The 461,373-nt window shown below is 59.5% G+C and carries 404 protein-coding genes, 1 tRNA gene, 1 other RNA gene, 7 pseudogenes and 1 riboswitch (2 of these 414 running past the window's edge); of the genes and pseudogenes, 201 read left to right on the top strand and 212 right to left on the bottom strand.

The window, feature by feature from the left end; genetic code table 11:
- The 11 genes from KHO07_RS02570 to KHO07_RS02520 form a co-directional block, all read left to right on the top strand.
- Positions 1-2,756 carry the 3' portion of an LPS-assembly protein LptD gene (locus tag KHO07_RS02570; protein ID WP_212626405.1) on the top strand. The gene continues 43 nt to the left of window position 1, outside the view, so the window shows 2,756 of its 2,799 coding nt (coding positions 44-2,799); the start codon falls outside the window, past its left edge; it ends in the stop codon at positions 2,754-2,756.
- Complete coding sequence (surA, locus tag KHO07_RS02565) at positions 2,731-4,053, top strand: peptidylprolyl isomerase SurA (RefSeq protein ID WP_191635296.1); 1,323 nt, start codon at positions 2,731-2,733, stop codon at positions 4,051-4,053. Before KHO07_RS02570 ends, surA begins: the two co-directional genes overlap by 26 nt.
- Positions 4,050-5,039, top strand: coding sequence for a 4-hydroxythreonine-4-phosphate dehydrogenase PdxA (gene pdxA, locus KHO07_RS02560; protein WP_212626404.1), 990 nt, complete (start codon positions 4,050-4,052; stop codon positions 5,037-5,039). The genes surA and pdxA overlap by 4 nt, the downstream gene beginning before the upstream one ends.
- Positions 5,036-5,854 carry a 16S rRNA (adenine(1518)-N(6)/adenine(1519)-N(6))-dimethyltransferase RsmA gene (gene rsmA / locus KHO07_RS02555; RefSeq protein ID WP_150736132.1) on the top strand — a complete coding sequence of 273 codons (819 nt, stop codon included), beginning with the start codon at positions 5,036-5,038 and terminating at the stop codon, positions 5,852-5,854. Before pdxA ends, rsmA begins: the two co-directional genes overlap by 4 nt.
- 123 nt (positions 5,855-5,977) lie before the next feature.
- A complete protein-coding gene (gene apaG / locus KHO07_RS02550) occupies positions 5,978-6,358 on the top strand; it encodes a Co2+/Mg2+ efflux protein ApaG (RefSeq protein WP_150736131.1) in 381 nt (126 codons plus the stop codon).
- A complete protein-coding gene (locus KHO07_RS02545) occupies positions 6,358-7,242 on the top strand; it encodes a symmetrical bis(5'-nucleosyl)-tetraphosphatase (protein WP_212626403.1) in 885 nt (294 codons plus the stop codon). Before apaG ends, KHO07_RS02545 begins: the two co-directional genes overlap by 1 nt.
- A 33-nt stretch (positions 7,243-7,275) precedes the next feature.
- Entirely contained in the window at positions 7,276-7,605 is a 330-nt protein-coding gene (gene glpE / locus KHO07_RS02540; RefSeq protein WP_008061556.1) for a thiosulfate sulfurtransferase GlpE, read from the top strand.
- A 297-nt stretch (positions 7,606-7,902) separates the two neighbouring features.
- Positions 7,903-9,825 (top strand): PrkA family serine protein kinase, encoded by a 1,923-nt coding sequence (locus tag KHO07_RS02535; RefSeq protein WP_053162938.1) that lies wholly within the window; start codon positions 7,903-7,905, stop codon positions 9,823-9,825.
- A 204-nt stretch (positions 9,826-10,029) separates the two neighbouring features.
- Complete coding sequence (locus KHO07_RS02530) at positions 10,030-11,301, top strand: YeaH/YhbH family protein (protein ID WP_150736129.1); 1,272 nt, start codon at positions 10,030-10,032, stop codon at positions 11,299-11,301.
- Positions 11,298-12,860: a SpoVR family protein gene (locus tag KHO07_RS02525; protein ID WP_212626402.1), complete on the top strand. Its 1,563-nt coding sequence runs from the start codon at positions 11,298-11,300 to the stop codon at positions 12,858-12,860. The genes KHO07_RS02530 and KHO07_RS02525 overlap by 4 nt, the downstream gene beginning before the upstream one ends.
- 63 nt (positions 12,861-12,923) lie before the next feature.
- The gene (locus KHO07_RS02520) at positions 12,924-14,153 is read left to right on the top strand and encodes a multifunctional CCA addition/repair protein (RefSeq protein ID WP_212626401.1); all 1,230 of its coding nucleotides are present in this window, start codon (positions 12,924-12,926) and stop codon (positions 14,151-14,153) included.
- Between the two features lie 73 nt (positions 14,154-14,226).
- On the opposite strand, the gene folK is transcribed toward KHO07_RS02520, so the two are convergent.
- Together folK and folB are read right to left on the bottom strand one after the other, a co-directional pair.
- Positions 14,227-14,745 carry a 2-amino-4-hydroxy-6-hydroxymethyldihydropteridine diphosphokinase gene (gene folK, locus KHO07_RS02515; RefSeq protein WP_150736126.1) on the bottom strand — a complete coding sequence of 173 codons (519 nt, stop codon included), beginning with the start codon at positions 14,743-14,745 and terminating at the stop codon, positions 14,227-14,229.
- Positions 14,736-15,092 (bottom strand): dihydroneopterin aldolase, encoded by a 357-nt coding sequence (gene folB, locus KHO07_RS02510; protein ID WP_008051601.1) that lies wholly within the window; start codon positions 15,090-15,092, stop codon positions 14,736-14,738. Before folB ends, folK begins: the two co-directional genes overlap by 10 nt.
- 74 nt (positions 15,093-15,166) lie before the next feature.
- On the opposite strand from folB, the gene plsY reads away from it, so the two are divergent.
- Positions 15,167-15,736, top strand: a complete 570-nt coding sequence (gene plsY, locus KHO07_RS02505) for a glycerol-3-phosphate 1-O-acyltransferase PlsY (RefSeq protein ID WP_075946162.1) — start codon at positions 15,167-15,169, stop codon at positions 15,734-15,736.
- Between the two features lie 23 nt (positions 15,737-15,759).
- Here the strand turns inward: plsY and tsaD are convergent, their stop codons facing one another.
- Positions 15,760-16,785, bottom strand: coding sequence for a tRNA (adenosine(37)-N6)-threonylcarbamoyltransferase complex transferase subunit TsaD (gene tsaD, locus KHO07_RS02500; protein WP_212626400.1), 1,026 nt, complete (start codon positions 16,783-16,785; stop codon positions 15,760-15,762).
- A gap of 199 nt (positions 16,786-16,984) precedes the next feature.
- Here tsaD and rpsU point away from each other — a divergent pair, with 199 nt between their 5' ends.
- The 8 genes from rpsU to KHO07_RS02460 all read left to right on the top strand — a co-directional run bounded on the left by rpsU (position 16,985) and on the right by KHO07_RS02460 (position 27,348).
- Complete coding sequence (gene rpsU / locus KHO07_RS02495; protein WP_002551877.1) at positions 16,985-17,200, top strand: 30S ribosomal protein S21; 216 nt, start codon at positions 16,985-16,987, stop codon at positions 17,198-17,200.
- Positions 17,201-17,681: 481 nt separating this feature from the next.
- Complete coding sequence (dnaG, locus tag KHO07_RS02490; RefSeq protein WP_150703844.1) at positions 17,682-19,655, top strand: DNA primase; 1,974 nt, start codon at positions 17,682-17,684, stop codon at positions 19,653-19,655.
- A 67-nt stretch (positions 19,656-19,722) separates the two neighbouring features.
- Positions 19,723-21,570, top strand: a complete 1,848-nt coding sequence (gene rpoD, locus KHO07_RS02485) for an RNA polymerase sigma factor RpoD (protein WP_150736124.1) — start codon at positions 19,723-19,725, stop codon at positions 21,568-21,570.
- Positions 21,571-21,694: 124 nt separating this feature from the next.
- Positions 21,695-25,441, top strand: coding sequence for an EAL domain-containing protein (locus KHO07_RS02480; RefSeq protein ID WP_212626399.1), 3,747 nt, complete (start codon positions 21,695-21,697; stop codon positions 25,439-25,441).
- A gap of 15 nt (positions 25,442-25,456) precedes the next feature.
- Positions 25,457-25,533, top strand: a tRNA-Ile gene (locus KHO07_RS02475).
- A gap of 405 nt (positions 25,534-25,938) precedes the next feature.
- Positions 25,939-26,247: a DUF3077 domain-containing protein gene (locus tag KHO07_RS02470; RefSeq protein WP_212626398.1), complete on the top strand. Its 309-nt coding sequence runs from the start codon at positions 25,939-25,941 to the stop codon at positions 26,245-26,247.
- An 80-nt stretch (positions 26,248-26,327) separates the two neighbouring features.
- Positions 26,328-26,930, top strand: a complete 603-nt coding sequence (locus KHO07_RS02465) for a nucleotidyltransferase domain-containing protein (RefSeq protein WP_212626397.1) — start codon at positions 26,328-26,330, stop codon at positions 26,928-26,930.
- Complete coding sequence (locus KHO07_RS02460; RefSeq protein ID WP_212626396.1) at positions 26,920-27,348, top strand: hypothetical protein; 429 nt, start codon at positions 26,920-26,922, stop codon at positions 27,346-27,348. Before KHO07_RS02465 ends, KHO07_RS02460 begins: the two co-directional genes overlap by 11 nt.
- Before the next feature lie 15 nt (positions 27,349-27,363).
- On the opposite strand, the gene KHO07_RS02455 is transcribed toward KHO07_RS02460, so the two are convergent.
- Positions 27,364-28,044 carry a peptidase M41 gene (locus tag KHO07_RS02455; RefSeq protein ID WP_212626395.1) on the bottom strand — a complete coding sequence of 227 codons (681 nt, stop codon included), beginning with the start codon at positions 28,042-28,044 and terminating at the stop codon, positions 27,364-27,366.
- A gap of 155 nt (positions 28,045-28,199) precedes the next feature.
- On the opposite strand from KHO07_RS02455, the gene KHO07_RS02450 reads away from it, so the two are divergent.
- The 10 genes from KHO07_RS02450 (at position 28,200) to KHO07_RS02405 (ending at position 39,171) form a co-directional block, all read left to right on the top strand.
- Positions 28,200-28,661 carry an Lrp/AsnC family transcriptional regulator gene (locus tag KHO07_RS02450; RefSeq protein WP_046029956.1) on the top strand — a complete coding sequence of 154 codons (462 nt, stop codon included), beginning with the start codon at positions 28,200-28,202 and terminating at the stop codon, positions 28,659-28,661.
- A gap of 230 nt (positions 28,662-28,891) precedes the next feature.
- On the top strand, positions 28,892-30,574 hold the full coding sequence (locus KHO07_RS02445) for an NAD(P)/FAD-dependent oxidoreductase (RefSeq protein WP_212626394.1): 1,683 nt from the start codon (positions 28,892-28,894) through the stop codon (positions 30,572-30,574).
- Positions 30,575-30,586: 12 nt separating this feature from the next.
- Positions 30,587-31,381 carry a carbon-nitrogen hydrolase family protein gene (locus tag KHO07_RS02440; RefSeq protein WP_150736119.1) on the top strand — a complete coding sequence of 265 codons (795 nt, stop codon included), beginning with the start codon at positions 30,587-30,589 and terminating at the stop codon, positions 31,379-31,381.
- Between the two features lie 48 nt (positions 31,382-31,429).
- The gene (gene pqqF, locus KHO07_RS02435; protein ID WP_212626393.1) at positions 31,430-33,859 is read left to right on the top strand and encodes a pyrroloquinoline quinone biosynthesis protein PqqF; all 2,430 of its coding nucleotides are present in this window, start codon (positions 31,430-31,432) and stop codon (positions 33,857-33,859) included.
- 158 nt (positions 33,860-34,017) lie between these two features.
- Positions 34,018-34,092 (top strand): pyrroloquinoline quinone precursor peptide PqqA, encoded by a 75-nt coding sequence (gene pqqA / locus KHO07_RS02430; RefSeq protein ID WP_003444522.1) that lies wholly within the window; start codon positions 34,018-34,020, stop codon positions 34,090-34,092.
- Positions 34,093-34,173: 81 nt separating this feature from the next.
- Positions 34,174-35,085, top strand: coding sequence for a pyrroloquinoline quinone biosynthesis protein PqqB (gene pqqB / locus KHO07_RS02425; RefSeq protein WP_150736117.1), 912 nt, complete (start codon positions 34,174-34,176; stop codon positions 35,083-35,085).
- A 125-nt stretch (positions 35,086-35,210) separates the two neighbouring features.
- The gene (gene pqqC, locus KHO07_RS02420) at positions 35,211-35,963 is read left to right on the top strand and encodes a pyrroloquinoline-quinone synthase PqqC (protein ID WP_212626392.1); all 753 of its coding nucleotides are present in this window, start codon (positions 35,211-35,213) and stop codon (positions 35,961-35,963) included.
- On the top strand, positions 35,960-36,235 hold the full coding sequence (gene pqqD / locus KHO07_RS02415) for a pyrroloquinoline quinone biosynthesis peptide chaperone PqqD (RefSeq protein WP_212626391.1): 276 nt from the start codon (positions 35,960-35,962) through the stop codon (positions 36,233-36,235). The genes pqqC and pqqD overlap by 4 nt, the downstream gene beginning before the upstream one ends.
- Positions 36,207-37,379 carry a pyrroloquinoline quinone biosynthesis protein PqqE gene (pqqE, locus tag KHO07_RS02410; RefSeq protein ID WP_150736115.1) on the top strand — a complete coding sequence of 391 codons (1,173 nt, stop codon included), beginning with the start codon at positions 36,207-36,209 and terminating at the stop codon, positions 37,377-37,379. Before pqqD ends, pqqE begins: the two co-directional genes overlap by 29 nt.
- On the top strand, positions 37,345-39,171 hold the full coding sequence (locus tag KHO07_RS02405) for a S9 family peptidase (RefSeq protein WP_212626390.1): 1,827 nt from the start codon (positions 37,345-37,347) through the stop codon (positions 39,169-39,171). Before pqqE ends, KHO07_RS02405 begins: the two co-directional genes overlap by 35 nt.
- Before the next feature lie 93 nt (positions 39,172-39,264).
- Here the strand turns inward: KHO07_RS02405 and KHO07_RS02400 are convergent, their stop codons facing one another.
- Both KHO07_RS02400 and KHO07_RS02395 read right to left on the bottom strand, forming a co-directional pair.
- Positions 39,265-39,423, bottom strand: coding sequence for a YqaE/Pmp3 family membrane protein (locus KHO07_RS02400; protein ID WP_003228885.1), 159 nt, complete (start codon positions 39,421-39,423; stop codon positions 39,265-39,267).
- Between the two features lie 164 nt (positions 39,424-39,587).
- A complete protein-coding gene (locus tag KHO07_RS02395; RefSeq protein ID WP_212626389.1) occupies positions 39,588-40,871 on the bottom strand; it encodes an aminotransferase class III-fold pyridoxal phosphate-dependent enzyme in 1,284 nt (427 codons plus the stop codon).
- A 169-nt stretch (positions 40,872-41,040) separates the two neighbouring features.
- Between KHO07_RS02395 and KHO07_RS02390 the strand changes: the two genes are divergently transcribed.
- A complete protein-coding gene (locus tag KHO07_RS02390) occupies positions 41,041-41,970 on the top strand; it encodes a LysR family transcriptional regulator (protein ID WP_212626388.1) in 930 nt (309 codons plus the stop codon).
- A 228-nt stretch (positions 41,971-42,198) separates the two neighbouring features.
- Here the strand turns inward: KHO07_RS02390 and KHO07_RS02385 are convergent, their stop codons facing one another.
- From KHO07_RS02385 to bioB, 10 genes are all read right to left on the bottom strand, one after another.
- A complete protein-coding gene (locus KHO07_RS02385; protein WP_212626387.1) occupies positions 42,199-43,977 on the bottom strand; it encodes an acyl-CoA dehydrogenase C-terminal domain-containing protein in 1,779 nt (592 codons plus the stop codon).
- 221 nt (positions 43,978-44,198) lie between these two features.
- Positions 44,199-45,995, bottom strand: coding sequence for an acyl-CoA dehydrogenase C-terminal domain-containing protein (locus tag KHO07_RS02380; RefSeq protein WP_212626386.1), 1,797 nt, complete (start codon positions 45,993-45,995; stop codon positions 44,199-44,201).
- An 86-nt stretch (positions 45,996-46,081) separates the two neighbouring features.
- Positions 46,082-47,374, bottom strand: coding sequence for a GGDEF domain-containing protein (locus KHO07_RS02375; RefSeq protein WP_150736338.1), 1,293 nt, complete (start codon positions 47,372-47,374; stop codon positions 46,082-46,084).
- 288 nt (positions 47,375-47,662) lie between these two features.
- A complete protein-coding gene (locus KHO07_RS02370; protein ID WP_150736339.1) occupies positions 47,663-49,468 on the bottom strand; it encodes a phenylacyl-CoA dehydrogenase in 1,806 nt (601 codons plus the stop codon).
- A gap of 276 nt (positions 49,469-49,744) precedes the next feature.
- Positions 49,745-50,041 carry a pyrroloquinoline quinone biosynthesis protein PqqE gene (locus tag KHO07_RS02365; protein ID WP_150736340.1) on the bottom strand — a complete coding sequence of 99 codons (297 nt, stop codon included), beginning with the start codon at positions 50,039-50,041 and terminating at the stop codon, positions 49,745-49,747.
- A 107-nt stretch (positions 50,042-50,148) separates the two neighbouring features.
- Positions 50,149-50,829 (bottom strand): dethiobiotin synthase, encoded by a 681-nt coding sequence (gene bioD / locus KHO07_RS02360; RefSeq protein ID WP_212626385.1) that lies wholly within the window; start codon positions 50,827-50,829, stop codon positions 50,149-50,151.
- Entirely contained in the window at positions 50,826-51,638 is an 813-nt protein-coding gene (bioC, locus tag KHO07_RS02355) for a malonyl-ACP O-methyltransferase BioC (RefSeq protein ID WP_212626384.1), read from the bottom strand. Before bioC ends, bioD begins: the two co-directional genes overlap by 4 nt.
- On the bottom strand, positions 51,631-52,362 hold the full coding sequence (locus KHO07_RS02350; RefSeq protein WP_212626383.1) for an alpha/beta fold hydrolase: 732 nt from the start codon (positions 52,360-52,362) through the stop codon (positions 51,631-51,633). Before KHO07_RS02350 ends, bioC begins: the two co-directional genes overlap by 8 nt.
- Positions 52,355-53,533 carry an 8-amino-7-oxononanoate synthase gene (bioF, locus tag KHO07_RS02345; protein WP_212626382.1) on the bottom strand — a complete coding sequence of 393 codons (1,179 nt, stop codon included), beginning with the start codon at positions 53,531-53,533 and terminating at the stop codon, positions 52,355-52,357. The genes KHO07_RS02350 and bioF overlap by 8 nt, the downstream gene beginning before the upstream one ends.
- Before the next feature lie 120 nt (positions 53,534-53,653).
- A complete protein-coding gene (gene bioB / locus KHO07_RS02340) occupies positions 53,654-54,709 on the bottom strand; it encodes a biotin synthase BioB (protein ID WP_150736345.1) in 1,056 nt (351 codons plus the stop codon).
- 90 nt (positions 54,710-54,799) lie between these two features.
- Here bioB and KHO07_RS02335 point away from each other — a divergent pair, with 90 nt between their 5' ends.
- The 5 genes from KHO07_RS02335 (at position 54,800) to rarD (ending at position 60,465) form a co-directional block, all read left to right on the top strand.
- On the top strand, positions 54,800-55,540 hold the full coding sequence (locus tag KHO07_RS02335) for a ComF family protein (RefSeq protein ID WP_212626381.1): 741 nt from the start codon (positions 54,800-54,802) through the stop codon (positions 55,538-55,540).
- Between the two features lie 63 nt (positions 55,541-55,603).
- Positions 55,604-56,368 (top strand): TOBE domain-containing protein, encoded by a 765-nt coding sequence (locus KHO07_RS02330; RefSeq protein WP_212626380.1) that lies wholly within the window; start codon positions 55,604-55,606, stop codon positions 56,366-56,368.
- Positions 56,369-56,434: 66 nt separating this feature from the next.
- Complete coding sequence (locus KHO07_RS02325; protein ID WP_212626379.1) at positions 56,435-58,336, top strand: PhoX family phosphatase; 1,902 nt, start codon at positions 56,435-56,437, stop codon at positions 58,334-58,336.
- 115 nt (positions 58,337-58,451) lie between these two features.
- Entirely contained in the window at positions 58,452-59,426 is a 975-nt protein-coding gene (locus KHO07_RS02320) for a serine/threonine protein kinase (protein ID WP_212626378.1), read from the top strand.
- Positions 59,427-59,577: 151 nt separating this feature from the next.
- On the top strand, positions 59,578-60,465 hold the full coding sequence (rarD, locus tag KHO07_RS02315; protein ID WP_150736350.1) for an EamA family transporter RarD: 888 nt from the start codon (positions 59,578-59,580) through the stop codon (positions 60,463-60,465).
- Positions 60,466-60,680: 215 nt separating this feature from the next.
- On the opposite strand, the gene KHO07_RS02310 is transcribed toward rarD, so the two are convergent.
- Complete coding sequence (locus KHO07_RS02310; RefSeq protein ID WP_150736351.1) at positions 60,681-61,199, bottom strand: glycine cleavage system protein R; 519 nt, start codon at positions 61,197-61,199, stop codon at positions 60,681-60,683.
- Between the two features lie 545 nt (positions 61,200-61,744).
- On the opposite strand from KHO07_RS02310, the gene KHO07_RS02305 reads away from it, so the two are divergent.
- The gene (locus tag KHO07_RS02305; RefSeq protein ID WP_150736352.1) at positions 61,745-63,922 is read left to right on the top strand and encodes a malate synthase G; all 2,178 of its coding nucleotides are present in this window, start codon (positions 61,745-61,747) and stop codon (positions 63,920-63,922) included.
- A 159-nt stretch (positions 63,923-64,081) separates the two neighbouring features.
- On the opposite strand, the gene KHO07_RS02300 is transcribed toward KHO07_RS02305, so the two are convergent.
- Positions 64,082-64,522: a response regulator gene (locus KHO07_RS02300; RefSeq protein ID WP_150736353.1), complete on the bottom strand. Its 441-nt coding sequence runs from the start codon at positions 64,520-64,522 to the stop codon at positions 64,082-64,084.
- Between the two features lie 260 nt (positions 64,523-64,782).
- Between KHO07_RS02300 and KHO07_RS02295 the strand changes: the two genes are divergently transcribed.
- From KHO07_RS02295 to KHO07_RS02260, 8 genes are all read left to right on the top strand, one after another.
- Entirely contained in the window at positions 64,783-66,717 is a 1,935-nt protein-coding gene (locus tag KHO07_RS02295; protein ID WP_150736354.1) for a putative nucleotidyltransferase substrate binding domain-containing protein, read from the top strand.
- Positions 66,714-67,421: a 3'-5' exonuclease gene (locus tag KHO07_RS02290; protein WP_150736355.1), complete on the top strand. Its 708-nt coding sequence runs from the start codon at positions 66,714-66,716 to the stop codon at positions 67,419-67,421. Before KHO07_RS02295 ends, KHO07_RS02290 begins: the two co-directional genes overlap by 4 nt.
- A gap of 194 nt (positions 67,422-67,615) precedes the next feature.
- Entirely contained in the window at positions 67,616-68,134 is a 519-nt protein-coding gene (locus KHO07_RS02285; protein WP_150736356.1) for an RNA polymerase sigma factor, read from the top strand.
- Complete coding sequence (locus tag KHO07_RS02280; RefSeq protein WP_212626377.1) at positions 68,131-69,105, top strand: FecR family protein; 975 nt, start codon at positions 68,131-68,133, stop codon at positions 69,103-69,105. The genes KHO07_RS02285 and KHO07_RS02280 overlap by 4 nt, the downstream gene beginning before the upstream one ends.
- A 247-nt stretch (positions 69,106-69,352) precedes the next feature.
- Positions 69,353-71,788, top strand: coding sequence for a TonB-dependent siderophore receptor (locus KHO07_RS02275; protein ID WP_150736358.1), 2,436 nt, complete (start codon positions 69,353-69,355; stop codon positions 71,786-71,788).
- Between the two features lie 71 nt (positions 71,789-71,859).
- The gene (locus KHO07_RS02270; protein WP_212626376.1) at positions 71,860-72,990 is read left to right on the top strand and encodes a PepSY-associated TM helix domain-containing protein; all 1,131 of its coding nucleotides are present in this window, start codon (positions 71,860-71,862) and stop codon (positions 72,988-72,990) included.
- Positions 72,987-73,169 carry a hypothetical protein gene (locus tag KHO07_RS02265; RefSeq protein ID WP_212626375.1) on the top strand — a complete coding sequence of 61 codons (183 nt, stop codon included), beginning with the start codon at positions 72,987-72,989 and terminating at the stop codon, positions 73,167-73,169. Before KHO07_RS02270 ends, KHO07_RS02265 begins: the two co-directional genes overlap by 4 nt.
- A 149-nt stretch (positions 73,170-73,318) precedes the next feature.
- On the top strand, positions 73,319-73,948 hold the full coding sequence (locus tag KHO07_RS02260) for a glutathione S-transferase family protein (protein WP_150736364.1): 630 nt from the start codon (positions 73,319-73,321) through the stop codon (positions 73,946-73,948).
- A gap of 126 nt (positions 73,949-74,074) precedes the next feature.
- Here the strand turns inward: KHO07_RS02260 and KHO07_RS02255 are convergent, their stop codons facing one another.
- On the bottom strand, positions 74,075-74,581 hold the full coding sequence (locus KHO07_RS02255) for an ATP-dependent zinc protease (protein ID WP_150736361.1): 507 nt from the start codon (positions 74,579-74,581) through the stop codon (positions 74,075-74,077).
- Positions 74,582-74,746: 165 nt separating this feature from the next.
- On the opposite strand from KHO07_RS02255, the gene KHO07_RS02250 reads away from it, so the two are divergent.
- Entirely contained in the window at positions 74,747-75,634 is an 888-nt protein-coding gene (locus tag KHO07_RS02250) for an acyltransferase (protein ID WP_150736362.1), read from the top strand.
- Here KHO07_RS02250 and KHO07_RS02245 read toward each other — a convergent pair whose 3' ends face one another.
- Entirely contained in the window at positions 75,635-76,192 is a 558-nt protein-coding gene (locus KHO07_RS02245; protein ID WP_212626374.1) for a DUF2780 domain-containing protein, read from the bottom strand.
- A gap of 223 nt (positions 76,193-76,415) precedes the next feature.
- On the opposite strand from KHO07_RS02245, the gene KHO07_RS29080 reads away from it, so the two are divergent.
- On the top strand, positions 76,416-77,486 hold the full coding sequence (locus KHO07_RS29080; RefSeq protein WP_244858263.1) for an RHS repeat-associated core domain-containing protein: 1,071 nt from the start codon (positions 76,416-76,418) through the stop codon (positions 77,484-77,486).
- A gap of 20 nt (positions 77,487-77,506) precedes the next feature.
- On the opposite strand, the gene fdhA is transcribed toward KHO07_RS29080, so the two are convergent.
- From fdhA to KHO07_RS02200, 8 genes are all read right to left on the bottom strand, one after another.
- Positions 77,507-78,706 carry a formaldehyde dehydrogenase, glutathione-independent gene (fdhA, locus tag KHO07_RS02235; protein ID WP_075946215.1) on the bottom strand — a complete coding sequence of 400 codons (1,200 nt, stop codon included), beginning with the start codon at positions 78,704-78,706 and terminating at the stop codon, positions 77,507-77,509.
- Between the two features lie 202 nt (positions 78,707-78,908).
- Complete coding sequence (gene purU, locus KHO07_RS02230; protein ID WP_075946216.1) at positions 78,909-79,766, bottom strand: formyltetrahydrofolate deformylase; 858 nt, start codon at positions 79,764-79,766, stop codon at positions 78,909-78,911.
- 180 nt (positions 79,767-79,946) lie between these two features.
- Positions 79,947-80,579: a sarcosine oxidase subunit gamma family protein gene (gene soxG, locus KHO07_RS02225; protein WP_150734242.1), complete on the bottom strand. Its 633-nt coding sequence runs from the start codon at positions 80,577-80,579 to the stop codon at positions 79,947-79,949.
- 148 nt (positions 80,580-80,727) lie between these two features.
- A complete protein-coding gene (locus KHO07_RS02220; RefSeq protein WP_212626373.1) occupies positions 80,728-83,745 on the bottom strand; it encodes a sarcosine oxidase subunit alpha in 3,018 nt (1,005 codons plus the stop codon).
- Positions 83,742-84,071, bottom strand: coding sequence for a sarcosine oxidase subunit delta (locus tag KHO07_RS02215; protein ID WP_047534309.1), 330 nt, complete (start codon positions 84,069-84,071; stop codon positions 83,742-83,744). The genes KHO07_RS02220 and KHO07_RS02215 overlap by 4 nt, the downstream gene beginning before the upstream one ends.
- Before the next feature lie 14 nt (positions 84,072-84,085).
- Entirely contained in the window at positions 84,086-85,336 is a 1,251-nt protein-coding gene (locus KHO07_RS02210) for a sarcosine oxidase subunit beta (RefSeq protein WP_007980419.1), read from the bottom strand.
- Between the two features lie 23 nt (positions 85,337-85,359).
- On the bottom strand, positions 85,360-86,613 hold the full coding sequence (glyA, locus tag KHO07_RS02205; protein WP_017341183.1) for a serine hydroxymethyltransferase: 1,254 nt from the start codon (positions 86,611-86,613) through the stop codon (positions 85,360-85,362).
- 283 nt (positions 86,614-86,896) lie between these two features.
- Positions 86,897-87,625, bottom strand: coding sequence for a TraX family protein (locus KHO07_RS02200; RefSeq protein ID WP_244858262.1), 729 nt, complete (start codon positions 87,623-87,625; stop codon positions 86,897-86,899).
- Between the two features lie 131 nt (positions 87,626-87,756).
- Between KHO07_RS02200 and KHO07_RS02195 the strand changes: the two genes are divergently transcribed.
- Together KHO07_RS02195 and KHO07_RS02190 are read left to right on the top strand one after the other, a co-directional pair.
- Positions 87,757-88,797 (top strand): low specificity L-threonine aldolase, encoded by a 1,041-nt coding sequence (locus KHO07_RS02195; RefSeq protein ID WP_212626371.1) that lies wholly within the window; start codon positions 87,757-87,759, stop codon positions 88,795-88,797.
- A 228-nt stretch (positions 88,798-89,025) separates the two neighbouring features.
- Positions 89,026-89,850 carry an NAD(P)-dependent oxidoreductase gene (locus KHO07_RS02190; RefSeq protein ID WP_212626370.1) on the top strand — a complete coding sequence of 275 codons (825 nt, stop codon included), beginning with the start codon at positions 89,026-89,028 and terminating at the stop codon, positions 89,848-89,850.
- A 114-nt stretch (positions 89,851-89,964) separates the two neighbouring features.
- Here KHO07_RS02190 and gbcB read toward each other — a convergent pair whose 3' ends face one another.
- On the bottom strand, positions 89,965-91,065 hold the full coding sequence (gene gbcB / locus KHO07_RS02185; RefSeq protein ID WP_212626369.1) for a glycine-betaine demethylase subunit GbcB: 1,101 nt from the start codon (positions 91,063-91,065) through the stop codon (positions 89,965-89,967).
- A 297-nt stretch (positions 91,066-91,362) separates the two neighbouring features.
- Between gbcB and gbcA the strand changes: the two genes are divergently transcribed.
- Positions 91,363-92,658 (top strand): glycine-betaine demethylase subunit GbcA, encoded by a 1,296-nt coding sequence (gene gbcA, locus KHO07_RS02180; RefSeq protein ID WP_212626368.1) that lies wholly within the window; start codon positions 91,363-91,365, stop codon positions 92,656-92,658.
- Between the two features lie 60 nt (positions 92,659-92,718).
- On the opposite strand, the gene KHO07_RS02175 is transcribed toward gbcA, so the two are convergent.
- From KHO07_RS02175 to KHO07_RS02145, 7 genes are all read right to left on the bottom strand, one after another.
- Positions 92,719-94,554: a hypothetical protein gene (locus KHO07_RS02175; RefSeq protein WP_212626367.1), complete on the bottom strand. Its 1,836-nt coding sequence runs from the start codon at positions 94,552-94,554 to the stop codon at positions 92,719-92,721.
- A 996-nt stretch (positions 94,555-95,550) separates the two neighbouring features.
- Complete coding sequence (locus tag KHO07_RS02170) at positions 95,551-96,321, bottom strand: electron transfer flavoprotein subunit beta (RefSeq protein WP_212626366.1); 771 nt, start codon at positions 96,319-96,321, stop codon at positions 95,551-95,553.
- A 15-nt stretch (positions 96,322-96,336) separates the two neighbouring features.
- A complete protein-coding gene (locus KHO07_RS02165; RefSeq protein WP_212626365.1) occupies positions 96,337-97,557 on the bottom strand; it encodes an electron transfer flavoprotein subunit alpha/FixB family protein in 1,221 nt (406 codons plus the stop codon).
- Entirely contained in the window at positions 97,557-99,503 is a 1,947-nt protein-coding gene (dgcB, locus tag KHO07_RS02160) for a dimethylglycine demethylation protein DgcB (protein WP_150734232.1), read from the bottom strand. Before dgcB ends, KHO07_RS02165 begins: the two co-directional genes overlap by 1 nt.
- Before the next feature lie 209 nt (positions 99,504-99,712).
- Positions 99,713-101,773 (bottom strand): dimethylglycine demethylation protein DgcA, encoded by a 2,061-nt coding sequence (dgcA, locus tag KHO07_RS02155; protein ID WP_056853891.1) that lies wholly within the window; start codon positions 101,771-101,773, stop codon positions 99,713-99,715.
- Between the two features lie 15 nt (positions 101,774-101,788).
- On the bottom strand, positions 101,789-102,319 hold the full coding sequence (locus KHO07_RS02150) for a DUF5943 domain-containing protein (protein WP_150734231.1): 531 nt from the start codon (positions 102,317-102,319) through the stop codon (positions 101,789-101,791).
- Positions 102,320-102,397: 78 nt separating this feature from the next.
- The gene (locus KHO07_RS02145) at positions 102,398-103,375 is read right to left on the bottom strand and encodes a dipeptidase (RefSeq protein WP_008033250.1); all 978 of its coding nucleotides are present in this window, start codon (positions 103,373-103,375) and stop codon (positions 102,398-102,400) included.
- A 221-nt stretch (positions 103,376-103,596) separates the two neighbouring features.
- On the opposite strand from KHO07_RS02145, the gene KHO07_RS02140 reads away from it, so the two are divergent.
- The gene (locus KHO07_RS02140; RefSeq protein ID WP_212626364.1) at positions 103,597-103,998 is read left to right on the top strand and encodes a lysozyme inhibitor LprI family protein; all 402 of its coding nucleotides are present in this window, start codon (positions 103,597-103,599) and stop codon (positions 103,996-103,998) included.
- Positions 103,999-104,059: 61 nt separating this feature from the next.
- Positions 104,060-104,476 carry a DUF3010 family protein gene (locus KHO07_RS02135; RefSeq protein WP_212626363.1) on the top strand — a complete coding sequence of 139 codons (417 nt, stop codon included), beginning with the start codon at positions 104,060-104,062 and terminating at the stop codon, positions 104,474-104,476.
- 115 nt (positions 104,477-104,591) lie between these two features.
- Here KHO07_RS02135 and KHO07_RS02130 read toward each other — a convergent pair whose 3' ends face one another.
- Positions 104,592-105,536 carry a GlxA family transcriptional regulator gene (locus KHO07_RS02130; RefSeq protein ID WP_212626362.1) on the bottom strand — a complete coding sequence of 315 codons (945 nt, stop codon included), beginning with the start codon at positions 105,534-105,536 and terminating at the stop codon, positions 104,592-104,594.
- Positions 105,537-105,744: 208 nt separating this feature from the next.
- Between KHO07_RS02130 and KHO07_RS02125 the strand changes: the two genes are divergently transcribed.
- The 6 genes from KHO07_RS02125 (at position 105,745) to KHO07_RS02100 (ending at position 111,159) form a co-directional block, all read left to right on the top strand.
- On the top strand, positions 105,745-106,689 hold the full coding sequence (locus tag KHO07_RS02125; RefSeq protein WP_212626361.1) for a choline ABC transporter substrate-binding protein: 945 nt from the start codon (positions 105,745-105,747) through the stop codon (positions 106,687-106,689).
- 86 nt (positions 106,690-106,775) lie between these two features.
- Positions 106,776-107,663 (top strand): 3-keto-5-aminohexanoate cleavage protein, encoded by an 888-nt coding sequence (locus tag KHO07_RS02120; protein ID WP_150734227.1) that lies wholly within the window; start codon positions 106,776-106,778, stop codon positions 107,661-107,663.
- Positions 107,664-107,802: 139 nt separating this feature from the next.
- Positions 107,803-108,768 (top strand): L-carnitine dehydrogenase, encoded by a 966-nt coding sequence (locus KHO07_RS02115; protein WP_150734226.1) that lies wholly within the window; start codon positions 107,803-107,805, stop codon positions 108,766-108,768.
- A gap of 130 nt (positions 108,769-108,898) precedes the next feature.
- Positions 108,899-109,375 (top strand): thioesterase family protein, encoded by a 477-nt coding sequence (locus tag KHO07_RS02110; protein ID WP_212626360.1) that lies wholly within the window; start codon positions 108,899-108,901, stop codon positions 109,373-109,375.
- A 14-nt stretch (positions 109,376-109,389) separates the two neighbouring features.
- Positions 109,390-110,553 carry a gamma-butyrobetaine dioxygenase gene (locus KHO07_RS02105; RefSeq protein WP_212626359.1) on the top strand — a complete coding sequence of 388 codons (1,164 nt, stop codon included), beginning with the start codon at positions 109,390-109,392 and terminating at the stop codon, positions 110,551-110,553.
- A 342-nt stretch (positions 110,554-110,895) separates the two neighbouring features.
- Complete coding sequence (locus KHO07_RS02100; protein ID WP_150734223.1) at positions 110,896-111,159, top strand: hypothetical protein; 264 nt, start codon at positions 110,896-110,898, stop codon at positions 111,157-111,159.
- A 166-nt stretch (positions 111,160-111,325) separates the two neighbouring features.
- Here KHO07_RS02100 and KHO07_RS02095 read toward each other — a convergent pair whose 3' ends face one another.
- The 3 genes from KHO07_RS02095 to KHO07_RS02085 all read right to left on the bottom strand — a co-directional run bounded on the left by KHO07_RS02095 (position 111,326) and on the right by KHO07_RS02085 (position 115,500).
- Positions 111,326-112,429: a GlxA family transcriptional regulator gene (locus tag KHO07_RS02095; RefSeq protein WP_095052585.1), complete on the bottom strand. Its 1,104-nt coding sequence runs from the start codon at positions 112,427-112,429 to the stop codon at positions 111,326-111,328.
- A gap of 493 nt (positions 112,430-112,922) precedes the next feature.
- Positions 112,923-114,029, bottom strand: coding sequence for a hypothetical protein (locus KHO07_RS02090; protein WP_212626358.1), 1,107 nt, complete (start codon positions 114,027-114,029; stop codon positions 112,923-112,925).
- A gap of 94 nt (positions 114,030-114,123) precedes the next feature.
- Positions 114,124-115,500: an L-serine ammonia-lyase gene (locus KHO07_RS02085; protein ID WP_212626357.1), complete on the bottom strand. Its 1,377-nt coding sequence runs from the start codon at positions 115,498-115,500 to the stop codon at positions 114,124-114,126.
- A 435-nt stretch (positions 115,501-115,935) separates the two neighbouring features.
- Between KHO07_RS02085 and KHO07_RS02080 the strand changes: the two genes are divergently transcribed.
- The 3 genes from KHO07_RS02080 to choV all read left to right on the top strand — a co-directional run bounded on the left by KHO07_RS02080 (position 115,936) and on the right by choV (position 118,984).
- Complete coding sequence (locus KHO07_RS02080) at positions 115,936-116,886, top strand: choline ABC transporter substrate-binding protein (RefSeq protein WP_075946240.1); 951 nt, start codon at positions 115,936-115,938, stop codon at positions 116,884-116,886.
- Positions 116,887-116,963: 77 nt separating this feature from the next.
- Positions 116,964-117,809, top strand: a complete 846-nt coding sequence (gene choW, locus KHO07_RS02075) for a choline ABC transporter permease subunit (RefSeq protein ID WP_075946241.1) — start codon at positions 116,964-116,966, stop codon at positions 117,807-117,809.
- On the top strand, positions 117,806-118,984 hold the full coding sequence (gene choV, locus KHO07_RS02070; protein WP_150734220.1) for a choline ABC transporter ATP-binding protein: 1,179 nt from the start codon (positions 117,806-117,808) through the stop codon (positions 118,982-118,984). The genes choW and choV overlap by 4 nt, the downstream gene beginning before the upstream one ends.
- Positions 118,985-119,236: 252 nt before the next feature.
- Here choV and KHO07_RS02065 read toward each other — a convergent pair whose 3' ends face one another.
- Positions 119,237-121,177, bottom strand: a complete 1,941-nt coding sequence (locus tag KHO07_RS02065) for a BCCT family transporter (protein ID WP_244858297.1) — start codon at positions 121,175-121,177, stop codon at positions 119,237-119,239.
- Positions 121,178-121,556: 379 nt separating this feature from the next.
- Here KHO07_RS02065 and betI point away from each other — a divergent pair, with 379 nt between their 5' ends.
- The 12 genes from betI to yccS all read left to right on the top strand — a co-directional run bounded on the left by betI (position 121,557) and on the right by yccS (position 137,681).
- Positions 121,557-122,150, top strand: a complete 594-nt coding sequence (gene betI / locus KHO07_RS02060; protein ID WP_075946244.1) for a transcriptional regulator BetI — start codon at positions 121,557-121,559, stop codon at positions 122,148-122,150.
- A gap of 62 nt (positions 122,151-122,212) precedes the next feature.
- A complete protein-coding gene (gene betB, locus KHO07_RS02055) occupies positions 122,213-123,685 on the top strand; it encodes a betaine-aldehyde dehydrogenase (RefSeq protein ID WP_075946245.1) in 1,473 nt (490 codons plus the stop codon).
- A 178-nt stretch (positions 123,686-123,863) separates the two neighbouring features.
- A complete protein-coding gene (gene betA, locus KHO07_RS02050) occupies positions 123,864-125,567 on the top strand; it encodes a choline dehydrogenase (protein ID WP_150734218.1) in 1,704 nt (567 codons plus the stop codon).
- A gap of 230 nt (positions 125,568-125,797) precedes the next feature.
- Positions 125,798-126,790: a hypothetical protein gene (locus KHO07_RS02045; protein ID WP_212626355.1), complete on the top strand. Its 993-nt coding sequence runs from the start codon at positions 125,798-125,800 to the stop codon at positions 126,788-126,790.
- Entirely contained in the window at positions 126,790-127,515 is a 726-nt protein-coding gene (locus KHO07_RS02040; RefSeq protein WP_212626354.1) for an AzlC family ABC transporter permease, read from the top strand. Before KHO07_RS02045 ends, KHO07_RS02040 begins: the two co-directional genes overlap by 1 nt.
- On the top strand, positions 127,512-127,862 hold the full coding sequence (locus KHO07_RS02035) for an AzlD domain-containing protein (protein ID WP_212626353.1): 351 nt from the start codon (positions 127,512-127,514) through the stop codon (positions 127,860-127,862). The genes KHO07_RS02040 and KHO07_RS02035 overlap by 4 nt, the downstream gene beginning before the upstream one ends.
- A 226-nt stretch (positions 127,863-128,088) precedes the next feature.
- Positions 128,089-129,531 carry a TldD/PmbA family protein gene (locus KHO07_RS02030; protein ID WP_212626352.1) on the top strand — a complete coding sequence of 481 codons (1,443 nt, stop codon included), beginning with the start codon at positions 128,089-128,091 and terminating at the stop codon, positions 129,529-129,531.
- Entirely contained in the window at positions 129,531-130,880 is a 1,350-nt protein-coding gene (locus tag KHO07_RS02025) for a TldD/PmbA family protein (RefSeq protein WP_212626351.1), read from the top strand. Before KHO07_RS02030 ends, KHO07_RS02025 begins: the two co-directional genes overlap by 1 nt.
- A 190-nt stretch (positions 130,881-131,070) precedes the next feature.
- Positions 131,071-132,498: a multidrug transporter subunit MdtD gene (gene mdtD / locus KHO07_RS02020; protein WP_075946251.1), complete on the top strand. Its 1,428-nt coding sequence runs from the start codon at positions 131,071-131,073 to the stop codon at positions 132,496-132,498.
- A 105-nt stretch (positions 132,499-132,603) separates the two neighbouring features.
- On the top strand, positions 132,604-133,941 hold the full coding sequence (dbpA, locus tag KHO07_RS02015) for an ATP-dependent RNA helicase DbpA (protein ID WP_244858296.1): 1,338 nt from the start codon (positions 132,604-132,606) through the stop codon (positions 133,939-133,941).
- A 131-nt stretch (positions 133,942-134,072) separates the two neighbouring features.
- Positions 134,073-135,251, top strand: a complete 1,179-nt coding sequence (locus KHO07_RS02010) for an NAD(P)/FAD-dependent oxidoreductase (RefSeq protein ID WP_212626350.1) — start codon at positions 134,073-134,075, stop codon at positions 135,249-135,251.
- Between the two features lie 246 nt (positions 135,252-135,497).
- Complete coding sequence (gene yccS, locus KHO07_RS02005) at positions 135,498-137,681, top strand: YccS family putative transporter (protein ID WP_212626349.1); 2,184 nt, start codon at positions 135,498-135,500, stop codon at positions 137,679-137,681.
- Positions 137,682-137,815: 134 nt separating this feature from the next.
- Here the strand turns inward: yccS and KHO07_RS02000 are convergent, their stop codons facing one another.
- Positions 137,816-138,553: a transporter substrate-binding domain-containing protein gene (locus KHO07_RS02000; protein WP_150734209.1), complete on the bottom strand. Its 738-nt coding sequence runs from the start codon at positions 138,551-138,553 to the stop codon at positions 137,816-137,818.
- A 255-nt stretch (positions 138,554-138,808) separates the two neighbouring features.
- On the opposite strand from KHO07_RS02000, the gene KHO07_RS01995 reads away from it, so the two are divergent.
- Positions 138,809-139,261 carry a GNAT family N-acetyltransferase gene (locus KHO07_RS01995; protein ID WP_150734208.1) on the top strand — a complete coding sequence of 151 codons (453 nt, stop codon included), beginning with the start codon at positions 138,809-138,811 and terminating at the stop codon, positions 139,259-139,261.
- Between the two features lie 123 nt (positions 139,262-139,384).
- Here the strand turns inward: KHO07_RS01995 and KHO07_RS01990 are convergent, their stop codons facing one another.
- Genes KHO07_RS01990 through KHO07_RS01980 form a run of 3 tightly spaced genes read right to left on the bottom strand, consistent with a single transcriptional unit; the run spans position 139,385 to position 142,372 of the window.
- Positions 139,385-139,681, bottom strand: coding sequence for a winged helix-turn-helix domain-containing protein (locus KHO07_RS01990; RefSeq protein WP_150734207.1), 297 nt, complete (start codon positions 139,679-139,681; stop codon positions 139,385-139,387).
- A 30-nt stretch (positions 139,682-139,711) separates the two neighbouring features.
- Entirely contained in the window at positions 139,712-140,203 is a 492-nt protein-coding gene (locus KHO07_RS01985) for a M48 family metallopeptidase (RefSeq protein WP_212627582.1), read from the bottom strand.
- Positions 140,204-140,248: 45 nt separating this feature from the next.
- On the bottom strand, positions 140,249-142,372 hold the full coding sequence (locus KHO07_RS01980) for an EAL domain-containing protein (RefSeq protein ID WP_212626348.1): 2,124 nt from the start codon (positions 142,370-142,372) through the stop codon (positions 140,249-140,251).
- A gap of 319 nt (positions 142,373-142,691) precedes the next feature.
- Here KHO07_RS01980 and KHO07_RS01975 point away from each other — a divergent pair, with 319 nt between their 5' ends.
- Positions 142,692-143,360 carry a polysaccharide lyase family 7 protein gene (locus tag KHO07_RS01975; protein ID WP_150734205.1) on the top strand — a complete coding sequence of 223 codons (669 nt, stop codon included), beginning with the start codon at positions 142,692-142,694 and terminating at the stop codon, positions 143,358-143,360.
- 67 nt (positions 143,361-143,427) lie between these two features.
- Here KHO07_RS01975 and fba read toward each other — a convergent pair whose 3' ends face one another.
- The 6 genes from fba to tkt all read right to left on the bottom strand — a co-directional run bounded on the left by fba (position 143,428) and on the right by tkt (position 149,825).
- Complete coding sequence (fba, locus tag KHO07_RS01970) at positions 143,428-144,492, bottom strand: class II fructose-bisphosphate aldolase (RefSeq protein WP_007981624.1); 1,065 nt, start codon at positions 144,490-144,492, stop codon at positions 143,428-143,430.
- Positions 144,493-144,757: 265 nt separating this feature from the next.
- Positions 144,758-145,090 (bottom strand): MliC family protein, encoded by a 333-nt coding sequence (locus tag KHO07_RS01965; protein ID WP_150734204.1) that lies wholly within the window; start codon positions 145,088-145,090, stop codon positions 144,758-144,760.
- Positions 145,091-145,146: 56 nt separating this feature from the next.
- Complete coding sequence (locus KHO07_RS01960) at positions 145,147-145,368, bottom strand: hypothetical protein (RefSeq protein WP_150734203.1); 222 nt, start codon at positions 145,366-145,368, stop codon at positions 145,147-145,149.
- 34 nt (positions 145,369-145,402) lie between these two features.
- A complete protein-coding gene (locus KHO07_RS01955) occupies positions 145,403-146,566 on the bottom strand; it encodes a phosphoglycerate kinase (RefSeq protein WP_150734202.1) in 1,164 nt (387 codons plus the stop codon).
- Positions 146,567-146,592: 26 nt separating this feature from the next.
- A complete protein-coding gene (gene epd, locus KHO07_RS01950) occupies positions 146,593-147,651 on the bottom strand; it encodes an erythrose-4-phosphate dehydrogenase (RefSeq protein ID WP_150734201.1) in 1,059 nt (352 codons plus the stop codon).
- A gap of 176 nt (positions 147,652-147,827) precedes the next feature.
- The gene (tkt, locus tag KHO07_RS01945) at positions 147,828-149,825 is read right to left on the bottom strand and encodes a transketolase (protein WP_212626347.1); all 1,998 of its coding nucleotides are present in this window, start codon (positions 149,823-149,825) and stop codon (positions 147,828-147,830) included.
- A gap of 273 nt (positions 149,826-150,098) precedes the next feature.
- On the opposite strand from tkt, the gene KHO07_RS01940 reads away from it, so the two are divergent.
- The 4 genes from KHO07_RS01940 (at position 150,099) to KHO07_RS01925 (ending at position 154,676) form a co-directional block, all read left to right on the top strand.
- Positions 150,099-151,094 carry a metalloregulator ArsR/SmtB family transcription factor gene (locus KHO07_RS01940; RefSeq protein ID WP_212626346.1) on the top strand — a complete coding sequence of 332 codons (996 nt, stop codon included), beginning with the start codon at positions 150,099-150,101 and terminating at the stop codon, positions 151,092-151,094.
- A gap of 18 nt (positions 151,095-151,112) precedes the next feature.
- Positions 151,113-152,303, top strand: coding sequence for a methionine adenosyltransferase (gene metK, locus KHO07_RS01935; RefSeq protein ID WP_150734198.1), 1,191 nt, complete (start codon positions 151,113-151,115; stop codon positions 152,301-152,303).
- Between the two features lie 198 nt (positions 152,304-152,501).
- Positions 152,502-154,217, top strand: coding sequence for an NAD-dependent DNA ligase LigB (ligB, locus tag KHO07_RS01930; protein ID WP_212626345.1), 1,716 nt, complete (start codon positions 152,502-152,504; stop codon positions 154,215-154,217).
- Positions 154,218-154,280: 63 nt separating this feature from the next.
- On the top strand, positions 154,281-154,676 hold the full coding sequence (locus KHO07_RS01925) for a DUF1090 domain-containing protein (protein WP_075946267.1): 396 nt from the start codon (positions 154,281-154,283) through the stop codon (positions 154,674-154,676).
- 174 nt (positions 154,677-154,850) lie between these two features.
- Here KHO07_RS01925 and KHO07_RS01920 read toward each other — a convergent pair whose 3' ends face one another.
- Complete coding sequence (locus KHO07_RS01920) at positions 154,851-155,300, bottom strand: cytochrome c (RefSeq protein WP_212626344.1); 450 nt, start codon at positions 155,298-155,300, stop codon at positions 154,851-154,853.
- Positions 155,301-155,428: 128 nt separating this feature from the next.
- Between KHO07_RS01920 and KHO07_RS01915 the strand changes: the two genes are divergently transcribed.
- Entirely contained in the window at positions 155,429-156,604 is a 1,176-nt protein-coding gene (locus KHO07_RS01915) for an MltA domain-containing protein (RefSeq protein WP_212626343.1), read from the top strand.
- A gap of 72 nt (positions 156,605-156,676) precedes the next feature.
- Here KHO07_RS01915 and KHO07_RS01910 read toward each other — a convergent pair whose 3' ends face one another.
- Both KHO07_RS01910 and KHO07_RS01905 read right to left on the bottom strand, forming a co-directional pair.
- Positions 156,677-157,060, bottom strand: a complete 384-nt coding sequence (locus KHO07_RS01910) for an MAPEG family protein (RefSeq protein WP_150734195.1) — start codon at positions 157,058-157,060, stop codon at positions 156,677-156,679.
- A gap of 31 nt (positions 157,061-157,091) precedes the next feature.
- The gene (locus tag KHO07_RS01905; RefSeq protein ID WP_212626342.1) at positions 157,092-157,925 is read right to left on the bottom strand and encodes an EamA family transporter; all 834 of its coding nucleotides are present in this window, start codon (positions 157,923-157,925) and stop codon (positions 157,092-157,094) included.
- 193 nt (positions 157,926-158,118) lie between these two features.
- On the opposite strand from KHO07_RS01905, the gene KHO07_RS01900 reads away from it, so the two are divergent.
- Positions 158,119-159,288 (top strand): MFS transporter, encoded by a 1,170-nt coding sequence (locus KHO07_RS01900; RefSeq protein ID WP_212626341.1) that lies wholly within the window; start codon positions 158,119-158,121, stop codon positions 159,286-159,288.
- Between the two features lie 249 nt (positions 159,289-159,537).
- Positions 159,538-161,538, top strand: a complete 2,001-nt coding sequence (locus tag KHO07_RS01895; protein ID WP_212626340.1) for a patatin-like phospholipase family protein — start codon at positions 159,538-159,540, stop codon at positions 161,536-161,538.
- A gap of 52 nt (positions 161,539-161,590) precedes the next feature.
- Here KHO07_RS01895 and KHO07_RS01890 read toward each other — a convergent pair whose 3' ends face one another.
- The gene (locus tag KHO07_RS01890) at positions 161,591-162,481 is read right to left on the bottom strand and encodes a formate/nitrite transporter family protein (protein WP_150734191.1); all 891 of its coding nucleotides are present in this window, start codon (positions 162,479-162,481) and stop codon (positions 161,591-161,593) included.
- Between the two features lie 72 nt (positions 162,482-162,553).
- Positions 162,554-162,958, bottom strand: coding sequence for a hotdog domain-containing protein (locus KHO07_RS01885; RefSeq protein ID WP_008057039.1), 405 nt, complete (start codon positions 162,956-162,958; stop codon positions 162,554-162,556).
- Positions 162,959-163,156: 198 nt separating this feature from the next.
- A riboswitch (S-adenosyl-L-homocysteine riboswitch) is annotated at positions 163,157-163,259 on the top strand.
- A 23-nt stretch (positions 163,260-163,282) separates the two neighbouring features.
- Here KHO07_RS01885 and ahcY point away from each other — a divergent pair.
- The 4 genes from ahcY (at position 163,283) to KHO07_RS01865 (ending at position 168,816) form a co-directional block, all read left to right on the top strand.
- A complete protein-coding gene (ahcY, locus tag KHO07_RS01880) occupies positions 163,283-164,692 on the top strand; it encodes an adenosylhomocysteinase (RefSeq protein ID WP_212626339.1) in 1,410 nt (469 codons plus the stop codon).
- Positions 164,693-164,874: 182 nt separating this feature from the next.
- Positions 164,875-165,720 (top strand): methylenetetrahydrofolate reductase [NAD(P)H], encoded by an 846-nt coding sequence (gene metF / locus KHO07_RS01875; RefSeq protein WP_150734189.1) that lies wholly within the window; start codon positions 164,875-164,877, stop codon positions 165,718-165,720.
- A gap of 181 nt (positions 165,721-165,901) precedes the next feature.
- Positions 165,902-166,717: a transporter substrate-binding domain-containing protein gene (locus KHO07_RS01870; RefSeq protein WP_212626338.1), complete on the top strand. Its 816-nt coding sequence runs from the start codon at positions 165,902-165,904 to the stop codon at positions 166,715-166,717.
- Between the two features lie 224 nt (positions 166,718-166,941).
- Positions 166,942-168,816 carry a DEAD/DEAH box helicase gene (locus tag KHO07_RS01865; protein ID WP_150734187.1) on the top strand — a complete coding sequence of 625 codons (1,875 nt, stop codon included), beginning with the start codon at positions 166,942-166,944 and terminating at the stop codon, positions 168,814-168,816.
- A 154-nt stretch (positions 168,817-168,970) separates the two neighbouring features.
- Here the strand turns inward: KHO07_RS01865 and KHO07_RS01860 are convergent, their stop codons facing one another.
- The 3 genes from KHO07_RS01860 to KHO07_RS01850 all read right to left on the bottom strand — a co-directional run bounded on the left by KHO07_RS01860 (position 168,971) and on the right by KHO07_RS01850 (position 172,175).
- Entirely contained in the window at positions 168,971-169,567 is a 597-nt protein-coding gene (locus tag KHO07_RS01860) for a YceI family protein (RefSeq protein WP_212626337.1), read from the bottom strand.
- Positions 169,568-169,599: 32 nt separating this feature from the next.
- Entirely contained in the window at positions 169,600-170,151 is a 552-nt protein-coding gene (locus KHO07_RS01855; protein ID WP_212626336.1) for a cytochrome b, read from the bottom strand.
- A 260-nt stretch (positions 170,152-170,411) separates the two neighbouring features.
- Positions 170,412-172,175, bottom strand: a complete 1,764-nt coding sequence (locus KHO07_RS01850) for a flavin monoamine oxidase family protein (RefSeq protein ID WP_212626335.1) — start codon at positions 172,173-172,175, stop codon at positions 170,412-170,414.
- A 221-nt stretch (positions 172,176-172,396) separates the two neighbouring features.
- Between KHO07_RS01850 and KHO07_RS01845 the strand changes: the two genes are divergently transcribed.
- Both KHO07_RS01845 and KHO07_RS01840 read left to right on the top strand, forming a co-directional pair.
- A complete protein-coding gene (locus KHO07_RS01845) occupies positions 172,397-173,803 on the top strand; it encodes an adenosylmethionine--8-amino-7-oxononanoate transaminase (protein ID WP_212626334.1) in 1,407 nt (468 codons plus the stop codon).
- Positions 173,804-173,979: 176 nt separating this feature from the next.
- Complete coding sequence (locus tag KHO07_RS01840) at positions 173,980-174,699, top strand: 16S rRNA (uracil(1498)-N(3))-methyltransferase (RefSeq protein ID WP_150734182.1); 720 nt, start codon at positions 173,980-173,982, stop codon at positions 174,697-174,699.
- 90 nt (positions 174,700-174,789) lie between these two features.
- Here the strand turns inward: KHO07_RS01840 and KHO07_RS01835 are convergent, their stop codons facing one another.
- Positions 174,790-175,407: a hemolysin III family protein gene (locus tag KHO07_RS01835; protein ID WP_150734181.1), complete on the bottom strand. Its 618-nt coding sequence runs from the start codon at positions 175,405-175,407 to the stop codon at positions 174,790-174,792.
- 131 nt (positions 175,408-175,538) lie between these two features.
- Here KHO07_RS01835 and KHO07_RS01830 point away from each other — a divergent pair, with 131 nt between their 5' ends.
- Positions 175,539-176,453, top strand: a complete 915-nt coding sequence (locus KHO07_RS01830) for a LysR substrate-binding domain-containing protein (protein ID WP_212626333.1) — start codon at positions 175,539-175,541, stop codon at positions 176,451-176,453.
- 111 nt (positions 176,454-176,564) lie between these two features.
- On the opposite strand, the gene madM is transcribed toward KHO07_RS01830, so the two are convergent.
- The 15 genes from madM to pilG form a co-directional block, all read right to left on the bottom strand.
- Complete coding sequence (gene madM, locus KHO07_RS01825; RefSeq protein WP_150734179.1) at positions 176,565-177,329, bottom strand: malonate transporter subunit MadM; 765 nt, start codon at positions 177,327-177,329, stop codon at positions 176,565-176,567.
- Positions 177,330-177,334: 5 nt separating this feature from the next.
- The gene (gene madL / locus KHO07_RS01820; protein ID WP_075946288.1) at positions 177,335-177,727 is read right to left on the bottom strand and encodes a malonate transporter subunit MadL; all 393 of its coding nucleotides are present in this window, start codon (positions 177,725-177,727) and stop codon (positions 177,335-177,337) included.
- 66 nt (positions 177,728-177,793) lie between these two features.
- Positions 177,794-178,705, bottom strand: a complete 912-nt coding sequence (gene mdcH, locus KHO07_RS01815; protein ID WP_212626332.1) for a malonate decarboxylase subunit epsilon — start codon at positions 178,703-178,705, stop codon at positions 177,794-177,796.
- Complete coding sequence (locus KHO07_RS01810) at positions 178,702-179,322, bottom strand: malonate decarboxylase holo-ACP synthase (RefSeq protein ID WP_212626331.1); 621 nt, start codon at positions 179,320-179,322, stop codon at positions 178,702-178,704. The genes mdcH and KHO07_RS01810 overlap by 4 nt, the downstream gene beginning before the upstream one ends.
- On the bottom strand, positions 179,316-180,119 hold the full coding sequence (gene mdcE / locus KHO07_RS01805) for a biotin-independent malonate decarboxylase subunit gamma (protein WP_212626330.1): 804 nt from the start codon (positions 180,117-180,119) through the stop codon (positions 179,316-179,318). Before mdcE ends, KHO07_RS01810 begins: the two co-directional genes overlap by 7 nt.
- Entirely contained in the window at positions 180,116-180,967 is an 852-nt protein-coding gene (locus tag KHO07_RS01800; RefSeq protein ID WP_212626329.1) for a biotin-independent malonate decarboxylase subunit beta, read from the bottom strand. Before KHO07_RS01800 ends, mdcE begins: the two co-directional genes overlap by 4 nt.
- Entirely contained in the window at positions 180,960-181,259 is a 300-nt protein-coding gene (locus KHO07_RS01795; protein ID WP_150734174.1) for a malonate decarboxylase subunit delta, read from the bottom strand. Before KHO07_RS01795 ends, KHO07_RS01800 begins: the two co-directional genes overlap by 8 nt.
- Positions 181,259-182,137: a triphosphoribosyl-dephospho-CoA synthase gene (locus KHO07_RS01790; RefSeq protein ID WP_150734173.1), complete on the bottom strand. Its 879-nt coding sequence runs from the start codon at positions 182,135-182,137 to the stop codon at positions 181,259-181,261. The genes KHO07_RS01795 and KHO07_RS01790 overlap by 1 nt, the downstream gene beginning before the upstream one ends.
- Positions 182,137-183,807, bottom strand: coding sequence for a malonate decarboxylase subunit alpha (gene mdcA, locus KHO07_RS01785; RefSeq protein ID WP_150734172.1), 1,671 nt, complete (start codon positions 183,805-183,807; stop codon positions 182,137-182,139). The genes KHO07_RS01790 and mdcA overlap by 1 nt, the downstream gene beginning before the upstream one ends.
- Positions 183,808-184,057: 250 nt before the next feature.
- Positions 184,058-184,525, bottom strand: coding sequence for a chemotaxis protein CheW (locus KHO07_RS01780; protein ID WP_150734171.1), 468 nt, complete (start codon positions 184,523-184,525; stop codon positions 184,058-184,060).
- Positions 184,518-190,550 carry an Hpt domain-containing protein gene (locus KHO07_RS01775; protein WP_212626328.1) on the bottom strand — a complete coding sequence of 2,011 codons (6,033 nt, stop codon included), beginning with the start codon at positions 190,548-190,550 and terminating at the stop codon, positions 184,518-184,520. Before KHO07_RS01775 ends, KHO07_RS01780 begins: the two co-directional genes overlap by 8 nt.
- Before the next feature lie 49 nt (positions 190,551-190,599).
- On the bottom strand, positions 190,600-192,633 hold the full coding sequence (locus KHO07_RS01770; RefSeq protein ID WP_224791264.1) for a methyl-accepting chemotaxis protein: 2,034 nt from the start codon (positions 192,631-192,633) through the stop codon (positions 190,600-190,602).
- Positions 192,634-192,747: 114 nt separating this feature from the next.
- Positions 192,748-193,287, bottom strand: coding sequence for a chemotaxis protein CheW (locus KHO07_RS01765; RefSeq protein ID WP_150734168.1), 540 nt, complete (start codon positions 193,285-193,287; stop codon positions 192,748-192,750).
- A 10-nt stretch (positions 193,288-193,297) separates the two neighbouring features.
- Positions 193,298-193,663 carry a twitching motility response regulator PilH gene (gene pilH / locus KHO07_RS01760; protein WP_075946300.1) on the bottom strand — a complete coding sequence of 122 codons (366 nt, stop codon included), beginning with the start codon at positions 193,661-193,663 and terminating at the stop codon, positions 193,298-193,300.
- Between the two features lie 57 nt (positions 193,664-193,720).
- Positions 193,721-194,125: a twitching motility response regulator PilG gene (pilG, locus tag KHO07_RS01755; RefSeq protein ID WP_056854372.1), complete on the bottom strand. Its 405-nt coding sequence runs from the start codon at positions 194,123-194,125 to the stop codon at positions 193,721-193,723.
- Between the two features lie 235 nt (positions 194,126-194,360).
- Here pilG and gshB point away from each other — a divergent pair, with 235 nt between their 5' ends.
- The 7 genes from gshB to KHO07_RS01720 all read left to right on the top strand — a co-directional run bounded on the left by gshB (position 194,361) and on the right by KHO07_RS01720 (position 200,281).
- Positions 194,361-195,314, top strand: a complete 954-nt coding sequence (gene gshB / locus KHO07_RS01750; RefSeq protein WP_150734167.1) for a glutathione synthase — start codon at positions 194,361-194,363, stop codon at positions 195,312-195,314.
- Between the two features lie 64 nt (positions 195,315-195,378).
- Positions 195,379-196,278: an energy transducer TonB gene (locus tag KHO07_RS01745; protein WP_212626327.1), complete on the top strand. Its 900-nt coding sequence runs from the start codon at positions 195,379-195,381 to the stop codon at positions 196,276-196,278.
- A 95-nt stretch (positions 196,279-196,373) separates the two neighbouring features.
- Complete coding sequence (locus tag KHO07_RS01740) at positions 196,374-196,946, top strand: YqgE/AlgH family protein (protein WP_150734165.1); 573 nt, start codon at positions 196,374-196,376, stop codon at positions 196,944-196,946.
- Positions 196,946-197,383, top strand: a complete 438-nt coding sequence (gene ruvX / locus KHO07_RS01735; RefSeq protein WP_150734164.1) for a Holliday junction resolvase RuvX — start codon at positions 196,946-196,948, stop codon at positions 197,381-197,383. The genes KHO07_RS01740 and ruvX overlap by 1 nt, the downstream gene beginning before the upstream one ends.
- A 94-nt stretch (positions 197,384-197,477) precedes the next feature.
- Positions 197,478-197,981, top strand: coding sequence for a bifunctional pyr operon transcriptional regulator/uracil phosphoribosyltransferase PyrR (gene pyrR / locus KHO07_RS01730; protein WP_150734163.1), 504 nt, complete (start codon positions 197,478-197,480; stop codon positions 197,979-197,981).
- A gap of 27 nt (positions 197,982-198,008) precedes the next feature.
- Positions 198,009-199,013, top strand: coding sequence for an aspartate carbamoyltransferase catalytic subunit (locus tag KHO07_RS01725; RefSeq protein WP_020797380.1), 1,005 nt, complete (start codon positions 198,009-198,011; stop codon positions 199,011-199,013).
- The gene (locus tag KHO07_RS01720) at positions 199,010-200,281 is read left to right on the top strand and encodes a dihydroorotase (RefSeq protein ID WP_150734162.1); all 1,272 of its coding nucleotides are present in this window, start codon (positions 199,010-199,012) and stop codon (positions 200,279-200,281) included. The genes KHO07_RS01725 and KHO07_RS01720 overlap by 4 nt, the downstream gene beginning before the upstream one ends.
- A 98-nt stretch (positions 200,282-200,379) precedes the next feature.
- Here the strand turns inward: KHO07_RS01720 and KHO07_RS01715 are convergent, their stop codons facing one another.
- Positions 200,380-200,811 carry a TM2 domain-containing protein gene (locus KHO07_RS01715; RefSeq protein WP_150734161.1) on the bottom strand — a complete coding sequence of 144 codons (432 nt, stop codon included), beginning with the start codon at positions 200,809-200,811 and terminating at the stop codon, positions 200,380-200,382.
- A 250-nt stretch (positions 200,812-201,061) separates the two neighbouring features.
- Here KHO07_RS01715 and KHO07_RS01710 point away from each other — a divergent pair, with 250 nt between their 5' ends.
- The gene (locus KHO07_RS01710) at positions 201,062-201,679 is read left to right on the top strand and encodes a C40 family peptidase (protein ID WP_212626326.1); all 618 of its coding nucleotides are present in this window, start codon (positions 201,062-201,064) and stop codon (positions 201,677-201,679) included.
- 141 nt (positions 201,680-201,820) lie between these two features.
- Here KHO07_RS01710 and KHO07_RS01705 read toward each other — a convergent pair whose 3' ends face one another.
- Positions 201,821-202,855: a type IV pilus twitching motility protein PilT gene (locus KHO07_RS01705; RefSeq protein ID WP_150734159.1), complete on the bottom strand. Its 1,035-nt coding sequence runs from the start codon at positions 202,853-202,855 to the stop codon at positions 201,821-201,823.
- A 56-nt stretch (positions 202,856-202,911) separates the two neighbouring features.
- On the opposite strand from KHO07_RS01705, the gene KHO07_RS01700 reads away from it, so the two are divergent.
- The 9 genes from KHO07_RS01700 to KHO07_RS01660 all read left to right on the top strand — a co-directional run bounded on the left by KHO07_RS01700 (position 202,912) and on the right by KHO07_RS01660 (position 209,604).
- Positions 202,912-203,598, top strand: a complete 687-nt coding sequence (locus KHO07_RS01700) for a YggS family pyridoxal phosphate-dependent enzyme (protein WP_212626325.1) — start codon at positions 202,912-202,914, stop codon at positions 203,596-203,598.
- A gap of 35 nt (positions 203,599-203,633) precedes the next feature.
- Positions 203,634-204,452, top strand: coding sequence for a pyrroline-5-carboxylate reductase (gene proC / locus KHO07_RS01695; protein ID WP_150734157.1), 819 nt, complete (start codon positions 203,634-203,636; stop codon positions 204,450-204,452).
- A 24-nt stretch (positions 204,453-204,476) separates the two neighbouring features.
- Complete coding sequence (locus KHO07_RS01690) at positions 204,477-205,064, top strand: YggT family protein (RefSeq protein WP_212626324.1); 588 nt, start codon at positions 204,477-204,479, stop codon at positions 205,062-205,064.
- 183 nt (positions 205,065-205,247) lie between these two features.
- A complete protein-coding gene (locus tag KHO07_RS01685; RefSeq protein WP_212626323.1) occupies positions 205,248-206,387 on the top strand; it encodes a homoserine O-acetyltransferase in 1,140 nt (379 codons plus the stop codon).
- Between the two features lie 7 nt (positions 206,388-206,394).
- The gene (gene metW, locus KHO07_RS01680; protein ID WP_150734155.1) at positions 206,395-207,015 is read left to right on the top strand and encodes a methionine biosynthesis protein MetW; all 621 of its coding nucleotides are present in this window, start codon (positions 206,395-206,397) and stop codon (positions 207,013-207,015) included.
- A gap of 26 nt (positions 207,016-207,041) precedes the next feature.
- Entirely contained in the window at positions 207,042-207,476 is a 435-nt protein-coding gene (locus KHO07_RS01675) for a DUF4426 domain-containing protein (protein ID WP_212626322.1), read from the top strand.
- On the top strand, positions 207,473-208,069 hold the full coding sequence (gene rdgB, locus KHO07_RS01670) for an RdgB/HAM1 family non-canonical purine NTP pyrophosphatase (protein WP_150734153.1): 597 nt from the start codon (positions 207,473-207,475) through the stop codon (positions 208,067-208,069). Before KHO07_RS01675 ends, rdgB begins: the two co-directional genes overlap by 4 nt.
- Positions 208,066-209,271 carry a radical SAM family heme chaperone HemW gene (gene hemW, locus KHO07_RS01665; protein ID WP_150734152.1) on the top strand — a complete coding sequence of 402 codons (1,206 nt, stop codon included), beginning with the start codon at positions 208,066-208,068 and terminating at the stop codon, positions 209,269-209,271. The genes rdgB and hemW overlap by 4 nt, the downstream gene beginning before the upstream one ends.
- Before the next feature lie 9 nt (positions 209,272-209,280).
- Positions 209,281-209,604, top strand: a complete 324-nt coding sequence (locus KHO07_RS01660; protein ID WP_212626321.1) for a DUF3392 domain-containing protein — start codon at positions 209,281-209,283, stop codon at positions 209,602-209,604.
- 121 nt (positions 209,605-209,725) lie between these two features.
- Here the strand turns inward: KHO07_RS01660 and trmB are convergent, their stop codons facing one another.
- The 4 genes from trmB to KHO07_RS01640 all read right to left on the bottom strand — a co-directional run bounded on the left by trmB (position 209,726) and on the right by KHO07_RS01640 (position 211,959).
- Entirely contained in the window at positions 209,726-210,451 is a 726-nt protein-coding gene (gene trmB / locus KHO07_RS01655; protein ID WP_077046063.1) for a tRNA (guanosine(46)-N7)-methyltransferase TrmB, read from the bottom strand.
- 9 nt (positions 210,452-210,460) lie between these two features.
- Complete coding sequence (locus KHO07_RS01650; protein ID WP_032884143.1) at positions 210,461-211,255, bottom strand: thiazole synthase; 795 nt, start codon at positions 211,253-211,255, stop codon at positions 210,461-210,463.
- A gap of 51 nt (positions 211,256-211,306) precedes the next feature.
- Positions 211,307-211,507 (bottom strand): sulfur carrier protein ThiS, encoded by a 201-nt coding sequence (gene thiS, locus KHO07_RS01645; RefSeq protein ID WP_050562648.1) that lies wholly within the window; start codon positions 211,505-211,507, stop codon positions 211,307-211,309.
- Between the two features lie 71 nt (positions 211,508-211,578).
- On the bottom strand, positions 211,579-211,959 hold the full coding sequence (locus KHO07_RS01640; RefSeq protein ID WP_150734151.1) for a DUF423 domain-containing protein: 381 nt from the start codon (positions 211,957-211,959) through the stop codon (positions 211,579-211,581).
- A 74-nt stretch (positions 211,960-212,033) separates the two neighbouring features.
- Here KHO07_RS01640 and mtgA point away from each other — a divergent pair, with 74 nt between their 5' ends.
- Positions 212,034-212,756, top strand: a complete 723-nt coding sequence (gene mtgA, locus KHO07_RS01635) for a monofunctional biosynthetic peptidoglycan transglycosylase (RefSeq protein ID WP_150734150.1) — start codon at positions 212,034-212,036, stop codon at positions 212,754-212,756.
- Positions 212,757-212,915: 159 nt separating this feature from the next.
- On the opposite strand, the gene rpoH is transcribed toward mtgA, so the two are convergent.
- From rpoH to ftsY, 4 genes are all read right to left on the bottom strand, one after another.
- Complete coding sequence (gene rpoH / locus KHO07_RS01630; protein WP_056853991.1) at positions 212,916-213,770, bottom strand: RNA polymerase sigma factor RpoH; 855 nt, start codon at positions 213,768-213,770, stop codon at positions 212,916-212,918.
- A gap of 113 nt (positions 213,771-213,883) precedes the next feature.
- A complete protein-coding gene (gene ftsX, locus KHO07_RS01625; protein WP_150734149.1) occupies positions 213,884-214,906 on the bottom strand; it encodes a permease-like cell division protein FtsX in 1,023 nt (340 codons plus the stop codon).
- Positions 214,903-215,574, bottom strand: coding sequence for a cell division ATP-binding protein FtsE (gene ftsE, locus KHO07_RS01620; RefSeq protein WP_003229148.1), 672 nt, complete (start codon positions 215,572-215,574; stop codon positions 214,903-214,905). The genes ftsX and ftsE overlap by 4 nt, the downstream gene beginning before the upstream one ends.
- Positions 215,571-217,076, bottom strand: a complete 1,506-nt coding sequence (ftsY, locus tag KHO07_RS01615) for a signal recognition particle-docking protein FtsY (RefSeq protein ID WP_212626320.1) — start codon at positions 217,074-217,076, stop codon at positions 215,571-215,573. Before ftsY ends, ftsE begins: the two co-directional genes overlap by 4 nt.
- A 342-nt stretch (positions 217,077-217,418) precedes the next feature.
- Between ftsY and KHO07_RS01610 the strand changes: the two genes are divergently transcribed.
- The 6 genes from KHO07_RS01610 (at position 217,419) to KHO07_RS01585 (ending at position 224,270) form a co-directional block, all read left to right on the top strand.
- On the top strand, positions 217,419-218,774 hold the full coding sequence (locus KHO07_RS01610; protein WP_212626319.1) for a pitrilysin family protein: 1,356 nt from the start codon (positions 217,419-217,421) through the stop codon (positions 218,772-218,774).
- On the top strand, positions 218,767-220,257 hold the full coding sequence (locus KHO07_RS01605; protein ID WP_212626318.1) for a pitrilysin family protein: 1,491 nt from the start codon (positions 218,767-218,769) through the stop codon (positions 220,255-220,257). The genes KHO07_RS01610 and KHO07_RS01605 overlap by 8 nt, the downstream gene beginning before the upstream one ends.
- Positions 220,257-220,871, top strand: a complete 615-nt coding sequence (gene rsmD, locus KHO07_RS01600) for a 16S rRNA (guanine(966)-N(2))-methyltransferase RsmD (protein WP_150734145.1) — start codon at positions 220,257-220,259, stop codon at positions 220,869-220,871. The genes KHO07_RS01605 and rsmD overlap by 1 nt, the downstream gene beginning before the upstream one ends.
- A gap of 143 nt (positions 220,872-221,014) precedes the next feature.
- Positions 221,015-222,229 (top strand): insulinase family protein, encoded by a 1,215-nt coding sequence (locus KHO07_RS01595; protein ID WP_212626317.1) that lies wholly within the window; start codon positions 221,015-221,017, stop codon positions 222,227-222,229.
- A 190-nt stretch (positions 222,230-222,419) separates the two neighbouring features.
- Complete coding sequence (locus KHO07_RS01590) at positions 222,420-223,415, top strand: hydrolase (RefSeq protein WP_212627581.1); 996 nt, start codon at positions 222,420-222,422, stop codon at positions 223,413-223,415.
- A 3-nt stretch (positions 223,416-223,418) separates the two neighbouring features.
- A complete protein-coding gene (locus KHO07_RS01585) occupies positions 223,419-224,270 on the top strand; it encodes an AraC family transcriptional regulator (RefSeq protein ID WP_150734143.1) in 852 nt (283 codons plus the stop codon).
- 94 nt (positions 224,271-224,364) lie between these two features.
- On the opposite strand, the gene KHO07_RS01580 is transcribed toward KHO07_RS01585, so the two are convergent.
- On the bottom strand, positions 224,365-225,219 hold the full coding sequence (locus KHO07_RS01580) for a sulfurtransferase (protein ID WP_150734142.1): 855 nt from the start codon (positions 225,217-225,219) through the stop codon (positions 224,365-224,367).
- Between the two features lie 49 nt (positions 225,220-225,268).
- Positions 225,269-225,937, bottom strand: coding sequence for a TetR/AcrR family transcriptional regulator (locus tag KHO07_RS01575; protein WP_075946332.1), 669 nt, complete (start codon positions 225,935-225,937; stop codon positions 225,269-225,271).
- Positions 225,938-226,083: 146 nt separating this feature from the next.
- On the opposite strand from KHO07_RS01575, the gene KHO07_RS01570 reads away from it, so the two are divergent.
- The 5 genes from KHO07_RS01570 to KHO07_RS01550 all read left to right on the top strand — a co-directional run bounded on the left by KHO07_RS01570 (position 226,084) and on the right by KHO07_RS01550 (position 230,817).
- Positions 226,084-227,514: a coniferyl aldehyde dehydrogenase gene (locus KHO07_RS01570; protein WP_212626316.1), complete on the top strand. Its 1,431-nt coding sequence runs from the start codon at positions 226,084-226,086 to the stop codon at positions 227,512-227,514.
- Between the two features lie 28 nt (positions 227,515-227,542).
- Complete coding sequence (locus KHO07_RS01565; RefSeq protein ID WP_212626315.1) at positions 227,543-228,088, top strand: twin-arginine translocation pathway signal protein; 546 nt, start codon at positions 227,543-227,545, stop codon at positions 228,086-228,088.
- Between the two features lie 80 nt (positions 228,089-228,168).
- Complete coding sequence (locus tag KHO07_RS01560; RefSeq protein ID WP_212626314.1) at positions 228,169-229,764, top strand: GMC family oxidoreductase; 1,596 nt, start codon at positions 228,169-228,171, stop codon at positions 229,762-229,764.
- A gap of 115 nt (positions 229,765-229,879) precedes the next feature.
- Positions 229,880-230,359, top strand: a complete 480-nt coding sequence (coaD, locus tag KHO07_RS01555; RefSeq protein ID WP_007975368.1) for a pantetheine-phosphate adenylyltransferase — start codon at positions 229,880-229,882, stop codon at positions 230,357-230,359.
- A gap of 206 nt (positions 230,360-230,565) precedes the next feature.
- Entirely contained in the window at positions 230,566-230,817 is a 252-nt protein-coding gene (locus tag KHO07_RS01550; protein WP_003195146.1) for a YfhL family 4Fe-4S dicluster ferredoxin, read from the top strand.
- A gap of 120 nt (positions 230,818-230,937) precedes the next feature.
- Here KHO07_RS01550 and KHO07_RS01545 read toward each other — a convergent pair whose 3' ends face one another.
- From KHO07_RS01545 to KHO07_RS01535, 3 genes are read right to left on the bottom strand one after another with little or no spacing between them, the layout of a single operon-like run.
- Positions 230,938-231,258 (bottom strand): multidrug transporter, encoded by a 321-nt coding sequence (locus KHO07_RS01545; RefSeq protein WP_150734138.1) that lies wholly within the window; start codon positions 231,256-231,258, stop codon positions 230,938-230,940.
- A gap of 52 nt (positions 231,259-231,310) precedes the next feature.
- Positions 231,311-232,123 (bottom strand): bifunctional DNA-formamidopyrimidine glycosylase/DNA-(apurinic or apyrimidinic site) lyase, encoded by an 813-nt coding sequence (gene mutM / locus KHO07_RS01540; RefSeq protein WP_150734137.1) that lies wholly within the window; start codon positions 232,121-232,123, stop codon positions 231,311-231,313.
- Between the two features lie 31 nt (positions 232,124-232,154).
- A complete protein-coding gene (locus tag KHO07_RS01535) occupies positions 232,155-232,970 on the bottom strand; it encodes an HDOD domain-containing protein (protein WP_212627580.1) in 816 nt (271 codons plus the stop codon).
- A gap of 333 nt (positions 232,971-233,303) precedes the next feature.
- Between KHO07_RS01535 and KHO07_RS01530 the strand changes: the two genes are divergently transcribed.
- From KHO07_RS01530 to ilvD, 3 genes are all read left to right on the top strand, one after another.
- On the top strand, positions 233,304-234,500 hold the full coding sequence (locus KHO07_RS01530; RefSeq protein WP_212626313.1) for a class I SAM-dependent rRNA methyltransferase: 1,197 nt from the start codon (positions 233,304-233,306) through the stop codon (positions 234,498-234,500).
- 209 nt (positions 234,501-234,709) lie between these two features.
- Entirely contained in the window at positions 234,710-235,912 is a 1,203-nt protein-coding gene (locus tag KHO07_RS01525) for an MFS transporter (protein WP_212626312.1), read from the top strand.
- A gap of 257 nt (positions 235,913-236,169) precedes the next feature.
- Positions 236,170-238,011: a dihydroxy-acid dehydratase gene (gene ilvD, locus KHO07_RS01520; RefSeq protein ID WP_020797344.1), complete on the top strand. Its 1,842-nt coding sequence runs from the start codon at positions 236,170-236,172 to the stop codon at positions 238,009-238,011.
- Positions 238,012-238,572: 561 nt separating this feature from the next.
- On the opposite strand, the gene KHO07_RS01515 is transcribed toward ilvD, so the two are convergent.
- Positions 238,573-239,628 carry a haloacid dehalogenase-like hydrolase gene (locus tag KHO07_RS01515; RefSeq protein WP_150734133.1) on the bottom strand — a complete coding sequence of 352 codons (1,056 nt, stop codon included), beginning with the start codon at positions 239,626-239,628 and terminating at the stop codon, positions 238,573-238,575.
- Between the two features lie 241 nt (positions 239,629-239,869).
- Between KHO07_RS01515 and KHO07_RS01510 the strand changes: the two genes are divergently transcribed.
- Positions 239,870-241,261 (top strand): L-cystine transporter, encoded by a 1,392-nt coding sequence (locus tag KHO07_RS01510; RefSeq protein ID WP_212626311.1) that lies wholly within the window; start codon positions 239,870-239,872, stop codon positions 241,259-241,261.
- Between the two features lie 115 nt (positions 241,262-241,376).
- On the opposite strand, the gene KHO07_RS01505 is transcribed toward KHO07_RS01510, so the two are convergent.
- On the bottom strand, positions 241,377-241,889 hold the full coding sequence (locus tag KHO07_RS01505) for a dihydrofolate reductase (protein ID WP_212626310.1): 513 nt from the start codon (positions 241,887-241,889) through the stop codon (positions 241,377-241,379).
- An 85-nt stretch (positions 241,890-241,974) separates the two neighbouring features.
- On the opposite strand from KHO07_RS01505, the gene KHO07_RS01500 reads away from it, so the two are divergent.
- Together KHO07_RS01500 and KHO07_RS01495 are read left to right on the top strand one after the other, a co-directional pair.
- Positions 241,975-243,345, top strand: coding sequence for a DUF2868 domain-containing protein (locus KHO07_RS01500; RefSeq protein WP_150734130.1), 1,371 nt, complete (start codon positions 241,975-241,977; stop codon positions 243,343-243,345).
- Positions 243,338-244,714 (top strand): GTPase/DUF3482 domain-containing protein, encoded by a 1,377-nt coding sequence (locus tag KHO07_RS01495; RefSeq protein WP_212626309.1) that lies wholly within the window; start codon positions 243,338-243,340, stop codon positions 244,712-244,714. The genes KHO07_RS01500 and KHO07_RS01495 overlap by 8 nt, the downstream gene beginning before the upstream one ends.
- A 128-nt stretch (positions 244,715-244,842) precedes the next feature.
- Here the strand turns inward: KHO07_RS01495 and KHO07_RS01490 are convergent, their stop codons facing one another.
- The 6 genes from KHO07_RS01490 to KHO07_RS01465 all read right to left on the bottom strand — a co-directional run bounded on the left by KHO07_RS01490 (position 244,843) and on the right by KHO07_RS01465 (position 252,788).
- Positions 244,843-245,400: a phosphonate degradation HD-domain oxygenase gene (locus KHO07_RS01490; RefSeq protein ID WP_150734128.1), complete on the bottom strand. Its 558-nt coding sequence runs from the start codon at positions 245,398-245,400 to the stop codon at positions 244,843-244,845.
- 162 nt (positions 245,401-245,562) lie between these two features.
- Positions 245,563-246,588 carry a putative 2-aminoethylphosphonate ABC transporter substrate-binding protein gene (locus KHO07_RS01485; RefSeq protein ID WP_212626308.1) on the bottom strand — a complete coding sequence of 342 codons (1,026 nt, stop codon included), beginning with the start codon at positions 246,586-246,588 and terminating at the stop codon, positions 245,563-245,565.
- 39 nt (positions 246,589-246,627) lie between these two features.
- Entirely contained in the window at positions 246,628-248,352 is a 1,725-nt protein-coding gene (locus tag KHO07_RS01480; RefSeq protein WP_212626307.1) for a putative 2-aminoethylphosphonate ABC transporter permease subunit, read from the bottom strand.
- Positions 248,352-249,428, bottom strand: a complete 1,077-nt coding sequence (locus tag KHO07_RS01475; protein WP_212626306.1) for a putative 2-aminoethylphosphonate ABC transporter ATP-binding protein — start codon at positions 249,426-249,428, stop codon at positions 248,352-248,354. The genes KHO07_RS01480 and KHO07_RS01475 overlap by 1 nt, the downstream gene beginning before the upstream one ends.
- A gap of 221 nt (positions 249,429-249,649) precedes the next feature.
- Complete coding sequence (locus tag KHO07_RS01470; RefSeq protein WP_212626305.1) at positions 249,650-250,513, bottom strand: LysR family transcriptional regulator; 864 nt, start codon at positions 250,511-250,513, stop codon at positions 249,650-249,652.
- Positions 250,514-250,529: 16 nt separating this feature from the next.
- Positions 250,530-252,788 (bottom strand): heavy metal translocating P-type ATPase, encoded by a 2,259-nt coding sequence (locus KHO07_RS01465; RefSeq protein WP_212626304.1) that lies wholly within the window; start codon positions 252,786-252,788, stop codon positions 250,530-250,532.
- An 85-nt stretch (positions 252,789-252,873) separates the two neighbouring features.
- On the opposite strand from KHO07_RS01465, the gene cadR reads away from it, so the two are divergent.
- Positions 252,874-253,323, top strand: coding sequence for a Cd(II)/Pb(II)-responsive transcriptional regulator (cadR, locus tag KHO07_RS01460; RefSeq protein WP_075946353.1), 450 nt, complete (start codon positions 252,874-252,876; stop codon positions 253,321-253,323).
- 123 nt (positions 253,324-253,446) lie between these two features.
- Here the strand turns inward: cadR and KHO07_RS01455 are convergent, their stop codons facing one another.
- From KHO07_RS01455 to KHO07_RS01445, 3 genes are all read right to left on the bottom strand, one after another.
- Positions 253,447-254,418, bottom strand: coding sequence for a thymidylate synthase (locus KHO07_RS01455; RefSeq protein WP_150734122.1), 972 nt, complete (start codon positions 254,416-254,418; stop codon positions 253,447-253,449).
- 49 nt (positions 254,419-254,467) lie between these two features.
- The gene (lgt, locus tag KHO07_RS01450; protein ID WP_150701796.1) at positions 254,468-255,274 is read right to left on the bottom strand and encodes a prolipoprotein diacylglyceryl transferase; all 807 of its coding nucleotides are present in this window, start codon (positions 255,272-255,274) and stop codon (positions 254,468-254,470) included.
- A gap of 76 nt (positions 255,275-255,350) precedes the next feature.
- The gene (locus tag KHO07_RS01445) at positions 255,351-256,133 is read right to left on the bottom strand and encodes a sulfite exporter TauE/SafE family protein (RefSeq protein ID WP_075946356.1); all 783 of its coding nucleotides are present in this window, start codon (positions 256,131-256,133) and stop codon (positions 255,351-255,353) included.
- A 133-nt stretch (positions 256,134-256,266) separates the two neighbouring features.
- On the opposite strand from KHO07_RS01445, the gene KHO07_RS01440 reads away from it, so the two are divergent.
- A complete protein-coding gene (locus KHO07_RS01440; RefSeq protein WP_212626303.1) occupies positions 256,267-257,013 on the top strand; it encodes an NRDE family protein in 747 nt (248 codons plus the stop codon).
- Positions 257,014-257,141: 128 nt separating this feature from the next.
- On the opposite strand, the gene ptsP is transcribed toward KHO07_RS01440, so the two are convergent.
- Complete coding sequence (ptsP, locus tag KHO07_RS01435) at positions 257,142-259,421, bottom strand: phosphoenolpyruvate--protein phosphotransferase (protein ID WP_150734120.1); 2,280 nt, start codon at positions 259,419-259,421, stop codon at positions 257,142-257,144.
- Between the two features lie 22 nt (positions 259,422-259,443).
- Positions 259,444-259,923 carry an RNA pyrophosphohydrolase gene (locus KHO07_RS01430; protein WP_028623697.1) on the bottom strand — a complete coding sequence of 160 codons (480 nt, stop codon included), beginning with the start codon at positions 259,921-259,923 and terminating at the stop codon, positions 259,444-259,446.
- A 143-nt stretch (positions 259,924-260,066) separates the two neighbouring features.
- Here KHO07_RS01430 and KHO07_RS01425 point away from each other — a divergent pair, with 143 nt between their 5' ends.
- Complete coding sequence (locus tag KHO07_RS01425; protein ID WP_150734119.1) at positions 260,067-260,723, top strand: HAD family hydrolase; 657 nt, start codon at positions 260,067-260,069, stop codon at positions 260,721-260,723.
- Positions 260,724-260,841: 118 nt separating this feature from the next.
- On the opposite strand, the gene KHO07_RS01420 is transcribed toward KHO07_RS01425, so the two are convergent.
- Together KHO07_RS01420 and ilvA are read right to left on the bottom strand one after the other, a co-directional pair.
- Positions 260,842-261,267, bottom strand: coding sequence for a DUF2269 domain-containing protein (locus KHO07_RS01420; protein WP_212626302.1), 426 nt, complete (start codon positions 261,265-261,267; stop codon positions 260,842-260,844).
- A gap of 39 nt (positions 261,268-261,306) precedes the next feature.
- Positions 261,307-262,821 carry a threonine ammonia-lyase, biosynthetic gene (gene ilvA, locus KHO07_RS01415; protein ID WP_212626301.1) on the bottom strand — a complete coding sequence of 505 codons (1,515 nt, stop codon included), beginning with the start codon at positions 262,819-262,821 and terminating at the stop codon, positions 261,307-261,309.
- A 291-nt stretch (positions 262,822-263,112) separates the two neighbouring features.
- Here ilvA and rpiA point away from each other — a divergent pair, with 291 nt between their 5' ends.
- Positions 263,113-263,787 (top strand): ribose-5-phosphate isomerase RpiA, encoded by a 675-nt coding sequence (gene rpiA / locus KHO07_RS01410; RefSeq protein WP_075946362.1) that lies wholly within the window; start codon positions 263,113-263,115, stop codon positions 263,785-263,787.
- Positions 263,788-263,909: 122 nt separating this feature from the next.
- Here the strand turns inward: rpiA and KHO07_RS01405 are convergent, their stop codons facing one another.
- From KHO07_RS01405 to KHO07_RS01390, 4 genes are all read right to left on the bottom strand, one after another.
- Positions 263,910-264,827, bottom strand: coding sequence for an SdiA-regulated domain-containing protein (locus KHO07_RS01405; RefSeq protein WP_212626300.1), 918 nt, complete (start codon positions 264,825-264,827; stop codon positions 263,910-263,912).
- A 116-nt stretch (positions 264,828-264,943) separates the two neighbouring features.
- The gene (locus tag KHO07_RS01400) at positions 264,944-265,870 is read right to left on the bottom strand and encodes an SdiA-regulated domain-containing protein (protein WP_212626299.1); all 927 of its coding nucleotides are present in this window, start codon (positions 265,868-265,870) and stop codon (positions 264,944-264,946) included.
- Positions 265,871-266,119: 249 nt separating this feature from the next.
- Positions 266,120-266,785, bottom strand: a complete 666-nt coding sequence (locus KHO07_RS01395; RefSeq protein ID WP_110747904.1) for a fumarylacetoacetate hydrolase family protein — start codon at positions 266,783-266,785, stop codon at positions 266,120-266,122.
- Between the two features lie 38 nt (positions 266,786-266,823).
- Positions 266,824-268,218: an FAD-binding oxidoreductase gene (locus tag KHO07_RS01390; RefSeq protein WP_150734114.1), complete on the bottom strand. Its 1,395-nt coding sequence runs from the start codon at positions 268,216-268,218 to the stop codon at positions 266,824-266,826.
- Between the two features lie 204 nt (positions 268,219-268,422).
- Between KHO07_RS01390 and serA the strand changes: the two genes are divergently transcribed.
- Positions 268,423-269,652, top strand: coding sequence for a phosphoglycerate dehydrogenase (gene serA / locus KHO07_RS01385; RefSeq protein ID WP_075946368.1), 1,230 nt, complete (start codon positions 268,423-268,425; stop codon positions 269,650-269,652).
- Positions 269,653-269,699: 47 nt separating this feature from the next.
- Here serA and KHO07_RS01380 read toward each other — a convergent pair whose 3' ends face one another.
- Positions 269,700-270,125: a DUF4399 domain-containing protein gene (locus KHO07_RS01380; protein ID WP_150734113.1), complete on the bottom strand. Its 426-nt coding sequence runs from the start codon at positions 270,123-270,125 to the stop codon at positions 269,700-269,702.
- A 135-nt stretch (positions 270,126-270,260) separates the two neighbouring features.
- Here KHO07_RS01380 and KHO07_RS01375 point away from each other — a divergent pair, with 135 nt between their 5' ends.
- Entirely contained in the window at positions 270,261-270,845 is a 585-nt protein-coding gene (locus KHO07_RS01375; protein ID WP_212626298.1) for a transporter substrate-binding domain-containing protein, read from the top strand.
- 124 nt (positions 270,846-270,969) lie between these two features.
- Here the strand turns inward: KHO07_RS01375 and KHO07_RS01370 are convergent, their stop codons facing one another.
- Positions 270,970-271,449 (bottom strand): DUF523 domain-containing protein, encoded by a 480-nt coding sequence (locus KHO07_RS01370; RefSeq protein ID WP_150734111.1) that lies wholly within the window; start codon positions 271,447-271,449, stop codon positions 270,970-270,972.
- 2 nt (positions 271,450-271,451) lie between these two features.
- On the bottom strand, positions 271,452-272,084 hold the full coding sequence (locus KHO07_RS01365; protein WP_150734110.1) for a 2OG-Fe(II) oxygenase: 633 nt from the start codon (positions 272,082-272,084) through the stop codon (positions 271,452-271,454).
- Between the two features lie 108 nt (positions 272,085-272,192).
- On the opposite strand from KHO07_RS01365, the gene KHO07_RS01360 reads away from it, so the two are divergent.
- Entirely contained in the window at positions 272,193-272,945 is a 753-nt protein-coding gene (locus KHO07_RS01360) for a DUF2059 domain-containing protein (RefSeq protein ID WP_150734109.1), read from the top strand.
- A gap of 126 nt (positions 272,946-273,071) precedes the next feature.
- Here the strand turns inward: KHO07_RS01360 and KHO07_RS01355 are convergent, their stop codons facing one another.
- The gene (locus KHO07_RS01355; protein ID WP_212626297.1) at positions 273,072-274,022 is read right to left on the bottom strand and encodes an alpha/beta hydrolase; all 951 of its coding nucleotides are present in this window, start codon (positions 274,020-274,022) and stop codon (positions 273,072-273,074) included.
- A 96-nt stretch (positions 274,023-274,118) separates the two neighbouring features.
- On the opposite strand from KHO07_RS01355, the gene KHO07_RS01350 reads away from it, so the two are divergent.
- Together KHO07_RS01350 and KHO07_RS01345 are read left to right on the top strand one after the other, a co-directional pair.
- Positions 274,119-274,700 carry a DUF6436 domain-containing protein gene (locus KHO07_RS01350; RefSeq protein WP_212626296.1) on the top strand — a complete coding sequence of 194 codons (582 nt, stop codon included), beginning with the start codon at positions 274,119-274,121 and terminating at the stop codon, positions 274,698-274,700.
- Positions 274,701-274,810: 110 nt separating this feature from the next.
- Positions 274,811-277,222 (top strand): penicillin acylase family protein, encoded by a 2,412-nt coding sequence (locus KHO07_RS01345; protein ID WP_212626295.1) that lies wholly within the window; start codon positions 274,811-274,813, stop codon positions 277,220-277,222.
- 125 nt (positions 277,223-277,347) lie between these two features.
- On the opposite strand, the gene KHO07_RS01340 is transcribed toward KHO07_RS01345, so the two are convergent.
- A complete protein-coding gene (locus tag KHO07_RS01340; protein ID WP_212626294.1) occupies positions 277,348-278,313 on the bottom strand; it encodes a DJ-1/PfpI family protein in 966 nt (321 codons plus the stop codon).
- Positions 278,314-278,652: 339 nt separating this feature from the next.
- On the opposite strand from KHO07_RS01340, the gene KHO07_RS01335 reads away from it, so the two are divergent.
- Entirely contained in the window at positions 278,653-279,294 is a 642-nt protein-coding gene (locus KHO07_RS01335; RefSeq protein ID WP_150734104.1) for an HD domain-containing protein, read from the top strand.
- A 135-nt stretch (positions 279,295-279,429) separates the two neighbouring features.
- On the opposite strand, the gene KHO07_RS01330 is transcribed toward KHO07_RS01335, so the two are convergent.
- From KHO07_RS01330 to KHO07_RS01295, 8 genes are all read right to left on the bottom strand, one after another.
- Entirely contained in the window at positions 279,430-280,317 is an 888-nt protein-coding gene (locus tag KHO07_RS01330; protein WP_075946379.1) for an ABC transporter permease subunit, read from the bottom strand.
- Positions 280,314-281,195: an ABC transporter permease subunit gene (locus KHO07_RS01325; protein WP_191635244.1), complete on the bottom strand. Its 882-nt coding sequence runs from the start codon at positions 281,193-281,195 to the stop codon at positions 280,314-280,316. Before KHO07_RS01325 ends, KHO07_RS01330 begins: the two co-directional genes overlap by 4 nt.
- A 35-nt stretch (positions 281,196-281,230) precedes the next feature.
- Positions 281,231-282,373, bottom strand: a complete 1,143-nt coding sequence (potA, locus tag KHO07_RS01320) for a polyamine ABC transporter ATP-binding protein (RefSeq protein ID WP_075946381.1) — start codon at positions 282,371-282,373, stop codon at positions 281,231-281,233.
- A 72-nt stretch (positions 282,374-282,445) separates the two neighbouring features.
- Positions 282,446-283,543, bottom strand: coding sequence for a polyamine ABC transporter substrate-binding protein (locus tag KHO07_RS01315; RefSeq protein WP_150734102.1), 1,098 nt, complete (start codon positions 283,541-283,543; stop codon positions 282,446-282,448).
- 187 nt (positions 283,544-283,730) lie between these two features.
- Positions 283,731-284,843 (bottom strand): polyamine ABC transporter substrate-binding protein, encoded by a 1,113-nt coding sequence (locus tag KHO07_RS01310; RefSeq protein ID WP_212626293.1) that lies wholly within the window; start codon positions 284,841-284,843, stop codon positions 283,731-283,733.
- A gap of 170 nt (positions 284,844-285,013) precedes the next feature.
- On the bottom strand, positions 285,014-286,378 hold the full coding sequence (locus KHO07_RS01305; RefSeq protein ID WP_212626292.1) for an aspartate aminotransferase family protein: 1,365 nt from the start codon (positions 286,376-286,378) through the stop codon (positions 285,014-285,016).
- A gap of 61 nt (positions 286,379-286,439) precedes the next feature.
- Entirely contained in the window at positions 286,440-287,798 is a 1,359-nt protein-coding gene (locus KHO07_RS01300; protein WP_150734099.1) for a glutamine synthetase family protein, read from the bottom strand.
- Positions 287,799-287,836: 38 nt separating this feature from the next.
- A complete protein-coding gene (locus KHO07_RS01295; protein WP_150734098.1) occupies positions 287,837-288,199 on the bottom strand; it encodes a gamma-glutamyl-gamma-aminobutyrate hydrolase family protein in 363 nt (120 codons plus the stop codon).
- A 278-nt stretch (positions 288,200-288,477) separates the two neighbouring features.
- Here KHO07_RS01295 and KHO07_RS01290 point away from each other — a divergent pair, with 278 nt between their 5' ends.
- Positions 288,478-289,854: a glutamine synthetase family protein gene (locus KHO07_RS01290; RefSeq protein WP_075946387.1), complete on the top strand. Its 1,377-nt coding sequence runs from the start codon at positions 288,478-288,480 to the stop codon at positions 289,852-289,854.
- Between the two features lie 225 nt (positions 289,855-290,079).
- Positions 290,080-290,712, top strand: coding sequence for a TetR/AcrR family transcriptional regulator (locus KHO07_RS01285; protein ID WP_212626291.1), 633 nt, complete (start codon positions 290,080-290,082; stop codon positions 290,710-290,712).
- 192 nt (positions 290,713-290,904) lie between these two features.
- Here the strand turns inward: KHO07_RS01285 and KHO07_RS01280 are convergent, their stop codons facing one another.
- The 12 genes from KHO07_RS01280 to argE form a co-directional block, all read right to left on the bottom strand.
- The gene (locus KHO07_RS01280) at positions 290,905-291,120 is read right to left on the bottom strand and encodes a TOBE domain-containing protein (protein ID WP_007967989.1); all 216 of its coding nucleotides are present in this window, start codon (positions 291,118-291,120) and stop codon (positions 290,905-290,907) included.
- A 33-nt stretch (positions 291,121-291,153) separates the two neighbouring features.
- Complete coding sequence (ssuB, locus tag KHO07_RS01275) at positions 291,154-291,960, bottom strand: aliphatic sulfonates ABC transporter ATP-binding protein (RefSeq protein ID WP_212626290.1); 807 nt, start codon at positions 291,958-291,960, stop codon at positions 291,154-291,156.
- Entirely contained in the window at positions 291,957-292,739 is a 783-nt protein-coding gene (gene ssuC / locus KHO07_RS01270; RefSeq protein WP_150734095.1) for an aliphatic sulfonate ABC transporter permease SsuC, read from the bottom strand. The genes ssuB and ssuC overlap by 4 nt, the downstream gene beginning before the upstream one ends.
- A gap of 8 nt (positions 292,740-292,747) precedes the next feature.
- Positions 292,748-293,896 carry an FMNH2-dependent alkanesulfonate monooxygenase gene (gene ssuD / locus KHO07_RS01265; RefSeq protein WP_212626289.1) on the bottom strand — a complete coding sequence of 383 codons (1,149 nt, stop codon included), beginning with the start codon at positions 293,894-293,896 and terminating at the stop codon, positions 292,748-292,750.
- 44 nt (positions 293,897-293,940) lie between these two features.
- A complete protein-coding gene (locus tag KHO07_RS01260; RefSeq protein ID WP_212626288.1) occupies positions 293,941-294,906 on the bottom strand; it encodes a sulfonate ABC transporter substrate-binding protein in 966 nt (321 codons plus the stop codon).
- 100 nt (positions 294,907-295,006) lie between these two features.
- Entirely contained in the window at positions 295,007-295,600 is a 594-nt protein-coding gene (gene ssuE, locus KHO07_RS01255; protein WP_150734093.1) for an NADPH-dependent FMN reductase, read from the bottom strand.
- A gap of 117 nt (positions 295,601-295,717) precedes the next feature.
- Positions 295,718-295,873: a hypothetical protein gene (locus KHO07_RS01250; RefSeq protein WP_212626287.1), complete on the bottom strand. Its 156-nt coding sequence runs from the start codon at positions 295,871-295,873 to the stop codon at positions 295,718-295,720.
- A gap of 20 nt (positions 295,874-295,893) precedes the next feature.
- On the bottom strand, positions 295,894-296,532 hold the full coding sequence (locus KHO07_RS01245) for a peroxiredoxin (RefSeq protein WP_212626286.1): 639 nt from the start codon (positions 296,530-296,532) through the stop codon (positions 295,894-295,896).
- Positions 296,533-296,821: 289 nt separating this feature from the next.
- Positions 296,822-298,144: an OprD family porin gene (locus KHO07_RS01240; RefSeq protein ID WP_212626285.1), complete on the bottom strand. Its 1,323-nt coding sequence runs from the start codon at positions 298,142-298,144 to the stop codon at positions 296,822-296,824.
- A gap of 399 nt (positions 298,145-298,543) precedes the next feature.
- Positions 298,544-299,872, bottom strand: a complete 1,329-nt coding sequence (locus KHO07_RS01235) for an OprD family porin (RefSeq protein WP_150734091.1) — start codon at positions 299,870-299,872, stop codon at positions 298,544-298,546.
- A gap of 629 nt (positions 299,873-300,501) precedes the next feature.
- Positions 300,502-301,800, bottom strand: a complete 1,299-nt coding sequence (argA, locus tag KHO07_RS01230) for an amino-acid N-acetyltransferase (protein WP_075946396.1) — start codon at positions 301,798-301,800, stop codon at positions 300,502-300,504.
- A gap of 232 nt (positions 301,801-302,032) precedes the next feature.
- Positions 302,033-303,199: an acetylornithine deacetylase gene (argE, locus tag KHO07_RS01225; protein ID WP_212626284.1), complete on the bottom strand. Its 1,167-nt coding sequence runs from the start codon at positions 303,197-303,199 to the stop codon at positions 302,033-302,035.
- Between the two features lie 156 nt (positions 303,200-303,355).
- Between argE and KHO07_RS01220 the strand changes: the two genes are divergently transcribed.
- Positions 303,356-304,726, top strand: a complete 1,371-nt coding sequence (locus tag KHO07_RS01220; protein ID WP_150734089.1) for a CYTH domain-containing protein — start codon at positions 303,356-303,358, stop codon at positions 304,724-304,726.
- A gap of 118 nt (positions 304,727-304,844) precedes the next feature.
- Here the strand turns inward: KHO07_RS01220 and KHO07_RS01215 are convergent, their stop codons facing one another.
- The gene (locus tag KHO07_RS01215) at positions 304,845-305,315 is read right to left on the bottom strand and encodes an Lrp/AsnC family transcriptional regulator (RefSeq protein ID WP_212626283.1); all 471 of its coding nucleotides are present in this window, start codon (positions 305,313-305,315) and stop codon (positions 304,845-304,847) included.
- 126 nt (positions 305,316-305,441) lie between these two features.
- Between KHO07_RS01215 and KHO07_RS01210 the strand changes: the two genes are divergently transcribed.
- From KHO07_RS01210 to KHO07_RS01200, 3 genes are all read left to right on the top strand, one after another.
- A complete protein-coding gene (locus tag KHO07_RS01210) occupies positions 305,442-305,780 on the top strand; it encodes a hypothetical protein (RefSeq protein ID WP_212626282.1) in 339 nt (112 codons plus the stop codon).
- A gap of 89 nt (positions 305,781-305,869) precedes the next feature.
- Positions 305,870-307,654: a GspE/PulE family protein gene (locus KHO07_RS01205; protein WP_150734085.1), complete on the top strand. Its 1,785-nt coding sequence runs from the start codon at positions 305,870-305,872 to the stop codon at positions 307,652-307,654.
- Positions 307,655-307,729: 75 nt separating this feature from the next.
- Positions 307,730-308,047 carry a DUF2388 domain-containing protein gene (locus KHO07_RS01200; RefSeq protein ID WP_150734084.1) on the top strand — a complete coding sequence of 106 codons (318 nt, stop codon included), beginning with the start codon at positions 307,730-307,732 and terminating at the stop codon, positions 308,045-308,047.
- 171 nt (positions 308,048-308,218) lie between these two features.
- Here the strand turns inward: KHO07_RS01200 and gcvP are convergent, their stop codons facing one another.
- The 10 genes from gcvP to KHO07_RS01150 all read right to left on the bottom strand — a co-directional run bounded on the left by gcvP (position 308,219) and on the right by KHO07_RS01150 (position 320,789).
- Positions 308,219-311,092 (bottom strand): aminomethyl-transferring glycine dehydrogenase, encoded by a 2,874-nt coding sequence (gene gcvP / locus KHO07_RS01195; protein WP_150734083.1) that lies wholly within the window; start codon positions 311,090-311,092, stop codon positions 308,219-308,221.
- A gap of 232 nt (positions 311,093-311,324) precedes the next feature.
- Positions 311,325-311,708, bottom strand: coding sequence for a glycine cleavage system protein GcvH (gene gcvH, locus KHO07_RS01190; RefSeq protein ID WP_150734082.1), 384 nt, complete (start codon positions 311,706-311,708; stop codon positions 311,325-311,327).
- 48 nt (positions 311,709-311,756) lie between these two features.
- Positions 311,757-312,839 (bottom strand): glycine cleavage system aminomethyltransferase GcvT, encoded by a 1,083-nt coding sequence (gene gcvT, locus KHO07_RS01185; RefSeq protein ID WP_150734081.1) that lies wholly within the window; start codon positions 312,837-312,839, stop codon positions 311,757-311,759.
- A gap of 155 nt (positions 312,840-312,994) precedes the next feature.
- Positions 312,995-314,611 (bottom strand): iron ABC transporter permease, encoded by a 1,617-nt coding sequence (locus tag KHO07_RS01180; RefSeq protein ID WP_150734080.1) that lies wholly within the window; start codon positions 314,609-314,611, stop codon positions 312,995-312,997.
- A 145-nt stretch (positions 314,612-314,756) separates the two neighbouring features.
- Positions 314,757-315,761, bottom strand: coding sequence for an extracellular solute-binding protein (locus tag KHO07_RS01175; protein ID WP_212626281.1), 1,005 nt, complete (start codon positions 315,759-315,761; stop codon positions 314,757-314,759).
- 220 nt (positions 315,762-315,981) lie between these two features.
- Complete coding sequence (locus KHO07_RS01170; RefSeq protein WP_212627579.1) at positions 315,982-317,199, bottom strand: 2-octaprenyl-3-methyl-6-methoxy-1,4-benzoquinol hydroxylase; 1,218 nt, start codon at positions 317,197-317,199, stop codon at positions 315,982-315,984.
- A gap of 9 nt (positions 317,200-317,208) precedes the next feature.
- On the bottom strand, positions 317,209-317,694 hold the full coding sequence (locus KHO07_RS01165) for a DUF4442 domain-containing protein (protein WP_212626280.1): 486 nt from the start codon (positions 317,692-317,694) through the stop codon (positions 317,209-317,211).
- Positions 317,687-318,874 (bottom strand): 2-octaprenyl-6-methoxyphenyl hydroxylase, encoded by a 1,188-nt coding sequence (gene ubiH, locus KHO07_RS01160; RefSeq protein WP_212626279.1) that lies wholly within the window; start codon positions 318,872-318,874, stop codon positions 317,687-317,689. The genes KHO07_RS01165 and ubiH overlap by 8 nt, the downstream gene beginning before the upstream one ends.
- On the bottom strand, positions 318,871-320,205 hold the full coding sequence (gene pepP, locus KHO07_RS01155) for a Xaa-Pro aminopeptidase (protein ID WP_150734075.1): 1,335 nt from the start codon (positions 320,203-320,205) through the stop codon (positions 318,871-318,873). The genes ubiH and pepP overlap by 4 nt, the downstream gene beginning before the upstream one ends.
- A 26-nt stretch (positions 320,206-320,231) precedes the next feature.
- Positions 320,232-320,789, bottom strand: a complete 558-nt coding sequence (locus tag KHO07_RS01150; protein WP_212626278.1) for a YecA family protein — start codon at positions 320,787-320,789, stop codon at positions 320,232-320,234.
- A 196-nt stretch (positions 320,790-320,985) separates the two neighbouring features.
- Here KHO07_RS01150 and KHO07_RS01145 point away from each other — a divergent pair, with 196 nt between their 5' ends.
- From KHO07_RS01145 to KHO07_RS01130, 4 genes are all read left to right on the top strand, one after another.
- Positions 320,986-321,195 (top strand): TIGR02449 family protein, encoded by a 210-nt coding sequence (locus tag KHO07_RS01145; RefSeq protein ID WP_007982902.1) that lies wholly within the window; start codon positions 320,986-320,988, stop codon positions 321,193-321,195.
- Positions 321,192-321,509, top strand: a complete 318-nt coding sequence (locus KHO07_RS01140) for a cell division protein ZapA (RefSeq protein WP_212626277.1) — start codon at positions 321,192-321,194, stop codon at positions 321,507-321,509. Before KHO07_RS01145 ends, KHO07_RS01140 begins: the two co-directional genes overlap by 4 nt.
- Positions 321,510-321,539: 30 nt before the next feature.
- A non-coding RNA gene (gene ssrS / locus KHO07_RS01135) (6S RNA) lies at positions 321,540-321,718 on the top strand.
- Positions 321,719-321,819: 101 nt separating this feature from the next.
- Positions 321,820-322,425, top strand: a complete 606-nt coding sequence (locus KHO07_RS01130) for a 5-formyltetrahydrofolate cyclo-ligase (protein WP_150734073.1) — start codon at positions 321,820-321,822, stop codon at positions 322,423-322,425.
- A gap of 34 nt (positions 322,426-322,459) precedes the next feature.
- Here KHO07_RS01130 and KHO07_RS01125 read toward each other — a convergent pair whose 3' ends face one another.
- Positions 322,460-322,615, bottom strand: coding sequence for a hypothetical protein (locus KHO07_RS01125; RefSeq protein ID WP_008048702.1), 156 nt, complete (start codon positions 322,613-322,615; stop codon positions 322,460-322,462).
- 197 nt (positions 322,616-322,812) lie between these two features.
- Here KHO07_RS01125 and KHO07_RS01120 point away from each other — a divergent pair, with 197 nt between their 5' ends.
- Positions 322,813-323,262 (top strand): EVE domain-containing protein, encoded by a 450-nt coding sequence (locus tag KHO07_RS01120; RefSeq protein ID WP_075946414.1) that lies wholly within the window; start codon positions 322,813-322,815, stop codon positions 323,260-323,262.
- Positions 323,263-323,346: 84 nt separating this feature from the next.
- Here KHO07_RS01120 and KHO07_RS01115 read toward each other — a convergent pair whose 3' ends face one another.
- The gene (locus tag KHO07_RS01115) at positions 323,347-323,754 is read right to left on the bottom strand and encodes a flagellar basal body-associated protein FliL (protein WP_150734072.1); all 408 of its coding nucleotides are present in this window, start codon (positions 323,752-323,754) and stop codon (positions 323,347-323,349) included.
- A gap of 150 nt (positions 323,755-323,904) precedes the next feature.
- Between KHO07_RS01115 and KHO07_RS01110 the strand changes: the two genes are divergently transcribed.
- The 4 genes from KHO07_RS01110 to KHO07_RS01095 all read left to right on the top strand — a co-directional run bounded on the left by KHO07_RS01110 (position 323,905) and on the right by KHO07_RS01095 (position 328,226).
- Positions 323,905-324,882, top strand: a complete 978-nt coding sequence (locus tag KHO07_RS01110; protein ID WP_046053779.1) for an NADPH:quinone oxidoreductase family protein — start codon at positions 323,905-323,907, stop codon at positions 324,880-324,882.
- Positions 324,883-325,170: 288 nt separating this feature from the next.
- A complete protein-coding gene (locus KHO07_RS01105) occupies positions 325,171-327,525 on the top strand; it encodes an S-type pyocin domain-containing protein (protein WP_212626276.1) in 2,355 nt (784 codons plus the stop codon).
- Complete coding sequence (locus KHO07_RS01100; protein WP_075946418.1) at positions 327,522-327,782, top strand: bacteriocin immunity protein; 261 nt, start codon at positions 327,522-327,524, stop codon at positions 327,780-327,782. The genes KHO07_RS01105 and KHO07_RS01100 overlap by 4 nt, the downstream gene beginning before the upstream one ends.
- A gap of 171 nt (positions 327,783-327,953) precedes the next feature.
- Positions 327,954-328,226 (top strand): bacteriocin immunity protein, encoded by a 273-nt coding sequence (locus KHO07_RS01095; RefSeq protein ID WP_212626275.1) that lies wholly within the window; start codon positions 327,954-327,956, stop codon positions 328,224-328,226.
- A gap of 55 nt (positions 328,227-328,281) precedes the next feature.
- Here the strand turns inward: KHO07_RS01095 and KHO07_RS01090 are convergent, their stop codons facing one another.
- Positions 328,282-328,896, bottom strand: a complete 615-nt coding sequence (locus KHO07_RS01090; protein ID WP_212626274.1) for an energy transducer TonB — start codon at positions 328,894-328,896, stop codon at positions 328,282-328,284.
- A 328-nt stretch (positions 328,897-329,224) separates the two neighbouring features.
- Between KHO07_RS01090 and glpT the strand changes: the two genes are divergently transcribed.
- Positions 329,225-330,574: a glycerol-3-phosphate transporter gene (glpT, locus tag KHO07_RS01085; RefSeq protein ID WP_075946421.1), complete on the top strand. Its 1,350-nt coding sequence runs from the start codon at positions 329,225-329,227 to the stop codon at positions 330,572-330,574.
- On the opposite strand, the gene KHO07_RS01080 is transcribed toward glpT, so the two are convergent.
- The 6 genes from KHO07_RS01080 to KHO07_RS01055 form a co-directional block, all read right to left on the bottom strand.
- Positions 330,550-331,218: a gamma-glutamylcyclotransferase gene (locus KHO07_RS01080; RefSeq protein ID WP_150734068.1), complete on the bottom strand. Its 669-nt coding sequence runs from the start codon at positions 331,216-331,218 to the stop codon at positions 330,550-330,552. The two genes, glpT and KHO07_RS01080, sit on opposite strands and share 25 nt — an antisense overlap.
- 233 nt (positions 331,219-331,451) lie before the next feature.
- Positions 331,452-332,420 (bottom strand): CDP-6-deoxy-delta-3,4-glucoseen reductase, encoded by a 969-nt coding sequence (locus tag KHO07_RS01075; protein ID WP_150734067.1) that lies wholly within the window; start codon positions 332,418-332,420, stop codon positions 331,452-331,454.
- Positions 332,420-333,886, bottom strand: coding sequence for a 4-hydroxy-3-polyprenylbenzoate decarboxylase (gene ubiD / locus KHO07_RS01070; RefSeq protein WP_150734066.1), 1,467 nt, complete (start codon positions 333,884-333,886; stop codon positions 332,420-332,422). Before ubiD ends, KHO07_RS01075 begins: the two co-directional genes overlap by 1 nt.
- A 298-nt stretch (positions 333,887-334,184) precedes the next feature.
- Positions 334,185-335,444 (bottom strand): transcription termination factor Rho, encoded by a 1,260-nt coding sequence (gene rho / locus KHO07_RS01065; protein WP_003206716.1) that lies wholly within the window; start codon positions 335,442-335,444, stop codon positions 334,185-334,187.
- A gap of 247 nt (positions 335,445-335,691) precedes the next feature.
- Positions 335,692-336,021, bottom strand: coding sequence for a thioredoxin TrxA (gene trxA / locus KHO07_RS01060; protein WP_003206727.1), 330 nt, complete (start codon positions 336,019-336,021; stop codon positions 335,692-335,694).
- 121 nt (positions 336,022-336,142) lie between these two features.
- Positions 336,143-336,850, bottom strand: coding sequence for a FadR/GntR family transcriptional regulator (locus KHO07_RS01055; RefSeq protein ID WP_150734065.1), 708 nt, complete (start codon positions 336,848-336,850; stop codon positions 336,143-336,145).
- 256 nt (positions 336,851-337,106) lie between these two features.
- On the opposite strand from KHO07_RS01055, the gene KHO07_RS01050 reads away from it, so the two are divergent.
- The 5 genes from KHO07_RS01050 to ppx all read left to right on the top strand — a co-directional run bounded on the left by KHO07_RS01050 (position 337,107) and on the right by ppx (position 341,553).
- The gene (locus KHO07_RS01050) at positions 337,107-337,892 is read left to right on the top strand and encodes a transporter substrate-binding domain-containing protein (RefSeq protein ID WP_150734064.1); all 786 of its coding nucleotides are present in this window, start codon (positions 337,107-337,109) and stop codon (positions 337,890-337,892) included.
- A gap of 22 nt (positions 337,893-337,914) precedes the next feature.
- The gene (locus KHO07_RS01045; protein ID WP_075946427.1) at positions 337,915-338,583 is read left to right on the top strand and encodes an amino acid ABC transporter permease; all 669 of its coding nucleotides are present in this window, start codon (positions 337,915-337,917) and stop codon (positions 338,581-338,583) included.
- Positions 338,580-339,230 (top strand): amino acid ABC transporter permease, encoded by a 651-nt coding sequence (locus tag KHO07_RS01040; RefSeq protein ID WP_075946428.1) that lies wholly within the window; start codon positions 338,580-338,582, stop codon positions 339,228-339,230. Before KHO07_RS01045 ends, KHO07_RS01040 begins: the two co-directional genes overlap by 4 nt.
- Positions 339,217-339,954, top strand: a complete 738-nt coding sequence (locus KHO07_RS01035) for an amino acid ABC transporter ATP-binding protein (RefSeq protein ID WP_150734063.1) — start codon at positions 339,217-339,219, stop codon at positions 339,952-339,954. Before KHO07_RS01040 ends, KHO07_RS01035 begins: the two co-directional genes overlap by 14 nt.
- A gap of 96 nt (positions 339,955-340,050) precedes the next feature.
- The gene (ppx, locus tag KHO07_RS01030; RefSeq protein ID WP_150734062.1) at positions 340,051-341,553 is read left to right on the top strand and encodes an exopolyphosphatase; all 1,503 of its coding nucleotides are present in this window, start codon (positions 340,051-340,053) and stop codon (positions 341,551-341,553) included.
- Between the two features lie 154 nt (positions 341,554-341,707).
- Here ppx and ppk1 read toward each other — a convergent pair whose 3' ends face one another.
- Together ppk1 and hemB are read right to left on the bottom strand one after the other, a co-directional pair.
- On the bottom strand, positions 341,708-343,930 hold the full coding sequence (ppk1, locus tag KHO07_RS01025) for a polyphosphate kinase 1 (RefSeq protein ID WP_212626273.1): 2,223 nt from the start codon (positions 343,928-343,930) through the stop codon (positions 341,708-341,710).
- An 18-nt stretch (positions 343,931-343,948) separates the two neighbouring features.
- Complete coding sequence (gene hemB, locus KHO07_RS01020; protein ID WP_212626272.1) at positions 343,949-344,962, bottom strand: porphobilinogen synthase; 1,014 nt, start codon at positions 344,960-344,962, stop codon at positions 343,949-343,951.
- A gap of 205 nt (positions 344,963-345,167) precedes the next feature.
- Between hemB and KHO07_RS01015 the strand changes: the two genes are divergently transcribed.
- Positions 345,168-345,797 carry a DedA family protein gene (locus KHO07_RS01015; protein ID WP_150734060.1) on the top strand — a complete coding sequence of 210 codons (630 nt, stop codon included), beginning with the start codon at positions 345,168-345,170 and terminating at the stop codon, positions 345,795-345,797.
- Here the strand turns inward: KHO07_RS01015 and KHO07_RS01010 are convergent.
- Entirely contained in the window at positions 345,781-347,013 is a 1,233-nt protein-coding gene (locus KHO07_RS01010) for a sterol desaturase family protein (RefSeq protein WP_150734059.1), read from the bottom strand. The two genes, KHO07_RS01015 and KHO07_RS01010, sit on opposite strands and share 17 nt — an antisense overlap.
- 115 nt (positions 347,014-347,128) lie before the next feature.
- On the opposite strand from KHO07_RS01010, the gene elbB reads away from it, so the two are divergent.
- Positions 347,129-347,797, top strand: a complete 669-nt coding sequence (gene elbB, locus KHO07_RS01005; RefSeq protein WP_150734058.1) for an isoprenoid biosynthesis glyoxalase ElbB — start codon at positions 347,129-347,131, stop codon at positions 347,795-347,797.
- Between the two features lie 65 nt (positions 347,798-347,862).
- Here elbB and KHO07_RS01000 read toward each other — a convergent pair whose 3' ends face one another.
- Positions 347,863-348,318, bottom strand: coding sequence for a YaiI/YqxD family protein (locus tag KHO07_RS01000; protein WP_075946435.1), 456 nt, complete (start codon positions 348,316-348,318; stop codon positions 347,863-347,865).
- Positions 348,319-348,426: 108 nt separating this feature from the next.
- Positions 348,427-350,325: an FTR1 family protein gene (locus tag KHO07_RS00995; protein WP_212626271.1), complete on the bottom strand. Its 1,899-nt coding sequence runs from the start codon at positions 350,323-350,325 to the stop codon at positions 348,427-348,429.
- A gap of 366 nt (positions 350,326-350,691) precedes the next feature.
- Here KHO07_RS00995 and KHO07_RS00990 point away from each other — a divergent pair.
- Positions 350,692-350,904 (top strand): annotated as a pseudogene (locus tag KHO07_RS00990) (penicillin-binding protein activator LpoB); the annotation flags it as partial.
- Between the two features lie 117 nt (positions 350,905-351,021).
- On the opposite strand, the gene rhtB reads toward KHO07_RS00990, so the two are convergent.
- The 3 genes from rhtB to KHO07_RS00975 form a co-directional block, all read right to left on the bottom strand.
- Positions 351,022-351,654: a homoserine/homoserine lactone efflux protein gene (gene rhtB / locus KHO07_RS00985; protein ID WP_150734056.1), complete on the bottom strand. Its 633-nt coding sequence runs from the start codon at positions 351,652-351,654 to the stop codon at positions 351,022-351,024.
- 178 nt (positions 351,655-351,832) lie between these two features.
- Positions 351,833-352,414: a mechanosensitive ion channel family protein gene (locus tag KHO07_RS00980; RefSeq protein WP_212626270.1), complete on the bottom strand. Its 582-nt coding sequence runs from the start codon at positions 352,412-352,414 to the stop codon at positions 351,833-351,835.
- Positions 352,414-354,324: an ATP-binding cassette domain-containing protein gene (locus tag KHO07_RS00975; RefSeq protein WP_150734054.1), complete on the bottom strand. Its 1,911-nt coding sequence runs from the start codon at positions 354,322-354,324 to the stop codon at positions 352,414-352,416. Before KHO07_RS00975 ends, KHO07_RS00980 begins: the two co-directional genes overlap by 1 nt.
- 50 nt (positions 354,325-354,374) lie before the next feature.
- Here KHO07_RS00975 and KHO07_RS00970 point away from each other — a divergent pair, with 50 nt between their 5' ends.
- Positions 354,375-354,839, top strand: a complete 465-nt coding sequence (locus tag KHO07_RS00970; RefSeq protein ID WP_212626269.1) for a TIGR02444 family protein — start codon at positions 354,375-354,377, stop codon at positions 354,837-354,839.
- On the opposite strand, the gene KHO07_RS00965 is transcribed toward KHO07_RS00970, so the two are convergent.
- The gene (locus KHO07_RS00965) at positions 354,836-356,014 is read right to left on the bottom strand and encodes an AlgP family protein (protein ID WP_212626268.1); all 1,179 of its coding nucleotides are present in this window, start codon (positions 356,012-356,014) and stop codon (positions 354,836-354,838) included. The genes KHO07_RS00970 and KHO07_RS00965 overlap by 4 nt on opposite strands.
- 194 nt (positions 356,015-356,208) lie before the next feature.
- On the opposite strand from KHO07_RS00965, the gene KHO07_RS00960 reads away from it, so the two are divergent.
- Positions 356,209-356,874 carry an FKBP-type peptidyl-prolyl cis-trans isomerase gene (locus tag KHO07_RS00960; protein ID WP_150734051.1) on the top strand — a complete coding sequence of 222 codons (666 nt, stop codon included), beginning with the start codon at positions 356,209-356,211 and terminating at the stop codon, positions 356,872-356,874.
- A gap of 61 nt (positions 356,875-356,935) precedes the next feature.
- Here the strand turns inward: KHO07_RS00960 and KHO07_RS00955 are convergent, their stop codons facing one another.
- The 7 genes from KHO07_RS00955 to KHO07_RS00925 form a co-directional block, all read right to left on the bottom strand.
- Positions 356,936-357,394 (bottom strand): Rsd/AlgQ family anti-sigma factor, encoded by a 459-nt coding sequence (locus KHO07_RS00955; protein ID WP_075946447.1) that lies wholly within the window; start codon positions 357,392-357,394, stop codon positions 356,936-356,938.
- Positions 357,395-357,565: 171 nt separating this feature from the next.
- Positions 357,566-358,117, bottom strand: a complete 552-nt coding sequence (locus KHO07_RS00950) for a disulfide bond formation protein B (protein ID WP_212626267.1) — start codon at positions 358,115-358,117, stop codon at positions 357,566-357,568.
- A gap of 249 nt (positions 358,118-358,366) precedes the next feature.
- A complete protein-coding gene (locus KHO07_RS00945; protein WP_212626266.1) occupies positions 358,367-359,605 on the bottom strand; it encodes a heme biosynthesis protein HemY in 1,239 nt (412 codons plus the stop codon).
- Positions 359,602-360,762, bottom strand: coding sequence for a uroporphyrinogen-III C-methyltransferase (locus KHO07_RS00940; RefSeq protein ID WP_212626265.1), 1,161 nt, complete (start codon positions 360,760-360,762; stop codon positions 359,602-359,604). The genes KHO07_RS00945 and KHO07_RS00940 overlap by 4 nt, the downstream gene beginning before the upstream one ends.
- A 16-nt stretch (positions 360,763-360,778) precedes the next feature.
- Positions 360,779-361,546, bottom strand: a complete 768-nt coding sequence (locus tag KHO07_RS00935) for a uroporphyrinogen-III synthase (RefSeq protein WP_212626264.1) — start codon at positions 361,544-361,546, stop codon at positions 360,779-360,781.
- Positions 361,543-362,484: a hydroxymethylbilane synthase gene (gene hemC, locus KHO07_RS00930; protein WP_150734046.1), complete on the bottom strand. Its 942-nt coding sequence runs from the start codon at positions 362,482-362,484 to the stop codon at positions 361,543-361,545. Before hemC ends, KHO07_RS00935 begins: the two co-directional genes overlap by 4 nt.
- A 138-nt stretch (positions 362,485-362,622) precedes the next feature.
- Entirely contained in the window at positions 362,623-363,369 is a 747-nt protein-coding gene (locus tag KHO07_RS00925; RefSeq protein ID WP_075946453.1) for a LytTR family DNA-binding domain-containing protein, read from the bottom strand.
- Between the two features lie 454 nt (positions 363,370-363,823).
- Between KHO07_RS00925 and argH the strand changes: the two genes are divergently transcribed.
- Positions 363,824-365,218, top strand: coding sequence for an argininosuccinate lyase (gene argH / locus KHO07_RS00920; RefSeq protein ID WP_212626263.1), 1,395 nt, complete (start codon positions 363,824-363,826; stop codon positions 365,216-365,218).
- Between the two features lie 92 nt (positions 365,219-365,310).
- Here the strand turns inward: argH and KHO07_RS00915 are convergent, their stop codons facing one another.
- Positions 365,311-365,970, bottom strand: a complete 660-nt coding sequence (locus KHO07_RS00915; RefSeq protein ID WP_150734044.1) for a glutathione S-transferase — start codon at positions 365,968-365,970, stop codon at positions 365,311-365,313.
- Between the two features lie 124 nt (positions 365,971-366,094).
- Between KHO07_RS00915 and KHO07_RS00910 the strand changes: the two genes are divergently transcribed.
- The 3 genes from KHO07_RS00910 (at position 366,095) to KHO07_RS00900 (ending at position 369,990) form a co-directional block, all read left to right on the top strand.
- Positions 366,095-366,379, top strand: coding sequence for a hypothetical protein (locus KHO07_RS00910; protein ID WP_075946455.1), 285 nt, complete (start codon positions 366,095-366,097; stop codon positions 366,377-366,379).
- A 314-nt stretch (positions 366,380-366,693) separates the two neighbouring features.
- Positions 366,694-366,939, top strand: a complete 246-nt coding sequence (locus tag KHO07_RS00905) for a TIGR02647 family protein (RefSeq protein ID WP_057712785.1) — start codon at positions 366,694-366,696, stop codon at positions 366,937-366,939.
- 204 nt (positions 366,940-367,143) lie between these two features.
- Positions 367,144-369,990, top strand: coding sequence for a class I adenylate cyclase (locus KHO07_RS00900; RefSeq protein ID WP_212626262.1), 2,847 nt, complete (start codon positions 367,144-367,146; stop codon positions 369,988-369,990).
- 6 nt (positions 369,991-369,996) lie between these two features.
- On the opposite strand, the gene rnk is transcribed toward KHO07_RS00900, so the two are convergent.
- The 3 genes from rnk to cyaY all read right to left on the bottom strand — a co-directional run bounded on the left by rnk (position 369,997) and on the right by cyaY (position 371,119).
- A complete protein-coding gene (rnk, locus tag KHO07_RS00895; protein WP_150734042.1) occupies positions 369,997-370,407 on the bottom strand; it encodes a nucleoside diphosphate kinase regulator in 411 nt (136 codons plus the stop codon).
- A 156-nt stretch (positions 370,408-370,563) separates the two neighbouring features.
- On the bottom strand, positions 370,564-370,782 hold the full coding sequence (locus KHO07_RS00890; protein WP_212626261.1) for a DUF1289 domain-containing protein: 219 nt from the start codon (positions 370,780-370,782) through the stop codon (positions 370,564-370,566).
- A gap of 4 nt (positions 370,783-370,786) precedes the next feature.
- Positions 370,787-371,119, bottom strand: a complete 333-nt coding sequence (gene cyaY / locus KHO07_RS00885) for an iron donor protein CyaY (protein ID WP_150734040.1) — start codon at positions 371,117-371,119, stop codon at positions 370,787-370,789.
- Positions 371,120-371,486: 367 nt separating this feature from the next.
- Here cyaY and KHO07_RS00880 point away from each other — a divergent pair, with 367 nt between their 5' ends.
- The 6 genes from KHO07_RS00880 to KHO07_RS00855 are packed head-to-tail and all read left to right on the top strand — an operon-like array spanning position 371,487 to position 376,105.
- Positions 371,487-371,660: a lipoprotein gene (locus KHO07_RS00880; protein WP_075946461.1), complete on the top strand. Its 174-nt coding sequence runs from the start codon at positions 371,487-371,489 to the stop codon at positions 371,658-371,660.
- 9 nt (positions 371,661-371,669) lie between these two features.
- Positions 371,670-372,917, top strand: a complete 1,248-nt coding sequence (gene lysA / locus KHO07_RS00875; protein WP_150734039.1) for a diaminopimelate decarboxylase — start codon at positions 371,670-371,672, stop codon at positions 372,915-372,917.
- 3 nt (positions 372,918-372,920) lie between these two features.
- A complete protein-coding gene (gene dapF / locus KHO07_RS00870; protein WP_212626260.1) occupies positions 372,921-373,751 on the top strand; it encodes a diaminopimelate epimerase in 831 nt (276 codons plus the stop codon).
- A gap of 13 nt (positions 373,752-373,764) precedes the next feature.
- On the top strand, positions 373,765-374,490 hold the full coding sequence (locus KHO07_RS00865; RefSeq protein WP_150734037.1) for a DUF484 family protein: 726 nt from the start codon (positions 373,765-373,767) through the stop codon (positions 374,488-374,490).
- 2 nt (positions 374,491-374,492) lie between these two features.
- Positions 374,493-375,392, top strand: a complete 900-nt coding sequence (xerC, locus tag KHO07_RS00860) for a tyrosine recombinase XerC (RefSeq protein ID WP_015097341.1) — start codon at positions 374,493-374,495, stop codon at positions 375,390-375,392.
- Positions 375,389-376,105, top strand: coding sequence for an HAD-IA family hydrolase (locus tag KHO07_RS00855; protein WP_150734036.1), 717 nt, complete (start codon positions 375,389-375,391; stop codon positions 376,103-376,105). Before xerC ends, KHO07_RS00855 begins: the two co-directional genes overlap by 4 nt.
- A gap of 162 nt (positions 376,106-376,267) precedes the next feature.
- On the opposite strand, the gene sutA is transcribed toward KHO07_RS00855, so the two are convergent.
- The 4 genes from sutA to glnK all read right to left on the bottom strand — a co-directional run bounded on the left by sutA (position 376,268) and on the right by glnK (position 379,044).
- Entirely contained in the window at positions 376,268-376,591 is a 324-nt protein-coding gene (sutA, locus tag KHO07_RS00850) for a transcriptional regulator SutA (RefSeq protein ID WP_150705529.1), read from the bottom strand.
- Between the two features lie 101 nt (positions 376,592-376,692).
- The gene (locus KHO07_RS00845) at positions 376,693-377,118 is read right to left on the bottom strand and encodes a secondary thiamine-phosphate synthase enzyme YjbQ (protein WP_075946468.1); all 426 of its coding nucleotides are present in this window, start codon (positions 377,116-377,118) and stop codon (positions 376,693-376,695) included.
- Positions 377,119-377,332: 214 nt separating this feature from the next.
- Positions 377,333-378,670, bottom strand: a complete 1,338-nt coding sequence (locus KHO07_RS00840; protein WP_046818496.1) for an ammonium transporter — start codon at positions 378,668-378,670, stop codon at positions 377,333-377,335.
- A gap of 35 nt (positions 378,671-378,705) precedes the next feature.
- Positions 378,706-379,044, bottom strand: a complete 339-nt coding sequence (gene glnK / locus KHO07_RS00835) for a P-II family nitrogen regulator (protein ID WP_002555808.1) — start codon at positions 379,042-379,044, stop codon at positions 378,706-378,708.
- Positions 379,045-379,464: 420 nt separating this feature from the next.
- On the opposite strand from glnK, the gene KHO07_RS00830 reads away from it, so the two are divergent.
- Together KHO07_RS00830 and KHO07_RS00825 are read left to right on the top strand one after the other, a co-directional pair.
- On the top strand, positions 379,465-379,731 hold the full coding sequence (locus tag KHO07_RS00830; RefSeq protein ID WP_075946470.1) for an accessory factor UbiK family protein: 267 nt from the start codon (positions 379,465-379,467) through the stop codon (positions 379,729-379,731).
- A gap of 214 nt (positions 379,732-379,945) precedes the next feature.
- Positions 379,946-380,791: pseudogene (locus KHO07_RS00825) on the top strand (magnesium chelatase domain-containing protein); the annotation flags it as partial.
- Positions 380,792-381,086: 295 nt separating this feature from the next.
- On the opposite strand, the pseudogene KHO07_RS29075 reads toward KHO07_RS00825, so the two are convergent.
- Positions 381,087-381,359, bottom strand: a pseudogene (locus KHO07_RS29075) (patatin-like phospholipase family protein); the annotation flags it as partial.
- A 727-nt stretch (positions 381,360-382,086) separates the two neighbouring features.
- Here KHO07_RS29075 and KHO07_RS29410 point away from each other — a divergent pair.
- Positions 382,087-382,314: a BPSL0761 family protein gene (locus KHO07_RS29410; RefSeq protein WP_348532534.1), complete on the top strand. Its 228-nt coding sequence runs from the start codon at positions 382,087-382,089 to the stop codon at positions 382,312-382,314.
- Between the two features lie 224 nt (positions 382,315-382,538).
- On the opposite strand, the gene KHO07_RS00820 is transcribed toward KHO07_RS29410, so the two are convergent.
- Together KHO07_RS00820 and KHO07_RS00815 are read right to left on the bottom strand one after the other, a co-directional pair.
- Complete coding sequence (locus KHO07_RS00820; RefSeq protein ID WP_212626259.1) at positions 382,539-383,189, bottom strand: response regulator transcription factor; 651 nt, start codon at positions 383,187-383,189, stop codon at positions 382,539-382,541.
- Positions 383,190-383,283: 94 nt separating this feature from the next.
- Positions 383,284-388,755 (bottom strand): AAA family ATPase, encoded by a 5,472-nt coding sequence (locus KHO07_RS00815; RefSeq protein ID WP_212626258.1) that lies wholly within the window; start codon positions 388,753-388,755, stop codon positions 383,284-383,286.
- 415 nt (positions 388,756-389,170) lie between these two features.
- Here KHO07_RS00815 and KHO07_RS00810 point away from each other — a divergent pair, with 415 nt between their 5' ends.
- The 3 genes and pseudogenes from KHO07_RS00810 to KHO07_RS00800 form a co-directional block, all read left to right on the top strand.
- On the top strand, positions 389,171-389,569 hold the full coding sequence (locus KHO07_RS00810; protein WP_212626257.1) for a response regulator: 399 nt from the start codon (positions 389,171-389,173) through the stop codon (positions 389,567-389,569).
- Between the two features lie 234 nt (positions 389,570-389,803).
- Entirely contained in the window at positions 389,804-390,742 is a 939-nt protein-coding gene (locus KHO07_RS00805) for an MBL fold metallo-hydrolase (protein ID WP_212626256.1), read from the top strand.
- 66 nt (positions 390,743-390,808) lie between these two features.
- Positions 390,809-391,023: pseudogene (locus tag KHO07_RS00800) on the top strand (hypothetical protein); the annotation flags it as partial.
- Positions 391,024-391,163: 140 nt separating this feature from the next.
- Here the strand turns inward: KHO07_RS00800 and KHO07_RS00795 are convergent.
- Entirely contained in the window at positions 391,164-391,727 is a 564-nt protein-coding gene (locus tag KHO07_RS00795; protein WP_212626255.1) for a hypothetical protein, read from the bottom strand.
- A 536-nt stretch (positions 391,728-392,263) separates the two neighbouring features.
- On the bottom strand, positions 392,264-393,031 hold the full coding sequence (locus KHO07_RS00790) for a transporter substrate-binding domain-containing protein (RefSeq protein WP_212626254.1): 768 nt from the start codon (positions 393,029-393,031) through the stop codon (positions 392,264-392,266).
- 303 nt (positions 393,032-393,334) lie between these two features.
- On the opposite strand from KHO07_RS00790, the gene KHO07_RS00785 reads away from it, so the two are divergent.
- Positions 393,335-393,847: a hypothetical protein gene (locus KHO07_RS00785; protein ID WP_212626253.1), complete on the top strand. Its 513-nt coding sequence runs from the start codon at positions 393,335-393,337 to the stop codon at positions 393,845-393,847.
- Between the two features lie 194 nt (positions 393,848-394,041).
- On the opposite strand, the gene KHO07_RS00780 is transcribed toward KHO07_RS00785, so the two are convergent.
- Complete coding sequence (locus KHO07_RS00780) at positions 394,042-395,574, bottom strand: DHA2 family efflux MFS transporter permease subunit (protein WP_212626252.1); 1,533 nt, start codon at positions 395,572-395,574, stop codon at positions 394,042-394,044.
- A 324-nt stretch (positions 395,575-395,898) separates the two neighbouring features.
- Here KHO07_RS00780 and KHO07_RS00775 point away from each other — a divergent pair, with 324 nt between their 5' ends.
- From KHO07_RS00775 to KHO07_RS29070, 3 genes and pseudogenes are all read left to right on the top strand, one after another.
- Positions 395,899-396,495 (top strand): TetR/AcrR family transcriptional regulator, encoded by a 597-nt coding sequence (locus KHO07_RS00775; protein WP_212626251.1) that lies wholly within the window; start codon positions 395,899-395,901, stop codon positions 396,493-396,495.
- 172 nt (positions 396,496-396,667) lie between these two features.
- Complete coding sequence (locus KHO07_RS00770; RefSeq protein ID WP_212626250.1) at positions 396,668-402,130, top strand: AAA family ATPase; 5,463 nt, start codon at positions 396,668-396,670, stop codon at positions 402,128-402,130.
- Positions 402,093-402,480, top strand: a pseudogene (locus KHO07_RS29070) (transposase); the annotation flags it as partial. The gene KHO07_RS00770 and the pseudogene KHO07_RS29070, both read left to right, overlap by 38 nt.
- An 881-nt stretch (positions 402,481-403,361) precedes the next feature.
- On the opposite strand, the gene KHO07_RS00760 reads toward KHO07_RS29070, so the two are convergent.
- The 3 genes from KHO07_RS00760 to KHO07_RS00750 form a co-directional block, all read right to left on the bottom strand.
- Positions 403,362-404,384 (bottom strand): DUF4238 domain-containing protein, encoded by a 1,023-nt coding sequence (locus KHO07_RS00760; RefSeq protein WP_212626248.1) that lies wholly within the window; start codon positions 404,382-404,384, stop codon positions 403,362-403,364.
- A gap of 157 nt (positions 404,385-404,541) precedes the next feature.
- Entirely contained in the window at positions 404,542-408,624 is a 4,083-nt protein-coding gene (locus tag KHO07_RS00755) for a P-loop NTPase fold protein (RefSeq protein WP_212626247.1), read from the bottom strand.
- 91 nt (positions 408,625-408,715) lie between these two features.
- Positions 408,716-410,164, bottom strand: coding sequence for an alpha/beta hydrolase (locus KHO07_RS00750; RefSeq protein WP_212626246.1), 1,449 nt, complete (start codon positions 410,162-410,164; stop codon positions 408,716-408,718).
- Between the two features lie 454 nt (positions 410,165-410,618).
- Between KHO07_RS00750 and KHO07_RS00745 the strand changes: the two genes are divergently transcribed.
- The gene (locus tag KHO07_RS00745) at positions 410,619-411,212 is read left to right on the top strand and encodes a hypothetical protein (RefSeq protein ID WP_212626245.1); all 594 of its coding nucleotides are present in this window, start codon (positions 410,619-410,621) and stop codon (positions 411,210-411,212) included.
- Positions 411,213-411,432: 220 nt separating this feature from the next.
- Positions 411,433-413,244 carry a hypothetical protein gene (locus tag KHO07_RS00740; RefSeq protein ID WP_212626244.1) on the top strand — a complete coding sequence of 604 codons (1,812 nt, stop codon included), beginning with the start codon at positions 411,433-411,435 and terminating at the stop codon, positions 413,242-413,244.
- On the opposite strand, the gene KHO07_RS00735 is transcribed toward KHO07_RS00740, so the two are convergent.
- From KHO07_RS00735 to KHO07_RS00715, 5 genes are all read right to left on the bottom strand, one after another.
- Positions 413,201-414,046 carry a hypothetical protein gene (locus KHO07_RS00735; protein ID WP_212626243.1) on the bottom strand — a complete coding sequence of 282 codons (846 nt, stop codon included), beginning with the start codon at positions 414,044-414,046 and terminating at the stop codon, positions 413,201-413,203. The genes KHO07_RS00740 and KHO07_RS00735 overlap by 44 nt on opposite strands.
- 571 nt (positions 414,047-414,617) lie before the next feature.
- Positions 414,618-415,688, bottom strand: coding sequence for a TniQ family protein (locus KHO07_RS00730; protein WP_212626242.1), 1,071 nt, complete (start codon positions 415,686-415,688; stop codon positions 414,618-414,620).
- Positions 415,685-416,572, bottom strand: a complete 888-nt coding sequence (locus tag KHO07_RS00725; protein WP_212626241.1) for a TniB family NTP-binding protein — start codon at positions 416,570-416,572, stop codon at positions 415,685-415,687. Before KHO07_RS00725 ends, KHO07_RS00730 begins: the two co-directional genes overlap by 4 nt.
- On the bottom strand, positions 416,569-418,494 hold the full coding sequence (locus KHO07_RS00720; RefSeq protein WP_212626240.1) for a Mu transposase C-terminal domain-containing protein: 1,926 nt from the start codon (positions 418,492-418,494) through the stop codon (positions 416,569-416,571). Before KHO07_RS00720 ends, KHO07_RS00725 begins: the two co-directional genes overlap by 4 nt.
- Complete coding sequence (locus KHO07_RS00715; protein ID WP_244858261.1) at positions 418,491-419,180, bottom strand: heteromeric transposase endonuclease subunit TnsA; 690 nt, start codon at positions 419,178-419,180, stop codon at positions 418,491-418,493. The genes KHO07_RS00720 and KHO07_RS00715 overlap by 4 nt, the downstream gene beginning before the upstream one ends.
- A gap of 385 nt (positions 419,181-419,565) precedes the next feature.
- On the opposite strand from KHO07_RS00715, the pseudogene KHO07_RS00710 reads away from it, so the two are divergent.
- Positions 419,566-420,216: pseudogene (locus tag KHO07_RS00710) on the top strand (ATP-binding protein); the annotation flags it as partial.
- Positions 420,217-420,316: 100 nt separating this feature from the next.
- On the opposite strand, the gene KHO07_RS00705 reads toward KHO07_RS00710, so the two are convergent.
- Both KHO07_RS00705 and KHO07_RS00700 read right to left on the bottom strand, forming a co-directional pair.
- Entirely contained in the window at positions 420,317-422,293 is a 1,977-nt protein-coding gene (locus KHO07_RS00705; protein WP_150734034.1) for a methyl-accepting chemotaxis protein, read from the bottom strand.
- 185 nt (positions 422,294-422,478) lie between these two features.
- Positions 422,479-423,399 carry a LysR substrate-binding domain-containing protein gene (locus tag KHO07_RS00700; protein WP_150734033.1) on the bottom strand — a complete coding sequence of 307 codons (921 nt, stop codon included), beginning with the start codon at positions 423,397-423,399 and terminating at the stop codon, positions 422,479-422,481.
- Positions 423,400-423,557: 158 nt separating this feature from the next.
- Between KHO07_RS00700 and KHO07_RS00695 the strand changes: the two genes are divergently transcribed.
- Positions 423,558-424,952, top strand: a complete 1,395-nt coding sequence (locus tag KHO07_RS00695) for a NorM family multidrug efflux MATE transporter (protein ID WP_212626239.1) — start codon at positions 423,558-423,560, stop codon at positions 424,950-424,952.
- A 111-nt stretch (positions 424,953-425,063) separates the two neighbouring features.
- Here KHO07_RS00695 and KHO07_RS00690 read toward each other — a convergent pair whose 3' ends face one another.
- Positions 425,064-426,737, bottom strand: a complete 1,674-nt coding sequence (locus KHO07_RS00690) for a bifunctional diguanylate cyclase/phosphodiesterase (protein ID WP_212626238.1) — start codon at positions 426,735-426,737, stop codon at positions 425,064-425,066.
- A 263-nt stretch (positions 426,738-427,000) separates the two neighbouring features.
- On the opposite strand from KHO07_RS00690, the gene rep reads away from it, so the two are divergent.
- On the top strand, positions 427,001-429,010 hold the full coding sequence (rep, locus tag KHO07_RS00685) for a DNA helicase Rep (RefSeq protein ID WP_007989511.1): 2,010 nt from the start codon (positions 427,001-427,003) through the stop codon (positions 429,008-429,010).
- A gap of 57 nt (positions 429,011-429,067) precedes the next feature.
- A complete protein-coding gene (locus tag KHO07_RS00680) occupies positions 429,068-429,640 on the top strand; it encodes a xanthine phosphoribosyltransferase (protein WP_003229440.1) in 573 nt (190 codons plus the stop codon).
- 116 nt (positions 429,641-429,756) lie between these two features.
- Here the strand turns inward: KHO07_RS00680 and KHO07_RS00675 are convergent, their stop codons facing one another.
- From KHO07_RS00675 to dadA, 6 genes are all read right to left on the bottom strand, one after another.
- Positions 429,757-431,679, bottom strand: a complete 1,923-nt coding sequence (locus KHO07_RS00675) for an acetyl-CoA hydrolase/transferase family protein (protein ID WP_212626237.1) — start codon at positions 431,677-431,679, stop codon at positions 429,757-429,759.
- 139 nt (positions 431,680-431,818) lie between these two features.
- Positions 431,819-432,232 carry a c-type cytochrome gene (locus KHO07_RS00670; RefSeq protein WP_348532553.1) on the bottom strand — a complete coding sequence of 138 codons (414 nt, stop codon included), beginning with the start codon at positions 432,230-432,232 and terminating at the stop codon, positions 431,819-431,821.
- 182 nt (positions 432,233-432,414) lie between these two features.
- Positions 432,415-432,963 (bottom strand): cupin domain-containing protein, encoded by a 549-nt coding sequence (locus KHO07_RS00665; protein ID WP_007947433.1) that lies wholly within the window; start codon positions 432,961-432,963, stop codon positions 432,415-432,417.
- A gap of 126 nt (positions 432,964-433,089) precedes the next feature.
- The gene (gene alr, locus KHO07_RS00660) at positions 433,090-434,163 is read right to left on the bottom strand and encodes an alanine racemase (RefSeq protein ID WP_212626236.1); all 1,074 of its coding nucleotides are present in this window, start codon (positions 434,161-434,163) and stop codon (positions 433,090-433,092) included.
- Positions 434,164-434,255: 92 nt separating this feature from the next.
- Entirely contained in the window at positions 434,256-434,609 is a 354-nt protein-coding gene (locus tag KHO07_RS00655; protein WP_075946498.1) for a RidA family protein, read from the bottom strand.
- The gene (gene dadA, locus KHO07_RS00650; protein ID WP_150702392.1) at positions 434,581-435,885 is read right to left on the bottom strand and encodes a D-amino acid dehydrogenase; all 1,305 of its coding nucleotides are present in this window, start codon (positions 435,883-435,885) and stop codon (positions 434,581-434,583) included. The genes KHO07_RS00655 and dadA overlap by 29 nt, the downstream gene beginning before the upstream one ends.
- Positions 435,886-436,042: 157 nt before the next feature.
- Between dadA and KHO07_RS00645 the strand changes: the two genes are divergently transcribed.
- Positions 436,043-436,531 carry an Lrp/AsnC ligand binding domain-containing protein gene (locus KHO07_RS00645; RefSeq protein ID WP_007975155.1) on the top strand — a complete coding sequence of 163 codons (489 nt, stop codon included), beginning with the start codon at positions 436,043-436,045 and terminating at the stop codon, positions 436,529-436,531.
- Between the two features lie 128 nt (positions 436,532-436,659).
- On the opposite strand, the gene KHO07_RS00640 is transcribed toward KHO07_RS00645, so the two are convergent.
- Complete coding sequence (locus tag KHO07_RS00640) at positions 436,660-437,013, bottom strand: YkgJ family cysteine cluster protein (protein ID WP_212626235.1); 354 nt, start codon at positions 437,011-437,013, stop codon at positions 436,660-436,662.
- Positions 437,014-437,160: 147 nt separating this feature from the next.
- Between KHO07_RS00640 and KHO07_RS00635 the strand changes: the two genes are divergently transcribed.
- Entirely contained in the window at positions 437,161-438,453 is a 1,293-nt protein-coding gene (locus tag KHO07_RS00635; protein WP_212626234.1) for an FAD-binding oxidoreductase, read from the top strand.
- Positions 438,454-438,591: 138 nt separating this feature from the next.
- Here the strand turns inward: KHO07_RS00635 and KHO07_RS00630 are convergent, their stop codons facing one another.
- Complete coding sequence (locus tag KHO07_RS00630; RefSeq protein WP_212626233.1) at positions 438,592-438,837, bottom strand: DUF1127 domain-containing protein; 246 nt, start codon at positions 438,835-438,837, stop codon at positions 438,592-438,594.
- A gap of 179 nt (positions 438,838-439,016) precedes the next feature.
- Here KHO07_RS00630 and KHO07_RS00625 point away from each other — a divergent pair, with 179 nt between their 5' ends.
- Together KHO07_RS00625 and KHO07_RS00620 are read left to right on the top strand one after the other, a co-directional pair.
- Entirely contained in the window at positions 439,017-440,450 is a 1,434-nt protein-coding gene (locus KHO07_RS00625; protein WP_150734024.1) for a PLP-dependent aminotransferase family protein, read from the top strand.
- Between the two features lie 57 nt (positions 440,451-440,507).
- On the top strand, positions 440,508-442,076 hold the full coding sequence (locus tag KHO07_RS00620) for a phospholipase D family protein (protein WP_150734023.1): 1,569 nt from the start codon (positions 440,508-440,510) through the stop codon (positions 442,074-442,076).
- On the opposite strand, the gene KHO07_RS00615 is transcribed toward KHO07_RS00620, so the two are convergent.
- Together KHO07_RS00615 and KHO07_RS00610 are read right to left on the bottom strand one after the other, a co-directional pair.
- On the bottom strand, positions 442,073-443,218 hold the full coding sequence (locus KHO07_RS00615) for an MFS transporter (RefSeq protein WP_150734022.1): 1,146 nt from the start codon (positions 443,216-443,218) through the stop codon (positions 442,073-442,075). The genes KHO07_RS00620 and KHO07_RS00615 overlap by 4 nt on opposite strands.
- Positions 443,219-443,410: 192 nt before the next feature.
- Entirely contained in the window at positions 443,411-444,904 is a 1,494-nt protein-coding gene (locus KHO07_RS00610) for an aldehyde dehydrogenase (protein WP_150734020.1), read from the bottom strand.
- 236 nt (positions 444,905-445,140) lie between these two features.
- On the opposite strand from KHO07_RS00610, the gene KHO07_RS00605 reads away from it, so the two are divergent.
- On the top strand, positions 445,141-445,503 hold the full coding sequence (locus KHO07_RS00605) for a cupin domain-containing protein (protein WP_150734019.1): 363 nt from the start codon (positions 445,141-445,143) through the stop codon (positions 445,501-445,503).
- Positions 445,504-445,680: 177 nt separating this feature from the next.
- Here the strand turns inward: KHO07_RS00605 and rpmG are convergent, their stop codons facing one another.
- Positions 445,681-445,836: a 50S ribosomal protein L33 gene (gene rpmG / locus KHO07_RS00600; RefSeq protein ID WP_007894709.1), complete on the bottom strand. Its 156-nt coding sequence runs from the start codon at positions 445,834-445,836 to the stop codon at positions 445,681-445,683.
- An 11-nt stretch (positions 445,837-445,847) separates the two neighbouring features.
- Positions 445,848-446,081: a 50S ribosomal protein L28 gene (rpmB, locus tag KHO07_RS00595; RefSeq protein WP_034147715.1), complete on the bottom strand. Its 234-nt coding sequence runs from the start codon at positions 446,079-446,081 to the stop codon at positions 445,848-445,850.
- 445 nt (positions 446,082-446,526) lie between these two features.
- Between rpmB and KHO07_RS00590 the strand changes: the two genes are divergently transcribed.
- Positions 446,527-448,113 (top strand): ABC transporter substrate-binding protein, encoded by a 1,587-nt coding sequence (locus KHO07_RS00590; RefSeq protein ID WP_212626232.1) that lies wholly within the window; start codon positions 446,527-446,529, stop codon positions 448,111-448,113.
- Positions 448,114-448,255: 142 nt separating this feature from the next.
- Here KHO07_RS00590 and radC read toward each other — a convergent pair whose 3' ends face one another.
- A complete protein-coding gene (gene radC, locus KHO07_RS00585; RefSeq protein ID WP_150734017.1) occupies positions 448,256-448,930 on the bottom strand; it encodes a DNA repair protein RadC in 675 nt (224 codons plus the stop codon).
- A 135-nt stretch (positions 448,931-449,065) separates the two neighbouring features.
- On the opposite strand from radC, the gene coaBC reads away from it, so the two are divergent.
- The 4 genes and pseudogenes from coaBC (at position 449,066) to argB (ending at position 453,365) form a co-directional block, all read left to right on the top strand.
- Complete coding sequence (gene coaBC, locus KHO07_RS00580; RefSeq protein ID WP_150734016.1) at positions 449,066-450,274, top strand: bifunctional phosphopantothenoylcysteine decarboxylase/phosphopantothenate--cysteine ligase CoaBC; 1,209 nt, start codon at positions 449,066-449,068, stop codon at positions 450,272-450,274.
- 5 nt (positions 450,275-450,279) lie between these two features.
- Entirely contained in the window at positions 450,280-450,735 is a 456-nt protein-coding gene (dut, locus tag KHO07_RS00575) for a dUTP diphosphatase (protein ID WP_150734015.1), read from the top strand.
- A gap of 330 nt (positions 450,736-451,065) precedes the next feature.
- A pseudogene (locus KHO07_RS00570) lies at positions 451,066-452,442 on the top strand (phosphomannomutase/phosphoglucomutase); the annotation flags it as partial.
- A gap of 17 nt (positions 452,443-452,459) precedes the next feature.
- On the top strand, positions 452,460-453,365 hold the full coding sequence (gene argB, locus KHO07_RS00565) for an acetylglutamate kinase (RefSeq protein ID WP_008047078.1): 906 nt from the start codon (positions 452,460-452,462) through the stop codon (positions 453,363-453,365).
- 219 nt (positions 453,366-453,584) lie between these two features.
- On the opposite strand, the gene pyrE is transcribed toward argB, so the two are convergent.
- Positions 453,585-454,229 carry an orotate phosphoribosyltransferase gene (gene pyrE, locus KHO07_RS00560; RefSeq protein WP_212626230.1) on the bottom strand — a complete coding sequence of 215 codons (645 nt, stop codon included), beginning with the start codon at positions 454,227-454,229 and terminating at the stop codon, positions 453,585-453,587.
- 82 nt (positions 454,230-454,311) lie between these two features.
- On the opposite strand from pyrE, the gene KHO07_RS00555 reads away from it, so the two are divergent.
- On the top strand, positions 454,312-455,091 hold the full coding sequence (locus KHO07_RS00555) for an exodeoxyribonuclease III (protein ID WP_053163881.1): 780 nt from the start codon (positions 454,312-454,314) through the stop codon (positions 455,089-455,091).
- A gap of 102 nt (positions 455,092-455,193) precedes the next feature.
- On the opposite strand, the gene gltS is transcribed toward KHO07_RS00555, so the two are convergent.
- The 3 genes from gltS to rph form a co-directional block, all read right to left on the bottom strand.
- The gene (gene gltS / locus KHO07_RS00550) at positions 455,194-456,402 is read right to left on the bottom strand and encodes a sodium/glutamate symporter (protein WP_212626229.1); all 1,209 of its coding nucleotides are present in this window, start codon (positions 456,400-456,402) and stop codon (positions 455,194-455,196) included.
- 325 nt (positions 456,403-456,727) lie between these two features.
- The gene (locus KHO07_RS00545) at positions 456,728-457,096 is read right to left on the bottom strand and encodes a DUF4870 domain-containing protein (RefSeq protein ID WP_212626228.1); all 369 of its coding nucleotides are present in this window, start codon (positions 457,094-457,096) and stop codon (positions 456,728-456,730) included.
- 28 nt (positions 457,097-457,124) lie between these two features.
- Positions 457,125-457,847, bottom strand: coding sequence for a ribonuclease PH (gene rph, locus KHO07_RS00540; RefSeq protein WP_150734011.1), 723 nt, complete (start codon positions 457,845-457,847; stop codon positions 457,125-457,127).
- 267 nt (positions 457,848-458,114) lie between these two features.
- Between rph and KHO07_RS00535 the strand changes: the two genes are divergently transcribed.
- The 4 genes from KHO07_RS00535 to spoT form a co-directional block, all read left to right on the top strand.
- A complete protein-coding gene (locus KHO07_RS00535) occupies positions 458,115-458,978 on the top strand; it encodes a YicC/YloC family endoribonuclease (RefSeq protein WP_150734010.1) in 864 nt (287 codons plus the stop codon).
- Positions 458,979-458,989: 11 nt separating this feature from the next.
- A complete protein-coding gene (gene gmk, locus KHO07_RS00530) occupies positions 458,990-459,610 on the top strand; it encodes a guanylate kinase (RefSeq protein WP_007975181.1) in 621 nt (206 codons plus the stop codon).
- 167 nt (positions 459,611-459,777) lie between these two features.
- Complete coding sequence (gene rpoZ / locus KHO07_RS00525) at positions 459,778-460,041, top strand: DNA-directed RNA polymerase subunit omega (RefSeq protein ID WP_003177259.1); 264 nt, start codon at positions 459,778-459,780, stop codon at positions 460,039-460,041.
- A 57-nt stretch (positions 460,042-460,098) separates the two neighbouring features.
- On the top strand, positions 460,099-461,373 hold the 5' portion of the coding sequence (gene spoT / locus KHO07_RS00520; RefSeq protein ID WP_075946868.1) for a bifunctional GTP diphosphokinase/guanosine-3',5'-bis pyrophosphate 3'-pyrophosphohydrolase. Its footprint extends 831 nt past the window's final position; the window shows 1,275 of its 2,106 coding nt (coding positions 1-1,275); its start codon is at positions 460,099-460,101; its stop codon lies beyond the right edge, outside the window.

Here is a 461,373-nt window from a genome sequence, read left to right as displayed (position 1 = left end):
TGGTAACCGGCAGTCTGCTGGCCTTGCAACCCCTCGCCACTTCCTTCGTGGTCGCCGCGGAACAGTATGACTGCTCAGTCTCTGCTTCGGGTGCCTGGGACTGCGCGCCAAAGACGCCGGCGGCTGCATTGCCTCCGCGTCCCGTGCATGACGGCAGCGCCGTTTCCGCGACCGGTGAAACCCCGGCCGAGGAAGGCACCAGCGAAGACACTGGTGCCAAGACTGTGCTGGTTACCGAGTCCAAGGGCCGTGGCCTGAAGTCGCGTAGCGAAGACTACAGTCACCTCGACTGGGTTCCCCGCGAGCAGCTCACCGCAGCGCAACTGGCCGAAACCGGTCCTTATTGCTCTGGTTCCTATATCGAACCGATTCGTCCTGGCATGAATGACAAGACGAATAAAAGCGACGCGCCCACCTTTATCGGCGCGAAAGCTTCGCGCTATAAGCAGGATGAGCAAGTCGCCACCCTGGCCGGTGACGTGGTCATGCGCCAGGGCAGCATGCAGGTCGAAGCCGACGAAGCCAATCTTTACCAGGCCGAGAGCCGTGGTGAGCTCAGCGGCAACGTGCGCATTCGCGACAACGGCGCCCTGATCGTCGGTGACCACGCCGACGTGCAGCTGGACACCGGTGAAGCCAAGGTCGACAACGCCGAATACGTGATGCACAAATCGCGCATCCGCGGTAACGCGCTGTACGCCAAACGTGCCGAGAACGCCATCATCCGCCTCAAGGATGGTACGTACACCACGTGCGAACCGAACAGCAACGCCTGGCAGCTCAAGGGCAACAACATCACCCTGAACCCTGCCACCGGCTTCGGTACAGCGACCAACGTGACATTGCGGGTCAAGGACATTCCCGTCCTGTACACGCCTTACATCTATTTCCCGATCGACGACCGTCGCCAGTCCGGCTTCCTGCCGCCGACTATCGGCACCGGCACCGACACCGGTTTCCTGCTGGTCACTCCGTACTACTTCAACCTGGCGCCGAACTACGATGCCACGTTGTACCCGCGCTACATGAGCAAGCGCGGCCTGTTGATGGAAGGCGAATTCCGCTACCTGACCAAGTCCAGCGAAGGTCAGTTCGGCGCCGCGTACCTCAACGACGAAGAGGACGAGCGCAAGCTGCAGACCGACTACGAAAAAACCCGCTACATGTACAACTGGCAGCACAAGGGTGGTCTGGACTCGCGCGTGTTCACGCAGGTCGACTACACCAAGATCAGCGATCCTTATTACTTCCAGGATCTGCAGACTGACCAGATTGGCGTGAAAAGCTCCGACTACGTGAACCAGCAGGGCTCCGTCAGCTACCGCGGCGACAGTTACACCGCTCGCATCAACGCTCAGGCGTATCAGCTGGCAACCGTTTCCAACATCACGCCGTATGACCGTTTGCCGCAAATCACCTTTGATGGTGCGCTGCCGATGCATCCAGGCGGTCTGGATTTCAGCTACAACACTGAAATCGTTCGGTTTGACCGGGATCTGCAAAACGGTAGCTTCACCGACGAAGATGGCAATGTATCCCCACGCCTGGACACCAACGTACAAGGTCTGGCCCGCGCCACCGGTGATCGCCTCAACCTTGCACCGGCTGTAAGCCTGCCGATGCAGGCGTCTTATGGCTACATAACGCCAAAGCTCAAGTACCAGTACACGCAATACCAGCTGGACCTGGACAGCATCGGCAAAAACCAGATTGCTGCGCAGACTGCAGAACAGAACCAGCTGAACGGCACGTTTGACAGCAACCAGAACCGCGGCGTACCGATCGCCAGTATCGACAGCGGCCTGTACTTCGATCGCAACACCCAATGGTTCGGCAAGAATTATCGCCAGACCCTCGAACCGCGCCTGTTCTACCTGTACGTCCCGGAAAAGGATCAGGAAGACATCCCGGTATTCGATACCAGCGAATACACGTTCAACTATGCGTCGCTGTTCCGTGACAACCGCTTCTCCGGCGCCGACCGCGTCGGCGACGAGAACAAGCTGTCCCTGGGCGTAACCAGTCGCTGGATCGAAGACAACGGTTTCGAGCGCCAACGCGTCAGCGTCGGCCAGGCCCTGTACTTCAAGGATCGTAAGGTTCAGTTGCCAGGTGTGAACTTCGAAGATCGCGATGACGCCAAGTCCGACGTTTCCCCCTATGCGCTGGAATACGAATATCGCTTCAACCGCGATTGGCGTACCACTGCTGACTACAATTGGGACCCGGACAGCCGCAGCCCTCGCTCCGGCAGTGCAATGTTCCACTACCAGCCTGAAGACAACCCGAACAAGGTCATCAACGCCGGCTATCGCTATCGCAATGACCAGGTCCGTTACGACCAGAACACCGGTAAGTGGACTGTGGGCGGTGGTGACTATGGCACCCCGGGCCAGCCTGGCTACGTGAAGGATTACTACAAGATCCAACAGCACGACTTCTCGGTGATCTGGCCGATCGTGCCGCAATGGAACGCCATCAGCCGCTGGCAGTACGACTACAACCGCAACCGTACGCTGGAAGCCTTCGGTGGTTTCGAGTACGACAACTGCTGCTGGAAACTGCGCCTGATCAACCGTTACTGGGTTTCCTACGACGAATTCAGTCAGGAAGCACCACAAAACGAAAAAGGCGACCACGGCGTCTTCCTCCAAATTGTTCTGAAGGGACTCGGCGGCCTCACTGGCGCCAAAGTAGAGAGCTTCCTCGACAAAGGCATCCAAGGTTATCGTGAACGTGAAGACCAAGCTTTCTGATTGTCTGCGCCCGCTGTTGCTGGGCGCGCTGTTCCTGGGTACCGCGGCCAACGCCGCGGTACAGTCCATCGATAAAGTGGTGGCCATTGTCGATAACGACGTGGTCATGCAGAGCCAACTGGACCAGCGCGTCCATGAAGTTCAGCAAACCATCGCCAAGCGCGGCACTGCCGTGCCACCGGCCAGCGTACTGGAGCAACAGGTGCTTGAGCGCCTGATCGTCGAGAACCTGCAATTGCAGATCGGCGAACGCTCCGGCATCCGCATTACCGATGAAGAACTGAACCAGGCTGTCGGCACTATCGCCCAGCGCAACAACATGACGGTCGATCAGTTCCGCGCCGCCCTGAGCCGCGACGGCCTGTCTTACGACGACGCTCGTGACCAGATCCGCCGGGAAATGGTCATCAGCCGTGTACGTCAGCGTCGTGTGGCCGAACGCATCCAGGTCTCCGAGCAGGAAGTGAAGAACTTCCTGGCTTCCGACCTTGGCAAAATGCAGCTGTCCGAAGAGTTTCGCCTGGCCAACATCCTGATTCCAACGCCGGAAAGCGCCAACTCCGACGCGATTCAGAACGCTGCCAAACAGGCTGACGCGGTTTACCAGCAGCTCAAGCAAGGCGCTGACTTCGGTCAACTGGCCATCGCCAAATCCGCCAGTGAAACGGCTCTGGAAGGCGGCGACATGGGCTGGCGTAAAGCTGCCCAACTGCCACCTCCTTTCGATCGCCTGCTGAGCAGCATGACCGTTGGCGACGTGACCCAGCCAATGCGCACGCCGGGCGGCTTCATCATCTTGAAGATCCTCGACAAGCGTGGCGGCGAGACTCAGATGCGCGATGAAGTGCACGTGCGTCACATTCTGGTCAAACCAAGCCCGATCCGCGACGAAGAAAAAACCAAGGCGCTGGCTCAGTCGCTCTACACCCGTATCGAAGCGGGCGAAGACTTCGGCGAACTGGCGAAAAGCTATTCGGAAGACCCGGGTTCTGCGCTCAACGGCGGCGACCTGAACTGGATCGACCCGAACGCTCTGGTTCCGGAGTTCCGCGAAGTGATGGCCCAGACCCCACAAGGTCAACTGTCCAAGCCGTTCCAGACTCAATATGGCTGGCACGTACTGGAAGTCCTTGGCCGTCGCGCCACCGACAGCACCACCCAGGCACGCGAACAACAAGCCATGACCGTACTGCGTAACCGCAAATACGACGAAGAGCTGCAAAGCTGGCTGCGTCAGATCCGTGACGAAGCGTACGTAGAAATCAAACTCCCTGGCGCCGACCAGGCAGCGCAGTGAAACCCAAACGTTTCGCGCTGACACCCGGCGAACCGGCCGGCATAGGTCCCGACCTGTGCCTGCTGCTCGCCTCGCAAGCCCAGCCGCACCCCCTGATTGCCATCACCAGCCGCGACCTGCTCCTCGAGCGGGCCGCGCTGCTCGGTGTGGCTGTCGATTTGCTGCCGGTTACGCCTGACAGCTGGCCGGACCTGCCCGCGCCAGCCAACAGCTTGTATGTCTGGGATACACCGCTCAATGCCAAGGTCGTCGCCGGGCAACTGGACAAGGCCAACGCAGCTTTCGTTCTGGAAACCCTGACCCGCGCCGGTCAAGGCTGCCTGGACGGACACTTTGCCGCCATGATCACCGCCCCGGTGCATAAGGGTGTGATCAACGAGTCCGGAATTGCCTTCTCCGGGCACACCGAATTCCTCGCCGACCTGACCCATACCGCGCAAGTGGTCATGATGCTTGCCACCCGCGGATTGCGCGTGGCACTGGTCACCACCCACCTGCCCCTTCGCGAGATCGCCGATGCGATCACCCCGGAGCGCCTGGAACGGGTGACGCGAATCATGCATACCGATCTTCAAGAAAAATTCGGCATCGCCCAACCGCGAATCCTGGTATGCGGGCTTAACCCCCATGCCGGCGAAGGCGGACACCTGGGCCATGAAGAAATCGACATCATCGAACCTACATTAGAGCGCTTGCGCGGCGAAGGCATGGACCTGCGTGGTCCGCTGCCCGCCGACACTCTGTTTACCCCCAAATATCTGGAGCACTGCGACGCAGTGCTGGCGATGTACCACGACCAGGGCCTGCCTGTGCTGAAATACAAAGGCTTCGGCGCAGCAGTCAATGTGACGCTCGGACTGCCGATCATCCGCACTTCGGTCGACCACGGCACCGCCCTGGACCTGGCCGGCAGCGGCAAGATCGACACCGGCAGCCTGCAAGTCGCCCTGGAAACCGCCTACCAGATGGCCGAGACCCGTTTATGACCGAGCAATACCAACACAAGGCGCGCAAGCGTTTTGGCCAGAACTTCCTGCACGATGCCGGCGTTATCGACCGTATCCTGCGCTCCATCCACGCCAAAGCCGAAGACCGTCTGCTGGAAATCGGCCCGGGCCAGGGTGCGCTCACCCAAGGCCTGCTCAGCAGCGGCGCGCAACTCGACGTGGTGGAACTGGACAAGGACCTGATCCCGATCCTCAACCAGCAGTTCGCCGGCAAGAGCAATTTCAACCTGCATCAGGGTGACGCACTGAAGTTCGACTTCAACAGCCTGAATGCGGCGCCTGGCAGCCTGCGCGTGGTCGGCAACCTGCCGTACAACATCTCCACGCCGCTGATTTTCCATTTGCTGCACAACGCCCACCTGATCCGCGACATGCACTTCATGCTGCAGAAAGAAGTGGTCGAGCGTCTGGCGGCAGGCCCTGGCGGCGGCGACTGGGGCCGTTTGTCGATCATGGTTCAGTATCACTGCCGGGTTGAGCATCTGTTCAACGTAGGTCCAGGTGCGTTCAACCCGCCACCGAAGGTCGACTCGGCCATCGTTCGTCTGGTACCTCACGCCGTGCTGCCACACCCGGCCAAGGATCACCGGTTGCTGGAACGCGTTGTGCGCGAAGCCTTCAACCAGCGCCGCAAGACCCTGCGCAACACCCTCAAGTTGCTGCTGAGCAACGACGAAATCGAAGCCGCCGGCGTCGATGGCAGCCTGCGTCCCGAGCAACTTGATCTGGCCGCTTTCGTGCGCCTGGCTGACAAGCTCAGCGAACAATCCCTACAGAAGCCAGCGGACGCCTGACAGAGCCGAAGCGTTATCGGGTAGGACACCAGCGCCCATGTCTGGTTTACTACCCGGTACTTGGCCTAGACTGAACTCAATCAGTTAAGCCCCGCGTCCCGCTTCGTTTTTAAGGCCTCTTGCATGTCCGATCCTCGTTATCAGGTCGACGTCAGCGTCGTCACCCGTTATCTGGCAGAACAATCGCAACCCGAACACGACCGTTTTGCCTTCGCGTACACCATCACCGTACAAAACAACGGCGAGTTACCCGCCAAACTGTTGTCACGGCACTGGGTGATCACCGATGGTGACGGGCACGTGGAAGAGGTTCGTGGCGCCGGCGTGGTCGGCCAACAGCCATTGATCGATGCAGGCCAAAGCCACACCTACAGCAGTGGCACGGTCATGACCACCAAAGTCGGCACCATGCAGGGTACGTACCAGATGATTGCCGACGACGGTAAACACTTCGATGCGATCATTGCGCCGTTCCGCCTTGCCGTGCCGGGGTCGTTGCACTGATGGCAACGTACGCCGTCGGCGACCTGCAAGGCTGCCTCGAAGCGCTGCAGTGCCTGCTCAAGCAAGTGGCGTTCGATCCGGCCAAGGATCGCCTGTGGCTGGTTGGCGACCTGGTCAACCGTGGCCCGCAATCGCTCGAAACGTTGCGCTTCCTCTATAGCATCCGTGAATCGCTGGTGTGCGTACTCGGCAATCACGACCTGCATCTGCTGGCCGCCGGGCAAAACATCGAGCGCCTGAAAAAAGGCGATACCCTTCGCGAGATCATCGAAGCGCCGGATTGCGCCGAGCTGCTGGACTGGTTGCGCCAGCAAAAGCTCATGCATTACGACGAACAACGAAACGTGGCACTGGTGCACGCGGGCATCCCGCCGCAGTGGTCGCTGCGCAAGGCCCTGAAGTACGCAGCCGAAGTCGAAACCGCGTTGCGGGACGACAACCTGTTGCTGCCGTACCTTGATGGCATGTATGGCAACGATCCGGCGAAATGGGACAGCGACCTCAAGGGCGTGACGCGCCTGCGGGTGATCACCAACTATTTCACGCGGATGCGCTTCTGTACGGCCGAAGGCAAACTCGACCTCAAGAGCAAGGAAGGCCTTGATTCAGCACCGGCAGGTTACAAGCCCTGGTTCCAGCACAAGGAACGCAAGAGCCGGGACCTGAAGATCATTTTCGGCCACTGGGCGGCGCTTGAGGGCAACGTCGACGCCCCGGGCATCTTCGCCCTCGACACAGGCTGTGTCTGGGGCGGCGCCCTGACACTGATGAATGTCGACAGCCTCGAACACCTGTCCTGCAAATGCGACGAACATGGCCATCTCGCTGCGCCACCAGTCGCCCCATCCCTTTCCGAACCATCGTCAGTCAGCGTCCCGCGTTAGACTGCGCTTACAGCCGAGCTACAGGAACCCGCCATGAGCGAATTCAAACGTATTCCCCCGGAACAGGCCCAAGCCCTGCGTGAACAAGGCGCGGTGGTGGTCGATGTCCGTGATCCTGCAACCTTTGCGGCGCTGCACATCAGCGGCTCGAAGCATCTGGACAACCACTCACTGCACGCCTTCATTCAGGGCGCCGACCTTGACGCGCCGACGGTGGTGGTCTGCTACCACGGAAATTCCAGTCAGGGCGCTGCCGCCTACCTCATCAGTCAGGGCTTCTCCGACGTCTACAGCATGGATGGCGGTTTTGAGCTGTGGCGTACGACTTATCCTGCGGAAACGGCGCAAGGCACTTCCGAATAATTTTTTTGTAACACGCAAGCCCGCGGCTGCCGTGGGCTCGCGCGGTGGCAGACGAACGGTCTGCCACAACTAATTACGTATCTCGCCTTTACCTCCTGAATTCCCAACTATCCTTAAGCGCAGGCCATCCAAAACAGGGGAGAGCCGGTACACCGGCGCGCGGATCATCGGGAGTAGCTTTCGGAGGCGTCAGCTTCGAAAGGTTTCTGGGGGGTAAACAGCGACTGCCTGTTCGGTTGCTGCCAGCATCGACTGAATGATCCGGCGTCGGCTCCACGTATCGAGCGAGGTGACGTCATGAGTATCTTTAGCCACTTCCAACAACGTTTCGAGTCCACACGCCAGGAAGAACTCTCGCTGCAAGAGTATCTTGAGCTGTGCAAAAAGGACCGTAGCGCCTACGTTTCCGCCGCCGAGCGTCTGCTCCTGGCTATCGGTGAACCGGAGCTGCTCGACACCTCGACCAACTCGAGGCTGTCGCGAATCTTCTCCAACAAGGTGATCCGCCGCTATCCGGCCTTTGAAGACTTCCACGGGATGGAAGAATGCATCGACCAGATCGTGTCGTATTTCCGCCATGCCGCCCAAGGCCTGGAAGAGAAAAAACAAATCCTCTACCTCCTCGGCCCTGTTGGCGGCGGTAAATCGTCCCTGGCCGAGAAGCTCAAGCAACTGATTGAAAAAGTGCCCTTCTACGCCATCAAGGGCTCGCCGGTTTTCGAATCGCCGCTGGGGCTGTTCAACTCCACTGAAGATGGGGCCATCCTCGAAGAGGACTTCGGGATTCCTCGGCGCTACCTCAACACCATCATGTCGCCATGGGCGACTAAACGCCTGGCGGAATTCGGCGGCGACATCAGCCAGTTCCGCGTGGTGAAACTGTACCCGTCGATCCTCAACCAGATCGCCGTGGCCAAAACCGAGCCGGGCGATGAAAACAACCAGGACATCTCGGCACTGGTGGGCAAGGTCGATATCCGCAAACTGGAAGAATTCCCGCAGAACGACGCCGACGCCTACAGCTACTCGGGCGCACTGTGCCGGGCCAACCAGGGCCTGATGGAATTCGTCGAAATGTTCAAGGCGCCGATCAAGGTGCTTCACCCACTGCTGACCGCCACGCAGGAAGGTAACTACAACAGTACCGAAGGTCTTGGCGCGATTCCGTTCACCGGGATCCTGCTCGCTCACTCCAACGAATCGGAATGGCACACCTTCCGCAACAACAAGAACAACGAAGCCTTCATCGACCGGATCTACATCGTCAAAGTGCCATACTGCCTGCGGGTCAGCGACGAAGTGAAGATCTACGACAAGCTGCTGTTCAACAGCTCGCTGGCCAAGGCCCATTGCGCGCCCGACACCTTGAAGATGCTGGCCCAGTTCACTGTTCTTTCACGCCTGAAGGAGCCGGAAAACTCCAACATCTACTCGAAGATGCGGGTGTATGACGGCGAAAACCTCAAGGACACCGATCCGAAAGCCAAGTCGATCCAGGAATACCGCGACAACGCGGGCGTCGACGAGGGCATGAATGGTCTGTCGACCCGTTTCGCGTTCAAGATCCTGTCCAAGGTCTTCAACTTCGATCCGCACGAAATCGCCGCCAACCCGGTGCATCTGCTCTACGTGCTGGAACAACAGATCGAGCAGGAACAGTTCCAGGCCGAGACCCGCGAACGCTATCTGCGCTTCCTCAAGGAATACCTGGCACCGCGTTATATCGAATTCATCGGCAAGGAGATCCAGACCGCGTACCTCGAGTCTTACAGCGAGTACGGCCAGAACATCTTCGACCGCTACGTGCTGTACGCCGACTTCTGGATTCAGGACCAGGAATACCGCGATCCGGAAACCGGCGAAATTCTCAACCGCGTGGCATTGAACGAAGAGCTGGAAAAAATCGAAAAACCGGCCGGCATCAGCAATCCGAAGGATTTCCGCAACGAAATCGTCAACTTCGTACTGCGTGCCCGGGCCAACAACAACGGCAAGAACCCAACCTGGCTCAGCTACGAAAAACTGCGAGTGGTCATCGAGAAGAAAATGTTCTCCAACACCGAGGACCTGCTGCCGGTCATCAGCTTCAATGCCAAGGCCAGCAAAGAAGACCAGCAGAAGCACAACGACTTCGTCACACGGATGGTCGAGCGGGGTTACACCGACAAACAGGTACGACTGCTGTCCGAGTGGTATCTGCGGGTCAGAAAATCACAATAACCCGCTGCCGGTCAGACCGGTTGTCGTCAGCCAGAGACCTGTGTGCGCTTTTTCTGCTACACAGGCCTCTGGAAGGTGTTCGAAAGTCGGTAGCGAGATTCAGGCAGTATCTTCGGCGCTTGGGGGAGCGTTTACTTCCCTTGGCACCCGGTTGGCTGCTGCTTGAGCGCTCGCCCCTTTCAGGACAGCTTCTAAGGAGCAGTCATGAGCTATGTGATCGACCGACGTCTCAATGGCAAGAACAAGAGCACGGTGAACCGTCAGCGGTTTCTGCGGCGTTACCGTGATCACATCAAAAAGGCTGTCGAAGAGGCGGTCAGTCGGCGCTCCATTACCGATATGGAGCACGGCGAGCAAATCAGCATTCCCGGTCGCGATATCGACGAGCCGGTGCTTCACCATGGTCGCGGTGGCAAACAAACAGTCGTGCACCCCGGCAACAAGGAATTCACCAGCGGCGAGCACATTGCGCGTCCACCGGGAGGCGGCGGCGGTCGAGGCCCCGGTAAGGCCGGCAACTCGGGTGAAGGGATGGACGAATTCGTCTTCCAGATCACCCAGGAGGAGTTCCTCGAATTCATGTTCGAGGATCTGGAGCTGCCCAACCTGGTCAAACGCAACCTGACCGGCACCGACACCTTCAAGACCGTACGTGCCGGGATCAGCAACGAGGGCAACCCGTCGCGGATCAACATCATCCGCACCCTGCGCTCGGCCCATGCGCGACGTATCGCCCTGTCCGGCAGCAGCCGCGCAAAACTGCGCGAAGCCAAGGAAGAACTCCTGCGATTGAAGCAGGAAGAACCGGATAACTTCGGCGATATCCAGGAACTCGAAGCGGAAATCGAAAAACTCAGCGCACGTATCCATCGCGTGCCGTTCCTCGACACCTTTGACCTCAAGTACAACCTGCTCATCAAGCAACCCAATCCCAGCTCCAAGGCTGTGATGTTCTGCCTGATGGACGTGTCCGGCTCGATGACCCAGGCGACCAAGGACATCGCCAAGCGCTTCTTTATCCTGCTGTACCTGTTTCTCAAGCGTAACTACGACAAGATCGACGTCGTGTTCATTCGCCACCACACCAGTGCCCGCGAAGTGGATGAGGAAGAGTTTTTCTACTCCCGCGAAACCGGCGGCACCATCGTCTCCAGCGCCCTGAAACTGATGCAGGAGATCATGGCCGAGCGCTATCCGAGCAACGAATGGAACATTTACGCCGCCCAGGCTTCCGACGGCGACAACTGGAACGACGACTCGCCGATCTGCCGCGACATTCTGATCAACCAGATCATGCCGTTCGTGCAGTACTACACTTACGTTGAGATTACCCCACGCGAACATCAGGCCCTGTGGTACGAGTACGAGCGCATCGCCGAAGCCTTTTCTGACACTTTTGCCCAGCAACAACTGGTCTCGGCCGGGGATATCTATCCGGTCTTCCGTGAACTCTTCCAGCGCAGGTTAGTGACATGACCGCCAAAGAGCAGAAGCGCCAACCCATTTCCACCGGCTCCGAATGGACGTTCGAGCTGATCCAGGCGTATGACAAGGAAATCAGCCGTATCGCGGCGGGGTACGCCCTTGACACCTACCCTAACCAGATCGAAGTGATCACCGCCGAACAGATGATGGATGCCTACGCCTCCGTCGGTATGCCGCTGGGTTATCACCACTGGTCCTACGGCAAACACTTCCTCAGCACCGAAAAGTCCTACTCACGAGGCCAGATGGGTCTGGCCTACGAAATCGTGATCAACTCCGACCCATGCATCGCTTACCTGATGGAAGAAAACACCATCTGCATGCAGGCCTTGGTCGTGGCACACGCCTGCTACGGGCATAACAGTTTTTTCAAAGGCAACTACCTGTTCCGTACCTGGACTGACGCCAGTTCGATCATCGATTACCTGGTGTTCGCCAAGCAGTACATCATGCAGTGCGAAGAACGCCATGGCATCGACGCGGTGGAGGACCTGCTCGACTCCTGCCACGCCCTGATGAACTACGGCGTCGACCGCTACAAACGCCCTTATCCGATTTCCGCTGAAGAAGAGCGTCGCCGGCAAAAGGACCGAGAGGAACACCTGCAGAAACAGATCAACGATCTGTGGCGGACCATTCCCAAAGGCGCGGACAAGTACAGCGACAAGGACAACGCACGCTTCCCCGCCGAGCCGCAGGAAAACATCCTGTACTTCATCGAGAAACACGCGCCGCTGCTGGAACCCTGGCAGCGGGAAATCGTGCGCATCGTGCGCAAGATTGCCCAGTATTTTTATCCACAGCGCCAGACCCAGGTGATGAACGAGGGATGGGCCACATTCTGGCACTACACCCTGATGAACGACCTGTACGACGAAGGCCTGGTCACCGACGGCTTCATGATGGAGTTCCTGACGTCCCACACCAGCGTGGTGTTCCAGCCTGGCTACGACAGCCCTTACTACAGCGGCATCAACCCCTACGCCTTGGGCTTCGCCATGTACCGCGACATCCGTCGCATGTGCGAAGAACCTACCGAAGAGGATTACCGCTGGTTCCCGGACATTGCCGGCACCGACTGGCTGGCAGCCATCAAGTTCGCCATGAGCAGCTTCAAGGATGAGAGCTTCATCCTGCAGTACCTTTCACCCAAGGTGATTCGTGATCTGAAGCTGTTCAGCATTCTCGATGACGACCAAAAGGACGACTTGCTGGTCCCGGCGATACATGACGAGGGCGGCTATCGCACCATCCGTGAAACCCTCGCCGCCCAGTACAACCTGGGCAATCGCGAACCCAACGTGCAGATCTACAGCATCGACCGCCGCGGCGACCGCTCGCTGACCCTGCGCCACCAGCAACACGACCGCAAGCCGCTGGGAGAGTCCACCGAGGAAGTGCTCAAACACCTGCACCGGCTCTGGGGCTTCGACATTCATCTGGAAACCCTGCAAGGGGACCAGGTGATGAAAACCCATCATGTTCCACCCAGAAGCGAGCACAGCGAAGCTGATTACGGCCGACTGGACCTGGCCGTCATTCATCTTTGATTCTGTTTCGGCCTCCGAAAGCCCGACGCAACGGTTATCCTGTCGAGCTAACGGAGGTTTTTTATGCGGATCTATAAAGTCGGCGGTGCAGTACGCGATCGCCTGCTGGGCATTCCTGTCACAGACATCGACCGCGTGGTGGTCGGCGCCACGACCGAACAGATGCTCGCCAAGGGCTTTCGTCCCGTCGGTGCGGATTTCCCGGTGTTTCTCCATCCCAAAACCGGTGAGGAATACGCCCTCGCCCGGACCGAACGCAAAAGTGGCCGCGGTTACGGCGGGTTCACGTTCCACGCCAGCCCTGAAGTCACCCTCGAAGAAGACCTGATCCGTCGCGACCTGACGATCAATGCCATCGCCGAGGACGACCAGCAGAACCTGACCGACCCCTACCATGGCCAGCGCGATCTCGAAGCGCGCATTCTTCGCCACGTATCCCCCGCATTTGCCGAAGATCCGCTCAGGGTTCTGCGCGTTGCCCGGTTCGCCGCGCGTTATGCCGGGCTCGGCTTTACCGTTGCCCCCGAAACGCTTGAGCTTATGCGCCAGCTCAGCGAATCAGGTGAACTGCAAGCACTGACGGCGGAACGCAGCTGGAAAGAGATTTCCCGCGCACTGATGGAAGATCAGCCTCAGGTATTTATTGAAGTACTGCGAGCATGCGGCGCGCTCAAGGAGCTGATGCCGGAAGTCGACGCTCTGTTCGGCGTACCGCAACCGGAGGCCCATCACCCGGAAATCGATACGGGCGAGCATACCCTGAGCGTGCTTGAACAAGCCGCGAAGCACAAACAACCGCTGACCGTCCGCTGGGCCTGCCTGCTGCATGACCTGGGCAAAGGGCTGACGCCGGAAGATGAATGGCCACGACACATTGCCCACGAGTTCAAGGGGCTGAAGCTGATCAAAGCGGTCAATGAACGGTTCAAGGCACCGAGGGATTGTCAGGAACTGGCGGTGCTGGTGGGCGAGTATCACACCCATGGACATCGTGCCCTGGAGCTGAAACCGTCGACCTTGCTGGAGCTGTTGCAGAGCTTCGACGTTTACCGTCGGCCGCAGCGATTTGAGGAGTTCATCTCGGCCTGCGAGATGGATGCCCGTGGACGCAAAGGACTGGAAGAGAGAAGTTATCCACAGGCGGATTACCTGCGCGGCGCGGCAAAAGCGGCTCGCGGCGTGGCGGTTCAGCCGTTGTTGGAGAAGGGATTCAAGGGGCCGGAGTTGGGTGAGGCGATCAAGCGTGAGCGGCTCAAGGCGTTGAAAACCTACAAAGAGACGGCGTCGGCCTGACCGACGCGCCCGCTCCCACAGGCATTGCATCGTACCTGTGGGAGCGGGCTTGCCCGCGATGGCTTCATCAATGTCACAACAAATCTGAAGGTGTCAGTTGAATGCCGCGCCACTCAAAAGCCACTGGCGCCAACACCTGATCAATCTGCGCCTCATCCCACAGCGTCGCAAAGCTTTTGCCTACACCCGGATGCACCCGATCCGGCGCAATCAACGATAACGGCCACAATACAAAAGCATTTTTCAGTATTTCTGCCCGCGGCAAGATCAAGCCATCGAAATTGCCCACCAAATCACCGAACAACAAAACATCGATATCCAGCGGCAATCCTCGGCGATCAGGTGCGTAACGACCATTATCCGCCTCAATAAACTTCAAGCGGCGATCCAGCTCCATCAGCGGCAGATCGGTATACGCCGAGACCACAAAATTGAAGAACGGTCCGCTCTTGATCCCCACCGGCTGACTTTCGAAAACCGCCGAGCAACGAATATCCACCAGAAAACCGGCCAAGGCGTCCAGGCCGGCCTGCAAATGGGCTTCGCGCTCGATATTGCTACCGAGCCCGAGATACACCTGGGTTAGCGACATCCGCGCTCGATCTCCACACCCACGCCACCGGTAGCGGCAGGAACGGCACCAGGCTTGGTTAGCTTGAGGCGCATCCAGGTGATCTTGAATTCGCTCATCAGCACTTCAACCAAACGCTCGGCGAACGTTTCAACCAACTGGAACTGTGCCTGCTCGGCAAACGCCTGAATGCGCGACGAAACGCTCGCGTAATCGAGCGCCAGGGTCAGGTCATCACCGGCGGCGGCAGGGCGATTGTCCCAGGCGAAGCTCAAATCCAGACGCAAGCACTGCCGGATGCCCCGCTCCCAGTCGTAGGCACCAATGACGGTATCGACTTCCAGGCCCTCGATAAACACTCTGTCCAAGCACTTTTCTCCGCTACACGACAAGGGCGCAATGCGCCGTTAGAATCAGGGCGTCCTCGCCCGGAATAGTTAGCATGTTTTGGTTATTGGCGATCCTCGCCTACCTGCTCGGCTCTCTGTCCTTCGCCATTTTGCTCAGCCGCCTGACCGGTAACCCCGATCCGCGAATGAGTGGCTCCGGCAATGCCGGCGCTACCAACATGTTGCGTCTGGCTGGCAAAAAACTCGCCATCCTGACCTTGCTCGGCGACTTGTTCAAAGGCCTGTTGCCTGTGCTGATCGCCGGTGTTGCGGGTCTTTCGCTGCAGGATCAGGCCTGGATCGGCGTCTGCGCCGTCATCGGTCATCTGTTCCCGCTGTACTTCCGTTTTCGCGGTGGCAAGGGCGTCGCCACCGCTGCCGGAATGTTGCTGGGCCTGTATCCTCCCGCCGCGCTGCTGGCAGTCTGCGCCTGGCTGCTGACGTTCTACCTGACCCGTACCAGTTCACTGGCTGCCCTGATCGCTACTCCACTGACCCTGCCGCTACTGGCCTGGCAGGAACCGGCTGCATTGCTGCCCATGAGCGCGCTCACGGGGCTGATCGTCTGGCGCCATCGCGGCAATCTACGCGACCTGTTTGCGGGGCGCGAACGGCATTTTTAGTGGCCGTAGATGAACGCCACTCATCACAACGCCGTCAACTGCTCCAGGGGCCAACGAGCCTGCACGCTGATGGCCAGGCTTTCCTGCTGACCCGCCTGCAAGCGCTGGCACCCGGCAAACGCGATCATTGCGCCATTATCGGTGCAGAACTCAGGACGGGCGTAAAACACATCACCCTTCATGTCCCCGAGCATTTTTTCCAAAGAAGCGCGTAGAGCCTTGTTGGCACTGACGCCCCCTGCGATCACCAGACGCTTCATGCCCGCTGCTTTCAAAGCCCGCTTGCACTTGATGGTCAAAGTCTCCACCACGGCCTGCTGGAACGCCAGCGCGATGTCGCAACGGGCTTGCTCGCCGTCGTCCCCGGCGCTGACGCATTGCTGCCAGGTGTTCAACGCGAAGGTTTTCAAGCCACTGAAGCTGAAATCCAGGCCCGGGCGGTCGCACATCGGACGCGGGAAGAGGAAACGTCCTGCAACGCCCTGCTCTGCCAGGCGAGCAATTTCCGGTCCGCCCGGATAATTCAGGCCCATCATCTTCGCGGTTTTGTCGAAGGCTTCACCTGCGGCGTCGTCCAGTGTCTCGCCCAACAGCGTGTACTGACCGATTCCGTCGACCTGAACCAGCTGCGTATGCCCACCGGACACCAACAAAGCGACGAACGGAAATTCCGGCGGCTGCGACTCCAGCATCGGCGCCAGCAAATGGCCTTCCATGTGGTGCACGCCCAGCGCCGGAATGCCCCAGGCAAAGGCCAGCGCCTGTGCACAGGAAGCACCCACCAGCAATGCCCCGACCAGGCCAGGACCCGCGGTATAAGCGATGGCGTCGATCTCGGTCGGCACGCAGTCGGCTTCGGCCAACACCTGACGAATCAAGGGCAGCATGCGTTTGACGTGGTCACGCGAAGCCAGCTCCGGCACCACGCCGCCATAGGCGCGGTGCAGGTCGATCTGACTGAACAGCGCGTCGGCCAGCAGGCCGCGTTCACTGTCATATAATGCGACACCGGTTTCGTCGCAGGAGGTTTCTAATCCCAGTACTAGCATGGGTTTGCGCCTTGTTTAGGCTGAATTCGAAGGCGCGCATAATAGTCGCCGCGTGATGCCCCGACCAGCGGTTTTCGATCAGAGGCTTTGCATTCCGAGCGATGAGGGGTTAACATCCGCAACCCTTAAAAACCGACGTCTTCAAGTGCTCTTTTGCCGCGAGGATGTTGACCCCGGTAATGAATGAAGGTAGCTCTGGATGCCAGCCGTCAAAGTAAAAGAGAACGAACCCTTCGACGTAGCTCTGCGTCGTTTCAAGCGCTCCTGCGAAAAAGCCGGTGTACTGGCTGAAGTTCGTAGCCGCGAATTTTACGAGAAGCCAACTTCTGAGCGTAAGCGCAAAGCAGCAGCCGCTGTTAAGCGTCACGCCAAGAAAGTTCAGCGCGAACAGCGCCGCGCCGTTCGTCTGTACTAATACACAGACGATCGTAGCAAGCTTCTGCCAAGCCCGGCCCTCAGCCGGGCTAATGGCATTTGCGTAAAACGCTTGATGCTTCACCGTCGAAGCCGCAGATGCGACCGAGACAAATCTGCTTCATCACGTCAGACCTGGCTCTTTTGCCAGCGGTGCACGTCTTTTCTGACGAGCCTTTCAAGGCTACTGACGAGCACACTCACTGATTCCTCTCACGACGATCAGCCCAAGGCATCACACGCATGCCAAATGATGAGCTATCCGAGACCTGTTACGGGTCGCAGCCGGATTCAGCGCAACACTTTCAACTAGTCGATGACTGATGAGCATTAACGTCAGTGGATTTTCGGCAGATACACTTCCCGATAGCGATTACGCAGACGACACTGGTCGAGCCGCATACCCTGCGCGCCTCAAACAATGACCCGCGTTTGGCCGCCCTTCGTTTCGGGCACCTTTAAGCGCAGATGACGAGAACGCCATGGCCGGGCTAATTCCCCAGAGCTTCATTGACGACCTTCTGAACCGCACCGACATCGTCGATGTGGTCAGCTCGCGCCTGCAACTGAAAAAAGCCGGCAAGAACCACACCGCCTGCTGCCCGTTTCACAAAGAAAAAACACCGTCCTTCAGCGTCAGCCCCGACAAGCAGTTCTATTACTGCTTCGGCTGCGGCGCTGGCGGTAATGCCCTCGGCTTCATCATGGACCACGACAACCTGGATTTCGTCCAGGCCGTCGAAGAACTGGCCAAAGCCGCCGGCATGGAAATCCCCCGCGAAGAAAGCGGCCGCCCGCACAAGCCGCGGCAACCGACCGATTCGCCGCTGTATGCGCTGCTCACCGCTGCCGCCGATTTCTATCGCCAGGCCCTGAAAAGCCATCCATCGCGCAAAGCTGCCGTGGATTATTTGAAAGGCCGCGGCCTGACCGGCGAAATCGCCCGTGATTTTGGTCTGGGCTTTGCTCCGCCAGGCTGGGACAACCTGTTCAAGCATCTGAGCAGCGATACCCTGCAACAAAAAGTCATGATCGACGCCGGCCTGCTGATCGAGAACGCCGAAACCGGCAAGCGCTACGATCGCTTCCGCGATCGCGTGATGTTCCCGATCCGCGACAGCCGCGGGCGCATCATTGCTTTTGGTGGCCGGGTCCTGGGCGATGACAAGCCGAAATACCTGAACTCCCCGGAAACCCCGGTGTTCCATAAAGGCCAGGAACTCTACGGCCTGTATGAGGCGCGCAAGAACAACCGCAACCTCGACGAAATCATCGTCGTCGAAGGCTACATGGACGTCATTGCCCTGGCCCAGCAAGGCTTGCGCAATGCCGTCGCAACGCTGGGTACCGCCACCAGCGAAGAGCATATGAAGCGACTGTTTCGCGTCGTGCCCAACGTGCTGTTTTGCTTCGACGGTGACCAGGCCGGCCGTAATGCCGCCTGGCGTGCACTGGAAGCTACCTTGTCGAGCCTGCAGGACGGCCGCCGCGCGCGCTTTCTGTTCCTGCCCGAAGGCGAAGACCCGGACACCCTGATCCGCTCCGAAGGCACCGATGCCTTCCGCGCACGCATCAACCAGCACGCACAACCACTGGCCGACTATTTCTTCCAGCAACTGACTGAAGAATCGGACCCGCGCTCGCTCGAAGGCAAGGCCCACATGGCCACCCTCGCGGCGCCGCTGATCGACAAAGTGCCTGGCGCCAACCTGCGCATCCTGATGCGTCAGCGCCTGAGCGAAATCACCGGCCTAAGCGGCGAAGCGGTAAGTCAGCTGGCTCAAAGCGCCCCACAGGAAGCGCCACCGGCATACGACCCCGGCTTCGATTACGACGCAATGCCCGATTTCAGCGACTATCATCAGCCGCAATCGCAAGAAATGTATGTGCCGCAACAGGAATGGACGCCTAAGAAACCCGGCGCGGGCGGCAAGAAATGGGACAAAAAACCGTGGGACAAGAACGGCAAACGAGGCGGCGATCGCGATCAACCGCCGCGCAAACCGATTGCGGTCGAAGCACCTACGCTGATTGCGCTACGCACGCTGATTCATCATCCGCAGCTGGCTGGCAAGGTAGAAACCGCCAACCATTTCGCCAATGAGAGCAACACCTACGCACAGTTGCTGGTAGCCCTCATCGAGGCGGTGCAAAAAAATCCTAAGCTAAACTCAATTCAGCTCATGGCCCGCTGGCACGGCACCGAACAGGGACGCTTGCTCAAGGCCCTGGCAGAAAAGGAATGGCTGATTCAGGGCGACAACCTTGAACAACAGTTTTTAGACACCATTACTAGGTTATCAGCGGGTCAGCACACCGATAGCCTGGAAGAACTCATCAGGAAAGCGAAGCAGCCAGGATTGACTGCCGAGGAAGCAAATCAGATCGCAAATCAGATGCGCGACCTATTAAAACGCAATATGGCTGTACCAAACCCGACCTCAACTGGCGCGTGAGGTCATAGCTCAGGTATAATCCTCGGCTTGTTTTTTGCCCGCCAAGACCTTCAGTGGATAGGGTGTTATGTCCGGAAAAGCGCAACAGCAGTCTCGTATCAAAGAGTTGATCACACTGGGTCGTGAGCAGGGCTACCTGACTTACGCGGAGGTCAACGACCACCTGCCGGAGGATATTTCAGATCCGGAACAGGTGGAAGACATCATCCGCATGATCAACGACATGGGGATCAACGTATTCGAGGTTGCGCCAGATAAGGATTCCCTTATGCTGGCCGACGCCGATACCGACGAAGCCGCGGCCGAAGAGGCAGCTGCTGCGTTGGCAGCGGTCGAGACCGACATTGGTCGCACTACCGACCCGGTGCGCATGTACATGCGCGAAATGGGTACGGTAGAGCTCCTCACTCGTGAAGGCGAAATTGAAATCGCCAAGCGTATTGAAGAGGGCATCCGTGAAGTGATGAGCGCAATCGCGCACTTCCCTGGCACGGTTGACCATATCCTCTCCGAGTACACCCGCGTCACCTCCGAAGGTGGTCGCCTGTCTGACGTCCTGAGCGGTTACATCGACCCGGACGACGGCATTGCGCCGCCTGCCGCCGAAGTGCCGCCGCCGATCGATCCGAAAGCCGTGAAAGCGGACGACGATACCGACGACGATGAAGCTGAATCTTCGGACGACGAAGAAGAAGCCGAAAGCGGTCCGGATCCGGTCATCGCCGCACAGCGTTTTGGCGCGGTTGCCGATCAGATGGAAATCACCCGCAAGGCCCTGAAAAAGCACGGTCGCAACAACAAGGCGGCGATCGCCGAACTGTTGGCGCTGGCCGAGCTGTTCATGCCGATCAAACTGGTGCCGAAGCAATTCGAAGGCCTGGTCGAGCGTGTTCGCAGTGCCCTGGATCGTCTGCGTCAGCAAGAGCGTGCAATCATGCAGCTCTGCGTACGTGATGCTCGCATGCCACGTGCCGATTTCCTGCGCCAGTTCCCGGGCAACGAAGTCGACGAAAGCTGGACCGACGCACTGGCCAAAGGCAAAAGCAAATACGCTGAAGCCATTGGTCGCCTGCAGCCGGACATCATTCGTTGCCAGCAGAAGCTGACCGCGCTGGAGACCGAAACCGGTCTGACCATCGCCGAGATCAAGGACATCAACCGTCGCATGTCGATCGGCGAGGCCAAGGCCCGTCGCGCGAAGAAAGAGATGGTTGAAGCGAACTTGCGTCTGGTGATCTCCATCGCCAAGAAGTACACCAACCGTGGCTTGCAATTCCTCGACCTGATCCAGGAAGGCAACATTGGTTTGATGAAAGCGGTAGACAAGTTCGAATACCGCCGCGGCTACAAATTCTCGACTTATGCCACCTGGTGGATCCGTCAGGCGATCACTCGCTCGATCGCCGACCAGGCCCGCACCATCCGTATTCCGGTGCACATGATCGAGACGATCAACAAGCTCAACCGTATTTCCCGGCAGATGTTGCAGGAAATGGGTCGCGAACCGACCCCGGAAGAGCTGGGCGAACGCATGGAAATGCCTGAGGACAAGATCCGCAAGGTATTGAAGATCGCGAAAGAGCCGATCTCCATGGAAACCCCGATCGGTGATGACGAAGACTCCCATCTGGGTGACTTCATCGAAGACTCGACCATGCAGTCGCCAATCGATGTTGCTACCGTTGAGAGCCTTAAAGAAGCGACTCGCGAAGTGCTGTCCGGCCTCACTGCCCGTGAAGCCAAGGTACTGCGCATGCGCTTCGGTATCGACATGAATACCGACCACACCCTCGAGGAGGTTGGTAAGCAGTTCGACGTGACCCGTGAACGGATTCGTCAGATCGAAGCCAAGGCGCTGCGCAAGTTGCGCCACCCGACGAGAAGCGAGCATCTGCGCTCCTTCCTCGACGAGTGATCACAAAACCCCCGGCCCAGGCCGGGGGTTTTGTTTTATGGCAGATTAATATCGCCGCACCTCCCCCCTCCCCTCCGTAGCCCGTCTACACTCGAAACATTCCCCGAGCCATAACGAGACCGTTATGCCCAGACTGTCGACCGTGCTTTTTTTACTGTCGCTGATGACCTGGACCGCAACGGCTGGCGCGCTGACTCTTACCGACGAAGAACGCAGCTGGCTTGCGGACCACCCGGACTTGCGCCTGGGTGTCGATGCGTCCTGGCCGCCCTTTGAGTTTCGCGACGATGAGGGGCGCTATCAGGGCCTTGCGGCGGACTATATCAACGTGATCCGCCAGCGCTTGGCCGTCAAACTGACGCCTATCGAACCGGTCAGCTGGACCGCTGTGCTGGAGCAGGCCAAGCAAGGTCACCTCGATCTGTTGCCAGGCATCATGTCGACCCCGGAACGCCAGGCTTTTCTGTCATTTACCCGCCCCTACCTGGACTTTCCGATTGTAATCCTGGCCCACGTCGGCGGTGCCCAGCCACGCAAACTCGACGACCTGTACGGCCTGAAAATCGCCGTGGTGGAAAACTATGCGCCCCACGAACTGTTGCGCACTCACCATCCCGACCTGAACCTGGTGGCCATGCCCAATGTCAGCTCGGCCCTGCAGGCACTGGCCACCGATGAAGTGGACGCCGTCGTGGGCGACCTTGCCTCCAGCGTCTGGAGCCTGCGGCAACTGAAGCTCGACGGGCTCTACGTCAGTGGCGAGACACCCTATCGTTACCAACTGGCCATGGGCGTACCGCGGAATAACAAAGTGCTGGTCGGCATTCTCGACAAAGTCCTGGCCGACATGACCCCCGCCGAAATCAACAGCATCCAGGAGCAATGGGTTGGCAACGTTCTCGACCACCGCACGTTCTGGTCCGACCTGCTGCTCTATGGCCTGCCGGGCTTATTGCTACTGATCACCGTACTGGCCGTGGTGATCCGGATCAACCGCAGACTGAGTTCGGAAATTGCCCGACGGGTCGACCTGGAACAGGAACTGCGCAGCAGCGAATATCACTATCGCGGCTTGGTGGAGAGTTTGTCGGCCATCGCCTGGGAAGCGCGGATGAGCGACTTCACCTACAGCTATGTGTCGCCCCACGCCGAAGACCTGCTGGGCTATCCCTTGTCCCATTGGCTGATCCCGGGCTTCTGGCGCAACATCATTCACCCCGCCGACCTCATCCGCGCACAAAGCTTTTGTGACCACGAAGTCTTGGCCGGGCGCGATCACAGCCTCGATTACCGAGTGATCACGGCGGATGGGCGCTGCCTGTGGGTGCGTGACATTGTCAGTTTGATTGAACACGGGCATGAGCCGGTGATGCGCGGGCTGATGATCGACATCAGCGAGGCCAAGCGCACCGAAGAAGCGCTGCGGCTGTCGGAGCAAAAGTTTGCCTCGGTGTTCCAGCAATGCCCGGACATCCTGGTCATCGCGCGACTGTCCGATGGCTGCCTGCTGGAAGTCAACGAAGCCTTCGAGGAGCAGATCGGCTTGCGTGCCGAAGACGTCATCGGCCAGACCGCCACCAATCTCAAGATCTGGGGCATTCCCGGCGTGGGCCCGGGTTTGCTGCAACGCTTGCAGGCCGGCAGCATCCGCAACCTGGAAATGCCGTTTCGCCGCAGCAATGGCCAGGTGTTTACCGGCCTGATCTCCGCCGAACCGTTCGACCTCGATACAACCCCGGCGCTGGTGGTGGTCGTGCGCGACATCACCCAACTCAAGGAAACCCAACAGCAACTGCAAACGTCCGAAGAGAAATTCGCCAAGGCGTTCCACGCCTCTCCGGACGGTTTGTTGCTGTCGCGCCAGAGCGACGGCCTGCTGATTGAGGTCAACGAAGGTTTCAGCCGCATTACCGGGTTCAACAGCGCGATGTCGGTCGATCGCTCGGCCCTCGATCTCGGGATCTGGGTCAACCTCAACGAACGCAAGCAGATGCTCGACCTGTTGCACCGCGACGGTTTCGTCCGCGACTTCAGTTGCCATATCCGCCGCAGCGACGGGCAGATCCGCCTCTGTGAGGTGTCCAGCCGTCCGTTGCCGATCGGTGACGAGGACTGCATGTTGACCATCGCTCGCGACATCACCGAGCGCCACCTGATGCAGGAAAAATTGCAACAGGCCGCTACCGTATTCGAGAGCACCGCCGAAGGCGTGTTGATCACTGACACCCAACAGCACATCAGCGCGGTCAACCGGGCGTTCACCGAGATCACCGGTTACAGCGAAAGCGAAGCGCTGGGTCACACCCCGCGCCTGCTTGCCTCGGGCCTGCATGACAGCGCGTTCTACGCCGCAATGTGGCACCAATTGACCGCCGAAGGTCACTGGCAAGGGGAGATTTCCAACCGGCGCAAAAACGGTGAGCTCTACCCGAGCTGGCTGACCATCAGCGCCGTGCGCAACCGCGACAAATTCATCACGCACTTCGTGGCGGTGTTCGCCGATATTTCCAGCCTCAAGCACGCCCAGGCCAAGCTCGACTACCAGGCCCACCACGACCCGCTGACCGGCCTGCCCAACCGTACGCTATTCGAAAGCCGCCTGCTGACCGCGCTCAATACCCAGAAAGAAAATGGCGGCCAAGGCGCCGTGCTGTTCCTCGACCTCGACCGTTTCAAACACATCAACGACAGCCTCGGCCACCCGGTCGGCGACCTGCTGCTCAAGGGCATTGCGGTTCGCCTCAAGGAACAGTTGCGCGATATCGACACCGTGGCGCGCCTGGGCGGCGACGAATTCATCATCCTGCTGCCCGGCCTGCAGCAACCCAGCGATGCCGACAACATTGCCACCAAGCTGCTCAATTGCTTTACCGCGCCGTTCCAGGCCGGTGAGCACGAGTTCTTCATCAGCTCCAGCATCGGCACCAGCCTTTATCCACAGGACGGCTGCGACGTGGCCACACTGATCAAGAACGCTGACGCGGCGATGTATCGCTCCAAGGCCAAGGGTCGTAACCGGGTCGAAAGCTACACCCGCGACCTCACCGCCCAGGCCAGCGAACGCGTCGCCCTTGAACACGAACTGCGCCGCGCCATCGAACGCAACGAACTGCACCTCTACTACCAGCCAAAGATCAGCCTCGACGACTACCGCCTGGTAGGCGCCGAAGCCTTGATCCGCTGGCGCCACCCGACCTTTGGCGACGTGCCACCGGAGCACTTCATCTCCCTGGCCGAAGAAAACGGCATGATCCTGCAGATCGGCGACTGGGTGCTGGAAACCGCCTGCCGGCAAATGCACGAGTGGAACAAATCCTACGAAGGCCTTGGCCCCCTGTCGGTCAACCTCGCCGGCGCACAACTGCGCCAGCCGAACCTGCTCGGGCGCATCGAACAACTGCTCAAGGACTACCGCCTCGAACCCGATTTACTGCAATTGGAGATCACCGAAAACTTCATCATGAGCCAGGCAGAAGAAGCGCTGGCCGTGTTGCACCAACTCAAGCAGCTGGGCGTGCAACTGGCCATCGACGACTTCGGCACGGGCTACTCGTCATTGAGCTACCTCAAACGCCTGCCGCTGGACATCCTCAAGATCGACCAATCCTTCGTCCGCGGCCTGCCGGACGATCCCCACGATGCAGCGATCGTTCGCGCCATCATCGCCCTCGGGCGCAGCATGCAATTCACCGTGATTGCCGAAGGCGTCGAGACCCAGGCGCAACAGCAATTCCTCGCCACCGAAGGCTGTGAACAAATCCAGGGCTACATCGTCAGCCTGCCCCTACCCCCCGACGAATTTGCCGCGACGTTTCTTCGTACGACCGTATTGGATTTTTCGGATAGCACAGCCGCGAAACCGTCGCTATAATCCGCGACCTACTGAGGGCCTATAGCTCAGTTGGTTAGAGCAGAGGACTCATAATCCTTTGGTCCACGGTTCAAGTCCGTGTGGGCCCACCAAACATGAAAGCCGCGCAATGCGCGGCTTTTTCGTGTCTGGGGTTTGGTTTTGTTTACTTAAGGTCTCGCTTTATCGGATGACGCCGTAGGACCTTGTAGGCAAACTCTGAATCTTCTATTTGGGCACTTTGGCACCTTGTTGCGCTTTTGTTTGACGGGATAGTCTCTGGACGTCGCTGACCATTCAGCGATCGGGCTTGGAAACCCGTCGAACCGTAGCGCAACAGTGCCCAATCAAGACTGCAGCCGTTTTTATCGCTGCAACTCTGTGTCATGGCAGCTGTGCGTGGGACGCTTTCGAGCGTGCCGGTTTCTCTGGTTCCCGGTTTTCCAACCTGCGCTCAGCTGCCACCCATTCGCTTGGAAACGAAAGTGGCGGTTCCCTGAATAACCAGGAGTTATCCCATGAGTAAAATCAATCCGCCCTTACCTTCAGAACAAAAAACCATCGGCTTCACCCCCTTCATCTACTGCAAGAACCAGGCGCTGTTCCACGTCAGTCGCGGCGTTCCGCTGGCTGATGCATTAGCTCAGGCTTCCGATCTGTTGTACCTCGCCAAGGGGTTGACCATGGATGCCGCCTACGCCAAAGACACTGACCGCCACGCCTGGGCGGCGCATTACCTGACGGCCATGAGCAAGGCCGTGATTGATGATGTGGCGAAAGTGCTGGAACGTGTCCCAGTTCAAACCGGAAAGGAAGCAAACCCATAGAAAAACACATAATCACGGCAGAGTTGAAAATTCCCAAAAAGGGACCTATCGTTCCCTTTTTGGGACTCATAGAATTGACCATGCCCGCCATCCCGCTCAGCGATGCTCTGTTCACTGCTACTCAGCAAAAAGTGCTGGGCATTTTGTATGGCAAACCGGATCAGAGCTTCTATGCCAATGAAATATCCCGCTTGGCGCAGGTCGGCAAGGGCAGTCTGATGCGTGAGCTGGAGCGTTTGCACGGCGCGGGCATTCTCACAATGAGTCGACGGGGTAATCAGACCCACTACCAGGCCAACCCTGAGTGCCCCATCTATTTGGAACTACTTGGGATCGTGCGTAAGACTTTTGGCATAGCAGAGCAGCTGCGTACGGCACTGTCTCCGGTGTCTGATCAGTTTGTATGGGCGTTCATCTATGGCTCCATTGCCAAGGGTAATGAGCATGCAGGCAGTGACATTGATCTGATGTTGATCGGCGAAAATCTCAGTTACAGCGACTTGATGGAACGGCTGTTACCCGTAGAGGAACAACTCGGCCGCACCATTAACCCAACGCTCTACACACTGGCCGACTGGCAAGCCAAGAAAGCGGCCGGCAACAGCTTTGTCGTGCGGGTTGAACAACAGGAAAAAATTGATTTGATTGGCCGTAATCCAGCGGAGATAGCCAATGGGCAGTAACGAAAATCTGGAGAATCTTGTTCGCAGCGGCGGTCTCAAAGCCGAAGCGCCAGATCGCAATGAATGTGAGGGGCTGCTGAGATCGGCCGCGGACCGTTTGAAGGATGCTCACAGTTCCGCACTGTCGTTCGCCAGTCGTTTCGACCTCGCCTATAACTCCGCACATGCCCTTGCACTGACGGCCATGCGTTTGCAGGGTTTTCGCTCTGACCGCCGTTACCTGGTGTTTCAGTGCCTCGTACATACTCTCGGACTTAACAAAATTCAGGTACGCCTTTTCGCGCTTTGTCACGAGCGCCGCAATCTGGCTGAGTACGAAGGTTATATGGATGTGGACGAAACCCTTCTGGCTGAGCTGCTAGCGGCGACTGATGCACTGTTGTTACTGGTGCAAGACGCAATGCTTGCTAGCAAATAACACTTCAGCCCTTCATTATTTCCAGACCTGAACGGTCTCCTGGAAACCGTCAGCCCCAACACCCACCAAAGGAATATCCCGCACCGCCCGCATCCGTTCCAGCATCGGCCCGGTGAACACAACTTCATACGTATCCGCCGCCCGCCCCCACTGCTCCACGATAGCCATGCCGTCGACCAACGCCACGGCCAACCCGGCAATCGTTTCGGCTTGATCCTCTATGATTTTTTGCGTCCGAACCCACACCCGATCCGTCATGGCTTTTAGCTGCGCCGCTATTCGCTCAGACGACGCCGGGGCGGTTTCGGGATAGACGATGTTGCGCAGCAGATGCTGCAGCTCCCTGATTTTTGCGTAGTCCTGTTCCGCCCCCTGCTCGCCTTTGAGGATGGCTGTGGCTTTGGGCTTGTCGACGCGTTTCGGGGCTGAAGGTTTTGATGGGAGTGTCTGCGCCATCGCGCCCGCCAGGAGCACCATCATCCGGGCTTCGAGATGTTCTTTCATGGCGCCCAGCGATGAAATTGGCCGCACCAGCGTAATGCAGGCCCCGCCCTGGTGGCGCAAGTCCATAGTCACCGTCAGGGTTACGCCGCCCGTGGCAAAACCCAGGGCGCGGGCCACGACGTAGTGGCCCATTTCGTGATGGGCGATCTGCAATGCGCGTTCGCGTACTGGGGTCGGTAGCTTAGTTGTCATGTCCTTCGCCTCGCGCCCTCGACTGCCTCAATCCTAGCCGATTTCCACGCACACTTTTTCGCCCGACAAAACGCCTCAGCCCTTACTCGCGAGCGTCGTGCATTAACTGCCTGTAACATGCTTGCGCATCGATTCATGCCGCTGGAGACATTTCTTTGCCTGACATTCGCCCACCCGTTCTCGATGAAATCGATCGCCAATTGATCGCGGCCCTGCAAATCAACGCCCGCGAAAGCGTGGCCATGCTCGCCCGGCAACTGGGCATCGCCCGCACTACCGTCACCTCACGCCTGGCGCGGCTGGAAAAAGCCAAGGTGATTACCGGTTATGGCGTGCGTCTCGGGCAACGCGTGGTGGATGGCGGGTTGCAGGCGTATGTCGGGATTACCGTGCAGCCGCGCTCGGGCAAGGAAGTGTTGCGAAGGCTGAGCGCGATGGCGCAGGTGCAGCAATTGTGTGCGGTGAGTGGTGAGTTCGATTATGTGGCGTGGTTACGCACCGATTCGCCGGAACAGCTGGATCAGTTGCTGGATCAGATTGGCAGCGTGGATGGGGTGGAGAAGACCACGACGTCGATCATCTTGAGTAGCAAGATTGATCGGGGGCAGCCGGTTTGATTATTTGTGCATGGCTTCAGGGTTGTCTGGGCTGAGGCCGTCGCGAGCAAGCTTGCTCCTACAGGGCCCCCATTGTCAGTTTATGTGGTTTGTTCGTCAGATTGATCTTAATACTGGCAAAACGACGACACTTTGCGTCTTATTAACGTGTTCTGTGCTCTCTAGAATGGCTGGCATCTTTTCCTATACTCAGATGCGCATTCCGCGTCGGGTCGCCAGCAAGGTCAGCCATGAACAAGAACAATCGCCATCCTGCAGACGGTAAAAAACCAGTCACCATTTTCGGCCCGGACTTTCCTTTCGCTTTCGACGACTGGATCGAACACCCGGCCGGCCTGGGCAGCATTCCCGAGCACCATCACGGTGCCGAAGTGGCGATTGTCGGCGCCGGTATCGCAGGACTGGTGGCCGCTTACGAATTGATGAAGCTTGGCCTCAAGCCCGTGGTCTATGAGGCGTCGAAGTTGGGCGGTCGCCTGCGCTCCCAGGCCTTCAACGGCACCGACGGCATCGTCGCCGAACTCGGCGGCATGCGCTTTCCGGTGTCCTCCACCGCGTTCTATCACTATGTCGACAAGCTGAACCTCGAAACAAAACCCTTCCCCAACCCCTTGACCCCGGCCTCCGGCAGCACTGTCATCGATCTGGAAGGCAAGACTCACTACGCACAAAAACTGGCGGATCTTCCTGCACTGTTCCAGGAGGTCGCCGACGCCTGGGCCGACGCCCTGGAAGCCGGCTCGCAATTCGCTGATATCCAGCAGGCCATCCGCGACCGCGACGTTCCGCGCCTCAAAGAGCTGTGGAACACCCTTGTACCGCTGTGGGACGACCGAACCTTCTACGATTTCGTTGCCAACTCCGAAGCCTTCGCCAAGCTGTCGTTCCATCATCGCGAAGTGTTCGGCCAGGTCGGTTTCGGGACCGGTGGCTGGGACTCGGACTTCCCCAACTCGATGCTGGAAATCTTCCGCGTGGTGATGACCAACTGCGACGATCACCAGCACTTGGTGGTCAGTGGCGTGGAACAAGTGCCTCAGGGCATCTGGCGCCACGTCCCGGAACGCTGCGTGCACTGGCCGCAAGGTACTAGCCTGAAGTCGTTGCACAGCGGTGCGCCTCGTTCCGGCGTGAAGAAAATCGCCCACGCGCCGGACGGGCGTTTTGCGGTCACCGACAACAACGGTGACACCCGCGAATACGCCGCAGTGCTGACCACCTGCCAGAGCTGGCTGCTGACCACCCAGATCGAATGCGACGAAACCCTGTTCTCGCAAAAGATGTGGATGGCTTTGGACCGCACCCGCTACATGCAGTCGTCGAAAACCTTCGTGATGGTTGACCGCCCGTTCTGGAAGGACAAAGACCCGGAAACCGGCCGCGACCTGATGAGCATGACACTCACCGATCGCCTGACCCGCGGCACTTACTTGTTCGACAACGGCGACGACAAGCCGGGGGTGATTTGCCTGTCGTACTCGTGGATGAGCGACGCGCTGAAAATGCTTCCGCACCCAGTGGAAAAACGCGTGAAGCTGGCATTGGATGCGTTGAAGAAGATCTACCCGAAAGTCGACATCGCCGCACGAATCATCGGCGACCCGATCACTGTTTCGTGGGAAGCCGACCCGCACTTCCTCGGTGCCTTCAAAGGCGCCCTGCCCGGCCATTATCGCTACAACCAGCGCATGTACGCGCACTTCATGCAGGACGACATGCCAGCCGAGCAGCGCGGAATCTTCATCGCTGGCGACGACGTTTCGTGGACGCCAGCCTGGGTTGAAGGCGCGGTGCAGACCTCGCTCAACGCGGTGTGGGGGATCATGAAACACTTCGGCGGTGCAACTCACGCCGAGAATCCGGGTCCAGGAGATGTGTTCAACGAGATCGGACCGATCGCCCTGCCCGAGTAAGAGGAATCCGAAATGCGCGTAGCCCTTTACCAATGTCCACCGTTGCCTTTGGATGTCGCCGGCAACCTGCAACGCCTGCATCAGCTTGCACTGGAAGCCAAAGGTGCAGATTTGCTGGTGCTGCCGGAGATGTTCCTGACTGGCTACAACATCGGCGTCGATGCCGTCAGCGTGCTGGCGGAGGTGTACAACGGTGAGTCGGCGCAACAGATCGCGCGCATTGCCAAGTCTGCCGGGATCGCCATTTTGTATGGCTATCCCGAGCGCACCGAGGACGGGCAAATCTACAACGCCGTGCAACTGATCGACGCCACCGGCGAGCGCGTCTGCAACTACCGCAAGACGCATTTGTTCGGCGATCTCGATCGTTCGATGTTCAGCGCCGGCGCCAACGATTTCCCGGTGGTTGAACTCAACGGCTGGAAGCTCGGTTTCCTGATCTGCTACGACCTGGAGTTTCCGGAAAACGCCCGACGCCTGGCGCTCGAGGGTGCCGAGCTGATTCTGGTACCGACGGCGAATATGATTCCTTTTGATTTCATCGCCGACGTCACGGTCCGCGCCCGCGCCTTCGAAAACCAGTGCTATGTGGCGTACGCCAATTACTGCGGGCATGAGGGCGACATCCATTACTGCGGCCAAAGCAGCATCGCCGCGCCGGATGGCAGCCGCATCGCCCAGGCGGGTCTTGATGAAGCGTTGATCGTCGGTGAATTGGACCGTCAGTTGATGAGCGACTCGCGCTCCGCCAACCGCTACCTCCTCGACCGTCGCCCGGAGCTTTACGGCGACCTGAGCAAGCGCTGATCCCCTGTTATCCGCTAGCATTGGCACTTCACTGTTCTGGAAGTGCCCATGCCCGCGCTGAATCACCCTCGCCCCCACACTGAAACCCTGGCCAACGGCTTGCGGGTGACGCTTCGTCATGGCCCGAATTTGAAGCGTTGCGCGGCGGCGTTAAGGGTCGCTGCGGGCAGTCACGACGTGCCGCTGGCGTGGCCCGGCCTGGCGCATTTTCTTGAGCACTTGTTGTTTCTCGGGACTGAGCGTTTTCCTGCGGGCCAGGGGCTGATGGCCTACGTACAGAGCCACGGCGGGCAACTGAATGCGCGGACCAGCGAGCGCACCACGGATTATTTTTTTGAATTGTCCCCCTTGGCGTTCGCCGGTGGTCTGGAGCGTCTGTCAGACATGCTCGCCCACCCGCGTATGAATCTGGACGATCAGCAGCGGGAACGGGAGGTGCTGCACGCGGAATTTGTCGCGTGGTCGCAGGATCCGGCGGCGCAACAGCATTTGGCGTTGTTCGAGGGGCTGTCCGAGCGTCATCCGCTGCGGGGTTTCCATGCCGGCAATCGCGATAGCCTGCCGCTTGAGCAACCGGAGTTTCAGCAGGCATTGCAGGACTTTCATCAGCGGTATTACCAGACCGGACAAATGACCTTGAGCCTGGCCGGGCCGCAGAGTCTTGATGAGCTGCGGGTGATGGCCGAAGCATTTGGCAATGCCATCGCCCAAGGTGAAAAAGTCCCGCAACAACTCCCCGTGCCGCTGACGACGACTTTAAATCCAAGTTATCAACAGGCTGGTGAACGTCGGCTGGATTTGCTGTTTGCCCTCGAAGCGCTGCCCGACTCCTCCCGTGAAGCCTTGGAATTCCTGTGCCATTGGCTCAATGCCGAGAAACCGGGCGGTTTGCTGGCGGATTTGCGCGAGCGCGAACGGGCGGAAAAGCTCAAGGCAGAAATGTTGTATCAATTCGCCGGGCAAGCCTTGCTGCACATCGAATTCACAGTGCCGGGGCAATCACCAGTAACCGGCATTCGCGAACGCCTAACGGATTGGCTGGGGTTCTTCGCCCGGCAAGACTGGAGCAGGTTGCGAGAAGAATACGCCGCCCTGCTCCAGCGCCAGCAACACGTCAGCCCTGCTTTGCAATTAGCCCGACTGGACAGCGAACAACGCGATGTCGGGTTATCCGAAGCCGGTGTAAAAGCCCTTGAACACATCCTCAAACAGATCGGTGCTGTGGATAACTTCAGCGGTCCATGGCGGCTGCCCGCACCGAATCCGTTCCTGAGCACCGAAACGCCAGCGCCCAACGCCGGATTGATTCGCGGCCAGACCAGCGCCCACCGCGGCTTGCGCACATTTGCCCAGGATCGCTCGCGCAGCCGTCGCGAACGTTCACCGATGCAATTCAGCCAGGCCTTGCCGGACAACGGCGTTGATGGCGCGATTTATCTACGCTGGCGCCTGGAATCAACACCCGGCAACCGGCTTCAAACACGGCTGGACAACAATCTGCATGCGCTACGCGAAGACGCGCGTCAGGCGGGCGTGGACTTTTCCTTCAGCGCCTCGGGCAATGAATGGCTGCTGAAGATGACCGGTTTACAGGAGCCGATGCCCAAGGTCCTGGAGCACGCGCTGAAAGAGCTGACAAAGCCTGACGCCGTGGTCTCACAATCAGAACCGCCGAGCGTTGCACTGATACCTATTCGACAGTTGCTCAAGGCTTTGCCCGATCACTGCCTTGAGCACACCGCGAATACCGACGACCTGCAGCAACTTTGGTCGAATGCACGCTGGGACGGTCTGGCGATGGGCCTGTCCGCCCAGACTCAAGCAGCCATGGGCCTGGCTTTGAGCCGCATACCCGGCACGCCGGACGCTCAACTGACCCTGCCACCTTCGATCCAGTCACAATGCTTGTGGAACACTGTCGATACCGACTCGAGCGAGCATGCGATCCTGCTGTTCTGTCCGACTGCAACCAACGAATTGGCCGACGAAGCCGCGTGGCGTTTGCTGGCACACCTCTGTCAGACACCGTTCTACCAGCGCCTGCGGGTGGAGTTGCAGTTGGGTTATGCAGTGTTCAGTGCCCTACGCCAGATTCACGGGCAAACCGGGCTGCTGTTCGGCGTGCAATCGCCCAGCGTAGCGCCGGTGGACCTGTTGCAGCACATTGAGCAATTCTTCAGCAGGTTGCCGGAGCTGATCAACGTCATCGACGACAACGCCTTCATTGCCCAGCGCCAGACATTGGCCGGGCAGTTTTCCAACGCGGCGTTGCCCACTGCCCTGGCTGCGGAATTGCTTTGGCAGGGCAAGTTGGCGGGCCGCTCGTCGGATTATCTGGCGCAATTGCCCGAAGCCATTCTCCTGATCGACCGGGCCAGTTTGCTGGCCGCCGCACAACGTTTGAAGCAGGCGGCGGGGGGCTGGCGCTGCCTGGCCAACAGCCCCGCACCGAGCGCGCCCTGGCAAGCGACAAAATGATCATTACCGGGGCTGCAATGAGCTTTCTCAAAGTTTCACAGGCAAACTCTTTGAAATTTTGAGTAACATAGCAGCCTAACTATTTGGAACATCTCTGACTTGAGGTGGACTATACCTATAGATAGCGCTGTCCCACCCTACCTGAAGGAGTTCAATTTATGGCCTGGACCAAACCGGCTTACACCGACCTGCGTATCGGCTTTGAAGTCACCATGTACTTTGCAAGCCGCTAATCTCTGCCTTGGCAGATGAGCAGCACAACGCCTCGGATATCCGAGGCGTTTTATTTTCAGCGTTGAAATGATGGAGCGCCCATGTTTGTCCAGATTCTAGGTTCCGCTGCCGGCGGCGGTTTCCCCCAGTGGAACTGCAACTGCGTGAACTGCGCAGGCTTTCGCGACGGCAGCCTGCGGGCCAAGGCGCGGACGCAATCGTCCATCGCGATTTCCGATGACGGCGTGAACTGGGTGCTGTGCAACACCTCCCCGGACATTCGCGCCCAGCTTCAGAGCTTCGCCCCGATGCAACCGGGCCGCGCCCTGCGCGATACCGGGATCAGCGCGATCATCCTGATGGACAGCCAGATCGACCACACCACCGGCCTGCTCATGCTGCGTGAAGGTTGCCCGCATCAGGTCTGGTGCACCGACATGGTCCACGAGGACCTGAGCACCGGTTTTCCGCTGTTCACCATGCTCAACCACTGGAATGGCGGACTGACCTGGAACCGCATCGAACTCGACCAGAGCTTCAGCGTGCCGGCCTGCCCGAACCTGCGTTTCACCCCGCTGCCCCTGCGCAGCGCCGCGCCGCCCTATTCCCCGCATCGATTCGACCCGCATCCGGGCGACAACATCGGCCTGATCGTCGAAGACCTGAACACCGGGGGCAAGCTGTTCTATGCACCGGGCCTGGGCAAGGTCGATGCCTCGTTGCTGGAGATCATGGCCGGGAGCGACTGCCTGCTGGTGGACGGGACGTTGTGGGACGACGATGAAATGCAGCGCCGCGGCGTCGGCACCCGCACCGGTCGCGAGATGGGGCACCTGGCGCAGAACGGCCCTGGCGGCATGCTCGAAGTCTTTGAGCAACTGCCACAGCCGCGCAAAGTGCTTATCCACATCAACAACACCAATCCGATTCTTGATGAAGATTCGCCGCAGCGCGCGGAGCTGGATCGGCGCCAGGTTGAAGTGGCGTATGACGGCATGAGTATTGTGTTGTAGCTGACGCCCTATCACTGGCAAGCCAGCTCCCACAGGGGCACGCGATACCTGTGGGAGCTGGCTTGCCAGCGATGACGTCCGACCAGACACCAAAGATTTCAACGGTTGCACACCGGAGAACCGAAATGACTGACACCCCGATGTCCCCCGCCGAATTCGAGGCCGCCCTGCGTGCCAAGGGCGCCTACTATCACATCTATCACCCGTATCACGTGGCGATGTACGAAGGCCGGGCGACCCGCGAGCAGATCCAGGGCTGGGTCGCCAACCGTTTCTACTATCAGGTGAACATCCCCCTGAAGGATGCGGCGATTCTGGCCAACTGCCCGGACCGCGAGATCCGTCGCGAGTGGATTCAGCGCCTGCTCGACCACGACGGCGCGCCCGGTGAAGACGGCGGTATCGAAGCCTGGTTGCGCCTGGGCCAAGCCGTTGGCCTGGACCCGGACCAACTGCGTTCCCAGGAACTGGTGCTGCCCGGCGTACGTTTCGCCGTCGATGCCTACGTCAATTTCGCCCGCCGCGCCAGTTGGCAGGAAGCCGCCAGCAGCTCGCTGACCGAACTGTTCGCACCGCAGATCCACCAGTCGCGCCTGGACAGCTGGCCCCAGCACTACCCGTGGATCGACCCGGCCGGCTACGAGTATTTCCGCACTCGCCTGGGCCAGGCACGGCGCGATGTCGAGCACGGTCTGGCGATCACCCTTGAGCATTACAAAACCCGGGAAGGCCAAGAGCGCATGCTGGAAATTCTCCAGTTCAAACTGGACATTCTTTGGAGCATGCTCGATGCCATGAGCATGGCCTACGAACTCAAACGCCCGCCGTATCACAGCGTGACCGCAGAACGGGTCTGGCACAAAGGAATCACCTTATGAGTTTCGATCGCAGCAAGACCCCGACCTGGCGTCCCGGCTATCGCTTCCAGTACGAACCGGCACAGAAAGGCCATGTGCTGCTGTACCCGGAAGGCATGATTAAGCTCAATGAAAGTGCCGCGTTGATTGGTGGTTTGATTGACGGCGAGCGCGACGTCGCGGCGATCATCAAGGCGCTCGACGAACAATTCCCCGGCGTGCCCGAGCTCGGTGACGACATCGAGCAGTTCATGGAGGTTGCCCGTGCGCAGCACTGGATCGAACTTACCTGAATCATCGGTGCAAGTACCGCCCAAACCAGAAATTGGCCTGCCGCTGTGGCTGCTGGCCGAGCTGACGTACCGCTGCCCGCTGCAATGCCCGTACTGCTCAAACCCGCTGGACTTCGCCGAGCAAGGCAAGGAGCTGAGCACCGAACAGTGGATCAAGGTGTTTCGTGAAGCGCGGGAAATGGGCGCGGCGCAACTGGGCTTTTCCGGTGGCGAACCGCTGGTGCGTCAAGACCTCGCCGAGCTGATTGGCGAAGCCCGCAAACTGGGCTTTTACACCAACCTGATCACCTCCGGCATCGGTCTGACCGAACAGAAAATCAGCGATTTCAAGAAGGCCGGGCTCGATCATATCCAGATCAGTTTCCAGGCCAGTGACGAGCAGGTGAACAACTTGCTGGCCGGTTCCAAAAAGGCGTTCGCGCAGAAGCTGGAAATGGCCCGCGCAGTGAAAGCCCACGGCTATCCGATGGTGCTTAACTTCGTTACCCATCGGCACAACATCGACAAGATCGACCGCATCATCGAGCTGTGCATCGCCCTTGAAGCGGACTTCGTCGAGCTCGCCACTTGCCAGTTCTATGGCTGGGCGCAGCTCAACCGCGTCGGGCTGTTGCCGACCAAAGAACAATTGGTACGCGCCGAACGCATTACCAACGAATATCGGGCCAAACTCGAAGCCGAAGGGCATCCGTGCAAGCTGATTTTCGTCACGCCGGATTACTACGAAGAACGTCCGAAAGCCTGTATGAACGGCTGGGGCAGCATTTTTCTGACCGTCACACCGGACGGAACCGCGTTGCCGTGTCACGGTGCCCGACAGATGCCTGTGCAGTTTCCCAACGTGCGCGACCACAGCATGCAGCACATCTGGTACGACTCGTTCGGCTTCAACCGCTTTCGCGGCTATGACTGGATGCCCGAGCCCTGCCGCTCCTGCGACGAGAAAGAAAAAGACTTTGGCGGCTGCCGCTGCCAGGCATTCATGCTCACTGGTGACGCGAGCAATGCCGACCCGGTGTGCAGCAAATCGGAACATCACGGCGTGATCCTCAAGGCCCGCGAAGAAGCCGAGCACGCTACCCAGACCATCGAACAACTGGCCTTTCGCAATGAACGAAACTCACGCCTCATCGCCAAAAGCTGAACCGCTCAGCGCCGGCAAGGCCGTGGCTGCCGGCATCGACTTTGCCGAATTGCAAGTCGGCCAACACGGTTTGTTCTGGAACGAATATCGTCCCGAGGACGCCGCGTGCCGGATCTGGCATTGGCGCGCAGGCGCAGCGACATGCCTGACGCCGCCAGGGTTCAGTGTGCGCAGTCGGGTGTATGAATATGGCGGTGGCGCGTTTTGTCTGACGGACGACGGGATCGTCTTCGTCAATGAGGCTGATCAGCAGCTGTATCGTCAATCACTCCACGGCGAGACGCCCGAAGCGCTGACATCCGGGGAGTGCCGCTTCGGTGACTTGCAGTTCGCCCAGGGTCAGGTGCTGGCGGTTGAGGAAAACCGCGACCGACACCGATTGGTGGCGATTGATCTGGCGGATGGCGCGCGGCATTTGCTGGCCGAGGGCGCCGACTTTTACGCAGCCCCGACGCTCAGTCCCGACGCCAGTCGACTGGCCTGGATTGAGTGGAACCGCCCCGACCAACCGTGGACGGCAACCCGCTTGATGGTTGCCGAACGCCAGAGTGACGGTGGCTTTGGCCCAGCCTCCTGCGTGGCCGGAGACCATGCTGAAGAATCCCTGCAGCAACCGCGATTTGATAGCGCCGGCCGCTTGTTCTGCCTGACCGATCGGGGTGGTTACTGGCAGCCGTGGATGGCATCGCAAAACGCTCTGACCCCACTGCCGAGTGTTGCCGCCGATCATGGCCCGGCACCCTGGCAGCTCGGTGGCTGCACCTGGCTACCGCTGCACGACGGCCATTATCTGGCGAGTTGGACTGAAGACGGTTTTGGCCGGCTGGGCCTGCGTGGCGATTGCTGTGAAGACTTCACCGGTGACTACAGCCGCTTCCGTCACCTCGCCATGGATGAGCAGTTCATTTACTGCATCGCCGCCTCGCCGGTCAGCTCCGCCGCCGTGATCGCGATCGATCGGCAGTCGCGGCAAGTCAACGTGCTGGCCGGTGGTGTTGCGCCGCTACCTCCTGAAAAGATCAGTCGCCCGCAAACCCTGCGCTATCCAAGCGGCTCGGGCGAGGCTCACGGTTTCTTCTATCCCGCAATGACCGGCGAGGCGAAACCACCGCTGGTAGTGTTCATCCACGGCGGCCCGACTTCGGCGTGCTATCCGATGCTCGACCCGCGCATTCAGTACTGGGCGCAGCGCGGTTTCGCCGTGGCAGATCTCAACTACCGTGGCAGCAGTGGTTATGGTCGCGCCTACCGTCAGGCCCTGCATTTGAGTTGGGGTGAGGTCGACGTCGAAGATGCGTGCGCGGTGGTCAGCCATCTCGCCGATCGTGGCTTGATCGATGGCGACAACGCGTTCATCCGCGGCGGCAGCGCAGGTGGTTACACCACACTGTGCGCGCTGGTGTTCCATGACGTGTTCCGCGCCGGCGCCAGTCTTTATGGGGTCAGCGATCCGGTCGCGCTGGGCCGGGCTACCCACAAGTTCGAGGGCGACTACCTCGATTGGCTGATCGGTGATCCCGTACAAGACGCCGAGCGCTATGCCGCGCGCACGCCGTTACTGCACGCGGGCAACATTCGCGTGCCGGTGATCTTTTTCCAAGGAGAACTCGACGCCGTGGTCGTGCCTGGGCAGACCCGCGATATGGTCGAAGCGCTGAAAAACAACGGCATCCTGGTTGAAGCGCATTACTACGCGGATGAACGTCACGGCTTCCGCAAGGCCGGCAATCAGGCCCATGCGCTGGAGCAGGAGTGGTTGTTTTATCGGCGAGTGATGGAGAGTACAGGCTGAAATAGGTGGTGCTTCAATCGCTGGCAAGCCAGCTCCCACAGAACGTTGATTTCCTGCAGGAGCCTCGCTTGCCAGCGATCACGCGTCCCTAATTCAACGCTTGGCGATGATGTACACCGCATGCACGATCCCGGGAATATAACCGCACAACGTCAGCAGAATATTCAGCCAGAACGCCCCGCCGAATCCCACTTGCAGAAACACGCCCAGCGGCGGCAACAAGATGGCGATGATGATGCGAATGAAGTCCATGGGCAGCTCCTGATTGAAGTGGACTCATGCGAGCCCTACACCTAATCGACCTTTGCCGTTGGTCAGGGTTCAGTGAGTCTAGAAGACAAAAAAACGCCCCACACCAAAAAAATCAGGTGTGAGGCGTGCGTTTTACCGCGAGACGGTTCGGAGGGCGCGTCTGATCAGACGGCAATCCCCTTGCGGCACTGCAGTTGCGCAGTGCGCACGCGGGAGAAAGCGCGGGCCAGGCGCAGGAGCATTTCATCGATGTTGGCCTTGCTGACGGTGAGCGCCGGGGTGAAGCGCAAGCAGTCCGGTTGCGGGGCGTTGAGCAGCAAGCCTTCGAACAACGCTGCCTTGACGACGGCATCAGCAGAATCTTCGGAGAGCGTCAGCCCCCAGAGCAGGCCTTGTCCGCGCAGTTCGCCGTGGCCATAGCGATGGGACAAGCGCTGCAAACCTTCACGCAAGTGCTGGGCGGTTTCCCCGACATGCTCGAGAAATCCTTTGTCCTGCACGCTCTCAAGTACCGCCAGACCTGCCGCAGTCATCAGTGCGTTGCCATGATGCGTGCCGCTCAGTTCGCCAGTGTCGAAACAGCACGCCTTGCCCCGCGCCAACAACGCCGCCAGGGGCACGCCACCGCCCAACCCTTTGCCAAGGACGACGATATCGGCGCGCACGCCGCAGGACTGTTCGGCAAGTAAAGCGCCACAGCGACCCATTCCGGTTTGCACTTCGTCAAGGATCAACAGGATGCCCAGCTCTCGACACAGACGTTCAACGCCTTTGAGGTAATGTGCCGAGGCCGGGATCACCCCGGCTTCGCTTTGGATCGGTTCGAGCATGATCGCCACGGTCCGCTCATCTACAGCCGCGTGCAGCGCCGGAAGATCGTTGAAGGGCACACGACTGAACCCCGGCAACTGCGGCTCAAATCGGTTGGTCTGCGTCGAACTGTCCGACGCAGAAATCGTCGCCAGGCTACGACCATGACAGCCGTTATTGGCGACGATGATCCGCGAAGCGCCGCCGCGATGCTGTTGACCCCATTTGCGCGCCAGTTTGATCGCCGCCTCACAGGCCTCGCTGCCCGTGTTGAGCATATACGCCTGATCGCTGCCGGTGCTGAGACACAGGCGTTCGGCGAGATTGAGCATGCCGCGGTTATGCAGGTTGGAACCGGGATTGATCAGATTCTGCGCCTGCGCCGTGATGGCATTGACCAGCGCCTTTGGACTGTGGCCGAGGCTATTGGCACCGCCGCCCTGGGAAAAGTCCAGATACGCGCGATCATCGCTGTCCCACAACCACGAACCTTGGCCGCGGACAAATATCTGTTGCGGCCGCTCGGCACTGGGCATCAGGCACTCACTGGAGAGGTTGTCGTTTCTGGAGGCGAATGAGGCATCCGCGACCAGATCATCAAGGCATGGCGAAGCGCGGCGCAGGCTGAACAGATTCATCGGTTCAACCCTCGTTTCAGGTTTTTTGCGTTACCTATGTAAACACCAGCAAAGCAAACGGTATTCATCGCGTTCTGTGGCCCTGTACGCCCCGTAAATGCGGTTAGACTAGGCTCAGACCCGGCGTTGAGCCATTTCGATTTACCAGCATTTTCGATAAGCATTACTTATGGATTTCAAGCAACTGCGTTATTTCGTCGCGGTGTATGAAGAGGGCCATGTCGGGCGCGCTGCCGAACGGCTTTCTATCTCTCAACCGGCGCTGTCGCAGCAGATCCGCCACCTCGAACAATCCCTGGATGTGAGCCTGTTCGAACGCAGCAGTAAACGCCTGTTGCCAACGCTGGCGGCCCACACGCTGTACAACCACGCCCTGCCCTTGCTCGATGGCCTGCAAAGGGCGCGCGAGGCGTTGGGTAACTTCAAGGGGCAAGCGCTGCGTACGCTGGCCATTGGCGTCTTGCAAACCGTGCATACCAGCCTGGTGCCGCAGATGCTGGAACGCGTGCGCAAGGCGCAGCCGCATCTGGTGGTGCAGATCTATGAATTGACGGGCCTGGAAATCGAACGGCGACTGCTCAATGGCTCGCTGGATATCGGCATCAGCTATTTGCCGCCTCGGCAGCCTGGCCTGCATGGCGTGATGTTGTACGAAGATGAGCTGACACTTGTCATCCCGGCGGACCACCCTTTGCGGGAATTCAAGAAAGTCTCGATGAGCCAGGCTGCGCAATTGCCAATGCTGCTCTTGGGTGAGGAGTTTCAGATCCGCCAGATCTGGCAGGCGCAACTGGCTAATCTGGGTCGTCGGCCACAGGTGCAGGCCGAACTGAACAACATGGCAGGCATTCTCGACAGCCTGCCGCACACGCGACTGGCGACGGTATTGCCCGGGCGCTCGCAAAAGACCCACGGCAACGACGAACTGCTGTGGAAGCCGCTCAGTGAGCCGCGGGTGCCTCTAAAAGTGGGCTTGGTGTGTCGCGATGTGCAACGGCAACAAGCCTCGCTGGCGTTGTTACAAACGTTGCTGGAAGACGTGATAAATCGGCCGGATGAACGTTTGAACAGCACGCCGGCACTGGATGGACTGAGCTGAATACTTTTTCGCAGGCATAAGAAAACCCCGCCGAAGCGGGGCTTTGCAGACTGTTTCCCTGACATCCATTTCACTCCGCCGTCCTGGCAGAATCCTACGTGTCCGTGTTGTTGCTTTTGCGCTTCCTGCGCTACGTCCATGTGAAGTAGATTAGCCGTGGATCCAATCTGCATCTATGGGAGATATGCAGCACGTCATGTAAGAGAAAGCTTACATGACGTTACATCATCAGAATTGAGCCGCATCCAGCAGGAACAGCGACTCGCTCCCGGCCTTCACCGAAGCGCTCAACGAGTGAATACGCGGCAGCAGGCGCGCGAAATAAAACCGCGCGGTCCCCATCTTGCTGGCGTAGAAATCGTCCTGGGCTTCTTTGCCGAAAGCGGCCTTGGCCATCAATGCCCACATGTAAGCGTAAGCGACATAACCGAACGCTTGCAGATACTCGACCGACGCCGCGCCGATTTCATTCGGGTTGGATTTAGCCCGGTCGAGCAACCATGCGGTCAGTTCGTCGAGGGTGGTCACCGCGTCGTTCAACGGCTTGGTGAACTCGGCCAGATCGGCGCTGGCAGTGGCGGTGAAGTGACGAATCTCGTCGGCGAACAGGTTGTAGAACGCACCACCGCTACCGACGATCTTGCGACCCACCAGGTCCAGCGCCTGAATGCCGTTGGTGCCTTCGTAGATCTGGGTAATGCGCACATCGCGCACCAGTTGTTCCTGACCCCACTCACGGATGTAACCGTGGCCGCCGAAAACCTGCTGGCCGTGTACGGTGGTTTCCAGGCCGAGATCCGTCAGGAACGCCTTGGCGACAGGCGTCAGCAACGCCACCAGGTCTTCCGCGCGTTTGCGGGTGGATGCGTCTTCGCTGAACTTGGCGGTGTCCAGTTGCATGGCCACGTAAGTCGAGAACGCACGACCGCCTTCGTTCGAGGCTTTCATGGTCAGCAGCATGCGACGCACGTCCGGGTGGACGATGATCGGGTCGGCCACTTTGTCCTTGTTCTGCGCGCCGGTTGGCGAACGGCTTTGCAGACGATCGCGAGCGTATTCAACGGCGTTCTGATAGGAACGTTCGCCGGTGGCCAGTCCCTGAATACCGACACCCAGACGCTCGTAGTTCATCATAGTGAACATCGCGGCCAGGCCTTTGTTTGGCTCGCCGACCAGGTAACCCACGGCTTCATCGAAGTTCATCACGCAGGTCGCGGACGCCTGGATGCCCATCTTGTGTTCGATCGAGCCGCAGTTGGCCGGGTTACGCGCACCCAGGCTGCCATCGGCATTGACCATGAACTTCGGCACCAGGAACAGCGAGATGCCTTTCGGACCGGCCGGTGCATCCGGCAGTTTGGCCAAGACCAGGTGAATGATGTTTTCGGTCAGGTCATGCTCGCCACCGGTGATGAAGATCTTGGTGCCGCTGACTTTGTAGGAACCGTCAGCCTGAGGTTCCGCTTTGGTGCGGATGATGCCCAGATCGGTGCCGGCGTGCGGTTCGGTCAGGCACATGGAACCGGCCCAGACACCGGCGTACATGTTCGGCAGGTACGCGGCTTTCAGTTCTTCGCTGGCGTGGGCGTTGATCGACAGGCAGGCGCCGGCGGTCAGCATCGGGTACAGACCGAACGACAGGCTGGCAGAGTTGACCATTTCCTCGACCTGGGCCGATACGGCTTTGGGCATGCCCATGCCGCCGTAGGCCGGATCGCCACCGACGCCGACCCAGCCGCCTTCAGCATAAGTCTGATAAGCCTGTGGGAAACCGGCCGGTGTGGTGACGGCACCGTCCGCCCAGTGGCAGCCTTCTTCGTCAGCCGCACGGCTCAGGGGCGCGATGCTTTTGCTAGTGACCTTGCCAGCTTCCTCGAGAATGGCTTCGACGGTTTCCGCATCAACGGTCTCTGCCAGAGCAGGCAGTTCGGCCCAGAGTTTGGCGACCTCGAAAACTTCGTTGAGAACGAAGCGCATATCGCGCAGGGGCGCTTTGTAATCGGCCATGGCAAACCTCGCAAGATCTAAACAGGTGAATCGTAGGAGTTGTGTTTTCGTTGGGTCCGAGTGTAACCCAACAACTTTTGTGACACATAGGGTCAACTGGTGACTGGTTTGTTATTTTTAGTCATCAACAAAAAGATCGCAGCCTGCGCCAGCTCCCACAGGGATACGCTTACCTCTGTAAGCGCTGGCGCAGGCTGCGATCTTTCGCACACAACTTCGATTTATAGGGCAAACAATTCCGCGGGCAGTTGCATCAGGCAATCACTGCCCGCCTCGATGGCTGCTCGATGAGCGGCCGTGCGCGGCAGCAAACGCTTGAAGTAAAACGCGTTGGTTGCCAGTTTGCCCCGGCAGAAATCGGCATCACCGCTACCGGACTCCAACTGTGCCTGCGCCACCAAAGCCATCCGCAGCCACAAGTAGCCGAGGATGATGTAGCCGCTGTACATCAGGTAATCCACGGATGCCGCACCGACTTCGTCCGGATTTTTCATCGCCGCCATGCCGACCTGGGTCGTCAAGTCACCCCACTGCCGATTCAATTCGTTGAGTTGTGCGACGTAGACCGCCAGTTGCGGATGCGCGGCGTTCGTTGCACAGAATTTGTGGACGATTTTGGTGAAGCCGCGCAGCAGTTTGCCTTGGCTGCCGAGGACTTTACGCCCGAGCAGGTCCAGCGCCTGAATACCGTTGGTGCCCTCGTAGATCGGCGCGATGCGGCAATCACGCACCAGTTGCTCCATGCCCCACTCACGAATGAAGCCGTGGCCGCCGAACACCTGCATGCCATGGTTGGTCACCTCCAGGCCGGTGTCGGTCATGAAGGCTTTGCAGATTGGCGTCAGGAACGCCAGCAGGTCTTCAGCGTCCTGCCGCGCCGTTTCGTCTGCACTCAAATGCGCGACATCCAGCAACTGCGCCGTGAAGTAGGTTAGCGCGCGGTTGCCTTCGTTGAAGGCCTTCATGGTCAGCAACATCCGCCGTACGTCGGGGTGCACGATGATCGGGTCGGCGGCTTTCTCCGGCGCTTTCGGGCCGGTCAGGGAGCGCATCTGCAAGCGGTCGTTGGCGTACTTGATCGCGCCCTGGAAACTCGCCTCGCCCAGACACAACCCTTGCATGCCGGTGCCCAGCCGTGCGTGGTTCATCATGGTGAACATGCAATTGAGGCCCTTGTTCGGCTCGCCGATCAAAAAGCCCTTGGCGTCGTCGAAATTCAGCACGCAGGTGGCCGAGGCCTTGATGCCCATTTTGTGTTCGATCGAGCCGCAGGAAACGCCGTTGCGCTGACCCGCTTCACCTGTCGCGTCGGGCAGGAACTTGGGCACGATAAACAGTGAAATGCCTTTGGTCCCGGCCGGTGCATCCGGCAGTTTCGCCAGCACCAGGTGAATGATGTTGTCGCTCATGTCGTGTTCACCGGCGGAAATGAAAATCTTGCTGCCGGAGATCGCGTAGCTGCCGTCGGCCTGGGGCACGGCGCGAGTCTTGATGATGCCCAGGTCGGTGCCGCAATGGGCTTCGGTCAGGCACATGGTGCCGGTCCATTGGCCGGCGGTGAGTTTGCTCAGGTAGGTCTGTTTCTGCTCTTCGGTGCCGTGGGCGTGAATGGCCGACATGGCGCCGTGAGTCAGGCCCGGGTACATACCCCAGGAGGTGTTGCTGGAACCGACCATTTCGCTGATGACCAATCCCAGAGAACTGGGCAAGCCCTGGCCGCCGTAAGCCGGATCGGCCGCCAGGCCATGCCAGCCACCTTCCACGTATTGTGCGAAAGCCTGCTTGAAGCCTGTAGGCGTCGTGACCACGCCATTGTCGAAATGGCAGCCTTCCTCGTCGCCGCTACGGTTGAGGGGCGAGAGCACGTTCTCACAGAATTTCGCACCTTCTTCGAGGATCGCACTGACCATGTCCGGGCTGGCATCGGTCGCCCCCAGCGCCGCGTAGTTACTGTGAAAGTCGAAGACGTGGTCGATCAGAAAGCGCATGTCGCGCAGGGGAGCTTTGTACTCAGGCATGGTCATTTCTCCGTCAGCAGATTTCTTCAACCTACTGCCGCCGACCACGCCTCACAATCACAGTCCAGACGCTGAATGCGCCATCATCACTCAACCGTAGCGGCGTCCATGCGCACCGCACCACGGCGGTTCTGACCGAACGCCATCACGCAGTTACGCCCCGCGCCTTTGGCGCTGTACAGCGCCTGGTCAGCGGACTTGAGCACTTCTTCCGGGGTGCGTTGTTCAATCCGCTCGGCGACACCGATGCTGACGGTCACCGACACACTCGATGCACCGGAACCCGCGCGACGCTGGCGCCCTTGACTGTCATCCTGAGGACGGCTGTCCTGATTGCGCAGGTGAATGTTGTAGGTGGCGATGGATTCGCGGATGACCTCCAGGTGCGGCATGCATTCTTCGAGGGTTTTGCCTGCAAACACCAGGGCGAATTCCTCACCACCGTAGCGATACGCCTTACCGCCGCCACCGATTTTCGCCAGTTTGCTGGCAACCAGACGCAGCACCTGATCGCCGACATCATGGCCGTGGGTGTCGTTGAATTTCTTGAAATGGTCGACGTCGCTCATGGCCAACACATAGTTGCGTCCCAGCCGCTGCATGCGTTCATTCAGCGCACGACGGCCCGGCAACCCGGTCAGTTCATCGCGGAAAGCCATTTGATAGGCTTCGTGGGCAACAGCGGCGGCGATCATCAACATCACCTGGCTGCACATGATGTTGAGGGTAAACGGCAGGATGAAGGTTTTCGGCAACATCCAGAACAACCCGAGCAAACCCACAAGCTGCGCGGCGTGGAGTGGCCTCGGGTTGCGCCAGTACTGGTACGCCAGCAGCACGAACGATGCGATGAACACCGGATAGGACAGCTGGATCAGGCTCATCCAGGCACCGTGCAAGGCCGGCCAGCGAATCTCCGACAACCAGATCAGCAGCGCCTGTGGGTAACTCTGCTCAAGCCCCAATGCCACGCTGCCCACCGCCAGCAACACAGCGAAGCGCGCCACCATGTCCTGAAACAGATGCGTGCGTTCTTGCCACGCCGCAAACACGCCAAACAACAACGGCAGCAACAGGCAACACAGGTGAAAGACCACGGCCGCGTCTTCACGCACCTTGCCGTTGTCGCGATAGAAGTCAGTCTGCGTGTCGAGCAGGAAGTAGGCGATGTACACCGTGACCATCAGAAACAGTTCACGCTGGCGTCGGTAAACCGCGCAGTAAGCACCGCCGAGCAACAACACCAGGGTTGGCAGCACGTTGAACAGCGAAGTGAAGAATACGTTCAGGTCTTTGACATAGGCAGCCGCGAGGCCCGCCAGCAAAAGAAGTAATGACGGTAGGAAATGACTGAAACGTACAGCGGAAGAACGCGGCAAGGGTAAAGCTCCGACCCGTCATATCAAAAGATGGCATTGTGCCCACTACTGTAACGGCAGAAATCCCGACTTGCTGAGTGTTTTACTGAGGTATTTTTTAAAGAGCGTCAGTGGCGGCATCGGAGCCACCAGTGACGCAAGGGGAAATCACGTCAAATGTCGTTGTTGAACGGCTGTAGCGCTCCCGATGCAGACATGGCCGTGTGATCGCCTTGCAGGTAGGCATGGTCAAAAAAAAACCGCCACTCCCAAGGGAGCAGCGGCTTTTTTGAAGTCCTTCGTTAAGGCTTAGTAGCCCAGGTCGAAGTTTTCTTCTTTCATGTCCATCAGGTTGTTGGCGCCCGACAGCATGGTTGCAACGTGAGTGCGGGTACGCGGCAGGATGCGCTGGAAGTAGAAGCGCGCAGTCTGCAGCTTGGCGGTGTAGAACGCCTCCTCGGAAGTGCCGGCAGCCAGTTTTTCGGCTGCCAGGCGCGCCATGTCAGCCCAGAAGTAGGCCAGGCAGGCATAACCGGAGTACATCAGGTAGTCCACGGAGGCCGCGCCGACTTCTTCGCGATCTTTCATGGCGGCCATACCGACCTTCATGGTCAGCTCGCCCCATTCCTTGTTCAATGCAGCCAGCGGAGCGACGAATTCTTGAACCGCTTCGTTGCCTTCGTTGGTCTGGCAGAACTTGTGGACGATCTTGGTGAAGCCTTTGAGGGCTTCGCCTTGGGTCATCAGCACTTTACGACCCAGCAGGTCGAGGGCCTGGATACCGGTGGTGCCTTCGTACAGCATCGAAATACGGCTGTCGCGAACGTTCTGCTCCATGCCCCACTCGGCGATGAAGCCGTGGCCGCCGTAGATTTGCACGCCGTGGTTGGCCGATTCGAAACCGACTTCGGTCATGAAGGCCTTGGCGATTGGAGTCATGAACGCCAACAGCGCGTCGGCTTTCTTCTTCTCTTCTTCGTCCACGCCGTACTTGACGATGTCGACCTGTTTGGCGGTGAAGTAAACCATCGCGCGGTTGCCTTCGGCGAATGCCTTCATGGTCAACAGCATGCGGCGTACGTCCGGGTGCACGATGATCGGGTCAGCGGCTTTGTCCGGCGCTTTCGGGCCAGTCAGCGAGCGCATTTGCAGACGATCGCGAGCGTATTTCAGGCCGCCCTGGAAGCCGATCTCGGCGTGGGCCAGACCTTGCAGCGCGGTGCCCAGGCGTGCGGTGTTCATGAAGGTGAACATGCAGTTCAGGCCTTTGTTCGCCGGGCCGATCAGGAAGCCGGTGGCCGCGTCGAAGTTCATCACGCAAGTGGCGTTGCCGTGGATGCCCATCTTGTGTTCCAGGGAACCACATGACACCGCGTTACGCTCACCGATCGAACCATCAGCGTTTGGCAGGAACTTCGGCACGATGAACAGCGAAATGCCTTTGGTGCCAGCCGGTGCATCCGGCAGGCGGGCCAGCACGATGTGGACGATGTTGTCGGCCATGTCGTGTTCGCCGGCCGAGATGAAGATCTTGGTGCCGGAAACTTTGTAGGAACCGTCGGCCTGAGGTTCGGCCTTGGTGCGCAGCATGCCCAGGTCGGTGCCGCAGTGCGGTTCGGTCAGGCACATGGTGCCGGTCCATTCGCCGGAAACCAGCTTGGTCAGGTAAGCGTTTTGCTGTTCCGGGGTACCGTGCTCGGAGATGGTGTTCATCGCGCCGTGCGACAGGCCTGGGTACATGCCCCACGACCAGTTGGACTCGCCAACCATTTCGCTGACTGCCAGACCCAGGGACTCCGGCAAGCCTTGGCCGCCGTGTTCTACGTCGTGCGCCAGGCTTGGCCAGCCGCCTTCAACGAATTGCTTGTAGGCCTCTTTGAAACCAGTCGGGGTCTTAACGCCGGACTCGCTCCAGGTGCAGCCTTCGGTGTCACCCACGCGGTTCAGCGGAGCCAGCACCTGCTCACAAAACTTGGCGCCTTCTTCGAGAATGGCGTCAACCATGTCCGGAGTTGCGTCTGCGCAAGCCGGAAGGCTCTGATAGTGCGCTTCGTAACCGAGCAGTTCGTCACGAACGAAGCGAATATCACGCAAGGGGGCCTTGTAGTCAGGCATAGCGATAAACCTCTGCTGATGTAACCGGGAATGAGCGACCGTGTTGATTTGTTGTGACGGTCAAACAGTTGTTTGAAACATACGTTTACGCCCAAATCTTGTCAAGCGTCGATCTTTTGCCGTTCGTCATCCCTCATGGAAATACCAGGCGCACAGCCGCTCAACGCCGCTGACAGAGCAACACGCAGTGTAGGAAAGATTAGTTTAGGGAGAAGGACTTACGTAGAAAAACGCCGCGAAATATCGCGGCGTTGGCAGTGCGGTTTCAGTCGCAGATCAGGCAAACGTATCGATCAGCGTCCCGAGCACTTCGTCGGATGCCTTGGCGACTTTGGCGCCCAGCTCAACCTGGAATTTGCCCTGAGACATCTCGACCATGTTGCTGGCCAGGTCCGACTGCCGACTCCGATCAACCGAACGCAGGCGATCGACCTGAGCATCGGAGGACTGGCTGGTGACCGAACGTTCGATGGTGTTATTGGCAATCTGCCCTGCGGCTTGATCGACACGGTTCTGCCCTGTCTGAATAGTGCTCAGACCGGCATAAAAAGCGGTGTTACCTGAGATTTCCATGGGAGAACTCGTCCTTGCAAAGGATAACCAACACTCATTGAAGCAGACCGGCTGAGAAAATGCCCGACAAAAACACTAATGGCACTGTGCCTTGTCATAGGCAAATTCTAGTCCAGCAGATCCAACTGAAGATGTTCGGCCACGGCGTCGGCCGTCACCAGCTTGAGTTTAGGCACCCGCCCCAGGCAGGGCGCTGGAATGCGTTCGGCCAAGGTCGCGAGGTTTTCTTCCAGACGCGAAGTCTTCGGATCGATAATGTTGGCCACCCACCCCGCCAGTTGCAAACCGTCCTTGGCAATCGCTTCGGCGGTGAGCAGTGCGTGGTTGATGCAGCCCAGGCGTACGCCAACCACCAGGATCACCGGCAGTCCCAGTGCCATTGCCAGATCCGACAGGTTGTCCTGATCCGCCAATGGCACTCGCCAGCCACCGGCGCCTTCGATCAAGGTGAAATCGGCCTGCATATCCAGAATCTGCCGCATCGGCGTAACCAGAGATTGCACGGTCAACGCGATGCCGGCTTCGCGCGCGGCCAGGTGCGGCGCAATTGCCGGTTCCAGCGCCACCGGATTGACCTGCGAATATGTCAACGGCAGCGAGCACTCTGCCAACAATGCCAGCGCATCGGCGTTACGCAGCCCCTTGGGGGTCACGGTGCATCCGGAGGCCACCGGTTTGCCTGCTGCGGTGCTCAGGCCCGCCGCACGCGCGGCATGCAGCAAACCAGCGGCCACCGTGGTTTTGCCGACATCGGTGTCGGTACCGGTGATGAAATAGGCTGCGCTCATAAGGGTTTCTCCAGAACGGCGTACACCACTTGATAAGTCGCCGGCAGACCTTGGGCCTGACGAAACTGCTCATAAGCCTCAACCAAACCCAAAATCCGCGCCCGCCCCGTCAAACCGCCAGGCCGGCCGGGATTGAGGTTGTGCGCGCCCAGAGCCTTGAGTTCATGGGTCAGGCTGCGCACGTCCGGGTAATGCAGTACATGCGCACGGGTTTCCAGCGTGAGCGCCTGCAAACCGCTGGCCGCACACAACTGTTGATAAACCGCGAACTCGCGGAAGCGGTTGACGTGCACCATGCCATCGACCTGGCGCCAGCTATCGCGTAACTCGTACAACGTTCCTACGCATAGACTAGCAAATGCAAAAACACCGCCCGGTTTCAGCACCCGATAGGCCTCGCTGAGCACCGAAGTGAAGTCCGCACACCACTGCACCGCCAGGCTGGAGTAGATCAGGTCGCAGGTCGCATCGCGCAATGGCAGGCGTTCGGCATCGCCGGCGATGAAATGCGCAGCGCCACCCAATGGACGCGCGTGATTGAGCATGCCCTCGGCGATGTCCAGGGCAACGCCGTGCCCGAGCGCAAAGCGCTCGCCCAACGCACGACTGAAGTGCCCGGTGCCACATCCAAGGTCCAGCCAACGCTGTGGGGTGAACGACGCCGGCAAGCGGCGCAACAATTGGCTGCCCACATCTCGTTGCAATTCTGCCACGCTGTCGTAGCTCGCCGCCGCCCGGGAAAACGAGGCCGCGACCTGGCGCTTGTCGGGCAAACCGCCGGGCAGGTTGGGTAGGGATAAATCAGTCATCACCGGACTCATGCAAAAAGGCCTGGATCGCCCCCGCTACACCGTGGGGGTCTTCCAGAAGAAACGCGTGGCCGGCCTGTTCAATCAGACCGATTTCGATATCCGGGGTTAGCGCGAACAACTCGCCTGCCGCCTCGGCGGGAACCAGCCCGTCATGACCGCCAAACAGATGCAGTTGCGGGCCACGGAAAGCTTGCAAGGCATGCCGGGTATCCAGTTGTGCGAGCACTTCCAGGCCGCTCATCAACACCGACGCTGACGTGTGTGGCACACCACCGAGCAAGAGCCGCGACAACCCGCGAGGGTCTTCGGCACCTTGGGCGCACAGCAGCGAAAAGCGCTTCAATGTTCCGCGCGGGTCCGCAGCACAGCCGGCCAGAAACGCATCGAAGGTTTCAGCCGCCATCGCGCTCGGCCACTGATCATGAGCGACAAAAGAAGGGTTGCTCGCCAGCGTCAGCAAGCCGCAGCAACGGTCTCCACGACGCGCTGCCAATTCGCAAGCGAGCATGCCGCCCAGAGACCAGCCACCAAGCCAGGCATCCTGTGGCAACGTCGAGTCGAGCTCATCGAGCCATTCTTCGAGATCGCTGGAGTCCAGCTCCGGCAGCGGCTCGATCTCCACGCGCAAGTGTTCATCCAAACCTTGCAAGGCTGCCGCCAGCGGCTCCAGCGGCGAAACACCAAGACCCCAGCCGGGCAGCAGAATCAGTCGATCACGCATGGCTTGGCTCCGGTCCCAGCTGGTCGAAACAATCGGCCAGTCCTTCTAACAATAGCTGTACCTGCGCCTCACTATGGGCGGCGCTCAGGGTCACCCGCAAACGGGCGCTGCCGGCGGGCACGGTCGGTGGGCGGATCGCAGTCACCATCAGTCCGCGCTCGCGCAACATCTGCGACAACCGCACCGCGCGACCGGCGTCGCCAATCATGATCGGTTGAATCGGCGTGAAGCTGTCCATCAGTTCCAGGCCAATCTGTTCGGCACCGCGGCGGAACTGACGGATCAACGTTTGCAGATGCTCGCGACGCCAGTGTTCCGTGCGCAGCAGTTCGAGGCTTTTCAGGGTGGCACAGGCCAGTGCCGGCGGCTGGCTGGTGGTGTAGATGTACGGACGAGCGAACTGGATCAGGCTCTCGATCAGCTCTTCACTACCGGCGACAAAAGCACCCGCCGTGCCGAACGCCTTGCCAAGCGTGCCGACCAGTACCGGTACATCATCCTGGCTCAAACCGAAATGCTCGACGATGCCGCCACCCTTGGCACCCAGCGCACCGAAACCGTGAGCGTCGTCGACCATCAGCCAAGCGCCTTTGGCTTTGGTTTCCCGGGCCAGCGCCGGCAGGTCGGCGATGTCGCCGTCCATGCTGAACACACCATCAGTGACCACCAGGGTATTGCCGGTGGCTTTCTCAAGACGTTTGGCCAGACTCGCGGCATCGTTGTGCAGGTAGCGACTGAACCGCGCACCGGACAACAGCCCTGCATCCAGCAACGAGGCGTGATTGAGCCGGTCTTCAAGCACCGTGTCGCCCTGCCCCACCAACGCGGTGACGGCACCGAGGTTGGCCATGTAACCGGTGGTGAACAGCAGTGCGCGCGGGCGTCCGGTGAGATCGGCCAGGGCTTCTTCCAGTGCGTGATGCGGGCCGGCATGGCCGATAACCAGATGCGAAGCCCCGCCACCAACGCCCCACTTCAACGCGCCGGCGCGCCAGGCTTCAATCACTTGCGGGTGATTGGCCAGGCCCAGGTAATCGTTGTTGCAGAACGCCAGTAACGGCTGGCCATCGACCACCACTTCCGGGCCCTGGGGGCTCTCAAGCAGCGGACGCTGGCGGTAGAGGTTTTCGGCACGACGGGCAGCAAGGCGTGCGGCGAGATCGAAAGACATGCAGGCCTCGAAAGTCAGATCGTAGGAGCCGGCTTGCTGGCGATGGTATCGCTTCGGTTTGTCTGAATGACCGAGGTGATGCCATCGCCAGCAAGCCGGCTCCTACAGGTTCAGCGTCGTTTAGACGGCGGCGTTGTAGAACTGCTCGCTGCTCTTCTGCTCCACCAGCGCCTGTTCGATCGCGGCTTGATGCACTTCGTCAGCGTGCTCTTCGCGGGCTTCCGGCAGGATGCCCAGGCGCGAGAACAGTTGCATGTCCTTGTCGGCCTGCGGGTTGGCAGTGGTCAGCAGTTTTTCGCCGTAGAAAATCGAGTTGGCGCCGGCGAAGAACGCCAGGGCCTGCATCTGCTCGTTCATCGCTTCGCGACCGGCGGACAGGCGCACATGGGATTGCGGCATCAGGATCCGGGCGACGGCGAGCATGCGGATGAAGTCGAACGGGTCGACATCTTCAGCGTTTTCCAGCGGCGTACCGGCAACTTTTACCAGCATGTTGATCGGCACCGACTCCGGATGCTCCGGCAGGTTGGCCAGTTGGATCAGCAGGTTGGCGCGGTCGTCCAGCGATTCGCCCATGCCGAGGATGCCGCCCGAGCAGATTTTCATCCCCGACTCACGCACATAGGCCAGGGTTTGCAGGCGCTCACTGTAAGTACGGGTAGTGATGATGCTGCCGTAGAACTCCGGCGAGGTGTCGAGGTTGTGGTTGTAGTAGTCGAGGCCGGCCTTGGCCAGCGCTTCGGTCTGATCCTGGTCCAGGCGACCCAGCGTCATGCAGGTTTCCAGGCCCAGCGCTTTCACGCCTTCAACCATTTTCAGCACGTAAGGCATGTCTTTGGCCGACGGGTGCTTCCACGCCGCGCCCATGCAAAAACGGGTCGAACCGATGGCCTTGGCGCGAGCGGCCTCTTCGAGAACCTTCTGCACTTCCATCAGCTTTTCTTTTTCGAGGCCGGTGTTGTAGTGACCGGACTGCGGACAATATTTGCAATCTTCCGGGCAGGCGCCGGTTTTGATCGACAGCAGGGTCGACACCTGGACGCGGTTGGCGTCGAAATGTGCGCGGTGCACCGTCTGCGCCTGGAACAGCAGGTCATTGAAGGGTTGAACGAAGAGTGCTTTGACTTCGGCCAAAGTCCAGTCATGACGCAGGGTTGCAGTGGTGCTGGCGCTCATGGGCGTTTCCTTTGTTTTATGCTTGGCAAGCGCTGGGGACGCAATACCCACAGGCGCGACACGGATGTTCGGCATATTTAAGGAAGAGCGATGCGCTGTCAACCACGATACGAAGGACCGGTTTACATCTGGTTAAAAAACAAACAACCTTGTTTGCTGTGTGATGAAGTGGCCGATGGCGCCACGCCCATCTGCATGGCTTGCGAAACCGAACTGCCCTGGCTCGGCGACCACTGCCAGAGCTGTGCCTTGCCGCTGCCCTCGGCAGGCCTGACGTGCGGCCAGTGTCTGGCGCATCCGCCCGCCTTCGAACAAGTCGTCGCCCCCTGGACTTATGGCTTTCCGGTAGACAGCCTGATTACCCGTTTCAAGCACAGCGCGAAGTGGCCATTTGGCCACCTGCTCGGCGAACTTCTCGTCCAGGCCCTGCAACATCGCTTCAATGATGATCTTCCGCGACCGGACCTGTTGCTGCCTGTGCCGCTGGCTTCCCGACGACTGCGTCAACGCGGGTTCAATCAAGCCGCCATGCTGGCGCGCTGGGTCAGCGCGGGGCTCGAAATACCCTGCGATGAACGCCTGGTGTTGAGGATTCAGGACACCGATGCGCAACAAGACCTCAATGCCGAGGCGCGCAAAAAGAATTTGCGCAACGCCTTCGCCCTCGTACCCGGCGCAGCGTTCAAGGGCCGTCACCTGGCGCTAGTGGACGATGTACTGACCACCGGCGCCACCGCACAGGCACTGGCCCGCCTGCTGAGGGACGCAGGTGCCGCCAGGGTGGATGTCTATTGCCTGGCCCGCACACCCAAACCCGGCGAGTCACCCTGACTTGACGAGTACGCCCCAAACATCCAACGTCCTTGCCACCGTCACAACCCAAAGCGTCTCGCCATGTCCTTGCCTAGCCTGTTATCCCAGCACATTGTCCGCCGCCCGCAACGCATCGCCCTGCTGCAGCACATTGCTGAACAGGGTTCGATCACCCGTGCCGCGAAAAGCGCGGGACTGAGTTACAAGGCAGCGTGGGATGCCATCGATGAGTTGAACAACCTCGCGCAGAAACCGTTGGTGGAGCGCAGTGTCGGCGGCAAGGGTGGCGGTGGCGCCAAGTTATCCAGCGAAGGTGAGCGGGTTTTGCGCTTGTATCAAAAGTTGCAGGCGCTGCAGGCTCAGGTGCTGGAAGCGGCTGAAGATGCCAGCGACCTGGATCTGCTCGGGCGCTTGATGTTGCGCACCAGCGCACGCAACCAGTTGCATGGCACGGTCGCTGCGATAGAGCCTCAGGGGCGCAACGATCTGATTCGCCTGGAGATGGCTGAAAACCTGATTGTCGTAGCACAAATCACCCACGACAGTACCGAGCGACTGGAGCTGCAAATCGGCACCGAAGTGGTGGCTTTGATCAAGGCAGGCTGGCTCGACCTGAGGGCGATCGACTCCGCTGCAACCCCCGAAAACAATTGCTTGATCGGCACGATTGAACAGATCCTCGACGCCGAAGACGGTCCCAGTGAAGTGCGCATCGCCCTGCCCAACGGCTTGACCCTGTGTGCCCTGGCCGAACCACAGTGCCTGCAATCTATGGGGCTAAGCAGTGGTAAACCGGTGCGTGTCGAATTTTCGCCGTCGCGGGTGTTGTTGGGCACACCGTTGTAAAACCACTGCAACAAAACCTTCATCTCCCGTCATTAAGGTGACTGCAAAAATCGCAGGAAGCCTGATATGAGCCTTTTGGAAGACAACCAGTCCACCGACCTCGAACAGATGGTCGGCCTCAGCCGCCGCGGATTCATCAGCGCAGGTGCCCTGTGCGGCGCCGCCCTGTTCATGGGTGGCAACTTGTTGAGCCGCAGCGTGCTGGCCGCCAGTGTCAGCGCCGGCAACAGCAAATTGCTGGGTTTTGCGAGCATTCCCGCCGCGACCGCCGACAGCATCAGCCTGCCGCCAGGCTACAAATCTTCGGTGTTGATCAGTTGGGGCCAGCCCCTGCACAAAAACGGCCCGGCGTTCGATCCGAGCGGCAATGGCAGCGCCGAGCAGCAGGAAGTCCAGTTCGGCGACAACAACGACGGCATGAGCCTGTTTGCCTTTCCCGGCGACGACAACCGCGCGCTGATGGCGATCAACAACGAATACACCAACTACCGCTACCTCTTTCCCCACGCCGGGATGCCGCAATCGGCCGAGGAGGTGCACAAAGCCCTGGCTAGCGAGGGGGTGTCGGTGATTGAAGTGCGACGCAATAACGGCCACTGGCAGTTCGTCCAGGACTCGCGGTACAACCGACGCATCCACGGTAATTCGCCGATCAAGTTGAGCGGCCCGGCCGCCGGGCACGACCTGCTCAAAACCAGCGCCGATCCGCAAGGCACAACCGTCCTCGGCACATTCCAGAACTGCGCCAACGGCCAGACGCCGTGGGGCACTTACCTGACCTGCGAAGAGAACTTCACCGATTGCTTCGGCAGCAGCAATGCCGAGCAGAAGTTCGACGCCGCACAGAAACGCTATGGCGCGGTGGCAACCAGCAAAGAGATCAACTGGCATCAACACGATCCGCGTTTCGACCTGGTCAAGAACCCCAACGAACTCAATCGTCACGGCTGGGTGGTGGAGATCGACCCGTTCGACCCGCAATCGACCCCGGTCAAGCGCACCGCACTGGGCCGCTTCAAACACGAAAACGCCGCCCTGACGGAAACCCGCGACGGCCACGCCGTGGTGTACATGGGTGACGATGAGCGCGGCGAATTCATCTACAAGTTTGTCAGCCGCGACAAAATCAATCACAAGAACCCCAAGGCCAACCGCGATCTGCTCGATCACGGCACCTTGTACGTGGCGCAGTTCGACGCCGGTGACGGCAATGCCGACCACCCCAAAGGCAAAGGTGTATGGGTTGAGTTGACCCACGGCAAAAACGGCATCGATGCCGGCAGCGGTTTTGCCGATCAAGCCGAGGTGCTGATCAACGTGCGCCTGGCAGCGAGCGTGGTGAAGGCCACGCGCATGGATCGCCCGGAATGGATCGTGGTCAGCCCCAAGGACGGCCAGGTCTACTGCACGCTGACCAACAACGCCAAACGCGGCGACGACGGGCAACCGGTGGGCGGGCCGAACCCGCGAGAGAAAAACGTCTACGGGCAAATCCTGCGCTGGCGCACCGACCGTGACGATCACGGTTCGAATACCTTTGCCTGGGATCTGTTTGTGGTGGCCGGCAACCCGCAAGTGCATGCCGGTACGCCGAAGGGCGGCTCATCGAACATCACCCCGCAGAATATGTTCAACAGCCCGGATGGCCTGGCGTTCGATAAGGCCGGGCGGTTGTGGATTCAAACCGATGGCGATGCCAGCAATGCCGGTGACTTCGCCGGCATGGGCAACAACCAGATGCTCTGCGCCGACCCGGTGACCGGGGAAATTCGCCGCTTCATGGTCGGGCCGATCGGTTGCGAGGTGACGGGGATCAGTTTCTCGCCGGATCAGAAGACGTTGTTTATCGGCATCCAGCACCCGGGTGAATTCGGTGGCTCGACCTTCCCCGAGCATTTGCCCAATGGCAAGCCGCGGTCTTCGGTGATGGCCATTACCCGGGAAGATGGCGGGGACGTCGGCGCCTGATCGGGCCCATCGCGGGCTTGCCCGCGATGGCGTCTGCACGGTCACCACCTATCTGCGCCCGTCTGCGCTACCATGCCTGGCCGGACGCAGCAGCCTGCTGCGCGCAGGAGTCAGCATGGCCCACCCGTTTGAAACCCTCACCCCAGACCTCGTGCTCGATGCCGTCGAAAGCATCGGCTTCCTCAGCGACGCGCGCATCCTGGCCCTCAACAGCTACGAGAACCGTGTCTATCAGGTCGGCATCGAAGACTCCGAGCCACTGATCGCCAAGTTCTATCGGCCGCAACGCTGGACCAACGAAGCGATTCTGGAAGAGCACCAGTTCACCTTTGAACTGGCCGGGGTCGATGTGCCCGTGGTTGCACCGATGATCCACAACGGTGAAACCCTGCACGAACACCACGGTTTTCGCTTCACCCTGTTCCCTCGCCGCGGCGGCCGTGCGCCAGAGCCGGGCAATCTCGATCAGCTGTATCGCCTGGGGCAACTGCTCGGGCGTCTGCATGCAGTGGGCTCGACCAAGCCGTTCGAACATCGCGAAGCGCTGGCGGTGAAGAACTTTGGCCATGACTCTCTGGCTACCCTGCTCGAAGGCAATTTCATACCCCGCAGCCTGCTCCCGGCCTACGAATCGGTAGCCCGCGACCTGCTCAAGCGTGTGGAAGATGCCTACAGCAACACCCCGCACCAGAACATCCGCATGCACGGCGACTGCCACCCCGGCAACATGATGTGCCGCGACGAGATGTTCCATATCGTCGACCTCGACGACTGTCGCATGGGCCCGGCGGTACAGGACATCTGGATGATGCTGGCGGGAGATCGCCAGGATTGCCTGGGGCAGTTGTCGGAGTTGATGGACGGCTACAACGAGTTCCACGACTTCAACCCGCGTGAGCTGGCGCTGATCGAACCTTTGCGTGCCCTGCGCCTGATGCACTACAGCGCCTGGCTCGCCCGTCGCTGGGACGACCCGGCCTTCCCGCACAGTTTTCCGTGGTTCGGTACGGAGCGATATTGGGGCGACCAGGTGTTGGCGTTGCGTGAGCAACTCGCCGCCCTCAATGAAGAACCCTTGAAATTGTTCTAACCCTTGCAGGAACCAGCTTGCTGGCGATTCAGACGACGCGGTATATCAGGAACACCGCATTATCGTTGATCGCCAGCAAGCCGCGTCCTACAAAAGTCCTGACAGATCTATACAATCACCTCTTTGTTAGCTGCCTAAGCAAGGACTCTGCATGCAAGCCGCCAACCCGCGTCGCGGGTACATATTGGGCCTGAGTGCCTACATCATCTGGGGACTCTTCCCGATCTACTTCAAAGCCATCGCCAGCGTGCCTGCCGTGGAGATCATCATTCACCGCGTGTTGTGGTCGGCGCTGTTCGGTGCCTTGCTGCTGATGGTGTGGAAGCACCCGGGCTGGTGGCGCGAGTTGCGCGATAACCCGAAACGGCTAGCGATTCTCGCACTGAGCGGCACCTTGATCGCGGCCAACTGGCTGACCTATGTCTGGTCGGTGAACAACGGGCGCATGCTCGAGGCCAGCCTCGGCTACTACATCAACCCGCTGGTGAACGTGTTGCTGGGCATGCTGATCCTCGGCGAACGGCTGCGGCGCATGCAATGGATTGCGGTGGGGCTGGCGGCCGTGGGCGTGGCGCAACAGGTGTGGCAAGTCGGCAGTCTGCCGTGGGTGTCGCTGGTGCTGGCACTGACCTTCGGGTTCTACGGGCTGATTCGCAAGCAGGCACCGGTCAAGGCGCTGCCCGGGCTGGTGGTGGAAACCTGGATGCTGGTGCCGATTGCCATTGCCTGGCTGCTGTTCAATTCGACGGCGGCAAGCGCTCAACCTGAGTTCTGGACCACCTCCGAGGCCTGGTGGCTGGTGGCCGCAGGCCCGGTGACGCTGATACCGCTGGTATGTTTTAACGCCGCCGCGCGGCATTTGCCCTACACGACGCTGGGATTTCTCCAGTACCTGGCGCCGACATTGGTGCTGTTGCAGGCGGTACTGCTGTTTGGTGAACACTTGTCGTCCAGCACATTGGTGGCCTTCATGTTCATCTGGGCCGGTCTGGCGGTTTACAGCGTTGATGCGTGGCTGAGCCTGCGTCGCCGCAGCTGATCAAAAAACGCTCAAACCTCTGCAGGCCGCGGCTTCCGTGGCCTGCATCGTTCCTTCCCAAGGTTATCCACAGCGTGATCCCCGGCGTTTGTGCGCAAGTTCTTGAAACTGCTGGTTTTTTGATCAAATCCTGAAAACCCCCGGCCGGCATGGCCTGGCGGGCTGTCTCTACAGGTTATCCACAGGCAGGTGCACGTTAAACTTGGATAACCCGTTCAAGGTTCACTGCGCAACACCAACTCCACCATCAAATCGTCCGCCAGGGTTTCCAGGCGCGATTGCAGCACGTCCAGAGAAAGGGTCAGCGGCACCGCCAGAATCGCCTCGGCGTGAAACAAGGGCTCGCTGCTCATCGGCGCCGGGCGCACTTCCGTCACCAGCCGCTCCAGGTTGACTCCCTGCTCGCTCAACAACCGGGTGATGTCACGCACGATGCCCGGGCGATCATTGCCCACCAGTTCCATGGCAATCGGCTTCCAGGTACAGGACTGTTCAATGCCGCTTTCGGCGATCAACACGCGAATGCCATGAGCGGACAATGCCTGTAGGGCATCCACCAATGCGTCGTAGGCCTCTGCCGGCACCCCCACCCGAAGAATCCCGGCGAATTGCCCGGCCATGCGCGACATGCGGCTTTCCAGCCAGTTACCGCCCTGCTCGGCAATGCATTGGGCAATGCGCTCGACCTGCCCAGGCTTGTCCGGTGCAAAAACGGTGAGTACGAGGTGGTCCATGGCGCAGTCCTCTGGTCATGTGTTTTGTTATAGAAAAACAAGTATAGGCAAGGGTTGCTGCAGCGCTGAATCGACTGCCGCCATCGCTGGCAAGCCAGCTCCGACGGGGATTGCGCAAGGCCCTGCAGAAGCTGCTTGCTAGCGATCGAACACACCGCCAATCTGCAGCGAACCACAAATCGTGTACAACTTTTTATATTTAACTGGAACAATCTCATGGTTTTTTGAGAACATCCCGATCCCCGACGTGACTGCAATGCGTCACGGGGTCGCAGAACGACGTAATTAGTCTAATTTTCACAAGCGCAATTCATCATGTAGTATGCCGCAGCGCGCACTACATAACGTTGGTTCGATGTCTGCCACAGGCGCAGTCGCATCCCTGAAAGCCCCGTCAGCAAGGCCCTCAAGCCGTTGATTGGTCCCCACCCAGCCGTCAGAAATGGCATGTACTGGTCGCAGGGTTTGTGGTTTAAATGGCCAGAGGCTTCATTGTTAAATTGAAGAGCTGAAAAGCGAAATAGCTGAGCAGAGTGAGGCAAGCAATGACTGAACACGTTCAAGTCGGTGGCCTGCAGGTCGCCAAAGTCCTGTTCGACTTCGTGAACAACGAAGCCATTCCCGGTACCGGCCTCACCGCCGATAAGTTCTGGGCCGGTGCAGACAAGGTCATCCATGACCTGGCACCGAAGAACAAAGCCCTACTCGCCAAACGCGATGATTTCCAGGCTCGTATCGATGCCTGGCACCAGGAACGCGCCGGTCAGGCGCACGACGCCGTGGCCTATAAAGCCTTCCTGCAAGACATCGGTTATCTGCTGCCAGAAGCGGCCGATTTCCAGGCAACGACGCAAAACGTCGATGAAGAAATCGCCCGCATGGCCGGTCCACAACTCGTGGTGCCGGTGATGAACGCACGCTTCGCTCTCAATGCTTCGAATGCCCGCTGGGGTTCGCTGTACGATGCGCTCTACGGCACCGACGCCATCAGCGAAGCTGACGGCGCGGAAAAGGGCAAAGGCTACAACAAGGTTCGCGGCGACAAGGTTATTGCCTTCGCCCGCGCCTTCCTCGACGAAGCGGCGCCCCTGGCAGCCGGCTCCCACGTCGATTCCACCAGCTACAAAATCGTCGACGGCAAACTGGTGGTCGCCCTCAAAGGCGGCAGCAACAGCGGCCTGCGCAACGACGCTCAACTGATCGGCTTCCAGGGCGATGCCTCGGCACCGACCGCGATCCTGCTGAAAAACAACGGCCTGCATTTCGAAATCCAGGTCGATGCCAGCACCCCGGTCGGCCAGACTGACGCGGCCGGCGTCAAAGACATCCTGATGGAAGCCGCGCTGACCACCATCATGGACTGCGAAGACTCCGTCGCCGCCGTCGATGCCGACGACAAAGTGGTGATCTACCGCAACTGGCTCGGCTTGATGAAAGGCGATCTGTCGGAAGAAGTCGCCAAGGGTGGCAAGACGTTTACCCGCACCATGAACGCCGACCGCGCCTACACCGGCGTCGACGGTAACGCGGTAAACCTGCACGGCCGTTCGCTGTTGTTCGTGCGCAACGTCGGTCACCTGATGACCATCGATGCGATCCTCGACAAAGACGGCAACGAAGTGCCGGAAGGTATTCTCGATGGCCTGGTGACTTGCCTGGCATCGATGCACAACCTCAACGGCAACACCACGCGCAAAAACACCCGCACCGGTTCGATCTACATCGTCAAGCCGAAGATGCACGGCCCTGAAGAAGCGGCGTTCACCAACGAGCTGTTCGGTCGAATCGAAGACGTGCTGGGCCTGCCGCGCAATACCCTCAAAGTCGGGATCATGGACGAGGAGCGCCGCACCACGGTCAACCTCAAGGCCTGCATCAAGGCTGCCAGCGAGCGTGTGGTGTTCATCAACACCGGTTTCCTCGATCGCACGGGCGACGAAATCCACACGTCGATGGAAGCCGGCCCGATGGTGCGCAAGGCCGACATGAAGGCGGAAAAATGGATCGGCGCGTACGAGAACTCCAACGTCGATATCGGCTTGAGCACCGGCCTGCAAGGTCGCGCACAGATCGGTAAAGGCATGTGGGCCATGCCCGACCTGATGGCGGCGATGCTCGAACAGAAGATCGCTCACCCACTGGCCGGCGCCAACACTGCCTGGGTCCCTTCGCCAACCGCCGCAGCCCTGCACGCGCTGCACTACCACAAGGTTGACGTGTTCGCCCGTCAGGCCGAACTGGCCAAGCGTGCGCATGCTTCGGTTGACGACATCCTGACCATCCCGCTGGCGGTGAACCCTCAGTGGACCGCCGAGCAAATCAAGAACGAACTGGACAACAACAGTCAGGGCATCCTTGGTTATGTGGTGCGCTGGATCGACCAGGGCGTTGGCTGTTCGAAAGTGCCGGACATCAACGATGTCGGCCTGATGGAAGACCGTGCGACGCTGCGTATTTCCAGCCAGCACATCGCCAACTGGCTGCGTCATGGCATCGTCACCGAAGAGCAAGTGATGGAAAGCCTCAAGCGCATGGCACCGGTGGTTGACCGTCAGAACGCCGGTGACGCGCTGTACCGCCCACTGGCCCCGAACTTCGACAGCAACATCGCCTTCCAGGCGGCGGTCGAACTGGTGGTCGAAGGCACCAAGCAGCCGAACGGCTACACCGAGCCGGTCCTGCACCGCCGTCGTCGCGAGTTCAAGGCGGCCAACGGCCTGTAATCGAGCGTTTACGCCGGACATGAAAAAGCCCTGATCGAAAGATCAGGGCTTTTTCATTTGTGGCCGTCACTGCTCCTGTAGAAGCCGGCTTGCTGGCGATCCAGACAGCGCGTTGTATCAGGCAAAACGTGTCATCGTTCATCGCCAGCAAGCCGGCTCCTACAGTCCCAACTCATGCTTGACCAACTCCAGCAATTTTTTGCTATCGATCGGCTTGAGCAGAAAATCCACCACGCTCAAATGCATCGCGGCAATGGCGTCTTTTACGTCGGCATCGCCGGAGACGATGATGATCGGCATCGCCGCCCGCACCGATTCACGCACCTGGCGGACCAGATCCAGGCCATCGACATTTCCCATCCGCAGATCGGTAATGACCAAACCAATCGAAGGTTTCTCGTCCAGCATCTTCAGTGCGGTTTCGCCACTGGCCGCTGTCATGCAACGAATTCCGTCCAACCCCAGGATCTCTGACAGCAGCTCCCGGGCATCTTTGTCGTCATCGACGATCAACACCCGTTGCGGCGGCAAGTCAGGTTCCAGCATGACTGCACTCAGCGCTTCGCGCTCGGCGTCACTCAAAATATCGTGGTCGGACATGGCGTTCTCTACATGTTCAATTCAATTCCCTAGCACAGTGGTGAGACATCGCTAAGCAGACCTCCAATGTGCACTTCGTCGGATATTTTTCCAATAGGCAAAAAGAGAGGTTTTTCTCACGTTTACGTAGGTGTTTTCTGACAATGCATCACGTTTCTGGCCTACCTAGACTTACGTCCAATGGGCACCCCGGTCGCGGGGGCCGACCATGGTCGAGTCACCCGACAACAACAACTCCAAAAAAGACTGCGGTAATGGTTATGAGTAAAGCGGACGCCTTCACACAGGCAGGGAAAACCGCGGTGTTGCAGAACATCCAGGGCACTTTGCAATTTCTTCAGCGATTCCCGCCTTTCAATCAGATGGAACACGCTCACCTGGCGTACCTGGTTGAACAATGTCAGCTGCGTTTTTATGCCCCCGGCGAAAGCATCATCAAGCCCGCCGACGGCCCGGTTGAACACTTCTACATCGTCAAACAAGGGCGGGTCGTGGGCGAGCGTCCCCACTCGGCCAAGGGCGGTAACGAAACCACTTTCGAGATCACCACCGGCGAGTGTTTTCCCCTCGCCGCGCTGCTGGGTGAACGTGCGACGCGTACTGAACACCTGGCGGCCGAAGACACCTTTTGCCTACAGCTGAACAAGCTCGCCTTCATCAAACTCTTCGCCATTTCCGGCACCTTCCGCGACTTTGCCCTACGTGGCGTGAGCAGCCTGCTGGATCAGGTCAATCAGCAAGTCCAGCAGAAAGCCGTGGAAACCCTCGGTACGCAGTATTCGCTCAATACCCGTTTGGGCGAATTGGCCATGCGTCATCCGGTCATGTGCGGTCCTTCAACGCCCCTGCGCGAGGCGGTGACCCTGATGCACGAGCAACAAGTGGGCAGCATCGTGGTGGTCGATGAACAGCAAGCACCGCTGGGGATTTTCACCCTGCGCGACTTACGGCACGTGGTGGCCAATGCCGCCGGCGATTTTGCTGAAGCCATCGAACGCCACATGACGCCCTCGCCGTTTTACCTGACACCGGACCACAGCGCGTTCGACGCCGCGATCGCCATGACCGAGCGGCATATCGCCCACGTTTGCCTGGTCAAGGACCAGCGCCTGTGTGGCGTAGTGTCCGAGCGCGATCTGTTTTCACTTCAACGGGTTGACCTGGTCCACCTGGCGCGGACCATCCGCAATGCTCCGCGCGTGGAAAACCTGGTGGCGATCCGCGGCGAGATCGGTCAGTTGGTCGAACGCATGCTGGCCCACGGCGCGTCCTCGACCCAAATCACCCACATCATCACCCTGCTCAACGATCACACCGTGTGCCGGGTGATTGAACTGACCCTCGCCGAGAAAGGCGACCCGGGTGTTGCGTTCAGCTGGCTGTGTTTCGGCAGCGAAGGTCGTCGTGAGCAAACGCTGCACACCGATCAGGACAACGGCATTCTGTTTGAAGCCCGCGACGCGGCCCACGCTGCCGAGATCCGCGGCAAGTTGCTACCCATCGCCCATCAGATCAACCAAAGTCTGGCGTTGTGCGGTTTCACCCTGTGCAAGGGCAACATCATGGCCGGCAACCCGGAACTGTGTTTGTCCCGGGTCGAATGGGCACGTCGTTTTGCCGCGTTTATCCGCGAGGCCACGCCGGAGAACCTGCTGGGGTCGAGCATCTATTTCGACCTGCGCGTGGTCTGGGGCAACGAACAAGGTTGTGAGCAGTTGCGTCGCGGGATCCTCGACCAGGTCGCCGACAATCGTTTGTTCCAGCGCATGCTGGCCGAAAACGCATTACGCAATCGCCCGCCTGTGGGGCGTTTCCGCGAGTTTGTGCTGGCGCGCAAAAATGGCGAGAAAGCCACGCTGGACTTGAAGATTCAGGGCCTGACGCCCTTCGTCGACGGGGCACGATTGCTCGCCCTGGCCCACGGCATCGAAACCAACAACACCCTGGAGCGGTTTCGCCAACTGGTGGACAAAGAAATCATCGAACCGCTGGACGGCGCGGCGTACGAAGAGGCCTATCACTTCATTCAGCAAACCCGCATGCAGCAACATCAGCTGCAGACCCGGGAAAATCTGCCTTACTCCAACCGCGTCGATCCGGACAGCCTGAATCATCTGGATCGGCGAATCCTGCGTGAATCCTTGCGCCAGGCGCAACGTCTGCAAAGCAGCCTGTCCCTGCGGTATCAACTATGAGTCTGTTTTCATGGCTGCGCCCGGCCGGCCCGAGTCTGAGCGCAGAACTGCAACAACGCCTGCAACGCTTGCCCGCGACAGCCGGATTGAGTGAGTGCAGCCTGCGCGAACAGCGCTGGGTGGTGCTCGACCTGGAAACCACCGGGCTGAACCTTAACAAGGATCGGGTGCTGTCCATCGGCGCGGTCGTGATCGAAGACGGCGCGATTGACTTCAGCCAGCAGTTCGAACGCACCCTGCAATGCGCCGAAGTCAAACTCGGGCCCAGCGTGCTGATTCATGGCATCGGCCCCAGCGCGATTGCTGCCGGCAGCGATCCGGCCCAGGCGCTGCTCGATTTCATGGAGTTCGTCGGCGACAGTCCGTTGCTGGCTTTCCACGCGCCCTTCGATCAGCACATGCTCGGACGCGCACTGAAAGAGCATCTGGGCTACAAGTTGCAGCACAGCTTTATGGACGTCGCGGACATTGCCCCGCTGGTCTGTCCACAAGCGCAGATTCGCGAGGCCGGGCTGGACGAGTGGATCGACTGGTTCAAGCTGGAAGTGTTCGAGCGCCATAACGCCAGTGCCGATGCCTTGGCCACGGCGGAACTGGCGTTGATCCTGTTCAGCCGTGCACGCCAGCAACAGATTCATAGCCCGTTGAATTTGCAGCAGCGGCTGAATCAGTGGAAACGTCGCCAGCAAACCCCTTCGTTTTAATCTTCGGCGTCTGTCCCGACCCCATCGCGGGCAAGCTCGCTCCCACAGGGATTTCAGTGCTCCTGTGGGAGCGAGCTTGACCGCGATGAACGATGACGCGGTCACCCGACCAGCGCCAATTGCGCACCACCTTCGCCTCTGACACAATCGCGAACTATTCTCGTTAGTTAACACTTCCCAAACGGTGATGCTGCGTGTCGTCAGTCCCAAGCCCTCAAAGTGAGCTCGTCGGTGCGCTATATCGCGACCATCGCGGTTGGCTGTTGGCCTGGCTTCGTCGCAGCGTCGCCTGCCCGCAACGGGCCGAAGACCTCAGCCAGGACACCTTCGTACGCTTGCTCGGCCGTGAGGAGCTGAAAGCGCCGCGCGAACCACGGGCGTTTCTGGTGGCGATTGCCAAGGGCCTGTTGTTCGACTATTTCCGCCGCGCCGCGCTGGAACAGGCTTACCTCACCGAACTGATGCTGATTCCCGAAGCCGAGCAACCGTCGGTGGAAGAACAGCAAATGATCCTCGAAGACCTGAAGACTATCGATCGCCTGCTCGGCAAGCTGTCGAGCAAGGCCCGGGCGGCGTTTCTCTACAACCGACTCGATGGCCTGGGCCATGCGGAAATCGCCGAACGCCTCGGTGTGTCGGTGCCACGCGTGCGCCAATATCTGGCCCAGGGCGTTCGTCAGTGCTACATCGCGCTGTACGGTGAGCCGACATGAGCCCGCTCAGTTCCAGACCGGTCTCGGCGCAGGTGCTCGATGCCGCCATTGCCTGGCAACTGTCGCTCGATTCCGGCAACCCGGTGGAGCGCGAAGAGTTCGCCAAGTGGCACGCCGCCCACGAAGAACACGCCCGGGCCTGGCGCCAGCTGGGCATGCTCGACCAACGTTTCAGCGTCGCCAGCGGCCCGGCCCGCACGGCCCTGCTGCAATCGCGCGAAAGTATTCGCCGCCGGGTACGCAAGCTCGGCAGTGGCCTGGCCAGTGTCGTGGCGGTGATCGGTTTGGCGCTGTTTGCCGGGGAGCGTTACCTGCCGCTCGACTACTGGCTGGCCGACCAACGCACCGCGACCGGCGAACAGCGCAGCATTCGACTGGCCGACGGCACGCTGATCAACCTCAGCACCCACAGTGCCGTGGACGTGCGCTTCGATGCGAAGCAGCGACGGGTGATCCTCCAGGAAGGGGAAATCCTCGTTGAAACCGGCCATGGCGATGCCCGGCCCTTTATCGTCGAAACCCGCGAAGGCAGCATGCGCGCGCTGGGCACGCGGTTCCTGGTCAAGCGTGAAGAAGAAGGCACGCGCCTGAGCGTCTTGCAATCGGCGGTGGCGGTTCATCCGCAATCGAGCACCGACGAACAAATCCTGCGCGAAGGCCAGCAAATGCTGATCCGCAGCGACAGCCTGGGGCCGATGACTGCGCTCAACCTCGGCGCGGATGCCTGGACCCGCGGCATGCTGGTGGTGGACAACGTGCGACTGGAAGATCTGGTGCACGAACTCGGGCGCTATCGCCGTGGGTACGTGGGCGTGGCGCCGCAAGTGGCGGACCTGCGGATCACCGGCAGCTTCCCCCTGCACGACACTGATCAAGCGCTGAACACGCTGCTACCGACACTGCCGGTGCAGATTGAACAGCACACGCAATGGTGGGTGACGGTGGCGGCCAAGCGTGATGCCAAGCCTTGAGTAAAGGTGGATCCCTGTGGCGAGGGCGCTTGCTCCCGCTCGACTGCGCAGCCGTCGCAGAATCATCGAACACGGTCTGTCTGGAAAATACGCGGGCCGCTTCGCGCCCCAGCGGGAGCAAGCTCCCTCGCCACACGTATGCAGACCGATTTACTGAATAGAAATTATTTTCATCCAGCCCTATCACTTTTTGATTTTCGTTCGGCACCTAGGCAATTGAGAAGTATTCCCTTTCAGGAGCCGCTGTATGTCCCGTTCGCTAGACACCTTGTTGCGCCCCAGTTTGCTGGCGGTTGCCATCGCCCTTTGCACCCCTTTGGCCAGCAGCCAACTGGTCGCCGCTGAACAGGCATCCAGCGTTCGCGCTTACAACCTCCCGGCTGCGCCATTGGCCAGCACCTTGAACCAGATCGCCAGCCAGGCAGGCCTCGCGCTGTCGCTGAACCCATCGTTGGCTGCGGGCAAGACTTCGGCCCCGGTCAACGGCCAGTTCGATGCCGCCAGCGCTTTGCGTGAAGCGTTGCGGGGGACTGGGTTGCAACTGGAACAAAGCGCTACCGGCAGCTACACCTTGGTGGCGGTGCCTGAAGGCGCCATGGCTTTGCCAGCAACCAGCGTGATCGGCGTGGAAGACACGGAAAACGCCTGGGGACCAGTGCAGGGTTATCTGGCAAAACGTACGGCAGCCGGTACTAAAACCGACACCGCACTGGCCGAGATACCACGCTCGATTTCTGTTGCCACCCGTGAGCAAATGCAGGACCGCGCCGTACAGAATCTGGATGACGCCGTTCGTTACATGCCCGGTGTCGTAGCGAGCAGCTACGGCAGCGATAGCCGCGCCGAGTGGTTGAAGGTCCGTGGATTTGAACCTACCCAGTTCCTCGATGGCTTGCCGCTGCCAAAGGGCACTTACGCCATGCCGAAGATGGAAACCTGGGACCTTGAACGAGTAGCCCTGCTGCGTGGACCTGCGTCCTCGGTGTACGGCCAGACGCCTCCAGGTGGTCTGATCGATATGGTCAGCCGTCGTCCTGATGCACTTGCCAGCAACGAAGTGCAATTGCAGGTCGGGAGTTATGAGCGCAAGCAAATCAGCTTCGACAGCACCGGTCCGGTCGATGACGAAGGGCGTTTTCTATATCGTGTCAGCGGTGTGGTACGCGATAGCAACACCACTATCGATCACATCGACGACAAGCGTTACAACATCGCTCCCAGCCTGACCTGGAACATCGATCCGGATACCACGCTGACTTTCCTCAGCCAGTACAACCGCGACGATACTGGCATCACCAGCCAATTCCTTCCGTTGCAAGGCACCAAACTGGCCACGCCTGCGGGTAAGGTTAAGTTCCATGAGAATCTCGGGGATCCGGACTGGGAATTCTACGACAAGACCTATTACGCTCTGGGCTATGCGTTTGAACACCGGATGAACGATGTTTGGCAGTTCCGCCAAAACCTGCGTTACACCAAGAGCGATTTGTCCTTCCAGGGCATTACTGCAGGCGGCTTCTTTGGTTCGGTTAGCGACGACGGCACACTATCCCGTGGCGCGAACGTGGTGAATGAAGACATCAGCCAGTTTGCCGTGGATAACAATTTCCAAGCCGATTTTGACACCGGCGCAATCAAGCACACTCTGCTGTTGGGGCTGGACCATCAGCGCGTCAACACCAATTACAAATGGCTGTTTGGCAGTGCGCCGACGAGCAACATCATTACCCCGATCTACGGTCAGGATTTCAGCAACGTCAGCTACACGGCGTTCAATGACTACAACCAGAAGACCCATGACACAGGCCTATATGTCCAGGACCAAATGGCCCTCGATAACTGGCGCGTGACTTTGGGCGGTCGTCAGGACTGGCTGCACACTGACTCGACTTTCTACAACATGAACAACGCCAAAGATACTCGCGACGACACCGCCTTCACCGGCAACGCGGCCCTTAGTTATGTGTTCGATTCCGGCTTCACGCCTTACGTTTCCTATGCCGAATCGTTCCAGGCAGAAGCGGGTGGCGCAAATGGCGAGGCATACAAGCCAGGTACTGGCAAACAATATGAAGTGGGTATCAAGTACCAACCGCCGGGCACCAGCATGCTGTTCTCCGCCGCAGCGTATGACCTGACCCGCAAGGACATCGTACTCAGCGACACCCTGGGTGTGTCTCGTCCGCTGGGTGAAGCCAAGGTACGGGGCTTCGAACTGGAAGCGACCGGTGACGTCAACGAGAACTTGAAGCTGACCGCCGCGTACACCTATGCCAACAGCAAGATGACAAAAGTCACCGATCCGCTGGACAAGAACCGCCCTCTGCCACTGACTCCGGAGAATCAGGCCTCTGCCTGGGCTGATTACACATGGCACACCGGTGTTCTGGATGGTTTCGGTATCGGGTTCGGCGTGCGCTATATCGGCGAAACCGACAACATCGCCATTGGCAGCATGGGCTTTGTCCGCGACCCATCGGATGGGCATAGCAGTTCGTATACCGTTTATGACGCAGCCGTCCATTACGATTTGGGACGTCTGAACAATGTGCTCAAAGGCGTCAGTGTCAGCGTGAATGCCAATAACGTATTCGATAAGGAATACATTTCAACTTGTGACGGCTTCTACTGCTATTACGGCGACCGTCGCAACGTAATGGCCAGCCTCGATTACAAGTGGTAACCGCTTGACCTGACATGCCAACGACCTGGCCGTCCTTTGTGGGCGGCTTTGGTTTTTCTGAAGGCTATGAAATGAAAAGTAAAACTATCCGCCGCTGGTCCTTTGTCCACACCTGGTCCAGCCTGATCTGCACCGTATTCCTGCTGTTGCTGGCATTGACCGGCCTGCCCTTGATCTTCCACCACGAGATCGACCATCTGCTGGGCGATGCCGCGGAACTCAAGGTCATGCCGGCGGACACTCCGCAGCTGAATTTGCAGCAGTTGGTGCAGGCCGCTGAAAAGCATCGTCCGGGCGAGGTCATGCAGTACTTCGGCTTTGAAGAAGACGAGCCCAATGCCGCCATCGCAATCATGGCTGCCACGGCCGGCACCGAGCCGAACTCGTCCCACACCTTCATGCTCGATGCCCGTACCGGCGAAGCGCTGGAGATGCCGTCGGCCAATGGCGGCTTCATGATGGTCATGTTGCGCCTGCACGTGGACATGTTTGCCGGACTGCCGGGCAAGTTGTTGCTGGCGTTCATGGGGTTGCTGTTCGTCGTCGCGATCGTGTCGGGCACCGTGCTGTACCTGCCGTTCATGCGTCGCTTGAAGTTCGCCACCGTACGCCAGGACAAATCCACGCGACTGCGCTGGCTCGACCTGCACAACCTGATCGGCGTGGTGACATTGACCTGGGCATTGGTGGTCGGCGTGACAGGTGTGATCAGCGCCTGTGCCGACCTGCTGATCGCCGCGTGGCGCAACGACAGCCTGAGCGCGATGGTCGCGCCATACCGCGATGCACCGCCGCTGACGCACCTCGCGCCGGCCACTCGATTGCTCGACATTGCCAAAGAGGCTGCGCCGGGCATGCAGCCCGACTTCATCGCTTTCCCCGGCACGCGGTTTTCCAGCGAGCACCATTACGCGGTGTTCATGAAAGGCAGCACGCATTTGACCTCGCATCTGCTGACGCCGGTATTGATCGATGCCAGCACCCTGAAAGTCACTGCTGTGGCCGAACGTCCGTGGTACATGGACGCCATGGGCATGTCGCAGCCGCTGCACTTCGGTGACTACGGCGGCATGCCGATGCAAATTCTCTGGGCGACCCTGGATGTGCTGACCATCATCGTCCTCGGCAGCGGTGTCTACCTGTGGGTGGTGCGGCGCAAGGCTGCCAAACCCGTGCTGGAAAAAGCGGAGAGCGTGGCATGAAGCCTCGACAGTCGAGTTTCTGGAAGGTATTTGCCACGCCCACGGTCATTGCTCTCTTCAGCGCGGGGGGATTGTTTGCCGCGTTGCTGGGGGATGGAGTCTGGGACTCGCTGAGCTGGCTTGGCCTCGGCATCCCGGCCTTCCTCGGCCTGCGCGGCCTCCTGCAACGCCGCTTCTGAAGCGGGGCAGACACTACAACCTGCCAGATAAAATGCAGTCCCTGTGGGAGCGAGCCTGCTCGCTCCCACAGGGGGTCCAGGCCATGACATTTGAGCTCACGGCTCAACACGCTATGCTGCCCGTCACCGCCACCGATCGAGACGTTGCCATGTCCACCCCGAGCATGACCCTGTACCACAACTCGCTTTCGCCCTTTGTTCGTAAAGTCATGGTGCTGCTGCACGAAACCGGTCAACAGGACCGTGTGGCCCTGCAGAACTGCGTGCTCACTCCGGTGGACCCGGACCTGACGCTGATCGACGACAACCCCCTGAGCAAAATCCCCGCCCTGCGCCTGGCCGATGGCAACATCATCCACGACAGCCGGGTGATCCTCGATTACCTCGACCACCAGCACGTCGGCAACCCACTGATCCCTCGCGAAGGCTCGGCCCGCTGGCGGCGCCTGACGCTCGCTTCGCTAGCCGACGGGATCATGGATGCCGCCGTACTCGTACGCTACGAAGTCGTCCTGCGCGCACCGGAAAAACACTGGGATGAATACCTCGACGCCCAACGCGACAAAATCCGCCGCGCCCTGGCGTTGCTGGAAAAAGACGCGATCGCCGAGCTGACCTGCCATTTTGATGTGGCGGCGATCAGCGTGGCGTGTGCCTTGGGCTACGTGGACTTACGTCATCCGGATCTGGACTGGCGCAGCGCAAATCCACAATTGGCCGCCTGGTATTTCGAGGTGAGTCAGCGGCCATCAATGATTGCAACGATGCCGAAGGTCTAGAGCTTCACCGGATTTCGGATCAGGAAAACGGGGGCCGATATTTGATTCAACTCTAAAATCGAACAAGCGTTACCGCTGTGCCAAGGAAAGGGATGATTGGGTCAAACATCCAAGATACGGGATTCGCTAGCAATCCGGCTTGTCCGCCGTATACCGTCGAGCCGGGTTCACCGCCGCGCCAAACTCACGCAACGCCTTGGCACCAATCAACAACGGATAATTAAAGCTACTACGGTCAGTCAGGTTGACCTCGACCGTGCGCTTGACGTTGCCCAGGCACAGTTCCAGATCGACCACCGGGCGCTTGCTGGGTGCGATTTTTTCGTCATCATCTTCGTCCTCTTCGGAACGGGTCTTGATCTTGCTGATCCGCGCCACTTTGTGCTCGTAGACCTTGTTGCTCGCATCCTTGGTGGCGAGGCGGAAACGCACCCAGTCTTCGCCATCGCGGGTGAAGGTTTCGATGTCTTTGGCCGACAGCGACGCAGTCAGGGCACCGGTGTCCATTTTGGCCTTGAGCACTTCACCGCCGATTTCCGGCAGCGCAATGTATTCATAACGCCCGTACAGGGTCGGCTCGGCGGCCATGACCGGCAGGGCGATGAGAGCAATCAGTGCAAGTAGGGATTTCACGTAGTGGGCTTCCATGAGAAGTGAACAGCGGGATTTTAGACCTTTGTTCGCATGATCGTTCCCACAAGGTTAGCGGTCCAAAGGTAAACCATTCGTTGTCACCGATTTGGCCTGCCGCCCGAAGCTGCTTATCATGGCGCGCCCAAACGCTTTCAAGAGTTGCCTATGCGCCGCCTGCTCACCGGCTGTTTCGTTACCCTGTTGCTGTTGCTCAACACCCTGGTCCTGATCGGGCCTTTGATGGTGTTTGCCTTGCTCAAACTGGTCCTGTCCGGTCGCTTTCGCGATTACGCGTCAAATGCGGTGATGTGGATCGCCGAAACCTGGTCCGAAATCGACAAGCTGATCTTCCGCCTGTGCATCCCCACCCAATGGGACATTCGCGGTGGCGACGATCTGCGTCGCGACACGTCGTATCTGGTGATCAGCAACCATCAATCCTGGGTCGATATCCCGGCGCTGATCCAGACGCTGAACCGACGCACGCCGTTCTTCAAATTCTTCCTCAAGAAAGAACTGATCTGGGTGCCCTTCCTCGGCCTGGCCTGGTGGGCGCTGGATTACCCGTTCATGAAGCGCTACACCAAGGCCTTCCTGGCGAAGCATCCGGAACTGGCCGGCAAGGATCTGGAAATCACCCGACAAGCCTGCGAGCTGTTCAAGCGCCAGCCGGTGACCGTGGTCAATTATCTGGAAGGCACGCGTTTTACTGCGGCCAAAAGCACTCAGCAGCAATCACCGTTCACCCATTTGCTCAAGCCAAAGGCAGGGGGCGTGGCGTTCGTGCTGGCGGCGATGGGTGAACAGCTGGATGCGATTCTCGATGTGACGGTGGTGTATCCGCAGCAAAAGATTCCAGGCTTCTGGGACTTGATCAGCGGCAACGTGCCGAGGGTCATCATCGACATCAAGACCCGCGAACTCGACCCGGCGCTGTGGCGAGGCGATTACGAAAACGATCCGCAGTTTCGTGAAACAGTCCAGAACTGGGTCAACCAGCTCTGGACCGAGAAAGACCAACGCATCGACGCGCTGCGCGCGGAAAACCGTTGATCAGCTACCGGTGACGCCTGTCCCCCAAATGCCGCCCAGGCTTTGCAGCAGCGAACCCGCGACGCCTTGTTGACCGAGGTATTGCAGGATCACCGGGGCAAACTGGCCGATCATGCCGGTGTCCATGCCCAAGGCGCTGAAGGCGGTGTTCAAGTCATTGGTGTCCTTGACGTTGCCCAAGGCGTTATCCAGTCCGGCAGCCTTGCCGCTGGAGCCGAGCAACGCGGCAAGGGCACCCAGCTCACCGCCGCCCGACAGCTTGTCGATGCCCGGCACGCTTTTGGCCAGTTCCGAATAGTCGGTCGAACTCAACTGATTCTTCGCCAACCCCAACATTGCTCCGGTGCCGCCGACGGCTTGTTGCGGGGTAATGTTCAATTGGCTGAGCGCACCTAACAGATCCGCCGTTTCCGGAGTAGGCGCCGCGTCAGTCGCCGCGTTTTCACCTTTCATCCCCGCAATGGCATTGGCTGCATCGCCCAGGCTGAATTGTGCGAAGACCGGGCTGGCTGCCAGGGTCATGAGTGATGCCAATGCAAAACCGCGTGAAATCTTCATCCCGACATCCTCTTGCGTCATGAAAACGCCCGGCTGACGGGCGCAAAGCTGCCGATTTGACCGGGAAAGCGTGAGCGTGTTCCTCAGGTCAGCGTGCATTTCCCAGCCGCTCGTCACTAAGCGGTTCTGATGCCGACGACCTATCAGATCTGCTAGTAGGCAGCCTTGGTCGATTGAGCCACAGTAAAACCCTGGATCGTTGAATCACTCAGGAAGACAGTCCATGCAGCCCAATCGCGAAACGTTGCTCTGCCGTTACCACTACGACCCGTTGGATCGACTGGCGGATTGCACGCCTGCGGTGCAAGCCACCACCCGGCGCTTTTACCTGAAAGATCGGCTGGCCACCGAGATTCAAGGCGCAGTGCAGCGTTCGATCATGCAGCACGAGGACCAATTGTTGGCACAGCAGCAGCATCAGAGCGGTGTCGTGGACACGCGGTTGCTGGCCACCGATCAACAGCGTTCGGTGTTGAACGTACTCAACGCGACTCGTCTTAATCCCCTCGCCTACGCGCCCTACGGTCATCGCCCGGCGGAGAACGGTCCGCTCAGCCTGCTCGGCTTCAACGGCGAACGACCGGATCCGGTGACGGGATGTTATTTGTTGGGGAATGGTTATCGGGCGTTTAACCCGGTGTTGATGCGATTTAACAGCCCGGACAGTTGGAGTCCGTTTGGGGAGGGTGGGTTGAATGGGTATGCGTATTGTGTGGGGGATCCGGTGAATCGGAGTGATCCGACAGGACATATCCCCAGCGCGTTGAAACCTATACTTAGAAGCTTGGGAATAATTAAAAAGCCGCCCCCCAAAAAACCGGCTATCAGAACGCTGAAACCACCTTTTTCAATACAAAAAAATGGCACCAACTATGAACTAGTTGGATACCATGGAACTTCCGAAGATTATGCAAAAACAATGCAACGCACTGGCCCCCAAGCCAGTTTTGACACAAAGTCACAGCTATCCTACGGAACTGGTTTTTATTCGACCTCCGACATTTCAAAAGCTCAGAGTTACGCCGACTTCAAATCAGCAAAAATGTTCGCTAGAAACCCTGAAGGATTACTTGCAGTCTACGTCAAGAACCCCGCAGAAAAAGTACTGAGTCTAGATTACAGATTCATTCCGGAGGCTCGAGAACTAGTCATGAAAGAACGCATGTACTCCGACGTAATGCTTGTAAGAGTCAATGAAGATAGATACGTACAAGAACCGGATATAAATAAAATCTTCAACATACAAAAACGAAAAAGCTCAACCCTTAATCCGCAAAGCAAAGGGCGATTTTAAATCGCCCTTTCTTTTAAAGCTTACGCCGCACTAAACAACTTATGCGGATCAATCACAAACTTCTTCGGCACGCCTGCATCAAACTCACCGTACCCTTCCGGCGCCTGGTCCAGGCTGATCACCTGCACGCCCACCACTTCGGCGATGTTGATGCGGTCCCACATGATCGCCTGCATCAGCTGGCGGTTGTACTTCATGACCGGGGTCTGGCCGGTGTGGAAGCTGTGGGATTTGGCCCAGCCCAGGCCGAAACGGATGCTCAGGCTGCCCATTTTCGCGGCAGCGTCGACAGCGCCCGGATCTTCGGTGACGTAGAGGCCCGGAATGCCGATTTTGCCCGCCACGCGCACCACACCCATCAGCGAGTTGAGCACGGTGGCCGGGGCTTCGTGTTTCACACCGTCATGGCCGTGGCCGCGGGCTTCGAAGCCCACGCAATCGACTGCGCAATCCACTTCAGGCTCGCCCAGCAATGCGGCGATCTGTTCGTGCAGCGGCGCGTCTTTCGACAGGTCGACGATTTCAAAACCCTGGGCCTTGGCGTGGGCCAGGCGGATGGTGTTGACGTCGCCGATGATCACCACGGCTGCGCCCAACAGACGGGCCGATGCGGCGGCGGCCAGGCCGACCGGGCCTGCGCCAGCGATGTAAACGGTGCTGCCCGGGCCGACGCCGGCAGTGACGGCGCCGTGGTAGCCGGTTGGCAAGATGTCGGAGAGGCAGGTCAGGTCGCGGATTTTCTCCATGGCCTTGTCGCGGTCCGGCAGTTTCAGCAAGTTGAAGTCGGCGTACGGCACCAGCACGTATTCGGCCTGGCCACCGGTCCAGTCGCCCATGTCGACGTAACCATAGGCGCCGCCGGCGCGGGCCGGGTTGACGGTCAGGCAGACACCGGTGTGTTGCTCCTTGCAGGAACGGCAGCGCCCGCAAGCCACGTTGAACGGAACGGACACCAGATCGCCGATTTTCAGGTTCTCGACGTCGCTGCCCTTTTCGATCACTTCACCGGTGATCTCATGGCCCAGCACCAGGCCGGTTTGCGCGGTGGTACGACCGCGCACCATGTGCTGGTCGGAGCCGCAAATGTTGGTGGAAACCACTTTGAGAATGACCCCGTGCTCGATCTTGCGACCGCGCGGGTCCTGCATTTTCGGATAGTCGATTTTCTGTACTTCGACCTTGCCAGCGCCGAGATACACCACACCACGATTGCCAGACATGCTTTCACCTCGCTGTTGTTTTTATGGAACCGCGTTGCCCAGGCAGGCAGCGCGTTAAGTGCTCGGGTACAGATGCTGTTTCTTGTGTTGCTTGTAAGGGCCTCATCGCTGGCAAGCCAGCTCCTGCAGTGATTCGGGGCGAACGCAAAATTTGTGAACGACACAAACCCCCTGTAGGAGCTGGCTTGCCAGCGATGGCGATCTAGAGAACGACTGTTCTGTTCGCGTTAAGGAACACACGGCGCTCAATGTGATACCCGACGGCCCGCGCCAAGGTCAGCCCTTCAATATCCCGCCCCTTGGCGATCAGGTCTTCCGGATAGTGACTGTGATCCACCACCTCGACACCCTGGGCAATGATCGGCCCTTCATCCAGGTCGTTGTTGATGTAGTGCGCGGTCGCGCCGACCAGTTTCACGCCCTTGTTGTAAGCCTGGTGGTACGGCTTGGCGCCCTTGAAACCCGGCAGCAGCGAGTGATGGATGTTGATCGCCTTGCCATCGAGTTTGCGGCACAGTTCCGGCGACAGCACCTGCATGTAGCGCGCAAGAATCACCAGCTCGGCGCCGGACTCTTCGATCACTTGCAACACCTGACGCTCCTGCGACGGCTTGTCGTTGGGGTCGAGGGGGAAGTGGTAGTACGGAATCTGGTGCCAGTCGGCCAGCGGCTTGAGGTCCGGGTGGTTGGAGATCACGGCGGCCACGTCCATCGACAACTGGCCTATGCGCTGGCGATAAAGCAAGTCGTTGAGGCAGTGATCGGCCTTGGAGACCATGATCACCACTTTCGGCCGGTAGTGCGGCGGGGTCAGTTCGAAGACCATGCCGAAGGATTCGCCTCGTTCGGCCAGGCCTGCGCGGAACGACTGCTCGTCGAAGCCATCCGGCTGACGAAATTCCACGCGAATGAAGAAGCGACCCGAGAGCCGGTCATCGAAGGAATGGTGTTCGGTGACGTAGCAGCCCTGCTCGAACAGAAAGCGGGTCACCGCGTCCACGGTGCCGAGCACGCTGGGGCAGTCGGCGGTCAGAATCCATGTGTCTGGGGCGCGGCTCATAGTGCGGTGACTCCTGTTCGAAAATACCTAGGCGACTGCGAATACCTGTGGCGAGGGAGCTTGCTCCCGCTGGGTTGCGAAGCAACCCCTATTTCAGCAACCGCATTCCTGCAGAAGGAACGCGGACTCAGGTTTTACGACTGCTGCGCAGCCGAGCGGGAGCAAGCTCCCTCGCCACAATTACGCCTGGACGCTAAGCCCGTACTCAGCGGCCGCATCCTGCAACCACAACCACCAGTAATCCGAGAAGCTACGGCGGATCAACAGTTCCCAGGTGTCTTCGGCGGTGTGACGGATCACCAGTTGCGACTTGGCGAATACCGTACCGACGGCTTTGCCCACCGGGAAGTTGTTGGGATGCACGTCGTAGCTGGTGGACTTCATCAGGACCTGGCGCACGTTCGGGCCGCTCAGTTCGAGGATCTGCTGGCCGCCGCTGACGTTGACGATCTGGATATGCAGGTCGCCCAGCGCTTCGCGGAGTTTTTGCTCGGCGGCGAATTCTTCACCGGTCGGCACGATCAGCAGCCACTCATCAGGGCCCATCCATTGCAGGCTGGTTTCGCCTTTGACGATGACGGTCAGCGCGCCCGGCAATTCGATGCCCAGGGCCTTGTGCACACCGGCGGCGAACGCGGCATCGTGGCCATCGCCACGAATGGTCAAATGGCCGAGGAGTTTTTTCTCACGCACGGTCACACCGGCGTTCTTGCGACCTTTACCCACCAGGCTGGCGAGGTCGGCGTGATGCAGCGACGACTCGGCCTTGGCCCCGGTGGTTGGGCGTTGTTGGTAAACATTGGCTGCGGTCATAAAGCACCTTTCCTGAATTCTGTTGAGGGTGCGGTTGCCTCCTGTAGGAGCCGGCTTGCTGGCGATCCAGACGACGCGGTATCAAGTGCACCGCGTTATCGTTCATCGCCAGCAAGCCGGCTCCTACAGTCATCACCACATCCGGCAATCACACGTTCTGGCGTTCACCCTTCGGATCGAAGAACACCGAAGAAACGATTTCCGCCTCGATCACGCTGCCGTCCGCCAGTGGCGCGAACACACGCTCACCCATGCGGTTCAGGCCGCCCTTGACCACGCCCATGGCGAACGAATAGCCCAGGGAGTTGTGCGCGTAACTGGAGGTCACGTGGCCGACCATGGTCATCGGAATCGCCTGCTTGGTGTTGAACACCAGTTGCGCGCCTTCCGGCAGCCACTTGTTCGGATCGATCGGCTTGAGGCCAACCAGTTGCTTGCGCTGATCACGCACGCAGTCTTCGCGATTCATGCCGCGCTGGCCGATCCACGAGAACGGTTTGGTGTGACCGACGCACCAGCCCATGTTCAAGTCGTCAGGCGTCATCGAGCCGTCGGTGTCCTGGCCGACGATGATGAAGCCCTTCTCGGCCCGCAGCACGTGCATGGTTTCGGTGCCGTACGGGGTCAGGTTGTACTTCTTGCCGGCGTCGACGATTTTCTCGAGCACGCCCATCGCATAGTCGGCCTGCACGTTGACTTCGTACGACAGTTCACCGGTAAACGAAATCCGGAACACCCGCGCCGGCACGCCACCGACCAGACCTTCTTTCCAGGTCATGAACGGGAACGCTTCGTTGCTCAAATCGATATCGGTGACTTCGCTGAGCAGCTTGCGGCTGTTCGGCCCGGACAGGGTCATGGTTGCCCAGTGATCCGTCACGGAAGTGAAGTACACCTTCAGGTCTGGCCATTCGGTCTGCTGGTAGATTTCCAGCCATTGCAGCACGCGCGCAGCGCCGCCGGTGGTGGTGGTCATCACGAAATGGTTGTCGGCCAGGCAAGCGGTTACGCCGTCGTCGAACACCATGCCGTCTTCTTTGCACATCAGGCCGTAACGGGCCTTGCCCACGTCGAGCTTGGTCCAGGCGTTGGTGTAGATGCGGTTGAGGAACTCACGGGCATCCGGACCTTGAATGTCGATCTTGCCCAGGGTCGACGCGTCCAGCAGGCCGACGCTGTCGCGCACGGCTTTGCATTCGCGCTTGACCGCCGCGTGCATGTCTTCACCGGATTTCGGGAAGTACCACGGGCGTTTCCACTGACCGACGTCTTCGAACTCGGCGCCATTTTTCAGGTGCCAGTGATGCAGTGCGGTGAAACGTACCGGTTCGAAGATGTGCCCACAGTGACGACCGGCCACGGCGCCAAAAGTCACCGGCGTGTAGTTCGGGCGGAACATGGTGGTGCCCATCTGCGGGATGGTCACGTTCAGCGAACGGGCGGCAATCGCCAGACCGTTGACGTTGCCGAGCTTGCCCTGATCGGTGCCGAAGCCCAGCGCGGTGTAGCGCTTGACGTGCTCGACCGACTCGAAGCCCTCCCGGGTCGCCAGTTCGATGGCGGCGGCGGTGACGTCGTTTTGCAGGTCGACGAATTGCTTCGGCGCCCGTGCGGTGTTCTTTTCATGGGGCACCTGGAACAGCGCCAGCGTCGGCTCTTCCAGACGCGCCAGGGCTTTCGGCAAGGTCGCTTCGACCGGACCGAAACCCGCTTCGCTGGCTGCGCGCACACCACCTTCAAAACCATCCGCCAGGGAATCGCCGAGGCCGTAGACGCCGTTGATGCCACCGACACACACGCGTTTCTGTGGCGCTTCGCCCGGTACGAAACCGAGGATGTCTTCACGCCAGGTCGGTTTGCCGCCCAAGTGCGAAGCCAGGTGAACCACCGGGCTGTAGCCGCCGGAACTGGCGACCAGGTCGCACTCAAGCCACTCGCCAGGGCTGGTGACTTTGTGTCCTTTGACATCGATCGCGGCCACGCGGGCAGCGGTGACATGCTTGCTGCCACGGGCCTCGATCACGGCGCTGCCAGTGAGGATGCGGATGCCTTTGGCACGTGCTTCTTCCACCAGCGCACCACGCGGGTTGCTGCGGGCGTCAGCGATGGCGACGACTTGCAGGCTGGCATCGAGCCAATCCAGCGCCACGCGGTAAGCGTGATCGTTGTTGGTCGACAGCACCAGTTTTTTGCCCGGTGCCACGCCGTAGCGGCGCACGTAGGTCGAGACAGCGCCGGCCAGCATGTTGCCCGGCACGTCGTTGTTGCCGTAGACCAGTGGACGCTCGTGAGTACCGGTGGCGAGTACGACACGCTTGGCACGAACCCGGTGGATGCGCTGACGCACCTGGCCAATCGGAGCGCGATCGCCGAGGTGATCGGTGAGGCGCTCGTGAATGGTCAGGAAGTTGTGGTCGTGGTAGCCATTGACCGTGGCGCGCGGCAACAGCAGCACGTCCGGGGTGTTCTTCAGTTCGGCGATGACGCTGGCGACCCATTCGATCGCTGGCTTGCCGTCGAGGCTTTCGCGGGAGTCGAGCAGGCTGCCGCCGAACTCTTCCTGCTCATCAGCCAGGATCACACGAGCGCCGCTGCGTGCAGCCGCCAGAGCAGCGGCCAGGCCAGCAGGGCCGGCGCCGACGATCAGCACGTCGCAGTGCTGGTTCATGTAGTCGTAGGTGTCCGGATCGTTCTCGGTCGGCGAGCGGCCAAGACCGGCGGCCTTACGAATGTACTTCTCGTAAGTCATCCAGAACGATTGCGGGTACATGAAGGTTTTGTAGTAGAAACCCGGTGGCATCAGCTTGCCGCCGACCTTGCCGAGAATCCCCATCATGTCGTTGTTCACGCTCGGCCAGCCGTTGGTGCTGGTGGCGACCAGGCCTTGATACAGCGCTTGTTGCGTGGCGCGTACGTTCGGGATTTGCGTGGCTTCGGTGGCGCCGATCTGCAATACCGCGTTCGGCTCTTCGGCGCCGGCGGCGAAGATACCGCGCGGACGGGAATACTTGAAGCTGCGACCGATGATGTCGACACCGTTGGCCAGCAATGCAGCGGCCAGGGAGTCGCCTTCAAAGCCTTTGTAGCTCTGGCCGTTGAAAGTGAAGCTGAGGACTTTGTTGCGGTCGATCCGTCCGCCGTTGGACAGGCGATTGATCTGGCTCATACCTTCTCTCCCAGAGCCGTGCTGGCCGCTTTCGGGCTATCGGTCTTGTCGGTGAATTGTGGCTTGGTGCCGATCTTGTAGGTTTCGAGAATCTCGTAGGTCACGGTGTCGCGGGTGGCGTTGAAGTACTGACGGCAACCGGCGGCGTGAATCCACAGTTCATGGTGCAGACCGCGAGGGTTGTCGCGGAAGAACATGTAGTCGCCCCACTCCTCGTCGGTGCAGCTGTTCGGATCCAGTGGACGCGGGATGTGCGCCTGGCCGGATGCGTGGAATTCCTCTTCGGAGCGCAGTTCGCCGCAGTGAGGACAGAAGATATGCAACATGGGGATTTCTCCTGTTAGTGGGCGACCGCAGCAGCGCCGTGTTCATCGATCAACGCACCGTTGTGGAAACGGTCGATGGAGAAAGGTGCGGCCAATGGGTGCATTTCACCCTTGGCCAGGCTCGCGGCAAACACGTTGCCCGAGCCGGGTGTTGCCTTGAAGCCGCCGGTGCCCCAACCGCAGTTGAAGAACATGTTCGGCACCGGGGTTTTCGAGATGATCGGGCAGGCGTCCGGGGTGGTGTCGACGATGCCGCCCCACTGACGGTTCATGCGAACGCGCGACAGCACCGGGAACATCTCGACGATGGCCTGGATGGTGTGCTCGATCACCGGGTACGAACCACGCTGGCCGTAGCCGTTGTAGCCGTCGATACCGGCGCCGATCACCAGGTCGCCCTTGTCGGACTGGCTGATGTAGCCGTGTACGGCGTTGGACATGATCACGCTGTCGATAATCGGCTTGATCGGCTCGGACACCAACGCTTGCAGCGGGTGGGATTCGATCGGCAGACGGAAGCCGGCGAGCTTGGCCATGTGCCCGGAGTTACCGGCAGTGACCACGCCGACGCGCTTGGCGCCGATGAAGCCCTTGTTGGTTTCGACGCCGATGCACACGCCGTTTTCCTTGCGGAAACCGATCACTTCGGTCTGCTGGATCAGGTCCACGCCCAAGGCGTCGGCGGCACGGGCAAAGCCCCAGGCCACGGCATCGTGACGGGCCACGCCGCCGCGACGCTGGACGGTAGCGCCCATCACCGGGTAGCGGGTGTTCTTCGAGCAGTCGAGGTACGGAATCTCGTCGGCCACTTGCTTGGCATCGAGCAGTTCACCGTCAACGCCGTTGAGGCGGTTGGCGCTGACCCGACGCTCCGAATCACGGATGTCCTGCAGGGTGTGGCACAGGTTGTAGACGCCGCGCTGGGAGAACATCACGTTGTAGTTCAGGTCCTGGGAGAGGCCTTCCCACAATTTCATCGCGTGTTCGTACAGGTGCGCCGACTCGTCCCACAGGTAGTTGGAGCGAACGATGGTGGTGTTGCGCGCAGTATTACCGCCGCCCAGCCAGCCCTTCTCGACCACGGCCACGTTGGTGATGCCGTGCTCCTTGGCCAGGTAGTAGGCGGTCGCCAGACCGTGCCCGCCACCGCCGACGATGACCACGTCGTAGACCTTTTTCGGGGTCGGCGTGCGCCACATGCGCTGCCAGTTTTCGTGGTGGCTGAGGGAGTGTTTGAAGAGGCCGAAGCCCGAATAGCGTTGCATAGTCATTTACTCCAAAACCGCGCTCAGCGATAAACCGGGAAGTCCGCGCACAGTGCCGACACTTGCTGGGCGACATTGGCCTCGACATCGGCATCGCCGAGGTTGTCGAGGATGTCGCAGATCCAGCCGGCCAGGGTCACGCACTGGGTCACCTTGAAACCGCGCGTGGTCACCGCCGGGGTGCCGATGCGCAGGCCGGAGGTCACGAACGGCGACTGTGGATCGTTCGGGACAGCGTTTTTGTTGACGGTGATGTGGGCGCGACCGAGTGCTGCGTCCGCCTCTTTGCCGGTGAGGCCCTGACGGATCAGGCTGACCAGGAACAGGTGGTTATCAGTACCGCCGGACACTACATCGTAGCCGCGTTTGATGAACACGCCGGCCATGGCCTGGGCGTTGTCGATCACTTGTTGCTGATAAGCCTTGAAGCCTGGCTCCAGCGCTTCCTTGAAGCACACCGCTTTACCGGCGATCACGTGCATCAGCGGACCGCCCTGGGCGCCTGGGAAGACTGCGGCGTTGAGCTTTTTCTCGATCTCTTCGTTGGCCTTGCACAGGATCAGGCCGCCACGGGGACCGCGCAGGGTCTTGTGGGTCGTGGTGGTGACCACATCAGCGTACGGCAGCGGGTTCGGGTACAGGCCGGCAGCGACCAGACCGGCAACGTGGGCCATGTCGACGAACAACAGCGCACCGACCTTGTCGGCGATCTGGCGGAAACGCGGGAAGTCCAGGGTCTTGGAGTAGGCCGAGAAACCGGCAACGATCATCTTCGGTTTGCACTCGACCGCCAGACGCTCGACTTCGTCGTAATCGATCAGGCCGGTCTTGGTGTCGATGCCGTACTGCACGGCGTTGTACAGCTTGCCCGAGGACGACACTTTGGCGCCGTGGGTCAAGTGACCGCCATGGGCCAGGCTCATGCCGAGAATGGTGTCGCCGGCTTGCAGCAGGGCCAGGTACACGGCGCTGTTGGCCGAGGAACCGGAGTGCGGCTGGACGTTGGCGTAATCGGCACCGAACAGCTGCTTGGCGCGCTCGATAGCCAGGGCTTCAACCTTGTCGACGTGCTCGCAGCCACCGTAGTAGCGCTTGCCCGGATAGCCTTCGGCGTATTTGTTGGTCAGGCCGCTGCCTTGCGCTTCCATCACGCGTTTGCTGGTGTAGTTCTCCGACGCGATCAGCTCGATGTGATCTTCCTGACGTTGCTCCTCGGCATTCATCGCCGCCAGCAGTGCATCGTCGTAACCCTGGATCTGGTCTTGCTTGCTGAACATCGCGTCTCTCCCAGCGGCATCTGTGCGCCATTCGTCACGGTAAGGCACTGGCGTTTCGGCAGTGCCCTTTGATAGCGATGGTATGACTGGCTTGGAGAGATCAAATGCCTACGGGCGCCACGCAAAGGTGCGTTTACGACATGGCGGGAAATGGCATGCCGAACACAACTCCAAAATCATCGAGAAACCCTGTGGGAGCTGGCTTGCCAGCAATGGCGGCGTCACATCCGGCATTGAGGGCGGCCGACTCACCGCTATCGCTGGCAAGCCAGCTCCCACAGGGTCACGTGGCGATGTGGCGGACGAGCAGCAGTAGAAGGAAATGCACGGGATAAAGGGCATACGCCCAACGTCGCATTGGCGGTGGTTTTACGCCCTGGGCGTGTCGCAACAGGAACAGCCCCAGCCATGGCGCAATCAGACAAGTGGCGACGGCCGCCATGGCCACGTGATTACCCAGTCGAACGGAGTAATACAGCACCTGCCATTGATTGGCGGCCAGACAAACCAGCCCGGCAAGCAGCGCGAAATACCAGGGACGATGGATGACCCAGAGCAGCACCAGCGGTAACAACACGCCGAAAAAACCGAACATCACACGTTGCGAAAAAAACGCCGCCAGCAACAAGGCGCCCACAGCCAGCAAGCGCGATTGAAGCGTCGGTTGCTGCCAGCCGCGCGCCACCAGCAAACCAAGGACAAGCGTAGGCAACACGTTGAGCGTGTCGGGATTGGGAATGAACATCCGGTAGGGGATTTCGCTGAGCGCGCTAAACAGCAACAACCAGCTCAGATAGCGCCACTGTCCATCGCTCTCTTGCGCGGATTTTCGCGCCAGGTTCAGCGCCATTGCCAGACAAAACCACGGAAATGCCAAACGACCCGGCACATACAACAGATCGACGGAGTAACCGACATATCGCAGGTGATCGAGCACCATGCTCAATAGCGCCAACCACTTGAGCAAATCCAGTGCACCATCGCGCTGCTTTAGGTACGTAGTCATGTGCATAATTGCCCGGCATCCTTGTAACGTTCTGACAGTGACATCCCGTGTGCTCCCCGGACGATCTTCGGTAAAGTGCGCACCATCATCGACCACGGGTCGCCTCACCATAGGCGTCCCGACCACGGAAGCAGGCCATGACCGATAAGAGCCAACAATTCGCCAGCGACAACTATTCCGGCATTTGCCCTGAAGCCTGGGCTGCCATGGAACAGGCCAACCACGGCCACCAGCGCGCATACGGCGACGACGAGTGGACCGCCCGCGCGTCCGACGGTTTCCGCAAACTGTTCGATACCGACTGCGAAGTGTTCTTCGCCTTCAACGGCACTGCCGCCAACTCGCTGGCCCTGTCGTCGCTGTGCCAGAGTTACCACAGCGTGATCTGCTCGGAAACCGCCCACGTCGAAACCGACGAATGCGGCGCCCCGGAATTTTTCTCCAACGGCTCCAAACTGCTGATCGCCCGCACCGAGAACGGCAAGCTGACCCCGGATTCGATCCGTGAAGTCGCGCTCAAGCGCCAGGACATCCACTACCCAAAACCGCGTGTGGTGACCCTGACCCAGGCCACCGAAGTCGGCAGCGTCTACACCCCGGACGAAATCCGCGCCATCAGCGCCACCTGTAAAGAGCTGGGCCTGAACCTGCACATGGACGGCGCGCGGTTCTCCAACGCCTGTGCATTCCTCGGTTGCTCGCCGGCTGACCTGACCTGGAAGGCCGGTGTCGACGTGCTGTGCTTCGGTGGCACGAAAAACGGCATGGCCGTGGGCGAAGCGATTCTGTTCTTCAACCACAAACTGGCTGAAGACTTCGATTACCGCTGCAAGCAGGCCGGGCAACTGGCCTCGAAGATGCGCTTCCTGTCGGCGCCGTGGGTCGGCATCCTGGAAAACGCCGCCTGGCTCAAATACGCCAACCACGCCAACCACTGCGCGCAGCTGCTGGCCGAACTGGTCAGCGACATCCCAGGCGTTGAACTGATGTTCCCGGTCCAGGCCAACGGCGTGTTCCTGCAACTCTCGGAACCGGCCATCGCCGCACTGACCGCCAAGGGCTGGCGCTTCTACACCTTCATCGGCAACGGCGGCGCCCGCTTCATGTGCTCGTGGGACACCGAAGAAGAACGCGTCCGTGAGCTGGCCCGCGACATCCGCGAAGTGATGACCGCCTGACTGACAAACAGCTAAATTGTGGCGAGGGAGCTTGCTCCCGCTCGGGGGCGCAGCCGCCGTAAAACCTGCCAACGCGGTCTGCCTCACAGACCGCATTTTCAGACTTAGGGTCTGCTTCGCAGCCCAGCGGGAGCAAGCTCCCTCGCCACATGACCTCTTGCGCCGGAAGACATCGTCTACCCTGATTGTCGAGCCACCGCTCACATAACAACAATCAGGAGCGCACGCATGTCATTGCAAGGCAAAACCCTGTTCATCACTGGCGCCAGCCGTGGGATTGGTCGTGAGATCGCGCTGCGGGCTGCGCGTGACGGCGCCAACATTGTGATTGCCGCCAAGAGTGCCGCGCCCCACGCCAAGTTGCCGGGGACGATTTTCAGTGTGGCGCAGGAAGTGGAGGCGGCCGGCGGCAAGGCGCTGGCGTTGCAGGTGGATGTGCGTGACGAAGAGGCTGTGCAGGAAGCACTGGCCCAGGCCAACGAACACTTCGGCGCCATTGATGCGCTGGTCAACAACGCCGGGGCGATCAAGTTGACCGGGGTGCAACACGTCGAACTCAAGCGCTTCGACCTCATGCACCAGATCAACACCCGCGCCGTGCTGTTGTGCAGTCAGGCCGCGCTGCCCTACCTGAAGAAGTCCAACGGACACATCCTCAACCTCTCGCCGCCGCTGAATCTCGCCACCAAATGGTTCGCCCAATACAGCCCGTACACCGTGACCAAATACGGCATGAGCATGCTCACGCTGGGCATGAGCGAGGAATTCAAGAATTACGGGATCAGCGTTAATTCACTGTGGCCGCAGACGATGATTGCCACAGCGGCGATCGAGTTTCAGCTGGGGTCACGGGAGTCGTTCAAACATGCGCGAACGCCGGCGATCATGGCGGATTCGGCGCATATCATCCTGAGCAGCGCGAATCGCAGCCTGACCGGGCGGTTGTTGATTGATGAGGAGGTTTTGCGGGAAAACGGCGTAACGGAGTTCGGACACTATCGGTTCGAGCCGGACAGCAACGAACAGTTAATGACGGACCTATTCGTCGACTGAAAACACCGTACCTGGGGGAGCGAGCTTGCTCGCGATGACGTCATCAGATTCAACACCCATGTTGGCTGATCCACCGCTATCGCGAGCAAGCTCCCACAGTTTTTATGGCGGTTATCAGAACTCGATCCGCACATCGCCTTTCGGCACGCTGCAGCACGACAGGATAAATCCGTCGGCTTCGTCTTCCTCGGTGATCCCGCCGTTGTGCTCCATCTCCACTTCACCACCCAGTTTCAATACCTTGCAGGTGCCGCAAATGCCCATGCCGCAGGCTTTCGGGATCAGCAAGCCAGCCTTGGCCGCCGCTGCGTGAACGGTTTCGCCGGGGGCGACGCGTATGCTTTTCCCCGACGCGGTGAATTCCACCTGATGCAGGTCCGCCAGGTCGAGCTCCGGTGCGTCTGCCGCCTGCTCGGCGTGTTCCACTGCGTCGGCGCGCGCCTCGGGCGGGGTCGCCCCGAAAGACTCTTCGTGGTAACGCGACATGTCGAAACCAGCGGCCTCGAGCAAGCGCTTCACCGCGTTCATGTACGGCGTCGGGCCGCAGCAAAACACTTCGCGCTCGAGGAAGTCCGGCACCATCAGTTCCAGCATCTTGTGATTCAGGTAACCGCGATAACCGGCCCACGGCTCACCCAGCCCGTGTTTCTCGCAGATCAGGTGCAGGCTGAAGTTGTCGATCCGCGACGCCATGTGCTCCAGCTCGCGGTGGTAGATGATGTCCTTGGGCGAACGGGCACTGTGGATAAACGTCATGTCGACGTTGGCATTGGTGTCATAGAACCAGCGCGCCATGGACATGCACGGCGTGATCCCGACGCCACCGCTGAGGTACAGCACTTTCGGGCTCGGGAAATCGATGGCGTTGAACAGACCGACCGGGCCATGCACCGCCAGCTCCTGGCCTTCGTGAAGGGTGTCGTGCAACCAGTTCGACACCTTGCCGCCCGGCACACGCTTGATGGTCACCGAGAAGCTGTACGGCACCGATGGCGAGCTGGAAATGGTGTACGAACGCATGATCGGCTGGCCTTCGATTTCCAGCTCCAGGGTGACGAACTGCCCCGGCTTGAAGAAGAACATGATCGGCTGGTCGGCCATGAAGCAGAAGGTGCGCACATCCCAGGTTTCCTGGATGACTTTGACGCAACGGACGATGTGTCGACCATTGGCCCAGGTCTGGGTGGTTACCGGGTTCAGGAAGCTGTTGGACATGCTGATCTCCACGGCCGACTGTCGGCCTTCATGTTGGCGATTCTGCGTATAGCGCAGATCACCCATTTACCTATCTGCGACATTGACATGCTTATCGCGACCAGCCCCCAACTACCGGGGGTTGCGCGTCGGGAACAGATTGCATCATGTCGCCCATGGATAAGGTTCTGGCCAGCGCCGGCCCCACACTCGCCCCATACCAAGACACATTCTTTACACCTTGCGTAGCAACCCGAAGCAGCACACCTGATTAGCCACTTTCGCCGGCCACACAGAATGGCCATGAGGATTGAATCGATGGACGTCACTACTACCCTGAGCCTGGGCGATCCGCTGGAACCCGCACGCAAGGCCACCGCGCAGATGCTGCAAGAGCGCGAGCGCACGTTCTCGCTGCCGCAGCCGTTTTACTCGGACGAGCGTCTGTTTGATATCGACATGCAGGAAATCTTTCAGAAAGAGTGGTTGATCGCTGGCATGACCTGCGAAATCCCTGCCAAGGGCAACTACCTGACCCTGCAGGTCGGCAAGAACCCGATCATCGTGATTCGCGGTGCCGAAGGTGTAGTACACGCCTTCCATAACGTCTGCCGCCACCGTGGCTCGCGCCTGTGCACCAGCGAAAAAGGCAAGGTCGCGAAACTGGTCTGCCACTATCACCAGTGGACTTACGAACTCGACGGTCGCCTGCTGTTCGCCGGCACCGAAATGGGCGCCGACTTCGACATGAAGCAATATGGCCTCAAGCCGGTGAACGTGAAAACCGCTGGCGGCTACATCTTCATCAGCCTGTCGGAAAACCCGCCGGCCATCGATGACTTCCTGTCGACGCTCAGCCATTACATGGAACCGTACGACATGGAAAACACCAAGGTGGCGATCACCACCACCTTGATGGAAAAGGCCAACTGGAAACTGGTGCTGGAAAACAACCGCGAGTGCTATCACTGCAACGCGTCGCACCCGGAACTGCTGAAAACCCTTCTGGAATGGGACGACGTCACCGACCCGCGCGCCGACCAGGCGTTCAAGGACCACGTGGCCGCCTCCGCCGCTGCCTGGGAAGCCGAGAAGATCCCTTACGCCCACGCCAGTTTCGGCCTGCGCAATCGCATCGTGCGCATGCCGCTGCTCAAGGGCACCGTGTCGATGACCCTTGACGGCAAACAGGGCTGCGCCAAGCTCATGGGCCGCATCAAGAACCCGGACCTGGGCTCGATGCGCATCCTGCACCTGCCGCACTCGTGGAACCACTGCATGGGCGACCACATCATCGTGTTCACCGTGTGGCCAATCAGCGCCCAGGAAACCATGGTCACCACCAAGTGGATCGTGCACAAGGACGCTGTCGAAGGCGTGGACTACGACGTCGACCGCATGCGCCAGGTCTGGGACGCCACCAACGACCAGGATCGTCGCCTGGCCGAAGAAAACCAGCGCGGCATCAACTCCACCGCGTACCAGCCTGGGCCTTACTCCAAGACCTATGAGTTTGGCGTGGTGAATTTCGTGGATTGGTACAGCGAGCGGATGTTGAACAATCTGGGGGCTGAGCCTGCGCCTTACCTCAAAGGGGTTCCGGTTAGCGGCTGAGTGCAGAAACGTTATTGATACACCATGACATGAGGCCTGTGCGTTCGTGACGCACCGGCCTCATCGTTTTTCCTGACTGTTTGCCTGACCGCTTTCGCCAGTGAACTCCCGACTCACGTGGAGATAACACTGACGAGCAACACGCAGAGTGAACGTCAGCGGCCGTGAGCACTTCGAGCGAAAATCCTCGCGTACTTGATCACACTCAAACGAAAACGGACTCTGGGGTACGTCCATGGTAAAGGTGCCACACCATCGCCCCTCGATGTCGACCAATGCCGTACCAAAAAGGCCGATCCCTACATCTTTCTGAAAAAAACGAACGATCGCGCCCGGCTCACCCAGGCCGCGGATGGTCGGCCTGAGTGTATACACCGCGGCCCCATCGATGGGTGAGCGGATAGCAGGCGTTGACAAAACAACGGTGAATGTAACCGGTAGCGAGTAGTCCGATTCGAGCCCATTCAACGTTTGATTGCACACTATCGAAAAAGAGCTGACAGGAACATCCACAGTAAAACTGCCAATCCATTTGCCATCGTCGCCGACCTCGGCTTGACCATAGAGTACCGTGCCGAACCCTGATTCAAAAAAATGAACGGTCGCACCCGGCGTTCCTTCTCCGCTAATTGTCGGCCTGAATGATTCAAATTCATCGCCGTTGATTGGCGTGCGGATAACAGGTGCTGACAAACCAACGGTAAAGGTTACCGGGAGCGAGTACTTCGACCGAGCGCTATTGAGTAGTTGATTACACGATAATTCAAACGTAGCGTCAGGCAAATCGCGTGAAAAACGGTCCGTCCATACTCCATCCGTGCCGACTTCAGCCTGGCCATAGGTATTATCCCACCGACCACTCCAATAAAAATAAACGGTCGCGCCAGGCACGCCTTTCCCACTGACGATCGGCCTGAATGTAGGCAGGACATCCCCTTCCACTGGAGATAAGACGATTGGTAAAGGAAGAGAACGTGCCGGCTTAAGGCTATTGCTCTCGATGCACTGCCTGATCAAGATCGAGTTTGAACGGGTACACCAATCGAAATTAATGATGTTGCTCTTTCGCTGCCACTCCCCGTCCGTCGGGTACCAACTCGCCAGTGTTTCAACTAGATTCACCGGGCCTTCAATAAAATTATAGGCGGTTGCGGACATTGACCATGGATAATCGCCTGAGGGTGGATTACGCATCACCTCATTCATAAAGCTCTTGAGTCTGTCAACGCTGACCTCGCCGCCTCCGACCCACTCATGATCAATCCGGTCCCAAAAATAGCTTCGATCGCGCACGGGTATTGCGCCTCCCGTTCCATCGTTCCAGAACACGCTAGGTGCGGCCACAATGATTCTTGGCCCCGAGTATTGGGCTCTTATTTCGTCAAGGTTCAAATCACGCGCACTAAAGGGCAACATCTTGCTTGTGTAGTGCCGCATGAAATGCGCATGAATCAAGGCATATGGAACAGGCTCGTCCTCTCTTTGCGCCTCGAACAGATGAAAATCAAGAAAGACAATTTCACCTGGATTGGCCTCCTGAAAGCGATCCACATCATTCAACATGTTCGCAAAGGTGCGGACTGAAGTACTCGAATGATAAAACATCAGTCCCCGATTTATATTCTCCGGCCCATAACCGGAAAACCATCTCAGTCTGATATCCAGTACCCGCACACCATTATCGAGTTGGTGGCGAAAGCTTTTATCTTGACACGTATCAAAGAAAGCATTTGGATTCCCCTCCACATCGAATCCGGAATTATGTGCACTCGGCAGACTAAGATCGCTAATTCTTAAATGTTTGATAGATGAGTGAAGATCCGACATCCAGCTATTCAAATTATAGGCATGGGTTTCACCAGCGTCAGCGTCTGTATGCTCTTCATCCTCGTTCACGATCAATCCTCATCGGCGAAAAAATTCAACGTCACCATAGCGCCACGAACGGCGAGAGAAACCTGTCACAAATGTCAGTCTGTTATCACATTTGGCAATTAGAAACAGAAGCCCGCGAAGGATCATGAATCAGCGTTTATTGATCGACGACTGTGTCCAACGCCTTATGGCGCTCGCGAATAGGGATTTGCACGAATCTGTACAAATATTGATCTAACTTCCTCTAGCCCACGCCAGATTTGCTTCACAGCGTTCCGCAAACAAGTTATCCACACCTCCACCCACAGCAATTGGGGACAACTGTGGAAATCTTGAAAACTTTCTCCACAGAAACCGAAGAAAATCCGTGACTTATCCAGAATGAACATTTTCAAGAGCGACTGTTCATTAATTGATCAAAGCGCTACAGATCACGAATTTAGCGGCTTTCAGAGGATCGTAAACACCTTATCCACAGAAGCGCCAACAGACTTTGGGGGCAACTTTGGAGTCGCTGTGGAAAACCGCTGAAAACCTCGAATTTTCTGGGCTTATGCGAGGTTTACCGCTGAAAAACATCATATCGATCAAAAAACAACCACGCTCCTGAAAGCCACGTTCCATGGGCCCTACAGCGGTCAGCGAACATCTTATCCACAGAAGCGCCAACAGAGATCGGGGACAAGTTTTGCTTCGCGCTCACACTTATCCTCAAGAAAACTGCTGTAAAAACCATGGGTTAGGCTGTTCGTTTTTTGATCTACGGGCTGCAGGGCTTGATTTTCGGGGGATGCAGCGAGGGGCGAACATGTTATCCACAGAAGCGCTAACAGAGTTTGTGGAGAACCAGGCAGGCCGCGCGTCCGCGCGTAGGGCCGAACGAAATTCAATGGTCATTAATGTTTCCTTGTGGGAGCTTGCTCGCGAAGGCGGCGGCTCAGGCGACATCACCGTTGACTGTCGGTCCGCTTTCGCGAGCAGGCTCGCTCCCACCTTGGATCAGTACGGGTTATCAGGTTAACGGACGACGCCTTCTTCGATCAGCAGCTTGAGAATCGCCTCAGCCCCCGCCTGCGCCGTCACGCCCTTGAGCACTTGCCCACCGCCACCGCTGGCCTTCGCCGTCGCGGCTTTCATACGATCGGCACCGCTCTTGGCCTTGATCACCTTCAAGCGTTTTGGCCGAGGCTTGGCTGGTTGCAGGGTGGCGACTGCCAGCAATTCGTCGTCAACGACTTCAACCTCATCAGCCTGCAACACCCCACGCCGGGCCGGGCCGTAAGCGCTCTGGCGAGGCTTGGGCGCTGCGTTATCGACCGTCGCCAGGAACGGCAAGCGAACCTTCAAGCGACGGCGCTGACCACGGGGCAAGGCCTGCAGCACCAACGCCGAACCGCCGTCGATGGACTCGACCTGCGCCAACCCCACCACCAGCGGCCAGCCCAGGCTTTCGGCCAACAGGAACGGCAACATGCCCGAGCCTTCGCCGGTTTCAGCCTGACTGCCGGTCAACACCACCTGAGCGCCGGCATCGCGCAAATACGCGGTCAGCGCCGGCAGCGCATCCGCGCCCTCGGGTTGTTCCAGGACATGCAATTGCTCCAGCCCCATGCCCAGATAAGCGCGCAACGCGCGCTCGGCGACATCGCCGGCATGCAGCACCTGCAAGTTATCCCCAGCCAGTTGCAGACCCAGTTCCACGGCACGCGCATCCTGTTCGGCGCGACGTGGACGGCCGGACGTCGGGTGGGCGCCGATGGACACCAGGCTGATGATTTTCGTGCTCATAACCCTTTCCTTCCCTTAAGCCGCATCGCGCTTGGCGTCGTTGCGGTAGGCCTCTACCGCCGCGATCAAGGCTTGAAGAATCTCGGCGCTCTCGCCGATCACCGACAGGTCGGCCCGTTTGATCATGTCGCAGCCAGGATCAAGGTTGATAGCCACCACCTTGTCGCAGGCTCCGATGCCTTGCAGATGCTGGATCGCCCCGGAAATCCCCACCGCCACGTAGACCCGCGCAGTGACCCAGGTGCCCGAGGCGCCGACCTGGCGGTCGCGGGCCATGAAACCATCGTCCACGGCAACCCGGGACGCGCCTTCGGTGGCACCCAATGCCTCGGCGGTCCTGTGGAAAAGTCCCCAGTCCTTGACCCCGTTGCCGCCGGAGAAAATGAACTCGGCTTCGGCCATTGGAATTGCCGCCGGGTCCACCGCCACCGCGCCCAGATCCTCGATGCGCGACAAGCTGCGCGCGACGGTTGTGGATAACTCGACCGGCAACGCTTCGTGACGGGTTTCACTGACCGGTTCGGCGCATTCGACAGCGGCCAGAATCAAACGCGCAAGCGGGCGGGCCAGGTCTTGCAAACCCGCACCAGCACGGCCGATGCATTCCTGATCCTTGACCTGCCAGACCCGGGTGGCCGGGCGTTCGCCCAAGGCCGCAGCGAAGCGCCGCCCCAGTTCCCCGCCGCCGCTGCGGCTGTCCGGCAGCAACCAGTGACGCGGGTTGAACTGGTTATCCACAGCCCGCAGGCCCTGGACCCGTTGCTCCGGTGCATAACCGCTGAATGCTTCGCCATCGAGCACCAGCAGGCGATCGACGCCTGCGGTCGTAAACGCGTTTTCCTTGTGTTCACCGAAGACCACGGCCAGCACGGCGCCGTCCTGGCCGGCCAACTGATGGGCCAGGCCCAACAGATCGCGGTCGTGGCTGCCCAAGCGGCCACCGACCATGTCCGGCACCACGCAGATGTAGAACGCGGGCTGGGTCACCTGATGCAACGGCAATTGCACTTCAACGGCGGCCGAGCGTTTGCTCGTCCCGCCCTGTTGAGCGCCACTACGGTCAATGCGCTTGATGCCGTTGGGACCGATAAAACCCATCCCATGGGGATTCTTGCGGATGACGCCATTGGGTCCCATCCAGCTGTGTTGCGCCGGCTGCATGGCCGCGTGCAGCGGATGCAGTCGGTTACGGGCGATCCATTCGGCGCGGGGGTCGCGGCGGATAATGTCGCTCATCAGTGCACCTCCGCAGGTTCACGTTTGGCCGGCGCGGCGGGCTTTGCCGCGTCGTCTTCCAGCAGCGCATCGGCCACCAGTTCGGCGATGTCCTTGATCAGCGGCCGGGGTTCGACCACGCCTTCGAGCATCGCCGTGCACTGTGGACAACCCACGGCCACCAGTTCGGCGCCGGTCTCGCGGATGTCTTCCATGCGCATGTCGGGAATTCGTTGCTTGCCCGGAATGTCGGTGATCGGCGCACCGCCGCCACCGCCGCAGCAGCGCGAGCGGAAGCCGGAACGTTGCATCTCCTTGACTTCAATCCCGAGGGCACGCAGGACCTGACGCGGCGCCTCGTATTCGCCGTTGTAGCGGCCGAGGTAGCACGGGTCGTGATAGGTCACGCTGTCGCCTTTGTGCTGACCGAGGTTGAGCGCGCCAGCCTGAATGATTTCCGCCATGTAGGTGCTGTGGTGCTGCACCAGGTAGTTGCCATCGAAGGCGCCATATTCGTTTTTGAGCACGTGGAAGCTGTGCGGATCGCAGGTTACGATGCGGTTGAAACTGTATTTGGCCAGGGTCTGGATGTTGCGCTTGGCCAGCAACTGGAAGGTCGCTTCGTCGCCCAGGCGTCGGGCCACGTCACCGCTGTCGCGCTCTTCGAGGCCGAGCACCGCGAAGTCGATTTTTGCCGCTTTCAGCACTTTGACGAAGGCGCGCAGCGTGCGCTGGTTGCGCATGTCGAAGGCGCCGTCGCCGACCCAGAACAGCACGTCGGTGGATTTCTTTTCGCTGAGCAGATTGAGGTTCAGGTCCGCCGCCCAGTTCATCCGTCCGCCCGGTGCAAAACCGCCAGGATTGTCGGTGGCGATCAGGTTTTCCAGGACTTCGGCACCCTTGTTCGGAGTCGCGCCTTTTTCCAGAGTCAGATGACGACGCATGTCGACGATGGCATCGACGTGCTCGATCATCATCGGGCATTCCTCGACGCAGGCGCGGCAGGTGGTGCACGACCACAGGGTTTCGGCGTCCACCAGCCCGTTGACGATTGGCTGATGCGGATTGCCGCTGTGCTCGCCAATCGGCTTGCCTGGATAGGGGCTCCCGGCAAACTTCGCGTCGGTGCCACCGGCAAGGCCGACGACCATGTCCTGAATCAGTTTTTTCGGGTTCAGCGGTTGGCCAGCGGCGAACGCAGGGCATGCCGCTTCGCATTTACCGCACTGTACGCAGGCGTCGAAACCGAGCAACTGGTTCCAGGTGAAATCCTTGGGTTTTTCCACGCCCAGCGGTGCGCCAGGGTCATTCAGGTCCAGCGGTTTCAAACCGGTGGAACGGCCGCCACCAAAACGCTCGGCGCGACGGTGCCAGGCCAGGTGCAGCGCACCGGCGAAGGCGTGCTTCATCGGCCCGCCCCAGGTCATGCCGAAGAACAATTCCGACACGCCCCACAGCACACCGATGCCGAGGATCGCCGCGACCAGCCAGCCACCAAAGTTTTCCGGCAGGATGCCCGCCACCGGCAGGGTCAGCAGGAAGAACGATGCCGAAAACGCCAGCAAGCTTTTCGGCAGACGCATCCACGGGCCTTTGGACAAACGGCTCGGTGGGTTGCGCCGGCGCAGATACATGAAGATCGCACCAACGAACATCACCGCCGACATCAACAGCAATGCATACCCGAGGATGCGGTTATGCAGGCCGAAACCATGCACCACGATCGCCAGCACGATGGACGCCACCGCACCGCCCGCCGTGGCGACGTGGGTGTTGGCGATGTATTTGTCCCGCGCAACGACGTGGTGCAAGTCGACCATGTAGCGCTTGGGCATGGCGAACAGGCCGCCGATCAGGTCGACCTTCGAGGCTCGGCCCCGGCGCCACATGGCTACCCGCCGCAACGCGCCCAGAACCGCAAGGCCCAGGGCGGCGAACAACAGGATTGGAAGAAGGGTGTTCAACATAGGTGTTGCTCCCAAAGACCGCAGGGTCGTGTGCGTGCCGGTAAGAGCAACGCACTACTTGTGGCGAGGGAGCTTGCTCCCGCTGGAGTGCGAAGCGCTCCCTAACCAGCCGCAGTTGCATACCTGATGCACCTCGACTGCACGTTTTGGGGCCGCTTCGCGGCCCAGCGGGAGCAAGCTCCCTCGCCACAGGTGATGGTGGTTATCCGTTAGAAATCCTTGCACAACCGCAGCGCGTCATAGATCGCCGCATGCACGTTCCGCTGCGCCACGCAGTCGCCGATGCGGAACAGCAGGTAGCCGTCGCCACTCTGTTCCAGGCAAGGCTGCGGCTTGATCGCAAACAAGGCTTCGACGTCGATCTGGCCCTTGTTGCGCGAGCCCTCCTTCATCGCGTAGTAGATTTCCTCGTCCGGACGCACGCCGTTTTCGATGACCACCTGGTCCACCACTCGCTCCTCTTTGGCGCCGGTGTATTCGTTCTCAAGCACCGCCACCAGCTTGTCGCCTTCGCGGTAGACCTTCTCCAGCATCATGTCGCCGGTCATGATCACTTCTTTCGGGTACATGCTGCGGTAGTAAGTCGGGAACGACGTACCGCCAATCGCCACGCCCGGTTTGATGTCGTCGGTGACGATCTCGACCTGGCTGCCCTTGTCGGCAATGAAGTCGGCGGTGGACATGCCGGTGAATTCGCAAATGGTGTCGTAGACCAGCACGTTTTTGCCCGGTGCCACCTTGCCATCGAGGATGTCCCAGCTACTGACCACCAGGCCTTCAGCCGCGCCCCAGTGTTCGTTCTGCTCGATGAACGGATGACCGCCGACGGCCAGCACCACCACGTCCGGACGCAGGTCCATGATGGTGGGCGCATCCGCCGCAGTGCCCAGGCGCAGGTCGACTTTCAGACGTGCCAGTTCCAGCTGATACCAGCGGGTGATACCGGCGATCTGGTCCCGCTGCGGGGCTTTCGAAGCGGTGGTGATTTGCCCGCCGATGAATTCTTTCTTCTCGAACAGCGTCACGTCGTGGCCACGTTCGGCAGCCACGCGAGCGGCTTCCATCCCGGCAGGACCGGCACCCACGACCACCACTTTGCGTTTCACGCCGGTGGTTTTCTCGATGATGTGCGGCAGGCCCATGTATTCACGGGAGGTCGCGGCGTTCTGGATGCACAGCACATCCAGGCCTTGATACTGACGGTCGATGCAGTAGTTGGCGCCGACGCACTGCTTGATCTGGTCGATCTGGCCCATCTTGATCTTGGCGATCAGGTGCGGGTCGGCAATGTGCGCGCGGGTCATGCCGACCATGTCGACGTAACCGCCTTCCAGAATACGGGTCGCCTGGTTCGGGTCCTTGATGTTCTGCGCATGCAGCACCGGAACCTTGACCACTTCCTTGATCCCGGCAGCCAGGTGCAGGAACGGCTCTGGCGGATAACTCATGTTCGGAATCACGTTGGCCAGGGTGTTGTGGGTGTCACAACCCGAACCCACGACGCCGATGAAATCGAGCATGCCGGTGTCGTCGTAATACTTGGCGATCTGCTTCATGTCTTCATGGGACAGACCATCCGGGTGGAACTCGTCACCGCAGATACGCATGCCCACGCAGAAATCGTCACCGACCTCGGCGCGCACGGCTTTCAAGACTTCCAGACCGAACTTCATCCGGCCTTCGAAGGTGCCGCCCCATTCATCGGTGCGTTTGTTGACCCGCGGGCTCCAGAACTGGTCGATCATGTGCTGGTGCACCGCCGACAGTTCGACGCCGTCCAGGCCACCGGCCTTGGCGCGGCGCGCTGCCTGCGCGTAGTTGCCGATCACCCGCCAGATTTCTTCCGGCTCGATGGTCTTGCAGGTGGCACGGTGCACCGGTTCACGCACGCCAGACGGCGACATCAGGGTCGGCCAGTTGAAGCCGTCCCAGCGCGAGCGACGGCCCATGTGGGTAATCTGAATCATGATCTTGGCGCCGTGCTTGTGCATGGCGTCGGCCAGATTCTGGAAATGCGGGATGATCCGGTCGGTGGACAGGTTCACCGAGCTCCACCACTCCTGTGGGCTATCGATGGCTACCACGGACGAACCACCGCAGATCGCCAGGCCGATCCCGCCCTTGGCCTTCTCTTCGTAATACTTGACGTACCGGTCGGTGGTCATGCCGCCGTCGGTCGCGTAGACCTCGGCGTGCGCGGTGCTGAGCACGCGGTTGCGGATGGTCAGTTTGCCGATCTGGATCGGCTGGAACATTGCTTCGAAAGCCATGGCGGGTTCCTCGACTTACAACGGCTTGACGATGAACAAGCCGTCTTCGTGGCCCTCTTCGGAGCCACCGTAGACTTGCTCGGCCACGGTGCGGATCTGGCTGCCGCGAGCGGCGAGGATCTGATCCATGGCCCCTGCAAACCAGCCGGTGAACATGTAGTCGACCTTGCGCCCGACCTTGCCGTACACATAGACGAATGCCGAGTGTTCGAGCTTGACGCTGGCGGTGCCTTTGTCGAGGTCGATCTCCTGGATCTTGAACAGGCCCCAGCCGCGTTGCGACAGGCGTTTCATGTAATGCTCAAACACCGCGACGCCTTCCAGGCCGTGGCATTCGGCTTCTTTTTCACACCAGTGCCAGGCGGACTTGTAGCCGGCCTTGTAGAGGATTTCGGCATAGGCTTCAGCGCCCAGCACTTCCTCGATGCCCATGTGGTTGTTGACGAAGAAATGGCGCGGCACGTACAGCATCGGCAGGGCGTCGGACGTCCAGACACCGGTCTCGCTGTCGACTTCGATAGGCAATTGCGGGGCGATCTTGGCCATGGAAACTTAACTCCAGAAAATTCGTTGTGTTGCCTGCGGCACGGACGGCCGCAGGAAAGGATTCAGAAGTGCGGCGGCTTATTCGCCCCAAACATCTTTCAAGACGTTGACCCAGTTCTCGCCCATGATCTTGCGCACCACACGCTCGCTATGGCCGCGCTTGAGCAGGGTTTCAGTCAGGTTCGGGAACTCGCCGACGGTGCGGATGCCCAGCGGATTGATGATCTTGCCGAAGCTGGTCAGGCGGCGGGCATAGCCCTTGTCGTGGGTCAGGTACTCGAAGAAGTCCTGGCCGTGGCCCTGGGTAAAGTCGGTACCAATGCCGATCGCGTCTTCGCCGACGATGTTCATGGTGTATTCGATGGCTTCGGCGTAGTCGTCGATAGTCGAATCGATGCCCTTGGCCAGGAACGGCGCGAACATGGTCACGCCGACGAAACCGCCGTGGTCGGCAATGAACTTCAGCTCTTCATCGGACTTGTTGCGCGGATGAATTTTCAGACCCGACGGCAGGCAGTGGGAATAGCAAACCGGTTTTTTCGATTCGAGGATGACTTCTTCGGAAGTTTTTGAACCCACGTGGGACAAGTCGCACATCACGCCAACGCGGTTCATCTCGGCAACGATTTCACGACCGAAGCCAGACAGGCCGCCGTCACGCTCGTAGCAACCGGTGCCGACCAGGTTCTGGGTGTTGTAGCACATCTGCACGATACCGACGCCGAGCTGCTTGAACACCTCGACATAGCCGATCTGGTCTTCAAAGGCGTGGGCATTCTGGAAGCCGAAGAGGATGCCGGTCTTGCCCTGCTCCTTGGCCTTGCGGATGTCGGCGGTGGTGCGCACCGGAATCACCAGGTCGCTGTTCTCACGGATCAGTTTCTGGCTGGCGGCAATGTTGTTGACGGTGGCCTGGAAGCCTTCCCACACCGACACGGTGCAGTTGGCCGCGGTCAGACCACCCTTGCGCATGTCTTCGAACAGCTCACGGTTCCACTTGGCAATAATCAGCCCGTCGATAACGATGCTGTCGGCGTGCAATTCGGCTGGGCTCATCAGGCTGTCCCCTTATTAGCGATTCATGCGCCGAATCGTCTGCCGGCGCTTTGGGGCCAGCATATGCCTGAGGACCGGGGCGACCCGGTGCAAAAACGACAGGGGGTTTGCCGAAAGCGTCAATCTGCGACAAAGGGTCGTCGCCGGGCGTAATCAGCGCCCTGTTCAAGGCCCCGCGGTTGAGCCAGAATTCGCCGCATTACTAAATTTGGGGCGATGTAATGAAATCGATCTTCCTGGCTTTGGCACTGATAGCGACTGGCGTACACGCGGCTGAAGAAGCCGACGACAACCCCTGCGACAAAGTCGAAAACGACATCCAGACCCTGGAATGCTCGGCCTTTAGCAAAACCACCGCCGAAGAGCTGCTGAGCGAAAACTACAAAAGCCTGAACGAGCGCATGCAGTCGCTCTACGGCAAGAACCCGTCGCAACTGGCCGACATCAGCGCAAAAATCAAGGCCGCGCAACAACAATGGCTGAAAACCCGCGACGCCGACTGCGCCGTGGAAGCTTTCCCGGCCACCACCGGCAGCAAGGCATTCACCATTGCGCAGAATGATTGCGTGGCGCGGATGAGTGATGAACGGTCGGAGTTTTTGGAGTCGATTGGGCAGGAGTGATGCAATGGTCGGCCGACTTGCGCTGTAAGCTACAAGCCATCAGCCAGCTAAGGGATTCAACATGAAAGTCTGCGGCATCGAAATCAAAGGCAGCGAAGCGATCATCGCCGTGGCGTTCCTCGAAGGCTCGGCCCTGAGCCACTTGGCGCTTGCCACCAAGAAAATCGCCCTCGACGATGACGACGAAGCCGCCAACGTCAAAGTGTTCGCGGCGCAGGTTGCATCATTTGTGCGCGAGAATTCGATCGATCGCATTGCGATCAAGAAGCGCAGCAAGAAAGGCGAGTTTGCCGGTGGGCCGACCACGTTCAAGATCGAAGGGATTTTCCAGTTACTGGAGAATTGCGAAGTGACGTTGTTGTCGCCGCAGACGATCAATGCCCAGGCCAAGAAGCACAATTTCGAACTGCCGGGGACGCTGAACAAGTATCAGCATGAGGCCTACAAGACGGCGTGTTCGGCGCTGGTGAAGAAGTAAGCGCCCCCAACTTGTAGGAGCCGGCTGCTGGCGATTTGCGGTGCACCAGTCAATCAAGATGCTGACTGATCCACCGGTATCGCCAGCAAGCCGGCTCCTACAGGTTTCCGAGTGTTTATGCTTTCGCGGAACGCCGGTCTTCCCTCGGGCAACGCTCAAACTTCGCCCGATAGCTACGGGTGAAATACGACGGCGATTCAAACCCACAGGCGATGCTCACCTCCAGCACGCTCATGTTCGTCTGGCGCAGCAACTGCCGGGCCTTTTCCAGCCTCAATCGCAGATAGAAATTGCTCGGCGTGTCGTTGAGATGCAGGCGAAACAGCCGTTCGAGCTGACGCCGGGTGACCTTGATCGATTCCGCCAATTCGAGCGTCGTCAATGGCGGCTCGCTGTGCTGTTCCATCTCGCCGATCACCTGCACCAACTTCTTGTTACTGATGCCATAACGCGTGGCGACTTCCATGCGCTGGTGGTCTTTGCGCGGGCGGATGCGGCCGAGCACGAATTGTTCGCTGACCTGGATGGCCAGTTCCGGGCCGTGGGCCTGGGCGATCAGATCCAGCATTAAATCAATGGACGCGGTGCCGCCTGCAGAGGTGATGCGCCGACGGTCGATCTCGAACAACTCCTGGGTGACGCTGAGCTGCGGATAGGACTCTTTGAAGGCGTCGATGGCTTCCCAGTGCAGGGTCAGGCGATGACCCTCGAGCAGGCCCGCTTCGGCGAGGATGAAGCTGCCGGTGTCGATGGCACCAAGGGTCACGCCTTCGTTGTCCAGCCGCCGTAGCCAGTGCTCCAGCGCAGGCGTGGCGAACTTCAACGGTTCGAAACCGGCGACCACCAGTAACGTCGCACCTTTCTTCAGAGGCTCCAGCGCCGCATCGGCGTTGACCGACATGCCGTTACTGGCCAGCACCGCCCCGCCGTCCGCACTCAGCACATGCCAGCGATACAGCTCGCCGCGAAAGCGATTGGCCACCCGCAACGGCTCGATGGCCGAGATAAACCCAATGGCCGAGAAACCCGGCATCAACAAGAAATAGAAATCCTGGGACATGGAGCGCACTCGATTGGCGTGTAACGAGAGGGCGGGTAGCGTGAGGACGTTGATACGCCACTTGCAGCAGGCATTCAAGAGGGCAGGTCGCTGCAGTGCAAGAGCTGGTCGCCGCAGTGCGCTTTCATCGGTGCTTTGCTGCGTAACTTGGCATCACCGGCGCATCAGACGCCGGGACCCACAATAACGAACTGCCGAGGAACCTGAGATGAAACGACTGATCAGCAGCTGTGTTCTTGCACTCAGTGGTACCGCGTTACTGAGCGCCAGCGTCATGGCCGCCGAACCCGCCTCTTGCCAGAATGTACGCATGGGCGTGGTGAACTGGACCGACGTGATCGCCACCAGCGCCATGACCCAGGTATTGCTCGATGGCCTCGGCTACAACACCAAACAAACCAGCGCCTCCCAGCAAATCATCTTCGCCGGGATCCGCGATCAGCGCCTGGACCTGTTCCTGGGTTACTGGAACCCGCTGATGACCCAGACCATCACCCCGTTCGTCGACGCCAACCAGGTCAAGGTGCTTGAAGCACCCAACCTGAAAGATGCCCGCGCCACCCTCGCCGTTCCGACCTACCTCGCCGACAAGGGCCTGAAAACCTTCGCCGACATCGCCAGGTTCGAAAAAGAACTGGGCGGCAAGATTTACGGCATCGAGCCTGGCTCGGGCGCCAACACCCAGATCAAGGCGATGATCAGCAAAAACCAGTTCGGCCTCGGCAAGTTCCAGCTGGTCGAGTCCAGCGAGGCCGGCATGCTCGCCGCCGTGGACCGCGCCGTGCGTCGCAAGGAAGCCGTGGTGTTCTTCGGCTGGGCGCCGCACCCGATGAACGTCAACGTGCAAATGACCTACCTCACCGGCAGCGAAGACGCTCTCGGCCCGGATGAAGGCATGGCCACGGTGTGGACGGTCACCGCGCCGAAGTACACCGAACAATGCCCGAACATCGGCCGCCTGCTGAGCAACCTGACGTTCACCGCCGAAGACGAGAGCCGGATGATGCAGCCGCTGCTGGATCACAAGGACGCTTTCGAATCGGCCAGGCAATGGCTGAAAGATCATCCGCAGGACAAGCAGCGCTGGCTCGAAGGTGTGACCACCTTTGATGGCAAACCGGCGGCTGAACATCTGAAACTGACCAGTAAATAACCCGCTCTTTTTTTCTGAACCGAACCACCGATTCGCAGCCCGACAGGGCTGCGAACGGAACCACTACGCCTGAAGGAAACCGCCTCATGAACCACGACGTCATCATCACCTGCGCACTCACCGGTGCTGGCGACACGACCGCCAAGAGCCCACACGTGCCGGTCACCCCGAAACAGATCGCCGCTGCCGCCGTGGAAGCCGCCAAGGCCGGCGCCACCGTGGTGCACTGCCACGTTCGCGACCCGCAAACCGGCAAGTTCAGCCGTGACGTGGCGCTGTACCGCGAAGTGATGGAGCGCATCCGCGAAGCGGACGTCGACATCATCGTCAACCTCACCGCTGGCATGGGCGGCGACCTGGAAATCGGCGCCGGTGAGAACCCGATGGAGTTCGGTCCGAACACTGACCTCGTCGGCCCGCTGACCCGCCTGGCCCACGTTGAAGAACTGCTGCCGGAAATCTGCACCCTCGATTGCGGCACCCTGAACTTCGGCGACGGCGACACCATTTACGTGTCCACCCCGGCCCAGCTGCGCGCTGGCGCCAAACGCATTCAAGAGCTGGGCGTGAAAGCCGAGCTGGAAATCTTCGACACCGGTCACCTGTGGTTCGCCAAGCAGATGATCAAGGAAGGCCTGCTCGACAACCCGCTGTTCCAGCTGTGCCTGGGCATCCCGTGGGGCGCCCCGGCGGACACCACCACCATGAAAGCCATGGTCGACAACCTGCCTGCAGACGCCGTCTGGGCCGGTTTCGGCATCGGCCGCATGCAAATGCCGATGGCAGCGCAAGCGGTGCTGCTGGGCGGCAACGTGCGCGTCGGCCTGGAAGACAACCTGTGGCTGGATAAAGGCGTGCTGGCGACCAACGGCCAATTGGTCGAACGCGCTGGCGAAATCCTCAGCCGCCTCGGTGCCCGCGTGCTCACCCCGGCTGAAGGCCGCAAGAAAATGGGCCTGACTCAACGCGGCTAAGCCTCCCAAACACAACCCCGTAGGAACCGGCTTGCTGGCGATGAGGCCGGTACAACCACCGCCTCTGCGGCGCTGCAAACATCGCTATCGCCAGCAAGCCGGCTCCTACGGGCTCCACCGAATTCTTTAGGAAGTTGCCATGACCTTCATCACCGAAATCAAAACCTTCGCCGCGCTGGGCAGCGGTGTCATCGGCAGTGGCTGGGTGTCCCGCGCCCTCGCCCACGGCCTTGACGTGGTGGCCTGGGACCCGGCGCCCGGTGCCGAAGCCGCGTTGCGCAAACGTGTCGCCAATGCCTGGGGCGCGCTGGAGAAACAGGGCCTGGCTCCCGGTGCCTCGCAGGATCGCCTGCGCTTTGTCGCGACCATCGAAGAATGCGTGCGCGACGCCGACTTCATCCAGGAAAGCGCCCCGGAACGCCTGGAGCTGAAACTGGATCTGCACAGTAAAATCAGCGCCGCGGCCAAGCCCAATGCCCTGATCGGCTCCAGTACTTCCGGCCTGTTGCCCAGCGAGTTCTACGAGAGCTCGACCCACCCGGAACGCTGCGTGGTCGGTCACCCGTTCAACCCGGTTTACCTGTTGCCACTGGTGGAAGTGGTCGGCGGCAAAAACACCGCGCCCGAAGCGGTGCAAGCGGCGATGAACGTCTACGAATCACTTGGCATGCGCCCGCTGCATGTGCGCAAGGAAGTGCCGGGGTTCATCGCCGACCGCTTGCTCGAAGCGCTGTGGCGTGAGGCGCTACACCTGGTCAACGACGGTGTGGCGACCACGGGTGAAATCGATGACGCGATCCGTTTTGGCGCCGGTCTGCGCTGGTCGTTCATGGGCACGTTCCTGACCTACACACTCGCCGGCGGCGATGCCGGCATGCGCCACTTCATGGCGCAGTTTGGCCCGGCGTTGCAGTTGCCTTGGACTTATCTGCCGGCGCCGGAACTGACCGACAAGTTGATCGACGACGTGGTCGATGGCACCAGCGACCAACTGGGCAAACACAGCATTTCGGCGCTGGAGCGCTATCGTGATGACTGCCTGCTCGCGGTGCTTGAGGCGGTGAAGACCACCAAAGAGAAGCATGGGATGGCATTTGCCGAATAAGCACCACCGCTCTCTGTAGGAGCCGGCTTGCTGGTGATCGAGGCGACGCGGTGCATCAGGTGTACCGCGTTATCGTTTACCGCCAGCAAGCCGGCTCCTACAGGTTTTGCTGACTTGAGGATTTGATGACATGCCCACCCTCACCACCTACCAAACCAGAATCATCCCCGACTGGGTCGACTACAACGGCCACCTGCGCGACGCCTTTTACCTGCTGATCTTCAGCTACGCCACCGATGCCCTGATGGATCGCCTCGGCATGGACAGCAACAACCGCGAAGCCAGCGGCAATTCGCTGTTTACCCTGGAACTGCACCTCAATTACCTGCACGAAGTGAAGCTCGATGCCGACGTCGAAGTGCGTACCCAGATCATCGCCTACGACAGCAAACGCCTGCACCTCTACCACAGCCTGCATCTGGTCGGTGACAACAAGGAACTGGCGGGCAACGAGCAGATGCTGCTGCATGTGGATCTGGCCGGGCCTCGCTCCACGCCGTTCAGCGAGCAAACCCTGGGCAAGCTGCAAGCCATCGTCGCCGAGCAGACCGACCTCCCCACCCCCGCCTACATCGGCCGGGTGATCGCGCTACCCACCAAAAAATAACAAGGAGATCGCCATTGAACACCGCCGCCGCTTTTGCCGACTTCCGTACTTATCCGTTGATCAGCGCCCTGACAGGCGTGCAGGTCATGGCGGATCGGGTTCTGGTGAAGTGGGCCGACCATCGCACCAGCCCCTTCCACCACTCATGGCTGCGGGACAACTGTCCGTGCCCGCAATGCGTCTATACGGTGACGCGCGAGCAGGTGCTGGAAATTGTCGACGTGCCGGAAAATCTGCTGCCGACCGAAACCACGGTCGACGCCGAAGGTTGCCTGTGCGTGCAATGGCAGGACGGCCACCTCAGCCGCTTCGATCCAGGCTGGCTGAGGGCGCATGCCTACGACGACGAGTCCCGCGCCGAGCGCCTGGCAGGCAAGCCCAAAGCCAGGCTTTGGCACAGTGATTTGCAGCTGCCGGTGTTCGAATACCAGGCACTGATGAACGATAACGACGCCTTGCTGCAATGGCTGCTGGCGGTGCGTGATATCGGCCTGACCCAAGTCCGCGGCGTGCCGACTGAACCCGGCTCCCTGAAGCTGATCGCCCAGCGGATTTCCTTCATCCGCGAGAGCAATTTCGGCGTGCTGTTTAACGTGCAATCCAAGGCCGACGCCGACAGCAATGCCTACACCGCCTTCAACCTGCCACTGCACAGCGATTTGCCGACCCGGGAGTTGCAACCGGGGCTGCAATTCCTGCATTGCCTGGTCAACGATGCCGAGGGCGGCGAAAGTATTTTTGTCGACGGTTTCGCGATTGCCGATGCGCTGCGCCGCGAGGACCCGGAGTCCTTCAACAGCCTTTGCCAGATCCCTGTGGAGTTTCGCAACAAGGACCGTCACAGCGACTACCGTTGCCTGGCGCCGATCATCGCCTTGAATGCGCTGGGGCAGGTGTCTGAAATCCGTATGGCGAACTTTTTGCGCGGTCCATTCGATGCCTCGGTGGAACAGATGCCCAAGCTCTATCGCGCTTACCGTCGCTTCATCGCCATGACTCGCGAGCCCAGGTTCAGGTTGATGCAGCGGCTCCATCCCGGCGAGCTGTGGTGCTTCGACAACCGCCGCACTCTGCATGCGCGCAATGCGTTTGATCCCGCCACCGGAGCGCGACATTTCCAGGGGTGTTATGTGGATCGGGATGAGTTGTTGTCGCGCATTCTGGTGTTGCAACGCTAGACCGCGCCATCGTTCATCGCTGGCAAGCCAGCTCCTACAGGATTACGCGAACCATGTAGGAGCTGGCTTGCCAGCGATTGCGTTTTGCAGGCAAAAAAAACCCCGATCAAGCCGTGACAAGATCGGAGCTGAGGAGGGTACTGTTGAGGAGCCGTTACGCGAGGGTGACCAAACCATCGTGAAGCGAGCTGAGTCCAGTGTGCCGACTCTCTTCGCCGGTAAATTACCCGAAAACGACCTGTTCTTAGTCATTGCGGCCATTGCGACAAATCGTCCTTGCCGCCACCCCATCCCCCCACCAGAATCGAACCAAGACACCGTTCCCTGAAGAAGGATTGCGTCATGATGCACGCCGATTTGATAGACCAGGAAGACCTGTTGGGCCAACTGAAAGCGTTGGGGTTTCAAGTGCCGAGCGGCGCCACGGCCGAGCAGGCTTGCGAATGTGCGGTGCGGGGTCTGAACAACGAACGGGCCATCGTGCTGCGGACCATGGTCAAGCAGATGTACACCAGCAGCGCGACGATTCTGCCGGCCGTGCGTCAGGCTATCGACAAGCAGTTGCTGCCGGCGTTGGCGGAGTTTCAGCAGAACCGTAGCGCCTGAGGGCCGAGGTGTAACAACTCTGTGGCGAGGGAGCTTGCGCCCGCTCGAGCGCGAAGCAGTCGCAAAACCGGTAAATGCAATCTAGCTGGAAGATCGCATATACCGGACTTGGGGCTGCTGCGCAGCCCAGCGGGAGCAAGCTCCCTCGCCACAAAGGCGCCCCGGTTTAGAGCCTTACGCTGGCAAATGTCGATTCATTGCGCGCCTGACTCAACGCCGACAACGGCCCGGACAACGGCGACAGCACCAGCGCCTGCGGCAACGGCATCATTGCCACTTGCTGGGTCGTGTTGGAACCCACACGCTCGTCACGTGGCGGAATGCCGAAGTACTCGCGGTAGCACTTGGAGAAGTGCGGCGTAGACACGAAGCCACACACCGACGCCACTTCGATGATCGACATCGGCGTTTGCTTGAGCAACTGCCGCGCGCGAATCAGGCGCAGTTTCAGGTAGTAGCGCGACGGCGAGCAGTGCAGGTATTTCTGGAACAGCCTTTCCAGCTGACGACGTGAGACGGCGACATACACCGCCAGTTCGTCGAGGTCGATCGGCTCTTCGAGGTTGGCCTCCATCAGCGCGACGATTTCCTGCAGCTTCGGCTGATTGGTGCCGAGCATGTGCTTGAGTGGCACGCGCTGGTGATCCTGCTCGTTGCGAATGCGTTCATAGACGAACATTTCCGAGATCGCCGCCGACAACTCACGGCCGTGATCGCGGCTGATCAGGTGCAGCATCATGTCCAGCGGCGCGGTGCCACCGGAACTGGTGAAACGGTTACGGTCGAGGGTGAACAGGCGAGTACTCATGGCCACCCGCGGGAAAGCTTCCTGCATCGCCGCCAGACATTCCCAGTGCACGCTGCAATCGAAACCGTCCAGCAGACCGGCGCAGGCCAGGGCCCAGCTGCCAGTGCAGACCGCGCCGAGGCGACGGGACTGGCGCGCCTGGCTTTGCAGCCATGACACGTGTTCGCGGGTAACTGTGCGTTGGATACCGATACCGCCGCAGACAATCACAGTGTCGAGGGGCGGCGCTTTGTGCATGGAGGCGTCAGGGGTGATTTGCAAGCCGTCACTGGCCCAGACTTGACCGCCATCAACGGTGAGGGTGGTCCAGCGATACAGCTCGCGGCCGGACAACTGGTTGGCCATCCGCAGCGGTTCTACAGCGGACGCCAGGGAAATCAGCGTGAAATTGTCCAACAGCAGAAAGCCGATGGATTGAGGCGCACGGTTCTGGGGTTGGGCCCCGGAGTTGAACGTCGTCATCGCGGTATCTCCTCACACAAAGCGGGTGATGGCCTCAGGCGGAGGCTCTTGTTATTGCCATCGTTCTCGCGTGAGAGACGGGCTTTGTAATGACAGAGCAATTGCCATGCCTAAATTTGAATGCGCGTTCAATAACTCCTAAAAACGACGTCGGAATGTGTCTATATAAGACGCGCAAGGAGTAGGGGTTATAAGTGCCATCAGCGGCGGCAAGTGCGTTGCTCCGTTGCGTGTGAGCAAATCGGTAGCACTTGTGGGAACAGGGCTGCGAGCAGCCCGGGAGAGTGTCACCAGAGGCACGGGGTGACGGGTGGTCGAGCCTTTAAATCAGATGCGACCACCGGTGAAACGAGTTATCTGTTAGCGACGCGCCAAAAGGTGGCGCGGTTCAAATCGGGTGTTCACTTAACGCGCAGTTTTGACTGACCCGCATCGCAAACAAGCTTCCCTCTACCAAGCGCTGTACGGCGCATGGTTTGCTTTATTTTGACGATCAAGAATGCCTCAACATCCTTGATACCTGCTCAGAAGCTGCGGCCAAACGCTTTTGAAACACCTCGAGTTCCTTCACTTCAATTCCGTCCGCATCCGCAGCGGGTAGATTAGCCATCGCTTTGCGAAAAGAACGATGAATGTCCAACAAGTGCTGGGTAGTCAAAGAAGGAGTCGAACCACCCTCTGTAAAAGACTCAACCAAAGCCAGATCATCGCTCAGACGAGTATTGCCGTTACCGAGACAGTCAGGTTCCGCGATGCGAAACCCGTTCATATGAGCGTTTCGAAACACCTGGCCTGTACTTGCCTCGACATTAGCGCTTCCCATCGCCGTAAATGTTCCAAAAAGCTCATCGCGCACCCGCGTTTTTGAAGCCTTTGCGTCAAGCTCAGCGGGGATCGACTGGCGGACAGCCTTGATCTGAGTACGCAGCGATGGCTTCGCTGTTTCACGAGCCGGCAGCTTGCCAAGGATCAGTTCAATATCTTCTTTTGAAATAATTTCCTTCCCTGCAATGACCGTCCCTATATCGTTAAGACTATTGAGTACATCAGCGACAATTGAGGCAGTTAACCCACCCCTGAACTCAAGATGATAATGCGGCTGCATGCGACCATTTTCTGCAAATGGAACCCCTAGAGTGTGGTAACGATCATAATCGTCGGGGTTACCCTGCCGGGGAATATTGCGGTCCTCGTAAACCAAACCATCACCAATCAAGTGGTTTTCGTGAATCGTAATCAACGGTGCTCCGGCGTCACTCCTGGCCGTAATTTGATTCAGAGCGGCTGCAGTAGAGGTCACCGCGCGCTCAACCTCACGCTTACTCTCTTCGCTGAGCGCCCCAGTGGCAAAATCCTTCGAAGCATTCAAGTTCAACAGCCCACGTCCAGCATGAACCTCAACACTATGCAATAACGTCGCGGGAGAGCAATCGTGCCTGACCCAGGTCGACTTGCTACTACTGGCAAGATGAAGCGAACCCGGATTATTGGCGGTCGAAACCAATTGTTTGTGGACCAGCGTTTTTTTCGCGCGAAAGCCCGGATCCAGAGGCACCCCACTAAGATTTGGAGCAGAAACGGATAGCGTTGTCGTGAGCATAAGTCCTCGATGTCAGGAAATGAGCCCGGCATTCTAAAGAACGCTACTGCTGCAAATGGTCTTCACATGTATCCAAGTAAATCCTGAAGTTACATCAACACTCCACCGCACTCACCGCCAACCCACCCCGCGATGTCTCCTTATATTTGTCATGCATGTCGGCACCGGTATCACGCATGGTGCGGATCACCCGGTCCAGCGAGATAAAGTGCTGACCATCTCCGCGCAAAGCCATTTGCGCTGCATTGATCGCTTTCACCGCGGCAATCGCATTGCGCTCGATGCACGGCACTTGCACCAGGCCGCCCACCGGATCGCAGGTCAGGCCGAGGTTGTGCTCCAAACCAATTTCCGCTGCGTTGCATAACTGCTCCGGCGTGGCGCCGAGGATTTCCGCCAGCCCTGCCGCCGCCATGGCGCAGGCGGAGCCGACTTCCCCCTGACACCCGACTTCGGCACCGGAGATCGAAGCGTTTTTCTTGCACAGAATTCCCACCGCGGCCGCGCCGAGGAAGTAGTCGACGACATTGGCCTCGGTCACGTCTTCGCTGAACTTCATAAAGTAGTGCAAGACCGCTGGAATGATCCCCGCCGCGCCATTGGTCGGTGCCGTGACCATGCGCCCGCCGGCGGCGTTTTCTTCGTTGACCGCCAGGGCGAACAGGTTGACCCACTCCATGGCGCTGAGGGTCGAGCCGATTACGTTGGGCTTGTTCAGCTCCTGCAAACTGCGATGCAGCTTGGCCGCGCGACGGCGCACGTTCAAGCCACCGGGCAGGATGCCTTCGTGCTTGAGGCCCTGCTCGACGCAATCCTGCATGGCGCGCCAGAGTGTCATCAGGCCGCTGCGGATTTCCTCTTCGCTGCGCCAGACCTTCTCGTTGGCCAGCATCAATTCGGCCACCCGCAGGTTGTGCTTCTTACACAGTTCCAGCAGCTCGGCGGCGCTGGAAAAATCGTACGGCAACACGGTGCGATCAAGATCAACCACGCCGCTTGAGGCCTGGGCCTCGTCGACCACAAAACCACCGCCGACCGAATAGTAAGTGTCGCGATGCAACTCGCCGTCATCGCCTTCGACCATCAGGGTCATGGCGTTGGGATGGAATGGCAGGTTTTCATCGATCAGGCGCATGTCCCGAGCCCAGATGAACGGCACCGACACACGACCATCGAGCAACAGCGTGTCGGTCTCGCGCAAGGTGGCGATGCGGATGCCGATTTGCGAGGGATCGATCGCGTCCGGCCACTCGCCCATCAAGCCCATGATCACCGCGTTGTCGCTGCCGTGCCCGATGCCGGTGGCCGACAACGAACCATAGAGATGAACTTCGACGCGCCGCACTTGCTCAAGCAGCCCCCGCTCGCGCAAAACCTGCACGAACAGCGCTGCCGCCCGCATAGGTCCCACGGTGTGCGAGCTGGAAGGGCCGATGCCGATTTTGAACAGGTCGAAAACACTGATAGCCATTACTGCCGGACTCCTGGATGTGCCAACTCCAGGCGCAAGAGCGCCCGGTGACGGAGCTGCTACGCTCAAGCTGCAATCCGTCAGGATGGCCGCATCATCAGCCTTTTAACGTGTCGTTCGACGTCTCACACCGACGCACTCATGTCCACTAACGCCGCGTGCGTTTTGCGCCATGTTTTCGCCGTTTTTTTGCGGTGCAGCGGGAGAAAGGACACTGAAAAAATCTGTAAACGACGTCACTGACACTGGATGCGACCATCCCTGTACTGGTTACGACGCACCCTGTAGGCGTCAGATTTTCACTGGTACATGATCGTATCGACTCGATTGCAAGGCGCCGTGGTAGAGCTGTCTCCAAAACGCCATCCAACCGCAACCTATAAGTGCGGTGGTCCAGTCGGAACACTGCCAAAAAAAACACCAAGGAGTCCATCCATGAAAGGTTCCCCGTCGTTGTTGTTGGCCGCCATGCTTAGTCTGCCGGTTCTGGCGCAAGCCGCCGAACCGGCCCAATGCAGTACCGTAAACTTCTCCGATGTCGGCTGGACCGACATCACCGTCACCACCGCCACCACCAGCGTCGTCCTCGATGCCTTGGGCTACAAAACAAAAACCACCATGATTTCCGTGCCCGTGACGTACAAGTCCCTGGCCGATGGCAAGAACATGGACATTTTCCTCGGCAACTGGATGCCGACCATGGAAAACGACATCAAGCCTTACCGTGATGCCGGGACCGTGGACACCCTGCGTGCCAACCTCGAAAACGCAAAATACACACTCGCCGTACCCGAAGAGTTGTATAACAAAGGTCTGAAGGATTTCGCCGACATTGCCAAGTTCAAGAAAGAACTGGACGGCAAGATCTACGGCATCGAACCGGGTAACGACGGTAACCGCCTGATCCAGAGCATGATCGACAAGAACGCCTTCGGCCTGAAAGAGGCCGGCTTCAAGGTGGTCGAGTCCAGCGAGGCAGGCATGCTCTCGCAAGTCGATCGCGCCCAGCGCCGCAACACCGCCGTGGTGTTCCTGGGCTGGGAACCGCACCCGATGAACACGCGTTTCAAGATGAAGTACCTGACCGGCGGCGACGAGTTCTTCGGCCCCAACTTCGGTCAGGCGACCATCTTCACCAACACCCGCAAGGGTTACGCCCAGGAATGCAGCAACGTGGGTCAGCTGCTTAAAAACCTGGTGTTCACCCTCGACATGGAAAGCACGCTGATGGGCAACGTCCTGGACGACAAGATGAAGCCTGACGCGGCCGCCAAGGCCTGGCTGAAAAAGAACCCACAGGTGCTCGATACCTGGCTCGCTGGCGTGACCACCATTGACGGTAAACCTGGCCTGGAGGCCGTGAAAGCCAAGCTCGCACAGCCTTGATTTAGGAAGCATCGCTTATGCCGGGCGGCATACGCCGCCCGGGCTGTTTATTTCCTTGCATGCGGACGTTCACTACCATGCTGATTGATCAGAAAATACCTTTAGGCCAGTACATCGCAGGCTTCGTTGAATGGTTGACGCAACACGGCGCCAACACCTTCGACGCAATTGCCGTGTCACTGGAAACGATGATCCACGGCGTGACGTTTGCGCTGACCTGGTTCAACCCGCTGGTCTTGATCGGCCTGATCGCACTACTGGCACACCTCATCCAGCGCAAATGGGGCCTGACCGCCTTCGTCATCGCGTCCTTTCTGCTGATCCTCAACCTGGGGTACTGGCAGGAAACCATGGAAACCCTCGCCCAGGTGTTGTTCGCCACCCTGGTGTGCGTGCTGATCGGCGTGCCGTTGGGCATCGTCGCCGCGCATAAACCGATGTTCTACACCATGATGCGTCCTGTACTCGATCTGATGCAGACCGTACCGACCTTCGTGTACCTCATTCCTACCCTGACCCTCTTCGGTCTGGGTGTGGTCCCGGGCCTGATTTCGACGGTGGTGTTCGCGATTGCCGCGCCCATCCGCCTCACATACCTGGGCATCCGCGATGTGCCGCAAGAACTGATGGACGCCGGCAAGGCCTTCGGCTGCTCGCGTCGCCAACTGCTTTCACGGATCGAACTGCCCCACGCCATGCCGAGCATCGCGGCCGGCATCACCCAGTGCATCATGCTGTCGTTGTCGATGGTGGTGATCGCGGCACTGGTGGGCGCCGATGGCCTGGGCAAACCCGTGGTCAACGCATTGAACACTGCTGATATCGCCCTGGGCTTCGAAGCGGGCCTGGCGATCGTACTGCTGGCGATCATGCTCGACCGTATCTGCAAACAACCCGACGCCAAAGTAGGGGGTGACGCATGAGCATTATTCGCTTCGAAGACGTCGACGTGATCTTCACCAAAGATCCGCGAGAAGCCTTGAAACTGCTTGACCAGGGCATGACCCGCAGCGAGATCCTGAAAAAGACCGGGCAGATCGTTGGCGTCGAAAAGGCCACCCTGGATATCGAAAAAGGTGAAATCTGCGTACTGATGGGCCTGTCCGGTTCCGGCAAGTCCAGCCTGCTGCGTTGCATCAACGGCCTCAACACCGTCAGCCGCGGCAAGCTGTTCGTCGAACACGAAGGCAAGCAGATCAACATTGCTTCCTGCACCCCGGCCGAACTGAAAATGATGCGCACCAAGCGCATCGCCATGGTGTTCCAGAAGTTCGCCCTGATGCCTTGGCTGACAGTGCGCGAGAACATCAGCTTCGGTTTGGAAATGCAGGGTCGTCCGGAGAAGGAACGCAAGAAACTGGTCGATGAAAAACTCGAACTGGTGGGCCTGACCCAGTGGCGCAACAAGAAACCGGATGAGCTGTCCGGCGGCATGCAACAACGTGTGGGCCTGGCCCGTGCGCTGGCGATGGACGCCGACATCCTGCTGATGGACGAACCGTTCTCGGCACTCGACCCGCTGATCCGCCAGGGCCTGCAGGACGAACTGCTGGAGCTGCAACGCAAGCTGAGCAAAACCATCGTGTTCGTGAGCCACGACCTCGATGAAGCCCTCAAGCTCGGCAGCCGTATCGCGATCATGAAAGATGGCCGGATCATCCAGTACAGCAAGCCTGAAGAAATCGTCCTCAACCCGGCGGACGACTACGTGCGCACCTTCGTGGCCCACACCAATCCGCTGAACGTTTTGTGCGGTCGCAGCCTGATGCGCACCCTGGACAACTGCAAGCGCATCAACGGTTCGGTGTGCCTCGATCCGGGTGGCGATTCGTGGCTGGACCTGGCGGAAGGCAACACGATCAAGGGCGCTCGCCAGAACGGCTCTAGCCTGGATCTGCAAAACTGGGCACCGGGTCAGGCGGTCGAAGGCCTCGGTCGCAGGCCAACGCTGGTGGACTCGAACATCGGCATGCGCGACGCGCTGCAGATTCGTTATCAGACCGGCAACAAACTGGTGCTGCACGACAACAATCACGTGGTGGGGATTCTCGGCGACAGCGAGCTGTATCACGCGTTGCTCGGCAAGAACCTGGGATAAGGCAACAGACACAAAAACGCCGCGAGAGGATCGCGGCGTTTTTGTTAGTGCAGATATCGAGCTGTAAACAAAGAACCTGTGGCGAGGGAGCTTGCTCCCGCTGGGCTGCGAAGCAGCCCCAAACCAGACACCGCGGTGATTCAGACAGAACGCGTTATCCGGATTTACGACTGCTTCGCAGCCGAGCGGGAGCAAGCTCCCTCACCACAATGGTTCAGCGGTGCAGCTGACTGCACCGCTGAATCTCAAGGTTTAGCTGTACACCCGGCCAAGGAGCTGCCGATGGCTTTCAAACTGATCGAGCACGTCACGGGTGATCTGATCCTGGGTGAAACCCATCAAGTCGTAGTCCTGGCTGCCGTTGTGCAGATACACCTCGGCGCGGTAGTAACGCTGACGCGCCTCATCGGATTGAGCCGATTCAGTCGGCGTCGCCAGATAACCATCCAGGCTCACTTCATAGACAAACGGGTTGCCCTCTTCCATCTCGACCCGCACGCCCATGCAACGCTTGGACTTGCCCAACAACGTCTGCACTTCCAGGCCTTGCGCACGCATCTGCGTCGTCGCGTCCTGCAAGGCCGGGCTCACATGCTTGTCCATGAAACGCTGGACCACCGACTGGCTCGGTTGCAGGTCCAGTTGCGTCAAACGCTCGCTGAAACCGCGGCGACCGCGTGCCGCCAGCTGCGCTTGCTCCTGTTCGATCTGCACGTCCTGGCGCATGGCCTTGTGCAGACCGAACATGAAGCACACCAGCACCACCGAGAACGGCAGACCGGCCAGCACCACCATGGTTTGCATGGCTTCGAAGTTACCGGCGAACAGCAGGCCGATGGTCACCAGGGTGATCACCACCGACCAGAAAATCCGCAACCAGTGCGGGGCGTCTTCGTCGACGTTACCGCCCTTGCAGGAAAGGTTGGCCATCATCACCGCGCCGGAATCCGCGGGGGTCAGGAACAGCACGAAACCGACGAAGATCGACACACCGATCACCACCTTCGACGCCGGGTAGTGCTCCAGCAATTGGTAGATCGCCATGGACGGCTGTTCCAGCGCCGTTTTCCCAAGCTCCACCGCACCGTGGTTCATCACCAGGTCCAGGGCCGAGTTACCGAAGATCGACAGCCACGCGAGGGTAAAGCCCAGCGGAATCAGCAACACGCCCGCCACCAGTTCACGCACCGTGCGACCACGGGAAATACGCGCGATGAACATGCCTACGAATGGCGCCCAGGAAATCCACCAGGCCCAGTAGAACAGAGTCCACAGGCCCAACCAGCGGTCGGACTTGTCACCGTCGCCTTCGTACACATAGAGGTCGAAAGTCTTCAGCACCACGCCGTTCAGGTAGTCACCGACGTTCTGTACAAAACCGTTGAGCAGGTGCAGGGTCGGACCGAACAGCAGGACGAAAATCAACAGGCCGCTGAACAGGATGATGTTGAGGTTGGACAGACGGCGGATGCCGTTTTCCACGCCCGACACGGCAGCGATGGTCGCCACGGTGCTCATCACGATGATCACGATCAGCAGGTTGGTGTTGCTGTGCTCCATGCCGAACAGGTTTTCCAGCCCGGACGACACTTGCAGCGAACCAATCCCCAGGTTGGTCACCAGGCCCAGCAGGGTCACGAACATGCCAAAGCCGTCTACCGCATGACCGGCCGCGCCCTTGACCCAACGCTCGCCCACCAGCGGGTACAGCGCCGAACGCAACGCCAGCGGCTGGTTATGACGGTAAGCAAAATAGGCCACGGCCAGGCCGACCAGCGCGTAGATCGCCCAGCCATGCAGGCCCCAGTGCAGGAACGTCAGCTGAACCGCCTGACGCGCCGCGAGGTTGCTGCCGGCCACGCCTTCCGGCGGATTGAAATAGTGATCCAGCGGCTCGGAAGCGCCGAAGTACAGCAACGAAATGCCGATACCCGACGAGAACAGCATCCCCGCCCAGGCGCCGTAGCTGAAGTCCGGGGTATCGTCCTTGCTGCCCAGTTTCAATTTGCCGTAGGACGAGAACGCCAGGCCAACCACGAAAATCAGATAGGCGGCGATCACCACCATGTAATACCAGCCAAAGCTGCGCGACAGCCAGGCTTGCGCCGTGCCGAGCATTCGACCGGCCTCTTGCGGGGCGATAATCAGAATGGCGGTCAACAACAGAATCAACGCGGTGGAGGTGTAGAACACCCAACCGTTGACCGTCACCTTCTCGGGCGGGGTCTTTATTAGTGAGGCAGAACTCATGGCACAGATGCTCCGGGCAGTGCGGGAGAAGATCACAAGGCAACGCGTTACCCGACCAATCGGTTAGTTGGCAGCCGACCAGCGGGTGTTATAAAGACACCCCGAAAAAGCCCGAAACCCTAAAAGCGCCGTGGCGTATAGGTTTCGAGCCATTTTAGATGTCGGTTTTTCGTCATTCATGCGTAGGAAAAACCTGTAGGCAGCGACGAATTGTCGCAGATCTTATTCTTTGTTGATTGAACGTTCAATCAAAACAAAATAGACTGGCCCTCAGTCCGACAGACGTTTTGCGTCTGCCGGAAGGCCTAAGGAGATGTGCAAGATGCCCAAGGTCGGTATGCAACCCATCCGCCGCCAGCAATTGATCGAAGCCACTTTGCAGGCGGTCGATCAGGTCGGAATGGGGGACGCCAGCATTGCGCTGATCGCCCGTTTGGCCGGTGTCTCGAATGGCATCATCAGTCATTACTTTCAGGACAAGAACGGCCTGATCGCTGCCACGGCGCAGTACCTGATGACCGTCCTGAGCGAGAACGTCACCGCGCGCCGTCAGGCGCTGAAGGACGAGAGCCCACGGGCTCACCTTCAGGTGATCATCGAAGGCAACTTCGACGCCAGCCAGGTCAATGGCCCGGCAATGAAAACCTGGCTGGCCTTCTGGGCCACCAGCATGCACCACCCGTCTTTGCACAGGTTGCAGCGGATCAACGATCACCGTCTGTATTCCAACCTGTGCTGCCAGTTCCGCCGCGTATTGCCGCTCGATGATGCGCGCAGTGCAGCCCGTGGCCTGGCAGCCCTCATTGACGGTTTGTGGTTGCGCGGTGCGCTGTCGGGAGACGCTTTCGACACCGAGCAGGCGCACCGGATCGCTTACGAATACATGGATTTCCAACTGGCCAAGCGGGTGAGTTAGAGCACACACAGAACGCTCAACCACCGCACAGCGCCAATCACTGATGCACTTGCGAGGACTTTATGGCCCGTTTCGAATTGCAAAAACTCTACATCGATGGCGGTTACTCTGACGCTGGCAGCGATGCCACCTTCGAAGCCATCAACCCGGCTAACGGTGAAGTCCTCGCTAAAGTACAACGCGCGACCAAGGAAGACGTCGAGCGCGCGGTGGTCAGCGCCGAAAAGGGCCAGAAAATCTGGGCTGCGATGACCGCCATGGAGCGTTCGCGCATCCTGCGTCGCGCCGTGGAAATCCTCCGTGAGCGCAACGACGAACTGGCGGCCCTGGAAACCCTGGACACCGGCAAGGCCTACTCCGAAACCCGTTACGTCGACATCGTGACCGGTGCGGACGTGCTGGAGTACTACGCAGGCCTGGTGCCGGCCATCGAAGGCGAGCAGATTCCGCTGCGCACCACGTCGTTCGTCTACACCCGTCGCGAGCCACTGGGCGTCGTCGCCGGTATCGGCGCGTGGAACTACCCGATCCAGATCGCCCTGTGGAAATCCGCACCGGCCCTGGCCGCCGGTAACGCGATGATCTTCAAGCCAAGCGAAGTCACCTCGCTGACCACCCTGAAACTGGCCGAAATCTACACCGAGGCCGGCGTGCCGGACGGCGTGTTCAACGTCCTGACCGGCAGCGGCCGTGAAGTCGGCACCTGGCTGACCGAGCACCCGCGTATCGAGAAAGTCTCGTTCACCGGCGGCACCGACACCGGCAAGAAAGTCATGGCCAGCGCCTCGAGCTCTTCGCTCAAGGACGTGACCATGGAACTGGGCGGCAAGTCCCCGCTGATCATCTGCGACGACGCCGACCTCGATCGCGCCGCCGACACCGCAATGATGGCCAACTTCTACAGCTCCGGCCAGGTCTGCACCAACGGCACTCGCGTGTTCGTTCCGGCGCACTTGAAAGCCGCTTTCGAAGCCAAGATTGCCGAGCGTGTTGCACGTATCCGCATCGGCAACCCGGAAGACGAAAACACCAACTTCGGTCCGCTGGTGAGCTTCGCCCACATGGAAAGCGTGCTGGGCTACATCGCCAAGGGCAAGGAAGAAGGCGCCCGCCTGCTGTGCGGCGGTCAACGCCTGACTGACGGCGAATTCGCCAAAGGTGCGTTCGTCGCGCCGACCGTGTTCACCGACTGCACCGACGACATGACCATCGTCCGTGAAGAAATCTTTGGCCCGGTAATGGCGATCCTGTCGTACGAAACCGAAGAAGAAGTAATCCGCCGCGCCAACGACACCGACTTCGGCCTGGCCGCCGGTATCGTCACCAAGGACCTGAACCGCGCCCACCGCGTGATTCATCAACTGGAAGCCGGTATCTGCTGGATCAACGCCTGGGGTGAATCCGACGCGAAGATGCCGGTCGGTGGCTACAAGCAGTCGGGTGTTGGCCGTGAGAACGGCATTAGCTCGCTGAACAACTTCACCCGCATCAAATCGGTACAGGTCGAGCTGGGCGATTACGTCTCGGTGTTCTAAGACCCGAGACTTGTATTGCTTGCCAGGCCGTGATCGCTGGCAAGCCAGCTCCTACAGTTTTGGCGTCGTTCGCCAAATCATCGGTCACCCCCGATCCTGTAGGAGCCGGCTAGCCGGCGATCGAGTGCGCAGCACTCGCCCAGGCCCGACCTGACCACTATCAAAGAGGGTGCATTCAATGTCCCAAGAATTCGACTACATCATTATCGGTGCCGGCTCTGCCGGTAACACCCTGGCGACCCGTCTGACTGAAGACGAAGGCGTCACCGTCCTGCTGCTCGAAGCAGGCGGCCCGGATTATCGGCTCGATTTCCGCACGCAAATGCCCGCTGCCCTGGCGTTCCCGCTGCAAGGCCGTCGCTATAACTGGGCCTACGAAACCGATCCAGAGCCGCACATGGACGGCCGCCGGATGGAATGCGGGCGCGGCAAGGGCCTTGGTGGTTCCTCGCTGATCAACGGCATGTGCTACATCCGCGGCAACGCCATGGATTACGACGGCTGGGCGAAACTTCCAGGCCTGGAAGACTGGTCGTACCTCGACTGCCTGCCGTATTTCCGCAAAGCGGAAACCCGTGACATCGGCCCGAACGATTACCACGGCGGCGACGGTCCGGTCAGCGTGACCACGCCGAAAGCCGGCAACAACCCGCTGTTCCACGCCATGGTAGAAGCCGGCGTGCAGGCCGGTTACCCGCGCACCGAAGACTTGAATGGTTACCAGCAGGAAGGCTTCGGTCCAATGGACCGCACCGTGACGCCGAACGGCCGTCGTGCTTCCACGGCTCGCGGTTACCTCGACGTGGCCAAAAAGCGCTCGACCCTGACCATTGTGACGCACGCCCTGACCGACAAGATCCTGTTCGAAGGCAAGCGTGCGGTCGGCGTGCGTTACCTGGTCGGCGACGCTGAAGAGCGTGTCGAAGCCAAAGCGCGCAAGGAAGTCCTGCTGTGCTCCGGCGCCATTGCTTCGCCGCAGATCCTGCAACGCTCCGGCGTCGGCCCGGCCGAACTGCTGAACAAGCTCGACATTCCGGTGGTCCACGACCTGCCGGGCGTCGGTGAAAACCTGCAGGACCACCTTGAGCTGTACCTGCAATACGCGTGCACCCAACCGGTCTCGCTGTACCCGTCGCTGCTCTGGTACAACCAGCCGGCCATCGGTGCCGAGTGGCTGTTTAACGGCACCGGCATCGGCGCCAGCAACCAGTTCGAAGCTGGCGGTTTCATCCGCACGCGCGAAGAATTCGAATGGCCGAACATCCAGTACCACTTCCTGCCGGTCGCGATTAACTACAACGGCAGCAACGGTGTGAAAGAGCACGGCTTCCAGGCGCACATGGGCTCCATGCGTTCGCCGAGCCGCGGTCGCATCCAGGCCAAGTCCAAGGACCCGCGCCAGCACCCGAGCATCCTGTTCAACTACATGGCCACCGAGCAGGACTGGCAGGAATTCCGCGACGGCATCCGCCTGACCCGTGAAATCATGCAGCAACCGGCACTGGACGCTTTCCGTGGTCGCGAAATCAGCCCGGGCATCGACGTGCAAACCGATGAGCAGCTGGACAAGTTCATCCGCGAACACGCCGAAACCGCGTTCCACCCGTCCTGCTCGTGCAAGATGGGCACCGACGAGATGGCCGTGGTCGATGGCGAAGGTCGCGTGCATGGCATGCAAGGCCTGCGCGTGGTCGACGCCTCGATCATGCCGATCATCACCACCGGCAACCTGAATGCACCCACGATCATGATCGCCGAGAAAATCGCCGACAAGATCCGCGGCCGCAATCCATTGCCACGCAGCACTGCCACTTACTATGTGGCGGGTGAAGCACCGGTGAAGGGCAAGCCGATGCGTGAAGTGACCCAGATCGTTTCCTGACAGCTCTCGCAATTGATTCAAATAAAACCGCCAATCTTTCCGGATTGGCGGTTTTTTCAATTAACACAAGCCACTTATAACAAACAATATTTTTCACACCAAGTAACCAAATTAACTTTTCACCCTCAACAAAACTCGTTACACATGTATTAACACGAAATTAAATACCTCCATTACTATCCGCGCCCTGTTCAAGCCAGACGCTCGCAGCTTCAATGGAGAATAAAAATATGCCCAACACTGAATCACCCAAAGATATAAGTTACTTCCGAGACACAATAGCCAACGAAAAAACGATCATCTTGGACTTCAGCTATATAGCTGGCGTCGTGGAGTCTTGGTGGAAAAAGAACAATCACTGCGATACGCATATTTTAAAAACTCAACTGGTAAACCTTTTTCTAACTTACCTGCACGCTGAAGACACCTTCTACTTCGACAAAGTAGGACTGACTAACGGATGCGCGGCCGTCTGTATCAAAAATACATTCAACCTGGACTCGCCAAAATTAGCTTTAACGGTGCACGAGGCCTTGTCTGACCTGTTTCATCTCACCGATATAAAATATGAGTACGAAGAACACAAAGCACTGTATCTCAAACCTTCTGCAGAAATACACCGGGAATGGGGCAATGGTCATGGCGGCATCACACCGCACTCTGATGACTTATATGAAGACCTGAATGTTGATTTCCTTGCCTTGACTGTTTGCCGCGACATCACGAAAACACCCACTGCTTATTATTTTCCAGCCGACCTACTTAGTGAATTAAGCGACGAGGATATACGCGAGTTGTTGACGATGCAGGCAACGTTCATATCCGGAAAAAACGTCAGTGGTTTTAAAGAAAGAGTTCGTCGTGTAGTTGAATACTCCGAACTCTACGGATTTCATTTTTCGCTGGATTTCCGGATTGATGCAGAACATGGTGAGCGGATGCGCGCAAAAAATGGTGGCCAGCACGTCCTGGACAAAATCCGCGCCGGTCTGCCAAACGCCAGACACCAGGTTTCGTTAGCTGAAACCGGCACCTTCCTGATCGTAGCCAACCACAAGATACTGCATGCACGCCCGCTGCTGAATATCGATACCAACGAGGCTCGAGAACAAGCACAAAATTCGACATTCAATACAACGCCTCGGTTGTTGTTTCGAAGCAAAGGCCCTAGAAAGCAATATTTCCTGCTGGATGAAACCCTCACAACGCGGGAGGCCCATTGATGACGGCTACAGATTCGTCCACTCGCTCTGCGGCCCTTAACGTCTTTATAGACGGTGCACGCGATGCAATCACCTTTGGTGTCGCGTTCATTTTTTTGTACCTGTCCATAGGCATTTTAAGCGCGACACAATCACTGACACTCAGCCAGGCACTGGCAACGACACTTTTAATTTTCTCTACACCACTGCAGTTTTTAATAATTCAAAGCTATAACGATGGTTGGATATTGCTTCCCATCATCATGGCGCTCAATGCTCGCTTTGTATTACTCTCCGCTACGCTTGCCCCCTACATAAGAAGCACTTCCACCACGAAAACCATGGCCTCCTTGATTCTGATCACGCCTTCGATATTCACGGGATGTGTGACTCGATTCAAGCAAAAATCCGATCACGCCTTCGCTTACATGATCGGCCTTGGTCTTCCCATTTTTGGTGTATCAATCATCTGCACCTACATCGGCTTTATCACCGGTGCAAAACTCACCTCACCCGTGATTTATGCGGCGATGACGCTTCTATTACCGCTGCAGTTTACCGCCTTGGCCGGCAAACACTGGCCTCATTACTCGGAAGTATCGAGTTACTGGCTTGGTTTCATTTGCGCGCCACTACTGGTTTATCTATTCAAGGACTACAGCTTGCTCTGCACGCCTTTTATCATCGGCGGATTGACCGTCCTGATTGAAAACACTTACAGAAAACGAGGCGGCATGGCTCCATGACAATTTGGCACCTTATTGCATTTTCCGCCGTAACCGCTTTCGCCTTTCGCGCCCTTCCCTTCGCCTTTAAGAACAGCAGTGCACTCACGCAAACCCAAGGCTCTTTTTATCGATTTATCAGCTACAGCGCGCAAGCCATGTTGGGTGTCATCATTTATGACACAGCGTTCAACAAGAGGGATGCTCTGGCCCTGATACAGCAATTTGATACGCTGGATGCCCTGAAACTATTCTTGCTCGTCGGAACCTTCATCGCGGTCGCCAAAACAAGAAAAATTCTGCCTTCTTTTTTCGTCAGCCTAACCATTTATGTTGCTGCTTTCGTTTATCTGAACGGCGGAACGTAGCACCCTGTACTGACGGTGGGATGGTTCGCGGGCACGCTCCAATGGCTGCTCGCGAACTCGATCATCAGCCAACTCGTCACGCGCGTTCTCCATTTCAGACTCTTTTCCTCCACCGCTCCGCCCTTGATCCTCCCCCCGCACAGGCCTAATCTAGCGCCACGCAATCGTTTCACCCCTCCCCTCGCAACACCGCTTCGCCGTCACTCCATACCAAGGAGGTTCCCGAATGTTTGATTTCCACCCCCAGCTCAAGCAGCGTTTTGCTGCGTTGCGCACGGGCGCTGAATTCTTTTCCCTGCGTTATGTGCGCGAGTCTGGTCAGTACCTGTCGGTGCGCAAAAACGTCGCCGAACCGCCAAGCCTGAGCCGTGACGAAGGGGCGATGTTGACCGTTCGGGTGAACGGCGTCGAAGCCTATGCCGCGACCAATGACGTGTCGCAACAAGGCCTGCAAGCCGCGCTCGAGCGTGCCGAACAGCAGGCCCGCCGGCTCAAGCCTCACGCGTTGCTGGACCTTCGCGAACAAGGCGTGTCCAGTGAGCGTGCCGATTACTTTTCACCCAACCTCGATCAGCCCTTTCCATCCCTGAGCGACTGCTACGCATTGCTCAGTGCCGAATCCGCCGCCGTGCCCAAAGACGAGCGTCTGGTGAACTGGCAAGTGAGCATCGGCATCACTCATGTCGAGCAGATTTACCTCAGCAGTGCCGGCGCCGAACTGCGTCAGGCACAGCGCTTCGTCTACCCCGGCCTCGATGTCACCGCCTATGACGGCAATGACAGTCAGACCCGAACGTTCGGCCGGGAAAACTTCGGCCAACAGGGTGGCTTTGATGTCATCAGCCGCTGCGGGCTGATTGGCGCAGGGGTGAAAATCGCCGATCAGGCCCTGCAATTGCTGCTGGCGCCGAACACGCCGCAAGGTCCTCGCGACCTGCTGCTGACGCCTGACCAAATGATCTTGCAGATCCACGAATCCATCGGCCATCCGCTGGAGCTGGACCGCATCCTGGGCGACGAACGCAATTACGCTGGCACCAGCTTCGTCAAGACTGAAGACTTCGGTCACCTGCAATACGGCTCGAAGCTGCTCAACGTGACCTTCGACCCGAACATCCCCGAACAGCTCGCCAGCTACGGCCATGACGACGACGGCACGGCCGCCAGCAAGCAATTCCTGATCCGCGAAGGCCTGCTGCTGCGTCCGTTGGGTGGAGCGCTGTCGCAATTTCGCACAGGAATGGACGGCGTCGCCAACAGCCGCGCCTGCGGCTGGAACCGTCCGCCGATCGATCGGATGGCCAACCTCAACATCGAACCAGGGGATCAGCCGCTGGAGCAGCTGATCGGCAACATCGAGCACGGCATTCTGATGAGTACCAACCGTTCCTGGTCCATCGACGATGCGCGCAACAAATTCCAGTTCGGCTGCGAATGGGGCCAGTTGATCGAAAACGGTGAACTCAAGGGTGTGGTGAAAAACCCGAATTACCGGGCGATTTCCGCGCAATTCTGGAAGAGCCTCAGCGCTGTCGGCGATGCCAGCACCTTCAAGGTCCTCGGCACCCCCAACTGCGGCAAGGGCGAGCCGAACCAGGTGATCCGCGTCGGTCACGCTTCGCCCGCCTGCGTGTTCAGTAACGTTGATGTGTTCGGGGGAGATGCTTGATGACCACTTTCACGAGCGCCTCAAAAGCCCAGGTCGAATCGTTCAAGGCCTTGGTCGCCGGTTTGCGCGCAGCCCTGCGCGAACCGGAACAGTTCACCCTCAGCTACGCAGCCGAGTCGTCGGCCTTCGTGCGTTTCAACCACGCCAGGGTGCGGCAGGCCGGGCAAGTGCAACAGGCGAGCATCGGTTTGAAACTGATCAACGAGGGCCGTCACGCCGACCTGCAAATCACCCTGGCGGACGATCCGCAAGTCGACCTTCAGCGTCTGACCGAAGGTGTGCAACAGCTGCGTGAAACCTTGCCGCTGCTGCCGAAGGACCCGTACCTGCTGCTCAACTACAACGGCTGGCAAAGCAAGAACGTGCAGGAGCATCCACTGCCGGACACCGGGCAAGTGGTCGACGAAATCACCCGCGCCGCTGAAGGGCTGGACCTGGTCGGATTCTATGCCGCCGGGCCGATCAGCCGTGGTTTTGCGAGTTCCGCCGGGGCGTTTGGCTGGCATCAGGCCAACAGTTTCAACTTCGACTTCAGCCTGTTCCATGAAAACGGTCAGGCAGTGAAAGCGAGCTATGCCGGGCATGACTGGAGTAGCGAAGGGTTTGCCAAGCGCTTCCAGCAGGCCCGCGAGCAACTTGAGTTTCTGGGGCGTCCGTTGCGCACATTGCCGCCGGGGCAGTACCGCGCTTATCTCGCCCCCGCCGCACTGGAGGAGATCATGGGCATGCTGTGCTGGGGCGGTTTTTCCGCACAGTCGGTTGCCAGCAAAAGCAGCCCGCTGCAGAAGCTGTACGCGGGCGATCAGACGTTCAGTCCACTGGTTTCGCTGGATGAGAAAGTCAGTGGTTCGCTCAGCCCGGCGTTTTCCGACGAGGGTTACCCACGCAGTGATTTGCGCTTGATTGTCGAAGGCAAGGCTGGCGCACAAATGGTCGGCTCGCGCAGCGCCGCCGAATACGGCCTGACCGCCAACGGTGCCAGCGGCGGCGAATCGCCGAGTGCGTTGAACTTGCAGGCCGGTGATTTGCCTGAGGCAGACGTGCTCAAGCAACTCGGCACCGGTCTGTACATCAGCAACCTGTGGTACTTGAACTTCTCGGATCAACCGGCGGCTCGCCTGACCGGTATGACCCGGTTTGCGACGTTCTGGGTCGAGAATGGCGAGATACAAGCGCCGGTCAGCACCATGCGTTTCGATGACAGTGCCTTCAGTCTGCTCGGGTCGCAGTTGGAAGCGCTGACTCAGGAGCGCGAGATGCTGTTGTCGGCGAGTACCTATAGCCAGCGGGCGACGGATTCGGCGTTGCTGCCGGGGGCGCTGGTCAGCAAACTAACCCTGACCCTGTAAACACAAGACCCTGTGGCGAGGGAGCTTGCTCCCGCCGGGCTGCGAAGCAGCCCCAAAACCGGCAACGGCGGACTATCAGACAGACCGCAGTCACCGGATTCACGACTGCTGCGCAGCCGAGCAGGACGATGCGGCGTTCCGACAAGCTCCCTCGCCACAGGGACCGAGCACTTTCTGACTCAGAGGTCCCATGCCCAATCGCCCGCCTCTCGACCCTGTCACCGCCCGCTGGGTGCCGTGGGTCGTCGCCATTGCGTTTTTCATGCAGTCCCTCGACGGGACGATCCTCAACACCGCCCTGCCGGCCATGGCCCGCGACCTGGCTGAAGATCCGCTGCGCATGCAGGGTGTGATCATCGCCTACATGCTTACGGTCGCCTTGCTGATTCCCGCCTCTGGCTGGATCGCCGACCGCTTCGGCACCAAGAAAATCTTCTTCAGCGCGATTCTGCTGTTCAGTCTCGGCTCATTGCTCTGCGCATTGTCGACCAGCCTGACCCAGTTGATCGGCGCCCGGGTGATTCAAGGCCTGGGCGGCGCGTTGATGCTGCCGGTCGGGCGGCTGGTGGTGCTTCGTGCCTACCCGCGCTCGGAACTGGTGCGGATCATGGGCTTCATCACCATTCCCGGCCTGCTCGGTCCGCTGATCGGCCCGACCATGGGCGGCTGGATGGTGGAGTTCCTGACCTGGCACTGGATCTTCCTGATCAACCTGCCGGTGGGCCTGATCGGTTGCTACGCCGTGTGGAAATTCATCCCCGACCTGCGCGGCTCCGAGCGCACGCGCTTCGATAGCCTGGGCTTCTTGCTGTTCGGCGCGGCGATGATTCTGATCACCGTTGCCATGGAGGGTCTGGGGGAATTGCACCTGCCGCACTTGCGGGTGATGTTGCTGTTGTTCGGCGGCATGGCGTGTCTGGCGGCGTATTGGCTGCGCGCCGGGCACATCGACAATCCACTGTTCGCGCCATCGCTGTTCAGGACCCGGACCTTTGCCGTCGGGATTCTCGGCAACCTGTTCGCTCGCCTGGGCAGCGGTGCCCTGCCGTTCCTGGTGCCGTTGTTGCTGCAAGTGGCGCTGGGCTATTCGCCGTCCCAGGCCGGGATGAGCATGCTGCCGCTGGCCGCTGCGGCGATGATCGCCAAGTGGGTGGCGCGGCCAATGATTGAACGCCTGGGCTACCGCATCGTGCTGACCGGCAACACGCTGGCGCTGGGGATCATGCTGGCGAGCATGGGCCTGGTCAGCGAGCAGACGCCTTACTGGCTGCTGTTGTGCCTGCTGGCGATTCTCGGTGCGATCAACTCATTGCAGTTCACGGCGATGAACACCGTGACCCTGATCGACCTCGACGACGCCAGCGCCAGCAGCGGCAACAGTCTGCTGTCTGTGGTCGCACAATTGTCGTTGAGCCTTGGCGTTGCGTGCGCCGGTGCATTGCTGGGCGGGTTCACGGCGGAGATTGGAAACGACGGTGTAGACACGGTTCTGGGTGCCTTCCAGCTGACATTCGTGACGGTAGGCATCATGGCGATGCTGGCCGCGACGATCTTTTCCCAGCTCTCAAAGGAAGACGGACGGCGCGTCAAACGTCCGGAACAGCACATCGAACCTTAGGGCGAATGGCCATCGGGCTGGTACACTGCGCGACATTTTGTTTTGCAGGCCAGTCCCGTGACCACCATCGCCACCGAATTTAATACTTTGCCGCTGTCCGCCGCCATGCTGGCTAACCTCGACTCCCTCGGTTATGCCCAGATGACGCCGATCCAGGCGCAAAGCTTGCCGGTGATCCTCAAGGGGATGGACCTGATCGCCCAGGCCAAGACCGGCAGCGGCAAGACTGCTGCGTTCGGCATCGGCCTGCTGAACCCGATCAATCCGCGCTACTTCGGCTGCCAGGCCCTGATCCTGTGTCCGACCCGCGAGCTGGCCGACCAGGTCGCCAAGGAAATCCGTCGCCTGGCCCGTGCCGAAGACAACATCAAGGTCCTGACCTTGTGCGGTGGCGTGTCCCTCGGCCCGCAGATCGCTTCGCTGGAACACGGCGCGCACATCATCGTCGGCACCCCGGGGCGCATCCAGCAACACCTGCGCAAAGGTTCGCTGGTATTGCACGGTCTCAACACCCTGATCCTCGACGAAGCCGACCGCATGCTCGACATGGGTTTCTACGATTCCATCGAAGAAATCATCATGCAGGCGCCGGAACGTCGCCAGACCCTGCTGTTCTCCGCCACGTACCCGGTGGGCATCAAGCAACTGGCTTCGAAGTTCATGCGCAACCCGCAGCAAGTGAAGGCCGAAGCGTTTCACGACGACACGCAGATCGAGCAGCGCTTCTACGAGATTTCCCCGGAAGAACGCATGAGCGCCGTGACCAAGGTCCTCGGCCACTTCCGCCCGGCTTCCTGTGTGGCCTTCTGCTTCACCAAGCAGCAGGTTCAGGAAACGGTCGATCACCTGACTGCCAAGGGCATCTCTGCCGTGGGCCTGCATGGTGATCTGGAACAGCGTGATCGCGACCAGGTGCTGGCGATGTTCGCCAACCGCAGTACTTCGGTACTGGTTGCCACCGACGTCGCGGCCCGGGGCCTGGACATCGATTCCCTGGACATGGTGATCAACGTCGAGCTGGCCCGTGATTCGGAAATCCACATCCACCGCGTTGGCCGTACCGGTCGTGCTGGCGAGAAAGGCCTCGCGATCAGCCTGGTCGCACCGTCCGAAGCTCAACGTGCGCAGGCTATCGAACAGTTGCAGAAATCGCCGCTGACCTGGGATCAGGTGGACAACCTCACCTCTCAGGGCGGTGGGCCGCTGCTGCCGCAGATGAGCACGCTGTGCATCGGTGCAGGCCGTAAAGATAAAGTTCGTCCGGGTGACATTCTCGGTGCGTTGACCGGTGATGCTGGCATCCCGGGTGCCCAGGTCGGCAAGATCGCGATTTTTGACTTCCAGGCCTTCGTGGCCGTGGAACGCGGGATCGCCAAGCAGGCCTTGCAGCGCCTGAACGACGGCAAGATCAAGGGCCGATCGCTGCGCGTGCGCATCCTCTGATCGACTGTAGGAGCCGGCTTGCTGGCGATGAACGATGACGCGGTCGAACAGATGGACCGCAGCGTCTGCATCGCCAGCAAGCCGGCTCCTACAGGTTTCGCGTTGGTTTGAAAATTTTTGAGGACACCGTTTTGCGCTCTACCGAAGTCGTGATCATTGGCGCTGGCGCCGCAGGGTTGATGTGTGCGCTGACCGCCGCCGGGCGCGGGCGCCAGGTGTTGTTGCTCGACCACGCGAACAAGGCCGGCAAGAAAATCCTGATGTCGGGCGGTGGCCGCTGCAATTTCACCAACATGTACACCGAACCGGGCAATTTTCTTTCGCAGAATGCGCATTTCTGCAAATCGGCGCTGGCCCGCTACACCCAGTGGGATTTCATCGGCATGGTCGCCAAGCACGGCGTGCCGTATCACGAGAAAAAACTTGGTCAGTTGTTCTGCGATAACAAATCCAGCGACATCCTCGAAATGCTGCTCAACGAGTGCGATCAGGTCGGCGTGAGCCTGCACCTGGACACCTCGATCCAGACCATCGAGAAGCTCGATAAGGGTTACTTGCTCGACACCACCCTCGGCCAGGTGACGTGCGAATCCCTGGTGATCGCCACGGGCGGCCTGTCGATCCCGACCCTGGGCGCCACCGGCTTCGGCTATCAGGTGGCCAGGCAATTTGGCCACGAGCTGCTGCCCACCCGCGCCGGCCTGGTGCCGTTCACCATCACCGATCAACTCAAGGAACTGTGCAGCGAACTGTCCGGGACGTCGGTGGATTGCCTGGTGAGCTGCAACGACCAGAGCTTTCGCGAGAACATTCTGTTCACTCACCGCGGCCTGAGTGGTCCGGCAATTTTGCAGATTTCTTCGTTTTGGGAATCCGGCGATACCGTCGAGATCAACCTGATGCCGGACTATGACGCATCAGACTGGCTGCAACAGCAGCAAGCCGAGCGCCCCAACAGCGAGCTGAAAACCCTGCTCGGTGAAATCTTCACCAAGAAGATGGCCAATCTGTTGGCGGACAAGTGGTTCGTCTCCAAACCGATGAAGCAGTACACCCACGCCGAAATCGCTGCAATCGCCGAAAAACTGGCGAGTTGGAAAGTCGTGCCGGCCGGCACCGAAGGCTATCGCACTGCCGAAGTGACGTTGGGTGGAGTGGATACCAACGAGGTTTCATCCAAGACCATGGAATCGCTGAAAAGCCCCGGGTTGTATTTCATTGGTGAAGTGCTGGACGTCACCGGGCACCTGGGCGGTTTCAACTTCCAGTGGGCGTGGGCCTCCGGCTACGCCGCCGCGCAATACGCCTGACACAACGCAATACCCGTGGGAGCAGGCTTGCCAGCGATGGCGGCCTGACAGTTAACAAAGATGTTGGATGTACCAGTCTCATCGCTGGCAAGCCAGCTCCTACAGGTTTCTTTGTGTGCCTGAAGAAATGAGGCGGGCGTGTGGTATCAAGGAACAAATTTTGCTGCCTGATGTGATCGGCGCCATTGCGTCGGCGTCATTAGTGGCTCAATTTAGCGTCATCGCCTCGGAAGGCCCTCGCACTTCATGTCATCGACTTCGTTCAGCCAGTCTCTGCGTCGCCTTTGGGCGCTGGATAAATTCAGCTACAGCGTACGGGTGTTCATTGCCCTGACCGGCACCATGGCACTGTGTTGGTATCAGGATGAAATGGGGCTGCTGATCCCGTTGTTCCTCGGAATTATCGCCAGTGCCCTGGCCGAGACCGACGACAGTTGGCAAGGCCGCCTCAACGCATTGGCGGTGACGCTGGTGTGTTTTGCCGTTGCCGCCCTGTCTGTCGAACTGCTGTTTCCCTACCCCTACCTCTTCATCGTTGCCTTCGCCCTCGCCGCGTTCTGCCTGACCATGCTCGGTGCACTGGGCGAACGCTATGGCGCGATTGCCTCGGCGACGCTGATCCTGTCGGTCTACACCATGATCGGCGTGGACCAGCGCGGTGGCGCGGTCACCGATTTCTGGCACGAGCCGCTGTTGTTGGTGGCCGGTGCGGCCTGGTACGGCGTGCTGTCGGTGTTGTGGCAAGCGCTGTTTTCCAACCAGCCGGTGCAGCAGAGCCTGGCGCGGCTGTTCCGCGAATTGGGCTTTTACCTGAAGTTGAAATCCTCACTGTTCGAGCCAATCCGGCAGATGGACGTGGAAGCACGGCGACTGGAGCTGGCGCAACAGAACGGGCGCGTGGTGGCGGCCCTCAACGCGGCCAAGGAAATCATTCTGCACCGGGTCGGCAACGGTCGGCCGGGCTCGAAGGTCAGCCGTTACCTGAAGCTGTACTTCCTCGCCCAGGACATCCACGAGCGCGCCAGTTCTTCGCATTACCCTTACAACGCCCTGGCCGACGCGTTCTTCCACAGTGACGTGCTGTTCCGCTGTCAGCGCCTGTTGCGCCAGCAAGGCAAGGCCTGTCGCGCACTGGCCGAGTCGATCCAGATGCGTCAGCCATTCATCTATGACGCCAGCTTCGCTGAAGCGCTGAGCGACCTGCACGCCTCCCTCGAACATTTGCGCATCCAGAGCAACCCGGCCTGGCGCGGGTTGCTGCGCTCATTGCGGGCGCTGGCCGCGAACCTTGGCACCCTCGACCGCTTGCTGAGCGATGCCAGTAACCCCGACGCGCTGGCGGACGCCACAGACAGCAGCCTGCTCGACCGCTCGCCGCGCAACCTCAAGGATGTGTGGATTCGTTTGCGCACGCAGCTGACGCCAACGTCGCTGCTGTTCCGCCACGCCCTGCGCTTGCCCCTGGCCTTGAGCATCGGCTACGCGATGGTGCATTTGATCCACCCGTCCCAGGGTTACTGGATCATCCTGACCACGCTGTTTGTCTGCCAACCGAACTACGGCGCCACCCGCCGCAAGCTCGGCCAGCGGATCATCGGCACCGCCATCGGCCTGACCCTGGCCTGGGCGCTGTTCGACCTGTTCCCCAATCCACTGATCCAGTCATGCTTCGCCATCGCCGCCGGGGTGGTGTTCTTTACCAACCGCACCACTCGCTACACGCTGGCGACGGCGGCGATCACCCTGATGGTGCTGTTCTGCTTCAACCAGGTGGGCGACGGTTACGGGCTGTTCCTGCCACGGCTGTTCGATACCTTGCTCGGCAGCCTGATCGCCGGGCTGGCGGTGTTCCTGTTCCTGCCGGACTGGCAGGGTCGACGCCTGAACAAAGTGCTGGCCAACACGCTGACCTGCAACAGCATTTACCTGCGCCAGATCATGCAGCAATACGCCGCCGGGAAAAGCGACGACCTGGCCTATCGCCTGGCCCGGCGCAACGCACACAACGCCGACGCCGCGCTGTCGACCACCCTGGCCAACATGCTGATGGAGCCAGGGCATTTCCGTAAGGAAGCGGATGTGGGTTTCCGTTTTCTGGTGTTGTCGCACACCTTGCTCAGTTACCTGTCTGGTCTGGGCGCGCATCGCGAAACCCTATTGCCGGCGGATGTACGCGAGCACTTGATCGAAGGTGCCGGGGTGAAACTGGCCGTCAGCATCGACGAAATCGCCCAAGGCCTGGCGAGCAAATCGGCGATTGCGATTCAGAGCGATGAGGAAGAAGCGCTGGCCAATGAGCTTGAGCAGATGCCCGATGAAATCGATGAAGGGCAACGGCTGGTACAGACACAACTGGCGTTGATCTGCCGGCAGCTGGGGCCGTTGCGGACGTTGGCCGCGCATTTGATCAAGGATACGAGTGAGGATTGAGATTTGCGCTGGCTGGGTTGGCCTCTTCGCTGGCAAGCCAGCTCCCACAGTGTCCGGTGATGCACACAGGATCTGTGCCTAGCAAAAATGCCTTGTAGGAGCTGGCTTGCCAGCGATGAAGCCTGCAGCCCCATCTACATCCCATGCTGCTTGAGCAAACGCTCATAGCTCCCATCCGCCTTCATCGCCGCTATCGCCCGGTCGAAGCCGGCGACGATTTGCTCATGCCTGGGGTTCTTCAGGCTGACCAGGATGTGCAAACCATTCTCGCTCAGCGGCTTGGGCAGGAACTCCACGGCATTGCGCACTTTGGCGGGCTCACGGGCCAGGTAATAACGTGCGACGTATTCATCTTCCAGGGTCAGCTTGACCCTGTCGGCGGCAACCATGCGCACGGCCATCGCGAAACTGTGCACCGGGATCTTTTGCAGCGACTGGTCTTCATCGAAGGCCGGTGAGTAGGCGTACCCTCGCACCACAGCAATCGGATAAGTATGCAGTTGCTGCAGATTGTTGAATTCGATGGGCGCGTCTTTGCGCTTGAGAAAGCGCACGCGGTTGACCAGGTACTCACTGGAGAATTTTCCCAGTTTCGTGCGCTCTTCGGTGTACCAGGCGTTGACCAGCACGTCGTATCGGCCCTCGCTCACGCCCAGCAGGGCGCGCGCCCAAGGCACCTGTTCGAAGTCACTGGCATAACCGGCCCGCGCCAGTGCGGTGCTGACAATGTCCGTGGCCAGACCGCCATTGACCAATGTCGCGTCGGTAAACGGCGGCCAGGCGTCAGCCACCAGCCGCAGCTTTTCCGCTGCCGCACTGTGAGTCAGCAACAGCAATCCAATCAAAGCAAAGGCTCGATGCAATCGCGGCATGCTTGAAAATCCTTAGCGGGCGGCTACCCGACGTGTTTTCAGCCAAAACCCCAAGACCCGGTAACAGCACAAACAGGCACTAAACGGTAGCTCATTGAAGCCACTGCGCATCGCTTGATTCCAGATTACACAAAGAAGACAACGCCGCGCTAAATGAATGATGGCATTTTGGTCTTTGTCACAGATTTCTCTGCCATAAAGACATCCAGCGCCCAGACGCTTAGTATCGAAGAGACGTTTTCAGGGAATCAGAACATGACAATCAGTTGGGTCTGCAAACACCACAGTGATCTGGGCAAAGAACAGCTGTATGCCATTTTGCAGCTGCGCAGCGAGGTGTTCGTCGTCGAGCAAAAGTGCATTTATCAGGACATCGATGGCCAGGATCTGGAAGGCGATACCTGCCATCTGATGGCGTGGGACGGCGATCGCCTCGTGGCGTACCTGCGCTTGCTCGACCCTGAGCTGCAGGGCGGCGATGTGGTGATCGGCCGGGTGATCATTGCCGCACAGGCGCGGGGCACCGGGCTCGGCCATGAGCTGATGGCTCAGGCATTGAAGCAGACCGAAAAGCGCTGGCCGGACATGCCGGTGTATCTTTCGGCGCAGGCGCATTTGCAGGGGTATTACGGGCGGTACGGGTTTGTGGTGGCGGGTGAGGCGTATGTCGAGGATGGCATTCCTCACATTGGCATGCGGCGTTCCTGAGGACGCTATCGCCGGCAAGCCAGCTCCCACAGTGATCGCGAGCGCAGCGCAAATTTGCAACCCGCCTCGGAACCTGTGGGAGCGGGCTTGCCCGCGATAGCGTCAGCACTGGTAGCGAGAAACTCAGGGATACTCCAACACGTTTTTTATCTGCCGCAAATTACGCTCGATCCACCCCCGATCAATCGCCCCCCAGTCGCGAATCCGGTAGCGGCCGGCATGGTTGCGCGCGCCTTCTTCCTGCTCGAATTCGCAAACGATATCCAGGTCGGCCAGCGCCGCGAGGGTGTCCTGGGCTGTGCGACGGGGCATGCCGGTGACCTCGGTCAGCGCCGGAACACTGCTGGCCAGGCCGCTATCGATCAGGTACGCCACGTACAAGCGGCGGTAGAAGCTGCTCTTGGTCTTGCTCACGTCCATCCCTGTGCCTCTTGTTATTCGGAAGATCTTTTATTGCATGTCCCGCCACGTCAGGTACACCCGCACATCAAACTCCACCTGGTGATACCCCGGCAGCATGTGTTCGCACAGTTTGTAGAATGCCTTGTTGTGATCGGACTCTTTGAAGTGCGCCAACTCGTGCACCACGATCATCTTCAGAAAGTCCGAAGGCGCTTCCTTGAACAGTGAAGCGATGCGGATTTCCTTTTTTGCCTTGAGCTTGCCGCCCTGCACCCGGGAGATGGTGGTGTGCAATCCGAGGGCGCGGTGCGTCAGGTCCAGGCGGTTGTCGAACAGCACCTTGTCGATGGCCGGGGCGTTGCGCAGGTATTCCTGCTTGAGGTCCAGCGCGTAGGTGTACAGCGCTTTGTCACTCTGCACGCCGTGCTGGTCCGGATAGCGCTTGCTCAAGTACTCGCCCAGCCGACCTTCGGCGATCATCTGGCGCACTTGGTCCTGCAAGGAAGCGGGATAGGCCTGGAGGTATTTCAACGCAGTCATCGCAGCGGCAACACAGATCATGAACAGGTCGCCAGTGTAGCGAATTCAACCGGTCAACGCGCTCCAGTCGAACGGCTGCGCGAAGTGGCCGGTGTCTTCGGCCATCATCGGACGCGCCACGAGGAAGCCCTGCACATACTCGCAGCCATTGGCTTGCAGCCACTGATATTGCGCGACGGTTTCCACCCCTTCGGCGATCACCAGCATGCCGTACTGCTTGCACAACTCAATCACATTGCGTACCAGCGCCGCGTCCCGTGAAGACTCGGGCAGGCGAGCGATCAAATGCCGGTCAAGCTTGAGCGTGTCCAGTTCCAGGTCGCGTAAATGGGACAGTGAGCACGGGCCGGAACCGAAATCATCCAGCGCGACCCTGACCCCGAGATTACGCAGCAAACGCAGCTGTTTACGGGTTTCTTCGGGGTTGAGCGTCAAGGCTTCTTCCGTCACTTCGACTTCCAGGTGACGCGCCTGCAAACCATGACGCTCCAACACCTGACGCAATTCGGTGACCAGGTTAGGCATGGCGAACTGCGTGCTGCTCAAGCTGACGCCCAGCACCAGATCTTCGGCAAACAGGGCTTCCCAGGCTTTGCGCTGCCCGGCACTGCGTTGATAAATCCAGCTGCCCAAGCGACTGATCAACCGCGCCTCTTCCAGCAACGGCAAAAACAGCCCCGGCGGCACGTCGCCGACGCTCGGATGCTGCCAGCGCAAGAGTGCTTCAAAGCCGCGAATCCGGCCGTCGGCAATGGCCACCTGGGGCTGATAAACCAGGTTGAAATCACGGTTCTCGATAGCGTCGCGCACGCTTTCTTCAAGCATCAGCCGTGAGCGAGCCCGGCCATTCATTTCATGATCGTAAAAACGATACTGCTGGCGACCGGCGCGCTTGGCTTCGTACATCGCGATGTCCGAAGCCCGCAGCAAGCCGTCCAGATTGGCACCGCAATCCGGGAACGTGGCAATGCCGATGCTCGCGCCCAGCGCGATATCCAGACCATCGATCTGCTGGCAGATCGATACGCGCTCAATCAGCTTCTCGGCGATCTTGGCCGCTTGCTCGGGGAACTCCAGATCCAGCAACGCGGTGAATTCGTCGCCGCCCATGCGCGCCAGAATGTCGAAGGGCCGCAAGCAGGCCTTCAACTGCTCGGAGACCCAGCGCAACACCCGATCACCGGCATCGTGGCCGAGGGAATCATTGACCCGCTTGAAACCATCGAGATCGAGGTACATCAGGACCCAGGCACTGTCGGTTCGCTCACCACGCAACAGCAGGTTTTCCACGGTCTGGTAGAAACCCCGGCGGTTGAGCAACCCGGTCAGCGGATCGGTCACCGCCTGGAATTCAAGTTGCTGGTGCAAGTGGCGCACCACCGACATGTCCAGCACGGTGACCACCATCGCATGCTGCTCGGCAGACAAGGGAGCGCAGGACAATGCCACGGGCACCTGTTGGCCGGGGGCGGTTCGCAACAACGCGTCGTGCAGGCGCAATGTCTCACCGCGTTTGTAGCCGGCCAGCAAGTCCGAATCGGCCCACACCGGAATGTGCGGCTTTTGCAGGTAATCCAGAAATTCCTTGCCTTGCAGCTCCTGCACCGTGGCACTGAGCAGGCGCGACATCGCCGGGTTGGCGAAGCGGATCAGACCGTCCTCGTCCACCACCAGGATGCCTTCGGCGGCGTTGTCCAGCACCGAGGCGTTGAAGGCGCGCGCGACCTCCAGATCGTGGCTCAGGCGCTGCAAGGCACGGCGATTGCGCTGGTGCTCCAGCAACGCCTGGACCTTGGGCTTGAGAATCTGCGGGTCGAACGGTTTGAACAGGTAATCCACGGCGCCACTGGCATAGCCCTTGATCACGGCGTCCTGGGACTGTTCGTTGGCGGTCAGGAAAATAATCGGCGTCAGCCGTGTCCGTTGGCTGCCTCGCATCAGCCGCGCGACTTCGAACCCGTCCATGCCCGGCATCTGCACATCCAGCAGCACCAGGTCGATATCGTGTTCAAGCAACAGACTGAGCGCCTCGAAACCCGAGGCCGCGGTGATGACGTGCCAGTCCTGGCGCTGCAACAACGCGCGCATGCTGATCAGGTTTTCAGGGTAATCATCGACGATTAATAACGTTGAGTTGCCTTCAATTGGCGGGGGGTGCGCGCATTCCATGCTGCTTCTCTATTCGGGACGTCAGGCCGGTTTCTCGTGAAAACCGGACAATTACTGTGCCTTCACTCTAGACCGGGATCAACAAAATCAGAAGCTGTCAGTACGCCATCACCTAACTAAAGGGTTAATTCGCCGACTAACGGTCGCCTCTGCAAGCCGCTAAAAACGGGAAAGATGGCCTTTTAACAGGATTTTGACGTCATCCATTTGTCGGTCCGACATTAACAAAGCCGCCACCTGCGCTTATAAAGACCGCCCTCCAAGGCGCGTGCTAGAGCTTCTGGCACGTGCGTGCAGCATAATCTGTGGAAGCTATTTTATGATCGACCTCGCAACCTGGAACCTCAGCGTTCCCGTCGGCAGCCCGCCCTACACTGTTGAGACCTCCAAACTGGTGAACGGCTTCAAGGATCAATACTTCCATTCAGATACCGGCGTGCTGTTTTTCTGGTCGCCAGTGACCGGCTCCAAAACCGAAAACGCAATCTACCCACGCACTGAACTGCGCGAGACCTACAGCAACGGCACGCTGCGCAACTGGTATTACCCGGATGCCGACAACTTGCTGCGCGCCACCCTCACGGTGAACCAGGTGCCGAGTTCCGGCAAGATCGTCATCGGCCAGATTCACGCTTACAACAGCCAGAAACCGATGGTCAAACTCGAATACCAATACAAGACCAGCAGCGAAACCGGCAACCTCGTCATTAAAGTCAGAATGCACCCAACCGACGCCGAAAGCCGGGTCATCACCCTCGCCACCGGCGTCAAGCTCAATCGTGAATTCAACTACCTCATCCACCTGAGCCCCGGTGGCGCACTGGGCGTCAGTGGCGCGGGTTACCAGTGGGACACCAACATCAGCGCTACCTGGCGGGACAAACCGTTGTATTTCAAAGCCGGGGTGTATGTGCAGGACAACACCGGGTACACCAGTGAAGGCGGGAAAGTGACATTTAGCAAGCTGGATATCGATCACGATAAATAGGCAGACCTGCGCCCACAAAAAAACCCGCCTCTCGGCGGGTTTTTCATGCAATTCAAACGCTGAAGTCTTAGTTGACCTTGGCGTTCAACTCACCTTTGAGGTAACGCTGATACATGCCTTCCAGCGAGATCGCCTTGATCTTCGAAGCGTTGCCGGCGGTGCCGAAGGCTTCGTAACGAGCGATGCACACGTCGCGCATGGCGGTGACGGTGGCGCCGAAGAATTTACGTGGGTCGAATTCGCTCGGGTTGGTGGCCATCAGGCGACGCATTGCGCCAGTGGACGCCAGGCGCAGGTCGGTGTCGATGTTGACCTTGCGCACGCCGTGCTTGATGCCTTCGACGATTTCTTCAACCGGTACGCCGTAGGTTTCTTTGATGTCGCCGCCGTACTGGTTGATGATCGCCAGCCACTCTTGTGGTACCGAAGACGAACCGTGCATCACCAGGTGAGTGTTCGGAATGCGCTTGTGGATCTCTTTGATGCGGTCGATCGCCAGCACGTCGCCGGTAGGTGGCTTGGTGAACTTGTAGGCGCCGTGGCTGGTGCCGATGGCGATGGCCAGGGCATCCACCTGGGTGCGTTTTACGAAATCGGCGGCTTCTTCCGGGTCAGTCAGCATCTGGCTGTGATCCAGAACGCCTTCGGCGCCGATGCCGTCTTCTTCACCGGCCATACCGGTTTCCAGCGAACCCAGGCAGCCCAGCTCACCTTCTACCGAAACGCCGCAGGCGTGAGCCATGGCTACGGTTTGCTGGGTAACGCGGACGTTGTAGTCGTAGTCGGTCGGGGTCTTGCCGTCTTCGCCCAGGGAACCGTCCATCATCACCGAGCTGAAGCCCAGTTGAATGGAGCGCTGGCAGACGTCAGGGCTGGTGCCGTGGTCCTGGTGCATGCACACCGGGATGTGCGGGAATTCTTCGATGGCTGCCAGGATCAGGTGACGCAGGAACGGCGCGCCGGCGTATTTGCGAGCACCGGCCGAAGCCTGGACGATCACCGGGGAGTCAGTCTTGTCAGCGGCTTCCATGATGGCGCGCATCTGCTCAAGGTTGTTGACGTTGAAAGCTGGAACGCCGTAGCCGAACTCGGCTGCGTGGTCCAACATCTGGCGCATGCTGATAAGTGCCATTGTGTGTGTCTCTCCCGGTTGAGGGTCGTTAATCGTGCCAGCCTGCCGGAGCGGCGGCGGCTATTCAAGTTATTGCAGATCGGGGGTTGGCCCGGACTGCGAATTCGGTGTTACCAAAATCTCAAGAACTACAAAAAACCCTGTGGCGAGCGAGCTTGCTCGCGCTCGGCTGCGAAGCAGTCGTCATCCGGCGAACCTGATCGGGACCGCTTCGCGCTCCAGCGGAAGCAAGCTCCCTCGCCACAACAGCCCAGCGGCCGGAGTTTTATTGCGCCTTACAGCCACGCCCAATCAAATCATTGGTGGCGACCCAGTAAACCAGGCCTTCCTCACCGTTTATGTGAAACGCCAGCATGTTGTCGCTGTACAGCGAACCCGACGCGCCCGGTTCTTCCTTCAGGCGATAGACCTGATCGGCGCCACCCAGGCGTACATCGACTTGCGTGCGGCTGTCATCGGTATAACGCCAGAGCACTTTGGCCTGACTGTCGCAGGTCCACGTGGTCCAGTTATCCGCCGGGGCGGACGACTGGAACGGGTTCAAGTTGGCGCATCCTGCCAGCAGTGCCAGCGCCGCAACGGCGATAAAACCTTTCATCCGTGTTCCTCGGCTGACGGCGCACGCCAACAGCCCTGAGTAAAGAGTCAGACCCGTCAAGGACAACCATGTTCCTTGGCAGGGGTCTGTGTCTCGTATTTGTCCAGACCATCAGGCCCTGAGCGCTTGTTGAGCACCGGATTGGTTTCCGCCTGCCAGTCGGCCTGGTAGCAACCGTTCTGGGGCGCCGTCGGCGCAGGCTCCGGGGTGGCTTTCGGGTTACTCCCGCAAGCCGCCAGCGAACCCGCGACGATCAACAACGCTAACGACTTGACCATAAGAACACTCCCTTGCCTGGTCAAACGGGCGGCCTCAGGCCTTGGCCCGGCTTTCCAGGACTTCAACGGCTGGCAACACTTTGCCTTCGACGAATTCGAGGAACGCGCCGCCGCCGGTAGAAATGTAGGAGATCTGCTCAGCAACGCCATACTTATCGATGGCTGCCAGCGTGTCGCCGCCGCCAGCGATGGAGAACGCCGCGCTGTCGGCAATGGCCTGGGCCAACACTTTGGTGCCGTTACCGAACTGGTCGAATTCGAACACGCCGACCGGGCCGTTCCACAGGATGGTTTTCGACGACTTCAGCAGCTCGGCGAAGTGGGCAGCGGTCTGCGGGCCGATGTCGAGGATCATGTCGTCGGCAGCAACGTCAGCGATCAGTTTGACGGTCGCTGCTGCGCTTTCGGCGAATTCCTTGGCAACCACCACGTCTACCGGCAATGGCACGCTGACTTTGGCGGCGATGGCGCGAGCGGTGTCCAGCAGGTCCGGCTCGTACAGCGATTTGCCGACCGGGTGACCGGCAGCGGCCAGGAAAGTGTTGGCAATGCCGCCGCCGACGATCAACTGGTTGCAGATCTGGCTCAGGCTGTTCAGCACGTCGAGTTTGGTCGAGACCTTGGAACCGGCAACGATGGCGGCCATTGGCTGGGCCGGGGCGCCGAGGGCTTTGCCCAGTGCGTCCAGCTCGGCAGCCAGCAGCGGACCGGCCGCGGCGACTTTGGCGAACTTGGCCACGCCGTGGGTCGAACCCTCGGCACGGTGAGCGGTGCCGAAAGCGTCCATCACGAATACGTCGCACAGGGCGGCGTATTGCTTGGCCAGGTCGTCGGCGTTCTTCTTCTCGCCTTTGTTGAAGCGCACGTTTTCAAACAGCACGATGTCGCCGGCCTTGACGTCAACGCCGCCCAGGTAATCGGTCACCAGCGGCACTTCACGGCCCAGGGCCTTGCTCAGGTAGTCGGCGACTGGCTTGAGGCTGTTCTCGGCCGAGAACTCGCCTTCGGTCGGACGGCCAAGGTGCGAGCAGACCATCACGGCCGCGCCTTTTTCCAGGGCCAGCTTGATGGTCGGCAGCGAAGCCAGGATTCGCGCATCGCTGGTGACAACACCGTCCTTGACTGGGACGTTGAGGTCTTCGCGGATCAATACGCGCTTACCTTGCAGATCGAGGTCGGACATCTTCAACACGGTCATGGGTCGCATTTCCTGAGTAGCTGATCTTAGAGAGCAGGTTTTTTTGAAGTCGCTGTTTGCAGATAGTGATCTGCAACGTCCAGCATTCGGTTGGCAAAACCCCATTCGTTGTCGAACCAGGCCAGGATGTTCACCAGCCTTGGGCCGGAAACACGGGTCTGACTGGCATCGACGATCGCCGAATGTGGGTCATGGTTGAAATCACAGCTTGCATGGGGAAGCTCGGTGTAGGCCAACAGCCCTTTGAGCGGGCCGCTGGTAGCCGCCTCACGCAGGATCCGGTTGACCTCCACGGCGTCGGTATCGCTGACGGTCTGCATCGTAATGTCGAGGCAAGACACGTTGACCGTCGGCACACGTACGGCTTTGGCCTGAATTCGTCCGGCAAGTTCCGGCAACAGGCGCTCGATGCCCCGCGCCAGACCAGTGGACACTGGGATCACCGACTGAAACGCCGAGCGGGTACGGCGCAGATCTTCGTGGTGATAGGCATCGATCACCGGCTGATCGTTCATCGCCGAGTGGATGGTGGTGATCGACACGTACTCCAGGCCAATCGCCTGATCCAGCAGACGCAACAGCGGCACGCCGCAATTGGTGGTGCAGGACGCGTTGGACACCAGCAGCTCGTCGCCGGTCAGGCAATCCTGGTTCACGCCATAGACGATGGTGGCGTCGACATCCGCCTCGCTGGCCATCGGCTGGGAAAACAGCACCCGTGGCGCGCCGGCGTCGAGGAAGCGCTGGCCGTCTTCACGGGTGTGATAAGCGCCGGAGCACTCCAGCACCAGATCGACGTCCAACGACGCCCAATCGATGCCTTCGGGGGTGGCACTGCGCAGGACCTTCACGCAGTCGCCATTAATATGCAGACAATCGCCGTCGACCTTCACTTCCCCGGGGAAACGCCCGTGAGTGGAGTCGAAGCGTGTCAGGTATTCGATGCTGGCCATGTCGGCCAGATCATTGATCGCGACAATTTCAAACCCGGCCGACGAGCCTCGCTCGAACAACGCACGCAAGACGCAACGACCAATCCGGCCGTAGCCGTTGAGTGCAACTTTGTAGGGACGCGGTTGAGGCATTGGGTTCTCGATTACCGTGGTGAATCCGATAGTGCAGCATCGCCTGAACTACCGCTATCGCGGGCAAGCCCGCTCCCACAGGTTTTCTGGTGTTCACAAGATCTGTGTTCACTGGAGATTCCTGTGGGAGCTGGCTTGCCAGCGATGGCGTCAGATCAGACGACACATCTTCTGGATCAGTCTTCCAGCAGCTCTTCAGCCTGACCCAGGATGTTTTCCAGGGTGAAGCCGAACTCTTCGAACAAGGCAGGCGCAGGCGCCGACTCGCCGTAGGTGGTCATGCCGATGACGCGACCTTCCAGGCCCACGTACTTGTACCAGTAGTCCGCGTGAGCGGCTTCGATGGCGATACGGGCGCTGACCTGCAAAGGCAGAACCGATTGCTTGTAGCCGGCGTCCTGGGCATCGAACACGCTGGTGCACGGCATGGAAACCACACGCACGTTGCGGCCTTGCTCGGTCAGCTTGTCGAAAGCCTGAACAGCCAGACCCACTTCCGAACCGGTGGCAATGAGGATCAGTTCAGGCTCGCCTGCGCAGTCCTTGAGCACATAACCGCCACGGCTGATGTCGGCGATCTGGCCGGCGTCACGGGTTTGGTGCTGCAGGTTCTGACGCGAGAAGATCAGGGCCGAAGGACCGTCCTTGCGCTCCAGGGCGTTTTTCCAGGCCACGGCCGACTCAACGGCATCAGCTGGACGCCAGGTGTCGAGGTTCGGTGTGCAGCGCAGGCTGGCCAGTTGCTCGATTGGCTGGTGAGTCGGGCCGTCTTCGCCCAGACCGATGGAGTCGTGGGTGTAGACGTGGATCACACGTTGCTTCATCAGGGCAGACATGCGCACCGCATTGCGAGCGTATTCCATGAACATCAGGAAGGTCGCGCCGTAAGGCACCAGGCCGCCGTGCAGGGCAACGCCGTTCATGATCGCGGTCATGCCGAATTCGCGCACGCCGTAGTACATGTAGTTGCCGCTGGCGTCTTCGGCGGTGACGCCTTTGCAACCTTTCCACAGGGTCAGGTTGGAACCGGCCAGGTCAGCCGAACCGCCAAGGAACTCAGGCAGCAGCGGGCCGAACGCGTTCAGGGCGTTCTGGCTGGCTTTACGGCTGGCGATGGTTTCGCCCTTGGCCGCGACTTCGGCGATGTAGGCTTCAGCCTTCTCGGAGAAGTCGGCCGGCAGTTCGCCGCTCAGGCGACGCACCAGTTCGTTGGCTTCGCTCGGGAAGGCGGCGGCGTAGGCAGCGAAACGCTGGTCCCACTCGGCTTCGACCGCGCGGCCGGCTTCCTTGGCGTCCCACTCGGCGTAGATGTCGGCCGGGATTTCGAACGGGCCGTGGTTCCACTTCAGCGCAGCGCGGGTCAGGGCGATTTCCGCATCACCCAGTGGGGCGCCGTGGCAGTCTTCCTTGCCTTGCTTGTTCGGCGAGCCGAAGCCGATGGTGGTTTTGCAGCAGATCAGGGTCGGCTGCTCGCTTTTGCGCGCAGTCTCGATCGCGGTCTTGATCTCTTCCGGGTCGTGACCGTCGACATTGCGGATCACTTGCCAGTTGTAGGATTCAAAACGCTTCGGGGTGTCGTCGGTGAACCAGCCTTCGACTTCACCATCGATGGAGATGCCGTTGTCATCGTAGAAGGCAATCAGTTTGCCCAGGCCCAAAGTACCGGCCAGGGAAGCGACTTCATGGGAAATGCCTTCCATCATGCAGCCATCACCCAGGAATACGTAGGTGTGGTGGTCGACGATGTTGTGGCCAGGACGGTTGAACTGCGCCGCCAGGACCTTTTCAGCCAGGGCAAAACCCACGGCGTTGGCCAGGCCTTGGCCCAGCGGACCGGTGGTGGTTTCAACGCCCGGGGTGTAACCGAGCTCCGGGTGACCCGGCGTGCGGCTGTGCAGCTGGCGGAACTGCTTCAGGTCTTCGATCGACAGGTCGTAGCCGGTCAGGTGCAGCAGCGAATAGATCAACATCGAGCCGTGACCGTTGGACAGCACGAAGCGGTCACGGTCAGCGAACGATGGATTGCTTGGGTTGTGCTTGAGGTAGTCGCGCCAAAGCACTTCGGCGATATCTGCCATACCCATAGGGGCACCGGGATGGCCGCTGTTGGCTTTTTGCACGGCATCCATGCTGAGGGCACGAATGGCGTTGGCACGCTCACGACGGCTAGGCATCGCTGTTCTCCTGCGGGTTCTGAATCGAGAGTGATAAAAATGAAACGGAAAAAAGGCGAGCATTTTCCCTCACACGGACGCCTCGGGGCAATGACAGATAGTCATCTGGAGGCGTTTTTCCAATGGATTACCAGGGTTTCGCCTGGTGAAACCTTTCCGCCGTTCGTTTGTTGACTGAAGCTAACGTTAAGAAGTGCCATCTATCGTGCAATATCAAAACTTTTTGATATTGCTCTTGCGATGCTTCCAGTGCGTGACTAGACTGCCGGCCTTATGAATTTACGCATGCCTTCCATTCGACATGACGATTGCGATGAGCTGGCGGCCCTGTGCAAGGCCGGCGGCGATCCTCTACGCCTGAATGTTTTGCGTGCGCTGGCCAACGATTCGTTTGGCGTGCTGGAACTGGCGCAAATCTTCGGCATTGGCCAGTCGGGCATGAGTCACCACCTCAAGGTACTGGCCCAGGCCGACCTGGTGGCGACCCGCCGTGAAGGCAACGCGATTTTTTACCGTCGCGCCCTGCCCCACACCGAGCTGCTGGGCGGCAAATTGCACGCAGCCTTGCTCGAAGAAGTGGATGAGCTGAGCTTGCCGGTCGAAGTCCAGGCACGGATCGCCCAGGTACACGGGCAACGGGCTGCGGCCAGCCAGGACTTCTTCGCCCGGGTGGCGGAGAAATTTCGCGCCCAGCAAGATTTGATCGCCGGCCTGCCGCAGTACCGCGACAGCGTGCTGGCGTTGCTCGACAAGCTGGGTTTCGGTGAAGGCAGCACGGCCATCGAAGTCGGCCCCGGTGACGGTGCGTTTCTACCGGAACTGTCCAGTCGTTTCTCCCAGGTCACCGCTGTGGATAACAGCCCGGCGATGCTTGAGCTGGCACGCGAAGTTTGTGAGCGCGAATCGCTGACGAACGTCAGCCTGCAACTCGCCGATGCATTGAACGGCGTCAGCCTCAAGGCTGATTGCGTTGTATTGAACATGGTGCTGCACCATTTTGCCGCACCGGCCGATGCGCTCAAGCACATGGCCAAATTGCTGCAACCAGGCGGCAGCCTGTTAGTAACAGAGTTATGTAGCCACAACCAGAGTTGGGCCAAGGAGGCCTGCGGTGATCTCTGGCTGGGGTTTGAACAGGACGATCTGGCCCGCTGGGCCACCGCTGCGGGACTCGCTCCCGGGGAAAGCCTGTATGTAGGCTTACGTAATGGTTTCCAGATTCAGGTCCGCCATTTTCAGCGACCACCTGGCGACACTCACCATCGGTAAATTCAGGAAAACATCGAGATGAGCGAATACTCCCTTTTCACCTCCGAGTCCGTGTCTGAAGGGCATCCGGACAAAATCGCCGACCAGATTTCTGATGCGGTGCTGGACGCCATCATTGCTGAAGACAAGTTCGCCCGTGTGGCGTGCGAGACTCTGGTGAAAACGGGCGTTGCCATCATCGCCGGCGAAGTCACCACCACGGCCTGGGTCGACCTGGAGCAGATCGTTCGTGACGTGATCACCGACATTGGCTACAACAGCTCCGACGTTGGCTTCGACGGCGCGACCTGCGGCGTGATGAACATCATCGGCAAGCAGTCCCCTGACATCAACCAGGGTGTCGACCGTGCCAAGCCTGAAGATCAGGGCGCCGGCGACCAGGGCCTGATGTTCGGCTACGCCAGCAACGAAACCGACGTGCTGATGCCGGCACCGATCACGTTCTCGCACCAGCTTGTTCAAAGGCAAGCCGAAGCCCGCAAATCCGGCCTGCTGCCATGGCTGCGTCCGGATGCCAAGTCGCAAGTGACCTGCCGTTACGAAGGCGGCAAGGTAGTCGGTATCGACGCCGTTGTTCTGTCGACCCAGCACAACCCGGACGTGTCGTACAACGACCTGCGCGAAGGCGTGATGGAGCTGATCGTCAAGCACGTGCTGCCTGCCGAACTGCTGTCCAAGGACACCCAGTTCCACATCAACCCGACGGGCCAGTTCATCATCGGTGGCCCGGTGGGCGACTGCGGCCTGACCGGTCGCAAGATCATCGTCGACAGCTACGGCGGCATGGCTCGCCATGGTGGCGGCGCGTTCTCCGGTAAGGATCCATCGAAGGTTGACCGTTCGGCCGCCTACGCCGGTCGTTACGTGGCCAAGAACATCGTCGCTGCCGGCCTGGCCGAGCGCTGCGAGATCCAGGTTTCCTACGCGATCGGTGTTGCTCAGCCGACTTCGATCTCGCTGAACACCTTCGGTACCGGCAAGATCAGCGACGACAAGATCGTCAAACTGGTCCGCGACGTGTTTGACCTGCGTCCATACGCGATCACCACCATGCTCGACCTGCTGCACCCGATGTACCAGGAAACCGCTGCGTACGGCCACTTCGGTCGCACCCCGGCTACCAAGACTGTGGGTGACGACACCTTCACCACGTTCACCTGGGAAAAAACCGACCGCGCTGACGACCTGCGCTCCGCAGCCGGCCTGTAAGTCTTCCCTGGCGGTAGCAAAAGCCCCGCACGGTTCGCCGTGCGGGGCTTTTTTGTGGGTGGCCACAGAAGCGCGACGGGCAGCGTTCGGACGATCTTTCGACCTTCCAGTATCGAAACACACTGAAAAACACCCGCCCGGGCAACCTCGCAAATCCTTCCTAATCTTCAGGCAACTCATTGAGCAAGGAAGCTCGCGATGCCTTCTAACCTGCGCCTGATTTTCATTTTTGTACTGGGTTTTGCCGGCTTGAGTGCGGACGCCGCCCAATGCCCCGACTGGCTCCCCGATCGTGCCTCAAACGAAATCACCGCACTGCAAAAGCAAATAGACCTCTGGGACGACAACTATCACCGCCAAGGTCGCTCCCTGGTCGCCGACGAACTCTACGATCAGTCCCGTGCACGGCTCAATGAATGGCGCCAGTGCTTCAATGTGAGCACCACCGCAAACCCGCTACGCACTGCGCGCGGCACACTCGCGCACCCCGTCGCCCATACCGGCCTGGACAAATTGCGCGATGCGCAAGCTGTCGAAAACTGGCTGCGCGGCCGTACGGATGTCTGGGCACAGCCCAAGGTGGACGGCGTGGCAGTGACCCTGATTTATCGCCAGGGCTTGCTGACCCAGGCCATCAGTCGCGGCGACGGCACCCAGGGCCAGGACTGGACCTCTTCGGCACGCCGGATGCCTGCTATCCCCCAACACCTGTCCCAACCGCTGGACCTGTTGGTGCAAGGCGAACTCTACTGGCACCTGACCGATCACGTGCAGTCCCGGGCCGGCAGCCTCAACGCTCGCGCCACGGTCGCCGGCTTGATGGCTCGCAAACGGTTGAGCGCCGAACAAGCCGCCGGGGTCGGCCTGTTTGTCTGGGAGTGGCCTGAAGGCCCTGCGCACTTGCCGGATCGCATCGCCAAGCTCCATGAGCTGGGCTTTGCGGATACCGCGGTTTTCAACCAGGCGATCGATGCCTTCTCCGACGCCGAACGCTGGCGCGAGCACTGGTACCGCTCGCCCCTGCCCTTTGCCAGCGACGGAATCGTCTTGCGCCAGGGCAAACGCCCCCCTGCTGACCGTTGGCAGGCCAAACCGCCTGACTGGAGCGTCGCCTGGAAATATCCCTTCGCCCAGGCCATGGCCGAAGTACGCAAGGTGAGCTTCAAGATTGGCCGGACCGGGCGGATCACCCCCGTGCTGGAGCTTTCGCCGGTGATGCTCGATGACCGACAAATCCAGCGAGTCAGCGTGAGTTCTTTGCAACGCTGGCAGGCACTGGACATCCGCCCTGGGGATCAGGTCGCCATCAGCCTGGCCGGCCTGACCATTCCGAGGCTCGACAGTGTGGTGTTACGCAGCAGCGAAAGGGTGGAAATCCGCGTGCCGCAGGCGCAGGGCTTTCATTCATTGAGTTGCTGGCTGCCGTCACCAGACTGCGAGCAACAGTTTCTCGCACGCCTGACCTGGCTCAGCGGCAAACAGGGTCTGGCCCTGCCCCACGTCGGCCCTGGTACATGGGAAAAACTTCTTGCAACAGGTCGCCTGAACAGTCTTCTGGATTGGTTGACCCTTGATGTTCAAGAGCTTGCTAACATTGATGGTTTCGGCGAGCGCAGCGCTGCTCGACTGATGAACAGTTTTCACGCTGCCCGGCAACGACCTTTCGCCCGCTGGCTGAAAGCCTTGGGGCTACCGCCTACGGGGCAGGCGCAGTTGGGCGGGTCATGGCAGGCACTGGCACAACGGGACATTCAACAATGGCAGGCCGAACCGGGCATCGGCCCGGGGCGCGCGGCGCAGTTAACTGCATTTTTCCGCGACCCGCAGGTCCTGGCTTTGAGCGCAACACTGGGTGAGGCAGGCATTGACGGGTTCAAGCAACCGCCGACACCCGCCGAACCGGGAACCCAATAGTACCGATGGGCTCAAACAAGCCATCGCCGCATCGACAAGATTGCCTTTTCACATGGAGCTTTTATGAAATTTCTTTCACCGCTGGCCCTGTTGACCCTTTGCAGCGTAATGGCCGCTCCATTGATGGCCGCGGAAGACGCGCCAGGCCTGACCGGCTGCGCGGCCAAGAAACAAGGCATCATCAACCAGATCGAGCTGGCCAAATCCCACGGCAATGCCGACCAGCAGGCCGGCCTGGAAAAGGCCCTCAGCGAGGTCACTGCCCACTGCACCGACGCCTCGCTGAAAAAGGAACGGGAAAACAAGGTGCTCGAAGCCAAGCACGAAGTCAGCCAGCGTCAGGCCGACCTCGACAAGGCCATGAAAAAAGGCGACCCCGAGAAGATCAACAAGCGTAAGGACAAACTCGCCGAGTCCCGCAAGGAATTGCAGGAAGCCGTGGACGAGCTGGATAAGTAAGACGCTCCGGGCTGATGGCGTGAAGCGCATTTTGTGGCGAGGGAGCTCGCTCCCGCTGGGTTGCGAAGCGACCCCAAAACCAGCCACCGCGGTTAGTCAGACAGACCGCGTTGATCGGTTTACGACTGCTTTGCAGCCGAGCGGGAGCAAGCTCCCTCGCCACAATTGTGTCAATCAATGATCCCGAAACTCTTTATGGCAGGCACTACAGGCGTCTTCGACCTTCTGCACCGCCGGCCCCAGGTTACTGGCCTTGTAGGGCTGGAGCTTGCTGGCAATCACCAATTCACCGGTGGCGGCTTCGAGGGTGCGAGCCAACTCCTGAAAGCGGGCCTGTTTTTCCCAGACATCGCTCGTGGCGCTGGTATGGTCTTCTTCACGCACTTGTAGAAAGTGCTTCCACGGCTCATGGGACAACGCGTCGAGCTTCACCGCGCCGTCCGCGAATTTCGCCCCGTCGAATGGAATACGGCCACGCAACATGCCACCCAGGTCTTCGCCGGTCTTGAGCATTTGCTTGAAAATGGCCTTGCGCTGACCCAGCGGCGAATTGGGGTCGACACCGCCACAAGCGGACAACGTCAGGCAGGCCAGCAATACAACAGAAAGTCTTTTAAGAGTCATGGTGGCTTCAGGTCACGGGAAACGGCGGCCAGTATCCCCGCGTCCTCGGCAAACACCAATAGCCCTATTATCAATACGGGTTGTATGAGCGCATGGAGCACTCAGGCAACCGGCAAAGGAATCACTCCATGAACAGCCGTTTCAAGGCATGGCGCCACAGCCTGACCTGGACCCTGCCGATGGTAGCCCTGCTCGCAGGCTGCACCGGTGGCGACAAGCAACAACCGAAAACCCATGCGTTGGCCACTTACTCCAGCGCCACATGGGACGCCCTGCCGGCGGTGTCCGATAGCGACCTCGTCGCCGGTTTCGGTTCGTGGCGCAGCGCGTGCAACCGGCTCAAGGCCGACCCGGTCTGGGGCGGCACCTGCGCCGCGGCCGCCAATGTGCCGCAAACCGCCAGTGAGATTCGCGGCTTTCTCAAGCAGAACCTCGATGTCTACGGCCTGCGCGCTGCCAACGACAATCCCAACGGCTTGATCACCGGTTACTACGAACCGGTCTACCCCGGCAGCCTGACCCAAACCAGCGTTGCCAATGTGCCGGTGTATGGCGTCCCGGAAGACATGATTATCGTCTCCCTCGACAGCATTTACCCGGAACTCAAAGGCAAGCGCCTGCGCGGTCGACTCGAAGGCCGCGTGCTCAAGCCGTACGACGATGCCGCGACAATCGAATCCAAAGGAGTCAAGGCTCCCGTAGTGGCCTGGCTGACCGATCCGATGAACCTGCAATTCCTGCAAATCCAGGGTTCCGGTCGCATCCAGCTCGACAGTGGTCGTCAACTGCGCATCGCTTACGCCGACCAGAACGGCCACCCGTATCGCCCCATCGGCCGCTGGCTGGTGGAGCAAGGTGAGTTGAAGAAAGAAGACGTGACCATGGGCGCAATCAGCGACTGGGCGAAGGCCAATCCTTCACGCATTCCGGAACTGCTCGGCAGCAACCCGAGCTATGTGTTCTTCACCCGTAACCCGGACAGCAATGAAGGCCCGCGCGGCTCGCTCAACGTACCGCTGACGGCTGGCTACAGCGCCGCAGTGGATCGCAAAGTGATTCCGCTGGGCAGCCTGCTGTGGTTATCCACCACCAAGCCGGACGGTACTGCGCTGGTTCGGCCGGTGGCGGCACAGGACACCGGCGGTGCGATTGCCGGCGAAGTACGTGCCGACCTGTTTTGGGGCACGGGCGAGGCTGCCGGGCAATTGGCTGGGGACATGAAGCAACAGGGGCAGATCTGGATGCTGTGGCCAAAGGGCGCGGCGTTGCCACAAGTGCCGCAGGTCCCGGATGCAGAAAAATAACCCGTGAACCCGTGAGATTTGCAGGAGCCGGCAGGCCGGCTCCTACGGGTCTACTTTTTCAGCGCCGCTCTTTCAGACCGACACCACAAAAAAGCTGACGATCAAGCCCATCCCCACAAACCATACCAACGACCGCAAAATCGCCCAGTCCGCCAGATAGCAAATGATGTACAACAGCCGACTGGTGATGAACAGCACCGCCAACACATTGATCGTCACCAATTCCGCATTGCCCGCCAGATGCGCAACGATCACTGCCGCCGCGAACGCCGGAGTCACTTCAAAACTGTTCAGTTGCGCCGCATGCGCGCGCCGGGCCAAACCATTGAGTGACTCGAGAAAGTCCCGGGGGTCATGGTTGTCACTCAGACGATACCCGCCACTGGCCTTGGCGATGCCCGTGCAGATGTAGGGCAGGAAAATCGCGATCAAAATGCACCACAGAGCAACATTCATTAAACAGTCCCTTTTTCACGTTTCAGAGTGGTCAAAATTTCATGACCAATATGCCGATCAAGACCAGCCCACAAGCTAAGAGGCGCGGTCCGCCAAAAGGTTCTTTCAGGTAGCGCATGCCAAACAGCACGACCAGTATCACGCTGATCTCGCGCAACGCCGCCGCTTCTGCAATCGACCCCAACTGCATGGCCCACAGCACCAGAGCGTAGCTGAACAACACGCAAAACCCGACCGCCAACCCTAGCCGCCACTGTTCGCGCCAGAACAACCTGAACGCTGGCCGCTTCCGCACCCAAGCCAACAAGGGAAACGGCCAGGCGCTGAGCAGCGTCACCCAGACCAGATAATCCAGCGGGTGTGACCAACGCCGCAGCGCCTGACCGTCGATGAAGGTGTAGCAACCGATGCACAGGCCGATCAACGCCACCACTGGCAGCATCGACCACGGCAGGCGGGCACCGCCGCCGCCCTGCCAAAGCAGGCACAGCATGCCGAGCGGGATCAACAGGATCCCGAAGATCTGCTGGTTGGTCAGCACCTCACCCGCAAAGATCAGCGTCAGCGCCAGCACCACCAGAGGTGACAGCCCGCGCATCAGCGGATAGACCAGCCCGAGGTCACCGACCCGATACGCCTGGATAAGTAAATAGCGGTAGAGCAACTCGAATGCCGCCGAGGCCAGAATCCACGGCCAGATATCCAGCGGCGGCAACGCCACGAACGGCAACATCACCACGACAAACAACAGAGCCACGCTGTCCATGCAGGCCACGACCAACAGCCGTTCGGCACTGAATTTGATCAGGGTATTCCACGCCGCGTGCAACAGCGCCGCCACCAACACCAAAGCCGTCGCAAGCACGGCACACTCCTTTTTGGTAGAGAATTGATTCGCCATATGTCAGTGGCTGTTTATACTGCAAGCGACCACGCCACACTCAGCTGCACACAGACTAATTCCAATAAAAACTGCCTTGGCCTGCTCTCATCGAGAACAGCCCCCGGCATGCGTATGCCTGATCAAAGCGTCAAGACTACCGACAGAGACCTTGCGCATGCCACTCGCTTTGCTTGCCCTCGCTGTTGCCGCGTTCGGCATCGGCACCACTGAATTCGTCATCATGGGCCTGCTCCCCGATGTCGCCCGCGACCTTGCCGTGAGCATTCCCCACGCCGGGCTGCTGATCACCGGCTACGCCCTGGGCGTGGTGTTCGGCGCGCCGATCCTCGCGGTCGGCACCGCCAACATGCCACGCAAAGCCACGCTGCTGGGCATGACGCTGATGTTCATTCTCGGCAACATGCTCTGCGCCCTGGCACCGAATTACGCCACGCTGATGGCCGCCCGAGTGGTGACGGCGCTGTGTCATGGAGCTTTCTTCGGCATTGGTTCGGTTGTAGCCGCCGGCCTGGTCGCACCGAACAAACGCGCCCAGGCGATTGCCATGATGTTCACCGGCCTGACCCTCGCCAATGTACTGGGCGTACCCCTGGGGACCGCACTCGGACAGTACGCCGGCTGGCGCTCGACGTTCTGGGCGGTGTCGGTCATCGGTGTCATCGCCGCCATTGCTCAATGGGTCTGGTTGCCGAAAAACATCACAATGGATAAAGCCAATCTCGCCAGCGAATTCAAAGTGCTGGGCAAGGCCAACGTGCTGTTGGCCCTGGGCATGAGCGTATTGGCTTCGACCAGCCTGTTCAGCGTATTCACCTATATCGCGCCGATCCTCCAGGACATCACCGGTGTCAGTCCCCATGGCGTGACGATCATGCTCCTGTTGTTCGGCGTGGGCCTGACCGCGGGCAGCATGCTCGGCGGACGCTTGGCTGACAGTCGCCTGTTACCTTCACTGGTCGGCATGGCATTGGCCGTGGTGGTGGTCCTGGCTGCGTTCAGCCAGACCAGCCATTCGGTTGTCCCGGCAGCGATCACCCTGGTGCTATGGGGCATTTTCGCGTTTGCCCTGTGCCCGATCCTGCAACTGCTGATCATCGATCAAGCCCATGAAGCACCGAACCTTGGCTCGACGCTGAACCAAAGCGCCTTCAACCTCGGCAACGCGGCGGGCGCCTGGATTGGCGGATTGGTCGTAGCCAGCGGCGCAGACCTCGCGGACCTGCCCTGGACCGGCGCCCTGGTCAGCGGCCTGACCGTGCTGACCGCCCTGTTTTTCATTTATCTGCAACGGCGCAATGCCGCTGCGCCAGAAATGGCCGGTTAAATCGCGACGAGAAAACCGGAATGAAGGACCCGGCCAATTCGGACGCGAGCCGTATGAAGTTTCCTCAGCCCCTTACACCGCGCTTTTGATGCCCAGCTGAAAGGCCCACTCCAGGGCCTTTCAGCCTTGCACCGCCACTTCTCGATGCGGTTCCAGCCATGTGTCTCATCTCATTTCACCACGCACTCTGGCGTCCTCGAGTCTCCTAAAGTACGACCTCCGCAATCGTTCTCAAAGGAGGAGGCATCCATGATCACTTTCAACTCGACAATGCCCACACCCCGCTCTTCAGCCATCCAGGGAGGTAGCACACCGACAGCACCGGACCCCAGTGATTGGAGTGATTTCAAGCGGGATAACATTCGAATCGGCCAAGGCAGTTCTGAAATACTGGTGCAATCCCTGGGCGACCGGAAGCTGACGATCCGTCAGTTTTCAGATGGGGTGGTCGAAATGGACCTCAAGCGCCCTGCCATCGAACATCTGGTACTTAGCGGCGGCGGTGCAAAGGGCGTGGCGTTCGCAGGGATGGTCAAATCAATGGAAGATCATGGGGCGCTGGGCAAAATAAAAAGCATTTCCGGCTCATCGGCCGGCGCTATTTCGGCAGCGTTTCTGGCCAGCGGCATGACTCACGCAGACTTCGACAAGATGTCGGACGAGACCAACCTCGTAGCGCTGCTAGACAGTCACAACAAGGTTCTTGGACCGATACAGCAAGTCAGTTCCGCGATTGGCAAAGGCATCGCCAAGATCCCGGGAAAGACTGGCAACATAGGACGCCTGTTGTTCGATCTGATGCCTCGCCTTCAGTCCAAAGCCGAACCATTGGAAGAACTGCTTCACGAGAAAATGGTGGAATCGACTCAGTCGCGCTTCAAACAGGCCTCTGGCGACCCACAACGACAGCTTTCCCAAGAAACAAGAGACTGCGTGGAACACATAAAAACCAAAGGCTATGTGACATTTGGTGATCTGGCGACACTGAGCAAGGAGATGCCGGAAATCAAGCTACTGCATATCACCGGAACCGCCATGCTCGACGACCGGCCACAAATGGTGGTGTTCAACGCCAGCCTGACTCCGGATATGGACGTGGCCCGCGCCGCCCATATTTCAGGCTCGCTGCCCGTTGTTTTCCAGCAGCCTTCCGAACAGGGATTGCCCTTCCAGACTGACGCTGAGCTGACCGCCTTCCAGGACGGCGGAATCATGCTCAACACCCCGGTCGCGGACCTTTACGAACTGCAATTTCCGATGAGCTCGATTCCCGAACACGATCAGTTGATTCTCAAGTTCGAGAGCGGCAATGGCGGCACCAAAAAAGATCGTGGAACACTGGGCTCGAACATCGTCGATAGATTCCTCGGTGTGAACTACGCGGCGCAGGACGCACTAGAAGCGAGCGGCATTAAAGCCTTTGATAAGCAGACAGTCATCGTTCCATTGAAGACAAGAGAAGGGGACTTTACGACGACGTTAAACGGCACCGTCAACTTCAGCATGCCACTGGAACACAAGAACCACCTGCAGCAAAAACTGGAAAATGCGGTGGGTGAACACCTGCGGCACCGTGAGAGCAGCGAAACCTACACGTTCAATTCAATCGGCGGCGCCTTGCTCGCCCTCGATGACCGATTGTTCGAGGCGGCGGCGAATAAACTGCAAAACGATCCGGGTTGCGCGGAAGTCATCCAGTTCCGCCAAGCTGCTCATCAGACATTGGCCGAGTTAAGCCAGGCCCTGATCGAAGCGAAAGCCACCGGTTCCGACAAGCTCGACCTTACTGCTCCACTGAACGTTGCCATCGACCGCCTTGATCAACTCGCCGACAGGTCGGGGAAAATTGAATGGCTGGCAAATAAACTCAACCATGGAAACGCTGCAGATTACATGGAGCTGCTACAAGCCGTTAAACGCATGGATGCCCAGCTGGCAGGACCCAAATCCGTGGTGATGACTCGGGCGATCGAGGATATGGGAGTGCGCGATATCAAGACCAAGGCCGAAAACTTCATCCGTGAAGTGATCTATCCCTCCCTATACCGTCATGGCCAACCTGATTCGAACGTCAAGCTGCTAAACAAGGCAATACTCGAATTACGCGAGTCGACGAATCCCACGGGCTTTAACGCTGTACTCAATCGGATTGCTGATCAATATATCTCGCGCAGCCTTCTGAACTCGTCGGGCCCATTCAATTCGACCACGATCACTCAAGCACGGGCATGGCTGATTCCTGCCCAATAGACGTAACGCCGGACCGAGTCGGGCGAGCAACAACCTATTGTCTCGCGCGACCTTACAGTCCATTGGTTCTATTGGGAGAGTCCGGGCCGGTCTTGCTGCCATCTTCTTTCGGTGCACCGCTTTCACTGCGAATCTGCGCATGACTGATCAACGCGAAGATAAAGCTGCCGCCCACAATGTTCCCCGCCAGTGTCGGCCCGGCAAACACCAGCCAAAAATCCTTCCACGGCAGCTCACCGGCAAACACCAGATAACCGACCTCCAGCGAACCGACCACGATGTGCGTGAAATCCCCTAAGGCCATGAGATAGGTGATGAGGATGATGATCCACATCTTGGCACTCTCCATGGACGGGATCATCCAGACCATGGTCGCGATCATCCAGCCAGAGATGATGCCCTTGGCGAACATCTGACTGACGTCGTTTTCCATGACCTTGCGACCGATGTCGAGAAAGGCTACGTCGGTCTTGCTGTCGAAAATAGGCAACTCCAGCATGACGTAAGCCACCAACAAGGTGCCGCAGAGGTTGCCCACCAGAACCACCGACCACAGCCGCAGCAAGCGACCGAAGTTTCCAATCGTGGGCTTGCTCATGATCGGCAGCACGGCGGTCAGGGTGTTTTCGGTGAAGAGTTGCTGACGCGCAAGAATCACCGCGAGAAATCCGGCGCAATAGCCGAAACTGGCGATCACCTTGAACCCTTCGCCGTCCGGCAGTCGGGAGTTGAGCAAACCCATGCCCATCAGCGAAAGCCCCATGGTCAGACCGGCGGCCAAAGCCGACCACCAAAGTGCAGCGACGCTACGCTCCAGTTCCTGATCGCCCTGGGTACGGATGATTTCGTGCAACACCGCCGCGCGCGGCGGCTGGTTCTTTTCGACCTCGTGCTGTTCTTTGGCCGAGAGGTCGGGGGTCTTGCCGTCTTTTTTAGTGTCCATGGGATTCCTGAACCGCTGGTGTGCGATGTAGTTACGACCCGCGCGGCTCAGATTCCGTTCGTCATCTTCAAATTATTCGACGGCGCCTTCATCCTTGAACTGGTCTTTGACGTACTTGATCTCTGTCCGGCCGTGCGGCGCCGGCAGTCCGTCCTCACCCAGGTTGACGAAGACAATCTTCTCCACCGTCAAGATGCTTTTGCGGGTGATCTTGTTCCTCACTTCACACTTGAGGGTGATCGAGGTGCGACCGAACTCGGTGGCGGTGATGCCCAGCTCGATGATGTCGCCCTGGCGCGAGGCGCTGACGAAGTTGATTTCGGATATGTACTTGGTCACCACACGCTGGTTACCCAACTGGACGATGGCGTAGATCGCCGCTTCTTCGTCGAGCCAGCGCAACAGGCTGCCACCGAACAGCGTGCCGTTGGGGTTGAGGTCTTCGGGTTTAACCCATTTACGGGTGTGGAAATTCATGTTCACTCCTGAGCGTCTTGCCGAATGATGCTGACCATCATGGCAGAGCCCGACCTAGAGCTCTATCAGGCATCGCCTATGGCCTCGATTACCGTTCGGACATTGACCAACAGAAAGGCTTTGGAAGATCAGCATAGCCCGCTATAATCGCCTCCGTTTCAAAACGGTAACGATCCATTGATACCGTTTTCCCGCCACCTGTCCGAGGGGCGCTGCAGCAGGCTAGACCTGTCAGGCTCGGATGGGGCGTTGCCCGGCCTTCCATGGCCGGACACTAAACGCACAACGGCGCCCATTCGCATACATTACGAATGGAGGCTCTTCATGAGCGCTGTTATCACGCCTGCAGATTTTAACGACTACAAAGTTGCCGACATGTCGCTGGCTGCCTGGGGCCGTCGCGAAACCATCATCGCCGAATCCGAAATGCCGGCACTGATGGGTCTGCGTAGCAAGTATTCCGCCGAGCAGCCACTCAAGGGCGCGAAAATCCTCGGCTGCATCCACATGACCATTCAGACCGCCGTGCTGATCGAAACCCTGGTTGCCCTGGGTGCCGAAGTACGCTGGTCGTCCTGCAACATTTTCTCGACTCAAGACCAGGCTGCTGCTGCCATCGCCGCTGCCGGCATCCCGGTTTTCGCCTGGAAAGGTGAAACCGAAGAAGAATACGAGTGGTGCCTGGAGCAAACCATCCTCAAAGATGGCGCGCCTTGGGATGCCAACATGATCCTCGACGACGGCGGCGACCTGACCGAGCTGCTGCACAAGAAATACCCGCAGGTTCTGGATCGCGTCCACGGCGTAACCGAAGAAACCACCACCGGCGTACACCGCCTTCTGGACATGCTGGCCAAGGGCGAGCTGAAAATCCCGGCCATCAACGTCAACGACTCGGTCACCAAGAGCAAGAACGACAACAAGTACGGCTGCCGTCACAGCCTGAACGATGCGATCAAGCGTGGTACTGACCACCTGTTGTCCGGCAAGCAAGCGCTGGTCATCGGCTACGGCGACGTGGGCAAGGGCTCCGCTCAGTCCCTGCGTCAGGAAGGCATGATCGTTAAAGTCTCCGAAGTCGACCCGATCTGCGCCATGCAAGCCTGCATGGACGGTTTCGAAGTGGTATCGCCGTTCATCGACGGTATCAACAACGGCACAGAAGCCAGCATCGACAAAGCACTGCTGGGCAAGATCGACCTGATCGTGACCACCACCGGCAACGTCAATGTTTGCGATTCGAACATGCTCAAAGCCCTGAAGAAGCGTGCAGTTGTCTGCAACATCGGCCACTTCGACAACGAAATCGACACGGCTTTCATGCGCAAGAACTGGGCATGGGAAGAAGTGAAGCCACAGGTTCACAAGATCCACCGTACCGGCGCTGGCGCATTCGATGCCCAGAACGACGACTACCTGATCCTGCTGGCTGAAGGCCGTCTGGTTAACCTCGGCAACGCCACTGGCCACCCGAGCCGCATCATGGACGGTTCGTTCGCCAACCAGGTTCTGGCACAGATCTTCCTGTTCGGCCAGAAGTACGCCGACCTGTCGCCAGCCCAGAAAGCCGAGCGCCTGACCGTTGAAGTACTGCCGAAGAAACTCGACGAAGAAGTGGCCCTGGAAATGGTCCGTGGCTTCGGCGGCGTCGTGACTCAACTGACCAAGACCCAGGCCGACTACATCGGCGTGACCGTCGAAGGTCCGTTCAAGCCGCACGCTTACCGCTACTGATCCGCGGACCGGGGATGCGGTGTTCTGATACACCGCGTCGCCTGTTTCGCCAGCAAGCCGGCTCCTACAAGGGAGCGGTCGTATGCGAATAACCCGTACGACGTCAATCTTGTAGGCGCCGGCTTGCTGGCGATTGCGGACAACATGGCCCCACAGGCTTACGCGTTTCCAAGGATATGACCATGTCCCAAGATCGTCGCTACAGCTTCGAGTTCTTCCCTACGAAGACCGACGCTGGGCATGAAAAGCTGCTTGCCACTGCTCGCCAGTTGGCCACTTACAACCCTGATTTCTTCTCCTGCACCTACGGCGCTGGCGGTTCGACCCGTGATCGCACGCTGAACACCGTTTTGCAGCTGGAAAGCGAAGTCAAAGTTCCTGCCGCGCCGCATCTGTCTTGCGTAGGCGACAGCAAGGACGACCTGCGCGGCCTGCTGAGCCAGTACAAGGCGGCCGGCATCAAGCGTATCGTTGCCCTGCGCGGTGACCTGCCTTCCGGCATGGGCATGGCCAGCGGCGAAATGCGTCACGCCAATGACCTGGTTGAATTCATTCGTGAAGAGACCGGCGACCATTTCCACATCGAAGTCGCCGCTTACCCGGAAATGCATCCGCAAGCGCGCAACTTCGAAGACGATATCGCCAATTTCGTGCGCAAGGCCAACGCCGGCGCCGACAGTGCGATCACCCAGTACTTCTTCAACGCCGACAGCTACTTCTATTTTGTCGAGCGTGTGCGGGCGTTGGGCGTGAATATCCCGATCGTTCCGGGGATCATGCCGATCACCAACTACAGCAAGCTGGCGCGTTTTTCCGATGCCTGCGGTGCGGAAATCCCGCGCTGGATCCGCAAGCAACTGGAAGCGTACGGCGACGACACCCAGAGCATCCAGCGTTTCGGCGAGCAGGTTATCACCGAGATGTGCGACCGCCTGCTGGAAGGTGGCGCTCCGGGCCTGCACTTCTACACACTGAACCAGGCTGAAGCGAGTCTGGCGGTGTGGAACAACCTGAAGTTGCCGCGTTAAGCACATCACGATCAAAAGATCGCAGCCTTCGGCAGTTCCTGCATGATGACCTCCTGCAGGAGCCTGCCGGAGACTGCGATCTTTTGTTTTCAACGTACCGTATATGTGCGCCAATCCACGGAGTTAGAGCATCTGCCGCCAGTTTCTGGCTCTTTCGCGTTTCTCGTCGTAATCTCAGCCCATGCCTTTGATCACGCAGTTATTCGCCCTGCTCGTTTTCGCTTGCCTGAGCTTCGCCGCTCAAGGCGAGAAGCTGCGCATTGTCACGGAACCCTGGGCTCCTTACGTGTACGAGGAGAACGGCAAACCCTTGGGCCTGGACTACGAAACCACCGCCATTGTCTTCAAGCGCCTGGGCATCGAAGTGGAATGGCAATTCCTGCCATGGAAACGCTGCCTGTCGATGCTGGAAACGGGTCAGGCGGATGGTGCGCTGGACATTTTCCACAGCGATGAACGCGATGCGACCCTGCTCTACCCCAGCGAACCGTTGTCGCAAGTGCAGTTCGTGATGTTCTACGCCAATGACCGACCTCATCCATTTCGCACCCTCGACGAACTGCGCGGCCTGACCATCGGCACCTCGCCGGGTTACCTGTACAGCGAGGATTTCCGGGAGTCGACGCTGTTCACTCGCGAACCGGCCCCCAGCCATGAAGCGAATTTCGGCAAGCTGATACGCGGCCGGATCGACCTGTTGATCACCGACCGCCGGGTCGGCCAGCATCTGCTCGATGAACTGAACATCCGCGACAAGATCACCGAAAACCCGGCCATCATAAGCCAGCAGAGCCAGTTTCTGGCGGTGCGCCGCAATGCCGGCATGGACTTGCTGGTGCAGCGCTTTGGTGCCGAACTCAAGCGCTTCAAGCGCGAGCCGGCCTACGCGGAGCTGAGTGCCCGCTATGGCGCGGCACCGCCGAACGCCCTGGACTCCGCAAGGGCCACGGCCACCACCGCAAAAACCGTTGAGCAGCAGGAAAGCGGCGCGCAGTGATTGCTCTGTTATACTCCGGCGTTCCCGCCAGGCTCACGCCCGGACGCTCGGAATCGTAAAGGTATCTCGACCCCGCTACAGCGCAGCTTTTCAGCCCGCGCGAGCGCTCCAGACGAGCCTTCGTGACCGAAGCAGGACCGGACGGGATTGCGTTCCTCTTAAACGCTATTCGCGCCAGGCAAGACTCCCATTGGGCCAAGCCCTAACTTAGAACAGGATTACTCATGTCCTTTGCTTCCCTCGGTCTCTCCGAGGCTTTAGTCCGCGCCATCGAGGCAGCGGGCTATACCGAGCCTACTCCGGTGCAACAGCGGGCCATTCCCGCCGTGTTGCAAGGTCGCGACCTGATGGTTGCGGCACAGACAGGTACCGGTAAAACCGGCGGCTTCGCCCTTCCGATCCTGGAGCGGTTGTTCCCCAACGGTCACCCGGACAAATCCCAGCGTCACGGCCCGCGCCAACCGCGTGTACTGGTCCTGACCCCTACTCGCGAACTCGCGGCGCAAGTGCATGAAAGCTTCAAGGTCTATGCCCGTGACCTGAAGTTCGTCAGCGCCTGCATCTTCGGCGGCGTCGGCATGAACCCACAGGTTCAGGCCATGTCCCGTGGCGTAGACGTACTCGTCGCTTGCCCGGGTCGTTTGCTCGACCTGGCCGGCCAAGGCAGCGTCGATCTGTCCCACGTGGAAATCCTCGTGCTGGACGAAGCTGACCGCATGCTCGACATGGGCTTTGTCCATGACGTGAAGAAAGTCCTGGCCCGTCTGCCGGCCAAGCGCCAGAACCTGTTGTTCTCGGCGACCTTCTCCAAAGACATCACCGACCTCGCCGGCAAGCTGCTGCACAACCCGGAACGCATCGAAGTCACGCCGCCGAACACCACGGTCGAGCGTATCGAACAGCGCGTATTCCGCCTGCCTGCCAGCCACAAGCGTTCGCTGCTGGCGCATCTGATCACCGCAGGCGCCTGGGAACAGGTGCTGGTGTTCACCCGCACCAAACACGGCGCCAACCGCCTGGCCGAGTACCTGGACAAACACGGCCTGAGCGCCGTCGCGATCCACGGTAACAAGAGCCAGAACGCCCGAACCAAAGCCCTGGCCGACTTCAAGGCCGGCACCGTGCGCATCCTGGTAGCCACCGACATCGCCGCTCGCGGCCTGGACATCGACCAGTTGCCTCACGTGGTCAACTTCGAGCTGCCGAATGTCGATGAAGACTACGTGCACCGCATCGGCCGTACCGGCCGTGCCGGTCGTTCGGGCGAGGCGATTTCGCTGGTAGCCCCGGACGAAGAGAAACTGCTGAAAAGCATCGAACGCATGACCAAGCAGAAAATCGCCGACGGCGACCTGATGGGCTTCGATGCCAGCGCCGTAGAAGCCGAGAAGCCTGAAGCACGCGAGCGTCCGGACATGCGCAACCCGCGCAATCCACGTGGCCCGCGCGGCGACGGCCCGAACGGCGGTGGTGGCGGTGGCGGTCGTAAAGACAAGGGCAAGGACAAAGGCAAGGAAAAACCGGCGTCGGGCGAACGCGGCGAGCGTCCAGCCCGTCAGCAAAAGCCACGCGAAGGCACTCCGGCCCGTGATCAGCGTCAGCCAAGCCAGCCGCCGCGCGCTGCCGCTGACCGCGCTCCAGACGAGTTCCTGGACGACGATATCGATAACTTCGGTAACCGCGTCGACTACGTGCCGCAACAAAAACCGGCTCAAGGCCGTGGCCGCCGTCCGGGTGCTCCGGCACAAGGCACGGCAGCGGGCTCGGGCGCACCCCGTGGCGGCAAGCCACAGGGTCGTCAGAACGGTCCACGCAACAGCGATGGCGCCAGCACCGGCACACCACCTGCCAAGCGCAGTGGCCCACGCAACGGTGCGCCACGTGACGGCCAGGCCCGTCGCGAAGACTCGCGCAACCGCCGCCCGGCCCGTGACGACCAGCCGCGTTCGGAACCGGCCGTGCAGAACCCGCGCGGTCCGGCTCCGAAGATCATGCACAAGGAGTCGAAGGCTGACCGCTTCCCGACACCTGAGCAGCTCGATCAACTGCCAAGCCGTCCTCGTGGTGAAAAACCGGCGTTGCTGACCCGCAATCGCTGAGTTATTGCTGCCATAAAAAATGCCCCGGCTCGTGAGAGTCGGGGCATTTTTTTATGGGCTGTAGGAGCCGGTTTGCTGGTGATTGGGGCGACTCGGTTTCTGCTGTGTTGCAAAAAACGCTATCGACAGCAAGCCGGCGCCTACATTCTCAGCATTACTTCGCCTTCACACCTTCAAAGGATACGTACAGCTCAACTGCATCGGACGCTGGGCCCAGGTCTTTCTGCTTGCCGAAATCGGAGCGCTTGATGGTGGTGGTGCCTTCGAAACCGGCACGGTAGCCGCCCCATGGATCCTTGCCTTCACCCAGGAAAGTGGCCTTGACCACGACTGGCTTGGTCACGCCTGCGATGGTCAGGTCGCCAGCCACGTCGGCAGTCTCTTTACCAGCGGTGTTCTTGCCGGTGGATTTGACGCTGGTGGAAACGAAGGTGGCTTTGGCGAACTTGCCTGCATTGAGGAAATCACCACTGGCGATGTGCTTATCGCGCTCGGCATGATTGGTGAACACGCTGGCGGTGTTCACGTTGAACTCGATCTTGCTGTCTTCAGGCTTGGCAGCGTCAAAGCTGAATTTGCCGTCGATGTCCTTGAAAGTACCGGTGATGAAGCTGTAGCCCAGGTGGCTGATCTTGAAGTCAACGAAGGCGTGCTGGCCTTCTTTGTCGACGACGTAGTCAGCGGCCATTACGTTACCGGCGGACAACAGGGCTGAACCGATTGCCAGAGCGGCCAGAGTCTTTTTCAACATGCTTTGTTTTCCTTTGGAGTCGAGGTTGAACTTCAGGCTTTGCGACCCAGCATGCGCTTGAGGGTCACATCACGGTCGATAAAGTGGTGCTTCAATGCTGCCAACGCATGGAGGCCGGAAAAAATTACCAACACCCACGCCAGGTAAAAGTGAATCACGCCAGCGGTATCTGCCTGGTCCGGCAGTCCGGAGACCAGCGCAGGCACTTCAAACAAGCCAAACACCGGAATACCGACACCGTCTGCGGTGGAAATCAGGTAACCGGCAACTATCACAGCAAACAGACTGAGATACAGAAAGCCATGGCCGAACTTGGCGCCGAGGCGCGTCATGCGGCTGTAGCTGGTCAGGGTCGGAGGCGGCGGACTGATAAAACGCCACAACACCCGCAGCACCATCACACCCAGCAACACCAGGCCGATACTCTTGTGCAGGTCCGGCGCGTCTTTACGCCAGGTGCTGTAGTAGTCGAGCCCGACCATCCACAGCCCAAGCGCGAAAAGGCCAAAGACCACCAGCGCCACGCCCCAGTGCATGAAAATGCTGACCCAGCCATAGCGGGAAGTAGAGTTACGTAGCTGCATTGCCTAGATCCTGTAAGTGCTGGCCCAAGACTATCGATTTATCTATCGAATTAAAGCCGAAAATTTCGCTCTGAAATATCGAGAAATGCGATCAAGAGCCTGGAGCAAGCAAGTTAAGGAAAGATTAAAGCCGAAATTGTGAAAAAAAATGAATACAAAACAGGGAACACCTGTATCAAAAGGTTTATTCGATTTCGCTCTCGATTTTTTCAGGCGTAAAAAAACGCGGCCCTGAGCCGCGCTTTTTTTACACCTGGGCTTTACTGAGCCTTGGTCTCAGTAGTCGCCGCCGGTTTGGCCGCTGGCTTCTTCGCCGGCTCGACCTTCTTTGCCGGGGCCTTGGCCGGGGCTTTTTTGGCCTCGGTTTTGGCTGCCGGTTTGGCTGGGGTTTTAGCCGGGGCCTTCTTGGCAGGCTCGGTTTTTACTGGCGTCGCCGGCTTCGGCGCTTCAACAGGCGCCGGTGCAACGGCCGGGGTTGGTGCCGGAGTTGACGCAGGTGCCGGTGCAGCCGGCTCTGGCGCCTTGACCGGTGCTGGCTTTTTCTCCTCATCCGAGCCGCCGAACAGGTTGGTGAAGAAGTTACCCTTCTTCGCCGCCACCGCGCCGGCTGCAGCGGCGGCAGCCACTGGAGCGGCCTTCACCGGGTCAAACGACTTGCCGGCCGCCAGATCTTCAACCTGGCTGGCCGCGCGCTGACCGGTACGCAACGCACCTTCCAGAGTGCCCGGGTACAGGGCGTCAGTGTGTTCGCCAGCAAAGGCTACGCGTTGAATCGGGCGTTCCCACAGGCGCCAGAACTTGCTGATCTGGCCCGGGCCAAAGGCCAGGTAAGCGCCGCCCATCGAGGGGTCGGTGCTGTAGCGACGGATTTCATAACCGGTGAACGAGCCACGCGCCTGTGGATAAAACGCGTGCAGGCGAATCAGCACCTGGTCAACCATCTGCTTGTCGCCGAACGCCTGCATCACCCGCGCGTTGTCGCCGGACAGGTTGATCACCACGTTGGCGCCGCCCTTCAAGGCCGGTTCGATCCACAGCATGCCCAGACCGGTGTTGCTGTAGATTTCACCGGACATGCGAGCCTTGGGCTCCCATACCGGCGTTTTGAATTTCAGCATGATCTGGTCGCGCCAACCGTAGTTGGTGCCCTTGATAGCCGCCAGGTGCTGGGCGTCCAGCGCCGGGGTCATCTGGATCTTGTTCAGGGCGCGCAATGGCACGGCCAGCACAACGTAGTCCGCCTGATAGCCGACGCTGCCGACTTTGACGGTGACGCTGTCCTTGTCCTGGATAATCGCCGAGACAGGCGAGCTGGTCTTGATGGTTTTCAGTTGCTTGACGAAGGCCTGGGCCAGCACCGGACTGCCACCGACCAGACGCGACGCACGCAGGTCACGATCGGAAACGCCCCGGTAAACGCGGCTCTGCTGCGCGAAGTACAGCAGCGAGATGCGCGAAGGTTCGTCGTAACGGGTACGAATCTGCTGGTTCACCAGCTGACGGGCAGTGGCCGGCAGGCTCAGGCGATCCAGCCAGTTGGAGACGTTGATCTGGTCCAGGGCGTGCAGGGTGCTGTTGGCCGATGGGTTCAGCGGGTCGTCGATCGAGCGCGCGAGGTCGTCGACGGTCTTTTCGTAGCGTTTGAGCGCTTCGGCAGTGGTCGGATCCTTGGTGGCCAGATCGGCAGCGGTGTAATACACGCCGTCGATCAAGTAGCCGGGAGTCCGCACGAACTCAGGGGCCGGCGTGGTGCTCAGCTTGAAGGTCGAAACGTACTTGTTCAGGACCGGTTGAGCCTTGTCGTTGCCGATCCACTCGCTGGTGGCCATGCCGGAACGACCGCCCAGGCTCGATTTGGCTTCCAGCAACGTGACCTGCCAGCCTTTGTTCTGCAGCTCATACGCCGCGGTGAGGCCCGAGACCCCGCCGCCGATCACGATCGCGGTTTTATCCTTGGCCAGCGCACACACGCTGAACAGCCCCAACATCACCAGCGCACAGGCGCGCAGCCAACCGACAGACATTCAGCGAACTCCGGAAATACACGAAAAATAGCGATTTGTGCGAGCCAGACGACTCAAGAGCCGTGAAGGATACGTCAGGCTTCAGACGCCCGCCAGCAACGTCTATCGGCCTATACAAAGTAGCTCAATCGACACAATGGGTTGTCCCGGTGGCGTGCATTGCATAGGCTTGCGCGATTGTTTGTTCGCGCCTGCCGCGGACCGCCTCGAGGAGAGAAGAAATGGGCCTGAATAATCAGTGGATGCAACGCGATCTCGCGGTGTTGTGGCATCCCTGCACCCAGATGAAAGATCATGAGCAACTGCCGCTGATCCCGATCAAGCGCGGTGAAGGCGTCTGGCTGGAAGATTTCGAAGGCAAGCGCTACCTCGACGCGGTCAGTTCCTGGTGGGTCAACGTGTTCGGCCACACCAATCCGCGGATCAACCAGCGCATCAAGGATCAGGTCGATCAACTGGAGCACGTGATCCTCGCCGGTTTCAGTCATCAGCCAGTGATCGAGCTGTCCGAACGCCTGGTGAAGATGACGCCGGAAGGCCTGACCCGGTGCTTCTACGCCGATAACGGGTCGTCCTGCATCGAAGTCGCGCTGAAAATGAGCTTTCACTACTGGCTCAACCGCGGCCAGCCGAACAAGAAACGTTTTGTCACCCTGACCAACAGCTACCACGGCGAAACCATGGCGGCGATGTCGGTGGGCGACGTGCCGCTGTTCACCGAAACCTACAAAGCGCTGTTGCTGGACACCATCAAGGTGCCGAGCCCGGATTGCTACCTGCGTCCCGACGGCATGAGCTGGGAAGAACACTCGCGCAACATGTTCGCGGCGATGGAGCAGACCCTGGCCGAGAACCATGACAGCGTCGCTGCCGTCATTGTCGAGCCTTTGATCCAGGGCGCCGGCGGCATGCGCATGTACCACCCGGTGTACCTCAAGCTGCTGCGCGAAGCCTGCGATCGCTATGGCGTGCACCTGATTCACGACGAAATCGCCGTCGGCTTCGGTCGCACCGGGACCATGTTCGCCTGCGAACAGGCCGGCATCCGCCCGGATTTTCTCTGCCTGTCCAAGGCCTTGACCGGCGGCTACCTGCCGCTGGCGGCGTGCATGACCACCGACGAGGTCTACAGCGCCTTCTACGACGACTACCCGACCCTTCGCGCGTTCCTGCACTCGCACAGCTACACCGGCAACCCGCTGGCGTGCGCGGCGGCGTTGGCGACGCTGGACATCTTCGAAGAAGACAACGTCATCGAGAACAACAAGGCCCTGGCCCAACGCATGGCCTCCTCCACCGCACATCTGGTCGATCACCCGAACGTCTCTGAAGTGCGCCAGACCGGCATGGTGCTGGCGATCGAGATGGTCAAGGACAAGGCGACCAAAGAAGCTTATCCGTGGCAGGAACGTCGCGGCCTGAAGGTGTTCCAGCATGCGCTGGAGCGTGGTGCCTTGCTGCGGCCGTTGGGCAGCGTGGTGTATTTCCTTCCGCCGTACGTGATCACCCCTGAACAGATCGACTTTTTGGCCGAAGTGGCCAGCGAGGGGATCGACATCGCCACGCGCGACAGCACTAGCGTGTCGGTGCCGAAGGACTTTCACCCCGGTTTCCGTGATCCGGGCTGAACGACTTCACTTGAGTTCGTGGGTGCCTGGACTGCCGCCATCGCTGGCAAGCCAGGCTCCTACAAGTGAGATGTCGCACACACCCTTTGCTGCATACCGAATCCTGCAGGAGCTGGCTTGCCAGCGATAAGGTCGGCACGACCTTCAGACGCTTTACATACTTTCAGAGACCCAACATGAGACTGTCCCGCTTCTTCATCGATGCCCCCCTGAGCACCGGCGAACACGAATTGCCCGAAGCCCAGGCCCACTACATCAGCCGCGTGCTGCGCATGGCCGAGGGCGATGCGTTGCAATTGTTCGACGGCTCGGGGCAGGAATTTCGCGCCAGGCTGCTCGAAGTCGGCAAGAAGCGCGTGGTGGTGCAGATCGATGAAAGCTTCGCCGGCCAGGTTGAATCGCCGTTGCAGATCCACCTCGGCCAGGGCTTGTCCCGTGGCGAGCGCATGGATTGGGCGATTCAGAAAGCCACTGAACTGGGCGTCACTGAAATCACGCCGATTTTCAGCGATCGCTGCGAAGTCCGGCTCAAGGACGAGCGCGCCGACAAGCGTCTGCTGCATTGGCGTCAGGTGGCGATCAGCGCGTGCGAACAGTGCGGGCGTTCTCGGGTACCGGTGATTCATCCACCGCTGTTGTTGGCGGATTGGTTGAAGCAGACGCAGGCTGAGTTGAAGCTTGTCTTGCATCCGGTGGCTGAGCCGCTGGTGAGTCATGCCAAGCCTGCGACCTTGGCATTCCTGATCGGCCCTGAAGGCGGGTTGTCGGATGCCGAAGTCGAACAGGCCAAGGCCAACGGTTTTCATGCCGCCCGCCTTGGTCCGCGAGTGTTGCGGACCGAGACCGCGCCGGTGGTGGCGTTGGCGGTGGCCCAGCAACTTTGGGGTGACTTCTAGGCCGCCATCGCTGGCAAGCCAGCTCCTACAGAGGGTTGCGCGACACCGGATCTGTAGGAGCCGGCTTGCTGGCGATTGCCGCTACGCGGTCTACAAGACATAAAAGAAAATCGCTACAAAGTGCAGCAAGCTCCCGGCAATCACGAACAGATGCCAAATCCCGTGGGCATGCCGCAACCGTTGATCGAGGGCAAAAAAGATAATCCCCACGGTGTACAACACACCACCCGTCGCCAGCCAGGCAAAACCGGCACTGCCCAATGCCGCCAGCAATGGCTTGACCGCCACCAACACGATCCAGCCCATCACCGCGTAAATCACGATCGACAGAATCCGCGCCTCCGAACGTGGCTTGATCTCTTGCAGGATGCCGATCAGCGCCAGCCCCCAGACGATCCCGAACAACGTCCAGCCCCAAGGCCCACGCAGGGTCACCAGACAGAACGGCGTGTAGCTGCCGGCAATCAACAGGTAAATTGAAAAGTGATCGACCTTCTGCATGATCGCTTTCTTGCGCCCGCGCACGCTGTGGTACACGGTCGAAGCGCTGTAGAGCGACATCAAAGTAAAACCGTAGATCGCCACGCTGACGATTTTCCATGGGCTGCCGTCCATGCTGGCGATCACCAACATCCATACCACCCCGACCATCGCAGCCACCGCCCCGACCAAATGCGTCCAGGCGTTCAATCTTTCCCCGTGATACATGTTTTGCTTACCTCAAGATGCTTTACCGCAATGCGCAAGGCTCAGGCTTCAAGCGTAAAAGCGCAATGTTTCCGAACGACGCGCCCGGTTGAATTGGGCACAATCGGGTCATTCCAAAAAGAGTCCGCCCCATGCTGATCGATGAAGAGTTGACCCTGAAAAAACTCGAGGTGTTCCTGGCCTTCATGCGCACCGGTAACCTGGCCCGGGCCGCCGTCGAGTTGCAGACCAGCAACGTCAGCGTTCACCGCGCCATCCACTCGCTGGAAAGTGCCTTGCGCTGCCCGCTGTTCAAGCACGAAGGCCGCAACCTGACGCCGCTGGAGAGTGCTTTTGTGCTGGAAGAGCGGGCGCAAAAGCTGATTCAGGACGTCGTCGAAAGTGTGCGCCTGACCCGCGAAGCCGCCGGCTTTTCCGCCGAGCGCTTCAAATTGGGTTCGCTGTATTCGCTGACGGTGAAGACCGTGCCGCAACTGATCATGGGCCTGAAAATCCGTCGCAGCGAGCTGAACATCGATCTGATTCTCGGCTCGAATTTCGACCTGCTGTACAAACTCAAGAACATGGAAGTCGACGCGATCCTGGTGTCCCTGGACGACAGCATCATCGACCCGGACCTGGAACACATCCCGCTGTTCTCCGACGACATTTTCCTCGCCACACCGGCCGATTCGAAGTTCGCACAACGGACTGAAGTGGACCTGGCCGAGGTCCGCGATGAAACCTTCATCACCCTGACTCAGGGCTTTGCCACGCACCAGGATGGCAAGCGGGTATTCGAGCAGGCGGGGTTCGAGCCGAAGGTGGCCATGCAGGTCAACGACATCTTCACGCTGTTGAGCATGGTCAGCTCGGGCGTGGGTTATGCGTTGCTGCCGGGGAGGATTGCGGCGGTGTACGAGAACCGGGTGAAGCTGATTCCGTTGCAGGAAAAGTATCGGTTGCAGCAGCACATTGGCGTGGTGTTCCTGAAGGCCAAGGAGCGCGACCCGAATCTGCTGGCGTTGCTGGCGGAGTGTCGCATGTACGCCAATCGGCAGGTCTGAGACCTTGTGGCGAGGGAGCTTGCTCCCGCTGGGCTGCGCAGCAGACCCATTTTTGCGGGCGCTTCGCACCCGAGCGGGAGCAAGCTCCCTCGCCACAAAAGCATTAGCTCATCAGCCAAAAATCCCGCGAACAATCAAATACAGCAGCGACGGCCCGAGCAGGCAACCCAGCGCGGTGTAGAACGCCGCCGTCAGGCAACCATAAGGCACCAGCTTCGGATCAGTCGCCGCCAACCCGCCGGCCACACCACTGGAAGTCCCCATCAAGCCACCAAAGATCACTGCGCTGCGCGGATTGTTCAAGCCGATCAGCGGCGCCACGAACGGTGTCATCACCATCACCAGAATCGCCTTGATCAAGCCCGCCGCAATCGACAGCGCCATGACTTCGGAACTGGCACCGATGGCCGCGCCGGTCACCGGGCCGACAATGTAGGTCACCGCACCGGCACCGATGGTGGTCAGGCTCACCGCATCGGTGTAACCGAACGCCATCGCCACTGCGACACCCGCGATGAAGGACGTGCCGACACCGACGAACAGCGCCAGCACGCCGACAAACCCGGCACGCTTGAGCTCATCGACACTGACGCCAAATGCCGTTGCCACGATGGCAAAATCCCGCAGCATCGCCCCGCCCAGCAGACCGATCCCGGACAATAACGGAATGTCCACCACGCCTTTTTGACCCCCTGTCAGCGCACCGCCAACATAGGACAGCAGCAGCCCCAGAAGAATGGCAATGGCCGAGCCGTGCAGGCGACCTTTGGTGAAAGTATTGGAAATCCAGTAGGACACCCACATGGTCACGCCGACAATCAGAAAGCCACTGATCAGCCCGTAACCGGTAATCACCTTCATCATCGATTCGTACATGGCGATTACCCCACTGTCTTCGCAGGATTGATCGCAGACGGCTCTTTGTTACCGATACGCACCAGTACCGGTACCAAGGCAAAGGCGATGACCACTGCCGCCGTTCCCGCCAGGATCGCCATCGGCCCACCCTTGAGCGCGCCATACACGTTTTGCTGGGCCGCCATGGCGACGACAATCGGAATATAGACCGCACTCCAGAACTCCACGCCCTGCTCGGTCTTGCCTTTGAACCAACCGTTTTTATTGAGATAGCTGCCCAGGCCAATCAGCAGCAGCATCGCAATCCCGACACCGCCGACGTTGGCCGGCACGCCAATCAGTTTGCCGAGCAGCTCGCCAATGAAAATACCCACCAGGGTACAAAAGCCGAGAAATGCCACACCGTAGATAATCATTGTTGTTGTCCTCAAAGTGCATCGTCGAATGTTGTTTTTGTTGTTCGAAGCCTTAAGTCGGGTGGTCTAGGATTGGCGGCTTCCCTCCTCACGCATCAGCGCCTGCAGGGTATCGAGGCGTGCACCGTCGAAGGCAATCACGGTGCCCTGCTCGAACACCCGGCGCGCCAGCCCGGTCAGCACCGCACCGGGCGGCAGTTCGATCTGTAGACGCACGCCACGCTCGTAAGCGCTTTGCACGGTGCCGCGCCAATCCACCACACGGCACATGTTGAAGGCGAGGTCGTCGCGCAGGGCATCGACCCGGGTCACTGGCCGCGCACGGCTGCCGCTCAGGTAGCCGATCCCGGGTGTTTGCAGCGGCACCCTGGCGAAGGCTTCGGCAAGGGTTTTCGCAGGCGTGTCCAGCAGCGGACAGTGCGATGGCACGCTCACTGCCAGACGCTTGGCCAGCCCTGCCCCGCAAGTTCTTGCCAGCTCGGCCACGGCGTTCATCGCGCCGTCACTGCCGGCAATCACCAACTGGTTATCGGCGTTGATGTTGGCCAGGTAAACCGGTGTGTCGACGCTGTGAACCTGTGCCAGCAACCCTTCCACGGTGGCCAGGTCCAGACCGATGATCGCGGTCATGCCGTAGCCCTGGGGATACGCCCGTTGCATCAGTTCACCGCGCAGGCTGACCAGCTGCAGCGCATCGCTGAATTCCAGGGCACCGGCCACCACCGCTGCCGGGTAGGCGCCAATGGAAAGACCGGCGACGTAATCCGGGGCCATCGCCAACTGCCGTGAAGCCGCCACGCCAGCGATCAACAGGCAAAGCTGCACCGCCCTTGTCGACCGCAGTGCCTCGGCAGAATCCAGCAGCAGCACGTCTTCACCGAGTACGTCGCTTACCTCGCTCAAAATGTGCGCAGGCAAACGCTGAAGCATGCCCGGCTGCTGCGCGCCTTGCCCCGGGAACACCAGCAAGCTACTCACGCTGCATGCTCCTGCGAAGTCCACGGGTCAGTCACCAGACAAGCTTCGCGGGTGTTTTTCAGCAGTACCCGATGCGAAGTGCCGGCCCATTCGCGCAAGGCGACACCGCCCAACGGCGTCTGCAGCTGCATGTCGACCACGCAGGGCGCCGCGTCCAGCAACGCCAGCAACTCACGGGCCCGATCCCGCGCCAGCGGTTGCGGCGTGCGCAGGATCAGGTCCAGGTCGCTGCCCTGATGAAGGGCTGCAAAACCGCTGGCCAGTTCGAACCCGGCGCTGCCGCTGACACCCCAGACCCAACCACAGGCATCCAGTGCAGGACGCAATTGAGCCAAGGCTTCAAGGACCGGCAAGTGACGCTCAATGTCGATGTGGCGGAGTTCTTCCGGCGAGACGCGACGGGTGATCGCCGCAATCGCCATCGACGTCGCAAAACGCTGCTCACGCAAACGGCCACGCACGCCAACCGCGATCCGACCCGCCGTCGACACCGCGCGCCGCACCACCACCGGTTGCCCGGCACTGAGCGACTCGACCGCCCACGCAGGCGCGTCCGCGGGCAACTGCGCCGGGGTCATGCCCCAGAGCAGGTCGTGGGCCGGAAACGTGTTCACCACTGCTCTCTCAGCAATTGGCGGACCTTGCTCGAAGCCGCACGGTTCGTCGCACCGAGACGACCGCTGAGATCGGCGCCCTTCTGCGCCACATCGTCAATCGCTTGCGTCAGGCAGTCAGTCACCCGCGCCAGATCCGCCGAAGTCGGCTGTTCGATCTGCTCCACCGACAAGGTTTCCCACAGCAAGCCAAGGCTGGCGTAGCTGTCGATGTCATAAGCCATCGGCGGCACGCTGGCGGCCAGGGTTTCCAGCTCTTCGACACTGCGCAAGGTCACCCGCGCCGCCGAGGCCTTGCCCATGGCATGCACCATCACCCCCGGATCGCGCAGGGCGATCAAGCGGTTGGCTTGATAACCGTGAGCGAGAAATGCCCCGGACATCGCCTTGCCCACCAGCAGACCGATCACCGCATGACCCGCCAGACGTGCACGGGCATAACTGTCCGCCGCACCGGCCAGGGCTTGATGGATACCGAGAGCCTCTTCGCGCCGACCATAGGCCTGACTCGGCACATCGACGATAGCGATCAAGGCGCGTTTGTGCGGTTTGTCCTGGTCGGCGGCGATTACTTCATCCACCGCCTTGGCCAGGCCCCAACCTTCGAGCAGACCGACCTCACCATGGCGAGCGCGGACAAAACGGTTTTCCGGGTCGGCCACCACGGCGATAAACCGCACCGGTTGCCCGGCCAATAAACCATCGGCGACTTTCAGCGAGGCCGGCAAACCGGCGACCGGTCTGGCATCAACGCTCAAGGCGTTGAACCAGTTCAAGCCTCTGAGGGAATACGCACTCATGAGCGCTCTCCTTGATACAGGTCGCGAACCACGGAGGGTTCGATTTGCGGCTCGGCATTCAGACGCGCCAAGCGTTGCAGGAACAGGTCGGCCTGTCGGCTGCGTTGCTGTGCCGGCAAGCCTTGTTTGAGCAACTCACCGACCTGCTGCTGGATCTGCGCAACGTCATCAGCGACATAACGATCCACCAAGCCACTGGCGAAACGCTGTTCGCCACCGGTCAGGCTCCAGATGAACGGACGATCCCGGGAGTCGTATTCCTCAAGCCCGGCTTCCTGTTCGATCACCTGCGGACCGTTGAGGCCAAGCCGTGCTTCCCGGGTCACCAGCAAGTAGCTGCACAACCCGGCGGCAATCGACATGCCGCCGAAGCAACCGACGCTGCCCGCCACGACCCCGACCACAGGTTGGTACTGCTGCAAGTCGACAATCGCCGCGTGGATATCGGCTATCGCCGCCAAGCCCAGGTTGGCTTCCTGCAAACGCACACCACCGGTTTCCAGCAACAGCACGGCGCGGGTCGGCAGGCCTTTGCGGTTGTCTTCGGCGGCCAGTTCCAGCGCACCGGCTATTTTTGCCCCGCCGACTTCACCGAGGCTGCCGCCCTGGAAAGCGCCTTCGATGGCGGCAATCACCACTGGCAGGCCAGCGATGCTGCCCTTGGCGATCACCACACCGTCATCGGCTTGCGGCACCACGCCCTGGCGGGACAACCACGGCGACATGACCCGCTGAAACGGGTCGAGCAATTCGCGAAAGGTGCCGGCATCGAGCAAGGCTTTCGCCCGCTGCCGGGCACCGAGTTCGACGAAGCTGTGTTTGGTCAGCAACGCTGCGCTGTCAGTCATGGCCGATCTCCTCGAAGCCTTGTTCCAGACGCAGGCGTACCACGCCGGGGGTGGCACCGAAATCGTGGATATCGATGTCCATCGCCGCTGGCGTCTGGCCGTCGAACATCCGTGCAAACAGATGCTGCCAGCGTTGCTCACTGCCATTGACCGAAGTCTGCACGGTGATGGTCAGCTTGCCTGCTTGCCCTGGTTCGATCAGCACTTCGAGATCGCCGGAGCCGACACATCCCACCAGCGTGCGGCCGCGTGGCGGCTGTCCGGCGGGGAATTCAAAAGATAAGGTTTCCATCAAAGCGCTCCCTGAATGAGGCTGTCGCCGCCCGACTCGATACGGTCGATAAACAGGCAGGCTGCGAGCAGGTCGGCAGCACCGCCGGGCGAGGCGTTCAATGCGATGAGTTGCTGGTCCAGCTCGTGCAGGCGACGACGTCCGGCGAGGCTGGCACTGCCACCGGCATCGAGCACCGCTTGGGCGCCGAGTTGCATGGTGCGCAGGCCTTCTTCTCCGGCGCGGTACAGCACACAGGTGTCGGCCAGATTCGTCATGATTGCGAGCAAGGCATCGAGCCGTGCGTTCTGTTCGCCATGCCCGTCGGCGCGGCTGCGTTTGAGCTGCGGCAGCGCGCGCTGGGTCACCGCCGGGAAAGCCAGTTGCGCTTCTTCACGGGCACCCCGCGCACCGTAGCGTTGGGCGACTTGCGCGCCGTGGCTGAGTGGTCGCGGTGCGAAACGGTCATCCAGCAAAGCCAGTCTTGCCGCGCGCAACGCGATGGCACTGGCGGCGGTGGAGTCAGGCTCCAGGGCGGCGGCAGCGACCAACAGGCCCAACGCCCAGATCGCCCCGCGATGGGTATTCACGCCATGGGTGGTGGCGAGCATCGCTTGCTCGCCGTCACGACCGATACGGCCCACGGCTTCGCGCAGCGGCAAGCCGATTTCGCCGAGTTCGATGGCCGTTTCAGCCATTTCCTTGAACGCCGGCCACAAGGCCAGCGCCGAGGCGTGCATCAGCCCGAGGTGCAAATCGGTGTGGGCACCATTGCCGCGACGGTCGACCAACGCCGGTTTCGGCGACAGGTCCGCTTCGTCGATCAGCGCGTCCACTGCCAGGTCCGCCAGCCGTTCGGCCAGGCTCAGTGTGTTCGGTTGCAGGTTGAGTGCGTGCATTACCAGCTCCTGAACTTGGCAGGCGGGTTGTAGAGACCGCCGGACCACTCGACGAGGTCGGCCACGCTTTTTGCGGCGAGCAGTTCACGGGTGGCATCGGTGCGGCGGATGCCCAGGTCCTCGGGCAAGGCGATCAGGCCTTCGCGGCGCATGCGGGCGGTGTCTTTGGGGTTGTGACGCAGGCCGATGGCGGTCACGCCCGCGACTGCAGCAATCATTGCCTGGCGCTCTTCAAGCGAGCGCGCCTTGTACAAATAGGCGATGCCTTCTTCAGTCAGCAGGTGGGTAACGTCGTCGCCGTAGATCATGATCGGCGCCAGCGGCATACCGCTTTTCTTCGCCACTTCAACGGCGTCCAGGGTTTCGACAAAGGTTGGTTTGCCACCCTCCTGGAAGGTCTCGACCATTTGCACCACCAGTTTCTTGCCGCGTTCGAGCATCGGTTCGGCGGCGTCGGCGTGGCGCATATCCAGCCAGGCTGGCGTGCCGTGACGACGACCGCGCGGGTCGTGGCCCATGTTCGGTGCCCCGCCGAAACCGGCCAGCCGCCCGCGGGTCACGGTGGAGGAATGGCCATCGCCATCGACTTGCAGCGTGGCGCCGATGAACAGGTCGACCGCGTACTGCCCAGCCAACTGACTGAACATCCGGTTGGAACGCAGGGAGCCGTCGCGCCCGGTAAAGAACACGTCGGGCCGGGCGGCGATGTAATTTTCCATCCCCAGTTCGGTGCCGAAACAATGCACGCTTTCGACCCAGCCGCTTTCGATGGCGGGGATCAACGTCGGGTGCGGATTGAGTGTCCAGTTGCGGCAGATCTTGCCTTTGAGCCCGAGGGATTCACCGTACGTGGGCAAGATCAGTTCGATGGCGGCGGTGTTGAAACCGATGCCGTGATTGAGCGACTGCACGTTGTGTTTTTCGTAGATGCCGCGGATCGCCATCATCGCCATCAGCACGTGCACGGGCTTGATGTGCCGTGGGTCGCGGGTGAACAACGGCTCGATGTAGAACGGTTTGTCGGCCACCACCACAAAATCGACCCACGAGGCCGGAATGTCGACCCGAGGCAGATCGCTGACGTCGTCCACCAATTGGTTGACCTGGACGATGACGATGCCGTCACTGAAGGCCGCCGGTTCAATCAGTGCCGGGGTGTCTTCGGTACTGGGGCCGGTGTAGATGTTGCCGGCGCGGTCGGCCATGAAACCGGCCGAGAGCACGACGTTGGGAATCAGGTCCACCACCAGCCGTGCGTAGAGTTCGATGTAGGTGTGAATCGCGCCGATTTCCAGCAGGCCGTCTTCAAGTAGCTGGCTGATGCGCAGGCTTTGAGTACCGGCGAAAGAGAAATCGAGCTTGCGGGCGATGCCGCGTTCGAACAGGTCCAGGTGCTCGGAGCGGCCGACGCTGGGCATGATCATGTGCAGGTCGTGGAGCCTGGCGGGGTCGGCCTTGGCCAGGGAACGGGAAAGAAAATCCGCCTGCTTCTGGTTGTTGCCTTCCAGCACCACGCGGTCGCCCGGCAGGATCAACGCCTCGAGTGCCGCGACGATGTTGTCGGTGGGCAGCACCACACCGTCGGCAAGACCTCGCACCTGTTCGAGACGCCGCTGCTTTTCGCTGCGCCGCCGCGTCCATCGCGCGTCGGGGGATATTGTTGTAGTCATGACCACTCCACGGGTTCGCTGTCGTGGAGCTACCTTAGGAGTGTTGGGTGTGGGGCATCAATCAAGCACAGTGGTGGATAGTTACGGTCACCGTAACGAACAACACCAATGTGGCGAGGGAGCCTGCTCCCGCTCGGCTGCGTAGCAGTCGTCAATCTGCCCATGAGGTGTCTCTGAAGCAACCCGGTCGCCTGGATTTAGGGCCGCTCCGCGCCCCAGCGGGAGCAAGCTCCCTCGCCACAGGGGCCAGTCAGGACAACCCGGCATTCACAAGCAACTCCTCCAGCGCCAACAAGTCCGGCACCTTGGCGACTTGATCCGCCACCTGCACCGCGGCTTTCTCCAACCCGCACAACGGCACATCCACATAGCTCAACTGACTGTCGAGCTTGTACGAGCGTGGAATCCCCTGCACCAGCATCGCGATGAATTTAAGCGCCGGACGCCCGCCCAGCGCATTGAGAATGACGATCCGCGCCCGCTCGCCAATGACGATTTTCTGCCCGCAGGCCGACTCGAAACTGAGCAGTGGAATCTGCCGGTTGCGCCACGTCACCCGGCCCAGATACCACGGCGGCGTGTCCAGATCGAACGCCGCAGGCTGGTAGTCGATCAGCTCGGCGACCGCGACGTTGGGCAAGATCAGGTTACGGTCGGCCAGAGGCAGCAACAGGCCGGTAAGGTGGCTGGTGCGCTGGCTGATCAGCCGCTCAAGCATGGGTTTTGCTCCACAGGGCAATGCTTTCAAGCAATACCGATTCCTGGTACGGCTTGCCGAGGTAGTCGTTGACGCCGATGGCCATCGCCCGGTCGCGGTGTTTCTGACCGGTGCGCGAGGTGATCATGATGATCGGCAAGTGCTGCAAGCGCTCATCGTTGCGCACCTGGGTCGCCACTTCGAAGCCGTCCATGCGCGGCATTTCGATGTCCAGCAGCATCAGGTCCGGCATGTGCTCTTCCAGCAACAGCATGGCGTCGACGCCGTCCTTGGCGGTCAGCACGTTCATGCCGTGACGTTCGAGCAAACGGCTGGTGACCTTGCGCACCGTGACGGAGTCGTCGACCACCATCACCAGCAATGGCCGCTGCGGTTCGGTCTCGACTTCATGAGTTCCCGGACGTTGTGGCACGCGGGCCTGCATGGCGCGGATCGGCGCCAACAGATCCAGAATCAACACCACCCGGCCATCCCCGAGAATCGTCGCCCCGGACACCCCCTGCACGGCGGCGAATTGCGGCCCAAGGCTCTTCACCACGATCTCGCGGGTGCCGGCCATGGCGTCGACCTGCACCGCGATGTGCCGATCGTTGCATTGAACCAGCAACACCGGCAACGGCAGGCTCTGGCCCAAGAGTTTGGGGCGGGGACTGGTTTTCAGCAGCTCGCCCAGATAGCACAGTTCGTAGCGTTGCCCGGCGTATTCGTAGGTGGGCGGATCGAGGCGGAAATGCCCCTCGAGTTCATTGGGCAACACGCGGACGATGCCGTCGATGGTGTTCAGCGGGATCGCGTACTGATCTTCAAAACAGTGCACCATCAACGCCCGGTTGACCGAAACCGTGAACGGCAGGCGAATGCGGAAATGCACACCCTGTCCCGGCACCGAATCGATACTCATGGTGCCGCCCAGTTGCCGCACTTCTTCGTGCACCACGTCCATGCCGACACCGCGCCCGGAAATCTGGGTGATTTTCTCGGCCGTGGAAAACCCCGGCTGCAGGATGAATTGCAGGACGTCGCGGTCGCTGATTTCGCTGTCCTGATCGAGCAGGCCGCGCTTGATCGCCTTGCGCCGCACGGCGTCCAGCGGCACGCCGGCACCGTCGTCGCGAATATCGAAAATGATGTCGCCGCCCTCGCGCAACAAGTCCAGGGTGATTCGCCCTTGCGCCGGTTTGCCCGCTGCGACCCGTACTTCGGCGGATTCAAGGCCATGGTCCACGGCATTGCGCAGCATGTGTTCCAGCGGTGCGGCCATGCGTTCAAGCACGTTGCGATCCATCTCGCCTTCGGCGTTGCCGACGATGAACTCGACGTCCTTGCCCAGTTCGCCAGCCACCTGACGAACGATGCGCTTCAAGCGCGGCAGCATCCGTTCGAACGGAACCATGCGCGTGCGCATCAGGCCTTCCTGCAACTCGGTGTTGATGCGGCCCTGCTGTTGCAGCAGGTTTTGCGCATCATGATTGCGCCGGTCGAGGGTTTCCTTGAGATCCAGCAAGTCAGAGGCGGACTCGAACAGTGCCCGCGACAGTTGCTGCAATTGCGAGTGACGGTCCATTTCCAGCGGGTCGAATTCTTCGTAACCCAGGCGTTCGGCGTCGACTTGCTGACGGCTGAGGATCCGGCCCTGGGTTTCGGTGTCGAGGCGGCGCAATTGATCACGCATCCGTTCGATGGTGGTTTCCATCTCGTTCAGCGCCACCTGGGCATCGCTGACTTGCTGTTCGATCCGGCCGCGAAAGATCGAAGTTTCGCCGGCCAGGTTGACCAGGTCGTCGAGCAGTTCCGCCGAGACCTTGACCATGTCCGCGCCGGCGTCCGGTTGCAGCACTGGCGTTTCGGTTTTTGCTGCCGGCAATGCGACCGGTGCGGAGGGGGCAGGCACGGCCGGATGGCTGAAGTTCTTGATCGCGTCCAGCAGCCGGTCGGCCGGCGGCAGCGGCTCACCGGCACGGGCGGCATCCAGCATTTGCGCCAGCCGGTCGTGGCTGCGCTGCAGCAACTCAAACAGCGCGCCGGTGGGCTTCAGCTCGCCACTCGACAAGCCTTCGTAGAGAAACTCCAGCTCATGGGCCAGGTCGCCGATCGGCGCGATTTCGACCATGCGCGCACCGCCCTTGAGGGTGTGCAGGTCGCGCAACAGGGTTTCCACTTCCTGACGGCTCGAAGGCTCAGCCTGCCAGCGCACCAGTGCCGCGCTGGAGCTTTCGATGATGTCGAAACCTTCCTCGAGGAAGATGTCCAGCAGTTCGCTGTCGTGATGGGCCAAATCGTTGCTGGCCGTTGGTTCGATCACCTCGGCGTGAGCGGCATGACCTTGGCGGAACGCGCGAATCGCCTCGATCAACTGCCCCGGGTCGCCCAGTGCTTGATGGTTCTGCAATTGCTCAAGCAGTTGTGCCAAACGGTCATGACTGTTTTGCAGCAATTGCACCAGCACATCGCTGTGGCTGTAGCGGCGATCCACCAACCCTTCGTAAAGGCTTTCCAGCTCATGGGCCAGATCACCGACCGGTTCGACCTCGGCCATCCGTGCGCCGCCCTTGAGGGTATGCAGGTCACGTTGCAGGGACGACAGCGGTGCGGCGTTTTGAGGGTCGTTCAACCATCGCTGCAAGGCTTGGTTCGCGCTGTCGAGGATGTCCACCGCTTCTTCGAGGAAGATGGAGACGATCTCGTCGTCCAGCGCCACTGTGGGAGCTGGCTTGCCAGCGATGGGCGTTAACGATGACGCGTTATCATTGGATGAACGCGGCGCCTGTGAGTCTATCGCTGGCAAGCCAGCTCCCACAGTGGTCGGCGTCAGGTCTGCCAAAGTGGACTGAGCCAGTTCGGCAGTGGCATCGGATAGATCGCGGATGCTCAGGGTGCGGCTGCCGTCACTGCGAATCAGGCCCATGGCCGAGGGATCGAGGCTCTGGTCAAGCAACGCGTGCAAGGCGCGAATCCGCTCCGGCTGCGGGCTGACTTCCTGGCCGGCGGCCAGTTCATCGAGCATGTTGATCAACGCTTCGTGGGCACTTTGTGCCTCGTGAAAGAACGCTTCGCTGACCGCCAGACTGCTTTCTTCCACGGCGCCATAAAGGTCAAGCAACGCCTCGCAGAGTTCGTCGACCGGGTGCAGGTCGGCCAGGTGCGCGCCTTCGCCGAGGGTGGTCAACTCGTCCAGCAGCGCACTGAGTTCCTGGCGTTCGCCAGGATGCTGCTGCCAGCGCTGCAACAGGCTTTCAGCGTCCAGGAGGATGTCCATGCCCTGGGCCAGGAAGTTGTTGATCAGCTGCGGATCACGCTTGACCCGCAGCCCGGTGCTTGGCGCATTCGAGAGGTTTTGCAGACGCTCGGCCAGCATCGCCTGAGCCCGCTCGATCAATGCTTTGGCGTGTGGAATTTCCGCCAGCGGATCGGTCCTCAGTTGGCGCAAACCCAGTCGGAACAAGCCTTCGGCTTCCAGCAACAGGTCGACTTCATCCAGATCCAGCGCCACCTGATGCGCCTTGTACTCGCGCGCCAGTTGATCCAGCGGCGCGGCCAGTTCGGCAATCGGCAACACCCCCGCCATCGACGCACTGCCCTTGAGGGTATGCAAGGCTCGCTGCAACTCGTCACTGGCCGGGAGCGGCAGGTGCCCGGCTGCCTGATCGAGATAGCGATTGAGACTGCTCAAATGGCTTTCGGCTTCTTTGCGAAAGATCTCCAGTAACAGCGGATCGAGGGCCGAGACGTCCTGGGTGTCTTCGTCGCTGGCCGGTTCCTGCCCCTTGGCCAGGGCATGGGCACGCGCGGCCAATTGGTCGACATCGTTGCGCTGACGCTGCGCATTGGCGGCGTATTCGGCCACCAGTTCCGGCAGCAGGTTGAGCACATCACCGATCAGTTGCTGCACCGTGGCACCTGGCTCAACACTCTGTTCGAGCACACGGTTGAGCAGGTTTTCCACCGCCCAGGCCAGCTCGCCCAAGACCAATGCACGCACCATGCGACCACTGCCCTTGAGGGTATGAAATGCCCGGCGCAATTCACTCAGGGCCGAACGGTTGTCGGGGTTGATCGACCAGCGCGGCAGGTATTCGCGAAGCACTTCCAGGACTTCATCGGTTTCTTCGAGGAAGACTTCCCGCAATTCGTCGTCCACCGGTTCTTCACCAGACGGCGGCGGCAACAGGCTGCCGGGGGTACTCAGCGCGGGCGGGTTAAGGGCCGACACCGGACTGGCCAGCACATCGGCGAGGGTCTGGACGATGGCCGGCGCATCCTGATCCTGACGTTGCTGCATGACCTGCGCTTCGCTGGGGCTCAGCACATCGTCAAGCACCGGCACCTGCTGTTCGCTGGGCTTTTCATTAGGGAAGAAGCCGAGCGATGCCAGGCTTTTTTCCGCGATGTCGAGCAGCTGTTCGCCAAGCGCTTGCGGATCATCGCTCAGGCGCTCCAGATAATATTCGAGGCTGGTGATGACGTCGGCCAGGCTGTCGAGCTCCTGCCAACCCGGCTGCCCCGGATCAAGCAGCAGGTGTTCGCGGATGAAATGGTTGCAGGTTTCGATCAGGCTCGCCGCCCGGCTCAACGGAATCATCGCCAACGCGCCACGCACCTGGGTCAGCAACGCCGGCAGAGGCTGTAAATGCTGACGGTCCCAGTCGGCGTCGATGTAGTCGACGATCATGTCCTTGGCCTCTTGCAGGCAGATGCGGGCTTCCTTGATCACGATCTGGTGGATCTGCGTCAGATCGGTGGTCGGCAGGCGGCTGTCTTCCTGGCTTTCGGGCTCCACCGTGCCAACCATGCCGGCCAGCGTGGCTTCCACATAGAGCAAGGCTCCGGCGACATCCATGAGGATCGCATCGTCGGGTTCGCGCTGGCCCTGGGTGAGGCTCAGCACCACCGCCAGTTGATCAATGATGACTTTGCGCGGCTGACCAAACCCCAGCACCGCCAGGGTATCGGCGATTTGTCGCAAGGGTGCCAACAGGCTTTCCAGATCGGAGGCGTGTTGCCGGTCGCTGCGCACGAACAGGTCGAGGCGCTCCTTGACCCGCACCAGTTCTTCGCACAACGCGGCCAATACCGAACGCATCGCATCGCGGTCGGGACCGGCCAGCCGTGCACGTTCTTCATCGACCATCGCGCTGTCGGGCAGCGCGTCGTCCAGTCCGTAGCGATCTTTCATGGTCAGCATCTGCCCGGTGGGGTGTTCGGCCTTGGCAATGTAGAACAGCAAACTCTTGAGCAACTCGGCTGGCGGTGGCTGATTGACGCCGTGCATGCCCTGTTCGAGCAGGCGCTTGAGTTCTTTGTCGGCATCCTTGAACAGGCTGCGCAACGCCGGACTGTTGGCGATGGCGCCACCGCGCATGCCTTCGACCAGTGCCGAAGTGACCTGCCACAGCGGGCTCAGCGGCGCGTTAGCGCACAAGCTTTCGAGACGGCTGAAGACTTTGGCCAGATAACCGAGATGGGTGTCGTCATCCTGCTCGCGCAACAGGCCGACCAGCGCCATCTGCAACATCTGCCGCAACTTGCGCAGCACACTTGGCAATTCAGCCGGTTCCAGCAGCGCCAGGGTTTCTTCAGACAGGGGCGGCAGGTCTGGCAACTGCGGGCTGAACAGACTGGTTTCCGACAACAGGCTCTCGCCCCGGGCACTGCGCAAATCGTTGATCAACGGCAGCACCACCAAAGGCAAATCACGGCGGGCGCCTTGCACGCGGTCCAGGTAAATCGGCAGTTGCCCCAGTGCCTGAAGCATCAGGTGCAGCGCTTCGTCGAGGTCACTGACGCGGCCTTCTTGCAACGCCATGACCAGTTGTTCCATTTCTTCGGCGAGCAGGGCCGCGCCGTAGAATTCGACCATCTGCAGACTGCCGTGCACCTGATGGATGCACGCCAGGCATTCGCTCAGGGCGTGTGTCGCCTGCGGGTCATCAAGCCGGGTTTCGATCGCGTGATGAGCCTGCTTCAGCGTTTCGGCAATTTCGCCTTTGACCCACTCGAGGGCCACATAGTCGTGCCGATCACCCATAACCACTCCAGTCCCCACTTCTTTCAAGATGCCTGCCCCTTGGGCCGGTTCAAGCTTTGTCCGCCACCTGCGCCCTGGTGGCGGGCAAGGTGAACCCGGACACCGAGCGCCGCAACTGGCTGGCCATTTTCGCCAGGTTGCCGATGCTCTCGGCCGTGGCGGTGGAACCGGACGAAGTCTGCGTGGTGATCTGCTGGATCACGTTCATCGTCAGGGAAATCTGACCGGCAGACGACGTCTGTTGTTGTGCCGCGTTGGAAATACTCTGGATCAGTGCCGCCAGGGTTTTCGAGACACCTTCGATTTCTTCCAGGGCCACACCGGCATCCTGCGCCAGACGGGCACCACGCACCACTTCGGTGGTGGTCTGCTCCATGGAAATCACCGCTTCATTGGTGTCGGTCTGAATCGCCCGCACCAGGGTTTCGATCTGGCGTGTGGCCGCCGATGAGCGTTCGGCCAGGCGTTGCACCTCGTCCGCGACCACCGCGAAACCGCGCCCGGCATCACCGGCCATGGACGCCTGGATCGCCGCGTTGAGCGCGAGGATGTTGGTCTGGTCGGCAATGTCATCGATCAGGCTGACGATGTCGCCGATTTCCTGGGACGACTCGCCCAGGCGCTTGATCCGCTTGGCGGTGTCCTGGATCTGTTCACGGATGTTGTCCATGCCGTGGATGGTGTTGTGCACCACCTCGTTGCCCTTGTTGGCGATTTCCACCGAACGCTCGGCCACCGCCGAGGACTCAGCGGCGTTGGCGGACACCTGATCGATGGACTGGGCCATGTCGTTGATCGCGGTGGACGCTTCGGAAATCTGCTGCGCCTGATGCTCGGAAGCCTGCGCCAGGTGCATGGCGGTGGCCTGGGTTTCCTGTACGGCGGCGGCGACTTGTCCGGCAGTGAGGTTGATCGTGGCGACCAGATCACGCAGCTGGTCCACGGAATAGTTGATCGAGTCGGCGATGGTGCCGGTGAAATCCTCAGTCACCGAAGCGGTCACGGTCAGGTCGCCGTCGGCCAGGTCCTCGATCTCATCGAGCAAACGCATGATCGCGTTCTGGTTACGTTCGTTTTTCTCGGCGGTTTCCCGCAGCTGCCGATTGGTTTCACGCACCATCACCAGGCCGATGAGGATGATCGACATCAGTGCCGCCAGGCCCAGCACATAACCGCCGATGGTATCGGTGTCGCGCCCGCCGGCGAGGTTTTCGAAACCACTGGCCAGGTGCGAAGCTTCATCGAGCAGGGTTTGCGACAGGCTGAAAATATGGGTGGCGGACTCTCGAACCTTGAACAGTTCGGGCGAGGTTTCGAGGATTTCATCGACGGAACCGGAGACAAACTCGAACAGCTCGGAAATCTCGATCAGCCGCGCGCGCGCGTCACGGTCCTCGACCTGGCTGACTTTCAGCGCCGGGTTGCCCTGGAGCATGCCATTGAGCACCTGGCCGAAACGCGCCGCATCGCGACCGAAAGCGTCGGCCGCCTGCTGCGAACTCTCATCACCCGACAGCACCGTGTTGACGGCGCCGAGAATTCGCTCGGCCAGCAACGATTGACGCTGGGCCATCGCCACCTGCGCCGCAGGCGCGCCGCGTTGCAGGAGGATTTCCACCACTTTCTCGTACTCGACCTGCAACTGCGGGACGGTTTCGGCCAGGGTCGCGGCGACCTGATGCAGTGACAGCACGGTCTGTTCGCTTGAGAGAATGGCGTCGGTATTTTTCAGCAGGCGCTCCCAGTCCAACTGCACGGCGCGCATTTCCGGGCGCACGGTGGCCGGTGCGGGAGGCAGGCCGGTGGACGGGTCGCCTTTCTTCAGATAGCTCCAGCGCTGGGCAAAATCGTTGCGCGCATCGCTGAGCAACTTGAACGCCTCAGCCTTGCCGGCGGCGGCTTCGGTGGCGTTCTTGGCAATGCGCTGGGACAGCACGCGCAGCTCACCGGCGTGGCCGATGTACTGTTTGTCGTAGGTGGCCTGGGTGTTGAGGTACGCGAAGTTGGCGAACAACAGCATGATGAAGATGATCAGCGCGATGAACAGCACGATGATCTGCGACCGACTGCGCGACCCTTCCATTGGCTTGCCTGTTTTTGCTTTTATCATCGGTCTTCGCCTGTTAAACCACACCTTTTGAACCTTGCCGAAGCCCCCTGTAGGAGCGAGCAGGCTCGCGCCTACAAAAAGCCAGGTTTACACCGCGATATTCATGAACCCCTGCGACCGCGCCAGCGCAAACGGGCTGAATACCCACCAGGTCTGTTCGCCCTCAAAGCAGCCTTCGACAAACGCCGCCATGGGGCCTTGAACCGCATTGGCCGCAACAGGCTCCAGACTCCCCTGGGCGAAGTGCTGAAGGCCGAACACCTCATCGACCATCAGCCCGGCGAACACGTCCTGATGCTCCACCACCAGCACTCGCCGCTGGCGGCGCGCCACCGACAGTTCGTGTCCAAGGAAGGCACACAGGTCCATGATCGGCAGCAGGCGTCCACGCAGATTGGCGACGCCCTTGACCCAAGGCTTGACCCCCGGCACCTGGGTGAAGCGCGGCTCATGCAACACTTCACTGACCTCACCCATCGGCGCGACGTACCAGTACTCACCCAAGCGAAAACCGATGCCGCTCCAACTGTTCTGCCGGGTCGGCTGGGACGGCAAGTCAGCCGCCAGCAAGCGACAGCGCTGGTCGATCTGCAGCAGCAGTTCAAAAGCCGTCAGCGACTCGGTCATGGCCGGACGATCAACCGGCCAGCACGTTGTTCAGGGTTTTAAGCAGGGTTTCTTCATCCACCGGTTTGGTCAGGTAATCCTTGGCGCCTTGGCGCGTGCCCCAGACCTTGTCGGTGTCCTGATCCTTGGTGGTGATGATGATCACCGGGATGTGCCCGGTTTCCGGGTCTTTGGTCAGCTGACGGGTGGCCTGGAATCCGTTGAGGCCGGGCATGACGATGTCCATCAGCACGGCGTCGGGTTTTTCCTGGCGGGCCAGGGCCACGCCGTCGGCGCCATTTTCAGCTTTCAATACTTCATGGCCGTGCTTTTCCAGCATGCCGGTCAATTTGTACATTTCAGTCGGCGAATCATCGACGATCAGAATACGTGCCATGGTCTTCCCCATTCTTGTCGACGCAAGGCCCGTTGGCCGAGCGTCACTGTAGGTGTCTTACTGCGGCAAAACGGCGGCGAAGCCCGGAACGTGGGCCTGGATCGCGTTCAGCAGTTCTTCCTTGCTGAAAGGTTTGGTCAAAAACTGGTCGGAGCCGACGATGCGCCCCTTGGCCTTGTCGAACAGCCCGTCCTTGGACGACAGCATTATCACTGGCGTGGACTTGAACGCACTGTTGTTCTTGATTAAAGCGCAGGTCTGATAGCCATCCAGACGCGGCATCATGATGTCGACAAAGATGATGCCGGGATGATTGTCGGCGATCTTGGCCAGGGCATCGAAACCGTCGATGGCCGTGATGACCTCACAACCCACGTTTTTCAACAGCGTTTCGGCGGTGCGGCGAATCGTCTTCGAATCATCGATCACCATGACCTTCAAGGCGCTGGGGTGCTGTTCCATAAATGCTCTACCGTCGCCTTTGTGAATCAATTTGTCCGTTTGCCGGTTAACGGCGGCTCGAAACCCTTGATACGCAAGGGCCAGCATCACTAGGCAGTCTTTTTAGCACAGTCTCCAGCACCAATCTATCGGCCGACCGGCGCGGTGGTTTTTCCTTGACCGGGAACCCGCTCAGCGCCACTCTGACGCCACTTTTTGATCGCTATCAAGCCACCCCCATTTCGAGGAAAACCCCATGAGCGTTCGCGTCGGGATTGTCATGGACCCTATCGCCAGCATCTCCTATAAAAAGGATAGCTCGCTGGCCATGCTGCTGGCCGCGCAGAAGCGTGGCTGGGAACTGTTCTATATGGAACAGCGCGACCTGTACCAGGCCGAAGGTCAGGCTCGGGCGCGGATGCGTCCGCTGCAAGTGTTCGCCAACCCGGAAAAATGGTTCGAATTGGGTGCCGAGCAAGACTCGCTGCTGAGCGATCTGCATGTGATCCTGATGCGCAAGGATCCACCGTTCGACATGGAGTTCGTCTACTCCACCTATCTGCTGGAACAGGCCGAGAGCGCTGGCGTACTGGTGGTCAACAAGCCGCAAAGCCTGCGCGACTGCAACGAAAAACTGTTCGCAACGCTGTTCCCGCAGTGCACGCCACCGACCATCGTCAGCCGTCGCCCTGACGTACTGCGCGAATTCGCCGACCATCATGGCGACGTGATTCTCAAGCCGCTGGACGGCATGGGCGGATCCTCGATCTTCCGTCACACCGCCGGCCACCCGAACCTCTCGGTGATCCTCGAAACGCTGACCCTGCATGGCCAGCAGCAAATCATGATCCAGGGCTACCTGCCGGCCATCGTCGATGGCGACAAACGCATCCTGATGATCGACGGCGAACCGGTGGATTACTGCCTGGCGCGCATTCCCGCGGCTGGCGAAACCCGTGGCAACCTCGCTGCCGGTGGCCGTGGCGAAGCCCGTCCATTGACCGACAAAGATCGCTGGATTGCCGCACAAGTCGGCCCGACCCTGCGCGAAAAAGGCCTGCTGTTCGTCGGCCTCGACGTGATCGGCGAACACCTGACGGAAATCAACGTCACCAGCCCGACCTGCATCCGCGAGATCGATAATGCCTTCGGCACCGACATTGGCGGCATGCTGATGGATGCCATCGATCAGAAGCTCAAGGCACGTTGAAAAGCCAAACCAACATTGCGTTATCATGCGCGGCCTGTGAAAACGCGATGTTGGTTTCCTTGTCATGACCCTCCCGTCCGATCTGCCTGCTGAACTCGCCCACCGTGGCGTGCGCCCGGCCGATCGCCTCGGTTTTACCCTGTTTCTGGCGGCCTTGATTCACTTGGCCCTGCTGTTGGGCGTCGGGTTCGCGGTGGTCGAGCCCAAACAGATCAGCAAAACCCTGGAAATCACCCTCGCCACGTTCAAAAGCGAAAAGAAGCCTGAAAAGGCTGACTTCCTCGCCCAGGAAAATCAGCAGGGCAGCGGCACACTGGATAAAAAGGCGATCCCCAAGACCACCGAGGTCGCGCCTTTCCAGGACAACAAGGTGCAAAAAGTCACGCCACCGCCAGCGGCCAAGCCTGAACAGCAGGAAGCCGCGCCCAAGGCTGCCGTGACCACCGTCGCGCCGAAGCCGAAGAAAGCCCCTGCCAAAACCGAAGAACCCAAGCCTGTCACCAAACCTGCGGTGGCCGCGCCGACATTCGACACTGAACAGCTGTCCAGCGACATCGCCAGCCTGGAAGCGGAGCTGGCCCTGGAACAACAGCTGTACGCCAAACGCCCGCGCATCCACCGCCTGAGCGCTGCCTCGACGATGAAAGACAAGGGTGCCTGGTACAAGGACGAATGGCGCAAGAAGGTCGAGCGCATCGGCAACCTCAACTATCCGGACGAAGCCCGGCGTAAACAGATTTACGGCAATTTGCGCCTGATGGTGTCGATCAACCGCGATGGCTCGCTGTATGAAGTGTTGGTGCTGGAGTCTTCCGGCCAGCCGCTGCTGGATCAGGCAGCCCAGCGCATTGTGCGACTGGCGGCGCCGTTTGCACCGTTTACCGGGGATTTGTCGGATATCGACCGGCTGGAAATCATCCGCACGTGGAAGTTTGCCCGAGGGGACAGGCTTTCCAGTAATTGACCACCACAGGGTTGTGAATCGATTCCCGACATTTGCGGCATTTCCTACACATCCCCAGCTTGTCAGTTCGCCCCTCCAACGCCACACTAGCGCTCATGAAAAACGTCAGCCCCAGCTACCTCAAGCATCAATTCCTGATCGCCATGCCTCACATGGCCGACCCGAACTTTGCGCACACCTTGACCTACATCGTCGAGCACACGGCCAACGGTGCCATGGGGCTGGTGGTCAACCGCCCGCAAGACCTGAACCTGGCCGACATCCTCGAGCAATTACGCCCCGATATCGAACCGCCGGTCCTCTGCCAGCATGTGCCGATCTTCATCGGCGGGCCGGTGCAGACCGATCGCGGCTTTGTCCTGCATCCGTCGGGGAAAACCTTTCAGGCGACCGTTGATCTGGAAGGCGAGCTCTCGCTGTCGACGTCACAGGACGTGCTGTTCGCCATCGCCGATGGCGTGGGCCCAGCGAAAAGCCTGATCGCCCTCGGTTATGCCGGCTGGGAAGCCGGGCAGCTGGAAGCCGAACTGGCGCAAAACGCCTGGCTGACCTGCCCGTTCGACGCCGACATTCTGTTCAACACCAGCAGTGAACTGCGCCTGGAAGCGGCCGCCAGGCACCTGGGCGTCAACCTCAGCCTGTTGACCAGCCAGGCGGGGCACGCCTGATGGCCCTGCGGTTGATTCTCGGATTCGACTACGGCACCAAACAGATCGGCGTCGCGGTTGGCCAGGTGATTACCGGCCAGGCCCGCGAGCTGTGCACATTGAAAGCGCAGAATGGCATCCCCGACTGGGATCAGGTCGAAGCCCTGATTAAAGAGTGGAAGCCCGACGCCGTGGTGGTCGGCCTGCCGTTGAACATGGACGGCACCCCCAGCGACATGTGCCTGCGGGCGGAAAAATTCGCCCGCCGCCTCAACGGCCGCTTCAACCTGCCCTTCTATACCCACGATGAGCGCCTGACCACCTTCGAAGCCAAAGGTGAACGACGTGATCGCGGCGGACAAAAAGGCAGTTACCGTGACAACCCGGTCGATGCCATCGCCGCCGCCCTGCTATTGCAAGGCTGGCTCGACGAAAATGGCGCGCTGTTCGAATCCTGATATACCCAATCCTGAAGAGTCGCGAAGCGGCTCTTTTAGTAACAACCCGAGCCACCTCAAGCACAAGCCGCCTCGGGCCCAAGAAGGAGCAACCATGAGCCTGCCCAATCCCGCCGAACTGATCAGCCAGATGGCAACTGATCTCAAGGCACACCTGGAACACCGGGGTATCAGCGAACCGCGTTACATCGGTATCCGTACCGGCGGCGTCTGGGTCGCCCAAGCCTTGCTCAAAGAGCTGGGCAGCGCGGAACCTCTTGGCACCCTCGACGTATCCTTCTACCGCGACGATTTCAGCCAGAACGGCCTGCACCCGCAAGTGCGCCCATCGGCCCTGCCGTTCGAAATCGAAGGCCAGCACCTGGTGCTGATCGATGACGTATTGATGAGCGGGCGCACCATCCGCGCCGCCATGAACGAACTGTTCGACTACGGACGCCCGGCCAGCGTGACGCTGGTGTGCCTGCTGGACCTGGATGCCGGCGAGCTGCCGATCCGCCCGAACGTGCTCGGCGCGACCCTGTCGCTGGCCGCCCACGAACGCGTGAAACTGTCCGGCCCGGAGCTTGCGCTCGAACTGCAAGACCTTGCCCTTTAATTTGCCCTATTGAGAGTCCCCCTCGCGATGACGCCTCTAGACACCAAGCGCCCGCTGCAGCTCAATGATCAGGGCCAGCTGCGCCACTTCCTCTCGCTCGACGGTCTGCGCCGCGAGTTGCTGACGGAAATCCTCGACACTGCCGACTCCTTCCTCGAAGTCGGCGCCCGGGCCGTTAAGAAAGTCCCGTTGCTGCGCGGCAAGACCGTGTGCAACGTGTTCTTCGAGAACTCGACCCGCACCCGCACCACCTTCGAACTGGCGGCCCAGCGCTTGTCGGCAGACGTGATCACCCTGAACGTGTCGACATCGTCGGCGAGCAAGGGGGAAACCCTGCTCGACACCCTGCGCAACCTCGAAGCCATGGCCGCCGACATGTTCGTTGTGCGTCACGGTGATTCCGGTGCCGCGCACTTCATCGCCGAACATGTCTGCCCGCAAGTGGCGATCATCAACGGCGGCGACGGCCGTCACGCGCACCCGACCCAGGGCATGCTCGACATGCTGACCATCCGCCGGCACAAGGGCGGCTTCGAAAACCTTTCGGTGGCCATTGTCGGCGACATCCTGCACTCGCGGGTCGCACGCTCGAACATGCTGGCCCTGAAAACCCTTGGCTGCCCGGACATCCGCGTGATCGCGCCGAAAACCCTGCTGCCGATCGGCATCGAGCAATACGGCGTGAAGGTCTACACCGACATGACCGAAGGCCTGAAAGACGTCGACGTGGTGATCATGTTGCGCCTGCAGCGTGAACGCATGACCGGCGGCCTGCTGCCAAGCGAAGGCGAGTTCTACCGCCTGTTCGGCCTGACCACCGCACGCCTGGCCGGCGCCAAACCCGATGCCATCGTCATGCACCCGGGGCCGATCAACCGGGGGGTGGAGATCGAGTCAGCGGTGGCCGACGGTCCGCACTCGGTGATTCTCAACCAAGTGACCTACGGCATCGCAATCCGTATGGCCGTGCTGTCCATGGCCATGAGCGGGCAGACAGCCCAGCGCCAATTCGAGCAGGAGAACGTTCAGTGAAGCTCAGCATTCTCGGCGCACGCGTCATCGACCCGGCCAGCGGCCTGGATCAAGTCACCGATATTCACATTGAAGCCTGCAAGATCGTCGCCCTTGGCGCCGCACCGGCCGGTTTTGTCGCCGTCGACACCATCGATGCCACAGGCCTGGTGGCCGCCCCGGGCCTGGTCGACCTCAACGTCGCCCTGCGCGAGCCGGGCTACAGCCGCAAAGGCTCGATCATCAGCGAAACCCGTGCCGCAGCGGCCGGCGGTGTCACTAGCCTGTGCTGCCCACCGAAAACCAAACCGGTGCTGGACACCTCGGCCGTGGCCGAACTGATCCTCGACCGCGCCCGCGAGGCCGGCAACGCCAAAGTCTTCCCGATTGGCGCCCTGAGCAAAGGCCTGGACGGCGAACAACTGGCCGAACTGGTCGCGTTGCGCGATGCCGGTTGCGTGGCCTTCGGCAATGGCCTGGAGAGCTTCCGCAACACCCGCACCCTGTGCCGGGCGCTGGAATATGCGGCGACCTTCGACCTGACAGTGATTTTCAACTCCCAGGATCATGATCTGGCCGAAGGCGGCCTGGCCCATGAAGGCCCGACCGCCAGTTTCCTCGGTCTGCCGGGCATTCCGGAAACCGCCGAAACCGTGGCCCTGGCCCGCGACCTGTTGCTGGTCGAGCAAAGCGGCGTACGCGCGCATTTCAGCCAGCTGACCAGCGCTCGCGGCGTGGCCCTGATCGCCCAGGCGCAGGCACGTGGCCTGAAAGTCACGGCGGATGTGGCGCTGTATCAACTGATCCTGACCGACGAAGCGCTGATCGACTTCAGCAGCCTCTATCACGTCCAGCCACCCCTGCGCACCCGCGCCGACCGCGATGGTCTGCGTGCGGCAGTGAAGTCGGGCGTGGTTTCGGCGATTTCCAGCCATCACCAACCCCACGAACGCGATGCCAAACTGGCGCCGTTCGGCGCGACCGAGCCGGGCATCAGCAGTGTTGAGCTGCTTTTGCCATTGGCAATGACGCTGGTGGAAGACGGTTTGCTGGACTTGCCAACTCTGCTGGCCCGCCTCGGCGCCGGTCCTGCCGAGGCCTTGCGCCTGCCGGCAGGCAAGCTGGCAGTCGGTGGCGCGGCGGACATCGTGCTGTTCGACCCGGCAGCCTCGACCGTGGCCGGTGAAACCTGGCTATCCAAGGGCGAGAACTGCCCGTTCATTGGGCACAGTTTGCCGGGTTTGGTGCGCTACACCCTGGTGGATGGGCGGATCAGCCACCAGGCTTAAGACCCTGTGGCGAAGGAGCTTGCTCCCGCCAGGGCGCGCAGCGGCCTCAAGATGGGCCTGCTACGCAGTCCAGCGGGAGCAAGCTCCCTCGCCACAACTTACTGGAAGGCGCCTCTGTTTTGCGCGTTACGCACCGAGACCTGATCATTCAGCGTCCAGAAGTCATACAACACTCCCAGGAAGAACAACCCGCCCGTCAGCAGGTACAGCAAACCGCTGATCCACTTGCCCTGATACATCCGGTGCACGCCGAACACACCCAGGAACGTCAGCAGAATCCACGCCACGTTGTATTCGATTGGTCCGGCGGTAAAACGCAGGTCCGCTTCACGGTCCATGGCAGGGATCAGGAACAGGTCGATCAACCAGCCAATCCCCAGCAGTCCGAAGGTGAAAAACCAGATCGTCCCGGTCACCGGCTTGCCGTAATAAAACCGGTGAGCGCCGGTGAAACCGAAAATCCACAGCAAATATCCGATCACTTTGCTGTGGGTGTCCTGATACGGAACGGGGGGTTGATAGGTGTTCATGGATGACCTCGATTCACACGATAGATAAATATTCTTGAATTCTTTGTGACTTTTTTACATGCACCCGACATACGGCAAATGTTACCTTCACTTCCGTCAAAGCCTTATACCACCTGACTTCTGTCCGACAATTGCGTCCGTTTGCCGCTTATTTGGTTCCGTTGACCTCCAGGTTCAATCGACCAACGGCCTCGGAAGGGCGGAAAAAGCTGTTATAAAGTTGCGCGTTCACCTATTCGAGCCTTGCCTAATGCGTTCATTTTTCAAGACATGGCTAACCATTTGCCTTTTGATGCCACTGGCCGCCCACGCCACCAATCGTGAGCAACGTCTTCCAAACGTTAATGGTTACACCCCAAAATCCCATGCTTCCGCTCCTTCGAGCAAAAGCAAAAAAGCAGTCAGAACCGCTCCTGAGCTGGTCAGCAAAAGCAGCCTGGTGCCGCCAATGGCCACCAAGGAAAGCAGCAATGTGCTGAGCCGCGCCGTCAACGTCCTCGGTACGCCGTACCGCTGGGGCGGCAGCAGCCCGAGCAAAGGCTTCGACTGCAGCGGCCTGGTGAAGTACGCGTTCAACGACGCTACCTTTGACCTGCCACGTACGTCCAATGCCATGGCCAGCGGTCACGGCGAGAAAGTCGATCGCGATGACCTGAAGCCTGGCGACCTGATTTTCTTCAACATCAAGAGTCGTCGAGTCAACCACGTTGCCATCTACCTGGGCAACGACCGCTTCATCCACGCACCACGTCGTGGCAAGTCGGTGACCATCGACACCTTGAAGAAACCGTATTGGGAAAAGCACTACGTAGTGGCCAAGCGGGTTCTGCCGAAAGAACAGAACGCGTTGCGGGTCGTTCAGCGCTGATCTGAAACCGCCCGTCCTCTGAGGCGGGCGCTTGTGGCGAGGGAGCTTGCTCCCGCTGGAGTGCGCAGCGCTCCCTTTTTTTGGGGCTGCTTCGCAACCCAGCGGGAGCAAGCTCCCTCGCCACAGGCAGCATTCCAATCCTCAAAACCCATCCGGTGACCGCGCCTTCTCCCGCGCATGCTCCCGACTGACCAAGCCCTTGGTCACCAAATCCTTCAAGCCCATATCCAGCGTCTGCATCCCCAACGACCCACCCGACTGGATCGACGAGTACATCTGCGCCACCTTGTCTTCGCGGATCAGATTACGAATCGCCGATGTTCCCAGCATGATCTCGTGAGCGGCAATGCGCCCGCCGCCGATCTTTTTCACCAGTGTCTGCGACACCACCGCCAGCAACGACTCGGACAACATCGAGCGCACCATGGACTTCTCGTCCCCGGGAAATACGTCGACGATCCGGTCGATGGTTTTCGCCGCCGAGGTGGTGTGCAGCGTGCCGAACACCAAGTGGCCGGTTTCGGCTGCGGTCAGTGCAAGGCGAATGGTTTCCAGATCTCGCATCTCTCCCACCAGAATCACGTCCGGGTCTTCTCGCAGCGCCGAGCGCAGGGCCGTGGCGAAACTGCGGGTGTCGCGGTGCACTTCCCGCTGATTGATCAGGCATTTGCGCGATTCGTGGACGAACTCGATCGGGTCTTCGATGGTGAGGATGTGGTGATGGCGATGGTTGTTCAGGTAATCGATCATCGCCGCCAGCGTGGTGGACTTGCCAGAACCGGTCGGGCCGGTGACCAGCACCAGGCCACGAGGCGCGTCGGTCATCTTGCGAAACACCTCGCCCATGCCCAGTTCATCCATGGTCAGGACTCTGGACGGGATCGTGCGGAACACCGCGCCCGCGCCGCGACTCTGGTTGAACGCGTTGACCCGAAAACGCGCCACGCCGGGCACATCAAAGGAAAAGTCGGTTTCCAGGTGTTTTTCGAAGTCGACGCGCTGGGTGTCGTTCATGATGTCGTAGATCAACGCCTGCACTTGCTTGTGGTCCAGTGCCGGCAGATTGATCCGCCGTACATCGCCATCAACCCTGATCATCGGCGGCAGGCCGGCTGACAGGTGCAGGTCGGATGCGCCCTGTTTGGCGCTGAACGCGAGCAGTTCAGTGATATCCATAGCGTCTCTCAATTCCAGTAGAATGCCGCGAACCTTCAGACCGCTGGCGCCTCTTGATGTCCACCATAGCAGACAACATTCAACTGGTTAGTTCGCGCATACACGCGGCAACACTTGCCGCCAACCGCGCCGAAAACAGCGTCCAGCTGCTGGCCGTGAGCAAGACCAAACCCGCACAGGCCCTACGCGAAGCTTATGCCGCCGGACTGTGCGACTTTGGCGAGAACTATCTGCAAGAGGCCTTGGGCAAACAGCTCGAACTGGCCGACCTACCCTTGATCTGGCACTTCATCGGCCCCATTCAATCGAACAAGACTCGCGCTATTGCCGAGCATTTCGATTGGGTGCATTCCGTGGATCGTCTGAAAATCGCACAACGCTTGTCCGAACAACGCCCTGCCGATTTGCCGCCGCTGAACATCTGCATTCAGGTCAACGTCAGCGGTGAAGCCAGTAAATCCGGCTGCACCCCGGCCGATCTGCCAGCCCTGGCCAACGCCATCAGCGCCCTGCCGCGCCTGACATTGCGCGGCCTGATGGCGATCCCCGAGCCGACTGAAGATCGCGCCGCCCAGGATGCCGCTTTTGCTGCCGTGCAGCGCCTGCAAGCCAGCCTGAACCTGCCACTCGACACACTTTCCATGGGCATGAGCCACGACCTTGAGTCGGCCATCGCCCAAGGCGCCACCTGGGTGCGGATCGGTACCGCGCTGTTTGGCGCCCGCGATTACGACAGGCCATAACCCATGGCTGACTCTCTTCTTTATAAGGACCTGACATGAGCAAGACGCGTATTGCCTTTATCGGTGCCGGCAACATGGCCGCCAGCCTGATCGGTGGCCTGCGGGCCAAAGGTCTGGACGCGGCGCAGATCCGCGCCAGCGATCCGGGCGAAGAAACCCGCGCCCGCGTGAGCGCCGAGCATGGCATCGAAGTGTTCGCCGACAATGCCCAGGCCGTCGAAGGTGCAGACGTCGTCGTGCTGGCGGTCAAGCCACAAGCGATGAAAGCCGTGTGCGAAGCCATTCGCCCGAACCTGAAGCCAGGGCAACTGGTGGTTTCGATTGCCGCCGGCATCACCTGCGCCAGCATGAACAACTGGCTCGGTGCCCAGCCCATCGTACGTTGCATGCCCAACACGCCAGCCCTGTTGCGCCAGGGTGTGAGCGGCTTGTTCGCCACCGCCGAAGTGACGGCCGAACAACGCCAGCAAGCCCAGGAACTGTTGTCTGCGGTCGGCATCGCCCTGTGGCTGAACGAAGAGCAGCAACTGGATGCGGTTACTGCCGTTTCCGGTTCCGGCCCGGCCTACTTCTTCCTGCTGATCGAGGCGATGACCGCCGCTGGCGTGAAACTCGGCCTGCCAGCGGACATCGCCGCGCAGTTGACCCTGCAAACCGCTTTGGGCGCCGCGCACATGGCGGTGTCCAGTGACGTCGACGCCGCTGAACTGCGTCGCCGCGTGACCTCGCCTGCGGGCACCACGGAAGCCGCCATCAAATCTTTCCAGGCCAACGGTTTCGAAGCTCTGGTAGAACAAGCACTGGGCGCCGCCGCGCACCGCTCCGCCGAGATGGCTGAGCAACTTGGCCGCTAATCAGCTCTTAATAAGGAATCAATAATGCTCGGACTCAATGACGCTGCCATTTTTGTGATTCAAACCCTGGGCAGCCTGTATCTGCTGATCGTGCTGTTGCGCTTCATCCTGCAACTGGTGCGCGCCAACTTTTACAACCCGCTCTGCCAGTTCGCCGTGAAGGCCACTCAGCCGCTGCTCAAGCCACTGCGCCGGGTAATCCCGAGCATGTTCGGCCTGGACATGTCGTCGCTGGTGCTGGCGCTGCTGGTGCAAATGGTGCTGTTCGCGGTGATCCTGCTGCTCAGCGGCTACTCGGTTGACGTGTTGCTCCTGGTGCCTTGGGCACTGATCGGCATCTTCGCGCTGTTTTTGAAGATCCTGTTCTGGGCGATGATCATCAGTGTGATCCTGTCCTGGGTCGCACCGGGCAGCCACAACCCGGGCGCGGAACTGGTCCAGCAGATCACCGAGCCGGTCCTCGCGCCGTTCCGCCGGATCATCCCGAACCTGGGCGGCCTCGATATCTCGCCGATTTTCGCGTTCATTGTGCTGCAATTGCTGCAAAGCTGGCTGATCCCGCGCCTGGCTTACTACGCGCTGATGCCGAAAGAATTGTTCGGGCTGATCTAAGACCGCGTTATCGTTCATTGCAGCAAGCCGGCTCCTACAAGGGTACGCGTTCCCCTGTAGGAGCCGGCATGCTGGCGATGGTAGCGCCTCGGTCTGACAGGGAAACAATAAGGCCCGGCCTTTGCTTGCTGCTAACCCCACTGGTCTTTAGACTTACGCCTCATTTCAATGAGAGCAGGGTCGATGCCAGCTGCCTTTCCCCCCGATTCTGTTGGTCTGGTGACGCCGCAAGTGGCGCACTTCAGCGAACCCCTGGCGTTGGCCTGCGGTCGTTCGCTTCCAGCCTATGACCTGATTTACGAAACCTACGGCACGCTGAACGCCACGGCGAGCAACGCCGTGCTGATCTGCCACGCCTTGTCCGGCCACCACCACGCGGCGGGCTATCACAGCACCGACGACCGCAAACCCGGCTGGTGGGACAGTTGCATCGGCCCCGGCAAGCCCATCGATACCAGCAAGTTCTTCGTGGTCAGCCTGAACAACCTCGGCGGTTGCAATGGCTCTACCGGCCCGAGCAGCATCAACCCGGACACCGGCAAGCCGTTCGGTGCCGACTTCCCGGTGCTGACCGTTGAAGACTGGGTGCACAGTCAGGCACGCCTGGCGGATCTGCTGGGCATCGGCCAATGGGCCGCGGTCATCGGTGGCAGCCTCGGTGGCATGCAGGCCTTGCAGTGGACCATCACCTATCCGGATCGTGTGCGTCACTGCCTGGCCATCGCCTCGGCTCCCAAACTGTCGGCGCAGAACATCGCCTTCAACGAAGTGGCGCGCCAGGCCATCCTCACCGACCCGGAATTTCACGGCGGTTCGTTCCAGGAACATGGCGTGATCCCCAAGCGCGGGCTGATGCTGGCGCGGATGGTCGGGCACATTACGTACCTGTCCGATGACTCCATGGGCGAGAAATTCGGTCGCGGTCTGAAAAGCGAAAAGCTCAACTACGACTTCCACAGCGTCGAGTTCCAGGTCGAGAGCTACCTGCGTTATCAAGGCGAAGAATTCTCCGGACGCTTTGATGCCAACACTTATCTGTTGATGACCAAGGCCCTGGACTACTTCGATCCGGCAGCCAACTTCGACGATAACCTGGCAAAAACCTTCGAAAACGCCACAGCGAAATTCTGCGTGATGTCGTTCACCACCGACTGGCGCTTCTCGCCTGCCCGCTCGCGGGAACTGGTGGACGCACTGATGGCCGCGCGCAAGGACGTCTGCTATCTGGAAATCGACGCGCCGCAAGGCCACGACGCCTTCCTGATTCCGATCCCGCGTTACTTGCAGGCGTTCGGCAACTACATGAACCGCATTACGTTGTGAGATAGCCATGAGAGCTGATCTGGAAATCATCCAGGAATGGATCCCCGCCGGTAGCCGCGTGCTCGACCTCGGTTGCGGCGACGGCGAACTGCTGACCTGGCTGCGCGACAACAAGCAAGTCACCGGTTATGGCCTGGAAAACGACGCGAACAACATCGCCGAGTGCGTGGCCAAAGGCATCAACGTCATCGAGCAGGACCTGGACAAGGGCCTGGGAAACTTCGCCAGCAACAGCTTTGATGTCGTGGTCATGACCCAGGCGCTGCAAGCGGTGCATTACCCGGACAAGATCCTCGATGAAATGCTGCGGGTCGGTCGCCAGTGCATCATCACCTTTCCCAACTTCGGTCACTGGCGTTGCCGCTGGTACCTGGCGAGCAAGGGACGGATGCCGGTCTCCGAGTTCCTGCCCTACACCTGGTACAACACGCCGAACATCCACTTCTGTACCTTCGCGGACTTTGAAGCCTTGTGTCGCGAACGTGAAGCCAAGGTCATAGATCGGCTTGCCGTGGATCAACAGCATCGGCACGGGTGGGCCAGTAAGCTATGGCCTAATCTGTTAGGTGAGATCGGTATTTACCGCGTCAGCAGCCCGGGGCTTGCAGACCACAAGGTCGCGGTCTGACTCACCACATTTCGAGGAGAACGATCATGGGTCGTCTAACGCTGTTTTTACTTACTGCCTGCCTGAGCGTCACCGCCGTGGCCGCCGACGCCATCAAAGGCGAGCGCAAGGAAACTTTCGGCGACGTCACCGTGCACTACAACACCTTCAACTCCACCTTCCTGACGCCGGACATCGCCAAGTCGGCTGAACTGATCCGCAGCAAGAATCAGGGCGTGATCAACATTTCGGTGATCAAGGACGGCAAGCCGTTGATCGCGCAGGTCAGCGGTGCGGTCAAAGACCTGACCAGCCAAAGCGTGCCGCTGAACTTCAAGCAGGTCACCGAACAAGGTGCGATTTACTACATCGCCCAGTACCCGGTGCCCCAGCAGGAAACCCGCACCTTCGAGATCAAGGTGCAGACCGGTGACAAAATCAACACCATCAACTTCAACCAAGAGCTATTCCCCGGCCAATGATCAACTTCACGCAACTCGTATTGGCCAGCCATAACGCCGGCAAACTCAAGGAACTCCAGGCCATGCTCGGCCAATCGGTGCAACTGCGCTCGATCGGCGAATTCAGCAGCATCGAGCCTGAAGAAACCGGCCTGTCGTTCGTCGAGAACGCCATCCTCAAGGCCCGCAATGCCGCGCGCATCTCCGGCCTGCCGGCGCTGGCCGACGATTCCGGGCTGGCGGTGGATTTCCTTGGCGGCGCGCCGGGTATCTACTCGGCCCGTTATGCCGACGGCAAGGGCGATGCAGCAAACAACGCCAAGCTGCTGGACGCGCTGAAAGACGTGCCGGAAGCTGATCGCGGCGCTCAGTTTGTCTGCGTACTGGCGCTGGTGCGTCACGCCGATGATCCGCTGCCGATCCTCTGCGAAGGCCTATGGCACGGGCGCATCCTGACCCAGGCCAGCGGCGAACACGGTTTTGGCTATGACCCGCTGTTCTGGGTGCCGGAGCGCGATTGCTCCAGCGCCGAGTTGACCCCGGCCGACAAGAACCAGATCAGCCACCGCGCCCGTGCAATGGATCTGCTGCGCCAGCGTCTGGGCTTGAAATGACCCGTGAATCGTCTGCATCGCCACTGATTTTCGGCGGCGATGCGCAATCGCCTCGGACGGCCCTGCCGGTGCTGCCGCCCTTGGCGCTGTACATCCACATTCCGTGGTGCGTACGCAAATGCCCCTATTGCGACTTCAACTCCCACACTGCCAGCCCCGTGCTGCCGGAAGAAGCGTATGTCGACGCGTTGCTGGCCGACCTCGACCAGGACCTGCATGCCGTTTACGGGCGTGAACTGAGCTCGATTTTCTTCGGCGGCGGTACGCCGAGCCTGTTCAGCGCCGAAGCCTTGGGCCGGTTGCTCAAGGGCGTGGAACAGCGCATTGCCTTTGCCAGCGATATCGAAATCACGCTTGAAGCCAACCCCGGCACCTTTGAACAAGACAAGTTCGTGGCGTACCGGAAACTGGGGATCAATCGCCTGTCGATCGGCATCCAGAGCTTCCAGCAGGAAAAACTCCAGGCCTTGGGCCGCATCCACAACGGTGACGAAGCGGTGCGCGCCGCCGGCATGGCACGTCAGGCCGGGTTCGATAACTTCAATCTGGACTTGATGCACGGTCTACCGGATCAGTCCCTGGACGACGCCCTCGCGGACCTGCGCACCGCGATTGCCCTGAAACCGACGCACCTGTCCTGGTATCAGCTGACCCTGGAGCCGAACACCGTGTTCTGGAACCAGCCGCCGACGCTGCCCGAGGACGACACGCTGTGGGACATTCAGGAAGCGGGACAGGCACTGCTCGCCGAACACGGTTACGCACAATACGAAGTCTCGGCCTATGCCCTGCCCGGTCGACCGGCGCGGCATAACCTCAATTACTGGAGTTTTGGCGACTTCATCGGCATTGGCGCCGGCGCCCACGGCAAGCTCAGTCATCCGGACGGGCGTATTGTCCGCACCTGGAAAACCCGGCTGCCGAAGGATTACCTGAACCCGGCAAAGAGCTTCCTGGCCGGCGAGAAAGCCCTGGGCAACGACGAGATGCCGTTCGAATTCCTGATGAACGCGCTGCGCCTGACGGATGGCGTCGAATCGCGGCTGTACCCGGAACGTACCGGCATGACCCTGGAAAGCCTTGCCGAAGGCCGCCGGGAAGCCGAACAAAGCGGCCTGTTGCAGGTCGAACCGTCACGTCTGGTAGCCACGACGCGCGGACAACTTTTCCTCAACGACTTGCTGCAGAAATTTCTGACATAAGGAAATCGAATGGATTTGGTACTCGACCTGCTTGCCACCGTGTCTCGCTGGAGCCGCAGCAACCTCTCGGAAATCGCCCTGGCCCTGGTGGGTTGTCTGCTGGTGCTGTTCGGTGCGGATTTCAAAGGCTGGGTCGACCAACGCCTGGGCAGCATCGCCGGCGCCCTGCGCGTCCCCCTGATGGCCCTGCTGTGCATGATCGGCAGCGGCGCGGCGCTGATCTACGCCACGCCATGGATCGTCAAAGGCTTGAGCCAGTTCAACAACTACAGCCTGGCGCCGGTGTTGCTGGTGGTGTTAGTGCTCATCGGCGTCGTCGCAGACCGCCGCTGATTTGCGGATGTGCAAATAACCTGTAGGAGCCGGCTTGCTGGCGATGGCGTGGCAGACACATCAATGTTGACTGACACGCCATCGCCAGCAAGCCGGCTCCTACAGGTTTGTCGCGCAAGGCTCAGGACTGTTTTTCGAACTTCAGATCCCACACGCCATGCCCAAGACGCTCGCCGCGGCGTTCGAACTTGGTGATCGGCCGCTCGGCCGGGCGTGGTACGCACTTGCCGTCTTCGGCGAGGTTGCGATAACCCGGCGCAACGTTCATCACTTCCAGCATGTATTCCGCGTACGGTTCCCAGTCGGTGGCCATGTGCAGAATGCCGCCAACCTTCAGCTTGCTGCGTACCAGCTCGGCAAACGATGCCTGAACGATACGACGCTTGTGGTGACGACTCTTGTGCCAAGGGTCCGGGAAGAACAGCATCAAGCGATCCAGGCTGTTGTCGGCGATGCAGCGGTTGAGTACTTCGATCGCATCGCAATCGTAGACCCGCAGGTTGGTCAAACCCTGGGTCAACACGCCATTGAGCAGCGCGCCGACACCCGGACGGTGAACCTCGACGCCAATGAAATCCTGCTCCGGCGAAGCCGCTGCCATTTCCAGCAACGAATGGCCCATGCCGAAACCGATTTCCAGCGAGCGCGGTGCCGAGCGACCGAACACCTGGTCGAAGTCCACTGGCGCGTCGGCCAGCGGCAACACGAATTTCGGTGCGCCCTGGTCCAGGCCGCGCTGCTGGCCTTCGGTCATGCGCCCGGCGCGCATCACGAAACTCTTGATGCGGCGGTGTTGGCGCTCGTCGCCTTCTTCCGTCTGGATAGGCGTGTCGTTCGATTCAGTCATCAATGGCTCTTACTTGATCAGACCATCCAGCGGCGAAGAGGCGCTGGCATAGAGTTTTTTCGGCATGCGGCCGGCGAGGTAGGCCAGGCGGCCCGCGACGATCGCGTGTTTCATGGCTTCGGCCATCATGATCGGCTGCTGGGCGTGGGCGATGGCCGAATTCATCAGCACCGCGTCACAGCCCAGCTCCATGGCAATGGTGGCATCGGAAGCGGTACCGACACCGGCATCCACAAGCACCGGGATCTTGGCTTCTTCGAGGATGATCTGCAGGTTGTAAGGATTGCAGATCCCCAGGCCGGAACCGATCAGACCGGCCAGCGGCATCACTGCGATGCAGCCGATTTCCGCCAACTGACGGGCAATGATCGGGTCATCACTGGTGTAGACCATCACGTCGAAACCTTCCTTGACCAGCGTTTCGGCTGCCTTGAGGGTTTCGATCACGTTGGGGAACAGGGTTTTCTGGTCGGCCAGCACTTCCAGCTTCACCAGGTTGTGACCATCGAGTAGCTCACGGGCCAGGCGGCAGGTGCGCACGGCCTCGATCGCGTCGTAGCAACCGGCGGTGTTCGGCAGGAAGGTGTAGCGATCCGGCGACAGCACTTCGAGCAGGTTCGGCTCGCCCTCGATCTGGCCAAGGTTGGTGCGACGCACGGCGAAGGTGACGATCTCGGCACCCGAGGCTTCGATGGCCAGACGGGTTTCTTCCATGTCACGGTACTTGCCGGTACCGACCAGCAAACGCGACTGGTAAGTACGACCGGCCAGGACGAAAGGCTTGTCGCTACGAACGATGCTCATGGGAAATCCTCTGTAGGGCTTGCTGAATGCTGTGGCCACTCGGCCGGACGACTAGCCGCCGCCGATGGCGTGCACGACTTCGACGTTGTCGCCGTCGTTCAACGCGGTGTCTGCATGCTGACTGCGCGGGACGATATCCAGATTGAGTTCGACCGCCACCCGGCGTCCGGTCAAGTCCAGACGGGTCAGCAGGGCCGCAACGGTTTCACCGTCGGGCAGTTCAAAGGATTCGCCGTTCAACTGAATGCGCATACCGGATGCCGCCATCATTTTTAGGGGCTGGCATTCTAGCCCGATCGTGACCTAAAGGTCAGCAACAAGCGTCAAGCGGTCAACGGCAAGCGCCAGGCGGCGAGCCCCAGACAGAACCAGCCCACCAGGAACGCCAGACCGCCAAACGGGGTGACGATACCGAGCTTGCTGATACCCGTCAGCGTCAGCACGTACAGGCTGCCGGAGAACAGCAGGATGCCGATGGCAAAAGAAGCGCCGGCCCACGTCACGAGGCGTCCGGGGATCTGCGTGGCCAGCAATGCGACACCCAATAACGCCAATGTGTGTACCAGTTGATAGGTGACGCCAGTATGGAAAATCGCCAGATACTCGGCGCTCAGGCGGTTTTTCAGACCGTGGGCGGCAAAGGCCCCAAGGCCGACACCGGTGAAGCCGAAAAAAGCGGCCAGCATCAGAAAGCCACGCAGCATGGAGAACTCCAGTCAGACTCGATCAACAGGGTCTGTATAATGGCCCGCTCCACGGGTTCGGCCAAGCCATCTCTATGCTGCGTATCTATTTGCGTCACTTCATCAAGGCCGTGCTCTGGTTCATGGGCGGCAGTGTCTTGCTGGTACTGATCTTCCGCGTGGTGCCGCCACCCGGGACGGCGCTGATGGTCGAGCGCAAGATCGAATCCTGGATCGATGGCGAGCCCATCGACCTGCAACGCTCATGGAAGCCGTGGGATGAAATCTCCGATGACCTGAAGGTCGCGGTGATTGCCGGCGAAGACCAGAAATTCCCCGAGCACTGGGGTTTTGACGTGAACGCGATCAAGGCGGCGCTGGCCCACAACGAACTTGGCGGTTCGATTCGCGGCGCCAGCACCTTGAGCCAACAAGTCTCGAAAAACCTGTTCCTGTGGTCCGGACGCAGCTGGCTGCGCAAAGGCCTGGAAGCCTGGTTCACCGGGCTCATCGAGGTGTTCTGGCCCAAGCAGCGGATTCTTGAGGTGTACCTCAACAGTGTCGAGTGGGACGACGGTGTGTTTGGCGCCGAGGCGGCGGCCAGGCATCACTTTGGCGTGAGCGCCAAAGGTCTCAGCCGCCAGCAGTCGAGTTTGTTGGCGGCCGTTTTGCCCAACCCGCGGGTATGGAGTGCGAGCCATCCGACGGGTTACGTCGCACGTCGCGCAGGCTGGATTCGGCGTCAGATGAGTCAGTTGGGTGGGGACAGCTATTTGGTGGGGTTGAACGATTCACGCCGGGCGCCTTGGTCGCAGTAGCGACCATCAATTTTACAAACACCACAAAACACTGTGGGAGCGAGCTTGCTCGCGATGACGGCCTGACAGTCAACGAAGATGTTGAATGTTCAGTCCTCATCGCGAGCAAGCTCGCTCCCACAGGATCAATCGTCGGGCGTTTTTATTGCTGCTTTGCCGTTATGCGGCAATCGACACTTTGAGCTTGTTCATCGCGCTCTTCTCAAGCTGACGAATACGCTCGGCCGAGACGTTGTACTTCTGCGCCAGGTCGTGCAGCGTGGCTTTTTCTTCCGCCAGCCAGCGCTGGTAGAGGATGTCACGGCTACGGTCGTCCAGCACTTCCAGCGCTTCGTGCAGGTTGTGGTTGGAGTTGTCGCTCCAGTCGGCATCTTCCAGCTGACGCGCCGGGTCGTACCGGTGGTCTTCCAGATAGTTGGCCGGTGACTGGAAAGCACTGTCGTCGTCGGCTTCGGCTGCCGGGTCGAAGGCCATGTCGTGACCGGTCAGGCGACTTTCCATCTCGCGCACTTCCCGAGGCTCCACACCGAGGCTTTCCGCCACGCGATGGACTTCCTCGTTGTTCAACCAGGCCAGACGCTTTTTCTGGCTGCGCAGGTTGAAGAACAGCTTGCGCTGAGCCTTGGTGGTCGCGACTTTCACAATGCGCCAGTTGCGCAGGATGAACTCGTGGATTTCCGCCTTGATCCAGTGCACTGCAAAGGACACCAGGCGCACGCCCATTTCCGGGTTGAAGCGCTTCACGGCCTTCATCAGGCCAACGTTACCTTCCTGGATCAGGTCAGCCTGAGCCAGACCGTAGCCGGAATAGCTACGGGCGATATGTACGACAAAACGCAGGTGGGCGAGCACCATCTGCCGAGCCGCCTCAAGATCCTGCTCATAATAGAGACTCTCGGCCAGTTCACGCTCCTGCTCCGGCGTCAGCAATGGAATGCTGTTGACGGTGTGCACATAGGCTTCCAGGTTTGCACCCGGAACCAACGCGTACGCAGGTTGCAAAGAATTGGTCATACGAAAAAACCTCCGACTTACAGACTCGTGCCAATGGCACTGCGAAAATTGACCGGAAACCGAAAGACAAGTTCCCCTTGAAAATGCAAGGTCAATCACGCGCAAAAAAGATTCTACTTCGGCGCCAGCTCCCTGAGATGACGTGCGACTGCAATCCATGCACCGATATACCCCAACAGCACCGCGCCAAGCAAGAGTGATAGACCATCGGCTACCGGCACGCCGGCCAGCGCGAAATCACTGCCATACAAACCGGCCAGCCCGACGACTGCATCGTTCAGCCAGTTCAGGCCGAACGCCAGCACTCCCCAGGACAGAAGCCCTGCACCGAAGCCATACAGCGCGCCCATATACAGGAAGGGCCTGCGCACATAGCTGTCAGTGCCGCCCACCAGTTTAATCACTTCTATCTCTGTGCGGCGGTTTTCAATATGAAGACGAATGGTATTGCCTATCACCAAAAGTAATGCAGAAACCAGAAGCACGGTCAGACCGAAGACAAAACGGTCTCCCAGCTTGAGGATGGCTGCCAGACGCTCGACCCAGACTAGATCAAGTTGTGCCTGCTGTACCTTGGGCAATTCGGAAAGTTTTTGTCTTAATGCTTCAAGCGCGGGCTTGTCGACTTCGTTCGGCGTCACCAGCACCACGCCGGGCAGCGGGTTCTCCGGCAACTCCTTGAGCGCATCGCCCAGACCGGATTGCTGCTGGAACTCTTCCAGCGCCTGATCGCGCCCCACGTACTCGGCATCGGCTACGCCGGGCATGCCCTTGATCTGCTCACGCAGCGACTCGCCTTCCGCCGGGCTGGCTTCGAGTTGCAGGTACAGGGAAATCTGCGCCGCACGCTGCCAGGAACCGCCCAGACGCTCGACGTTACTTAGCAAAAGTGACAGCCCCATGGGCAAACTCAGGGCAACAGCCATCACCATGCAGGTGAAAAAACTGCCAATCGGCTGCTTGCCCAGACGGCGCAAGCTGTCCAGCAAACTGGCACGGTGGCTTTCAATCCAGGCGCGCAACAGCGTGGCGAAATCCGGGCCGTCATCGTCATCGCGTTTTTTCTTCTGCGGCTGCGGATCGGCGGCCTTGGGGGCCACGCGCTCGGAAACCTTCGGACTGCGTGTCGCACTCATACGCCGGCCTCCCCGTCGCCGATCAATCGGCCGCGTTGCAGGGTCAGCATGCGGTGGCGCATGCGGGCGATCAGCGCCAGGTCGTGACTGGCGATCAGCACGCTGGTGCCGAGACGGTTGATGTCTTCGAACACGCCCATGATTTCCGCCGCCAGACGCGGGTCGAGGTTACCGGTCGGTTCGTCCGCCAGCAGCAAGGCCGGGCGATGAACGATGGCGCGGGCGATGCCGACGCGCTGTTGCTGACCGGTGGACAGATCACCCGGGTACAAATCGGTTTTGTCCGACAGCGCCACACGCTCAAGGGCCGAATCCACGCGCTTGGCGATTTCAGCCTTGGACAGGCCAAGGATCTGCAACGGCAGTGCGACGTTGTTGAACACCGTGCGATCGAACAGCAACTGGTGGTTCTGGAACACCACGCCGATTTGCCGCCGCAAGAAAGGAATCTGGGCGTTACTGATGGTGCTCAGGTCCTGCCCGGCGAGCAGCAACTTGCCGCTGGTTGGACGCTCCATGGCCAGCAACAGCCGCAACAAGGTGCTTTTACCGGCGCCGGAATGGCCGGTGACAAACAGAAACTCGCCCCGACGGACTCGAAAGCTCAGCTCATGCAAGCCGACGTGACCGTTCGGGTAGCGTTTACCGACCTGTTCGAAACGAATCATGAACGCTCCCGCTCGGCAAACAGTGCCTGGACAAAGGGTTCTGCTTCAAAAGTGCGCAAATCGTCGATGCCTTCACCCACGCCGATATAGCGGATCGGCAGGCCAAACTGCTTGGCCAGGGCGAAAATGACGCCGCCCTTGGCGGTGCCATCGAGCTTGGTCAGGGCCAGTCCGGTCAGTTCGACGGTCTGGTTGAATTGCTTGGCCTGGTTGATAGCGTTCTGGCCGGTACCGGCGTCGAGCACCAGCAGCACTTCGTGCGGCGCGTCGGCGTCGAGCTTGCTGATCACCCGACGAACCTTTTTCAGCTCTTCCATCAAGTTGTCTTTGGTGTGCAGGCGACCGGCGGTGTCAGCGATCAGCACGTCGATGCCACGGGCCTTGGCGGCCTGCACGGCGTCGAAGATCACCGAAGCCGAATCCGCGCCGGTGTGCTGCGCGATGACCGGGATCTTGTTGCGCTCGCCCCAGACCTGCAACTGCTCGACCGCTGCGGCACGGAAGGTGTCACCGGCGGCGAGCATGACTTTCTTGCCTTCCAGTTGCAGCTTCTTCGCCAGCTTGCCGATGGTCGTAGTTTTGCCGGCACCGTTGACGCCGACCACCAAAATCACAAACGGCTTGTTCTGCGAGGCGATTTTCAGCGGCTGTTCGACAGGCTTGAGCATCGCCGCCAATTCGGCTTGCAGGGATTTGTACAGTGCATCGGCATCGGCCAGTTCTTTGCGCGCGACCTTCTGGGTCAGGCGCTGGATGATCACCGAAGTCGCCTCCACACCCACGTCGGCGGTCAGCAGACGGGTTTCGAGGTCATCGAGCAGTTCGTCATCGATGGCTTTCTTGCCCAGGAACAGGCTGGCCATGCCTTCGCCGATGCTGGCGCTGGTCTTGGACAGGCCTTGCTTGAGGCGGGCGAAGAAGCCGGCCTTGGATTCTTCGGTGCGTACCGGTTCGACCGGCGCTTCGACAGGTGCGTCGACAACTGGAGCAATAACAGGTGCAGGTGCAGGTGCAGGTGCAGGTGCAGGTGCAGGTGCAGGTGCAGGCTCGGGCGACTGAACAACGGGTGCAACGAATGCCGGAATGACCGGTTCGGGCACAGCTTCAACTTCAACGACCGGCTCAACAACCGGAACTGGCTCAGGGGCAAAAGCCGCCGGAGCAGGAATCGGTGGCGTCACATGCGGCGCCAGCGCGTCTTCGACCAGCGCCACCGGCTCTTCGGCCACCGGCAAGGTCAGCCACGGTTCGGCGGCCGGGGTCAGCGGCAGTTCGGCGGTGATTTCAGGCTCAGGCTCGACGGCCGGTTGCAGCACCGGCTCGGCGATGGGCAAGACTGCCGGCGCTGGCGCTTCTTCTATTACCGGCGCCGGTGGTGGCTCAGGAAGTGGCTGTGGCTGTTCGACGACGGGTTCCTGCGGCTTTTTGCGCAGCCATCCGAACAGGCTTTTCTTCTCGCCAGCCGCAGCTGGGGTCTTCTTGTCGTCGTTGGAACCAAACATGGAGGACGGCTATCTCACGGTAGCGACGCGCCAATGGCGCCCCGGCAAATAAATTTTCGATGCAGAACAGACTGCGATTGACCCAGCTTGTTCACGCGCAACATTTTGTCGAGGTGCGAACGGCACCTTACAAAAACGATTTCACTAAGGACTGATGCGGAAAAATCGGCGAAAAAGCAGAGTCTAGTTGATAAACCACAGCCTTCTGCCGTAAACCCAAACAACCTGATCAAACGCAAAGGCCTGATAGGCGTGGCCGCCAGTAAAACGGATCAGTATCCTAGCACCCTCTCGCCCGCCGACGCTAAGACCTAGCGGGCAGCCCCAAAGGTTTAAACACGAATGAATGCTCTAGCCCGCCGCGCCGCAGGCCTGCTGCTCAGCACAGTTTGTCTGCCCCTCTCGGCCTTGGCTGCCGACCCACAACCCACCCACGAATTTACCCTCGACAATGGCTTGAAGGTCGTCGTGCGCGAAGATCATCGCGCGCCAGTGGTGGTTTCCCAGGTCTGGTACAAGGTTGGCTCCAGCTACGAGACACCGGGTCAGACCGGTCTGTCCCACGCCCTGGAACACATGATGTTCAAGGGCAGCGAAAAAGTCGGCCCCGGCGAAGCGTCGCTGATACTGCGCGACCTCGGCGCCGAAGAGAACGCCTTCACCAGCGACGATTTCACCGCGTACTACCAGGTGCTGGCCCGTGATCGCCTGGGCGTCGCCTTCGAACTGGAAGCCGACCGCATGGCCAGCCTGCGCCTGCCGCCGGACGAGTTCGCCCGCGAGATCGAAGTCATCAAGGAAGAACGTCGCCTGCGTACCGACGACAAACCCATGTCCAAGGCCTACGAGCGCTTCAAGGCCATGGCCTACCCGGCCAGCGGCTATCACACGCCGACCATCGGCTGGATGGCAGACCTGGAACGCATGAAAGTCGAAGAGCTGCGCCACTGGTATGAATCCTGGTACGCGCCCAACAACGCCACGCTGGTGGTGGTCGGCGACGTGACGCCTGAGGAAGTCAAAACCCTGGCCCAGCGCTACTTCGGTCCGATCGCCAAACGTGCCGTGCCTGCCGCGAAAAAACCGCTGGAACTGGCCGAGCCCGGCGAGCGCCAGATCACCCTGCACGTGAAGACCCAATTGCCCAGCCTGATGCTGGCATTCAACGTGCCGGGCATCGCCACCGCTGAAGACAAACGCTCGGTGAACGCCCTGCGCCTGATTTCCGCACTATTGGATGGCGGCTACAGCGCACGCATCCCGACTCAACTGGAGCGCGGCGAAGAATTGGTGTCCGGCGGTTCGTCGAGCTACGACGCCTACACCCGTGGCGACAGTCTGTTTACCCTGTCGGCAACGCCCAACAGCCAGAAAAACAAAACCATCGCCCAGGCCGAAGCCGGTTTGTGGAAGTTGCTTGAGCAGCTGAAAACCACCGCGCCGACCACTGAAGAACTGGAACGCGTGCGGGCACAGGTCATCGCCGGCCTCGTTTACGAGCGCGATTCGATCACCAGCCAGGCCACGGCCATCGGTCAACTGGAAACCGTCGGTCTTTCCTGGAAACTGATGGACACCGAACTCGCCGATCTGGAAAGCGTGACCCCGCAAGACATCCAGAAAGCCGCCAGGCTGTATTTCACCCGCGAACGTCTCAGCGTCGCCCATGTACTGCCAGAGGAGACGACTCATGAGTGAGCGTAAAAAACCGCGCCTGGCCCTGTTCGGCCTTATCGCCGTCGCGCTGATCGGGTCCGCCGCGTTCTATTTTTCGAAGACCGGCGAAACCAGCGCCAGCGAAGCGCTGGACAAGGCCAAGGCCAGCCAGAAGCTGCAATCGCTGACCGAACTCAACGGCAAGGCGCCAAGCCACCGCACACTCGACGTGCAGACCTGGAACACCGCCGAAGGCGCCAAAGTGCTGTTCGTCGAAGCCCGCGAGCTGCCGATGTTTGACATGCGCCTGATCTTTGCCGCCGGCAGCAGCCAGGACGGCAATACACCGGGCCTGGCACTGCTGACCAACGCCATGCTCAACGAAGGGGTGGCCGGCAAAGACGTCAGCGCCATCGCCCAAGGCTTCGAAGGCCTGGGGGCCGATTTCGGCAATGGCGCTTACAAAGATATGGCGGTTGCTTCGCTGCGCAGCCTCAGTGCCCCGGACAAGCGTGAACCGGCGTTGAAGCTGTTCGCTGAAGTCGTCGGCAAACCGACCTTCCCGGCCGACTCGTTCACCCGCATCAAGAACCAGATGCTCGCTGGCTTCGAGTACCAGAAACAGAACCCCGGCAAACTGGCCAGCCTGGAGTTGATGAACCGCTTGTACGGCGCTCACCCGTACGCGCACGCCAGTGATGGCACGGCCAAATCCGTTCCCACGGTGACCCTCGAGCAACTGCGCGCCTTCCACGAGAAAGCCTATGCAGCGGGCAACGTGGTGATCGCGCTGGTCGGCGACTTGTCGCGCACCGAGGCCGAGACCATTGCGGCGCAGGTTTCCAGCGCCCTGCCCAAAGGCCCGGCCCTGCCGAAAATCGCCCAACCGACCGAACCCGAGGCCAGCATCGGTCACATCGAGTTCCCGTCCAAACAGACCAACCTGATGCTCGCGCAACTGGGCATCGACCGTGACGATCCCGACTATGCAGCCCTGTCGATGGGCAACCAGATCCTCGGCGGTGGTGGCTTCGGTACGCGACTGATGAGCGAAGTGCGCGAGAAGCGTGGCCTGGCCTATGGTGTGTATTCGGGTTTCAGCCCGATGCAGGCGCGCGGCCCGTTCATGATCAACCTGCAGACCCGCGCCGAGATGAGCGAAGGCACCCTGAAACTGGTGCAGGACGTCCTGGCGGACTACCTTAAAACCGGCCCGACCGAAAAAGAACTCGACGATGCCAAGCGCGAACTGGCCGGCAGCTTCCCGCTGTCTACCGCCAGCAACGCCGACATCGTCGGCCAACTGGGCGCCATCGGCTTCTATAATTTGCCGTTGAGTCATCTGGAAGACTTCATGCAACAGTCCCAGAACCTGACCGTCGAGCAAGTCAAGGCAGCCATGAACAAACACCTGAGCACGGACAAAATGGTCATCGTCAGCGCTGGCCCGACCGTGCCGCAAAAGCCGTTACCGGCCCCTACTGATAAACCTGCCGAGCAACCGCTCGGGGTCCCGGAGCATTAATGGCCACTTCCCGCCCTAAAAAACCTGTTCACAACGTGCACAACGGCGTGAACCAATTGCGCATCATCGGCGGCGAATGGCGCAGCCGTAAACTGAGCTTCCCTGACGCCCCGGGCCTGCGCCCGACACCGGACCGGGTGCGTGAAACCCTGTTCAACTGGCTGGCGCCTTACGTTCCCGGCGCCAAGGTGCTGGACCCGTTCACCGGCAGCGGCGCGCTGTTCCTCGAAGCCTTGTCCCGTGGCGCCGCCATGGGCCAGGCGCTGGACGCCAGCAGCCTTGCGGTGTCGAGCCTCAAGGAGCATCTGGGCACATTGCGCTGCACCACCGGCCAGGTTCAGACCGCCGACGCCCTGCGCTACCTGGAAACCCAGACTGCCACAGCCTACGACCTGGTGTTCCTCGACCCGCCGTTCAATCAGAACCTGCTGCCCGCCGTTTGCGCCCTGCTCGAAGAACGCCAATGGCTGGCCGAGGATGCCTGGGTGTACACCGAAAGCGAGTCAGCGCCGTCGACCCTCGGCCTGCCGCAGAACTGGCGTCTGCACCGGGAGCAAAAATCCGGGCGGGTGTACTATTCACTTTGGCAGCGCAGCTCTGCTCCAACTGTGTAACTTGTAACGGGTGAACCAAGTTTCACCCGTTCACCCCTTTCATCTGTCGCACCAGGAAATATATCCTCATTAGACAGGTCTGCTGTGCATACGCCAGTGTAAGCGAGCGAAATAACTCGCTTTAACACACACAGACTTAACTTATGCCTATAGCCAGTCAAACTTCTTCTGTTAAAGAGTTCACGCTCGATAACGGCTTTCAAATCATCATCAACAACGACAATGAACAGACAAACCTTTGGTTGCATCTTTCCTACTTCGTCAGTAGGCGAAATGAAATACCGGAAAGCGCAGGCATCAACGATACCCTGATCCGCGCATTGGGAAACGAGAGGCCTTCCAAGGAGAGTATCAGGCTCTATGACGACCACACGTTGTTTACTGAAGTGTTTGCACCCGCTGAGCTGGACAAGGCTTTGCGCCAACATGCTGCGATTATGACAACGCCCATCATTACCGATGAATCGCTGCAGAAGGTGGTTCGCTGGACCAATGACATCCGACACGAAGCCGATTTATTCATATCCAACCACAGCATCCCTCTGGAAGTTGCGAAACTCCTTTTCCCTCAGACTCGTTACAGCCATTATGAAACTACCGTGGCCAGCCTGGCCCGACTAGATGTCGAGAAGTTAAAAACATGGCATGAACAGTGGTACGCACCTAACAATGCAAGACTGGTCATCAGCGGTAACATAAACGCGGAAGACGCTTTGCTTTTAGTTCAAAAACATTTCGCCGATATCCCTCGAAAGACAATTGAAGACACACTGTTCACGAGAGAACTGGCTGAACCAGGAAAGCGCCATGTCGAACTACGTAAAAACACTGAAGTTCCTGTCGCGATAACCGCCTTCAATCTTTCCGATTCCAAGTCTTTATACGAGAACCCAAAAGATATTTCCGCGCTGACCCTCATCAAGGAACTTGTGACCGAGTACTTTTACTTGTTACCGGATGGATACGGCGCAGCCCTGAACCTGGAAAACAGAGACGCCGCTGTCTTTTACTGCAGCGTCACGGGCCACTCACCTGAACAATCACCCGATCAGCTGGAACGCGGCCTGCATGCTTACCTTGAGAAGCTCAAACACACGCCAATCAGCATGGAATCGTTGAACCGCGCGCAGGAAAGCCGTCTCGCCAGCAGAGCCGAGCTTGAAGCCGAGCCTTGGTGGTTCGGTTATTTCCTGAACCACTTGGCCAGTATGGGTTTGACGGACATCGATCTGGTTCAGCAACGCCAAAATCTGCTCAACGTCACACCCAATGACATTCAGAAGTTCGCCAATACCTACTTCACTGAACGACGAATGACCACGGCCCACATTTTCCCGATTGACGCGGTACAAAAATAGCTGGCCGTACGCCAAAAAGGACTGCATCCGCTGTCGGTGGAAAATACAGCAAATGCTGTGTCGCGCGGCCAAAGGGATTGTGGCAAGTTAGATTGCGCAACGTGATGCGGCCATGGGAGAAAGCCCGCTGTGTCATTGCGCAATCTCACGAAAACCGTCATTGAGAATTGATGTGCAAGCGCAGTCCGCAATCGCTCAGCCGCCCTCGTTTCGCCCTGCCTTCGGCCTCGGCAACCCGCACTTGCAAACCTTGTGGGGACCACTTTGGCGTAAAACCGTGCACATCCCCCGCGAGCGCGAACGCTTGTGGCTTGAGGATGGCGACTTCCTCGACCTCGACTGGCATGGCCCGCACAGCGCCGAGGCGCCGTTGGTGTTGGTGCTGCACGGGTTAACCGGCTCGTCGAATTCACCTTACGTGGCCGGCATGCAGAAAGCCTTGGCTGATCAAGGCTGGGCCAGCGTCGCGTTGAACTGGCGCGGATGCTCCGGCGAACCCAACCTGTTGCCGCGCAGCTACCATTCCGGCGCCAGCGAAGACCTGGCCGAAACCATCAGGCATCTGCAGGCCAAGCGACCTCTGGCGCCGCTGTATGCAGTCGGTTATTCCCTGGGCGGCAATATCCTGCTCAAGCATTTGGGCGAAACCGGCAGTGACAGCGGCTTGCTGGGCGCGGTGGCGGTGTCGGTGCCGTTTCGTCTGGACCAGTGCGCCGACCGGATCGGCCAGGGTTTTTCGAAGGTCTACCAGGCGCACTTCATGCGCGAGATGCTGGCCTACATCAAGAACAAACAGCGGCAGTTCCAGCATGACGGGCGCGAGGATGGTCTTGCCGCACTGGCCGCGCTCGGCTCGCTGGAAAACATGCGTACGTTCTGGGATTTCGATGGCCGGGTGACCGCGCCACTGAACGGCTTCGTGGATGCCGAGGATTACTATCGCCGCGCTTCAAGCCGCTACTTCCTCGGAGAAATTCGCACGCCGACCCTGATTATCCAGGCCGCGGACGATCCCTTCGTCTTTCCCCACAGCCTGCCGCAAGCCGATGAGTTATCGGCCTGCACGCACTTCGAACTGCAAGCCAAGGGTGGGCACGTCGGGTTTGTCGATGGCTCGGTCAAGCAACCGGGTTACTACCTGGAACGGCGCATCCCCCAGTGGCTGGCCAAGGCAGGCAGCGAGTAAGCCGTGGATACCGATCAGGGCGAATCGATCCATTTCTGGCAAACCCCGCCACTGGCCGGGGTCGAGTTATTGTCCGCCCGCTACATCGATCATCGCTTCGCGCCCCATGTGCATGACGGCTATGTGATCGGCATGATCATGGCCGGCGCCCAGCGTTACCGCTATCGCGGCGCCGAGCATCTGGCGGGCAGCGGCACGCTGGTGCTGATCAACCCCGACGAGTTGCACACCGGCCACAAGGGCACGGAGGACGGTTGGCTGTACCGCGCGTTTTATCCGGATAGCGGGCAGATCCTTTCACTGCTGGCCGAGCTTGAGCTGCCAACCCACAACCCGCCGGCATTCGGTGCCACGTTGTACCGCGACCCGGATCTGGTGAATGGCTTCTGCCAGTTGCATCGATTGCTGGAAAGCCCTTCCACGGCGCTGCAACAACAAACGGCCTGGCGTGAGCTGATGCTGTCGCTGCTGCAGCGTCATGCCGCGGTACCGGACGCAGGCAAACCCGGGAAGGAACATCGCGCGGTGACAATGGCCAAGGAGTTGCTGCACGCGCAACTCGCTGCACCGCCTTGTCTGGAAGCGCTGGCGGCAGCGGTGAATCTTTCACCCTTTCACTTCGCCCGGGTCTTTCGCCGTGCCACTGGCATGCCGCCACACACCTGGCTGATGCAGCGGCGCATCGCCCAGGCGCGGGCGCTCCTGCAAAACGGATGCTTGCCACTGGAAGTGGCCACGCAATTGGGCTTTGCCGACCAGAGCCATCTCAGTCGGCAGTTCAAGCAGGTCTATGGGGTTGGGCCGGGGGCGTATCGAAGTGCCGGACAATTACTTAAGAAATCAATACAACTGTAGGAGCTGGCTTGCCAGCAATGAACGATGACGCGGTCAATCCGAAATACCGCGTCGTTTCAATCGCTGGCAAGCCAGCGCCTACAGAAGCGTACGTTTATTCGCCTGTTGCAATCCCGCGAGCCGGATCATTGATCCACTCGCTCCACGACCCGGCATACAACGAGCCCAGCGGATAACCCGCCAGACACAACGCAAACAGGTTATGGCAAGCCGTCACGCCGGAACCGCAGTACGCCACCAGATCATTCGGCGAACGATTTCCCAGTTTGGCCGCGAAGCGCTGCCTGAGCTGATCAGCCGGCAGAAAACGTCCGTCCGCGCCGAGGTTGTCGGTAAACGCCGCGCATTGCGCACCGGGGATGTGCCCGGCAACCGGATCGATCGGTTCCACTTCACCCTTGAAGCGCGGCAGCGCGCGAGCGTCTAGCAAGGTCAGCTCTGGTTGTGCGAGGCGTTTTTGCAAGTGTTCGGCATCAAGCAGCAACGACGCATCAGCGGTGCCGGTAAAAGTCCCGCGCGTGATCGACGGCGCATCAAGGCTCAGCGGCAAACCCGCCGCGTGCCAGGCCTTGAGCCCACCATCGAGGATAAACACGCCATCGCGCTTGCCCAGCCAGGCCAGCAACCACCAGGCGCGCGCCGCGTAGGCACCCGGACCGTCGTCGTACAAAACCACTTCACTGTCGTTGTTGATGCCCCAGGCTCGCAGGCGCTCGATCAAATCAGCCGGCTCGGGTAACGGATGACGCCCGGTCACACCCTTGACCACTTTCCCACTCAGATCGCGCTCGAGATCGGCAAAACTCGATCCGGCAATATGCCCCTCGGCGTAGCTGCGCTGACCGTAATCCGGGTCTTCGAGGGCAAAACGGCAATCCAGAATCACCAACCCCGGCTGGTCCTTTTTCAGGTCCAGTGCTTGCGGGCTGATCAGTTGCGCAATGGGCATAACGGGCTCCTGTGATGGGCGATTTTCGGTCCTGCTGCAATGCTTTGGTTCAGATTTCTTCCAGCGCCTGGGCCAGCGGTACGTAAAACTCTTCGAACAGGGCATTCACGGCATCGCGCGCCTGATCCGTAACGAATCCGGCTTCCAGGACCAATACCTGATAGACGCCGCGTTTGATCGCCTGTTCGCTCAGATGGCTGGAATTCTCCCGCGTGGTGCACAAAAAACGCACCCACGAAGTGAGGATGATCCAGGCATTGAGGGTCAGGGATTCGATCTGCACGCGGTCCATTTTCAGGATGCCGGCGGCCACGAAACCTTCGTAGATGGCCATGCCCTGGATCACGCAGCGCTGGGAAAAACGCCGGTAACGGGCGGCCAGTTCCGGATCGCTGTCGAGCAGATGCTCAAGATCACGATGCAAAAACCGGTATCCCCACATCGCCGAGAGCAATTCCTTGAGATAGAAGCGCTTGTCTTCGACTGTTGCGGCACGGCCCTGTGGCGGACGCAGGAAGCTGTCCACCAGGGTTTCGTATTCGCTGAACAGTACGGCGATGATCGCCTGCTTGTTCGGGAAGTGGTAGTACAGGTTGCCCGGAGAAATTTCCATATGGGCAGCAATGTGGTTGGTGCTGATACTGCGCTCGCCCTGTTGATTGAACAGCTCCAGGCTGTTCTGCACGATGCGCTCGCTGGTTTTGATCCGTGGGGCCATGGCTTGAGCTTTAATTCAGAGTGCGTTGGCGGGCATCTTACGACCTATCCGCAAGAGGATGGAACATCGCTGCGCGAGGAAGGCATTTGACTTTTTAGAGCATAGACTCTAAAAAGTGCTTCATTACAATAAATCCGGAGCCGACCATGACTGCTGATATTTCCTACCTGCAAAACCTACAGCAGCCCCTGGACGAACTTCAGGCCCTGTTCGAAGCCCAACGCGCAGCCTACGCCGCCAACCCGATGCCCCCAGCCGCCCAGCGCCAGCAATGGCTCAAGGCGCTGCGCGACCTGCTGAACAGCGAGCGCCAGGCCTTGATTGACGCCATCAGCCAGGATTTCAGCCATCGCAGCGCCGATGAAACCCTGCTCGCCGAATTGATGCCCAGCCTGCACGGCATCCATTACGCCAGCCGGCACCTCAAAGGCTGGATGCGTGCGTCGCGCCGCAAGGTCGGCGTCGCCTTCCAGCCAGCCTCGGCCAAAGTGATTTACCAGCCGCTGGGCGTGGTCGGGGTCATCGTGCCGTGGAACTACCCGCTGTATCTGGCCATCGGTCCGTTGGTGGGCGCACTGTCGGCAGGCAACCGGGTGATGCTCAAGCTCAGCGAATCCACCCCGGCCACCGGTTTGCTGATGAAGCAATTGCTGGCTCGAATCTTCCCCGAAGACCTGGTCTGCGTGGTGCTGGGAGAGGCCGACATCGGCGTGGCGTTTTCCCGTCTGCGTTTCGATCACTTGCTGTTCACCGGCGCCACCAGCATCGGTAAGCATGTGATGCGCGCGGCGGCGGAAAACCTGACACCGGTGACCCTGGAGCTGGGTGGCAAGTCCCCGGCCATTATCTCCCACGATGTGCCGCTCAAGGATGCCGCCGAACGCATCGCGTTCGGCAAGACCCTCAACGCCGGTCAAACCTGCGTGGCCCCGGATTACGTGCTGGTGCCGGAGGATCGTGTGGGAGGTTTCGTCGAAACCTATCGTTCAGCCGTGCGCAGTTTTTATCCGACGCTGGAGGACAACCCGGACTACACGGCAATCATCAATGATCGGCAACTGACGCGACTCAACGGCTACGTCAGCGATGCCACCAGCAAGGGCGCGTTGCTGATTCCGTTGTTCGAGCAGGGCCAGGGGCGCCGCATGGGTCATAGCCTGCTGCTCAACGTCAGCGATGACATGACCGTGATGCAGGATGAAATCTTCGGCCCGCTGCTGCCGATCGTGCCGTACAAGGATCTCGACCAGGCGTTTGCCTACATCAACCAGCGCCCTCGCCCACTGGCGCTGTATTACTTCGGCTACGACAAGCGCGAACAAAACCGCGTCCTGCATGAAACCCACTCCGGCGGCGTGTGCCTGAACGACACGCTGCTGCATGTGGCCCAGGACGACATGCCATTTGGTGGCATCGGTGCTTCGGGCATGGGCCACTACCACGGCCACGAAGGCTTCCTCACATTCAGCAAGGCCAAGGGTGTGCTGATCAAACAGCGTTTCAACGCGGCAAAACTCATCTATCCGCCGTACGGCAAATCCATTCAAAAACTGATCCAGAAGTTGTTTATTCGCTAACGATCGTCATCCTCGGGTAATAACAAGAATGAACCCAAGCCTGTCCGATACTCCCGCGCTGTCACGGCGCGGCCTGCTCAAGTTCAGCCTCGGCGCCAGCGCCTTTCTCGCCACCGCCGGATTGGGCGCCAGCCTCACCGGCTGCTCTTCGGGTGCGGCGCAAAGTGGTTTCGCCGCGTTGCGCAGTGGCGACCTGTTGTTTCTGCGGGCGCTGCTCCCGGTGATGCTCGAGGGTGCAGTTGCCGCCGAACACATGCCGGATGCCATCGACGGCACGTTGAAAAGCCTGGATTACAACCTTGATCACCTGTCGCCGGAAATGCTCAAGCTGACCCGGCAACTGTTCGATGTGTTGGGCATGGCCGTCACTCGCGGCCCGCTGACCGGTATCTGGGGCAGTTGGGAAAACGCCAGCGCCAACGATATCCGGCGCTTCCTCGATCGCTGGGAAAACAGCGCCTTGAGCCTGTTGCGCATGGGCCACAGCTCTTTGCTGCAACTGGTGATGATGGCCTGGTATGGGCGCAAGGAGTCGTGGGCGCATTGCGGGTATCCCGGACCTCCGATCGTTTGAAACCGAGTCGCCCCCAATCGCGAGCAGGCTCGCTCCCACATTTGACCGTGCCCTCCAATAATAAAAAGAGAACCTGAAAGATGCCCGTACCCGACCCGTTCCGCGAAGGCATGGCCCGTGGCTGGAAAACCCATAACGGCTCGCAACTGAGCCAGGACCTGACCCTCGAAGCGGACGTCGCAATCATCGGCAGCGGCGCCGGCGGCGGCACGACGGCCGAAATCCTCAGCGCAGCCGGCTACAAAGTGCTGCTGATCGAGGAAGGTCCGCTCAAGACCAGCAGCGATTTCAAGCTGCTCGAAGACCAGGCCTACGCCAGCCTTTATCAGGAAGGCATCGGGCGCATGAGCAAGGACGGCGCGATCACTATTCTTCAGGGACGTGCGGTGGGCGGCACCACGCTGATCAACTGGACCTCGAGTTTCCGCACCCCGGAACCGACCCTGGAACACTGGGCCAAGGAACACAACGTCAAGGGCCACAGCCCGGCGGAAATGGCGCCGTGGTTCGAGAAAATGGAGCAACGCCTGGGCGTCGCGCCGTGGATGGTCCCGCCCAATGCCAACAACGACGTGATCCGCAAAGGCTGCGAAAAACTTGGCTACAGCTGGCACGTTATCCCGCGCAACGTGCGTGGTTGCTGGAACCTCGGCTACTGCGGCATGGGCTGCCCGACCAACGCCAAGCAATCGATGATGGTCACGACCATTCCGGCGACCCTGGAAAAGGGTGGCGAGTTGCTTTACCTGGCCCGCGCCGAAAAACTCATCATCAGCGGCGACAAGGTGACCGGCCTGCAATGCTCGGCGATGGACGATCGCTGCGTCGAGCCCACGGGCCGCCAGATCACGGTGAAGGCACGGCATTACGTGCTGGCTGGCGGCGGCATCAACACCCCGGGGCTGCTGATGCGTTCCGCAGCACCCGATCCGCACAAGCGCTTGGGCAAGCGCACGTTCCTGCACCCGGTGAACATGTCCGCCGCGTTGTTCGACGAAGTGGTCAACCCGTTCTATGGCGCGCCGCAGTCAATTTATTCCGACCATTTCCAATGGCAGGACGGCACCACCGGCCCGATGGCTTACAAACTGGAAGTGCCACCGCTGCATCCGGCGCTGGCAGCGACATTGCTCGGTGGCTTCGGCGAGGAAAACGCGCAGCACATGGCCAACTTGCCGCACACCCACGCCATGCTGGCGCTGCTGCGCGACGGCTTTCATCCGGACAGCCAGGGCGGCAACGTCGAATTGCGCGGCGACGACACGCCGGTGCTCGATTACCAGGTGTCGCCTTATGCCTGGGACGGTTTGCGCCGGGCATTCCATACAATGGCCGAGATCCAGTTTGCCGGCGGTGCCCGGGCGGTGATGCCGATGCACGCCGATGCGCGCTATGTAAAAACCCTCGCCGAAGCGCGCACGCTGATCGACAGCCTTAGCCTGGAGTTGTACCGCACACGGTTGGGCAGCGCGCATGTGATGGGCGGCTGTGCGATGGGCGAAGACCCGAAAAACGCCGTGACCGACAGCCTCGGCCGACACCATCAACTGGCAAATCTGTCGATTCATGACGGCTCGCTCTTCCCCACCAGCATTGGCGCAAACCCGCAGTTGTCGGTCTACGGCCTGACGGCGCAATTGGCAACTTCCCTGGCCGAACGTTTAAAAAATCCATGAAAAGAGCGACGATTCCCATCGTCTATAGTGCTTTCTTACCCAACAGGCGACTTGGCCGACCGGGAAGGCTGCGATACCATCCGACTCCCCAACGGATTCCCGCCAGGACGACGCGATGAACCGAGTGTTGTACCCAGGTACCTTCGACCCTATTACCAAGGGCCATGGCGATCTGGTCGAACGCGCCTCGCGCCTGTTCGATCACGTGATCATTGCCGTCGCTGCCAGCCCGAAGAAAAACCCGTTGTTTCCCCTGGAACAGCGTGTGGAGCTGGCCCGCGAGGTCACCAAACATTTGCCGAACGTTGAAGTCGTCGGCTTCTCGACCCTGTTGGCGCATTTCGCCAAAGAGCAGAACGCCAATGTGTTCCTGCGTGGGTTGCGCGCGGTGTCGGACTTCGAGTACGAGTTCCAGCTGGCCAACATGAACCGCCAGTTGGCCCCGGATGTGGAAAGTCTGTTTCTTACCCCGTCCGAGCGTTATTCGTTCATTTCCTCGACGTTGGTCCGTGAAATTGCTGCCCTGGGCGGCGATATCACCAAGTTCGTCCACCCGGCGGTGGCGGATGCACTGACCGAACGTTTCAAGAAATAATCCCCCAAAACTGTAGGCGCCGGCTTGCTGGCGATGGACGTCAACGATAAAGCGGGAAACCAGACACCCCGCGGCGTTCTCGAGTTCATCGCCAGCAAGCCGGCGCCTACAGTACGTCGCACCTGCGTGCAACGCAGGCGCCAATGCGGCACAATTACGCGCATTGATTTATTGCGCCCGGGCCTGCCGCCCCGGCTGGAGTTAGCATGTCCCTGATCATCACCGACGATTGCATCAACTGCGACGTCTGCGAACCCGAGTGCCCGAACGCCGCCATTTCCCAGGGCGAAGAGATCTACGTGATCGACCCGAACCTGTGCACCCAGTGTGTCGGCCACTACGACGAACCCCAATGCCAGCAGGTTTGCCCGGTGGATTGCATCCCGCTGGACGAAGCGCATCCGGAGACTGAAGAGCAGTTGATGGAGAAGTACCGGAAGATTACCGGTAAGGCTTGAATCTTCGATATCCGTTACACAGCCATCGCGGGCAAGCCCGCTCCCACAAGGATCCCTGAACCCTGTGTGAGCGGGCTTGCCCGCGATGACGCCAACAGACGTACCGAAGAATCAACTGACTCACTCCTGCCGCTCAAACCCCTCCCCGATACACCCCAAACACCGCACAAACGCCGCCTTCGCCGGGTCGACCACCAGCGCCTGCCCTGCATCGCCCACTCCGCCACCCAAAGCGGTAAACGGCAACGACACCACGAACACTCCCGCGCCGATCACTGTTGCCGCGACCAATAAAGGCCGGGCAATCAACAGATCGCCAATCATCGCGTAAGCCGGTGGGTTCTGGATGGTGTAGAGCGGATCACCGCTGCCACTGCTGGCGCCGGCTACAGCTGCGAAGCTCAGCATCGACGCGACGACAAGGGTTCGAAACAGGTTCATGGCGCGGTCCTTCGGCTAAACAGTCAGAACACTGACTATAGACCGTCGGCGTTTAGCGCTGGCAGCGCGGGCAAAAGACGCTGGCCCGCTGCCCGAGTTTCACTTCGCGCAACGGCGTGCCGCAGACCTTGCAAGGCTCGGCGCCACGACCGTAGACAAACAATTCCTGCTGGAAGTATCCCGGCTGACCGTCGCCGCCAATAAAGTCCCGCAGCGTGGTGCCGCCGCGCTCGATGGCAGCGGCAAGAATGCGTTTGATCTCGATGGCCAGCTTCAGATAGCGCGCCCTGGAAATGCTCTTGGCTTCGCGGCGGGGGTCGATCCCGGCGGCGAACAACGCTTCGGTCGCATAGATGTTGCCGACGCCGACCACCACCGCGTTGTCCATGATGAACGGCTTGACCGCCATCGAACGGCCACGGGACAGCTGGAACAGACGCTCACCGTCGAACAGGTCGGTCAACGGCTCCGGCCCCAGGCGAATCAGCAACTCATGGTTGAGCGGGTCGAGGCTCCAGAGCATCGCGCCAAACCGTCGCGGGTCGGTGTAGCGCAGGGCCAGGCCTGACTCCAGTTCGATGTCGACATGCTCATGCTTGGCCGCCGGCAGGCCGACTTCCACCAGACGTAAATTCCCCGACATGCCCAAATGGCTGATCAAGGTGCCGACCTCGGCGTTGATCAGCAGGTATTTGGCGCGCCGTTCCACCAGCACGATGCGCTGGCCGGACAAGCGCACGTCGAGGTCTTCCGGAATCGGCCAGCGCAGGCGCCGGTCACGCACGATCACCCGGCTGACACGCTGGCCTTCCAGGTGCGGCGCAATTCCACGGCGGGTGGTTTCGACTTCTGGCAGTTCAGGCATGGTGCTCTCTTGGGTGAAGAAAATCCGCCAATCAGCGGTGCGCGCCGAGGTCGCGGATCGTCTGCTTGAGGGTCTCGAAGTCATAGTCCGAAAGACCGACATAATCGAGCACCAACGCCGAGATGCTGTTCCACTCGTGATCTTCGGCCTGGTTGCCCAGCACGCGGTAGGAAGCACAAATATGCTCGGCCATCTTCAGGATCGCCAGCAGGTTCTTCAACGAGCTATTGCGCGACGACTCATCGCTGAAGATCGCCAGGGCATTGTGGTGATTGGCGATGGCCGTGCTCACATGCTCCGGCAGGCGCCAGGACTTGGCCGTGTAATAACCCACTACGGCATGGTTGGTGTTGAACTCGCGATTCTCCGTATCCACGACCCGGCACTCGGCACTGGCACCGGCATAGGCCTGTTCCAGAACGCCCATGTAGTCGGGGAAACGCTGCAGCATCAGCGGCACGCCACAGTCATGGAACAGGCCCAGGGCGTAGGCTTCGTCGCCGTTCTCGACGCCGATGCGCTTGGCCAGGGTCAGGCAGGTCATCGCCACATCCTGGGCGGTGTCCCAGAAGCGGTTCAAGGTGACGATCGTGTCGTCGTTCATCTCACCCTTGATCGACTGCGCGTTGATCAGGTTGATGACCGAGCGGCTGCCCAGCAGATTCACCGCTCGCTGGATCGAGGCGATCTTGTTGCTCAAGCCGTAATACGGCGAATTGACGATCTTCAACAACGATCCAGAGAGGCCAGGGTCTTGAGAAATCAGCTTCGCGATCACCTCCAGATCCGGGTCGGGCATGTACTGCTCCATCTGCAGATCCACCATGATCTGCGGTTGGGCCGGCACGCTGATGCCTTGCAGGGACTGCTGGATTTGTTCGGGAGTCAGCTCTTGGGACATAAGTACACACTCTGGGTCAGGCGCAGATTCTAGCTTCTAAAATTTGGATCCGACACCCGGGATGGCCCATTGACTGAAGTTTCATCCATTCCCTTTGAGCTGAAAACACACTCTGTGGCGAGGGAGCTTGCTCCCGCTCGACTGCGAAGCAGGCGCAACAACCAGGTTTGGGGCGGCTTCGCCACCCAGCGGAGCAAGCGCCCTCGCCACATGTCCACTTGCCGGCCTATCCTTGACTGCAACACGCTATACTCCCGCTCTTTTTTCCGGAGCGACGACATGTCCCTGCCTAGCCTGCGCCTCAAAGCCAACGCCGACCGTCGTCTGCGCAACGGTCATTTGTGGGTTTACAGCAACGAAATCGATGTAGCCGCTACGCCTTTGCACGGTTTCAAGGCCGGCGACCAGGCGATCCTCGAAGCCGCCGGCGGCAATCCGCTGGGCATTGTGGCCATGAGCCCGAACAACCTGATCTGTGCCCGCGTGCTGTCGCGTGACATCAAGCTGGCGCTGGACAAGTCGCTGCTGGTGCATCGCCTGAACGTCGCCCTGTCGCTGCGTGACCGCCTGTTCGACAAGCCGTTCTACCGCCTGGTCTACGGCGATTCCGACCTGTTGCCAGGCCTGGTGGTTGACCGTTTCGGCGACATCCTGGTGGTGCAGATCGCTTCGGCGACCATGGAAGCCCACAAGGACGACGTCATCGCAGCGCTGACCCAAGTGCTCAAGCCAAGCGGCATCCTGTTCAAGAACGACTCCGCTGCCCGTGATGCCGAAGGCCTGACCCGCTACGTCGAAACCGTATTCGGCCTGGTGCCGGAGTGGGTAGCCCTCGAAGAGAACGGCGTGAAGTTCGAAGCCCCGGTCATTCAGGGTCAGAAAACCGGCTGGTTCTACGACCACCGCATGAACCGCGCCCGCCTGGCACCGTATGCCAAAGGCAAACGCGTACTGGACCTGTACAGCTACATCGGCGGCTGGGGCGTGCAAGCGGCTGCGTTCGGCGCCAGTGAAGTGTTCTGCGTCGATGCATCGGCCTTCGCCCTCGACGGCGTCGAGCGCAACGCTGCATTGAACGGCTTCGCCGAAAAAATGACCTGCATCGAAGGCGATGTGTTTGAAGCCCTGAAAGAGCTGAAGGCCAGCGAAGAGCGTTTCGACGTCATCGTCGCCGACCCGCCAGCGTTCATCAAACGCAAGAAAGACATGAAGAACGGTGAAGGCGCCTACCGCCGTCTGAACGAGCAAGCCATGCGCCTGCTGACCAAGGACGGCATCCTGGTCAGCGCATCGTGCTCGATGCACCTGCCGGAAGACGACCTGCAAAACATCCTGCTGACCAGCGCCCGTCACCTGGACCGCAACATCCAGATGCTCGAACGCGGCGGCCAGGGCCCGGATCATCCGGTGCATCCTGCCATCGCCGAAACCCGCTACATCAAGAGCATCACCTGCCGTCTGCTGCCAAACAGCTAAAAACCGCCAAACACTGTCGGAGCGAGCTCGCTCGCGAAGAACGCATAAACACCGCGGATGACCAGACACACCCGCGTTATCGTTGACGTTTTTCGCGAGCGAGATTGCTCCTACAACAGATTCAGAAGGGCCCCACGCCCACGCGCATTGACTTGTTTCGTCATCAAATCAATTCTCGTCCTTCCCTCACGGAACGAGAGAACTGACTGATGCACGCTGCCCATAACACCAATGAAAAGCCGTTGATCATCCTGTTGCTGATGACAATGACGCTACTGGGTGTTTTTCCGTTGGACGTCGTTCTCCCCTCCTTTCCTGACCTGTCAGCCTATTTCCAGATATCGCCGCCTGAAGTTGCTTTGTCTGTCAGCCTGTTCGCCGTCAGCCTGGCATTTTCCGTGATGCTGGTGGGGCCGCTGTCGGACATGTGGGGTCGCAAGAAGCTGTTGCTGGGGGGTATCGCCCTCGCGGCGATTGGCGCGATTGGGTGTGCAGCGTCCAGCGAGTACAGCTGGTTCCTGGGTTTTCGTGTGGTCCAGGCGATCGGTTGCGGGGCCTTTTCGCTGTCACAGGCGTTGGTGCAGGATTTATTCATCGGCCATGAAAGGCAGCGACTCAGGATCTGGATGGTGACCGCAGGCGGGGTATTCATTTCAATTTCGCCGCTGCTGGGGACCTGGCTGCAATTGCAGCTTGGCTGGCAGGGCAGTTTCCATGTGTTTGTCGCCCTCGCCGTCTTAGTCTGGTCAAGCGCCTGTTGGCTGCTCAAGGAATCCTCATCAAACCGCACGGCATCGCGTGGGGGAATCTTCCGTGCTTACTGGCATGTCTGTTCAGATGCTCGCTTCATGGGTTACTGGCTGATTTCCGCCCTGGCCTTCGCCTGTCATTTTTCGTTCATCGTCACTTCACCCATTCTTTTCATGGGGCATCTGGCCCTTTCACCGTACGAGTACGCTTGGGCGTTATTGCTCTACGGCGTTGCGTATGTAGGCGGCGGCGCAGTTGCCAACGTCCTGCACAAACGCCTGCAAGCCAATACGCAAATCATGGCTGGCCTGGGGTTGATCGCGGTTTCGGGCGTGGTGATGCTGTGGCTGACTCGCCACTTCGGTCTCTCTGCTGGGACGGTGCTGATTTCCATGCTGATTTGTACGATCGGCACCACCATTACCAGACCCGTCGTCAACTCCAGGGCCATGAGCGTTCATCCGGAATATGCCGGGACCTCGACCTCGGTCGGCGGTGTGCTGATGTTCCTCTGCGGTGGCGTGATCAGCACGGTGATCAACCGGGCACCTGAGGACCTGACCACCGCTCTGGCCATTGGCTTCCTGACGTTGAGCGTCGCTGGCCTTGGACTGAATGCAGTGATCAACCAACGGAATAAACAGGCACTCGATATCGGCTGACAACTGCCGGTCGTCATCCCGTACGCTTCGTCAACACGGGATCAACGCTTCCCGGCATTCCCTCTTGACGCCAGCCGTGTAGAATCGCGACATTCATCGCCAGTCATCCCCGGCGGGTTTATGAGCTCAAGCTGAAGCGCGCGGCGATCCCGCAAAGTTATCGGCAACTTCCGGACACACGGCCATTTCTGAGTGTTCCAGACGTCACTAGAAGCTCACTTCCCTTTTGATACCTGATTAGCCGCCCGGAGTGCTTCATGCCTGATTACCGCTCGAAAACATCCACCCACGGCCGCAACATGGCCGGTGCCCGCGCACTGTGGCGCGCCACGGGGATGAAAGATGACGACTTCAAAAAGCCGATCATCGCCATTGCCAACTCCTTCACCCAGTTCGTACCGGGCCACGTCCATCTCAAGGACTTGGGCCAACTGGTCGCCCGCGAAATCGAACGCGCTGGCGGCGTGGCAAAAGAATTCAACACCATCGCTGTCGACGACGGCATCGCCATGGGCCACGACGGCATGCTGTATTCGCTGCCGAGCCGCGAGATCATCGCCGACTCCGTCGAGTACATGGTCAACGCCCACTGCGCCGACGCGATTGTCTGCATCTCCAACTGCGACAAGATCACCCCTGGCATGCTGATGGCGTCCCTGCGCCTGAACATCCCGGTGATCTTCGTTTCCGGCGGTCCGATGGAAGCCGGCAAGACCAAACTCGCCTCCCACGGCCTCGACCTGGTCGACGCCATGGTGATCGCCGCCGACTCCAGCGCTTCTGACGAGAAAGTCGCCGAGTACGAGCGTAGCGCCTGCCCGACGTGCGGTTCGTGCTCCGGCATGTTCACCGCCAACTCGATGAACTGCCTGGTCGAAGCGCTGGGCCTGGCATTACCGGGCAACGGTTCGACCCTGGCCACCCACAGCGACCGCGAGCAGTTGTTCCTGCAAGCCGGTCGCACCATCGTCGAACTGTGCAAGCGTTACTACGGCGAGAACGATGAGTCGGTGTTGCCGCGCAACATCGCCAACTTCCAGGCGTTCGAAAACGCCATGACCCTGGACATCGCCATGGGCGGTTCCACCAACACCATCCTGCACTTGCTGGCCGCGGCCCAGGAAGCCGAGATCGATTTCGACCTGCGCGACATCGACCGTCTGTCCCGTCACGTGCCGCAACTGTGCAAGGTTGCGCCGAACATCCAGAAGTACCACATGGAAGACGTGCACCGTGCCGGCGGGATCTTCAGCATCCTCGGTTCGCTGGCCCGTGGCGGCTTGTTGCACACCCAACTGCCGACCGTGCACAGCCGCAGCATGGAAGAAGCCATCGCCAAGTGGGACATCACCCAGACCAACGACGAAGCCGTGCATCACTTCTTCAAGGCCGGTCCGGCGGGCATCCCGACGCAAACCGCGTTCAGCCAGTCGACCCGTTGGGACACCCTGGACGACGACCGTGAAAACGGCTGCATCCGCAGTGTCGAACACGCCTATTCGCAAGAAGGCGGCCTGGCCGTGCTGTACGGCAACATCGCGCTGGACGGTTGCGTGGTGAAAACCGCTGGCGTCGACGAGTCGATCCATGTGTTCGAAGGCAACGCGAAGATCTTCGAAAGCCAGGACAGCGCCGTGCGCGGCATCCTCGCCGATGAAGTGAAGGAAGGCGACATCGTCATCATTCGCTACGAAGGCCCGAAAGGCGGCCCGGGCATGCAGGAAATGCTGTACCCGACGTCGTACCTGAAATCCAAAGGCCTGGGCAAAGCCTGCGCCCTGCTCACCGACGGTCGTTTCTCCGGCGGTACTTCCGGTCTATCCATCGGCCACGCTTCGCCTGAAGCGGCTGCCGGTGGTGCAATCGGTCTGGTGCAGGACGGCGACAAAGTGCTGATCGACATTCCGAACCGCTCGATCAACCTGTTGGTCAGCGACGAAGAACTGGCCGCGCGCCGGGTCGAGCAGGACAAGAAAGGCTGGAAACCGGTTGAAGTGCGTCCACGCAAAGTGACCACTGCCCTGAAGGCCTACGCCCTGCTGGCGACCAGCGCCGACAAGGGTGCTGTGCGTAACAAGGCAATGCTCGACGGGCTGTAAGGCTTAACCGTCGAACAAAAAAATACCCCGCCAAGTGCGGGGTATTTTTTGCCGATCGTGTTTACCGGCACACCACCAAAGCCCCCTGTAGGAACCGGCTTGCTGGCGATAGCGGCGGGTCAGGCGACAATGATGTTCCAGGTGATGGCCTCATCGCTGGCAAGCCAGCTCCTACAGGGGTTGTGTCGTCGCACGATTGAACCGGCTTGCTGGCGATAGCGGTGGGTCAGGCGACATTGATGTTCCAGATGATGGCCTCATCGCTGGCAAGCCAGCTCCTACAGGGGTTGTGTCGTCGCACGATTGAGCCGGCTTGCTGGCGATAGTGGTGGGTCAGGCGACATTGATGTTCCAGATGATGGCCTCATCGCTGGCAAGCCAGCTCCTACAGGGGTTGTGTCGTCGCACGATTGTAGGAACCAGCTTGCTGGCGATAGCGGTGGGTCAGGCGACATTGATGTTCCAGATGATGGCCTCATCGCTGGCAAGCCAGCTCCTACAGGGGTTGTGTCGTCGTACGATTGTAGGAGCCGGCTTGCTGGCGATACAGGCGACTCGGTCTTACTGAATCTCCTGTGGTGTAACGATCACCCAGTTCTTGTCCGCCGTCACCGGCAGCCCTTCCTTGGCCTGGGCCGCAGCGTGTTTGGCCATCATGCCTTGGATCTGGGTCATGTATTTGTCTTTGCGATTGATCCACAAATGGATGCCGCCCTTGGCCACGTCGACATCGTGGAACAGCATGTAGCCATCGCTGGTGGGGGTATCGCCGCCGACCAGTACCGGTTTTTTCCACTCATCGATGTAGGTCAGGATCGCGGCGTGCTTGCCAGCCATCCAGGTCGCCGGTGTCCACAGGTACGGGGTCAGTTCGAGGCCAAGGTTTGCTTTCTCGTCATACTTGCCGGCGGTGATCTGTTTGCGCGCGGTGGTCAGCTCGCCGGTTTTTTGATCCTTGAGCAGCAGCGACACGCCAATCACGTTCTGCGGTTTGACGTTGTAGCCGTACTTCGGATCGGCCGCGACCATGCGCACCAGTTCTTCGGAGGCGGCGGTCATCACGTAGACCTCGATGCCGTTCTCCATCAGCTTGTTGTACAACTCTTGCTGGCCAGTGAAGATTTTCGGCGGGTTGACGTCGAGTTTCTTGACCACATCACCTTCGTAATAAGTGGCCGGCACCGGTTTGCCGGACGCCATCAGCTCGTCGACATAGCCCTTGAGTTCCTGCAGCGTGAAGCCAGAGAACACTTGAGCGACCCACGGATAGCAAACCATGTCGTCAACTTCGCAGAGGCGGTAGTAGTAACTGAACAGGCTTTCCTTGTGGTCGGCGGTGTCCTTGAACGGCATCAGTTTCAGGGAGGGGTCGAGTTTGTCGCGGGTGATCAGGCCCTTGTTTTCCATGAACGGCAGCAACGACTCTTCGAGGTCGTAGCGGTAACTGGTGTTGTCCATGTCGAACACTGCGTAGTTACCTTTGTTGGCATTGGCCGCGATCATCGCGTCCAGTGCCTTGGCCTGATCGGCCGGCCAGTGCTTCAGATCCGTGGCAAGTACCTGACCGGCGAGGCCCAGGCAAAGTGCTGCTACCAGAAATTTCGGTGCGAACTTCATCGACGCTGCTCCCTGATTCAAAGACATCGACGCTAACAAATACGTATGACAGTCCTCGTCTGTCAGCGACCGCTAACGAACCTATCGCGCCAAATGCATCCCCGAGAGCGACACCGGCTTATTCCAAAAACGACGGTCACCAGACGTTTTTGATATTAATTCATTAGATTTCAAGCTGTTAGGCTTGCCGGTTCGCAGCTGCCCCGGAAGGTGGCTGGCACTAGTCACTTTCGGAGTCTTTATGAATCTGCCGCTGATTCTCAATCTGCTGGTGTTCCTCGCGTTACTTTTCGGTCTCGCGCAAACCCGTCACACCCACTGGAGCCTGGCGAAAAAAGTCCTGCTCGCGCTGGTACTGGGTGTGGCGTTCGGTGTCTCGTTGCACACCCTTTATGGTGCCGGTAACCCAGTGCTGAAAGCCTCGATCGGCTGGTTCGATCTGGTGGGCAACGGTTACGTGCAGTTGCTGCAAATGATCGTGATCCCGCTGGTGTTCGCCTCGATCCTCAGCGCCGTAGCCCGTCTGCACAATGCCTCGTCCCTGGGCAAGATCAGTTTCCTGACCATTGGCACCCTGCTGTTCACCACCGCCATCGCGGCGCTGATCGGCATCGGCCTGACCAACCTGTTCGGCCTGACCGCCGAAGGCCTGGTCGCCGGTACCCAGGAAATGGCTCGCCTGCAAACCATTCAGACCGACTACGCCGGCAAGGTTGCCGACCTGAATGTGCCGCAACTGCTGCTGTCGTTCATCCCGCAAAACCCGTTCGCCGATCTGGCGCGGGCCAAGCCGACTTCGATCATCAGCGTGGTGATTTTCGCCGCGTTCCTCGGTGTCGCGGCGCTGCAACTGCTCAAGGATGATGTCGAGAAAGGTCAGAAAGTGATCAACGCCATCGACACCCTGCAAGCCTGGGTGATGCGTCTGGTACGCCTGGTGATGAAGCTGACCCCGTACGGCGTGCTGGCGCTGATGACCAAAGTGGTCGCCGGCTCCAACCTGCAAGACATCATCAAGCTCGGCAGTTTTGTCGTGGTGTCCTACATTGGCCTGGGCCTGATGTTTGTCGTTCATGGTCTGCTGGTGTCGGCCGCCGGGATCAATCCGCTGCGTTTCTTCCGCAAGATCTGGCCGGTGCTGACGTTTGCCTTCACCAGCCGTTCCAGCGCGGCGACGATCCCGTTGAGCATCGAAGCGCAGACCAGCCGTTTGGGCATTCCACAGTCGGTGGCAAGTTTCGCCGCCTCGTTCGGCGCGACCATCGGCCAGAATGGCTGTGCCGGTCTGTACCCGGCGATGTTGGCGGTGATGGTGGCGCCCACCGTGGGCATCAACCCGCTCGACCCCCTGTGGATCGCGACGCTGGTGGCGATTGTGACGCTGAGCTCGGCCGGTGTGGCCGGCGTAGGTGGCGGTGCGACGTTTGCTGCGCTGATCGTGTTGCCGGCGATGGGATTGCCGGTGTCACTGGTAGCGTTGCTGATTTCGGTTGAGCCGCTGATTGATATGGGGCGCACGGCGTTGAACGTGAGTGGTTCGATCACGGCGGGGGCGATTACCAGCCAGGTGATGCAGCAGACCGATAAAGCGCTGCTCGATGCGGATGAGCATTCGGCGTTGGCGCAGGCTTAAGTAGCGCCTGATCGACCGCTATCGCTGGCAAGCCAGCTCCCACAAGACTCCATGGTGCTCACTCAATTTGTGATTCACCTTGGACACTGTGGGAGCTGGCTTGCCAGCGATGCTTTTAAGCTTTTTCCCAGACTTCAAAGTTGTACGCCGGTTTGTCATCCTCAGCCGGGTTTTCAATGTTCGACACCAATTTCCATTGGTTCACATCAAACTCCGGAAACCACGCATCCCCTTTCGGACTCAATGCCACGCGGGTCAGGTACAAGCGATCGGCCTGGGCCATCCCTTGCGCATACAACTGCGCGCCGCCAATCAGCATCAGCTCATCGACGCCTTGCTCCTTCGCCCATTCCTCGGCGCGAACCACCGCGGCTTCCAGCGACGGATAAACCTCTGCGCCTTCGAGCACCAGGTCCGCCTGACGGCTGACCACGATGTTCAAGCGCCCCGGCAGCGGGCGACCGAGAGAGTCCCAGGTCTTGCGCCCCATGATGATCGGCTTGCCGAGCGTGGTGGCCTTGAAGTATTTGAAGTCCCCCGGCAAGTGCCAGGGCATGCTGTTGTCGACGCCGATCACACGGTTTTCACCGAGGGCTGCGATCAGGCTGAGGGGGAGTGATTTAGTCATGTTGGCGAGGATACCAGAGCCTCGCTTTCGCCGATAAGCGCCACAACGGTTATGCTCACAGCTCATTTGAGCGACGGGATGCCGCGTGACTGAACTGAATAACCTCTGGCTGACAGAAACCATCCGCCTGCGCGAAGAACACGCAGGTCCCCTGGAGGATCTGGAAGCCAACCGACTGGCCCGCAGCGCAGGCGGCGATTTGCCGTCGCGCATTCAACACCGAGCCCTGTGGCTGGCGGATCGCGATGGCTTGAGCGATGCGCTCAAACACTGGCTGCAAGGCGCACGACTGGCGCTGATCGTCATGGCGGTGCTGGCCGTGGTCAGCGGCGCCGGTCTGGCTTTTGCCGCGATGGGCGACGGCCTGCACCCGGTCAATGTGTTCTGGGCGTTGGGCAGCCTGCTCGGACTCAATCTGATTCTGTTGCTGAGCTGGGTCGCGGGCCTGGTGTTTGCCGGCGAACACGGCGCCAGCCTCGGGCGCGTGTGGCTGTGGCTCAGTGAAAAACTCGCCCGCGACGCCAAAGCCGCGCAATTGGCACCGGCCCTGCTGTTGTTGCTGCAACGCCAGAAACTCACTCGCTGGGCCGTTGGCGTACTGGTCAACGGCCTGTGGCTGCTGGCGATGCTCAGCGCGCTGGTGATCCTGCTGACGTTGATGGCGACCCGCCGATACGGCTTCGTCTGGGAAACCACCCTCCTCAGCGCCGACACGTTTATTGCCGTGACCCAGGCCCTCGGCGCGCTACCCGCCCTGCTGGGTTTCAACGTGCCCACCGAGGAAATGATCCGTGCCAGTGGCGACGCCGCACTGAATATCGAGAGCGCCCGCCAGGCCTGGGCGGCGTGGCTGGTGGGCGTGCTGCTGGTCTATGGCGTGATGCCGCGCTTGTTGCTGTCGCTGTTTTGCCTGTGGCGCTGGAACACCGGTCGAGCGGCGCTGCGTCTGGATTTGAACCTGCCCGGCTACGCCCAGCTTCGCGAACGGTTGATGCCCACGAGTGAACGTCTGGGCATCAGCGATGCCGCGCCTGAGCAACTGCATCGGGTCGAGAGCGGCGTCAGTGAGCAGCAAAGTGACGGTGCGTTATTGGTCGCCATCGAACTGGACGACGACCGCCCGTGGCCGCCGAAATTGCCCAACAACATCAGCAACGCCGGCATTCTCGACAGCCGCGAATCGCGCAACAAACTCCTCGAACAGTTGAGCCGTTTTCCACCCGCGCGGCTGGCGATTGCCTGTGATCCGCGGCGCTCGCCGGATCGCGGCAGCCTGGCGTTGATCGCCGAACTGGCTCGCAGCGCCAGCGCCACCCGCGTCTGGTTGCTGCAAGCTCCGCCCGGTGAGGCGCTGGATGCCGAACGCCTTGGCGACTGGCATGCGGCGTTGCGACAACTGGAGCTACCCTTCGCCGATTGCGCACCGATGAACTGGCTGGAGACGGGTCATGACTGACACCAGCAAGCCGCCCCTGAAACTCGCCGTCGTCGGCCACACCAACGTCGGCAAAACCTCGCTGTTGCGCACCCTGACTCGCGATGTCGGTTTTGGCGAAGTGTCCCACCGTCCCAGCACCACACGGCATGTCGAAGGCGCGCGGTTGTCGGTGGACGGCGAACCGCTGCTCGATCTCTACGACACGCCGGGCCTGGAAGACGCCATCGCCCTGCTCGACTACCTCGAACGCCTGGAACGGCCCGGCGAAAGACTGGACGGCCCGGCGCGACTGGCCCGCTTCCTCGATGGCAGCGAAGCCCGACAGCGTTTCGAACAGGAGGCCAAAGTCTTGCGCCAGCTATTGGCCTCGGACGCGGGTCTCTATGTGATCGATGCCCGGGAACCGGTGCTGGCCAAGTATCGCGATGAGCTGGAAGTACTCGCCAGTTGCGGCAAGCCTTTGCTGCCGGTGCTGAATTTCGTCAGCAGCGCCAACCATCGGGAACCGGCGTGGCGTGAAGCGCTGGCGCGGCTGGGTTTGCATGCATTGGTGCGCTTCGACAGCGTCGCGCCGCCGGAAGACGGCGAGCGCCGGCTCTATGAAAGCCTCGCCCTGTTGCTGGAAACCGCGCGGCCGCAATTGGAACGCTTGATCGCCGATCAGCAGGCCCAGCGTCTGGCCCGTGAGCAAAGTGCTGCGCGGCTGATTGCCGAATTACTGATCGATTGCGCAGCCTGCCGACGCAGCGTGGTCAGCGAAGCCGAGCAGGAACAGCAAGCCATCAGCGAACTGCGCAAAGCGGTGCGCCAACGGGAACAACGCTGCGTCGAGTCCCTGCTCAAGCTGTACGCCTTCCGCCCGCAGGACGCCGCTGCCAGCGATTTACCGCTGCTTGATGGCCGCTGGGGCGATGACCTGTTCAACCCCGAAACCCTCAAGCAGCTGGGCGTGCGGGTCGGTGGCGGGATCGCCGCAGGGGCCGCTGCAGGGGCTGGCGTCGATCTGCTGGTCGGCGGCATCACCCTCGGTGCCGCCGCGCTGGCCGGTGCCATTGCCGGCGGCGCCCTGCAAACCGCGCGCAGTTATGGAAGCCGCTTGCTCGGCAAACTCAAGGGCCAGCGTGAGCTGACGGTCGATGACAACGTGCTGCGACTGTTGGCCTTACGCCAACGGCAACTGCTGCAAGCGCTCAATGCCCGCGGGCATGCGGCGATGGACAGCATCCAGGTGGCCACGCCTCAGGACAAGACCTGGCGCGAGGGCAAGTTGCCCGAAGCCTTGAACAGGGCCCGGGCGCATCCGCAATGGTCGTCGCTCAACCCGCATGCGAAGCTGAATCAGGCGGAGCGGCAGGAGCAGATTGAGGTTCTGGCAGCAAAATTGTAGCGTTTGATCCGGCCTCATCGCGGGCAAGCCCGCTCCCACAGGTTTTGTGGTTGCCACAAATCCAGGGCAACACAGGAACACTGTGGGAGCTGGCTTGCCAGCGATGGACGCACCTCGGTCTCACATTTCTATGCAGCCAACAGGCGCAACGCCTTTTCCTTCAAAAGTCCCAGGTCAATCACCGGCACGTGCATCTCCTTGGCCAGCTCATCCCACTGCCGCATGCGCAAACTGACCTCGCACAACGGGTCCTGCTCGAACGCGTCAGCTTCGGCTTCGCTCATTACGCCGCCCTGATACTCCAGCGTGCGACGGCTGGCTTCGCTCAAGCGCTCGTAGTACCCGGATTCCCGCAGCGTCAGATAACGCTTGGCCTGGACGTGGTATTCCACCAACCGCGCCAGCCGTTCGCTGAAACCCGCGCGACGCAGATAGTCCGCGCCCAGTCGCTCATGACTGACCACACCGAAGCCGCCCATGTTTTCGGCGCTCTCGGCGCAGATGTGCCCGATGTCGTGAAAAAACGCCGCCAGCACTACTTCATCATCAAAGCCTTCAGCCATGGCCCGTTGTGCGGCCTGGGACATGTGCTCGATCTGCGACACCGGCTCGCCGATGTAGTCGCTGGCGCCAAAGCGTTCGTACAGGGCGAATACCTCGGCGATCACTTGTTCGTTGCGGCCCATCGAAAATCCCCCAAACAGTGAATTTTGTGGTGAAGGGTAGACCGCTATCGCTGGCTTGCCAGCTCCCACAGGGTTCACGGGTGTTCACACATTTTGCGTTTCACCTCGTCCATTGTGGGAGCTGGCTTGCCAGCGATGAGGCCCTGTCAGCCAATGAAGGTCTTACTTGGCCGCCACTTTCTCGGACTTGCCGTCGTAGCGCTTGCGCCATTCGGCCAGGATTTCGTCGCGGTTCTTCGAGGCCCAGGCAAAGTCGTTCTTGATCAAACGCTGCTCATAGTCGGCCGGCAGTTCGGTCTGCGGCTTGGCAATGCCAGGCTGGGCGAGCACGGCGAAGTTTTCTTTGTAGAGTTCCATCGCCTCAGGGCTGGCCGAGAAGTCAGCCAGTTTCTTCGCGGCTTCTTCGTGTGGCGTGCCCTTGATCACGGCAGTCGCCTCGATTTCCCAGCCCAGGCCTTCCTTCGGCAGGATGATGTCCAGCGGTGCGCCCTGGCGTTTGAGCTGAACGGCCGGGTATTCGAAAGAAATACCAATCGGGAATTCACCTGCCGCCGCCAGTTTGCAAGGCTTGGAACCGGAATGAACGTACTGGCCGATGTTCTGGTGCAGGCCGTCCATGTACGCCCAGCCCTGCTTCTCGCCGAAGGTTTGCAGCCAGGCGCTGACGTCGAGGAAACCGGTGCCGGACGACGCCGGGTTCGGCATGACGATCTTGCCTTTGTACTCAGGCTTGGTCAGGTCCTGCCAGCTCACTGGCTTGGTCAGGCCCTGCTTCTCGGCTTCGACGGTGTTGAAGCAAATGGTTGCGGCCCAAACGTCCATGCCGACCCAGGCTGGGGGGGTGGCGGCGTCGCGGTAGTTAGCGCCAATCTTGCCCAGGTCCTTCGGAGCATAGCTTTGCAGCATGCCTTGCTGGTCGAGGATCGCCAGGCTCGAAGCGGCCAGGCCCCACACGGCATCAGCCTGAGGACGGGCTTTTTCAGCCAGCAGTTTGGCCGTGATGATACCGGTGGAGTCACGAACCCACTTGATCTCGACGTCCGGGTTGGCTTTTTCGAAAGCCTCTTTGTAGGTCTTCAACTGTTCGGCTTCGAGGGCGGTGTACACCGTCAACTCGGTTTTCGCCGCGAAGGCGTTCAGGCTGAAAGCGGTGAGGACAGCAGCGGCCAGGGCCATAGGCTTGAACATGATCTTTTCCTGTTTTGAGTTGAGTGGGTTGGGCAGATATCAATGACCGGGCGCGGTCTGCCGCCAGGCCTGAGAGCGGCGCAGCAAACCGCGCGAGGCCCAGGCCAGCAGCAGGGACACGCCCGCCGAGGTGAACAGAATCAGGGTCGACATCGCCGCCGCGCCGCCGACATTGCCGGCGTCGTCCATGTTCAGCACCGCCACCGCCGCGAGGATGGTGTCGGGGCTGTAGAGGAAGATCGCCGCCGAAACGGTGGTCATGGCCGAGACGAACAGGTAGCGCACGATGTCCAGCAGCGCCGGCAGGCAAATCGGCACGGTGACCCGCAGGTAGTGCCGGTACAGCGGCGCCTTGAGCGACAGCGCGGCGGCTTCGAACTCGGCATCGAGTTGGCGCAGCGCGGTGGTGGCAGTCATTTGTGCGGTGGTCAGATAGTGCGCAATGGTGCAGACCACCAGCAGGGTCATGGTCCCGTAGAGCACGTGCAGCGGGTTGCCGGTGAGGTTGAAGAAGAAGACGTAACCCAGTCCCAGCACCAGACCCGGCACCGCCATCGGCACGAAACTGAGCATGCGCAGCGTCAGATTCAAGCCGCGCTGGCCCTTGGTTTTTTCCATCAGATAAGCGCCGGTGAAAATCAGCACACTGCCGATCAGCGCCGTGCACAACGCCATCTTCACGCTGTTGCCGTACGCCAGCCAGCCACCGCCGGCGGTGTCATTGAACTGATAATGGTTGAGCGACAGCGACAGGTTGTAAGGCCAGAACTTCACCAGCGACGAAAACACCGCCATACCGAACACCAGCAGCAACGTGGCGCAGATCAGCAGCACGATGGCCAGATAGCAGCTGTCGCGCAGCGTCGACGGCAACGGTTTGAACACTTGAGCGCGACCGCTCATTGAATCGCCATGACGGCGACGCAGCCAGGCATCAACCCCGAAGCTGAACAACGCCGGCAGCAACAGCACCATGCCGATCAGCGCACCGCGACCGAATTGCTGCTGGCCGACCACGGCTTTGTAGGCTTCCAGCGCCAACACCTGATAGTCACCGCCGACCACCACGGGCACACCGAAGTCGGTGATGGTCAGGGTGAACACCAGACAGAACGCAGCGAACACCGCCTGACGCGTTGCCGGCCAGGTGATGCTGCGGAACGCTTTGGCGGGACTGGCGCCCATGCTCGAAGCGGCATCGAACAGTCGCGCATCCGCCAGGGACAACGCCGACAGCAAAATCATCAAGGCGTGTGGGAAGGTGTAGATGACCTCGCCCAGCACAATGCCCCAGAAGCCATAGATGTTGTCCGAGAGCAGACCGCGCAGCATGCCCTGGTTACCGAACAGGTAAACCAGTGCAATCCCCGGCAGCATCGAAGGCGCCATCAATGGCAGCAACGAAATGCCGCGCCAGATGCCCTTGCCCGGTATCAATGTACGTTGCAGGGCGTAGGCAAACAGGTAGGCCAGCGGTACGACGATGGCCGCGACGCTAAGGGAAACCTTCAGGCTGTTACCCAGCAACCAATGGAAGTTATCGCTGGTCACCAATTCTTTCGCAGCAAGCCAGCCACCGCCCTGCCCGGCCTCGGTGCTGAAACCACGCCAGAAGATCGCCAGCAACGGCATCAACACGGCAACGCCGAGCAACACCAGCAAGAGGACTTTGCCGCCGACCACGAAGATCCGGTCGCCCAGCTCGGCACGGGAAATCTGCCGGACCTGCTTTTGCGGCAGCGCCAGCACGATGTTCGCGCTCATCAGGCAAACACCTGCAGGCTGCGTGGCGGCAAGGCAACCATGATCTGCTGTGCGCCAAGACGCGGCATGGCTTCCGGTGCCAGTTCAGCCAGCAACGCATGGCCCGGCAGTTGGTCGAGTTCGAAGCTCATGCGGCAGCGGTTGCCGAGGAAGGTGATTTCGCGAACCTTGGCCGGGAACAGGTTTTCCTCGTGCACCAACGGGTTGACGTTGATCGCTTCGGGGCGGCAGAACAAACGGCCCGAGGCGGTCTTGGCGCTGCCATCGGCCAGGCGCATGTTCATCCCGCCGACCTGGGCGTGGCTGTCACTGCTGCGCTGGAACGGCAACCAGTTACCCTGGCCGACGAACTCCGCCACGAACGGCGTGGCAGGGCGGTTGTAGATTTCCTGTGGTGTGGCGTACTGCTCGACCTTGCCGTTGTTCATTACGGCGATGCGGTCGGCCATCAGCATGGCCTCGTCCTGATTGTGGGTAACCATCAGGGTGGTGATGCCGAGGCTGCGTTGCAGTTGGCGCAGTTCAGTGCACAGATGCTCGCGAACGCGGGCGTCGAGAGCCGACATTGGTTCGTCGAGCAGCAACAGCGAAGGCGCCGGTGCCAACGCGCGGGCCAGGGCAACCCGCTGCTGCTGGCCGCCAGACAACTGGCCCGGGTACTTTTTCTCGCTGCCGCTCAGGCCGACCAGTTCCAGCATCTGCCCGACGCGCTGACGCACCTGATCGCGACCACTGCCGGCCAGGCCGTAGGCAATGTTCGCTTCGACGGTGAGATTGGGGAACAACGCGTAGGACTGGAACAGAATGCCGTAGTCCCGCGCCTGGGGCGCCAAGTGGGAAACGTCGCGATCGCCCAGGTACAACTCGCCGCTGTCCTGTTTTTCCAGACCGGCGATGCAACGCAGCAGGGTGGTCTTGCCGCAGCCCGACGGGCCGAGCAGGCACACCAGCTCGCCAGCCGCCACATCGAGGGAAACGTTGTCCAGCGCGGTGAAGGCACCAAAGCGTTTCTGTACACCGCGCACCTTCATCGGTGCGCCGGGATTGGTCAGGGCAGTTGCGATCGAATTGTTCATGGACGGGCCTCATCTGGCAGATGGGGTCATCCTAGGGTTGTAATGAGTCCGTCATATGGCAGTAAGGCAAAAACGGCTGATAGTGGTATTGAAGGATTTTGGTTCAGGTGATGTGTTGTCTGGACTGGCCTCATCGCTGGCAAGCCAGCTCCTAGAGGTTATCGCGCATTCCTGTAGAAGCTGGCTTGCCAGCGATGAGGACCGAACAATCACCGCAGATCTCAGGCCGGAGACATTTCCTGCGCCAGCCCCAGAAACGCCGCCGGCAGCCGCGCGTTTTTGCGTTCCTTGAGGCAATAAAGGTACTCGGGAATCTGCGGCGCATTTTCGAGGGTCAGCACTCGCAATTGCGGATCATGGGGCACTTCCTGCCGGGCAATGATGCTGATGCCGATGTTGCGCAACACCGCCTCGCGAATCGATTCGCGGCTGCCGATCTCCAGCAGCGGCCCGAAACACACACCGGCGCTGGCCAGCAACGCTTCGGTCAGGCGTCGGGTGGTCGAGCCCGATTCGCGCATCAACAGGGTATGCCCGGCCAATGCGCTGAGCGGCACGTGATTGTGAACCGCCAGCGGATGATGACGATGCACCGCCAGCACCAGCGGATCGCTGCCGAGCACCCGCCGAATCAGCCGTGCATCGTCGAGTAACTGCGAGGATGCCGCGACGTCGACGCGGTACTCCTCCAATGCTTCGAGCACTTGCTGGGAGTTGCCGATTTCCACCGACACCTCCACCTGCGGCAGGCGTTCGCGAAAGGTCTTCACCAGGTCGAGGATGTAATAAGGCGCCGTCGCGGCAATGCGCAGCGTGCCCTGCACCTGGCCGCAATTGCGCAGGAAAAACTCGATATCGGCTTCCTGCTGCATCAGCGCTTTGACCATCGGTAACAGCCGCGCGCCTTCATCGCTGACGCTGAGGCGCCGGCCGCCACGGTAGAACAACTCCACCGAATACTGGCTTTCCAGGTTGCGAATCTGCGTCGTCACCGTCGGCTGACTCAGGCCGAGCTTTTTCGCAGCCTGGGTGATACTGCCCAGGCGGGCCACCATATAAAACGCCTTCAGCTCGGCACTCAGCACAACCCATCCTCATCCTTTATTTGCGCAGCAGGCGCAAACCGTTGAACACCACCAGCAGGCTCACACCCATGTCGGCAAACACCGCCATCCACATGGTAGCGAGCCCGGCGAAGGTTACCCCAAGAAAGATCGCCTTGATGACCAATGCCAGGGCAATGTTCTGTTTGAGGATGCTCGACGTCTGGCGCGACAGGCGGATGAAAGCGGGGATTTTGCGCAGATCATCGTCCATCAGGGCGACATCAGCGGTCTCGATGGCGGTATCCGTACCGGCGGCCGCCATGGCGAAACCGATCTCGGAACGCGCCAGCGCCGGCGCATCGTTGATGCCATCACCGACCATCCCGACGATATGCCCTTTGGCATACAGCGCTTCAATCGCCTGCAATTTGTCGGTGGGCAACAGATCGCCCTTGGCTTCGTCAATTCCGACTTGCGCTGCAATCGCCTCGGCGGTGTGAACGTTATCGCCAGTGAGCATCACGGTCTTGATGCCCAGATCATGCAATTGATGGATCGCTTCGCGGCTGGATTCCTTCACCGTATCGGCTACGGCAAACAGCGCCAATGGGCCGGATTGATCGAGCAGCAGCACCACCGATTTGCCCTGTTTTTCCAGGGCGAACAACTTCTCCTCCAGCGCCGGCGAGCACAAGCCCAGGTCTTCAACCAGACGATGGTTACCCAAATGGTAGAGCTGACCGTTGATCTCGCCACGCACCCCGCGCCCGCCCAGCGCCTCGAAGTTATCCACAACGAGTGGGGCGAATTGTTTATCCACAGCCGCATCGGCGATGGCCCGCGATACCGGGTGATCGGATCGACCGGCCAGCGCAGCGGCAATCGCCGGAGCTGAAGTTTCGGCGGCAGGCTCAAGCGACAGGTAATCGGTCTGCACCGGTTTGCCGTGGGTGAGGGTGCCGGTCTTGTCCAAAGCAAGGTAGTCGAGCTTGTAACCGCCCTCCAGATAAACCCCGCCTTTGACCAGAATGCCTTTGCGCGCGGCAGCAGCCAGGCCGCTGACAATGGTCACCGGCGTAGAGATCACCAAGGCACAAGGGCAGGCGACCACCAACAACACCAACGCCCGGTAGATCCAGTCGAACCACAACGCATTCATGAACAATGGCGGAATGACCGCGACGGCCAACGCCAGGATAAACACCGCCGGCGTGTAGATTTTCGAGAAACTGTCGACGAAGCGCTGGGTCGGCGCCCGCGCGCCCTGGGCCTGCTCGACGGCGTGGATGATCCGCGCCAGGGTCGAGTTGCTCGCTGCCGCCGTCACGGCGTATTCCAGGGAGCCTGCCTGATTGATGGTGCCGGCAAACACCTTGTCGCCGATGGTTTTTTCCACGGGCAGGCTTTCGCCGGTGATCGGTGCCTGATCGATGGTCGAGTTACCCGAAAGCACCTCGCCATCCAGCGCAATGCGCTCGCCGGGACGCACCCGCACCCGCGCGCCCAGCTCGATGGCCTTCACCTCCCGGGTGACCCAACTGCCGTCAGCCTGCAAGACTGTCGCCTGCTCCGGCGTCATCTGCATCAGGCCGCTGATGGCGTTGCGCGCGCGGTCCAGGGATTTGGCTTCGATCAGCTCGGCCACGGTGAACAGGAACATCACCATCGCCGCTTCCGGCCATTGCCCGATCAGGATCGCGCCGGTCACCGCGATGCTCATCAGCGCGTTGATGTTCAGGTTGAGGTTCTTCAGGGCAATCCAGCCCTTTTTATAGGTGCTCAGGCCACCACTGAGAATCGAGATCAGCGCAATAAACGCCACCACCCAATTCGGTGCAGCGGCGGTTAAGTGGATCACTTCGGCCAGCAATGCACCGACGCCGGACAATGCCAGCGGCCACCAGGACTTTTTCTCGGGCTCCGGCGCCGGTGCTTCGACGCCCTGCTCCAGGGGTTCGGCGTGCATGCCGAGGGATTTGATGGCGTCGATGATCGGTGTGGTGCTTGGCAGCTTGTGGGTGACGCCCAGCACCCGGTTGATCAAATTGAACTCCAGCTGCTGCACACCGGTCAGTTTTCCTAGCTTGTTTTGAATCAGCGTCTGCTCGGTCGGGCAATCCATGGCTTCGATTCGGAAGTTGCTCAGCCGCGCATCGGCGCTTGGTGCTTCACTCAACTGGACCAGCGCCGGCGCCGAGACTGTCGACGAGCAGCAGGAATCACCATGGCCGCCATGTACATGTTGGGGCACGGGCTTCAGCTTGCTGGCGCAGCAAGCGTCTTCGGGTTTGTGGCTGTGCAGGGAATCGCTCATTGGTCGCGTCCATAAGAGTACCTGTTGCCAAGTAAAGACCCTGTAGCCACTATAGGGTCAAGCACCCTTTTTGGAGATCCTCGTCATGAAGATCGGAGAGCTGGCGAAACTCACGGATTGCGCAGTTGAAACGATCCGCTATTACGAGCGCGAAAACCTGCTGCCGGAGCCGGCCCGCAGCGACGGCAACTACCGCGTCTACACCCAGGCCCACGCTGAGCGCCTGACGTTCATCCGCAATTGCCGCACCCTCGACATGACCCTCGAAGAAATCCGCAGCCTGCTGGCCCTTCGTGACAGCCCGCAGGATCAGTGCGAAAGCGTCAATGCGTTGATCGACGAGCATATCCACCATGTGAAAGCGCGAATTGACGGCTTGCTGGCGTTGCAGGCGCAGCTGCTCGACCTGCGCCAACGCTGTGGCGAAGGGCCGGATGTCGATCAATGCGGGATTTTGCAGCGGCTGGAAGTGAGTGGCGGGGTCGTAGCGACGGAGGTTGAGCATTCACATGTGGGCCGTAGTCACGGCCATTAACAACACCACAGAACCCTGTGGGAGCGGGATTGCCCGCGATAGCGGTGGGGTCAGTCACATCAATGCTGGATGTGCCGCCGTCATCGCGGGCAAGCCCGCTCCTACAGGTCTTGTGGATTGCCTTTAGACCGCCATCGGCGCGGTCATGGGTGCGTGGTGCTCGTAGCCTTCCAGCGAGAAGTCGCCCGGCTCTACCAACTCCAGCCACTCCGGCTGATACACACCGGTCTTGGCAAACTCCGGCACACGATCACTGATCACCAGTTTCGGCATCGGGAACGGCTCGCGCTTGAGCTGTTCGTTGAGCATGTCCAGGTGGTTCTCGTAGACGTGGGCATCACCGATGAAATAGGTGAACCAGCGCGGCGTGTAGCCGGTCAGGCGACCGATCAGGCTCAGCAGCGCGGCGCCTTCGGTGAGGTTGAACGGCGTGCCCAGGCCCAGGTCGTTGGAGCGGATGTAGAGCGTCAGGGAAATCTCCCTGGTCTCGACATTCGGGTGGAACTGGTACAGCAAGTGACACGGCGGCAGGGCCATTTCATCAAGCTGGGCAACGTTCCAGCCGTGGAACAGAATGCGGCGGCTGCCCGGGTCCTTGATGATGGTGTCGACGCATTGGCGAACCTGGTCGATGGCTTTGTACAGCACCACGTAGGCCTGGCCGTCTTCTTCACCCTCAGCGATCTGGCGGTAACCCTGGCTCAGGGTCTGCTCGATGGCGGCCGGATTGCTCAGCGGAATCTGCTTGTACGCCGGCCACTTGCGCCATTGCACGCCGTAGATTTCACCGAGGTCGTCTGCGCCCTGGCGGAACGGGTTGGCCAGCCACTGGGCGTTTTCGTTGGCGTTCTGGTCCCAGACCTTGCAGCCCAAGGCACGGAATTCGGCGGCGTTGTTCACGCCACGCAGGAAACCGCACATCTCGCCAATGGCCGATTTGAACGCCATTTTGCGGGTGGTGATCGCCGGAAAACCTTCCTGCAAGTCGTAACGCAGCATCGCGCCGGGAAAACTGATGGTGTTCACGCCGGTGCGGTTGGCCTGCTTGGTGCCGTTCTTGATGACGTGGGCGACCAGTTCGAGATATTGCTTCATGAATTACCTGTGTCCTTGAACCCGCAGCCGTCGCTGCGGGATTCGAATTTTATACCGCTGCCGCTGGAGTCGCCGGGGCGCGGTGATACGCCAGCCAGATCAGGAACAGCCCGCCGAGGATCATCGGTACGCACAGCACCTGGCCCATGGTCAGCCAGTTCCAGGCCAAGTAGCCGAGTTGCGCGTCCGGTACGCGGACGAACTCGACGATGAAACGGAAGATGCCGTAGAACAGCGCGAACATGCCCGATACCGCCATGGTTGGTCGCGGCTTGCGCGAGAACAGCCAGAGGATCAGGAACAGCGCCACGCCTTCGAGGGCGAACTGATACAGCTGCGACGGATGACGCGCCAGTTGCGCCGGGTCGGTCGGGAAGACCATCGCCCACGGCACGTCGGTCGCCTTGCCCCACAATTCGGCGTTGATGAAGTTGCCGATGCGCCCCGCACCCAGGCCGATCGGCACCATCGGTGCAACAAAGTCCATCAGCTGGAAGAACGACTTGTTGTTCTTCTTACCGAACCACAAGGCCGCCAGCATCACGCCGATGAAGCCGCCGTGGAACGACATGCCGCCCTTCCACACCTCAAAGATCAACAGCGGGTTGGCGATATAGGCACTCAGATCGTAGAACAACACGTAGCCCAGGCGCCCGCCAACAATCACCCCCATCGACATCCAGAACACCATGTCGGAGAGTTTCTCCTTGGTCCAGGTCGGGTCGAAGCGGTTCAACCGGCGGGAGGCCAGCAGCCAGGCGCCGCCGATGCCGATCAGGTACATCAGACCGTACCAGTGGATTTTCAGCGGACCGATGGCCAGGGCCACCGGGTCGATCTGCGGGTAAGGCAGCATTGCGACTCCTCATGAGTTCAAATCAATTCCCGGGCGACGCTGCCACCTCAGGATTAAGCCAGGATTGTGCCGTGCGTCAGAGCAGGAAACTCAGGCCAACGCAGAACAGCAAAGCGGCAAACAGTCTTTTCAGCAACTTCGGCGACAATCGGTGGGCCAGCTTCGCGCCGAGACGGGCAAAAACCATGCTGGTCAGGGCAATGCCCAGCAGCGCCGGTAAATAAATAAAACCGAGACTATGGGCCGGTAACAGCGGATCGTGCCAGCCCAGAATCATGAAACTTAATGCACTTGCCAAAGCGATCGGCAGGCCGCAGGCCGATGACGTGGCGACGGCTTGCTGCATTGGCACGCTGCGCCAGGTCAAAAACGGCACGGTCAACGAACCGCCGCCAATTCCGAAAATCGCCGAAGCCCAGCCAATCACACTGCCAGCCACGGTCAGACCGAATTTACCCGGCACCGTTCGGCTGGCCTTGGGTTTGACGTCCAGCGCCAGTTGCACGGCGATCACCAGAGCAAACACACCGATGATTTTTTGCAGGTTCGGCCCGGAGATCGCTTCGGCGGTCAGCGCGCCAAAACCGGCGCCGATCAGGATACCGACGGTCATCCAGACGAAGATCGGCCAGCGCACGGCGCCGCGACGGTGATGTTCACGCACCGCATTCACCGAGGTGAAAATGATCGTCGCCAGCGATGTACCCACGGCGAGGTGGGTGAGGATCGACGCATCGAAACCCTGCAAGGTAAAGCTGAACACCAGCACCGGCACAATGATGATGCCGCCGCCGACGCCGAACAACCCGGCCAGCACCCCGGCACAAGCGCCGAGCGCCAGATAGAGCAGAAATTCCATGTCGCTTCGCCACCCAACCCCAAAACCGGAGCGGCATGGTAACGGATGCATGGCATCGGGCTCCACTGGATGGCGATGGATACCCGCACCTCGACTGCGTACAGTGGGCAAAAAAACACACAAGGATCACCTTATGTGCCTGATTGTTTTTTCCTGGGAACCGGACCGTGCCCAGCCGCTGATTGTGGCGGCCAACCGCGACGAATTCTACGCCCGCCCCAGCCTGCCGCTGGCGCAATGGCCTGAAGCACCCCATGTCTACGCCGGTCGCGACCTGGAGGCCGGCGGCACGTGGCTCGGTGTTGGCGTCAACGGCCGCTTTGCTGCGCTGACCAATATTCGAGATCCGCATCAGCCGCCGGGGCGCAAGTCCCGGGGCGAATTGGTGGCGCGCTTTCTCACCGGCGATTTGTCGATTGACGACTATTTAACCGACGTTGTCGCCCGTTCGCCGGAATATGGCGGGTTTAACCTGCTGGTCGGCAACAAAAATGAGCTTTGGCATTTCAATGCCCGGGAAACGGAAGCGGTGCTGCTGCCACCTGGGCTGTATGGGCTGTCGAACGCCGGGCTGGATACGCCGTGGCCGAAATTGCTCCGGGCCAAGGCAGCGTTGAGCGAGGTGCTGGATGACCCACAGCCTCAGGCGCTGCTGGCATTATTGAGTGATGCGCAGACCGCGCCGTTTGCCGAATTGCCGGATACCGGGGTGGGGTTGGCCACCGAGACGTTGTTATCGAGTGTGTTCATTGCCAGCCAGAGTTACGGGACGCGGGCGAGTACGGCGTTGATTGTCCAGGCGGATGGGACGCGGCATTTGGTCGAAAGGAGTTTCGGGCCGTATGGCGGGCATCTTGGGGAAGTTGAGATCAGGATTTGATTTTTTGCTGACTGGACTGCCCTCATCGCTGGCAAGCCAGCGCCCACAAACCAGGGGTCGTTCACAAACCTGTGAACCGACCCAAACCCTGCAGGAGCTGGCTTGCCAGCGATGGGGCTCTCAGCGTTTCAGACGGCTTTGACTGCCGCCGGATTGATCATCCGCGCCAACCCGAGGTTCTTCAGCGCCAATTGCAGCGAGCTGTGGATAACTTGCGGGTTGTCGATGGTCATCAATTCAGCGAGCAATTCCTTGGCCTTGCTCAGGTTGATCTGACGCAGCATCCACTTCACCTTCGGCAGGTTGGTGGCGTTCATCGACAAGCTGTCGAAACCCATCGCCATCAACAGCACTGCCGCCGCCGGATCACCAGCCATCTCGCCACAGATACTCACTGGCTTGCCTTCGGCATGGGCGTCGCGCACCACATTCTGCAAGGCTTGCAGCACCGCCGGGTGCAAGTAGTCGTAGAGATCGGCGACCCGCGGGTTGTTGCGGTCCACGGCCAGCAGATATTGGGTCAGGTCGTTGGAGCCGACCGACAGGAAGTCCACCTGCCGCGCCAGTTCCTTGGTCTGGTACACCGCCGCCGGAATTTCGATCATCACGCCAATCGGCGGCATCGGCACATCGGTGCCTTCGTCGCGCACTTCACCCCAGGCCCGGTGGATCAGGTGCAGGGCTTCTTCGAGTTCGTGCGTGCCGGAGATCATCGGCAGCAGAATCCGCAGGTTGTTCAAGCCTTCACTGGCCTTGAGCATGGCGCGGGTCTGCACCAGGAAGATTTCCGGGTGGTCGAGGGTGACGCGAATCCCGCGCCAGCCGAGGAACGGGTTGTCTTCCTTGATCGGGAAGTACGACAGCGCCTTGTCGCCGCCAATGTCCAGGCTGCGCATGGTCACCGGTTGCGGGTGGAACGCGGCCAACTGCTCGCGGTAGATCGCCAGTTGTTCTTTTTCGCTCGGGAATCGCTGGTTGATCATGAACGGCACTTCGGTGCGGTACAGACCAACGCCTTCGGCACCGCGCTTCTGCGCGCGTGCCACGTCCGCCAGCAGGCCGGTGTTGACCCACAGCGGCATGCGGTGGCCATCGACCGTGATACACGGCAGATCACGCAGCGCATCGAGGCCCAGGGCCAGTTGTTTCTCTTCTTCCACCACTTCGGCGAACTGCTTGCGCAGCACGTCGCTGGGGTTGGTGTAGACCTCGCCGCGGTGACCGTCGACGATCATGCCGATGCCGTCGACCTTGGAATACGGCAGGTCGACCAGGCCCATCACCGTCGGAATGCCCATGGCCCGGGCAAGGATCGCGACGTGGGAGTTACCCGAACCCAGTACCGATACCAGACCCACCAACTTGTCTTCCGGCACCTCGCCGAGCATGGCCGGCGTCAGTTCCTCGCTGACCAGAATGGTGTTGTCGGGGTAGACCAGGGTTTGCTGGCGCTCTTCCTGCAAGTAGGCGAGCAACCGGCGACCGAGGTCTTTGACGTCCGACGCACGCTCACGCAGGTAGGCATCGTCCATCAGTTCGAAACGGTTGACGTGATCGGTGACCACCTGACGCAATGCGCCCTGCGCCCACTGGCCGGTCTTGATCACGGTGGTGACTTCGTTGCCCAGCGCGGCATCGTCGAGCATCATCAGGTAGACGTCGAACAACGCCCGCTCTTCCGGGCGCAACTGAGTGGCGAGCTTGGCCGACAACGTACGCATGTCGGCGCGCACGCCTTCGATGGCGGTTTTGAACAGCCCGAGTTCAGCGTCGATATCGGTGATGGTCTTGTCGGGGACCACGTCCAGATCGGCCGGTGGCAGCATGACCACCGCCGTACCGACCGCCGCCCCCGGAGAACCCGGGACGCCGACGAACTTGGCTTCCTGGATGCCTTTGCCCTGACGACCCAGGCCACGGATCGAACCGGTCGCCTCGGCGTGGGCGATAACGCCGGCGAGCTGCGCGCTCATGGTCACGAGGAAGGCTTCTTCACCTTCGTCGAACTGGCGACGTTCTTTTTGCTGGATGACCAACACGCCGACGACGCGGCGGTGGTGAATGATCGGCGCCCCGAGGAACGAGGCGTAACGCTCTTCACCGGTCTCGGCGAAGTAGCGGTAGCGCGGGTGATCCGCGGCGTTTTCGAGGTTCAGGGGTTCTTCACGCGTGCCGACCAGGCCGACCAGACCTTCATTGGGCGCCATGCTGACTTTGCCGATCGAGCGCTTGTTCAAGCCCTCGGTGGCCATCAGCACGAAACGGTTGGTCTCTGGATCAAGCAGGTAGACCGAGCAGACCTGGCTGCCCATGGCCTCTTTGACGCGCAACACAATAATCCCCAACGCCGCCTTGAGATCCTTGGCGGAGTTAACTTCCTGGACGATCTTGCGCAGCGTATTGAGCATGGCTCGGGGTCGAACTCCGTCGTCAGTCGCGCGATAAAAGGCGCGGGGCAAGCTCTTTGAGAGCGCGTCGATACACCTCGCGCTTGAATGTCACCACCTGGCCCAACGGATACCAATAGCTGACCCAGCGCCAGCCATCGAACTCCGGTTTACCGGTCAAATCCATCCGCACCCGCTGCTCATTGGAGATCAGGCGCAGGAGAAACCATTTCTGTTTCTGGCCGATGCACAGCGGTTGGCTGTGCGTGCGGACCAGACGCTGCGGCAAACGATAGCGCAACCAGCCCCGGGTGCAGGCGAGTATTTCAACATCTTCGCGCTCCAGGCCCACTTCTTCGTTCAGCTCGCGGTACAAGGCGTCTTCCGGCGTCTCCTGGGGGTTGATCCCGCCTTGAGGAAACTGCCAGGCATCTTGATTGATTCGGCGAGCCCATAGCACCTGGCCGGCATCATTCGTGAGAATGATCCCGACATTAGGACGGAAACCATCGGGGTCGATCACGGCAACAACCTCGCAAACGCATGTCGCCGCATTGTTCCACAAAGGTTGTGAAGGCAGCAACGCGCCGGCCTACCTTATGTGCACTCTTGTGAAAAGTACGTATTCTGGAGGCCTTTCTACAGACTTTTCAGCGAGTAACTGCAATGCGGCTGGCTTTATTCGACTTGGACAACACGCTTCTGGGCGGCGACAGCGACCACGCTTGGGGCGATTACCTGTGTGAGCGAGGCTTCCTCGATCCCATCGCCTACAAGACTCGAAACGACGAGTTTTATCAGGACTACCTGGCAGGCAAGCTGGACAACGCCGCTTACCTGAACTTCTGCCTGGAGGTCCTCGGCCGCACCGAAATGGCGACGCTGGATCTCTGGCACAGCGATTACATGCGCGATTGCATCGAGCCGATCATGCTGCCCAAGGCCATCGAGCTGCTGGCCAGGCACCGTGAAGCTGGCGACAAGCTGGTGATCATCACCGCCACCAACCGCTTCGTCACCGGGCCGATTGCCGAGCGCCTGGGCGTCGAAACCCTGATCGCCACCGAGTGCGAAATGCAGGACGGCCGTTATACCGGGCGCAGCACCGACGTGCCGTGCTTCCGCGAAGGCAAGGTGACACGCCTGAATCGCTGGCTGGAGGAGACCGGGCACACGCTGGAAGACAGCTATTTCTATAGCGACTCGATGAATGACTTGGCGTTGCTGGAGGAGGTGGCGAACCCGGTGGCCGTCGATCCGGACCCGAATCTGCGGGCCGAAGCCGAGAAGCGTGGGTGGCCGGTGATTAGCCTGCGCGACTGATTACGCCATCGCCAGCAAGCCGGCTCCTACAGGTTTTCAAGCGTCCACAAATTATGTGTTCACTGAAGATCCTGCAGGAGCTGGCTTGCCAGCGATTGGGGCGACTCGGTCTTAATCCCTAGACAGGCTTGGCACCCATCAACCCGGCAATCGCGATAAAGCAGACAAAACTGAACAACGCCAAGGCAAAGGTAAATTTGCCCACGCCGCCCGGCGCCTTGCGCAACTTGTTCAGCCGCACCAGCAGCCAGAACCACGCCAGTGCCGCCACGGTGTACAGCACGCTCGACGCCAGCAGCCAGGTCTGCCCCAGCGGCCAGCCCACCAGGTGCACCATCCACCAACCGGTGAACGGCATACTCAGCAACGCAATGCCCATCAGCAGCCAAACGAACACCCTTGGCCGCTGCAGCGTGCGTGCCCCGGCAGTCGCATCGCCAGTGCGCCGCGTTTGCCAGAACCATATGCCCAGGCCCAGCGCACAACCCAACAATATTGCCGTCGCCGCGGTGTGCGCCATTTTCAGGGCTGCTAACGTTTCCATGGTTCGATTTCCTTATGCCTTGGCCATCAGCGTAGCCGCTCAGCCAAGAAACAGCTGATAGGCCGGGTTGTCGCTTTCATCCCAGTACGGGTAACCGATTTCTTCCAGCGCTGCCGGCACCAGGTGACGTTCGTCGTGAGGCACTTGCAGGCCTGCGACTACCCGACCGTCCGCCGCGCCATGGTTGCGGTAGTGGAACATCGAAATGTTCCAGCGTCCGCCGAGCTTATTAAGGAAGTTGAACAACGCCCCCGGACGTTCCGGGAATTCGAAACGCAGGATCACTTCGTCAACCACATGCGCCGCGCGGCCACCGACCATGTGACGGATGTGCAACTTCGCCAGTTCGTTGTCGGTCAGGTCGACCACCGGGAAGCCCTGCTCGCTCAGGCTGGCGATCAGCGCACTGCGTGGGTCGGTTTCCGGGTGCGTCTGCACGCCAACAAAGATGTGCGCTTCGCTTCCGGTGTTGTAGCGATAGTTGAATTCAGTGATCTGGCGCTTGCCAACGGCTTCGCAGAACGCCTTGAAACTGCCCGGTTTCTCGGGAATGGTCACCGCGATGATCGCTTCACGGCCTTCGCCCAACTCGGCGCGTTCGGCGACATGACGCAGGCGGTCGAAGTTGACGTTCGCGCCGGAGTCGATGGCCACGAAGGTCTGCCCGGTTACACCGCGCTGCTCGACGTACTTCTTGATCCCCGCAACGCCCAACGCGCCGGCAGGCTCGGTGATCGAGCGGGTATCGTCGTAGATATCCTTGATCGCCGCGCAGATTTCGTCGGTGCTGACGGTGATGACTTCATCGACGTAGTCTTTGCAGATCTCGAAGGTGTGCTGGCCGATCTGCGCCACTGCAACGCCGTCGGCGAAGATGCCCACCGTCGGCAGCACCACGCGCTCGCCCGCCGCCATGGCCGCTTGCAGGCAGTTGGAGTCGTCCGGCTCGACGCCGATGATCTTGATGTCCGGGCGCAGATACTTCACGTACGCCGCGATGCCGGCGATCAGGCCGCCACCGCCGACCGGGACGAAAATCGCATCCAGCGGCTGCGGGTGCTGGCGCAAAATCTCCATGGCCACCGTGCCCTGCCCGGCAATGGTGTGGGGATCGTCGTAGGGGTGAATGTAGACGTAGCCTTTTTCGTCGACCAGTTTCAGCGAGTAGGCCAGGGCTTCGGGGAACGAATCCCCATGCAGCACCACTTTGCCACCGCGCGAACGGACGCCTTCGACCTTGATCTCGGGGGTGGTCTTGGGCATGACGATGGTCGCTTTCACACCCAACACCTTGGCCGCCAGGGCCAGGCCTTGCGCATGGTTGCCGGCCGAAGCCGTGACCACGCCGCGAGCACGCTCTTCATCGCTCAGCTGGGTCAGCTTGTTATAGGCGCCGCGAATCTTGAACGAGAACACCGGCTGCAAGTCTTCACGCTTGAGCCAGATATCGTTGCCCAACCGCTCAGAGAGCTGGCGGGCAGACTGCAATGGGGTTTCAACGGCGACGTCATAAACGCGCGAGGTGAGGATCTTTTTGACGTACTGTTCAAGCATCGGAAAGCATCACTGAGCGAGTTGGGCAGGACCAAGGAGTCTAACCCGGCTTTTGGGCACACGACCACACGAATGCAGAGGTTTTAGCCCTGTGGCGAGGGAGCTTGCTCCCGCTCGACTGCGCAGCAGTCGTGAAATCTGCGCCCGCGTTTTATCTGAAAGATTGCAAGGGACCGCTTCGCGCTCCAGCGGGAGCATGCTCCCTCGCCACAGGAGAGTTTCCCCCTCCACCACCGCGAAGCCTATAATGCCGGCCTTTCGTTCCCCCCTCTTCGGCACCTCGGAGCCCGCATGACCCAGGATCAACTCAAACAGGCAGTGGCTCAGGCCGCCGTCGACTTCATCCTTCCGAAACTCGACGACAAGAGCATCGTCGGTGTCGGCACCGGCTCCACCGCCAACTGTTTCATCGACGCCCTGGCCCAACACAAGGGTGCTTTCGATGGCGCGGTAGCCAGCTCCGAAGCCACCGCCGCGCGCCTCAAGGGCCACGGGATTCCGGTGTACGAACTGAACACCGTCAGCGACCTGGAGTTCTACGTCGACGGCGCCGATGAAAGCGACGAGCATCTGAACCTGATCAAGGGCGGCGGCGCAGCCCTGACCCGCGAGAAGATTGTCGCGGCCGTGGCCAAGACCTTCATCTGCATCGCTGACGCCAGCAAGCTGGTGCCTGTCCTCGGCGCATTCCCGCTGCCGGTCGAAGTAATCCCGATGGCCCGCAGCCACGTGGCGCGCCAACTGGTGAAACTGGGCGGCGATCCGGTCTACCGCGAAGGCGTACTGACCGACAACGGCAACATCATCCTCGACGTGTACAACCTGCAGATCACCCATCCGGTGGAGCTGGAGACGCAAATCAATGCAATCGTCGGCGTGGTGACCAATGGTTTGTTCGCGGCGCGTCCTGCGGACTTGCTGTTGCTGGGGACCAGCGAAGGTGTGAAGACCCTGCGCGCTCAGTAAGAACACGCACAACCCTTGTAGGAGCTGGCTTGCCAGCGATGACCGCGTAACAGTCAACGAAGATGTTGAATGTTATGGCCCCATCGCTGGCAAGCCAGCTCCTACAGGGTCGTGATTCTGACTTAGGGCTGCGCTGGTTTTTTGAAGACGTAAAACAGGTTCGGCTCACTCACCAGGTACATCGTACCGTCGTCGTCCATGGCGATGCCTTCCGCTTGCGGCACAGTCTTTTGCAGCCCCTGGCGCCCCTTGCTCAGCGACATGGTGCTCAACGGTCGACCGTCCACATCCAGTTCCAGAATCAACCGTGACTCGTCGGACAGCGCCATCAAGTGGCCGCTGCGCTCGTCGTATTGCAGGCTCGACAGATCACGCACGAACATCCCGGCATCGCGCTTGGGGTTGTTGATGACGTGTACCGCGTAGGATTTTTCCGGATTGAAGTGGGGAAACCCGTGCACCTCATAGATCAGCATCGGGTCGCGCTCCTTGGCAACGAACAGACGCTTGCCCACCGAATCGTAAGCCAGGCCCTCAAACCCCTTGTTGCCGCTCATGTGCACACCCAGGGTCATCTGTTCCGCATCTGCCGAGTCAAGGAAGGTGGTGTCAGGCTCCAGCCGGATCTTGATCAGACGCTGCTCTCGCTCGTCGGTGATCACGTAAGTGTCGGCACTGATGTACTCAACGGCTTCCGGATCGCCAAAGCCGATCAGCGCAATGCGGCGCAAGATCTTGCCGTCGAGGGACAGCTCAATCAGCTCCGAGTTTTTATTGGTGACGGTGAACAGGCTTTTGCGCACCGGATCGTAGGTCAACGCAGAGACGTCATCATCGAGCCCCTCGATGACCTGCGCTTCCAGGACCACCCGGTACTGATCAAGCGCAATGGACTGCGTACTCAATGGCTGCCACAGCGCGTGCAGGTTGAACCAGGTACGTTCGAACAGACGCAGGTATTGGCCGACCGCAATCAACACGATCAACGCAATCACCGACAGCATGAGAATCAGGGGTTTGGGACGGGCAAATCGACGCATTGGAGGCGGGCTCGGAATTAGATCAGGCGGATGAAATATCACGGCTGTCTGAATTAAAGCTTAATGGCCACTTGCCCGTTCCTACAATTGCCTCTCTAAATTCCTACATAAAATTTTCAACGCTGTTTTTCGAAACGGTAAAACAGGTTCGGCTCGCTCACGAAGTACAGGTTGCCGGCCTCGTCCATGGTCACGCCTTCGGCACGGGGGATGGTCTTTTTCAGGCCATTGAAACCGCGCAACAGCGTCATGAAACTGACCTGCTCGCCTTTTTCGTCAAGTTCGAGCAAAAGGTGCGAGTCAGCAGACAACACCAGGGTGTGGCCGGTCCGCGGGTCGATGGCGAGGGCTGACAGATTGCGGATGTCCAGTTCTTCACTGGCCAGTGCCTGCTTGTCGCCGATCAGTTTCTGACCGTCACTTTTCCAGGTAAACAGTGCCGGCGGGCGCTCTACACCGAGCAACAGCTGCTGATTGCGCGAATCCCAGGTGACGGCTTCAAAGGCTTTGTTCTGATCCTTCGACGGCCCGAGGTCGTACTTCGGGAAATCGGCGATGTTCAGCTCGCGGGTATTGGCATCGACCTTGACGATCGTAATCACATGATCGCGCTCATCGACGATGGCCAGGTGGCCGTTGCCCATCACCGTCACGCCCTCAGGATTGCTCCAGCCCACCAGCGGAATTTTGCGCAGCACATCACCCTGCAAGGTCAACTCGGCCAGAAACGGGTTTTTGCCCATCACCGAAAACAGGGTTTTGGTCTGTGGGTCGTAAGCCAGGTCCGAAGCCTCGTCCTTCTCCATGCCCACTAGCGGCTTGGCATCGATGACCACCTGATAGTCCGGCAGCCAGACGCTCTCTTGGCGCTCGACCGGGCTTTCAAAACGCTCTTGCAGCCAAAGCACCCCACGGTCGTCCCAATGCATGGCAAACGCGAGGCCATAAGCGGCGGCGATCACCAGCAAAAGCCAGGTATACCAACGCAAGGCAAAGCGCGAGCGGCGAGCGGTTTTCAGCGTGGGTAGCGGTTGGGTGGCCATCGAGGGAATGCATCCAGAAATTCAGGCTATGGGTAATAGCACAATTGGGATCGGCTCAGACGCCGAAAACCCTGGAATTATCCAGACAAGATGTGAAAAAAACGGGAAATGGCGGGATAGCCCCATGCGGGCGTAAAAAAACCCTGTAGGAGCTGGCTTGCCAGCGATAGCGGTGTAACAGTCAACATGGATGTTGGATGTCAGGGCCTCATCGCTGGCAAGCCTGCTCCTACAGGGTTTGCCGCTGGATTAACGAACGCTGCTGGTGAAGCGGCTGGCGCCCGGCAGTTCCAGAACGATTTCGTCACCGACATTCAGCGGACCAACGCCCACTGGCGTGCCGGTGAGGATCACGTCCCCGGCCTGCAACGAGAAGCAGCCGGCCATGTGCTGGATCATCGGCACGATCGGGTTGAGCATCGCGCTGCTGTTACCGTCCTGGCGCACTTCGCCGTTGATGGTCAGGCGGATGCCGATGTCGGTCAGGTCAGCAAACGTGCTGCCGGACACGAACGGGGCGATCACCGCCGCGCCGTCGAAGGACTTGGCGATTTCCCACGGCAGGCCCTTGGATTTCAGCTCGGCCTGCTTGTCGCGCAGCGTCAGGTCCAGAGCCGGGGCGAAGCCGGAGATGGCATCGAGCACTTCTTCGACACTCGGTTTGGTCGACAAGGGTTTGCCGATCAACACCGCGATTTCCGCTTCGTAATGCACCGAACCGCGTTCGGTCGGAATGCTGAAACCGCCTTCCAGCGGCACCACACAACTGCCTGGCTTGATGAACAGCAGCGGCTCGGTCGGTACCGGGTTGTCCAGTTCCTTGGCGTGTTCGGCGTAGTTACGGCCGATGCACACCACTTTCCCCAGCGGGAAGTGAATGCGCGTACCGTCGACATACTGGTGCTGATAGCTCATTACCGACTCCTGCTTCGTTGGCTCTTAAAGTTCGAAAATCAAACAGCGAAAATTTTGCCCGGGTTCATGATGCCGTTCGGGTCGAACACCGCCTTGACCGCTTTCATGTACTCGATCTCAACCGGGGAACGGCTGTAGGTCAAGTAATCCCGCTTGGTCATGCCCACGCCGTGTTCGGCGGAAATCGAACCGTTGTACTTCTCGACGGTTTCGAACACCCACTTGTTAACGGTCGCGCATTTGGCGAAGAACTCGTCCTTGCTCAGGTTATCCGGCTTGAGGATGTTCAAGTGCAGGTTGCCGTCGCCGATGTGGCCAAACCAGACGATTTCGAAGTCCGGATAGTGTTCGCCAACGATCGCGTCGATTTCTTTCAGGAACGCCGGGACTTTCGACACGGTGACCGAAATGTCGTTTTTGTACGGTGTCCAGTGGGAAATGGTTTCGGAGATGTATTCGCGCAGCTTCCACAGGTTTTGCAGCTGGGTTTCGCTCTGGCTCATCACGCCATCCAGCACCCAGCCCTGCTCGACGCAGTGCTCGAAGGTTTCCAGGGCGTGGTTGGCCACTTCTTCGGTGGTCGCTTCGAACTCCAGCAGCGCGTAGAACGGGCAATCGGATTCGAACGGCGCCGGTACGTCGCCGCGGCCCATGACTTTGGCCAGGGCTTTGTCGGAGAAAAATTCGAAAGCCGTCAGGTCGAGCTTGCTCTGGAACGCGTGCAGCACCGGCATGATCGAGTCGAAATCGGCGGTGCCGAGAACCATGGCGGTGAGGTTTTTCGGTGCACGATCCAGGCGCATGGTCGCTTCAACAACAAAACCGAGGGTGCCTTCGGCGCCGATGAACAGCTGACGCATGTCGTAGCCGGTGGCGTTCTTGATCAAATCGCGGTTCAGCTCAAGCACATCGCCCTTGCCAGTCACGACTTTCATGCCGGCGACCCAGTTACGGGTCATGCCGTAGCGAATCACCTTGATCCCGCCGGCATTGGTGCCGATATTGCCGCCAATCTGGCTCGAACCGGACGAGGCGAAGTCCACCGGGTAGTACAGGCCTTTTTCTTCAGCGACGTTTTGCAATTGCTTGGTGACCACGCCCGGCTGACAAACAGCGGTGCGGTCGGTGAGGTTCACGTCAAGAATCTGGTTCATGTAGTCGAACGACACGACCACTTCGCCATTGGCTGCCACGGCAGCGGCCGACAAACCGGTACGACCGCCGGAAGGCACCAGCGCCACTTTGTGTTTGTTGGCCCACAGGACGATGGCCTGCACCTGCTCGGTGGTCTTGGGAAACACGATGGCAGTCGGGGCCGGGGCGAAATGCTTGGTCCAATCCTTACCGTAAGCATTCAGGGAGTCGGCATCGGTCAGCACCTTGCCAGGCTCAACCAGGGTCTTCAGCTCATCAATCAGGGCAGGATTGGTCATCGACAGAACTCTCGAACAATTCATGGTCATCCTGAGAACGCTTCACGTCGCAGGAATGAGTGTTTAGCGGGGTGCATATGCTAGCATACCGACCCCGCAGCATAGTGCCCAACGGCTGTTCTGCGGCGACGGCATTCTTGTCGTCCGGGTCAGCGTCTGCTGGCTACTTCCTGCCATTTTTCTCCGGGATACAGGTTTACGCAGATGAGCAAGACTTCTCTCGATAAGAGCAAGATCAAGTTCCTTCTTCTCGAAGGCGTCCACCAATCGGCTGTCGACGTCCTCAAGGCGGCGGGCTACACCAGCATTGAGTACCTCACAGGTTCTCTGCCGGAAGCCCAGCTCAAGGAAAAGATCGCTGATGCTCACTTCATCGGCATTCGCTCCCGCACGCAGTTGACCGAAGAGATCTTCGATCACGCGAAGAAGCTCGTGGCGGTCGGGTGTTTCTGCATCGGCACCAACCAGGTCGACCTCGACGCGGCTCGCGAGCGCGGCATCGCCGTGTTCAACGCCCCGTACTCCAACACCCGCTCCGTAGCCGAGCTGGTGCTGGCCGAAGCGATCCTGTTGCTGCGCGGCATCCCTGAGAAGAACGCTTCCTGCCACCGTGGCGGCTGGATCAAGAGCGCGGCCAACTCCTTCGAGATCCGTGGCAAGAAGCTGGGCATCGTCGGCTACGGCTCGATCGGTACTCAACTGTCGGTCCTGGCGGAAGGCTTGGGCATGCAGGTGTACTTCTACGACACCATCACCAAGCTGCCTTTGGGTAACGCCACCCAGGTGGGCAACCTGCACGAGCTGCTGGCGATGTCCGACATCGTTTCGCTGCACGTACCGGAAACCGCCGCCACCCAGTGGATGATGGGCGAGAAGGAAATCCGCGCTATCAAGAAAGGCGGCATCCTGATCAACGCCGCCCGCGGCACCGTGGTCGAGCTGGACCACCTGGCTGCCGCCATCAAGGACAAGCACCTGATCGGCGCGGCCATCGACGTATTCCCGGTGGAGCCACGCTCCAACGACGAAGAGTTCGAAAGCCCGCTGCGTGGCCTGGACAACGTGATCCTGACCCCGCACATCGGTGGTTCCACTGCTGAAGCCCAGGCCAACATCGGTCTGGAAGTGGCAGAAAAACTGGTCAAGTACAGCGACAACGGTACTTCGGTGTCGTCCGTGAACTTCCCGGAAGTGGCCCTGCCGGCTCACCCTGGCAAGCACCGCCTGCTGCACATCCACGAGAACATTCCGGGCGTGCTCAGCGAGATCAACAAGGTCTTCGCCGAAAACGGCATCAACATCTCCGGTCAGTTCCTGCAGACCAACGAGAAGGTCGGCTACGTGGTCATCGACGTCGACGCCGAGTACTCGGACCTGGCGCAAGAGAAGCTGCAACACGTCAACGGCACCATCCGTAGCCGCGTGTTGTTCTAAGAGCGACTCAAGCGAAAAAAAAGGGAGCCCCTGGGGGCTCCCTTTTTTTATTTGACGTTGACGGTGATTTTCTCGGAGACAATCGGCGGATCGAATGGCATGTGGCCGCTGTCGCCCAGTATCAATTGCAACGTGTGCTCGCCCGGCGTCAGTGTCACTTCAGCCTGGGTCTGTGCTTTGCCAAAATGCACATGGTTGGCATCGGTCGGAATCGGCTGGTTGGCGACCGGCAGCTTGTCGACGTCGATCAGCAGATGGTGGTGGCCAGTGTTCTTGGTCACATCACCGGCAGGTGCCAGCGCAATATTCTTGACCGCGAACTTGACGACGAACGTCTTAGGGACCGTGGCGCCGTCCGCAGGAGAAACAATGGACACTTCAGCGCCCTTGGGCGCCGGTGTAGCCGCACTGGCCAGTACCGAAACGCCCATCAGCAGGCCAGCAAAAGCAGCACGCAACATAAAGGTTTTCATTCTCTTCTCCAGTTTTTCCGTAAAATCCGCGTGACCATGACAACTTCATGGTCAATCGTTGTCGAAGGCACTCGACAACCATAGCAAAGCGAGCCTGAATCAAGGGGCCGCCATAAAAAATTCAAAGGAGTGACCATGCGCTTTCTGCCTGGCCTGATCTGCCTGCTACCCCTTTTGAGTCCACTGGCTCATGCCGAACTGATTGACGACGTGAACGACCGCGGCGAATTACGCATCGCCGTTGAAGCTAATACCCCTCCCTTCAATTTCAAGGAAGGCGACAAACTCACGGGATTCGAAGTCGAGTTGGGTCAAATGCTCGCCCAGGAACTGGATGTGCGGGCCGACTTTGTCGTCACCGACGCCAGCGATCTGCTCAATGGCGTGGAAAGCGGCAAATACGACGTCGCCATCAATCACATTACACAGACCCCGGCGCTGACGGATCGTTTCGACTTCAGCGCGCCTTACATCAAGACCAATGCGCAAGTGATCGCGCAAAAAGATGAGCCGCAATCCATTCTGCTGGTGCAGTCGCTGACGGCAGAAAAGCCCAAGGCCAACCCGGCCGTTGACCTGGCGATTCCGTTTCAGAAGGGTAATCCGGCGTTTCATGCCAGCCTGGAAAATGCGCTGCAACGGATCAAGACCGATGGTCGAATGGAAAAGCTGGTGGAGAAATGGTTTGGCGCGGAGTCGGGGGCGATGCCCAAACCTTGAAACCGCCACGACTAATCGTAGGAGCCGGCTTGCTGGCGATAGCGGTGCAATATTCAACATTTATATTGATTGTCACACCGCACATCGCCAGCAAGCCGGCTCCTGCAGAGTGATGCGAAGGATGCTAGAGGTGCAGGGCGGCGACCGCTTCGGCCAACTCATGCTCACTGAACACCAACACGCCATGACGCTTGAGCAACGCCGCCGTCACGCCTTCGCCACTGACTTTCACACCACTGAACGTGCCGTCATAGGTCAGCAGATTGCCGCATGACGGGCTGTTGGCCTTGAGCACTGCTATGCGGATGCCGTGTTTTTGTACCAGTTCCAGTGCCTGATAGGCCCCGGACAGGAACTGCGCGCTGACGTCTTGGCCATCGGTGGTGATCACCGCGGCATGCCCCTCGAGCACTTCACCGCCCTGCCCGCCCGGAATCTCCGCAGCCGCCCGTGGCGTCGGCAGCCCTCCAGCGACTTCCGGGCACAACGGCACCACCCGTCCCTCGTCGAGCCATTGTTGAAGCTGATCGAACGGGCCGCTGGCGCCGCCGTCGTAGCGAACGCGGTGCCCCAGCAGACAGCGGCTTACCAATATCTTCTGCATGATCAGAATGGCTCGTTGCCCCGACGCCGGAACCAGCCGGTCAACGACAGGCGTTCCCGGGTCGCCGGCAGGACTTCATGGGGGACTTCACCCGACAGGAACACCACAAGGCAGCCACCGACGGGGACTACATCGTATTGTGCGCTTTCGTCCAGGTACATGCGCAACTGGCCGCCATGCTCAGGCAACCACGCGTCATTGAGATAGACCACCGCCGATACCATGCGCCGATCGTCATCGCGAAACCGGTCGACGTGCCTCAGGTAAAACGCACCGGGCGGGTACAGTGCGAAATGGCTTTCGAAGTCTTCGAGCCCCAGAAACAGACCGCGATTCATCGCCTCGCGCAGGCTGTCCATCAACCCCAGATAACTGTCGCACGCCTCGGCCTGGCCGGGCTCGATCCATTGGATGTGATCGCCGCGAATGCCCTCGCGGACCTCCGATGTCAGCCCACGCCCTACCGCCGCCGGGGCCAGCTCACCCTCGGCTGCACGTTTACGGCACTCGGCCGCCAGTGCTCGGGTCAGATCCAGAGGCAGGAAAATATTCTGCTGCGACCAGCCATTAACAGCCAGGTCGTCGACGATACGTAACAGCAGCGGGTGATCAGAAGGTATTTGCATGGCGCGCATAGTATTCCTGCGCCTGAAAATCCGACAGAGCCACGCAGCGGGTTGATACGAATTCTCGACAAGTCCTGATGCCACACGGAGAATAGTCGCCTGCCGACAGGAGTCCCTATGCGCCGTTTGCTTTTCTCACTGCTGATGTTCTGCGTATTGCCCGCCTGGGCAGACGGCCACGACCAGTTGTACAAGGTCGCCGGCTGGCCAGAACAACGCGCGCATTTCAACGACGCCCTTTCGGCCGCGCAAAAACGCTACGAAAGCAGCCTGCCACCGGCGGTGTTCCAGGCACTGGTCAACAACAGCAATCAACGTTTCGCCCCCAACGCCGTGGACCAGCGTGCCGAAGCGCAGCTGCGAAAAAACCTCGCCGATCCGAAACCGGCCCTGGCGTTCTTTCAATCGCCGCTGGGCAAGAAAATCGTCGCCGCCGAATTACTCGCCACCCGCCGTGATCAGTTGGCAAAAAATGCCAAGGGTCTGCCGAAGATGCAGGCCAGCGACAGCCGCCTGTTGATCATCGGTCATCTGGCCCAGGCCCTGCCCGCCCGCGAGGCTGGCGCCGAGGTCAGCCTGGCGATTGCGGGCGTGGCCGCCGACAGCCTGAGCTCGATGATCCCCGGCCTGCTCGGTGCCGGTCAGGCGCAAGGCATGTTGAACGGGCAACGTCAGCGTTTGATGGAACAGATCGGCAGCGACCTGAACAACACGCTGCTGTATGTCTATCGCGACCTGTCGGATGAAGAGCTGGAAGAGTTCGCCACCTTTGCTGAATCGGCGGAGGGCAAGGCGTATTACCAGGCGGCGCTGGCGGCCATCAAGGCAGGGTTGGCGGTGGGGCAGAGTTCTTCGAATCTGGCTCAGTGAAATTGGGTGCCTGCAAGATCGCCATCGCGGGCAAGCCCGCCCCCACAGGTTTTCGGCCAGTTGCAGATTTGTAAGTTCACTCAGCCCATTGTGGGAGCGGGCTTGCCCGCGATGGGGCCGCAAGCGTCACTGGGGATTCCTGCCCTTGATCCGCTTGCTCAAAAACCCGAAATATTCCCCGCGCAATACCAGCGCCTCATTCGCCAGATGATGCCGCGCCTGCGGCAACATCAACACCTGAGGCCGATCGAACTTCGCACGCAACACCTCGAGGTTGTGCTGCCAATCCACCGTCATGTCTGCCTGCCCCTGCACAATCAATGGCCGACGGGGGCTGCCCGGCGCCGCTTCGATGCGTTTGATCCACTGCGCCAGCGCCCCGACCCAGGCTGTCGGCAGTCGTAGCGGTTGCAAAGGATCGGCCTGCAGGAACGTTAGAAAATCCGGATCGTTGGAGTTCTCGCTGAAGCGCCGCGCGATCGCTTTGACGAACGGCCTGAGCAGGTAGTAACTCAAATGCGACCAGCCCCAGGCCCGCGGCCGCACCAGCGGCGCCAGGAGAATCACCTGGCCCTGCGCCGGACTGCTCGCCCCGGCATTCAACACATGATCGATCACGATCGCCCCGCCGGTGCTCTGCCCACACAAGTGCCAGGGTTGCGGCAGGTCAAGGGATTGCGCTTCAGCAAACAGCCCTTGCAAGGTGTCCTGGTACTCGGCGAAATCCTTGATGCTCGCCCGCTCGCCACTGGACAGCCCATGGCCTGGCAGGTCGCAGGCAATCACCGCGAAACCCTGGTCCAGCGCCCAGTCAATGACATGTCGATAGAGCCCGGTGTGATCATAAAAACCGTGAAAGACAAACAAGGTCGCTTTCGCCCGCTCCGGCCACCAGACCTGGCTGACCACCTCATAGCCATCGACTTGAAAACGCCCCAGCCCGCTGCGCACGTTACGCGCGGAAAAATCCAGTCCGTAAAAACGCTGATACGCCTGCGCCTGCGCTGACAACGGCTGACCCTCGGCCAGTGGCCGCAGGCTGGCGCGTAGATCATTGGGGTCGAAGGTGGCGGGCATGAACGATTCCATTGCACGAAACGGACTTTATGGACCTGCGATATTCATCTGTCGCGACAAGCATGGCAAGCTAGCCGACCTTCGAGGATTGAACCGATGCGCTCGCCCCTTCGCGCCACCCTGTTTGTCAGCCTGCTCGCCCTGCTGTGTGCCGGTGTGCTGTGGGCGGCATACGACTGGTTTCAGGGACGCTACCTGCGCGCATTCAGCGAACACACGGCGTTGTTCTCTGGCGACCCGCTGCGCCTGCCCGACACGCTTGCCGGACCGGGCGCCATCCGTCTCGTGCACTTCTGGGATCCGGCCTGCCCCTGCAACGTCGGCAATCAACAACACCTCAGCGAACTGGTCGAGCAGTACGGGCCAAAAGGTGTCGAGTTCTATGCGGTGCAAAAAACCGGCAGCCACGGCCAGTTGCCGAGCACCCTGAGCCACCTCAAAACCCTCACGGTCCTGCCCGGTTCCGAACAAATCCCCGCCAGCCCCGCCGTGGCGATCTGGGACCGCAGCGGCAAACTGGCGTACTTCGGCCCCTACAGCGAAGGCCTGACTTGCAACTCCAGTAACAGTTTTATCGAGCCCATTCTGCAAGCGCTGGACGAAGGCCGCGCAGTGAGTGCCACGCACACACTGGCCGTGGGCTGTTACTGCCCGTGGCCTGCCGAGACGAGCAAGTAGCGACAAACGCCGCAATACGAATCCCTCCTACGGGCGATGCTTGTTCGCGGCGAGCCGTGTTAAACAATGGCACCAGGGATCTGCTGCCACCATAACAACAAGGAGTCACCATGAAACGTAGCCTGACCGTACTCGGTTTGCTGGTCGTCGCAATCGCTGCCGCCGGCGGCTGGTACGTCTACAGCAAGCAGCCGACACGCCAGGGCATGGTCGAACTGCAACACCTGCAAGGGTCGGTCACGGTGCGCTACGACGAGCGTGGCATCCCGCACATCCGCGCTGAAAACGAAACCGACCTGTACCGCGCCCTCGGTTACGTTCATGCCCAGGATCGACTGTTCCAGATGGAAGTCCTGCGCCGCCTGGCCCGCGGTGAACTGGCCGAGGTGCTGGGACCAAAACTGCTCGACACCGACAAGTTGATGCGCAGCCTGCGCATTCGCGAGCGCGCCGAAACCTACCTGGCCAACCTGGACAAACAATCACCGGCGTTCATCGCCATGCAAGCCTATCTGGACGGCATCAACCAGTATCAGGACAGCCACGCCAAACCCGTGGAGTTCGATGTACTGGGCATTCAGAAGCGCCCGTTCACAGCCCAGGACACCATCAGCATCGCCGGTTACATGGCCTACAGTTTTGCCGCGGCGTTCCGCACCGAACCGCTGCTGACTTACGTGCGCGATCAGCTCGGCGCCAACTACCTGAACGTGTTCGACCTCGACTGGCAGCCCAAAGGCGTGCTCGCGAAGCAGCATGACGGCACCGCGCCGACCCTCGCCAGCGCGGACTGGAAAGACCTTAACGCCCTCGCCCGTCTCAGTGAGCAAGCCCTGGCCGACAACGGCCTGCCGCAGTTCGAGGGCAGTAATGCCTGGGTCGTCGCCGGTAATCGCACCAAAAGCGGCAAGCCACTGCTGGCGGGCGACCCGCACATCAGGTTCTCCGCGCCGTCGGTGTGGTACGAAGCACAACTTTCCTCGCCGGGTTTCGAACTGTACGGCCACTATCAGGCCCTGATGCCGTTCGCCTCGCTGGGCATGAACCGCGATTTCGGCTGGAGCATCACCATGTTCCAGAACGATGACCTCGACCTGATCGCCGAGAAGGTCAATCCGGACAACCCCAACCAGGTCTGGTATCGCGGCAAGTGGGTCGACATGGTCCGCAGCGAACAGCAGATCGCGGTCAAGGGCCAGGCACCGGTCACCCTGGTGCTGCGTCAGTCGCCCCACGGTCCGATCGTCAACGATGCGCTGGGCAACAGCGTCGGCAAAACACCGATCGCCATGTGGTGGGGCTTTCTCGAAAGCCAAAACCCGATCCTCGAAGGTTTCTATCAGCTCAACCGCGCCGATACCCTGGCCAAGGCCCGCAGTGCTGCGGCCAAAATCCAGGCACCCGGGCTGAACGTTGTCTGGGGCAACGCCAAGGGCGACATCGGTTGGTGGGCGGCGGCGCAGTTGCCCAAGCGTCCTGCCGGCGTGAAGCCGTGGTTCATCCTCGACGGCAGCAGTGCCGAGGCGGACAAGGATGGTTTCTACCCGTTCAGCGCCAACCCGCAGGAAGAGAATCCGGCGCGGGGCTATATCGTCTCCGCCAACTTCCAGCCAGTGTCGGCCACAGGCATGGAGATTCCCGGTTACTACAACCTGGCTGACCGTGGCCAACAGCTCAATCAACAGCTCGGCGACAAGGCCATCAAGTGGGATCTGGAGTCCAGCCAGAAGCTGCAACTGGGCACCGCCACCGGTTATGGCCCACGACTGCTGGCACCGTTGCTACCGGTGTTGCGAGAAGTGGTGAGCGATCCGGCTGAACTCAAACTGGTGGAGCAACTGGCGCAGTGGAAAGGCGATTATCCGCTGGAATCCACCAGCGCCACTGTGTTCAACCAGTTCCTGTTCAACCTTGCCGATGCGGCGATGCACGATGAGCTGGGCAATGATTTTTTCGAAACGCTGCTTTCGACCCGGGTGATCGACGCAGCACTCCCGCGCCTGGCGGCCAACCCGGAGTCGCCGTGGTGGGACAACCGCAACACCCTCGGCAAGGAAACCCGGGCCGACACGGTCAAGGCTGCCTGGCAGGCCAGCATCACCCACCTCAAGACCACCCTCGGTGCGGATTTTGCGCAATGGCAGTGGGGCAAGGCGCATACGCTGACCCATGGCCATCCACTCGGACAGCAGAAGCCGCTGGACCGGATCTTCAACGTCGGCCCCTTCGCGGCACCCGGCAGCCATGAAGTGCCGAACAATCTGTCGGCCAAGATTGGCCCGGCACCCTGGCCGGTCACCTATGGCCCGTCGACACGTCGCTTGATCGACTTCGCCGACCCGACCCACAGCCTGACCGTCAACCCGGTGGGCCAGAGTGGTGTGCCGTTTGACAGCCACTACGAGGATCAGGCCGAAGCGTATGTCGAGGGGATTTACTACCAGGCGTATCTCAATGACGAAGAAGTGACGGCCAATACTCGCAGTACGTTGAAGCTGTTACCGGCGCGGGGTGCTCAGTAGATTTGTATTGGATGGACTGACGCTATCGCTAGCAGGCTAGGTCCCACAATGGATTTGCATGCACCGGACCCATGTGGGAGCTAGCCTGCTAGCGATAGGCCCGCAAGACCAACGCAAATCCCGGCTCAGACCATCGCCGCAAAATTCAACCTGAACTGCTGCGGTGTCACCCCCAGCCTGCGGTTGAACACGCTGCGCATATGCTGGGCATCGCGAAAGCCGCACTGATAGGCCACGGTCTTGAGCGGTACGCGGGTGCTTTCCAGCATCACCCGAGCCGCATCCACCCTTGCCCGCTCAACGAACTCGGCGGGGGTGATTTTCGCCTCCTTGGCGAACACCCGGGAGAAGTTGCGAGCGCTCATGTTGGCGGCATTGGCCAGGTCAGCGATGGCCAGGTCGCCCGTCAGGTTGGCCAACACATAATGCTGGACCATCGCCACCGCCGACGTCGGCTCGGCGTGGGGCGTCAGGAACGGGCTGAACTGTGATTGCCCACCCGAACGCTGGGTAAACACCACCAATCGCTTGGCCACGCTCAGTGCCACTTCCGGCCCGTGATCGCGCCCGAGCAAAAACAGCGACAGATCGATCCCCGCCGTCACTCCGGCCGAGGTATAGAGCTCGGCATCCTGCACGTACAAACGATCGGCCTCGACCTGGGTCGACGGACACAACGCCGCCAGCGCCGCTGCATCGCCCCAATGCGTTGTCACCGTCCGCCCGTCCAGCAACCCGGCCCGGGCAAGCATGAACGCGCCGTTGCAGATCGAACCAAAGCGCTGCGCCAGGGCGCAGGCATCCCGCAGCCAGGCATCGAACGCGGCGCCAAAGTCCATGAACGGCAACTGCGGACCACCGGCCACCAACAGCAAATCGTAGGCCTGCAACGCTTCGCTGAAATGCCGGTGGGCGTTCAGTGCCAGGCCGTTGGAACAGGCCATCGCCCCGCGCTCCACGCCGATCACCTCCAGACGGTAGTGATCCTCGGGCGCGAGGAAACGATTGGCCTCGGAAAATACATCCATAGGCCCGGTGACATCCAGCGCCTGAACGCCGGCGAATACCACGATGGCAACGGTTTTCTGCATGGTTAAGAAGGCCTCTATGGAATCACGCGTACCTGTGGCGAGGGAGCTTGCTCCCGCTCGACTGCGCAGCAGTCGCAAAACCTCCGAACGCGCTGCACCTGAAGATCTCTGATTGCAGATTCCTGGGCCGCTTCGCAGCCCAGCGGGAGCAAGCTCCCTCGCCACGAAAGCAAAGCTGCCGCGACCAACCGTAGCCAATCCAGCGCCAACAAGCGAGGTTGGCGCGATATGCCCCCTCATTGGCCGGGATCGCAGCCATCGATCGATTGTCCGTTGCTGGGGGCACGAACAGACTTGAATCCTCAGCGCCACCACGGCGCTCACTGTGAGGATTCTTCCATGAGCAGCACCATCGCCGGTATCAAAATCCCCGACAGCGCACTGGCCAAGGCCACCACCGAATACATCCGCGACATCGAATCCGACCTGCTCTACCACCACTCGCGTCGGGTATTTCTGTTCGGTGCGCTGAGCGGCGAACGTAAGCAACTGGCCTACAACCCGGAGCTGCTTTACGTCGGTGCGATGTTTCATGACCTCGGCCTGGTGGATGGGTATCGCAGCGACAACGAACGCTTCGAGGTCGATGGTGCCAATGCGGCGGCAGCGTTCCTCAAACCTTACGGGTTCAGCGATGACGATATCGAGCAGGTCTGGTTATCGATTGCCCTGCACACCACGCCGGGCGTACCGCAGCACCTGCGCCCGACGGTGGCACTGGTGACCGCCGGCGTCGAGATGGATGTGCTGGGGATGGACTACGCGGCGTTTTCCACCGTGCAGCGTGAGGCGGTGGTGCATGCGCATCCACGGGGTGAGGGGTTCAAGGAGTGCATCATCTGCGCCTTTGCCGACGGCTTGCGCCATCGTCCGCAGACCACCTTTGGCAACGTGAAAACCGATGTGCTGGTGGATCAGGAACCGGGGTTCAAACCGATGAACTTCGTCGACGTCATCCGCAAATCCCCTTGGGTCGCGTAAGTCCCTGTAGGAGCCGGCTTGCTGGCGATGGTGTGTCAGTCGAAATCAATGTGACTGAGACACCATCGCCAGCAAGCCGGCTCCTACAGAGAGGTACGGGTTGGCCACAAAGTTGTGGTCAACCCGACATCCGGCTTACACCGCTTCCGGCTGCGCGCGACGCACGTCCGGTTGCTTCCACGAGTCGGCAGCGCTTTCTTCGATGGCCTGCTGGATTGCCCGCTTGCGGTTTTCTTCAGCGCGGCGGCTGAAGAACCAGACCAGGAAGGTCACGATCGAAACGGCCAACAGGATCAGACTGGCCACGGCGTTGATCTCGGGCTTCACACCCAGACGTACCGCCGAGAACACTTCCATCGGCAGGGTCGTGGAACCCGGGCCGGAGACGAAGCTCGCCAACACCAGGTCATCCAGCGACAGGGCAAACGACATCATGCCGCCGGCCGCCAACGATGGCGCGATCATCGGGATGGTGATCAGGAAGAACACCTTCCACGGCCGTGCACCGAGGTCCATGGCCGCTTCTTCGATGGACAGGTCCAGCTCACGCAAGCGCGCCGATACCACCACCGCCACATACGCCGCACAGAACGTCGTGTGGGCGATCCAGATGGTGACGATGCCACGCTCCTGCGGCCAGCCGATCATCTGCGCCATGGCCACGAACAGCAGCAACAACGACAGACCAGTGATCACTTCAGGCATTACCAGTGGCGCGGTGACCAGGCCGCCGAACAGCGTGCGGCCCTTGAAGTGGGTGATGCGGGTCAGAACGAACGCCGCCAATGTACCCAGCGCCACCGCTGCAATCGCCGTGTAGCAGGCAATTTCCAGCGAGCGCACCACCGAGCCCATCAGTTGCGAGTTGTCCATCAGGCCGACGTACCACTTGATCGACCAGCCGCCCCATACCGTCACCAGTTTCGAGGCGTTGAACGAGTAGATCACCAGGATCAGCATCGGCAGATAGATAAACAACAGACCCACGACCAGCATCAGGCTGGAGAAACGGAAGCGCTTCATTCTTTACCCTCCATTTCCTTGGCCTGACTGCGGTTGAACAGAATGATCGGCACAATCAGGATCGCCAGCATCACCACCGCCAGGGCAGACGCCACAGGCCAGTCACGGTTGTTGAAGAACTCTTGCCAGAGCACTTTACCGATCATCAGGGTTTCCGGACCGCCGAGCAGTTCCGGGATCACGAACTCACCCACCACCGGGATGAACACCAGCATGCAGCCGGCGATGATGCCGTTTTTCGACAGCGGCACGGTGATTTTCCAGAAACTGTTGAAGGTGCTCGAACCCAGGTCGGAAGCGGCTTCCAGCAAACTCGTATCGTGCTTCACCAGGTTGGCGTACAGCGGCAGGATCATGAACGGCAGGTACGAATAGACGACGCCGATGTACACCGCCAGGTTGGTGTTGAGAATCTGCAGCGGTTCGTCGATCAAACCCATGCTCATCAGGAAACCATTGAGCAGGCCGTTGTTACTGAGGATGCCCATCCACGCGTACACGCGGATCAGGATTGCGGTCCAGGTCGGCATCATGATCAGCAGCACCAGCACCGTTTGCAGCTCTTTGCGGGCGCTGGCGATGGCGTAGGCCATCGGGTAGCCAATGACCAGGCAGAGAATGGTGCTGATCAGCGCCATTTTCAGCGAGCCGAGGTACGCGGCGATGTACAACTCGTCGTCGCCCAGCAACGCGTAGTTGCCCAGGTTCAGCAGCAATTGCAGCTTCTGCTCGGCGTAGCTGTAAATCTCGGTATACGGCGGGATGGCCACGTCGGCTTCGGCAAAGCTGATCTTCAGGACGATGAAGAACGGCAACATGAAGAACAGGAACAGCCAGATGAAAGGAACCCCGATGACCAACTGGCGGCCACCGGGAATTATTCGATTGAGGCGGCGTTTGAATTTGCGCATGTTCATGAGCGAAGCACCACGCCGCTGTCGTCTTCCCAATAGACGTAGACCTGATCACCCCAGGTCGGACGAGCACCACGACGCTCGGCGTTGGCCACGAACGACTGCACCAGCTTGCCGCTTGGTAACTCGACGTAGAACACCGAGTGCCCGCCCAGGTAGGCGATGTCGTGAACCTTGCCGCTGGACCAGTTGTACTGGCAGGTCGGCATGTCGGCGGTGACCAGCAGCTTTTCCGGACGGATCGCGTAGGTGACCGACTTGTCCTGCACCGAAGTGCTGATGCCATGGCCGACGTAGATCTGACGATCCAGGTCTTTGCAGGTGATGATCGCGTGGCCTTCGGCGTCGTCGATCACTTCGCCCTCGAAGATGTTCACGTTACCGATGAATTCGCAGACCAGGCGGCTGGTCGGGGTTTCGTAGATGTCGATCGGGCTGCCGATCTGGGCGATCCAGCCCAGGTGCATGATTGCGATGCGCTCGGCCATGGTCATGGCCTCTTCCTGATCGTGAGTCACCATGACGCAGGTTACGCCGACGCGCTCGATGATCTCTACCAGCTCCAGCTGCATTTGCGAACGCAGTTTTTTATCCAGCGCCCCCATCGGCTCGTCGAGCAACAGCAGCTTCGGACGCTTGGCCAGCGACCGGGCCAGCGCCACACGCTGACGCTGGCCACCGGACAACTGATGCGGCTTGCGCTTGGCGTACTGGCTCATCTGCACCAGCTTGAGCATGTCGGCCACGCGGGCATCGATCTCAGCGGCAGGCAGCTTGTCCTGCTTGAGGCCGAAGGCGATGTTCTGGGCCACGGTCATGTGCGGGAACAGGGCGTAGGACTGGAACATCATGTTGATCGGCCGTTCGTACGGCGGCATGTCCGTGATGTCTACGCCATCGAGAAAAATGCGCCCCTCCGTGGGCCGTTCGAAACCTGCGAGCATGCGCAGCAAGGTGGATTTGCCCGATCCCGAACCGCCGAGCAGGGCGAAAATCTCGCCCTTCTTGATTTCCAGGGACACATCGTCCACGGCAATCGTCTCGTCGAACTTCTTCGTGACCCGGTCGATTTTGACCAGTACCTGCTTAGGTGACTGGTCGCCCTCGAGGGCTTTCTTATAGGCGCCGGAGGCAACTGCCATTTACGAAACTCCCAGAACAAAAGAGTGCAGTTCGCTCAAGGTGAGCCAACCTGGATAGTTTGAGCCTTGAGGCTATTTGCCCGACTTGACCTTGGTCCAGCTGCGGGTCATCAAACGTTGAATATTGGGTGGTAACTCGATGGACACGTAGGTCTTGTCGAGCACTGCCTGCGGTGGGTAAACCGCTTCGTCGGTGCGAATGGACTCGTCCATCAGTTTGTCCGAACCCGGGTTAGGGTTGGCGTAGCCGACGTAATCACTGACCTGAGCGATAACTTCAGGTTTCAGCAAATAGTTGATGAAGGCGTGCGCTTGCTTGACGTTGGCCGCGTCCTTGGGGATCGCGAGCATGTCGAACCACAGCGCACCACCTTCCTTGGGTATCGAGTAGGCGATGTTCACGCCCTTCTTGGCTTCAGCCGCACGGTTGCGCGCCTGGAACATGTCGCCGGAGAAACCGATCGCGATGCAGATATCGCCGTTGGCCAGATCCGCGATGTATTTGGAAGAGTGGAAGTAGGTCACGTACGGCCGTACCGCCAGCAACTTGGCTTCAGCCTTCTTGTAGTCTTCAGGGTTGGTGCTGTTCGCATCGAGGCCCATGTAGTTGAGGACCGTCGGCATCATTTCATCGGCGGAGTCGAGGAACGCCACGCCGCAGCTTTGCAGCTTCTTGATGTTTTCAGGTTCGAAGACCGCGGCCCACGAATCGATCTTGTCGACCCCCAGCACGGCCTTGATCTTGTCGACGTTGTAACCGATGCCGTTGGTGCCCCACAGGTACGGCACGGCGTACACGTTGCCGGGATCGTTTTGCTCCAGGCGCTTGAGCAGCACCGGATCAAGGTTCGAGTAGTTCGGCAGCTGCGACTTGTCGAGCTTCTGGAAAGCCCCGGCCTTGATCTGTTTTCCGAGGAAGTGGTTCGACGGCACGACGACGTCGTACCCGGTACGCCCGGCGAGCAACTTGCCTTCCAGGGTCTCGTTGGAATCGAACACGTCGTAAACCGGTTTGATGCCGGTTTCTTTCTGGAAGTCGGCCAGCGTGTTCTCGCCGATGTAGTCCGACCAGTTATAAATATGCACAGTACCGGCGGCCTGGACACTGACGGCAAGCGTCAGCCCGGCGCCGACCAGCAGGGCATTGCGCAACAAAGAAAAAATAGGCAAGTGGAGGTCCTCTAAAATTAGTTGGGCCCAAGTTGCTCCGCGTTACATGACAGCCATGGCTGCCTGGCAACAAAACCGGCGCGCAACTTACCCTCGAAAAACCGTTCCAGCAAAATTTTTGTCATTTAACTCAACCTGTTGCCGCTATCGCCTTGATGACGACAACAGGTTATTGCATCAAACCGGCTTATTTACCCGATTTGATCTTGGTCCAGCTGCGAGTCAGGATCCGCTGGGTCGCGGCCGGCAAGTCGGCGATCGCGTAAAGCTTGGCCAGCACGTCCGCTGGCGGATAGATGCCTGGGTCGGCGGTGATTTCTTTCTCAACCAACGGCGTGGCTGCCGCGTTACCGTTCGGGAAGCGGACGGCGTTGGTGATTTCAGCCATGATTTCCGGCTTCTGCAGGAAGGTCATGAACTTGTAGGCGCCTTCGACGTTTTCGGCATCTTTAGGGATGGCGACCATGTCGTAGAAGCTGCCGGCACCTTCTTTCGGAATGTTGTAGCTGACTTTGACCTTGTCACCGGCTTCTTCCGCGCGGGACTTGGCCTGGTAGATGTCACCCGAGTAACCCACCGCCACGCAGATGTTGCCGTTGGCCAGGTCGGAGATGTACTTGGACGAGTGGAAGTAACCTACCGAAGGACGGATTTTCAGGAACAGCGCTTCGGCTTCGGCCAGTTGTTTCTTGTCCTGGCTGTCGGTTGGATAGCCCAGGTAGTGCAACGCCACCGGAATCATCTCGGTTGGCGAATCGAGGAAACTGATACCGCAGGATTTCAACTTCGCGGCGTTCTCAGGTTTGAACAGCAGGTCCCAGGAGTTGGTCGGTGCGTCGGCACCCAGTGCAGCCTTGACCTTCTCGGCGTTGAAACCAATACCGATCGAGCCCCACATATACGGGAAGGCGTGTTCGTTGCCCGGGTCGCTGACCGATACCGCTTTGAGCAGGTCGGTGTTCAGGTTCTTCCAGTTAGGCAGCTTGGACTTGTCCAGCTTCTGGTAAACGCCAGCCTTGATCTGCTTGGCCAGGAAGTTGTTCGACGGTACGACGATGTCGTAGCCGGACTTGCCTGCCAGCAACTTGGCTTCGAGGGTTTCGTTGCTGTCGAAAACGTCGTAGACAACTTTGATGCCCGACTCGTCTTCAAATTTTTTGATGGTGTCCGGAGCGATGTAATCGGACCAGTTATAGACGTGCAACACCTTTTCGTCCGCCTGAACCGCGCCCGCCATAATGCCCATCAGGGACATGGCGAGAAGAGTCTTGCCAGCAAGCTTTTTGCCTAATGCCTTCATGCGTTAATGCTCCAAATTTTTCTTTTTTGAACCACTTTGTTCAGCGGTCGAACCCCGACAACTGGAACCACGGCTAGTCTGGCAAGATCCGAGGCGGTCTTTCAAGAAAAGGCCAACCTTTCTATGCCCCAAGCGAAGGTGCCGCGGCGCCTTCGCTCAGAGCCTAGCACTTAGCCCTGCAACGCACTCAGGGTGAGGTCCAGGCACTTGCGTGCCTTTGTCACCAGCTCATCGATTTCCGCCGGTGTAATCACCAATGGCGGTGCGATGATCATGGTGTCCCCGACTGCACGCATGATCAGGCCATTATCGAAGCAGAACTGCCGGCAGATCATGCCCACACCCTTGCCTTCGTAACGCTTGCGCGTGGCCTTGTCCTGAACCAGTTCGATGGCCCCCAACAGGCCCACCCCGCGAACTTCACCCACCAGTGGATGATCGTTCAGTTCCCGCAGACGTTTCTGCAAATACGGTGCCGTTTCTGTCTTCACCCGCTCGACAATTTTTTCGTCGCGCATGATGCGGATGTTTTCCAGGGCCACTGCGGCAGCCACCGGGTGACCGGAATAGGTGAAACCGTGGTTGAAATCGCCGCCCTCGTTGAGGACCGCCACCACTTCGTCACGCACGATGAGGCCACCCATCGGGATGTAGCCGGAGGTCAGGCCCTTGGCGATGGTCATCATGTCGGGCTTGAGGTCGTAGAAATCGGAACCGAACCACTCACCGGTGCGGCCGAAACCACAAATCACTTCATCGGCCACGAACAGGATGTCGTACTTGGCGAGGATTTCCTTGATGCGCGGCCAGTAGCTGTCTGGCGGAATGATCACGCCGCCGGCACCCTGGATCGGCTCGGCAATAAAGGCACCGACGTTGTCGACGCCGACTTCCAGAATCTTCTCTTCCAGCTGATTGGCGGCCCAGATCCCGAACGCTTCCGGGGTCATGTCACCGCCTTCGGTGAACCAGTACGGCTGCGCAATGTGGACGATGCCCGGGATCGGCAAGTCGCCCTGTTCGTGCATGTAGGTCATGCCGCCCAGGCTCGCGCCGGCCACGGTGGAACCGTGATAGCCGTTCTTGCGGCTGATGATGACTTTCTTGTTCGGCTGACCCTTGATCGCCCAGTAGTGGCGAACCATGCGCAGCATGGTGTCGTTGCCTTCGGAGCCGGAACCGGTGAAGAACACGTGGTTCATGCCTTGCGGCGCGATGTCGGCGATGGCCTTGGCCAGCTCCAGTACCGGTGGGTGCGCGGTCTGGAAGAACAGGTTGTAGTAAGGCAGTTCGCGCATCTGTTTGCTGGCGGCGTCCGCCAGTTCATCACGACCGTAACCGATCGCCACGCACCACAGGCCGGCCATGCCGTCGAGGATCTGGTTGCCTTCGCTATCCCACAGGTACACGCCCTTGGCGTTGGTGATGATCCGCGGGCCTTTCTCTTTCAGCTGCTTGAAATCGCTGAACGGGGCCAGGTGGTGATCATTGCTCAGGGTTTGCCATTCGCGGGTTTGCGGGTTGTTGCTGGTCATGTGACTCTCCTAAAAAATCCAGGTGAAGGCGCGCCGCTGGACAACGGCGGCGCCCTGCGCATCAGACGGCAAAAAGCAGGAATTCCCGTTCCCACGAACTGATCACGCGCTTGAAGTTTTCATGCTCGGCCCGCTTGACCGCTACGTAGCCAGTGATGAAATTCTTGCCCAGGTACTTCTCGACGGTCTTGCTGTTTTCCATGCGTTCCAGCGCGTCTTCGATGGTCAGCGGCAAACGCAGGTTGCGGCGTTCATAACCACGGCCCACCACCGGTGCACTCGGGTTCATGCCTTCGACCATGCCGATGTAACCGCAGAGCAGGCTCGCGGCAATCGCCAGGTACGGGTTGGCATCGGCGCCCGGCAGGCGGTTTTCCACCCGGCGGTTTTGCGGCCCGGCGTCCGGAACGCGCAGGCCCACGGTGCGGTTCTCTTCGCCCCACTCCACGTTCACCGGCGCCGAAGTGTCCGGCAGGAAGCGGCGGAACGAGTTGACGTTGGGGGCGAACAGCGGCAACAACTCGGGAATCAGCCTCTGCAAGCCACCGATGTGGTGCAGGAACAACGGGCTCATGGTCCCGTCTTCATTGGAGAAGATATTTTTGCCGGTCTCGATGTCGATGATGCTCTGGTGCAAGTGCATGGCACTGCCCGGCTCTCCCGTCATCGGCTTGGCCATGAAGGTCGCGGCCACGTCGTGCTTGAGCGCGGCTTCGCGCATGGTGCGCTTGAACACCAGGATCTGGTCGGCCAGGGACAGGGCATCGCCGTGTCGGAAATTGATTTCCATCTGCGCCGTGCCGTCCTCGTGGATCAGCGTGTCGAGATCCAGCTCCTGCAATTCGCACCAGTCGTAGACATCTTCGAACAGCGGATCGAATTCGTTCGCGGCTTCGATGGAGAACGACTGACGACCGGTTTCCGGGCGCCCGGAGCGGCCGATCGGCGGCTGCAACGGATAGTCCGGGTCGTCACTGCGCTTGGTCAGGTAAAACTCCATTTCCGGCGCCACGATCGGCTGCCAGCCCTTGTCGGCATAGAGTTTCAGGACCTTCTTGAGCACGTTGCGCGGCGACAGCTCGATCGGGTTGCCTTGTTTGTCGTAGGTGTCGTGGATGACGATGGCGGTGGGCTCGATGGCCCATGGCACCACGTATACCGCGCTCTGGTCGGGACGGCAGATCATGTCGATGTCGGCCGGGTCGAGCAGCTCGTAATAGATGTCGTCTTCGACGTAATCGCCGGTCACGGTCTGCAACAGCACACTCTCTGGCAGGCGCATGCCTTTTTCGGCGATGAATTTGTTGGTCGGCGAAATCTTGCCCCGGGTGATCCCGGTCAAGTCGGCGATCATGCATTCGACTTCTGTGATCTTGTGGTCTTTCAACCAATCGGTGAGCTGGTCGAGGTTGTTACTCATAAATGCCTCTAGGCTTTGAGTTTCCTGACTCTTGGGAGTCAGGCGATATTTGACGCATCGGCGTCGCGTTGAAAAACGGGTTTGCGACAGGCTATCGTGTTCTTCGCGCTCCGCAAGGCAAATGCCAGGCGTGCAGAATCGCGAGCGGTGCCCAGAGCGATGGCCGAGCCGCTATTGTGAATCGGTTCTATATTGAATGGAGTAACCGTAATGGGGGTGCCTTCGAGGCCGTCCAGAATATCGGACGGCAACAGCGCAACCGCCATCGACGTGAGATTCGCCGGCAGCGCCGAAGCTGCCAGGACCGCGGTGCGCACGCAAGTGTCGCCACTCATGTGATAAGCATGCAGACCGATCTGTCTTGAGCAGTCGGTGACGCCGATTATCGGCAGGCGAGACATGAAGCACCCCGGTATTATTGCTGTTATGGGTTTGATTCGAGCTTAGCCTTGTTCATTTTTTTACACAACACCCCCGTAAAAAATACAACACGGCCCGCTCAAGCCTGCGGGCGGCATCAGGGCCAAAGGCAAAAAAACGCCCCAAAGTGCCTCAAAAAAGCCATACGAGCGCTTTTTTAGGGCAAAAAAGGCCTCGCTTGACTTCGGCATGCCGTTCGGGTTGACTGGAAACCGAAAAGATCAATGATTGATATTTTTAACAACAAAGGTGTTGCATCATGTCGGTACCCCCGCGTGCCGTTCAGCTTAACGAAGCGAACGCGTTCCTTAAGGAACATCCTGAGGTTCTGTACGTTGACCTTCTGATTGCGGATATGAATGGTGTGGTGCGCGGCAAGCGCATCGAACGCACCAGCCTCCACAAGGTTTACGAGAAAGGCATCAACCTGCCGGCCTCTCTATTTGCTCTGGATATCAATGGCTCTACGGTGGAAAGCACCGGTCTGGGCCTGGACATCGGTGATGCTGACCGAATCTGCTATCCAATCCCCGATACCCTGTGCAACGAGCCATGGCAAAAGCGCCCGACCGCGCAACTGCTGATGACCATGCACGAACTCGAAGGTGATCCTTTCTTCGCCGACCCGCGCGAAGTTCTACGACAAGTTGTTACCAAGTTCGATGAGCTGGGCCTGACTATCTGCGCCGCGTTCGAACTGGAGTTCTACCTGATCGACCAGGAGAACGTGAACGGTCGTCCACAACCGCCTCGCTCGCCGATCTCCGGCAAACGCCCGCACTCGACACAGGTCTACCTGATCGACGACCTCGACGAATACGTCGACTGCCTCCAGGACATTCTGGAAGGCGCCAAAGAGCAAGGCATCCCTGCCGACGCCATCGTCAAGGAAAGTGCCCCGGCGCAGTTCGAAGTGAACCTGCACCACGTGGCCGACCCGATCAAGGCTTGCGACTACGCAGTACTGCTCAAGCGCCTGATCAAGAACATCGCCTACGACCATGAGATGGACACCACCTTCATGGCCAAGCCTTACCCGGGCCAGGCAGGCAATGGGCTGCACGTGCACATTTCGATTCTCGACAAAGATGGCAAAAATATTTTTGCCAGTGAGGATCCCGAGCAGAACGCCGCACTGCGTCACGCGATCGGCGGTGTGCTCGAGACCCTACCGGCGCAGATGGCTTTCCTCTGCCCGAACGTCAACTCGTACCGTCGTTTCGGCGCACAGTTCTACGTGCCGAACTCTCCGTGCTGGGGCCTGGACAACCGTACCGTCGCGATTCGCGTGCCGACCGGTTCTTCCGACGCCGTGCGCATCGAGCATCGTGTTGCCGGTGCCGACGCCAACCCGTACCTGCTGATGGCTTCGGTCCTGGCAGGCGTGCACCATGGCCTGGTCAACAAGATCGAGCCGAACGCACCGGTGGAAGGCAACAGCTACGAGCAGAACGAGCAGAGCCTGCCGAACAACCTGCGTGATGCCCTGCGCGAGCTGGACGACAGCGAAGTCATGGCCAAGTACATCGATCCGAAATACATCGATATCTTCGTCGCATGCAAAGAGAGCGAGCTGGAGGAGTTCGAACACTCCATCTCCGACCTTGAGTACAACTGGTATCTGCATACCGTGTAAGCGGTTGTAGTGAATAAGACACGCCGCCGGCCTCAAAGCCCGCGGCGTTTTTTTTGGCCGCCTGCGGCGGATCGCTAGCAGGCTAGCTCCCACAGTGGATATTCAGCGAATACAGATCTTGTGGGCGACACATAACCTGTGGGAGCTAGCCTGCTAGCGATGGCGTCCAGGCAGACAACACACAACCCTGCTCGTACAATGCCCGCTGCCCCGCAGGAGACTTCAATGACACGCGTAGCCACTCCCCGCAAACCCCGCGCCCGCAGCCAGGCGCGAATCGATTCGATCCTCGATGCCGCTCGCACTTTGCTGGCCGCCGAGGGCGTGGCCAGCCTGTCGATCTACAGCGTTGCCGAGCGCGCGGAAATCCCGCCCTCCTCCGTCTACCACTTTTTCGCCAGCGTACCGGCCCTGCTCGAAGCATTGACGGCCGACGTCCACGCCGCCTTCCGCGCCTGCCTGCAAGCACCGATCGACCACGACGCGTTGAGCGGCTGGCGTGACCTGTCGCGACTGGTGGAACAACGCATGCTCGACATCTACGGCGAGGATGCCGCCGCGCGCCAACTGATCCTGGCACAGCACGGCCTGACCGAAGTGACCCAGGCCGACCGCCAGCACGACATCGAACTGGGCGACCTGATGCACAAACTGTTCGACCACCATTTCGAACTGCCGACGCTGCCCAATGATGTCGATGTGTTTGCGTTGGCGATGGAACTCGGTGACCGGGTTTACGCGCGCGCGGTGCAGCAGCACGGGCAGATCACGCCGCGCATGGCCGAGGAAGGGATGCGGGTGTTTGATGCGTATCTGGGGCTGTACCTACCGCCCTACTTGCCCAAGCGGCCTCTCTAGTGCGCTCACTGGCCTCATCGCTGGCAAGCCAGCTCCCACAGGAATCTCCAGTGAATACAGATTCGGTGAGCGACCAATAAGCCTGTGGACGCTGGCTCGCCAGCGATGGCTGCACCGCCCGACTCAAGACATGCACCGACGAAAAACCCCGAATGGCTAAAACCTTTCGGGGTTGTTGTTTGCCCGCATGACTTACAACTTGGCGATCGACACCTCGGTGGATTTCACGAACGCGATCACTTCACTGCCGACCGCCAGCTCCAGCTCTTTCACCGAACGTGTAGTGATTACCGAAGTAACGATGCCGGAAGCGGTTTGCACGTCGATTTCCGAAAGCACGTCTCCAAGGACGATTTCCTTGATGGAGCCTTTGAACTGGTTGCGCACGTTGATGGCTTTGATAGTCATGATGTTGATTCCTGTCGTTGATTGAGGCTTGAGTTATTGAGCCCAACGCAACTGCGTAGGCAAGGGTGAAACGGGTTCCGGCTCCGGCGGTTGGCCGGGCAGTGACAGCACGCGATTGAGAACTTCGGTTTCCAGCGCCGCCAGCCGGTGAGAGCCGCGGACCCGAGAGCGCGGCAGCTCCACAGGCAGGTCGAGGCCGACTTCGCCGTCTTCGATGAGAATCACCCGGTCGGCAATCGCCACGGCTTCGCTGACGTCGTGGGTCACCAGCAACACGGTGAAGCCGTGCTGCTGCCAGAGTCGTTCGATCAGTTGTTGCATCTCGATTCGGGTCAGGGCATCCAGCGCGCCCAACGGCTCATCAAGCAACAGCAAGCGCGGTTGATGAATCAACGCCCGGGCCAGGGCCACGCGTTGCTTCTGTCCACCGGACAACGCGGCCGGCCACTCATTGGCGCGATCCGCCAGACCGACCGCTTCGAGCGCTTCCAGGGCCTTGGGACGCCAATGGCCCTTGAGACCCAGACCAACGTTGTCGATGATCTTTTTCCACGGCAGCAAACGCGCTTCCTGGAACATCAGGCGAGTGTCTTCCCGCGCCTCACTCAGCGGCGCAGAACCGGCCAGCAGTTCACCGCCGGTAGGCTGATCAAGACCGGCCAGCAAGCGCAGCAAGGTACTTTTGCCACAGCCGCTGCGACCGACCACGGCGACGAATTGCCCTGCCGGAATATGCAGATCGATCTCACGCAGCACCTGCCGCGTGCCGAAGGTTTTTTGCAGGTTGCGCACCGCCAGCGGAATGCCGCGCAGCAGGCGTGGAGGTTGTTGAGCGGTCATGCTGCACCTCCTTTGACAACCTGGTAGGCCGGATGCCAACGCAACCAGACGCGTTCAAGTCCACGGGCCGCGAGGTCGGCCAGCTTACCGAGCACCGCGTACATCAGGATTGCCAGCACCACCACGTCGGTCTGCAAGAACTCCCGGGCATTCATCGCCAGGTAGCCAATGCCGGAGCTGGCGGAAATGGTTTCGGCCACGATCAACGTCAGCCACATAAAGCCCAGGGCGAAGCGCACACCGACCAGAATCGAAGGCAGCGCGCCCGGCAAAATCACCTGACGGAACAGGCTGAAACCGGACAAACCGTAGCTGCGTGACATTTCCACCAACGCCGGGTCGACGTTGCGGATGCCGTGATAGGTGTTGAGGTAGATCGGGAACAACGTGCCCAACGCCACCAGGAAAATCTTTGCCGACTCGTCGATGCCGAACCACAGGATCACCAGCGGAATCAGTGCCAGGTGCGGCACGTTGCGGATCATCTGCACCGAGCTATCGAGCAGGCGCTCGCCCCATTTCGACAGACCGGTGATGAAGCCCAGGGCCAGGCCGATGCCACCACCGATGGCGAAGCCTAACGCGGCACGCCAGCCGCTGATTGCCAGGTGCGTCCAGATCTCGCCGCTGCTGACCAGGCTCACACCGGCTTCGATCACCGCGATCGGTGCCGGCAGTATCCGTGTCGACAACCAGCCCGCCGATACCGACAACTGCCACACCGCCAGCAGCAACACCGGTAGCGCCCAGGGCGCGAGGCTGTGGATAATTTTCTTCATGGCGCGCCTCAGCTCTGGGACGCGGCTTTAGGGAGGATGTCGTTGGCGACCATTTCGCCGAACGGGCTGACGTAACCAGCGCTTTTCGGCAACTCGGGACGTTCGATGTCCAGATGCGGGAACAGCAGCTCGGCCACCCGATACGACTCTTCCAGGTGTGGATAACCGGAGAAGATAAAGGTGTCGATGCCCAGGTCCGCGTATTCCTTCACGCGTGCCGCCACGGTCGGTCCATCGCCCACCAGCGCCGTACCGGCACCGCCGCGCACCAGGCCGACACCGGCCCAAAGGTTAGGGCTGACTTCCAGATTGTCGCGGCTGCCACCGTGCAGCGCGGCCATGCGTTGCTGGCCGACGGAATCGAAGCGCGCCAGGGACGCCTGGGCACGGGCAATGGTCTCGTCGTCCAGGTGCGAGATCAGGCGGTCCGCCGCTTGCCAGGCCTCGGCGTTGGTTTCACGAACGATGACATGCAGGCGAATACCGAAGCGTACGGTTCGACCGAGCTTCGCCGCCTTGGCCCGCACCTGTTCGATCTTCTCGGCCACCGCGGCCGGTGGTTCGCCCCAGGTCAAAACCATTTCGACCTGTTCTGCCGCGAGGTCCTGCGCCGCTTCCGACGAGCCACCGAAGTACAGCGGTGGACGCGGTTGCTGGATCGGTGGATAGAGCAGTTTGGCGCCCTTCACGCTGATGTGCTGGCCGTCGTAATCGACGGTCTCGCCTTCCAGCACGCGGCGCCAGATACGGGTGAATTCCACCGAAGCCTGATAGCGTTCTTCGTGACTGAGGAACAGGCCGTCACCGGCCAACTCTTCCGGATCACCGCCGGTGACCAGGTTGAACAGCGCACGTCCGCCGGACAAACGATCCAGCGTGGCCGCCTGACGCGCCGCCACCGTCGGGGAAATGATCCCGGGGCGCAGGGCGACAAGAAACTTCAAACGCTGGGTCACCGGAATCAGCGACGCCGCCACCAGCCACGAGTCTTCGCAGGAGCGGCCGGTAGGAATCAGCACACCGCCAAAACCCAGTCGATCCGCTGCTTGCGCGACTAGTTGCAGATAACCGTGATCAACGGCGCGAGCGCCTTCGGCGGTGCCAAGGTAATGGCCGTCGCCGTGGGTAGGCAGGAACCAGAAGATATTGAGGCTCATGGAGTGGTCTCCTTGGGGAATCGGCTTAAGTTTCTGTGCGTGGGTTACTGGGCTTTGGCAACGGCCGCCGGTGGCGTCCAGATCACGTCTTTGATGCTCAGTGCCTTCGGAATCAGCTTGAGCTGGTAGAAGCTGTCGGCGATTTTCTGTTGCGCCGCGACCACCTCCGGGTTGAGGAACAGCGCGCCATAACCCTGGCGTTTCACCGAGGTCAGGGTGATGTCCGCGGGCAGGCCGAGCAGTGGCGAGACTTGTTGGGTCACCTCTTGCGGGTTGGCCTTGGACCATTCGCCGACGGCACGCACTTCTTCCACCAGGGTCTTGATCACCTCGGGATTTTTCTGCGCGTAAGGCTTGGTTGCCAGATAGAACTGATGGTTGTCGACGATGCCTTTGCCATCACGCAGGGTGCGTGCTTGCAGTTGCTGTTCGGCGGCCGCCTGGTACGGGTCCCAGATAACCCAGGCATCGACGCTGCCACGCTCGAACGCGGCGCGGGCATCGGCCGGCGGCAGGAATACAGTCTGGATATCGGTGTACTTGAGGCCGGCGTCTTCCAGCGCACGCACCAGCAGGTAGTGCACGTTGGAGCCTTTGTTCAGGACGACTTTCTTGCCCTTGAGCTCGGCTACCGATTTGATCGGCGAGTCCTTCGGCACCAGGATCGCTTCGCTATGAGGCGCTGGTGGTTCGTAGGCGACATAGAGCAGATCTGCACCCGCCGCTTGGGCAAACACCGGAGGGGTTTCGCCGGTCACGCCGAAGTCGATGGAGCCGACGTTCAGGCCCTCGAGCAGTTGCGGGCCACCGGGGAATTCAGTCCATTGCACGTCCACACCTTGGGCGGCGAGGCGTTTTTCCAGGGTGCCTTTGGCTTTGAGCAGCACCAGGGTGCCGTACTTCTGATAGCCGATTCGCAATGTCTCGGCTTGAGCTTGAGTAATGGCGCCGAAGGCTACAGCCGCTGCAAACAGAGCGACCAGACCACGACGCAAAATGACAGGGCGCATGGCGCTCTCCTTTTTGCAGTAGGGTTTTTGGCTGCACCTGCTTGCCCGTTAGCGGGCGAGTAAGGCCAGTACTTCAATTTGGGGTGTGACTTTGTGCGGCTTAGATACTCCAGCGAGCACTCAACAAACGTTCGTTCAACAGGTTCGGATCGAGCGGCTTGGGCCGTCGCGCCATGGCGCTGAAAAACAGCTCCAGTGATTCATTCAGTCGTTGTTCCAGCTCCGGTGCCAACTGCGCCAGGGCACTGCCTTCGCCGTAGGCGATCTGGCTGTCGACGGCGAAAATCCCGTGGAGCATTTCCTGGGCTTTCAGTGCCGACAGCACCGGTTTGAGCGCGTAATCCACCGCCAGCATGTGAGCGATGCTGCCGCCCGTGGCCATTGGCAAAACCACTTTGTGCGCCAATGCACGCTCGGGCAGCAGATCCAGCACGGTTTTCAGCGCACCGGAAAACGAAGCCTTGTACACCGGCGTCGCGATCAGCAGACCATCGGCGTTTTCAATCTGCTGCAGCAGGTCGACCACCTTGGGGCTGTCGAAACGTGCGTGCAGCAAGTCTTCGGCCGGGAAGTCCCGTATCTGGTAACTCACCACTTCCACGCCCTGCTCTTGTAGCCAACGTTGGGAGCGATCCAGCAGGACCCCGGATCGGGAGCGTTGACTGGGACTGCCACCGAGTGAGACGACCAGCATTCAGACAATTCCTTGATGGGTGCAGGCGATTCGCGGTTTGCGATCTCGCTTTGATGGAGTGACCTTAACAGGTGATTTATATATCCATAAATCATATTTATTCATTTGGTTATGCATTTAGGAGATAAAAGAATCAGCATCTTCCAGGCAAAAAAACAGGCCGTTGAAACGGCCTGAAACCCCCTGCTTTGTAGTCTGCAATGCTTCTGCAGGAGCTGGCTTGCCGGCCATGACGACAGGTCTGGCACACCGCTGGGCATCAATCGCCAGCAAGCCGGCTCCTACAAAAGTGATTAACGATTTGGCTGCGGCGTCAGGCGCAAATAAGGCTTAACCGCGCGATAACCTTTGGGAAAGCGCTGTTTGATTTCTTCTTCATCCTTGAGCGATGGCACGATCACCACCTCATCACCGTCCTGCCAGTTGGCCGGGGTGGCCACTTTGTAGTTGTCGGTGAGCTGCAGCGAGTCGATTACCCGCAGGATTTCATTGAAGTTGCGGCCGGTGCTCGCCGGGTAGGTAATGGTCAACCGGACCTTTTTGTTCGGGTCGATCACGAACAGCGAGCGCACCGTCAGGGTGTCGTTGGCATTCGGATGGATCAGGTCGTAGAGGTCCGAGACCTTGCGGTCGGCATCGTCGAGGATCGGAAAATTGACGACGGTGTTCTGGGTTTCATTGATGTCGGCGATCCACTTGTGGTGCGAGTCCACCGGGTCGACCGACAGGGCGATGGCCTTGACGCCACGCTTGGCGAATTCATCTTTCAACTTGGCGGTGAAGCCCAGTTCAGTGGTGCACACCGGGGTGAAGTCGGCCGGGTGGGAAAACAGCACACCCCAGCTATCGCCCAGCCATTGGTGGAAACGGATGGTACCGGCGCTGGAATCCTGTTCGAAATCGGGGGCGATATCGCCGAGTCTGATACCCATGGTGTAGCTCCTCGTGAGTGCTGGTTGACCTCAACTGTGCCTATGTTTCTTATCTATTAAAAAGAATAAATATCGATTTATTTAGATCGAAAAGAAATATTAAAGATCTGTTCACTGGACGCGCGAGCGCAACCCGCCGAACATCGACCACAAGGTTCGAGAAGGCCTTGAGTTGCTGCAAAAAGAGGGAATTTCAAGGCGGGATTACGGGGGTGACCCCGTCTTGAAACGCAAAAGCCCCGCCCGGCGTAATGCCGGGCGGGGCTTTTTTTGTCACCTGCGGGCGCTGTTACAACAGCGGGATCGAGTAGCTGACGATCAGGCGGTTTTCGTCCTGGGAACGGGTGTTCGGCAGGTCGGTGCGCCACATGGCGTTTTTCCACATCAGGCCGAGGTTCTTCAGTGCGCCGGACTGAACAACGTAACCCACAGTCAGGTCACGCTCCCACTCGGACTTGTCACCGGCAGCGTTGTCGATGTTGTCGCCGCGCAGGTAAACGACACCAGCGGTCAAGCCTGGTACGCCGAGCTTGGCGAAGTCATAGGAGTAGCGACCTTGCCAGGTGCGTTCGCCGGCACGGCCGAACTTCTGGATTTGCATGTCGGTGATGGTGTAGTTCGACGAACCGTCACCCTGGTTCAGCCAAGGGAAGTCGCTGTCGCCCGAGGTAGCCTGATAACCACCACCGAAGGTGTGACCGGCAACGGTGTACAGGAACAGGCCGCTGTACAAATTGTTGTCGACTTTACCCTTGGTCACGCCATTGCCGTAGTAGCCGGTCGTGAAATAGTTTCTGTCATTGCTGTTGGCGCCATCGCTGCGGCTGTTGAAGTAACGGAAGTCCGACTTCAACACGCCCGGGCCGATCGCCCAGTTGTGCACCAGACCCAGGAAGTGCTGCTTGTAGAAGTCTTCCAGGTTGCCGTAGTAGTACTGGGCAGTCAGGTCTTTGGTGAGTTTGTAGTCACCCCCGGCATAGATGAACTTGTTGCTGTCGCGCGCTGCTGCGGAACGACCGTTAGCACCAGAGATCGACAACTGCTGGTTGTTGCTCGAGTTACGTCCTTTAACCTGCTCAATCTGACCACCGATCAAGGTCAAGTCCTTGATGTCGTTCGAGGTGATCTGGCCGCCCTGCCAGGTCTGTGGCAACAGACGACCGTCGTTGGTCACGATCACCGGCAGTTTTGGCTGCAGGGTGCCCAGCTTCAGCTCAGTCTGGGAGACCTTGGCCTTGGCGGTCAGGCCCAGGCTGGAGAAGTTATCAACCGCTTCACCATTGGACTTGGTTGGGAACACTGTGCCGCCGTAAGCGTTGCCGCTACCGCCGTTGGTGCCGCCGCCCGAATCCAGGCGCACGCCCAGCAGGCCGATCGCATCAACACCGAAACCAACGGTGCCCTGGGTGTAACCGGAGATGAAACGCAGATCGAAGCCTTGGCCCCATTCTTCGTTCTTGTTCGGCTCGGCGCTCCCGTCACGGAAGTCCTGGTTGATGTAGAAGTTGCGCAGCCCCAATGTTGCCTTGCTGTCTTCGATGAAACCGGCGGCGCTTGCTTGCTGCGCCAAAACCCCTACGGCCACTGTCAGGGCCAAGGTGGACTTGTTCATTGTTTCGCTCCTATCGTTTTCTAATTCTTGTGTTGCCGGTCCTGGGTCGAATGCCCTGGATCCGCAGACGCGTCATTCGCGCCTATTTTTCGGGCGCGCAGGATACCTCTTCATAATCCTGAAAAGAATTACCGATCTACGTTTAATCGCATTGGGATATAAGCCCCGACAACACAGATCCGGGGTATCGGCACGAACGCCGATTCCTGAATTGTTTTATCGCGAGGGGATTTGCAGCTCGATCCGAAGCTTACGGTGCGTGTCGGATGGCCTTACTGTAAGCGCTGGAGAAAAAAGCTAAAAAGAATAAAAAATCATCATCAGCAAACATTATGGAATATTGAATTACAGCTAAAAAAAACCTCACCAACGGGTGAGGTTTTTTGATGGGAACCGCTATTACATGAAGCTGTAGGTGTAGTTGAAGATCAGACGGGTCTGGTCTTTGTCGGCAATACCGGCTGCATCGCCGCGGTAAACGCCATGCCGCACAGTTGCGCCCAAACCTTTGAGCGTACCCTGCTGAATGGTGTAGTCCACGCGCATGTCACGCTCCCACTCGGAGGCATCGCTCCCGCCTGTTGCGGATTTGATGTTTTCGCCTTTCAAGTAAGCTACGGACGCTTTCAGACCAGGTACACCAGCAGCGGCGAAGTCGTACGAGTATTGACCAAAGGTAGTGTTCTCACCGGCACGAACGAAGCCGTTGATCATGGCGTCAGTGAACAAGTAGAAGCTGGTACCACCGTTGCCCTCAGGGCGACCGTTGCTATCAACCACGTTGCCCTGGTTCAAATAAACGAAGCCGCCGTCATCGTTGACGCGTTGATGACCGAGCAGGAAGGCGTTGCCACCCAGGGTGTAGGTGAACATGGCGCTCCAGGTCTTGTTATCGACCTCGCCCGGGGTGTTGGCGTAACCACCGTTGTTGTTGAAACGATAACCGGCGTCACCGTTCTTGCCGTCGGAACTACTGTCGAAGTAGCGAATATCGGTCTTGAACGATTGATTGGCACTGATCGGGTAAACGTGCACCAGGCCGAGGAAGTTCTGCTTGTAGTAGTCTTCCAGGTTCGCGTAGTAGTACTGCAGCATCAGGTCTTTGGTGACCTTCCAGTCAGCACCGGCGTAACGGAACTTGTTGCTCTCCTCGGTACCGCCAGCCACGGCCAGGCCAGTCGAGTTTGACGAAGCGCGACCGGCCGAGTGTTCCAGCTGGCCGACGTTGAAGGTGACGTTGTCGATTTCCTTGGAGGTAATAGTGCCGCCTTCAAACGTCTGTGGCAGCAGACGGCTGTCGTTCGCAACCAGAATCGGCATGTTTGGTTGCAGAGCGCTACCGTAGTGGGCTTCGGTCTTCGAGAAGCGTGCCTTGACGTTCCCCCCCACACGGCCCCACTCGTGCACTGCCGAACCGTCAGTGTCACTTGGGAAGAAGGTGTTGGAGTCCGGATGGTGGCCCTTGCCACCGTCCAGATGGATACCCACCAGTGCCTGGGCGTCGAAACCGAAACCGACGACTCCCTGAGTGAATCCAGAGAGGTAATCGAACTTGAAGCCCTGAGCAGTCTCACGCTGATCCGAGCCGCCCGAGTCACGGTTATCGTCGTTGTAATACATGGTGCGCGAACTAACAGAAGCCTTGCTGTCTTCGATAAAACCGGCGGCGCCTGCCTGCTGCGCCAATACCCCTACGGCCACGGCCAGAGCCAAGGTGGACTTATTCATGGTGAAGCTCCTCTCGATTCTAATTCTTGTATTCCTGGTCTCGGGTCGTTGCCCGAAATCCTAAGATGCGCGATTAGCGCCGTACCGTGACTCACAAGTCAATCGTAACTGTGTGTGTCTACGACCATGGTCTAATCCCCAGTTTTTTGGTCCATGCAGGGTCATGAGTTCGTCATGAACCTGAAAAGAATAGGTGGATTCTTTTCTCATACCGTTTAGGAATTTAGCTCACTCCAATCGTCCCCCCGGACTAGAGCGGATGGCTCATAAGCTAATTCCTAAAGGGTATTGATAAGACGCTTTTTAGATCGACCAGCTTTGGACATAAATCCGAAACAAAACCTGTCGAACAAGCCCTCGCCATCACGACCAAGCGCGCACTATCCAAACCCTTTGTTACAGTTTGTGTATCGCTGTGAGTTTCTTTTACCGCGCTTGAGGATTACGCCCGGACACCGTGGCGGCCAGGACAGCGGCACGGGCGCGAAGGCGAAGCGTTTGAAGGGAACAGGGGAAGGTCGAAACAGTGCTGCCGGTCTACTCGCCGTCTGTCAGCGCGAAAGTCGTGCAGGAGTAATGCAGCCCCTGTGGCGAGGGAGCTTGCTCCCTCGCCACAAAAGCACCGCGATTTACAAAGCTTTTTCGAAGATCTTCGAATTACGCTGATAGTTGTACAGCGACGCCCGTGCCGATGGCAGGCGGTCGACGCTGCTCGGCACGAAACCACGCTCGCGGAACCAGTGTGCGGTGCGGGTGGTGAGCACGAACAGCGTCTTCAAGCCTTGGGCGCGGGCGCGGGTTTCAATGCGCTCCAACAGCTCATCGCCTCGTCCGCCGTGACGGTACTCCGGGTTAACCGCCAGGCACGCCAGCTCACCGGCATCCGAATCGGCAATCTGATACAGCGCCGCGCACGCGATGATCATTCCTTCGCGCTCGACCACGCTGAACTGCTCGATCTCGCGCTCCAGCACCTCGCGGGAACGGCGCACCAGAATGCCCTGCTCTTCCAGCGGGCTGATCAAATCCAGCAAACCGCCGACGTCCTCGATGGCCGCTTCGCGCACCACTTCGAACTGCTCTTGCGCGACCAGCGTACCGCCACCGTCGCGGGTGAACAGCTCGGTCAGCAGCGCACCATCTTCGGCATAACTGACGATATGGCTGCGGGCCACGCCGCCACGGCAGGCCTCAGCGGCGGCATCGAGCAGTTCCGCCTGATAGTTGCTGCCCAGGCGCTGCAAATGCGCCGGCACCTGCTGCGGACGCAGCTCACGAACCAGACGACCATTTTCATCGATCAAGCCAAGGTCGGCGCCGAACAGCAGCAGCTTGTCCGCACCGAGATCGATGGCCGCGCGGGTGGCAACGTCTTCACAGGCGAGGTTGAAAATTTCACCGGTCGGCGAGTAACCCAGCGGCGACAGCAGCACGATGGAGCGCTCGTCCAGCAAGCGGTTGATGCCTTTGCGGTCGACCCGGCGCACTTCACCGGTGTGGTGATAATCGACGCCTTCGAGCACGCCGATGGGCCGTGCAGTGACCAGGTTGCCGCTGGCCACCCGCAGGCGCGAGCCCTGCATCGGCGAGGACGCCATGTCCATGGACAGCCGCGCTTCGATGGCGATGCGCAACTGGCCCACCGCATCGATCACGCACTCCAGCGTCGCGGCATCGGTGATGCGCATGCCGTGGTGGTAATGCGGAGTCAGGCCGCGAGCGGCGAGGCGCGTTTCAATTTGCGGACGGGACCCGTGCACCAGCACCAGCCGCACGCCCAGGCTGTGCAACAGCACCAGGTCGTGGACGATATTGCCGAAGTTCGGGTGTTCAACGCCGTCGCCGGGCAGCATGACGACAAAGGTGCAATCGCGGTGAGCGTTGATGTAAGGCGAAGCGTGACGAAGCCAATTAACGTATTCGGGCATGAACCTGGGCCTGTAATAAATAGCAGCCGATAAAAGGGCGGAACAGAAAACGCACAGCGGGCTGATGGTTATCGTCGGAACAGGCTTGGCGACACGCGCGCTCTCCTCATGAATACGGGTTTGAACATCGGCAATTTATACATGAAACCTGTAGGAACCGGCTTGCTGGCGATGCAAGCGCTGCGCTCCATCAGACGAACCGCGTCATCCTTCATCGCCAGCAAGCCGGCTCCTACACGTCGTGTCGGGTTTGGGCCGGTGTCAGGCAGTAATGTTCAATCAACTGTCGTAATAGATGCACCGTAGGCTGCAAACGTGACATTTCAAGGTATTCACCCGGCTGGTGGGCGCAGGCGATATCGCCGGGGCCGAGCACCAGTGTCTCGCAGCCAAGGTGCTGAAGATAAGACGCTTCTGTGGCGAACGCCACTGCTTCGGTGCGATGGCCGGTGAGCTTTTCGGCGATACGAACCAGTTCTGAATCTTCTGCCTGCTCGAACGGCGGTACTTCAGGGAACAGCGGTGCATAGTCGATCTTGACCTGATGCCGCTCGGCAACCGGCTTGAGCCGCTGCAGGATCTCGGCACGCAGGGCCTTGGGGTCCATGCCCGGCAACGGTCGCAGATCGAATTCCAGCGAACACTGCCCGCAGATGCGATTGGGATTGTCGCCGCCATGAATGCAGCCGAAATTCAGGGTCGGCGTCGGCACGCTGAACTGTGGATTGCGGAATTCACGCTGCCACAACAGGCGCAGGCCGCGCAGTTCACCCATGGCATCGTGCATGGCTTCGAGCGCGCTATGGCCCAGGCGCGGGTCGGAGGAGTGGCCGCTTTGCCCGAGAATGTCGATGCGCTCCATCATGATGCCTTTGTGCATGCGGATCGGCTTGAGCCCGGTCGGCTCGCCGATCACGGCGGCACGCCCCAGCGGTCGGCCCGCTGCAGCCAGCGCCCGGGCGCCGGACATCGAGCTTTCTTCATCACATGTGGCAAGGATCAGCAGCGGTTGCTTGAACGGTTGATCGAGCAGCGGTTTGACCGCTTCGATGGCCAGGGCGAAAAAACCCTTCATGTCGCAACTGCCCAACCCGACCCAACGCCCATCGACCTCGGTCAACTTCAGTGGATCGGTCTGCCACAACGCGCCATCGAACGGCACGGTGTCGCTGTGACCGGCCAGCACCAGCCCGCCAGGGCCGGAACCAAAACTGGCCAGCAGATTGAACTTGCCCGGGCTGACCTGCTGGATATCGCAGGCGAAACCCAGGTCACCGAGCCACGCTGCCAGCAGATCGATCACCGGGCGATTGGACTGATCGAGGCTTGCCTGGGTGCAGCTGACGGACGGTGCAGCAATCAGCGCAGCGAATTGATCTTTCATGGACGGCAAAGGCATCGCTGACTCCAACTCCCGAATTGAAGACCATCATAGAACCATCCGGCGACAGGAATAAACCGTCGCGCGGCGGAGCAAGGTCGAGTCCTGTACACTGCACGACCTTGGCAGCCACCTATTCCCCCGGCTGCGCTCCCGATCCTGGATTTTCCGGCCATGCAGAAAGAAACCGAAATCAAACTCCGCGTCAGCCGCGAAACCCTCGCCGCCCTGCGCGAGCACCCTCTTCTTAAAAAACGCAACAAAAGTGGCTGGGAACGCCGTGAGTTGATGAATCAATACTTCGACACACCGGAGCGCGATCTGGCCCAGGCCAAGGTTGCCCTGCGCCTGCGCAAGGATGGCGAAGAAGTGATCCAGACCCTCAAGACCCGTGGCCAGAGCGTCGCCGGACTGTCGGTGCGTAACGAATACGACTGGAACCTGCCCAAAGCCAAGCTCGACCTGAAAAAACTCGACGGCGAATGCTGGCCCGAGGCACTGGCCGAACTCGACAAGAAAACCCTGAAACCGATCTTCACCACCGATTTCGTCCGTGAGCGCGCGGAAATCGCCTGGGGTCGCGGCAAGACCAAAGTGGTCATCGAAGCCGCTCTGGACCTGGGCCACGTCGTGGTCGGCAAGCAGAAAGAAGAAATCTGCGAGCTGGAACTGGAACTGCGCGAAGGCGAGCCGGCCGCGCTGCTGGAACTGGCCGCCGAGCTGGCGGAAAAACTGGCGCTGATGCCCTGCGATATCAGCAAGGCCGAGCGCGGTTATCGCCTGTACGACGCCCACAGCTACTCGTTGAGCCTGCCGGCGCCGCAGATCACTGCCGAAACGCCGCTGGACGACGCGTTCGCCGCGCTGAGCTGGCACTTGCTGGGCAGCAGTCAGCGTCTGGCCGAGCAGTATCGCTTCAATGGTCACTGGCGCCTGCTGCAGGACTGGGTCGAAAGCCTGGCGGAACTGCGCGCGCTGATCAGCAGCCTCGGTCAAGCCGCACCGCGTCAGTCGACCCACGACCTGCGCGTTGCGCTCGATGCCTTGCTGGAAGACTGGCGTCCGCTGGTGCAAGCCGGCCTGGACGATGAAGACGTGCGCAAAGCCGCGCCGGAGCAGTTCCTTGAGGAACTGGAAGACCCGCGTTGGGGCCTGTTCTCCCTGACCACCTCACGCTGGTTGCTGGCCCGTACCTGGACCGCCGAGCGCAACACCCGTGGCAATCGCCAGGGCGCTGCGCAATTGGGTAGCTGGTTGCCACGTTTGCTGGGCGAAGAAGCCACTTCACTGCAATTGCAGCGTTACCAGCAACAGCCGGAAGACCTGGCGGAACAGTTGCCGCGCATCGAGCGCATTCAGGTCTGGCTGCACCATGCGCGCAACGTGCTGGAAGTCCCGGAGATGGATCGCCTGTACGGTGAGCTGAACAAACTGGCGCAACTGGCCAACGAACCGACGATCACTGACGAGCTGCTCGATGCGCGCAAGCAGCAGGCGATTGCGGTCTATCAGAACCGTGCCTGGAAGATGCTTCTGCGCATGTAACCCTGTGGCGAGGGAGCTTGCTCCCGCTGGAGGCCGAAGGACTCCCAATTCCGACAAACGCCGGTTTTGGGGTCGCTTCGCAACCCAACGGGAGCAAGCTCCCTCGCCACAAAGGCAATTACCGCACCACCGGCAAACTGGTAGTCGACTTGATCTCCGACAACGCCACTATCGAATTGACCTCCTGAATCCCCGGCACCAGCGACAGCTTCTCAAAGAAAAACCGCTCATAGGCCTCGATGTCCGCCGCGACAATCCGCAGCATGAAGTCCACCGCCCCCATCAGCACATAACACTCCAGCACCTCGGGAAACCCGCGAATCGCTTCGGTAAACTCGGTGAAGTTCGAACGCCCGTGGGCGTTGAGTTTCACCTGGGCGAATATCTGCGTGTTCAGGCCGATTTTCTTGCGGTCGAGCAACGTCACCTGCCCGCGAATGATCCCCTCCTCCTTCATTCGCTGAATCCGCCGCCAGCACGGCGACTGCGACAGCCCGACCTGTTCGGCGATCTGCGCACTGGAAAGCGAAGCGTCTTCCTGCAGCAACGCGAGAATCTTACGGTCGTAGCCGTCCAGCTCGCTGTGCATATAAAAACCTCTAATTGATGGATTTGTGGATTACATGATTCGTTAATCCCCAGATACGCCCAATCATAGATAAGAAATACCCCGCACCGAATGTAAAAATTTCTCCACTCAGTCTGGAGACCGATCATGCCGCATCTGGAAGCCGTAACCACCCCGCCCACCCGCGCCGACGTCTGGAATGCCGGCAATAGCCACTGCCGTGTGCAATACCAATTGCTGGCCGAAGCCGAGCCGGACTTGCTGTGCCGCGCGCTCAACCTGTTCGCCCTGCAATTTCTCACGCCGGACCAGGTAAACGTGCAGCGCCAGGACGACCTGCTGGCCATCGAGATCGTCATGGACGGATTGAGCTGGCACCGCGCCCAGGTCATTGCAGAAAAACTTCGTAACCTGATCAGCGTGTGCTCGGTCGAGCTGCAAACCGCCGATTCGACCTGGGTTGAAGCGGCTCAGGCGGCTGGCTGAAAAGACTGGATACGGCTTCGTCGGGTAGTGGCCCAACGGTCCGTGGGGCGGCGGCTATCCTTTGCGGACTGTTTTCAAAAGGAGCCCGCATGTCCGTTCAATTCGCCATTCAGGACCGCTGGCTGGATCTCAATGATGTGCTGCGTGAGCTGGTCGCCCAAGGGTTTATCAACCAGGACGCGGCCGAGCAGGCGCTCAATGCCCGACGCCGGCATGCTGCCCACGGTCAGATGCACCCGTTGGAGTTCATCGCCAGCCAGCAGCTGGACGACCTCAGCCGGCCGGGCAAACACCTCGACCTGGAGAACCTGACCCTGTGGCTGTCCCAGCAGGCCGGCCAGCCTTACCTGCGTATCGACCCGCTGAAAATCAACGTCGCGGCCGTGACACCGCTGATGTCCTACGCCTTCGCCCAGCGCCACAAGATCCTCGCGGTGTCCATCGACCGCGACGCCGTGACTGTCGCCAGCGCCCAGCCTTACGTCAACGGCTGGGAAGCCGACCTGACCCACGTACTGAAACTGCCGATCAAGCGTGTGGTAGCCAACCCTGTGGATATCCAGCGCTTCAGCGTGGAGTTCTTTCGCCTGGCCAAGTCGGTCACCGGAGCGAACAACGCCGACCAGCAGGTCAACACCCTGGGCAACTTCGAGCAGTTGCTCAACCTCGGCGCCAGCGATCAGGAGCCGGACGCCAACGACGCGCACATCGTCAACATCGTCGACTGGCTGTTCCAGTACGCCTTCCAGCAGCGCGCCAGCGATATCCACATCGAGCCCCGGCGCGAGCAGGGCACGGTGCGTTTCCGCATCGATGGCGTATTGCACAACGTCTACCAATTCCCGCCGCAAGTGACCATGGCCATCGTCAGCCGCTTGAAAAGCCTGGGGCGGATGAACGTCGCGGAGAAACGTAAACCCCAGGACGGCCGGGTGAAAACCAAGACCCCGGATGGCGGTGAAGTCGAATTGCGGCTATCGACGCTGCCAACGGCCTTCGGCGAAAAAATGGTCATGCGGATCTTCGACCCCGAGGTGTTGCTCAAGGACTTCGACCAACTGGGATTCTCCGCCGATGACCTGCGACGCTGGCAGGACATGACCCGCCAGCCCAACGGCATCATTCTGGTCACCGGCCCGACCGGTTCGGGCAAGACCACCACGCTCTACACCACACTGAAGAAACTGGCGACGCCAGAGGTCAACCTCTGCACCATCGAAGACCCGATCGAAATGGTCGAGCCGGCGTTCAACCAGATGCAGGTCCAGCACAACATCGACCTGACGTTCGCCGCCGGCGTGCGCGCATTGATGCGGCAAGACCCGGACATCATCATGATCGGCGAGATTCGCGACCTGGAAACCGCCGAGATGGCAATCCAGGCCGCCCTCACCGGACACCTGGTGCTGTCGACGCTGCACACCAACGATGCGCCCAGCGCCATCAGTCGCCTGCTGGAACTCGGCGTGCCACATTACCTGATCAAAGCCACGGTACTCGGCGTCATGGCCCAACGCCTGGTGCGCACTTTGTGCCCGCACTGCAAGGCGCCGCAGGCCTTGAATGAAGAGGACTGGCAAACCCTGACCCGGCCCTGGCAAGCGCCGCTGCCGACCAACGCGCAACGCGCCATCGGTTGTCTTGAATGCCGCGACACCGGTTATCACGGACGGGCGGGCGTCTACGAAATCATGCAGCTCACCGACGGCATCAAAACCCTGATCAACCCGGACACCGACTTGCTGGCGGTGCGGCGCCAGGCGTTCAAGGAAGGGATGCGCAGCTTGCGATTGTCCGGGGCGCAAAAAGTGGCCGCCGGGTTGACTACCGTCGAAGAAGTCCTGCGCGTGACGCCGCAGAGCGAGCAGAAGTAGCCGGGCGGTGACGGAACTCGAATGGGGAAATGGCAATCCAACGCCGTAGTTAAAAACCCCTGTGGAGTCACCCCTATGCGTTTCAAACTTGCTGTCGCCACCATGGCCTTGTTGTCCCTGCCAGTCGGTTCGGCGATGGCTGACACCTTTTGGCGTAACGTCATTTCGTCCGGTGCGACCACCGGCTCGACCTACCTGACCTTCAAGGATCACAAGCTGATCGTTGCGGCCCAGGACGACGCCGGCAGCTTCGTTGCCAGCGACGGCGGCATCCGCGGCCCGTATCTGGAAGCGGCCATGCAGAAAGTCCGCGCCGACAATCCCGGCCTGCAGGCTACGGATATGGAACTGGCGAACGCGATTCTGGCGAAGAATGCCGTGGCTGCCGAATAAGCCCGGTTGCTGAACATAAAATGCCGCTCATCTGAGCGGCATTTTTTTGCACCACACAAAACCCCTTATAGGAGCTGGCTTGCCAGCGATGGCGGCGTACCCGTCACCGGAGATGTTGGATGTGCCGGCCTCATCGCCGGCAAGCCTGCTCCTACAGGGGCGTGTCTTTTTTCAGCGGTACTCATCCAGCGGCACACACGCACAAAACAGATTCCGGTCCCCGTAGACGTTATCCACGCGGTTCACCACCGGCCAATACTTGTGGGCCTTGGTGTGCGCATCCGGTGTCACCGCTTGCTCGATGCTGTAGGGACGCTCCCAGATCCCGGTGATATCGGCCAGTGTATGCGGTGCACGTTTCAAGGGATTGTCCTCGGCCGGCCAGTTGCCATTTTGCACTTCGGTAATCTCTGCGCGGATGCTCAGCATGGCCCCGATGAACCGGTCCAGTTCCGCCTTCGATTCACTTTCCGTTGGCTCGACCATCAACGTCCCCGGCACCGGGAACGACATGGTCGGAGCATGGAAGCCATAGTCCATCAGGCGCTTGGCCACATCCTCTTCGGTGATCCCGGTCAGCGCTTTCAATGGCCGTAGATCAAGAATGCACTCATGGGCCACCCGCTCGTTACGCCCGGTGTAGAGCACCGGGAACGCGCCGGACAAATGTTGCGCCAGGTAATTGGCCGCCAGGATCGCCACTTCGCTGGCGTCCGCCAGTTGCGGCCCCATCATGGCGATGTACATCCAGCTGATCGGCAGGATGCTCGCGCTACCCCACGGCGCCGCGCTGACCGCGCCGTTCTGCGCCAATGGCCCGTCGATGGGCACCACCGGGTGGTTGGCCACGAACGGCGCCAGATGCGCACGCACGCCAATCGGCCCCATGCCCGGCCCTCCGCCGCCGTGGGGAATGCAGAAAGTTTTGTGCAGGTTCATGTGGGACACGTCAGCGCCGATGTCCGCCGGTCGCGCCAGTCCGACCTGGGCATTGAGGTTGGCGCCGTCCATGTAAACCTGCCCACCGTGGCTGTGGATAACTTCGCAGATCTCGCTAATGCCTTCCTCGTAAACGCCATGGGTCGAAGGATAAGTCGCCATCAGGCAGGCCAGTTTTTCCCCCGCCTGCGCAGCCTTTTCCTTCAAGTCATCCAGATCGACGTTGCCGGCCTCATCGCATTCAACGATCACTACGCGCATCCCGGCCATCTGCGCTGACGCCGGGTTGGTGCCATGGGCCGATGACGGGATCAGGCAGATATCCCGCTCACCCTGCTGGCGGCTCTCGTGGTATTTGCGGATCGCCAGCAACCCGGCGTATTCGCCCTGGGCACCAGAGTTGGGTTGCATGCAGATGGCATCGAAACCGGTGATCGCGCAGAGCCAGCGCTCCAGCTCTTCGATCATCAACGTATAGCCGACGGCCTGCTCCTTCGGCGCAAACGGGTGCAGATTGGCGAACTGCGGCCACGTGATCGGGATCATCTCGCTGGTAGCGTTGAGCTTCATGGTGCACGAGCCCAGCGGGATCATCGATTGATTGAGTGCCAGATCCTTGTTTTCCAGTTGCTTGAGGTAGCGCAACATTTCAGTCTCGCTGTGATGGGCGCTGAACACCGGATGACGCAGATAGGGCGTGGTGCGTGCCAGACCGGCGGGAATGCCGCAGGCCAGCGTTTGCCCGTCCAGTTCGTCGACGTTGAGCCCATGATCGGCACCCAGGAACACATCGAACAGTTTTGCCACAGTGGATTCGTCACAGCTTTCGTCGAGGCTCAAGCCCAATCGTCCACGCCCCAGGATGCGCAGATTGATCTGCGCGGCCACCGCACTTTCAATGATCGCGGTCTGGGTGCCCCCGACTTCCAGCGTCAGGGTGTCGAAGAACTGCTGGTTCAGGCGCTTGATGCCCTTGCGCTCAAGCCCCTCGGCGAGGATGCAGGTCAGCCGGTGCACGCGCTGGGCGATGCGCTTGAGCCCTTCCGGCCCGTGGTAGACCGCGTAGAAACTGGCGATATTGGCCAGCAGCACCTGGGCCGTGCAGATGTTGGAGTTGGCCTTCTCACGACGGATATGTTGTTCGCGGGTTTGCAGGGCCATGCGCAAGGCGACGTTGCCTCGGGCATCTTTCGACACGCCGATGATCCGCCCGGGAATCGCCCGTTTGTATTCGTCGCGGCTGGCAAAAAACGCCGCGTGCGGCCCGCCGTAACCCATCGGCACACCGAACCGCTGGGATGAACCGAACACCACATCAGCGCCCAGCTCGCCGGGCGGGGTCAGCAACAGCAGGCTCAGCAAATCCGTGGCGACACAAGCCAGCGCCTGTTGGGCATGCAGGTGATCGATCAACGGACGCAGGTCGCGGATCTCGCCATGGGTGTCGGGATATTGCAGCAGCGCACCGAACACCTGATGCTGCTTCAAGTTATCCACAGCATCGATGATTAACTCGAAACCGAAGCCTTCGGCGCGGGTCTGCACCACGGAAATGGTTTGTGGATGGCAGTGTTCATCGACGAAGAACAAATTGCTTTTAGATTTGGCAACGCGCTTGGCCAGGGCCATCGCTTCCGCCGCGGCGGTCGCTTCGTCCAGCAGTGAGGCGTTGGCCAGTTCCAGCCCCGTGAGGTCGATGGTCAATTGCTGGAAATTCAACAACGCTTCGAGCCGACCCTGGGCGATCTCCGGTTGATAAGGTGTGTAAGCGGTGTACCAGCCGGGATTTTCCAACACGTTGCGCAGGATGACGGTCGGCGTGAGCGTGCCGTGATAGCCCATGCCGATCAGGTTGGTCCAGACCTGATTCTGCTCGGCATAGCCGCGCAGCTTGGCCAGTGCCGCTTCTTCGTCCAATGCCGGTGGCAGATCCAGCGCCCGGTTCAGGCGAATGCCCGGCGGTACGGTCTGTTCGATCAGTTCGACCCGGCTGCCAAGACCGAGGCTATCGAGCATCGCCTGTTGCTCGGCGGCATCCGGTCCGAGGTGACGGCGGAGAAAGGCATTGGGGTCGCGTAACTGGCTCAGGGACGGCAACTGGGACATGACGGGCTCTCTCTTGACTGGCGCTCAGCGTCGATGCAACACGGTCAAACCAGCATAGCAGTCGATGCACACTTACCCCTGCGGGAGCGAGCCTGCTCGCGATTGCGCCATTTCTGCCAATAGAGATGTTGAATGCGAAGCCCTCATCGCGAGCAGGCTCGCTCACAATGGATCTTCAGCGCAAATAACAAAGCCCCGACGAGTCGGGGCTTTGGGGATGACGCTTGAAGGCTTATTCGCCGATGGCGGCCTTGTAAGCCTCTGCATCGAGCAGCTTGTCCAGGTCAGCAGTATTGCTTGGCTTGAGCTTGAAGATCCACGCGCCGTACGGATCAGTGTTGAGAAGCTCCGGATTTGCGCCCAGCTCTTCGTTGATCGCGATCACTTCACCGGCAACCGGGGAATAAATGTCGGAAGCGGCTTTAACTGACTCCACCACACCGGACTGATCACCGGCGGCGAAGCTTTTTCCGACTTCAGTCAGCTCAACGAACACCACATCACCCAGCGCTTCCTGCGCGTGATCGCTGATGCCCACGGTGACGGTGCCATCGGCTTCCAGACGTGCCCATTCGTGACTTTCGGCAAAACGCAGGTCGGCAGGGATATCGCTCATGTTCTGTGTCCTCAAGATTTGTTAGCGGTCAAAGTCCGCCGGAAAAGGTTAGATCAAGGTTTTGCCATGGCGTACGAAGGTCGGTTTGACCACTCGGACCGGGTACCACTTGCCACGGATTTCCACTTCTGCGCGGTCGGCAGTTGCCATCGGCACGCGCGCCAGTGCAATCGACTTGCTAAGCGTAGGAGAGAAACTACCACTGGTGATCTCCCCTTCGCCAACATCAGCGATACGGACCACTTGATGAGCGCGCAAAACACCGCGTTCCTCAAGGACCAGCCCCACCAGTTTGTGCTGTACGCCGCCGGCCTTTTCGGCTTCGAGCGCCTTGCGCCCGATGAACTGGCGCGAGGCCGGTTCCCAGGCAATGCTCCAGGCCATGTTGGAGGCCAGCGGGGAAACGTCCTGATGGATGTCCTGACCGTAGAGGTTCATCCCGGCCTCGACCCGCAGCGTATCGCGCGCGCCCAGACCGATCGGGGAAATACCCGCGCCCACCAGATCGTTGAAAAAGCCCGGTGCCTGATCGGCCGGCAAGATGATTTCCAGACCGTCTTCACCGGTGTAACCGGTGCGCGCAATGAACCAGTCACCGTCGGGCTGGCCTTCAAAAGGCTTGAGAAGCTGGATCAGGTTGCCGCGGGACTGGTTCACCAGTTCGGCAATCTTGTGCCGGGCGTGAGGCCCCTGAATGGCCAGCATTGCCAGTTCGGCCCGTTCGTTGAGCTGCACCTCGAAACCGTCGAGATGGGCCTGCATCCACGCCATGTCCTGATCGCGGGTGGACGCGTTGACCACCAGGCGATAACCCTCATCGAGGCGGTAGACGATCATGTCATCAACGATGCCGCCACGCTCATTGAGCATGGTGCTGTACAACGCACGGCCAGAGCTGTGCAGGCGTTCGACATCGTTGGCCAGCAAGTGCTGCAGCCAGGCCTTGGCCTGGGGGCCGCCGACATCGATCACGGTCATGTGGGATACATCGAAGACACCGCAATCGCGGCGCACCTGATGGTGTTCCTCGACCTGCGATCCGTAATGCAGAGGCATATCCCAACCGCCAAAATCGACCATCTTCGCGCCAAGGGCGAGATGAAGGTCATACAGAGGCGTACGCTGTCCCATGGGTTTCTCCTTCCGGGCGTGGCGAAGGTGCGGGCGAGTGATAACCGTGTGCAAACCTTGAAATCAAAGGCTTCCAGCCGATTTTTACTACCTTGTCTGTCAGACGGACCGCACCGAATGCCGCGCATTGTAGCTGCAAGGTGTAGGACTGACACCTAGCTGTTTCGATGCGCCGAACGTCGTATCAATCCGATTACCGGTAGCAGCCCGACCAAAACCAGGGTCAGCGCCGGCAAAGACGCCCTGGCCCACTCACCCTCACTGGTCATTTCGAAGATGCGCACTGCCAGCGTGTCCCAGCCAAACGGGCGCATCAGCAGGGTCGCGGGCATTTCCTTGAGTACATCGACGAACACCAGCAACGCCGCGCTCAGTGAACCGGGGAGCAATAACGGCAGATACACTTTGAAAAACAGTCGCGGCCCACTGACACCCAGGCTACGTGCCGCTTCGGGCAAAGAGGGCCGTATACGTGCCAGGCTGCTTTCCAGCGGCCCGTAAGCCACGGCGATGAAGCGCACCAGATAGGCCAGCAACAGCGCCGCCAGACTGCCCAGCAGCAGCGGCTTGCCGGCACCGCCAAGCCAGCCGGAGAGTGGAATCACCAGTTCGCGGTCCAGATAACTGAACGCCAGCATGATCGACACCGCCAGCACCGACCCGGGCAAGGCGTAGCCAAGATTGGCCAGGCTGACACCCGCGCGGATGCCTTGCGTCGGCGCCAAACGTCGGGCAAACGCCAGGACCAGGGCGACGCTGACGGTGATCAACGCGGCCATCGCGCCCAGGTACAAGGTGTGGATGATCAGCCCGGTGTAACGTTCATCGAGATCAAAGCGCCCACGCTGCCAGAACCACACCACCAGTTGCAGCATCGGAATGACGAAGGCGCAGGCAAATACCAGACCGCACCAGCCGCTGGCCAGCAGCGCTTTGCCCCCACGCAGGTGGTACAGCGCCTTGACCCGTGGCCGCTCATTGCTCGCCCGATTGGCGCCACGGGCACGACGCTCGCCGTACAGCACCAGCATCACCACCAGCAATAGCAGGCTGGCCAGTTGCGCGGCGGTAGAGAGGCTGAAAAAGCCGTACCAGGTCTTGTAGATGGCGGTGGTGAAGGTGTCGAAGTTAAACACCGACACGGCACCGAAATCCGCCAGGGTTTCCATCAACGCCAATGCCACGCCAGCGCCAATAGCGGGACGCGCCATGGGCATGGCCACCCGCCAGAACGCCTGCCATGGCGATTGCCCCAGCACCCGCGCGGCCTCCATCAGGCCTTTGCCCTGCGCCAGGAATGCCGTGCGTGCCAGGAGGTAAACGTAGGGATAGAACACCAGCACCAAGACCAGAATCACCCCGCCCGTGGAACGCACCCGTGGCAGGCGCAGCCCCGTGCCGAACCATTCACGCAACAGCGTTTGCACGGGACCGGCGAAATCCAGCAAGCCGACAAAGACGAACGCCAGCACGTAGGCCGGAATTGCAAAAGGCAGCATCAACGCCCAGTCCAGCCAGCGTCGGCCGGGGAATTCGCAGAGGCTGGTGAGCCAGGCCAGGCTCACACCGAGAACCGTCACGCCGACGCCAACCCCGAGCACCAGAGTCAGGGTGTTGCCCAGCAGCCGCGGCATCTGCGTTTCCCAGAGATGGGACCAGATCTGTTGATCGATGCTTTGCCAGGACAGCAGCAACACGCTCAAGGGCAGCAGGACCAGCGCGGCGATGGCGAAGACCAGGGGATACCAGCGGCGTTGGGCGGGGTGGGCCAAAGGAAAAGCTCTCTGGAGAAAAATCAACGAAATGTACGTGAAACACAAAAAGATCGCAGCCTCCGGCAGCGCCTACAGTGAGTGGGTGATCACCCAGTAGGCGCTGCCGAAGGCTGCGATCTTTTACTCTTTAAACCAGCAGGTGTCAGTTCCAGCCAGCCCGATCCATCATGCGAATCGCTTCAGCCTGACGCTTGCCCGCGACTTCCACCGGCAAGGTGTCCGCAACGAACTTGCCCCATGCGGCCACTTCAGCGGATGGCTGAACAGCCGGGTTGGCCGGGAATTCCTGGTTCACGTCCGCAAAGATCTTCTGCGCTTCAGGCGTGGTCATCCACTCCACCAGGGCCTTGGCGGCTTCCGGATGCGGCGCGTGCTTGGTCAGGCCGATGCCCGACAGGTTGACGTGCACGCCGCGATCCGCCTGGTTCGGCCAGAACAGCTTCACCGGCAGCTCCGGTTTCTGCTTGTGCAGGCGACCGTAGTAGTAAGTGTTGACGATACCCACGTCGCATTGGCCGGCGTTGATGGCTTCAAGCACCGCAACGTCGTCGGAGAACACGTCGGTGGACAGGTTGTTGACCCAGCCCTTGAGGATCTTCTCGGTTTTCTCGGCACCGTGCACTTCGATCATGGTGGCGGTCAGGGACTGGTTGTACACCTTCTTCGCCGTGCGCAGGCACAGGCGACCTTCCCAGTTCTTGTCGGCCAGTGCTTCGTAGGTGGTCAGCTCACCCGGCTTCACCCGCTCGGTGGAGTAGGCGATGGTCCGTGCGCGCAGGCTCAGGCCGGTCCAGGCATGGGACGCGGCGCGGTATTGCAGCGGGATGTTGGCATCGATGGTCTTCGAGGTGAACGGCTGGAGGATGCCCATCTGCTCGGCTTGCCAGAGGTTACCGGCATCCACCGTCAGCAGCAGGTCGGCGGTGGCGTTCTCGCCCTCGGCCTTGATCCGTTGCATCAGCGGCGCTTCCTTGTCGGTGATGAACTTCACCTTTACGCCGGTTTTTGCGGTGTAGGCATCGAAGACTGGCTTGATCAGCTCGTCGATACGCGAGGAATAGACCACCACCTCGTCGGCGGCCTGGGCCGCGGTGCTGCCAATCAGGGTCAAGGCCAGTGCGGTCAGTAGACGCTTCGGTGCCAACATGGGAGCGGTCTCTCGATTAAAAAATGGAAGCCAAATGATAAGGACTCACATTTGCCTTCTCAATCGAACAGTTGGCGGAGGCGTTACCAAATGTTGCACAGCCGAAAAAGGATATGAATGTGCCGACGCATTCGCGAGCAGGCTCGCTCCCACAGAGAACGTATTTCAAATGCGGGAGCGAGCCTGCTCGCGAAGAGGCCAATCAGCCCCAGCGAAAATCTCAGGCCTTGGCGAGTGCTGGGAGATCGCCAATCAGTCCGAGGGCTTCGCGCACAAACAACGCTTTGGCCTCGGGCATCTGGTCGACCATCTTCAGCCCGGTATTACGCAACCAGCGCACCGGCAACGGATCGGCCTGGAACAAGCGTTCGAAGCCTTCCATTGCCGCCATCAGCGCCAGGTTATGGGGCATGCGGCGACGTTCGTAGCGACTGAGCACTTTCACATCCGCCAGCCGCTCGCCACGGCCTGCCGCTTGCAACAACACCTCGGCCAACACGGCGGCATCGAGGAACCCGAGGTTCACGCCCTGCCCGGCCAGCGGGTGGATGGTGTGGGCCGCATCGCCAATCAGCGCAAGGCCTTCAGCCACATAACGCTTGGCATGACGCTGACGCAGTGGCACGCACAGGCGCGGGTCGGCGTTGAGCACAGTCCCGAGCCGGCCTTCGAAGGCGCGTTCCAGTTCGCGGCAAAACGCCTCGTCATCCAGCGCCATCAAGCGTTCGGCTTCGCTCGGTGTGGTCGACCAGACGATCGAGCACCAGTCCTGCTGACCATCACGCTCCAGGGGCAGGAACGCCAGGGGCCCGCTATCGGTAAAGCGCTGCCAGGCGGTCGATTGGTGGTTTTTCGAGCAACGCACGCTGGTGACGATGGCGTGATGCAGATAATCCCACTCCCGTGTCGCAACGCCCGTCAGGCGCCGCACCGCCGAGTTGGCGCCATCGGCCGCAATCACCAGCGGTGCACGCAGGGTGCGGCCGTCGGCCAGGGTCAGCAGCCAATCGTCGCCGGAACGACGCATCTGTTCGAGGCGGGCATTGGCCAGCATCCCCAAGTCGCAATCGTGCAAGCGCTCGAGCAAGGCGTCCTGCACCACGCGGTTCTCGACGATATGCCCCAGCACCTCGGCATGCACACTGGCCGCCGAAAAGTGAATCTGCCCCGTGCCGCTGCCGTCCCAGACCTGCATGTCGCTGTAGGGGCTGCTGCGCCGGTTGGCGATGCCGTCCCAGACACCCAGGCGTTCGAGAATCCGCTGGCTGGCGATGGACAGCGCACTCACCCGCGGTTCGAACGGGGCTTGAGCGTCAAACGGTTTGACGCTCATCGGACTGCCGTCGAGCAATAGGACTTCCAGCCCGCTGTCCTGCAACGCCAGCGCCAGGGCGCTGCCGACCATTCCGGCTCCGACAATCAGCAGATCTGCGCGCATTTCCATGCTTTAAGCCTGTCTCGCTTGCGGCTTGAGCCGCACGTAAAGGGTTTTTCCGACGCGTGCTACGAGGTTGCCAACGCCGTCATGAATATCGACCTGCAGCTGTGGCAGGTATTTTTCGCCACCCGCCGTTTGCCGCCGGATTTCGTCGAGCAAGGTGTCGTCAATATTGAAACGGGCGAACACCGGGCCTTTGCCCGGTGCGATGAAATCGATGTCCGCGGCCTTGTCCCAGACGATGTAGTTGCGCCCCAGGTTCTCCATCAGCATCAGCATGAAAAACGGGTCGACCATCGAATACAGGCTGCCACCAAACTGGGTGCCAACGTAATTGCGGTTGTACCAGCTCAGGCCCATGCAGACCTGGATGTCGCGGAAATCATCGCTGATGTGCTGCACCCGAACGCCAGCGCCAAGGTACGGCGGATAGAAGCTCATGAATCGGCGCATCAATCGCGCCTTGCCGAACTTGCGCGTCAGCCACTTAAGCATCAGGGCGAGTACCCAGGCCCATGGCCTGCCGGGCGAACCAGCGCTTGGCCGGCGGCAGCAGATCCAGACCGAGCAGACCGAGATTACGGCCCAGCGAAACCAGTGGCTGGGTGCTGCCGAACAGACGCGTGACCTGATCGGAAAAACCGACGGTGAGGTTCTGGTCCAGACGCTGACGCTCGCGATAGGCCTGCAAGGTCGCAAAATCGCCCGGTGACTGCTCGCTGGCGAGCAACGCATCGGCCAGCGCCTGGGCATCACGCAACGACAGGTTGAAACCCTGTCCGGCAATCGGGTGCAAGCTGTGGGCGGCATTGCCGAGCACCGCCAGATGCGAACGCACCTGTTCTTCGGCCTCGACCAGCGCCAACGGGTACAGATGCCGAGCGCCAACCTGTTTCAACGTGCCCAGGCGATAACCGAACACGCCCTGCAGTTCGCTGAGAAAACTGCGTTCATCCAGCGCGGCCAAGCGTTGCGCATCCATGCCCAGGCGAGTCCAGACCAATGCACAGCGGTTGTCCGGCAATGGCAGCAACGCCATCGGCCCATCATCGGTAAAGCGTTCGAACGCCATGCCGTTGTGGGCTTCACTCGGGGTGATGTTGGCGATCAGGGCGCTCTGGTTGTACGGACGCTTTCGAATGCCGATCCCCAGTTGCTCGCGCAGGCTGGAGCGGCCGCCATCAGCCAACACGGCGAGGTCGCACTCCAGCATGGTTTCGTCATTGAGGGTCAGGCGATAGCCATCGGTGAGCGGCTCCATGCGGGTGACTTCCGCCGGGCAGCGCCAACTGATGACGTCTTTGTCCAGGCCTTGCCACAGGCATTGGCCGAGCCAGGCGTTTTCCACCACGTAGCCCAGCGCCGGAACGCCTTCTTCCATGGCCGACAGCCGCGCCGTGGAAAAACGCCCCCGGTCGGAAACGTGAATCTGTTTGATCGGCTCGGCACGGCGGGAGATCTCCTGCCAAACGCCCAGCCGCTGGTAAATCTGACGGGCACCAAAGGACAATGCCGTGGAGCGCGCGTCATAACTTGGCTGATAGGTATCGCCGGGGGCGAAGGGCTCGATCAGGACGACTTTCCAGCCCCGGGCCTTGGCCCCGGCCTGCAACGCCAACGCGAGGCTGGCGCCGACGAGGCCACCGCCGATGATTGCCAGATTGACTCGACTCATGCCGCTTGTGTCCGCGCTTGCGCCATCAAGGCCTCGATTTCAGCGACCGTTTTCGGTACGCCTTTGGTGAGGATTTCACAACCGGTTTTGGTGACCACTACGTCGTCCTCGATGCGCACGCCAATGCCGCGCCACTTCTTCGCCACGCTCTGATTGTCCGGGGCAATGTAGATCCCCGGCTCCACCGTCAGCGCCATGCCGACCTCCAGCACGCGCCATTCGCCACCGACCTTGTATTCGCCGACGTCATGCACATCCATGCCCAGCCAGTGTCCGGCGCGGTGCATGTAAAACGCCTTGTAGGCTTCGCCGGCGATCAATTCGTCAACATTGCCCTGGAGCAAACCCAATTCGACCAGACCCGAAGTGATCACCCGGACCGTCGCTTCGTGGGCCTGATTCCAGTGTTTGTTCGGCGCGATCTCGGCAAACGCCGCTTCCTGCGCCGCCAGCACCAATTCGTAGATCGCCTTCTGCTCCGCCGAATACTTGCCGTTCACCGGCCAGGTGCGGGTGATGTCGCTGGCGTAGCAGTCGATCTCGCAACCGGCGTCGATCAGCACCAGCTCACCGTCCTTGAGCACGGCGTCATTCTGCTGGTAATGCAGGATGCAGCTGTTGCGCCCCGTGGCGACGATCGAACCGTAGGCCGGCATCTTCGCGCCACCCTTGCGGAATTCGTAATCGAGCTCCGCTTCGAGGCTGAACTCATACAACCCGGCACGACTGGCCTGCATCGCACGCACATGCGCCTGGGCAGAAATCCGTGCGGCCTCGCGCATCACCTTCACCTCTGCCGCCGATTTATACAGGCGCATGTCGTGCAGCAGATGATCCAGGGCAACGAATTCGTTCGGTGGCTGGGCGCCGAGGTTGGCCTTGGAGCGGATCACGTTGATCCACTCCATCAAGTGCCGGTCAAATTCGGGGTTGCTGCCCATGGCCGAATACACCCGGTCACGGCCTTCGATCAGGCCCGGCAGGATGTCGTCGATATCCGTGATCGGGAAGGCGTCGTCGGCACCGAAGTCGCGTATCGCGCCTTCCTGCCCGGCCCGCAGGCCATCCCACAGTTCACGTTCGGCGTTGCGTTCACGGCAGAACAGGATGTATTCGCCGTGCACGCGCCCTGGCATCAACACCAGCACCGCCTGAGGCTCGGGAAAACCGCTGAGGTACTGGAAGTCGCTGTCCTGGCGGTAGACATGCTCGACGTCGCGGTTGCGAATGGCGACCGCGGCGGCGGGCAGGATGGCGATACTGTTGGGTTCCATCTGCGCCATCAGGGCCTTGCGGCGACGGCTGTATTCCGATTTCGGGATATGGATCATGGGCAGATGGCGTTCCCTGGCTTAGATCAGTGCAGCGACGGTTTGGCGGCAGGCGCCACGTCTTTCTTGGTTTCCGAGAACAGCAGCAGCGGCGCGACGCGCAAGTATTCCATGACTTCCATGTAGTCGGACTCGCCGTCTTCGGACTCTTCCAGCGCATCCTGCACTTGGGAAATGGCTGCCAGGTCCTGCAGCACTTCGGTGGCCTCGGTGCTGAGGGCGCTGCTGTCACGGCAGTTCAAGCCGAAACCGCTGAGGAAGCCCTGGCACCACTCGCCCAGTGCGGCGGCACGATCGGTGAGTGGAGCATCGTCGGTGGGCAGCAACAGAACGACGGTCACGTCATCGCCGGTGAGCTCGCCTTTTACCATCTCTTGCAGGCCGATCAAGGCGTTGCGAACGTTGTCCTGCGGCTCGTTTTCCAGCAGTTCAGCGGCGTCGATCAGCCAGCCTTCGGCATCGAAACCGGCGCCGGCGCAGCTGCGACCGAGCAGCAGGCCGTGCAGTTCGGCAGGCGAGACATTGTGACCGCTGGACGTCAGCAGGGTGGCGAAGGCTTGGTACGGGGAATTCTGAATGGTCATGGGCAGCTAGGCGCCAGACGGCGCTATGTCTAGAATGAAGGCCTTGTATCCTACATCGACTACCCCTGTAGGAGCGAGCTTGCTCGCGATGGTCGTCAACGATAACGTTGCGTACCTGACACCCCCGTGGCGATCTCTGGTTCATCGCGAGCAAGCTCGCTCCTACAAGTCCAACACCCATCAGACAGTGAAGACAATGGAAGACACCGACCTGCAAGCGCTGATGGCCAGACTCGAACTGCTGATTACCCGAGTCGAGCAACTTAAGAGCCAAAACGGACTCTTACTTGCTCAGGAAAAGACCTGGCGCGAGGAACGCGCGCACCTCATTGAAAAAAACGAAATCGCCCGGCGTAAGGTCGAATCGATGATTTCGCGCCTCAAGGCCCTGGAGCAAGACTCATGAGTTCAAGCAATAGCGTCACCGTGCAGATCCTCGACAAAGAGTATTCGATCATCTGTCCCCAGGAAGAACGCAGTAACCTGGTGAGCGCCGCCCGCTATCTGGACGGCAAGATGCGCGAGATCCGCAGCAGCGGCAAAGTCATCGGTGCCGACCGTATCGCCGTGATGGCCGCGTTGAACATCACCCACGACCTGCTCCACAAGGAAGAACGCCCGGATATCCAGGCCAGCGGCTCGACCCGCGAACAGGTTCGCGACCTGCTCGATCGCGTCGATCTGATGCTCGCAACCGATCCGGACGTCACCAAAGGCTGATTCGTGCCACCGCTTGCGGTATACTCCCCTCACTCCCTGGGGTGCTTGCCAGTTGGCGATGTCCCTGAGCCGATTTGCTATACCCTGGAGGTTGCACGTTGGGCTGGTGTGCATGTCCGCTAGACGGAAAGCCTTAAAGCCTACTGCATCTTCCACCTTGAACTTTCGGGTTCAAGGGCTAAGTCGACAGCGGTACATCCGGGGAGCCTGATTCCAGTCCGATGCCGGTTTAAATACCGGCATCGGCTTTTTTATAGATGTGTTTTTTACAGGTACGATTTGTGTACCTGACCTGCCGAAGCCCGAATTCATGACCGAACCTGCGCTGCTTCCCCGCCCGCAACTTCGACGCATGCTGCGCAAGGCCCGCCGCGCACTGACACCCAGTCAGCAGCGCCAGGCCGCTCGCGGGCTGTACAAGCAATTGGCCCAGCAACCGCTGTTTCGCCGCGCCAGACACATCTCTCTTTACCTGCCCACCGACGGCGAAATCGATCCGCGCCTGCTGCTGCGTGCAGCTCAGCGACGAGGCAAGGCTACCTATCTGCCGGTGCTCAGTGCCTGGCCGCGAACCAAAATGGTGTTCCAGCGCATCCGCCCCGGTGAAAAGCTCAAGCCCAACCGCTTTCGGATTCTAGAACCCCGGCACAACCTTGCCCGACAACGCAAAGTCTGGGCGCTGGATCTGGTGCTGCTGCCGTTGGTGGGGTTTGACGATGTCGGCGGACGACTAGGGATGGGCGGCGGCTTCTACGATCGAAGCCTGGCTTACCTGGCGCGCCGAAATGACTGGCGCAAGCCGACGCTGCTGGGGCTGGCCCATGAATGTCAGAAGGTCGAGCGATTGGCTCAAGCGAGCTGGGATGTACCGTTGCAGGGAACGGTAACGGACAAGGCCTGGTATTACGCAGGCTAGACGCCACTGGAATCAGCGGCGTCGAAAAGACAGCCTAGCGTTTGAACGCTGTCGACTGTTGTTGCAACTGGGCAACTTCAACCGGCGCATCGGTCTTGTTGGCCCACAGGCTTTGGGCATAGCCAGTGGTCACGACGCCGAGGCCGAACAAAATGACCAAAATCCATAGTAAATCCGGTTTGCGTTTCATCGATTGCCCCCCAAAGGCACATCAACACGATGACAGCAGCGGTTTCCGTTTTGTAGGCCGTGCAGCAGCGTCAAGCTCTAAAGGCCGGCATTTTGCGGCAACGTGAACCGCTGCGCAAATGCTGACGTCAACCGACTGTCGGTTTGTCATAAAATTGCCCGACAACCTGCCCACTGACCTCGCAAGGAGCAAAAAACATGGCCTATTGGCTGATGAAATCCGAGCCCGACGAACTCTCGATCAAAGGCCTGGAGAAGCTTGGCAAAGCGCGCTGGGACGGGGTTCGCAACTATCAGGCACGAAACTTCCTGCGGGCCATGGCGGTGGGGGATGAGTTTTTCTTCTATCACTCCAGCTGCCCGGAGCCGGGGATTGCCGGGATTGGCAAAATTATCGAAGCCGCGTATCCGGACCCAACGGCGCTGGAGCCTGAAAGTCATTACTACGACCCCAAAGCCACACCGGAGAAAAACGCCTGGAGCGCGATTGATGTCGCGCATGTCGAGACGTTTTCCAAGGTACTGAAGCTGGACTATCTCAAGCAACAGACGGCACTGGCCGAGATGCCGTTGGTGCAGAAGGGCTCGCGGCTGTCGGTGATGCCGGTGACGGCCGAGCAATGGGCGGCTGTGATGGAGCTGCGTTGAAATGCTTTTGTAGGAGCTGGCTTGCCAGCGATGGCGATCTTGAGGGCGCTATCGCTGGCAAGCCAGCTCCTACAGGATCCAGGATTACTGGATGATCAGGTTGTTGAACAACAAATCCTCAACCACCGGCTTGCCCGTTTCATCGTTCATGATTTGCTGGGTCTGCTTCAACGCTTCCTGACGCAGCTTCTCTTTGGCCTCGACGTTGTTCATCGTCTCGGTAGTCTGCTGGGCAAACAACGCCACGAGCTGATTACGAATCAGCGGTTCGTTGGCCTTGACGGCTTTGGTCGCTTCTTCGCCGGTCACTCGCAACGCCACATCGGCCTTGTAGACCTTGAGTTTCGGTGTGCCATCCAGCCCGTAATTACCCACGAACGGCGGGCTCAGGGTGATGTAATTGACCTTTGGAGCTTCACCTTCTTTGGCTTCTTCGGCCAGCGCTGCCACAGGCAGAGACAGGGCCAGCATCAACATGATCCACGCTTTCACAATTCGCTCCTTATCCGGTTTGCGGCCTAGCATATCGACCCGCCGCGCAAGCACAAGCTTATGGCTGACTATCAGGGCCGGGCATGCTCGTTGACCCATCGACTCACACACCTACACTTATCGGCCATCACTCCCAAAGGAATAGCCCTGATGAAAGCCGTGCTGTGCAAAGCCTTCGGCCCTGCCGAATCGCTGGTGCTGGAAGACGTCGCCAGTCCTGTCGCGAAGAAGAATGAAATCCTGCTGGACGTGCACGCCGCCGGGGTCAACTTCCCCGATACGCTGATCATCGAGGGCAAGTACCAGTTCAAACCGCCCTTCCCGTTTTCACCGGGCGGTGAAGCGGCCGGCGTGGTCAGTGAAGTGGGTGAAAAGGTCAGCCACCTGAAAGTCGGTGACCGGGTCATGGCCCTGACCGGCTGGGGCAGCTTCGCCGAGCAGGTCGCGGTGCCGGGCTACAACGTGCTGCCGATTCCACCCTCGATGGACTTCAATACCGCCGCCGCCTTTAGCATGACCTACGGCACCTCGATGCACGCACTCAAGCAGCGCGGCAACCTGCAACCGGGTGAAACCCTGCTGGTCCTCGGCGCCTCCGGCGGTGTCGGCCTGGCCGCTGTAGAAATCGGCAAAGCCATGGGCGCCCGGGTAATCGCCGCCGCCAGCAGCGCCGAAAAACTCGCCGTAGCCAAGGCTGCGGGGGCCGACGAACTGATCAACTACAGCGAAACCAGCCTCAAGGACGAAATCAAACGCCTGACCGATGGCCAGGGCGCCGACGTGATCTACGACCCGGTGGGCGGCGACCTGTTCGACCAGGCCATCCGCGCGATCGCGTGGAACGGCCGCCTGCTGGTGGTCGGCTTCGCCAGCGGACGCATTCCCGAACTGCCGGTGAACCTCGCATTGCTCAAGGGCGCAGCGGTGCTGGGCGTATTCTGGGGCTCGTTTGCCCAGCGCCAGCCGCAGGACAATGCTGCGAATTTCCAGCAACTGTTCGGCTGGTTTGCCGAAGGCAAGCTGAAACCGCTGGTGTCGCAGGTGTATCCATTGAGCAACGCAGCTCAAGCGATAAATGATCTCGGCCAGCGCAAGGCGGTTGGGAAAGTAGTGGTGCAGGTTCGCTGAATCCGCGCTGGACATATTGAGAAGGCCAAAGCAACTCACAAGCTGCTCTGGCCTCCACTTCCAATACACAAATTGTTTCTATTCAGTATCAACATCAACAGCGAAATATTTAGCGGTAAATATATAAATCCCCCTTCCAAAAAATTGCGTTAACTTCCCAATTACAGATCAATGCGCCGGCAAACTCTAAAACCTACAAGCCAAGCATATGAGATGTTCTGCTATCAGCCTCGCTCTCAATTGGAAAGCGTAATCTGAATTCGGGAATAATTGACATGGAGTCGTCATATGTCTAACGCAAACAAATATTTAGGTCCCCATATAAAAACCGGGCCAAACTCATACGAATTAGCCCCCATACCAGTCAAAGCAGAAAGATTAAACCCAGGGATAGAAGGATTTTTTTCAGGCGCCTGGGGTTTAAATGAAGGTCCCCATAGAGGCACTAGCAGTGGGCCAGTAAAGCTCAGCCCGCTTACACCTTTCATATGGGATGACTTGATGCATGAAAGAAGCATTAACAGCACATACATTGATAGTGAATACGCCGGATTATATAACAACCTTTTCGCTTCCACAATTGCCGAACTGGATTACGCGAAACAAGTGGCCGGCGCCAACCATCCTCTATCACCAATTGAAAAAACAAAGGTCGAGCAAAAAGCGGCGTTGACACTTATTCAGAATAAATCAATAGAGTATGAAGCACGTAAGCCGAGCGCCTATTCACTTTACGGCCACAACCCATTTTTCCTAATGAAGGAGCTGTCCTTTAGAAAAATTTTCGAAAGCTTACACACCTCTCCTCCTGACGCGTCCGTGGCCTATACCGCGATAGATACTGCTTATCGATCAGCATTAGACCTAAAACGCATTTCGCTACAAATGAATATTTTAGCTAAACAGCTCGAACATTTAGCAAACAAGCGAGATCAATCTGAAATCGAAGCCCAGATTGCAAACTCGACATCTACTGTGGACGAAAAATTTTCGGTCATTAAAGATGAAATAAACGTTCATTTTGACCTTTTGCCGCATTTTATTCTCGAAAAAATTATTGCTGCGACGGGAGCTACAATTGGCGCGACGCTCGCCCAATCGCTGACAAGTTATAAAATCACAATAAACAATCTAATCGCGTCCGAGCAATCAGCTGTAAGGCCTTATGCGATAGCAAACCCGGCAATTAAATCGCCACTGAGCACTCCAGAACTTGAAGCGCTCAACAACCTCGTTGATCTACAGGCAAATACCAATTTAGGCAGGCGATGGCAGGACTATCACTTATCCCTCCTTCACACTGAAATTGCGCGCCATCTAACTGAGACAAGTAGCGCTTTTTCTGGACTGATCGCTCGCTCTCTAGCAGTCGAACAGCAGCAGGAACAGGTACGTATTGAAACTGAGCGGCAGCTAGAACGGCTACGTATTGAAGCTGAGCAGCAAAGGGAGCAGCTGCGCGTTGCAGCAGAACAGGAGGCATACCAGCAAGCCCTTGCTTTGGAAAAAATACAAAAAGACGCATTAAGGGAAAAGTACCAGATTGAGAATGTGAACCTATCCACAGCTAGCGGAGATGCAGCATCTGTAAGGCCGCTAGTGGTCACACCAGATGGCTTGATTGCAGGATTTGAAGGCTCGCCTTTTTCTCTGGCCCGATCTGTCGAGTCCCTAAGTGTGCGCTCGAACCCGCTGGGTGTTTTCTTGGCCTCTATCTTCTATACGCCAACTCTCGGAAACGGTGAGCTACAGCGTAACCCTGTGGTTGTGTCGATACCGCTCTCTCAATTGGGTGATGGATTCGACAACCAGATCAACTTAAAAAATCAGAGCGAAACAAATTTACCCATACGAGTACTATCTTCCTCAAGAGGCGAGCATACTCAACTTTACTTATCTCAAACGGGTGAAAATCTATCCGCACGAGTTAGAGTCCGAACTGCGAAATTTGAGCCGACCACAAATCTTTACACGTTCACCACTGAAGGTTTTCTACCAAGAACACTTACATGGACGCCAAATAGCGCGCCTGGAAAAGATGGTATTGGCTCCACGGAATTACCCTCCGATCAAAACGGCATCGAGATCTATCCAGGGGCCAGAGTCACTCAACTTGATGGAAGAACTGACGAACATCCCTCATACGACGATTTCGATCTAGACGACTACGTCCTGATTTTTCCGACTGATTCAGGCATTGATCCCATCTACATCATGCTAAGCCGAACCGGCCCACGATACGAACCGGGGACGGTAAACGGGGACGGACAAATCTTTGGTGAAAACTGGTTAGAGAGCGCGACAGAATCAGATGGAGTTCCGATTCCCGCTCAGATAGCAAATCAATTGCGCGGTAAAGACTTCAGAAATTTTGATAAATTCAGAGAGAATTTTTGGGTCGCGGTATCAAATGATCCGAAGTTAAGCATGGAACTGAGTCCGCTGAATAAAGCGATAATGAAGAACGGGCACTCACCCTATGCCCCTCAAAGCGAGCAGGTGGGGAGAAGAGAAAAATTTGAAATCCACCATATAATTCCAATTCAAAAAGGTGGAGAGGTCTATAATGTTGACAACATGCTTATTACAACTCCTAAATCTCATATTGCAATACACTCAAACAACAACGGTGAGACGCTATGAATCCAGTAAAAAAATATGAACAATATACTGAATCAGAGTTTCTAGAGACAATTAAAAGATTGTTCGACGGAAATTATGCTTCGGAAGAAGAACTGGATACCATAGTTCGCAACATAGTGCTTGCATCCGAGCATCCCGACGGAACGGATATTCTTTTTTATCCTAAAGCAGGCGTTGAGAATTCACCTATTGGAATACTTAACAGCATCAAGGAGTGGCGTAAAACAAACGGAAAACCTGACTTTAAATCAGACTAATGACCAATGGCGCTGCACCTTATGCCGCACCTCTCGACAGTGTCGGCGGCAGGGAAAAATTGAGATCCATCATAAGCAAAGAATCACCGATGCCGGAGCGGTACGATTTGGATAACCTAAGTATTCTAACTCCAAAGGCACACATAGAACTACACAAAAAGGTGATCTACAATGATTCTCAAAGATAAGTTAGAGGATTATACAGAGGCGGAATTTTTAGCTTTTTTAAGAGGCTTTTTCGAGAATGACAGCGGCCTATCGGGGGAAGCATTTAGCGAGTATTCGGTTAAGCGGATGCGTCATTTTGAGAAAATCACGGAACACCCTAGAAAACGACTGGTTTTAACCCGACCTATTGGGCGCGTAGATAGTCCAGAAGGAGTGCTCGAAGAAATTAAAGAATGGTGGAAAGTTAACGGCAAACCCGGCTTCAAGCTAGAGTAAATATCAGCGAACAAAACAGCGTCACCGGCCTAAGCGGTGACGCTGTCGATTCAAGCTAAAGCATCTTGCGAATGTCCTCCGGCAAATACCGCACATACCGCGAAACCGGGTTGTTCAGGCATTGCCTGACAATGATCGGCACCTTCCTGTTGAGCTTGGCGATCAGCGCCAGACGCTGCTCATTCGTCAGCGCTGTCGTAGAGAATGAGTTCGACAGGTAGGCGCGGGTGAAATGGAATGCAGGAGAATCGATCCACGATTGCTCTGCGACATGAACAACTGCTTCGTTCAGATCGCGACATTTCAACTCCTTCAGCCATTTATTGGTGTGGAGCGGCAAAGACGAGTTGAACCTGAACTGCATGGGCGCGACCACTTCCTGCTCTGCAGGCCTGCCCTCCTCCACCATCCACGGTTTGAACCGCCACTGCTCTATGGCAACCCGAGTCGCCTCGGCCAGTTCAGGGTGATCGCTTTGCAGGATGTTCACCTGGCTGACAGAGCCATCGGAGTGGGCTACGAAGCTGACTCGAACATCACCAATGATTCCGGCCCTTTGCAGCGCAACCGGGTAAATAGGCCGAGGGTTGTTTTCGGGTATCAGAAAAAACTCCGCTGCCCGGGTCTCGCCAGACAACGCCAACCCCAGCATCAACAAAAACCACCGCATAACCACTCCCCTCTACACCTCAAATGCCAAGCCTGGCAGCCGGACAAAGGTTAAAGAGAGAGCGTCTTGAGCTGAAGATCATGACTTCCGGTAACGACGCAGGACATTTCCCAAAGACTTGCCTTATTCCTGCCAGCCCCCTGCGTAAAAATGGAAACCGGTGAAATCTCCTACAACGCCCTTCACTTATATCTGAGCGACATGCTCATGAAGGAATGCTCGAATTCCAACATTTTCACTGTTTTGCCGATGAGAACCGGTGCTATTTTCGGTAACGAAACTGTAACATTCGCATCCGCAGTCAAAACAAGAAAACTGGAGCTCCTGAATGTTTGCTTTCTTTCGTCCTGCCGCACATCAGGCTCCATTGCCTGAAGAAAAAATAGACAGCACCTACCGCCGCCTGCGCTGGCAAATCTTTGCCGGTATTTTTATCGGTTATGCCGGCTACTACCTGCTGCGCAAAAACTTCTCCCTGGCCATGCCTTACCTGATCGACGAGGGCTACACCCGGGGTGAGCTGGGGGTGGCGTTGTCGGCAATTGCCATTGCCTACGGCTTGTCCAAGTTCCTCATGGGCATCGTTTCCGACCGCTCCAACCCGCGCTTCTTCCTGCCGTTCGGCCTGATAGTTTCGGCTGCCGTGATGTTCACGTTCGGTTTCGCGCATTGGGCAACGTCCAGCGTGACCATCATGTTCGTCCTGCTGTTCATCAATGGCTGGGCGCAGGGCATGGGCTGGCCGCCAAGTGGCCGGACCATGGTGCACTGGTGGTCGCAGAAGGAACGCGGTGGCGTGGTGTCGCTGTGGAACGTGGCGCATAACGTCGGCGGCGGCTTGATCGGCCCGCTGTTCCTGATCGGCATGGGCTTGTTCAATGACTGGCATGCCGCGTTCTACGTACCGGCGGCGGTGGCCATGGCCGTGGCGGTGTTCGCCTTCATCACCATGCGCGACACCCCGCAATCGGTGGGCCTGCCGCCCATCGAGAAGTACAAGAATGACTATCCGGAAGGCTACGACGCCAGCCACGAAGAAGAATTCAGCGCCAAGGAAATCTTCGTCAAATACGTGCTGCGCAACAAAATGCTCTGGTACATCGCGATGGCCAACGTCTTTGTCTATCTGCTGCGCTACGGCGTACTGGACTGGGCGCCGACCTACCTCAAGGAAGCCAAGGGCTTCACTGTGGACAAGACGTCCTGGGCGTACTTCTTCTACGAGTGGGCAGGCATTCCGGGCACGCTGCTGTGCGGCTGGATGTCGGACAAGATCTTCCGCGGCAACCGTGGCCTGACCGGCATGGTGTTCATGGCGCTGGTGACCGTGGCAACGCTGGTGTACTGGCTCAACCCGGCCGGCAACCCGACCGTCGACATGATCGCCCTGGTGTCCATCGGCTTCCTGATCTACGGCCCGGTGATGCTGATCGGCTTGCAGGCGCTGGAACTGGCGCCGAAGAAGGCCGCCGGCACGGCAGCGGGTTTCACCGGCCTGTTTGGCTATCTGGGTGGGTCGGTCGCGGCCAGTGCAGCGATGGGCTACACCGTGGACCATTTTGGTTGGGATGGCGGTTTCATTCTGCTGATCGGTGCCTGCCTGCTGGCGATGGCCTTCCTTGCGCCAACGCTGTGGCACAAGCAAGTCGCCAGTCAGAGCCGCGAAGCAATCGCCTGATCAAGCTTTGATTTGCAACGCTTGAGCCGCGCCTCCAGATTCCGGTCTGGCATGGCGTGGCTACGCAGGGCGTGAGCGGTCTGCTCGACATAATCGCGAGTCGTGCCGTAACGCCCACAAGCGTTTTCAAACACGTGGCTCAGCACATGATCCGGCAAATTGCCGGCATAGCTGGGCAAATGCCGCTCCAGAACAAAGCCCAATGCCTGAACCTGGCTTCCGTCTTCGAGACGGCAGTTGAGCCAGTGTGGACGATAAGAAGGGAACGGCATCTCGCGTTGCCAAAGTGCATACAGCGACGCCTCAAGTTGCTCTTCAGGCAGACGATAAGCAAAGCCGCTGCATGAACCGCCACGATCCAGGCCAAAGACCAGGCCGGGCATTTCCGGTGTGCCGCGATGTTCGTGGGACCACAGGTACAAACCGCGATGGTAGCCATGCACCCGCCCGCGAAGCCGTTCAACCGCGGTGCACTCGGGACGCCAGATCAGCGAGCCGTACGCGAACAACCACACCGGCCCACCCTTGTGGCGCGCCATGGTCGATTGCATCGAGCTGAGTAATTGTTCGTGCGTGAGCTGCGGCCCCAGATCGAGCCGTGGAGGGTAAGCCAGATTCAAAATGGACGATTCAATGGCGCTCATGGCGATTAGCGTTTAACTCCCCGCGAATAAAGAGTTACTTAATAGAACGCACCGCTGTAACAATAAGGCACATATGTTTTTCAAAGCAATTCAAGTGCCATGGAACTGATGTTAATTAATTACTTGAACACAATATAACCTACCGGCATTTATATGATTTTATAAATACCGATAGGCTATATAGGGGGTTATAACCAGGAGCGAGCTTGCTCCTAGAGTGTGTAAGGACAGCATCAAGATCGGGGGGCGTAGGCAAATACGTCGGCGCGCATTTGATGGGCATCCATCCCGGCCTCGACCAGCGCATCCAGCGTGCCGTAGACCATGGCCGGCGAGCCACTGGCGTACACGTGCAGAGTCTTGAGATCGGGAAAGTCTTCGCAAACGGCTTCATGCAACATGCCGCAACGCCCCTGCCAGCCACATTGATCGCTGACGACCTTATGCAGGAACAGGTTGGGCAACTTCAGCCATTCGTCCCAATGCTCGATTTCATAGAAGTCTTCTGGACGGCGAACGCCCCAATACAAGTGCACGGGGTGCTTGAAGCCTTCGGCGCGGCAGTGTTCGATCAAACCGTGGACCTGACCCATGCCAGTGCCCGCGGCAATCAGCACCAGTGGACCGTCCGGCAGTTCGGCCAGGTGCGTATCGCCGAATGGCATGTCGACCCGCACCATCGTGTTGCCTTGCAGCTGTTTGATCAGGTTTATTGCACTGGCTTCGCGCGCCAGGACGTGAATTTCCAGATCACGCCCACCGGAGGGCGCCGAAGCCAGGGAAAAGGATGACTTCTCGCCATTGTCCCGGTGGATCATCAAGTACTGGCCAGCGTGATAACGCGGAGGCTTTCCGGCCGGCGCCCGCAGCCGTACCCGCCAGGTATCGCCACCGACTTCGGTGCAACTGGTGACCTGACACGACAGAGTGCGCACCGGTAACTCTCCCAGCGCGAGCACGCCATCCCACAGCACGATGCAGTCTTCCAGCGGCTCTGCTATGCAAGTGTAGAACTCGCCATGGTCGCGCACATTACCCGCCTGCTCGACACGCCCCTCCACCAGCAGCGCGCCGCACACGTGGCAATTACCGTTGCGACAGCTTTGCGGGCAGTCATAGCCCAGACGACGGGCGCCATCGAGGATCCGCTCGCCGGGCAGAATCTCAAGCACTGCTCCGGAGGGCTGCAAGGTTACACGCATCAATCTATTCCTAACTGATTCCAGATGGCATCGATCCGCTGGGTCACGGCATCGTCCTTGACGATCACCCGACCCCACTCTCGCGTGGTTTCGCCCGGCCACTTGTGCGTGGCATCGAGCCCCATCTTCGATCCCAGGCCGGATACCGGCGAGGCGAAGTCGAGGTAGTCGATCGGCGTGTTCTCGATCATCACTGTGTCGCGCTTGGGGTCCATGCGCGTGGTGATGGCCCAGATCACGTCATTCCAGTCCCGCGCATTGATATCGTCGTCAGTGACGATAACGAACTTGGTGTACATGAACTGTCGCAAAAACGACCAGACACCCAGCATTACCCGCTTGGCGTGACCCGGATACGACTTTTTCATGGTCACGACGGCCATGCGGTACGAGCAACCTTCAGGCGGCAGGTAGAAATCGGTGATTTCCGGGAACTGCTTCTGCAGGATCGGCACGAACACTTCGTTCAACGCCACGCCGAGAATCGCCGGCTCATCCGGCGGACGGCCGGTGTAGGTGCTGTGGTAGATCGGCTTGATCCGATGGGTGATGCGCTCGACGGTGAACACCGGGAAGCTGTCGACTTCGTTGTAGTAACCGGTGTGGTCGCCGTACGGGCCTTCATCGGCCATCTCGCCTGGATGGATCACGCCTTCGAGGATGATTTCGGCGGTGGCCGGCACTTGCAGATCGTTGCCCCGGCATTTCACCAGCTCGGTACGGTTGCCGCGCAACAGACCTGCGAAGGCATACTCGGAAAGGCTGTCGGGCACCGGGGTCACGGCGCCGAGGATGGTCGCCGGGTCGGCACCCAGCGCCACAGCTACCGGGAACGGTTGGCCCGGATGCTTCTCGCACCATTCGCGGTAATCCAGCGCACCGCCACGGTGGCTGAGCCAACGCATGATGACTTTGTTGCGGCCGATCACTTGCTGGCGGTAGATACCGAGGTTCTGCCGATCCTTGTTCGGACCTTTGGTGACGGTCAGGCCCCAAGTGATCAGTGGCGCAACGTCGCCCGGCCAGCAGGTCTGCACGGGCAGTGTCGAGAGATCGACGTCATCACCTTCGATGACCACTTCCTGGCAGATCGCATCTTTGACGACTTTGGGCGCCATCGAGATGATCTTGCGGAAGATCGGCAGCTTGGACCAGGCGTCTTTCAGCCCCTTTGGCGGCTCGGGTTCCTTGAGGAACGCCAGCAATTTGCCGATCTCGCGCAGCTCGCTGACCGCCTCGGCACCCATGCCCAGCGCCACGCGTTCGGGGGTGCCGAACAGGTTGCCGAGCACGGGAATGTCATAGCCCACAGGCTTTTCGAAGAGCAGGGCCGGGCCTTTGGCGCGCAAGGTGCGGTCGCAGACCTCGGTCATTTCGAGCACTGGGGACACCGGAACCTGGATGCGCTTGAGTTCGCCGCGCTGTTCCAGGCCGCTGATAAAGTCGCGCAAGTCGCGATACTGCATGCGTGAGCCTCGTATTGGCCGTGGCGTTCGGGGGCAGGCAGTTTAGCGCCGAACCCTTCCATTCAGAACCACGAACTGCCGCTTGATCAAAAATCAGATAGCAAAAAGCCGGGTTTCCCCGGCTCAAGCGCCCTGTATGGCTGTCTCTGTTCGTCAACTTCGGCGCCGCTGGCTCATATCCTGCGTTGCTGCTCCTCGCCATAGCGGGCTATGACTCGTCGCAGCGCCTTGGCTATGAGCCAGCGGCATCCGAATTTGAACTAACGAAACAGCCACACAGGGCACAGCCCTGCTCGACTTACTTGCGTTTCATCGACAGGAAGAACTCATCGTTGGTCTTGGTCGTTTTCAGCTTGTCGACCAGGAACTCGATGGCAGCGACTTCGTCCATCGGGTGCAGCAACTTGCGCAGGATCCACATGCGCTGCAGCTCGTCGTCGGCGGTCAGCAACTCTTCGCGGCGAGTACCGGAACGGTTGATGTTGATAGCCGGGAACACGCGTTTTTCAGCGATGCGACGATCCAGAGGCAGTTCCATGTTGCCGGTGCCTTTGAATTCCTCGTAGATCACTTCGTCCATCTTCGAGCCGGTTTCAACCAGCGCGGTGGCGATGATGGTCAGCGAGCCGCCTTCTTCGATGTTTCGCGCAGCACCGAAGAAACGTTTCGGTTTCTCCAGGGCGTGGGCATCGACACCACCGGTCAGTACCTTGCCGGAGCTCGGAATCACGGTGTTGTAGGCGCGAGCCAGACGGGTGATGGAGTCGAGCAGGATCACCACGTCCTTCTTGTGTTCGACCAGGCGCTTGGCCTTCTCGATCACCATTTCGGCAACCTGCACGTGGCGGGTTGGCGGCTCGTCGAACGTCGAGGCAACCACTTCGCCGCGCACGGTGCGCTGCATTTCGGTTACTTCTTCCGGACGTTCGTCGATCAGCAACACGATCAGGTGAACTTCAGGATTGTTACGAGCGATGTTTGCCGCGATGTTCTGCAGCATGATCGTTTTACCGGCTTTCGGCGGTGCAACGATCAGACCGCGCTGGCCTTTGCCGATCGGGGCGCACAGGTCGATGACACGACCGGTCAAGTCTTCGGTGGAACCGTTACCGGCTTCCATCTTCATGCGCACGGTCGGGAATAGCGGGGTCAGGTTCTCGAAGAGAATCTTGTTTTTCGCGTTTTCCGGACGGTCGAAGTTGATCGTGTCGACCTTGAGCAGCGCGAAATAACGCTCGCCTTCCTTCGGAGGGCGGATCTTGCCAACGATGGTGTCACCGGTGCGCAAGTTGAAGCGACGGATCTGGCTCGGCGAGACGTAGATATCGTCTGGGCCGGCGAGATAGGAGGCGTCTGCAGAGCGGAGGAAGCCGAAGCCGTCCTGGAGAATCTCCAGCACGCCATCACCGGAGATTTCCTCGCCGCTTTTCGCGTGCTTTTTCAGCAGGGAGAAAATCACGTCCTGCTTGCGCGAACGGGCCATATTTTCTATGCCCATCTGTTCGGCCAATTCGAGCAGTTCGGTAATCGGCTTTTGCTTGAGTTCAGTCAGATTCATATAGGAATGACGTAATCATTTATGGAGGGGGGAAATTAAGCTTTTGGCTTAATGAGGCCGCGCCGCGGAGAAGGCGACAGGATCGCGTACTTATTCGAAAAGGAGAGCGTCGGCGACGGCTAGCAGGGGGCACTGGAGAAACCAGCGCGGGGCCGAATGTAACACCTGAGTTTCGGAGCGTCTAGCCCTCAATAACGAAAAAGCCCCGCAATATGCGGGGCCTTTTTTTGACAAGCTACAACGACGCTTAGATGTTGGCGTCGAGGAAAGCGGCCAGTTGCGACTTCGACAGTGCGCCGACCTTGGTCGCTTCAACGTTGCCGTTCTTGAACAGCATCAGGGTCGGGATACCACGCACGCCGTGCTTGGCCGGGGTTTCCTGGTTTTCGTCGATGTTCAGTTTGGCAACGGTCAGCTTGCCTTTGTAGGTCTCGGCAATCTCGTCCAGAACAGGAGCGATCATTTTGCAAGGGCCGCACCACTCAGCCCAGTAGTCGACCAGTACAGCGCCTTCAGCCTTGAGTACGTCGGCCTCGAAGCTAGCGTCGCTAACGTGTTTGATAAGATCGCTGCTCATGGAATTCTCCAGGGTTGTAAGCAAAAAAACGTGGCCCATCATAGCTGCCCTTCCCGTGTTCAGGAAGCCGCAGATGATTGAGTCTCGCTATGGTGGTCCATGAGTTTGGGTATAGCCCAAGTCACGCCGTGGCGGGAGCGACGAATGCAATGCCGGTACGCAGCGCAGCGTTGCGCACGTGTTCGTGCATGGCTTTTTGCGCCGCACCAGAGGCCCGCCGGGCCAGTGCACGAAGGATTTTGCGGTGTTCCTGCCAGGTTTCCATGGCTCGCTCTGCCCGGATGAACGGCAGTTTCTGGCTCTCCAGAAAGATGTCGGCGCTGTTAGTGAGGATGCTCAGCATCGCTTGATTGCCGCTGGCCAACAGGATTCGGCGGTGGAATTCGAAATCCAGCCGCGCCGCTGCTTCAAAATCGCCGGCCTTCAATTCGTTGCGCATGGCGGCGACATTGTCTTCCAGCGCATCAAGCTCCTCGGTACTCAAGGTCACGGCCGCCAGCCCTGCGGCAAATCCCTCCAGCGCATAGCGCAACTGGAAGATGTCCAGCGGCGACGCCTGCGCCGCGAACGGCCAGCCCGGCGCCGCATCGCCTCGCGGCAGCTCCACTGGCGACTGCACAAACACGCCTTTGCCCGGCTGGATACTGATGACTCCCAGCGCGCTCAGCGATGACAACGCTTCACGCAACGACGCCCGACTGACCCCCAACTGCACCGCCAGGTCTCGTTGCGAGGGCAAGGCATCACCCGGCCCGAAGCCCTGTTCGGTGATCAGTTTGCGGATGGCTTGCAGCGCCACTTCGGGTACGGCACGGGAGATCGAGTTCATGGTTTTCCAGACGAACCAGGCCAATGTGCGGCCAGTTGTAAAGCTATTCGCGGCGCCCGGCAAGTCGTGCCCCATGGGGGTTCGGAAATTTTCACGGCTGCGCCATCGAGGTGCGAAACGCAACCTGACTGTTCAGACCAGTAAGACCGTCCGACACCAGTAAAACCGCGCTCTGGCGCCTCCAGATCCCCGGGTTGGCATGGCCCGTGCTCTGTCGATCCGCAGAAATCACTTCTTGCCGATCCGGAGATTTGCCATGACCCAGCGTTACAGCGCCCTCCTCGCCGCCTTGTTCGCCAGCCTGATGCTGAGCCAGGCTCCCGCCCACGCCGACGGTCTGGAGGATGTGGTCAAGCGCGGCGTCCTCAAGGTCGCCGTGCCTCAGGACTTCCCGCCGTTCGGCTCGGTCGGCCCGGACATGAAACCACGCGGCCTGGATATCGATACCGCCAAACTGCTGGCCGACCAGCTCAAGGTCAAACTCGAACTGACCCCGGTCAACAGCACCAACCGCATTCCGTTCCTGACCACCGGCAAGGTCGACCTGGTGATTTCCAGCCTCGGCAAAAACCCCGAGCGCGAAAAAGTCATCGACTTCTCCCGCGCCTACGCACCGTTCTACCTCGCCGTGTTCGGTCCGCCAGACGCCGACATCAAAGGCCTGGACGACCTCAAGGGCAAGACCATCAGCGTCACCCGTGGCGCCATTGAAGACATCGAGCTGACCAAGGTCGCCCCCGAAGGCGTGACCATCAAGCGCTTCGAAGACAACAACTCGACTATCGCCGCGTACCTGGCCGGGCAAGTCGACCTGATCGCCAGCGGCAACGTGGTGATGGTCGCTATCAGCGAGAAGAACCCGAAACGCGTGCCGGCGCTGAAAGTGAAGCTCAAGGATTCGCCAGTCTATGTCGGCGTGAACAAGAACGAGCCGGCGCTGCTGGATAAGGTCAACCAGATCCTCGTCACTGCCAAGGGCGACGGCGCGCTGGAGAAGAACGCCATGACCTGGCTCAAAGAGCCGCTGCCGGCCGACCTCTGATCCGGCGCGCAGGAGACACGCTATGGCTTATCAGTTCGATTTCTTGCCGGTGGTACACAACACCGATCTATTGCTGCGCGGTGCGTTGTTCACCCTTGAGCTGACGGCCATCGGCGCGGTGCTCGGCGTTGGGCTGGGCATCGTCGGGGCACTGGTACGGGCGTGGAACATTCGCCCGTTCGCCGGGATCTTCGCGGTCTACGTCGAGTTGATCCGCAACACGCCATTCCTGGTGCAGTTGTTTTTCATCTTCTTCGGCTTGCCGTCACTGGGGGTGCAGATTTCCGAATGGCAAGCCGCGGTGCTGGCGATGGTGATCAACCTTGGCGCCTATTCCACCGAGATTATCCGCGCGGGCATTCAGGCGATCCCTCGGGGGCAACTGGAAGCCGCCGCGGCGTTGGCGATGACTCGCTTCGAGGCGTTTCGCCACGTGGTGCTGCTGCCGGCGCTGGGCAAGGTCTGGCCGGCCCTGAGCAGCCAGATCATCATCGTCATGCTCGGCTCGGCAGTCTGCTCGCAGATCGCTACCGAAGAGCTGAGCTTCGCCGCCAACTTCATTCAGTCGCGCAACTTCCGCGCCTTTGAAACCTACGCGCTGACCACCTTGCTCTATCTGTGCATGGCGTTGTTGATCCGTCAGTTGCTGAACTGGATCGGCAATCGCTACATCGCGAGGAACAGCCGATGAGCGATTTCACCTTCTGGGACATCGTGCGCAACCTGCTCACGGGCCTGCAATGGACGCTGGCGCTGTCGCTGGTGGCGTTCATCGGCGGCGGTGTGATCGGTTTGCTGATCATGGTCATGCGCATTTCGAAAAAAACCCTGCCGCGCAGCTTCGCCCGCACTTACATCGAGCTGTTCCAGGGCACACCGCTGTTGATGCAGTTGTTTCTGGTGTTCTTCGGCGTGGCGTTGGCCGGGATCGAGATTTCGCCGTGGATGGCGGCGGCGATTGCCCTGACGCTGTTCACCAGCGCCTATCTGGCGGAGATCTGGCGCGGTTGCGTCGACTCGATCCCCAACGGCCAGTGGGAAGCCTCGTCGAGCCTGGCGCTTAACCCGCTGGAGCAGTTGCGCTACGTGATCCTGCCGCAAGCCCTGCGCATCGCCGTGGCGCCCACCGTGGGCTTTTCGGTGCAAGTGGTCAAAGGCACAGCGGTGACCTCGATCATCGGCTTCACCGAACTGACCAAGACCGGCGGCATGCTCGCCAACGCCACCTTCGAACCGTTCATGGTCTACGGCCTCGTCGCCCTCGGCTATTTCCTGCTGTGTTACCCCTTGTCCCTCAGCGCGCGCTACCTGGAAAGGAGACTGCATGCCTCTGCTTAGAATTTCCGCCCTGCATAAATATTACGGCGATCACCATGTGCTCAAAGGCATCGACCTGAGCGTGGAAGAAGGCCAGGTGGTGGCGATCATCGGCCGCAGCGGCTCGGGTAAATCGACCTTGCTGCGCACCCTTAACGGGCTGGAGTCGATCAACGACGGCGTGATCGAAGTCGACGGCGAATACCTCGACGCCGCCCGGGCCGACCTGCGCAGCCTGCGGCAGAAGGTTGGCATGGTGTTTCAGCAGTTCAACCTGTTCCCGCACCTGACGGTGGGCGAAAACGTGATGCTCGCACCGCAAGTGGTGCAGAAAGTCCCCAAAGCCAAAGCTGCCGAACTGGCGCGGCAGATGCTGGAAAGGGTTGGATTGGGTGAAAAGTTCGATGCTTTCCCTGATCGACTGTCCGGCGGGCAGCAACAGCGGGTGGCGATTGCCCGGGCGCTGGCGATGTCGCCGAAGGTTTTGTTGTGTGACGAAATCACCTCCGCGCTGGACCCGGAGCTGGTCAACGAAGTGCTGAGCGTGGTTCGGCAACTGGCCAAGGAAGGCATGACGCTGATCATGGTCACCCACGAAATGCGCTTTGCCCGGGAGGTGGGTGACAAGCTGGTGTTCATGCATCACGGCAAGGTCCACGAGGTCGGGGACCCGAAAGAGCTGTTCGCCAGGCCGCAGACGGCGGAGCTGGCGAATTTCATTGGGACGGTGGAAGCAACGGGCTAGCACCTCTGTGTTGGATCAAGGCTTTGCAGCGAACGCGTTGGCGTCAGCCTTTGATCGTGGCACGATGTCGAGGTTATCGACCGAGACCCCCTGACCATGCCGCAATCTCAAGCCAAGAATCTGTCCCTGATCGCCGCAATCGACCTGGGCTCCAACAGCTTTCACATGGTCGTGGCCAAGGCCCAGAACGGCGAAATCCGTATTCTCGAGCGTCTCGGGGAGAAGGTTCAGCTGGCGGCCGGCATCGACGATGAGCGCAAGCTCAGCGAAGAATCCATGCAGCGCGGGCTCGATTGCCTCAAGCGTTTTGCGCAACTGATCAACGGTATGCCGCTCGGCGCTGTACGGATCGTTGGCACTAACGCCCTGCGTGAAGCCCGCAACCGCGCTGAATTCATCCACCGCGCCGAAAAAATCCTCGGCCACCCGGTGGAAGTCATCTCTGGCCGTGAAGAGGCGCGCCTGATCTACCTCGGCGTGTCCCACACCCTCGCCGACACCCCGGGCAAGCGCCTGGTGGCCGACATCGGCGGTGGCAGTACCGAATTCATCATCGGCCAGCGCTTCGAACCGCTGCTGCGCGAAAGCCTGCAAATGGGCTGCGTCAGCTACACCCAGCGCTATTTCAAGGATGGCAAGATAACCCCGGCCCGCTACGCCCAGGCGTACACCGCGGCGCGGCTGGAGATCATGAGCATCGAGCACGCCCTGCATCGCCTGACCTGGGATGAAGCCATCGGTTCCTCGGGCACCATCCGCGCCATCGGCCTGGCGCTGAAGGCCGGTGGCCACGGCGCAGGCGAAGTGAACGCCGAAGGCCTGGCCTGGCTCAAGCGCAAGCTGATGAAGCTCGGCGATGTCGAGAAAATCGACTTCGAAGGCATCAAGCCGGACCGTCGGGCGATCTTCCCGGCGGGCCTGGCGATCCTCGAGGCCATCTTCGATTCCCTCGAACTGCAACGCATGGATCACTGCGAAGGTGCCCTGCGTGAAGGCGTGCTGTATGACCTGCTCGGTCGCCATCATCACGAAGACGTGCGCGAACGCACCCTGACTTCGCTGATGGAGCGCTATCACGTCGATCTGGAACAGGCGGCGCGGGTCGAGCGCAAAGCCCTGCATGCCTTCGATCAGGTGGCCAAGGACTGGGACCTGGAAGACGGCGTCTGGCGCGAACTGCTCGGCTGGGCGGCCAAGGTCCACGAGGTGGGCCTGGACATCGCTCACTACCAGTACCACAAGCACGGTGCCTACCTGATCGAGCACTCGGACCTGGCCGGGTTCTCCCGCGAAGACCAGTTGATGCTCGCACTGTTGGTGCGCGGCCATCGCCGCAACATCCCCAAGGACAAATTCGCCGACTTCGGTGATGACGGCATCAAGCTGATTCGCCTGTGCGTGCTGCTGCGCTTCGCGATCCTGTTCCACCACATCCGCGGCACCCAGCAAATGCCTCAGGTCGAGCTCAACGCCAATGGCAACCAACTGGAAGTGGTGTTCCCGAAAGACTGGCTGGATGAAAACCAGCTGACCCAGGCCGACTTCGAAATTGAAGCGCAGTGGCTGACGCGGGTCGATATCGTCCTCAAGGCCCGCTGAAATTCGCGCTGTAGGAGCCGGCTTGCTGGCGATGCAGCATCACGCCATGCGGTGACTGAACGTCCGCCCTCGCTGGCAAGCCAGCTCCTACAGGGGTCGGTGTAAACAAAAATGGCGATCCGCAGGGATCGCCATTTTTTACAACGGGCCGGCGTTACCGCACAGCCAGAATCGGACTGCCCAACCGCTCCAGCAACGTCGCCTGGGCGCTGCGCGGGTTCTGGTTGCCGGTCGGCGTGTTACGGATGTAACGACCGTCCGACTGCAGGCTCCAGCTGTGGGTGTTATCGGTGAGATACAACTCCAGCTCCTTCTTGACCCGCATGATCAGCTTCTTGCCTTCCACCGGGAAGCAAGTCTCGACGCGCTTGTCGAGGTTGCGCTCCATCCAGTCGGCACTGGAGAGGAACATCTGCTCGTCGCCGCCATTGAGGAAGTAGAAGACACGGGTGTGTTCCAGGAAACGACCGATGATCGAGCGCACGTGAATGTTGTGCGAAACCCCGGCAATGCCCGGCCGCAGGCAGCACATGCCACGTACGATGAGATCGATGCGCACGCCCGACTGACTGGCCTTGTACAACGCGCGGATGATCTTCGGATCAGTCAGCGAATTGAACTTGGCGATGATGTGCGCCGGTTTGCCGTCGAGGGCGAACTGGGTCTCGCGGGCAATCATGTCGAGCATGCCCTTCTTCAGGGTGAACGGCGCATGCAGCAACTTCTTCATGCGCAGGGTTTTACCCATGCCGATCAACTGGCTGAACAGTTTGCCGACGTCTTCGCACAAAGCGTCGTCGGAGGTCAGCAGGCTGTAGTCGGTGTACAGGCGAGCGTTGCCGGCGTGGTAGTTACCGGTGCCGAGGTGCGCGTAACGCACGATTTCACCGGCCTCGCGACGCAGGATCAGCATCATCTTGGCATGGGTCTTGAAGCCGACCACACCGTAGATCACCACCGCACCGGCCGCTTGCAGACGGCTGGCCAGCTGCAGGTTGGACTCTTCGTCGAACCGCGCGCGCAGTTCGATCACCGCCGTGACTTCCTTGCCGTTTCGCGCCGCATCCACCAGCGCATCGACGATTTCCGAGTTGGCGCCGGAGCGGTACAACGTCTGGCGCACCGCCAACACGTGCGGGTCCTTGGCGGCCTGGCGCAGCAGGTCGACCACCGGCGTGAACGACTCGAACGGGTGCAGCAGCAGGATGTCCTGCTTGCTGATCACGCTGAAGATGTTCTCGCTGTTTTGCAGCAGTTTCGGGATCTGCGGCGTGAACGGCAGGTATTGCAGCTCGCGCTGACTGTCCAGGCCGGTGATGCTGAACAGACGCGTCAGGTTCACCGGACCGTTGACCTGATACAACTCGGTCTCACTCAGGTTGAACTGTTTGAGCAGGTAGTCGGACAGATGTTTCGGGCAGGTGTCGGCGACTTCAAGACGCACCGCATCACCGTAGCGACGCGAAAACAGCTCACCGCGCAGGGCGCGGGCCAGGTCTTCCACGTCTTCGGAATCGAGCGCCAGGTCGGCGTTTCGGGTCAGGCGGAACTGGTAGCAGCCCTTGACCTTCATGCCCTGGAACAGGTCATCGGCGTGAGCATGGATCATCGACGACAGGAACACATAGTTGTCGCCGGCGCCGCCGACTTCTTCCGGGACCTTGATGATGCGCGGCAGCAGGCGCGGTGCCGGGATGATCGCCAGGCCGGAGTCGCGACCGAAGGCGTCGATGCCTTCGAGCTCGACGATGAAGTTCAGGCTCTTGTTCACCAGCAACGGGAACGGGTGCGTCGGGTCGAGGCCGATCGGGGTGATGATCGGTGCGATCTCGTCGCGGAAGTAACGGCGTACCCAGGTTTTGAGCTTGGTCGTCCAATGGCGACGACGGATAAACCGGACCTGATGCTTTTCCAGCTCCGGCAACAGTATGTCGTTGAGAATCGCGTACTGGCGGTCAACGTGACCGTGCACCAGTTCGCTGATGCGCGCCAGGGCCTGGTGCGGCTGCAAGCCATCGGCCCCCGCCTGCTCTCGGGCGAAGGTGATCTGCTTTTTCAGGCCGGCGACGCGAATTTCGAAGAACTCGTCCAGGTTGCTGGAGAAGATCAGCAGGAACTTCAGCCGTTCCAGCAACGGGTAGGACTCATCCAGCGCCTGTTCCAGCACGCGGATGTTGAACTGCAGTTGCGACAACTCGCGATGGATGTACAGGCTGCTGTCATCCAGACCGGGAATGGCAATCGCCGGCGCCGCCGGGGCGGGCTCGGTCACCGTCGCGGGTGGAGCAGGCTCCAGCTCCGGCGGTGTTTCGGCGATTTGCTCCACCACCGGCTGAGCGTCTTGTACGGCAACTTCCGTGAGTCCTTCGGTATTCATCACATGTTCCTGGGAGGGCTATTTTTGCTCTCGTAACAATTGAGCGGCACGAACGGCAAAGTACGTCAGGATGCCATCAGCGCCTGCACGTTTAAAGGCGGTCAGGGATTCGAGGATAACCCCTTCGCTCAACCAGCCATTCTGGATCGCGGCCATGTGCATGGCGTACTCGCCACTGACTTGATAAACAAACGTTGGCACTTTGAATTCTTCTTTCACACGGAAGAGGATGTCCAGGTACGGCATACCTGGCTTGACCATGACCATGTCTGCGCCTTCTGACAAGTCCGCCGCCACTTCGTGCAGGGCTTCGTTGCTGTTGGCCGGGTCCATCTGATAGGAGGCCTTGTTGGCCTTGCCCAGGTTCAGCGCCGAGCCGACTGCATCGCGGAACGGGCCGTAATAGGCGCTGGCGTACTTCGCCGAGTAGGCCATGATCCGCACGTTGACGTGACCGGCCACTTCGAGGGCTTCGCGGATCGCCTGGATGCGACCGTCCATCATGTCCGACGGGGCCACCACCTGAGCACCGGCTTCGGCGTGGGACAGGGCTTGCCTGACCAGTGCGTCGACGGTGATGTCGTTCTGCACGTAGCCTTCTTCGTCGAGGATGCCGTCCTGGCCGTGAGTAGTGAACGGGTCGAGGGCAACGTCGGTGATCACTCCCAGCTCTGGGAATTGCGCACGCAAGGCACGGGTCGCGCGCTGGGCGATGCCCTCAGGGTTCCAAGCCTCGGCGGCGTCCAGTGACTTCAGTTCTGCCGGGGTCACCGGGAACAGGGCCAACGCCGGAATCCCCAGCTCGACCCACTTGGCCGCTTCTTCGAGCAACAGGTCGATGGTCAGGCGCTCGACGCCCGGCATCGAAGCCACTGCTTCACGACGGTTTTCACCGTCCAGCACGAACACCGGCAAAATCAGGTCATCGACGGTCAATACGTTCTCACGAACCAGTCGACGCGAGAAATCATCGCGACGGTTACGGCGCAGGCGGGTTGCAGGGAACAAACGGTTGGCGGGGGTGAAGCTCACGGCAGACTCCTGAGCCCGCAGGCGTGCGAGCGTGACAGTTATAAGCGGCCATTATGACGAACGTGTGACAGTTGTGCGCACACCGCGACATGTAGCCGCATTCCATTGTCGTTGTAGGAAATGTTCACGTCGAGACACATTTGGACACTTTCCTGAATGTGTACGAAGGGTTAGGCTGCGCGTTCATTTCGCCAGCACCCAGACAATGCTCCAACAATTTCTGCATGACTTCGGCTACTTTGCCTTGTTCCTCGGCACGTTTTTCGAAGGCGAAACCATTCTGGTGCTCGCAGGCTTCCTCGCGTTCCGTGGATACATGGACATCAACCTGGTGGTGGTCGTGGCGTTCTGCGGCAGTTATGCCGGTGATCAGCTGTGGTACTTCCTGGGACGCAAGCACGGGCGCAAGTTGCTGGCGCGCAAACCGCGCTGGCAAATGATGGGTGACCGGGCGCTGGAACACATCCGCAAGCACCCGGACATCTGGGTCCTGAGCTTCCGCTTCGTCTACGGACTGCGCACGGTGATGCCGGTAGCGATCGGCCTGTCGGGTTATCCACCCGGACGCTACCTGTTGCTCAACGGGATTGGCGCGGCGATCTGGGCCACCGCGTTGGCGGCCGCCGCCTATCACTTCGGCGCGGTCCTGGAAGGCATGCTCGGCAGCATCAAGAAATACGAACTGTGGGTGCTCGGCGCCCTGCTCGTCCTGGGCCTGGGCCTGTGGCTGCGCCGGCGCTTCAAGAATGCCCGCCTGGCCAGACAGATCTACGCCGACGAGCAGGCCCTGAAAGCCGAACAGGCCAAGACCGGCGAAACTAAGCCAGTCGAGTAAAGCGGTTTCTGCAGCAGTAGAGACCGATACCGCTCAGCAGGCTGTAACTGATCAGGCCGATCCAGCCCACTGCGCTGGCCGGCCACAGCCCCACCCACGGTGCCAGCCACACCAGCGGCACGTTAGACGCCAGCCGCAGCAACTCCAGCTTCAACGCCCACGGGCGATTCTCCAGGGCCACGCCCAGCACGAACAATCCCAGTGCCACGGCGCCCCAACCCAGCACCAACGCGGCGGTCGGCAGGCTCGACTCCAGGTTCATCAAATAGCTGCCCAGAGCGATGTAGACACAGAACTGCATCAGCACGTAAAGCTGCTGGCGTCCGTCCAGCGGCACCTCGAATTTACGGAACTGGCTCAAGTCCGGTTTGTTCATCGGGTATTTGGCCGCCACGTCCGCCGGCCGCCAACCGGTGCGCATAAACCAGATCCGCAGCTTGTCCCAAGTGCTTTGCGTACGCCGCGCATCCGCCCACAACTGCGCGTAGAACTGCACGTTCGCCCACAGTGGATTCCAGCTCGCCAGCGGCGTGGTCACGCCGAAAATCACCGGTTCGTTGTCGTCCTCTTCCTGGAACGAGCCGAACAGACGGTCCCAAATAATGAACACCCCGCCGTAGTTGCGATCCATGTAGAGAGCGTTCTGTGCATGGTGAGCCCGATGATTGGATGGCGTGACGAAGAACCACTCGAACCAGCCGAGCTTGGGAATGTGCCGCGTATGCACCCAAAACTGGTACAGCAGGTTGAGCGCGGCGACGCTGATGAACACCAGCAACGGCACACCGACCACGGCCATGGGCAGGTAGAAGATCCAGCTCAGCAAAAAACCGGTGCTGGTCTGGCGCAGGGCGGTGGAGAGGTTGTAGTCCTCGCTCTGGTGATGCACCGAATGCGCAGCCCAGAGAATGTTGCGCTCATGGCCCATGCGGTGCAGCCAGTAGTAGCAGAAGTCATAGAACACGAAGGCGAATACCCAAACCCAGACGCTATCCGCCGAGAGTTCGAACAGCGCGAGGTGCTTGAGGGCAAACGCATAGGTGACCAGCCCCACGCCCTTGGTCAGCAGGCCCGTGGTGGTCGACAACACACCGGTGCTGATGCTGTTGATCGCGTCTGCCAGCCGATAGTGACTGACCCCGCGCCAGCGGTCGGCCACCAGCTCGATGGCAATCAACACAAAGAAAAACGGCACCGCATACAGAATGAAGTCCATGACGCGCCCTGATCGGAATCTTGAGGACAGATGCTAGGTGTAGCCGCGAATTAACCCTATGGCAACGAGTGACAAATTAGTGGACATTTAACGCCATGAATCTGGAGAAAAGCCCATGAGCAAAAAAGTTGCAGTGATCCTTTCCGGCTGTGGCGTGTACGACGGCGCCGAGATCTACGAGAGCGTCATTACCCTGCTGCGCCTGGACCAGCGCGGCGCGCAGGTGCAGTGTTTCGCACCGAACATTGCGCAGCTGCACGTGATCAACCACCTGACCGGCGAAGAAATGCCCGAGTCGCGCAATGTGCTGGTGGAGTCGGCGCGCATCGCCCGCGGCGAGATCAAGGACATCCGCGACGCAGATGCCGAAGACTTCGATGCGCTGATCATTCCCGGCGGTTTCGGCTCGGCCAAGAACCTTTCCAACTTTGCCATCGAAGGCACCGGTTGCACCGTGCAACCCGACGTCCTGGCTTTGACTGAAGCTTTTGCCGAAGCTGGCAAACCGGTGGGGTTGATCTGCATCTCGCCGGCGCTGGCGGCAAAAATCTATGGCCCGGGCGTGACCTGCACCATTGGCAATGATGCCGATACGGCGACGGCGCTGAACAAGATGGGCGCCACCCACCAAGAGTGCGCCGTCAGCGACATCGTTGAAGACAAGGCCCGCAAACTGGTAAGCACCCCGGCGTACATGCTGGCGCAATCGATCAGTGAGGCGGCGTCGGGGATCAACAAACTGGTGGACCGCGTCCTCGAACTGACTCACGAAAACGACGCCTGATCCCTCGCGGTGATTGATTCCTGTGGCGAGGGAGCTTGCTCCCTCGCCACAGAGGCTGCATTCGCTCAGGGTTTACGCGATAACCGCGTCAAAATCCGGTCCAGCGCATTGGCAAACGCCTGCTTCTCACGCTCGCCAAACGGCGCTGGCCCGCCGCTCATCTGCCCTTGCTCGCGCAAATCAGTGAACAGGTTGCGCACCGCCAGCCGGTCGCCCATGTTCTGCGCATCGAACTCCTTGCCCCGTGGGTCCAGCGCCGCAACGCCCTTCTTCACCAAACGGTCGGCCAGCGGTACATCGCTGCAAATCACCAGCTCACCGGGGACCGCGTGTTCCACCAGATAGTCATCGGCCGCGTCCGGCCCGCTCGGCACTACGATCAACTTCACCAGCGCCAGACCCGGTTTGATCTGTGGCTGCCCAGCTACCAGCACCACTTCGAATTGGCGTTTGAGGGCGAACTTCACCACCAGGTCCTTGGCCGCCCGCGGGCAGGCGTCGGCATCGATCCAGACACGCATCAGTTTTTCCTCTTCCAAAAAGCATCGCGGGCAAGCCACTCCCACAAGGTTAACGCTAAAACCTGTGGGAGCGGGCTTGCCCGCGATGATGAGCGCAGCGAATGCTGTTTAAGAAACAGCCACCCGCCGTTTCTCAGCCATCCAACTACGGCCATACAACACAGCAATCGCAGCAATCGCCACCGCCTGCGCGGTCAGCGAATACGCATCGGCATGAATCCCCAACCAGTCAAACTCAAAGAACGGCACCGGCCTGGTACCGAAGATCCCGGCCTCCTGCAACGCCTTCACGCCATGCCCGGCGAACACCACCGACAGCGCGCACAACAGGGCTGCGTTGATGCTGAAAAACAGCGTCAACGGCAGTTTCGCCGAACCGCGCAAAATCACCCAAGCCAAGCCCACCAACAGCACCAGCGCCGTGGCGCCACCGGCCAGCACGGCATTGTGACCAGCAGGACCGGCCTGCAGCCACAGGGTTTCGTAGAACAGAATCACTTCGAACAGCTCGCGATACACCGAGAAGAACGCCAGGATCGCAAAGCCGAAACGCCCGCCACCGCCCACCAGACTGCTCTTGATGTAATCCTGCCAGGCCGCAGCGTGACGACGGTCGTGCATCCACACGCCGAGCCATAGCACCATGACGCTGGCGAACAATGCCGTTGCGCCTTCAAGCAGCTCACGCTGGGAACCGCTGACATCGATCACGTACGCCGCCAGCGCCCAGGTCCCCAGACCCGCCAATAGCGCCAGGCCCCAGCCGACGTTAACGCTGCGCACCGCCGATTGCTGGCCGGTGTTACGCAGGAAGGCGAGAATCGCCGCCAGCACCAGAATCGCTTCCAGCCCTTCACGCAGAAGGATCAGCAAACCGGAAATGTAGCTCAGGGACCCGCTCAAACCATCGCTGCCCAACAAGCCGGCAGAGACTTTCAGTTTGGCCTTGGCCGCTTCCAGACGCTGCTCGACCTGCTCCACCGGCAAGCCATCCTGCAACGACTGACGGTAAGCCATCAGCGATTTTTCCGTGTCTTTGCGCACGTTGGCGTCGACGTTATCCAGGGAGCTCTCGACCAGTTCGAAACCTTCCAGGTAGGCCGCTACCGACAGGTCATAGGCCTGATCGTGCTCGCCGGCACGGTATGCCGCAACGCTTTTGTCCAGGGTCGCGGCGGTGTAGTCGAGCAATTGCGCCGGGCCACGCTTGACCTGCGGCGGCTGTGCCCGTTGTGCGCGGAAGGTCGCAGCGGCTTGCGGGCCTTCGACGGCCTGCACTTCGGCCGGGGTCTGGCGGGCCAGATCGGCAATGTTGTAGACCTTGTCGCCGCTGGCGGTCGCCGGATCGGCGCTGAAGCTGGCGATGTAGGTGGCCAGGTCCCAACGCTGACGATCATCGAGCTGATCGGCGAAGGCTGGCATGTCTGTGCCTTCCACGCCCAGGGCCAGGGTGTTGTAGATCGCGTAGAGACTCAGGTGATCCAGGCGCGCGTTATCACGCAGATTGGCCGGAGCCGGCGTCAGACCAACGCCCGCCGGGCCATCGCCCGCGCCGGTGTCGCCATGGCACACCGAGCAATGCTGGGCGTAGAGCGGCGCGCCTCGGGTCGGGTCCGGGGTGATGATCGGGGCTTGGCTGACTTCATAAGCCACCGCCAGTTTTGCGCCCAGTTGCCGCGCCTGACGGGCAACCTCGGCCCCCTCCTGACGCGCAGCAATTGCGCTGCGCAACGTGCCGATGCCCTGCTCCAGCGCAGCCTTTTCCGGTTTCGCCGGCATGGCCGCTACCAATCCTTGCAGGGCCTGGGCGAATTCCAGCTGCTCGCGGTACTCGGACTCGTTGACGACTTTGCCTGCTTGCACCGCTGCCGGGTAGTCCGCGCCGATGTAGTCGAGTAAATACAGCGCTTGCGGTGCGCCCTCCACGGTTTCGGCCAGCACATTGAAACTGTACAGAACGAACACCGGCGCTAGCAGCCAGGCCAGGAAACGGGACGGGGCAATCATGAACGAATCTCAATTGGAAACACGAAGTAACATATTGTTCACTCCCAATCAGTTTCACTCAAGCTTTGTTGTGCTTTGGTCGCAAGGTCGCCCCCTGGCTGATGGCACTTTATGAAATAAAGAAACCAAAAAGCCATTACATAGCCATCACCCCCACCTATAATGCCGCGCCTTTCTTATCGCGATACGGCATTTAAGCTCATTTTTTTATGAGGAATTGGCAGGACGCCCCGGCGCCCGTCAGTGGGTCCCCATCAGCCCGACCAGCAAGTGCGGCTGCTCAAACCTTCAGGGAAGAAACACCCATGGCATCCCGCGCCCTTATCTTCATCGCGCTCAGCGCCGTGACCTTGTTGTCCGGCTGAGGGCGAAGGCCAGGACACCAAACTGGTGAATGGCCGGGACATCAAAGTCTCGCTGAACCGCCCGCGCGTCGTGCGTGAAGTGTCCAAGGCATTGGGTGAGGATGTGGCCGCGCAGTTGAGCCAACAGCTGGGCGGCGGGAGTGAAGAACAGCCTGGGCAAGCCAGACAGCGTAACAACCTGCCGGCGGATACCGCGTCGGTGATTCTGCGCTAATGTCCGATACGAAAAAGGCGACCTGAAAAGGTCGCCTTTTTTGTGCCTGCTCACGAGCGGTACGGGGAGGCTTTATGTGGCGAGCAAGCTCGCTCGCCACCATGGAACGCTTTGGTTTTAAACGGCGGCTTTACGCAACGTTGCCATGAACGCTGCCGCGCCAATGAACAGCCCGGCAAAGGTGCGGTTCATGCGTTTTTGCTGCTTGGGGGTGCGCAACAGGCGAAGCACCTTGGACGCCAGCCCGGTGTACCCGGCCATGACGATCAGGTCGACGAAGATCATGGTCACACCGATGATCACGTACTGGATCAGCAGCGGCGCGTGCGGATCAATGAACTGTGGCAACACCGCCAGCATGAACACCAGCGCCTTGGGGTTGCTGATGTTCACCAGGAAGCCACGGAACACCAGTGCCATCGGCTTGCCAATCTGGCGAACCGCCGCGTCGTCGCTCATGTCGCTGGGCAACGCGCGCCATTGCTTGATCGCGAGAAACACCAGGTATGCCACACCGAACCATTTGATCGCATAAAAGGCCGTGGCAGAGGCGGTAAGAATTGCACCGACACCGGCGCCGACAATTGCAATCTGCACCGCAAGACCCAGTTGCAGACCGAGGGCGTTCCAGTAACCGCGCCAGAAACCGTATTGCAGACCGCTGGACATCGACGCAATGGCGCCGGCACCTGGGGACAGACTGATCACCCAGCACGCGGCAAAAAACGCCAGCCATGTTTGAAGCTCCATTGCACACCTCGACTCAGACTCGTGACAGACGTCTAAGCTAATGCGGCTTTGGGCCGATGACTACCGATTTTTTGTAGGAGATGGCGACTGCTGACCCGCGTTTACTGCTTCCTGGGCCCCATCGAAAGCAGGCTCGCTCGCACATTGCGACCACGTCACTGAGCAAGAGCGCGATGAACTACTTTTCAAACCCGCTCGAAGGGAATACATCGCTGCCGCGCCAACGCCGAACCGAACGCTGGAAGAACAGGCTGTTGGGCACTTGCACCATCGCACTGCCGGTACCGAGCTCTTCAGCTTCGATCAACGTGGTGTAGAGCAGATTGATCGCCACCACACGGCCCTTGACCCCGGGTTTGTCGGTGGTATCCACCAGTTCGACCACATCGCCAATGCGGAACGGGCCGACGGTGAAAATCAGGATCGCGCAGAGCAGGTTCGACAGCACGCTCCACATGGCGAAAAACGCCACCGCCGCGACCGCGACAAAACCGGACAACGCGGTCCAGAGCACCGTGGCCGAAACCCCGAGGCGCTCCAGGACGAAAATCAGCGCACTGCCCATGATCAGCCAGCGCAAGCCACCGCGCAGCGGCATCAGCAACTGTGGCGGAAACGGATAGCGCTCACCGAGGCGGGTCAGGCACTTGGCGACGAAACGCTGGGCGATGTAACCGGCCAGCAGGATCAGCAGGATTTGCACGCCGAGCAAGATCGGCTCGACCCACATGGCCGGCAGCGGCAACTTGAAGGCGTCCATCAGGACAGCGCCTCCAGCTCCGCCTGCATGCTTTCCAGCAGTTCCAGCGCTTCCATCCAGGCCTCTTCCAGCTCCGCTTCACGCACCTTCAGCCTGGCTTGTTCGGCCAGCAGATCACGCAATTCGTTCTTGCGCGCCGGTTCGTAGATATCGCTGTCGCCGAGGCTGGCATCGATCTTCGCCAGCTTCTCGTGCAGCTTGCCCAGTTCAGCTTCGAGCTTTTCCGCTTCGCGCTTGTGCGGCGCCAATTGCTGACGCAACGCAGCCGCGGCCTGGCGCTGGGCTTTCTTGTCGGTCTTGTCCGGGTTGACCGGGGTGTTGCTGACCGGCGCATTGCGCTGGCGATAATCCACCAGCCAACGGGTGTAGTCCTCCAGGTCGCCGTCGAACTCTTCGACCTTGCCATCCGCTACCAGATAGAAATTGTCGGTGGTGCTCTTGAGCAGGTGACGGTCGTGGGAGACCACCAGTACCGCGCCACTGAATTCCTGCAGGGCCATGGTCAGCGCCAGGCGCATTTCCAGGTCCAGGTGGTTGGTGGGTTCGTCGAGCAGCAACAGGTTCGGTCGGTCCCAGGCGATCAAGGCCAGCGCCAGGCGCGCTTTCTCGCCACCGGAGAAATTCAGCACTGGCTCGTCGATCCGCGCACCACGGAAGTCGAAACCGCCGAGGAAGTCGCGCAGGGTTTGTTCGCGCTCGGTCGGCGCCAGTCGCTGCAAATGCAGCAACGGGCTGGCCTTGGAGTCCAGCGAGTCCAACTGATGCTGGGCGAAATAACCAACGACAGTGTTCTCGCCACGGGTCAACCGACCCGCCAGCGGCGACAGCTCACCGGCAAGGTTTTTGATCAGGGTCGATTTACCGGCACCGTTCGGGCCGAGCAAACCGATTCGCGCACCTGGGGTCAGTTGCAGCTTGACCTTCTCCAACACGGCTTTGTCGCCGTAACCCAGGCGAGCGTCAGACAGGTCGATCAGCGGGCTGGAAATCTTCTGCGATTCACGGAAAACAAAATCGAACGGCGAATCGACGTGGGCCGCGGTCAGCTCTTCCATCCGCTCCAGCGCCTTGATCCGGCTCTGGGCCTGGCGGGCCTTGGTGGCCTGGGCCTTGAAGCGGGCGATGTAGCTTTCCATGTGCGCACGTTGCGCCTGCTGCTTTTCGTAGGCCTGTTGTTGCTGGGCCAGACGTTCGGCACGGGCACGTTCGAAGGCGCTGTAGCCACCGCGATACAGGGTGATCTTGCGCTGATCGACGTGGGCCACATGATCGACCACGGCATCGAGGAAATCCCGGTCGTGGGAAATCAGCATCAAGGTGCCGGGATAGCTTTTGAGCCACTCCTCAAGCCAGATGATGGCGTCGAGGTCCAAGTGGTTGGTCGGTTCGTCGAGCAGCAGCAGGTCCGATGGACACATCAAGGCCTGCGCCAGGTTCAGACGCATCCGCCAGCCACCGGAGAAATCCCCGACCTGACGATCCATCTGCTCGTTGGTGAAGCCCAGGCCGGCCAGCAACTTGCGCGCCCGGGCATCGGCGGTGTAACCGTCGGCGCTGTCGAGCTCGGAGTGCAGGCGGGCCTGTGCGGCACCGTCATGGGCCGCCTCGGCTGCCGCCAGGTCACGTTGCACCTGGCGCAGGCGCAGGTCGCCATCGAGCACGTAGTCGACCGCCAGGCGTTCGAGCGTGTCGACCTCCTGGCGCATGTGGGCGATACGCCAGTCGGCCGGCAGGAAGCAATCACCCGAGTCCGGGTGCAGTTCACCCCGAAGCAAGGCGAACAGGCTCGATTTGCCGGCGCCGTTGGCACCGATGAGGCCGGCTTTCTGGCCGGCGTGCAGGGTCAGCTCGGCGTCTTCTAGCAGACGTTGCGGGCCACGCTGTAAAGTCAGGTTCTGAAGTCGAATCATAATGGCGGCGGAGTCTACCAGCTTCGCTCGCAACTGGCGCGAGTAGCACTATGTCCTCTGACCTGTGGAGCTTTTCCCTGACCACTTATGCCCGCCCGGGCGTGGAGCAGGCGTGCCTGCAATTACAGGCGACGGGCGTCAATGTGTGCCTTTTGCTGTGCGCGGCATGGCTGGGCGAGCGAGGCATTGCCTGCAACGAACAACGCTTGCAGCAACTTCGCAACGTGGCCCGGACCTGGGACGCTGAGGTCGTGCAACCGTTACGGGCGTTGCGCATGCAATGGAAAGACGCGGCCATGAAGGACGCCGGGTTGCGCTCATTGCGTGAACAAGTGAAGACGCTGGAGCTGGAAGCCGAACGGCATCTGTTACAGCGACTGGAGCGATCGGCGCAAAATTGGCCGCAAGAAGAGACGACCGATCTATCGGCCTGGCTGGAAGGTGTGGCGGCAGACGCCGCCGACCTCGACCGCGACGCGCTGCATCAGCTGCGCGTCGCGGTAACCGGCACTTAGGAAGCGCTGGTTGGGGTGGTGGTTGCTGCACTCGGAACAGCGGCCGGCGTTGGCGCTGGCGAAGCTGTCGAGGTGGTAGCCGTCGAAGCAGGTGCTGCGGCTGGAGCCGGGGTGGCTGGCTTGGCAACAGGTGCAGTCGCAGGCTTGGCAGCAACCGGCTTTTTCACGACTGGTTTGGCTGCTGGTTTAGTAGCAGGTTTGGCCGCTGGTTTTGCAGCAGGCTTGGCAGCAACTGGCTTGGCAGCAGGTTTGGCTGCGGCAGGTTTGGCTGCACTGGCAGTGGCCGGTTTGGCAGCAGCGGCAGGCTTGGCAGCAGCCGTTTTAGCGGCTGGTTTAGCCGGTGCTTTTGCAGCAGGTTTAGCCGCTGGCTTGGCTGCGGTTTTCGCCGCAACCGGTTTGGCTGCCGGCTTCGCAGCAGGCTTCGCCGCGGCGGTTCGGGCAGCAGGTTTTGCGGCGGTTTTAGCGGCCGGCTTGGCAGCGGGTTTTGCGGCGGTTTTTACCGCTGGTTTTGTTGCTGGTTTTGCTGCAGCGGTTTTCGCCGCGGCAGGTTTTGCAGCTGCGGTTTTTGCAGCAGCAGGTTTGGCAGCCGCAGTTCTTGCAGCAGGTTTAGCGGCTGGCTTGGCAGCAGCCGTTTTAGCGGCAGGTCTTGCAGCAGGCTTGGCTGCGGCTTTCACCGGAGCTTTGGCAGCCGGTTTGGCGGCAGACCTGGCCGGTGCTTTTGCAGCAGCCGGCTTGGCAGCGGCTTTCTTCGCAGGGGCCGCAGCGGGCTTGGCCGCACGCAAGGACAACGCCTTGCCGACAGCCTCTTGTACACGACCAATGCCCTGCGCCAGTTTCAGGCTTTCTTGAGCGTCGCGCTTGAGTTGCAGAATGTAGCCACGAGTGTCCGACTGGCGCTCTTTGAGAGCATCAAGCAGGTCTTCGAGTTCTTTAACTCCATCCTTGGCTTTGGCTTGTGCCTTGGCCTTGCCGGCCGCCGCAGCGTCCTGCAATTTGGTACGGGATTTGTGCAGTTTTTCCTGCGCTTTTCCGCGCTGCTTTTCCAGCTTGGCGAGCAATTTTTCAGCATCAGCCAAGGCTTCGGAACAAGCGGTTTCCAGATGCTCGAGCAAGCTGCCCGAGAGTTGTTGAAGCAGGTGCAACGGAGTGTTTACTGGCTTCTTGGTGGCCGACATGGTTTACCTCCTGGCTGAAGTGAGTTGCGGCTCATACTAGACCTCTGCTGCAACCGCCGCTAGGGCATGTTGACACTATCGAAAGCGGTGTGTTGCAAACCAACGAAAATCTTCTTCGTCGACGCAAAAAGCAGTTCACCGTTTAGTCTGTTCACACTGGCATAATCGCCCGCATCTCAGGTCGGAGAGTGCCGATGTCGCGCTACCTTTTTTTATCGTTGTGCGTAGTTTTTTCCGTGGCCCAGGCCGCAGAAAAAAACCAGGAAAACGACGCCCACGATCTCGCTTACAGCCTGGGCGCGAGCCTCGGCGAACGCTTGCGCCAGGAGGTTCCCGACCTGCAACTCAAGGCGCTGGTCGAAGGCCTGCAGCAAGCCTACCAAGGCAAACCATTGGCGTTGAAAGACGAACAGATCGAGCAGATTCTCACCGAGCACGAAGCGCGGGTGGCCATGCAATCACCGGCACCGCAAAGCGAACTGGCACTGGAAAACGAGCAACGATTTCTCGCTGCGGAAAAAGCCAAACCCGGTGTCCGTGAATTGGCCGATGGAATCCTGCTGACAGAACTGGCCCCCGGCACTGGCGCCAAGGCCGGACCGAATGGCAAGGTGCAGGTGCTGTACATCGGTCGCCTGCCTGACGGTTCAGTGTTCGACCAGAACAGTCAGCCGCAGTGGTTTAGTCTCGATAGCGTAATCAGCGGCTGGCGCAGTGCGTTGCAGCAAATGCCGGTCGGCGCAAAATGGCGCCTGGTGATTCCTTCAGCGCAAGCCTATGGAGCGGACGGTGCCGGTGACCTGATTGCGCCTTTCACACCCCTGGTGTTCGAGGTCGAATTACGCGGCGCTACCGGCTGAAAGCAGAAATGAAAAACGGCGTGCCTGGGGCACGCCGTTTCGGGGTCTTGCACGAAGCGATTCAAGCCTGGACCGAATCGGTTTCCTTGTGAGCGGTGTGCAGGACCTCGATCAGGCAGTCTTCCAGTTCGAAGCGTTCATGCAGCAGGCCGCCGAGTTCCTTGAACTTCTCCGCGACACACTTCCCTTCATCGCACAGGTCGTTGAACGCGAGGAGTTTCTCGGTGATGACATCGATGCGCGGGTAAATGGTCTCGGCCAGTTCCAGACCACGTTTGTCGTTGAAGGCCTTGGCCTCGCCCGTCAGCTGTTCGTAGATCTCGAAGTGCCCGGCGGATACGTAGTCGACCAGCACGCCGCAGAATTCCTGCAAAGGCTTTCGATTCTCGCCCAGCGCTTCAGGCTTTGCACCGAGCTTGTCGTAGGCGTCGATCAGCTCTTTGCGCTCCTGCAACCAGCGATCGATCAGCAGATGCACTCCACCCCAGCGTTCCTGAGCATTCTGACAACTTTCGAGCATGGTGATCTCTCTTCCCTTGTGGGTCAGCTGCTCTATGCCCGCTCGCCTCTTGTAATGGGCGGTCAGGCAGAGCGTCATCGAGCAACATAATTCCAATGACACGTGCGGGCCAGATTATGCCCGCACGACTGTGGCTTCAAGGTACGCAGGCGATAAAGTTCATACAAGTGTTTAATCACCCACCAGGGCCCGGTGCGACGAATCGCCGCCGAGCGGTCGCTGCACGCTGATCCGCACAAGTCGCACCAACTGATAAATCCCGAGAATCATCATCGCCACGAAGAACAGCAGGCTCCATTCGGGGAGGCTCAGGTCGAACAATGTCCAGGCAATTTGCCCACAGTCGATCGTGCCTTTGAACATCAGTCGCACGACACACGACCAAGGGGCGCTGGCGAACAGGTCAGTCAGATCCGGCACGCAGTTCGATAGCTGACGCGCCGGGTCGCTTTGCAGCAAGACCTGCCGCCACGCCGTCACAGTACCGGCCAGACTGCAACCAAGACCCAGCAACCAATACAGGAACGACCCCAAGCGTCCCGGGCCATGCACTGCTGCGATGAGGCAGACCCCCGTCAGCAACGCCAGGCTAAGCCGCTGCAACAGACACAACCCGCAGGGCTTGAGGCCGACGGCGTATTCCAGGTAGTAAGACACGCCCAGCACCAGGGCACCCGCAATGAAAAGCGTAAAAAACAAGGAGCGTGAACAGGCCAACGACATGGCTTTTCCGTAACAATTAAGGACAGACAGCTACGGTAGAGGAAAGCGCGCCAGCCTTTCAAGGCAGGGGGACAGCGACACTTCAGCAGGGACGTAGGGAATTCCCGACAGAAGTTAGAGGATTGGATGTAGTCGCTTGTAGGACTCTGCTTAAGTTGCGACAGGAAGACAAAAACAGGGTGATTTTCGCCACCCTGAGCTGCCTTCCGTGCAGTTTCCTATAGGGGCTGCTCCTACAGCGTTAAACCATCAAGCGTGAGCGAGTACCGGTAACGGTGCTGCCAACAAGCGCTCATCCAGCATGCCCAGGCCTTCCTGGAACAGTTGATTGCTGCGCTCGGTGTCGCCCATTTGCGCCAGCAGCCGCGCCAGCTCGGCACAGGCTTCCGGGTTGCGCTGCACACGCAGACTGCTTTCCAGATAGTCCCGGGCCTTGCCCCACAGGCTGGCTTGCAGACACAAGCGCCCCAGGGTCAGCAACAGGCTCGGATCGGCGGGATGTTCCTTGAGCCAGCCTTCGGCCAGTTGTAGCTGACGCGCCGGATCACTGCCACGCACCAACCCGTAGAGACGCGCCAGATGGCTGTCGTAGCCGCGTTTGAGTGCGGTGCGCAAGACGTCTTCGGCCTCGGCCTGAGCGCCGAGTTGACGCAGTTGCTCGGCATAGGCCAGCACCAGTTGCGGTTCCTGGCGCTGAGCCGATGTCAGTTGCTGCCAGGCGCGTTCGAGCGTTTGCAGACCGACGGCTCCATCCGCGTCCTGATGCGCTGCCAGAGACAGGTTCTCACCCCAGGCGCGGCGCTCCAGTTCAGCCAGCTCGGCCTTGGGCAAGACTTTATCCTTGCGCAACTCAGGCAGCAGGCGGATTACCGCCGACCAATCACCCCGCTGTTGGTGAAGACGTTGCAACTGGCGCAGCGTCTGCGCGTTATGCGGGTGTCGCTCGTGCATGGCTTGCAAGGTGGCGAGGGCACCATCGGTATCGCCACGGTCGGTCTGCAATTGCGCGTGACTCAAGGCAATCGCCAACTCGGCATGGGGTTGACGCTCCAGAGCACGCTCCAGAAGGTTGTCACTCTCTTCGTAATGACCTTGTTCGTTCGCCGCGCGGGCAGCGCCGAGATAGTAAAGCAGCGGTTGGCGTTCAGCTTCCGCGGCGCGATGCAGATGACGCTGCGCACTGGCCCAGCGACCTTCGGCCAGGTCCAGCTGCCCGTGTTCGATGGCCACCTGCACCCGACGACTGCGATTGCGCCGCGACCACGGATTGACCACGCCGCTGGACGTCATCACCAACTCGATCAACGCCTTGATGCCCCAGAACACCAGCCAGAGCACCGCCACCAACGCCAGCGTTGCCCACAGGCTCGATTCGAAGCGAAAGCTCTTGTAGGCAATCAGCACGTAACCGGAATGCTCAGCGATGGCCAGGCCCAGCGCGGCCGCCGCCGCGATGACCAGAAACACGATCACATAGAGGCGTTTCATGGGGTGGCCTCCTGCGCGGTATTCGCAGCAGGTTTGGCCAGCGGCTTGACCGAGTCCTCGGCATTGACGTTACGCCGCTCCAGATAACCTTGCACCGCACTCAGGGTGCCGGTCAGGTCCGGGGTGACCACGGTGACTGGCTGTTTGCTGAGTTCGGCCACCTGCTCGAGCATCACTTTGCTCTGCGGATTATCCGGGTTGAAGTTGCCTTTGAGCACGTCTCGCGCCTCGTCCAGCGCCTGGCTGTAAACCGCGGCCTGGCCGTTGAGTGCAGCCCATTGTGCCTGCTCCAGCGCCAGGCTCAACGCCAGGCGCACCTGGCTCAGGCTCTGCCCGGCCAGCAACGGACGGACATTCTTGTCGGCGTTGAAATCGATGCGGATATAGCGCGAGATCTGATCCCACCATTGCGCCCAACGACTGGCGCCATCGCCATCGGCGGTGAGCCCCAACAGGGATTCGCCCCGATCCTTGTACTCGGGCGCGAGCTCGGTAAGGCTGACCACTTGATCGCGCAGTGCGCCCAGTCGCAGGAACAAACCGGTGCGATCCGGTTGTTCGGTACTGCGCAGGGCCACCAGGGTTTTAGCCACTTGCTCGCGAGCGGCAAAAGAGCCGGGATCATTCTGTTCGCGGAGAATTTCATCAGCGCCCTGCACCAGCGCCTGGGCGCTGCTGATGTCCTGCAGTGCCGACAATCGAAGACTGGCCAGACGCAACAAGTGCTCGGCTTCGGCCAGGCGCCAATCCTTGCGGCTGGCGCCAAGGACGGTTTCCAGACGCTGATTGAGTTTCTGTTGCTCACCCTGCAACTGAACCACCAGACGGCTGCGCTCTTCCAGCACATCGGCGCCCGGCAGTTGCTCGAGACGTGCGCTCAAGCGTTGTTCATTGAGCTTCAGGCTTTGCGCCTCGTCGCTCAGCGCCTGCACCTGGCTCAATTGCTGTTGATGGGTCGCTTGCAGGTGACGCACCTGCCAGACACCCCAACCACCCACCGCGATACCGGCGGCGCCCAGCAGCAGCGCGACGACTGCCAGCCCATTGCCTCGGCGCTGCTCTGCGGCAGGGGGAAGCGGCGTTTCATTAACAGGCACATCAACCGGCGCATCAAGCACAGGCCGCGAGTCATCTTTAGGCAAGGCTGTTTCGCTCACGTATCCATCCTTTGCATTAGAGAACGGGCTCGGGATGCTCCCGTAGCGCCGTCAGCAATGCCGCGGCACTCGCGCCACGACAATCCACAACTGTTATGGCCCCGGCGGCACGTGCCAGCTCGGCGACCCTGGGGCTTGGTACAAACAACGGCAAACGCGCCAACTGCGGCCAGGCATCGCCGGCCAATTGATGCAGGTGCTCGAAACCCTGTCCACTGCTGACCACCAGCGCGTTCAGGCGTTCCGCTTCAATCCGCTGCGACAACGCTGCCGGCGGGTACTGCGGCAGTTCGCGACGATACAACTCCAGATACTCGACACTAGCACCTCGCTCACGCAAGCGCTCGGCCAGCAGCTCGCGCCCGCCCTCGCCGCGAAGAATCAGTACCCGTGGATCAGGTCGGGCGATAGCCTCGCGCAACCGCGGCAATTCAAGCAAGGCCTCGCTGTCATCGCCGGTCTCGGGAAAGCACACGTCCAGGCCGCGCTCCTCAAGGATCTGCGCGGTGGCCGCACCGACACTGAACCACTTCACATGCCTGGGGTGCACGCCGATCCGGTCGAGCAACTCGACGCCTGTTCGCGCAGCGGGTTTGCTGACCACGATCACGGCGCAATAGCGGTCCAGATCCCGAATCACGTCGAGCATTGTCTCAGAGGCCGGGATCGGGGCTATGTCCAAAAGCGGCAGGCTGCTGCTGAAAATCCCCCGCTCGGCCAAGTAGCGACTCAGCGCCGCCGACTCATCCGCCGGACGCGTCAGCAGCAGGCGCCAACCCGTCACTCGTGACCTGCCTCGCCGTAGACCGCCTTGAGAATGTCGGCGGCGCCCTGGCTCAAAAGATCTTCGGCCACCTGCACACCCAACGCTTCGGCAGCGCCACGTGGCGCACGCGCATCGGCACTGAGCAGCAGGCCGCCACTCGGGTCGCCCACCAGGCCACGCAGCCAGACCTGCTCGCCTTCAAGCACGGCGTAGCAGGCGATGGGCACTTGGCAGCCGCCATTGAGGTGTTTGTTGAGGGCTCGTTCGGCGGTCACGCGGGTGGCCGTGTCCTGATGATGCAGCGGCGCCAGCAGCGCGTGAATCTCGCTGTCGGCAGTCCGGCACTCGATGCCGACGGCGCCCTGGCCACCGGCCGGCAAGCTGTCGTCGACACTGATGGGCGAGGTGATGCGATCTTCAAAGCCCAACCGGATCAAACCGGCCGCGGCGAGAATAATGGCGTCGTATTCGCCCGCATCCAGCTTGGCCAGACGGGTGTTGACGTTGCCGCGCAGGAAGCGGATTTCCAGGTCCGGTCGACGGGTCAGCAACTGGGCCTGACGGCGCAGGCTCGATGTACCGACGATGCTGCCTTGCGGCAATTGATCCAGGCTGGAATAGGTATTGGAGACGAACGCATCGCGCGGGTCTTCGCGCTCGCAGATGCAGAACAGGCCGAGCCCTTCAGGGAAGTCCATTGGCACGTCTTTCATCGAATGCACGGCGATGTCGGCTTCGTTTTCCAGCAGCGCGGTTTCCAGTTCCTTGACGAACAGGCCTTTGCCACCGATTTTCGACAATGGCGAATCGAGCAGCTTGTCGCCACGACTGACCATTGGGACCAACGTCACGAGCAGCCCCGGATGGGCCTCTTCCAGACGGGCTTTGACGTATTCGGCCTGCCACAGGGCGAGAGCACTTTTGCGGGTGGCGATGCGGATTTGGCGAGAGGACATGGATCAATCCGTACTGAAAAGATACGACGGATAATAACAGCTCAGCCAAATCCACTTTGACTTGTATCAGAAACTACTCGGCCTCCCTGGCCCCGGATATCCGGCAATCGGGTGTGGAACTCGCCTGCGGACAGCGAGTTAAAGCTGTTGCATCATTTTCCGCACGCCCGCCACATGGCGCCGACTGACGATCAATGCGTCACCATTCAGGCCTTTGAGGAACAGTTGGAAATGCCCAAGCGGCGTGCGTTGCAAGCGCTCGATGCGCTCACGAGCCACCAGCGCGTTACGGTGGATGCGCACGAAACGGTCACCGAATTCGTCTTCGAGGGCCTTGAGTGGCTCGTCGAGCAGCACTTCGCCCGCTTCATGGCGCAAGGTCACGTATTTGTGATCCGCGATGAAGTAGACCACCTGATCCAGCGGAATCAGCTCGATCCCTTTACGGGTTCGCGCGCTGATGTGGCTGCGGGGACCACTGCCACTTTCGGCGGCGGGGCGGGTCAGGGCCGAGAGTTGAACACGATTGGGGCGCTCGGCTTTTTTTAACGCGTCATGTAAATGTTCAGTTCTCACAGGTTTCACCAGATAGCCTACGGCGCTGGCCTGTAAGGCTTCCACGGCAAATTCATCGGGCCCGGTGCAAAACACCACGGCGGGCGGAGTTTCGCGTTCGCACAATCGCGCAGCTACTTGCAGGCCATCGAGGCCCGGCATCCGGATATCGAGCAGCACGATGTCCGGCTTGTGGCTGTCGATCAGTGCCAACGCTTCTTCGCCATTCGTGGCGCTAGGCTCCAGGACACTGTATCCCTCGAGTTCGCCAACCATTCGGCTCAGGCGCTCGCGGGCTAGGGGGTCGTCATCAACGATCAGGACATTCATATTGCGCTGGATTCCTGCGTGAGTCTCGCACAAGGATAGCGTAGACAGGTGAAGTGACGTCCGTCACCGCGATCCACGCTAAGACTAGCGCGAGCGTCAAAAAGTGCCGCTGGTCGGGCAGCTAAATTTTCATCTGCCGGGCGATTAGCGGCCCAGGCCCGCTTTGGCGACACATCGCCACAGGGTTTGCTGATACGCAATACGAACACCCCCTCTTCTTATAGGCAGCATTGGCACCGGGAAGTGCGCTGATCCTATTGACCAACTGTAGACGGTTGCCGAGACGATATTGCTCAATTGAAAAATATCGTTATGCAATTTGCACAAGGCCTGTACCTGGCATGAGTCACGACATGAAAAACCAGTCGACCAGTGTCACCGACACGATTGGCAACCCTGTTATTATCCGCGCCAGCTTCAACGCCATCTTTCTTCAGCCGATACGAGCGAATTCATGAGCACTGACAAGACCAATCAGTCCTGGGGCGGCCGCTTCAGTGAACCCGTCGACGCCTTCGTCGCCCGCTTCACCGCCTCCGTCACTTTCGACCAGCGCCTGTATCGCCACGACATCATGGGCTCGATCGCCCACGCCACCATGTTGGCCAAGGTCGGCGTGCTGACCGATGCCGAGCGCGACAGCATCACCGATGGCCTGAAGACCATCCAGGGTGAAATCGAGGCCGGCCAGTTCGACTGGCGCGTCGACCTCGAAGACGTGCACATGAACATCGAAGCGCGTCTGACCGACCGCATCGGTGTGACCGGTAAAAAGCTGCACACCGGCCGCAGCCGCAACGACCAGGTCGCCACCGACATCCGCCTGTGGCTGCGCGACGAGATCGACCTGATCCTCGGCGAAATTACCCGCTTGCAAAAAGGCTTGCTGGAACAGGCCGAGCGCGAAGCTGGCAGCATCATGCCCGGCTTCACTCACCTGCAAACTGCCCAGCCGGTGACCTTCGGGCACCACATGCTGGCCTGGTTCGAAATGCTCAGCCGCGACTATGAGCGCCTGGTGGACTGCCGCAAGCGCACCAACCGCATGCCTCTGGGCAGCGCCGCGCTGGCTGGCACCACCTACCCGATCGACCGCGAATACACCGCGCAACTGCTGGGCTTCGACGCCGTCGGCGGCAACTCGCTGGACAACGTGTCCGATCGCGATTTCGCCATCGAATTCTGCTCGGCCGCCAGTATTGCGATGATGCACCTGTCGCGTTTCTCCGAAGAGCTGGTGCTGTGGACCAGCGCGCAGTTCCAGTTCATCGATCTGCCGGACCGTTTCTGCACCGGCAGCTCGATCATGCCGCAAAAGAAAAACCCGGACGTGCCGGAGCTGGTGCGTGGCAAGTCCGGCCGTGTGTTTGGCGCGCTGATGGGCCTGCTGACCCTGATGAAAGGCCAGCCGCTGGCCTACAACAAGGACAACCAGGAAGACAAGGAACCGTTGTTCGACGCCGCCGATACCCTGCGCGACTCGTTGCGCGCCTTCGCCGACATGATCCCGGCGATCAAGCCCAAGCACGCGATGATGCGTGAAGCGGCACTGCGCGGCTTCTCCACTGCCACTGACCTGGCCGACTACCTGGTGCGTCGTGGCCTGCCGTTCCGTGATTGCCACGAAATCGTCGGTCACGCCGTGAAGTACGGCGTGGAAAGCGGCAAGGACCTGGCGGAGATGAGCCTGGAAGAACTGCGCAAGTTCAGCGATCAGATCGACCAGGACGTGTTCGCCGTGCTGACCCTGGAAGGCTCGGTCAATGCCCGTAACCACATCGGCGGCACCGCGCCGGCGCAGGTGAAGCAGGCTGTAGCTCGCGGTCAGGCGTTGCTCGCCAGCCGTTAAACGCATCGCGGGCAAGCCCGCTCCCACAGGTTCAGTATGATCCCTGTGTGAGCGGGCTTGCCCTCGATGACTGACTCAATAGCGCTACAAACTTACTTCTTGGCCGCGATCATCGCCATAAACGCCGGCATGGCCGCTTCCTTGTCAGCCGCAATCCGCTGCACATTCGGATTCTGCTCCAGCCGCTGCAACAGCGCCTTGGCCGCCGGCAGCTCGGCAAGCAAATCGATGTCGAACAACTTCTTGGCGACCCCGCAAGCCAACGGCACGCTGTACAGGAAATACAAATCCGCCACACTTAAACTGTCGCCCGCCACATAGGGGCTGAATTTGCCGTGCCTGCCCAGGGAAGCGATGCCTAGCAGCAACTCGGTTTTGGTCTTTTCCTTGATCGCATCAGGCACTGTCATGCCGAAGAATGCTTGCGCATAGCAAGCCCGGCCCGGCAGTTCGATGTACAACTCGATCTCCTTGGCCAACGCCATTACCTGCGCTCGCTCGAAAGGATCACTTGGCAGCAGTGGCGTGCCTTTCTGGCTTTGCTCGATGTATTCGAGAATTACACTGGTTTCATTGATGAAACCCTGCTCGGCGCCTAACACCGGTACTTTCCCACGCGGGCTGATGGTGAGCGCTTGCGGGGTTTGCCCGGCGTAAAACGGCACTTCTTCGAACGGCAGGCCTTTTTCCAGCAGTGCCAGTTTGACCATGTTGTAGTAGTTGCTGACGGCAAATCCATAAAGCTTGAGCATCACATAGCCTCCAGGCCGTGCGGGGTGGGCAGTGCCCTTTTATAGATCGCTCTGTGGTTTCTTGCCAGCAGCATCACGCGCCTGAATACGGGTAAACTGGCCACCTTTCCCCAAGGAGCCTGCCATGAGCGAGCCAACCGATATCGATGCCGACGAAGAAGAGTTCGCCGAAAATACGCTGGTCGAAGCCATCGAAAACCAGATCGAAAGTGACAACCCGCCAGCGGCCAAGGCAACGTTCAACAAGTTGACCCTGGTAGGTTACGAGCGAGAAGAAATCCTCAATCTCATGGCTCACGTTTTAGCGGTAGAAATCGACGCGATCCTCGAAGAAGACCGCGCGTTCAATACTGAATGGTATGAAGCCGCATTGCGGGCCTTGCCAGAGTTGCCGCCGGAAAAGAAATAAGCATCGACAGCAGTTTCTGTGGCGAGGGAGTTTGCTCCCGCTGGGTCGCGAAGCGGTCCAAAGCTTTGCGACTGCTTCGCAGTCGAGCGGGAGCAAGCTCCTTCGCCACACAAATGCTCCTCCACACATTTTGTTGCCAATCCTGCCTGCCACCCCCCGGCACCTGACTACACTGCAAACACCCCGCTGCCACACGGCCCGACGGGGAATGCTGCCCAAGGCGAAAAAACCCTGTCGCGAGCACTGGACATGCCGCACAAGCGGGTTCACCTTAGGAGCGCTGTCGTCCAATTCCTAGAAAGTCTGGAGTCCTTATGTCGCTTACCCCTGAGTTGGTTGCCGAACTGGAAGTCCTCGCACTCTTCAACCTGGACAGTTCCCAGGAAGGTCTGAAAATTCATCAGACCGCTGCCCCGAAACACATTGCCGCCGCCAAACGTCTCTTTGAAAAAGAACTCACCGACCAGCCTGACGGCGGTTACCTGACCAGCCTGGGTCGCGATGCCGCGCAAAATGTGCAAACCGTGCTGACCATTCTTAACGCCGAAGTAACAGCCTGAATTCCATCGAATCGCCCACGGAAACCCCGCCATGGGATTTCCGCGGGCATGCCCGGTTACCCGCCTCTGCCAGCTGCTGTCGCCACGCGATAGAAATCTGACGTCAAAAAACAAAATCAGCTTAAAAATCCCGAGGCCGAGGCGCTAAACTGCCCCTCACCCGAGAGCCCCACATCCGAGCCCTGCGAGCCGGTTTGAGCTGACATGACCCGCACCCATGAAATCCGCCCCGATCTGGACGAAGGAATCGACCGAAAGGTTCTCAACCAGCTGCGCGCACGTTTTCTCAAGCTCAATGAGGGCCGTCTGGGTCGCGCCGTTGAGGGCCTGTCCACGCGCCAGCAGGCGGTGTTGAGCCTTTTGCCGTTGTTCTTCCACGTCAACCATCCACTGTTGCCGGGTTACGTTTCGGGCAACACGCCGGCCGGGGTGTCGAATTTCGAGCCGGACACCAATGTCCTCGCCGAAGCCCAGCGCCTGACCCGCTCGTTTTCCTACAAGCCGCGCCACGGCAGCAATCCGCCACGGCCGATTCACGGCCTGTTTCTGATGGGCAGCCTCGGCACCCTGGCCCAGGCCGATCAGAGCGATATGGACGTGTGGGTGTGCCACAGCCCGGACTTGAGCGAAAACGAGCTCGCCGAGCTGCGCAAGAAATGCCAGCTGCTTGAAGCCTGGGCTGCCAACCAGGGCGCCGAGGCGCACTTCTTCCTGATCGATCCGGTTCGTTTCGTTCGGGGCGAGCGCGACAATCAACTGAGTTCGGAAAACTGCGGCACGACCCAGCACTACCTGCTTCTCGACGAGTTCTATCGCACTGCGATCTGGCTGGCGGGACGCACACCGATCTGGTGGCTGGTGCCGGTCTACGAAGAATCGAGTTACGACCGCTACACCCACACGCTGCTGTCCAAGCGTTTCATCCGCGCCGACGAAAGCCTGGACCTGGGGCACCTGGCGTTTATTCCACCCGGCGAATTCGTCGGCGCCGGCCTTTGGCAACTGTTCAAGGGCATTGAGTCGCCATACAAATCAGTCCTCAAGCTGCTGCTGACCGAGGTCTACGCCAGCGAACACCCCAAGGTCCAGTGCTTGAGTCTGCGCTTCAAACAAGCGGTGTTCGCCAATCAGCTCGACCTTGATGAACTGGACCCGTACGTCGTGGTTTACCGGCGCATCGAGGAGTACCTCATTGCCCGAAATGAACCGGAACGCCTGGAACTGGTGCGGCGCGCGCTGTACCTGAAGGTCAATCGCAAGCTGACCGGAAGCGGCGGCCGTACCCAGAGCTGGCAACGTTCGCTGCTTGAACGCCTGGCCCATGAATGGAAGTGGGACCCGCGCCAACTGGCCCTGCTCGACAGCCGCAGCCAGTGGAAAGTCCGGCAAGTCAGTTCGGAGCGTCGCGCGTTGGTCAACGAGCTGAATTACAGCTACCGCTTCCTGACCCAGTTTGCCCGCAACGAACAAACCGTCAGCCTGATCAACAAACGCGATCTCAGCGTGCTGGGACGCCGCCTGTATGCGGCGTTCGAGCGAAAAGCCGACAAGGTCGAGTTCATCAATCCGGGCATCGCCCCGGACCTGGCCGAGGACACTCTGACGCTGGTGCACTCGCCCGACAAAAAGGAATCCGGGCAAAGCCTATGGGGCTTGTACAACGGCAGCCTGACTGCCCTTGAATGGGAGCATTTCGCGCCGATCAAGCGCAGCCGGCATCTGCTCGAATTGCTCACCTGGTGCCATCGCAACGGCGTGATCGACAGCAGCACGCGCCTGGCCTTGCACCCCGGCAGCAGCGACTTGAGCGAATTCGAGCTGTTCAATTTGCTCGGCAGCTTGCAACAAAGCATTCCCTTGCCGCTGCCGACCGTTGCCGAAGAGCCCTTGCTGCGCGCCAGCGTGCCGAGCGAAGTGCTGATTCTGGTAAACGTGGGTGTCGACCCGCTCAAGCATCACCGCGACTTGAACATCCTGATGACCACCGAGCGTACCGATTCACTGAGCTATGCCGGGGTCCGGGAGAACCTGGTGATGACCCTCGACCAGGTCACGCTCAACAGCTGGAACGAAGTGCTGGTCAGCCGCTACGACGGCCTTCACGCCCTGCTCGACTGCCTGCGTGATTACCTCAACAACCTGCCGGACGGCCCGCTGCAGCCGAAGTTGCGCGTGCGTTGTTTCTGCCACAACCGCGCGCAGTTCATCGCCCAGCGCGTCGAAGACATTCTCGACACCGCGCAGAACCTGCTGCTGAGCCAACTCAATCTGCGCTACCTGATCCAGGTCCAGCACCATTACCACGTACTTGAGCTGGTGCCTGGCCAGGTCAAGCATGCAGCCCTCACCTCGCTGCCGGCCCTGTTCGAGTACCTGGCGCAGGAACAGTCCGGCTACAGCCCGCTGCACCTGGACCCGATGGCGCTGGAAGATCACGACCTGTCACTGTTGCTGCCCATGGGCCAGCCTGACAGCATTCAAGTGTTCTATCGGGTGAGCGAAGGCCTGGCCGATCTGTACGTGCTCGATGAACTCAATGCCATGTGGCATCAGCGCTTGCCCTGGCATGACGAGCAGAGCCTGCTGGTGCCGTTGCAACGGTTTCTGCTGTCGATTCAATACCGGCGTGACGCGGCGCTGCCGATGGATTCGGCGCAGCCGAAAAATCCGCACATCCTGTATTACCAGCTACTGCCGAACGGTCCAGGCCGAGCGCGCCGGGTCGAGGCCCGGCCGGCACCACAAACCCCGGTCAACAAGCCGTTCTACGACGTACAGGCGATCGTCGGCAAAGCCGCACCGGGCAAGGTGCAGGTCACGCTGTATTGCAATCAACGGGAGTTTTCAGAGCTGGAGCACGGCGACCAACTGTTCAGCGTGGTCGCCCGGGAGATTGTCGAGCAGCGCCGCGAGACCGAACGTTACCGCTGCTACATCACCGACCTGGACCTGTCTGGCCTGCTCGGTGATGTTCAGGGTTCAAGCAATCTTTATTTGCGCTACAAGGCCGACCTGGAGCGTGCATTGAACGCAGCGCTCGAGCAGGTCTGACGGGCGTCATTCGGGGAAATGGCCACCGAGGGCTGGCTGCGATTCGACTTCCAGCAAGGTCAGCTTCAGCGTCTTGCCACCCGGTGCCGGCCAGTCGATATGCTGACCGACCTTCAGGCCCAGCAGGGCACTGCCGACCGGCGCCAGAATGGAAATTTTGCCTTCATCGGCATTGGCATCCTTGGGGTACACCAGCGTCAGGTGATAATCCTTGCCACTGCTTTCTTCGCGGCAATGCACACGGGAATTCATGGTCACGACATCGGCGGGCACTTCATCGTGGCCGACCAGAGTATCGGCGCGATCCAGTTCGGTTTGCAGCGCGATAACGCCCGGCAGCGTGTCATCCAGGCTGTCGATCAGACGCTCCAGACGCTGAACGTCCAGACGGGTAAGGGTGATGGAAGGTGCGGTCATGATCAGGGCAGACTCCTTTCTTCTGCGCGAAAAAAGCAAAACCCCGCCAGAAGAAGGCGGGGTTTTCACAAGCCTCGATGGGTTGAGGCGTATCCGGACACTATCACAGCTCAAAAAATATACAAGCCATGGCCCGGAGCCCGTATTTGTTGCGGGTCAGGTGTTGGCTTTGCGGTGCGCGGCCTGGGTGCAGATCACCCGTCGACGCTCATCATCCGCCGAGCGCCATTCGCGGATGTCCTCGACATGGCGAAAGCAGCCCAGGCAGACTTTTTGCTCATCCAGGCGACACACACCGCTGCACGGCGACGGCACCGCAGGACTGACATTGCTGTAGAGCGGCTTGGGAGGGCGCACAGGTGCAGGCTGGGTCACGATCTCACAGGCCTTCGAAATCGAATTCGGCACCGGCCTGCTGCTTGACGATGCGCTCAAGCATTTCGCCCAGTTGCTCTTCGCTCTTGTCGCACATCCAGCGCTCGCTTTCTTCGTCGTAATCGAAGTGGAAACCACCGGATACGGCCGCCAGCCACAGCTGACGCAGAGGCTCCTGGCGACTGAAGATCAACTGGGTGCCATTCTCGAACTTGACGGTCAGCACACCGGCCGAGCTCTCCAGATCGATATCCAGATCGCTTTCGTCAAAGATGTCTTCCAGTTTTTCCTGGGTTTCGTCGACCAGATCGTGGAAACGGGCTTCGGACAAACTCATTGCGGCAACCTCAAAAAATGTCTGATCAGGCTCAAGCGCCGCAAGATACGGGCGCGCCCTGTCGATTGCAAAGGATAACGACCAAGCGATGCTATAGGTACATCAAACACTGTTCCTGCGGGAGCCCGCTTGCGTGGCGAGGGAGCTTGCTCCCGCTGGGTCGCGAAGTGGCCCCAAAAGCATTGCGTCTGCTTCGCAGCCGAACGGGAGCAAGCTCCCTCGCCACACAAGCCCTCTCCCACAATGGATTGCGCACGACTTACCTGCATCCACCCAAGCCCCGCCGGACGGGAGCCCCCTCGCATAGGCAAGCTGCCGGGTGGCCGGTATACTCCGGCGCAATTAATGCATTTTCAAGGATTTCGCCATGAAGCGCCTGATCTCTTCCCTTGCCGCGCTCCTCGCGGTCGCCTGTCTCGTGTCGGCCTGTGGTCAAAAAGGCCCGTTGTATCTGCCGGACGACAGCCAGGACCCTGCAGAGCAGGCACAGTCCTCGCAAAAGCAGCCGTCCAAGGCACACAAGCACGACGTCTACCAATAAGGGAACATCATGGACGCTTTTAACTACCGTGACGGTGAACTGTTCGCGGAAGGTGTTGCCCTGTCTGCTATCGCTGATCGCTTTGGTACACCGACCTACGTTTACTCGCGCGCGCACATCGAAGCTCAATACCTGGCTTACGCCGATGCGCTGGCCGGCATGCCGCACCTGGTGTGCTTTGCGGTCAAGGCCAACTCCAACCTGGGCGTACTGAATGTCCTGGCGCGTTTGGGCGCCGGTTTCGACATCGTTTCCCGTGGTGAGCTGGAGCGCGTTCTGGCCGCTGGCGGCAGCGCCGACAAGATCGTGTTCTCCGGCGTCGGCAAGACCCGTGACGACATGCGTCGCGCCCTGGAAGTCGGCGTGCACTGCTTCAACGTCGAATCCACCGACGAACTGGAACGCCTGCAAGTGGTTGCCGCCGAGCTGAACGTTCGCGCGCCGATTTCGCTGCGCGTGAACCCGGACGTCGATGCCGGCACCCACCCGTACATTTCCACCGGTCTCAAAGAGAACAAGTTCGGTATCGCCATCGCCGACGCCGAAGACGTGTACGTGCGTGCCGCGCAGTTGCCGAACCTGGAAGTGGTCGGCGTCGATTGCCACATCGGTTCGCAACTGACCACCCTGCCGCCGTTCATCGACGCCCTCGACCGCCTGCTGGGCCTGGTCGACCGCCTCGGCGATTGTGGCATTTACCTGCGCCACATCGATCTCGGTGGTGGCCTGGGCGTGCGATACAAGGACGAGGAGCCGCCACTGGCTGCCGACTACATCAAGGCCGTGCGCGAGCGTCTCGACGGACGCGACCTGGCGCTGGTGTTCGAACCGGGCCGCTTCATCGTCGCCAACGCCGGCGTACTGCTGACCCAGGTCGAGTACCTCAAGCACACCGAGCACAAAGACTTCGCCATCGTCGATGCGGCCATGAACGACTTGATCCGCCCGGCGCTGTATCAAGCCTGGATGGACGTCACCGCCGTGCGCCCGCGTACCGCCGCTGCCCGCGCCTACGACATCGTCGGCCCGATCTGCGAAACCGGCGACTTCCTGGCCAAGGAGCGTGAACTGGCCCTGGAAGAAGGCGACCTGCTGGCCGTGCATTCGGCTGGCGCCTATGGGTTTGTCATGAGTTCCAACTACAACACCCGCGGCCGTGCCGCTGAAGTGTTGGTGGACGGTGATCAGGCATTTGAAGTGCGTCGCCGTGAGACGGTAGCCGAGTTGTTTGCTGGCGAAAGCCTGCTGCCGGAGTAAGCCATGCTGCTGCGTTTTACCAAAATGCACGGCCTGGGCAATGACTTCATGGTCCTCGACCTGGTCAGCCAGCACGCGCATATTCTGCCCAAGCATGCCAAGCAATGGGGCGATCGGCACACCGGCATCGGTTTCGATCAATTGCTGATCGTCGAAGCGCCGAGCAACCCGGATGTGGATTTTCGCTATCGGATCTTCAATTCCGATGGGTCCGAAGTGGAACAATGCGGCAACGGTGCGCGTTGTTTCGCCCGCTTCGTCCTCGACAAGCGCCTGACCGCAAAGCGGCAGATTCGCGTCGAGACCAAAGGCGGCATCATCGAACTGGACGTTCGTAGCGACGGCCAGATCGGCGTGAACATGGGCGCCCCGCGCCTGGTACCGGCGGATATTCCGTTCCAGGCACCGGAGCAGGCGATAAGTTATCAGGTTGACGTCGACGGTACGCCGGTCGAGCTGGCCGCCGTGTCCATGGGCAATCCCCATGCCGTCGTGCGGGTCAGTGACATCAACAATGCACCCGTGCATGAACTGGGGCCGAAAATCGAACATCACCCGCGCTTCCCGGCGCGGGTCAACGTCGGTTTTCTCCAGGTCATCGACCGGGGCCGCGCGCAGTTGCGCGTCTGGGAACGCGGTGCCGGGGAAACCCAGGCCTGCGGCACCGGCGCTTGTGCCGCGGCAGTAGCCGCGATCAGTCAGGGGTGGATGGATTCGCCGTTGTTGATCGACCTGCCTGGCGGGCGCCTGTCCATTGAGTGGGCAGGCCCTGGCCAACCGGTGCTGATGACCGGCCCGGCAGTCCGCGTATACGAAGGACAAGTACGTCTTTGAGTGAGCCAAAGCCATGACCGACAAGCCACAGGTACCAGCCCGACAGTCCGACGAATCTGCGTCCGAGAGCCTGGAAGCGGCGGCAGTCGCCGCGTACCTGGAGGCTCATCCGGACTTCTTCGTCGAGTACGAAGAATTGCTACCGGCAATGCGCATTCCCCACCGGCGCGGCGACACCGTTTCGCTGGTGGAGCGGCAGATGACCATCCTGCGCGACCGCAACATCGAACTGCGTCACCGTCTGTCGCACTTGATGGATGTGGCCCGCGACAACGACCGCCTCTTCGACAAGACCCGCCGCCTGATTCTCGCGCTGATGGATGCCACCAGCCTGGAAGACGTGGTGATCTGCGTCGAAGACAGCCTGCGCCAGGATTTCCAGGTGCCCTTCGTCAGCCTCATCCTGCTGGGCGACAACGCCATGCCGGTGGGCCGCTGGGTCACTCACGCCGAGGCCCAAGTGGCCATCGGTGGCCTGCTGCTCGAAGACAAAAGCGTCAGTGGCAGCCTGCGTGAACATGAGCTGGACTTTTTGTTCGGCGAAGAACAGCGCAAACAGATTGGCTCCACGGCCGTCGTCGCCATCAGCCATCAAGGCATCCACGGCATCCTGGCCATCGCCAGCCGTGATCCGCAGCATTACAAAAGCTCGGTGGGCACCTTGTTCCTGAGCTACATCGCCGAAGTCATGGGCCGCGTGCTGCCACGGGTCAACAGCTCCCTGCGCTCGGTACGCTGAACATGGAACGGCAACTGGACGCTTACTGCGAACACCTGCGCAGTGAGCGGCAGGTGTCGCCGCACACGCTGTCGGCCTACCGCCGTGACCTCGATAAAGTCCTGGGCTGGTGCGTCAAACAGAACATCGGCAGTTGGGCGGCACTGGACATTCAGCGCCTGCGCAGCCTGATTGCCCGCCTGCATGCCCAAGGCCAATCCTCACGCAGCCTGGCGCGTCTGTTGTCGGCAGTGCGCGGGCTCTATCACTACCTGAACCGCGAAGGCCTGTGCGACCACGATCCGGCCAACGGCCTGGCACCGCCCAAGGGCGAACGACGCCTGCCGAAAACCCTCGACACCGACCGCGCGTTGCAACTGCTTGAGGGCGGTGTGGAGGATGATTTTCTCGCTCGTCGCGATCAGGCGATTCTGGAACTGTTCTATTCCTCTGGACTGCGGCTTTCGGAGTTGACCGGCCTCAACCTTGATCAACTCGACCTTGCAGACGGTATGGTCCAGGTGCTCGGCAAAGGCAGCAAGACCCGCCTGTTGCCGGTAGGAAAAAAGGCCCGCGAAGCGTTGGAGCAATGGTTGCCGCTGCGGGCGATGGCCAATCCGGCGGACGATGCAGTGTTTGTCAGTCAGCAAGGCCGGCGCCTCGGGCCTCGGGCGATCCAGGTGCGGGTCAAGGCTGCCGGCGAACGCGAACTGGGGCAGAACCTGCACCCGCATATGCTGCGTCACTCCTTCGCCAGCCATTTGCTGGAGTCCTCCCAGGACCTGCGGGCGGTGCAGGAATTGCTCGGCCATTCCGACATCAAGACCACGCAGATCTATACCCACCTGGACTTCCAGCATCTGGCCACAGTCTATGACAGCGCCCATCCACGGGCCAAACGCATCAAAGGCGACGATTCATGAGCATTCAGTTGATCACCTTCGACCTCGACGACACTCTGTGGGACACCGCCCCGGTGATCGTCAGCGCAGAAGCCGTTTTGCGTGAATGGCTGACCGAGCACGCGCCCAATCTGGGTGCGGTGCCGGTGGAGCATTTGTGGGCCATTCGTGAGCGCATCCTCAGCAGCGAACCGGGCCTCAAGCATCGCATCAGCGCCCTGCGTCGGCGTGTGCTGTTCCAGGCATTGGAAGAGTCCGGCTACACCCATGCAGAGGCCTCGGACCTGGCGGACAAGAGCTTCGAAGTGTTTCTGCACGCTCGGCATCAGATCGAGGTGTTTCCAGAAGTCGAACCGACCCTGGAGATCCTCGCCAACCATTACGCCCTCGGCGTGGTCACCAACGGCAACGCCGATGTGCGTCGACTGGGCCTTGCGGACTACTTCAAGTTTGCACTGTGCGCCGAAGACATCGGCATCGCCAAACCTGATGCGCGGCTGTTCCATGAGGCGTTGCAGCGTGGTGGTGCGACGCCCGAGACGGCGGTGCACATCGGTGATCATCCGGGTGATGATATTGCCGGGGCGCAGCAAGCGGGGCTGCGGGCAATCTGGTTCAACCCGGCGGGCAAGGTTTGGGAGGCGGACCGTTCGCCAGATGCGCAAATCCGCAGCCTGACCGAGTTGCCGGCGTTGTTGGCGCTCTGGAATGCCAGCGCAGCATCACCTCTGTAGGAGCCGGCTTGCTGGCGATCACGGTTCATCATTCAACAACGATGTTGCCTGACCTGGCGCCATCGCCAGCAAGCCGGCTCCTACAAGGTTACGAAGGATTTTGTTTGACCCATGAAAAAGCCCGCAGCGACGGCGGGCTTTTTCAGCAAACACGGAGCAGCCTTAGATAGGCCGGCTGCCGTACTTGTTGTCAGGCTTCTTGGGCGGATCGGCGACCACGTTGGCCTCCACTTCCTGCACCTTGCCACCTTTGGCCAAAAACTCTTCCATGGCCCGCGCGAGAGCATCGCGTTCCTTGTTCTTGGCTTCGACACTCGGCAGCTCATCGACCGATACCGCAGCCTTGGCTTTGCCTTTGGCAGTCGGCGCGGGCGCATCACCGCCGTCGTCGTCAGCAACGTCTTCCGCTGCTGCTTCCAGGCCTTCTTCGGCCTCGTCTTCGTCGCCTACTTCGAGGTCGTCGTTTTCCAGATCATCGTCGCTCATGTTCTACCTCATGACTTGCGAAAAGCAGATTAGTTATAGCCCAGCTTTGCCCTCTGTCGAAGGCTGCCGGAAAAAAATCAACAGCCGCTGCTGACCAGCGGCTATGCCCCATCACCGTGCACGGTGGCGAGGACTTTACGAGCACCGCCATGATCACGGTGCTCGCCCAGATAAACGCCTTGCCAGGTCCCTAACGCCAGTCGGCCTGCCGAGATCGGCAAACTGAGCTGACAACCAAGCACGCTGGCCTTGAAGTGCGCCGGGAGGTCGTCCAGGCCTTCGTCGTTATGCTCATAGCCGTCTGTTCCTTGTGGGATCAGACGATTGAAAAATCGTTCGAAGTCGCGACGTACCGCCGGATCGGCGTTCTCGTTGATGGTCAACGACGCCGAGGTATGCTGCAGCCACAAATGCAACAGACCGACCCGACACGCCTTGAGTTCAGGCAAGCCGGCGAGTAACTCGTCCGTTACCAGATGAAAGCCCCGGGGCCTCGCCCGCAGGGTAATCAGAGTCTGTTGCCACATACAGTTCTCCGCACGTTCGGGGCGCATTCTAGCGCGCTCTGGGAAAAAACAAAGGCCCTAATATTCCTTCCATTGCGTAAGCGATTGCCCGCAGAAAAACGCCTGCCGTAAACGTTCACAAAGCTGTCAGAAAAAACCTTTCAGCCACACATCCAATGACAAATTCCAGACAAAAAAATGCCCGGCAAGCCGGGCAAGTTTTTTATGCGCGTGCTTACAAGTTGTAGCCGCGTTCGTTGTGAAGCGCCAGATCGATGCCGACGGCCTCTTCTTCTTCGGTGATCCGCAGGCCCATGACGGCGTCGAGGACCTTGAGGATGATAAAGGTGACGATCGCGGTGTAGATCACGGTGAAGCCCACACCTTTGCACTGAATCCAGACTTGTGCGGCGATGTCGGTCACGGTGCCGAAGCCACCCAGGGATGGTGCAGCGAACACACCGGTCAGGATCGCGCCGAGGATGCCGCCGATACCGTGTACGCCGAAGGCGTCGAGGGAATCGTCATAACCGAGTTTGCGTTTCAGGGTGGTCGCGCAGAAGAAGCACACCACGCCTGCAGCCAGACCGATCACCAGTGCGCCCATCGGGCCAACGGTGCCAGCGGCCGGAGTGATGGCGACGAGACCGGCGACCACACCCGAAGCAATACCCAGTGCACTTGGCTTACCGTGGGTGACCCATTCGGCGAACATCCAGCCCAGTGCTGCAGCGGCGGTAGCGATCTGGGTCACCAGCATCGCCATACCGGCGGTGCCGTTGGCCGCGGCAGCGGAACCGGCGTTGAAACCGAACCAGCCAACCCACAGCATCGCGGCGCCCATCAGGGTGTAACCGAGGTTGTGCGGTGCCATCGGGGTGGTCGGGAAGCCTTTGCGCTTGCCCAGTACCAGGCAGGCAATCAGACCCGCCACACCGGCGTTGATGTGCACCACGGTGCCGCCAGCGAAGTCGAGCACACCCCAGTCCCACATCAGGCCGCCGTTACCGGACCAGACCATGTGGGCGATCGGCGCATAAACCAGGGTGAACCAGATGCCCATGAAGATCAGCATCGCGGAGAATTTCATCCGCTCGGCGAAGGCACCGACGATCAGCGCCGGGGTGATGATGGCGAAGGTCATCTGGAAGGTGATGAACACCGCCTCAGGGAACAGCGCCGCCGGGCCGGTCAGGCTCGATGGCGTGACACCGGCGAGGAAAGCCTTGCCCATGCCACCGAAGAACGAGTTGAAGTTGACGACGCCTTGCTCCATGCCGGTGGTGTCGAACGCGATGCTGTAGCCATAAATGACCCACAGGACGCTGATCAGGCCGGTAATGGCGAAGCACTGCATCATCACGGAAAGAATGTTTTTCGACCGAACCATGCCGCCGTAGAACAGCGCGAGGCCGGGAATGGTCATGAACAGCACGAGTGCTGTCGAGGTCAACATCCAGGCGGTATCGCCGGAGTTGAGGACTGGGGCCGCCACTTCGTCTGCCGCCAAAGCAAGGCTGGGCATTACGATGGACAACAGGGCTCCTAGCCCTGCGAATTTACGCAGAGTCATATTGTTTTCTCCTGGGGCGTTGGGTTTGTGGCGGCTTAGATTGCGTCGGTATCGGTTTCGCCGGTACGGATGCGAATCGCCTGTTCCAGATTGACCACGAAGATCTTGCCGTCACCGATCTTGCCGGTGTTGGCGGCCTTGGTTATCGCCTCGATAACCCGGTCGAGATCCTTGTCGTCAATGGCGACATCAATCTTCACCTTTGGCAGGAAATCGACCACGTACTCCGCGCCGCGATACAGCTCGGTGTGACCCTTCTGCCGACCGAAGCCTTTGACTTCAGTAACGGTAATGCCCTGCACGCCGATCTCGGACAACGACTCGCGCACGTCGTCCAACTTGAACGGCTTGATGATGGCAGTGACTAGCTTCATGAAAACTCTCTCCCGAATTGGTGGACTTGCCCCAGGAAAACAAACCCGTCTCAAGTCTAAGCGCAGTGCCTGGCTTTGTAACGCATCGTCGGCTCTAACCTGCCCGTCCGACGCCAGTTAACCGCTCCTTGCGAAACACTCCCCCGTTTCGCCTGGCGCACTGCATTCGTCACAGCGACTGCATCAGTGCATGGGTCACTAGCGTCTAAGCAGAAACCTTGCCATCTCCACAAAATCCTCTGTTTTCAAGCCTTTGCTTGCAGATGGCGACAACTTCACTCCAACACCCAACGTGATACGCACAACAACGGTGCGATGCCGTCCGTCCGCATGCGCGAAAAGCGTGCATCCCTTGCCCGCGAAAATGACTATAGACACTGCGTGATACACTGCCCGCCATTGTTATCAGGACCTCTTCCCATGCTCGCGCCCAAAGACTTCCTCGACGCCCTGACCGGCACCGCCTCCCGCCTCTTCAGCGGCGACACCCCCCTGCCGAAAAGCGAAATCGAAAGCCAGTTCAAGGCGCTGTTGCAGAGCGGCTTCAGCAAGCTGGACCTGGTGAGCAGGGAAGAGTTCGACAGCCAGATGGTCGTGCTGGCGCGCACCCGGGCACGCCTGGAGGCACTCGAGGCGAAGGTCGCAGAGATGGAAGCGAAGCTAAGCCCACCAGCAGAAACCGAATAATTGTAAGAGCCGGCTTGCTGGCGATCGCGGTTGTACAGTCGATACATTTGTCGCCTGACCAATCGCTATCGCCAGCAAGCCGGCTCCTACAGACTTAGCACCTGCAACATCCAGTGAAGGTTTGCCTCCTCAAACACCCCGCCAGAAACTCCTCCGCCAACTACCCTTCAAAAAACCCGCAGGAAGCGGCCCCGATTCATCTCAAGGAACGACCATGTCCCTCTCCATCGTCCACAGCCGCGCCCAGATTGGCGTGGATGCACCCGCTGTCACTGTCGAAGTCCATCTGGCCAACGGTTTGCCATCGCTGACTATGGTCGGCCTGCCCGAGGCGGCGGTGAAAGAGAGTAAGGATCGGGTACGCAGTGCGATTATCAATTCGGGGCTGCAATTTCCGGCGAGGCGGATCACGCTGAATCTGGCGCCGGCGGATTTGCCCAAGGATGGCGGGCGGTTCGACCTGGCGATTGCGTTGGGGATTCTCTCGGCCAGTGTGCAGGTGCCGACGCTGACGCTCGATGATGTGGAATGTCTGGGTGAGTTGGCGCTATCAGGCGCGGTACGTGCCGTGCGCGGCGTCTTGCCGGCGGCATTGGCGGCGCGCAAGGCCGGGCGCTCGCTGATGGTGCCGCGGGCGAATGCCGAGGAGGCGTGCCTGGCGTCCGGCTTGAAGGTGATTGCGGTGGATCATCTGCTGGAAGCCGTCGCCCATTTCAACGGGCACACGCCAGTCGAACCCTATGTCTCCGATGGCTTGATTCACGCCAGCAAACCCTACCCCGACTTGAACGAGGTCCAGGGGCAACAAGCCGCCAAGCGTGCGCTGCTGATTGCGGCGGCGGGCGCTCATAATCTTCTGTTCAGCGGGCCGCCAGGGACGGGCAAGACGCTGCTGGCGAGTCGTCTGCCGGGCTTGCTGCCCCCGCTGGCGGAGTCTGAGGCGCTGGAAGTGGCGGCGATTCAATCGGTGGTCAGTTGCTCGCCCTTGAGTCATTGGCCGCAACGACCCTTCCGCCAGCCCCATCACTCGGCTTCCGGGCCTGCACTCGTGGGGGGCGGCTGTAGTTTTCAGAAATAAATGCGACTACTTCTAAATAAATGCGACTGACACCGCAGCAACTAGCGACCTCAGCCACTGTTAAGGCTAGTTTGACGCGGTATGTGAAGTTCCCCCTAAACTTTCCAACTGCAAAGTTAGGCCCAACGCGTGTTGCCGAGTCGGCTTACAAGCACCTTGCACCTTTCAGTTTCATAGCCCAAACAGACAATGAGAGAAATTATGAATTTTTGCATAATTCCACATAAAGCAAATTTCGGTGATTTCGTAGCTTGCCAGATAGGTGAAAGCGCATATTGATCAGCCCTCGACAGGATCGAGCCAGGAAATAGGGAAAATGTCGTGTTATTCAGTCCGCGCCAGAAGTCGGCGAGCGCCTCGACGCACTATTCATTTGGCCTCGCGGCATAGTAGGCCCTGTTTATAGCTCCACTGAGGCACCCGCTACCATGTCGAATTGAACACTGGCTTCAGCGAGGGCTCGCAACATTCCGACCTGCACTGCCTCCAGGCTGCCACAGCCAGAGAATACGATCGCGAATTGCTCGCCATAGAAAGAAGCTCTTTTCAGGGGAGGTAATTGCACAGACTTGCCTACGCATTTGCATTCGACTTGACCACTCATTTTCATCGGATTTGACCATCAAGCTGCATGGAAATGAACTGCAGAGAACGGCCGACTCTGTTGAAAAAGCTGGCCATGGTTGCAACGGCAGAAAAGTACGCGCCTGAGATTGAAATCTATACTTTGGGCACAGAGGCTTCCAGGCTCAGATTTCACGTAGCAGCGTGTAAAAGAGGCGTTTTCACTGGCCAATATTCAGGCCATTTGGGCGAACCGACTTTTTCAACAGAATCGGCCGTTTTCTGCCTGTCGCGACGGGCTGAGAACGGCATAAGCGGACGGTGGAAGAGGCTAATGGCCGAACAGGTCAACGAAATATAGGAAGATCTAGCGATATATAGCGATTTTTGCTAGACATCGCTAGATTTACACATATTCGATCCCAGTCATGACCGGTGCACTGACGTGCAGGCCAAAGTTTCGGGTCGAGGACGGCTGTAAACTTTAAGTGTATTGCAGTCCATCGCGACAGGCACCCACCGGCAAGAAGCGGAAATTTGAAATGCACCTAAAACGCGCTTGCGACCGGCTGACGGCCGCCAGTTAGCCAGCATCATTTAAACTTTCTTGATGACCGGTGCTTCCAGCTACCATCAAGGATGGCTTGCTCCCCCCAATATGCCCGGATGCCCGCCTTTAAGCTTCTGAATACCACTTTGCAAATAGGAAAACCATGACGATGCCTAACGAGCGTACTAGGGCGGTGATTTCCGCCGGAGTGTTTTTGCGAGAAATTTCGCAAGACATTACTCTGAACGTTGAGTTGCGTGATATGGCAGATCAAATACTTCGCCACTACCCCAGCAGGAGTGAGGTTTTGATGCAAGGACAATTCGAAGCAAGCTATCTAGAGTCATTTGGAGTGTCGCCATTCTTCAGCCCAAGCGTAAGGCTGAAATAGCAACCTAGAGTCGTTCGCGATCCTTCAAAATGAACATTCGGGGCGTGAGTGTCAGTCGATACTATAGACAATAAGGTCAGATTCCGACCCATAGCGGTCATACGTCTTCACTTGATCATTGAGGGCCACGCCTTTACTGGCGCAATGGAAAGCCCTCTTGACGTTCATCCGGGTGCCATGGCGGCGAAGCGTTCTGCTTCATTGGGCACCCGACTGGTGCGACATCAATGATTCACGCCAGGCCCCAACGCCTCCGCCATGCGCACCAGATCCGCGAACGATTTGGCCTGCATTTTTTTCATCGCATGACCGCGATGGATCTTCACGGTTATTTCGCTCAGGTTCATTTGCCCGGCGATCTGCTTGTTCATCAGGCCCTTCACTGCAAGGGCCATGACTTCTTTCTCTCGGGCCGACAGGGTCTGGTAACGGTCTTGCAAGTCAGAAGATAACTGTTCGGTTTCCCGGCGCTTGATATCGGTCTGCAGCGCGGCAGACACCGCATCCAGCAAGTCCTGTTCGCGAAATGGCTTGGCCAGGAAATCCACGGCACCCGCTTTCATTGCCTTGACCGACATCTCGATGTCGCCATGGCCGGTGATGAAAATGATGGGGGTGTTCACATTGGAGCTGGTCAGCTGACGCTGGAATTCCAGGCCGCTGCTTCCTTGAAGCCGAACATCGAGCACCAGGCAACTGGCGGTTTCGGACTTGGGGTACAGAAGATATTCTGCGGGGGACGCGAAGGTCTCGACGCGGATGCCGGCGGAACGGAACAGATTGCTCAGTGCCTGGCGAATGGAGGCGTCATCGTCCACCACGAATACTATCGAGCTGCTGTTGCGAGGCTCGTTGGTTGGGGAATTACCTTTCATACTTAATTCTCTAGGCTTTTGGCAGAAAAATTGTAGCACCGCCCGTACTGGGCATTCCCTGTGGAGCCAGGCGACCAAATGCAGAGCGTCCCTTTCAGCATTGCGCCACCGGCAGCGTGAATTGCACGGTGGCGCCCCGGGGCCGATTGACGCTGGCCCACAGGCGGCCGCCATGGGCTTCGATGATCGAGCGACAGATGGATAAGCCCATGCCCATGCCGGTTGGTTTGGTGGTGTAGAACGAAACGAATATCTGTTCGGTGTTTTCCGAGGCAAACCCGGGCCCGGAGTCACTGACGCTCACCCACACGTCGCCCGTATCGTCCAGCGCCGCACTGATGTACAACTGGCGTTCGCTTTCGCTCACGGCATTCATGGCCTCCAGGGCATTCATGATCAGATTGAGCAGTACCTGCTGCAGTTCGACACGATCGCCTTCGATCCATGGCAACGCTTCCGCAAGTTGGATCTGTATCGAGGCGCCGCTCTTGATGATCTGCCCTCGAGTGAACTCAATCATTTCTTCAATGGCTGCGCAGATGTTCATCGCTTCCTTTTGCGGCGGCGCTTTACGGATATGACTACGAATGCGCCCCAGCACATCCGACGCTCGATTGGCGTCGGCGATCAGGCTGCCCAGCACGTTTTGCACTTCTTCAATTTGCGGCGGCAGGGCGTTGAGCCAGCGCATCGCCGCGTTGGCGTTGAGAATGGTCGCGGCGATGGGTTGATTGACTTCATGGGCGATGGACGCAACGAGTTGCCCCATGGTCACGACTCGGTTGGCGTGGGCAAGTTCGGTTTGCACCTCGCGATAACGGCGTTCGCTTTCACGTATTTTCTCTTCGGCCTGTTTGCGCTCGGACAGGTCCAGAACGAACGCAACGCCTTCTTTGCGGTTTGCCTCGAACATCGCTAGGCCGACAATCACCGGCAGGATCTGCCCGTCCTTTTTGAAATACGCTTTCTCGTAGGGTTGGGCGTAGCCTGTGGCAATAGCCTGGGCCAAGGAACGCTCGTTTACCTCAATGTATTGCGGCGTCGTCAGGTCCCTCCAACTCAGCAGGCCGGATTCCAGATCCGCTCGCTCGTAGCCCACCATGCGCAGAAAGGCATCGTTGGCCTCGATAATTTCGCCGTTGTCGGTCCACACCACGATGCCGATGATGTTCGCATCCACCAGGCGGCGGATTTTTGCTTCACGCTCTTGGACCTCGCGGTACAAACGGGCATTTTCCAGGGATATCGCGGCCTGGGTTGCCACCAGCTTCAACACGGCGATGCGATCCGTGCTGAACACATGGGCGGTGAGGTTGTTTTCCAGATACAGCGCGCCGGTCAGTTCGGCCTGGTTCATCAGCGGCATGCACAGCACGGAGCGGGCGCGGTGCTGGCGGATATACGGGTCGGTGGCGAATGGCGCCTGGGACGCAGCGTCGCCGAGGAACACGCTCTCGCGGGTGCGCAAGACATGGTAGAGAATCGATTCCGGCAGCAGGCTCGCGTTGATGGGCTCGTCCCTCAGCAGTGTCGAACGTCCTGCTACAGTCACTTGCGCCACGATGCGGTGCTCCCCGCACTGCGACAGGATCAACAAGCCACGCTGCGCACCGGCCTGTTCGATGGCGGTGCGCATTACTATCTCGATCAGCTTTTCCAGCACGATCTCACCGGAAACGGCCTGCGAGACTTTTATGACGGTAGCCAGGTCGAGGTGTTCAACCGACGCGGCCATCGTAGTGGTCGCGCCAAGCACCTGTGCTTCGGTGCGTAGCGACGGATAGCGTGCCTCAAGCTGCCGGACCTTGCCGTTGGCGCCCCAGCGCAAGTAACCATAGCGGGCATCCTGCAGATAGATCCGCGCTATTTTTTCCAGGCCACGGGCGGCGTAGAAACGCGACGCGAGCTCGTTGGCCAGCGCTTCGATGTGCACGAAGCCGCTATTCTGCGCGGCATGAATGGCTCGCTCGTACAGACGCTCAGCCTCTAGCACACGCCCCTCGATCCGGGCGATCTCAGCGTCGACGAGCAGGGCATGGCTGGCGAAATTGGTCGGACATTGTTCGGCCCAGACCTGGAATTGACGCTGATGTTCGGCTATCACCATCAGGTGTTGCCCATGCTGCGCCATCGGGAGGCTGTCGCAGCAGGCGGCACGGGTCAATGCGTCATAGAAATGAAATTCGGCCTCCTCGAAAAACAGGTAAGAAGTCCAGAGTAATTGCCGGGCCTTGACGGCTGCCCGCATGGCCGCCTGCGGATCGCCGGCGAGGTAGCAGGCCTGAAGTTTACGCACCCAGTACCAGCACTCGGCCAAGGCCAGGTCCGGGGTACTGGCCAGATGAGCTTCGGTGGCGTGCTCATCGAACTGCCCGTCGTCGAAACAGCCGAACGTCGGCGTCAGGCCGCGAAGCATCCGAATAAAACCAAGCTGCGTGCCAATGAAATCGCTGACCAGGCCGAAGCGTACTTTCCTGGCGTACTTCAAGCCCCGCTCGGCTTCGCTCTGTACATCGGATAGCGGTTCACCGGCGAAGAGGGAGTCTGAAGACTGGCTGTTGCCTGCATAAGCGCCATACGGCAGGTCGCCGATCCGGTTGGCGGCAATAAAGGATCGGCGCAGCAGTGCGCGGCATTGCGCAACAGGTTTCATCCAACGCACGGCAAAATTGGAGAAGCACAGGTAGGTGCTGGCCTCGAAGCGCTTCAAGCCATGTCGATCCACTAGTTCGCAGGCCAACTGACCGAAGCGGAAACCCGCCTGGTAGTCGCCAAAACGCCGCCCTGCGACCCGGAACGCATTGGCATAGTGCACACAGGACGCGTCCGCGTTGCCCATTTCCAGGCTAAGGCTGATGGCCATGCAAATCGACAGGCAGGCCAGGTTGTCGTCGGTCTGCAGGGCCGGCGGGAACAGCTTACCAAGGGCGCTGACGGTCATGAGAGTGGCCGGGTCTTGCATTATCGGCGAGTCGATGAGCTGCTCGATGGTGCGGTTACCCAGTGATATCCAGATCTGGTCGTACTCGCGGCGCACCTCGTCATCACCCGGATGAGGCGACCAATCAACCCCCACATGGCGCATGTAGTCGAGACAGACGGTGACAGCCCTGTCACTGCGATCGAGCAGTAGGTATACGTCCATTTGCAAACAGGCAACGCTGCCATGTTCGATGACGGTGGCAGCGCGCGTGGACAGATGGATCAAACGCTCGTCAGCGGCCGACAGTTGCCCGGTCAACATCTCGCATTCAGCGCGGTTGAGCTCGAGCGCAAAAGCCAGTTCATGGCGCCGCGTCCAGCCAGCATCGTCCAGCAGTTGCGCGCCACTGGTCAGGTACTTCAGCGCCGAAGTATAGGCGGTGGAAGCCTTGGCGCGCTGGCCGGCAGTTAGGTTGAACTCGGCCAATTGATCGCGCTCTTCCCGGTCCGTGATCAGCGTAGCGCCGCTGTTGAGCTGGCCGACGACCTGGAAGATCGCGTCTTCCCACTCCGCCACAGGTGTCAAAGCGGCGAGCAGTCGGCCGATGCGCAGGTGCGCCTGGGCGCGAGTATCGATGGGAATCAGTGAATAGGCAGCTTCGTGAATTCGGTCATGAGCGAAGCCATAAGTCCCTTCCAGTTGCTGGACCAATTCCTGGCGAATGGCTTCCCACAGCACAGTGCGAATCTGATTCTCGGGGATGCCCAGCACGGCCGACAGTGCTGTATTGCTGGCCACGTTGCCCAGGCACGCCAGTTGTTGCAGCGCCTGCCGGGTTTCCAGCGGCAGACGGGTCAATCGGCCGACCATCAGGTCGACGATGTTATCGGTATAACCTTTGGCGTGGATGCGATCCGGGTTCCAGCACCATTGGTGTGCGCCATGATCGAAGGTCAGCAGCTTCTCGTCGGCGAGGGTCTGCAAGAACTGGATCACGAAGAACGGATTGCCGGCGGTTTTATCCAGCACCAACTGGGCCAAGGGTTCGACCTGAGGCAATTCGTCATGAATCGCATCGGCGATCAGCTGTTCAATATGTACCTTGGCAAGTGGCGCCAGCGTGATTTCATCAATTTTGCCCCCGGCGTTTCTAATCGCCTGAAGTTTGCCGGTCAGCGGGTGCGTGTCATCTACCTCATTGCTGCGGTAGGCGCCTACCAGCATGAGGTGGCGCACATCGGAGTTGGTCAGCAGGTCCTCAAGCAGGTCGAGCGTCGCCGCGTCCAGCCACTGCAGGTCGTCGAGAAACAGGGCAAGCGGATGTTCCGCCTTGGCAAACACGCCGATGAAACGCCTGAATACCAACAGAAAGCGGCGTTGCGCCTGTTGCGGTTCAAGGGGGGGTACGGGCGGCGGCTCGCCAATGATCAGCCTGAGTTCCGGGATGAGGTCGGTGATCAGTCGCGCGTTGGTGTCCAGCGCGGTTTGCAATGCCTCGCGCCATTGCGCCAGTTCCGTGTCGTTCTTGCCCAGCAAGGTACGGACCAGGCTTTGAAAGGCCTGAACCAGAGTCGAATAGGGGATGTCGCGTCGATATTGATCGAACTTGCCCGATGCAAAAATTCCGCGCGGCGGCACCAGTGCTTTGTGCAACTCATTGACCACCGAGGATTTGCCGATGCCGGAGTAACCGGTCACAAGCACCAGTTCCGGCGTGCTACTGGCGATTACCCGGTCGAACGCGGCGATCAGCGTGTACACCTCCTGCTCGCGGCCATAGAGTTTTTCGGGGATCAGCAGGCGATCGGAGGTGCCTTGCTCGCCTAGGGCAAACAGGGGAATTCGTCCCAGCGATTGCAAGTCCGCTAGGCAACGACCCAAGTCATGTTCAACGCTGGCGGCCGTCTGGTACCGCTCCTCAGCGGTCTTGGCCAGTAACTTCATAATGATTTGCGAGAGCATCTCGGGCACGGTTCCGACCCGGGCGCTCGGGGGTTGCGGTTGCTTGGCGATATGGCAATGCACCCACTCGATCGGGTCGCTGGCGGTGAACGGCAGCGAGCCGGTGATCATCTCGTACAGGGTGACCCCCAAGGAATAGAGGTCACTGCGTGAATCGATGGAACGATTCATCCGCCCGGTCTGTTCCGGGGCCATGTAGGCGAGGGTGCCGGCGATGGTTTCAGGGGCTTGGCGTTCGCGGGGTAGTCGTGAGGTGAGACCGAAGCCCGTCAGACGGATCTGGCCGTCGGGACAGTTCACCAAGATATGGCTGGGCTTGATGTCTTTATGCACCAGGCCTCGCTGGTGGAGCTTGCCCAGAGCGCAGGCGATACCCGTTGCGATACGTACAAAAGGTTCGGCGGCCATCGGCGCCACCAGCAGTTTAACTAGCGGCGTGCCGCCCGGATCCGCCAGCAGCAGTCGCATAAGCCCGCCTTCCCTAACCAGCTCAAGGGGGCGAACAGCCCAGGCATCATCCAGTTTGTCCCTTAGGCTAAACTCGTGAACCAGGCGGCCTAGGCAGGCGGGAAGGGGTTGTTCGCTAATGGGGCGCGCCACCAGCACCGTACGATTATCGGATGTATCGTGCAGTAGCTCGCGACAGAAGGTGCGTTCGCCATCGTCCCATAGTATTTGCATGCTGATATCCATCGGGTGGAAGCATTAGGTGGTGTTTACCGTTACGCCTAGGGTCCAGAGGGGGCGCTGCAATCGCTGTTTTGATAGTTAAAGGGTCTTGTGGAGAGCGCCTGGCCAGACATCTTTTTCAGCTTTGAGATTAGCTGCTCGCAGAGCGGTCATCGACTCGCTTCGCAGGATGGGGCCGGGGGATTGCGGGTCGCAGCACTAGGCAGATAAACGACCGGCCATTATTTCTCACATATAAGCAGACCGATGTCAGGTCGTCTCTCATACATGAGTTTAGTGCAAGGGGATGTTGCACTGCTCGCGTCAGTCATACTTTAGTGTGGCTCAATGACACGCAGGTGTGGTTATCGGGTTTTCAGGCGTGAGTATATTGTGCTGATAACAGGAAATGGCGTGAGCATCTTCAATGAACCAGGACATAAGTGATTCGATACTTATTGCCATAATTGATGACGATGATTTTGTCCGGATGGCGCTGGACAGCTTGTTACGGTCTATTGGCTATAAAGTTCGCACCTATTGCCGAGCGTTGGATTTTCTCTACTCCAAGGACATGGCAGATACGCAGTGCCTGATAACGGATGTGCAGATGCCCGCTGTAACTGGTGTCGAGTTGCATGAGCATCTGATCGCGATGAATTTCACTATACCCACGTTATTCATCACGGCTTATCCGGAGGCGATCGCTCACCTCGAAGCCAATATTTTTCCGGTGATTGGTTGCCTGTCCAAACCCTGTGACGTCGACAAACTGCTCAACTGCATCGAAATAGCTACCGCTCATAGGCCGGGCGGCGCTCGGTAGTTTTCTCGCGTTTTTTCAATCTTTGCTCCCCCCTCATGCCGCCGTTTCTACATGGTCTGATTTTGGCGACCTTTCATACATTTGCTCAGACTGATCACCCTAATGCGTGAGGCGTCTATACCCGCGTATGGTATCGAGCGCACTCGCCGCAATGCAGACTCATTTCTCCGGGCGACACGCCACTTTCACACCGAAAGTGGAGTGTTCGCCGATCCAGGCAACAGGAGAATGACCATGACGACGCATCTGAATCACACTGCCCCAAAGGCTGAAACCGACGGTCAACAGGGATCGGGGTTCGAAGAGCTGGTGCCTTCGCGCTACGCGGTACGGGTTGGCGAAATTGACGTGCTGGTGATCAGCGATGGCGTGCTGCCGCTGCCGACATCGACCATGTCCACCAACGCGGACCCGGCCGTTCGCGCTGCCTGGTTCAAGGACATGTTCCTCGGCCCGGACGCTTTCGATTGGGCGTTGAACGTATTGGTGGTGCGCAGCGGTGAGCAGACCATTCTGGTCGACGCCGGCCTAGGCGGGCAGTTCCCAGGCTTCCCGCGCGCCGGACAATTTCCCAAGCGGCTGTCGGGCGCGGGGATCGAGCTGGAGTCGGTGACTGATGTGGTGATTACCCACATGCACATGGACCACATCGGCGGGCTGCTGGTTGACGAAGTGAAGAACCGGTTGCGTCCGGATGTGCGGATCCACGTGACGGCGACCGAAGTCGCCTTCTGGGAATCGCCGGATTTCACCCAGACTGAAATGCCGTCACCCGTGCCGGATGTACTGCGGTCGACTGCCAATGAGTTCATGGCTGTCTACGGCGACAAGGTGCGCACGTTCGAAGATGAATACGAAGTTGCACCGGGCGTGGTTGCAAAGCTGACTGGCGGTCACACGCCGGGGCATTGTGTGGTGTATGTGAACTCGGGTGGCGAGCGGTTGACCTTTGCTGGGGACGCGCTGTTTCCAGTGGCGTTCGAGCATCCGGACTGGCATAACGGGTTTGAACATGATCCAGAGGAGTCAGTGCGGGTTCGAGTTCGTTTGATGCAAGAGGCAGCGGCGAGCGGGGAGTTGTTTGTAGCGACGCACTTGCCGTTTCCTTCGGTTGGGCGGGTGAAGGTAGATGGGGATGCGTTTCGGTGGGTGGCGGCGTTTTGGGATTTTTGATGGCTCGGTGGAGCTCGGCCAAATTTAGAGTGGGCCGCTGTCACCTCGACAATGATGTCGTCCTACTCTCCGTCTAGCCAGTAGGCTCACACAGTTGAATTGCGTAAGAATCTTCGTTTGTCGTGAGTGCGGTGACCAGCATGCAATCGAGACTGAGCCGCACCGAAATCGGGATTGAGCTGGCAAATGAGGCGGGGCAGCTGATTCTCGAGATTCAACAGGGCTCGAGGCGTGTGGTAGATACGATCAGCCAGTTCAATTCCACCCTACAATTGAATTGACCACAAACCTGTAGGAGCGAGCTGGCTCGCGATGGAGGCCAACGAAAACGCGGGGTGTCAGGCATCCAACGTAAAAGTTAACCATCGTGAGCAAGCCACGCTCCCACAGGGGTTGCAGCCCAGCCCCAACCAGGGTGTGGTCAGAGTGCTGCGAGGAACTTGTCCACCACCTGACTCTTGTTCTGGTCGCCACCCTTCTGCTCTTTCTCCTGCTCGACGATTTCCGCTTTTTCCTGCATGCGCCGGGCGACTTCCTCGCCTATAGCCTTTTGTCTCTCCGGCGGCATCTCGTCGACTTGTTCCTGAGTCAGGCCCATCTCTTCCAGTATCGCGTCGTGGATACGCTGTTCCGGGGTCTTGCTCATGTATTCTTTGAATTCGGAAGTGGCCGACCCTACGCCATTGACGGCCTCCGCCACGCCTTCAGGCAATGGCGCATAGACCGCTTGTAGATTCACACGGGTCTTAGCGAATGCTTCGTTAACGTTGTCGCTGATCTTGGTAGCCTCGCTGACCTGCTGCGTAGTCTGCCCCGTAGCGGATTCCTGAACCTGTGTAGTGATCTGGGGGTCCTGCGCCTGCACGTTGTTCTGCAGAGCCAAGGTTATGACGCTTTGCAGGCCGGCAGCAGCCTCGGCAGTGGCGTCTTCGCCGGGACGCTTGGGAAGCGGCATGACCAGATTTTGTTTGGCACTGACCAACATAAAAAAAGTCCTTTTGGATGATTTTGGAGCAGGACTTCACGCAAAAAATATACCTATAATGAAAATTCTATTTAAATCAATAGCTTAAACGTTAAAAGACAGCCTTTTCACCGCGGAATGGGCAAATCTATGCCGACGAACGGCAAAGGTTTGCGGGCGCAGGGAAGGCCAATACCGCATTGTTTCAGGAATCCGGATTGGAGTGTCAATCGCTTGGTCGACAGCCTGATGATAATACCGGCCAGGGTAGGTCTGGGCCAGGAGACATAGGCCCTTGGAGATCGCAGTGGGTTGGACTGTCCACAGAGTGTGCTGGTCCTGCTCGCTCCTATAGCAATGGAGGCCAAAGACAAGGCGTGACGTAGCGCCGCCACCCAGATGACGCTGGCGACATCTAGTTGGCTGGCGAATGGTCAGCGGGAGGTGGCAGGGCGCGCAATGCATCGGTGTCTTTTGGACCGACGCGCGAGTGTTCTGCTCAGCCAACGTTCGCAGGACGTCGATTGCCACCCGTCTCAGCACCGTCACCACGGCCATCATGACCGGTGATTCGCTGCCGTGAACCATCGATGGTAAATTTGCTCGAGCACACCGTTGGCCTGGATCCGCCGATAGCCTTCGTCATACATCTCCAAAGCTCGCAAACCATCCGGGTGGGCCAGACTGAAGCCAATTCCCACGTTTGTTCTGCCGCAGTTGAAGGAAAACCGAACGGCGGTTTCCGTCCCTGACCGACGTGCCTTTTCACTCCTGTCCTGCCATTGACTGGTGATGATCAAGGCGGCTTTCAAGCGCCCGGCGGCGAGCTTTTCAAGGTTCTGCACATCGGAAGCCGCGCTTTCGAACACCACGTTGGACGACTGCAGTGCAGTTGCTTCGGACGAATATTCATAAGCCCTGGAAATGCCCACGGAGCCAGGGGGCAAAGTGCATTTCCCGTCTGGGGGCTTGGGTAAAGGGTCATCGATTCTTTCGAATATGTCGTTGCTGGCGCTATAGATGGGAAGTGAAGCCAGTCTGATTTTTCCCTCGAATTCGGGCACGCCACTCATGTTGAAGCAGGCAACCGTTGTGCCGTTGAGCGCCATGTATTTGCAGCGTGCATACGGCATGACGTTGAGTTGCACGCTGACCGACATTTCTTTGAAGGCAGCGATGACAACATCATTAGCGAAGCCGGTGCCATCCCTTATGGACCACGGTGGTGCGGCATCTTCGACAGAAATCGTTAATGTTTCTGCGGACGCTGTTGCTGAAAGCGTGCATAGCGCTAATAAAAGAGGGGTCGTTTGCCATGACCACATTGAGTGCTCAGCCTTTTATTGTCGAACTTTTATTCCGAGGGATGAGTTGATCGAACCGTAAGTAGAATTTGAAGCTGACCATATTTGTCCGATGTTGCCGCAGTAATAAATCGGGAATCTTATTAAACTTATTTGCAATAAATATTGTATTGAATCAGCGTGGCCAGCAGGCAGACAAATAACCCTAAATTCCTGCCAAGCAAAAGCTGGCGGCTTGACTCTTTTCATATTTGCCAAAAAACTACAAAAGCAAAAAAACATAGCGCATCAACGTATAATTCTGTCGAAAATGGAGTGTTTGGAATGAGTACAATAACGGGAGCTACTTTCAATGACATCGCACCTCCTTCGATTAAGATCCTGCACCTGAATGTTCCGACACAGCCGGTCAAATCTGATGCCGACTCAACCACCAATGTCGCCCCATCGACTCCGCAAGCCGTCAAGGTAAGCCTTTCGAGCGAAGGTCTGCAGGCTTCGGCGTCAGCCAAGCACACCAAAGCCTCCACGGATGTGGATCAAGAGAAAATACTGGAGAAAATTCGGGAGCAGATAAAGGAGCTACAGGAAGCGATCCAGGAACAGCAGACTCAGCTCCAGGCTGTTCAAGCCAGTCGCAATCTCTCAAGCGAGGAAAAAACCCAGCGTATCAGTGCTATCAATCAACAGTTGGCAAGCCTCAACAGTTCGCTGGCAGGTGCAACGGCGCAACTGCTACAGGCACTCAAAGGTTTACCGGAACTTGCAGGAAGTGATGGAATACAACCGATGCCTTATGTGAAACCTGCGGCGGATGATACTTCCAGCCAGTCCTGATTATTAAATAGTGGATTGACTCATTGCCGGACGGTGCAAGCCTATCCGGCAATGAGCATTTGTATCGTGCAATGCACTTATATTGGGGGCTCTACATTTTTCTATTATTGAAGATCTTGAAATGTGACGATTTCACTTAAAGGACCTGACTAATAGGCAAGCAGCGAACAAAACGTAATAACCTATGGCTGATATCAGTGATGTTCACTGGGCTTTAGCGGGCCTTTCGGGCGTTTCACTAACCAGACTGCCCCTATGGATATCGTCATCAATACAACGGCGCATGCATAAAAATCGTTGGTGGCCAGCATGACGGCTTGGCTGTCTACGGTTTTTGAGAAAAGCGCGATGGCGCCGTCATGGCTTATCCCTGACCGGGTCGCGGCTGTGATCATTTCCTGCTCTGCGCCGGGTCGAATGCTGGCCACCAATTCCGAGCGGTTCGCTTTCGTCATGTGCTCCCAATAAGTCAGGGTCAATGAGGAGCCGATGGCCATGGACAATACCCGCAGGAAATTCTGTAGCCCTGCTCCGCTCGCTACCTTGTCGGCGGGAAGATCGGAGATCCCCAATGCGGTCAGTGTGATCATGCAGGCTGGAATGCCTGCGCCGAGGACGAACATGGCCGTCGCGACCGATAGGTAATCGGCCTGTGTCGTGAAGTGAGCTCTCATGAAGAAAGAAAGGGCTAGCACACTCATTCCATAAGTCACGATCCAGCGTGGATCAATTTTCGGCATCAGTCGCCCCACGATGGGGGCAGTGATGACAGCCAGTATTCCCATGGGGGCGGTTGCCAGACCTGCCCAGGTTGCTGTGTAACCCATTTGTTGCTGAAGCCATAAAGGCGTCAGCACAATATTGCCGAAGAAAATGCCAAACATCAGGCTCAGGGTAATGGTCGATACCAGCCAATTGCGTGAGCGGAAGACACTCAAGTCAATGATGGGATTCGGGTCGGTCAGCTCCCATATCAACAGAACCAGCAGTGCAATGATGGCAACGATTGCGCACACGGTGATGAAGGGTGATGAAAACCAGTCCAGCTCTCGACCCTTGTCGAGCATCAGTTGGAAACTGGTGACAAATATGGCAAGCAGCACCAGCCCGGCCATATCAATTTTCGAGCGCGTTGTGGGGCCATCGCGGCCACGCAACACGCTGAGGCTGCCTAGCATGACAAGCGCGCCAAACCCGACATTGATGTGAAACACCCAGCCCCAGTGCCAGTTATCGGAAATGATACCACCGAAAATCGGGCCGAAAATGGGGGCGACCACAGTCATCATTCCCCACAGTGACAGCGCGATATTGGATTTGTCCTTGGGGAAGACCGACAGCATCAAGGTCGATGACAAGGGGATCAGAGGGCCGCCGGCCAACCCTTGCAGTACCCGGAACAGCACCAGGCTTTCCAGGGACCAGGACAGTCCGCAGCACACTGAAAAAAATACAAAGGCAGACAGACATACCAGGAAGAGCCGGACTTCACCGAACTGCCGTACCAGCCAACCGGTGAGCGGGATCGTGATGGCTTCAGCTACGGCGTAGGAGGTGATGATCCATGTGCCCTCCGTGGTCGACACCCCCAGAAAACCTGAAATGGTCGGCATCGCTACGTTGGCGATGGTCGTGTCGAGCACAACCATGAAGTTGGCCAATGACAGGACAACGGCGGCGATAATCAGGCTTGCGCCCGACAGCGGTTTGTTCTTCGAGTCAGCCACGCGACCACCTCGGCGAAGCGAGTTTGGATGTGACGTTGGCTGCTGAGCGCTGACCGAACGCCGAGCGTGGCGTTTGTTGTGACTCATTCATGATTGACAGTGGTCCCGTCGCTTGCCTGAATACGAATCGGCGCGAATGTAAACCGATCGGTTCGATGCGTCAAACGGACAGCCTGTAAATTGCCTTAAAAAAGGCGTATAAATGTCTTTATAAACCGAACCGAAGGGTCCGATTCATGAATGATTCCAACATGTTGAGCTTATGGCCTTGCAATAGCCAAAGCGCGAGTCGGCATTCTTCCTTCTGACTGATTGGCGGTGTTGATGGACAAAGTGAAGATGGTCGTCGCCGGTGCGCGCGCAGTTTTTCTGGAGCATGGTTTTACTGCGGCCACGACAGACATGATTCAGCGTGCAGCCGGTGTTTCGAAGTCAACGGTGTATGCCTACTACCCGACCAAGGAAGCCCTGTTCGAATCGGTCATCGAGGCCGAATGCGAGAGGGCACTGCGCGAAGTGGGCGAGATATCGCCCTCGCAAAATAATGTCCGGGAAGTCCTCACGGGGCTGGCCCGTGCCTACATGAATATTTTTCTGTCGCCCGGGGGGCTGGCGCTGTTCCGGGTCATCGTGGGTGAAGCGCCACGATTCCCTCAGTTGGCGAGGCGCTTTTATCTGGTGGGGCCGCAATCGATGAACAAGCTCGTGGCGCGGTACCTGGACAAGGCCTGCGCCGATGGTGCGCTCGATGTGAGCAGTGTGGGGCTGGAGGCAGCGGCGTCTGTCTTCAACAACCTTGTCCGGTCAGAGGCGCAGATTCAGGGCCTCACGCATCCGGCTTCACTGCCTTCCGAAGCTCAGCAGGATCAATGGATCGATCTTGCCGTCACGACATTTCTCCGGGCATTTGGAACAAAATGATTGCTGTCTAAATAGGGCCTCCGGCCCGCGGGCGGCTGCTCAGTCCTCCCGATGCGGGATGCGACTTCGGACTAGCTCCCTGTCTGCGCGCAACATGACCGCCGGCATCAACAACCGCGACGCAGTGAGGCGTGGCACATAAATTTCATCGCTCCAGTCTTAGGCTCTCTGCATGCAAACACTTTGGGATGATGGTGAACGGGTCCTCAGTCGCGGTGATCTGCCGGGCAGGCACGATGGCGCCAGCTTCCTAATTGTGCGGGCTGGCGGCGATCAGCCTTCGCCTGAAAGCCTGGATCGCCTGAAGCACGAGTTCTCATTGAGGGACGAGCTGGAAGATGCCTGGGCGGTGCGGCCGCTGGAACTGCTGCGTGAACACGGCAGAACCTCGCTTGTGCTTGTAGATCATGGTGGCGAGCCTCTTGCGCGCTTGCTGACGGAGCCGATGCAGGTGCCGGAATTTTTGCACCAGGCCACCAAAATAGCATCAGCCGTGGCTGGGCTTCACCAGCGCGGCATCATTCACAAGGATCTCAAACCCGCCCATATCATCGTCCATTGCGAGGACGGTCTTGCGCGTCTCACCGGATTTGGCCTGGCCTCACAACTGCCACGAGAGCGACTACCTCCCGAGATCGTCGCTGGCACACTCGCTTATATGGCGCCCGAACAGACCGGCAGAATGAATCGCTCGATCGATTCACGCAGCGACCTCTACTCGCTGGGCGTCATGTTCTATCAGATGCTGACCGGATCCCTTCCGTTTGCCGCGTCGGACCCCATGGAATGGATTCACTGTCACGTCGCCAAACAGGCAGTGCCCCCCAGCGTCCGTGTTGCTACCGTTCCCGGGATGCTTGGCGCGATGGTCATGAAATTGCTAGCCAAGACGGCCGAGGAGCGCTATCAGTCAGCCGCAAGCCTTGAAGTCGACCTCAGGCGCTGCCTGGCGCAGTGGCAGAGTGATGGGCGAATCAGCGAGTTCACCCTCAATGAGTACTGCACATCCGACAGCTTGCTGATTGCCGAGCATCTTTACGGGCGTGAAAGCGAGGTCGGCGTTCTGATCAGCGCTTTCGATCGAGTCGTCAGTAACGGCACGCCAGAGGTAGTGCTGATCTGCGGGTACTCGGGAATCGGGAAATCATCGGTGGTCAATGAGCTGCGCAAGGCGCTGGTGCCGTCGCGCGGGTTATTCGCTTTTGGGAAGTTCGATCAGTACAAGCGTGATATTCCGTACTCGACGCTGGTGCAGGCGTTCCAGCGGCTCGTGCGTAGCCTGCTGGGCAAAAGCGACACCGAACTGACGCAATGGCGAGACGCCTTGCAGACCGGGCTGCAACCTGAAGCGCGGCTTATCACCGACCTCATTCCCGAGCTCAAACTCATCATAGGCGAACCGCCATTGGTACCGGATCTGGAGCCGCTGCAGGCCCAGCGCAGGTTCTTGCTGGTGTTCCGGCGATTCATCGGGGTGTTTGCCAGGGCGGAACACCCGCTGGCGCTGTTTCTCGACGATTTGCAATGGCTGGATGCAGCAACCCTCGATCTGCTCGAAGATTTGGTGACGGGCTCGGACCTGAACCATTTGATGTTGATCGGCGCCTATCGCGATAACGAGGTGGATGCCACGCACCCGTTGACGGGCAGGCTTGGACGAATGAGGGGGATGGGTGCCAGGATCAATGAAGTTACCCTGGTACCGCTGTCTGAAGCATCCATCGTGGGTTTGATCGCCGATTCGCTGCGCTGCGATGCGGCGCACGTCGAGCCGCTGGCCAGGTTGGTGCTGGGCAGGACTGCCGGTAATCCATTCTTTGTCATTCAGTTTCTGCAGACGCTCGCCGAAGAGGGCTTGCTCGCCTTTGACCCTGTTGTACGACAGTGGCAGTGGGACCCTGATCGCATCCATGCCAAAGGTTACACCGACAATATTGTCGATCTGCTCGTCGCGCGCCTGGCGCGGCTTCCGAGTGCGACGCAGCAGGCGCTGCAGCAGATGGCCTGCCTGGGCAATGCCTCCGGCGTCAGCAAGCTGGCCATTGTGCTGGACATACCGGAGGCGCAGGTGCCGGGTGTGTTATGGGAGGCGATCCGCCAAGAACTGGTTGAGCGGCAAGGCGATGCCTATGCGTTCGTTCACGACCGTGTTCAGGAAGCTGCCTACTCGCTGATTCCTGAGCACTTGCGCCCCGTTACGCATCTACGCATCGGTCGCTTACTGCTGGCACAGACACCTGGGCATCAACAAGAAGAGGCCGTTTTCGAGATCGTCAGCCAGCTTGATCGTGGGGCTTGTCTGATCACCGACCAACACGAACGTGAAGGCCTGGCGCATTTGAACCTTGTCGCCGGCCAGCGCGCGAGGGCGTCGACTGCGTACGCATCAGCGCTCAATTATCTGCGCGAGGGCGAACAACTGCTGGGCGAAGACGACTGGTCGCGCCAGCGTGATCTGAGTTTTGCATTAGCGTTGAACCGATCGGCCTGCGAGTTTCTGACCGGGCAACACTCAATAGCCGAAGAGCGACTAATGGCGCTGTCGAAGCGCGATCTGACGGCACTCGAATGGTCATCGGTCGCCTGCTTGCAGGTTGACCTGTATCTAGTCCTCGACCAGCGAGACCATGCTGTGGCCGCCTGCCTGGCCTTTCTTCGTCACGTGGGTATCGACTGGTCTTCCCATCCGGGGGACGACGAGGTGCGGCGAGAGTACGACCTTATCGAGACTCGGCTTGGCAATCGTTCGGTCGAGGAGCTCATCGACTTGCCGCACATGCAAGATCCCGTTGCGCTTGCCACGCTCGAAGCATTGACCACGCTCTTTTCTCCGGCTTTGCACACCGACGCAAATCTCGCCTGCCTGACAATCTGCAAAGCGATCAATCTAAGTATCGAGTTCGGCAATGGCGATGCCTCCTGTGTCGCTTATGCCAATATTCCCAGGGTAGCCGGTCGGCGTTTCGGTGACTATGCGGCGGGATTTCAGTTTGGTCAGCTAGGCTGCAACCTAGTGCAGCGACGAGGGTTGGACCGGTTCTATCCTCGAACATATTTGTCCTACGCGTTGTTTGTCGAGCGCTGGACTCATCCCGTGCGTACCAGCCGTGCCACCCTGGATCGGGTATTCGAGGCCGCCAATCGCATCGGTGATATTCCCTTCGGCGCTTTCGCGTGCAACAGCCTCTATTCGAACATGCTGTTTACGGGCGAGCCGTTGACAGCGCTTCAAGGTGAAGCCGAACGGGGTCTTGCGTACAGCAGGAAGGTACAATTTGGCCTGGTCACGGATTTCATCGAGAACCAGCTTGCATTGATCCGCACCCTGCGCGGTTTCACCGCCGAATTTGGCACCCTTGAAGATGAACTGTTCAGTGAGTCCGACTTCGAGCGGCGTCTTCCGTCGATCTCTCGCGTGTTGGCATGCTGGTACTGGATCCGCAAACTGCAGGCTCGCTACCTGGCGGGCGACTATGATCGGGCCAGGCATGCCGCTGCCGAGGCGCAAACGTTGCTCTGGACCTCCCACTCGTTTATCGAAGAGGCCGAATATCACTTCTACAACGCGCTGACCCACGCCGCCAGTTCTGATTCGGACTCGGCTGAAGACATTGCCAGGACATTAGAGGCAATGGCCGACGATTACCGCCAGCTGGAAATCTGGACTCAGCAATGTGCCGAGAATTTTTCCTGTCGGGTTGCGCTCGTTGGCGCTGAAATGGCTCGCCTGGCGGGCCGTATCTTACAGGCCGAGGAACTCTATGATCGGGCCATTGCGATGGCGCAGAATTGCGACGTCATCCATGTAGAGGCACTGGCCAACGAACTGGCGTCGCGCTTCTATGCGTCGCGAGGCTTTGCAAAAATCGGTCGCGTCTATCTGCAGGACGCTCGCTACGGCTACTGGCGTTGGGGGGCGCATGGCAAGGTGCGCCACCTTGAAGCGTTGTATCCTTTCCAGCGGCCTGAAGATCGCACCATCGGCACGGACGCGACCATGGCGACTCCGGTCGAGCACCTGGACCTGGCGACGGTGTTGAAGGTTTCGCAGGCCGTGTCGAGTGACCTTGTTCTGGAAAAACTGATCGACATGGTGATGACTACCGCGATAGAGCAGGCTGGAGCCCAGCGCGGGCTGCTGATTCTGGAGGAGGCCGGCGCACATCGCATCGTTGCGCAAGCCAGCACGGATGACAACGAAACGCGGCGGAGCGACATCCTTGTGGCCGCGGCGCTGTTGCCGGAATCTGTGCTGAATCATGTCCTTCGCAGTCGCGAAATCGTGGTGCTCGACGAGGCTTCTACTGAGTCGCCGTTCGCTGGCGACCCTTTCATCCATCAGCATCGCGTTCGCTCGCTCTTGTGCATGCCATTGATGAATCGGACCCGAGTCACCGGCGCGCTCTATCTGGAAAACAACCTCACCGCCGGGGTATTCAGCCCAGCGCGGATTGCCGTGTTGAAGGTGGTGACTTCGCAAGCCGCAATCTCTCTGGAAAATGCCCGGTTGTATCGTGACGTGGCGGAGCGCGAAGCGAAAATCCGTCGATTGGTCGACGCCAATATCATCGGAATCATTGTCGGCACTCCAGACGGTGACATCATCGAAGCCAATGATGCGTTTCTGCGGATGGTCGGGTACGACCGTGAGGATCTTGAATCAGGGCAAGTCCGCTGGCGCGACATGACGCCGCCGGAGTTGCGTGAGGACAGTGAGCGGGCGATGGCAGAGGCCTTTGAGAGTGGGCGCGCGAGTCTTTTGGAGAAGCAATATTTCAGAAAGGATGGTACTCGGGTCCCTGTCATGGTCGGTTTGGCGATGTTCGAAGGCCGGCGCAGGGAAGGAATCGCTTTTGTGCTCGATCTGACCGAACGCAAACAGGCGGAGCAACAAGCACGTGACAGTGAGCAACGCTATCGCGATGTACAGGCAGAGCTCTCCCACGCCAATCGCGTGGCGACCATGGGCCAGCTCACTGCCTCGATCGCTCACGAAGTCAGTCAGCCGATCGCTGCCACCCTGATGAACGCGCATGCCGCCCTACGCTGGCTCAATATGCAGCCGCCTGAGTTCGGCGAAGTTCGGCAGGCGCTGGACAGCCTGGTCAAGCAGTCCAATCGGGCTGCGGATGTGCTTGGTCGCATCCGGGGTCATATCCGTAACGCACCGGCGCAAAAGGAACCCATGGACATCAACGCGATGATCCGCGAAATGGTTGAGTTTACTCGTAGCCAGGTTGCGAAATGCGGAGCCACGTTGCAGACGCAACTGGCCGATGGTCTCCCCCTTGTTGAAGGTGACCGGGTGGAGTTGCAGCAGGTGCTGCTGAACCTGATGATCAATGCGCTGGAAGCAATGGGTGCAGTCAGCGATGGGGTTCGGCAACTGCGCATTCGCTCGATGCTCAATGATGCAGGTTGGGTCCGGGTATGCGTCAGTGATTCGGGGCCGGGATTCACCGGCGGGGATGGCGAGCACGTGTTTGCATCGTTCTATACCACCAAGTCCGCCGGATTGGGGTTGGGGCTGTCCATCTGCCGTTCTATCGTCGAGGCCCACGGGGGAAAATTGTGGGCGTGCGCCAATCAACCCCGGGGTGCCATATTCCAGTTCTCGTTGCCCGCTGCTGGTTAACGTGCCGGAGTGTCTGGACGATTACGTAACCAAAAAAATCCGGTGCACGTGGTTGTGCTTTCGTCGACGAACTCGACCTGGATGCACTTTTTTTTGAGGGCGTCGATCCTGCCGCAACGGGTCGTCTGGCATATCATCTAGAGATGTCGCTGAAAATCTATATCTACGGCTATCTCAATCGGATTGAGTACAGCCGCCAGCTTGAGGGTGTATCCGAGCGTACCGTGGAGTTGATGTGGCTAGCGGGGAGTTTGGCCCCGGAAATCAAAACCATTGGCCACTTTCGCAAAGACAACCACAAAGTCGTTCACTGCGTATGCCGCCAGTTCGCGGGTCTTTGCCGCATCCTCACTGGGACAATTTCCGGTCAGCGGCAACACGCACAACGTAACAGTGCACCAGCCCTCGGCTTATGGCGAAGCCCCAGATGGTAGTCATCTCACTGGTGATGATCCCGGATTTATTGAAAAAATGCGCCAGTTAGGGATCGTTTGCCGCGCGAAGGCTGATCCCGCGGAATATGCAGTCGACCCGTGGAATGAGTCCTGAGCTAAAGGTATTCATTTTTGCTAAATTTTGCAGATCGTCGTAGTGGTCCATTACGTTTTAGGAATCTGCGACGCACTAAGCCAATCCCGGTAGGAACAAAGGAAAGAATATTTGCCTTAAGCTGCTGAAATCGGGATTAAGGAAAAGAATCCTTTACCTTACATTGAGGAGATTTCAGTGCTGGGTAGAAAGCGCGAGAGCACCCTCGTCAGGTCAAAGGCATGAAGCTTCGTCGGGGGCTGAGAGATACATTGAGGTGAAGCTTGTCAGATTTAACACTGAGTTTTTACGATCAAGCTCCTTTCAGGCTGGAGCCTTCCTGGCCACATTCGGTCACCCGTTGTGCTTTCTCTTACCCTAAGCCACAGATCAGTCTTGCCGGCCGCTTTAAAGACATCACAGGTGACTAACTTGTGTTGTGGTATGGCTCTTTCACCCCGAATACTCGGGAAAAAACCGTTCCGTTGGTCAACGTGCATTTTCGCAGTGTTGACGCCAGCGGGCGGCTTGGGATGTTTCGCACTGTCCCAATCGGATTGCCTTACCTCAGTTATTTTCAGGTAGGTACCGTCTGGCGTGATGGATCGTTGAGTTCAGACACCCAGATGGAAAATCTTCCAGAGCAGTATTTGGATTTCACCCCAAACAAATGGAAATTCGTCCGGACCTCTGAGGTTGGCCTTTACCGCTGTAGCTCTATCTCAGCTTGGCACTGAGAGCGATGCCAGTTCTGCCAGGTTTCCAGCTCATTTTCATAGGTCTTGGGGCAGACCAGTCTGGGTCTAATCAAGTGGATATCACTAGGATCTTGAGCGAAGACGTATCGATCAGCGTGCTCGATTATGATCTTTCGCATCAACCGATAGATCTCTACATTGGGCGTCGTACCTCGACGCCATGGTCGGTTACCAATGGACGTGTGAAGAAGGTGTTTCGGGCTCAAAGGCAGGAGTATGTCTCCGTTCTTGACACCCCAACCTCCACCAAAGTCATAGTTTTCTGAGTCTTGGAAATTAAGCCGTATCAGTGGGCTGTCTGATGTCGGCCATGACATGCCATGCGGCGCATGCAAAATTGTCCATTTATGGGCCGGTACACGACCTAAAGTTTTTGTTAGCAAATGCCTCATTTGCCATATCCACAGCCGTCTGCAAATGATGGTCTCTGCTTTTACCTTCCCGCCGCCGTCATGTAGAGGCTCGATAGATATCTTGAAGAGGGAGAGAGCATCGGCATCCTCTGAGCCACATTCAAGTCGCTCGTTTCTATCGACTGCCTCTTCCAAATCGCGGACTGAGCGTTGCATGGTCTCATCCATCAACGCTTCCAATGTCTCGTACTGGTTACGCATGAACTGTTTAAGGCGAGCGGGAGTGCGGACATCTAAGGCAGCCGCGAAGCGTACAAGCCTTCTCCAGTGCTCAGGAAGAAGGCGCTCTTCATGGACAACTCGGCGGATGGCTTCTTCAGCAGGACTTTCAAATTCCCTGTCGAGCCAGCGTTCGAACTCATCCGTCTCTTCTTGCCCTGCCAAGTAGGTGTAGAGATGTTGATGGAAGGCGATCCCTTTCAGGGATTGCTCCCTCCAGAGCGGAACGTTTTCATTCTGTACCAACAAGCGATACGTGGGGATTTTGCCATTGTTCGCCCACTGCTTCAGGTAGAGCTTCGGTACGTAGTGGTTGTCTTTTCGAAATTGCGGCATTCCAAAATCTCACAAATTTGAAGTACCCGTCCTTGCTTCGAAATAACGGACACGATCAGCTTCAGGGCCGGAGCTAGCAGAGGTGGGTTTGCCGACCGCTCGTGACCGCTTGGCAACGGGCCGCCCAATCAGGGCAGCCTCAGACTGGGGAAGGACTCTACTTGCGATTTTTCCAGCGAGTCGTTAGTCCTTTCATTGTCCGACTATCGCCGAAAAACTTGCCGATGATGCTCAGGTCTTCCTCCCCCAGCCCGGCAGGATTCAATTCCTTTAGAACCGCGTCGGTACCCAGCGCTTTAGCCCAGATAGCCATATGGCCTTTGACGGTCTCAGAGGCTGCGTTTCGAAGCTCGCTCAGCAACTGCTTAGCAAAGTCGACTCGCTCCTCATGCGTTACAAGTCGCTTACTTATTTCAACACGCGATGCATGGACGGCAGACCAGCTCAATGGGCTGTCCGGCATTTTGAAGATTGTGATCGCAAGCGTTAGCACCTCTCGCGATTCTTTGTGATCCTGGCCACCCTCCGCTCGAACGATTTGTTTGAACAGGCGAGCGCGGTGTTCATCCGTCGTCTCTGCGTCGAGAAGGAGTTTTTTGAGATTGCTATGGGCCTCTGCGGCCAATGCACCACACCATAGGGCCAACGCCAGATCAGGATCTCGCGTATTGCCACGCATCCCTAGTAGCAGCACGGCTTTGGTGGTCTCTAAGTCATCCTTAATGGACAGGTTAGGCGTCAGAGCCTTCCAAACGCGCTCCAACAAGGCAACTTCATCAGGCTTCTCGAAGTTGATTGGATCAGGCAAATGGGCCATTTGCTCGACTGGAACCTCATGCCCACTGGTGCTCAGGAACTCAACGGCTTCTTCTGGGCTTTGCTCCCAAACAAAGCGAGCGATCTCTAGCAGTGTCGTGCTCAGGGACGATGGCGCGATCTCGTCCACCAGCATGCTGTTCAGCGATGCTAGCGTGTGCCGTCCAACGCAGCATGGTGATTTCGTGACGGCGATACGCGCTTCAGTGATGATAGCCTGCGGGCTGTACCCACTGGTGAGAACATCCTCTGACGGCCAGCGGCCGACCATGGTGCGATGTAGCTCTTCGTATACCTCCGGATAATCCTTGGCATTGGTAACAAGCTTTTGAAGCGCTGGGCCCAGAATGCTCGGGCTACTTTGAAGGATTACGCGACTCAAACCTGGAAGCAGGAATTTCAGGTATGTGTCCCACTCATCAACTTTGCTTGGCACCGTTGTCAGAAGCTTGTCGAGATGTACCTGGAGATCCGATTTTCCCCAATAGGTTAGAGGAATGTAGGTGGCTGCGTCGGTGTAGAGACGTTCATCTCGCTCATCAAGCACCGTACCTTCCGTTAGCTGTGTGAGGTGAGTTGCGAGAGCCTCCTTGTTTCCTTCCGACAGGTTCTCAAACGCCTCAAACAGAACCTTGCGACATTCGCTAGGGACATCTTCCAACGGCGTTGCAATCCAATGATCCAATACATCGCCGAGCGCTTCTTCATCGAGGACAACGAATTTTTCCAAGACTGTGGCTGCGTCGTTTTCCTTGCCATCGATTTCGCTTAGTCCAATGCAGAGGCCAGCGTACGCCTGGTAGTGCGAGGTATCGAAGCGAGGAAGCCGCAAAGCGCCAATGTCGATAAGCAGGCGCAGGGCTCGTTGGTAATCAAGTGGCGCCTGATTGACCTCACTGACACGCATGCACAAGAGCCTCAAGCATTCCAGCACCTGTTTGTCTTCGGCGGAGCGATGATGCTGCTCTAGAGCATTGAGCACGCAGTTGATTGTCTCAGGCACATAGAGGCTGCATGCCGCTTTGATCTGTGCCCACATCTTGTTCCGGCTATCTTCCCCTTCAAAGGCCAGTTGTCCCCAGACATGATTAATCCTAGCGACGGTAACCTCAGTTCCTAGCGTCGCCAAGGCTTGGCCGTCATCAATTTCGTCCACTTCGTACGCGACTAGGGCAGCAGTTAACTGATCCACGTACGCCGGCCCGATCTCCGGAAGAAGCGCCGACTCAAAGTTATCCATCCATTTGTGGAAGTCGAGGAATGGTAGTTTGAGAGAGCCTTTAGCGGTGGTCACTGTTCGTTCAGTAAGCCAGTTCATCAACGTTAGCTTGGCCTGGGTAGGCAAGCCCTGAGCCTCCAGCACGTGTAGCGCTGTGTCTGCGGCACATTTGGCGATGCTGATGGCTTCTTCCATGTTGGGCGCTTGGCCCGTAGGAAGGTCAAGTGTGCCCGGTTTATCAAGGTTGAGCAGGCTGTCGATTAGCACAGCAGCTACGTGCTGCTGATCCACTGGATTGGCTGCCTTAACGATACGATCAATTTTCTCGACGCCCAGGATCGATCGCAGGTCTGGAGAGGTGACGAGGTCATTGCAAACAATGCCGAGCACCATTTCCCGCGTACGGACTGGCAGACGATCAATGATGTCTGCCACCACGCGCATTGCGTTGAATTTTAATGCTTGTTCGGTGCGGTGCAGCTCACTGAGCATGTTGTGCAACAACTGCCCCTCAACATCGCTTAACAGGTCGTTTGCTCGTGGGGAGAGGGTCTCCAGGAAGCCCTGGGTATCACCCGAAACCAACTGGTTGTAGATCCGTGAAGCGTGAGCACCATACTGGCGAGTGACCGTGTCTTCAGAGAGCAAGAGAAGACTCTGCAGAGATTCGGGCCAGTTGATGCCAACCAGGCTCGCCAGGAACTGGCGCAGATCCCGGCATCCGTCAACCAGTACGGGTTTGTCATCTCCTTCCTGCGTGACATATCGCTTCAGGACGTGATGCGCCTCAAGCGGCTCGTCATGTAGCGACGTTTGCCTGACCATAAGGTTGGTTAGGCGGAGCAGAAGTTGAGGATCATCCTGCAGGTCACGGTAGAAACCCGGGAAGCTGACGCGTGCTGCGCTGAGCGCGCCGAGTGCTATCGGGTGCTTCGTAACTGCTCCCTCATGCAGCCCCCCAGGGCGGTCACTGCCGATGGCATCGAATTCGCGAGTCTTGGCTAACCACCAGGTCTGAGTGAAGGCGTTAACGATCTGAAGGGCATTTCGTGGGTCGGTGACGTTCACGTGAATCATACGATCCACGATCTGTTCAACTGAAGCGCCCTTATCAGCGATATCTTGCACGAGCTCGGGGAAGCGCTTGAGCTTCGAAAGCGCGAACTGGCGCATGTCATTGCGTGGTGGTGGTGGAATCTCAAGCCTGAATTGAAAAATGCGGTCGAGATAGCGGCGGGCATCTGCTGAACTAAAAATCGAGCCAGGCTGCTCAGGGTTACTCCGGCGCTTGAAGAGGGCGTCTGCTACCTTGCCTTCATCGCACGAGATGACAAACACTAGACCGAGGTTTTTGGGCAGTTTTTCTATCGGGATTTCCATAAAGGTGCGGACAGCGTCCAATCCCAGCACCATCTCTTCTGCGGAGAGGCGATCGAGATCATCAACGAAAATGACCAGCCGCTCGTAGGGCACTGAATTGTCTTTGCTGGGCTTGAATTTGCGTAGCTGCTGGAGGAGCAACTCCTCGTACTGCTCCGCACTTACGCTAGGCAGATGCACTCGGGAAACGATATTGAATGGGTTCACTGCTGAGGGTTTCATGACGCTAATCAGGTAGGCGTAGACAGCACTAACTGCGGTTACGAAGAGCCCCTGGGCTATGCCACCATCTAACGGTAGCAACATCAGGCCGGCGATCACCAAGATGACATAGACAGTAAAGGCGATCGCGAACGCAGGCACCGGCGCTACCCAACTGAAAAGGTGCTCCTTGATAAGCTCCTTTAACTTCTTGGGCACTGACGTGGTGTGGGTGACGTTTCGGTAGAGGTCGTCCTGCAGCTTGCTCTCATCACCTCCCAACTCAAGAAACACGTGGCGAAGCAGCGCTCGTTTAATGTCCTGTTCTTTTCCACCGAAGCGCCAGGCGTTGAAGGTGATGCTCTTGAAGCGCTGGCTTCTGGGCTGCCGACCTCCAGCAGTCGAGGTATCGTCTGCCAGTGCCCGCGTGTAGAGCTCCTTCACCGAACTCTTGCCGGTACCCCAGCCGCCCAACAAACCGATGCTAAAAGGGGGTTGATGCCCTTCATCCTCGATCAGGCAGCGCAATGCCTGAGCATAGTGGCGGTGTCCAAAGGCGTCCTGGTCTTCGCTTTCGATATGGCGATCCAGAACTGCGGGCATCCTGCGACGCGAATCTTGCATTCGATCATCCCTAAAACTGTGGCAATTGGCTACCTTGGCAAGAGCTTACTGGCGTCGTGTCCGGGTGGCTAGCGCGTCTGGATATGAATCACTATGTGAGCTCCCAGTAACCTTCGTTTCGCTTATTGATCCCTGCACGCTGGTCAGGCTTGTGCCGATGCCTGACGACGTAGAACAAGTCCCGGAACACCTTTGACACATTGGCGATGTAACTATGGCCTAAGCCGAACATGTCCTTGCCCGCAGCAGATACGTCTACGGTGGACAAGGAGCTCATGACCAGTGGGGGATTGGCATCCCCTGCCCGGGGATAGCTGTGAACAAATCTAGAAGCTGCAATCGCTCTATCATGTCTGGAAGCGTAGAGAGTTACTTGCTCAAAGGTCTCGAAGACCTGTCCAAATTGTTTGAACCGGCTGGTGTCCACGTCTGGCGCCGCGAGAATGATTTGGTGGATGGGTGTAGCGCCAGGCTTGTGCTTCCAGTGTTCCAGGACCGACAGGAGCGCTCTGTTACCCATGCTATGTGCGACGATGTGAAGGGCTGATAACCCAAGCTGCTCTGTCACATGAGTTAAATACTGCCTGAGATTACCTGCTGACCAATCTACAGTCGCTTCATCAGCGGGATAGCCGCCGGGCGTACCCAGTGATGCCCACGAGAAGCTAAGCATGAGGCCAGGGAATTTTAGGTCATGACAGAGCTGCGCTGCTCTCCACAGCGCAGCATCAAAGCTGACGTTATAGCCGTGGATGAAAAGCAGGCCTTCTTTCTTGGAGGGATCCTGACCTATTCCCTGGTGGATCAGATAATCCTTGGCGCTTGTGAACCATGCATCCAAAGCCAGGAGCTCATTGCTGTGGACGACGATGTGTTTGTTGGGATTGCCCTTTGTCTGTGTCGGCCATAACCACGGTCGTTCAAGCTTGCCCTCACGGTGGATATGAGGGATAGAGACCTCAGCGACGCCGTAGGCGATCGTGCCTTCGCTCCTGAAGCCACCAAATTTAACGGTGCGGCCAGGCTCCCGCAGACGATCCGTCCCGTAAAAGATTGGATAGGTCGTGTAAATCTGTTGTACAGGTGCCCGGCTGTAGGAAACTCCGGAACGGTACTCATACAACAAACCGTCTGGTGCCCCTCTGGAGGCCATCCTGACCTCCTGAGGCGGGTAAAGCTCCTGTGGAATCTCGACAGCATCCTCCAGGGCCCTCTTGTACTCAGCATTTCTGACTGCTGACGAAATATCAGCTCCGCTGGGCACCCGGGCGCTCAGAAACGCTTCTACATCAACGGCCCTTTGTCCAAGGATGATGTCTTCGACCCTGTTCAGGAGATCTTCAAAGGTGTCCAGTGCGTATCGTCCCGTGATACGGGCTCGGAGCACCTCAATCAAGGTGTCAGGCGGACTTTTTCTCCAGCAGAAAAACAGTGCACTCGAGCTGATTACTCGATGGCGGGAAGACCCAGCTATTGAGTTCATTCGAAGGATAGCGACTGCAATCTTGAGCTCGTGCAAAGTCCGTTTTGGCTGTTCCATGATCCATGCCTTTATGAGCGGGGAGCTCACTGTAAGGCGCAATTCTCACCGGTGGCAATCAGGCTCGTGCACTGAAAAAAAACGCGACGGTGCCCCTGTACCCGAATTCGAAAAACCGGTCCAAAGGAAGATGTTCACGCATTTTGCCGGCGAGCAGGCAAAAAAAAACCTCGTTACCGGAGTATCGAGGCCTTTTTGACTTCCTTTGCCGCAACGCATTGGAAGGAGCAGCTGGGTACAACTACGAAGCTGTTGTTGCGAACGACAACATAGAAGCCCCGCGCATCAAGTCGTGAATTTACTGATTTTGATTACCCCGCGCAAGCCTCCAAGCGCCATTAAAATGGTGTAGGCGCGCGCCCCTCTCGTCTTGCTCGCCACCGCCGATACGGTTTCTGTTGTGCCTCAACGCGCAGTTCGCAACTATCCTTCTGTCATTGAAAATGGAAACCCTATGAAATTCCTCAACTGGGCGTCGTCACCGACGACCAAGAAAATTAATATTGTCCTTGCTATCTTGAGTGCCCTGGCTGCGTTAATTTCACTGTACGTAGAGTTTTTCCCGCTCTCCCATTACAACCCCAAGATTATCGGTCGTTGGGAAACGGATTATTCCTATCCAATCACCGATGGCACCCTAAGCTTCAAGGGCATGACTACCTACCTTCATGAAGGCAAATACAACGTGGGTGGGGTGATCAGTCTGCAGGGTGAGGTGAAGCAGCAACCATTCAACTTCTCGTACAACGTCACCGGAGCCGGCACTTGGACCACTGATGACGATCTGCTCTCGATTTCTCTGATCAGTCTCAAATCCCTTCCGAAATCGGTCACTGTGGCGGGAATCGATTTTCCTCCGGGATTGGTGGCCGCACTTTCCAGACAGCCAATACTCAATCTCGACAACAACTATCCAAGCGGATTGTCGGACGAGTTCCGTGTGCAATCGGTGAAGCAAGATCGATTGAGTCTTCTGGCCACGGATCCCACCGGAAAGCCTTTTATGATCGAGCTTCGTCGCCAGGCTGCTCTCAAACCTACGCAGTAAAACCGGGACACCCACGAGAACTACCTCCTGGCAGCCAATATCGCCCCAAAGCCAAGCGCGAGGCATTCAAAACTTGGGGATCTGCTGGTCCAGTGCTTACTCGTCTGACGATGTATCTCGTACCGTGGTTCAGAATCTTGGACAATGAAATGGCGGCAGCAGATTGTCAGATTTGACACAAAGTTCTTATGATCGGATTCCCTCGGCGTAGGAGCTCGCCTTGTCACATTCGGTTATCCGCTGTCCCTTTACCTTCGCAAAACCTCAGGTCAGATTCGATGGTCACTTCAAGGACATCAAAGGGGATCTCCTTGTGCTGTGGTATGGCACATTCACGCCAAATCGAAGGGAAAAAACGGTGCCACTGGTTAACGTGCATTTTCGCACTGTTGACCGGGATGGCTCACTTGGTGCGTTTTACTCCGTCCCAATGGGCCTGCCTTACTTAAGTTATTTCAAGGTAGGCACCGTGTGGCGCGAGGGCGCGATTCACTCCGATACCCAGCTGGAAACCCTCGCCGCAGTCACGGTGGACTTCAGTCCTGATAAATGGAGATTTGTGACTGCTTCGCAAGCAGGGCTCACCTCGGTCAAAAGCCCTTACAAGCTGCCCTTGTCTGCGGACACATGGCTTGTCGAGTTTCGCACCGGTACCGAAGGACAAACCGTTTTGGTCCCATGCGTTGAGTTGCTAATACGCCTATACGGTCGCAGCTCTGAAACAAGCCGAATTCTGACTACCTATCCATGGAATGAAGTCCAATCCAGATTTTTCTTCGACCGTGACGAAACCTGGCCAACAAACGTAGTGAAGCTGCAGCGCTCCGTCAGGGAAAGCGAAGCGGTATTTCTCGCTCATCTACGCCATGACGAGTACACGAAACTGCGATCCAAAAAGCTGTATTCAGATCTGGAGGCTGAGTTCAAGAGCAAACAAGACGCAATACAGTGCTTCGGCAACCTGCAAGTTGCACCGTGGTTCATTGGTCCCGCCCAAATCAGAGGAAGCGGTCACTGGATCGATAGCAATACGTTTCTTTGCCTGCGGCTGACTGGGTCGAGCGAACCGATGGGACCGGAGCTTGAAATTCACCGGGCGGAATATGAGACGCAAGACTTGAACCCAGAGGACGACGATGGGGGGCTCTTCATCAAGCGTCCAACGAAGATGTTACCGTTGGACCAACAAGTCGAACTGACCAATGATCACGCCCCTGACACAGACGCCGGAACTTACATCCTCTTGAGTGAAAGTTTCGAGGTGCTGGGGCAACGGCGCCCGACCAGTCGATACTTTCAGCGTAAGCCTGGGGAACGTGGACAAAAAGTCGTGGTGACAGACAATTCAGATGTCCTCTCGGCTGGAGATCCAAATGGCCGCGGCTCCGGTAACGGCAAGGCTGAAATCGTGGATATGGAGCCATGGGAATCGTCAGGTGTTCTGGTTGACGTCTGGAAGGCGCTGAAGGGCCTTCAGAAGTCCTTCTCGACAGTGATCAAAACTGTGGAATGGGTAACCCTGGATGATCAGAGCGGCACCCAACCACCGGTCAAACTTGTACCGGTGAAAGAGTTTGAAAAAGACGAGAATGCAACGCCGGAGCAAAGGGCTTGGGTGTACTTGGATGTGAAGCGCAAAATCGTACGCGGTGTGCAAATCCTTAGAATCGTTTGCGGGAATCGGCAGTTTTACCTTTTTGAATTTCAACGTCGACCTGTGAATGTGGACGGTAAACCTTCTGAACAAAAGGCCCGGGCGCTTCTCACCGAACTTTCCATATCTCCTAAGCTTGCAGAGATTCAAATCAAAAAAATATTAAACTTGATGCGCCTTTATAATGGTGCATTTCGCGACTTCGTCGATAATCTTGAAGGTCCCAGCGTTACCTTCAAGCACACCAAATACAAAGCAGATGAGATCCTTCACTTCACCTGCTTGAAGAACAAGTTCATTGAACTCGGCGTTAATTTCCCGAAGGCTTCACCATCTAAAGCAAAGAAAGATGGCAGGGATCAGGCACCCAATACGTGACACCGTGGAGTTCTATTGACCAGCCGTTCCCAGCTGGGTCTGGAATAGGAAGCACCGCCCTCGCATCAGACGCACGTAGGCGATGAAAATACGTCAAGGACTTGGTAATCCACGAACGCTGAACATCGCGCCCAGAATTGGCGGCTATCGCAAGCTTTATCATCTGAGTTTCAAGCTTAACGCGCCGTTGAGTCTCAGTTTGGAGCCTATCGATAGCCAATGATTGCCAACGCGCTCGCCGTGTATTGCAGAACGTCACGAAGCCCTGAAGACTGCATGCGATTCCGGGCTTAATCTTCAATAGACGATCGAGATGGTCTTGTTCAATCAGGCGCACACCGTCGGATCTGGCCAAGAGAATCAAATCTGCGGCGGCGCTTAAATTTCCGCGTAAGGACGACAGTTTCAGATGGCCAGACTTGAACCTCAACTGCAAGATCGTCAGGTAGTCGGTTAGTAACTCTTTGTCGCTGCCGGACGGCACGCAAGCCATGATTTTTTGTATCCTCTCTCGCTCAACATGCTGCTTGAGCAACTGATCGCCGATCACATAATTGCGGGTTATGTTGTACCAACGGATGGGCACACGAGCCAAACGAAGCCCCTCACACCCGACCTGCTCAAGCAACACATCAGACGGTGGCATACCTCTCCAACGCTCATCGAGCATCAAAAAGAATTTCAAATGGCTATGAATCGAAATCGCTGCTTTTTTATTACCGACTTTATTAGCTAACCAATTACCAAACTCCAGAAAGTCCGCAGTAACTGCCTGGTTGCCAAAGGCATTTGCATCGAGCATCAACCGTTTCTGAAACGTCCGTGACCAGTAGCAGTCTTCACATTCCTTACCTCGACCACCAGGTATTGATCGACTGCATCCATCGCACTTCGCCTCGGTTATTTGAGCGCAGCGTTGGCAGATTGATTTGCCGTCGGCTTGTAGTTTCAACATCCGATGTCGTCGGCAAAGCGGGCACGTTTTAGCCTCGCTACGCGCGCAAGGAGGGCAACAGCGCAACACCCTTTCATCAACCGTAGCGCGCACCAGGCGCGTGGATAACGCGCAACAACGCTCGCAGGGTTCAGGCTCATTGAAGTAGTGAGCGCAGGAGTTGCACGCCGGACCATAGGGGGTCAGCTTCCCCACAGGACGTCCGACTCTCGCACATCTCACACACGGACGAGAGAGCACACATCGATCACACTCAGCCTTGGCGTCAAACACAGGCAGGCGCGAATAGTTACCGCAACCGGTACACATACGGCGCTTGAAAAGACGTGCGTAGCATGTATCGCAATACCGCTTGCCGGCATGGATCTTTTTGGTTTTTAGCATGGTTCTGCCGCATTCGTGGCAGTCATTTGGGCGTTCAAGGACGAGCATAAGCAAAGATCTTCCGCTGTAAGCGCTGCCACTCACGTTCGACCGTCACCCGGTCCACGGCAGGATGTATTCGTTTGATACAAGCGGCCTTGTGAGAGTGAACTACCGCGGCCGAGACCAGTGCTTGCGCTGCTGCGGACGAACACGAGGCGCTCATGTGCCGTCCAAATACAGAAAGAGGAAGATGGTAATCGGATATCGCTTGAGCCAAGAGCTCAGACGGTAGGGCAACCAATGGGGCCAATAGCGACATGATCCACATACGCTCATTCACCTCCAGCAACTCCAAAGGCAGCCCAGAACGTATCTGATATTGCGGCTTAACGTCCACGTTCAATGAACTCAGCATTAGCTGTGTTGAGCCGCTCCGAGTACGCAGGGCGTAGCGCAGTAAAGAGACCAGTAAATAAGCGTATTCAAACCATTCACACGCTTGCGCAGAAGCACACGACCGGCTCAGGACGTTGTCCGCAACTGACTGCAAACTCAGCGCATCAGGAATACAAGGCGTAGCTATTGATCTTGACGTGAGCGCTTCGCCGCACACGTGGCAGATGGAGCAATCGGTGGCTGGAGGAACCAGAAGCTGAGGTTGAATAGGAGCATGGCAATTGCGGCAACGGCTGATCAGGCAGATCCCATGCCTTGTACAACCGGTCTGCCACGCAAAGCGCCAGTGATACCGAAAATAGGGCTGTCCCTCTTCAAAGCAAGCAGGACAGTACTGCAGACCACAGTGATGCTGCCGATTGCGTAATCCGAGCGACAGCAGCCATCGCGTATTTGCTCGTCTGACATCAGTGCTCGATATACATAGCAGAGCCGCATGAAAACGCTCGTCAGCTGCTGCCAGGCCGGGAAACTCATCGTTATCCAACTGCCTGAACAATTTCTGTTTGACCCCACAGTCGATGTCCATCGTCCACAACCGCACTGCCGGCCAGAGTTCTCCGCAAAATGCTAAAGGCGTACAGCCATGAGCAAGTGCATTACGCAGCAACCATGATGAAATCAGCTCATCGTCCCTGATTGATTGGTACAGCGGCCAACGATTCACACTCGCTCCCTGATTCCGCGCGTAGGCTGCAGCCATGCGTGCTTTTCAATGGTCGCCTTGGTGATCTTTTCGCTACCCGTGACGATCGCGTCTTTGGCGCATTCCATAAGCAATCGGTGAAGATCTCCGGTATTGCCACCCGAGATCGAATGCAGCGCTAAGGCCAACTCAGGCTTGCTCAACCCTGAGGCGTGCTGAAGGGGGAGAACCGATTCGAAAGACTTGATCAGGCGCTGAAACTCGGTGGACGGCTCCCACCGGCGAAGCGAAATCACGTCAAACCGGCTGGCATGTTGCGGATCGGTGTGGAGTACCCGCACTGCGTCTGAGGTGCCCACACCAACAATCGGAATTGCTAGCGTATTGCACAACAATTTCAAGGCGTTCATGACTTCCCGTTGCTTGATCGCCGAACCAGTCAATAGCGAATGGAATTCATCGATTACCAACAGCCGGACATGGCACGACCGAAACATGTGCACCACTTGATAACGCAACTTAGCAGTGGCATCACTAGCCCGGTAGGGTGCCCAAAAACTTTCGAGAATCGAGATGTAGAGTCCTTTTTCATCAGCTGCCGGTGGAGACTCGACCAGAATTACGGGCTTTACGGGCTCTGCCTGTGCGTTAACATAACTCTGACCGTACAACTCAACGAAACGCCTGATGATGGTCGTTTTGCCGTTGTTAGAGTCTCCAACCAGCAACACATTGGGCATCCTTGGACGTGACGGGGTCGTCAGCAATGTTCGTAGTGCATTGATGATTTCATGCGCTGCGGGATAGCCGATCCACCTGGGCTCCTGGAGAAAGCGAATGCGCTCCTCGTCGGACAAGCTCATGACGGGCCGAAAGTCTGGATGAATGTGAGGATAGTCGTTCATAGAATATCCTCAAATCCATCGTCCAAATCGTCGACCAATCCCGAATAGCCTGCAGGTCTCGCCGTGATCTGAATTGTCGGAGCAGGTGTAGCGGCGGGCAACGCGGGCGTTTTGTTTTGTTGATGGATCTTCTGTCTCTGAGCCAAGCGTCGGGTCTTTTTGGTGGTGGCTTTGGCACTCTCGACCAGCTCCCGGTTTTCAATAATCAGTCGCTTGATCAGGTCATCGTCGATATTGGCCAGCCCTTGCTCGACGGCCTGCTTCTTGGCAGCACGAAACTCCCAAACGCTGGTCGCCGGGAAGGACTGGTTGGCTACTGGAATCTTGAAATACTGCTTTAAGTGAGGATCGTAGAACCAGAGCTGACTAATGTCCCTGGGATCACGTCGGAAAATGAATTTGCGTGTCTTGCCCGAATCGTCCTTGGCGTTGATCCAAGGTCGAAGTGCCTCGGAGTAGTAGGTCACATCAAGCTCGACGCCGTAGTGCTGAACCGTGCGCTCATACGCTGGTAGGAAGTCTCGTTGAATGGTGAAAGGATCTGCCGGTCTTGGAGGCAATCCCATCGCAGGTGTATCGTCCCTTCCACCGAAAATGCCGACGTTCCACTTGTGTAACGGACTCATGAAAATCTTTGCGTGATACTTAGCGTTGTATTTGAGAATCTCGCGCACCAGCCAGACTTCGAATTCCGAAACGGTCAAAGCCGCCTGAGCATCCGAATCAATTCCCTCACGCTGTTGAATGTTACTGAACGTGGTTCCGGGCAAACCGTGAACGGCTTGCATGAACTTGCCCATCAATCGCTCGATGTGCCCGCCATATTTGGGTCGTTTTACAGGACGGAATCGGTTCTCGATCCCGTAGTTCGAGCACGATTTGCGCAGGCTTTCAGATCTAAAGTCAGCGCCGTTATCACTGTGCAAAACCCGCGGAAATCCCCACACAGGCCAATCGCCTTCTATCCCGTGCGCAATCAGCCATTCCTCCTTGGGAATGATTGAATGCGCGACGCACATGGCAACGGATATCACCGATGGCGCATCGATTGCCAAGTAGTAGCCGGTGATCATTCTTGAGTGCACATCGATCGCCAGGGTCAGCCACAAACGCCCGATGGACTTACGATGTACATCGTCGACAACCATGGCGTCGATCGGTGTGTGATCGATCTGTACGACCGCGAGCGGAAAGTCTGCGCCAGGAAACGAGCCAGGCGATGGGGTATAGGAATTGCGCGCCTTGTCCGCAAAACCCCGACCACGAAGGAATTGCTTATCCGAGATACGACTGATGCGCTGTCGGATCGTCGACTCAGCAATCATGGGAATACCACGCGCTTGAGCGCGAATGCGAAACTCGCTAACTGCTTTGCTGACCGTTGGCCGCGTCTTGCTGAGGTAGTACTCCCGGATCACCTCATCAAGGAGTTCATCGGCCTCTGCCGATATTCGAACTGTTCCAGATTGCCAACCACGCTTTCTCGGTATCAGGGCCAGCAATTCGCCCCAGCTCTTGTACCGGTCCATCCAGCGATAGACCGTGGCAGTGTCCACTTCGTATAGCAGTGCACGTGCCTTGATCTCAGCCTTAGTTCGAACGACATCACCCAGCAGGGGCTCAATGGCTTCAAACCGCCTTTTCGCAATTGCCCATTGTTCTTCACTGATGCTCTCCATGTCGTAATTGACATAAAGGCCGTCCAAACGCTCTTGCGCAATGGGCTTAAGGCCGTCGACCGGCAAAGCTGCAGCACGACCACTGTAAACATCGATGCCGACGACTGTCTTGAAATCCAAGACCTGATTGATCCGATAAACATCATCGCCGTACCGAACGAATGCATTTCGCTCGAGTGACAGACGTGCCCGATCCGGGATGAAAGCCTGGGGCTTTTCACCGTGATATGTGAGGGTGTTCATGGCGAAGGAATCCAGACGTCCAAAAAGTCGTTCAGTGGCTGACGGATGTCGCAGTCGAGTTGACGGGTCGCGATCAAATGCCAGATATGGCTGATTCCGCGGGCTCGGTAGATACCCGCAAAGTGGACGGCGAGCAGGTAGTGCACCGCAACGGGACCCGTGTCACGAACGGTTTGCAGAACCCATTCACTTTCCTCTCGGGCAAAGTCCATCGCCTTGTAACGATCAAGGAATTGGATGTTGGTGAATCCCGTATCACGTATTCGCGATTCATCGTAAATATGGAACGCCCAACCGTTCTCTTGGGCATAACGCCAGGCGGCTTTCCATTTCGGTAACCATTTGCGCCAGTTTTTTTCCCAGTGATCTCGCGGTTTTACCTCAACCAACAGCGGCACCGGGTAGGCGCCAATCTGGCGATCCACGTGATAATTAATAAGGAAATCTGGGGTATAGCTGTGCGTTCGCGCGCCATCACCTTGAAAAGGGATTTGTACTGGTTGCGCGATCACATCGCATACCCGGTTGGAAAACGTCACACGCGCCAAAAAGTCGCGTTCTAGTAGCGATTCGTAAGGAATGCCATCGCCATTACGCAATGGAAAGGTGCCGGAAAGGCTGCGCCTTGTGGGAGAAATCGGCCGAGTCTGCTGATGAGCGACGGCGGGAATACGGTAGGTCTGCATAATGTTCACCTGGTCAACCGGATACCAGGAATCATGCTTTCAGTGTAGGACATAAAGGTGGGTAATTCGCCCCTAATCCGGGTACAGAACCTAGAAAAATGAACGTCAATGCTGGCTGAAAAACGTCCTAAATCGTGAACCGTTACCGCCTTAACGAAATCTTCTCCCAGTCATATCCCGCCCTCTGTCATGGGTTGAGCACTATTACCTCTAACAGTAAAAAATCGGCGGTCGGAGCGACTTGAGGATAGTCGCATCAATTGCCATTGGAACTGAACGTGGTCGCATCTATTACCGAAGGCCGTCGCATTTAATTCTGCAGCCGTTTACGGTCTTATGGGACTTCCACGGGAGGCCATTCGCATTAATTGCCGAGACCTACAGCGGCTCGAAACCGCAACCCGGCGAAATCACTCTCGCCCATCACGGGGTGCTGTTCCTTGATGAGCTTCCTGAGTTCGAGCGCAAAGTGCTGGAAGTGCTGAGGGAACCCTTGGAGTCCGGCCATATCGTGATTTCCCGAGCCAAGGATCGCGTGCGTTTTCCGGCGCGCTTTCAATTGGTCGCGGCGATGAATCCTTGCCCCTGCGGTTTTCTCGGCGAACCCAGCGGTCGTTGCACCTGCACGCCGGACATGGTCCAGCGCTATCGCAACAAACTCTCCGGGCCCTTGCTGGATCGCATCGATTTGCACCTGACCGTGGCGCGTGAGGCCACGGCGTTGAATCCAGTCATCAAACCGGGAGAGGACAGTGCCAGCGCGGCGTTACGCGTGGCTGAAGCCAGGGAACGACAGCAGAAGCGTCAGGGGTGTGCCAATGCTTTTCTCGATTTGCCGGGGTTGCGCCGCTACTGCACGTTATCCACAGCCGATGAGCATTGGCTGGAAACCGCTTGTGAGCGGCTGACCCTTTCACTGCGTTCTGCGCATCGGTTGCTGAAAGTAGCGCGGACGCTGGCTGATCTGGAGCAAGTTGAGGGGATCAGCCGCGAGCATCTGGCGGAAGCATTGCAGTATCGGCCGGCGACGCAGTAAATGCTTATACCGCGTCGCTCCCACATTTGATCCTGGTCGGCTGCAAGGCCTGGATCTCTGTGGGAGCGAGCCTGCTCGCGAAAGCTATTTCAAAAGCACCTCAACGAAACCGGTCGACCTCGGAGCGCAAATCCGCCGCCAGCTTCTCCAGCTCTTTGGCCGTCACCGCCAGGTTCGACACCACCTCACGCTGCTCACTGTTGGCCAGGGCGATGCTTTGCAGGTTGCTGCTGAGCAAGGTCGCGGTGCTGCTCTGTTCCTGAGTCGCGGTGGTGATGGCGGCGAACTGTTGACCGGCCGAGCGACTTTGTTCGTCGATCCGCGCCAGTGCCGAAGCAACATTGGCGTTGCGCGACAAGCCTTCCTGCATCAGCACGTTGCCCTGCTCCATGGTGCTGATGGCGTTGCCGGTTTCCTGCTGGATGCTCTGGATCATGCCGGAAATTTCGTCAGTCGCCTGACGGGTACGGGACGCCAGATTGCGCACTTCATCGGCCACCACGGCGAAGCCACGACCCTGCTCGCCGGCGCGGGCGGCTTCGATCGCGGCGTTCAGCGCCAACAGGTTGGTCTGTTCGGCAATCGAGGTAATCACACCGACGATGCCACCGATTTCCTGGGAGCGTTGTCCCAGGGTGTTGATCACCGTCGCGGTGCTGTTCAACGCCCCGGCAATTTGTTCCAGCGACGAGGACGCTTCGTCCATCGACGTACGACCGATCTGGGTTTGCTGGGCGTTTTCCTGCGCCAGACGCTGGGTGTTGCCCATGTTGTCGGCGATGTTCAGGGACGTGGCGCTGAACTCTTCCACCGCACCGGCCATGCTGGTGATCTCGCCCGACTGCTGTTCCATCCCTTCATAAGCGCCACCGGACAAACCGGACAAGGCCTGGGCACGGCTGTTGACCTCCATCGATGCGTTGCGGATGTGCTCAACCATGGTCGACAGCGCTTGGCTCATCTGATTGAAAGCGCGGGCCAGTTGGCCGATTTCGTCGTTGCTCGTCACGCTCAGGCGTACGCTCAGGTCACCCGCGCCCAAGGCCTCGGCCTGACGCACCAGATCACCCAGCGGCGCGAGTTTGCTGCGCAGCAACCAGACCGCCGAACCTACCGCGATCAACATCGCCAGCAGGCTGCCGATGGCCAACTGAATGCCGACGCTCCAGGTCACCGCGCTGATTTCGGCTTTCGGCATGCTCGCCACCACCGACCACGGACCGCCCTCGAATGGCACAGCAATGCTGTAGAAGTCTTGCGACGAGTCGCTCCAGAAATCGCCCTTGCCCGGGGTCTTCGCGAGCGCCACAACGGCCGGGACCGCTTGATCCAGCGCCTGCACGCCAGCAATCGGCACCAGCCATTTGTTTTGCTCGTCCAGCAATGCCAGAGAGCCGGTCTGGCCGATACGGAAGCGCTTGAGGTTTTCGAACTGGGCATTCTGCGCGTCGGTGTAATCGAACCCTACGTAGAGCACCGCAAAGACCTTGCCGCTGCTGTCACGCACCGGGGTGTACTGCGACATGTAGAAGCGTTCGAACAACAGGGACCGACCCACGTAGCTTTGCCCCGCCATCAATCGGGCGTAGGCCGGATTCGCATGATCGAGCACAGTGCCGATGGCACGGCTGCCATCTTGCTTGGTGACGTTGGTGCTAACCCGAATGAAGTCCTCACCACTGCGCACGAATACCGTGGCCACGCCGGCGGTCATCTGCTTGAAGTCGTCCACTTCCTTGAAATTATTGTTCAGCACTTCGCTGCCCAGGTGCAGACCCGGCGTCTGCGTACCCGCGACGGCCACCGGTTCATCCGGGTGCACGCTCAGGCCGGCGCTGAACCGCTTTTCGAACAGACCCGCCAGGCGCTGGGTGCTTTCACGCAGGGTGCCGTGAAAGGTGCTCAACTGATCGGCCAGCAACCGGGCTTCACTGGCCAGGTGTTCTTCGCGGGTGGCCAGATTGGCCGTGTCCAGCGAGCGCAGGGCGAACAAGGTACTGCCGGTGATGACAATCGCCAGTATCACGGCAAGCGCAAGACCAAGCTGTGAAGCGATCCGGGCACGAGGTTGAGACATGACAGCTCCTGGCCGAGCGAACGGATCATCCTGATCGCGACGCATGCTCGGCAAAATTTCTAATAATGGGGGTAGCGTCGAACCTGCACGAAGGTCCCACGAAGAGATTTTCGGCGGCAAACGGCAATACTTGAGCAACGAGTTAGGATATGGCGCAAGGCCGCTACTTCAGGGGCTTCATCGTTTCAGCTCAAGTGCACGACTTCAGGCAGCTCCATGGCCTGGACTTCGCCTTGCAGAAAGTCGCTGAGTCGGCGCATGCGCTCGCCGCCGGGGCGGGTTTTCGGCCAGACCAGGTAGTATTTCTCCCCGCTGGCAACGGCAGTCGGCCACGGCAGGCTCAAACGACCCTGGGCCACATCCTCCGCCACCATCAGCAAGTCGCCCATGGACACACCGTAGCCTCGAGCGGCGGCGATCATGCCCAGCTCCAGCGTATCGAACACCTGCCCGCCCTTGAGCGACACCTGCTCGGCCAGGCCCATGCGTTCCAGCCAATTACGCCAGTCGCGACGATCAGGCGTCGGGTGCAGCAGTTCGGTGTTGACCAGGCGCGCCACATCCCAGGGCTGATCGTTCAACAGATTGGGCGCGCCTACCGGGATCAACTCCTCGGGGAACAGGTAACTCGCCTCCCAGTCCGGCGGGAAATGGCCATTGCTGAGTAACACCGCACAGTCGAATGGCTCGTCGTTGAAGTCCACCGAATCGACATCCATCCAGGCGCTGGTTAATTGCACCTCGTTGCCCGGTTGCAAATGTCGGAAGCGGCTGAGGCGCGCCAGCAACCATCGCATGGTCAGGGTCGACGGGGCTTTCATGCGCAGGATGTCGTCTTCGGCGCGCAAGGTGTTGCAGGCGCGTTCAAGGGCAGTAAAGCCTTCGCGGATACCCGGCAACAGCAAACGGGCGGACTCGGTCAGTTGCAGGTTGCGGCCACTGCGATGAAACAAGCGGCAGGCAAAATGCTCTTCGAGGGTCCGGATATGCCGACTGACCGCACTTTGGGTAATCGACAGCTCTTCCGCTGCGCGGGTAAACGAACTATGCCGCGCCGCCGCTTCGAATGCGCGCAGGGCATACAAGGGAGGAAGACGACGTGACATTCAGAAAGCTCCTATAGCGGGGTTCGGCCACCCTATCAGAAACTCTCCAGCATGAGTTTGAATCATGCCACCCATCCTTTTTATCCCTTTGTGCAAACCCCGCAAAGCGCCGAGAATCGACGTTTTCGTGAACTCTTTGCCATTCGAGCGTGATGACCATGCAGCATCCAGCGCGTATTGAACTCTGGGCCATCCTGCGGCTGGCGGGGCCGTTGATTGCCTCGCAGTTGGCGCACATGTTGATGGTCCTCACCGACACCCTGATGATGGCGCGCCTGAGCCCCGAGGCGCTGGCCGGCGGCGGGCTCGGTGCGGCGTCCTATTCGTTCGTATCGATTTTCTGCATTGGCGTGATCGCGGCGGTCGGCACCCTGGTGGCCATCCGTCAGGGCGCGGGCGATATTCTCGGCGCGGCCCGCCTGACCCAGGCCGGGGTGTGGCTGGCCTGGTTGATGGCGCTGGGTGCCGGGTTGCTGCTGTGGAACCTCAAACCGGTGCTGTTGCTGTTCGGCCAGACCGACAGCAACGTCCAGGCGGCCGGGCAGTTCCTGATCTTTTTGCCCTTCGCCCTGCCCGGCTACCTGAGCTTCATGGCCTTGCGCGGTTTCACCAGCGCCATTGGCCGCGCGACACCGGTGATGGTCATCAGCCTGGGCGGCACGGTGGCCAACTTCCTGCTCAATTACGCGTTGATCACCGGCATGTTCGGCCTGCCGAAGCTCGGTTTGATGGGCATCGGCCTGGTCACCGCGATTGTCGCCAACCTCATGGCACTTGCGCTGGCGTGGCACATCCGCCGGCATCCGGCTTATGACGCCTATCCGCTGCGCCAGGGGTTGCTGCGACTCAACCGGCAGTACCTGAAAGAACTGTGGCGCCTGGGTCTGCCGATTGGCGGCACCTACGCCGTGGAGGTCGGGCTGTTTGCGTTCGCGGCGCTGTGCATGGGCACCATGGGCAGCACGCAACTGGCGGCGCATCAGATCGCCCTGCAAATCGTCTCGGTGGCGTTCATGGTTCCTGCGGGGATGTCCTATGCGATCACCATGCGCATCGGCCAGCATTACGGCGCCGGGCAATTGCTGGATGCGCGACTGGCCGGTCGGGTCGGCATCGCCTTCGGTGCGGCGGCGATGCTGTGCTTTGCGATGGTGTTCTGGTTGCTGCCGAATCAGTTGATCGGTCTGTTCCTGGATCACAACGACCCGGCGTTTCGCGACGTCATCAACCTGGCCGTGAGCCTGTTGGCGGTGGCGGCGTGGTTCGAGCTGTTCGACGGCACGCAAACCATCGCCATGGGCTGTATTCGCGGGCTCAAGGACGCCAAGACCACCTTCCTGGTCGGCCTGGGTTGCTATTGGCTGATCGGCGCACCGGCGGCGTGGTGGATGGCCTTTCATCTGAATTGGGGGCCGACGGGAGTCTGGTGGGGTCTGGCGCTGGGCCTGGCTTGTGCGGCGGTCAGTTTGACGCTGGCGTTTGAGTGGAAGATGAAGCGGATGATTCGGCGGGAGCCGGCGGCAGAACGTTTCGACGCCGTCCAGGCCGAATGAGAATCCTGTAGGAGCTGGCTTGCCAGCGAACGCGGTTTGTCATTCAACACATTTGTCGACTGACCCACCGCCATCGCTGGCAAGCCAGCTCCTACACGGGTGTGGTGCGGGTTAAACCACGATTTCCAGTGGCGCCTGCTGATTGCTGCCAAACATCAAATACTCCACCAGATCCGCCAACGCCAGCGGTTTGCTGATCAGATAGCCCTGCACTTGATCGCAATCGAATCCGCGCAACAAATCCAGTTGCTCCGGCGTTTCCACGCCTTCGGCGACGACTTCGAGGTTGAGGTTGTGCGCCAGGTTGATCATCGCGTGGACCAGTTTGCGGTTCTCTTCGCGCTGTTCCATGCCGCCGACAAAGCTCTTGTCGATCTTCAGCAAGGTGATCGGCAGGCTGTTGAGGTGCACGAACGACGAGAACCCGGTGCCGAAGTCGTCGAGGGAAAAACGCACGCCCAGACGCCCGAGGGCATCCATGGTTTGCTTCACCAGATCGCTGCGGCGCATGACCGCGGTTTCGGTCAATTCGAATTCCAGCCACTGCGCCTCGACGCCCCGCTCGGCAATCAACCGACTAAGGGTCGACAGCAACTGGCTGTCCTGAAACTGGCGGAACGACAGGTTGATCGCCATGTGCAACGGCGGCAAGCCCAGCTCCAGCAGCGCCTGCATGTCACGCAGGGCACGGGAAATTACCCAGTAGCCCAGTGGCACGATCAAACCGCTTTGCTCGGCCAGCGGCACGAATTCACTCGGCGGCAGCAAACCGCGCTCAGCGTGGCGCCAGCGCACGAGGGCTTCGAGACCGACGATTTGTCCGTCCGCAAGGTTCAGGCGTGGTTGGTAATGCAGCTCCAGCTCATCGCGGCGCAACGCCCGGCGCAGCTCGGTTTCGAGATCGGCGATGCTGCGGGCATTGCGATTGATGCGTTCGTTGAAGATATGAAAAGTGCAACCTTGTGTGCTCTTGGCCTGCTGCATGGCGATGTGCGCGTGCCACATCAACGGGTCGGCACCGGCCTGGGCACGGGCGTGGGCGATGCCCAGGCTGGAGCCGATCAACAAGCTTTCGCCATCGACCCAATAGGGCTCGGCCAGCGCTTCGGTGATGCGTTCGGCCATCCATTCGGCGCGCTGCGGGGCGCGGCGGGTATCGATCAGCAGGGCGAACTCATCGCTGCCCAGTCGCGCCAGCTGATCACCGGCTTCGAGCTGGCTTTTGAGCCGGGCGACCACTTGCAGGATCAACCGGTCGCCCGCCTGATGGCCGAGAGCGTCATTGGCATGGCGGAAGTTATCGAGGTCGAGGTGCCCGAGGGCCAAACCGCGACCGTCGTTTTCCGCCAGTCGCGCCGCCAACAGGGTCTGAAAACCCTGGCGGTTGGCGATGCCGGTCAACGGGTCTTGCTCGGCCAGGCGTTGCAGAGTGTTTTCCAGCACACCGCGCTCACGCACATGGCGCAGGCAACGGCGCAGCATGCCGGGGTCGAGATGGTCGCGGACCAGCCAGTCGCTGACGCCGTCGGGCGGTGTGAGCGGTTCGTGTTCGAGCAGTAACACCGTTGGCAGACTGCAACGGCCCGGCGTCGGCTGAAGAGCCGGGATCGTCAACAACACCGCATTGCGGTTGTCATCGAACAGACTGCTGACCGACTCCCAACTCGGCGCGCTGATGAGCACGGCCAAGCTCCCCATCGGAGCCAGACACTCGCGCAACAACGCTGCCCACGCTGGCTCTTCGGCCAGTAGCAGCAAACGCAAGGGTTCGACAGGCGTAGACAAGCTAGCTCCCTAGACTCTGCAAAGATGTAGGCGACGGGCATTATGCCGTGCGGATAACTAATGACAATGACATCAGCTATCAAACGCGGCCTTTGTATCCGGAATTACGTACATTAGACGCAAATCCGTTGCGCATCCTGCGTGAAACTAACAAAACCGGCAAATAGAGATCGCGTTGTGCGTCACAAGTCGGAGAGAGCAGCACAAATCGCTGAGCCTGTTAAAATGCCGGCCCATTTCGTGACTGACTCCTGAATTTACCTATGTCCCGACTCAATCCCCGGCAGCAAGAAGCCGTGAGCTACGTCGGCGGCCCTCTTTTGGTGCTCGCCGGTGCAGGCTCCGGCAAGACCAGCGTGATCACGCGCAAGATTGCGCACCTGATCCAGAACTGCGGCATCCGCGCCCAGTACATCGTCGCCATGACCTTTACCAACAAGGCCGCCCGCGAGATGAAGGAACGGGTCGGCACCCTGCTGCGCGCCGGTGAAGGTCGTGGCCTGACGGTCTGCACCTTCCACAACCTGGGCCTGAACATCATCCGCAAGGAACACGTGCGGCTGGGCTACAAACCGGGCTTCTCGATCTTCGACGAGACCGACGTCAAGGCCCTGATGACTGACATCATGCAGAAGGAATACTCGGGCGACGACGGCGTCGACGAGATCAAGAACATGATCGGCGCCTGGAAAAACGACCTGATCCTGCCGGCCCAGGCCCTGGAAAACGCCCGCAACCCCAAGGAGCAGACAGCTGCCATCGTCTACACCCACTACCAGCGCACGCTCAAGGCGTTCAACGCGGTGGACTTCGACGACCTGATCCTGCTGCCGGTGAAGCTGTTCGAAGAGCACGCCGACATCCTGGAAAAGTGGCAGAACAAGGTGCGCTACCTGCTGGTGGACGAATACCAGGACACCAACGCCAGCCAATACCTGCTGGTGAAAATGCTGATCGGCAAGCGCAACCAGTTCACCGTGGTGGGCGACGACGACCAGTCGATCTACGCCTGGCGCGGCGCCCGCCCGGAAAACCTGATGCTGCTCAAGGACGACTACCCGTCCTTGAAAGTGGTGATGCTGGAGCAGAACTATCGCTCCACCAGCCGCATCCTGCGCTGCGCCAACGTGCTGATCTCGAACAACCCGCACGAATTCGAAAAACAGTTGTGGAGTGAAATGGGCCACGGCGACGAGATCCGCGTGATCCGCTGCCGCAACGAAGACGCCGAAGCCGAGCGCGTGGCCATGGAAATCCTCAGCCTGCACTTGCGCACCGACCGGCCGTACAGCGATTTCGCGATCCTCTATCGCGGCAACTACCAGGCCAAGCTGATCGAGCTGAAACTGCAGCATCACCAGGTGCCGTATCGCCTGTCCGGCGGCAACAGCTTCTTCGGGCGCCAGGAAGTGAAAGACCTGATGGCCTACTTCCGCCTGATCGTGAACCCGGACGACGACAACGCCTTCCTGCGGGTGATCAACGTGCCGCGCCGGGAAATCGGCTCCACCACCCTGGAGAAACTGGGCAACTACGCCACCGAGCGCAAAATCTCGATGTACGCCGCCACCGATGAAATCGGCCTCGGCGAGCATCTGGACAGCCGCTTCACCGATCGCCTGTCGCGCTTCAAGCGTTTCATGGACAGGGTGCGCGAGCAGTGCGCCGGCGAAGACCCGATCTCGGCCCTGCGCAGCATGGTCATGGACATCGACTACGAGAACTGGCTGCGCACCAACAGCTCCAGCGACAAGGCCGCCGACTACCGCATGGGCAACGTCTGGTTCCTGATCGAGGCGTTGAAAAACACCCTGGAGAAGGACGAAGAAGGCGAGATGACCGTCGAAGACGCCATCGGCAAACTCGTCCTGCGCGACATGCTGGAGCGTCAGCAGGAAGAGGAAGACGGTGCTGAAGGCGTGCAGATGATGACCTTGCACGCGTCCAAGGGCCTGGAATTCCCCTACGTGTTCATCATGGGCATGGAAGAGGAAATCCTCCCGCACCGCTCCAGCATCGAAGCCGACACCATCGAAGAAGAACGCCGGCTGGCCTACGTGGGCATTACCCGCGCGCGCCAGACCCTGGCCTTCACCTTCGCCGCCAAGCGCAAGCAATACGGCGAGATCATCGATTGCGCGCCGAGCCGCTTCCTCGATGAGCTGCCGCCGGACGACCTGGCCTGGGAAGGCAACGACGACACGCCGACCGAAGTCAAAGCCGTACGCGGAAACAACGCATTGGCAGATATACGCGCGATGTTAAAGCGCTAGAATTGACCACTTTTTTAAAACCTTAGGGCGTACAACGCGCCAACAGAGGACAGCTTCATGGAAGCCCTGCACCAGAAAATCCGCGAACAAGGCATCGTGCTTTCCGACCAGGTCCTGAAGGTCGACGCCTTCCTGAACCACCAGATCGACCCGGCCCTGATGAAGCTGATCGGCGACGAATTCGCCACGCTGTTCAAGGACTCGGGCATCACCAAGATCGTCACCATCGAAGCCTCGGGCATCGCCCCGGCGATCATGACCGGCCTGAACCTCGGCGTGCCGGTGATTTTCGCCCGCAAGCAACAGTCCCTGACCCTGACTGAAAACCTGCTGTCGGCGACCGTTTACTCGTTCACCAAGAAGACCGAAAGCACCGTGGCCATTTCCCCGCGTCACCTGACCAGCAGCGACCGCGTGCTGATCATCGATGACTTTTTGGCCAACGGGAAAGCGTCCCAGGCGCTGATCTCGATCATCAAACAGGCTGGCGCTACGGTGGCGGGTTTGGGAATCGTGATCGAGAAGTCGTTCCAGGGTGGCCGTGCGGAGCTGGATTCGCAGGGATATCGCGTTGAGTCGTTGGCACGCGTCAAGTCGCTGAAGGATGGCGTTGTAACCTTCATCGAATAACGCTGTGATCCCTGTAGGAGCTCGCCAGCGATGACGGTGTAACTGCCAACATACATGTTGAATGTTATGGCCTCATCGCTGGCAAGCCAGCTCCTACAGGGGATCATCGTTCCTGGTTATTGCGCAGTGGCCTTGAGGCCGGTGAGCAGCAAACGCTGATACAGATCTTCTTTCAGCCCTTGAGGGCTCGTCAGCCGCATGCGCTCCAGATGCTCAGGAAAGGCCGAAGGTTCCGGCGCATCCAGCGCAGCCTTGCCCAACTCCAGCACTTCGCTCAGCTTGAACTTGCTCTTCAACCAGTTCAGCGCCCGCAACACATCGCGCTCCACGTCGGTGAAATCACAGCCCAACGGATATTCCGGAAACAGCTGCGCGTGCCGCGCCTGAATCGCCTGCAAACGCTCGGGGCGGTTGTCGGTGAAGCGCGGATCGAGACGGAAATCCTTCGGTAGCTTGCCAACCTTTTGCGCCTGTTCGATCAGCCCTGGCTGGAAGCGTGAGTCACTGATATTGAGCAAGGCTTCGATCACCGCCGCATCGGTCTTGCCGCGAAGATCGGCGATGCCGTATTCGGTGACCACGATGTCGCGCAGGTGCCGCGGGATCGTGCAGTGGCCGTACTGCCAGACGATATTGGAACTGACCTCGCCGCCCGACTCGCGCCAGCTGCGCAGCAGCAACACCGAGCGTGCGCCTTGCAGAGCATGGCCCTGCACCACAAAGTTGTACTGCCCACCGACGCCGCTGAGCACGCGGCCGTCTTCCAGCTGATCCGCCACCGCAGCGCCCAACAAAGTCACGGTGAACGCCGTGTTGATGAACCGCGCATCAAGGCGCTGCAGGCGCTTGAGCTCTTCCTGGCCATACAACTCGTTGATGTAGCTGATGCGGGTCATGTTGAATTCGAGCCGCTTGCTCTGCGGCAACTCTCGCAAGCGCTCATAGAAACTGCGCGGCCCGAGAAAGAAACCGCCATGCACCGAGATGCCGTCGGTTTGCGCCGCCTCATCGAGGGTGCCGGCATTCGCCTGCTGCTGGGTGGGCACGTCCGGATACACCTTGCGTCGCACGATACCGGCGTCGGCCAGCACCAGCAGGCCGTTGACGAACATTTCGCTGCAGCCGTAAAGGCCTCTGGCGAACGGCTCAATGCCGCCTTCGCGCTTGATCAGTTGTGCCCACTGGCTGAGGTTCACATCCGCCAGCAAAGCTTTGTAACCGTCATTGTCGGCTTGCCGCGCCAGCAACGCCGCCGTCAGCGCGTCGCCCATGGAACCGATACCGATCTGCAACGTGCCGCCATCGCGCACCAGCGTACTGGCGTGCAGGCCGATGAAATGGTCCTGGAAACCCACCGGCATGTTCGGAGTGGAAAACAGGGTGGTGTTGTCCTTCTCGTCGATCAACAGGTCGAAGGTATCAATGCCGACTTCCGCATCACCGGGCATGTAAGGCAAACCATCGTGCGCCTGGCCAACCATCAGGATGGTCTCACCGGCCGCCCGGCGCTTGGCGATCATCGGCAACAGGTCGAGGGTGATGTCCGGGTTGCAGCTGAGGCTCAAGCGATCGGGATGATCAGCGTGGCTGGCAACCAGCTGCGCCACCAGGTTCAATCCGGCGGCATTGATGTCCCGGGCCGCGTGGCTGTAATTGCTGCTGACGTAGTCCTGCTGCGCCGCTGCGCTGTTAAGCAGGCTGCCCGGCAGCATGAAAAACTGCTGGATGTGGATGTTGGCTGGCAGATTGTCATGCTGCAGGCCGGCGAGAAAATCCAGTTCCGGATAATCACCAAAAACCCGTTCGACAAAGGGTTCGAGAAAGCGCTTTTGCAGCCCGTCACCCAACGCAGGACGGCCGAGGCACAGGGCGGTGTAGATCGTCAGCTGACGGTCGGGCAACTGCGTGATGCGTTGATACAACGCGTTGACGAAGTGGTTGGGTTTGCCCAGCCCCAAGGGCAGGCCCATGTGAATATGCGCCGGCAATCGTGCCAACACATCCTCGACCGCTTGCTCGATAGAACACAGCTGCACCATCCGAACCTCCCTTCCATTCCATGACATGGGGTTGGACCGAGCTTGCCGGGTCTTTGCTGCAATAACCAGCCTCGGGCGGCAAATCGCGTGCACAAAAAAGCCGCTCGAAAGCGGCTTTTTCACGAAAGAGACAGGCGTGTTACAGGCCGGACATCTCTTTGATTGCGGCCTTCAGCTCGTCATCGGAGCAGTCGGCGCAGGTGCCTTTTGGCGGCATTGCGTTGATACCGGTAATGGCTTTGGCCAGGATGCCGTCGAGGCCGCCCTGGTGGTCGGCACGTTCTTTCCAGGCCGCCTTGTCGCCGATTTTCGGCGCGCCCAACAGGCCGGTACCGTGGCAAGCGTTGCAATGTTTTGCAATAACGTCTTTAGGTGCTTTGGCACCACCGCCGCCGCCGGCAGCAGCGGCGACTTCCATGCCCTTGCACTCTTGACCGGTCACACAGACCTGGCCAACCGGCTCCAGGCGCTTGGCAATTTCGTCGTTCGTCGCAGCTTGAGCGCTGACAGCCCAGAGGGCCAATACGGTTGCTGGTATGGCCAGCATTTTCATAATTAGGTTCACGCGTTCACCCTCAATGGTGGCTAGTCACGCCTACGGCCACGGTTCGCAGGCGGGCGCAAGTATAGCGGTAAGCCCGCGACACTGAAACAACCCCAAAGTCGAAGGGGTTTTGTTGCGCAACGGTAAAACGGCTCGGGTGCCTCGGCCATGCTGGCAGGGCGCCTCTTTTGTTAAAAATTAGCAGGTGTAGCTGCGCTGATTAGTCGCGCCGGCGCATCGAACGGATTACGGAAACGATGCGGCTTGGTACTTTCAAAGTAGTAGCTATCGCCGGCTTCGAGCACAAAAGTTTCCAGCCCGACCACCAGTTCCAGCCGCCCCTCCACCAAAATGCCGGTCTCCTCGCCCTCGTGGGTGAGCATCTCGTCACCGGTGTCGGCGCCTGGCGGGTAGATTTCATTGAGGAACGCGATAGCCCGGCTCGGGTGCGCCCGGCCGACCAGTTTCATGGTCACCGCGCCATCGGAAATATCGATCAGCTCGTTGGCCTTGTAGACGATCTGAGTCGGTTTTTCCTGCAGGATTTCTTCGGAAAAGAACTCGACCATGGACATGGGAATCCCACCCAACACTTTCCTCAGCGAACTGATCGAGGGGCTGACGCTATTCTTCTCGATCATCGAAATCGTGCTGTTGGTGACGCCCGCGCGTTTGGCGAGTTCACGCTGGGAAAGACCTTTGAGCTTGCGGATCGATTGCAGTCGTTCACCGACGTCCAAGCTTGCGCCTCCAGGATTCAGGTTGTTGGAATATTGAGCGTTATCATGGCGACAGCGTTCAGTATTTACAACACTTTGGCCTGAATCCTGTTCGGCGAGGCGACTTCCGGCACCCCTCGTTCTGCGCTAGCTCCCGGAATAGAGCAGTGGCACCCGGCGCAAATTGCAGAAGATCTGGTAAGGAATCGTGCCGGCGGCCATGGCCACGTCGCTGGCGAGGATGTTTTTGCCCCACAATTCGACCGTTGACCCCAGGCCTGCTTGCGGGATATCGGTCAAATCAACGCACAGCATGTCCATCGACACCCGGCCGATCAATTGGCTGCGATGCCCGGCCACCAGCACCGGCGTACCGGTCGGCGCCAGACGCGGATAGCCATCGGCGTAACCCATGGCCACCACGCCCACGCGCATTGGTTTAGAGGTGATGAATTTCGCGCCATACCCAATTGGCTCGCCGGCCGGCAGTTCCCGCACGCTGATCACTTTAGATTCGAGGGTCATCACCGGTTGCAGGCGCGCGGCCACGGTGTTGGCTTCCTCAAAAGGCGTGGCACCGTAGAGCATGATGCCCGGACGCACCCAATCACTCGGGATTTGCGGCCAGCCCAGCACGGCCGGCGAGTTACGCAGGCTGATTTCGGCAGACAAGCCCTGACGTGCCACTTCAAACACCGCGGCCTGCTCGGCGCTGGCCTGGCTGTTCAATTCATCGGCCCGGGCGAAGTGGCTCATCAGCACGATTTTCGCCACGTTGCCGCTGGCCAGCAGCCGTTGATAAGCGGCCTGATAATCCTTTGGATGCAGCCCCACCCGGTGCATGCCCGAATCGAGCTTGAGCCAGACAGTAATCGGCTTGCTCAATGCAGCCTTTTCAATCGCTTCGAGTTGCCACAGCGAATGCACCACGCACCAGAAATCGTGCTCGACGATCAGCGACAACTCATCGGCTTCGAAAAAACCTTCCAGCAACAACACTGGCGCACGGATGCCAGCCGCGCGCAGCTCCAGGGCTTCTTCGATGCAAGCCACGGCAAAACCGTCTGCCTCGGCTTCCAGCGCCTGGGCGCAACGCACCGCGCCGTGACCGTAGGCATCGGCCTTGATCACCGCGAGAGCTTTAGCCCCCGTGACTTCACGGGCGATTCGGTAGTTGTGACGCAGGGCTTGAAGGTCGATCAGGGCACGGGCAGGACGCATGGCGGCAGACTTCTGGTCGGTCGTTGGGAGAAAAACCGACGCTGGCTGACAGGGTGAACAGTCAGCGCCGGAAGAGGGATCTTTACTACGGTTTACGGCAACGCCGCGACGATCGAAATCTCGACCAGGATGCTTGGCTTGGCCATTTTCGCTTCGACGGTGGCACGGGCCGGGGCGGCGCCCTTTGGCAGCCACTGATCCCAAACTGAGTTCATCGCGGCAAAGTGCGCATCGATGTCGTTCAGGTAAATCGTTGCCGACAGCAGATGTTGCTTGTCAGTCCCGGCCAGATCGAGCAGACGCTCGATGTTGGCCAGTACATCGCGGGTCTGCTGTTCGATACCGGCGTCGAAATCATCGCCAACCTGTCCGGCCAGATACACCGTGCCGTTGTGGGTGACGATCTGGCTCATGCGCTCATTGGTGAGCTGGCGCTGGACTGACATGCTTTGCAGACTCCTGGGTTTTGCTGCCATAACGGGAAATATCGAGGCCTTCCGCGCTGATTTGTGGTTTTTTCTTGGCCATCAGATCGGCCAGCAATCGACCCGAGCCGCAGGCCATGGTCCAGCCGAGTGTACCGTGACCGGTGTTCAGGAACAGGTTCTTGAACGGGGTGGCGCCAACGATCGGGGTGCCGTCGGGGGTGGTCGGACGCAGGCCTGTCCAGAAACTGGCCTCGGCCAGATTGCCGCCCTGAGGATAAAGGTCGTTGACGATCATCTCCAGGGTTTCACGCCGACGCGGGTTCAGCGACAGGTCAAAACCGGCGATCTCCGCCATGCCGCCGACACGAATGCGGTTGTCGAAACGGGTGATCGCGACCTTGTAGGTCTCGTCGAGAATGGTCGACGTCGGAGCCATCGCCGGGTTGGTGATCGGCACGGTCAGCGAGTAGCCCTTGAGCGGGTACACCGGCGCCTTGATCCCCAGCGGTTTGAGCAGTTGCGGCGAGTAGCTGCCGAGCGCCAGCACGTAGCGGTCGGCGGTCTCCAGCTTGCCGTCGATCCACACGCCGTTGATGCGGTCACCGGCGAAGTCGAGGCGCTGGATGTCCTGGCCGAAACGGAATTGCACACCGAGGTTGGCGGCCATTTCCGCCAGCTTGGTGGTGAACATCTGGCAGTCGCCAGTCTGGTCGTTCGGCAGGCGCAGGGCACCGGCGAGGATGTCGGTGACACTGGCCAGGGCCGGCTCAACGCGGGCGATGCCTTCGCGGTCGAGCAGTTCGAACGGCACGCCGGACTCTTTCAGCACGGCGATGTCTTTCGCAGCGCCGTCCAGTTGAGCCTGGGTGCGAAACAGTTGGGTGGTACCCAAACTGCGGCCTTCATAGGCAATGCCGGTTTCGGCACGCAGTTCGTCGAGGCAGTCACGGCTGTACTCGGACAGGCGGACCATGCGCTCCTTGTTCACCGCGTAACGGCTGGCGGTGCAGTTGCGCAGCATTTGCGCCATCCACAGGTACTGATCGATATCTGCAGTGGCCTTGATCGCCAGGGGTGCGTGGCGCTCCAGCAGCCACTTGATGGCTTTGAGCGGCACACCCGGCGCGGCCCACGGCGAAGCATAACCCGGCGATACCTGGCCGGCGTTGGCGAAACTGGTCTCCATGGCAGCAGCCGGCTGCCGGTCGACCACCACCACTTCAAACCCGGCACGCGCCAGATAGTAAGCACTGGTGGTACCGATGACGCCGCTACCCAAGACCATAACGCGCATTTTCATTTCCCTCATCGCGGCGAACCGCTGACGTTTGTTGTTCAGAGCTTCAGATGTGCGCAGTGTAAAAAAGATTTGCCAGTGCTTTTCACTATATAAGCGCCTATATTTGGCGACAATTCTCGGCAAAAACCCTTTTCACGGAGGCGCATCCCCTATGCGTACCAATACTCAGACCAAACGGGAACTGGACAAGATCGACCGCAATATCCTGCGGATTCTGCAAGCGGACGGGCGTATCTCTTTTACCGAGCTGGGGGAAAAGGTCGGGCTCTCGACCACGCCCTGCACCGAACGGGTCCGGCGGCTGGAGCGCGAAGGGATCATCATGGGCTACAACGCGCGGCTCAATCCGCAGCATTTGAAGGGTAGTTTGCTGGTGTTCGTCGAGATCAGCCTCGATTACAAATCCGGCGATACGTTCGAAGAGTTCCGACGCGCCGTGCTGAAGCTGCCCCACGTGCTGGAGTGCCATTTGGTGTCAGGGGATTTCGACTACCTGGTGAAAGCGCGGATTTCCGAGATGGCCTCGTACCGCAAACTGCTGGGCGACATCCTGCTCAAGCTGCCGCATGTGCGCGAATCCAAGAGTTATATCGTGATGGAAGAGGTGAAAGAGAGCCTGACCCTGCCGATTCCGGACTGACATTTGTGGTGCTGCTATCGCCAGCAGGCTGGCTCCCACAGGTTAGGTGGTGAACAAAAATCTGTGGTTCACCTGCATTCCCTGTGGGAGCTAGCCTGCTAGCGATGCGGAAAACTCGGTTCGAGGATCTAAACCAACACCTGCCGGTTGGAAGCCATGTATTCGAATATCTGCTTCTCGACTCTTGGATGAATCAACTCCACCGGCCCGCGCCCATTCGGGCATGGCAGTGTCTTGGTGGTGCCGAACAGCCGGCAAATCAACGGCCGCTCGTCATACACAGTGCAGCCGTTCGGCCCGAGGTGAACGCAGTTGAGCTCATCCATGGCCGCATCCTGCTCGGCCCGGGTCTTGCGCGGCAGGCGCGACATTTCTTCCGGCGAGGTGGTCACAGGCCCGCAGCAGTCATGGCAGCCGGGCACGCACTCGAACGAGGGGATCTGTTGGCGCAGCGTGCGAATTTTCTGGCTGTTGCAACTCATTGAAGCCTTGACCGAAAGCGGAATAGAACCGGATTCTGACGCAAAACCCTTGATCCAGACAGCGCGAACTGACCAATGTTGCCCGTCCGGGAAAGTCCGGCTTATGCTCCGTCAAATTTTCTAAACATAGCAATCAGGATGACGCGCATGAATGCCCGTGCCCAGCACACTGCCTCCTATTACGCTGCCAGCAGCCTGCCGCAACCGGATTATCCGGCGCTCACAGGTGAAGTAGTGGCCGATGTGTGCGTGGTCGGCGGTGGGTTTTCAGGGTTGAACACGGCGCTGGAACTGGCCGGGCGCGGCCTCAGCGTGGTGCTGCTCGAAGCCCGCAAAATCGGCTGGGGGGCCAGCGGCCGCAACGGTGGGCAGTTGATTCGCGGCGTCGGCCATGGCCTCGATCAGTTCACCAACGTGATCGGTGCCGACGGCGTGCGGCAGATGAAACTCATGGGCCTGGAAGCCGTGGAAATCGTCCGCCAGCGAATCGAGCAATTTCAGATTCCCTGCGACCTGACCTGGGGCTATTGCGACCTGGCCAACAAACCCCGCGACCTCGAAGGTTTCGCCGAAGATGCCGAAGAACTGCGCAGCCTCGGTTATCGCTATGAAACCCGCCTGCTGCAACCTGAAGACATGCACACGGTGGTGGGCTCCGATCGCTATGTGGGCGGCCTGATCGACATGGGCTCCGGGCATCTGCACCCGCTCAACCTAGCGCTGGGCGAAGCGGCCGCTGCGCAGCAACTCGGTGTGCAATTGTTCGAGCAGTCCGCCGTTACCCGCATCGACTACGGCCCCGAGGTCAAGGTTCATACCGCCCAAGGCTCAGTCCGCGCCAAGACGCTGGTGCTCGGTTGCAATGCCTATCTCAGCGATCTCAACCCGGAACTCAGCGGCAAGGTGCTTCCAGCAGGAAGCTACATCATCGCCACTGAACCCCTGAGTGAAGAATTGGCTCACGCCCTGCTGCCGCAAAACATGGCGGTCTGTGATCAGCGGGTGGCACTGGATTACTACCGACTCTCGGCGGACCGCCGCTTGCTGTTTGGCGGCGCCTGCCATTACTCCGGGCGGGACCCGAAAGACATCGCGGCCTACATGCGGCCGAAAATGCTGGAGGTTTTTCCACGCCTGGGTGACGTGAAGATCGATTATCAATGGGGCGGCATGATCGGCATCGGCGCCAACCGCCTGCCACAAATCGGCCGGCTCAAGGACCAGCCGAACGTGTATTACGCCCAGGCTTATTCCGGTCACGGCGTGAATGCCACGCACCTGGCGGGCAAGCTGCTGGCCGAGGCCATCAGTGGTCAGCACAGCGGTGGATTTGATCTGTTTGCCAAGGTGCCGCACACCACCTTCCCGGGCGGCAAGCATTTGCGCTCGCCGTTGTTGGCGCTGGGGATGCTGTGGCATCGGCTCAAAGAGCTGGCCTGAAAGATTGCCGCTGTTTTGGCGGATTCATCGCGGGCAAGCCCCCACAGGATGTGGTTGTGAGCACAAATATTGTGAACACCAGCAATCACTGTGGGAGTGGGCTTGCCCGCGATAAGGCCCTGAAGAGCACCGCAAAACTCAGATCCGCCAGAACGGCTTAAGCCCTTCCTCCCGCGCCTGCTCTCGCGTCAGCCCGATGTCCTTGAGCTGTTCAGGCGTCAGGCTCAGCAACGCTTTGCGCGTGTGCAGGCGTTGCCAGAACAGATCCCAGCGACTCAGGCCGGACGGCGCGTTGCGCATCAGCGCATTGCGTGCCTGGTCCTTTTGCCCTGTCTCCAGTTCCTGACTGTGTAACGTCAGCCGCACATCGCTCAAACCATTCATTTTGAATGCTCCTGTTTACTTGGGTAGCCAGAGATTCCATGATGCGCGGAAGACAAATAACGTTACAGATTCAAAGCTTCTGTATTATCTCCATACAGATTTGCTGATTTTGGCTCTGAATCCCGTATTTTTGCTTCATCTGTACTGGTTAACCAAGTTACCCACATCGAGGCTGCGCCATGACCCTTTACGTCAATCTCGCTGAATTGCTCGGCACGCGTATCGAACAGGGCTTTTATCGCCCAGGTGATCGTTTGCCGTCGGTACGGGCGTTGAGCGTTGAACACGGGGTCAGCCTGAGCACCGTGCAGCAGGCGTACAGGGTGCTGGAAGACAGCGGGCTGGCCATGCCGAGGCCCAAGTCGGGGTACTTTGTGCCGGCCAGTCGCGAATTGCCGGAGTTGCCGGCGGTGGGTCGTCCGGCCCAGCGTCCTGTGGATATTTCGCAGTGGGATCAAGTGCTGGAACTGATTCGCGCGGTACCGCGCAAGGATGTGGTGCAGCTGGGACGCGGCATGCCGGACATCACTTCACCCACCATGAAGCCGCTATTGCGCGACCTTGCGCGAATCAGCCGGCGTCAGGACATGCCCGGCCTGTATTACGACAACATCCACGGCAACCTCGAACTGCGCGAACAAATCGCCCGCCTGATGCTCGATTCCGGCTGTCAGCTAAGCCCCGGCGAACTGGTGGTGACCACCGGTTGCCACGAAGCGCTGTCCACCAGCATCCGCGCCATCTGCGAGCCGGGAGACATCGTGGCCGTGGACTCGCCGAGCTTTCACGGCGCCATGCAAACCCTCAAGGGCCTGGGTATGAAAGCCCTGGAAATCCCCACCGACCCGCTCACGGGGATCAGTCTGGATGCTCTGGAACTGGCCTTGGAACAATGGCCGATCAAGGCCATACAGTTGACCCCGAACTGCAATAACCCGCTGGGCTACATCATGCCGGAGTCGCGCAAACGCTCGCTGCTGACGCTCGCACAGCGTTTCGATGTGGCAATCATCGAAGACGATGTGTATGGCGAACTGGCCTACACCTATCCGCGCCCACGCACGATCAAATCCTTCGACGAGGACGGTCGTGTCCTGCTGTGCAGTTCCTTTTCCAAAACCCTCGCGCCCGGCTTGCGCATCGGCTGGGTCGCGCCCGGACGATATCTGGAACGGGTGCTGCACATGAAATACATCAGCACCGGTTCCACGGCACCGCAGCCGCAAATTGCCATTGCCGAATTTCTCAAGGGCGGCCACTTCGAGCCGCATTTGCGGCGGATGCGCACGCAATACCAGCGTAATCGCGACATGATGATCGACTGGGTCAGCCGCTACTTCCCCGCAGGCACCCGCGCCAGCCGTCCGCAAGGCAGCTTCATGCTGTGGGTGGAACTGCCGGAAGGGTTCGACACGCTGAAACTGAATCGTGCCCTGCACGATCAGGGCGTACAGATTGCCGTCGGCAGTATCTTTTCCGCCTCAGGCAAATACCGCAATTGCCTGCGCATGAACTACGCTGCCAAACCAACGGCACAGATTGAAGAAGCCGTACGCAAAGTTGGCGCTGCCGCGATCAAGCTGCTGGCGGAGACCGACGGACTGACCGACTGACCTTTCTGCGAATATCAGCGTCCATATGCCAACTGCCGCCAACCGGAACGATCCCACGTGAGAGTCAAACAGCCCCTGCTTGCTCTTGTGTTACTCGCATTGTTCCTCGGCGGCTGCGCCAGCCTCGACGTACAGCGTGAACCGAGCCAGGCACTGCCGGCGAGCGGCTCGGCGTTTGGCCGTTCAGTCCAGGCCCAGGCCGCATCCTATGAAGGCAAATCGGGCTTTCGCTTGCTGTCCGACAGCACCGAGGCGTTTACCGCCCGTGCCGAATTGATCCGCAACGCCCAAAGCAGCCTCGATCTGCAGTACTACATCGTGCATGACGGCATCAGTACGCGAATGCTGGTGGAGGAACTGCTCAAGGCCGCTGACCGGGGCGTGCGTGTGCGGATCTTGCTCGACGACACCACCAGCGACGGCCTTGATCGCACCATCGCCACCCTCGCGGCGCATCCACACATCCAGATTCGCGTGTTCAACCCTTTGCATTTGGGGCGCAGCACCGGCGTCACGCGAACCATGGGCCGGCTGCTCAACCTTTCGCAGCAGCATCGGCGCATGCACAACAAGTTGTGGCTGGCCGACAACAGCATGGCCATCGTCGGCGGACGCAACCTGGGGGATGAGTACTTCGATGCCGAGCCCAATCTGAATTTCACCGACATCGACATACTGGGCGTCGGCCCGGTTGCCGAGCAGCTCGGACACAGTTTCGACCAGTACTGGAACAGCGCATTGAGCAAACCGATTGACGCGTTCGTCTCCAGCAAGCCGACTGCCGAGGATCTGCAAACTACCCGCACGCGCCTGGAAGAATCGCTGGAGGAATCCCGCAGGCAGAATCACGCGCTCTATCAGCAGTTGATGAAGTTCGCCACCGAACCGCGCCTGGATATCTGGCGCAAAGAGCTGATCTGGGCCTGGAACCAGGCTTTATGGGATGCGCCGAGCAAGGTGCTGGCCAAGGATGAGCCCGATCCGCAATTGCTGCTGACCACGCAATTGGCGCCAGAGCTCAATGGCGTCAGCAAAGAACTGATCATGGTGTCGGCTTACTTCGTGCCCGGCAAACCGGGGCTGGTGTTCCTCACGGGCCGCGCCGATGCCGGGGTGTCGGTGCGACTGCTGACCAACTCGCTGGAAGCCACGGATGTACCCGCGGTGCACGGCGGCTACGGGCCGTATCGCAAGGCGTTGCTGGAACACGGCGTGCAGCTTTTCGAGCTGCGCCGCCAGCCTGGCGATGAAGGCGGCAGCGGGCCTCGGCTGTTTTCCAGCCGGTCCTATGGCGAGTCCGCCTCGAGCCTGCACAGCAAAGCGATCATCTTCGACCAGAAGAAATCCTTCATCGGCTCTTTCAATTTCGACCCGCGCTCGGTGCTGTGGAACACCGAAGTCGGGGTGCTCGTGGACAGCCCCGAACTCGCGGCCCGAGTCCGCGAGCTCGCACTAGAGGGCATGGCACCCGCCCTCAGTTATCAGGTGAAACTGGAGAAAGACCAGGTGGTCTGGGTGACCGAAGACGACGGCAAAATGCACACCTTGACCAAGGAACCGGGCAGTTGGTGGCGGCGCTTCAATGCGTGGCTGAGTGACACAGTTGGCCTTGAGCGGATGCTCTAGGCCGGCTCCGCCACCGCACCAAATGCCCCTTGGCGCGAGACCACGATCAGCACACCCAACGCCCCTGCCGCCATCAACCACGGCAACGCGTGCCCGCTCACCCACTGACTCCCGGCACCGGCCAGCAACGGCCCGACCAGACACCCGATCCCCCACAACTGCGCGATGTGCGCATTGGCCCGAACGAGCGCGTCATCACGATAGCGCTCGCCGATCAGAATCAGCGACAAGGTAAACAACCCGCCGGCACTGGCACCGAACAGCACCCACAACGGCCAGATCAGCAGTGTGTCGATCAGCATCGGGATCGCCAGGCTCGACACCAGCAGCACCACCGCGCAACCGGTGAACAATGCCCGCCGCGACAGGCGATCGGCCAGCGCACCGATCGGCAATTGCAGTACAGCGTCACCGACCACCACCGTACTGACCATGGCCAGGGCGATTTCCGTGGTGAAGCCCTGGCGCAGGCAGTACACCGGCAGTAGCGTCAGGATCATCGCTTCGAATGCGGCGAACAGCGACACCGCCCAGGCAATTGCCGGCAGGCCACGACAGAACCCAAGCAGATCCCTGAACGTCACGCTGCTGGCCTCGCTGCTCGGCGCGCCGCTGCGGCCCAGCAACAGAAACGGTGCAGCCATCAGCAAGCCGACGCCGACCCAAAAGCCGTAATCGTGATCGGTCCCAATGAAACCCAGCAACACCGGCCCGGCCAGCTGACTTAACGCATAACTGCTGCCATACAACGCCACCAACCGCCCGCGCCATTGCTCGACCACCAGTTGGTTGATCCAGCTTTCACCGATGATGAAGACGAGGGTCAGGATCACCCCGATCATCAGCCGCAGCACCAGCCAGATCGGATAGCTCGGCAACAGCGCCAGCAAACCGATGGACACCGCACCGGCCCACAGGCATAGGCGCATCAGATTGGCGGTGCCAAGACGCGCCGCCAGATGACTGGAAATCTTCGCGCCCACCAGCACGCCAATGGCCGGCATGGCCGCCATCACACCGATGGCGAACGAGCCGTAACCCCAGCTTTCCAGGCGAAACGACACCAGCGGCATGCTGACGCCGAGGGCCAGGCCAACACTCAAGACAGACGCCAACACGGCGAAATACGTCGCCCAACGCATGCTCCACGCTCCTGTGGAAAATTATTGTTAGAGGCCACATTAAGCAAATGTGGGAGCGAGCCTGCTCGCGAATACGGTTTCACATTCAGCACATCGGCTGACTGATACACCGCTTTCGCGAGCAGGCTCGCTCCCACAGGGGATCTGCTTCGTCTGAAGGATCCGCTCTCGCGAACGGACCCTTCTAACGGCTTACAACTTGATCCAGGTCGCCTTCAGCTCGGTGTACTTGTCGAACGCGTGCAACGACTTGTCGCGGCCGTTGCCGGACTGCTTGAAGCCACCGAACGGTGCCGTCATGTCGCCACCATCGTACTGGTTGACCCACACGCTACCGGCACGCAATGCGCGTGCAGTCAGATGAGCTTTGGAGATGTCCGAAGTCCACACCGCAGCGGCCAGGCCATAAGGCGTGTCGTTGGCGATCGCCACGGCTTCCTCGGCGCTGTCGAAGGTGATGACCGACAACACTGGCCCGAAGATTTCTTCCTGGGCGATTTTCATCGCGTTGCTCACACCGTCGAAAATCGTCGGCTCGACGTAAGTGCCGCCCGTTTCCTGCAGGATGCGCTTGCCGCCCGCGACCAGTTTGGCGCCGTCGCTGTGACCCGACTCGATGTAAGACAACACGGTGTTCATCTGCTGGGTATCCACCAGCGCACCGACGTTGGTCGCCGGGTCCAGCGGGTTGCCCGGCTTCCAGGTTTTCAGCGCCTCGATCACCAGCGGCAGGAATTTGTCCTTGATCGAACGTTCCACCAACAGGCGCGAACCGGCGGTGCAGACTTCGCCCTGGTTGAACGCGATGGCGCCGGCAGCGGCTTCGGCAGCCTCTTGCAGGTTCGGCGCATCGGCGAACACGATGTTCGGGCTCTTGCCGCCAGCTTCGAGCCAGACGCGTTTCATGTTCGATTCGCCGGAGTAGATCAGCAGTTGCTTGGCGATCTTGGTCGAACCGGTGAACACCAGAGTGTCGACATCGTTATGCAGAGCCAGCGCCTTGCCGACGGTGTGACCATAGCCTGGCAGCACGTTCAGCACGCCTTTCGGAATGCCGGCTTCAACGGCCAGGGCCGCGATGCGGATGGCGGTCAGTGGCGATTTTTCCGACGGCTTGAGGATCACCGAGTTACCGGTGGACAGCGCCGGGCCGAGTTTCCAGCACGCCATCATCAGCGGGAAGTTCCACGGCACGATGGCGCCGACCACGCCGACTGGCTCGCGCGTGACCAGGCCCAGCTGATCGTGCGGGGTAGCCGCCACTTCGTCGTAGATCTTGTCGATGGCTTCGCCGCTCCAGCTCAGGGCTTGCGCCGCGCCGGGAACGTCAATGTACAGGGAGTCGCTGATCGGCTTGCCCATGTCCAGGGTTTCAAGCAGGGCCAGCTCTTCGGCGTGCTGTTTCAGCAAGCCGGCAAAACGAATCATGGTGGCTTTGCGCTTGGTCGGCGCCAGGCGCGACCAGACACCGGAATTGAAAGTGGCGCGGGCGTTTTCAACAGCGCGCTGGGCGTCGGCGGCATCACAGCTGGCAATCTTGCCCAGCAGACGACCATCGACCGGGCTGATGCACTCGAACGTCTCGGCGGAGACGGCATCGGTGTACTCGCCATTGATGTAGGCGCGGCCTTCGACTTTCAGGTCTTTGGCGCGCTGTTCCCAGTCGGCACGAGTCAGGGTGGTCATGCGAGTGTCCTCCTCTTATTGAATACGACACCCGCGTTCTTCGCGGGCGCTGTCAGGAATTCTGCCCGGCCAGCCTGCTTTTCGGCTCAAGGCACCCGCCACCCTAAACCAGCCAGCCCTCATGTTTCAATATATTTGACATAAGGCCGGAAAACGGCCTTGCGATGTTCATTTTAATAAACATAGACTTTGGGACTTTCAACCACTCGCGTCGCATTCACGGGGGATTTACAACAATGAGCATCCAGAACATCGTCGATTTCAGCCAGGCCACCACCGAGCCTGAGCGCTACCGTCCAGACCCGGCCAAAGTCCTCAAGGGCGATCCCGAACAAGTGGTGTACAACCACTTCAACAGCCCTTGCGGCCAGTTGAATGCCGGTGTCTGGGAAGGTGCCGTCGGCCAATGGCTGGTGAATTTCACCGAACATGAATACTGCGAAATCGTCCAGGGTGTTTCCGTCCTCCGCGACAACGACGGCAATAGCAAAACCGTTCGCGCGGGTGATCGCTTCGTCATCCCGGCCGGTTTCCGCGGCACTTGGGAAGTGCTGGAGACGTGCCGCAAGATCTATGTGGCGTTTGAACAGAAGGCCTGAAGATTTGTGTTGTCTGGGCTGACGCTTTCGCGAGCAGGCTCGCTCCCACAGTTGTCGCATTCCAATGTGAGAGAGCCTGCTCCCGAAGGGGCCGAGCCGGCCGACGCAAAACCATCAGGCAACAAAAAAGGCCCGTATCTCGCGATACGGGCCTTTTTCGTAAGAGGGAAAAATCAATTACTTGATTTTGCCTTCCTTGTAGATCACGTGCTTGCGAACAACCGGATCAAATTTCTTGATCTCGATTTTGTCCGGAGTAGTACGCTTGTTCTTGTCGGTAGTGTAGAAGTGACCAGTACCGGCGCTCGAAATCAAACGAATCAATTCACGCATGATTAGCTCCCTTAGATCTTGCCGGCTTTGCGGATTTCGGCCAGCACGGCAGTGATGCCACGCTTGTCGATGATACGCATGCCTTTGGCAGATACGCGCAGACGCACGAAACGTTTCTCTTCTTCAACCCAGAAGCGGTGATGCTGCAGGTTCGGCAGGAAACGACGACGGGTTTTGTTGTTTGCGTGGGAAATGTTATTCCCGGTTACCGGACCCTTACCGGTAACTTGACATACTCTAGACATGCCTCAGCCCTCTAAAACCACATGCCCAACCCGGCATGGGTTGGCCGCTTAATCTCTCAGTCATTTGGCGCCAGGCGCCGCGTTTCTTTAGAGGTCTTACCGGCTACACCTACAGTGAAGGAACCGGGCCCCTAGAAAAGAGCGCTGCTTTATACCAGAAAGACTAGAGAGCAACAACATTCGCTGTGCCTTGAATGGATAAAAACCCCACTTTTCGCGCGCCAGGCGCTTTGGATAAAGGCTGTCGTCGATTCTGACCGCTCGTCGCAGAGAAACGTCCGACTCGCCGTTCCGAGGGTTTCTCAGCCAAGGCTCATTCAAATCAGGCGCCTATAGTCCCCTCAAAATGAAAAAGGGGATAGTCATTTGCAAAAGAGCCCACTAGGGTAGGCCTTTTCCAGACTGCACTTGCAGATGGGCCTTCGATCTGTAAAGGAATCCGACCATGCGCCTCGCTGCCCTACCGCTGTTGCTTGCCCCTCTGTTGCTGAGCCCACTGGCCCAGGCCGCCGCCCTGAGCGTCTGCACCGAGGCCAGCCCCGAAGGGTTCGACGTGGTGCAATACAATTCGTTGACCACCACCAACGCCTCGGCTGATGTGCTGATGAACCGTTTGGTGGACTTCGACACCACCAGCGGCAAAGTGGTCGCCAGCCTCGCCGACAGCTGGGAAGTCAGCCCCGATGGCCTGGTCTACCTCTTCAAATTGCACCCGCAGGTGAAATTTCACCGCACGGAGTATTTCAGCCCGACCCGCGAACTCACCGCCGAGGACGTGAAATTCAGCTTCGACCGCATGCTCGACCCGGCCAACCCGTGGCACAAAGTCGCCCAGAGCGGCTTCCCGCATGCGCAATCGATGCAACTGCCGGCACTGATCAAGAAAATCGACGCCCTCGACCCGCTGACCGTGCGTTTCACCCTCGACCACCCGGATTCGACGTTCCTGCCGACCCTGAGCATGGGCTTCGCCTCGATCTACTCGGCCGAATACGCTGACAAACTACTCAAAGCCGGGACTCCGGAAAAACTCAACAATCAGCCCATCGGTACCGGCCCGTTTGTCTTCACCCGCTTCCAGAAAGACGCGTCTATCCGCTACAAGGCCAACGCTGACTATTTCCGTGGCAAGCCTTCGGTCGATCCGCTGATCTTCGCCATCACTCCGGACGCCAACGTGCGCTTGCAGAAACTGCGCCGCAACGAGTGCCAGATTGCCTTGTCGCCCAAGCCGCTGGACGTACAAGCCGCGCTGAAAGAGCCAACGCTTAAAGTGGAAAAGACTGACGCCTTCATGACCGCGTTCGTCGCCCTCAACAGCCAGCACCCGCCGCTGGACAAACCTGAAGTGCGCCAGGCGATCAACCTCGCCTTCGACAAGGCCAACTATGTCAAAGCCGTGTTCGAAGACACCGCAGAACCCGCCAGCGGCCCTTACCCGCCCAACACCTGGAGTTACGCCAAGGGCCTGCCGGGCTATCCCCATGATGTCGCGAAAGCCAAGACATTGATGGCCAAGGCCGGGCTCAAGGACGGTTTCCAGACAACCATCTGGACACGCCCGTCGGGCAGCCTGCTGAACCCAAATCCGAGCCTGGGCGCCCAGTTACTGCAATCTGATCTCGCGGAAATCGGTATTCAGGCCGAAATCCGGGTGATCGAATGGGGCGAGCTGATCCGCCGCGCCAAGGCCGGTGAGCACGACATCCTGTTCATGGGTTGGGCCGGCGACAACGGCGATCCGGACAACTTCCTCACGCCGCAGTTTTCCTGCGCGGCGGTCAAGTCCGGCACCAACTTCGCGCGCTACTGCAACCAGGATCTGGACAAGCTGATCAGCGCCGGCAAGACCACCGGCGAGCAAGGTGTGCGCACCAAGCTCTACGAACAGGCGCAGACGCAGATCCAACAGCAGGCACTGTGGCTGCCGCTGGCGCATCCGACGGCCTTCGCGCTGACGCGTAAAAACGTCGATGGCTACTCGGTCAGTCCGTTTGGCCGTCAGGATTACTCGAAGGTCAACCTCAAGTAGAAACCATGGGAGCGGTTTTTGTGGCGAGGGAGCTTGGTCCCGCTTGAGTGCGCAGCGCTCACAACATCGTTGGGGCCGCTACGCAGCCCCGCGGGAGCAAGCTCCCTCGCCACAGAAGCTCGCGCCCAGCGCACCGCCCCCGCTACATCCACCCGTACTCGGCCATCGAAAGCGGATCACCGTCACCGATGATGAAATGGTCGAGCACTCGTACATCGATCAATTCCAGCGCCTCTTGCAGGCGCTTGGTCAAGACCCGATCCGCCTGACTGGGGGCCGTGTTTCCCGATGGGTGGTTGTGGCAGAGGATCAACGCCGCTGCGTTGTTTGCCAGCGCACGCTTGACCACCTCCCGCGGATGCACACTGGTGTTGTCGATGGAGCCGCGAAACAGCGCTTCGAAGCCCAGCACCTGATGCCTGGAGTCCAGAAACAGGCAGCCAAACACTTCGTGCGGCTCGTGGCGCAACATCGATTTCAGGTATTCGCGAACGGCATGCGGGCTTTCCAGTGCCGGTTTTTGCCGTGCACGCTCGGCCAAGTGGCGCCTGCTCATTTCCTGCGCTGCCTGCAACTGAGCGAATTTCGCGGGCCCAAGCCCCAAGTGCAAGCTGAACGTGGCCAGATCGGCCTCGAGCAGTGAGCGCAGACTGCCAAACTGACTCAACAGATGCCGCGACAGATCCACCGCGCTTTTGCCGGACACGCCGGTTCGTAGAAAAATCGCCAGCAACTCGGCATCTGAAAGACTCGACGCACCCAGCGTCAGTAACCTCTCCCGCGGCCGCTCAGCCGCCGGCCAATCACGAATACTCATAGCACCTCCCTGTCTGTGGGCGCCGCTGTTCCGTAGCGGTCGCTGTGATATCGTAGCCCATCTTTTTTGCGGGCGAATTCACTCCTGGGGAGGGGGTTTCGCAACGCAGTCATCAACGAATTGAAAGGCAGGCCTATGCAGCGGCTGTATCGGAAACGCATTGTTCTGGGCGTCGGCGGCGGCATTGCTGCCTACAAGAGCGCCGACCTGGTTCGCCGCCTGATGGACCAAGGCGCCGAAGTACGCGTGGTCATGACCCGCGGCGGCGCCGAATTCATTACCCCGCTGACCATGCAGGCACTGTCCGGGCACCCTGTGCACCTGGATTTGCTGGACCCGGCGGCCGAAGCCGCGATGGGCCACATCGAACTGGCGAAATGGGCCGATCTGGTACTGATCGCCCCTGCCACCGCGGACTTGATCGCGCGTCTGGCCCAAGGCATCGCCGATGACCTGCTGACCACGCTGGTATTGGCCACAGACGCCGTCGTCGCCGTTGCCCCGGCGATGAACCAGGCCATGTGGCGCGACCCCGCGACCCAGGCCAACCTGCAGACCCTCGAAAGCCGTGAGATCAAGGTCTTCGGCCCGGCCTCCGGCAGCCAGGCCTGTGGCGACGTGGGCCTTGGGCGCATGCTCGAAGCCACCGACCTCGCACTGCTCGCCGCCGATTGCTTCCAGCGTCAGGCGCTGACCGGCAAACACGTGGTAATTACCGCAGGCCCCACTCAGGAAAACATCGACCCGGTGCGCTACATCACCAACCACAGTTCCGGCAAAATGGGCTTCGCCCTGGCCGAGGCCGCGGTAGAAGCCGGCGCCCGAGTCACCCTGATCAGTGGTCCCGTGCACCTGCCGACACCGGACCGGGTCACGCGCATCGACGTGGTCAGCGCCCGCGACATGCTCGCCGCTTGCGAAGCCGCGATTCCGTGCGACATTTTCATCGCTTCGGCTGCGGTTGCGGATTACCGCCCGGAAGTCGTTGCCCCACAAAAACTCAAGAAAGACCCTACAAGCGGCGACGGTTTTGTCCTGCAAATGGTCCGTAACCCGGACATTCTGGCCAGCATCGCCACACGCCCCGATCGTCCGTTCAGTGTCGGTTTCGCCGCCGAAACCGAACACCTGCTCGATTACGCCGCCCGCAAGCTGAAAGACAAGAATCTCGATTTGATCGTCGCCAACGACGTCGCCAACCCGAGCATCGGCTTCAACAGCGAAGAAAACGCCTGCAGCGTGATCGACCGCGAGCTTCACGCCACACTTTTCGCCCAGACCAGCAAGAGCAAAATTGCTCGCCAGCTGATCACTTTTATCGCCGAACGTCTGAACCAGGTTTAATTTACATGCACGCTTTGCAAGCCAAGATCCTCGACCCTCGCATCGGTACCGAATTCCCGCTGCCGCAATACGCCACGCCAGGCTCCGCCGGCCTCGACCTGCGCGCCATGCTGCAACAGGACACCGTGATCAAACCGGGTGAAACCGTGCTGATCCCTACCGGCCTGTCGGTCTACATCGGCGACCCGAACCTCGCTGCGCTGATCCTGCCACGCTCGGGCATGGGCCATAAGCACGGCATCGTGCTCGGCAATCTGGTCGGCCTGATCGACTCCGATTACCAAGGGCCATTGATGGTCTCCTGCTGGAACCGCGGCCAGACTGAATTCACCATGCCGGTCGGCGAGCGCCTGGCGCAACTGGTGCTGGTGCCGGTGGTGCAGGCGCATTTCGAAATGGTTGAAGAGTTTGTGGAAACCGAGCGCGGCACGGGCGGTTTCGGCCATACCGGCAGTCACTGATCGGAAGATGACGTCCTTGTGGCGAGGGAGCTTGCTCCCGCTTGAGTGCGCAGCACTCACAAAAATCGGGGCCGCTACGCAGCCCAGCGGGAGCAAGCTCCCTCGCCACAAATTGCGAAGACGTCATCTGGAAGGTTTATCACTGAAAATCAGGACATTGGCTGGCCAAACACTTGCTTACCTGGATGGCATGGCCCTTTCACACCACGAACTCTCTGTGGAAATCGCCGTCATACCCTTCAGTTTGAGCCGACCGCCATATGTATCGGCGGCCTGTCCAGCCACTTTCGAGATGGAGCATTGCTACAGATGAGCACCCCCGCCCGCGTCGCCCCCAAGTTTCCCGACAGCATTTTCCGCGCCTATGACATTCGCGGCACCGTCCCCGAATTCCTGAACGCAGAAACGGCTTATTGGCTCGGTCGCGCCATCGGCGCCCAGAGCCTGGCCCAGAATGAACCCAACGTTTCTGTTGGCCGCGACGGCCGTCTGTCCGGCCCGGAGCTGGTTGAACAATTGATTCAAGGCCTGGCCGACAGTGGCTGCCACGTCAGCGATGTCGGCCTGGTGCCGACGCCTGCGCTGTACTACGCCGCCAACGTTCTGGCCGGCAAATCCGGCGTGATGCTGACCGGCAGCCACAACCCGTCGAACTACAACGGTTTCAAAATCGTGATCGCCGGCGACACCCTGGCCAACGAACAGATCCAGGCCCTGCACGACCGCCTCAAGACCAACAACCTGAGCAGCGGCCAGGGCAGCATCACCAAAGTCGAGATCCTCGACCGCTACACCACCGAAATCGTCCAGGACATCAAGCTGGCCCGACGCTTGAAAGTGGTCGTGGACTGCGGCAACGGCGCAGCCGGCGTCATCGCCCCGCAACTGATCGAAGCGCTGAACTGCGAAGTGATCCCGCTGTTCTGCGAAGTCGACGGCAGTTTTCCGAACCACCACCCGGATCCGGGCAAGCCTGAAAACCTCATCGACCTGATCGCCAAGGTCAAGGAAACCAACGCCGACATCGGCCTGGCCTTCGACGGCGATGGCGACCGCGTGGGCGTTGTGACCAACACCGGCAGCATCGTCTTCCCGGACCGCCTGCTGATGCTGTTCGCCCGCGACGTCGTGGCGCGCAACCCGAATGCGGAAATCATCTTTGACGTCAAATGCACCCGCCGCCTGATCCCGCTGATCAAGGAATACGGTGGTCGTCCGCTAATGTGGAAGACGGGGCATTCGTTGATCAAAAAGAAAATGAAACAATCCGGCGCCCTGTTGGCCGGCGAAATGAGCGGGCACATCTTCTTCAAGGAGCGCTGGTTCGGTTTCGACGACGGCATTTACAGCGCCGCGCGGTTGCTGGAGATCCTCAGCAAGGAAAAATCCTCGGCCGAAGAGCTGTTCGCGACCTTCCCGAACGATATTTCTACGCCGGAAATCAATATCCATGTGACCGAAGAGAGCAAATTCAGCATCATTGATGCATTGCACGACGCGCAGTGGGGCGAAGGCGCTGACCTGACCACCATCGACGGCGTGCGAGTCGACTATGCCAAAGGCTGGGGCCTGGTTCGCGCCTCCAACACCACACCGGTGCTGGTCCTGCGTTTCGAGGCCGATGACGAGGCTGAATTGCAACGCATCAAGGACGTTTTCCACGCCCAGCTGAAGCGTGTTGCACCTGATCTCCAACTACCGTTCTGATTCACCCGGAGCCCTGAATGACCCTCGAACGCGAAGCCGCCGCCAACACCGCCAAGGTCCTGTCCGAAGCGCTGCCTTACATTCGCCGCTATGTCGGCAAGACGCTGGTGATCAAATACGGCGGCAACGCGATGGAAAGCGAGGAGCTGAAAACCGGCTTCGCCCGCGACATCGTGCTGATGAAAGCCGTGGGCATCAACCCGGTGGTCGTTCACGGCGGCGGCCCGCAAATCGGTGACCTGCTCAAACGCCTGTCGATCGAGAGCCATTTCGTCGACGGCATGCGCGTTACCGACGCCGCGACCATGGACGTGGTGGAAATGGTCCTCGGTGGCCAGGTCAACAAGGACATCGTCAACCTGATCAACCGTCATGGCGGCAGCGCCATCGGCCTGACCGGTAAAGACGCCGAGCTGATTCGCGCGAAGAAGCTCACCGTCACCCGCCAGACGCCGGAGATGACCACACCGGAAATCATCGACATCGGCCATGTAGGCGAAGTCGTCGGCATCAACACTGACCTGCTCAACCTGCTGGTCAAAGGCGATTTCATTCCGGTGATCGCGCCAATCGGTGTCGGCGCCAACGGCGAGTCGTACAACATCAACGCGGACCTGGTGGCCGGTAAAGTCGCCGAGGCGTTGAAAGCCGAAAAACTGATGCTGCTGACCAACATTGCCGGCCTGATGGACAAGTCGGGCACGGTCCTGACCGGCCTGACGACCCAGCAAGTCGACGATCTGATCGCCGACGGCACCATCTACGGCGGCATGCTGCCGAAGATCCGCTGCGCGCTGGAAGCGGTTCAGGGCGGCGTGGGTAGCTCGCTGATCATCGACGGTCGCGTTCCGAATGCGATCCTGCTGGAAATCTTCACCGATACCGGCGTCGGCACCTTGATCAGCAATCGCAAGCGTCCGTAAGCAATAGCGCACACAAAAAGACCCCGCTCAGCCTGGCTGAGCGGGGTCTTTTTTATCTGCGATCCTTGTAAACAAATGCCTTCCTGTGGCGAGGGAGCTTGCTCCTGTTGGGTGGCGAAGCCACCCCGGAACGTTGCGGTCCAACGGATGAACCGAGTTGAAGTGTCTCGGGAGCAAGCTCCCTCGTCACAAAAGCTCGCCCTCACAAAGGGATTTGCATCAAACGCCGAATTGGGCGCGGTAGGCTTCTACGGCGGGCAAGTGCTGTTTGAGCTGCGGATCGTCGGCCAGGAACTCCAGTACCTGATTCAGCGAAACAATGCTGATCACCGGAATGCCGAAATCACGCTCGACTTCCTGGATCGCCGACAACTCACCGTTGCCGCGCTCCTGACGGTTCAGGGCGATCAGCACGCCGGCGGCCTTGGCGGCGTCCTGGGAGGCGATGATCTGCATCACCTCACGGATCGCGGTACCGGCGGTGATGACGTCGTCGATAATCAGCACTTCACCGGTCAACGGTGCGCCGACCAGACTGCCGCCTTCGCCGTGGGCCTTGGCTTCCTTGCGGTTGAAACACCATGGCAGGTCACGGTTGTGATGCTCGGCCAATGCCACGGCAGTGGTTGCCGCCAAAGGAATGCCTTTGTAGGCCGGACCGAACAGAACGTCGAAAGAAATACCGCTTTCGACAATGGCAGCGGCGTAGAAACGACCCAGCTGCGCCAGGGCGGAACCCGAGTTGAACAGGCCCGCATTGAAGAAGTAAGGACTGGTACGCCCGGACTTCAGGGTGAACTCACCGAAGCGCAAAACGCCGCGATCGATGGCAAAACGAATGAAATCGCGCTGATACGCTTGCATGAAAAAAACCCCAAATACCACGGATTTAGCTAATTAGCTTGACGCCGTGTATCATACACGCACGCGATTTTTGGGGCCATTTATGCGGATCATCAGTGTGAACGTCAATGGTATTCAGGCTGCAGTCGAGCGAGGTTTGCTCAGTTGGCTGCAGGCACAGAATGCCGACGTCATCTGCCTGCAGGACACCCGTGCCTCCGCCTTTGAACTGGACGATCCAGCCTTCCAACTGGATGGATACTTCCTTTATGCCTGCGACGCCGAAGTCCCCGCCCAAGGTGGTGTGGCTTTGTATTCGCGGTTGCAACCGAAGGCTGTCATCAGCGGTCTCGGTTTCGAGACGGCCGACCGCTACGGGCGCTACCTGCAAGCCGATTTCGACAAAGTCAGTATTGCAACCTTGCTGCTTCCATCCGGTATGAACGGCGATGAAGACTTGAACCAGAAATTCAAGCTCATGGATGACTTCGCCAAGTACCTGGACAAGCAACGGCGCAAACGCCGCGAGTACATTTATTGTGGCTCGCTGTACGTGGCGCAACAGAAGCTGGACATCAAGAACTGGCGCGACAGCCAGCAATCTCCGGGCTTCCTGGCGCCTGAACGCGCCTGGATGGACGAGATTGTCGGCAACATGGGTTATGTAGACGCCCTGCGCGAAGTCAGCCGTGAAGGCGACCAGTACAGCTGGTGGCCGGATAACGAGCAGGCCGAGATGCTCAACCTCGGCTGGCGCTTCGACTACCAGCTGCTGACCCCGGGCTTGCGCCGCTTCGTACGCAGCGCACGCCTGCCACGTCAGCCGCGGTTCTCGCAGCATGCGCCGCTGATCGTGGACTACGATTGGACGCTGACAATCTAAAGGCTTGTCGCTGATAGAGAAGTTCGACGTTGTTCGAACATGAAAAATGCCCGTATCGGAAGATACGGGCATTTTTTTGAGCCGGCTTAAGTGAGCTGAATTTCAAGCCGCGCCGAAAAGCGGCATCGCCAAATACAACTTGATGACAATGACATTAACAATGTCGATGAAGAAAGCGCCCACCATCGGCACTACCAGAAACGCAATCTGCGACGGCCCGTAGCGCTGTGTCACCGCTTGCATGTTGGCGATGGCCGTTGGCGTGGCACCCAATCCAAAGCCGCAATGTCCCGCCGCCAGCACTGCAGCGTCGTAGTTGCTGCCCATGATTCTAAATGTCACGAATATTGCAAACAGTGCCATGACCAGCGTTTGCGCGGCCAGAATAATGAAGATCGGCAAAGCCAGTGCCGCCAGATCCCACAATTTGAGCGACATCAGCGCAATCGCCAGAAACAGCGACAAACTGACGTTCCCCAATACAGAGACTTCGCGCTCAAACACTTGATACAAGCCAAATGCAGAAAGTCCGTTGCGCAAGATCACACCCACGAACAAGACACATACAAACGTCGGCAACTCAAATGCCGTTTCGCGGAGCATGCCATTGAGGAGATTGCCCGCCAACAAACTCACGGCGATCAGTGCGAGTGTCTCGATAAACGAAAATGGCGTAATCGAACGCTCTTTGTTCGGCTGCTCAAAACCCTTTGGCACCCGCGGCTTTTCCTGTCCATTGCAGCCGGGCACATGAGTACGCTTGATAAGCAGGCGAGCAACCGGCCCACCGATCAAACCACCCAGCACCAGTCCAAACGTCGCAGAGGCCATGGCTAGCTCCGAGGCGGAAGCCAGACCGTACTTCTCACTGAAGGTCGCGCCCCACGCAGCACCCGTGCCGTGACCACCTGCCAACGTCACCGAACCTGTCAGCAAGCCCATCAGCGGATCGAGGCCCAACGCCGTCGCGAGCCCGATACCCATGGCGTTCTGGACCACCAGCAGCCCGGTCACCGCCAACAGGAAAATCCCCACTACGCGCCCGCCTTTTTTCAGGCTGGCGAAGTCTGCACTCAAGCCAATGGTGGCGAAAAATGTCAACATCAATGGAGTTTGTAGCGAGGTATCAAACCGGACTTCCATATCGAGCAATCTCAATATCAAAAGAACCAAGGCAACCAACAGGCCACCCGCTACAGGTTCAGGGATATTGTAAGCGCGTAAAAATCCGACACGTGTGACAAGTCCGCGACCTAATAACAGTACTAAGGAAGCGGCGACAAGGGTTCCGTAAAAATCGAGCTGAATCATTGGTCATTCTTGGCTATTCATTCAGGGGCGAACTATTTACCTGGACACGCCTCATGAACAGGTTGATTGTTTTCAACGCTGATTATGGTTACTTTCAGGGTCCGTCAATGGACTGAATATATCGAAATATTTCTGATAAATATTACTTGGGGCAACTTTAACAATCGCCAAGTCTCGTTGCCAAGGATATGGATAGAACTTCGGCCCTGCAGTTGTGACTAAAGGTGTAAGGAAGTAAGTACAAGTTACTGCCGAAATTATTTGATAATAAAAATACAAATGCCCCGACAAGCGGGGCATTTTCATTAACCAGAGGCGTACCGACTTACTTGATCAATCGCCACGTGAACGGATATCGATACGGAAAGCCCTCGTTAGCCTTCACGCCGGCAATAATCGTCAGCACCAACGCCCCAATCGCCACCAGACCAAACAGGAAGAACCCGACAATCACCACCATCAGCAGCAAGCAAATGGTGGAAGCAATGGCGACGGTGATCTGAAAGTTCAGCGCTTCCTTGCCTTGCGCATCGACGAACGGATCCATCTCACGCTTCAGCTGCCAGAGAATCAACGGCCCGATCAGGGTACCGAACGGAATCCAGATCCCGAGCAAGGCGGACAAGTGACAAAACATGGCCCATTGGCGAACCTCACGGCTCGGCGTGGGAAGTGGCAGCTGCTCATCACTCATAACGTCCTCCTTGCGTGGAACAATCCGGTCAGTCAGCCAGCGCAGCCTTTTGCAGATCGAAGATTTCGTTCATGCCTTGCTTGGCCAATTCCAGCATGGCGTTCAGCTCTTCCGGCTGGAACGGTGCGCCTTCGGCGGTGCCCTGGACTTCGATGAAACCGCCCGTGCTGGTCATCACTACGTTCAGGTCGGTCTCGGCTGCCGAGTCTTCCAGGTAATCGAGGTCGAGCACCGGCTCGCCCTGGTACATGCCCACCGACACAGCGGCGATCATTTGCTTGAGCGGGTCGCCGCCTTTCAGGCCGCCGCGCTTCTTGATGACTTTCAAGGCGTCAACCAGCGCAACCATGGCGCCGGTGATGGACGCAGTGCGGGTGCCGCCGTCAGCCTGGATCACGTCGCAGTCGACGTACAGGGTGACGTCGCCCAGCTTGGACATGTCCAGCGCAGCGCGCAGGGAGCGGCCGATCAGGCGCTGGATTTCCAGGGTGCGGCCGCCTTGCTTGCCGCGGCTCGCTTCACGCTGGTTACGCTCACCGGTAGCGCGCGGCAGCATGCCGTACTCGGCGGTCAACCAACCCTGGCCCTGGCCCTTGAGGAAACGCGGCACGCCGTTTTCAACGCTGACGGTGCAGATGACTTTGGTATCACCGAACTCGACCAGTACAGATCCCTCGGCGTGTTTGGTGTAGTTGCGGGTAATGCGGATCGAGCGGAGCTGATCGGCAGCGCGACCACTTGGACGTTTCATAAGGGATACCTGTACGGGGACGGAAAACTGCGGAGCATTATAGAGCTGCCAGCCACGACTGGGCACTTCTAAAAAAATCCTCGGACGAGCGAAGGCTCTGAACGGCCCGTGCCCGACGACCTGTAGCCGTTTGTCACTCCGTGTGTTTGGGCGCATTGTCGCCACTGCGCTACAATCCTGCGCCTTTGCTGCCAGTCGGCTTTAATTCATTGATATCGGATTGCCGGAATGCCAGTTCCGCGCCGATTTGCATTGCGAGGTACCTCCATGGTGCACAGCATGACCGCCTTCGCCCGCGTCGAAAGCGCCGGCGTCCAGGGCACCCTGAGCTGGGAACTGCGCTCGGTCAACAGCCGCTACCTGGAACCCCACCTGCGCCTGCCAGAGTCCTTTCGCGACCTCGAAGGCGCCGTCCGTGAAGCCCTGCGGCAAGGTGTGTCCCGGGGCAAACTCGAATGCACCCTGCGCTTCACCGAAGAAAACACCGGCAAATCTTTGCAGGTTGATCAGGCGCGCGCCGCGCAGCTGGTGGCGGCCGCCGAGACCATTGCCGGCCTGATCAAGAACCCGGCAGCGCTGAATCCGCTGGAAGTCCTGGCCTGGCCCGGCGTGCTGGTGGGCGATGCCACCGACCCGCAAGCCTTGAATGCCGAGGCGCTGGCGCTGTTCAACCAGGGCCTCAAAGAGCTGAAGGCCGGCCGCGAGCGCGAAGGCGCGGAGCTGGCACGGTTGATCAACGAACGCCTGACATCCATTGAAGAAGACGTGGTGACCTTGCGCGAGCTGGTTCCGCAGATGCTCGCCGCCCAGCGCCAGAAAGTGCTCGACCGTTTCGCCGACATGAAGGCCGACATGGACCCGCAGCGCCTGGAGCAGGAAATGGTCATGCTCGCGCAAAAAAGCGACGTCGCCGAAGAACTGGATCGCCTGAGCACTCATATCATTGAAGTTCGCCGGGTACTCAAGTCCGGCGGCGCTGCCGGGCGGCGCCTGGACTTCCTGATGCAGGAGCTCAACCGCGAAGCCAATACACTGGGCTCCAAAGCCTTCGACCCGCGCAGCACCCAGGCTGCGGTCAACCTCAAGGTGTTGATCGAGCAGATGCGCGAACAAGTGCAGAATATTGAGTAAGGCAACCCTACATGACCCACAGCACCGGCACCCTGTACATCATTTCCGCCCCATCGGGCGCGGGCAAAAGCAGCCTGGTCAAGGCCCTGACCGACGCCGATCCGGAGATCCGCGTTTCGGTCTCCCACACCACCCGCGCCATGCGCCCCGGTGAAGTGAACGGCGTGAACTATCACTTCGTCGACCGCAGCGAGTTCGTCAAGATGATCGAGCACGGCGATTTCCTTGAGCGCGCCGAAGTCTTCGGCAACCTCTACGGCACTTCGCAGAGCCACTTGCAGCAGACCCTGGATGAAGGTCACGACCTGATTCTGGAGATCGACTGGCAGGGCGCCGAGCAAGTGCGCAAACTGATGCCGCAGGCCCGTTCGATCTTCATTCTGCCGCCGTCATTGCAGGCCCTGCACCAGCGCCTGACCAATCGCGGCCAGGACAGCGACGAAATCATTGACGGCCGGATGCGCGAAGCCGTCAGCGAGATGAGCCACTATGTCGACTACGACTACCTGATCATCAACGACGATTTCGCCCACGCGCTACACGACCTGAAGGCGATTTTCCGCGCCAATCAGCTGATTCAGAAGCGTCAGCAGCAGCGCCACGGCAAATTGCTGGCTGAATTGCTCGGTTAAAGAGCACTTCCCAAAACCGCTGCAAGGGCTTTACATTGGCACTTGCAGCGCGTTGAAGGGCTTGGTCAAAAAATCAGCGCTTCCCTAAACGCTGGTGATTTTTTAAACTGTTGAGTCCGCTCGCCCAACCGGGCAGCGCGCATATTGCATTCGCTCCGAGGAATACCATGGCCCGCGTAACCGTTGAAGACTGCCTAGAACACGTGGAAAACCGCTTTGAGCTGGTCATGCTCTCTACCAAGCGTGCCCGTCAACTGGCCACCGGCGGCAAAGAGCCCCTGGTTCAGTGGGAAAACGACAAGCCTACCGTTGTAGCCCTGCGTGAAATCGCTGAAGGCCTGATGAGCTACGAGTTCATCGCCAATGCTGAAATCGTCGAAGACGAACCGCTGTTCGCAGCGTTCGAGGACGAGTCCAACGAGGCCGTCTAAGCCTATGCCTGGTCGACGTAGCACGGCGCAGGGTCACAACCTTCGGCAGGATTTATCATGCCGAGCATAGACGCCCTCGCCGATCGCTTATCGACCTACCTCGGCAATGACCAGGTCAACCTGGTCCGCCGAGCGTATTTCTACGCCGAACAAGCCCACGACGGCCAACGCCGCCGTAGCGGTGAGGCGTATGTCACGCATCCTCTTGCCGTGGCCAATATTCTCGCCGACATGCACATGGACCATCAGAGCCTGATGGCCGCGATGCTGCATGACGTGATCGAAGACACCGGTATCGCCAAGGAAGCGCTGCAAGCGCAGTTCGGCGAAACCGTGGCCGAACTGGTCGATGGGGTCAGCAAACTGACCCAGATGAACTTCGAGACCAAGGCCGAAGCCCAGGCCGAAAACTTCCAGAAAATGGCCATGGCCATGGCACGCGACATCCGCGTGATCCTGGTCAAGCTCGCTGACCGCCTGCACAACATGCGCACGCTGGAAGTGCTGTCCGGAGAAAAACGCCGCCGGATCGCCAAGGAAACCCTCGAAATCTACGCGCCCATCGCCAACCGGCTGGGCATGCATGCCATTCGCATCGAATTCGAAGACCTCGGCTTCAAGGCCATGCACCCGATGCGTTCGGCGCGGATCTACCAGGCCGTCAAACGCGCCCGGGGCAACCGCAAGGAAATCGTCAACAAGATCGAAGAGTCCCTCAGCCACTGCCTGGCTATCGATGGCATCCAGGGCGAGGTCAGCGGTCGCCAGAAACACCTCTACGGCATCTACAAGAAAATGCGCGGCAAGCGTCGGGCCTTCAACGAGATCATGGACGTTTACGCGTTCCGGATCATCGTCGACAAGGTCGATACCTGCTACCGCGTGCTAGGCGCTGTACATAATTTGTACAAGCCGTTGCCGGGGCGCTTCAAGGATTACATTGCGATCCCCAAGGCCAACGGCTATCAGTCGCTACACACCACGCTGTTCGGCATGCACGGTGTTCCGATCGAAATCCAGATCCGCACCCGTGAAATGGAAGAGATGGCCAACAACGGCATCGCCGCTCACTGGCTGTACAAATCCAGCGGCGACGAGCAGCCCAAAGGCACTCATGCCCGCGCCCGCCAGTGGGTCAAAGGCGTGCTGGAAATGCAGCAACGCGCCGGCAACTCGCTGGAATTCATTGAAAGCGTGAAGATCGACCTGTTCCCGGACGAGGTCTACGTGTTCACGCCAAAAGGCCGGATCATGGAGCTGCCCAAAGGCTCCACGGCAGTCGACTTTGCTTATGCGGTACACACCGACGTCGGCAACAGCTGCATCGCTTGC

Origin of the sequence: Pseudomonas sp. PP3, from assembly GCF_905336995.1 — a bacterium.
In the GTDB taxonomy this organism is placed as follows: domain Bacteria; phylum Pseudomonadota; class Gammaproteobacteria; order Pseudomonadales; family Pseudomonadaceae; genus Aquipseudomonas; species Aquipseudomonas reinekei.
The sequence above is the reverse complement of the archived record's forward strand: the minus strand, read 5'-3'. Positions and strand labels throughout refer to the sequence as shown.

Excerpts from the sequence above, each read along its gene's own strand:
- rsmA (WP_150736132.1), top strand. The coding sequence starts at position 5,036 with ATGACCGAGCAATACCAACACAAGGCGCGCAAGCGTTTTGGCCAGAAC.
- apaG (WP_150736131.1), top strand. The coding sequence starts at position 5,978 with ATGTCCGATCCTCGTTATCAGGTCGACGTCAGCGTCGTCACCCGTTAT.
- KHO07_RS02545 (WP_212626403.1), top strand. The coding sequence starts at position 6,358 with ATGGCAACGTACGCCGTCGGCGACCTGCAAGGCTGCCTCGAAGCGCTG.
- glpE (WP_008061556.1), top strand. The coding sequence starts at position 7,276 with ATGAGCGAATTCAAACGTATTCCCCCGGAACAGGCCCAAGCCCTGCGT.
- KHO07_RS02535 (WP_053162938.1), top strand. The coding sequence starts at position 7,903 with ATGAGTATCTTTAGCCACTTCCAACAACGTTTCGAGTCCACACGCCAG.
- KHO07_RS02530 (WP_150736129.1), top strand. The coding sequence starts at position 10,030 with ATGAGCTATGTGATCGACCGACGTCTCAATGGCAAGAACAAGAGCACG.
- KHO07_RS02525 (WP_212626402.1), top strand. The coding sequence starts at position 11,298 with ATGACCGCCAAAGAGCAGAAGCGCCAACCCATTTCCACCGGCTCCGAA.
- KHO07_RS02520 (WP_212626401.1), top strand. The coding sequence starts at position 12,924 with ATGCGGATCTATAAAGTCGGCGGTGCAGTACGCGATCGCCTGCTGGGC.
- folK (WP_150736126.1), bottom strand. The coding sequence starts at position 14,745 with ATGTCGCTAACCCAGGTGTATCTCGGGCTCGGTAGCAATATCGAGCGC.
- plsY (WP_075946162.1), top strand. The coding sequence starts at position 15,167 with ATGTTTTGGTTATTGGCGATCCTCGCCTACCTGCTCGGCTCTCTGTCC.
- tsaD (WP_212626400.1), bottom strand. The coding sequence starts at position 16,785 with ATGCTAGTACTGGGATTAGAAACCTCCTGCGACGAAACCGGTGTCGCA.
- rpsU (WP_002551877.1), top strand. The coding sequence starts at position 16,985 with ATGCCAGCCGTCAAAGTAAAAGAGAACGAACCCTTCGACGTAGCTCTG.
- dnaG (WP_150703844.1), top strand. The coding sequence starts at position 17,682 with ATGGCCGGGCTAATTCCCCAGAGCTTCATTGACGACCTTCTGAACCGC.
- rpoD (WP_150736124.1), top strand. The coding sequence starts at position 19,723 with ATGTCCGGAAAAGCGCAACAGCAGTCTCGTATCAAAGAGTTGATCACA.
- KHO07_RS02480 (WP_212626399.1), top strand. The coding sequence starts at position 21,695 with ATGCCCAGACTGTCGACCGTGCTTTTTTTACTGTCGCTGATGACCTGG.
- KHO07_RS02470 (WP_212626398.1), top strand. The coding sequence starts at position 25,939 with ATGAGTAAAATCAATCCGCCCTTACCTTCAGAACAAAAAACCATCGGC.
- KHO07_RS02465 (WP_212626397.1), top strand. The coding sequence starts at position 26,328 with ATGCCCGCCATCCCGCTCAGCGATGCTCTGTTCACTGCTACTCAGCAA.
- KHO07_RS02460 (WP_212626396.1), top strand. The coding sequence starts at position 26,920 with ATGGGCAGTAACGAAAATCTGGAGAATCTTGTTCGCAGCGGCGGTCTC.
- KHO07_RS02455 (WP_212626395.1), bottom strand. The coding sequence starts at position 28,044 with ATGACAACTAAGCTACCGACCCCAGTACGCGAACGCGCATTGCAGATC.
- KHO07_RS02445 (WP_212626394.1), top strand. The coding sequence starts at position 28,892 with ATGAACAAGAACAATCGCCATCCTGCAGACGGTAAAAAACCAGTCACC.
- KHO07_RS02440 (WP_150736119.1), top strand. The coding sequence starts at position 30,587 with ATGCGCGTAGCCCTTTACCAATGTCCACCGTTGCCTTTGGATGTCGCC.
- pqqF (WP_212626393.1), top strand. The coding sequence starts at position 31,430 with ATGCCCGCGCTGAATCACCCTCGCCCCCACACTGAAACCCTGGCCAAC.
- pqqB (WP_150736117.1), top strand. The coding sequence starts at position 34,174 with ATGTTTGTCCAGATTCTAGGTTCCGCTGCCGGCGGCGGTTTCCCCCAG.
- pqqC (WP_212626392.1), top strand. The coding sequence starts at position 35,211 with ATGACTGACACCCCGATGTCCCCCGCCGAATTCGAGGCCGCCCTGCGT.
- pqqD (WP_212626391.1), top strand. The coding sequence starts at position 35,960 with ATGAGTTTCGATCGCAGCAAGACCCCGACCTGGCGTCCCGGCTATCGC.
- KHO07_RS02405 (WP_212626390.1), top strand. The coding sequence starts at position 37,345 with ATGAACGAAACTCACGCCTCATCGCCAAAAGCTGAACCGCTCAGCGCC.
- KHO07_RS02400 (WP_003228885.1), bottom strand. The coding sequence starts at position 39,423 with ATGGACTTCATTCGCATCATCATCGCCATCTTGTTGCCGCCGCTGGGC.
- KHO07_RS02395 (WP_212626389.1), bottom strand. The coding sequence starts at position 40,871 with ATGAATCTGTTCAGCCTGCGCCGCGCTTCGCCATGCCTTGATGATCTG.
- KHO07_RS02390 (WP_212626388.1), top strand. The coding sequence starts at position 41,041 with ATGGATTTCAAGCAACTGCGTTATTTCGTCGCGGTGTATGAAGAGGGC.
- KHO07_RS02385 (WP_212626387.1), bottom strand. The coding sequence starts at position 43,977 with ATGGCCGATTACAAAGCGCCCCTGCGCGATATGCGCTTCGTTCTCAAC.
- KHO07_RS02380 (WP_212626386.1), bottom strand. The coding sequence starts at position 45,995 with ATGCCTGAGTACAAAGCTCCCCTGCGCGACATGCGCTTTCTGATCGAC.
- KHO07_RS02370 (WP_150736339.1), bottom strand. The coding sequence starts at position 49,468 with ATGCCTGACTACAAGGCCCCCTTGCGTGATATTCGCTTCGTTCGTGAC.
- KHO07_RS02365 (WP_150736340.1), bottom strand. The coding sequence starts at position 50,041 with ATGGAAATCTCAGGTAACACCGCTTTTTATGCCGGTCTGAGCACTATT.
- bioD (WP_212626385.1), bottom strand. The coding sequence starts at position 50,829 with ATGAGCGCAGCCTATTTCATCACCGGTACCGACACCGATGTCGGCAAA.
- bioC (WP_212626384.1), bottom strand. The coding sequence starts at position 51,638 with ATGACTGATTTATCCCTACCCAACCTGCCCGGCGGTTTGCCCGACAAG.
- KHO07_RS02350 (WP_212626383.1), bottom strand. The coding sequence starts at position 52,362 with ATGCGTGATCGACTGATTCTGCTGCCCGGCTGGGGTCTTGGTGTTTCG.
- bioF (WP_212626382.1), bottom strand. The coding sequence starts at position 53,533 with ATGTCTTTCGATCTCGCCGCACGCCTTGCTGCCCGTCGTGCCGAAAAC.
- bioB (WP_150736345.1), bottom strand. The coding sequence starts at position 54,709 with ATGAGCGCCAGCACCACTGCAACCCTGCGTCATGACTGGACTTTGGCC.
- KHO07_RS02335 (WP_212626381.1), top strand. The coding sequence starts at position 54,800 with ATGCGCTGTCAACCACGATACGAAGGACCGGTTTACATCTGGTTAAAA.
- KHO07_RS02330 (WP_212626380.1), top strand. The coding sequence starts at position 55,604 with ATGTCCTTGCCTAGCCTGTTATCCCAGCACATTGTCCGCCGCCCGCAA.
- KHO07_RS02325 (WP_212626379.1), top strand. The coding sequence starts at position 56,435 with ATGAGCCTTTTGGAAGACAACCAGTCCACCGACCTCGAACAGATGGTC.
- KHO07_RS02320 (WP_212626378.1), top strand. The coding sequence starts at position 58,452 with ATGGCCCACCCGTTTGAAACCCTCACCCCAGACCTCGTGCTCGATGCC.
- rarD (WP_150736350.1), top strand. The coding sequence starts at position 59,578 with ATGCAAGCCGCCAACCCGCGTCGCGGGTACATATTGGGCCTGAGTGCC.
- KHO07_RS02310 (WP_150736351.1), bottom strand. The coding sequence starts at position 61,199 with ATGGACCACCTCGTACTCACCGTTTTTGCACCGGACAAGCCTGGGCAG.
- KHO07_RS02305 (WP_150736352.1), top strand. The coding sequence starts at position 61,745 with ATGACTGAACACGTTCAAGTCGGTGGCCTGCAGGTCGCCAAAGTCCTG.
- KHO07_RS02300 (WP_150736353.1), bottom strand. The coding sequence starts at position 64,522 with ATGTCCGACCACGATATTTTGAGTGACGCCGAGCGCGAAGCGCTGAGT.
- KHO07_RS02295 (WP_150736354.1), top strand. The coding sequence starts at position 64,783 with ATGAGTAAAGCGGACGCCTTCACACAGGCAGGGAAAACCGCGGTGTTG.
- KHO07_RS02290 (WP_150736355.1), top strand. The coding sequence starts at position 66,714 with ATGAGTCTGTTTTCATGGCTGCGCCCGGCCGGCCCGAGTCTGAGCGCA.
- KHO07_RS02280 (WP_212626377.1), top strand. The coding sequence starts at position 68,131 with ATGAGCCCGCTCAGTTCCAGACCGGTCTCGGCGCAGGTGCTCGATGCC.
- KHO07_RS02275 (WP_150736358.1), top strand. The coding sequence starts at position 69,353 with ATGTCCCGTTCGCTAGACACCTTGTTGCGCCCCAGTTTGCTGGCGGTT.
- KHO07_RS02270 (WP_212626376.1), top strand. The coding sequence starts at position 71,860 with ATGAAAAGTAAAACTATCCGCCGCTGGTCCTTTGTCCACACCTGGTCC.
- KHO07_RS02265 (WP_212626375.1), top strand. The coding sequence starts at position 72,987 with ATGAAGCCTCGACAGTCGAGTTTCTGGAAGGTATTTGCCACGCCCACG.
- KHO07_RS02260 (WP_150736364.1), top strand. The coding sequence starts at position 73,319 with ATGTCCACCCCGAGCATGACCCTGTACCACAACTCGCTTTCGCCCTTT.
- KHO07_RS02250 (WP_150736362.1), top strand. The coding sequence starts at position 74,747 with ATGCGCCGCCTGCTCACCGGCTGTTTCGTTACCCTGTTGCTGTTGCTC.
- KHO07_RS02245 (WP_212626374.1), bottom strand. The coding sequence starts at position 76,192 with ATGAAGATTTCACGCGGTTTTGCATTGGCATCACTCATGACCCTGGCA.
- KHO07_RS29080 (WP_244858263.1), top strand. The coding sequence starts at position 76,416 with ATGCAGCCCAATCGCGAAACGTTGCTCTGCCGTTACCACTACGACCCG.
- fdhA (WP_075946215.1), bottom strand. The coding sequence starts at position 78,706 with ATGTCTGGCAATCGTGGTGTGGTGTATCTCGGCGCTGGCAAGGTCGAA.
- purU (WP_075946216.1), bottom strand. The coding sequence starts at position 79,766 with ATGAGCCGCGCCCCAGACACATGGATTCTGACCGCCGACTGCCCCAGC.
- soxG (WP_150734242.1), bottom strand. The coding sequence starts at position 80,579 with ATGACCGCAGCCAATGTTTACCAACAACGCCCAACCACCGGGGCCAAG.
- KHO07_RS02220 (WP_212626373.1), bottom strand. The coding sequence starts at position 83,745 with ATGAGCCAGATCAATCGCCTGTCCAACGGCGGACGGATCGACCGCAAC.
- KHO07_RS02215 (WP_047534309.1), bottom strand. The coding sequence starts at position 84,071 with ATGTTGCATATCTTCTGTCCTCACTGCGGCGAACTGCGCTCCGAAGAG.
- KHO07_RS02210 (WP_007980419.1), bottom strand. The coding sequence starts at position 85,336 with ATGCAACGCTATTCGGGCTTCGGCCTCTTCAAACACTCCCTCAGCCAC.
- glyA (WP_017341183.1), bottom strand. The coding sequence starts at position 86,613 with ATGTTCAGCAAGCAAGACCAGATCCAGGGTTACGACGATGCACTGCTG.
- KHO07_RS02200 (WP_244858262.1), bottom strand. The coding sequence starts at position 87,625 with ATGCACATGACTACGTACCTAAAGCAGCGCGATGGTGCACTGGATTTG.
- KHO07_RS02195 (WP_212626371.1), top strand. The coding sequence starts at position 87,757 with ATGACCGATAAGAGCCAACAATTCGCCAGCGACAACTATTCCGGCATT.
- KHO07_RS02190 (WP_212626370.1), top strand. The coding sequence starts at position 89,026 with ATGTCATTGCAAGGCAAAACCCTGTTCATCACTGGCGCCAGCCGTGGG.
- gbcB (WP_212626369.1), bottom strand. The coding sequence starts at position 91,065 with ATGTCCAACAGCTTCCTGAACCCGGTAACCACCCAGACCTGGGCCAAT.
- gbcA (WP_212626368.1), top strand. The coding sequence starts at position 91,363 with ATGGACGTCACTACTACCCTGAGCCTGGGCGATCCGCTGGAACCCGCA.
- KHO07_RS02170 (WP_212626366.1), bottom strand. The coding sequence starts at position 96,321 with ATGAGCACGAAAATCATCAGCCTGGTGTCCATCGGCGCCCACCCGACG.
- KHO07_RS02165 (WP_212626365.1), bottom strand. The coding sequence starts at position 97,557 with ATGAGCGACATTATCCGCCGCGACCCCCGCGCCGAATGGATCGCCCGT.
- dgcB (WP_150734232.1), bottom strand. The coding sequence starts at position 99,503 with ATGTTGAACACCCTTCTTCCAATCCTGTTGTTCGCCGCCCTGGGCCTT.
- dgcA (WP_056853891.1), bottom strand. The coding sequence starts at position 101,773 with ATGGCTTTCGAAGCAATGTTCCAGCCGATCCAGATCGGCAAACTGACC.
- KHO07_RS02150 (WP_150734231.1), bottom strand. The coding sequence starts at position 102,319 with ATGGCCAAGATCGCCCCGCAATTGCCTATCGAAGTCGACAGCGAGACC.
- KHO07_RS02145 (WP_008033250.1), bottom strand. The coding sequence starts at position 103,375 with ATGAGCCCAGCCGAATTGCACGCCGACAGCATCGTTATCGACGGGCTG.
- KHO07_RS02140 (WP_212626364.1), top strand. The coding sequence starts at position 103,597 with ATGAAATCGATCTTCCTGGCTTTGGCACTGATAGCGACTGGCGTACAC.
- KHO07_RS02135 (WP_212626363.1), top strand. The coding sequence starts at position 104,060 with ATGAAAGTCTGCGGCATCGAAATCAAAGGCAGCGAAGCGATCATCGCC.
- KHO07_RS02130 (WP_212626362.1), bottom strand. The coding sequence starts at position 105,536 with ATGTCCCAGGATTTCTATTTCTTGTTGATGCCGGGTTTCTCGGCCATT.
- KHO07_RS02125 (WP_212626361.1), top strand. The coding sequence starts at position 105,745 with ATGAAACGACTGATCAGCAGCTGTGTTCTTGCACTCAGTGGTACCGCG.
- KHO07_RS02120 (WP_150734227.1), top strand. The coding sequence starts at position 106,776 with ATGAACCACGACGTCATCATCACCTGCGCACTCACCGGTGCTGGCGAC.
- KHO07_RS02115 (WP_150734226.1), top strand. The coding sequence starts at position 107,803 with ATGACCTTCATCACCGAAATCAAAACCTTCGCCGCGCTGGGCAGCGGT.
- KHO07_RS02110 (WP_212626360.1), top strand. The coding sequence starts at position 108,899 with ATGCCCACCCTCACCACCTACCAAACCAGAATCATCCCCGACTGGGTC.
- KHO07_RS02100 (WP_150734223.1), top strand. The coding sequence starts at position 110,896 with ATGATGCACGCCGATTTGATAGACCAGGAAGACCTGTTGGGCCAACTG.
- KHO07_RS02095 (WP_095052585.1), bottom strand. The coding sequence starts at position 112,429 with ATGACGACGTTCAACTCCGGGGCCCAACCCCAGAACCGTGCGCCTCAA.
- KHO07_RS02090 (WP_212626358.1), bottom strand. The coding sequence starts at position 114,029 with ATGCTCACGACAACGCTATCCGTTTCTGCTCCAAATCTTAGTGGGGTG.
- KHO07_RS02085 (WP_212626357.1), bottom strand. The coding sequence starts at position 115,500 with ATGGCTATCAGTGTTTTCGACCTGTTCAAAATCGGCATCGGCCCTTCC.
- KHO07_RS02080 (WP_075946240.1), top strand. The coding sequence starts at position 115,936 with ATGAAAGGTTCCCCGTCGTTGTTGTTGGCCGCCATGCTTAGTCTGCCG.
- choW (WP_075946241.1), top strand. The coding sequence starts at position 116,964 with ATGCTGATTGATCAGAAAATACCTTTAGGCCAGTACATCGCAGGCTTC.
- choV (WP_150734220.1), top strand. The coding sequence starts at position 117,806 with ATGAGCATTATTCGCTTCGAAGACGTCGACGTGATCTTCACCAAAGAT.
- betI (WP_075946244.1), top strand. The coding sequence starts at position 121,557 with ATGCCCAAGGTCGGTATGCAACCCATCCGCCGCCAGCAATTGATCGAA.
- betB (WP_075946245.1), top strand. The coding sequence starts at position 122,213 with ATGGCCCGTTTCGAATTGCAAAAACTCTACATCGATGGCGGTTACTCT.
- betA (WP_150734218.1), top strand. The coding sequence starts at position 123,864 with ATGTCCCAAGAATTCGACTACATCATTATCGGTGCCGGCTCTGCCGGT.
- KHO07_RS02045 (WP_212626355.1), top strand. The coding sequence starts at position 125,798 with ATGCCCAACACTGAATCACCCAAAGATATAAGTTACTTCCGAGACACA.
- KHO07_RS02040 (WP_212626354.1), top strand. The coding sequence starts at position 126,790 with ATGACGGCTACAGATTCGTCCACTCGCTCTGCGGCCCTTAACGTCTTT.
- KHO07_RS02035 (WP_212626353.1), top strand. The coding sequence starts at position 127,512 with ATGACAATTTGGCACCTTATTGCATTTTCCGCCGTAACCGCTTTCGCC.
- KHO07_RS02030 (WP_212626352.1), top strand. The coding sequence starts at position 128,089 with ATGTTTGATTTCCACCCCCAGCTCAAGCAGCGTTTTGCTGCGTTGCGC.
- KHO07_RS02025 (WP_212626351.1), top strand. The coding sequence starts at position 129,531 with ATGACCACTTTCACGAGCGCCTCAAAAGCCCAGGTCGAATCGTTCAAG.
- mdtD (WP_075946251.1), top strand. The coding sequence starts at position 131,071 with ATGCCCAATCGCCCGCCTCTCGACCCTGTCACCGCCCGCTGGGTGCCG.
- dbpA (WP_244858296.1), top strand. The coding sequence starts at position 132,604 with ATGCTGGCTAACCTCGACTCCCTCGGTTATGCCCAGATGACGCCGATC.
- yccS (WP_212626349.1), top strand. The coding sequence starts at position 135,498 with ATGTCATCGACTTCGTTCAGCCAGTCTCTGCGTCGCCTTTGGGCGCTG.
- KHO07_RS02000 (WP_150734209.1), bottom strand. The coding sequence starts at position 138,553 with ATGCCGCGATTGCATCGAGCCTTTGCTTTGATTGGATTGCTGTTGCTG.
- KHO07_RS01995 (WP_150734208.1), top strand. The coding sequence starts at position 138,809 with ATGACAATCAGTTGGGTCTGCAAACACCACAGTGATCTGGGCAAAGAA.
- KHO07_RS01990 (WP_150734207.1), bottom strand. The coding sequence starts at position 139,681 with ATGGACGTGAGCAAGACCAAGAGCAGCTTCTACCGCCGCTTGTACGTG.
- KHO07_RS01985 (WP_212627582.1), bottom strand. The coding sequence starts at position 140,203 with ATGACTGCGTTGAAATACCTCCAGGCCTATCCCGCTTCCTTGCAGGAC.
- KHO07_RS01980 (WP_212626348.1), bottom strand. The coding sequence starts at position 142,372 with ATGGAATGCGCGCACCCCCCGCCAATTGAAGGCAACTCAACGTTATTA.
- KHO07_RS01975 (WP_150734205.1), top strand. The coding sequence starts at position 142,692 with ATGATCGACCTCGCAACCTGGAACCTCAGCGTTCCCGTCGGCAGCCCG.
- fba (WP_007981624.1), bottom strand. The coding sequence starts at position 144,492 with ATGGCACTTATCAGCATGCGCCAGATGTTGGACCACGCAGCCGAGTTC.
- KHO07_RS01965 (WP_150734204.1), bottom strand. The coding sequence starts at position 145,090 with ATGAAAGGTTTTATCGCCGTTGCGGCGCTGGCACTGCTGGCAGGATGC.
- KHO07_RS01960 (WP_150734203.1), bottom strand. The coding sequence starts at position 145,368 with ATGGTCAAGTCGTTAGCGTTGTTGATCGTCGCGGGTTCGCTGGCGGCT.
- KHO07_RS01955 (WP_150734202.1), bottom strand. The coding sequence starts at position 146,566 with ATGACCGTGTTGAAGATGTCCGACCTCGATCTGCAAGGTAAGCGCGTA.
- epd (WP_150734201.1), bottom strand. The coding sequence starts at position 147,651 with ATGCCTCAACCGCGTCCCTACAAAGTTGCACTCAACGGCTACGGCCGG.
- tkt (WP_212626347.1), bottom strand. The coding sequence starts at position 149,825 with ATGCCTAGCCGTCGTGAGCGTGCCAACGCCATTCGTGCCCTCAGCATG.
- KHO07_RS01940 (WP_212626346.1), top strand. The coding sequence starts at position 150,099 with ATGAATTTACGCATGCCTTCCATTCGACATGACGATTGCGATGAGCTG.
- metK (WP_150734198.1), top strand. The coding sequence starts at position 151,113 with ATGAGCGAATACTCCCTTTTCACCTCCGAGTCCGTGTCTGAAGGGCAT.
- ligB (WP_212626345.1), top strand. The coding sequence starts at position 152,502 with ATGCCTTCTAACCTGCGCCTGATTTTCATTTTTGTACTGGGTTTTGCC.
- KHO07_RS01925 (WP_075946267.1), top strand. The coding sequence starts at position 154,281 with ATGAAATTTCTTTCACCGCTGGCCCTGTTGACCCTTTGCAGCGTAATG.
- KHO07_RS01920 (WP_212626344.1), bottom strand. The coding sequence starts at position 155,300 with ATGACTCTTAAAAGACTTTCTGTTGTATTGCTGGCCTGCCTGACGTTG.
- KHO07_RS01915 (WP_212626343.1), top strand. The coding sequence starts at position 155,429 with ATGAACAGCCGTTTCAAGGCATGGCGCCACAGCCTGACCTGGACCCTG.
- KHO07_RS01910 (WP_150734195.1), bottom strand. The coding sequence starts at position 157,060 with ATGAATGTTGCTCTGTGGTGCATTTTGATCGCGATTTTCCTGCCCTAC.
- KHO07_RS01900 (WP_212626341.1), top strand. The coding sequence starts at position 158,119 with ATGCCACTCGCTTTGCTTGCCCTCGCTGTTGCCGCGTTCGGCATCGGC.
- KHO07_RS01895 (WP_212626340.1), top strand. The coding sequence starts at position 159,538 with ATGATCACTTTCAACTCGACAATGCCCACACCCCGCTCTTCAGCCATC.
- KHO07_RS01890 (WP_150734191.1), bottom strand. The coding sequence starts at position 162,481 with ATGGACACTAAAAAAGACGGCAAGACCCCCGACCTCTCGGCCAAAGAA.
- KHO07_RS01885 (WP_008057039.1), bottom strand. The coding sequence starts at position 162,958 with ATGAATTTCCACACCCGTAAATGGGTTAAACCCGAAGACCTCAACCCC.
- ahcY (WP_212626339.1), top strand. The coding sequence starts at position 163,283 with ATGAGCGCTGTTATCACGCCTGCAGATTTTAACGACTACAAAGTTGCC.
- metF (WP_150734189.1), top strand. The coding sequence starts at position 164,875 with ATGTCCCAAGATCGTCGCTACAGCTTCGAGTTCTTCCCTACGAAGACC.
- KHO07_RS01870 (WP_212626338.1), top strand. The coding sequence starts at position 165,902 with ATGCCTTTGATCACGCAGTTATTCGCCCTGCTCGTTTTCGCTTGCCTG.
- KHO07_RS01865 (WP_150734187.1), top strand. The coding sequence starts at position 166,942 with ATGTCCTTTGCTTCCCTCGGTCTCTCCGAGGCTTTAGTCCGCGCCATC.
- KHO07_RS01860 (WP_212626337.1), bottom strand. The coding sequence starts at position 169,567 with ATGTTGAAAAAGACTCTGGCCGCTCTGGCAATCGGTTCAGCCCTGTTG.
- KHO07_RS01855 (WP_212626336.1), bottom strand. The coding sequence starts at position 170,151 with ATGCAGCTACGTAACTCTACTTCCCGCTATGGCTGGGTCAGCATTTTC.
- KHO07_RS01850 (WP_212626335.1), bottom strand. The coding sequence starts at position 172,175 with ATGTCTGTCGGTTGGCTGCGCGCCTGTGCGCTGGTGATGTTGGGGCTG.
- KHO07_RS01845 (WP_212626334.1), top strand. The coding sequence starts at position 172,397 with ATGGGCCTGAATAATCAGTGGATGCAACGCGATCTCGCGGTGTTGTGG.
- KHO07_RS01840 (WP_150734182.1), top strand. The coding sequence starts at position 173,980 with ATGAGACTGTCCCGCTTCTTCATCGATGCCCCCCTGAGCACCGGCGAA.
- KHO07_RS01835 (WP_150734181.1), bottom strand. The coding sequence starts at position 175,407 with ATGTATCACGGGGAAAGATTGAACGCCTGGACGCATTTGGTCGGGGCG.
- KHO07_RS01830 (WP_212626333.1), top strand. The coding sequence starts at position 175,539 with ATGCTGATCGATGAAGAGTTGACCCTGAAAAAACTCGAGGTGTTCCTG.
- madM (WP_150734179.1), bottom strand. The coding sequence starts at position 177,329 with ATGTACGAATCGATGATGAAGGTGATTACCGGTTACGGGCTGATCAGT.
- madL (WP_075946288.1), bottom strand. The coding sequence starts at position 177,727 with ATGATTATCTACGGTGTGGCATTTCTCGGCTTTTGTACCCTGGTGGGT.
- mdcE (WP_212626330.1), bottom strand. The coding sequence starts at position 180,119 with ATGAGTGCGTATTCCCTCAGAGGCTTGAACTGGTTCAACGCCTTGAGC.
- KHO07_RS01800 (WP_212626329.1), bottom strand. The coding sequence starts at position 180,967 with ATGACTGACAGCGCAGCGTTGCTGACCAAACACAGCTTCGTCGAACTC.
- KHO07_RS01795 (WP_150734174.1), bottom strand. The coding sequence starts at position 181,259 with ATGGAAACCTTATCTTTTGAATTCCCCGCCGGACAGCCGCCACGCGGC.
- KHO07_RS01790 (WP_150734173.1), bottom strand. The coding sequence starts at position 182,137 with ATGCACGCACTCAACCTGCAACCGAACACACTGAGCCTGGCCGAACGG.
- mdcA (WP_150734172.1), bottom strand. The coding sequence starts at position 183,807 with ATGACTACAACAATATCCCCCGACGCGCGATGGACGCGGCGGCGCAGC.
- KHO07_RS01780 (WP_150734171.1), bottom strand. The coding sequence starts at position 184,525 with ATGCTTGAGCGGCTGATCAGCCAGCGCACCAGCCACCTTACCGGCCTG.
- KHO07_RS01775 (WP_212626328.1), bottom strand. The coding sequence starts at position 190,550 with ATGGGTGATCGGCACGACTATGTGGCCCTCGAGTGGGTCAAAGGCGAA.
- KHO07_RS01770 (WP_224791264.1), bottom strand. The coding sequence starts at position 192,633 with ATGGAAGGGTCGCGCAGTCGGTCGCAGATCATCGTGCTGTTCATCGCG.
- KHO07_RS01765 (WP_150734168.1), bottom strand. The coding sequence starts at position 193,287 with ATGACCGAGTCGCTGACGGCTTTTGAACTGCTGCTGCAGATCGACCAG.
- pilH (WP_075946300.1), bottom strand. The coding sequence starts at position 193,663 with ATGGCACGTATTCTGATCGTCGATGATTCGCCGACTGAAATGTACAAA.
- pilG (WP_056854372.1), bottom strand. The coding sequence starts at position 194,125 with ATGGAACAGCACCCCAGCGCCTTGAAGGTCATGGTGATCGATGATTCG.
- gshB (WP_150734167.1), top strand. The coding sequence starts at position 194,361 with ATGAGCGTTCGCGTCGGGATTGTCATGGACCCTATCGCCAGCATCTCC.
- KHO07_RS01745 (WP_212626327.1), top strand. The coding sequence starts at position 195,379 with ATGACCCTCCCGTCCGATCTGCCTGCTGAACTCGCCCACCGTGGCGTG.
- KHO07_RS01740 (WP_150734165.1), top strand. The coding sequence starts at position 196,374 with ATGAAAAACGTCAGCCCCAGCTACCTCAAGCATCAATTCCTGATCGCC.
- ruvX (WP_150734164.1), top strand. The coding sequence starts at position 196,946 with ATGGCCCTGCGGTTGATTCTCGGATTCGACTACGGCACCAAACAGATC.
- pyrR (WP_150734163.1), top strand. The coding sequence starts at position 197,478 with ATGAGCCTGCCCAATCCCGCCGAACTGATCAGCCAGATGGCAACTGAT.
- KHO07_RS01725 (WP_020797380.1), top strand. The coding sequence starts at position 198,009 with ATGACGCCTCTAGACACCAAGCGCCCGCTGCAGCTCAATGATCAGGGC.
- KHO07_RS01715 (WP_150734161.1), bottom strand. The coding sequence starts at position 200,811 with ATGAACACCTATCAACCCCCCGTTCCGTATCAGGACACCCACAGCAAA.
- KHO07_RS01710 (WP_212626326.1), top strand. The coding sequence starts at position 201,062 with ATGCGTTCATTTTTCAAGACATGGCTAACCATTTGCCTTTTGATGCCA.
- KHO07_RS01705 (WP_150734159.1), bottom strand. The coding sequence starts at position 202,855 with ATGGATATCACTGAACTGCTCGCGTTCAGCGCCAAACAGGGCGCATCC.
- KHO07_RS01700 (WP_212626325.1), top strand. The coding sequence starts at position 202,912 with ATGTCCACCATAGCAGACAACATTCAACTGGTTAGTTCGCGCATACAC.
- proC (WP_150734157.1), top strand. The coding sequence starts at position 203,634 with ATGAGCAAGACGCGTATTGCCTTTATCGGTGCCGGCAACATGGCCGCC.
- KHO07_RS01690 (WP_212626324.1), top strand. The coding sequence starts at position 204,477 with ATGCTCGGACTCAATGACGCTGCCATTTTTGTGATTCAAACCCTGGGC.
- KHO07_RS01685 (WP_212626323.1), top strand. The coding sequence starts at position 205,248 with ATGCCAGCTGCCTTTCCCCCCGATTCTGTTGGTCTGGTGACGCCGCAA.
- metW (WP_150734155.1), top strand. The coding sequence starts at position 206,395 with ATGAGAGCTGATCTGGAAATCATCCAGGAATGGATCCCCGCCGGTAGC.
- KHO07_RS01675 (WP_212626322.1), top strand. The coding sequence starts at position 207,042 with ATGGGTCGTCTAACGCTGTTTTTACTTACTGCCTGCCTGAGCGTCACC.
- rdgB (WP_150734153.1), top strand. The coding sequence starts at position 207,473 with ATGATCAACTTCACGCAACTCGTATTGGCCAGCCATAACGCCGGCAAA.
- hemW (WP_150734152.1), top strand. The coding sequence starts at position 208,066 with ATGACCCGTGAATCGTCTGCATCGCCACTGATTTTCGGCGGCGATGCG.
- KHO07_RS01660 (WP_212626321.1), top strand. The coding sequence starts at position 209,281 with ATGGATTTGGTACTCGACCTGCTTGCCACCGTGTCTCGCTGGAGCCGC.
- trmB (WP_077046063.1), bottom strand. The coding sequence starts at position 210,451 with ATGACTGAATCGAACGACACGCCTATCCAGACGGAAGAAGGCGACGAG.
- KHO07_RS01650 (WP_032884143.1), bottom strand. The coding sequence starts at position 211,255 with ATGAGCATCGTTCGTAGCGACAAGCCTTTCGTCCTGGCCGGTCGTACT.
- thiS (WP_050562648.1), bottom strand. The coding sequence starts at position 211,507 with ATGCGCATTCAGTTGAACGGCGAATCCTTTGAACTGCCCGACGGTGAA.
- KHO07_RS01640 (WP_150734151.1), bottom strand. The coding sequence starts at position 211,959 with ATGCTGCGTGGCTTTCTGATGCTGGCCGCTTTTTTCGGCTTCACCGGT.
- mtgA (WP_150734150.1), top strand. The coding sequence starts at position 212,034 with ATGCTGCGTATCTATTTGCGTCACTTCATCAAGGCCGTGCTCTGGTTC.
- rpoH (WP_056853991.1), bottom strand. The coding sequence starts at position 213,770 with ATGACCAATTCTTTGCAACCTGCGTACGCGTTGGTTCCGGGTGCAAAC.
- ftsX (WP_150734149.1), bottom strand. The coding sequence starts at position 214,906 with ATGAGTGCGACACGCAGTCCGAAGGTTTCCGAGCGCGTGGCCCCCAAG.
- ftsE (WP_003229148.1), bottom strand. The coding sequence starts at position 215,574 with ATGATTCGTTTCGAACAGGTCGGTAAACGCTACCCGAACGGTCACGTC.
- ftsY (WP_212626320.1), bottom strand. The coding sequence starts at position 217,076 with ATGTTTGGTTCCAACGACGACAAGAAGACCCCAGCTGCGGCTGGCGAG.
- KHO07_RS01610 (WP_212626319.1), top strand. The coding sequence starts at position 217,419 with ATGAATGCTCTAGCCCGCCGCGCCGCAGGCCTGCTGCTCAGCACAGTT.
- KHO07_RS01605 (WP_212626318.1), top strand. The coding sequence starts at position 218,767 with ATGAGTGAGCGTAAAAAACCGCGCCTGGCCCTGTTCGGCCTTATCGCC.
- rsmD (WP_150734145.1), top strand. The coding sequence starts at position 220,257 with ATGGCCACTTCCCGCCCTAAAAAACCTGTTCACAACGTGCACAACGGC.
- KHO07_RS01595 (WP_212626317.1), top strand. The coding sequence starts at position 221,015 with ATGCCTATAGCCAGTCAAACTTCTTCTGTTAAAGAGTTCACGCTCGAT.
- KHO07_RS01580 (WP_150734142.1), bottom strand. The coding sequence starts at position 225,219 with ATGCCCATTGCGCAACTGATCAGCCCGCAAGCACTGGACCTGAAAAAG.
- KHO07_RS01575 (WP_075946332.1), bottom strand. The coding sequence starts at position 225,937 with ATGGCCCCACGGATCAAAACCAGCGAGCGCATCGTGCAGAACAGCCTG.
- KHO07_RS01570 (WP_212626316.1), top strand. The coding sequence starts at position 226,084 with ATGACTGCTGATATTTCCTACCTGCAAAACCTACAGCAGCCCCTGGAC.
- KHO07_RS01565 (WP_212626315.1), top strand. The coding sequence starts at position 227,543 with ATGAACCCAAGCCTGTCCGATACTCCCGCGCTGTCACGGCGCGGCCTG.
- KHO07_RS01560 (WP_212626314.1), top strand. The coding sequence starts at position 228,169 with ATGCCCGTACCCGACCCGTTCCGCGAAGGCATGGCCCGTGGCTGGAAA.
- coaD (WP_007975368.1), top strand. The coding sequence starts at position 229,880 with ATGAACCGAGTGTTGTACCCAGGTACCTTCGACCCTATTACCAAGGGC.
- KHO07_RS01550 (WP_003195146.1), top strand. The coding sequence starts at position 230,566 with ATGTCCCTGATCATCACCGACGATTGCATCAACTGCGACGTCTGCGAA.
- KHO07_RS01545 (WP_150734138.1), bottom strand. The coding sequence starts at position 231,258 with ATGAACCTGTTTCGAACCCTTGTCGTCGCGTCGATGCTGAGCTTCGCA.
- mutM (WP_150734137.1), bottom strand. The coding sequence starts at position 232,123 with ATGCCTGAACTGCCAGAAGTCGAAACCACCCGCCGTGGAATTGCGCCG.
- KHO07_RS01530 (WP_212626313.1), top strand. The coding sequence starts at position 233,304 with ATGTCCCTGCCTAGCCTGCGCCTCAAAGCCAACGCCGACCGTCGTCTG.
- KHO07_RS01525 (WP_212626312.1), top strand. The coding sequence starts at position 234,710 with ATGCACGCTGCCCATAACACCAATGAAAAGCCGTTGATCATCCTGTTG.
- ilvD (WP_020797344.1), top strand. The coding sequence starts at position 236,170 with ATGCCTGATTACCGCTCGAAAACATCCACCCACGGCCGCAACATGGCC.
- KHO07_RS01515 (WP_150734133.1), bottom strand. The coding sequence starts at position 239,628 with ATGAAGTTCGCACCGAAATTTCTGGTAGCAGCACTTTGCCTGGGCCTC.
- KHO07_RS01510 (WP_212626311.1), top strand. The coding sequence starts at position 239,870 with ATGAATCTGCCGCTGATTCTCAATCTGCTGGTGTTCCTCGCGTTACTT.
- KHO07_RS01505 (WP_212626310.1), bottom strand. The coding sequence starts at position 241,889 with ATGACTAAATCACTCCCCCTCAGCCTGATCGCAGCCCTCGGTGAAAAC.
- KHO07_RS01495 (WP_212626309.1), top strand. The coding sequence starts at position 243,338 with ATGACTGACACCAGCAAGCCGCCCCTGAAACTCGCCGTCGTCGGCCAC.
- KHO07_RS01490 (WP_150734128.1), bottom strand. The coding sequence starts at position 245,400 with ATGGGCCGCAACGAACAAGTGATCGCCGAGGTATTCGCCCTGTACGAA.
- KHO07_RS01485 (WP_212626308.1), bottom strand. The coding sequence starts at position 246,588 with ATGTTCAAGCCTATGGCCCTGGCCGCTGCTGTCCTCACCGCTTTCAGC.
- KHO07_RS01480 (WP_212626307.1), bottom strand. The coding sequence starts at position 248,352 with ATGAGCGCGAACATCGTGCTGGCGCTGCCGCAAAAGCAGGTCCGGCAG.
- KHO07_RS01475 (WP_212626306.1), bottom strand. The coding sequence starts at position 249,428 with ATGAACAATTCGATCGCAACTGCCCTGACCAATCCCGGCGCACCGATG.
- KHO07_RS01465 (WP_212626304.1), bottom strand. The coding sequence starts at position 252,788 with ATGAGCGATTCCCTGCACAGCCACAAACCCGAAGACGCTTGCTGCGCC.
- cadR (WP_075946353.1), top strand. The coding sequence starts at position 252,874 with ATGAAGATCGGAGAGCTGGCGAAACTCACGGATTGCGCAGTTGAAACG.
- KHO07_RS01455 (WP_150734122.1), bottom strand. The coding sequence starts at position 254,418 with ATGAAGCAATATCTCGAACTGGTCGCCCACGTCATCAAGAACGGCACC.
- lgt (WP_150701796.1), bottom strand. The coding sequence starts at position 255,274 with ATGCTGCCTTACCCGCAGATCGACCCGGTGGCCCTGGCCATCGGTCCG.
- KHO07_RS01445 (WP_075946356.1), bottom strand. The coding sequence starts at position 256,133 with ATGGAATTTCTGCTCTATCTGGCGCTCGGCGCTTGTGCCGGGGTGCTG.
- KHO07_RS01440 (WP_212626303.1), top strand. The coding sequence starts at position 256,267 with ATGTGCCTGATTGTTTTTTCCTGGGAACCGGACCGTGCCCAGCCGCTG.
- ptsP (WP_150734120.1), bottom strand. The coding sequence starts at position 259,421 with ATGCTCAATACGCTGCGCAAGATCGTCCAGGAAGTTAACTCCGCCAAG.
- KHO07_RS01425 (WP_150734119.1), top strand. The coding sequence starts at position 260,067 with ATGCGGCTGGCTTTATTCGACTTGGACAACACGCTTCTGGGCGGCGAC.
- KHO07_RS01420 (WP_212626302.1), bottom strand. The coding sequence starts at position 261,267 with ATGGAAACGTTAGCAGCCCTGAAAATGGCGCACACCGCGGCGACGGCA.
- ilvA (WP_212626301.1), bottom strand. The coding sequence starts at position 262,821 with ATGCTTGAACAGTACGTCAAAAAGATCCTCACCTCGCGCGTTTATGAC.
- rpiA (WP_075946362.1), top strand. The coding sequence starts at position 263,113 with ATGACCCAGGATCAACTCAAACAGGCAGTGGCTCAGGCCGCCGTCGAC.
- KHO07_RS01405 (WP_212626300.1), bottom strand. The coding sequence starts at position 264,827 with ATGCGTCGATTTGCCCGTCCCAAACCCCTGATTCTCATGCTGTCGGTG.
- KHO07_RS01400 (WP_212626299.1), bottom strand. The coding sequence starts at position 265,870 with ATGGCCACCCAACCGCTACCCACGCTGAAAACCGCTCGCCGCTCGCGC.
- KHO07_RS01395 (WP_110747904.1), bottom strand. The coding sequence starts at position 266,785 with ATGAGCTATCAGCACCAGTATGTCGACGGTACGCGCATTCACTTCCCG.
- KHO07_RS01390 (WP_150734114.1), bottom strand. The coding sequence starts at position 268,218 with ATGACCAATCCTGCCCTGATTGATGAGCTGAAGACCCTGGTTGAGCCT.
- serA (WP_075946368.1), top strand. The coding sequence starts at position 268,423 with ATGAGCAAGACTTCTCTCGATAAGAGCAAGATCAAGTTCCTTCTTCTC.
- KHO07_RS01380 (WP_150734113.1), bottom strand. The coding sequence starts at position 270,125 with ATGAAAACCTTTATGTTGCGTGCTGCTTTTGCTGGCCTGCTGATGGGC.
- KHO07_RS01375 (WP_212626298.1), top strand. The coding sequence starts at position 270,261 with ATGCGCTTTCTGCCTGGCCTGATCTGCCTGCTACCCCTTTTGAGTCCA.
- KHO07_RS01370 (WP_150734111.1), bottom strand. The coding sequence starts at position 271,449 with ATGCAGAAGATATTGGTAAGCCGCTGTCTGCTGGGGCACCGCGTTCGC.
- KHO07_RS01365 (WP_150734110.1), bottom strand. The coding sequence starts at position 272,084 with ATGCGCGCCATGCAAATACCTTCTGATCACCCGCTGCTGTTACGTATC.
- KHO07_RS01360 (WP_150734109.1), top strand. The coding sequence starts at position 272,193 with ATGCGCCGTTTGCTTTTCTCACTGCTGATGTTCTGCGTATTGCCCGCC.
- KHO07_RS01355 (WP_212626297.1), bottom strand. The coding sequence starts at position 274,022 with ATGCCCGCCACCTTCGACCCCAATGATCTACGCGCCAGCCTGCGGCCA.
- KHO07_RS01350 (WP_212626296.1), top strand. The coding sequence starts at position 274,119 with ATGCGCTCGCCCCTTCGCGCCACCCTGTTTGTCAGCCTGCTCGCCCTG.
- KHO07_RS01345 (WP_212626295.1), top strand. The coding sequence starts at position 274,811 with ATGAAACGTAGCCTGACCGTACTCGGTTTGCTGGTCGTCGCAATCGCT.
- KHO07_RS01340 (WP_212626294.1), bottom strand. The coding sequence starts at position 278,313 with ATGCAGAAAACCGTTGCCATCGTGGTATTCGCCGGCGTTCAGGCGCTG.
- KHO07_RS01335 (WP_150734104.1), top strand. The coding sequence starts at position 278,653 with ATGAGCAGCACCATCGCCGGTATCAAAATCCCCGACAGCGCACTGGCC.
- KHO07_RS01330 (WP_075946379.1), bottom strand. The coding sequence starts at position 280,317 with ATGAAGCGCTTCCGTTTCTCCAGCCTGATGCTGGTCGTGGGTCTGTTG.
- potA (WP_075946381.1), bottom strand. The coding sequence starts at position 282,373 with ATGGCAGTTGCCTCCGGCGCCTATAAGAAAGCCCTCGAGGGCGACCAG.
- KHO07_RS01310 (WP_212626293.1), bottom strand. The coding sequence starts at position 284,843 with ATGAAGGCATTAGGCAAAAAGCTTGCTGGCAAGACTCTTCTCGCCATG.
- KHO07_RS01305 (WP_212626292.1), bottom strand. The coding sequence starts at position 286,378 with ATGACCAGCAACAACCCGCAAACCCGCGAATGGCAAACCCTGAGCAAT.
- KHO07_RS01300 (WP_150734099.1), bottom strand. The coding sequence starts at position 287,798 with ATGAGTAACAACCTCGACCAGCTCACCGATTGGTTGAAAGACCACAAG.
- KHO07_RS01295 (WP_150734098.1), bottom strand. The coding sequence starts at position 288,199 with ATGTCTCGCCTGCCGATAATCGGCGTCACCGACTGCTCAAGACAGATC.
- KHO07_RS01290 (WP_075946387.1), top strand. The coding sequence starts at position 288,478 with ATGTCGGTACCCCCGCGTGCCGTTCAGCTTAACGAAGCGAACGCGTTC.
- KHO07_RS01285 (WP_212626291.1), top strand. The coding sequence starts at position 290,080 with ATGACACGCGTAGCCACTCCCCGCAAACCCCGCGCCCGCAGCCAGGCG.
- KHO07_RS01280 (WP_007967989.1), bottom strand. The coding sequence starts at position 291,120 with ATGACTATCAAAGCCATCAACGTGCGCAACCAGTTCAAAGGCTCCATC.
- ssuB (WP_212626290.1), bottom strand. The coding sequence starts at position 291,960 with ATGACCGCTCAACAACCTCCACGCCTGCTGCGCGGCATTCCGCTGGCG.
- ssuC (WP_150734095.1), bottom strand. The coding sequence starts at position 292,739 with ATGAAGAAAATTATCCACAGCCTCGCGCCCTGGGCGCTACCGGTGTTG.
- ssuD (WP_212626289.1), bottom strand. The coding sequence starts at position 293,896 with ATGAGCCTCAATATCTTCTGGTTCCTGCCTACCCACGGCGACGGCCAT.
- KHO07_RS01260 (WP_212626288.1), bottom strand. The coding sequence starts at position 294,906 with ATGCGCCCTGTCATTTTGCGTCGTGGTCTGGTCGCTCTGTTTGCAGCG.
- ssuE (WP_150734093.1), bottom strand. The coding sequence starts at position 295,600 with ATGCTGGTCGTCTCACTCGGTGGCAGTCCCAGTCAACGCTCCCGATCC.
- KHO07_RS01245 (WP_212626286.1), bottom strand. The coding sequence starts at position 296,532 with ATGGGTATCAGACTCGGCGATATCGCCCCCGATTTCGAACAGGATTCC.
- KHO07_RS01240 (WP_212626285.1), bottom strand. The coding sequence starts at position 298,144 with ATGAACAAGTCCACCTTGGCCCTGACAGTGGCCGTAGGGGTTTTGGCG.
- KHO07_RS01235 (WP_150734091.1), bottom strand. The coding sequence starts at position 299,872 with ATGAATAAGTCCACCTTGGCTCTGGCCGTGGCCGTAGGGGTATTGGCG.
- argA (WP_075946396.1), bottom strand. The coding sequence starts at position 301,800 with ATGCCCGAATACGTTAATTGGCTTCGTCACGCTTCGCCTTACATCAAC.
- argE (WP_212626284.1), bottom strand. The coding sequence starts at position 303,199 with ATGCCTTTGCCGTCCATGAAAGATCAATTCGCTGCGCTGATTGCTGCA.
- KHO07_RS01220 (WP_150734089.1), top strand. The coding sequence starts at position 303,356 with ATGCAGAAAGAAACCGAAATCAAACTCCGCGTCAGCCGCGAAACCCTC.
- KHO07_RS01215 (WP_212626283.1), bottom strand. The coding sequence starts at position 305,315 with ATGCACAGCGAGCTGGACGGCTACGACCGTAAGATTCTCGCGTTGCTG.
- KHO07_RS01210 (WP_212626282.1), top strand. The coding sequence starts at position 305,442 with ATGCCGCATCTGGAAGCCGTAACCACCCCGCCCACCCGCGCCGACGTC.
- KHO07_RS01205 (WP_150734085.1), top strand. The coding sequence starts at position 305,870 with ATGTCCGTTCAATTCGCCATTCAGGACCGCTGGCTGGATCTCAATGAT.
- KHO07_RS01200 (WP_150734084.1), top strand. The coding sequence starts at position 307,730 with ATGCGTTTCAAACTTGCTGTCGCCACCATGGCCTTGTTGTCCCTGCCA.
- gcvP (WP_150734083.1), bottom strand. The coding sequence starts at position 311,092 with ATGTCCCAGTTGCCGTCCCTGAGCCAGTTACGCGACCCCAATGCCTTT.
- gcvH (WP_150734082.1), bottom strand. The coding sequence starts at position 311,708 with ATGAGCGATATCCCTGCCGACCTGCGTTTTGCCGAAAGTCACGAATGG.
- gcvT (WP_150734081.1), bottom strand. The coding sequence starts at position 312,839 with ATGGGACAGCGTACGCCTCTGTATGACCTTCATCTCGCCCTTGGCGCG.
- KHO07_RS01175 (WP_212626281.1), bottom strand. The coding sequence starts at position 315,761 with ATGTTGGCACCGAAGCGTCTACTGACCGCACTGGCCTTGACCCTGATT.
- KHO07_RS01170 (WP_212627579.1), bottom strand. The coding sequence starts at position 317,199 with ATGCGCGCAGATCTGCTGATTGTCGGAGCCGGAATGGTCGGCAGCGCC.
- KHO07_RS01165 (WP_212626280.1), bottom strand. The coding sequence starts at position 317,694 with ATGCTTAAGTGGCTGACGCGCAAGTTCGGCAAGGCGCGATTGATGCGC.
- ubiH (WP_212626279.1), bottom strand. The coding sequence starts at position 318,874 with ATGAGTCGAGTCAATCTGGCAATCATCGGCGGTGGCCTCGTCGGCGCC.
- pepP (WP_150734075.1), bottom strand. The coding sequence starts at position 320,205 with ATGATCCATATCCCGAAATCGGAATACAGCCGTCGCCGCAAGGCCCTG.
- KHO07_RS01150 (WP_212626278.1), bottom strand. The coding sequence starts at position 320,789 with ATGACCATTCAGAATTCCCCGTACCAAGCCTTCGCCACCCTGCTGACG.
- KHO07_RS01145 (WP_007982902.1), top strand. The coding sequence starts at position 320,986 with ATGGAAGACACCGACCTGCAAGCGCTGATGGCCAGACTCGAACTGCTG.
- KHO07_RS01140 (WP_212626277.1), top strand. The coding sequence starts at position 321,192 with ATGAGTTCAAGCAATAGCGTCACCGTGCAGATCCTCGACAAAGAGTAT.
- KHO07_RS01130 (WP_150734073.1), top strand. The coding sequence starts at position 321,820 with ATGACCGAACCTGCGCTGCTTCCCCGCCCGCAACTTCGACGCATGCTG.
- KHO07_RS01125 (WP_008048702.1), bottom strand. The coding sequence starts at position 322,615 with ATGAAACGCAAACCGGATTTACTATGGATTTTGGTCATTTTGTTCGGC.
- KHO07_RS01120 (WP_075946414.1), top strand. The coding sequence starts at position 322,813 with ATGGCCTATTGGCTGATGAAATCCGAGCCCGACGAACTCTCGATCAAA.
- KHO07_RS01110 (WP_046053779.1), top strand. The coding sequence starts at position 323,905 with ATGAAAGCCGTGCTGTGCAAAGCCTTCGGCCCTGCCGAATCGCTGGTG.
- KHO07_RS01105 (WP_212626276.1), top strand. The coding sequence starts at position 325,171 with ATGTCTAACGCAAACAAATATTTAGGTCCCCATATAAAAACCGGGCCA.
- KHO07_RS01100 (WP_075946418.1), top strand. The coding sequence starts at position 327,522 with ATGAATCCAGTAAAAAAATATGAACAATATACTGAATCAGAGTTTCTA.
- KHO07_RS01095 (WP_212626275.1), top strand. The coding sequence starts at position 327,954 with ATGATTCTCAAAGATAAGTTAGAGGATTATACAGAGGCGGAATTTTTA.
- KHO07_RS01090 (WP_212626274.1), bottom strand. The coding sequence starts at position 328,896 with ATGCGGTGGTTTTTGTTGATGCTGGGGTTGGCGTTGTCTGGCGAGACC.
- glpT (WP_075946421.1), top strand. The coding sequence starts at position 329,225 with ATGTTTGCTTTCTTTCGTCCTGCCGCACATCAGGCTCCATTGCCTGAA.
- KHO07_RS01080 (WP_150734068.1), bottom strand. The coding sequence starts at position 331,218 with ATGAGCGCCATTGAATCGTCCATTTTGAATCTGGCTTACCCTCCACGG.
- KHO07_RS01075 (WP_150734067.1), bottom strand. The coding sequence starts at position 332,420 with ATGCGTGTAACCTTGCAGCCCTCCGGAGCAGTGCTTGAGATTCTGCCC.
- ubiD (WP_150734066.1), bottom strand. The coding sequence starts at position 333,886 with ATGCAGTATCGCGACTTGCGCGACTTTATCAGCGGCCTGGAACAGCGC.
- rho (WP_003206716.1), bottom strand. The coding sequence starts at position 335,444 with ATGAATCTGACTGAACTCAAGCAAAAGCCGATTACCGAACTGCTCGAA.
- trxA (WP_003206727.1), bottom strand. The coding sequence starts at position 336,021 with ATGAGCAGCGATCTTATCAAACACGTTAGCGACGCTAGCTTCGAGGCC.
- KHO07_RS01055 (WP_150734065.1), bottom strand. The coding sequence starts at position 336,850 with ATGAACTCGATCTCCCGTGCCGTACCCGAAGTGGCGCTGCAAGCCATC.
- KHO07_RS01050 (WP_150734064.1), top strand. The coding sequence starts at position 337,107 with ATGACCCAGCGTTACAGCGCCCTCCTCGCCGCCTTGTTCGCCAGCCTG.
- KHO07_RS01045 (WP_075946427.1), top strand. The coding sequence starts at position 337,915 with ATGGCTTATCAGTTCGATTTCTTGCCGGTGGTACACAACACCGATCTA.
- KHO07_RS01040 (WP_075946428.1), top strand. The coding sequence starts at position 338,580 with ATGAGCGATTTCACCTTCTGGGACATCGTGCGCAACCTGCTCACGGGC.
- KHO07_RS01035 (WP_150734063.1), top strand. The coding sequence starts at position 339,217 with ATGCCTCTGCTTAGAATTTCCGCCCTGCATAAATATTACGGCGATCAC.
- ppx (WP_150734062.1), top strand. The coding sequence starts at position 340,051 with ATGCCGCAATCTCAAGCCAAGAATCTGTCCCTGATCGCCGCAATCGAC.
- ppk1 (WP_212626273.1), bottom strand. The coding sequence starts at position 343,930 with ATGAATACCGAAGGACTCACGGAAGTTGCCGTACAAGACGCTCAGCCG.
- KHO07_RS01015 (WP_150734060.1), top strand. The coding sequence starts at position 345,168 with ATGCTCCAACAATTTCTGCATGACTTCGGCTACTTTGCCTTGTTCCTC.
- KHO07_RS01010 (WP_150734059.1), bottom strand. The coding sequence starts at position 347,013 with ATGGACTTCATTCTGTATGCGGTGCCGTTTTTCTTTGTGTTGATTGCC.
- elbB (WP_150734058.1), top strand. The coding sequence starts at position 347,129 with ATGAGCAAAAAAGTTGCAGTGATCCTTTCCGGCTGTGGCGTGTACGAC.
- KHO07_RS01000 (WP_075946435.1), bottom strand. The coding sequence starts at position 348,318 with ATGCGTGTCTGGATCGATGCCGACGCCTGCCCGCGGGCGGCCAAGGAC.
- KHO07_RS00995 (WP_212626271.1), bottom strand. The coding sequence starts at position 350,325 with ATGATTGCCCCGTCCCGTTTCCTGGCCTGGCTGCTAGCGCCGGTGTTC.
- rhtB (WP_150734056.1), bottom strand. The coding sequence starts at position 351,654 with ATGGAGCTTCAAACATGGCTGGCGTTTTTTGCCGCGTGCTGGGTGATC.
- KHO07_RS00980 (WP_212626270.1), bottom strand. The coding sequence starts at position 352,414 with ATGGACGCCTTCAAGTTGCCGCTGCCGGCCATGTGGGTCGAGCCGATC.
- KHO07_RS00975 (WP_150734054.1), bottom strand. The coding sequence starts at position 354,324 with ATGATTCGACTTCAGAACCTGACTTTACAGCGTGGCCCGCAACGTCTG.
- KHO07_RS00970 (WP_212626269.1), top strand. The coding sequence starts at position 354,375 with ATGTCCTCTGACCTGTGGAGCTTTTCCCTGACCACTTATGCCCGCCCG.
- KHO07_RS00965 (WP_212626268.1), bottom strand. The coding sequence starts at position 356,014 with ATGTCGGCCACCAAGAAGCCAGTAAACACTCCGTTGCACCTGCTTCAA.
- KHO07_RS00960 (WP_150734051.1), top strand. The coding sequence starts at position 356,209 with ATGTCGCGCTACCTTTTTTTATCGTTGTGCGTAGTTTTTTCCGTGGCC.
- KHO07_RS00955 (WP_075946447.1), bottom strand. The coding sequence starts at position 357,394 with ATGCTCGAAAGTTGTCAGAATGCTCAGGAACGCTGGGGTGGAGTGCAT.
- KHO07_RS00950 (WP_212626267.1), bottom strand. The coding sequence starts at position 358,117 with ATGTCGTTGGCCTGTTCACGCTCCTTGTTTTTTACGCTTTTCATTGCG.
- KHO07_RS00945 (WP_212626266.1), bottom strand. The coding sequence starts at position 359,605 with ATGAAACGCCTCTATGTGATCGTGTTTCTGGTCATCGCGGCGGCGGCC.
- hemC (WP_150734046.1), bottom strand. The coding sequence starts at position 362,484 with ATGTCCTCTCGCCAAATCCGCATCGCCACCCGCAAAAGTGCTCTCGCC.
- KHO07_RS00925 (WP_075946453.1), bottom strand. The coding sequence starts at position 363,369 with ATGAATGTCCTGATCGTTGATGACGACCCCCTAGCCCGCGAGCGCCTG.
- argH (WP_212626263.1), top strand. The coding sequence starts at position 363,824 with ATGAGCACTGACAAGACCAATCAGTCCTGGGGCGGCCGCTTCAGTGAA.
- KHO07_RS00915 (WP_150734044.1), bottom strand. The coding sequence starts at position 365,970 with ATGCTCAAGCTTTATGGATTTGCCGTCAGCAACTACTACAACATGGTC.
- KHO07_RS00910 (WP_075946455.1), top strand. The coding sequence starts at position 366,095 with ATGAGCGAGCCAACCGATATCGATGCCGACGAAGAAGAGTTCGCCGAA.
- KHO07_RS00905 (WP_057712785.1), top strand. The coding sequence starts at position 366,694 with ATGTCGCTTACCCCTGAGTTGGTTGCCGAACTGGAAGTCCTCGCACTC.
- KHO07_RS00900 (WP_212626262.1), top strand. The coding sequence starts at position 367,144 with ATGACCCGCACCCATGAAATCCGCCCCGATCTGGACGAAGGAATCGAC.
- rnk (WP_150734042.1), bottom strand. The coding sequence starts at position 370,407 with ATGACCGCACCTTCCATCACCCTTACCCGTCTGGACGTTCAGCGTCTG.
- cyaY (WP_150734040.1), bottom strand. The coding sequence starts at position 371,119 with ATGAGTTTGTCCGAAGCCCGTTTCCACGATCTGGTCGACGAAACCCAG.
- KHO07_RS00880 (WP_075946461.1), top strand. The coding sequence starts at position 371,487 with ATGAAGCGCCTGATCTCTTCCCTTGCCGCGCTCCTCGCGGTCGCCTGT.
- lysA (WP_150734039.1), top strand. The coding sequence starts at position 371,670 with ATGGACGCTTTTAACTACCGTGACGGTGAACTGTTCGCGGAAGGTGTT.
- dapF (WP_212626260.1), top strand. The coding sequence starts at position 372,921 with ATGCTGCTGCGTTTTACCAAAATGCACGGCCTGGGCAATGACTTCATG.
- KHO07_RS00865 (WP_150734037.1), top strand. The coding sequence starts at position 373,765 with ATGACCGACAAGCCACAGGTACCAGCCCGACAGTCCGACGAATCTGCG.
- xerC (WP_015097341.1), top strand. The coding sequence starts at position 374,493 with ATGGAACGGCAACTGGACGCTTACTGCGAACACCTGCGCAGTGAGCGG.
- KHO07_RS00855 (WP_150734036.1), top strand. The coding sequence starts at position 375,389 with ATGAGCATTCAGTTGATCACCTTCGACCTCGACGACACTCTGTGGGAC.
- sutA (WP_150705529.1), bottom strand. The coding sequence starts at position 376,591 with ATGAGCGACGATGATCTGGAAAACGACGACCTCGAAGTAGGCGACGAA.
- KHO07_RS00845 (WP_075946468.1), bottom strand. The coding sequence starts at position 377,118 with ATGTGGCAACAGACTCTGATTACCCTGCGGGCGAGGCCCCGGGGCTTT.
- KHO07_RS00840 (WP_046818496.1), bottom strand. The coding sequence starts at position 378,670 with ATGACTCTGCGTAAATTCGCAGGGCTAGGAGCCCTGTTGTCCATCGTA.
- glnK (WP_002555808.1), bottom strand. The coding sequence starts at position 379,044 with ATGAAGCTAGTCACTGCCATCATCAAGCCGTTCAAGTTGGACGACGTG.
- KHO07_RS00830 (WP_075946470.1), top strand. The coding sequence starts at position 379,465 with ATGCTCGCGCCCAAAGACTTCCTCGACGCCCTGACCGGCACCGCCTCC.
- KHO07_RS29410 (WP_348532534.1), top strand. The coding sequence starts at position 382,087 with ATGACGATGCCTAACGAGCGTACTAGGGCGGTGATTTCCGCCGGAGTG.
- KHO07_RS00820 (WP_212626259.1), bottom strand. The coding sequence starts at position 383,189 with ATGAAAGGTAATTCCCCAACCAACGAGCCTCGCAACAGCAGCTCGATA.
- KHO07_RS00815 (WP_212626258.1), bottom strand. The coding sequence starts at position 388,755 with ATGCAAATACTATGGGACGATGGCGAACGCACCTTCTGTCGCGAGCTA.
- KHO07_RS00810 (WP_212626257.1), top strand. The coding sequence starts at position 389,171 with ATGAACCAGGACATAAGTGATTCGATACTTATTGCCATAATTGATGAC.
- KHO07_RS00805 (WP_212626256.1), top strand. The coding sequence starts at position 389,804 with ATGACGACGCATCTGAATCACACTGCCCCAAAGGCTGAAACCGACGGT.
- KHO07_RS00795 (WP_212626255.1), bottom strand. The coding sequence starts at position 391,727 with ATGTTGGTCAGTGCCAAACAAAATCTGGTCATGCCGCTTCCCAAGCGT.
- KHO07_RS00790 (WP_212626254.1), bottom strand. The coding sequence starts at position 393,031 with ATGTGGTCATGGCAAACGACCCCTCTTTTATTAGCGCTATGCACGCTT.
- KHO07_RS00785 (WP_212626253.1), top strand. The coding sequence starts at position 393,335 with ATGAGTACAATAACGGGAGCTACTTTCAATGACATCGCACCTCCTTCG.
- KHO07_RS00775 (WP_212626251.1), top strand. The coding sequence starts at position 395,899 with ATGGACAAAGTGAAGATGGTCGTCGCCGGTGCGCGCGCAGTTTTTCTG.
- KHO07_RS00770 (WP_212626250.1), top strand. The coding sequence starts at position 396,668 with ATGCAAACACTTTGGGATGATGGTGAACGGGTCCTCAGTCGCGGTGAT.
- KHO07_RS00760 (WP_212626248.1), bottom strand. The coding sequence starts at position 404,384 with ATGCCGCAATTTCGAAAAGACAACCACTACGTACCGAAGCTCTACCTG.
- KHO07_RS00755 (WP_212626247.1), bottom strand. The coding sequence starts at position 408,624 with ATGCAAGATTCGCGTCGCAGGATGCCCGCAGTTCTGGATCGCCATATC.
- KHO07_RS00750 (WP_212626246.1), bottom strand. The coding sequence starts at position 410,164 with ATGGAACAGCCAAAACGGACTTTGCACGAGCTCAAGATTGCAGTCGCT.
- KHO07_RS00745 (WP_212626245.1), top strand. The coding sequence starts at position 410,619 with ATGAAATTCCTCAACTGGGCGTCGTCACCGACGACCAAGAAAATTAAT.
- KHO07_RS00735 (WP_212626243.1), bottom strand. The coding sequence starts at position 414,046 with ATGCTCGATGCAAATGCCTTTGGCAACCAGGCAGTTACTGCGGACTTT.
- KHO07_RS00725 (WP_212626241.1), bottom strand. The coding sequence starts at position 416,572 with ATGAACGACTATCCTCACATTCATCCAGACTTTCGGCCCGTCATGAGC.
- KHO07_RS00720 (WP_212626240.1), bottom strand. The coding sequence starts at position 418,494 with ATGAACACCCTCACATATCACGGTGAAAAGCCCCAGGCTTTCATCCCG.
- KHO07_RS00715 (WP_244858261.1), bottom strand. The coding sequence starts at position 419,180 with ATGCAGACCTACCGTATTCCCGCCGTCGCTCATCAGCAGACTCGGCCG.
- KHO07_RS00705 (WP_150734034.1), bottom strand. The coding sequence starts at position 422,293 with ATGTCTCAACCTCGTGCCCGGATCGCTTCACAGCTTGGTCTTGCGCTT.
- KHO07_RS00700 (WP_150734033.1), bottom strand. The coding sequence starts at position 423,399 with ATGTCACGTCGTCTTCCTCCCTTGTATGCCCTGCGCGCATTCGAAGCG.
- KHO07_RS00695 (WP_212626239.1), top strand. The coding sequence starts at position 423,558 with ATGCAGCATCCAGCGCGTATTGAACTCTGGGCCATCCTGCGGCTGGCG.
- rep (WP_007989511.1), top strand. The coding sequence starts at position 427,001 with ATGTCCCGACTCAATCCCCGGCAGCAAGAAGCCGTGAGCTACGTCGGC.
- KHO07_RS00680 (WP_003229440.1), top strand. The coding sequence starts at position 429,068 with ATGGAAGCCCTGCACCAGAAAATCCGCGAACAAGGCATCGTGCTTTCC.
- KHO07_RS00675 (WP_212626237.1), bottom strand. The coding sequence starts at position 431,679 with ATGGTGCAGCTGTGTTCTATCGAGCAAGCGGTCGAGGATGTGTTGGCA.
- KHO07_RS00670 (WP_348532553.1), bottom strand. The coding sequence starts at position 432,232 with ATGAAAATGCTGGCCATACCAGCAACCGTATTGGCCCTCTGGGCTGTC.
- alr (WP_212626236.1), bottom strand. The coding sequence starts at position 434,163 with ATGCGTCCTGCCCGTGCCCTGATCGACCTTCAAGCCCTGCGTCACAAC.
- KHO07_RS00655 (WP_075946498.1), bottom strand. The coding sequence starts at position 434,609 with ATGTCAGTCCAGCGCCAGCTCACCAATGAGCGCATGAGCCAGATCGTC.
- dadA (WP_150702392.1), bottom strand. The coding sequence starts at position 435,885 with ATGCGCGTTATGGTCTTGGGTAGCGGCGTCATCGGTACCACCAGTGCT.
- KHO07_RS00645 (WP_007975155.1), top strand. The coding sequence starts at position 436,043 with ATGCGTACCAATACTCAGACCAAACGGGAACTGGACAAGATCGACCGC.
- KHO07_RS00640 (WP_212626235.1), bottom strand. The coding sequence starts at position 437,013 with ATGAGTTGCAACAGCCAGAAAATTCGCACGCTGCGCCAACAGATCCCC.
- KHO07_RS00635 (WP_212626234.1), top strand. The coding sequence starts at position 437,161 with ATGAATGCCCGTGCCCAGCACACTGCCTCCTATTACGCTGCCAGCAGC.
- KHO07_RS00630 (WP_212626233.1), bottom strand. The coding sequence starts at position 438,837 with ATGAATGGTTTGAGCGATGTGCGGCTGACGTTACACAGTCAGGAACTG.
- KHO07_RS00625 (WP_150734024.1), top strand. The coding sequence starts at position 439,017 with ATGACCCTTTACGTCAATCTCGCTGAATTGCTCGGCACGCGTATCGAA.
- KHO07_RS00615 (WP_150734022.1), bottom strand. The coding sequence starts at position 443,218 with ATGCGTTGGGCGACGTATTTCGCCGTGTTGGCGTCTGTCTTGAGTGTT.
- KHO07_RS00610 (WP_150734020.1), bottom strand. The coding sequence starts at position 444,904 with ATGACCACCCTGACTCGTGCCGACTGGGAACAGCGCGCCAAAGACCTG.
- KHO07_RS00605 (WP_150734019.1), top strand. The coding sequence starts at position 445,141 with ATGAGCATCCAGAACATCGTCGATTTCAGCCAGGCCACCACCGAGCCT.
- rpmG (WP_007894709.1), bottom strand. The coding sequence starts at position 445,836 with ATGCGTGAATTGATTCGTTTGATTTCGAGCGCCGGTACTGGTCACTTC.
- rpmB (WP_034147715.1), bottom strand. The coding sequence starts at position 446,081 with ATGTCTAGAGTATGTCAAGTTACCGGTAAGGGTCCGGTAACCGGGAAT.
- KHO07_RS00590 (WP_212626232.1), top strand. The coding sequence starts at position 446,527 with ATGCGCCTCGCTGCCCTACCGCTGTTGCTTGCCCCTCTGTTGCTGAGC.
- radC (WP_150734017.1), bottom strand. The coding sequence starts at position 448,930 with ATGAGTATTCGTGATTGGCCGGCGGCTGAGCGGCCGCGGGAGAGGTTA.
- coaBC (WP_150734016.1), top strand. The coding sequence starts at position 449,066 with ATGCAGCGGCTGTATCGGAAACGCATTGTTCTGGGCGTCGGCGGCGGC.
- dut (WP_150734015.1), top strand. The coding sequence starts at position 450,280 with ATGCACGCTTTGCAAGCCAAGATCCTCGACCCTCGCATCGGTACCGAA.
- argB (WP_008047078.1), top strand. The coding sequence starts at position 452,460 with ATGACCCTCGAACGCGAAGCCGCCGCCAACACCGCCAAGGTCCTGTCC.
- pyrE (WP_212626230.1), bottom strand. The coding sequence starts at position 454,229 with ATGCAAGCGTATCAGCGCGATTTCATTCGTTTTGCCATCGATCGCGGC.
- KHO07_RS00555 (WP_053163881.1), top strand. The coding sequence starts at position 454,312 with ATGCGGATCATCAGTGTGAACGTCAATGGTATTCAGGCTGCAGTCGAG.
- gltS (WP_212626229.1), bottom strand. The coding sequence starts at position 456,402 with ATGATTCAGCTCGATTTTTACGGAACCCTTGTCGCCGCTTCCTTAGTA.
- KHO07_RS00545 (WP_212626228.1), bottom strand. The coding sequence starts at position 457,096 with ATGAGTGATGAGCAGCTGCCACTTCCCACGCCGAGCCGTGAGGTTCGC.
- rph (WP_150734011.1), bottom strand. The coding sequence starts at position 457,847 with ATGAAACGTCCAAGTGGTCGCGCTGCCGATCAGCTCCGCTCGATCCGC.
- KHO07_RS00535 (WP_150734010.1), top strand. The coding sequence starts at position 458,115 with ATGGTGCACAGCATGACCGCCTTCGCCCGCGTCGAAAGCGCCGGCGTC.
- gmk (WP_007975181.1), top strand. The coding sequence starts at position 458,990 with ATGACCCACAGCACCGGCACCCTGTACATCATTTCCGCCCCATCGGGC.
- rpoZ (WP_003177259.1), top strand. The coding sequence starts at position 459,778 with ATGGCCCGCGTAACCGTTGAAGACTGCCTAGAACACGTGGAAAACCGC.